At 55.7% G+C, this 450,692-nt stretch carries 463 protein-coding genes, 4 tRNA genes, 1 other RNA gene, 6 pseudogenes, 1 riboswitch and 1 other annotated feature (2 of these 476 running past the window's edge); of the genes and pseudogenes, 238 read left to right on the top strand and 236 right to left on the bottom strand.

Annotated features, from left to right (window positions below; genetic code table 11):
* Positions 1-1,269, top strand: the 3' portion of a protein-coding gene (locus SP99_RS10125) for a sensor histidine kinase (RefSeq protein ID WP_047958465.1). 120 nt of this gene lie to the left of the window's left edge; the window shows 1,269 of its 1,389 coding nt (coding positions 121-1,389); its start codon lies off the left edge, out of view; it ends in the stop codon at positions 1,267-1,269.
* A gap of 137 nt (positions 1,270-1,406) precedes the next feature.
* Entirely contained in the window at positions 1,407-1,886 is a 480-nt protein-coding gene (locus SP99_RS10120) for an efflux pump transcriptional repressor OqxR (RefSeq protein ID WP_025760257.1), read from the top strand.
* Between the two features lie 66 nt (positions 1,887-1,952).
* On the opposite strand, the gene oqxB is transcribed toward SP99_RS10120, so the two are convergent.
* Together oqxB and SP99_RS10110 are read right to left on the bottom strand one after the other, a co-directional pair.
* Positions 1,953-5,108 carry a multidrug efflux RND transporter permease subunit OqxB gene (oqxB, locus tag SP99_RS10115; protein WP_047958464.1) on the bottom strand — a complete coding sequence of 1,052 codons (3,156 nt, stop codon included), beginning with the start codon at positions 5,106-5,108 and terminating at the stop codon, positions 1,953-1,955.
* Positions 5,109-5,132: 24 nt separating this feature from the next.
* On the bottom strand, positions 5,133-6,308 hold the full coding sequence (locus SP99_RS10110; RefSeq protein ID WP_025760255.1) for a multidrug efflux RND transporter periplasmic adaptor subunit OqxA: 1,176 nt from the start codon (positions 6,306-6,308) through the stop codon (positions 5,133-5,135).
* Positions 6,309-6,644: 336 nt separating this feature from the next.
* On the opposite strand from SP99_RS10110, the gene SP99_RS10105 reads away from it, so the two are divergent.
* From SP99_RS10105 to SP99_RS10095, 3 genes are all read left to right on the top strand, one after another.
* The gene (locus tag SP99_RS10105) at positions 6,645-6,998 is read left to right on the top strand and encodes a helix-turn-helix domain-containing protein (RefSeq protein ID WP_045284868.1); all 354 of its coding nucleotides are present in this window, start codon (positions 6,645-6,647) and stop codon (positions 6,996-6,998) included.
* Between the two features lie 70 nt (positions 6,999-7,068).
* Positions 7,069-7,386 carry a YebG family protein gene (locus tag SP99_RS10100; protein WP_047958463.1) on the top strand — a complete coding sequence of 106 codons (318 nt, stop codon included), beginning with the start codon at positions 7,069-7,071 and terminating at the stop codon, positions 7,384-7,386.
* A gap of 92 nt (positions 7,387-7,478) precedes the next feature.
* Positions 7,479-7,694, top strand: coding sequence for a DUF6500 family protein (locus SP99_RS10095; RefSeq protein ID WP_047958462.1), 216 nt, complete (start codon positions 7,479-7,481; stop codon positions 7,692-7,694).
* Positions 7,695-7,795: 101 nt separating this feature from the next.
* Here SP99_RS10095 and SP99_RS10090 read toward each other — a convergent pair whose 3' ends face one another.
* Positions 7,796-8,905, bottom strand: coding sequence for a DUF6516 family protein (locus SP99_RS10090; protein WP_231584225.1), 1,110 nt, complete (start codon positions 8,903-8,905; stop codon positions 7,796-7,798).
* A 178-nt stretch (positions 8,906-9,083) separates the two neighbouring features.
* Here SP99_RS10090 and SP99_RS10085 point away from each other — a divergent pair, with 178 nt between their 5' ends.
* On the top strand, positions 9,084-9,485 hold the full coding sequence (locus tag SP99_RS10085; RefSeq protein WP_047958461.1) for a YybH family protein: 402 nt from the start codon (positions 9,084-9,086) through the stop codon (positions 9,483-9,485).
* Between the two features lie 52 nt (positions 9,486-9,537).
* On the opposite strand, the gene SP99_RS10080 is transcribed toward SP99_RS10085, so the two are convergent.
* Complete coding sequence (locus tag SP99_RS10080) at positions 9,538-9,993, bottom strand: hypothetical protein (RefSeq protein WP_047959799.1); 456 nt, start codon at positions 9,991-9,993, stop codon at positions 9,538-9,540.
* 332 nt (positions 9,994-10,325) lie between these two features.
* Positions 10,326-11,210 (bottom strand): LysR family transcriptional regulator, encoded by an 885-nt coding sequence (locus tag SP99_RS10075; RefSeq protein WP_047958460.1) that lies wholly within the window; start codon positions 11,208-11,210, stop codon positions 10,326-10,328.
* A 114-nt stretch (positions 11,211-11,324) separates the two neighbouring features.
* On the opposite strand from SP99_RS10075, the gene SP99_RS10070 reads away from it, so the two are divergent.
* The 4 genes from SP99_RS10070 (at position 11,325) to SP99_RS10055 (ending at position 15,291) form a co-directional block, all read left to right on the top strand.
* Positions 11,325-12,452, top strand: a complete 1,128-nt coding sequence (locus tag SP99_RS10070; RefSeq protein ID WP_047958459.1) for an alpha/beta hydrolase — start codon at positions 11,325-11,327, stop codon at positions 12,450-12,452.
* Positions 12,453-12,501: 49 nt separating this feature from the next.
* On the top strand, positions 12,502-13,686 hold the full coding sequence (locus tag SP99_RS10065; protein WP_047958458.1) for an MFS transporter: 1,185 nt from the start codon (positions 12,502-12,504) through the stop codon (positions 13,684-13,686).
* An 83-nt stretch (positions 13,687-13,769) separates the two neighbouring features.
* Complete coding sequence (locus SP99_RS10060; RefSeq protein WP_047958457.1) at positions 13,770-14,393, top strand: glutathione S-transferase family protein; 624 nt, start codon at positions 13,770-13,772, stop codon at positions 14,391-14,393.
* A 160-nt stretch (positions 14,394-14,553) separates the two neighbouring features.
* Positions 14,554-15,291 (top strand): YoaK family protein, encoded by a 738-nt coding sequence (locus SP99_RS10055; protein WP_047958456.1) that lies wholly within the window; start codon positions 14,554-14,556, stop codon positions 15,289-15,291.
* Here SP99_RS10055 and SP99_RS10050 read toward each other — a convergent pair.
* Positions 15,256-15,690, bottom strand: coding sequence for a MerR family DNA-binding transcriptional regulator (locus tag SP99_RS10050; protein WP_047958455.1), 435 nt, complete (start codon positions 15,688-15,690; stop codon positions 15,256-15,258). The two genes, SP99_RS10055 and SP99_RS10050, sit on opposite strands and share 36 nt — an antisense overlap.
* A 92-nt stretch (positions 15,691-15,782) precedes the next feature.
* On the opposite strand from SP99_RS10050, the gene SP99_RS10045 reads away from it, so the two are divergent.
* The 20 genes and pseudogenes from SP99_RS10045 (at position 15,783) to clcB (ending at position 28,830) form a co-directional block, all read left to right on the top strand.
* Complete coding sequence (locus tag SP99_RS10045; RefSeq protein WP_047958454.1) at positions 15,783-16,730, top strand: NAD-dependent epimerase/dehydratase family protein; 948 nt, start codon at positions 15,783-15,785, stop codon at positions 16,728-16,730.
* A gap of 274 nt (positions 16,731-17,004) precedes the next feature.
* Positions 17,005-17,328 (top strand): annotated as a pseudogene (locus tag SP99_RS10040) (glycine/betaine ABC transporter permease); the annotation flags it as partial.
* Between the two features lie 614 nt (positions 17,329-17,942).
* Positions 17,943-18,635, top strand: a complete 693-nt coding sequence (locus SP99_RS10035; RefSeq protein WP_156167794.1) for a hypothetical protein — start codon at positions 17,943-17,945, stop codon at positions 18,633-18,635.
* An 80-nt stretch (positions 18,636-18,715) separates the two neighbouring features.
* On the top strand, positions 18,716-19,573 hold the full coding sequence (locus tag SP99_RS10030) for a hypothetical protein (protein ID WP_047958452.1): 858 nt from the start codon (positions 18,716-18,718) through the stop codon (positions 19,571-19,573).
* Between the two features lie 280 nt (positions 19,574-19,853).
* Entirely contained in the window at positions 19,854-20,276 is a 423-nt protein-coding gene (locus SP99_RS10025; protein ID WP_047958451.1) for a hypothetical protein, read from the top strand.
* Entirely contained in the window at positions 20,273-20,740 is a 468-nt protein-coding gene (locus tag SP99_RS24605; RefSeq protein WP_156167793.1) for a hypothetical protein, read from the top strand. Before SP99_RS10025 ends, SP99_RS24605 begins: the two co-directional genes overlap by 4 nt.
* Positions 20,737-21,186, top strand: a complete 450-nt coding sequence (locus tag SP99_RS10020; RefSeq protein WP_047958450.1) for a hypothetical protein — start codon at positions 20,737-20,739, stop codon at positions 21,184-21,186. The genes SP99_RS24605 and SP99_RS10020 overlap by 4 nt, the downstream gene beginning before the upstream one ends.
* Before the next feature lie 94 nt (positions 21,187-21,280).
* Entirely contained in the window at positions 21,281-21,664 is a 384-nt protein-coding gene (locus SP99_RS10015) for a hypothetical protein (RefSeq protein WP_047958449.1), read from the top strand.
* A 75-nt stretch (positions 21,665-21,739) separates the two neighbouring features.
* A complete protein-coding gene (locus SP99_RS24600; RefSeq protein ID WP_156167792.1) occupies positions 21,740-22,123 on the top strand; it encodes a hypothetical protein in 384 nt (127 codons plus the stop codon).
* A gap of 3 nt (positions 22,124-22,126) precedes the next feature.
* On the top strand, positions 22,127-22,600 hold the full coding sequence (locus SP99_RS23135) for a hypothetical protein (protein WP_156167791.1): 474 nt from the start codon (positions 22,127-22,129) through the stop codon (positions 22,598-22,600).
* 94 nt (positions 22,601-22,694) lie between these two features.
* The gene (locus SP99_RS10005) at positions 22,695-22,964 is read left to right on the top strand and encodes a hypothetical protein (protein WP_156167790.1); all 270 of its coding nucleotides are present in this window, start codon (positions 22,695-22,697) and stop codon (positions 22,962-22,964) included.
* A 17-nt stretch (positions 22,965-22,981) separates the two neighbouring features.
* Positions 22,982-23,281, top strand: a complete 300-nt coding sequence (locus SP99_RS10000; protein ID WP_047958447.1) for a hypothetical protein — start codon at positions 22,982-22,984, stop codon at positions 23,279-23,281.
* Positions 23,282-23,524: 243 nt separating this feature from the next.
* On the top strand, positions 23,525-23,830 hold the full coding sequence (locus tag SP99_RS09995; RefSeq protein WP_047958446.1) for a hypothetical protein: 306 nt from the start codon (positions 23,525-23,527) through the stop codon (positions 23,828-23,830).
* Positions 23,827-24,216 carry a helix-turn-helix domain-containing protein gene (locus tag SP99_RS09990; RefSeq protein WP_047958445.1) on the top strand — a complete coding sequence of 130 codons (390 nt, stop codon included), beginning with the start codon at positions 23,827-23,829 and terminating at the stop codon, positions 24,214-24,216. Before SP99_RS09995 ends, SP99_RS09990 begins: the two co-directional genes overlap by 4 nt.
* A 261-nt stretch (positions 24,217-24,477) precedes the next feature.
* Positions 24,478-24,978, top strand: coding sequence for a hypothetical protein (locus SP99_RS24595; protein WP_156167789.1), 501 nt, complete (start codon positions 24,478-24,480; stop codon positions 24,976-24,978).
* 4 nt (positions 24,979-24,982) lie between these two features.
* Positions 24,983-25,177 (top strand): hypothetical protein, encoded by a 195-nt coding sequence (locus SP99_RS09975; RefSeq protein WP_047958442.1) that lies wholly within the window; start codon positions 24,983-24,985, stop codon positions 25,175-25,177.
* Positions 25,178-25,233: 56 nt separating this feature from the next.
* A complete protein-coding gene (locus tag SP99_RS23710; protein WP_072060264.1) occupies positions 25,234-25,677 on the top strand; it encodes an HNH endonuclease in 444 nt (147 codons plus the stop codon).
* Between the two features lie 11 nt (positions 25,678-25,688).
* Positions 25,689-25,907 carry a hypothetical protein gene (locus SP99_RS09970; RefSeq protein ID WP_047958441.1) on the top strand — a complete coding sequence of 73 codons (219 nt, stop codon included), beginning with the start codon at positions 25,689-25,691 and terminating at the stop codon, positions 25,905-25,907.
* Positions 25,908-26,268: 361 nt separating this feature from the next.
* Positions 26,269-27,417 carry an osmoprotectant ABC transporter ATP-binding protein OsmV gene (osmV, locus tag SP99_RS09960; protein WP_047958439.1) on the top strand — a complete coding sequence of 383 codons (1,149 nt, stop codon included), beginning with the start codon at positions 26,269-26,271 and terminating at the stop codon, positions 27,415-27,417.
* A gap of 102 nt (positions 27,418-27,519) precedes the next feature.
* Positions 27,520-28,830: a voltage-gated ClC-type chloride channel ClcB gene (clcB, locus tag SP99_RS09955; protein ID WP_047958438.1), complete on the top strand. Its 1,311-nt coding sequence runs from the start codon at positions 27,520-27,522 to the stop codon at positions 28,828-28,830.
* Here the strand turns inward: clcB and bioD are convergent.
* The 3 genes from bioD to SP99_RS09940 all read right to left on the bottom strand — a co-directional run bounded on the left by bioD (position 28,765) and on the right by SP99_RS09940 (position 31,838).
* Positions 28,765-29,460 (bottom strand): dethiobiotin synthase, encoded by a 696-nt coding sequence (gene bioD / locus SP99_RS09950; protein ID WP_025758621.1) that lies wholly within the window; start codon positions 29,458-29,460, stop codon positions 28,765-28,767. The genes clcB and bioD overlap by 66 nt on opposite strands.
* A gap of 130 nt (positions 29,461-29,590) precedes the next feature.
* Complete coding sequence (mlc, locus tag SP99_RS09945) at positions 29,591-30,811, bottom strand: sugar metabolism global transcriptional regulator Mlc (RefSeq protein ID WP_025758620.1); 1,221 nt, start codon at positions 30,809-30,811, stop codon at positions 29,591-29,593.
* A 94-nt stretch (positions 30,812-30,905) separates the two neighbouring features.
* Positions 30,906-31,838, bottom strand: coding sequence for a LysR family transcriptional regulator (locus SP99_RS09940; RefSeq protein WP_025758619.1), 933 nt, complete (start codon positions 31,836-31,838; stop codon positions 30,906-30,908).
* Between the two features lie 121 nt (positions 31,839-31,959).
* Between SP99_RS09940 and SP99_RS09935 the strand changes: the two genes are divergently transcribed.
* The gene (locus SP99_RS09935) at positions 31,960-33,213 is read left to right on the top strand and encodes an MFS transporter (RefSeq protein ID WP_047958437.1); all 1,254 of its coding nucleotides are present in this window, start codon (positions 31,960-31,962) and stop codon (positions 33,211-33,213) included.
* 75 nt (positions 33,214-33,288) lie between these two features.
* Here SP99_RS09935 and SP99_RS09930 read toward each other — a convergent pair whose 3' ends face one another.
* The 3 genes from SP99_RS09930 to SP99_RS09925 form a co-directional block, all read right to left on the bottom strand.
* Positions 33,289-34,680, bottom strand: coding sequence for an APC family permease (locus SP99_RS09930; protein WP_045284883.1), 1,392 nt, complete (start codon positions 34,678-34,680; stop codon positions 33,289-33,291).
* The gene (locus SP99_RS25330; RefSeq protein ID WP_442855370.1) at positions 34,670-34,855 is read right to left on the bottom strand and encodes a YmjE family protein; all 186 of its coding nucleotides are present in this window, start codon (positions 34,853-34,855) and stop codon (positions 34,670-34,672) included. The genes SP99_RS09930 and SP99_RS25330 overlap by 11 nt, the downstream gene beginning before the upstream one ends.
* 181 nt (positions 34,856-35,036) lie before the next feature.
* The gene (locus SP99_RS09925) at positions 35,037-36,455 is read right to left on the bottom strand and encodes a glutamine synthetase family protein (RefSeq protein WP_047958436.1); all 1,419 of its coding nucleotides are present in this window, start codon (positions 36,453-36,455) and stop codon (positions 35,037-35,039) included.
* Positions 36,456-36,669: 214 nt separating this feature from the next.
* Here SP99_RS09925 and puuD point away from each other — a divergent pair, with 214 nt between their 5' ends.
* From puuD to SP99_RS09880, 9 genes are all read left to right on the top strand, one after another.
* Positions 36,670-37,434, top strand: a complete 765-nt coding sequence (puuD, locus tag SP99_RS09920; protein WP_047958435.1) for a gamma-glutamyl-gamma-aminobutyrate hydrolase — start codon at positions 36,670-36,672, stop codon at positions 37,432-37,434.
* A 25-nt stretch (positions 37,435-37,459) separates the two neighbouring features.
* Positions 37,460-38,017 carry an HTH-type transcriptional regulator PuuR gene (gene puuR / locus SP99_RS09915; protein WP_008502454.1) on the top strand — a complete coding sequence of 186 codons (558 nt, stop codon included), beginning with the start codon at positions 37,460-37,462 and terminating at the stop codon, positions 38,015-38,017.
* A gap of 157 nt (positions 38,018-38,174) precedes the next feature.
* A complete protein-coding gene (gene puuC / locus SP99_RS09910; protein ID WP_047958434.1) occupies positions 38,175-39,668 on the top strand; it encodes an aldehyde dehydrogenase PuuC in 1,494 nt (497 codons plus the stop codon).
* A complete protein-coding gene (locus tag SP99_RS09905) occupies positions 39,665-40,945 on the top strand; it encodes an NAD(P)/FAD-dependent oxidoreductase (protein ID WP_047958433.1) in 1,281 nt (426 codons plus the stop codon). Before puuC ends, SP99_RS09905 begins: the two co-directional genes overlap by 4 nt.
* A 25-nt stretch (positions 40,946-40,970) precedes the next feature.
* Entirely contained in the window at positions 40,971-42,242 is a 1,272-nt protein-coding gene (gene puuE / locus SP99_RS09900) for a 4-aminobutyrate transaminase (RefSeq protein ID WP_047958432.1), read from the top strand.
* Positions 42,243-42,391: 149 nt separating this feature from the next.
* Entirely contained in the window at positions 42,392-43,879 is a 1,488-nt protein-coding gene (locus tag SP99_RS09895) for a carboxypeptidase M32 (RefSeq protein ID WP_047958431.1), read from the top strand.
* A 163-nt stretch (positions 43,880-44,042) separates the two neighbouring features.
* Positions 44,043-44,582, top strand: coding sequence for a thioredoxin fold domain-containing protein (locus SP99_RS09890; protein ID WP_025758611.1), 540 nt, complete (start codon positions 44,043-44,045; stop codon positions 44,580-44,582).
* Between the two features lie 166 nt (positions 44,583-44,748).
* Positions 44,749-45,141 (top strand): acid resistance repetitive basic protein Asr, encoded by a 393-nt coding sequence (gene asr / locus SP99_RS09885; RefSeq protein ID WP_045284890.1) that lies wholly within the window; start codon positions 44,749-44,751, stop codon positions 45,139-45,141.
* A gap of 278 nt (positions 45,142-45,419) precedes the next feature.
* Positions 45,420-46,241 carry a trypsin-like serine peptidase gene (locus SP99_RS09880; RefSeq protein ID WP_045284891.1) on the top strand — a complete coding sequence of 274 codons (822 nt, stop codon included), beginning with the start codon at positions 45,420-45,422 and terminating at the stop codon, positions 46,239-46,241.
* Position 46,242: 1 nt separating this feature from the next.
* Here the strand turns inward: SP99_RS09880 and SP99_RS09875 are convergent, their stop codons facing one another.
* From SP99_RS09875 to SP99_RS25325, 4 genes and pseudogenes are all read right to left on the bottom strand, one after another.
* Complete coding sequence (locus SP99_RS09875; protein ID WP_047958430.1) at positions 46,243-48,405, bottom strand: bifunctional diguanylate cyclase/phosphodiesterase; 2,163 nt, start codon at positions 48,403-48,405, stop codon at positions 46,243-46,245.
* 84 nt (positions 48,406-48,489) lie between these two features.
* Positions 48,490-48,819, bottom strand: coding sequence for a multidrug/spermidine efflux SMR transporter subunit MdtI (mdtI, locus tag SP99_RS09870; protein WP_047348730.1), 330 nt, complete (start codon positions 48,817-48,819; stop codon positions 48,490-48,492).
* Positions 48,806-49,168, bottom strand: a complete 363-nt coding sequence (gene mdtJ / locus SP99_RS09865) for a multidrug/spermidine efflux SMR transporter subunit MdtJ (protein ID WP_025758605.1) — start codon at positions 49,166-49,168, stop codon at positions 48,806-48,808. The genes mdtI and mdtJ overlap by 14 nt, the downstream gene beginning before the upstream one ends.
* 117 nt (positions 49,169-49,285) lie before the next feature.
* Positions 49,286-49,456 (bottom strand): annotated as a pseudogene (locus SP99_RS25325) (protein YdgV).
* A gap of 133 nt (positions 49,457-49,589) precedes the next feature.
* Here SP99_RS25325 and SP99_RS09860 point away from each other — a divergent pair.
* Complete coding sequence (locus SP99_RS09860) at positions 49,590-50,624, top strand: AI-2E family transporter (RefSeq protein ID WP_047958429.1); 1,035 nt, start codon at positions 49,590-49,592, stop codon at positions 50,622-50,624.
* Between the two features lie 3 nt (positions 50,625-50,627).
* Here the strand turns inward: SP99_RS09860 and SP99_RS09855 are convergent, their stop codons facing one another.
* Together SP99_RS09855 and SP99_RS09850 are read right to left on the bottom strand one after the other, a co-directional pair.
* On the bottom strand, positions 50,628-51,575 hold the full coding sequence (locus SP99_RS09855; RefSeq protein WP_047958428.1) for a zinc-dependent alcohol dehydrogenase family protein: 948 nt from the start codon (positions 51,573-51,575) through the stop codon (positions 50,628-50,630).
* Positions 51,576-51,603: 28 nt separating this feature from the next.
* Positions 51,604-52,629 carry an LLM class flavin-dependent oxidoreductase gene (locus SP99_RS09850; RefSeq protein WP_047958427.1) on the bottom strand — a complete coding sequence of 342 codons (1,026 nt, stop codon included), beginning with the start codon at positions 52,627-52,629 and terminating at the stop codon, positions 51,604-51,606.
* Between the two features lie 178 nt (positions 52,630-52,807).
* On the opposite strand from SP99_RS09850, the gene yajD reads away from it, so the two are divergent.
* Positions 52,808-53,155, top strand: coding sequence for an HNH nuclease YajD (gene yajD / locus SP99_RS09845; RefSeq protein ID WP_023617218.1), 348 nt, complete (start codon positions 52,808-52,810; stop codon positions 53,153-53,155).
* 35 nt (positions 53,156-53,190) lie between these two features.
* Here the strand turns inward: yajD and SP99_RS09840 are convergent, their stop codons facing one another.
* Positions 53,191-53,976: a MipA/OmpV family protein gene (locus tag SP99_RS09840; protein WP_047958426.1), complete on the bottom strand. Its 786-nt coding sequence runs from the start codon at positions 53,974-53,976 to the stop codon at positions 53,191-53,193.
* 123 nt (positions 53,977-54,099) lie between these two features.
* On the opposite strand from SP99_RS09840, the gene SP99_RS09835 reads away from it, so the two are divergent.
* The 4 genes from SP99_RS09835 (at position 54,100) to SP99_RS09820 (ending at position 60,289) form a co-directional block, all read left to right on the top strand.
* Entirely contained in the window at positions 54,100-54,795 is a 696-nt protein-coding gene (locus tag SP99_RS09835; protein WP_047958425.1) for a response regulator, read from the top strand.
* On the top strand, positions 54,792-55,988 hold the full coding sequence (locus tag SP99_RS09830) for a sensor histidine kinase (protein WP_047958424.1): 1,197 nt from the start codon (positions 54,792-54,794) through the stop codon (positions 55,986-55,988). Before SP99_RS09835 ends, SP99_RS09830 begins: the two co-directional genes overlap by 4 nt.
* Positions 55,989-56,066: 78 nt before the next feature.
* The gene (locus SP99_RS09825; RefSeq protein ID WP_047958423.1) at positions 56,067-57,215 is read left to right on the top strand and encodes an efflux RND transporter periplasmic adaptor subunit; all 1,149 of its coding nucleotides are present in this window, start codon (positions 56,067-56,069) and stop codon (positions 57,213-57,215) included.
* Positions 57,212-60,289 (top strand): efflux RND transporter permease subunit, encoded by a 3,078-nt coding sequence (locus SP99_RS09820; protein WP_047958422.1) that lies wholly within the window; start codon positions 57,212-57,214, stop codon positions 60,287-60,289. The genes SP99_RS09825 and SP99_RS09820 overlap by 4 nt, the downstream gene beginning before the upstream one ends.
* A 22-nt stretch (positions 60,290-60,311) precedes the next feature.
* On the opposite strand, the gene SP99_RS09815 is transcribed toward SP99_RS09820, so the two are convergent.
* A complete protein-coding gene (locus tag SP99_RS09815; RefSeq protein WP_047958421.1) occupies positions 60,312-61,079 on the bottom strand; it encodes an arylamine N-acetyltransferase family protein in 768 nt (255 codons plus the stop codon).
* A gap of 96 nt (positions 61,080-61,175) precedes the next feature.
* Here SP99_RS09815 and SP99_RS09810 point away from each other — a divergent pair, with 96 nt between their 5' ends.
* The gene (locus SP99_RS09810) at positions 61,176-62,621 is read left to right on the top strand and encodes an aminotransferase-like domain-containing protein (protein ID WP_047958420.1); all 1,446 of its coding nucleotides are present in this window, start codon (positions 61,176-61,178) and stop codon (positions 62,619-62,621) included.
* On the opposite strand, the gene SP99_RS09805 is transcribed toward SP99_RS09810, so the two are convergent.
* Complete coding sequence (locus tag SP99_RS09805) at positions 62,593-63,477, bottom strand: LysR family transcriptional regulator (RefSeq protein ID WP_047959796.1); 885 nt, start codon at positions 63,475-63,477, stop codon at positions 62,593-62,595. The two genes, SP99_RS09810 and SP99_RS09805, sit on opposite strands and share 29 nt — an antisense overlap.
* 135 nt (positions 63,478-63,612) lie before the next feature.
* Between SP99_RS09805 and SP99_RS09800 the strand changes: the two genes are divergently transcribed.
* The gene (locus SP99_RS09800; protein ID WP_047958419.1) at positions 63,613-64,593 is read left to right on the top strand and encodes an NAD(P)H-dependent flavin oxidoreductase; all 981 of its coding nucleotides are present in this window, start codon (positions 63,613-63,615) and stop codon (positions 64,591-64,593) included.
* A gap of 66 nt (positions 64,594-64,659) precedes the next feature.
* Here the strand turns inward: SP99_RS09800 and SP99_RS09795 are convergent, their stop codons facing one another.
* Positions 64,660-65,106, bottom strand: coding sequence for a hypothetical protein (locus SP99_RS09795; RefSeq protein ID WP_047958418.1), 447 nt, complete (start codon positions 65,104-65,106; stop codon positions 64,660-64,662).
* 75 nt (positions 65,107-65,181) lie between these two features.
* A pseudogene (locus SP99_RS09790) lies at positions 65,182-65,439 on the bottom strand (SDR family oxidoreductase); the annotation flags it as partial.
* On the opposite strand from SP99_RS09790, the pseudogene SP99_RS25010 reads away from it, so the two are divergent.
* Positions 65,432-65,533 (top strand): annotated as a pseudogene (locus SP99_RS25010) (LysR family transcriptional regulator); the annotation flags it as partial. The pseudogenes SP99_RS09790 and SP99_RS25010 sit on opposite strands and share 8 nt — an antisense overlap.
* A gap of 83 nt (positions 65,534-65,616) precedes the next feature.
* Entirely contained in the window at positions 65,617-65,886 is a 270-nt protein-coding gene (locus tag SP99_RS09785; RefSeq protein ID WP_047958416.1) for a hypothetical protein, read from the top strand.
* An 8-nt stretch (positions 65,887-65,894) separates the two neighbouring features.
* On the opposite strand, the gene umuC is transcribed toward SP99_RS09785, so the two are convergent.
* The 3 genes from umuC to SP99_RS09770 all read right to left on the bottom strand — a co-directional run bounded on the left by umuC (position 65,895) and on the right by SP99_RS09770 (position 68,601).
* Positions 65,895-67,157: a translesion error-prone DNA polymerase V subunit UmuC gene (gene umuC / locus SP99_RS09780; RefSeq protein ID WP_047958415.1), complete on the bottom strand. Its 1,263-nt coding sequence runs from the start codon at positions 67,155-67,157 to the stop codon at positions 65,895-65,897.
* A complete protein-coding gene (gene umuD / locus SP99_RS09775) occupies positions 67,141-67,575 on the bottom strand; it encodes a translesion error-prone DNA polymerase V autoproteolytic subunit (RefSeq protein WP_025758584.1) in 435 nt (144 codons plus the stop codon). Before umuD ends, umuC begins: the two co-directional genes overlap by 17 nt.
* 159 nt (positions 67,576-67,734) lie before the next feature.
* Positions 67,735-68,601 carry an aldo/keto reductase family oxidoreductase gene (locus SP99_RS09770; protein WP_047958414.1) on the bottom strand — a complete coding sequence of 289 codons (867 nt, stop codon included), beginning with the start codon at positions 68,599-68,601 and terminating at the stop codon, positions 67,735-67,737.
* A gap of 145 nt (positions 68,602-68,746) precedes the next feature.
* Between SP99_RS09770 and tcp the strand changes: the two genes are divergently transcribed.
* A complete protein-coding gene (gene tcp / locus SP99_RS09765; protein WP_025758580.1) occupies positions 68,747-70,408 on the top strand; it encodes a methyl-accepting chemotaxis citrate transducer in 1,662 nt (553 codons plus the stop codon).
* Positions 70,409-70,441: 33 nt separating this feature from the next.
* Here the strand turns inward: tcp and smrA are convergent, their stop codons facing one another.
* Positions 70,442-71,005 (bottom strand): DNA endonuclease SmrA, encoded by a 564-nt coding sequence (smrA, locus tag SP99_RS09760; protein ID WP_047958413.1) that lies wholly within the window; start codon positions 71,003-71,005, stop codon positions 70,442-70,444.
* Between the two features lie 356 nt (positions 71,006-71,361).
* Positions 71,362-72,273: a LysR family transcriptional regulator gene (locus SP99_RS09755; RefSeq protein WP_025758577.1), complete on the bottom strand. Its 912-nt coding sequence runs from the start codon at positions 72,271-72,273 to the stop codon at positions 71,362-71,364.
* A 175-nt stretch (positions 72,274-72,448) separates the two neighbouring features.
* Here SP99_RS09755 and SP99_RS09750 point away from each other — a divergent pair, with 175 nt between their 5' ends.
* The 7 genes from SP99_RS09750 to uspE all read left to right on the top strand — a co-directional run bounded on the left by SP99_RS09750 (position 72,449) and on the right by uspE (position 79,625).
* Positions 72,449-73,759, top strand: a complete 1,311-nt coding sequence (locus SP99_RS09750; protein WP_045284902.1) for a M20 family metallo-hydrolase — start codon at positions 72,449-72,451, stop codon at positions 73,757-73,759.
* On the top strand, positions 73,759-75,204 hold the full coding sequence (locus SP99_RS09745) for a M20 family metallopeptidase (protein ID WP_047958412.1): 1,446 nt from the start codon (positions 73,759-73,761) through the stop codon (positions 75,202-75,204). Before SP99_RS09750 ends, SP99_RS09745 begins: the two co-directional genes overlap by 1 nt.
* A 41-nt stretch (positions 75,205-75,245) precedes the next feature.
* Entirely contained in the window at positions 75,246-76,772 is a 1,527-nt protein-coding gene (gene abgT, locus SP99_RS09740) for a p-aminobenzoyl-glutamate transporter (RefSeq protein WP_045284904.1), read from the top strand.
* Positions 76,773-76,782: 10 nt separating this feature from the next.
* Positions 76,783-77,298: a methylated-DNA--[protein]-cysteine S-methyltransferase gene (ogt, locus tag SP99_RS09735; protein ID WP_025758573.1), complete on the top strand. Its 516-nt coding sequence runs from the start codon at positions 76,783-76,785 to the stop codon at positions 77,296-77,298.
* A 183-nt stretch (positions 77,299-77,481) separates the two neighbouring features.
* Positions 77,482-78,234, top strand: coding sequence for a fumarate/nitrate reduction transcriptional regulator Fnr (gene fnr, locus SP99_RS09730; protein WP_006174991.1), 753 nt, complete (start codon positions 77,482-77,484; stop codon positions 78,232-78,234).
* 148 nt (positions 78,235-78,382) lie between these two features.
* A complete protein-coding gene (locus SP99_RS09725; protein ID WP_224752873.1) occupies positions 78,383-78,565 on the top strand; it encodes a hypothetical protein in 183 nt (60 codons plus the stop codon).
* A 109-nt stretch (positions 78,566-78,674) separates the two neighbouring features.
* A complete protein-coding gene (uspE, locus tag SP99_RS09720) occupies positions 78,675-79,625 on the top strand; it encodes a universal stress protein UspE (RefSeq protein ID WP_025758570.1) in 951 nt (316 codons plus the stop codon).
* A 120-nt stretch (positions 79,626-79,745) separates the two neighbouring features.
* Here the strand turns inward: uspE and pntB are convergent, their stop codons facing one another.
* Both pntB and pntA read right to left on the bottom strand, forming a co-directional pair.
* The gene (gene pntB / locus SP99_RS09715) at positions 79,746-81,134 is read right to left on the bottom strand and encodes a Re/Si-specific NAD(P)(+) transhydrogenase subunit beta (protein ID WP_025758569.1); all 1,389 of its coding nucleotides are present in this window, start codon (positions 81,132-81,134) and stop codon (positions 79,746-79,748) included.
* A 10-nt stretch (positions 81,135-81,144) separates the two neighbouring features.
* Complete coding sequence (pntA, locus tag SP99_RS09710) at positions 81,145-82,674, bottom strand: Re/Si-specific NAD(P)(+) transhydrogenase subunit alpha (RefSeq protein WP_047958411.1); 1,530 nt, start codon at positions 82,672-82,674, stop codon at positions 81,145-81,147.
* A gap of 535 nt (positions 82,675-83,209) precedes the next feature.
* On the opposite strand from pntA, the gene ydgH reads away from it, so the two are divergent.
* The 7 genes from ydgH (at position 83,210) to tus (ending at position 90,184) form a co-directional block, all read left to right on the top strand.
* Complete coding sequence (ydgH, locus tag SP99_RS09705; RefSeq protein WP_047958410.1) at positions 83,210-84,154, top strand: DUF1471 family protein YdgH; 945 nt, start codon at positions 83,210-83,212, stop codon at positions 84,152-84,154.
* 184 nt (positions 84,155-84,338) lie between these two features.
* Positions 84,339-85,721: an amino acid permease gene (locus tag SP99_RS09700; protein WP_025758565.1), complete on the top strand. Its 1,383-nt coding sequence runs from the start codon at positions 84,339-84,341 to the stop codon at positions 85,719-85,721.
* Between the two features lie 39 nt (positions 85,722-85,760).
* Entirely contained in the window at positions 85,761-86,483 is a 723-nt protein-coding gene (folM, locus tag SP99_RS09695; protein ID WP_047958409.1) for a dihydromonapterin reductase, read from the top strand.
* A gap of 94 nt (positions 86,484-86,577) precedes the next feature.
* Positions 86,578-87,294 carry a two-component system response regulator RstA gene (rstA, locus tag SP99_RS09690; RefSeq protein ID WP_025758561.1) on the top strand — a complete coding sequence of 239 codons (717 nt, stop codon included), beginning with the start codon at positions 86,578-86,580 and terminating at the stop codon, positions 87,292-87,294.
* Between the two features lie 252 nt (positions 87,295-87,546).
* Positions 87,547-87,807: a hypothetical protein gene (locus tag SP99_RS09685; protein WP_047958408.1), complete on the top strand. Its 261-nt coding sequence runs from the start codon at positions 87,547-87,549 to the stop codon at positions 87,805-87,807.
* Positions 87,808-87,882: 75 nt separating this feature from the next.
* On the top strand, positions 87,883-89,181 hold the full coding sequence (gene rstB, locus SP99_RS09680; protein ID WP_047958407.1) for a two-component system sensor histidine kinase RstB: 1,299 nt from the start codon (positions 87,883-87,885) through the stop codon (positions 89,179-89,181).
* A 73-nt stretch (positions 89,182-89,254) separates the two neighbouring features.
* Positions 89,255-90,184 (top strand): DNA replication terminus site-binding protein, encoded by a 930-nt coding sequence (tus, locus tag SP99_RS09675; protein ID WP_047958406.1) that lies wholly within the window; start codon positions 89,255-89,257, stop codon positions 90,182-90,184.
* Here the strand turns inward: tus and fumC are convergent, their stop codons facing one another.
* Positions 90,185-91,579 (bottom strand): class II fumarate hydratase, encoded by a 1,395-nt coding sequence (gene fumC, locus SP99_RS09670; protein ID WP_047958405.1) that lies wholly within the window; start codon positions 91,577-91,579, stop codon positions 90,185-90,187. It abuts the gene before it with no gap.
* Positions 91,580-91,762: 183 nt separating this feature from the next.
* Positions 91,763-93,409, bottom strand: a complete 1,647-nt coding sequence (fumA, locus tag SP99_RS09665) for a class I fumarate hydratase FumA (RefSeq protein WP_047958404.1) — start codon at positions 93,407-93,409, stop codon at positions 91,763-91,765.
* A 197-nt stretch (positions 93,410-93,606) separates the two neighbouring features.
* On the opposite strand from fumA, the gene manA reads away from it, so the two are divergent.
* Complete coding sequence (gene manA / locus SP99_RS09660) at positions 93,607-94,782, top strand: mannose-6-phosphate isomerase (protein ID WP_047958403.1); 1,176 nt, start codon at positions 93,607-93,609, stop codon at positions 94,780-94,782.
* Positions 94,783-94,881: 99 nt separating this feature from the next.
* Complete coding sequence (locus SP99_RS09655) at positions 94,882-96,414, top strand: YdgA family protein (protein ID WP_047958402.1); 1,533 nt, start codon at positions 94,882-94,884, stop codon at positions 96,412-96,414.
* Between the two features lie 116 nt (positions 96,415-96,530).
* Here the strand turns inward: SP99_RS09655 and SP99_RS09650 are convergent, their stop codons facing one another.
* Entirely contained in the window at positions 96,531-96,983 is a 453-nt protein-coding gene (locus tag SP99_RS09650) for a hypothetical protein (RefSeq protein ID WP_047958401.1), read from the bottom strand.
* A gap of 272 nt (positions 96,984-97,255) precedes the next feature.
* Positions 97,256-98,284, bottom strand: coding sequence for a Mal regulon transcriptional regulator MalI (locus SP99_RS09645; RefSeq protein WP_025758370.1), 1,029 nt, complete (start codon positions 98,282-98,284; stop codon positions 97,256-97,258).
* Positions 98,285-98,461: 177 nt separating this feature from the next.
* On the opposite strand from SP99_RS09645, the gene malX reads away from it, so the two are divergent.
* The 3 genes from malX to add all read left to right on the top strand — a co-directional run bounded on the left by malX (position 98,462) and on the right by add (position 102,373).
* Complete coding sequence (malX, locus tag SP99_RS09640) at positions 98,462-100,054, top strand: maltose/glucose-specific PTS transporter subunit IIBC (RefSeq protein ID WP_047958400.1); 1,593 nt, start codon at positions 98,462-98,464, stop codon at positions 100,052-100,054.
* A gap of 48 nt (positions 100,055-100,102) precedes the next feature.
* A complete protein-coding gene (locus SP99_RS09635) occupies positions 100,103-101,275 on the top strand; it encodes a MalY/PatB family protein (protein ID WP_047958399.1) in 1,173 nt (390 codons plus the stop codon).
* Between the two features lie 96 nt (positions 101,276-101,371).
* Positions 101,372-102,373 (top strand): adenosine deaminase, encoded by a 1,002-nt coding sequence (gene add, locus SP99_RS09630; RefSeq protein WP_047958398.1) that lies wholly within the window; start codon positions 101,372-101,374, stop codon positions 102,371-102,373.
* Positions 102,374-102,425: 52 nt separating this feature from the next.
* Here add and SP99_RS09625 read toward each other — a convergent pair whose 3' ends face one another.
* Positions 102,426-103,466, bottom strand: a complete 1,041-nt coding sequence (locus SP99_RS09625) for an oxidoreductase (RefSeq protein ID WP_025758366.1) — start codon at positions 103,464-103,466, stop codon at positions 102,426-102,428.
* A 243-nt stretch (positions 103,467-103,709) separates the two neighbouring features.
* Between SP99_RS09625 and blr the strand changes: the two genes are divergently transcribed.
* The 12 genes from blr to gstA all read left to right on the top strand — a co-directional run bounded on the left by blr (position 103,710) and on the right by gstA (position 113,869).
* Positions 103,710-103,835, top strand: a complete 126-nt coding sequence (gene blr, locus SP99_RS23125) for a division septum protein Blr (protein ID WP_168112406.1) — start codon at positions 103,710-103,712, stop codon at positions 103,833-103,835.
* 232 nt (positions 103,836-104,067) lie between these two features.
* On the top strand, positions 104,068-104,283 hold the full coding sequence (gene ydgT / locus SP99_RS09620; RefSeq protein ID WP_006174966.1) for a transcription modulator YdgT: 216 nt from the start codon (positions 104,068-104,070) through the stop codon (positions 104,281-104,283).
* Between the two features lie 86 nt (positions 104,284-104,369).
* A complete protein-coding gene (locus tag SP99_RS09615) occupies positions 104,370-104,810 on the top strand; it encodes a DUF2569 domain-containing protein (protein ID WP_023311379.1) in 441 nt (146 codons plus the stop codon).
* Positions 104,811-104,886: 76 nt separating this feature from the next.
* Positions 104,887-105,468 carry an electron transport complex subunit RsxA gene (gene rsxA, locus SP99_RS09610; RefSeq protein WP_008500564.1) on the top strand — a complete coding sequence of 194 codons (582 nt, stop codon included), beginning with the start codon at positions 104,887-104,889 and terminating at the stop codon, positions 105,466-105,468.
* A complete protein-coding gene (gene rsxB / locus SP99_RS09605) occupies positions 105,468-106,046 on the top strand; it encodes an electron transport complex subunit RsxB (RefSeq protein WP_025758363.1) in 579 nt (192 codons plus the stop codon). The genes rsxA and rsxB overlap by 1 nt, the downstream gene beginning before the upstream one ends.
* Positions 106,039-108,060, top strand: a complete 2,022-nt coding sequence (rsxC, locus tag SP99_RS09600) for an electron transport complex subunit RsxC (RefSeq protein ID WP_047958397.1) — start codon at positions 106,039-106,041, stop codon at positions 108,058-108,060. The genes rsxB and rsxC overlap by 8 nt, the downstream gene beginning before the upstream one ends.
* A complete protein-coding gene (gene rsxD, locus SP99_RS09595) occupies positions 108,061-109,113 on the top strand; it encodes an electron transport complex subunit RsxD (RefSeq protein ID WP_025758360.1) in 1,053 nt (350 codons plus the stop codon).
* A gap of 10 nt (positions 109,114-109,123) precedes the next feature.
* Positions 109,124-109,744 (top strand): electron transport complex subunit RsxG, encoded by a 621-nt coding sequence (gene rsxG / locus SP99_RS09590; RefSeq protein ID WP_047958396.1) that lies wholly within the window; start codon positions 109,124-109,126, stop codon positions 109,742-109,744.
* Between the two features lie 2 nt (positions 109,745-109,746).
* The gene (locus SP99_RS09585; protein WP_025758357.1) at positions 109,747-110,433 is read left to right on the top strand and encodes an electron transport complex subunit E; all 687 of its coding nucleotides are present in this window, start codon (positions 109,747-109,749) and stop codon (positions 110,431-110,433) included.
* A complete protein-coding gene (nth, locus tag SP99_RS09580) occupies positions 110,430-111,065 on the top strand; it encodes an endonuclease III (protein WP_008500570.1) in 636 nt (211 codons plus the stop codon). Before SP99_RS09585 ends, nth begins: the two co-directional genes overlap by 4 nt.
* 591 nt (positions 111,066-111,656) lie before the next feature.
* Positions 111,657-113,165, top strand: a complete 1,509-nt coding sequence (gene dtpA / locus SP99_RS09575; protein ID WP_047958395.1) for a dipeptide/tripeptide permease DtpA — start codon at positions 111,657-111,659, stop codon at positions 113,163-113,165.
* Positions 113,166-113,263: 98 nt separating this feature from the next.
* Positions 113,264-113,869, top strand: a complete 606-nt coding sequence (gene gstA / locus SP99_RS09570) for a glutathione transferase GstA (RefSeq protein ID WP_025758353.1) — start codon at positions 113,264-113,266, stop codon at positions 113,867-113,869.
* Between the two features lie 103 nt (positions 113,870-113,972).
* Here gstA and pdxY read toward each other — a convergent pair whose 3' ends face one another.
* The 5 genes from pdxY to anmK all read right to left on the bottom strand — a co-directional run bounded on the left by pdxY (position 113,973) and on the right by anmK (position 118,555).
* Complete coding sequence (gene pdxY / locus SP99_RS09565; RefSeq protein ID WP_047958394.1) at positions 113,973-114,833, bottom strand: pyridoxal kinase PdxY; 861 nt, start codon at positions 114,831-114,833, stop codon at positions 113,973-113,975.
* A gap of 66 nt (positions 114,834-114,899) precedes the next feature.
* The gene (gene tyrS / locus SP99_RS09560; RefSeq protein WP_047958393.1) at positions 114,900-116,174 is read right to left on the bottom strand and encodes a tyrosine--tRNA ligase; all 1,275 of its coding nucleotides are present in this window, start codon (positions 116,172-116,174) and stop codon (positions 114,900-114,902) included.
* 125 nt (positions 116,175-116,299) lie between these two features.
* Positions 116,300-116,956: a pyridoxamine 5'-phosphate oxidase gene (pdxH, locus tag SP99_RS09555; protein WP_025758349.1), complete on the bottom strand. Its 657-nt coding sequence runs from the start codon at positions 116,954-116,956 to the stop codon at positions 116,300-116,302.
* A gap of 57 nt (positions 116,957-117,013) precedes the next feature.
* On the bottom strand, positions 117,014-117,337 hold the full coding sequence (mliC, locus tag SP99_RS09550; protein ID WP_047958392.1) for a C-type lysozyme inhibitor: 324 nt from the start codon (positions 117,335-117,337) through the stop codon (positions 117,014-117,016).
* Positions 117,338-117,430: 93 nt separating this feature from the next.
* Entirely contained in the window at positions 117,431-118,555 is a 1,125-nt protein-coding gene (gene anmK / locus SP99_RS09545) for an anhydro-N-acetylmuramic acid kinase (RefSeq protein ID WP_047958391.1), read from the bottom strand.
* Between the two features lie 255 nt (positions 118,556-118,810).
* Between anmK and slyB the strand changes: the two genes are divergently transcribed.
* Together slyB and SP99_RS09535 are read left to right on the top strand one after the other, a co-directional pair.
* Positions 118,811-119,278 (top strand): outer membrane lipoprotein SlyB, encoded by a 468-nt coding sequence (slyB, locus tag SP99_RS09540; protein ID WP_025758346.1) that lies wholly within the window; start codon positions 118,811-118,813, stop codon positions 119,276-119,278.
* 198 nt (positions 119,279-119,476) lie between these two features.
* Positions 119,477-120,838 carry a sensor domain-containing diguanylate cyclase gene (locus SP99_RS09535; protein WP_047958390.1) on the top strand — a complete coding sequence of 454 codons (1,362 nt, stop codon included), beginning with the start codon at positions 119,477-119,479 and terminating at the stop codon, positions 120,836-120,838.
* 36 nt (positions 120,839-120,874) lie between these two features.
* On the opposite strand, the gene slyA is transcribed toward SP99_RS09535, so the two are convergent.
* Positions 120,875-121,315 carry a transcriptional regulator SlyA gene (gene slyA / locus SP99_RS09530; RefSeq protein WP_021241135.1) on the bottom strand — a complete coding sequence of 147 codons (441 nt, stop codon included), beginning with the start codon at positions 121,313-121,315 and terminating at the stop codon, positions 120,875-120,877.
* Positions 121,316-121,501: 186 nt separating this feature from the next.
* On the opposite strand from slyA, the gene SP99_RS09525 reads away from it, so the two are divergent.
* The 3 genes from SP99_RS09525 to SP99_RS09515 are packed head-to-tail and all read left to right on the top strand — an operon-like array spanning position 121,502 to position 124,634.
* Positions 121,502-121,738, top strand: coding sequence for a DUF1656 domain-containing protein (locus tag SP99_RS09525; protein WP_025758344.1), 237 nt, complete (start codon positions 121,502-121,504; stop codon positions 121,736-121,738).
* A gap of 2 nt (positions 121,739-121,740) precedes the next feature.
* Positions 121,741-122,601 (top strand): efflux RND transporter periplasmic adaptor subunit, encoded by an 861-nt coding sequence (locus tag SP99_RS09520; protein ID WP_047959795.1) that lies wholly within the window; start codon positions 121,741-121,743, stop codon positions 122,599-122,601.
* Positions 122,601-124,634, top strand: a complete 2,034-nt coding sequence (locus SP99_RS09515) for an FUSC family protein (protein ID WP_047958389.1) — start codon at positions 122,601-122,603, stop codon at positions 124,632-124,634. Before SP99_RS09520 ends, SP99_RS09515 begins: the two co-directional genes overlap by 1 nt.
* Here SP99_RS09515 and sodC read toward each other — a convergent pair.
* From sodC to SP99_RS09500, 3 genes are all read right to left on the bottom strand, one after another.
* The gene (gene sodC / locus SP99_RS09510) at positions 124,613-125,131 is read right to left on the bottom strand and encodes a superoxide dismutase [Cu-Zn] SodC (protein WP_047958388.1); all 519 of its coding nucleotides are present in this window, start codon (positions 125,129-125,131) and stop codon (positions 124,613-124,615) included. The genes SP99_RS09515 and sodC overlap by 22 nt on opposite strands.
* An 80-nt stretch (positions 125,132-125,211) precedes the next feature.
* Positions 125,212-126,108: an aldo/keto reductase gene (locus tag SP99_RS09505; RefSeq protein WP_045284923.1), complete on the bottom strand. Its 897-nt coding sequence runs from the start codon at positions 126,106-126,108 to the stop codon at positions 125,212-125,214.
* A 48-nt stretch (positions 126,109-126,156) separates the two neighbouring features.
* The gene (locus SP99_RS09500) at positions 126,157-126,396 is read right to left on the bottom strand and encodes a DUF1289 domain-containing protein (protein WP_014883562.1); all 240 of its coding nucleotides are present in this window, start codon (positions 126,394-126,396) and stop codon (positions 126,157-126,159) included.
* 149 nt (positions 126,397-126,545) lie between these two features.
* On the opposite strand from SP99_RS09500, the gene eptA reads away from it, so the two are divergent.
* The 5 genes from eptA (at position 126,546) to rnt (ending at position 131,219) form a co-directional block, all read left to right on the top strand.
* Complete coding sequence (gene eptA, locus SP99_RS09495; RefSeq protein ID WP_047958387.1) at positions 126,546-128,171, top strand: phosphoethanolamine transferase EptA; 1,626 nt, start codon at positions 126,546-126,548, stop codon at positions 128,169-128,171.
* A gap of 41 nt (positions 128,172-128,212) precedes the next feature.
* Entirely contained in the window at positions 128,213-128,812 is a 600-nt protein-coding gene (locus tag SP99_RS09490; RefSeq protein ID WP_047958386.1) for a TetR/AcrR family transcriptional regulator, read from the top strand.
* Positions 128,813-128,865: 53 nt separating this feature from the next.
* A complete protein-coding gene (locus tag SP99_RS09485) occupies positions 128,866-129,963 on the top strand; it encodes an alkene reductase (protein ID WP_047958385.1) in 1,098 nt (365 codons plus the stop codon).
* Positions 129,964-130,064: 101 nt separating this feature from the next.
* Positions 130,065-130,472, top strand: coding sequence for a lactoylglutathione lyase (gloA, locus tag SP99_RS09480; protein WP_013096923.1), 408 nt, complete (start codon positions 130,065-130,067; stop codon positions 130,470-130,472).
* 96 nt (positions 130,473-130,568) lie between these two features.
* Positions 130,569-131,219 carry a ribonuclease T gene (gene rnt, locus SP99_RS09475; RefSeq protein WP_045284926.1) on the top strand — a complete coding sequence of 217 codons (651 nt, stop codon included), beginning with the start codon at positions 130,569-130,571 and terminating at the stop codon, positions 131,217-131,219.
* Between the two features lie 44 nt (positions 131,220-131,263).
* On the opposite strand, the gene grxD is transcribed toward rnt, so the two are convergent.
* Complete coding sequence (grxD, locus tag SP99_RS09470; RefSeq protein ID WP_003832760.1) at positions 131,264-131,611, bottom strand: monothiol glutaredoxin 4; 348 nt, start codon at positions 131,609-131,611, stop codon at positions 131,264-131,266.
* Between the two features lie 338 nt (positions 131,612-131,949).
* On the opposite strand from grxD, the gene SP99_RS09465 reads away from it, so the two are divergent.
* Positions 131,950-132,732: a C40 family peptidase gene (locus tag SP99_RS09465; RefSeq protein ID WP_047958384.1), complete on the top strand. Its 783-nt coding sequence runs from the start codon at positions 131,950-131,952 to the stop codon at positions 132,730-132,732.
* Positions 132,733-132,854: 122 nt separating this feature from the next.
* Positions 132,855-133,436, top strand: coding sequence for a superoxide dismutase [Fe] (gene sodB / locus SP99_RS09460; protein WP_047958383.1), 582 nt, complete (start codon positions 132,855-132,857; stop codon positions 133,434-133,436).
* A 38-nt stretch (positions 133,437-133,474) separates the two neighbouring features.
* On the opposite strand, the gene SP99_RS09455 is transcribed toward sodB, so the two are convergent.
* Both SP99_RS09455 and cydH read right to left on the bottom strand, forming a co-directional pair.
* Positions 133,475-134,641, bottom strand: a complete 1,167-nt coding sequence (locus SP99_RS09455) for an MFS transporter (RefSeq protein ID WP_025758329.1) — start codon at positions 134,639-134,641, stop codon at positions 133,475-133,477.
* A 163-nt stretch (positions 134,642-134,804) separates the two neighbouring features.
* Entirely contained in the window at positions 134,805-134,894 is a 90-nt protein-coding gene (gene cydH, locus SP99_RS24585) for a cytochrome bd-I oxidase subunit CydH (protein ID WP_032672537.1), read from the bottom strand.
* A gap of 297 nt (positions 134,895-135,191) precedes the next feature.
* Between cydH and purR the strand changes: the two genes are divergently transcribed.
* Positions 135,192-136,217: an HTH-type transcriptional repressor PurR gene (gene purR, locus SP99_RS09450; protein WP_014883552.1), complete on the top strand. Its 1,026-nt coding sequence runs from the start codon at positions 135,192-135,194 to the stop codon at positions 136,215-136,217.
* A gap of 16 nt (positions 136,218-136,233) precedes the next feature.
* Here purR and punR read toward each other — a convergent pair whose 3' ends face one another.
* Positions 136,234-137,145, bottom strand: a complete 912-nt coding sequence (gene punR, locus SP99_RS09445; protein WP_047958382.1) for a DNA-binding transcriptional activator PunR — start codon at positions 137,143-137,145, stop codon at positions 136,234-136,236.
* 115 nt (positions 137,146-137,260) lie between these two features.
* Between punR and punC the strand changes: the two genes are divergently transcribed.
* Together punC and cfa are read left to right on the top strand one after the other, a co-directional pair.
* On the top strand, positions 137,261-138,460 hold the full coding sequence (gene punC, locus SP99_RS09440; protein WP_047958381.1) for a purine nucleoside transporter PunC: 1,200 nt from the start codon (positions 137,261-137,263) through the stop codon (positions 138,458-138,460).
* Between the two features lie 297 nt (positions 138,461-138,757).
* Entirely contained in the window at positions 138,758-139,906 is a 1,149-nt protein-coding gene (gene cfa, locus SP99_RS09435; RefSeq protein ID WP_047958380.1) for a cyclopropane fatty acyl phospholipid synthase, read from the top strand.
* Between the two features lie 30 nt (positions 139,907-139,936).
* Here cfa and SP99_RS09430 read toward each other — a convergent pair whose 3' ends face one another.
* Positions 139,937-140,578 (bottom strand): riboflavin synthase, encoded by a 642-nt coding sequence (locus tag SP99_RS09430; RefSeq protein ID WP_025758324.1) that lies wholly within the window; start codon positions 140,576-140,578, stop codon positions 139,937-139,939.
* A 226-nt stretch (positions 140,579-140,804) separates the two neighbouring features.
* Between SP99_RS09430 and mdtK the strand changes: the two genes are divergently transcribed.
* From mdtK to SP99_RS09410, 4 genes are all read left to right on the top strand, one after another.
* On the top strand, positions 140,805-142,178 hold the full coding sequence (gene mdtK, locus SP99_RS09425; RefSeq protein WP_047958379.1) for an MdtK family multidrug efflux MATE transporter: 1,374 nt from the start codon (positions 140,805-140,807) through the stop codon (positions 142,176-142,178).
* Positions 142,179-142,331: 153 nt separating this feature from the next.
* Positions 142,332-142,408 (top strand) — tRNA-Val (locus SP99_RS09420).
* 4 nt (positions 142,409-142,412) lie between these two features.
* Positions 142,413-142,489, top strand: a tRNA-Val gene (locus tag SP99_RS09415).
* Between the two features lie 117 nt (positions 142,490-142,606).
* Positions 142,607-144,202, top strand: a complete 1,596-nt coding sequence (locus tag SP99_RS09410; RefSeq protein WP_047958378.1) for an FAD-NAD(P)-binding protein — start codon at positions 142,607-142,609, stop codon at positions 144,200-144,202.
* 28 nt (positions 144,203-144,230) lie between these two features.
* Here the strand turns inward: SP99_RS09410 and SP99_RS09405 are convergent, their stop codons facing one another.
* Both SP99_RS09405 and SP99_RS09400 read right to left on the bottom strand, forming a co-directional pair.
* Positions 144,231-144,866 (bottom strand): carbonic anhydrase, encoded by a 636-nt coding sequence (locus tag SP99_RS09405; protein WP_025758321.1) that lies wholly within the window; start codon positions 144,864-144,866, stop codon positions 144,231-144,233.
* 72 nt (positions 144,867-144,938) lie between these two features.
* Positions 144,939-145,721 carry an MBL fold metallo-hydrolase gene (locus tag SP99_RS09400; RefSeq protein ID WP_047958377.1) on the bottom strand — a complete coding sequence of 261 codons (783 nt, stop codon included), beginning with the start codon at positions 145,719-145,721 and terminating at the stop codon, positions 144,939-144,941.
* Between the two features lie 125 nt (positions 145,722-145,846).
* Between SP99_RS09400 and SP99_RS24580 the strand changes: the two genes are divergently transcribed.
* A complete protein-coding gene (locus SP99_RS24580) occupies positions 145,847-145,987 on the top strand; it encodes a hypothetical protein (RefSeq protein ID WP_003857665.1) in 141 nt (46 codons plus the stop codon).
* A gap of 30 nt (positions 145,988-146,017) precedes the next feature.
* Here SP99_RS24580 and SP99_RS09395 read toward each other — a convergent pair whose 3' ends face one another.
* The 4 genes from SP99_RS09395 to SP99_RS24890 all read right to left on the bottom strand — a co-directional run bounded on the left by SP99_RS09395 (position 146,018) and on the right by SP99_RS24890 (position 148,794).
* Entirely contained in the window at positions 146,018-146,500 is a 483-nt protein-coding gene (locus SP99_RS09395; RefSeq protein WP_025758318.1) for a GlcG/HbpS family heme-binding protein, read from the bottom strand.
* An 89-nt stretch (positions 146,501-146,589) separates the two neighbouring features.
* Positions 146,590-147,201: a response regulator transcription factor gene (locus tag SP99_RS09390; protein WP_045284934.1), complete on the bottom strand. Its 612-nt coding sequence runs from the start codon at positions 147,199-147,201 to the stop codon at positions 146,590-146,592.
* Positions 147,194-148,519 carry a sensor histidine kinase gene (locus SP99_RS09385; protein ID WP_047958376.1) on the bottom strand — a complete coding sequence of 442 codons (1,326 nt, stop codon included), beginning with the start codon at positions 148,517-148,519 and terminating at the stop codon, positions 147,194-147,196. Before SP99_RS09385 ends, SP99_RS09390 begins: the two co-directional genes overlap by 8 nt.
* 107 nt (positions 148,520-148,626) lie before the next feature.
* Complete coding sequence (locus tag SP99_RS24890; RefSeq protein ID WP_014831607.1) at positions 148,627-148,794, bottom strand: hypothetical protein; 168 nt, start codon at positions 148,792-148,794, stop codon at positions 148,627-148,629.
* 243 nt (positions 148,795-149,037) lie between these two features.
* Here SP99_RS24890 and SP99_RS09375 point away from each other — a divergent pair, with 243 nt between their 5' ends.
* Genes SP99_RS09375 through SP99_RS09360 form a run of 4 tightly spaced genes read left to right on the top strand, consistent with a single transcriptional unit; the run spans position 149,038 to position 152,131 of the window.
* Positions 149,038-149,868 carry an ABC transporter substrate-binding protein gene (locus SP99_RS09375; protein WP_162299944.1) on the top strand — a complete coding sequence of 277 codons (831 nt, stop codon included), beginning with the start codon at positions 149,038-149,040 and terminating at the stop codon, positions 149,866-149,868.
* Position 149,869: 1 nt separating this feature from the next.
* Entirely contained in the window at positions 149,870-150,685 is an 816-nt protein-coding gene (locus tag SP99_RS09370) for an amino acid ABC transporter ATP-binding protein (RefSeq protein ID WP_047958373.1), read from the top strand.
* Positions 150,685-151,461 carry an amino acid ABC transporter permease gene (locus SP99_RS09365; protein ID WP_047958372.1) on the top strand — a complete coding sequence of 259 codons (777 nt, stop codon included), beginning with the start codon at positions 150,685-150,687 and terminating at the stop codon, positions 151,459-151,461. The genes SP99_RS09370 and SP99_RS09365 overlap by 1 nt, the downstream gene beginning before the upstream one ends.
* On the top strand, positions 151,445-152,131 hold the full coding sequence (locus SP99_RS09360; protein WP_047958371.1) for an amino acid ABC transporter permease: 687 nt from the start codon (positions 151,445-151,447) through the stop codon (positions 152,129-152,131). Before SP99_RS09365 ends, SP99_RS09360 begins: the two co-directional genes overlap by 17 nt.
* Here SP99_RS09360 and fumD read toward each other — a convergent pair.
* From fumD to SP99_RS09340, 4 genes are all read right to left on the bottom strand, one after another.
* Positions 152,112-152,321: a fumarate hydratase FumD gene (gene fumD / locus SP99_RS09355; protein ID WP_003857676.1), complete on the bottom strand. Its 210-nt coding sequence runs from the start codon at positions 152,319-152,321 to the stop codon at positions 152,112-152,114. The two genes, SP99_RS09360 and fumD, sit on opposite strands and share 20 nt — an antisense overlap.
* Positions 152,322-152,431: 110 nt before the next feature.
* The gene (locus SP99_RS09350) at positions 152,432-153,244 is read right to left on the bottom strand and encodes a MetQ/NlpA family ABC transporter substrate-binding protein (protein ID WP_025758309.1); all 813 of its coding nucleotides are present in this window, start codon (positions 153,242-153,244) and stop codon (positions 152,432-152,434) included.
* A gap of 23 nt (positions 153,245-153,267) precedes the next feature.
* Positions 153,268-153,936, bottom strand: coding sequence for a methionine ABC transporter permease (locus SP99_RS09345; RefSeq protein ID WP_047958370.1), 669 nt, complete (start codon positions 153,934-153,936; stop codon positions 153,268-153,270).
* Positions 153,929-154,951, bottom strand: a complete 1,023-nt coding sequence (locus SP99_RS09340) for a methionine ABC transporter ATP-binding protein (RefSeq protein WP_045284941.1) — start codon at positions 154,949-154,951, stop codon at positions 153,929-153,931. The genes SP99_RS09345 and SP99_RS09340 overlap by 8 nt, the downstream gene beginning before the upstream one ends.
* Positions 154,952-155,351: 400 nt before the next feature.
* On the opposite strand from SP99_RS09340, the gene SP99_RS09335 reads away from it, so the two are divergent.
* The 5 genes from SP99_RS09335 to lpp all read left to right on the top strand — a co-directional run bounded on the left by SP99_RS09335 (position 155,352) and on the right by lpp (position 160,215).
* The gene (locus SP99_RS09335; protein ID WP_047958369.1) at positions 155,352-156,722 is read left to right on the top strand and encodes a pyridoxal-phosphate dependent enzyme; all 1,371 of its coding nucleotides are present in this window, start codon (positions 155,352-155,354) and stop codon (positions 156,720-156,722) included.
* Positions 156,723-156,733: 11 nt separating this feature from the next.
* On the top strand, positions 156,734-157,879 hold the full coding sequence (locus SP99_RS09330) for a trans-sulfuration enzyme family protein (protein ID WP_047958368.1): 1,146 nt from the start codon (positions 156,734-156,736) through the stop codon (positions 157,877-157,879).
* Between the two features lie 73 nt (positions 157,880-157,952).
* Complete coding sequence (ynhH, locus tag SP99_RS25320) at positions 157,953-158,249, top strand: protein YnhH (RefSeq protein ID WP_425605341.1); 297 nt, start codon at positions 157,953-157,955, stop codon at positions 158,247-158,249.
* A 7-nt stretch (positions 158,250-158,256) separates the two neighbouring features.
* Positions 158,257-159,669, top strand: coding sequence for a pyruvate kinase PykF (pykF, locus tag SP99_RS09325; RefSeq protein WP_045284943.1), 1,413 nt, complete (start codon positions 158,257-158,259; stop codon positions 159,667-159,669).
* 309 nt (positions 159,670-159,978) lie between these two features.
* Positions 159,979-160,215, top strand: coding sequence for a murein lipoprotein Lpp (lpp, locus tag SP99_RS09320; RefSeq protein ID WP_001082307.1), 237 nt, complete (start codon positions 159,979-159,981; stop codon positions 160,213-160,215).
* A gap of 60 nt (positions 160,216-160,275) precedes the next feature.
* On the opposite strand, the gene ldtE is transcribed toward lpp, so the two are convergent.
* The 9 genes from ldtE to SP99_RS09270 form a co-directional block, all read right to left on the bottom strand.
* A complete protein-coding gene (ldtE, locus tag SP99_RS09315) occupies positions 160,276-161,289 on the bottom strand; it encodes a L,D-transpeptidase LdtE (RefSeq protein ID WP_047958367.1) in 1,014 nt (337 codons plus the stop codon).
* 97 nt (positions 161,290-161,386) lie between these two features.
* The gene (gene sufE / locus SP99_RS09310; RefSeq protein WP_025757294.1) at positions 161,387-161,803 is read right to left on the bottom strand and encodes a cysteine desulfuration protein SufE; all 417 of its coding nucleotides are present in this window, start codon (positions 161,801-161,803) and stop codon (positions 161,387-161,389) included.
* A 14-nt stretch (positions 161,804-161,817) separates the two neighbouring features.
* Complete coding sequence (gene sufS, locus SP99_RS09305) at positions 161,818-163,038, bottom strand: cysteine desulfurase SufS (protein WP_047958366.1); 1,221 nt, start codon at positions 163,036-163,038, stop codon at positions 161,818-161,820.
* Positions 163,035-164,306, bottom strand: a complete 1,272-nt coding sequence (sufD, locus tag SP99_RS09300; protein WP_047958365.1) for a Fe-S cluster assembly protein SufD — start codon at positions 164,304-164,306, stop codon at positions 163,035-163,037. The genes sufS and sufD overlap by 4 nt, the downstream gene beginning before the upstream one ends.
* Complete coding sequence (sufC, locus tag SP99_RS09295) at positions 164,281-165,027, bottom strand: Fe-S cluster assembly ATPase SufC (RefSeq protein WP_025757297.1); 747 nt, start codon at positions 165,025-165,027, stop codon at positions 164,281-164,283. The genes sufD and sufC overlap by 26 nt, the downstream gene beginning before the upstream one ends.
* Before the next feature lie 9 nt (positions 165,028-165,036).
* Positions 165,037-166,527, bottom strand: a complete 1,491-nt coding sequence (gene sufB / locus SP99_RS09290; RefSeq protein ID WP_025757298.1) for a Fe-S cluster assembly protein SufB — start codon at positions 166,525-166,527, stop codon at positions 165,037-165,039.
* A gap of 8 nt (positions 166,528-166,535) precedes the next feature.
* Entirely contained in the window at positions 166,536-166,904 is a 369-nt protein-coding gene (gene sufA, locus SP99_RS09285; protein WP_025757299.1) for a Fe-S cluster assembly scaffold SufA, read from the bottom strand.
* A 551-nt stretch (positions 166,905-167,455) separates the two neighbouring features.
* Positions 167,456-167,962 carry a YqhG/Tai3 family protein gene (locus SP99_RS09275; protein WP_047958363.1) on the bottom strand — a complete coding sequence of 169 codons (507 nt, stop codon included), beginning with the start codon at positions 167,960-167,962 and terminating at the stop codon, positions 167,456-167,458.
* Positions 167,962-168,330 (bottom strand): hypothetical protein, encoded by a 369-nt coding sequence (locus SP99_RS09270; RefSeq protein ID WP_047958362.1) that lies wholly within the window; start codon positions 168,328-168,330, stop codon positions 167,962-167,964. The genes SP99_RS09275 and SP99_RS09270 overlap by 1 nt, the downstream gene beginning before the upstream one ends.
* A gap of 82 nt (positions 168,331-168,412) precedes the next feature.
* On the opposite strand from SP99_RS09270, the pseudogene SP99_RS25005 reads away from it, so the two are divergent.
* Positions 168,413-168,547, top strand: a pseudogene (locus SP99_RS25005) (type VI secretion system tube protein Hcp); the annotation flags it as partial.
* A gap of 59 nt (positions 168,548-168,606) precedes the next feature.
* Here the strand turns inward: SP99_RS25005 and SP99_RS09265 are convergent.
* Positions 168,607-169,338, bottom strand: coding sequence for a MerR family transcriptional regulator (locus SP99_RS09265; RefSeq protein WP_045284949.1), 732 nt, complete (start codon positions 169,336-169,338; stop codon positions 168,607-168,609).
* Between the two features lie 188 nt (positions 169,339-169,526).
* Complete coding sequence (locus SP99_RS09260) at positions 169,527-170,747, bottom strand: diguanylate phosphodiesterase (protein ID WP_047958361.1); 1,221 nt, start codon at positions 170,745-170,747, stop codon at positions 169,527-169,529.
* Between the two features lie 337 nt (positions 170,748-171,084).
* On the opposite strand from SP99_RS09260, the gene ycgZ reads away from it, so the two are divergent.
* The 4 genes from ycgZ (at position 171,085) to fdhF (ending at position 174,297) form a co-directional block, all read left to right on the top strand.
* Positions 171,085-171,324, top strand: coding sequence for a regulatory protein YcgZ (gene ycgZ / locus SP99_RS09255; RefSeq protein WP_047958360.1), 240 nt, complete (start codon positions 171,085-171,087; stop codon positions 171,322-171,324).
* 4 nt (positions 171,325-171,328) lie between these two features.
* Positions 171,329-171,649 (top strand): hypothetical protein, encoded by a 321-nt coding sequence (locus SP99_RS09250; protein ID WP_047958359.1) that lies wholly within the window; start codon positions 171,329-171,331, stop codon positions 171,647-171,649.
* A gap of 29 nt (positions 171,650-171,678) precedes the next feature.
* Positions 171,679-171,957 (top strand): biofilm development regulator YmgB/AriR family protein, encoded by a 279-nt coding sequence (locus SP99_RS09245; RefSeq protein WP_023327185.1) that lies wholly within the window; start codon positions 171,679-171,681, stop codon positions 171,955-171,957.
* 189 nt (positions 171,958-172,146) lie between these two features.
* Positions 172,147-174,297 carry a formate dehydrogenase subunit alpha gene (fdhF, locus tag SP99_RS09240; RefSeq protein ID WP_047958358.1) on the top strand — a complete coding sequence of 717 codons (2,151 nt, stop codon included), beginning with the start codon at positions 172,147-172,149 and terminating at the stop codon, positions 174,295-174,297.
* Positions 174,298-174,517: 220 nt separating this feature from the next.
* Here fdhF and SP99_RS09235 read toward each other — a convergent pair whose 3' ends face one another.
* Genes SP99_RS09235 through SP99_RS09210 form a run of 6 tightly spaced genes read right to left on the bottom strand, consistent with a single transcriptional unit; the run spans position 174,518 to position 180,551 of the window.
* Positions 174,518-175,180, bottom strand: coding sequence for a helix-turn-helix transcriptional regulator (locus tag SP99_RS09235; RefSeq protein ID WP_047958357.1), 663 nt, complete (start codon positions 175,178-175,180; stop codon positions 174,518-174,520).
* 48 nt (positions 175,181-175,228) lie between these two features.
* Positions 175,229-175,741 carry a fimbrial protein gene (locus SP99_RS09230; RefSeq protein WP_047958356.1) on the bottom strand — a complete coding sequence of 171 codons (513 nt, stop codon included), beginning with the start codon at positions 175,739-175,741 and terminating at the stop codon, positions 175,229-175,231.
* Between the two features lie 11 nt (positions 175,742-175,752).
* A complete protein-coding gene (locus tag SP99_RS09225) occupies positions 175,753-176,700 on the bottom strand; it encodes a fimbrial protein (RefSeq protein ID WP_047958355.1) in 948 nt (315 codons plus the stop codon).
* A 1-nt stretch (position 176,701) separates the two neighbouring features.
* On the bottom strand, positions 176,702-179,242 hold the full coding sequence (locus SP99_RS09220; protein ID WP_047958354.1) for a fimbria/pilus outer membrane usher protein: 2,541 nt from the start codon (positions 179,240-179,242) through the stop codon (positions 176,702-176,704).
* Positions 179,243-179,286: 44 nt separating this feature from the next.
* A complete protein-coding gene (locus SP99_RS09215; RefSeq protein ID WP_047958353.1) occupies positions 179,287-179,964 on the bottom strand; it encodes a fimbrial biogenesis chaperone in 678 nt (225 codons plus the stop codon).
* Between the two features lie 56 nt (positions 179,965-180,020).
* Positions 180,021-180,551, bottom strand: a complete 531-nt coding sequence (locus tag SP99_RS09210) for a fimbrial protein (RefSeq protein WP_025757313.1) — start codon at positions 180,549-180,551, stop codon at positions 180,021-180,023.
* A 444-nt stretch (positions 180,552-180,995) separates the two neighbouring features.
* On the opposite strand from SP99_RS09210, the gene SP99_RS09205 reads away from it, so the two are divergent.
* On the top strand, positions 180,996-181,655 hold the full coding sequence (locus SP99_RS09205) for a winged helix-turn-helix transcriptional regulator (protein WP_047958352.1): 660 nt from the start codon (positions 180,996-180,998) through the stop codon (positions 181,653-181,655).
* A gap of 66 nt (positions 181,656-181,721) precedes the next feature.
* Positions 181,722-182,351, top strand: coding sequence for a helix-turn-helix domain-containing protein (locus SP99_RS09200; protein WP_047958351.1), 630 nt, complete (start codon positions 181,722-181,724; stop codon positions 182,349-182,351).
* 44 nt (positions 182,352-182,395) lie between these two features.
* Here the strand turns inward: SP99_RS09200 and SP99_RS09195 are convergent, their stop codons facing one another.
* The 3 genes from SP99_RS09195 to ydiJ form a co-directional block, all read right to left on the bottom strand.
* Positions 182,396-182,590, bottom strand: coding sequence for a YdiH family protein (locus SP99_RS09195; RefSeq protein WP_003857766.1), 195 nt, complete (start codon positions 182,588-182,590; stop codon positions 182,396-182,398).
* An 86-nt stretch (positions 182,591-182,676) separates the two neighbouring features.
* Positions 182,677-183,087 carry a 1,4-dihydroxy-2-naphthoyl-CoA hydrolase gene (gene menI, locus SP99_RS09190; protein ID WP_045285297.1) on the bottom strand — a complete coding sequence of 137 codons (411 nt, stop codon included), beginning with the start codon at positions 183,085-183,087 and terminating at the stop codon, positions 182,677-182,679.
* Positions 183,084-186,140 carry a D-2-hydroxyglutarate dehydrogenase YdiJ gene (ydiJ, locus tag SP99_RS09185; protein ID WP_047958350.1) on the bottom strand — a complete coding sequence of 1,019 codons (3,057 nt, stop codon included), beginning with the start codon at positions 186,138-186,140 and terminating at the stop codon, positions 183,084-183,086. The genes menI and ydiJ overlap by 4 nt, the downstream gene beginning before the upstream one ends.
* 200 nt (positions 186,141-186,340) lie before the next feature.
* Between ydiJ and ydiK the strand changes: the two genes are divergently transcribed.
* Together ydiK and rprA are read left to right on the top strand one after the other, a co-directional pair.
* On the top strand, positions 186,341-187,456 hold the full coding sequence (ydiK, locus tag SP99_RS09180) for an AI-2E family transporter YdiK (protein ID WP_025757318.1): 1,116 nt from the start codon (positions 186,341-186,343) through the stop codon (positions 187,454-187,456).
* Positions 187,457-187,665: 209 nt separating this feature from the next.
* Positions 187,666-187,773, top strand: an RNA gene (gene rprA, locus SP99_RS23690) — antisense sRNA RprA.
* A 5-nt stretch (positions 187,774-187,778) separates the two neighbouring features.
* Here the strand turns inward: rprA and SP99_RS09175 are convergent.
* The 3 genes from SP99_RS09175 to ppsA form a co-directional block, all read right to left on the bottom strand.
* Positions 187,779-190,154, bottom strand: a complete 2,376-nt coding sequence (locus SP99_RS09175) for a glycoside hydrolase family 3 N-terminal domain-containing protein (RefSeq protein WP_047958349.1) — start codon at positions 190,152-190,154, stop codon at positions 187,779-187,781.
* A gap of 3 nt (positions 190,155-190,157) precedes the next feature.
* A complete protein-coding gene (locus SP99_RS09170) occupies positions 190,158-191,558 on the bottom strand; it encodes an MFS transporter (RefSeq protein ID WP_047958348.1) in 1,401 nt (466 codons plus the stop codon).
* Between the two features lie 233 nt (positions 191,559-191,791).
* Positions 191,792-194,170, bottom strand: coding sequence for a phosphoenolpyruvate synthase (ppsA, locus tag SP99_RS09165; protein ID WP_047958347.1), 2,379 nt, complete (start codon positions 194,168-194,170; stop codon positions 191,792-191,794).
* A gap of 335 nt (positions 194,171-194,505) precedes the next feature.
* Here ppsA and ppsR point away from each other — a divergent pair, with 335 nt between their 5' ends.
* Both ppsR and aroH read left to right on the top strand, forming a co-directional pair.
* Positions 194,506-195,339 carry a posphoenolpyruvate synthetase regulatory kinase/phosphorylase PpsR gene (ppsR, locus tag SP99_RS09160; protein ID WP_023311315.1) on the top strand — a complete coding sequence of 278 codons (834 nt, stop codon included), beginning with the start codon at positions 194,506-194,508 and terminating at the stop codon, positions 195,337-195,339.
* A gap of 152 nt (positions 195,340-195,491) precedes the next feature.
* Positions 195,492-196,538, top strand: a complete 1,047-nt coding sequence (aroH, locus tag SP99_RS09155; RefSeq protein WP_025757322.1) for a 3-deoxy-7-phosphoheptulonate synthase AroH — start codon at positions 195,492-195,494, stop codon at positions 196,536-196,538.
* Positions 196,539-196,657: 119 nt separating this feature from the next.
* Here the strand turns inward: aroH and SP99_RS09150 are convergent, their stop codons facing one another.
* On the bottom strand, positions 196,658-197,800 hold the full coding sequence (locus SP99_RS09150; protein WP_047958346.1) for an IS481 family transposase: 1,143 nt from the start codon (positions 197,798-197,800) through the stop codon (positions 196,658-196,660).
* A gap of 236 nt (positions 197,801-198,036) precedes the next feature.
* On the opposite strand from SP99_RS09150, the gene hemP reads away from it, so the two are divergent.
* From hemP to SP99_RS09125, 6 genes are all read left to right on the top strand, one after another.
* Entirely contained in the window at positions 198,037-198,219 is a 183-nt protein-coding gene (hemP, locus tag SP99_RS23105) for a hemin uptake protein HemP (protein ID WP_025757323.1), read from the top strand.
* Between the two features lie 76 nt (positions 198,220-198,295).
* A complete protein-coding gene (locus SP99_RS09145) occupies positions 198,296-200,278 on the top strand; it encodes a TonB-dependent hemoglobin/transferrin/lactoferrin family receptor (RefSeq protein ID WP_047958345.1) in 1,983 nt (660 codons plus the stop codon).
* 35 nt (positions 200,279-200,313) lie between these two features.
* The gene (locus SP99_RS09140; RefSeq protein ID WP_047958344.1) at positions 200,314-201,342 is read left to right on the top strand and encodes a hemin-degrading factor; all 1,029 of its coding nucleotides are present in this window, start codon (positions 200,314-200,316) and stop codon (positions 201,340-201,342) included.
* On the top strand, positions 201,339-202,160 hold the full coding sequence (locus SP99_RS09135) for a heme/hemin ABC transporter substrate-binding protein (RefSeq protein WP_047958343.1): 822 nt from the start codon (positions 201,339-201,341) through the stop codon (positions 202,158-202,160). Before SP99_RS09140 ends, SP99_RS09135 begins: the two co-directional genes overlap by 4 nt.
* Positions 202,160-203,152: a FecCD family ABC transporter permease gene (locus SP99_RS09130; protein ID WP_047958342.1), complete on the top strand. Its 993-nt coding sequence runs from the start codon at positions 202,160-202,162 to the stop codon at positions 203,150-203,152. Before SP99_RS09135 ends, SP99_RS09130 begins: the two co-directional genes overlap by 1 nt.
* Positions 203,145-203,924, top strand: coding sequence for a heme ABC transporter ATP-binding protein (locus tag SP99_RS09125; protein WP_047958341.1), 780 nt, complete (start codon positions 203,145-203,147; stop codon positions 203,922-203,924). Before SP99_RS09130 ends, SP99_RS09125 begins: the two co-directional genes overlap by 8 nt.
* Here SP99_RS09125 and SP99_RS09120 read toward each other — a convergent pair.
* Entirely contained in the window at positions 203,891-204,814 is a 924-nt protein-coding gene (locus SP99_RS09120) for a LysR family transcriptional regulator (RefSeq protein ID WP_032672463.1), read from the bottom strand. The genes SP99_RS09125 and SP99_RS09120 overlap by 34 nt on opposite strands.
* 140 nt (positions 204,815-204,954) lie before the next feature.
* Between SP99_RS09120 and SP99_RS09115 the strand changes: the two genes are divergently transcribed.
* The 5 genes from SP99_RS09115 to SP99_RS09095 are packed head-to-tail and all read left to right on the top strand — an operon-like array spanning position 204,955 to position 209,729.
* Complete coding sequence (locus SP99_RS09115; RefSeq protein WP_047958340.1) at positions 204,955-205,662, top strand: CoA transferase subunit A; 708 nt, start codon at positions 204,955-204,957, stop codon at positions 205,660-205,662.
* Between the two features lie 2 nt (positions 205,663-205,664).
* A complete protein-coding gene (locus SP99_RS09110) occupies positions 205,665-206,321 on the top strand; it encodes a CoA transferase subunit B (protein WP_045285286.1) in 657 nt (218 codons plus the stop codon).
* 9 nt (positions 206,322-206,330) lie between these two features.
* Entirely contained in the window at positions 206,331-207,512 is a 1,182-nt protein-coding gene (locus tag SP99_RS09105) for an acetyl-CoA C-acetyltransferase (RefSeq protein ID WP_047958339.1), read from the top strand.
* A gap of 44 nt (positions 207,513-207,556) precedes the next feature.
* Positions 207,557-208,948, top strand: coding sequence for a GntP family permease (locus SP99_RS09100; protein ID WP_047958338.1), 1,392 nt, complete (start codon positions 207,557-207,559; stop codon positions 208,946-208,948).
* Positions 208,949-208,958: 10 nt separating this feature from the next.
* Positions 208,959-209,729 carry a 3-hydroxybutyrate dehydrogenase gene (locus SP99_RS09095; RefSeq protein ID WP_047958337.1) on the top strand — a complete coding sequence of 257 codons (771 nt, stop codon included), beginning with the start codon at positions 208,959-208,961 and terminating at the stop codon, positions 209,727-209,729.
* A 38-nt stretch (positions 209,730-209,767) separates the two neighbouring features.
* Here the strand turns inward: SP99_RS09095 and selO are convergent, their stop codons facing one another.
* From selO to thrS, 14 genes are all read right to left on the bottom strand, one after another.
* The gene (gene selO, locus SP99_RS09090) at positions 209,768-211,210 is read right to left on the bottom strand and encodes a protein adenylyltransferase SelO (RefSeq protein WP_047958336.1); all 1,443 of its coding nucleotides are present in this window, start codon (positions 211,208-211,210) and stop codon (positions 209,768-209,770) included.
* A gap of 61 nt (positions 211,211-211,271) precedes the next feature.
* Positions 211,272-211,988, bottom strand: a complete 717-nt coding sequence (locus SP99_RS09085; protein ID WP_047958335.1) for an EAL domain-containing protein — start codon at positions 211,986-211,988, stop codon at positions 211,272-211,274.
* Between the two features lie 292 nt (positions 211,989-212,280).
* Positions 212,281-212,745, bottom strand: a complete 465-nt coding sequence (locus SP99_RS09080; RefSeq protein ID WP_025757337.1) for an NlpC/P60 family protein — start codon at positions 212,743-212,745, stop codon at positions 212,281-212,283.
* A 73-nt stretch (positions 212,746-212,818) separates the two neighbouring features.
* Entirely contained in the window at positions 212,819-213,574 is a 756-nt protein-coding gene (gene btuD, locus SP99_RS09075) for a vitamin B12 ABC transporter ATP-binding protein BtuD (protein WP_047958334.1), read from the bottom strand.
* Positions 213,574-214,125 carry a glutathione peroxidase gene (locus SP99_RS09070; protein WP_025757339.1) on the bottom strand — a complete coding sequence of 184 codons (552 nt, stop codon included), beginning with the start codon at positions 214,123-214,125 and terminating at the stop codon, positions 213,574-213,576. The genes btuD and SP99_RS09070 overlap by 1 nt, the downstream gene beginning before the upstream one ends.
* Positions 214,126-214,160: 35 nt before the next feature.
* Positions 214,161-215,141, bottom strand: coding sequence for a vitamin B12 ABC transporter permease BtuC (btuC, locus tag SP99_RS09065; protein ID WP_176472011.1), 981 nt, complete (start codon positions 215,139-215,141; stop codon positions 214,161-214,163).
* A 103-nt stretch (positions 215,142-215,244) separates the two neighbouring features.
* A complete protein-coding gene (ihfA, locus tag SP99_RS09060) occupies positions 215,245-215,544 on the bottom strand; it encodes an integration host factor subunit alpha (protein WP_003857805.1) in 300 nt (99 codons plus the stop codon).
* A 4-nt stretch (positions 215,545-215,548) separates the two neighbouring features.
* Complete coding sequence (gene pheT, locus SP99_RS09055; protein WP_047958333.1) at positions 215,549-217,936, bottom strand: phenylalanine--tRNA ligase subunit beta; 2,388 nt, start codon at positions 217,934-217,936, stop codon at positions 215,549-215,551.
* A 15-nt stretch (positions 217,937-217,951) separates the two neighbouring features.
* Positions 217,952-218,935, bottom strand: coding sequence for a phenylalanine--tRNA ligase subunit alpha (gene pheS, locus SP99_RS09050; protein WP_003857809.1), 984 nt, complete (start codon positions 218,933-218,935; stop codon positions 217,952-217,954).
* Between the two features lie 40 nt (positions 218,936-218,975).
* Positions 218,976-219,099: a sequence feature (Phe leader region), on the bottom strand.
* On the bottom strand, positions 219,050-219,094 hold the full coding sequence (gene pheM, locus SP99_RS24575; protein WP_001386830.1) for a pheST operon leader peptide PheM: 45 nt from the start codon (positions 219,092-219,094) through the stop codon (positions 219,050-219,052). Its footprint overlaps the feature before it by 45 nt.
* A gap of 117 nt (positions 219,100-219,216) precedes the next feature.
* The gene (gene rplT, locus SP99_RS09045; protein WP_000124850.1) at positions 219,217-219,573 is read right to left on the bottom strand and encodes a 50S ribosomal protein L20; all 357 of its coding nucleotides are present in this window, start codon (positions 219,571-219,573) and stop codon (positions 219,217-219,219) included.
* A gap of 49 nt (positions 219,574-219,622) precedes the next feature.
* Entirely contained in the window at positions 219,623-219,820 is a 198-nt protein-coding gene (rpmI, locus tag SP99_RS09040; RefSeq protein ID WP_001124225.1) for a 50S ribosomal protein L35, read from the bottom strand.
* Positions 219,821-219,916: 96 nt separating this feature from the next.
* Positions 219,917-220,459, bottom strand: a complete 543-nt coding sequence (gene infC, locus SP99_RS23100; RefSeq protein ID WP_023616141.1) for a translation initiation factor IF-3 — start codon at positions 220,457-220,459, stop codon at positions 219,917-219,919.
* Positions 220,460-220,462: 3 nt separating this feature from the next.
* On the bottom strand, positions 220,463-222,391 hold the full coding sequence (gene thrS, locus SP99_RS09030; RefSeq protein ID WP_025757343.1) for a threonine--tRNA ligase: 1,929 nt from the start codon (positions 222,389-222,391) through the stop codon (positions 220,463-220,465).
* A gap of 322 nt (positions 222,392-222,713) precedes the next feature.
* Between thrS and yncL the strand changes: the two genes are divergently transcribed.
* Together yncL and yniD are read left to right on the top strand one after the other, a co-directional pair.
* Positions 222,714-222,806 carry a stress response membrane protein YncL gene (gene yncL / locus SP99_RS23680; protein WP_021241082.1) on the top strand — a complete coding sequence of 31 codons (93 nt, stop codon included), beginning with the start codon at positions 222,714-222,716 and terminating at the stop codon, positions 222,804-222,806.
* A gap of 98 nt (positions 222,807-222,904) precedes the next feature.
* A complete protein-coding gene (gene yniD, locus SP99_RS24570; protein WP_008500658.1) occupies positions 222,905-223,012 on the top strand; it encodes a small membrane protein YniD in 108 nt (35 codons plus the stop codon).
* A 70-nt stretch (positions 223,013-223,082) separates the two neighbouring features.
* On the opposite strand, the gene SP99_RS09025 is transcribed toward yniD, so the two are convergent.
* Entirely contained in the window at positions 223,083-223,841 is a 759-nt protein-coding gene (locus SP99_RS09025) for a DUF481 domain-containing protein (protein WP_025757344.1), read from the bottom strand.
* 295 nt (positions 223,842-224,136) lie between these two features.
* On the opposite strand from SP99_RS09025, the gene pfkB reads away from it, so the two are divergent.
* The 3 genes from pfkB (at position 224,137) to SP99_RS09010 (ending at position 226,432) form a co-directional block, all read left to right on the top strand.
* The gene (gene pfkB, locus SP99_RS09020) at positions 224,137-225,069 is read left to right on the top strand and encodes a 6-phosphofructokinase II (protein WP_047958331.1); all 933 of its coding nucleotides are present in this window, start codon (positions 224,137-224,139) and stop codon (positions 225,067-225,069) included.
* 106 nt (positions 225,070-225,175) lie between these two features.
* Positions 225,176-225,466, top strand: coding sequence for a type V toxin-antitoxin system endoribonuclease antitoxin GhoS (gene ghoS, locus SP99_RS09015; RefSeq protein WP_047958330.1), 291 nt, complete (start codon positions 225,176-225,178; stop codon positions 225,464-225,466).
* A 105-nt stretch (positions 225,467-225,571) separates the two neighbouring features.
* Positions 225,572-226,432, top strand: a complete 861-nt coding sequence (locus tag SP99_RS09010; protein WP_025757347.1) for a fructosamine kinase family protein — start codon at positions 225,572-225,574, stop codon at positions 226,430-226,432.
* Positions 226,433-226,468: 36 nt separating this feature from the next.
* Here SP99_RS09010 and SP99_RS09005 read toward each other — a convergent pair whose 3' ends face one another.
* Positions 226,469-227,005, bottom strand: a complete 537-nt coding sequence (locus SP99_RS09005) for a YniB family protein (protein ID WP_025757348.1) — start codon at positions 227,003-227,005, stop codon at positions 226,469-226,471.
* Between the two features lie 148 nt (positions 227,006-227,153).
* On the opposite strand from SP99_RS09005, the gene hxpB reads away from it, so the two are divergent.
* The 3 genes from hxpB to tcyP all read left to right on the top strand — a co-directional run bounded on the left by hxpB (position 227,154) and on the right by tcyP (position 230,036).
* On the top strand, positions 227,154-227,825 hold the full coding sequence (gene hxpB, locus SP99_RS09000) for a hexitol phosphatase HxpB (RefSeq protein ID WP_047958329.1): 672 nt from the start codon (positions 227,154-227,156) through the stop codon (positions 227,823-227,825).
* Positions 227,826-227,926: 101 nt separating this feature from the next.
* The gene (locus tag SP99_RS08995) at positions 227,927-228,517 is read left to right on the top strand and encodes a metal-dependent hydrolase (protein WP_047958328.1); all 591 of its coding nucleotides are present in this window, start codon (positions 227,927-227,929) and stop codon (positions 228,515-228,517) included.
* Positions 228,518-228,644: 127 nt separating this feature from the next.
* Entirely contained in the window at positions 228,645-230,036 is a 1,392-nt protein-coding gene (gene tcyP, locus SP99_RS08990) for a cystine/sulfocysteine:cation symporter (RefSeq protein ID WP_047958327.1), read from the top strand.
* Between the two features lie 48 nt (positions 230,037-230,084).
* On the opposite strand, the gene cedA is transcribed toward tcyP, so the two are convergent.
* Complete coding sequence (cedA, locus tag SP99_RS08985; RefSeq protein WP_025757352.1) at positions 230,085-230,324, bottom strand: cell division activator CedA; 240 nt, start codon at positions 230,322-230,324, stop codon at positions 230,085-230,087.
* Between the two features lie 203 nt (positions 230,325-230,527).
* Between cedA and katE the strand changes: the two genes are divergently transcribed.
* A complete protein-coding gene (gene katE / locus SP99_RS08980; protein WP_047958326.1) occupies positions 230,528-232,777 on the top strand; it encodes a catalase HPII in 2,250 nt (749 codons plus the stop codon).
* Positions 232,778-232,865: 88 nt separating this feature from the next.
* Here the strand turns inward: katE and chbG are convergent, their stop codons facing one another.
* From chbG to osmE, 7 genes are all read right to left on the bottom strand, one after another.
* A complete protein-coding gene (gene chbG, locus SP99_RS08975) occupies positions 232,866-233,612 on the bottom strand; it encodes a chitin disaccharide deacetylase (protein ID WP_047958325.1) in 747 nt (248 codons plus the stop codon).
* 11 nt (positions 233,613-233,623) lie between these two features.
* Positions 233,624-234,979 (bottom strand): 6-phospho-beta-glucosidase, encoded by a 1,356-nt coding sequence (locus tag SP99_RS08970; protein WP_047958324.1) that lies wholly within the window; start codon positions 234,977-234,979, stop codon positions 233,624-233,626.
* Positions 234,980-235,088: 109 nt separating this feature from the next.
* A complete protein-coding gene (chbR, locus tag SP99_RS08965; protein WP_025757356.1) occupies positions 235,089-235,907 on the bottom strand; it encodes a transcriptional regulator ChbR in 819 nt (272 codons plus the stop codon).
* A gap of 29 nt (positions 235,908-235,936) precedes the next feature.
* Positions 235,937-236,284 carry a PTS N,N'-diacetylchitobiose transporter subunit IIA gene (gene chbA / locus SP99_RS08960; RefSeq protein WP_047958323.1) on the bottom strand — a complete coding sequence of 116 codons (348 nt, stop codon included), beginning with the start codon at positions 236,282-236,284 and terminating at the stop codon, positions 235,937-235,939.
* A gap of 47 nt (positions 236,285-236,331) precedes the next feature.
* On the bottom strand, positions 236,332-237,690 hold the full coding sequence (gene chbC, locus SP99_RS08955) for a PTS N,N'-diacetylchitobiose transporter subunit IIC (RefSeq protein WP_025757358.1): 1,359 nt from the start codon (positions 237,688-237,690) through the stop codon (positions 236,332-236,334).
* A gap of 79 nt (positions 237,691-237,769) precedes the next feature.
* On the bottom strand, positions 237,770-238,087 hold the full coding sequence (chbB, locus tag SP99_RS08950) for a PTS N,N'-diacetylchitobiose transporter subunit IIB (RefSeq protein WP_008500676.1): 318 nt from the start codon (positions 238,085-238,087) through the stop codon (positions 237,770-237,772).
* A 281-nt stretch (positions 238,088-238,368) separates the two neighbouring features.
* Positions 238,369-238,713: an osmotically-inducible lipoprotein OsmE gene (gene osmE / locus SP99_RS08945; RefSeq protein WP_003857836.1), complete on the bottom strand. Its 345-nt coding sequence runs from the start codon at positions 238,711-238,713 to the stop codon at positions 238,369-238,371.
* A 221-nt stretch (positions 238,714-238,934) separates the two neighbouring features.
* On the opposite strand from osmE, the gene nadE reads away from it, so the two are divergent.
* Positions 238,935-239,762 (top strand): ammonia-dependent NAD(+) synthetase, encoded by an 828-nt coding sequence (gene nadE, locus SP99_RS08940; protein ID WP_025757359.1) that lies wholly within the window; start codon positions 238,935-238,937, stop codon positions 239,760-239,762.
* 180 nt (positions 239,763-239,942) lie between these two features.
* The gene (gene cho, locus SP99_RS08935) at positions 239,943-240,821 is read left to right on the top strand and encodes an excinuclease Cho (protein ID WP_047958322.1); all 879 of its coding nucleotides are present in this window, start codon (positions 239,943-239,945) and stop codon (positions 240,819-240,821) included.
* Here the strand turns inward: cho and ves are convergent.
* The 7 genes from ves to astC all read right to left on the bottom strand — a co-directional run bounded on the left by ves (position 240,799) and on the right by astC (position 248,500).
* Positions 240,799-241,356: an environmental stress-induced protein Ves gene (ves, locus tag SP99_RS08930; RefSeq protein ID WP_025757361.1), complete on the bottom strand. Its 558-nt coding sequence runs from the start codon at positions 241,354-241,356 to the stop codon at positions 240,799-240,801. The genes cho and ves overlap by 23 nt on opposite strands.
* Before the next feature lie 297 nt (positions 241,357-241,653).
* On the bottom strand, positions 241,654-242,145 hold the full coding sequence (gene spy / locus SP99_RS08925; protein ID WP_047958321.1) for an ATP-independent periplasmic protein-refolding chaperone Spy: 492 nt from the start codon (positions 242,143-242,145) through the stop codon (positions 241,654-241,656).
* A gap of 332 nt (positions 242,146-242,477) precedes the next feature.
* Positions 242,478-243,443: a succinylglutamate desuccinylase gene (gene astE, locus SP99_RS08920; RefSeq protein ID WP_047958320.1), complete on the bottom strand. Its 966-nt coding sequence runs from the start codon at positions 243,441-243,443 to the stop codon at positions 242,478-242,480.
* Positions 243,444-243,452: 9 nt separating this feature from the next.
* Positions 243,453-244,778, bottom strand: a complete 1,326-nt coding sequence (gene astB / locus SP99_RS08915; RefSeq protein ID WP_047958319.1) for an N-succinylarginine dihydrolase — start codon at positions 244,776-244,778, stop codon at positions 243,453-243,455.
* Positions 244,765-246,252, bottom strand: a complete 1,488-nt coding sequence (gene astD, locus SP99_RS08910; protein ID WP_047958318.1) for a succinylglutamate-semialdehyde dehydrogenase — start codon at positions 246,250-246,252, stop codon at positions 244,765-244,767. The genes astB and astD overlap by 14 nt, the downstream gene beginning before the upstream one ends.
* Positions 246,249-247,283, bottom strand: a complete 1,035-nt coding sequence (astA, locus tag SP99_RS08905; RefSeq protein ID WP_025757366.1) for an arginine N-succinyltransferase — start codon at positions 247,281-247,283, stop codon at positions 246,249-246,251. The genes astD and astA overlap by 4 nt, the downstream gene beginning before the upstream one ends.
* Positions 247,280-248,500: a succinylornithine/acetylornithine transaminase gene (astC, locus tag SP99_RS08900; protein WP_047958317.1), complete on the bottom strand. Its 1,221-nt coding sequence runs from the start codon at positions 248,498-248,500 to the stop codon at positions 247,280-247,282. Before astC ends, astA begins: the two co-directional genes overlap by 4 nt.
* A gap of 433 nt (positions 248,501-248,933) precedes the next feature.
* Here astC and xthA point away from each other — a divergent pair, with 433 nt between their 5' ends.
* The 6 genes from xthA to SP99_RS08870 all read left to right on the top strand — a co-directional run bounded on the left by xthA (position 248,934) and on the right by SP99_RS08870 (position 255,109).
* Positions 248,934-249,740 carry an exodeoxyribonuclease III gene (gene xthA / locus SP99_RS08895; protein ID WP_045285263.1) on the top strand — a complete coding sequence of 269 codons (807 nt, stop codon included), beginning with the start codon at positions 248,934-248,936 and terminating at the stop codon, positions 249,738-249,740.
* Positions 249,741-249,746: 6 nt separating this feature from the next.
* On the top strand, positions 249,747-250,430 hold the full coding sequence (locus SP99_RS08890; protein ID WP_047958316.1) for a TVP38/TMEM64 family protein: 684 nt from the start codon (positions 249,747-249,749) through the stop codon (positions 250,428-250,430).
* Between the two features lie 15 nt (positions 250,431-250,445).
* Complete coding sequence (locus tag SP99_RS08885) at positions 250,446-251,606, top strand: ABC transporter substrate-binding protein (protein ID WP_442855369.1); 1,161 nt, start codon at positions 250,446-250,448, stop codon at positions 251,604-251,606.
* Positions 251,579-253,108, top strand: a complete 1,530-nt coding sequence (locus SP99_RS08880) for an ABC transporter permease family protein (protein ID WP_047958314.1) — start codon at positions 251,579-251,581, stop codon at positions 253,106-253,108. Before SP99_RS08885 ends, SP99_RS08880 begins: the two co-directional genes overlap by 28 nt.
* Positions 253,108-253,728, top strand: coding sequence for an ATP-binding cassette domain-containing protein (locus tag SP99_RS08875; RefSeq protein WP_047958313.1), 621 nt, complete (start codon positions 253,108-253,110; stop codon positions 253,726-253,728). Before SP99_RS08880 ends, SP99_RS08875 begins: the two co-directional genes overlap by 1 nt.
* Positions 253,729-253,801: 73 nt before the next feature.
* Positions 253,802-255,109, top strand: coding sequence for a sulfurtransferase (locus SP99_RS08870; protein WP_047958312.1), 1,308 nt, complete (start codon positions 253,802-253,804; stop codon positions 255,107-255,109).
* Here the strand turns inward: SP99_RS08870 and SP99_RS08865 are convergent.
* Together SP99_RS08865 and SP99_RS08860 are read right to left on the bottom strand one after the other, a co-directional pair.
* Positions 255,106-255,723 carry a CDP-alcohol phosphatidyltransferase family protein gene (locus SP99_RS08865; protein ID WP_047958311.1) on the bottom strand — a complete coding sequence of 206 codons (618 nt, stop codon included), beginning with the start codon at positions 255,721-255,723 and terminating at the stop codon, positions 255,106-255,108. The two genes, SP99_RS08870 and SP99_RS08865, sit on opposite strands and share 4 nt — an antisense overlap.
* Positions 255,716-256,285, bottom strand: coding sequence for a carboxymuconolactone decarboxylase family protein (locus SP99_RS08860; RefSeq protein WP_047958310.1), 570 nt, complete (start codon positions 256,283-256,285; stop codon positions 255,716-255,718). The genes SP99_RS08865 and SP99_RS08860 overlap by 8 nt, the downstream gene beginning before the upstream one ends.
* A gap of 75 nt (positions 256,286-256,360) precedes the next feature.
* On the opposite strand from SP99_RS08860, the gene SP99_RS08855 reads away from it, so the two are divergent.
* Entirely contained in the window at positions 256,361-256,777 is a 417-nt protein-coding gene (locus tag SP99_RS08855) for a pyrimidine (deoxy)nucleoside triphosphate diphosphatase (protein WP_025757375.1), read from the top strand.
* Here the strand turns inward: SP99_RS08855 and SP99_RS08850 are convergent.
* Positions 256,737-257,009: a YnjH family protein gene (locus tag SP99_RS08850; RefSeq protein ID WP_025757376.1), complete on the bottom strand. Its 273-nt coding sequence runs from the start codon at positions 257,007-257,009 to the stop codon at positions 256,737-256,739. The two genes, SP99_RS08855 and SP99_RS08850, sit on opposite strands and share 41 nt — an antisense overlap.
* A gap of 228 nt (positions 257,010-257,237) precedes the next feature.
* Here SP99_RS08850 and gdhA point away from each other — a divergent pair, with 228 nt between their 5' ends.
* Positions 257,238-258,581 (top strand): NADP-specific glutamate dehydrogenase, encoded by a 1,344-nt coding sequence (gene gdhA, locus SP99_RS08845; RefSeq protein ID WP_047958309.1) that lies wholly within the window; start codon positions 257,238-257,240, stop codon positions 258,579-258,581.
* A 69-nt stretch (positions 258,582-258,650) separates the two neighbouring features.
* Here the strand turns inward: gdhA and SP99_RS08840 are convergent, their stop codons facing one another.
* From SP99_RS08840 to SP99_RS08830, 3 genes are all read right to left on the bottom strand, one after another.
* The gene (locus SP99_RS08840) at positions 258,651-260,558 is read right to left on the bottom strand and encodes a DNA topoisomerase III (RefSeq protein ID WP_047958308.1); all 1,908 of its coding nucleotides are present in this window, start codon (positions 260,556-260,558) and stop codon (positions 258,651-258,653) included.
* A 4-nt stretch (positions 260,559-260,562) separates the two neighbouring features.
* The gene (gene selD, locus SP99_RS08835) at positions 260,563-261,606 is read right to left on the bottom strand and encodes a selenide, water dikinase SelD (RefSeq protein ID WP_047958307.1); all 1,044 of its coding nucleotides are present in this window, start codon (positions 261,604-261,606) and stop codon (positions 260,563-260,565) included.
* A gap of 116 nt (positions 261,607-261,722) precedes the next feature.
* Positions 261,723-262,274 carry an NAD(P)H nitroreductase gene (locus tag SP99_RS08830; RefSeq protein ID WP_045285253.1) on the bottom strand — a complete coding sequence of 184 codons (552 nt, stop codon included), beginning with the start codon at positions 262,272-262,274 and terminating at the stop codon, positions 261,723-261,725.
* 167 nt (positions 262,275-262,441) lie between these two features.
* Here SP99_RS08830 and sppA point away from each other — a divergent pair, with 167 nt between their 5' ends.
* The 4 genes from sppA to SP99_RS08810 all read left to right on the top strand — a co-directional run bounded on the left by sppA (position 262,442) and on the right by SP99_RS08810 (position 267,499).
* A complete protein-coding gene (gene sppA / locus SP99_RS08825) occupies positions 262,442-264,298 on the top strand; it encodes a signal peptide peptidase SppA (protein WP_047958306.1) in 1,857 nt (618 codons plus the stop codon).
* A gap of 63 nt (positions 264,299-264,361) precedes the next feature.
* On the top strand, positions 264,362-265,378 hold the full coding sequence (gene ansA, locus SP99_RS08820; RefSeq protein ID WP_008500705.1) for an asparaginase: 1,017 nt from the start codon (positions 264,362-264,364) through the stop codon (positions 265,376-265,378).
* Between the two features lie 9 nt (positions 265,379-265,387).
* Entirely contained in the window at positions 265,388-266,029 is a 642-nt protein-coding gene (gene pncA, locus SP99_RS08815) for a bifunctional nicotinamidase/pyrazinamidase (protein WP_025757381.1), read from the top strand.
* Between the two features lie 216 nt (positions 266,030-266,245).
* Positions 266,246-267,499: a chitinase ChiD gene (locus SP99_RS08810; RefSeq protein ID WP_047958305.1), complete on the top strand. Its 1,254-nt coding sequence runs from the start codon at positions 266,246-266,248 to the stop codon at positions 267,497-267,499.
* A gap of 51 nt (positions 267,500-267,550) precedes the next feature.
* On the opposite strand, the gene SP99_RS08805 is transcribed toward SP99_RS08810, so the two are convergent.
* Positions 267,551-267,823, bottom strand: coding sequence for a YeaC family protein (locus SP99_RS08805; protein WP_047958304.1), 273 nt, complete (start codon positions 267,821-267,823; stop codon positions 267,551-267,553).
* Positions 267,824-267,864: 41 nt separating this feature from the next.
* Complete coding sequence (msrB, locus tag SP99_RS08800; RefSeq protein WP_025759332.1) at positions 267,865-268,278, bottom strand: peptide-methionine (R)-S-oxide reductase MsrB; 414 nt, start codon at positions 268,276-268,278, stop codon at positions 267,865-267,867.
* 341 nt (positions 268,279-268,619) lie between these two features.
* Between msrB and gapA the strand changes: the two genes are divergently transcribed.
* Positions 268,620-269,615, top strand: a complete 996-nt coding sequence (gapA, locus tag SP99_RS08795) for a glyceraldehyde-3-phosphate dehydrogenase (protein WP_014831506.1) — start codon at positions 268,620-268,622, stop codon at positions 269,613-269,615.
* 72 nt (positions 269,616-269,687) lie between these two features.
* The gene (locus SP99_RS08790) at positions 269,688-270,572 is read left to right on the top strand and encodes a D-hexose-6-phosphate mutarotase (RefSeq protein WP_045285250.1); all 885 of its coding nucleotides are present in this window, start codon (positions 269,688-269,690) and stop codon (positions 270,570-270,572) included.
* A gap of 85 nt (positions 270,573-270,657) precedes the next feature.
* On the opposite strand, the gene SP99_RS08785 is transcribed toward SP99_RS08790, so the two are convergent.
* On the bottom strand, positions 270,658-271,404 hold the full coding sequence (locus SP99_RS08785) for a MipA/OmpV family protein (protein ID WP_025759337.1): 747 nt from the start codon (positions 271,402-271,404) through the stop codon (positions 270,658-270,660).
* Between the two features lie 431 nt (positions 271,405-271,835).
* On the opposite strand from SP99_RS08785, the gene yeaG reads away from it, so the two are divergent.
* From yeaG to SP99_RS08770, 3 genes are all read left to right on the top strand, one after another.
* Entirely contained in the window at positions 271,836-273,770 is a 1,935-nt protein-coding gene (gene yeaG / locus SP99_RS08780) for a protein kinase YeaG (protein ID WP_025759338.1), read from the top strand.
* Positions 273,771-273,844: 74 nt separating this feature from the next.
* Positions 273,845-275,128: a YeaH/YhbH family protein gene (locus SP99_RS08775; RefSeq protein WP_047958303.1), complete on the top strand. Its 1,284-nt coding sequence runs from the start codon at positions 273,845-273,847 to the stop codon at positions 275,126-275,128.
* A 98-nt stretch (positions 275,129-275,226) separates the two neighbouring features.
* A complete protein-coding gene (locus SP99_RS08770; protein WP_047958302.1) occupies positions 275,227-275,727 on the top strand; it encodes a YbaK/prolyl-tRNA synthetase associated domain-containing protein in 501 nt (166 codons plus the stop codon).
* Positions 275,728-275,748: 21 nt separating this feature from the next.
* Here the strand turns inward: SP99_RS08770 and yoaI are convergent, their stop codons facing one another.
* The gene (gene yoaI / locus SP99_RS24565) at positions 275,749-275,853 is read right to left on the bottom strand and encodes a small membrane protein YoaI (RefSeq protein WP_094918996.1); all 105 of its coding nucleotides are present in this window, start codon (positions 275,851-275,853) and stop codon (positions 275,749-275,751) included.
* Between the two features lie 144 nt (positions 275,854-275,997).
* Between yoaI and SP99_RS08760 the strand changes: the two genes are divergently transcribed.
* Positions 275,998-276,444, top strand: coding sequence for a DUF441 domain-containing protein (locus tag SP99_RS08760; RefSeq protein WP_008500737.1), 447 nt, complete (start codon positions 275,998-276,000; stop codon positions 276,442-276,444).
* Here SP99_RS08760 and SP99_RS08755 read toward each other — a convergent pair.
* Entirely contained in the window at positions 276,428-277,219 is a 792-nt protein-coding gene (locus SP99_RS08755; RefSeq protein ID WP_047958300.1) for an AraC family transcriptional regulator, read from the bottom strand. The two genes, SP99_RS08760 and SP99_RS08755, sit on opposite strands and share 17 nt — an antisense overlap.
* Before the next feature lie 99 nt (positions 277,220-277,318).
* Between SP99_RS08755 and SP99_RS08750 the strand changes: the two genes are divergently transcribed.
* Positions 277,319-278,506, top strand: coding sequence for a CynX/NimT family MFS transporter (locus tag SP99_RS08750; RefSeq protein ID WP_047958299.1), 1,188 nt, complete (start codon positions 277,319-277,321; stop codon positions 278,504-278,506).
* A 31-nt stretch (positions 278,507-278,537) separates the two neighbouring features.
* On the opposite strand, the gene SP99_RS08745 is transcribed toward SP99_RS08750, so the two are convergent.
* Positions 278,538-279,245, bottom strand: a complete 708-nt coding sequence (locus SP99_RS08745) for a CTP synthase C-terminal region-related (seleno)protein (protein ID WP_025758199.1) — start codon at positions 279,243-279,245, stop codon at positions 278,538-278,540.
* Positions 279,246-279,346: 101 nt separating this feature from the next.
* Here SP99_RS08745 and SP99_RS08740 point away from each other — a divergent pair, with 101 nt between their 5' ends.
* A complete protein-coding gene (locus SP99_RS08740) occupies positions 279,347-279,691 on the top strand; it encodes a DUF488 domain-containing protein (RefSeq protein ID WP_047958298.1) in 345 nt (114 codons plus the stop codon).
* Here SP99_RS08740 and SP99_RS08735 read toward each other — a convergent pair whose 3' ends face one another.
* Both SP99_RS08735 and SP99_RS08730 read right to left on the bottom strand, forming a co-directional pair.
* Complete coding sequence (locus SP99_RS08735) at positions 279,692-279,997, bottom strand: nuclear transport factor 2 family protein (protein WP_047958297.1); 306 nt, start codon at positions 279,995-279,997, stop codon at positions 279,692-279,694. It lies immediately after the preceding gene.
* 80 nt (positions 279,998-280,077) lie between these two features.
* Positions 280,078-280,332: a putative hemolysin gene (locus SP99_RS08730; RefSeq protein WP_047958296.1), complete on the bottom strand. Its 255-nt coding sequence runs from the start codon at positions 280,330-280,332 to the stop codon at positions 280,078-280,080.
* A gap of 308 nt (positions 280,333-280,640) precedes the next feature.
* Here SP99_RS08730 and SP99_RS08725 point away from each other — a divergent pair, with 308 nt between their 5' ends.
* Both SP99_RS08725 and SP99_RS24560 read left to right on the top strand, forming a co-directional pair.
* Positions 280,641-281,669, top strand: a complete 1,029-nt coding sequence (locus tag SP99_RS08725) for a sensor domain-containing diguanylate cyclase (RefSeq protein WP_047959793.1) — start codon at positions 280,641-280,643, stop codon at positions 281,667-281,669.
* 45 nt (positions 281,670-281,714) lie between these two features.
* Positions 281,715-281,813 (top strand): YoaK family small membrane protein, encoded by a 99-nt coding sequence (locus SP99_RS24560; RefSeq protein WP_014883431.1) that lies wholly within the window; start codon positions 281,715-281,717, stop codon positions 281,811-281,813.
* A 129-nt stretch (positions 281,814-281,942) separates the two neighbouring features.
* Here the strand turns inward: SP99_RS24560 and SP99_RS08715 are convergent, their stop codons facing one another.
* From SP99_RS08715 to SP99_RS08705, 3 genes are all read right to left on the bottom strand, one after another.
* Positions 281,943-282,191, bottom strand: coding sequence for a GlsB/YeaQ/YmgE family stress response membrane protein (locus SP99_RS08715; protein WP_008500746.1), 249 nt, complete (start codon positions 282,189-282,191; stop codon positions 281,943-281,945).
* A gap of 282 nt (positions 282,192-282,473) precedes the next feature.
* Positions 282,474-283,946 carry a sensor domain-containing diguanylate cyclase gene (locus SP99_RS08710; protein WP_047958295.1) on the bottom strand — a complete coding sequence of 491 codons (1,473 nt, stop codon included), beginning with the start codon at positions 283,944-283,946 and terminating at the stop codon, positions 282,474-282,476.
* Between the two features lie 178 nt (positions 283,947-284,124).
* Entirely contained in the window at positions 284,125-285,195 is a 1,071-nt protein-coding gene (locus SP99_RS08705) for an EAL domain-containing protein (RefSeq protein ID WP_047959792.1), read from the bottom strand.
* Positions 285,196-285,431: 236 nt separating this feature from the next.
* Between SP99_RS08705 and SP99_RS08700 the strand changes: the two genes are divergently transcribed.
* A complete protein-coding gene (locus tag SP99_RS08700; RefSeq protein ID WP_047958294.1) occupies positions 285,432-286,940 on the top strand; it encodes an EAL domain-containing protein in 1,509 nt (502 codons plus the stop codon).
* A gap of 70 nt (positions 286,941-287,010) precedes the next feature.
* On the opposite strand, the gene SP99_RS08695 is transcribed toward SP99_RS08700, so the two are convergent.
* From SP99_RS08695 to icd, 3 genes are all read right to left on the bottom strand, one after another.
* The gene (locus SP99_RS08695; RefSeq protein WP_047959791.1) at positions 287,011-287,256 is read right to left on the bottom strand and encodes a DUF2543 family protein; all 246 of its coding nucleotides are present in this window, start codon (positions 287,254-287,256) and stop codon (positions 287,011-287,013) included.
* 74 nt (positions 287,257-287,330) lie between these two features.
* Positions 287,331-287,678, bottom strand: coding sequence for a DUF1304 domain-containing protein (locus SP99_RS08690; protein WP_025758186.1), 348 nt, complete (start codon positions 287,676-287,678; stop codon positions 287,331-287,333).
* 77 nt (positions 287,679-287,755) lie between these two features.
* Positions 287,756-289,006, bottom strand: coding sequence for an NADP-dependent isocitrate dehydrogenase (icd, locus tag SP99_RS08685; RefSeq protein ID WP_025758185.1), 1,251 nt, complete (start codon positions 289,004-289,006; stop codon positions 287,756-287,758).
* Positions 289,007-289,123: 117 nt separating this feature from the next.
* Here icd and rluE point away from each other — a divergent pair, with 117 nt between their 5' ends.
* From rluE to SP99_RS08645, 8 genes are all read left to right on the top strand, one after another.
* A complete protein-coding gene (gene rluE, locus SP99_RS08680) occupies positions 289,124-289,777 on the top strand; it encodes a 23S rRNA pseudouridine(2457) synthase RluE (RefSeq protein ID WP_045284970.1) in 654 nt (217 codons plus the stop codon).
* 9 nt (positions 289,778-289,786) lie between these two features.
* The gene (locus tag SP99_RS08675) at positions 289,787-290,260 is read left to right on the top strand and encodes an NUDIX hydrolase (RefSeq protein ID WP_047958293.1); all 474 of its coding nucleotides are present in this window, start codon (positions 289,787-289,789) and stop codon (positions 290,258-290,260) included.
* A 40-nt stretch (positions 290,261-290,300) separates the two neighbouring features.
* Positions 290,301-291,413 (top strand): tRNA 2-thiouridine(34) synthase MnmA, encoded by a 1,113-nt coding sequence (gene mnmA / locus SP99_RS08670; protein WP_045284972.1) that lies wholly within the window; start codon positions 290,301-290,303, stop codon positions 291,411-291,413.
* A 27-nt stretch (positions 291,414-291,440) separates the two neighbouring features.
* Positions 291,441-292,070 carry a high frequency lysogenization protein HflD gene (gene hflD / locus SP99_RS08665; protein WP_008500756.1) on the top strand — a complete coding sequence of 210 codons (630 nt, stop codon included), beginning with the start codon at positions 291,441-291,443 and terminating at the stop codon, positions 292,068-292,070.
* Positions 292,071-292,089: 19 nt separating this feature from the next.
* Positions 292,090-293,460: an adenylosuccinate lyase gene (gene purB / locus SP99_RS08660; protein ID WP_047958292.1), complete on the top strand. Its 1,371-nt coding sequence runs from the start codon at positions 292,090-292,092 to the stop codon at positions 293,458-293,460.
* Between the two features lie 123 nt (positions 293,461-293,583).
* Positions 293,584-294,255 carry a two-component system response regulator PhoP gene (gene phoP, locus SP99_RS08655; RefSeq protein ID WP_045285019.1) on the top strand — a complete coding sequence of 224 codons (672 nt, stop codon included), beginning with the start codon at positions 293,584-293,586 and terminating at the stop codon, positions 294,253-294,255.
* On the top strand, positions 294,256-295,719 hold the full coding sequence (gene phoQ / locus SP99_RS08650) for a two-component system sensor histidine kinase PhoQ (protein ID WP_025758178.1): 1,464 nt from the start codon (positions 294,256-294,258) through the stop codon (positions 295,717-295,719).
* Positions 295,720-295,810: 91 nt separating this feature from the next.
* Positions 295,811-296,932 carry a ribosomal protein uL16 3-hydroxylase gene (locus SP99_RS08645; RefSeq protein WP_025758177.1) on the top strand — a complete coding sequence of 374 codons (1,122 nt, stop codon included), beginning with the start codon at positions 295,811-295,813 and terminating at the stop codon, positions 296,930-296,932.
* Between the two features lie 89 nt (positions 296,933-297,021).
* Here SP99_RS08645 and SP99_RS08640 read toward each other — a convergent pair whose 3' ends face one another.
* Together SP99_RS08640 and pepT are read right to left on the bottom strand one after the other, a co-directional pair.
* The gene (locus tag SP99_RS08640) at positions 297,022-297,513 is read right to left on the bottom strand and encodes an REP-associated tyrosine transposase (protein ID WP_047958291.1); all 492 of its coding nucleotides are present in this window, start codon (positions 297,511-297,513) and stop codon (positions 297,022-297,024) included.
* Positions 297,514-297,581: 68 nt separating this feature from the next.
* The gene (pepT, locus tag SP99_RS08635) at positions 297,582-298,805 is read right to left on the bottom strand and encodes a peptidase T (protein ID WP_045284975.1); all 1,224 of its coding nucleotides are present in this window, start codon (positions 298,803-298,805) and stop codon (positions 297,582-297,584) included.
* Positions 298,806-299,042: 237 nt separating this feature from the next.
* On the opposite strand from pepT, the gene potA reads away from it, so the two are divergent.
* From potA to potD, 4 genes are read left to right on the top strand one after another with little or no spacing between them, the layout of a single operon-like run.
* A complete protein-coding gene (potA, locus tag SP99_RS08630; RefSeq protein WP_197086106.1) occupies positions 299,043-300,191 on the top strand; it encodes a spermidine/putrescine ABC transporter ATP-binding protein PotA in 1,149 nt (382 codons plus the stop codon).
* On the top strand, positions 300,175-301,032 hold the full coding sequence (gene potB, locus SP99_RS08625; protein WP_045284977.1) for a spermidine/putrescine ABC transporter permease PotB: 858 nt from the start codon (positions 300,175-300,177) through the stop codon (positions 301,030-301,032). Before potA ends, potB begins: the two co-directional genes overlap by 17 nt.
* Positions 301,029-301,820, top strand: coding sequence for a spermidine/putrescine ABC transporter permease PotC (potC, locus tag SP99_RS08620; RefSeq protein ID WP_047958289.1), 792 nt, complete (start codon positions 301,029-301,031; stop codon positions 301,818-301,820). The genes potB and potC overlap by 4 nt, the downstream gene beginning before the upstream one ends.
* Positions 301,817-302,851, top strand: coding sequence for a spermidine/putrescine ABC transporter substrate-binding protein PotD (gene potD, locus SP99_RS08615; RefSeq protein ID WP_047958288.1), 1,035 nt, complete (start codon positions 301,817-301,819; stop codon positions 302,849-302,851). The genes potC and potD overlap by 4 nt, the downstream gene beginning before the upstream one ends.
* Before the next feature lie 47 nt (positions 302,852-302,898).
* On the opposite strand, the gene SP99_RS08610 is transcribed toward potD, so the two are convergent.
* Positions 302,899-304,128 carry an EAL and HDOD domain-containing protein gene (locus SP99_RS08610; protein WP_047958287.1) on the bottom strand — a complete coding sequence of 410 codons (1,230 nt, stop codon included), beginning with the start codon at positions 304,126-304,128 and terminating at the stop codon, positions 302,899-302,901.
* A gap of 237 nt (positions 304,129-304,365) precedes the next feature.
* On the opposite strand from SP99_RS08610, the gene SP99_RS08605 reads away from it, so the two are divergent.
* Positions 304,366-306,297 (top strand): methyl-accepting chemotaxis protein, encoded by a 1,932-nt coding sequence (locus tag SP99_RS08605; RefSeq protein ID WP_047958286.1) that lies wholly within the window; start codon positions 304,366-304,368, stop codon positions 306,295-306,297.
* 45 nt (positions 306,298-306,342) lie between these two features.
* On the opposite strand, the gene cobB is transcribed toward SP99_RS08605, so the two are convergent.
* The 5 genes from cobB to lolC are packed head-to-tail and all read right to left on the bottom strand — an operon-like array spanning position 306,343 to position 311,281.
* Positions 306,343-307,164: a Sir2 family NAD+-dependent deacetylase gene (cobB, locus tag SP99_RS08600; RefSeq protein ID WP_047958285.1), complete on the bottom strand. Its 822-nt coding sequence runs from the start codon at positions 307,162-307,164 to the stop codon at positions 306,343-306,345.
* A gap of 14 nt (positions 307,165-307,178) precedes the next feature.
* A complete protein-coding gene (gene nagK / locus SP99_RS08595; protein WP_047958284.1) occupies positions 307,179-308,090 on the bottom strand; it encodes an N-acetylglucosamine kinase in 912 nt (303 codons plus the stop codon).
* Between the two features lie 53 nt (positions 308,091-308,143).
* The gene (gene lolE / locus SP99_RS08590; RefSeq protein WP_045284983.1) at positions 308,144-309,388 is read right to left on the bottom strand and encodes a lipoprotein-releasing ABC transporter permease subunit LolE; all 1,245 of its coding nucleotides are present in this window, start codon (positions 309,386-309,388) and stop codon (positions 308,144-308,146) included.
* Complete coding sequence (gene lolD, locus SP99_RS08585) at positions 309,388-310,089, bottom strand: lipoprotein-releasing ABC transporter ATP-binding protein LolD (RefSeq protein ID WP_047958283.1); 702 nt, start codon at positions 310,087-310,089, stop codon at positions 309,388-309,390. The genes lolE and lolD overlap by 1 nt, the downstream gene beginning before the upstream one ends.
* Positions 310,082-311,281 carry a lipoprotein-releasing ABC transporter permease subunit LolC gene (lolC, locus tag SP99_RS08580; protein ID WP_047958282.1) on the bottom strand — a complete coding sequence of 400 codons (1,200 nt, stop codon included), beginning with the start codon at positions 311,279-311,281 and terminating at the stop codon, positions 310,082-310,084. Before lolC ends, lolD begins: the two co-directional genes overlap by 8 nt.
* Positions 311,282-311,537: 256 nt before the next feature.
* Here lolC and SP99_RS08575 point away from each other — a divergent pair, with 256 nt between their 5' ends.
* The 3 genes from SP99_RS08575 (at position 311,538) to ldtC (ending at position 317,321) form a co-directional block, all read left to right on the top strand.
* A complete protein-coding gene (locus SP99_RS08575; protein ID WP_047958281.1) occupies positions 311,538-312,611 on the top strand; it encodes an acyltransferase family protein in 1,074 nt (357 codons plus the stop codon).
* A gap of 149 nt (positions 312,612-312,760) precedes the next feature.
* Positions 312,761-316,207 carry a transcription-repair coupling factor gene (gene mfd / locus SP99_RS08570; protein ID WP_047958280.1) on the top strand — a complete coding sequence of 1,149 codons (3,447 nt, stop codon included), beginning with the start codon at positions 312,761-312,763 and terminating at the stop codon, positions 316,205-316,207.
* Between the two features lie 148 nt (positions 316,208-316,355).
* On the top strand, positions 316,356-317,321 hold the full coding sequence (gene ldtC / locus SP99_RS08565) for a L,D-transpeptidase LdtC (protein WP_047958279.1): 966 nt from the start codon (positions 316,356-316,358) through the stop codon (positions 317,319-317,321).
* A gap of 76 nt (positions 317,322-317,397) precedes the next feature.
* Here ldtC and bhsA read toward each other — a convergent pair whose 3' ends face one another.
* A complete protein-coding gene (bhsA, locus tag SP99_RS08560; RefSeq protein WP_025758152.1) occupies positions 317,398-317,655 on the bottom strand; it encodes a multiple stress resistance protein BhsA in 258 nt (85 codons plus the stop codon).
* A 244-nt stretch (positions 317,656-317,899) separates the two neighbouring features.
* On the opposite strand from bhsA, the gene comR reads away from it, so the two are divergent.
* The gene (gene comR, locus SP99_RS08555) at positions 317,900-318,535 is read left to right on the top strand and encodes a TetR family copper-responsive transcriptional repressor ComR (protein ID WP_025758151.1); all 636 of its coding nucleotides are present in this window, start codon (positions 317,900-317,902) and stop codon (positions 318,533-318,535) included.
* 63 nt (positions 318,536-318,598) lie between these two features.
* Here the strand turns inward: comR and SP99_RS08550 are convergent, their stop codons facing one another.
* From SP99_RS08550 to yceD, 22 genes are all read right to left on the bottom strand, one after another.
* Positions 318,599-319,138, bottom strand: a complete 540-nt coding sequence (locus SP99_RS08550) for a glycine zipper 2TM domain-containing protein (protein WP_025758150.1) — start codon at positions 319,136-319,138, stop codon at positions 318,599-318,601.
* A gap of 192 nt (positions 319,139-319,330) precedes the next feature.
* A complete protein-coding gene (locus tag SP99_RS08545) occupies positions 319,331-320,635 on the bottom strand; it encodes an NAD(P)/FAD-dependent oxidoreductase (protein WP_047958278.1) in 1,305 nt (434 codons plus the stop codon).
* Positions 320,636-320,872: 237 nt separating this feature from the next.
* A complete protein-coding gene (ycfP, locus tag SP99_RS08540; protein ID WP_008500781.1) occupies positions 320,873-321,415 on the bottom strand; it encodes an alpha/beta hydrolase YcfP in 543 nt (180 codons plus the stop codon).
* 34 nt (positions 321,416-321,449) lie between these two features.
* Complete coding sequence (nagZ, locus tag SP99_RS08535) at positions 321,450-322,475, bottom strand: beta-N-acetylhexosaminidase (protein WP_047959790.1); 1,026 nt, start codon at positions 322,473-322,475, stop codon at positions 321,450-321,452.
* A gap of 11 nt (positions 322,476-322,486) precedes the next feature.
* Positions 322,487-323,311, bottom strand: a complete 825-nt coding sequence (gene thiK / locus SP99_RS08530; protein WP_047958277.1) for a thiamine kinase — start codon at positions 323,309-323,311, stop codon at positions 322,487-322,489.
* Positions 323,292-323,939, bottom strand: a complete 648-nt coding sequence (gene lpoB, locus SP99_RS08525) for a penicillin-binding protein activator LpoB (protein ID WP_025758146.1) — start codon at positions 323,937-323,939, stop codon at positions 323,292-323,294. The genes thiK and lpoB overlap by 20 nt, the downstream gene beginning before the upstream one ends.
* Positions 323,940-323,949: 10 nt before the next feature.
* Positions 323,950-324,324 (bottom strand): YcfL family putative periplasmic lipoprotein, encoded by a 375-nt coding sequence (locus tag SP99_RS08520; protein WP_047958276.1) that lies wholly within the window; start codon positions 324,322-324,324, stop codon positions 323,950-323,952.
* A 1-nt stretch (position 324,325) separates the two neighbouring features.
* Positions 324,326-324,685 carry a purine nucleoside phosphoramidase gene (hinT, locus tag SP99_RS08515; protein WP_006809243.1) on the bottom strand — a complete coding sequence of 120 codons (360 nt, stop codon included), beginning with the start codon at positions 324,683-324,685 and terminating at the stop codon, positions 324,326-324,328.
* A 246-nt stretch (positions 324,686-324,931) separates the two neighbouring features.
* Positions 324,932-326,365: a PTS glucose transporter subunit IIBC gene (gene ptsG / locus SP99_RS08510; RefSeq protein ID WP_014831454.1), complete on the bottom strand. Its 1,434-nt coding sequence runs from the start codon at positions 326,363-326,365 to the stop codon at positions 324,932-324,934.
* A gap of 297 nt (positions 326,366-326,662) precedes the next feature.
* Positions 326,663-327,457, bottom strand: coding sequence for a metal-dependent hydrolase (locus SP99_RS08505; RefSeq protein ID WP_045284990.1), 795 nt, complete (start codon positions 327,455-327,457; stop codon positions 326,663-326,665).
* Positions 327,458-327,467: 10 nt separating this feature from the next.
* Positions 327,468-328,472: a DNA polymerase III subunit delta' gene (gene holB / locus SP99_RS08500; protein WP_047958275.1), complete on the bottom strand. Its 1,005-nt coding sequence runs from the start codon at positions 328,470-328,472 to the stop codon at positions 327,468-327,470.
* On the bottom strand, positions 328,469-329,110 hold the full coding sequence (gene tmk, locus SP99_RS08495) for a dTMP kinase (protein WP_045284992.1): 642 nt from the start codon (positions 329,108-329,110) through the stop codon (positions 328,469-328,471). Before tmk ends, holB begins: the two co-directional genes overlap by 4 nt.
* Positions 329,100-330,122: a cell division protein YceG gene (gene yceG, locus SP99_RS08490; RefSeq protein WP_047958274.1), complete on the bottom strand. Its 1,023-nt coding sequence runs from the start codon at positions 330,120-330,122 to the stop codon at positions 329,100-329,102. The genes tmk and yceG overlap by 11 nt, the downstream gene beginning before the upstream one ends.
* A 2-nt stretch (positions 330,123-330,124) precedes the next feature.
* A complete protein-coding gene (gene pabC / locus SP99_RS08485) occupies positions 330,125-330,934 on the bottom strand; it encodes an aminodeoxychorismate lyase (protein WP_047958273.1) in 810 nt (269 codons plus the stop codon).
* Between the two features lie 119 nt (positions 330,935-331,053).
* Positions 331,054-332,295, bottom strand: coding sequence for a beta-ketoacyl-ACP synthase II (fabF, locus tag SP99_RS08480; RefSeq protein WP_052685737.1), 1,242 nt, complete (start codon positions 332,293-332,295; stop codon positions 331,054-331,056).
* Between the two features lie 91 nt (positions 332,296-332,386).
* Positions 332,387-332,623: an acyl carrier protein gene (acpP, locus tag SP99_RS08475; RefSeq protein ID WP_003857954.1), complete on the bottom strand. Its 237-nt coding sequence runs from the start codon at positions 332,621-332,623 to the stop codon at positions 332,387-332,389.
* Positions 332,624-332,776: 153 nt separating this feature from the next.
* Complete coding sequence (gene fabG / locus SP99_RS08470) at positions 332,777-333,511, bottom strand: 3-oxoacyl-ACP reductase FabG (RefSeq protein ID WP_025758135.1); 735 nt, start codon at positions 333,509-333,511, stop codon at positions 332,777-332,779.
* 12 nt (positions 333,512-333,523) lie between these two features.
* Positions 333,524-334,453 carry an ACP S-malonyltransferase gene (fabD, locus tag SP99_RS08465; protein WP_025758134.1) on the bottom strand — a complete coding sequence of 310 codons (930 nt, stop codon included), beginning with the start codon at positions 334,451-334,453 and terminating at the stop codon, positions 333,524-333,526.
* Between the two features lie 15 nt (positions 334,454-334,468).
* Positions 334,469-335,422, bottom strand: a complete 954-nt coding sequence (locus SP99_RS08460) for a beta-ketoacyl-ACP synthase III (RefSeq protein WP_047958272.1) — start codon at positions 335,420-335,422, stop codon at positions 334,469-334,471.
* 6 nt (positions 335,423-335,428) lie between these two features.
* Entirely contained in the window at positions 335,429-336,463 is a 1,035-nt protein-coding gene (plsX, locus tag SP99_RS08455) for a phosphate acyltransferase PlsX (RefSeq protein ID WP_025758132.1), read from the bottom strand.
* A gap of 80 nt (positions 336,464-336,543) precedes the next feature.
* On the bottom strand, positions 336,544-336,717 hold the full coding sequence (gene rpmF / locus SP99_RS08450; protein ID WP_003857964.1) for a 50S ribosomal protein L32: 174 nt from the start codon (positions 336,715-336,717) through the stop codon (positions 336,544-336,546).
* 16 nt (positions 336,718-336,733) lie between these two features.
* Positions 336,734-337,255: a 23S rRNA accumulation protein YceD gene (gene yceD, locus SP99_RS08445; RefSeq protein ID WP_021240759.1), complete on the bottom strand. Its 522-nt coding sequence runs from the start codon at positions 337,253-337,255 to the stop codon at positions 336,734-336,736.
* A 140-nt stretch (positions 337,256-337,395) separates the two neighbouring features.
* Here yceD and SP99_RS08440 point away from each other — a divergent pair, with 140 nt between their 5' ends.
* Entirely contained in the window at positions 337,396-337,980 is a 585-nt protein-coding gene (locus SP99_RS08440; RefSeq protein ID WP_047958271.1) for a Maf family protein, read from the top strand.
* A gap of 76 nt (positions 337,981-338,056) precedes the next feature.
* Here the strand turns inward: SP99_RS08440 and rluC are convergent, their stop codons facing one another.
* Positions 338,057-339,004 carry a 23S rRNA pseudouridine(955/2504/2580) synthase RluC gene (gene rluC / locus SP99_RS08435; protein ID WP_045284997.1) on the bottom strand — a complete coding sequence of 316 codons (948 nt, stop codon included), beginning with the start codon at positions 339,002-339,004 and terminating at the stop codon, positions 338,057-338,059.
* A 572-nt stretch (positions 339,005-339,576) separates the two neighbouring features.
* On the opposite strand from rluC, the gene rne reads away from it, so the two are divergent.
* Entirely contained in the window at positions 339,577-342,690 is a 3,114-nt protein-coding gene (gene rne / locus SP99_RS08430; protein ID WP_047958270.1) for a ribonuclease E, read from the top strand.
* Positions 342,691-342,731: 41 nt separating this feature from the next.
* Here the strand turns inward: rne and SP99_RS08425 are convergent, their stop codons facing one another.
* Complete coding sequence (locus SP99_RS08425; RefSeq protein WP_047958269.1) at positions 342,732-343,670, bottom strand: LysR family transcriptional regulator; 939 nt, start codon at positions 343,668-343,670, stop codon at positions 342,732-342,734.
* 109 nt (positions 343,671-343,779) lie between these two features.
* Between SP99_RS08425 and SP99_RS08420 the strand changes: the two genes are divergently transcribed.
* Complete coding sequence (locus SP99_RS08420) at positions 343,780-344,994, top strand: MFS transporter (protein WP_047958268.1); 1,215 nt, start codon at positions 343,780-343,782, stop codon at positions 344,992-344,994.
* Between the two features lie 74 nt (positions 344,995-345,068).
* Here the strand turns inward: SP99_RS08420 and flgL are convergent, their stop codons facing one another.
* From flgL to flgB, 11 genes are all read right to left on the bottom strand, one after another.
* Positions 345,069-346,022 (bottom strand): flagellar hook-associated protein FlgL, encoded by a 954-nt coding sequence (gene flgL / locus SP99_RS08415; protein WP_025755822.1) that lies wholly within the window; start codon positions 346,020-346,022, stop codon positions 345,069-345,071.
* 14 nt (positions 346,023-346,036) lie between these two features.
* On the bottom strand, positions 346,037-347,677 hold the full coding sequence (gene flgK, locus SP99_RS08410; protein ID WP_025755823.1) for a flagellar hook-associated protein FlgK: 1,641 nt from the start codon (positions 347,675-347,677) through the stop codon (positions 346,037-346,039).
* Between the two features lie 75 nt (positions 347,678-347,752).
* Positions 347,753-348,706 carry a flagellar assembly peptidoglycan hydrolase FlgJ gene (gene flgJ / locus SP99_RS08405; protein WP_045285001.1) on the bottom strand — a complete coding sequence of 318 codons (954 nt, stop codon included), beginning with the start codon at positions 348,704-348,706 and terminating at the stop codon, positions 347,753-347,755.
* Positions 348,706-349,803: a flagellar basal body P-ring protein FlgI gene (locus SP99_RS08400; RefSeq protein WP_025755825.1), complete on the bottom strand. Its 1,098-nt coding sequence runs from the start codon at positions 349,801-349,803 to the stop codon at positions 348,706-348,708. Before SP99_RS08400 ends, flgJ begins: the two co-directional genes overlap by 1 nt.
* 12 nt (positions 349,804-349,815) lie before the next feature.
* A complete protein-coding gene (gene flgH / locus SP99_RS08395) occupies positions 349,816-350,514 on the bottom strand; it encodes a flagellar basal body L-ring protein FlgH (protein WP_025755826.1) in 699 nt (232 codons plus the stop codon).
* Between the two features lie 57 nt (positions 350,515-350,571).
* Positions 350,572-351,354: a flagellar basal-body rod protein FlgG gene (flgG, locus tag SP99_RS08390; RefSeq protein ID WP_008500810.1), complete on the bottom strand. Its 783-nt coding sequence runs from the start codon at positions 351,352-351,354 to the stop codon at positions 350,572-350,574.
* Between the two features lie 11 nt (positions 351,355-351,365).
* Positions 351,366-352,121, bottom strand: a complete 756-nt coding sequence (locus tag SP99_RS08385; protein ID WP_025755827.1) for a flagellar basal body rod protein FlgF — start codon at positions 352,119-352,121, stop codon at positions 351,366-351,368.
* Positions 352,122-352,141: 20 nt separating this feature from the next.
* Positions 352,142-353,392: a flagellar hook protein FlgE gene (gene flgE, locus SP99_RS08380; RefSeq protein WP_047958267.1), complete on the bottom strand. Its 1,251-nt coding sequence runs from the start codon at positions 353,390-353,392 to the stop codon at positions 352,142-352,144.
* Between the two features lie 26 nt (positions 353,393-353,418).
* Positions 353,419-354,129 (bottom strand): flagellar hook assembly protein FlgD, encoded by a 711-nt coding sequence (gene flgD, locus SP99_RS08375; protein ID WP_025755829.1) that lies wholly within the window; start codon positions 354,127-354,129, stop codon positions 353,419-353,421.
* A gap of 11 nt (positions 354,130-354,140) precedes the next feature.
* Positions 354,141-354,545 carry a flagellar basal body rod protein FlgC gene (flgC, locus tag SP99_RS08370; protein ID WP_025755830.1) on the bottom strand — a complete coding sequence of 135 codons (405 nt, stop codon included), beginning with the start codon at positions 354,543-354,545 and terminating at the stop codon, positions 354,141-354,143.
* Between the two features lie 3 nt (positions 354,546-354,548).
* Positions 354,549-354,965, bottom strand: coding sequence for a flagellar basal body rod protein FlgB (flgB, locus tag SP99_RS08365; protein ID WP_025755831.1), 417 nt, complete (start codon positions 354,963-354,965; stop codon positions 354,549-354,551).
* Between the two features lie 157 nt (positions 354,966-355,122).
* Here flgB and flgA point away from each other — a divergent pair, with 157 nt between their 5' ends.
* The 3 genes from flgA to flgN all read left to right on the top strand — a co-directional run bounded on the left by flgA (position 355,123) and on the right by flgN (position 356,599).
* Positions 355,123-355,782: a flagellar basal body P-ring formation chaperone FlgA gene (flgA, locus tag SP99_RS08360; RefSeq protein ID WP_047958266.1), complete on the top strand. Its 660-nt coding sequence runs from the start codon at positions 355,123-355,125 to the stop codon at positions 355,780-355,782.
* A 93-nt stretch (positions 355,783-355,875) separates the two neighbouring features.
* Positions 355,876-356,169: a flagellar biosynthesis anti-sigma factor FlgM gene (gene flgM / locus SP99_RS08355; RefSeq protein WP_045285005.1), complete on the top strand. Its 294-nt coding sequence runs from the start codon at positions 355,876-355,878 to the stop codon at positions 356,167-356,169.
* A gap of 4 nt (positions 356,170-356,173) precedes the next feature.
* The gene (gene flgN / locus SP99_RS08350; RefSeq protein WP_025755834.1) at positions 356,174-356,599 is read left to right on the top strand and encodes a flagella biosynthesis chaperone FlgN; all 426 of its coding nucleotides are present in this window, start codon (positions 356,174-356,176) and stop codon (positions 356,597-356,599) included.
* A 59-nt stretch (positions 356,600-356,658) separates the two neighbouring features.
* Here the strand turns inward: flgN and murJ are convergent, their stop codons facing one another.
* The 4 genes from murJ to rimJ all read right to left on the bottom strand — a co-directional run bounded on the left by murJ (position 356,659) and on the right by rimJ (position 360,494).
* Positions 356,659-358,194, bottom strand: a complete 1,536-nt coding sequence (gene murJ, locus SP99_RS08345) for a murein biosynthesis integral membrane protein MurJ (protein WP_045285006.1) — start codon at positions 358,192-358,194, stop codon at positions 356,659-356,661.
* Between the two features lie 129 nt (positions 358,195-358,323).
* Positions 358,324-359,247, bottom strand: a complete 924-nt coding sequence (locus SP99_RS08340; protein WP_047958265.1) for a Gfo/Idh/MocA family protein — start codon at positions 359,245-359,247, stop codon at positions 358,324-358,326.
* Positions 359,248-359,249: 2 nt separating this feature from the next.
* On the bottom strand, positions 359,250-359,900 hold the full coding sequence (locus SP99_RS08335; protein ID WP_047958264.1) for a YceH family protein: 651 nt from the start codon (positions 359,898-359,900) through the stop codon (positions 359,250-359,252).
* 9 nt (positions 359,901-359,909) lie between these two features.
* Positions 359,910-360,494 (bottom strand): ribosomal protein S5-alanine N-acetyltransferase, encoded by a 585-nt coding sequence (rimJ, locus tag SP99_RS08330; protein WP_008500822.1) that lies wholly within the window; start codon positions 360,492-360,494, stop codon positions 359,910-359,912.
* Positions 360,495-360,730: 236 nt separating this feature from the next.
* On the opposite strand from rimJ, the gene mdtH reads away from it, so the two are divergent.
* The 9 genes from mdtH (at position 360,731) to SP99_RS08290 (ending at position 367,407) form a co-directional block, all read left to right on the top strand.
* On the top strand, positions 360,731-361,939 hold the full coding sequence (gene mdtH / locus SP99_RS08325) for a multidrug efflux MFS transporter MdtH (RefSeq protein ID WP_025755838.1): 1,209 nt from the start codon (positions 360,731-360,733) through the stop codon (positions 361,937-361,939).
* 123 nt (positions 361,940-362,062) lie between these two features.
* On the top strand, positions 362,063-362,623 hold the full coding sequence (locus SP99_RS08320) for a lipoprotein (protein WP_025755839.1): 561 nt from the start codon (positions 362,063-362,065) through the stop codon (positions 362,621-362,623).
* Between the two features lie 127 nt (positions 362,624-362,750).
* Positions 362,751-363,797, top strand: coding sequence for a dihydroorotase (gene pyrC / locus SP99_RS08315; RefSeq protein WP_047958263.1), 1,047 nt, complete (start codon positions 362,751-362,753; stop codon positions 363,795-363,797).
* Between the two features lie 74 nt (positions 363,798-363,871).
* A complete protein-coding gene (gene dinI, locus SP99_RS08310; RefSeq protein WP_047958262.1) occupies positions 363,872-364,117 on the top strand; it encodes a DNA damage-inducible protein I in 246 nt (81 codons plus the stop codon).
* A gap of 274 nt (positions 364,118-364,391) precedes the next feature.
* Entirely contained in the window at positions 364,392-364,646 is a 255-nt protein-coding gene (gene bssS, locus SP99_RS08305) for a biofilm formation regulator BssS (protein ID WP_008500827.1), read from the top strand.
* Between the two features lie 116 nt (positions 364,647-364,762).
* Entirely contained in the window at positions 364,763-365,881 is a 1,119-nt protein-coding gene (solA, locus tag SP99_RS08300; RefSeq protein WP_047958261.1) for an N-methyl-L-tryptophan oxidase, read from the top strand.
* 60 nt (positions 365,882-365,941) lie between these two features.
* Positions 365,942-366,055: a DUF2770 family protein gene (locus SP99_RS23090; RefSeq protein ID WP_032672401.1), complete on the top strand. Its 114-nt coding sequence runs from the start codon at positions 365,942-365,944 to the stop codon at positions 366,053-366,055.
* 208 nt (positions 366,056-366,263) lie between these two features.
* Positions 366,264-366,830 (top strand): cytochrome b, encoded by a 567-nt coding sequence (locus SP99_RS08295; protein ID WP_047958260.1) that lies wholly within the window; start codon positions 366,264-366,266, stop codon positions 366,828-366,830.
* A 1-nt stretch (position 366,831) separates the two neighbouring features.
* Complete coding sequence (locus tag SP99_RS08290) at positions 366,832-367,407, top strand: YceI family protein (RefSeq protein ID WP_047958259.1); 576 nt, start codon at positions 366,832-366,834, stop codon at positions 367,405-367,407.
* A 44-nt stretch (positions 367,408-367,451) separates the two neighbouring features.
* On the opposite strand, the gene trhO is transcribed toward SP99_RS08290, so the two are convergent.
* Positions 367,452-368,501: an oxygen-dependent tRNA uridine(34) hydroxylase TrhO gene (gene trhO, locus SP99_RS08285; protein ID WP_045285013.1), complete on the bottom strand. Its 1,050-nt coding sequence runs from the start codon at positions 368,499-368,501 to the stop codon at positions 367,452-367,454.
* A 221-nt stretch (positions 368,502-368,722) separates the two neighbouring features.
* On the opposite strand from trhO, the gene SP99_RS08280 reads away from it, so the two are divergent.
* Together SP99_RS08280 and mdtG are read left to right on the top strand one after the other, a co-directional pair.
* The gene (locus tag SP99_RS08280) at positions 368,723-369,649 is read left to right on the top strand and encodes a Kdo(2)-lipid IV(A) acyltransferase (protein WP_047958258.1); all 927 of its coding nucleotides are present in this window, start codon (positions 368,723-368,725) and stop codon (positions 369,647-369,649) included.
* Between the two features lie 141 nt (positions 369,650-369,790).
* The gene (mdtG, locus tag SP99_RS08275) at positions 369,791-371,008 is read left to right on the top strand and encodes a multidrug efflux MFS transporter MdtG (RefSeq protein ID WP_047958257.1); all 1,218 of its coding nucleotides are present in this window, start codon (positions 369,791-369,793) and stop codon (positions 371,006-371,008) included.
* 453 nt (positions 371,009-371,461) lie between these two features.
* On the opposite strand, the gene SP99_RS24325 is transcribed toward mdtG, so the two are convergent.
* Positions 371,462-371,764 carry a tlde1 domain-containing protein gene (locus tag SP99_RS24325; protein WP_231584277.1) on the bottom strand — a complete coding sequence of 101 codons (303 nt, stop codon included), beginning with the start codon at positions 371,762-371,764 and terminating at the stop codon, positions 371,462-371,464.
* Between the two features lie 379 nt (positions 371,765-372,143).
* On the opposite strand from SP99_RS24325, the gene SP99_RS08265 reads away from it, so the two are divergent.
* Entirely contained in the window at positions 372,144-372,533 is a 390-nt protein-coding gene (locus tag SP99_RS08265) for a MysB family protein (RefSeq protein ID WP_045908287.1), read from the top strand.
* Between the two features lie 6 nt (positions 372,534-372,539).
* Here the strand turns inward: SP99_RS08265 and SP99_RS08260 are convergent, their stop codons facing one another.
* From SP99_RS08260 to mdoG, 3 genes are all read right to left on the bottom strand, one after another.
* Complete coding sequence (locus tag SP99_RS08260; RefSeq protein ID WP_047958255.1) at positions 372,540-372,767, bottom strand: YceK/YidQ family lipoprotein; 228 nt, start codon at positions 372,765-372,767, stop codon at positions 372,540-372,542.
* A gap of 84 nt (positions 372,768-372,851) precedes the next feature.
* A complete protein-coding gene (mdoH, locus tag SP99_RS08255) occupies positions 372,852-375,380 on the bottom strand; it encodes a glucans biosynthesis glucosyltransferase MdoH (RefSeq protein ID WP_047958254.1) in 2,529 nt (842 codons plus the stop codon).
* A complete protein-coding gene (gene mdoG, locus SP99_RS08250) occupies positions 375,373-376,926 on the bottom strand; it encodes a glucans biosynthesis protein MdoG (protein ID WP_021240787.1) in 1,554 nt (517 codons plus the stop codon). The genes mdoH and mdoG overlap by 8 nt, the downstream gene beginning before the upstream one ends.
* A gap of 253 nt (positions 376,927-377,179) precedes the next feature.
* On the opposite strand from mdoG, the gene mdoC reads away from it, so the two are divergent.
* On the top strand, positions 377,180-378,319 hold the full coding sequence (mdoC, locus tag SP99_RS08245) for a glucans biosynthesis protein MdoC (protein WP_047958253.1): 1,140 nt from the start codon (positions 377,180-377,182) through the stop codon (positions 378,317-378,319).
* 34 nt (positions 378,320-378,353) lie between these two features.
* Here mdoC and ymdB read toward each other — a convergent pair whose 3' ends face one another.
* From ymdB to csgB, 5 genes are all read right to left on the bottom strand, one after another.
* Positions 378,354-378,896 carry an O-acetyl-ADP-ribose deacetylase gene (gene ymdB / locus SP99_RS08240; protein ID WP_025755850.1) on the bottom strand — a complete coding sequence of 181 codons (543 nt, stop codon included), beginning with the start codon at positions 378,894-378,896 and terminating at the stop codon, positions 378,354-378,356.
* A 106-nt stretch (positions 378,897-379,002) separates the two neighbouring features.
* Positions 379,003-379,323 carry a type 1 fimbrial protein gene (locus SP99_RS08235; protein ID WP_025755851.1) on the bottom strand — a complete coding sequence of 107 codons (321 nt, stop codon included), beginning with the start codon at positions 379,321-379,323 and terminating at the stop codon, positions 379,003-379,005.
* A gap of 160 nt (positions 379,324-379,483) precedes the next feature.
* Positions 379,484-379,816, bottom strand: a complete 333-nt coding sequence (gene csgC, locus SP99_RS08230; protein ID WP_047958252.1) for a curli assembly chaperone CsgC — start codon at positions 379,814-379,816, stop codon at positions 379,484-379,486.
* A 61-nt stretch (positions 379,817-379,877) separates the two neighbouring features.
* The gene (gene csgA, locus SP99_RS08225) at positions 379,878-380,333 is read right to left on the bottom strand and encodes a curli major subunit CsgA (protein WP_025755853.1); all 456 of its coding nucleotides are present in this window, start codon (positions 380,331-380,333) and stop codon (positions 379,878-379,880) included.
* A gap of 41 nt (positions 380,334-380,374) precedes the next feature.
* Positions 380,375-380,830: a curli minor subunit CsgB gene (csgB, locus tag SP99_RS08220; RefSeq protein WP_025755854.1), complete on the bottom strand. Its 456-nt coding sequence runs from the start codon at positions 380,828-380,830 to the stop codon at positions 380,375-380,377.
* 762 nt (positions 380,831-381,592) lie between these two features.
* Here csgB and csgD point away from each other — a divergent pair.
* Genes csgD through csgG form a run of 4 tightly spaced genes read left to right on the top strand, consistent with a single transcriptional unit; the run spans position 381,593 to position 383,934 of the window.
* Positions 381,593-382,243, top strand: a complete 651-nt coding sequence (gene csgD / locus SP99_RS08215) for a biofilm master transcriptional regulator CsgD (RefSeq protein ID WP_045284619.1) — start codon at positions 381,593-381,595, stop codon at positions 382,241-382,243.
* A 4-nt stretch (positions 382,244-382,247) separates the two neighbouring features.
* Complete coding sequence (gene csgE / locus SP99_RS08210; protein ID WP_025755856.1) at positions 382,248-382,637, top strand: curli production assembly/transport protein CsgE; 390 nt, start codon at positions 382,248-382,250, stop codon at positions 382,635-382,637.
* A gap of 23 nt (positions 382,638-382,660) precedes the next feature.
* Positions 382,661-383,074 carry a curli production assembly/transport protein CsgF gene (csgF, locus tag SP99_RS08205; RefSeq protein WP_025755857.1) on the top strand — a complete coding sequence of 138 codons (414 nt, stop codon included), beginning with the start codon at positions 382,661-382,663 and terminating at the stop codon, positions 383,072-383,074.
* Between the two features lie 26 nt (positions 383,075-383,100).
* Entirely contained in the window at positions 383,101-383,934 is an 834-nt protein-coding gene (gene csgG, locus SP99_RS08200) for a curli production assembly/transport protein CsgG (RefSeq protein ID WP_025755858.1), read from the top strand.
* Between the two features lie 43 nt (positions 383,935-383,977).
* On the opposite strand, the gene SP99_RS08195 is transcribed toward csgG, so the two are convergent.
* The 4 genes from SP99_RS08195 to ghrA all read right to left on the bottom strand — a co-directional run bounded on the left by SP99_RS08195 (position 383,978) and on the right by ghrA (position 386,892).
* Positions 383,978-384,460, bottom strand: a complete 483-nt coding sequence (locus SP99_RS08195; RefSeq protein ID WP_123072409.1) for a DUF1097 domain-containing protein — start codon at positions 384,458-384,460, stop codon at positions 383,978-383,980.
* 96 nt (positions 384,461-384,556) lie between these two features.
* A complete protein-coding gene (locus SP99_RS08190) occupies positions 384,557-385,111 on the bottom strand; it encodes a TorD/DmsD family molecular chaperone (RefSeq protein WP_025755860.1) in 555 nt (184 codons plus the stop codon).
* 20 nt (positions 385,112-385,131) lie between these two features.
* Positions 385,132-385,869, bottom strand: coding sequence for a phosphatase (locus SP99_RS08185; protein ID WP_047958251.1), 738 nt, complete (start codon positions 385,867-385,869; stop codon positions 385,132-385,134).
* An 84-nt stretch (positions 385,870-385,953) separates the two neighbouring features.
* A complete protein-coding gene (gene ghrA, locus SP99_RS08180; RefSeq protein ID WP_047958250.1) occupies positions 385,954-386,892 on the bottom strand; it encodes a glyoxylate/hydroxypyruvate reductase GhrA in 939 nt (312 codons plus the stop codon).
* Positions 386,893-387,124: 232 nt separating this feature from the next.
* Between ghrA and SP99_RS08175 the strand changes: the two genes are divergently transcribed.
* Positions 387,125-387,212: transfer RNA gene (locus SP99_RS08175), tRNA-Ser, on the top strand.
* A gap of 242 nt (positions 387,213-387,454) precedes the next feature.
* Here SP99_RS08175 and SP99_RS08170 read toward each other — a convergent pair.
* On the bottom strand, positions 387,455-388,360 hold the full coding sequence (locus tag SP99_RS08170; protein ID WP_047958249.1) for a LysR family transcriptional regulator: 906 nt from the start codon (positions 388,358-388,360) through the stop codon (positions 387,455-387,457).
* A 109-nt stretch (positions 388,361-388,469) separates the two neighbouring features.
* On the opposite strand from SP99_RS08170, the gene SP99_RS08165 reads away from it, so the two are divergent.
* The 3 genes from SP99_RS08165 (at position 388,470) to SP99_RS08155 (ending at position 390,263) form a co-directional block, all read left to right on the top strand.
* Entirely contained in the window at positions 388,470-389,336 is an 867-nt protein-coding gene (locus SP99_RS08165; RefSeq protein ID WP_047958248.1) for a pirin family protein, read from the top strand.
* A 14-nt stretch (positions 389,337-389,350) separates the two neighbouring features.
* Positions 389,351-390,028, top strand: coding sequence for an isochorismatase family protein (locus SP99_RS08160; protein WP_047958247.1), 678 nt, complete (start codon positions 389,351-389,353; stop codon positions 390,026-390,028).
* Between the two features lie 147 nt (positions 390,029-390,175).
* Positions 390,176-390,263 (top strand) — tRNA-Ser (locus SP99_RS08155).
* Positions 390,264-390,558: 295 nt separating this feature from the next.
* Here the strand turns inward: SP99_RS08155 and phoH are convergent.
* From phoH to efeU, 4 genes are all read right to left on the bottom strand, one after another.
* On the bottom strand, positions 390,559-391,347 hold the full coding sequence (gene phoH / locus SP99_RS08150) for a phosphate starvation-inducible protein PhoH (RefSeq protein WP_024908976.1): 789 nt from the start codon (positions 391,345-391,347) through the stop codon (positions 390,559-390,561).
* Positions 391,348-391,847: 500 nt separating this feature from the next.
* Complete coding sequence (gene efeB, locus SP99_RS08145) at positions 391,848-393,131, bottom strand: iron uptake transporter deferrochelatase/peroxidase subunit (protein WP_025755866.1); 1,284 nt, start codon at positions 393,129-393,131, stop codon at positions 391,848-391,850.
* Positions 393,132-393,136: 5 nt separating this feature from the next.
* The gene (gene efeO / locus SP99_RS08140; RefSeq protein WP_025755867.1) at positions 393,137-394,264 is read right to left on the bottom strand and encodes an iron uptake system protein EfeO; all 1,128 of its coding nucleotides are present in this window, start codon (positions 394,262-394,264) and stop codon (positions 393,137-393,139) included.
* 40 nt (positions 394,265-394,304) lie between these two features.
* Complete coding sequence (gene efeU, locus SP99_RS08135; RefSeq protein WP_025755868.1) at positions 394,305-395,138, bottom strand: iron uptake transporter permease EfeU; 834 nt, start codon at positions 395,136-395,138, stop codon at positions 394,305-394,307.
* A gap of 251 nt (positions 395,139-395,389) precedes the next feature.
* Here efeU and SP99_RS08130 point away from each other — a divergent pair, with 251 nt between their 5' ends.
* Positions 395,390-396,574 carry a NupC/NupG family nucleoside CNT transporter gene (locus SP99_RS08130; protein WP_047958246.1) on the top strand — a complete coding sequence of 395 codons (1,185 nt, stop codon included), beginning with the start codon at positions 395,390-395,392 and terminating at the stop codon, positions 396,572-396,574.
* Positions 396,575-396,646: 72 nt separating this feature from the next.
* Here the strand turns inward: SP99_RS08130 and SP99_RS08125 are convergent, their stop codons facing one another.
* Together SP99_RS08125 and putP are read right to left on the bottom strand one after the other, a co-directional pair.
* Positions 396,647-397,066, bottom strand: a complete 420-nt coding sequence (locus SP99_RS08125) for a DUF3574 domain-containing protein (RefSeq protein ID WP_025755870.1) — start codon at positions 397,064-397,066, stop codon at positions 396,647-396,649.
* 114 nt (positions 397,067-397,180) lie between these two features.
* On the bottom strand, positions 397,181-398,689 hold the full coding sequence (gene putP, locus SP99_RS08120; protein ID WP_045284624.1) for a sodium/proline symporter PutP: 1,509 nt from the start codon (positions 398,687-398,689) through the stop codon (positions 397,181-397,183).
* A gap of 423 nt (positions 398,690-399,112) precedes the next feature.
* On the opposite strand from putP, the gene putA reads away from it, so the two are divergent.
* Positions 399,113-403,075: a trifunctional transcriptional regulator/proline dehydrogenase/L-glutamate gamma-semialdehyde dehydrogenase gene (putA, locus tag SP99_RS08115; protein ID WP_047958245.1), complete on the top strand. Its 3,963-nt coding sequence runs from the start codon at positions 399,113-399,115 to the stop codon at positions 403,073-403,075.
* Between the two features lie 51 nt (positions 403,076-403,126).
* Positions 403,127-403,522 (top strand): lysozyme inhibitor LprI family protein, encoded by a 396-nt coding sequence (locus SP99_RS08110; RefSeq protein ID WP_047958244.1) that lies wholly within the window; start codon positions 403,127-403,129, stop codon positions 403,520-403,522.
* Here the strand turns inward: SP99_RS08110 and rutR are convergent.
* Both rutR and SP99_RS08100 read right to left on the bottom strand, forming a co-directional pair.
* A complete protein-coding gene (gene rutR, locus SP99_RS08105) occupies positions 403,519-404,157 on the bottom strand; it encodes an HTH-type transcriptional regulator RutR (RefSeq protein WP_025755874.1) in 639 nt (212 codons plus the stop codon). The two genes, SP99_RS08110 and rutR, sit on opposite strands and share 4 nt — an antisense overlap.
* A 202-nt stretch (positions 404,158-404,359) precedes the next feature.
* Positions 404,360-405,259 carry a LysR family transcriptional regulator gene (locus SP99_RS08100; RefSeq protein ID WP_045284713.1) on the bottom strand — a complete coding sequence of 300 codons (900 nt, stop codon included), beginning with the start codon at positions 405,257-405,259 and terminating at the stop codon, positions 404,360-404,362.
* A gap of 129 nt (positions 405,260-405,388) precedes the next feature.
* Between SP99_RS08100 and SP99_RS08095 the strand changes: the two genes are divergently transcribed.
* The 9 genes from SP99_RS08095 to rutG all read left to right on the top strand — a co-directional run bounded on the left by SP99_RS08095 (position 405,389) and on the right by rutG (position 412,875).
* Positions 405,389-405,961, top strand: coding sequence for a flavin reductase family protein (locus SP99_RS08095; protein ID WP_047958243.1), 573 nt, complete (start codon positions 405,389-405,391; stop codon positions 405,959-405,961).
* Positions 405,962-406,409: 448 nt separating this feature from the next.
* The gene (locus SP99_RS08090) at positions 406,410-407,000 is read left to right on the top strand and encodes a hypothetical protein (RefSeq protein ID WP_231584223.1); all 591 of its coding nucleotides are present in this window, start codon (positions 406,410-406,412) and stop codon (positions 406,998-407,000) included.
* A 440-nt stretch (positions 407,001-407,440) separates the two neighbouring features.
* Positions 407,441-408,532 carry a pyrimidine utilization protein A gene (gene rutA / locus SP99_RS08080; protein ID WP_025755879.1) on the top strand — a complete coding sequence of 364 codons (1,092 nt, stop codon included), beginning with the start codon at positions 407,441-407,443 and terminating at the stop codon, positions 408,530-408,532.
* Complete coding sequence (rutB, locus tag SP99_RS08075) at positions 408,532-409,221, top strand: pyrimidine utilization protein B (protein WP_045284630.1); 690 nt, start codon at positions 408,532-408,534, stop codon at positions 409,219-409,221. The genes rutA and rutB overlap by 1 nt, the downstream gene beginning before the upstream one ends.
* Positions 409,222-409,232: 11 nt before the next feature.
* Positions 409,233-409,619, top strand: coding sequence for a pyrimidine utilization protein C (gene rutC / locus SP99_RS08070; protein ID WP_047958241.1), 387 nt, complete (start codon positions 409,233-409,235; stop codon positions 409,617-409,619).
* A gap of 7 nt (positions 409,620-409,626) precedes the next feature.
* Positions 409,627-410,427, top strand: coding sequence for a pyrimidine utilization protein D (gene rutD, locus SP99_RS08065; protein WP_047958240.1), 801 nt, complete (start codon positions 409,627-409,629; stop codon positions 410,425-410,427).
* A gap of 9 nt (positions 410,428-410,436) precedes the next feature.
* Positions 410,437-411,027 (top strand): malonic semialdehyde reductase, encoded by a 591-nt coding sequence (locus SP99_RS08060; RefSeq protein WP_047958239.1) that lies wholly within the window; start codon positions 410,437-410,439, stop codon positions 411,025-411,027.
* Between the two features lie 9 nt (positions 411,028-411,036).
* A complete protein-coding gene (gene rutF, locus SP99_RS08055) occupies positions 411,037-411,531 on the top strand; it encodes an NADH-dependent FMN reductase RutF (RefSeq protein ID WP_045284633.1) in 495 nt (164 codons plus the stop codon).
* Positions 411,532-411,552: 21 nt separating this feature from the next.
* Positions 411,553-412,875: a pyrimidine utilization transport protein G gene (gene rutG, locus SP99_RS08050; protein WP_047958238.1), complete on the top strand. Its 1,323-nt coding sequence runs from the start codon at positions 411,553-411,555 to the stop codon at positions 412,873-412,875.
* Positions 412,876-413,017: 142 nt separating this feature from the next.
* Here rutG and SP99_RS08045 read toward each other — a convergent pair whose 3' ends face one another.
* The 4 genes from SP99_RS08045 to SP99_RS08030 all read right to left on the bottom strand — a co-directional run bounded on the left by SP99_RS08045 (position 413,018) and on the right by SP99_RS08030 (position 415,083).
* Positions 413,018-413,539, bottom strand: coding sequence for a GNAT family N-acetyltransferase (locus tag SP99_RS08045; RefSeq protein WP_047958237.1), 522 nt, complete (start codon positions 413,537-413,539; stop codon positions 413,018-413,020).
* Positions 413,540-413,545: 6 nt separating this feature from the next.
* On the bottom strand, positions 413,546-413,815 hold the full coding sequence (locus SP99_RS08040; protein ID WP_025755885.1) for a type II toxin-antitoxin system TacA family antitoxin: 270 nt from the start codon (positions 413,813-413,815) through the stop codon (positions 413,546-413,548).
* 61 nt (positions 413,816-413,876) lie between these two features.
* The gene (locus SP99_RS08035) at positions 413,877-414,794 is read right to left on the bottom strand and encodes a DMT family transporter (protein ID WP_025755886.1); all 918 of its coding nucleotides are present in this window, start codon (positions 414,792-414,794) and stop codon (positions 413,877-413,879) included.
* A gap of 118 nt (positions 414,795-414,912) precedes the next feature.
* Positions 414,913-415,083, bottom strand: a complete 171-nt coding sequence (locus SP99_RS08030; protein WP_013097201.1) for a con-10 family general stress protein — start codon at positions 415,081-415,083, stop codon at positions 414,913-414,915.
* A 392-nt stretch (positions 415,084-415,475) separates the two neighbouring features.
* On the opposite strand from SP99_RS08030, the gene wrbA reads away from it, so the two are divergent.
* A complete protein-coding gene (gene wrbA, locus SP99_RS08025; RefSeq protein WP_025755888.1) occupies positions 415,476-416,072 on the top strand; it encodes an NAD(P)H:quinone oxidoreductase in 597 nt (198 codons plus the stop codon).
* An 18-nt stretch (positions 416,073-416,090) separates the two neighbouring features.
* A complete protein-coding gene (locus SP99_RS08020) occupies positions 416,091-416,318 on the top strand; it encodes a YccJ family protein (RefSeq protein ID WP_008499832.1) in 228 nt (75 codons plus the stop codon).
* Positions 416,319-416,350: 32 nt separating this feature from the next.
* Here the strand turns inward: SP99_RS08020 and agp are convergent, their stop codons facing one another.
* On the bottom strand, positions 416,351-417,592 hold the full coding sequence (agp, locus tag SP99_RS08015; RefSeq protein WP_047958236.1) for a bifunctional glucose-1-phosphatase/inositol phosphatase: 1,242 nt from the start codon (positions 417,590-417,592) through the stop codon (positions 416,351-416,353).
* Between the two features lie 152 nt (positions 417,593-417,744).
* Between agp and SP99_RS08010 the strand changes: the two genes are divergently transcribed.
* Entirely contained in the window at positions 417,745-418,188 is a 444-nt protein-coding gene (locus tag SP99_RS08010; protein ID WP_047958235.1) for a winged helix-turn-helix transcriptional regulator, read from the top strand.
* 125 nt (positions 418,189-418,313) lie between these two features.
* The gene (locus SP99_RS08005; RefSeq protein ID WP_047958234.1) at positions 418,314-419,108 is read left to right on the top strand and encodes an SDR family NAD(P)-dependent oxidoreductase; all 795 of its coding nucleotides are present in this window, start codon (positions 418,314-418,316) and stop codon (positions 419,106-419,108) included.
* Position 419,109: 1 nt separating this feature from the next.
* Here the strand turns inward: SP99_RS08005 and SP99_RS08000 are convergent, their stop codons facing one another.
* Positions 419,110-419,469, bottom strand: a complete 360-nt coding sequence (locus SP99_RS08000; RefSeq protein ID WP_047958233.1) for a winged helix-turn-helix transcriptional regulator — start codon at positions 419,467-419,469, stop codon at positions 419,110-419,112.
* 100 nt (positions 419,470-419,569) lie between these two features.
* Here SP99_RS08000 and SP99_RS07995 point away from each other — a divergent pair, with 100 nt between their 5' ends.
* The gene (locus SP99_RS07995; protein WP_047958232.1) at positions 419,570-420,319 is read left to right on the top strand and encodes an SDR family oxidoreductase; all 750 of its coding nucleotides are present in this window, start codon (positions 419,570-419,572) and stop codon (positions 420,317-420,319) included.
* A 1-nt stretch (position 420,320) separates the two neighbouring features.
* Here SP99_RS07995 and SP99_RS07990 read toward each other — a convergent pair whose 3' ends face one another.
* A complete protein-coding gene (locus tag SP99_RS07990) occupies positions 420,321-420,824 on the bottom strand; it encodes a DedA family protein (RefSeq protein WP_047958231.1) in 504 nt (167 codons plus the stop codon).
* A gap of 283 nt (positions 420,825-421,107) precedes the next feature.
* Positions 421,108-421,277: riboswitch (M-box (ykoK) riboswitch) on the top strand.
* Between the two features lie 61 nt (positions 421,278-421,338).
* Here SP99_RS07990 and SP99_RS07985 point away from each other — a divergent pair.
* Entirely contained in the window at positions 421,339-422,340 is a 1,002-nt protein-coding gene (locus tag SP99_RS07985; RefSeq protein WP_047958230.1) for a magnesium transporter, read from the top strand.
* 36 nt (positions 422,341-422,376) lie between these two features.
* Here SP99_RS07985 and hpxK read toward each other — a convergent pair whose 3' ends face one another.
* The 7 genes from hpxK to hpxU form a co-directional block, all read right to left on the bottom strand.
* Positions 422,377-423,582: an allantoate amidohydrolase gene (gene hpxK, locus SP99_RS07980; protein ID WP_231584275.1), complete on the bottom strand. Its 1,206-nt coding sequence runs from the start codon at positions 423,580-423,582 to the stop codon at positions 422,377-422,379.
* A gap of 17 nt (positions 423,583-423,599) precedes the next feature.
* Complete coding sequence (locus tag SP99_RS07975) at positions 423,600-424,841, bottom strand: pyridoxal-phosphate-dependent aminotransferase family protein (RefSeq protein WP_047958228.1); 1,242 nt, start codon at positions 424,839-424,841, stop codon at positions 423,600-423,602.
* Positions 424,842-424,854: 13 nt separating this feature from the next.
* The gene (locus SP99_RS07970) at positions 424,855-425,592 is read right to left on the bottom strand and encodes an amino acid ABC transporter ATP-binding protein (protein WP_023327069.1); all 738 of its coding nucleotides are present in this window, start codon (positions 425,590-425,592) and stop codon (positions 424,855-424,857) included.
* Positions 425,573-426,229: an amino acid ABC transporter permease gene (locus SP99_RS07965; protein WP_047959788.1), complete on the bottom strand. Its 657-nt coding sequence runs from the start codon at positions 426,227-426,229 to the stop codon at positions 425,573-425,575. Before SP99_RS07965 ends, SP99_RS07970 begins: the two co-directional genes overlap by 20 nt.
* Positions 426,229-426,894: an amino acid ABC transporter permease gene (locus tag SP99_RS07960; protein WP_025755908.1), complete on the bottom strand. Its 666-nt coding sequence runs from the start codon at positions 426,892-426,894 to the stop codon at positions 426,229-426,231. The genes SP99_RS07965 and SP99_RS07960 overlap by 1 nt, the downstream gene beginning before the upstream one ends.
* A gap of 4 nt (positions 426,895-426,898) precedes the next feature.
* On the bottom strand, positions 426,899-427,681 hold the full coding sequence (locus tag SP99_RS07955; protein ID WP_047958227.1) for a transporter substrate-binding domain-containing protein: 783 nt from the start codon (positions 427,679-427,681) through the stop codon (positions 426,899-426,901).
* A gap of 191 nt (positions 427,682-427,872) precedes the next feature.
* Positions 427,873-428,712 carry a MurR/RpiR family transcriptional regulator HpxU gene (hpxU, locus tag SP99_RS07950; protein ID WP_047958226.1) on the bottom strand — a complete coding sequence of 280 codons (840 nt, stop codon included), beginning with the start codon at positions 428,710-428,712 and terminating at the stop codon, positions 427,873-427,875.
* Between the two features lie 142 nt (positions 428,713-428,854).
* Here hpxU and hpxW point away from each other — a divergent pair, with 142 nt between their 5' ends.
* The 4 genes from hpxW to hpxZ are packed head-to-tail and all read left to right on the top strand — an operon-like array spanning position 428,855 to position 432,414.
* Positions 428,855-430,438 (top strand): oxamate amidohydrolase, encoded by a 1,584-nt coding sequence (hpxW, locus tag SP99_RS07945; protein ID WP_047958225.1) that lies wholly within the window; start codon positions 428,855-428,857, stop codon positions 430,436-430,438.
* Between the two features lie 10 nt (positions 430,439-430,448).
* Positions 430,449-430,637 carry an oxalurate catabolism protein HpxX gene (gene hpxX, locus SP99_RS07940; protein ID WP_025755912.1) on the top strand — a complete coding sequence of 63 codons (189 nt, stop codon included), beginning with the start codon at positions 430,449-430,451 and terminating at the stop codon, positions 430,635-430,637.
* Positions 430,634-432,031, top strand: a complete 1,398-nt coding sequence (locus SP99_RS07935; RefSeq protein WP_047958224.1) for an AtzE family amidohydrolase — start codon at positions 430,634-430,636, stop codon at positions 432,029-432,031. The genes hpxX and SP99_RS07935 overlap by 4 nt, the downstream gene beginning before the upstream one ends.
* The gene (gene hpxZ / locus SP99_RS07930) at positions 432,028-432,414 is read left to right on the top strand and encodes an oxalurate catabolism protein HpxZ (protein WP_047958223.1); all 387 of its coding nucleotides are present in this window, start codon (positions 432,028-432,030) and stop codon (positions 432,412-432,414) included. The genes SP99_RS07935 and hpxZ overlap by 4 nt, the downstream gene beginning before the upstream one ends.
* A gap of 69 nt (positions 432,415-432,483) precedes the next feature.
* Here the strand turns inward: hpxZ and puuE (SP99_RS07925) are convergent, their stop codons facing one another.
* The 3 genes and pseudogenes from puuE (SP99_RS07925) to SP99_RS07915 form a co-directional block, all read right to left on the bottom strand.
* Positions 432,484-433,383, bottom strand: coding sequence for an allantoinase PuuE (puuE, locus tag SP99_RS07925; RefSeq protein WP_231584272.1), 900 nt, complete (start codon positions 433,381-433,383; stop codon positions 432,484-432,486).
* Positions 433,301-434,174: pseudogene (gene hpxA / locus SP99_RS07920) on the bottom strand (allantoin racemase). The gene puuE (SP99_RS07925) and the pseudogene hpxA overlap by 83 nt, the downstream one beginning before the upstream one ends.
* Positions 434,174-434,890 carry a GntR family transcriptional regulator gene (locus SP99_RS07915; protein ID WP_047958221.1) on the bottom strand — a complete coding sequence of 239 codons (717 nt, stop codon included), beginning with the start codon at positions 434,888-434,890 and terminating at the stop codon, positions 434,174-434,176. Before SP99_RS07915 ends, hpxA begins: the two are co-directional and overlap by 1 nt.
* A 144-nt stretch (positions 434,891-435,034) precedes the next feature.
* On the opposite strand from SP99_RS07915, the gene SP99_RS07910 reads away from it, so the two are divergent.
* Positions 435,035-436,531: an NCS1 family nucleobase:cation symporter-1 gene (locus SP99_RS07910; RefSeq protein WP_047958220.1), complete on the top strand. Its 1,497-nt coding sequence runs from the start codon at positions 435,035-435,037 to the stop codon at positions 436,529-436,531.
* Between the two features lie 102 nt (positions 436,532-436,633).
* Entirely contained in the window at positions 436,634-437,950 is a 1,317-nt protein-coding gene (guaD, locus tag SP99_RS07905) for a guanine deaminase (RefSeq protein ID WP_047958219.1), read from the top strand.
* On the opposite strand, the gene uraH is transcribed toward guaD, so the two are convergent.
* Positions 437,930-438,253 carry a hydroxyisourate hydrolase gene (gene uraH / locus SP99_RS07900; RefSeq protein ID WP_047958218.1) on the bottom strand — a complete coding sequence of 108 codons (324 nt, stop codon included), beginning with the start codon at positions 438,251-438,253 and terminating at the stop codon, positions 437,930-437,932. The genes guaD and uraH overlap by 21 nt on opposite strands.
* Entirely contained in the window at positions 438,250-438,750 is a 501-nt protein-coding gene (gene uraD, locus SP99_RS07895; RefSeq protein ID WP_047958217.1) for a 2-oxo-4-hydroxy-4-carboxy-5-ureidoimidazoline decarboxylase, read from the bottom strand. Before uraD ends, uraH begins: the two co-directional genes overlap by 4 nt.
* A gap of 237 nt (positions 438,751-438,987) precedes the next feature.
* On the opposite strand from uraD, the gene hpxO reads away from it, so the two are divergent.
* From hpxO to SP99_RS07880, 3 genes are read left to right on the top strand one after another with little or no spacing between them, the layout of a single operon-like run.
* A complete protein-coding gene (gene hpxO / locus SP99_RS07890; RefSeq protein ID WP_047958216.1) occupies positions 438,988-440,142 on the top strand; it encodes an FAD-dependent urate hydroxylase HpxO in 1,155 nt (384 codons plus the stop codon).
* A 17-nt stretch (positions 440,143-440,159) separates the two neighbouring features.
* Complete coding sequence (gene hpxD / locus SP99_RS07885) at positions 440,160-441,194, top strand: molybdenum cofactor-independent xanthine hydroxylase subunit HpxD (RefSeq protein WP_047958215.1); 1,035 nt, start codon at positions 440,160-440,162, stop codon at positions 441,192-441,194.
* 11 nt (positions 441,195-441,205) lie between these two features.
* Positions 441,206-442,141 carry a PDR/VanB family oxidoreductase gene (locus SP99_RS07880; RefSeq protein ID WP_082137895.1) on the top strand — a complete coding sequence of 312 codons (936 nt, stop codon included), beginning with the start codon at positions 441,206-441,208 and terminating at the stop codon, positions 442,139-442,141.
* Between the two features lie 83 nt (positions 442,142-442,224).
* Here SP99_RS07880 and cobT read toward each other — a convergent pair whose 3' ends face one another.
* The 11 genes in view from cobT to cbiK are tightly spaced (at most 11 nt apart) and all read right to left on the bottom strand, a layout consistent with a single transcriptional unit that may run on beyond the window.
* Entirely contained in the window at positions 442,225-443,280 is a 1,056-nt protein-coding gene (gene cobT, locus SP99_RS07875) for a nicotinate-nucleotide--dimethylbenzimidazole phosphoribosyltransferase (RefSeq protein WP_047958213.1), read from the bottom strand.
* Positions 443,281-443,291: 11 nt separating this feature from the next.
* Positions 443,292-443,900, bottom strand: a complete 609-nt coding sequence (locus SP99_RS07870; protein ID WP_047958212.1) for an adenosylcobalamin/alpha-ribazole phosphatase — start codon at positions 443,898-443,900, stop codon at positions 443,292-443,294.
* Positions 443,901-443,903: 3 nt separating this feature from the next.
* A complete protein-coding gene (gene cobS / locus SP99_RS07865) occupies positions 443,904-444,662 on the bottom strand; it encodes an adenosylcobinamide-GDP ribazoletransferase (protein ID WP_047958211.1) in 759 nt (252 codons plus the stop codon).
* Positions 444,653-445,204 carry a bifunctional adenosylcobinamide kinase/adenosylcobinamide-phosphate guanylyltransferase gene (cobU, locus tag SP99_RS07860; protein ID WP_047958210.1) on the bottom strand — a complete coding sequence of 184 codons (552 nt, stop codon included), beginning with the start codon at positions 445,202-445,204 and terminating at the stop codon, positions 444,653-444,655. Before cobU ends, cobS begins: the two co-directional genes overlap by 10 nt.
* Entirely contained in the window at positions 445,201-446,724 is a 1,524-nt protein-coding gene (locus tag SP99_RS07855) for a cobyric acid synthase (RefSeq protein ID WP_047958209.1), read from the bottom strand. Before SP99_RS07855 ends, cobU begins: the two co-directional genes overlap by 4 nt.
* Positions 446,721-447,539, bottom strand: a complete 819-nt coding sequence (locus SP99_RS07850; protein ID WP_047958208.1) for an energy-coupling factor ABC transporter ATP-binding protein — start codon at positions 447,537-447,539, stop codon at positions 446,721-446,723. The genes SP99_RS07855 and SP99_RS07850 overlap by 4 nt, the downstream gene beginning before the upstream one ends.
* 11 nt (positions 447,540-447,550) lie before the next feature.
* Positions 447,551-448,228 (bottom strand): energy-coupling factor ABC transporter transmembrane protein, encoded by a 678-nt coding sequence (locus tag SP99_RS07845; protein ID WP_047958207.1) that lies wholly within the window; start codon positions 448,226-448,228, stop codon positions 447,551-447,553.
* Complete coding sequence (locus tag SP99_RS07840) at positions 448,215-448,496, bottom strand: energy-coupling factor ABC transporter substrate-binding protein (protein WP_024908226.1); 282 nt, start codon at positions 448,494-448,496, stop codon at positions 448,215-448,217. The genes SP99_RS07845 and SP99_RS07840 overlap by 14 nt, the downstream gene beginning before the upstream one ends.
* 1 nt (position 448,497) lies before the next feature.
* A complete protein-coding gene (gene cbiM / locus SP99_RS07835; protein WP_047958206.1) occupies positions 448,498-449,235 on the bottom strand; it encodes a cobalt ECF transporter S component CbiM in 738 nt (245 codons plus the stop codon).
* On the bottom strand, positions 449,235-449,945 hold the full coding sequence (locus SP99_RS07830) for a cobalt-factor II C(20)-methyltransferase (RefSeq protein WP_025755932.1): 711 nt from the start codon (positions 449,943-449,945) through the stop codon (positions 449,235-449,237). The genes cbiM and SP99_RS07830 overlap by 1 nt, the downstream gene beginning before the upstream one ends.
* Positions 449,942-450,692, bottom strand: partial view of a sirohydrochlorin cobaltochelatase gene (cbiK, locus tag SP99_RS07825; protein WP_047958205.1) — the 3' portion only. The gene runs 44 nt beyond the window's last position; 751 of the gene's 795 nt are visible here — the last part of the coding sequence; the start codon falls outside the window, past its right edge; it ends in the stop codon at positions 449,942-449,944. Before cbiK ends, SP99_RS07830 begins: the two co-directional genes overlap by 4 nt.

The following is a 450,692-nucleotide window of genomic DNA, read 5'->3' as shown; positions in this document are numbered from 1 at the left end:
CTGCGCAGTCCTCCCATCCTCACGGGCAGTAAAACCTACGAAACCCTTTTTACCCTGGTTGAGCGGATGGACGAACGCCCGCAGGATCGCACCGCGGTGCTCGAAGCCTTTAGCCAGGCGCTGCGCGAAGGCTATGGCGGCGGTGAAGATCCCGTGCTGTCGATTAACCTTATCGTGCGCAAGAACAATGCAGTTATTTTTGCCTCCGACGGCGCGCCTGCGGGGATAACAAACACCCGGTTCGGAGAACTGGATCGCGTTCAGAGTGACGATCGTACCTGGACCAGCCGCACCCTTAAATCCCCTCATTCCGACGTGGAGGTCACCCTCTTCACGCCAGCCAGTGGCTGGAACTTCTTTATCTACCTGAACTCGCGGGGTTACTACATCCTGCCGCTGCTGGTCTGCTTCCCTTTTCTGCTGTTTCCCGCGTGGCTGTCGATCCGCATTGCTATGCGCCCCTGGAACAGGGTGGTCAATGAAATTACGTTACGCACGCCTGACGATCTCTCGCCCCTAAAAGCCGTTCCCAGGCATAGGGAGCTTCGCCAGATGGTGGATGCGATCAATGATTTCCTTGCCCGGGTGCGTGAAAGCGCTGAGCGGGAACGGGTTTTCATTGCCGATGCGGCGCACGAGCTGCGTACTCCCCTCGCAGCGATGCGCATCAACGTGGAGGCGCTGCAGTCCTGGGTCATCAGCGAGAACCAACAGGAGCTGCTTGCGGGGGTAATTCGCAGCAACAGCCGTGCTGCACGTCTCGTCAATCAGCTGCTGCTGATGATGCACAGCGAAGCACGCATTGACACCGAGATGGAGCCAGTACCGCTGACAACACTCATTCAGGAGCGCATGGCCGAGCTGGAACCGTTAGCCTCTGCGCGCAGGATTGAGCTGGAGTTCTTCTCGCAGGATGACATCTGGATCGCGGGCGTCAGGGAACGTCTGGTGTCGCTGATTGATAACCTGATTGAGAATGCGGTGAAGTACAGTCCTGAAGGGGGGCGGATTCAGGTCGACGTACGCGCACTCGATGGCTGCACGCAGCTGCGTGTCTCGGATGCGGGGCCCGGTATTCCGCCTGAACTGCGGGAACGCGTGTTCGACCGTTTTTTCCGCGACCCGAATCAGATGCAAAGCGGAAGCGGTCTGGGGCTTGCCATCGTCAAAGCGGTGGCGCAGCAGCACAACAGCCGCGTTAACCTGAGTACATCCGCTGAAGGCGGCCTGATGGTGACGGTTGACTTCCCCAACCGCACGTTTAGCTAAACCAGAACAGGGTGTTTGATCGCAAATGCCGCAGATTGCTTCAAAAAAAAAACCGTATTTGTTATATTGTTGTTTATTGCTTATTCACCTCTGCGGTGCCAAAAAGAACAAGATTCACCGCAACCCAGGATACAAAAATGTTAGATTACCGCTTCCCGACAGCTTTGCAGATGGTTCTCAGCGTAGCGATGGCGGAGCAATTGGGCGAACGTTCAACGAGTGCGATTCTGGCCTACGGCCTGGAAGCGAACCCGAGCTTCATCCGCAAATTAATGGTTCCGCTCACGCGTGACGGCATTATCGTCTCAACGCTTGGCCGCAATGGCTCCATTCATCTTGGTCGCCCGCCGGAAGAGATCACCCTGCGCGATATCTACCTTTCGGTCATCGAAGATAAAAAACTGTGGGCGTCGCGCCCTGACGTGCCGGCCCGCTGCGTGGTCAGCGCTAACGCGTGCTGGTACTTTAAATCAATTTCCGAAGAGGCCGAGCAGGCGTCGTTAGCCGTACTGGCCCGCCACACCGTAGCAAGCGCGCTGGAAGCGGTGAAAAACGCCGACAGCAGCGGATGGGATCCGCTCCCCGATCTTATCGCCCAGTATCAAAAAACGTCGTAATAATTTACCTGGTACAAAAAAAACCGCCTTCACTGTGAAGGCGGTTTTTTATTAGCTGCAACGTCCTTACGCTGGCAGAACGTCCCTTTCCTCTTTTTTCCCGCGCGTCACGAACTTACGCAGCGTCACGTAGAACACCGGCGTCAGGAACAGGCCAAACAGCGTCACGCCCAGCATCCCGGAGAAGACGGTGATCCCGGTCACGCCGCGCACTTCTGCCCCCGCGCCGTGGCCGAGGATCAGCGGAATGGTCCCGGCAATAAAGGCAATGGAGGTCATCACAATCGGGCGTAAACGCAGGCGGCACGCCTCCAGCGCGGCCTCCATTATCCCTTTCCCCTGGATTTCCAGCTCGCGGGCAAACTCCACGATAAGGATGGCGTTTTTACAGGCCAGCCCCATCAGGACCACCAGCCCCACCTGCACGAACACGTTGTTATCGCCACCGGTCAGCCAGACGCCAAACAGTGCGGAGAGCATCGTCATCGGCACGATGAGGATCACCGCAAGCGGCAGGGTCCAGCTTTCGTACAGCGCAGCCAGCACCAGGAACGCCAGCAGAACCGCAACCGGGAAGACGATCAGCGCCGTATTGCCCTGCGTGGCCTGCTGGAAGCTCAGGTCCGTCCATTCAATGTTCATCCCGTTCGGCAGGATCTGCTTAGACATACCCGCCAGCTGCGTCATCGCCTGCGTGGACGAAAGCACACGCGGGTCGGCATCGCCAATCAGATCCGCCGCCGGGTAGCCATTGTAGCGAATCACCGGGTCCGGCCCGTAGGTGGTCGTGATATTCACCATACTGCCAATCGGCACCATTTCGCCCTGGCTATTGCGGGTGCGTAAGTTCGCGATATCTTCCACGCTGTCGCGGAACTGCCCGTCCGCCTGCGCCATCACGCGCCAGGTACGGCCGAACTGGTTAAAGTCATTCACGTACGACGAGCCGAGATAGGTTTGCAGCGTCCCGAAAAGATCGGTCAGCGACACGCCCTGCGCTTTCGCCTTATCACGGTCAACCTGCACTTCCAGCTGCGGAACGTTTGCCTGGTAGGTCGAGATCGGGAAATGCATCCCCGGCGTCTGCATAATCGCACCGGACATGGTGTTCACCGCGTTTTGCAGCGCACCATAGCCCAGACCGGCGCGATCCTGAATGTACAGGGAATAACCCGACCCCTGACCCAGCCCTAAAATCGGCGGCGGCAGGATAGAGAAGCCAAAGCCCTCCTGGATTTGCGCGATTTTCGCGTTGATCTCCGCGTTAATTTCCGCCGCGGAATGCTTACGCTGGTCGAACGGCTTCAGGCCAAAGAACACCGTCCCGGTGTTCGGCGTGTTGGTGAACTGCAGGGCATTCAGCCCCGGGAATGCCACCGCATAGTCCACGCCTTCGGTATTCATCCCGATTTCGCTCATTTTGCGGATCACCGCATCGGTGCGCGCCAGCGAAGAGCCTTCCGGCATTTTCACGCCGCCAATCAGGTACAGCTTGTCCTGTGTCGGAATAAATCCGCCGGGTACCGCTTTAAACATCACGCCCGCCGCACAGAGCAGCAGCAGATAGACTGCGAACACCGCGCCGCGACGTCCGAGGGTTTTACCCACCAGCCCCTGATAGCCGTTCGAGCTGCGGTGGAAGAAGCGGTTAAACGGACGGAAAAGCCAGCCGAACAGACGGTCGATAAGCCGGGTCGGCATATCTTTCGGCGCGCCGTGCGGTTTTAACAGCAGGGCAGCCAGCGCCGGAGAGAGCGTCAGCGAGTTGATGGCGGAGATCACCGTGGAGATGGCGATCGTCACCGCAAACTGCTTGTAGAACTGACCGGTCACGCCCGAGAGAAATGCCATCGGCACAAACACCGCGCACAGCACCAGCGCAATCGCGATAATCGGCCCGGAGACCTCACGCATCGCCTGATGCGCCGCCGCAAGCGGTGCAAGCCCCTCTTCAATATTTCGCTCGACGTTTTCCACCACCACGATGGCGTCATCCACCACGATACCGATGGCCAATACCAGCCCGAACAAACTCAGGGTGTTGAGCGAGAAGCCCAGCAGGTAGAGGATGCTGAAGGTACCCACCACCGACACCGGCACCGCGATCAGCGGAATGATTGACGCACGCCAGGTTTGCAGGAACAGGATCACCACCAGCACCACCAGCACGACCGCTTCCAGCAGCGTTTGTACGACCGCCCGGATGGAATCACGCACAAAGACCGTCGGATCGTAAGGTGCCGCCCACTTCATATCGTCCGGGAAACGCGTGGACAGTTCGTCCATTTTGGCGCGCACCGCGTTAGACAAGTCGATGGCGTTCGCCCCCGGCGACTGGAAGATACCAATCCCGACCGCGTCTTTATTGTTCAGCTGAGAACGCAGCGCATAGCTGCCGGAGCCCATCTCAATTCGCGCCACGTCGCGCAGGCGGACAACCGTACCATCCTGCGTGGTTTTCAGAACGATATTGCCAAACTCTTCTTCAGTATGCAGACGGCCCTGGGCGTTAATGGAGATCAGGAAATCGCTCTCTTTCGGCAGCGGCTCGGCGCCAAGCTGACCGGCGGACACCTGAACGTTCTGCTCCTGCATCGCCGTCACCACATCCGAGGCGGTCAGCCCGCGCGCCGCCACTTTATTCGGATCCAGCCAGATGCGCATCGCGTATTCGCCCGAGCCGAAGATCTGGATCTGACCCACGCCAGGCAGACGCGCCAGCTCATCCTTCACCTTCAGGGTGGCGTAGTTACGCATGTACAGGGAGTCGTACTTACCGTTGGGCGAAAACAGATGCACCACCAGCGTCAGCGTCGGCGACTGTTTCTGGGTGGTAATGCCCAGACGACGCACGTCTTCCGGCAGACGCGCCTCGGCCTGCGCGACGCGGTTTTGCACCTGAACCTGCGCCTGATCCGGGTCAGTCCCCGGACGGAAGGTCACGGTGGTGACCAGCACGCCGTCCGAGCCCGCGACGGATTTCATGTACATCATATTCTCAACGCCGTTGATCGCCTCTTCCAGCGGCGTCGCCACGGTCTCGGCAATCACTTTCGGGTTGGCGCCCGGGTACTCCGCGCGCACCTGAACGCTTGGCGGCACGACGTCAGGATATTCGCTCACCGGCAGCAGCGGGATGGCGATCAATCCTGTGATAAAAATCAGAATCGACAGGACGGCGGCAAAAATCGGCCTGTCGATGAAAAAGCGGGAAAAGTCCATGGGTTGGATTCTCAGGTCAAGGGATCAGTTGAGGGCGGCGCTGGCGGTCATGGCAACGGTTTTGGCGTTAACCGGCATTCCCGGCATAAACACTTTTTGTAAACCCTCGACGATGACTTTGTCGCCAGGGTTCAGCCCCTGCCGCACGATGCGTAAACCGTCTGCCAGACGCCCCGGTGTAATGTCACGGCGCTGGGCTTTCCCCTCTTTATCCACGATGTAGACGTATTTGCGGTCCTGATCGGTCAGCACCGCTTTGTCGTCGATAAGCGTAGCTTTGAATGCCGCGCTGCCCGGCAGGCGTACGCGGGCAAACAGCCCCGGTGTGAACTGACGTTGGGAATTATCCAGCAGCGCGCGCATACGGATGGTGCCAGTACTCGGCGTGAGCTGATTGTCCAGGAAATCCACTTTGCCCTGATGGGGATAGCCTTCTTCGCCCGTCAGGCCAATCTCAACCGGCAGCGCCATATGATTGCTGGACGCCCCCTGTCCGCTGCGGGCGAGGTTTTGATAGTGAAGATAGGTCGACTCATCCACATCGAAATAGACGTAAACCGTCTTCTGCGAGACCAGCGTGGTGAGCACGCTGGCGGTATCGCCCGCGGTGACCAGATTACCGCTGGTGATCAACGCCCGGCTGGCGCGGCCATCGATAGGCGCGGTCACTTTGGTGAAATCCAGGTTGAGCTGGGCTGCGTCAACCGCCGCCTGCGCGGCGCGAATGTCGGCCTGCGCCTGAACGGCGGCCGAGCGACGCTGCTCCCACTCTTCCCGGGAGACCAGGTGAGAAGCGATAAGCTTATCGGTACGGTTAGCCTCACTTTGCGCCAGGCTGGCCTGCGTTTTGGCCCTCGCCAGGTTCGCCTGCGCCTGTTCCAGCGCGGCGCGGTAGGTTCGGTCATCAATGGTGAATAGCACCTCGCCCTTTTTCACTTCCTGGCCGTCGGTGTAATTCACTTTATCAATGTAGCCGGAGACGCGCGGGCGCAGCTGAACGCTTTCCACCGCTTCAATCCGGCCGTTAAAACTATCCCACTGGCTGATGGATTTCACGACCACGTCAGCCGCACTGACGGAAGGCGCAGGTGGCGCGGCGTTTTGCGCGACGCTGTTATCACATCCGACGAGCAGCGCGGAGATCAACATCCCCCCCAGCGCGCTCAGATAAACGTTTCCCCAGGTTTTTTGCAGGCTCATTATTTTTATTCCGGTAATTGTAGCTGCCGGGCAAGACGCAGCGGGAGGCGCCGCGCCACTTCCTTTGTCCGATAGCTGGCTGAAGGCCATTTGTGTCGTTCATCGCCACAAAACTGTAACAGTTGCGAGTACACTATCGCGGCGATTGTAGGAAGGCGCTTAACTAAGTGCAAGAATAATTGTTGCACTTTATGTGCTATTTGCGTCGATGTGAAAAGACCCGTTTCGGACAGGGATTTAAATGCAACAATAAAACTTGCAATTAACGGAAAAACACGCCACCTTTAAATGCAACAGATAAAGTTACTTTTTTCTACGCTGCGTGGGGGTAATCAGATGAACACTGGCGCATTTATGCACGATTTACTCGACTGGATCGACAACAACCTGGACAGTCGTCTGGACATTGAGACCGTCGCCAGGCGATCCGGCTATTCAAAATGGCACCTGCAGCGCCTGTTTAAAGAACACACGGGCTATCCCCTCGCCGGGTATATTCGTGCGCGGAAGCTGCAAAAATCGGTTGAACGGTTAACCCACAGCGACGAACCGATTCTGAACGTGGCGATCGCCCTGGGCTTTGACTCCCAGCAGTCCTTCAACCGCAGCTTCAAGCGTCAGTATGGCCAGGCTCCTGGGGCATGGCGGCGCAGCATGGGTGGCCCGGAACCGCAGTCGATGCGCCAGTAACACACATTTTGCTGCAACTTCAATCCATAGCTGTTATACTGTATATAAACACAGTATAACGAGGTACACGATGGCTGTTGAAACAAAATTTGTTGTCGTAAGAAAAGGTGAAGAGAAAATGACATTTGCCAGTAAGAAAGAGGCTGACGCTCACGACAAGCTGCTCGATATGGCAGACGCGTTCACCGACTGGCTGTTGCAAAGCGGAATGCAGATGGATGAAACGCAGGCTGAAAATCTTGGTCTGTATCTCGCCGAGCAGAAAGAGACCGTGCAGCATATTCTGCGTACCAGCAAGCTTCCCGATGTCACTGCCCCAGCTGCAGCGGATAAACCAGAATCCGATGCGGCGGAAACGAAAAAAATCAGGGCCGTGAAAGCGGCCTGATTGTCAGAGAATCATCACCTATCCGAAAGCCGTAAGCAGATAACTGCTTACGGCTTTTTTAATCAGCAAATAAAAAGAGTTAAGGAGATGACATGCGACAAGGAATGAAGGAAAAAATCATCAGGATCTGTGATGTAAAAATCGCCTCTAAGGGAAGCGATGTTGGGCTTTCGTTTTATGCTTTTTTTGCTAATAAAAATGACGATCCTGAACTGCTTATGGAAGTTGCGCACTGGTGGATTATGGAAATGAAGCTGGACCATTTTGAAAGGGCTGAAAAGATCAGAAAGCTTGTTTTAGTTATGTAACACCTGTTTCAAAAAGGCAATGTTACAATCATATCCATCCCAAAGATGCGAATATGTTGTAAAGCCGATGATTCTGACCTCAGCAGTATCTCCGGATCACCTTATAATTTATCTTCAGCCTCCTGAATCAGTTTTAAAAGCAGTTTCATATCCAGACAAATATGTCCGTATGTAAAGCTTGTCTCGACAACATTTTTTTTAGATTTACGCAGATCGAAATGTACATGATCAGGGCCGTAAGGGACTTGGTGATGATCGGCTGAATCGACCCTGGACAACTGCTTTCCTTCAGAGGTCATTATTATATAGGCATAATTCGACGGTGATTGGTGTCTGATTACTACGGTGATCCCCGACGGTCTTCGGGCGGTTACAGTTTCCCCTACAACTTTCATGATAGTGCAGTTGAAATTTACCTTAAGTATTTCGCAGGTCTGCTCAAGCATCTCTTCAGTAGTCAGTGGACGCATATTTGAGAACATAACTTTTCCACCCAAATGATTCGAGAGATAATTGAGAAGAATTGATTGCTTCTGAGATTCCTCTTCGTGTGTCAAACACAACTGCATACCAATCATCATGCCTGACTTCCCCCATACAGTAGTGGTCGCCATGCGATCGGTTTTTTCTCCACAAACCAAGCACTTTCCATTGGAGGACAGCCATATAGCTTGATCTACAGCAGTATTCTTAAGCCGCCCTCCCAGCAGACCATCGAATAATCTCGAGTCAGCTTTCCTTTTTTCGTACCACGGCTTATAACGTTGTACATACCCCGTATCATCAATGAGCTTTGAGAAGTTGGCATCATCTACTGGAGTGAGTTTGATTCCGTGTTGTTCGAGATAAACGCCAATATGGCCAACCCAGAAAAGGTCTTTTGATTTCATAAAATAAATTCTGGCTGCTGGAAAGCGGACAGTTGGTGCATACATTGCATTTACATGAAAAGTACCTGCGCTGATATAAACATGTACATCCGTTGCTCCTTGCATCATCCATAGCAATATTTCTTTGCTCGAAACTTCAATTGCCAAAACTGGCTTTTCTTTCCTCAGTATATTGCCACCGAAGCATTGAATAACATTATCTGTTGCAGTTCCACTTAATTTAAGATTAATGCAGTCAGTAATTACATCATTAAGTCTCAAAGTGTCATCCTTTATTATTCCAAACGGGGCTGCGCCTAAGTTTACCGGCCACTGATACACCAATACCACCTTGTTACCAGATAATTTTTTACACCGCAAGGGAGGCATGTCCGCTCCTCGCTCACCGCAGACCAGGCGTTAACTAAACCCAACGCTACCAGCCACAAAACCTGGTAGCTATACAAACGCGCCGAGCTGTTACGTTAATACGCGTTCCCCCTTCCCCGAGGAATTGCGTATGACCCGACATCCGCTACGCCAGATCATCGAATCCTGTGACCACGCCATCACCACCAAAAACTTTGACGCCCTGATGGAGTACTACGCCGAAGACGCGGCTCTGGTGGTCAAGCCCGGCATGACTGTTAAAGGCAAAGAGAACATCCGCAGCGCATTTATTGCCATCTCTGATTATTTTCAGGACCAGTTAACGGTCGAACAAGGGGAGATGCAGGTGATTGAAGGTGGGGATAACGCCCTCGTTATCATGGAAACCGTTCTGCGCTTTCCTGATGCTCAGGGCGGGATAACAGAAATATCCCGCCGCGCGACCTATGTTTTTCGACTGGAGAGCGACGGTCGCTGGCGTTGTACTATCGACAACTCCTACGGTACGTCGCTTCTGGATACCGGGAACTGATCACGCTAATCACGGTTACAAAGGGGCGCTACCCCCTCTCCACGCCAGTCCCTTAATGCGCAGTAATGCGCGGCTCCTTCACAAACTCAGCCAGCAGCCACACCATATCGTGCAGCAGGCCCGTCAGTTCTTTTGTTACGTGAGCGGGCAGCGTTTCCCCCTTCACCGCTTGCGTCAGCGCCAGAACATAGTCCACCTGCGTTAAGGTGTCCTGCCAGCAATCGGGCACGCAGGAATTCAGTTTCTCACCGATGATCAGCTGTTCAATCAGGTATGGTGGAAGATCGACATCACAGAGTTTACGCAGCCTGCGCAGAGCCTGAAGGAGACGCTCGCAAAGTGCAGTACGGCTCCCGACATCTTCGGTTTCGACCAGTACGCTCACCAGCGCGGCGCAGTTGTCGGCGACGTCAAACAGATCGGCATCAGCCGGAAGCGGCCGGGAGATAAGTTGCAGAATGACGTTTTCGTCAGACGGGAGATAGGTCAGGGTTGGGATAGTAGTCATATCCAGCATCCTTCTATATGTAATCCATGTAACCACCCCTTGAGTTCCTACGCTCGGGGGGTAGCGCTGACAGAGGTAGGAATACCGCCCATATAGAAAAACGGCCAGCCTTACGGCTGCTCCGCCAGCGCCACCGCAATTGTAACGGGATCGGTGCTGCCGCGACATACGAAATGTCACTATATGGTAGATGCGGGTTCCTACGCCCGATTGCGGATATGCCGCAACGCAGGCACTTTACGACCCCGAACGATTGTAGAAAAGACATAACCCTGAATTTCACACGGTTACTTTGCGGTTTGCGAGGCGTCTTCCAGAAAGACAACGCTGCCCTAAATTTTAAGGGTATCAATCACCGCTCTCAGCGCAGGCGACACGTTGCGATGGGGATAATAAAGATACAGCCCGTCCATGCGCAGGCTGTAGCGCTGCAACACCCGGATAAGCGTTCCGCGCTCCAGATCGTCAGCCACCAGCTCCAGCGGAACATAGGCCAGCCCAAGCCCCAGCCGGGCGGCTTCGGCTTCCATGTAGCTGTCAGACAGCGCCCATTGCCCCGCTGGCCGATGGGTGATTCTCTTCCCGTCCTGAACCAGCTCCCACTGGTAGTCACGCCCGTCGGCAAACTGGTAGGCAATGCAGGGATGAACCACTAAATCCGCAGGCGTCTGGGGAAAACCGTAGCGGCGAAAGTGTTCCGGGGTAGCCACTACGGCCATTTCCATATCAGGGGTAATGCGCACGGCGATCATTCCCTGCCCTACCTCTGGCCCCAGCCTGACGCCCGCATCAAACCGCTCAGCGATGATGTCAACGAAGCGACTTTCGTTTATCAGCTCCAGCCGGATATCCGGGTAACGCTGTTTAAAAATAGCGAGCTTTGGCAACAGGCATTTGTCGATGGCGTGCTGGCTGGCATTAATGCGTACCGTACCGGACGGCGTCTGGCGGTAGTGCGCCAGCGTCGCCAGACCCGTATCAAGCGCATCAAACGCAGACTCGGCGGTCTGATAGAGCTGCTCCCCGGCGTGGGTCAGCGACAGCTTGCGCGTGGTACGGACCAGAAGCTGAACGCCCAGCCGCTCTTCCAGCTCGCGAACCGAGCGGCTGATCCCGGACTGCGCCAGGCCGAGCCGCTGTGCGGCCGCCGTGAAGCTCCCCTCCCTTACCACCTGCATAAACAGGTACAGCTCATTGTAGTTTTCCCGCTTTGCCATCGTGACTCGCCATTTATAACAATCTGGTATTAATCATAGCAGTTTTCGGGCCCTAATCAGCACTATTTTTGCTAACTATAATGCCTGCATCACAACAACACAGGGCACCTTTTCATGAAAACATTCACCCAAAAACTGTCCGTTGCGATGCTGCTATGTGCATCATTAAGTGGAGTGACAACAATGAGTTATGCTGAGACAACCAATCCAAACGCCCCTGTTTCCATGGTGACCACCTGGGACAAAACCTTCGCCGAGAGTGATAAAGTCGACCACCGTAAGGTGACTTTCCAGAACCGTTACGGAATCACGCTGGTGGGCGATCTGTATCTGCCTAAAAACCGCGGCGACCGCAAGCTGGCGGCCATTGCCGTGAGCGGGCCGTTTGGCGCGGTCAAGGAACAATCCAGCGGCCTGTACGCCCAGACCCTGGCGGAACAAGGGTTTGTCACCCTGGCATTCGATCCGTCTTACACGGGCGAAAGCGGCGGCCAGCCACGCAACGTCGCGTCTCCTGATATCAACACCGAAGACTTTAGCGCGGCGGTTGATTTCCTGGGGTTACAGAAAGAGGTTGATCGTAATCGCATTGGAATTCTCGGCATCTGCGGCTGGGGCGGCATGGCGCTGAATACGGCCTCCATGGACACCCGCGTGAAAGCGGTCGCCACCAGCGTGATGTACGACATGAGCCGGGCGATGGGTCACGGGGTGGGCGACGGCAAAGATCGTTATTCAACGTCCGATCGCCGTGCCGTCCTGCAGTATCTGAACGAGCAGCGCTGGAAAGATGCCGAGCGCGGCACCTTCGCGCACGGCGGCCATGACATCTATGTCGATGCCAACGGCAAGGTGACCGCTGCGGAACGTATTCTGCCGGACGCATTACCCGCCAACCCAAATCCGGTACTCAAGGAGTTCTTTGATTACTACCGGATGCCGCGCGGCTTCCATGCCCGTTCCGTCAACTCCACCGGCGCATGGACCGCGACAATGCCGCTGTCGTTTATGAATATGCCGCTGCTGAGCTATGCCGACGAGATCGCTATCCCGACGCTTATCGTGACCGGTGAAAAGGCGCACTCTCGCTACTTTGCAGAAGATGCGTTTAAAGCAGTCGGCAGCAAGCAGAAGGAACTGGTGATTGTTCCGGGCGCAAACCATGTCGATCTTTACGACAATGCTGCCGGGAAGATCCCGTTCGCCCGGTTTGCGCAGTTCTTCAAAGCCAGCCTGAAATAAACCCCTACGCCACCCGTTCTGCGCGGGTGGCTCTTCGCGAAAATAGACTATGCCCTCACTGAGCCATACCCCACCACAACACGCTGAACATGCGCGCTGGAGCGGCGTTTTTGCCATGACCCTCTGCGTATTTGTTCTGATTGCATCTGAGTTTATGCCCGTCAGCCTGCTTACCCCTCTCGCCAGATCGCTGGATGTCACAGAGGGGCTTGCCGGCCAGGGAATTGCCATCTCCGGCGCGCTGGCGGTTCTGACCAGCCTTTTCCTTTCCCAGCTCGCCGGGAATATGAATCGTAAATACCTTCTGCTGGGCATGACCCTGCTGATGGCACTTTCGGGGTTGGTTATTGGTTTCGCCCCGAACTATCTGACGTATATGCTCGGCCGCGCCCTGATCGGTATTGCCGTCGGCGGGTTCTGGCCCATGTCTGCCGCAACGGCCATTCGCCTTGCTCCCCCGCACCAGGTTGCACGCGCGCTGGCCATTTTCAACGGCGGTAACGCGCTGGCAACGGTGGTGGCCGCCCCACTTGGCAGCTACCTTGGAGCTACCATTGGCTGGCGCGGCGCATTTCTTTGCCTGGTGCCGGTGGCGATAGCGGCGTTCATCTGGCAGTGTTTTAGCCTGCCGGACATGCAGGGGCGTAAAAACGGTGCGTCACAGGGAAGCGTTTTCCGGCTATTCCGCCAGCCTGCGGTTTCCGTCGGTCTAATGGCCTGCGGCCTGTTCTTTATGGGTCAGTTTGCGCTGTTTACCTATTTGCGCCCGTTCCTTGAAACCGTCACCCAGGTCAGTGGAACCGGGCTGTCGCTGATTTTGCTCACCATCGGCGTCGCGGGTTTTGTGGGGACCCTGTTCGTTGCCGTGGTGCTTAATGCCGCGTTTTACGTGACGCTGATCGCGATCCCTTTGCTGATGGCCGCCATCGCAGTCGCGTTGATTCTGACGGGCCATAACGTGTGGATCGTCGCCCTGCTGTCAGGCCTGTGGGGGATGCTGGCAACGGCGGCGCCAACGGGATGGTGGACGTGGATTGCGCGAACGCTGCCGGAGGATGCCGAAGCCGGCGGTGGTCTGATGGTCGCGGTGATCCAGCTCGCCATTGCGCTCGGTTCAACGGCGGGCGGTATAGCGTTCGATCGCTACAGCTGGCAGAGCACGTTTGCACTGGGTGGCATTGTGCTCCTCTGTGCGGCTGCGCTGACGTTTCTGCTTTCGCGTCTTCACAAATAACGCACCGGAGGATTTTTGACGCTTTTCTGCCTCGCAGGTGTATTATTTTTAAACAATAACATCCATTAAAGGACACCTGCGCAATGATCAACATCCTCGGCAAAACCACCTCCATCAACGTGCGTAAAGTGCTCTGGACCTGCGAAGAAGCAGGCCTCGAGTATCAACAGGAAGATTACGGCAGCGGTTTTGCCTCAACGAAAACGGATGCCTTTCGCGCCCTGAACCCCAACGCCATGGTGCCGGTGCTGATTGATGGCGATTTCGTGCTGTGGGAATCCAATTCCATCTGCCGTTATCTGGCGCGCAAGGCCGGACGTCACGATCTGCTGCCCGCAGAACCGCAGGCCTGTGCCAACGTTGAGCGCTGGATGGACTGGCAGGCAACCGAATTCAATAACGCCTGGCGCTATGTCTTCCCGGCGCTGGGGCGTAAAAACCCGGACTTTAACGACCTGGAGCGCATTGCGGCGGGGATTCAGGAGTGGAACCACTGCATCACCATTCTGGAAAACCAGCTGCAGCGCACCGGTGCCTTTGCGGCGGGCGAGACGTTTACCCTTGCGGATGTGGTGCTTGGGCTGTCGGTGAATCGCTGGAAAATGACGCCCTTTGATAAGCCAGACGTGCCCGCTATTGAGGCCTGGTTTGAACGTCTCAACCAGCGCCCGGCGTTTTTGCGCCACGGCAATAACGGCATGGTATAAATCATACTGTCAGAATGAATATCCGCAGCGAGGCTGTTTTATTTAATTACGAAACCCTGATTGTCGTCAGAGGGAATAATAATTAAGTCATATCCTGGACAGCCCGTTGCACCGCTTTGCTAGCCTGAATAGTCAGGCAAAGCTCAACCCGGAGGTATTCTTGCTGATTAAACTCAAGAAAGAACGAACGCACCAGGAGGATCGCCGGCTTGCTCTCTGGCTGGCGACCTCTGCAGGTTTGCTGAACGCCATCGCCCTTGGGGCATTTGGCTTTTTCCCCTCACACATGACCGGCAACACCTCGCAATTATCCAGCGAAGTCTCTTCCACCGACCTGAGCGACATTATTTTCTTCGGCTCGATTATTCTCTCTTTTGTGGCCGGCGCCATTATTGCGCGAACGATCGTGATATGGGGCATTATCCATAATGTCAGGCTGGTTTTTTGCCAGATCCTGTTTGTCGAGGGGATATTACTGACCGGCGTTTCCTTCTACGAAATGTATTTTCATGCCCTCACCAGCAACCGCGAGATTATTCTTTTTCTCTGCTTTCTGATGGGCATTCATAATTCCACCTCCACGCAGCTTTCCGGCGGGCGGGTGAGATCAACGCATATTACCGGCACGCTGACGGACGCGGGGATCGCGCTGGCCTCTGTCATGGTGGCGATGCTCCGCAGGGATTACTCCAAAGATACGGCGGCGCAAAAAAGTCAGTTGAAAACCCACTTAACCACCCTTTTCTCGTTTATTTCCGGCGGTATCGTGGGGCTTATGTTGTTCAGATGGATTGGCTTCAACGCCATGTTGATACTCGGGGTGATGCTCGCCGTGGTCGCCACCGTCTCAATTATCACTGTCTCAACGCGCGTTCGACGCGTTCGTGCTTCCGTCTGAGTGCTGCAGCTGCCCCAGCAGACGCTGCATGTTGTCGTCACAGGTGATGCCCTCCGGCCGGTTGCTGAGACTGGCAACCAGCGTCAGCAGCTCTTTACGGTTTTCCTCAAGCTGCTTCTGCATCGCCTCTATCTCAGCAATACGCGTCTTAAGGGACTGGATCAGGCCCTCATGATCCCAGCGCTGTTGCGGCTGCGGCAGGAAGCGGCGTATTTGCTCGAGGGTAAACCCGGTACGCTGCGCATTGTCGATGATGTTCAGCAGCGTTGCCGTATCGGTGGAATAGGCGCGGTATCCGTTCTCCTGCCTGACCGGGCGCGGCAGTAAACCTTGAGCCTCATAGAACCGAATGCGCGACGGGGCAATGCCCGTCATTTTCGACAGTTCGCCAATTTTCATTTCGTTCACTCTGGCATATTGACCTTAAAGTTTACTTTAAGCTTAAACTTTTTATACGGTCAACCGGATCGTCATCTCATCAGGGAGCTAAAATGCAAACTATTCTGGGCGCCAGCGGGCAAATCGCCCGTGAACTGACCCGCGAGCTCAAACGCGGCTACACCGACGATATCAGGCTGGTCAGCCGCCATCCGCAAAAAATCAACGACAGCGATGTCACCGTTTCGGCCAATCTCCTCGATGCCGGGCAGACGCAGAACGCGGTTAACGGTAGCGACATAGTCTACTTTACTGCCGGTCTGCCGCCTGATTCCGCGCTGTGGGAACGTCAGTTTCCAGCCATGCTGGAAAATGCCCTGGAGGCCACGCGGCAGGCGGGTGCAAAATTCGTCTATTTCGACAACACCTATATGTACCCCCAGAACGCGGTGCCGCAGACAGAAGAGACGCGCTTTGCCCCCCGGGGACGGAAAGGAAAAGTCCGGGCAGAAATGGCCAACCGTGTGCTTGATGAAATGAAACGGGGTGACATTCCCGTGCTCATCGGTCGCGCGCCTGAGTTCTATGGGCCCGATAAAACGCAGAGCTTCACCAATACGCTTATTATCGACAGGCTGAAGCAGCATAAGCGTCCGCGCGTTCCGGTCCGTGACGACACGCTTCGCACCCTCATCTGGACGCCGGATGCCAGCCGAGCGCTTGCCCTGCTGGGCAATACCCCTGACGCCTTCGGCCAGACGTGGCATTTACCCTGCTGCGACGAAAGGCTGACGTACCAGCAATTCGTCGCTCTCGCCTGTGAGATCTTCGGACAGCCAGCGGACTACGCCATACTCGGCAAGCTGGCCTTCGCCGCGACAGCGCTGTTTTCGCAGGGCGCCCGTGAAATACGGGAGCTGTTGCCCAGGTACGACGAGGACAACCTGTTTGATTCGACGAAATTCAAACGCCGATTCCCTGAATTTGCCGTCACCACCTACCGGCAAGGGCTGGAGGAAATCTGGCAGGAGTGGCAACGCAAAGCGGCGAAAACGGCGTAATTTTTGCCTCTCCGCCCTGCGAGCGGCTTTAAATTCGTGACAACGTCACATTTCAATCTCTTCTTTAGGACTATTCTGCCCGCCTCACAATCAGGCCTTATGCCATAAGGCCTGACCTGAGGTTGTCACTAGTTTCAGAGGGTTACTGATTTTCCCCCTTCGCTGGAACCCTTCCCAAACGCTTGCTATAGGACATCTACCCCTGCCGAAACATGGCATAACAACAGGCAACCGGTGGTTGCTATAACGCATGCGCACAGGGAGACACACCGCAATGCACCCATTACTCAAACGTTCGCTGCTGTTTGTCGGCGCCATTCTGGTGGTCCTCGCCCTCCTCGTCTGGGGTATTGGGCTGGAGACAATCCGGGCGCGCCAGGTAGACCTGCTCTATCTCGGGCAACAGCACATGATTCTGGTTTTCTCGTCGATGTTTTTTGCCCTGCTGGTGGGTATTCCGGTCGGGATCCTGCTGAGCCGCCCGGCGGCGCGGGGGATCGCCGAATACGTGATGCAAATCTTCAACGTCGGCAATACGCTGCCGCCGCTGGCCGTGCTGGCGTTGGCGATGGTGGTGATTGGCATCGGCGATACGCCTATGCAAACCCGAACGATAGTGAGGAATCAATCACTTACGGACATTTCCATTTCATCTGTGTAGGAATTGTGAAAGGTGAATAGATGATAATGAATATCATTAACCGTTAACCAGTGCTACGGATGGTAGCCCCTGTGCGCTTTCTACATTCACCCTCCTGTTCACCCTTCTATTAACCGGAGTGCAATTAAACGTTTAATGGGTTTATTCGTTAAATGATTAGGTTGTTATATGTTCTTCTTTCTTTCAGAGTATGTTTACGAAGTAAACGTAATATACAAACTGCGCATTTGCTATTACGCGTCCTCAGTGCATCTATGCGCCTTTATCTCTCCTGTTCTGTACCGTTCTGTTCACCGTATTCTGTCCGTATTCCATAGCCTCTGTGTAACGCTGATAAGAAGGGCATAATTGGAAATATGTTATCACCGTCTGATGATCTTCCATTGATCAATAAGTTACACCGTTAACCCACAATTAACATTTACTTTAGGTATTTGTGCGCATTTAGTGTAATTGTGCTCTTTACATCATTTAGCATTTGACGTCATTTAGCCACATATAAGATAATTCTCATCTCAGCAACGAACAAACTAAACGACAAAGTGAACAGCATGAGTGCTAAACAACTAAATGCAATGGCACTGATTAACAACATTAAGAACTACATCGAAATGCTGACTAACACTAAAGCGACTATGAAAGCTGTAGTGACAGATTGGAATGTATGTATCGAACAATCAGGTGCTGACTTCCTTACCTTTGATTTCCCTGTAGAGGGCTGGACACGTAAGGCTACATTGAGTGCTGAATTTGAACGTGTAGCTGTTCAACTGACTAACATCATGGAAGGACGTGATGCTTTAGAAGTAGCGCCTGAACGTCATAAAACGATGGTACAGGACATTAAGAAAGGTGACGTAGTGGTTAACCCTGTTAGCGGTGAACTGAACACTGTTACGGGCGTAGATGATTTCTCTTGCTACTTCATCATTCTGTTTAGTGGTGACATGGTTCAACAATATTTTGATCGTGGTGAAACGTTAATGGTATGTGAGGCTAAACCAGCTACACAGATTACTAACGTTATTCCATCTAATGAGGCTTTAAATATGAGCAATTTTGATCGTGTATTAAATATCGTGGTTCGTGAAGGTGGCGTAGATGCCGATAGTATGCGTGAACATTTAGAATCACGTGCTACACAGGAACCGCTTGCAGATGCAGCTTGCACTTTACTAATTCATGCTTGCGGTGTTCCCATCACTGATGAATTACGTGCTGAACTGTTAGCAGCAGCACAATAACGCAAAACTAAACGTCGTTTAGCGTGAGAGACTACACGCCGTTGAACAAACATTCACTTTTTTTGAGAGAGAGTAACAAAATGGCTATTGAAGCAACTAACATCAATGACGTTATTGATATGGCGAACGAAGTAAACTGTGATCTGGTGATTCTGGTTAGCGGTGATACTGGAGCTAAACGTAAAGCCGAAATGGTGAAAATTTTCCCATTAATGAAAAGTGGCAAGATTAAGAAAAGTGATCTTTTGCGTTTTGCCTCTGAGAAAGTAAAAGAACCAGCTATTGATGCTTATTTAGCTGAACATCCAGCAGCTAGCGAAAGTGAAGCAGACATAAAAGCAGCACGTGAAGATGCAGTGAATAACACTGTGCGCGTTATTAGCTCTGCTACCATTGCTGACTGGTATAAAAAGTTAGACCTCTTTATGGGTACAGATAACGAAGAAACAGAAGTACAACTGTTTATTGGTGGAAGTGCTTCAACTGCTAATCCTAATCCAGCAGCTTCTAAACGTGGACGTAAAACAGGTAGCGTAGCCGCTAAAGTTTCTATTCCTCGTGCTGAGTATGAGGAACTAAAAGAAGGTTTTGGTAAATACTGGAAACTGAAAACAGAACTAGAAGGTAGCAAGCTGGTTAGTGAGGCTGACGCTTTAGTTATTGAGTCGATCAAGTCTAACAATCCTGCAATGTACAATTCTGTGCTTGAAGGTATTCAGAAGGAAACTAAAGCACGTTTAGAGGACGAAATCAGGGCTAAATATCAAGCCATGATGGACGCTGAACTGAAAGAGAAGTTAGCAGCGTTTCAGCCTGTACCAGTGGATGAACCACTTTCTGAGGAACAGAAGAAAAAAGTACAGGCGGCAATTGACCAAATCGACGTTACCCTTTCAGGGGCTACAGAACAGCCTGAGAAGGGTTCTAAGAAGAAATAAGGCAATCGTACTACCCTGTGCCAATTAAACGCCCTACGGGGCGCACAGGGGGCTTTAAATTGAGGGTAAGGAAATGGCAACTAAACAAAAGCCTTTGTAGTGGGTTCATTTTCAGGTGAACGGGGTAACAGGGTTTGTGGAGATCGAACCTACAGGCGCTATGTGGTGTAATTTTTGTGGACAGCGTTTAGCTGTACAGCGCAATGCAGGGAAAGCTAAAGAATACAGTCCATAGCGTAATGGTTCAGTTTGGTTTAATTAGCTCGTGGAGACGTTGATAGTGAAACTTAAATCTTTTGTAGCTAAATGCGCTGTAGTGGCAATCATTGCCTCGCCTGTATTCTTCGGTAGTCATTACCTTTATAACGATAACGAGAATGCAGAAATGAACATTGTACGGATGTTCAACCGTGAAGCAGTAGCTAAACCTTTCAGTGCTGATAATGTTGCTACCGGATGGAGTTTAGCGGGTGATTCATGTTTTAAAAATGATATCGCTGATATTTATCCCGATTATGACACAAAGGAAGAGTGTGAAAAGGCTGCACGTAATTATGATGAAATGGTAAAGCCATATATTAGCAATGGCCTACTTTATGGAAGAACAATGTTAGCCTCTGGTGCGCTGATGTTCCTTGCTCTTGCAGCGGCGTTTATTTCCGTTGCCTTTGTCGGGCTGTCTAAACTTTGGAAAGTGAAATGAAACGTTTATTGATTGCCGCCCTAATGGGTTTAGCTCTGGCGGGTTGTGATAATGCCAATCAGCACGTAAATAAATTTACTTGCACTGCTGGTAATGGTGAAGTATTTAGTATTAACGCTCGTGATTTCCCTGAACGTGTTTCTATTAATGGTAATGTATTCGGTTCATTTGATCAGGGGCATCACGAAAACGGAACATATGAAACTCAATACACAGGCTTAATCGATGGTGTATGGCAATCATTATTTATCACCAAATATGATCACCCTTACTGGTACGCGATTAGATATCTGGCTACATCAGGTAGCGCGACAATTAGTTTTAGTGATCGTGTTCAGCTTGCGTGGAATATGGCTACATCACATTTTCTAGCTAGCTATTCCAATAATCAGGAACATTCACAGCATGTAGACAGCATGGATTATTATGATATGCCGTGTAACCCTTCTCAGGTGGATTTATGAAACATTTATTAATCGGGCTTGCCCTTCTCGCTTCTTTCTCAGCTTGTGCTGATGAAATTACATATCAGTGTGAAGGTGGATATCAGTTTAAATATGATCTTGTAAATGTTCAGGCTAATAAAGGTTATGTAGCTGTATTGCAGAACGGCAAGCAGAAAGGCGCAGTAACAGACGTTCAGTTAAATGACGTTTGGGCAACGGTAGTAACGCCTGATGGTGATAGCGTAGATAATATCCGCTTAGACGCTGAGGTAGTTAATCACTTTGCACAAGTTACTTATTACCTCACCACAAGCAGTAAAGGTAATGCGCCGTTTGTTGGTGGATTCATGCCTGTGTACGGTCATGAGTTTGAGGACAAAGGCGGCAAGGCTACGCTGATTGTTTCGCGTAATGGTGTTGGTGATTCAGCTTATCAATGCACCCGTAAGCCGTTCAGGGGGTAATGTGAAACTTTCCCCTATGGAAACCTATCAGAAAGGTACGAACGCTGGACACAGAGCGATACACGAGCTTTACGGGCTATGAGGAACCGGAACAATGAAAAGACTTTTAACGGCATCGCTTTTGATTGCCCTGTCAGCGTCAGCTAATGCACAGACGGCAGACAATACGCCAATGCAGGACGTTTACCAGTGTGAACAGGGTTATGTGTACACCTACACCACAGATAATTATGAAACGTTCTACACGGCGCAGGTAAGCCAGAACGGGAATATTATTGCACAGTGGCGAAATGATAATGGCGGTGCTACCCATGTAAATACACCCGATGGGGGTGATATTTATGAATCCTTTGCAATCAGTACAGATAAAGCGTTTAGACTGATCGAAGGTTATTACAAATACCCTGTACTGTCTGTACTTAATCAGCATACAGGACAAATAGAGGCAATTTATAAATGCAAAAATTTATCGTTATAGCGCTGATGTTATTTAGCGCTGGTGTAATGGCCTGTCCACGTGGTCAACATATCCACGGTGGATATAATTCACATCATGCAGGAGGGTATTGCAGCTACTACAAATGATCGATGTCGTTTATTTCTTTATTGTTGTTTATGGCACTTTATTTATTTCGCTTCTTTTAATCTGTTTGTATTGGAAACTTTCCAAATGAAATTAATAGCAGTGGCTATAGGTGCAACTATTCTTTCTGGTTGCGCTGTAATGTACCCTTCCTACGCCGCTAAATGGTCAAATGAGGATGTAATTAAATTCACATCTAAATATCAACCATCGTGTGATAATAATGAAGCGCTTTATGAAGCTGCATTTAATGAAATGCGTACACGGGAGAACGCTGGAAAAATGAATCGTGCTACTGATGATGTTGCAGTAGTTAACGCCGCCCTTGTTTGTGTGTCTAAAAAGAGTAAATAAAAAATGAAATTTAAATTATTGGCTTTAGCTGTAGCTACACTTTCCCTTTCTGCTTGCTGTACTATGCGCGATGGAACTACACAGAACGTAGATATTGAAACTAATGCACCTGCTAAATATAAAATCGTCAATGAAGATGGTGATGTAGTTAGCGAGGGTGTAGCCCCTACAGTGGTAAACCTGAAACGTGGTGATGCGCCTTACACAGTGACGTTAAAGCGCTCTGACACATCACCAGAGGCCAAAGGAACCATTAACGACAACGGGAACGGTTGGGCGTGGGGCAATCTGCTGTTCGGTGGCATCATCGGAACTATCGTAGATTACTCTGATGGGGCTGCATGGGATTTAGACAAAACCGTGAACATCCCTACAGTGGCAGATCCTAAAGATACGCCAGATCCTTTAACTCAACATATCACCGTCCCTACAGCGCCGATCACCATCAACAATACACAGACGAACGGTAAAGCATAATGAAAATCAAAAAACTGAATGCTATGCATCAATGCGTGAAATGTGGCGCTTACTGGCAAGGCTATAGCCGCTACTGCCCTAATTGTGGGGCTTAATGATGGACGGCGTAGCACTGCAACAATATGTAGCTGAAATAGGGCAAGCTTTCGCACGTGAGAGCGTAAAGCTAGGGCTACCCGCTGGAATGAAATGTGAAGTGAAGGTAAAGCTAAACATTTACGGACAGCCGCTGGAGGTGAACGCTATTTCAAGTGATCGTGATTGTGATGTGCTGGTTCCTATGGTTAAAAATATGTCGTGGCCTCTGGTTAACGATCCCGAATTAGCGGCAATTATTACAGATGTAAACATTCATACAAGATAGTTTTAATCGGTGATCTAATGGAAGAAGATTTAGAAAAGATCAGGCAATGCACAGCAGTAGCAGAGGCTGACATTGTAAACGGTGTTCGTAATCCGCATGTTCGTTACTTTCAGGTGTTTCTAAAGCAGGGCTTTATGATCGCTGATGGAATGTATAAAGGGCAAACTTATGCAATGTTCGATACGTATCAAGATTGGTTAGATACGCAAGTATTTACTCTGGAGAGGTTCAGAGAAACGGAACGATCTAAACAAATGACCAAAGTTATATTGGGGGTGATAGGGCTAATTCTCTTTATTATAGTATTCAGCATCTAGTAGTTATTTATTTCTCTTTCTTTTCTCTCAGCGTCAAAGGCGGGCTTTATGCTCGCCTTTTTTCTTTCCCGCCTTTTAATAAGTTTCTTTAAGAATAATAAGTATCTATTAGGGGTAAAATTTATCTATTAACTCACGATTTAAAGGATAAAACTTATCTATTAAAAAGTTAATGAGTAAATTTGAGAACATTTCTCAATTCTTTAGTATCTATGTTGCATCTAACAAAAGGAGAACTAAAGAATGAAATATCATGGTGTAGCTATCCCCTCTGATATGTTCACCCGTTCTTTCTCTCAGAAGATAAACGCTAATGATGCTTTAATCTATGGGATGATCGGGCAGAGCGCTAAATGGGATTATGAAAAATCAATCAGGGTAACAAAGGAAGAATGCGCCCTACTCGCTAACATTTCTAAAGCGTCTGTATATCGCTCATTTGAGCGTTTACTAGCTACGGGCTTAATTTCACAAACTGGAATTAATGCTTTCAGAGTTAATCATCATCATTCAGTTTCTACGCCTAAAGTTTTGGGGGTGGCTGAATGAGTAACTTTCACTTTCTAATGTTCGCTGACGAACTACAGCAGAGATCCGATTTAGGAGCTAACACGGTAATTGTTTACTCCTTCATGTTCGACAAATATCAATACTGGATGAAAGAGCGTGGCAAATACACGCCTACAATGGAATACCTTGCTGTTCGTTTAGGTATGAGTCAGCCAACAATCAAAAACTGTGTTAAGAAGCTGGAAAAAGCAGGTCTGTTAAAGATACTCAAGAAAGGCGCTAAAGGGCAGACGGCGAACAGCTACCAGATGTTTGACTATCGGGAACATCCAGAGCTTTTGACTAAGCCCACGGTGCAAGAGTATTTCCACGGTTCAGATCTTGTTAACGAGCTAGATCTAGATCTGTTGCAGAGGCTAGCGTAAAACCTTCACAGGAAGCCCCAGAAACGATGATCACCCCTCAAGACGAACCAACAAACAGGGAAGCAGAGAAACCCCCTCAGAACGTCGTCCACGTCGATTTTAGCCCTATCCCTATTCAGCGCCATGAAGTCAGATCTGAAACAGAGGGAACAATCCTAATACTCAAGCTGTGCGGATCAGACACGAAAACACATGATGCAGCCTTAAGGCAATTACACGACGAACAGCAAACAGCATTCCTAAATTATGAGGTACGAATTAATGAAGCATGAAGTAGTAGATAAACGTTTTGGACGCTTAACCGTGGATATGGTTTTTAATTATCGTGCTGATGGTGATCATTCTAAACCATCCTCTAAATGGTGTATTGCTTCCTGTGATTGCGGAGGATGTACGATGTCGCCTGTTAGCAATCTGAAAAAAGGCCATACCCTTTCGTGTGGTTGTTATCAAGTAGCAGCCGCTAAAGTGTATGCGTTTAAACATGGACAAGCCCAAAGGGGAAACAAAAGCCCTACGTATAAAAGCTGGCAAGCGATGCATAACAGATGCCGCTACCCTAGCACAGATGGATATGAATATTACGGTGGACGGGGTATTAGTGTTTGTCCTGAATGGAGCGATTTTAAGTCTTTCCTCGCTTATATGGGTGAACGTCCTGAAGGTAAAACTTTAGATCGCATAAACCCTAACGGGAATTATGAACCGTCTAATTGTCGATGGGCTACACCGAAGGAACAGAAAGCAAATCAAAGGAAGTGATTAAATGGCAAGTGTGCAAAAAGAAAATGTAAATACGAAATATAAAGATCTTGCTACTCTCTATCCTAAAGGATGGAAGCTAATGCAGGAGATAGAACAGAGGCGTAGATTAGAAGCACAAGCTAAAATTAGTGGTGAATATGTAACCCCTAAAGAGTATTCATCTACAGGTATTCGCATAAATCAGATCACGGAATAATCTCAGGATTCGATATTGAAGAAATAAACACCCGTTTAGAAATAGTTGAAGGTAAATTGTTTTATAAGGGTGTTCCCTGTGCTGTTTATTATGTTCCTGATGGTTACAGGCGCGTTAGTATCCCCTATCGGTTTGGTAATGGGTGTAAAGATGTTCCTGAACACAGAGCGATCTGGAGCTTCTACAACGGTGTTATCCCGTCAGGGTATGTAATTGATCATATCAATGGTGTTAGAGATGATAACCGAATTGAAAATTTACGTTTAGCTACTGTCCAGCAGAATGCATCTAATAAATCATCTAAATCTAAAACGGCTACCGGATATAGAAATATAACTTTCAATCCTAGACTTAAAACTAATCCATATCGGGTAACAGTGATCAAAAATAAAGTTTCATATATTGCTAAATGCCCTACTCTGGAAGAAGCAATAGAAATAGCTAAAGAAATGCGTGAACGTTATTACGGCGAATTTAACGGAAATGACAGAACTAACTAAGGAAGGTATTAATGATTGATTCTAAAAGGCAAGCACATCTAAATGATGTTTATTCTTTAGGCGCAAGCCTAGAACATGATCGTAGAATGAAGCTTGCTAAAGATAAGAAACTTTTTGAGGAACGATTAGCTAAAGGATTAATAAAACCTTTTGCCTATTACAAGGAACCAGCAAGGCCAATTAGTAAAAGCTGGCTAGGACGAAAACGGAGAGCAGCGCAGAATGTATAAGACAATGCGAGAAGCCCGAATAGGTACAGCGCTAATCATGGAGGATCGTTTAATCAAAGGCCCCTCCCCTATGCTATTAAACAAGTTTAAGCGACGTGTGAAGAAGCTAGCGAAAAAATACCCCAATGATCTGCACGTTCAGCGCTTCATTGCTCTAGCCTCAGAGCACGCTTAACCCCCATAAAACAACCTTCGAAAATGTATTAAGCTTTTACCTAATGGAAAGGGCTTTTTTATTGTCTACAGTTTCAGGTACTTACAACCCTGTGTATAGAAGCGCTTTCATTATTCCTGCACGCCCAATACAATTACAGATCACAGGGTTATCTAAACTACTGAATCTAAAGGAATCAGGGCAGTTATGATAAAACTGGAAAACCTCACCAAACACTTTTCACAGAAGCACGGCCAGACCTTCAGGGCCGTCGACAACGTCAACCTGAACGTGCCCGAAGGGGAAATGTGCGTCCTGCTCGGCCCGTCCGGCTGCGGGAAAACCACCCCCCTGAAAATGATTAACCGTCTCATCACCCCCAGCAGCGGGACGATCCTGATTAACGGCGAAGACACCAGCGGCATGGACACCGTGACCCTGCGCCGCAACATTGGCTACGTGATCCAGCAGATTGGCCTGTTTCCGAACATGACCATTGAAGAGAACATCACCGTCGTACCGCGCATGCTGGGCTGGGACAAAGCGCGCTGTAAAGCACGCGCCGAAGCGCTGATGGATATGGTGGCGATGGATCCGCATAAGTTTCTCCACCGCTATCCGCGCGAGATGTCCGGCGGGCAACAGCAGCGCATTGGCGTCATTCGCGCCCTGGCAGCAGATCCTCCGGTACTGCTGATGGATGAACCTTTCGGCGCGGTGGACCCGATCAACCGCGAGGTGATCCAGAACCAGTTCCTGGAGATGCAGCGCAAGCTGAAAAAAACCGTCATGCTGGTCAGCCACGATATCGATGAGGCCCTGAAGCTTGGCGACCGTATCGCGGTATTCCGGCAGGGGAAAATCGTCCAGTGCGCCAGCCCGGATGAACTGCTGGCGAAACCGGCGAATGAGTTTGTCGGCTCGTTCGTCGGCCAGGACCGCACCCTGAAACGCCTGCTGCTGGTCTCCGCGGGCGACGTGACCGACCAGCAGCCGACCATTACGGTACGCGGCTCTACGCCGCTTCCGGAAGCCTTTGCCACCATGGATGATAATGACATTCGTGCAGTGACGGTGGTCGACGAGCACGGCAAACCGCTGGGCTTCGTGAAGCGTCGCGAAGCGCGTAACGCCAGCGGTACCTGCGCCGATATTCTGCATCCGTTCCGCATGACCGGCAAAGCGGAAGATAACCTGCGCGTGGTGCTGTCACGTCTGTATGAGAGCAATACCAGCTGGATGCCGATTGTGGATGAGGACGGGCGCTACAACGGCGAGATTTCCCAGGACTATATTGCCGAGTACCTGAGTTCCGGCCGTACGCGTCGGGCGCTGAATATTCACAGCGACAGCTAACCTTTCCGGCCGGGCTTTGCCCGGCTTTTTCGCACGCAGACCTTTTGCTAACCCCGCGATTTCCCGCCACAATATCGTATCGTCCCCGTTTAATTACGACTCATGCAACGTCTTCATACGTATCCCGACATCCGCGCGATGTTTCGTCGACTGCTGATTGCCTCCGTCACCGGCGTGCTGGCCGCGCTGGCCGTTGCGGTGTTCCGTCACAGCATGTACCTGCTGGAGTGGCTGCTTCTCAGCAACGACAGCGGCAGCCTGGTGAATGCTGCCGCGTCGCTCTCTCCCTGGCGGCGTGCGCTGACGCCCGCGCTGGGCGGGCTGGCTGCCGGGCTGCTGCTCTGGGGATGGCAACGGCTGACCGCCCAGCGCCCTCACGCCCCCACCGATTATATGGAAGCGCTGGAGACGGGCGACGGCCAGTTTGATTACGGCGCCAGCCTTGTGAAATCCCTGGCGTCGCTGCTGGTCGTGGCCAGCGGCAGCGCCATCGGGCGTGAAGGGGCGATGATCCTGCTCGCCGCTCTCGCCGCCTCCTTCTTTGCCCGGCGCTTTACGCCCAAATCCGAATGGAAGTTATGGATCGCCTGCGGTGCCGCCGCCGGGATGGCCAGCGCTTATCATGCGCCCTTAGCCGGCAGCCTGTTCATTGCAGAGATCCTGTTCGGCACCCTGATGCTGGCCTCGCTCGGCCCTGTAGCGATCGCCGCGGTCGTGGCGCTTCTCACCACACAGCTCCTCGCACCGGGCGCGGGTACGCTCTACGCCGTGCATCTGAGCGGTATGCTCACCGCGGCGGATTATGGCCTGCTGGTCGCCATGGGTCTGCTGGCAGGGCTCTGCGGACCACTGCTGATGTGGCTGATGGACTGCAGCCACGGGCTGTTCCTGCGTCTTAAACTTTCTCCGCCGTGGCAGCTGGCGCTCGGCGGTTTGATCGTCGGGCTGCTGTCCCTGCTCACGCCTAAGGTCTGGGGGAATGGTTACAGCGTGGTTCAGGCTTTTCTGCTCGCCCCGCCGGTCCTGACGGTGATTGCCGGGGTGTTTATCTGTAAATTGCTGGCGGTGCTGGCCAGCAGCGGCTCTGGAGCGCCGGGCGGGGTATTTACGCCCACGCTGTTTGTCGGCATGGCGACAGGCATGCTATTCGCCCAACTCTTCGCGCTGTGGTTACCGGGGTCTGAGACGGCGATTTTGCTGGGGCTGACGGGGATGGCAACGCTGCTCGCCGCCACCACCCATGCGCCTATTATGTCGGCGCTGATGGTCTGTGAAATGACCGGACAGTATTTTTTACTGCCCGGCTTGCTGGTCGCCTGCGTGCTGGCGTCCGTGCTGTCGCGAACGTTACGCCACGACTCGGTCTACGGTCAACACGCCACCGAGGGCCGAGAGATCGATGTACTGCGCTAGCTCGCGCTGTTCGGCGCGGGGCAGATAAGGCAGTTCCCCCACCAGCGGCCCCGGCAGTTTGGTGCTCAGCACGTCGATGATTTCAGCGTAGTGCGCCAGGCCCGGGTTGATTCGGTTTGCCACCCAGCCAATCAGCGGCAGGCCGTCATTGGCAATCGCCTGCGCGGTCAGCAGCGCATGGTTGATGCACCCTTCCTGGATACCCACGACCATAACCACCGGAAGCTGTTCCTGCACCACCCATTCAGAGAGCGGACGCAGGTCATTCATCAGGCTGCGCCAGCCGCCCGTGCCTTCAACCACCACGTGATCGACCTTCTCGCTGAGGTTCGCCAGCCCGTCGGACAGCAGCGGATAATTGATCATACCGCTGTGCGCCACGCTGCTCTCCTCTTCGCTCAACGCAACAGGATTGACCGCGTGATAAGGCAGTTCCAGTGACGAGACGCTTTGCAGTACCAGGGCGTCTTTATTACGCAATCCCTCTGGCGTCTCTTTACTCCCTTTTGCGACCGGCTTGTACCCTGCCACGCGTTTACCGCTTGCTGCCAGCGCCTGCAGCAATGCGCGGGATACGACGGTCTTGCCGACAGAGGTATCTGTACCAGTAACAAAGAAACGCTTAAGCATGACTCACTCCACCTCTTGGGTATGCTTCGAAAATATAAACCAGGTAAATAATTCAGTGGAGGAAGTCTACGGGATGCGTGCGCTACCCGGCTTGAGATAGCGCAATTTTTCTTACATCTGCGGAAAAGAGTTAGCCCTGCAGCAGGCGGATCAACAGCGAGCCGTTATACATGGCGTCCTTGACCAGCGCTGCGCCGGCCATCGTCCCCTGGTTGGAAAACTGGGTGCTTTCTACCGCAATATTTTTGCTGTACGCGGGGAGCGACTGCTGGTGAATGCAGGCCGAGATCGCCGGGAACAGGATCTCCGCCGCCTGGCTGAGCGGCGAGCCAATGAGAATTTTTTGCGGGTTAAAGAGGTTCACCATGATGGCCAGAATGCGCCCCACGTTATTCCCCACGCCGGTAATGATGTCCTTCGCCAGCAGATCGCCCTGGCGCGCCGCGGCGCAGAGTGAATCTACCGTCAGGGGTTGTCCGTGCAGCGAAGAGCTCATGGACTGGCCGAGCCTCACCTGCGCCAGCTCCAGCACGCTTTCCACGCTGGCAATGGTCTCCAGACAGCCGTGGTTGCCGCAATAACAACGCTTACCGTACGGGTCGACCTGAGTATGGCCGATCTCCACCAGGCTGCTGCTGCCAGCGTGGAGAAGACGCCCGTCGGTGATCACGCCCGCTCCGACGTTATGGTCGATGACCACCTGAATCACATCCCGCGCCCCGCGCGAGGCACCAAACAGCGCCTCCGCCATTGTCCAGGCGCTGATGTCATGCTGAATATAGACCGGCACGCCGGTATGGTTTTTCAGCACTTCACCCAGCGGCATCTCTTTGACGTCGTCGTAAAATGGCATGCGGTGAACAATGCCATTTTCGGTATCAATGATGCCCGGCATGGTGATGGCAATCGCCGTTAAGCGTTCCAGCCGCTGCTGATGACGGATAAAGAAGCGATCGATATGCGACACAATCGACTCGAGGAGCGGTTGCTCAGCGTTGAGCGGCAGCTCAAGCCGGTCTTCCACCACCAGCTTGCTGCTCAGATCCCGCAGGGCAAGGAAGATCTCCCCCCGGCTGATGCGCAGTGACAGGTAGTGCCAGGCTTCCGTCTCGACCACCAGCCCGACTGCCGGACGGCCACGGCTGCCCGGCTCCTGAATTTCCGTTTCCTGAACCAGGTGCGCTTCCAGCATTTCGCGGACAATCTTGGTGATACTGGCAGGTGCCAGTTGTGCCAGGCGCGAAAGATCGATACGCGAAACCGGACCAAGCTGATCAATCAGGCGATATACCGCGCCAGCGTTGGTCTGCTTAATCTGATCAATGTGCCCTGGCTGACTATCAGCAACCACCTCGTACTCCCTTATTTTCGAGCATCGAAATAAACTTTTGGCTATGGTGAAGCACTTCCATGGCCGGCGTCAAATATTTACTTAGCCATGTGATTTACCGCACGTTTTTACCCCCTTTTGCCACAAAATCTCGCCCCGATGAGGCGTTAATGAGCTGCTGTTTGAAACGCTGTGCGGCATGACTCTGTTCACGATGTTTTGACCAGACCAGCCACATCTCTGACACAGCATCCTCTTGCGCGAGGGGAACCCAGCGCATTTCGCGCAACTGCACCCGCTTAAAGGAGGCCGGGAGAATAGAAACCCCCAGCCCGGCGGCGACCAGGCCAATAATGGTCATTGCCTCCCCCACTTCCTGAGTAATAACAGGGGCAAGATCGTAGCGGCGCATCAGCCCCAGGATATCGTCATACAGCCCCGTCCCGACCTGCGGGTCAAAAAAGACAAACGGCTCTTTTGCCAGTTCGGCCAGTGAAACCGTCGGACGCGAGGCCAGGGGGTGATCGTGAGGGATCATAGCCATCAGCGGCTCGCGCAGAATCACCTGCCATGCCAGCGTGTCTGGCAGTTGGGTATTGCGCATCAACCCCAGATCCAGCGTACCTTCATTGAGCGGCGCGATCTGCTCACGGGTATTGATTTCACGCGTCTGAATATGAACATCGGGGAAATGGCGGCGAAATGACGACAGGGTCTCCGAGACGGCGCTGATAAACGGTGCGGATGAGGTAAACCCGATGCGCAGTTCCCCGGTTTCACCGAGATACAGCCGTTCAGCCCGGGCGGCGGCATCCTCAACCATATTCAGGATCTGTCGGCTGTCGACAAGAAACTGTTTCCCCGCCGCCGTCAGGCTCACGCTGCGGTTGGTGCGGGCCAGAAGACGCGCTCCGACCTGCTGCTCCAGGATCTGAATCTGCTGGCTTAAGGGCGGCTGAGAAATATTCAGCCGTGCCGCCGCACGGCCAAAATGCAGCTCTTCAGCGACAGCGACAAAATAGCGAAGGTGACGCAGTTCGATATTCATATTTTTAAAGTATCATTTGAGATTATTAATATATTAGACAGAATATTCACATTTTCCTACCCTGAAGGTGTGGTCATACCCGTCACCAGAAATCACGGGGATGTTTAAGCAAGGAAACTGTGTGAGTCGTACAACTACGATTGGTATCGATCCGGCAAGCGATATCAATGATTTACCTGCAGCATCGCAGCCGGTTCAGTTCATTAAACGTGGTACCCCCCAATTTATGCGCGTCACGCTGGCGCTCTTTTCAGCCGGTCTGGCAACCTTCGCCCTGCTCTATTGTGTTCAGCCGATCCTGCCCGTGCTTTCGCACGAATTTGGCGTATCGCCTGCCAGCAGCAGCGTATCGCTCTCCATTTCAACCGCTATGCTGGCGATTGGCCTGCTCTTTACCGGCCCGCTGTCCGACGCCATCGGCCGTAAACAGGTAATGGTGACCGCCCTGATGCTGGCCTCGGTCTGTACATTACTCTCGACCATGATGACCAGCTGGCACGGTATTCTGGTGATGCGCGCGCTGATTGGGCTCTCGCTCAGCGGCGTGGCGGCGGTCGGGATGACCTATCTCAGCGAGGAGATTCACCCAAGCTTTGTTGCCTTCTCTATGGGGCTTTACATCAGCGGGAACTCGATTGGCGGAATGAGCGGACGCCTGCTGAGCGGGGTATTCACGGACTTCTTTAGCTGGCGTATTGCGCTTGCGGTCATCGGGTGTTTTGCGCTGGCATCAGCCCTGATGTTCTGGAAAATTCTGCCGGAATCGCGCCATTTCCGCCCGACCTCTTTGCGCCCAAAAACGCTGTTTATCAACTTCCGCCTGCACTGGCGTGACAAAGGGCTGCCACGCCTGTTTCTGGTCGGCTTCCTGCTGATGGGCTCCTTCGTCACGCTGTTCAACTATATTGGCTACCGCCTGATGCTCTCGCCATGGCATCTGAGCCAGGCGGTGGTGGGTCTGCTTTCCGTAGCGTACCTGACCGGCACCTGGAGTTCGCCGAAAGCCGGGGCGATGACCGCACGCTATGGGCGCGGTCCGGTGATGCTGTTCTTCACGGCGGTGATGCTCGTCGGCCTGCTGCTGACCCTCTTCTCCTCCCTGTGGCTGATTTTTGCCGGCATGCTGCTCTTCTCCGCAGGGTTCTTTGCCGCCCACTCGGTTGCCAGCAGCTGGATTGGCCCGCGCGCACGGCGTGCCAAAGGACAGGCATCGTCGCTGTATCTGTTTAGCTATTATCTGGGTTCCAGCATCGCCGGGACGCTCGGCGGCGTGTTCTGGCATCACTACGGCTGGAATGGCGTGGGCGGCTTTATCGCGCTGATGCTCTGCGCGGCGCTGCTGGTGGGGGGAAGTCTTCATAAACGTCTGAGGTAACACGCTTGCGGGAAGATATCCGGTAAGACGAGCGCTCCAGATAAACGGCACCAGCGTACTGGTGCCGTTTTACGTTCAGGAATCCCAGGCCTGCTCTATCTTACCGGCTTCAAACTGCGGAGGCGGTTTCCGGAAACGGCGCGTTAGCCACGTCAGGTAAAGGATCCCCAGAGCCGCCCAGATGAGGCCAAGCGTCAGGGACGTCGCTTCGAGGTTTATCCACAGCACGCCGACCGTTACGGCACCAATGAGTGGCAACAGGAGATAGTGGAACCGATCTTTCCACGTTTTGTTCAGCCCCTTACGCCGCCAGAAATGGTTGTACACCGAGAGATTAACAAACGTAAACGCCACCAGCGCGCCAAAGTTGATCAGCGCCGTCGCGGTCACGAGATCAAAGTACAGGGCCGACAGCGCCACGATCCCCACCATAATGACGTTCAAAGCCGGCGTACGCCATTTCGGATGCACGTAACCAAACACCCGCTCCGGGAAGACGTTGTCACGCCCCATGACATACAACAAGCGTGAGACGCTGGCGTGCGAGGCCAGGCCTGAAGCGAGCGTATTCACAAACGTGGTACACAGAAACACCGACTGGAAGAGCTTGCCGCCCACGTACAGCGCGATTTCCGGCAGCGCGGCGTCCGGGTTCTTGAAACGCGCGATCGTCGGGAAAAAGAGCTGCATGAAAAACGAGGCAACAATAAATATCAGCCCGCCATACAGTGCGGTCAGGAAAATGGCTTTGGGGATCACCCGCGCCGCGTTTGGCGTCTCCTCCGAGAGCGTGGTGACCGCGTCAAAGCCGAGGAAGGAGAAGCAGACGATAGTCGCGCCGGTAATAATGGGGATCAGGTGTGCGTTTTCGCTGATAAACGGCTGGAGCGACCAGACGGTGCCGACGCCCTCCCCCTTGTGCAGGCCATGCACCACGAGTATGACAAATACCACCATGATGGCGATCTGCACCAGCACAAACAGGGTATTAAAGTTGGCGACCAAATTAACGCTCTTCAGGTTCGCCAGCGTCAGGATCGTCACAAACCCGACCACCCAGACCCATGGCGGGACTTCAGGGAACAACGCGGAAAGGTAGATCTTCGCCAGCAGCACGTTGATCATCGGCAGGAAGAGATAGTCCAGCAGCGATGACCAGCCGACCATAAAACCCAGGTGGGGTCCGATCGATTTCTGCGTGTAGGTGTACGCAGATCCCGCTTCCGGGAACTGTCGTACCAGCTTGCCGTAGCTGATGGCGGTAAACATGACGCCAGCCAGCGCCAGGAGATACGAGGCGGGCACGTGGCCATTGCTGATACCGGACACAATGCCGAAGGTATCAAACACGGTCATAGGGGTGAGGTAAGCCAGCCCCATCATGACCACCTGCCAGAGCTTGAGGGAGCTGCGCAGCCGGGTTCTTCCGGCCATGCCCGGCGAGTCAAGAGACGTGTTAGTCGCCATAAACCGTCCCCCCCATGCTTACTGTGGTTTGCAATCGCGTTGTCCTTAACGCAAACCTGCTTAGCAAAGGGGGAAGTTGTAAAGAACACACACGATCGGACCAGCGCACCGTCTCTGGCTCGCATTCACAGCAGGAGCCTGACCGACCCCCTTCGCCCTGCGGATAGTTGAACATCTGCATCATTTCCTACCTCGTCACACAGTGTCGTTAAGAAAATCCCTGTGCCGCCTGCGCTCCATAACGCGACTCACGGGAGATAGCTGGCGTGCCAGCGAACAGTTCGGCCAGGCTCCGCGCAGGCCGTTTGGTGATACGTACGCGATGAAACAAAGCGGCCCCTTACCGGGGCACGTCATCAGGCGTTTTTCAGCATCCACTCGATTTCCGTTTCGGTAATCAGGCGTTCAAACTGCAGTAATTCATCATTTTTGCAGGCGTGATAGACGTGGCAGAAACGTTCGCCCAGGCGCTCGCGAAGGTGATCGTTTTGCATAAATTCCCACAGCGCATCGCTCTGACGAATCGGGAACGGCAGTCCGTCCTGCTCCAGACCATTACCTTCAACTTCTTCCTGCAGGGGTAAATCGTTATCCAGACCATGTAAAATCCCGGCAAAAATTGCCGCCATCACCAGATACGGATTCGCGTCTGCTCCCGCCACCCGGTATTCGACCCGATGGTTATGGCGATCGCCGCAGGGGATACGCAGGGCAACGGTGCGATTATTGTGTCCCCATGACGCCTGCGTCGGCACGTACATTCCCGGCTGGAAACGGCGGTAGGAGTTGACGTTCGGTGCCAGCAGCGCCATGGACGCTGGCATCAGATCGATCATCCCGGCCAGCGCGCGTTTCAGCAGCGCGGAATCCTCGCCGCTGGCGTCTGCGAACACGTTCTCGCCTCTGTTGTTTTGCATGCTGATGTGGATATGCATCCCACTGCCCGCATGCTCTTCATACGGCTTTGCCATAAACGTGGCGTGCATCTTATGTTTTTCCGCCATCTGCCTGACGAGACGTTTCAGCGCCAGCGCATCATCGCAGGCATCAAGCACGTTTTCCGTATGGTGCAGGTTAATCTCAAACTGGCCCGGGGAGGCCTCAGCCACTGCCCCGTCGGCGGGGATCAACTGCAGCTGCGCCAGTTCGTCAATGTCATTCAGCACGTCAGCAAAGTGGTTCAGATTATCAACCGAGTAGACCTGACTCTGGGTGTTACGCACCTCGGTGCCCGGCGCGCAGGGGGGCTGCAGATAGCCGTCGGCATCGCGTTTACGGTCAAGTAAATAGAACTCCAGCTCTACCGCTACCACGGGGAACAGACCGCGCTGGCGTAGCTGCTGCCAGAGTCGGTTGAGTACGTTCCGCGGCTCAACGTCAAAGGGAGCGCCATCTTCATCGACCATGGTGAGCTGCACCTGACCAATGTATTCCGGGTCGGCGGCGGACGGTGTCAGGGTGCCCGGCACCGGCACACAGATACAGTCCGGCTCGCCGAGCTCCTGCCCCAGGCCCGCCTCTTCCACTACGTTACCCAAAATGTCCATGGCGAAAACCGATGCCGGGAAATAGCAGCCTTTTTCAAGTTTGCTCAGCCCGGCAACCGGGATGCGTTTGCCGCGAAAACAGCCGTTCAGGTCGGTCAGGAGGACATCAATAAACTGGGTGTCAGGATACTTTTCTAAATAGCGCTTCACTTCCTGCGTAAAGGCGCTGCCCCGCCTCTCATCCGTGTGCTGCACAAAGTTCTCAACTTCTACGATATTGGTTTCCATGATTTACCACCGTTTTTGGGATTTGCGTTCGCTGCTCTGGACTGTCAAATATAATGTCCACCCTATCGAATCTGTATGCAAATAATTTGTTTGTCAAATGTTAAATTAAGTTTGCAAAAGGCAGATCCCGTTGCTAGATTGAGAAAATATTGAACGAAAAGGCCGTTTAACAGGCGATAATGGCCTAAATTTAGTCCACTTTGTGAGGGCGATCATGGAAAATATAATGAACAAGCCAGTCATTGGCGTGGTGATGTGTAGAAACAGGCTTAAGGGTCATGAGACCCAGACCCTGCAAGAAAAGTACCTGAATGCCATTATTAACGCGGGAGGCTTACCTATTGCCTTACCGCATGCGCTGGCGGAGCCAGAGCTCATTACCGCTCTGCTGCCTGCCCTGGACGGGATTTACCTTCCGGGCAGCCCCAGTAACGTGCAGCCGCACCTGTATGGTGAAAACGGCGATGAGCCTAACGCCGATCCCGGGCGAGATCTTCTGAGTATGGCGCTGATTGCCGCCGCGCTCGAAAGGCGCATCCCCATTTTCGCCATCTGCCGGGGGCTGCAGGAACTGGTTGTTGCGACGGGAGGGACGCTGTATCGCCGCCTGTTCGAGCAGAACGACCTGCTTGAACACCGGGAAGATCCTGAACTGCCGGTTGAGCTACAATACGCCCCGTCTCATGAAGTTCAGGTTCAGGAAGGAGGACTGCTGTCTCAATTAATACCAGGCTGTAACACATTTTGGGTAAACTCGTTACACGGGCAAGGCGCACGAACGTTAGGACCACGGCTCCGCGTGGAGGCCCGCTCGACGGACGGGCTGGTCGAAGCGGTTAGCGTTCATGACCACCCTTTTGCCCTCGGTGTGCAATGGCACCCCGAATGGAACAGCAGCGAGTACGCCCTGTCCCGTATGTTGTTTGAAGGTTTTATCACCGCCTGTCAAAGCCACATTGCCGAGAAGCAACGGCTTTGACCACTACCGTAAAGGAAATGCAACTATGAGCGATGACGGACTGGCGCCAGGGAAACGTCTGTCTGAGATCCGCCAGCAGCTGGGTCTCTCGCAGCGGCGTGCCGCCGAACTGTCTGGGTTAACACACAGTGCCATCAGCACCATTGAGCAGGACAAAGTCAGTCCTGCCATCAGTACGCTACAAAAGCTGCTGAAAGTCTATGGGCTGTCGCTCTCGGAATTCTTTTCGGAACCGGAAAAACCTGATGAACCGCAGGTGGTTATTAATCAGGAAGACCTTATCGAAATAGGCAGTCAGGGGGTTTCGATGAAGCTGGTTCATAACGGAAATCCGAACCGTACGCTGGCGATGATTTTTGAAACTTACCAGCCTGGAACCACGACCGGAGAGAGGATCAAACACCAGGGTGAGGAGATCGGTACGATACTGGAAGGTGAAATATTGCTGACCATTAATGGCCAGCAATATCACCTGGTTGCGGGGCAGAGCTATGCCATCAATACCGGCATACCGCACAGCTTCAGCAACACCTCGGCAGGCATCTGCCGCATTATCAGTGCCCACACCCCCACCACGTTCTAATAACCACTCAGTCCCGGCGTAAGCACGCTTACGCCGGGACAAATAAAAACGATCAATGTCGGCATTCAACGGGTTAATTCCCGGGATGCCTCACGGCTTCGTATTGCCTGAAACGGCCATGCCTTTATTTATCTGATTGCGAAAGAAAGGAGTGAATATGCATTTTCAGCACCTGACTTACTGGCAGGATAAAGCAAAAAACAGCGCCATTGAGACCCGGTTATTTATTAACGGTGTTTATTGTGACGCCGCCGATAATGCCACGTTTGCAACCGTCAATCCCGCTACCCAACAGACGCTGGCGAACGTGGCCCGGGGCAAGCAGGCGGACGTGGACCGCGCGGTTCAGGCCGCGCGTGAGGTATTTGAGCGCGGTGACTGGTCGCAGGCGTCGCCGACGCAGCGCAAGGCCGTGCTAAATAAGCTCGCCGATCTGATAGAACACCACGGCGAAGAGCTGGCCTTGCTGGAAACACTGGACACCGGTAAACCCATCCGCCACAGCCTGCGCGACGATATTCCCGGCGCGGCTCGCGCCATTCGCTGGTACGCCGAAGCGGCGGATAAAGTCTACAGCGAAGTGGCGCCTACGGGTCCGGGCGAGCTGGCGATGATCGTGCGCGAGCCGATCGGGGTTGTCGCGGCCATCGTCCCCTGGAACTTCCCGCTGCTGCTGGCCTGCTGGAAGCTGGGCCCGGCGCTGATCGCGGGCAATAGCGTGGTATTGAAACCATCGGAGAAATCACCGCTTACCGCCCTGCGGCTGGCCGGGCTGGCGAAAGAGGCGGGTCTGCCGGACGGCGTGCTGAATGTGATAAGCGGTTACGGCCACGAAGCGGGCCAGGCGCTGGCACTGCATCCGGAGGTTGAGGTGCTGACGTTTACCGGCTCAACCCGTACCGGCAAGCAGCTGTTGAAGGACGCGGGAGAAAGCAACATGAAGCGCGTCTGGCTGGAGGCCGGCGGCAAGAGCGCCAACATTATCTTTGCCGACTGCCCGGACCTGGACAAAGCCGTGAGCGCGACCGCCGCCGGGATATTTTACAACCAGGGGCAAGTCTGTATCGCCGGTACCCGCCTGCTGCTTGAAGACAGCATCGCCGATGACTTCCTGGCAAGGCTAAAAGCGCAGGCCAGTCACTGGCAGCCGGGCGATCCGCTCGATCCTGACAGCACGATGGGGATGCTCATCGACGCCGGGCACGCCGATACCGTCCACACGTTTATTCGCGAGGGAACCCGGAAAGGTACGCTTCTGCTGGACGGTCGGGAACAATCGTGGCCTTGCGCAGTCGGTCCAACCATTTTTATCGACATCGACCCTGACTCCCCGCTGTGCCGGGACGAGATTTTCGGGCCGGTGCTGGTTGTCACCCGTTTTAAAACCGAAGAGGAAGCCTTAACGCTGGCCAACGACAGTGAATATGGGCTTGGCGCGGCGGTATGGACCCGCGATCTCTCCCGCGCGCACCGCATGAGCCGTCGCCTGAAAGCAGGCTCGGTCTTCGTCAATAACTATAACGACGGTGATATGACCGTCCCCTTTGGCGGCTATAAGCAGAGCGGCAACGGTCGCGATAAGTCCCTGCACGCGCTCGAAAAATTTACTGAACTGAAAACCATCTGGATTGCCCTGGAGTCTCAATCATGACCGAACATACCACCAGCTACTACGCGGCCAGCGCGAACGCTTACGAACCTTTCCCGACGCTTAACGAGTCCATCAGCTGTGACGTGTGCGTGGTGGGCGGCGGCTATACCGGCCTCTCCTCCGCGCTGCATCTCGCCGAAATGGGCTACGACGTGGTGCTCCTTGAAGGGGCGCGCATTGGCTTCGGCGCCAGCGGACGCAACGGCGGCCAGTTGGTTAACTCCTACAGCCGCGATATCGACGTGATTGAGAAAAACTACGGACCCGATGCCGCCAGAGTCCTCGGGAGCATGATGTTTGAAGGCGGGGAAATCATCCGGGAGCGTATCCAGCGCTATCAGATCCAGTGCGACTATCGTCCCGGCGGGTTGTTTGTGGCGTTAAACCATAAGCAGCTGGAAACGCTGGAGGAGCAAAAAGCCAACTGGGAACGCTACGGCAACACGCAGCTGGAGCTGCTGGACGCCAACGCCATCCGCCGGGAAGTCGACAGCGAACGCTATACCGGCGCGCTGCTGGACCGCAGCGGGGGGCACATTCATCCGCTGAACCTGGCGATCGGCGAAGCGGACGCCATTCGCCTGAACGGCGGGCGGGTGTATGAACAGTCCCCGGTCACCGCCATTCAGCACACCAGCCCCGCCTTGGTGAGCACACAACATGGTCAGGTGACGGCCCGCTACGTGATCGTCGCCGGGAATGCCTATCTGGGCGATAAGATAGAACCGGAACTGGCAAAACGCAGCATGCCCTGCGGCACCCAGGTGGTGACCACCGCCCCGCTGCCGGAAGAGGTAGCCCGCACGCTGATCCCCAATAACTACTGCGTGGAAGATTGTAACTACCTGCTGGATTACTACCGTCTCACCGCCGACAACCGCCTGCTGTACGGCGGTGGCGTAGTCTATGGCGCACGCGATCCGGACGATGTCGAGCGCCTGGTGATGCCAAAGCTGCTGAAAACCTTCCCTCAGCTGGCCGGCGTCAAAATCGACTACCGCTGGACAGGCAACTTCCTGCTGACCCTGTCGCGTATGCCGCAGTTTGGTCGTCTGGATAAAAACATCTATTACATGCAGGGCTACAGCGGCCACGGCGTGACCTGCACCCACCTGGCCGGACGGCTGATCTCGGAACTGTTGCGCGGTGACGCTGAGCGCTTTGATGCGTTTGCCAACCTCCCGCACTACCCCTTCCCGGGCGGCCGCAGCCTGCGGATTCCATTTACGGCGATGGGCGCGGCGTATTACAGCCTGCGCGATCGTCTTGGCGTATGATCGTTTTGACAAAAGGGTATCTGACATGAGTAACCAGGAATTTCATCAGCGCAGACTTTCTGCCACCCCGCGCGGCGTAGGCGTAATGTGTTATTTCTTTGCCCGCACGGCGGAGAATGCCACCCTTACCGACGTGGAAGGCAACGACTATATTGATTTCGCCGCCGGGATCGCAGTGCTGAATACCGGACATCGTCATCCTGAACTGCTGGCCGCAGTGGAAAAACAGCTTCACCAGTTCACCCACACGGCCTACCAGATTGTGCCGTATGAAAGCTACGTCTCATTAGCCGAGAAACTTAACGAGCTGGCCCCGGTCCAGAGCCCGGCCAAAACGGCGTTCTTCACCACGGGCGCAGAAGCGGTGGAAAACGCCATTAAAATCGCCCGGGCCCACACCGGCAGACCGGGTGTGATTGCCTTCGGGGGAGGCTTTCACGGCCGAACCTATATGACCATGGCCTTAACCGGCAAGGTCGCGCCTTATAAGCTGGGATTTGGCCCCTTCCCGGGGTCGGTTTATCACGTGCCGTATCCCTCAGAGCTGCACGGCATCACGACGCAGGATGCCATTACGGCGATAGAACGCCTGTTCAAAGCAGACATTGAGGCGAAACAGGTGGCGGCGATTATCTTTGAACCCATCCAGGGTGAAGGCGGATTCAACGTCGCCCCGCCAGAGCTGGTGGCCGCTATCCGCCGAATCTGTGATGAGCACGGGATCGTGATGATTGCCGACGAAGTGCAGAGCGGCTTCGCCCGTACAGGTAAACTGTTTGCCATGGAACATTACGCCGACAAGCCCGACCTGATGACGATGGCTAAAAGCCTGGCAGGCGGAATGCCGCTGTCTGGCGTGGTGGGTCGCGCCGAAATCATGGATGCGCCGGCTCCCGGTGGTCTGGGGGGGACTTATGCCGGCAACCCGCTTGCGGTGGCCGCCGCGCACGCGGTGCTGAATATTATCGACAACGAGTCGCTGTGCGAGCGCGCCCGTCATCTGGGCGATCGACTGAAATCCACGCTGGATGAGATCCAGAGCACCTTCCCTGCGCTCGTGGCGATAAGGGGAAGAGGATCGATGATTGCGGCAGAGTTTTTTGATCCCGAAAGCCGTGAACCTTCGGCCGCCATCGCGCAGGCGATCCAGCAAAAAGCTCTCGCTCAGGGCCTTCTGTTATTGATCTGCGGCCAGTACGGCAACGTGATCCGCTTCCTTTATCCGCTGACCATTCCGGATGCCCAGTTCACCCAGGCGCTGGCGATCCTGCAACAGGTTATGCGTGATAAGGTCTAAGTGCCCAGCGAAAACCGTCTGCCGGGGTGCCGGCGACGGTTTCAGCGAAGGAAATCTGCAGAGATCTCCTCCGTGCGGGAAATGTTGGGGAATTTGGTCTGTTTCATTGTATGCTCCCTGAAACACATCCCTGGCAAGAGGAAAAACAATTGCAAAAAACATCCGCCTATCAGTCACTTGTGAAGACCTTCCAGCGCCTCTCCCGCTTCGCCCACCTCTCCTCCATCGCCAGTTGGGACATGTTCACCATGATGCCGCCTGGCGGCAGCGCCGCGCGCGGCGAAGCGCTGGCAGAAATGAGCGTCCTGCAACACCAGATCCTGACCGATAAGAAGGTGGGCGATCTGCTGGCTGCGGCAGCAGGTGAAGATCTGAATGACGTCGAACGCGCCAACCTGCGGGAAATGACGCGTCAATATCAGCAGGCCTCACTGCTGCCGGAATCGCTGGTGGAGGCCAAATCCCTGGCGGGGAGCAAGTGTGAACACGCCTGGCGCACCCAGCGTCCCGCTAATGACTGGCAGGGATTTTCCGCCAACCTGAAAGAGGTGGTCAAACTCAGCCGCGAAGAGGCTCGTCTGCGGGCCGAAGCCAAAGGGTGCACACCGTACGACGCACTGCTGGATATTTTTGAGCCCGACATGACCAGCGCCCGTCTGGACGTTCTGTTCGGTGATATGAAATCCTGGCTGCCGGACCTGCTGGCAAGCGTGGTGGAAAAACAGGCTCAACGGTCGTTTGTTCCCCCGCAGGGCCCCTTCCCAACGGCAACACAGCGCGAGCTGGGGCTGGAAGCGATGAAGATGCTCGGCTTCGATTTTAACGGCGGTCGCCTGGACGTGAGTGCGCACCCGTTCTGCGGCGGCGTACCGGAGGACGTGCGCATCACCACGCGCTATGACGAAGATGAACTGCTCAGCGCGCTGTTTGGCGTGATCCACGAAACCGGACACGCGCGCTACGAACAAAACCTGCCGCGCGCCTGGGCAGGACAGCCGATTGCCCTCGCCCGCTCAACCGCGATCCACGAATCCCAAAGCCTGTTCTTTGAAATGCAGCTTGGCCGTAGCGAGGCCTTCCTTAAACATCTTCTCCCTGCGGTGCACGCCCGCTTTGGCAGCCAGGCGGCGTTCAGCGAAGAGAACTTTATCGCCTGGAACCAGCGCGTGAAGCCGGGCTACATCCGCGTGGATGCCGATGAAGTGAGCTACCCGGCACACGTGGTGCTGCGCTATGAGATTGAGCGCGCGCTGATCAACGGCGAGATCGAAGTGGACGACATTCCCGCCCTGTGGGATGAAAAAATGCAGGCCTGGCTTGGGTTATCCACCAAAGACAACTACCGCAACGGCTGTATGCAGGATATTCACTGGACCGACGGTGGATTTGGTTACTTCCCGTCGTATACGCTGGGGGCCATGTATGCCGCACAGCTGTTCCATGCGGCGAAAACGGCGCTTCCGGATCTGCAGTCCTCAATCGCTGAAGGTGATTTTTCGGCGCTGTTTGACTGGTTGCGCCAGAACATCTGGCAGCATGGCAGCCGCTTTACCACCTCGCAGTTGATTACCCAGGCGACGGGGGAAGATCTCAATATCCGTTACTTCCGCGAACATCTCACTTCACGTTATTTGTAATTCCCTTCTGCCGGAGCGCGCTCCGGCACTTTCCTTGCCCTTCTGCATAATAAGATGATTTTGCACATTCCTTTCCGAGCGCACTTAAGGTATGTAGTTAAATCCTGGCTATATAAATACACCGCAATCAGGCCAGGGTTAACAATAAATAAAGGGATGATTAATGAAAGGCATAATGAAAACGATGGCGTTAGCCGTACTGTGTGCGACGAGTTTAAGCACCTTCGCGGCCGCGGATAACACTCCGCAAGAAGCATATAACGATATCACTCACTCTCTCGCTGACCTCCAGCCCATCACATTTCAGGCTCCCGCAGAAAAATACAAGCTACTGGTGTTTATTGATAACCAGTGCATCTACTGCAGCAACGTGGTGAAAAACGTCAGGCAGTATACGGATGCCGGTTTGACCATGTCGTTTTTGACCGTTGCCCCCGACGCTATTCGCGACTCGGTCATTGAGGATATGGGGCGCGTCTGGTGTTCAACCGACAGGGTCAAAAGCCTGCAAAAAGCGATGACGGGTTTTTTACCGGATAACGACACAACCCAGGCCTGCTCCGACCGGATCGCTCGCCAGTCTGCGCTGGCTGAAAGGCTGGGCATCAACATCACACCGTTCATGGTGGTCATTGAGCCTGAATCACGCTCGATTGTTGGCAGCCAGCCACCGGCTGCAATTCTGGCTGCGTTAAAGAAATAGCCCACACGTGTACGAACGGGCCTGTTCGTACACGCTTCTCCCCCTTTGTACATTCCGTTACACGCCGATACCAATCACTCACGGAAACCCCGAATTTACAGGGATATAGTTATTTCAACGGCCCCGCAGTGGGGTTAAATGAAAAACCAAATTCGAGGGTATGAACATGAATAAAGTATTAGCTCTGGTTGTTGCCGCTGCTATGGGTCTGTCTTCTGCTGCGTTCGCTGCTGAGACTACTGCAACTGCTCCAGCTGCCGCTGCGCCAGCTGCAACCACCACCGCTGCGCCTGCAAAAGCGGTACACCACAAGAAACATCATAAAGCCGCTAAACCAGCTGCTGAGCAAAAAGCGCAAGCGGCTAAAAAGCACCACAAAAAAGCCGTAAAACAAGACGCGACTAAACCTGCTGTAGAGCAGAAAGCGCAGGCCGCTAAAAAGCACCACAAAAAAGCGACCAAACCAGCTGTAGAACAGAAAGCGCAGGCTGCTAAAAAGCATCACAAAAAAGCAGTAAAACACGAAGCTGCTAAACCAGCTGCACAGCCAGCTGCGTAAGAGTACAAGCTTAACCGTGCCCTTCGGGGCACGTTGGTAAACCGGCGCTGAACCGGAAAAGGTTCCGCGCCGTTTTTTTATCCGGAGGGCGTATGCTGCGACGCTATCGGTTTGAGCTGATTCTGATCCTGCTTATTTTATGCGCGCTCATCGCCAGCCATTTTTATCTTTCCTGAATGTAGCACGCTGATTTTACTCCCACTTTAGCGCTGTCCCGTCTATAGTATTTTCATAGGGTTCACTTTTAATAATCATAATTACCCCCACCAGAGTGTGATATGCGTAAATCTGTTGTGTTGTTACTGGGAACGTTTGGTCTTTTTTCTGGATTCTCACATGCGGATGATGGCGGTGATGACACCATTAGCGCGAAAGAGCTAAAGACGCTTTTTTTCGGTCATGACGATCGCACGCGCGTCGCCGATCCCACCCAGGCCCCCTGGGATGCTATAGGTCAGCTGGAAACCGCCAGCGGTAACTTATGTACCGCCACGTTGATCACTCCGCAGCTTGCCCTGACGGCAGGCCACTGTCTGTTAACGCCGCCAAACGGCAAGCCGGATAAAGCGGTTGCCTTGCGCTTTGTGTCGCAAAAAGGCACCTGGCGCTATGAAATCCACGGCATTGAAGGCCGGGTGGATCCCTCTCTCGGCAAACGCCTGAAACCGGATGGTGACGGCTGGATTGTGCCACCCGGCGCCGCCTCATGGGACTTTGGCCTGATCGTTTTACGCTACCCGCCTTCAGGTATCACGCCACTGCCGTTGTTTGACGGTGATAAAGCCGCCCTTACCGCCGCGCTGAAAGCCGCAGACCGGAAGGTGACGCAATCAGGCTATCCTGTCGATCATCTGGATACGCTTTACACGCACACCGACTGCATTGTGACCGGCTGGGCACAAACCAGCGTACTCTCTCACCAGTGCGATACGTTACCAGGCGATAGCGGCTCACCGCTGATGTTGAAAACGGAAAACGGCTGGCAGTTGATCGGTGTTCAGAGCTCCGCCCCGGCGGCGAAAGACCGCTGGCGTGCCGATAACCGGGCCCTGTCCGTCACCGGTTTTCGCGACCAGCTGGAAGCGCTGGCGCAGCAGTAAATCAGCACCGTCTGACCTGATGTAACGCCTTGATTGACTCTATCGGCATGGGCTGGCTGAACCAAAAACCCTGCAGCTGATCGCAGCCAGCCAGCCGCAGGAGTTTCATTTGCTTTTCGGTTTCGACCCCTTCTGCAACCACCGCCATGCCCAGCGCATTGGCGATCCGCACCGTGCCGCTCACCAGCGCGGCCGCCTGTTCATCATTGTCTACCAGCCCGGCCAGCGACTTATCGATCTTGATGGTGTCAAAGTTGAAACGCCGTAAATAGCCAATGCTTGAATAACCGGTGCCAAAGTCATCCAGCGCTACCGCGATACCCAACGCCTTCAGGTTGGCTATTGCCATACGGGCACGCTCCGGGTTTTCCAGCACATAGGACTCGGTGACCTCAAGCTGCAGTCGGTTGGCCGGAAAATCGGTGATCTCCAGCACGCTGGCGACTTTTTCTTCGAAGGCAGGATCGCGAAATTGTGCGGGGGAGATATTAACCGAGAGCGTTAAGTCACTGTACGGCTGCAGATCCTGACAGGCACGCTGCAACACAAACTGCCCCAGTTTGTAAATCAGGCCACTGGTCTCCGCGATGGTGATAAAGGTATCCGGGCCCAGGGGCCCTTCCGGACGCCGTGGCCAACGGACCAGCGCCTCGACGCTACTCATTTTCTGGCTGTGGGCATCAATAATCGGCTGATACCAGACCTCGAACTCATCACGCTCCAGGCCGTTACGGATCTGATTCTCAATCGCCAGCTTGCGTTCACGGGCGCTGTTCAGTTCGGCGTCGTAGTGGGTAATCCGCCCTTTCCCGCTCATTTTGGAATGATACATGGCAATATCGGCGCGACGAAACAGCTCGGAGCTGGTGCATTCAATCAGGGTTCCGCTGGCGATACCGATACTGGCCCCCATATGAATTGTGCGTTCCCCCAGCTGAATCGGGGTGGCGAACGCGTCCAGCACCGAAACGGCAAACGCGGCGGCCCGGGCTTCCGCGTTATCTCCGCCAATGGTCATGGCAAATTCATCCCCGCCCATTCGCGCCAGCATTCCGCCCGGCGGCACGCGTTCATTCAGTGTTTTCGCAATCGCCACAATCAGATCGTCACCCACGCTGTGACCGTAGATATCATTGACGTCTTTAAAGCCATCCAGATCGATGAACACCACGCTTTTGACGTCGATATCCCCCCGTAAACTCACCCGGTCCAGCGCTTCAATGAGTGCACGCCGGTTCGGCAGACGGCTTAGCCAGTCCGTTCTGGCGACCAGACGCGCCAGACTCTCTCCGCGAGCAAGCTTGTACAGCCCCACGCTGCTCACCAGAATAAACAGCAGGATCAGAGCCGAGGCCAGCACCACAATCTGTCTGATGTCAGAAGAGGCCGCCCGGGCGGCCTGCGCGCCCGGAAGCCGCGCCTGCCAGTTCAGATAACCGACCAACTCCCCTGCCGCGCTGCGCAGCGGCATACTCAGCGCGTTGATTTTTTCCGGCGTAAAGTTGAGGTTCTCAATCTGAAAGGTCGCCCCCAGGTCAGACAATATTCGGGCGTTCAGGTGACGGGTAATCACCAGATAGCGGCGCGTTCCATCGGTCACCCGCAATCGTCCAACCATTGGGCGTATCAGCCCAATCCCCACAAAGGCGACGCCGCTTCGCGTTTTGCTGATCCCGGCATAGATATTTTTCTCGCTCGCTAAGGCGCGCGCATGCTGGTCAATCAGGGCTTTCAGGCCTTTGCCGAAAAAATCGAGCGTCGTCTCCTGAAAAGGCTGACTTTTAAACGAGCCCCAGATGACATTGAAATGTTCATCCAGCACGAAGGTGCCGTCATAGAGGTTGTTGATTTTAAAGCCGGCGCCCCAGGTGTTGTACAACCAGTCGGTATCCAGCGTGGAGCGGTAAGCCTCCCGCACCGCATCGTCCCAGACGGCGTTATCAAGCACCAGTGAGGAGACGCGATTCACCGATGTCTGAATGGCGCCCTGCACGGAAAGCGCCGTGCGGTGTTCGTCAATTTCATTGGTTTTGGTACTGATAAGATGCAGGGAAAGATAGAGAAGTGCGACGATGGAGATAATTAAGCCGATCCCCGCCATGAAGACCATGGCAAACAACGTTCTCGCATTGGGAATATTGCGCCAGCTTAATGTGCGATACATCAGCCATCCTCTTCACGGTTTTGCTTTTCTAAGCGTAATACAGGCAGCGAATTTCGCTGCCTGTAAATCATGGCGTGAAGTCTGTCAGGCGAGTTTTATCATGATCATGCCGGCAAGCAGCAGTATGAGCCCGATCCAGCCTTTGTTATTTAAACGCTGCCCGAAGAGTACCCAGCCTGCGGCCAGCGTGGCGGCGATACCAAAACCGCCCCACAGCGCATAGGCCACCGACAGGTCGATCCCTTTGACTGCCTGGGACAGGGCGCTGAATGCCCCCAGCACCGCGGCAATCGACAGCAGGCCATAAATTTTACGACGGAAACCGTCGGAGAATTTCAGCAGAACGTTCGCCAGAATTTCCAGCACGATGGCAAGCCCCAGCCAGGCCGCATGAACCCACTCAAACTGTTGCATGGTTCTGCTCCTTCAGCTGTTTAGTCGGTTTACGGGTACCCGATTTAATCAGCACAATACCCGCGACCAGCGTTGTTAAGCCAGCGATCTTCATGGTTGTTAATGTTTCATCAAATATCAGCACGCTGAACAACGTAATTAATAAAATGCCGATCCCTTCCCACAGGGCATACGCGACACCCAGCGCAATTTTTTTCACCGCAAACGAGAGGAAAATATAAGAAAGGGAAATCATCACCAGCATTAAAATAAATCCGGTATTACCCTCGCTGACGCTTGCCCATTTCATCGACAGCGTGCCGGTAATTTCCGCGATAATTGCCAGAGCTAAAAGGATCCAGTAAAACATGTTTTTCTCCTGCTTGAGAATATAATCCATCGTGGCTCGCTGTACGCAGCAAACCAAAAAATACGAATTGAAATCAGATAGCTAAGCGCTTAGCGCCAGCTCAGGCAGAAGATATGACTATAGTGCGGTGCGCCAGTGTTGCTCACCAGAAAGCAGGTAAAAAGAGGTGAAAAATACAGCAGTGTGGTTTGAAGAGTACGTCCTGAACATATTGTCCATAAAATTACAATTATCCGCGGTGTTGCTTCTCGTCTTTGCGGATCAAAATTGTCCTCGGTAGTTGAACACGCCAAATTTGTACCATAAGCCAGGATTTAACTCAAAGTCTTTGCAATTCTTTACTCATCTCGTTTGATTTTGGTTAGTTTATTGCATCGCCCTTCACCTTTATTATAAATAAAAAGAACATTGCGGAGTCACCATGGCCAAACCCATCATTACCCTGAACGGGTTAAAAACTGTCATCATGCTGGGCATGCTGGTGATTATACTGACAGGCGTTCGCGTTGCCGCCGACATCATTGTGCCGTTTATTCTGGCGCTGTTTATTGCGGTGATCCTTAATCCACTGGTGCAGCGCATGACGCGGCTACGCATCCCGCGCGTGCTGGCGATCACGCTGCTTATCAGCATTATTATTATCGCCATGGTCTTGCTGGTGGCCTATCTCGGCACCTCGCTGAATGAGCTGGCCCGAACGCTGCCGAAATACCGCTCTTCGCTGGCAATACCGCTGCTGCAGATTGAACCCTGGCTGCAGCGCGCGGGGATCGAAGTCTCGGTCGAAGAGCTCCTTAAATATATTGACCCCAATGCGGCCATGACAGTTGTCACCAGCCTGCTGACGCAGCTTTCCAATGCCATGACCTCCATTTTCCTGCTGTTCTTAACGGTGGTGTTTATGCTGCTGGAGGTGCCCCAGCTGCCGGCGAAGCTGCAGCAGATCATGGTCCGGCCGGTTGAGGGAATGGGGGCCATTCAACGCGCGCTGGACAGCGTTTCCCGCTATCTGGTGCTGAAAACGGCTATTAGCCTGGTGACGGGCGTTGTCGTCTGGTTGATGCTGCTGGCGCTGGACGTCCGCTTTGCGTTTGTCTGGGGATTACTGGCGTTTGCGCTCAACTATATTCCCAACATCGGGTCGGTGCTGGCGGCGATCCCCCCTATCCTTCAGGTGCTGGTGTTCAGTGGGTTCTATGACGCGCTGGTTCTGCTGGCCGGATATCTGGCGATCAATCTGGTGTTCGGCAATATTCTTGAGCCTCGCATGATGGGGCGAGGGCTGGGGCTCTCCACGCTGGTGGTCTTTTTATCCCTGATATTCTGGGGCTGGCTGCTCGGGCCCGTAGGGATGCTGCTCTCCGTCCCGCTGACCATCATCGTCAAAATTGCTCTGGAACAGACGGCGGGCGGGCAAAGTATCGCCGTGCTGCTGAGCGATATGAGCCATCAGTAGCGGTCAGTCCATCATCGACAGGAGGGGCTTGCAGGTCCTTCCACCTTCACGATAAGCACTGAGCGCCCTCTGCCATTCCGCCAGGGGGTATACCGCGACATCGCTGTACCGGCTGGCGGGCAGGCGAAGCCAGATGCGATCGAACGCCGCGCGCCACGTCTCCGCGCTGAGCGCATCCAGGCCGTTACGGATATGGAACCACGCCACGCGTGGCTCAGGACGCAGCTGTCGGAAAGTCTGGCCGGAGAGCAGTCCGTAGCAGACAAACATCCCCTGCCCGGGCATCACGCTGAGGATCGCTTCCGCAAGCGGCCCGCCGGTGGCATCGTAAACGACGTCGCTGCGCGCGGCGACGGAGGCGATCCGCTGCGCGTCATGCTGCGCAACAGGAATGATCCCCATCGCCTCCAGCCGTTGCGCATGAACCGCAGAACGGTGAATGCCGTACACCGCTTCCGCCCCCGCCTGACGCGCCCACTGCCCCAGCAGAATGCCGCAATCCGATCCTGCAGCCGTAAGCAACACCCGTTTTCCCTGAGCGGGGTAGCGGGTCAGCATCATCTGCGCCGCCAGCGGATTGATATAGGCCCGCGCGGCCAGATGCACGTCAATGGTGTCCGGTACGGGGATTGCATACTCGGCCGGGCAATCAACATAGCGCTGCCAGGTGCCTTGCCCACGCAGCGGCAGAACGCGTTTACCCAGCAGATGACTAAACGACGCGGGAGCCTGAGTAACGACACCGACGCCCTCATACCCCGCTACCGCCGGTAACGGAGTTCTGTGCCGATAGGCGCCCGTGATGGGAATGAGATCGGACGCATTGACTGGCGAAAACAGCATCCGGACACGGAGATGACCCGGTGCTAGCGCCCCCAATGACGCGGTTTCAGGTTGCAGAACAGATTCTGGCTCGCCAAAACGGCGATACCAGAGGGCCAGGTTTTCCATAACGATCTCACGGCTGCTAGCGTAACAACTACTCGCGCCAGCCCATTGCCGGTGCGACATGTTTGAGAATGGACTCAATCACGTGCGCATTATAATCCACACCGAGCTGGTTCGGCACGGTCAGTAAGAGCGTATCGGCCTCGGCAATCGCCTCGTCCTTTTTCAACTGTTCAATGAGCTTATCCGGCTCCGCGGCATAGCTGCGCCCGAAGATGGCGCGCGTTTTCTCATCCAGGTAACCCACGCTGTCGCTGTCGTTGCGGCTGGTGCCGAAGTACATCCGGTCGCGGTCGTCCATTAATGCAAAAATGCTGCGGCTCACCGACACCCGCGGCTCGCGCGTATGCCCGGCCTCTTTCCAGGCCTGACGGTAGGCGCGGATCTGTTTTGCCTGCTGAATATGGAACGGCTCACCGGTTTCATCGTCTTTCAGGGTTGAACTTTGCAGATTCATGCCCAGTTTTGCCGCCCATACCGCCGTCGCATTAGAACCGGCGCCCCACCAGATACGCTCGCGCAGCCCTTCTGAATAAGGCTCCAGACGCAGCAGCCCCGGCGGATTGGGGAACATTGGCTGCGGGTTCGGTTTGGCAAACCCTTCCCCACGCAGCACCTCAAGCAGCACCTCGGTATGACGACGCGCCATATCCGACTCGTTTTCCCCTTCCTGCGGGACATAGCCGAAATGCCGCCAGCCATCAATAACCTGTTCCGGAGAGCCGCGGCTAATGCCAAGCTGCAAACGACCGCCGGAAATCAGATCCGCCGCACCCGCATCCTCGGCCATATACAGCGGATTTTCGTAACGCATATCGATCACGCCCGTGCCGATTTCGATGGTTTTCGTTTTTGCGCCAATGGCGGCCAGCAGAGGGAACGGCGAGCTAAGCTGTCGGGCGAAGTGGTGTACGCGGAAATAGGCGCCGTCTGCCCCCAGCTCTTCAGCCGCCACGGCTAAATCGATGGACTGCAGCAGCGTATCTGCCGCTGAGCGCGTGCCGGACTGCGGAGAAGGTGTCCAGTGACCAAACGATAAAAACCCGATCTTTTTCATTACGATGTGTCCTGAGAATGCGTTGCGTGCTGTCCACTTTACGCATTACCCGGTAAGAATAAATGCCGTTTATTTAACGGAATGGTTCAAATAAATTGACATAACTGACGGGTTCGTCACGACGCAACGTTATGGGATATACTATTCCCCACTCTTTTTATGGCAGGTAAAATCGGCAATGGCTTTGATCCCCAAAAACTACGCGCGGCTGGAAAGCGGCTATCGCGAAAAAGCATTAAAAATCTATCCCTGGGTGTGTGGACGCTGCTCGCGGGAGTTTGTCTATTCCAATCTGCGTGAACTCACGGTTCACCATATCGATCACGACCATACCAACAACCCGGAAGATGGCAGCAACTGGGAGCTGCTGTGCCTGTTTTGCCACGATCACGAGCATTCGAAATACACCGAAGCGGATCGGTACGGCACCACCGTGGTCGCCGGGGAAGACGCGCAAAAAGACGTGGGCGTCGCCACGTTTAACCCGTTTGCCGATTTAAAGGCGATGATGGATAAGAAGAAGTAATCCTCTCCCTCTCGCTCACATCGTGATCCACGAATTTAGAATGTCCAGGTGATAGCGGCGGTTGCAGACCCCTCATTACGCCGCAGCACTATCGGGCTGTCATTTGCATGGTCGCCAAGCCAGGTATAGTCCGCGCTCAGGACCGTCCCCCAGTGGGCATCGAACTGATGGCTCCAGGTCAGGCTGGTGTCGACGCCGTAAAATCCACCCGGCGCAGCATAGCGGCGATAGCCGGTGCGGCGGCTCTGCTGCTCGCTGACCCCATACCAGGTATTCAGGTAACGGCTGTCGCCAAACAGGGCCGCAGACTGCAAGGCGATCGTGTCCTGGTTATTTTGTACCGGGATCAGCGTAACGGAGGCCTGATAGCTTGCCCCCTGGCTGTCGGTTAACGGCAGCGTCGCTTTGCCTTCCATACTCAGCCATGGCGCGGCCTGCCAGCCGACGGCAAGGCCGGTATTCAGGGTGGCATCAATGTCCCCCATCCCTTTCAGGTTGTTTGCACCCTCACGCCAGCCTGAATTTTTATCAGCCCTTCCGGGGTCGTAGCCCAGCGTGTGTTCGAAATACCAGCCGCTGTCGTTTTGCAGGTCATACCCCACCCCTTTTTGCGCATCAACGAAGAAAGCGCCTTTGCGTCCCTGCAGCACAGGAACCACCTGCCACACCTGCTTGTCTGAGCCTGAGTAACGCGGGGCGTATTGCCCTCCCAGCCCGACGGTTAGGGAATCGGAAGCGGTGCCATCATCCGCCTGCACGCCGGAAGTCACGATCATCAGAAGCGGGACGGACATATACAGGACTTTATTTATCGCTATCATACTGCTCTCCATACAGACGCTGGCGTCTCCTGATACAGGACGGCCACACAATGTTGGCGCAGTATGATTTGGCTGAATCAATGAATCGTCGGGATAGTGTTAAGAAATGGTCAAGGTGAACGGATGTTGTCCAGAAGAGTGCTGATTATTGAAGATGACGCCGATGCGGCTGGCGTGCTCGAAGCCTATTTACGGCGGGAAAATTACGACGTGACCATTACCGGGGACGGTCATTCCGGGCTGGATATGGCACAGCGGTGGAAGCCAGACCTCATTCTGCTGGACGTGATGCTGCCGGGGCTTAACGGCACCGAAGTGCTGGCTGGCCTGCGTCGTAAAAGCGATGTGCCGGTGATTATGGTCACGGCCATGGGGGATACTCCCGATCGCATTGGCGCCCTGCGGTACGGTGCCGATGATTACGTTGTGAAGCCTTATCATCCGGGGGAAGTAGTGGCTCGGGTGCAGGCGGTGCTGCGGCGCAGCAGTAAAAAAGAGGCTGACGACGAGATCCTTCGCTGGCAAACGCTGGCGGTGGATGTCGCCGCCATTGTGGCGAGCGTGGACAACGGCGACGACGCGCCCGTGATGCTCGATCTTACGCCAACGGAATTCTCGCTTCTGGCAACGCTGCTGCGCTCTCCCGCACGCCCCTTTTCCCGTCAGTACCTGCTGGAACACTGTCTGCCGGAAAGCGAGGCGCTGGAGCGCGTTGTCGACACCCATATTTATAACCTGCGTAGAAAACTCGAAGCGGTGGGCATCTCAGGCGTGCTGATCAACGTTCGCGGCGTGGGTTACAGGTTCAGACAGCCATGATAAAAAACCGGCACTCCTCTCTGTGGCGCTGGATTTGCGCGCGCATCCTGGCGCTGGCTATCGGCAGCGTGATCGTCATTGCCACCTGCATGTGGCTGCGCTATGCGGTCCAGAACTACTGGATCATGGGCAGGATGCCACCGGCGGTCCGGCAGGAGTTTCTTACGCTCAGCCAGAACCCGCAGGCCAATCCGGCCCGCTTCCACTCGATTGTGGACACCTGGTGGGGCCTGAGCTATTCCACACCGTCCATCGCCTCTGCGGACTGGGTTACGGTGGCCCTGCTGGTGCTGGTGATGATCCCGTTTATCGTGGTGATGGGGCTCAAACACGCCCGACCACTGGCACTGCAGTTCAGCCGCCTTCGCGATGCGGCAAAGGATGTCGCCGACGGGCAGTTTGGCCGTCAGGCTGAACTCATCAAGGATGCACCGGCGGAAATGGTCAGCTTTGCGACCGACTTTAACTCCATGACGGGGCAACTCGCCCGCTATGAAAAAGAGCTCCGCGCCTCGCACGTCGCGATGGCGCACGAGCTGCGCTCGCCCCTGACGGCCGCCATTGGTCGTCTGCAGGGCATGTTGGACGGCGTGTTTGATGCCAGCCCGGCACAGCTGGGCATGGTGATGAAACAGCTTCAGCATCTTAATCGCCTGACCGATGAGCTTCACCTTCTCTCGTTAGCGGACGCGGGAAATCTGGTGCTGGAAGAGCAGGCCTTTTCTCTGGATGAGCTTATTCAGGAGCGGGCGGCCTGGATCATGCCGCAGGCCGAAGCGCATCATTTTACGATTACGCTTCGTAACCCGCGCACCAGTTCCTTCAGAGGCGACGCGTTCCGTATGGGACAGGTCGTTACCATCCTCATGGAAAATGCGCTACGTTACGGGCGCGAGGGCGGACATCTTGATGTGGCGCTGCGTTACGCCAGCGGGCGTTACACTCTCGACTTTACCGATGACGGGCCGGGCGTTTCGCCCCAGTTTTTACCGGAAATGTTTAAACGCTTTAGCCGCGAGGAGCAGTCCCGCGCGCGGCATTCCGGCGGTAGCGGCCTCGGATTGTCCATCGCGCGGGCAATTTGCCAGGCGCATGGGGGTGAGATTAGCGCGTCATTACCCGAAACGGGCGGCCTCGCCGTACGCATCGTATTGCCCTGGCATCCGTCCAATAATGAAAATTTCCACTCTTGATAAAGCCTTGACAGAACATCGAATCTTTCTCGACGTGCCGCGCATTTAATAACGCCATTCACTTTATGGAGCGGCGTTATGTCAGACGAATTTTTTCTCTCCCTCCGCCACTGCCTGCATCATTTGTACGGCGTGGCGCGCACCCTTTCCTGGCTGCATTTTCTTCCCCTGGCCCTGCTTGCGCTGGCGATTTTTCCGCTGACCGGCTGCGGTGATAAACACGAAAACAAACCTGACCCAGTGCGTAAGGTACGCTACGTCGTCGTTGGCACCGCCCAAACCCTTCCCGCGCTGGAAAGAACCGGTGAGATCCATGCCCACGATGAAACGACCTTGAGCTTTCGTACCGGAGGCCGGGTACTGACGCGCAGCGTTGATATTGGCGACCGGGTCACTGCCGGACAGCTACTGGCCACGCTTGACGATACGACCGGGAAAAACCAGCTCGACAACGCTGAGGCCGACTATGAAGGTGCCAAAGCCTCTGCTCAGGTCGCCGCGATTAACGTCAGTCGCATGCAAAAGCTTATGCCAACGGGTGCGATAGCCCGCACGCAGCTCGACAGCGCCCGTGCGGACTGGCTTGTCGCCCGCGCGCGCTTAAAAAGCAGCGAGGCCGCGTGGCGAAATGCTCGCGAAAGCCTCGGCTGGACGCGCCTGATCGCCCCGCAAGCGGGCGTCATCACGGCCGTGAATGCCTCTGCGGGGCAGGTTGTCAGCGACGGCCAGTCCGTGCTGACGCTGGCGACCGGAGAAGGTCGCGACGTGGCGTTTGATATTGCTACTCCGGATGCGATTCCGCCTCTGGATAAGACAGAGTTGCGGGTTTCCCTCCTCAGCGACCCGTCGGTACAGGCCTCTGCCGTACTGCGGGATATTACCCCGCAGGCCGACCCTCAGACCCGCACCTGGCGCGTCAGAGCGACCCTGCAAAACCCACCGGAGGCCATGGCGCTGGGCGCCAGCGTCACCGTTACGTTGCCATCGTCATCCCCGCCCGGGTACCCCCTTCCCGCGTCGGCGCTGACCCGCGTCGGCGACAAACCGGCCGTTTTTGTGATCGCTTCACAGTCGCGGGCGCAGCTGCGCGCGGTAGTGCCCGCAAGCTATACGGCCACCTCCGTTATGATTGACTCCGGCCTTGAGCCAGGCGACAGGGTGATTACGGCGGGCGTGAGCACATTACGATCCGGCGAGCCGGTGGTGCCAGGGGAGGTTCAGCCATGAGTACCGGAGCGGAAGCCAAATTTAACCTCTCTGCCTGGGCGCTTAATAACCAGCAGATGGTCAGCTTTTTCATGCTGCTGGTGATTGCGATGGGCGTGTTCTGCTATGAGAAGCTGCCGCGTAATGAAGATCCGGCGTTCACCATTAAAACGGCCGTCGTCTCCGCGCAGTGGCCGGGAGCATCCGTGGCGGATACCACCCGCCTGCTGACCGATACGCTTGAAAAAAAGCTGCAGGAAACGCCCTGGCTGGATTATCTCGAAAGTGAAACCCGTGCCGGACGCACCGTTATCCACGTCAATCTCCGTGACGATACGCCCCCGCAACGCGTGCCCGATATCTGGTATCAGGTTCGCAAAAAAATGCAGGACATCGCGCCGTCCCTGCCTGACGGGGTGCAGGGCCCTGCCGTGGACGACGAGTTTGACGACACGTTCGGCACTATTTATGCCTTTATTCCCGACGGTTTTACCCTGCGGGAGGTGCGGGATCGCGCAGAGACAATACGTCGCGAGCTCATGTCCCTGCCGGATATGGGTAAGACCACCCTGCTGGGCGAACAGCAGGAGCAGTGGGTCCTCGCCTTTTCTCCGGCACGTCTGGCCGGTATGGGGCTCGATATTCAGGAAGTTGCCGACGCCCTCCGGGCGCAAAACGCGGTTGTCCCGGCTGGCGTTATGCGAACCGGGCAGGAGAACATGGCGATAAAGGTCAGCGGAGCGCTCACCACCGAAGAGAGCTTACGCGCCGTCACGCTGCACGTTAACAATCGCTATATTCCGCTGACCGATATTGCCACCGTCACCCGTGAAATCGCCGAGCCACCGGCTCCGGCCTACCGGGTGAACGGCAAGCCGGCTATCGGGCTGGCGGTGTCGATGGCGCCGACAGGCAACATGCTGCGTTTCGGCGCTGCGCTGAACGCAAAAATGGCGACCCTCAGCGCCGGGCTGCCGCACGGTATCGAGATGGTGAAAGTTGCCGATCAGTCCGCGGTGGTGAGTGACGCGGTAAGCGGGTTTATCCGGGTGCTTATCGAAGCCGTTGTTATCGTGCTGGCGGTTTCATTTGTCTCGCTGGGTTTACGGGCCGGACTGGTGGTGGCGACGGCCATTCCGCTGGTGCTCGCCATGACGTTTGCCGGCATGATGCTCGCAGGTATTGGCCTTCAGCGTATCTCGCTCGGGGCGCTGATCATCGCCCTGGGCCTGCTGGTGGATGACGCCATGATCGCCGTCGAAACGATGGTCTCCCGGCTGGAAGCGGGGGATTCCCGTCGGCACGCGGCCACCCACGCATTCAAAACGACGGCCTTCCCGATGCTCACCGGTACTCTGGTAATGATTGCCGGTTTTATTCCCGTTGGTTTTGCGGCCTCCAGCGCCGGTGAATACTGTTTTTCCCTCTTTGCGGTGGTGCTCATTGCCCTGCTCTGCTCCTGGGTTGTCGCGATCTTGTTTTCGCCGCTAACGGGTACGTGGCTGCTGCCGGAAACAGTCAGACATCACGCGGCAGAACCCGGAAGGATCGCGCGCGGGTACGGACGGCTTTTACGCCTGGCATTGCGTCACCGAGTCGCTACCGTGCTGCTCGCCCTTTCCGCGCTGGGGCTGTCAGCGTACGGCACGACGTTTATGCAGGGCGAGTTTTTCCCCGCCTCGGACCGGCCCGAGCTGCTGGTCAGCCTGACGCTTCCGGCCAACGCGTCGCAGCCGGAAACGCTCAGAGAGGTGGAAAAGCTGGAAAAGGCGCTGGCCGACAACAGCAATATCGATCGCTTTTCGACGTACGTTGGCTCAGGCGCCATCCGTTTTTACATGCCGATGGACGTGCTGCTGGAAAATGAAAATATCGCCCAGATGGTTGTGGTCGCGAAGGATCTTGCGGCGCGGGATCGTCTGCACGCACAGCTCAACACGATCCTGGCAACGCAATTTAGCGACATCATCACGCGCGTGTCGCCCCTTGAGCTGGGGCCTCCCGTCGGCTGGCCCATCAAATACCGGGTGAGCGGGCCGGATTATCTGCAGGTCCGGGCGTTTGCGAACCGTCTCACGGACGCGATTGGCCGGTCTTCGTTCTCACGCGACGTTAACCAGACGGCCGGAGAGCCTGAAAGGGTCATCACCCTTAAGGTGAATCAGACGGCGGCCAGGGCGGCGGGAATATCGTCCGAAAGCCTCGCCCGCACGCTGAATACCGTCTGGTCCGGCAGCGTCATCACCTCGGTCAGGGATAATGACCGCCTTGTCGACGTGGTGCTGCGGGCCGAGGACAGCGCGCGCCACAGCACCGCCACCCTCTCCTCGCTCACGATTCAGGGGAATGACGTTAAAAAAATTCCGCTCAGCGCCGTCGCGACGCCGGTCTGGGGCGTGGACGATCCGGTCATCTGGCGCCGCCAGCGCGTGCCCTTTATCACGGTGCAAACCGACCTTGCCCCGGGGCTGAAGGCTGAAGCGGTATCCGCCGCGCTGCGTCCGACGGTGGATAAACTGCGCGCGAGCCTGCCCGCAGGTTACAGCATTGAAGAAGGCGGCGCGGTCGCCGAATCGGATAAGGGGAACAGCTCCGTCTTTACCGTTCTTCCGGTGACGCTGGTCATCATGCTGTTGCTTCTGATGCTCCAGCTGCGGAGATACTCCCGGATGCTGCTGGCGCTCCTGATGGCCCCGTTTGGTTTACCGGGGATCGTGCTGGCTATGCTGCCCGGCGGCACGCCGATGGGGTTTGTCGCGCTGCTGGGCGTCATCGCCCTCGCGGGAATGATCGTACGTAACGCGGTGATATTGATTAGCGAGGTTGACAGTAATCTAGCTCAGGGGATGGCAAATGATGCCGCAGTTATGGCAGCGGCGGAGCACCGGGCCAGACCCATCTGTCTGACCGCCTGCGCCGCCATTCTGGGCATGATCCCGATCTCTCACCAGGTTTTCTGGGGTCCAATGGCCTATGCCATTATCGGCGGGCTGCTGGCTGCGACGCTGGTGACGCTGACCGTGTTACCCGCGTCGTTTAGCCTGCTGTTACAGCGGGGAGCTCAGCGCAAAGCCGCAGAAGACGGACCGCGCTGAGGCCCTACCTTTCACCGGCAGATTACGCGGCGGTTAGCGCAAAACGGTCTTTCAGGACATGGCGGATTTCATCCTCCGCCAGTTTCCGCGTTTCAGTGCCGTTCGCCGTGATGGTTTTCAGCATATCGCCCAGCAAAATCTGGCGCCCTTCCGGGCGATGCTGCACCACCACCAGTTTCTGCACAAAAATAGCGTCAGGATGCGTGGAGTTAAGGTAGTTGGCCGGGACGAAATCAATCCACTCCTGAGGGGTAAGGTCGAAGCCGTACTGACGGGCCCACTCACCCTCAACCTTCGCCTGAAGAAGATATTCGCCCTCCGCGCTGCGACTCAGGCGAAACGTGTCGAAATCCTGCGTGATATCCACGTCAAGCGTGTCCAGCGCCATCGGCGCACGAATGCCATAGCTGCCAAAGCCAAGATCGCAAAGCCACTGTCGGTTCTCCACTTCGGCGATTAACGCCATATGGGTTTTCGGCCTCCGCACGGGGTAGAACATCGGGCGCGCCGCCACGAAACGGTAAGGGATACCTAACACCGCCAGCGCCATGGCAAAAAGCCCGTTAACCTCATAGCAGTAGCCTCCGCGCCCTTTCTTTAACACTTTATCGGCAATGTCGTCTGGCGCCAGCGAGACAATTTTGCCCGCCTGCACGTCCAGATTTTCAAACGGGACTGAAAAGAGCTGATGACGCATAAGGGCATGCAGGGTAGCCGTATCGGCAGCCGCCGGTCCGCTGTAGTTTATGCGTTTGAAATAGGAAGAAATGTCGAAATTTTCGCTGTGCATAATGCCTCCTTGTCATGAACATGTCGGACACTATAGATGGCGCACATCATTGGCTGTATAGTCAGTTTTATCGAAAATTAGCCTGAACAGATACCCATGTCTGCCCCCTCCCCACACTATCGCCGTATTGCTGAGATGTTGCGCCTCACGCTCTCTTCTGGCGCATTGCAAGTCGGTGACCGCATGATCTCCGCACGTAAACTGGCAGAACGCGAGTGCGTTAGCCTCCCGACGGCGCTGGAAGCCCTTCGCTGTCTCGAGGCGGAAGGGCTGATTGTTGCGCGGCCACGTTCAGGTTATTACGTCCATCGGACCCGTCTCCCTCCGCGCGTGGAACCCTCCCGTTCCCCGTCAGGCCCGGTCCCTGTCACTATGTCCGCCGTGGCCCGGTCGCTGTTCAGCAGTGCAGAGGCTCGTCTGATCCCGCTGGGCGCCGCCCTGCCCGATCCTGCGTGGCTGCCGGGTGATGCACTGCAACGGGCGTTGCACTCCGCGGGGCGTCGTCTGGACGCGCACGGGCAGAGCTATAGCCTGCCTCCGGGAAGGGGAGATTTGCGAAGTAAGATTGCCGCGCGGGCTGCGCAGTGGGGAGCCCGGTTCGGCGCGGACGATCTCATTATCACCGCGGGCGCGACGCAGGCGCTACGCCTGGCCCTTCGGGCAGTGTGTCAGCCTGGGGATGTTGTGGCGATTGAACAGCCCGCCTACTTTGGCACGCTCCTGCTGCTGGAAGATTTAGGCCTGAAGGCCTTAGAAATCCCTACCGATCCTGTTGAAGGTCTGTTACTTGAACCGCTGGCAGACGCCATGCGCTGCCACCGTCCCGCAGCCGTTCTGGCCTCACCCACCGTGCAAAATCCGCTGGGCGCCAGTATGCCCGTTGCGCGCAAGCAGGAACTGGTTACCCTGCTTGAAGGCGCAGGGATTCCTTTGATAGAGGACGATGTCTACGGAGACCTGGTCGGCGAAGGGCAACGTCCGCCTGCCTGTAAGGCGTTCGACCAGAGCGGAAATGTGATTTACTGCAGTTCCCTGTCTAAAACGCTTGCCCCGGGCTGGCGAATCGGCTGGATTGCCGCCGGACGCTACCACACTCAGGTCTTACAGACCCGCATGGCCGGAGACTGGGCAGGCACGCCACTGCTGGAAGCCGCGACGAGTGAGGTGCTGGCAAGTGGCGACTACGATCGTCACCTGCGCCGGCTAAAGCGCCGGATCGCAGCGGGAATACGCGCCGTCGTGGCGCGGGTCGAAGCCAGTTTCCCACCCGGTACGCGCCTTAACGTACCCGCAGCCGGTTTTCTGCTGTGGGTAGAACTCCCTCAGCAGGTCAACGCGCTGGAGGTGCATCGCCGCGCGCTGGCGCTGGGCATCGGCGTCAGCCCTGGCCCCCTGTTTTCCCCGGGGGCAGAATTAACGCATTTTCTGCGGCTGAACTGCGCAAACGAACCGACACCCCGCCTGCTGAACGCCGTGGAGCAGATTGGCGCGCTGTGTCACGCGCTGGCTGTTTTCACACCAGACTCTCCAGCCACTCGGTAAAGACCCGCACCTTGCGGGAGAGATGGCGGTGTGGGTAGAGCAGTGACAGCTTGCGATCCGGGGAGCGATAGTCTGGCAGGACTTCAACCAGAAGGCCGCGGTCAAGGTAAGGCTGGAGAAAGAGGTTCATCCCCTGCATTAACCCCAGCCCGGCCAGGCCTGCCGCGATGTAGGCCTCGGAGTTATCCACCACGAGCTTACCGGGTAGCGCGATCTCCGCGACGCCTTCTGGCGTGGTAAACGTCCACGGCTGAATGTGTCTGCTGCTGTTATTAATCCAGTTGATGGCCTGATGCTTCCGTAAATCCTCCAGCGTTTCTGGCGTACCGTGTTGTTCCAGCCAGGCCGGGCTGGCACAGGTCGTAATTTTAATGTTCCCGATTTTACGCGCGATATAATCGCCGTCGTCCAGCTCGCCCACCCGCAGCACACAGTCCAGCCCATCCCGCAGCATATCCCGACGGCGGTCCGAGCTGCTCAGAATGATGTCAATCTCGGGATGCTGGCGATAAAAATCAGGCAGGTTGGGTATCACCCGCAACGCCGCAAACGAGATGGGCATATCGATTCGCAGCTGGCCGTGTATCGGCCGATCGGCGCCAAACGATTCCAGTAATTCGTCCGCCTGCGCCAGCAGGGGTTTACTCCGGCGATAAAATGCTTCTCCATCCGGGGTCAGGCTAATCCGACGCGTGGTGCGTTGCAGTAGCCGCGTGCCGCTGTGCTGCTCCAGTAGCTGCAACGCTTTGGTGACGGCCGGGCGATGGACCCGCAGATTCTCCGCCGCCTGGGTAAGGCTCCCTGATTCGACAATCTCAATAAAAATTCTTATGGATTCAAAGAGGTTTATTTGCATAAGGGATGCTTTTGCCGTAAGCAGGATAAGATTATTGTTATTAATTTTATAACAGTGATGAATATTTTTGGCTATTTTTCCTAACAATCTTGCGCCCTACACTCTCCTCCATTCAAACGTAAGGGAGAGTCTGCTGTGAAAAATAACCGTATCTGTCAGATCCTTGGCATCGAAAAACCTGTTATTCAGGGACCGCTATCCTGGCTCACTGACGCCCGCTTAGTCGCTGCAGTCAGCAATGCCGGTGGGCTTGGTGTGCTGGGCCCCAACGCCGGCTTAACCGCCGACACCGCGGTCTCCACGCCGGAAAAGACCGCCGAAAAAATGCGGGAAGAGATTCGTAAAACGAAGCGGCTGACCGAAAAGCCCTTTGGCGTGAACCTGATCCCCACGGCCGTTAACGACGTCTGGACAGGCCCTATCCTTCAGGTGGTGAAAGAGGAAGGCGTCAGGGCCGTTGTGTATACGGGCTATGGGGAAGGCAGCATTATTCCGGCGCTGTTCAGCGAGCTAAAAGAGGCGGGTATCGCCATTATCTACCGCGACATCAACCCCACCCCGGAAAACACCCGCCTCGCAGAAGACGCGGGGGCAGACATTATCGTTGCCACCGGTTTTGATGAGGGCGGAACGTTACCCGCCACGGCGCTTGGCACCTTTTCCATCGTGCCGCTGATTGCCGATGCCGTGAAGCATATTCCGGTGATGGCGGCGGGCGGCATTACCGATAATCGCACCGCCAGAGCGGCGCACACCTTAGGCGCTGAAGGCGTATTTGCCGGCTCGGTGTTTATCAGTACGGAAGAAAGCCGCGTGCCGCAGGGGGTCAAAGATAAAATTGTTGCCGCCAACGGTCTCGATTTACTGCTTTTCCGCACCGTCCCCCATTACTACCGCTCTCTTCCCGGCAGGCTGGCGGAAAAACTGGCAGCGATGGATAAAGCTGGCGCAAGCAACGAAGCGCTGGGCAAGGCGATGGGAGGTTTACGGGGCCTGCGCCTGGGCATGCTGGAAAATAACACCGATGAGGGCTATATCGCGCTCGGCACGGGAATTGGAAATATTCACAGCGTGAAAAGCGTGGCCGAGGTGGTTAATGCGTTAACGGTTGAGTAAGCCCTTAACCCTGATGCTCCGGACGCTCCCCACGGGCGGCGTCCGCAAACCGTCTGCGGTTGTTTTTCATAAATTGAGCAATGAGCGTTCTTTCACGACAGCGTCAGGATTGGCTCTTTTTACCGCTGCCAGAAAAGCCGTGAAGTTATGATTCCAGAGGGTAAGATTGTTATAAAACTGCACCTGCTTTTCATTAGCACCGTCACGGTAAATAACAATCCAGACCCGTCTGCTATTTATCTCGGTATTCCCCGGCCCGATCTTAATGATATTCGCCAGCGCAATTTTACGGGTGGCGTTATTTTTAACCCCATATAAAAACTGGTCATCATAAAACCAGGTTTTACCTGCATTCCCGCCAAATATTGACGGGTTAGCGGATATTTTTTTCATCCCGTTGCGGTCTGTAATGATGCGTTTTGCCTGACGAATACGTCTGATAAAAAATCCGGACAATATGAAAAGCGCAATGAGGGGCAGCGCGACTGATATTATTTTTAGACTCTCGTGCATATCCCTGCCCCACCCTACATGATTCTCAAGACGTGAGTATAACGCGCCGATCGTTGATGACAACAACCCTTAGCGTCAGGGAATAATCCGCGCGGTTCTCAGCTGCGCGAACAGGCTGAAAAACATCTCATCGGTCGCCTGCATTCGCGTGAAGCCCGACCGCCGGAGTTTGCTCCCGTCACCGAACATGTCGTAATGCCAGCTAAAGACGAAATCGGCAAACTGCCCGTCGCTCAGTTTCAGAATATCCGCTTCCACCAGCCGTTCCCCAGCAAGCTCGCGCCAGACGTCGCGATAATCCGTAAACAGCTGGCGAAATGACAACCTCACCGGCGTCTATCCCGACGCGCGTTTTATTGCACAACGCGTCCGCAGCGTCGTGGGCGTGATTGAGCAATTACTGCCTGAAATCGTAAAGAAAAGCTGAACGTTGCTTGCGCAAATCGCGTGCTTTTTTTAACCGCAAGGCATAGTGTATTTTCACCCTAACCTCCTCTTACTGGAGCACGTATGCAGGATTACCGTTTTTTCCAAAAAGGCACGAACCTGATTGTGATCGAGAGCGAAAATATCGACGCGGCCGCGCAACTCATCGCTCAGGGGTTTGAAAAACAGTTTGAGGAGATCGGCGCCGCGGATGAGAAAACGGCGCTTACCCGCCTTGCTGATATTCGTAAAAATAATGACATCGATCGCCATAATTTCCTGGCAGGTGCGGGTGAAATGCCGTGGATCGGCGTGCTGACGGCCGCGGCAACCTGGCTGACGCAAAAGAAATAGCGCCACTATTACTTCGCCACCGGCAAATCCGCGTATCGCGTGGTATAAGCCGGTGACAGCATCTCGCGCTTCATTGCCCAGGCTTTCTCAATACCCTGCCCCGCAAACCAGATCTTCCCTTTGCCGGAGTGATTTACGCTGTCGATCATCTCCATCAGCGCCGCACTGTTGGCGCGCAGACGGTTATCGTCAAACAAATTAAGCTGAGCGACGCCGCTGCTGAAAAAGTCCGCCAGCATCACCCCGGCTTTCATATAGCGATACCCGTCGAGCCAGATTCGCCCCAGCGCCTCCGTGGCGGCGCGGATAATATCCCGCGAGTCATTGGTGGGCGTCATCAGGGTGACAGAGGCCTGATTGCCATAATAAATTTCGTTGTCCGCATGCGGACTGGTCCGCACAAACACGCTGATAAAACGACAATACTGATGCTCGCCGCGCAGTTTCTCTGCGGCACGTTCCGCATAGGCGCAAATCGCCTGGTGCATCTCTTCGTATTGGGTTATACGGTGGCCAAACGAACGGCTACAGATAATTTGCTGCTTCGTGGGGGTGTACTCCTCCAGATCAAGACAGGGCTCACCGCGAAGCTCGCGCGCCGTACGTTCCAGCACCACGTTAAAATGTTTTCGAATGACCCAGGAGGATGCTTCCGCCAGCTCCAGCGCCGTGGTAATTCCCATCGCGTTAAGCTTTTTCGTGATGCGCCGCCCTACGCCCCACACCTCCTCAACCGGAACCTTTGCCAGCAGTTTCCGCTGCCGCTCGCGATCCGACAGATCGACCACGCCGCCAGTGCCGGACCACCGCTTCGCTGCATAGTTGGCCAGCTTTGCCAGCGTTTTCGTCGGGGCAATACCGACGCCAACGGTTAAGCCCGTATTTTTAAAGACCTGCGTGCGCATCTGGTGACCGAATGCTTCCAGCGCCAGGCAGTTACTGACCCCTGAAACGTTCACGAACGCCTCATCAATGGAGTAAATCTCTATTGCCGGGGCGAGATCGGTCAGCGTCTGCATCACCCGACTACTGAGATCGGCATACAGCGCATAGTTTGAACTAAACACGTAAACCCGTGACGGAAAACGCTTCTCTTTGAATTTAAAATACGGCTCACCCATTTTTATGCCGAACTGCTTTGCCTCCCGCGACAGTGAAATAATGCAGCCGTCGTTATTGGAAACCACCACGATGGGCTTCCCCTCCAGATCGGGGCGGAACACCTTCTCGCAGGAGGCATAAAAGCTATTTACATCAACCAGCGCGAACATGTTTATGCGTTTTGAGGGTGTGGGTGACGACGCCGAAGATCTGCAGCTCCTCTTCGGACTGAAAGGTAATCGGCTGATAGCGAACGTTATGTGGCAGCAGCCGCAGAACCGGACGAGTCTGTAACTCCTTCACCGTAAACTCTCCGGCGACCGAGGCCACAACGATATCCCCATGCCCGGCAGTTAACGAACGGTCGACAACCAGCAGATCGCCGTCGCCAATCCCTGCGCCAATCATGGAGTCTCCACTCACCTTGATAAAATAGGTCGCACTGGGGTGTCTCACTGCCAGCCGGTTAAGATCGAGACGATCCTCCACATAATCCTGCGCCGGACTGGGGAAACCACAGGCTACACGCTCTAAAAATAAAGGTAATTCAATGTATTGGTTTGGATGATAAGAAAAGAGAGTGTCCATAATGCCTTTCTCGCCAGATACTGTATATAAATACAGTATTACGGATTATGGCAAGGGATCAAGGTCATTTCCGGAAGCGAACCCAAACGCGTTGAAGTGTCAGGAGATTTAAAAGGCGCAAAGCCCAAAAGCACATGTCGGGCTTCGCGCCTGTGACGATCAGTCCATCAGCGTATTCAATGTTTCCAGTGCATCAGGCGGCAGCTGCAGTTCGCCCGCCGCGAGGTTTTGCCGCAGATGCGCCACGGACGAAGTGCCCGGGATCAGCAGGATATTCGGGGAACGTTGCAGCAGCCATGCCAGCGCAACCTGCATTGGCGTTGCACCCAGTGAGTCGGCGACCGCCTGCAGCCCGGAAGATTGCAGTGGCGTAAAGCCGCCTAACGGGAAGAATGGCACATATGCAATCCCCTGCTGCGCCAGCAGATCCACCAGCGCATCGTCCCCCCGGTTCACAATGTTGTACATGTTCTGCACGCACACTACCGGCACCATTTTCTGCGCTTCCGCAACCTGAGTGGCCGTGACGTTGCTCAGGCCAATGTGACGCACCAGCCCCTGCTGCTGGAGCTCTGCCAGGGTGGAAAGCGGTTCAGCAATCGATCCTTCCGCCGGCCCGTGCGCACTAAACATGATCCGCAGATTCACCACGTCCAGCACATCCAGCTGCAGATTACGCAGGTTGTCATGCACCGCCTGCGTCAGCTCCTGTGCGGAAAAGGCAGGTAGCCAGGCACCTTTGCTGTCGCGACGGGCGCCAATTTTGGTCACAATCGTCAGATCGTCCCGGTACGGATGAAGCGCCTCGCGGATCAGCTGGTTAGTCACATGAGGGCCATAAAAATCACTGGTATCAATGTGGTTTACCCCCGCCGCCACGGCTTCACGTAACACCTCCAGCGCGGCATTTTTATCCTTCGGCGGCCCAAAGACGCCCGGCCCGGCCAGCTGCATCGCACCATAACCCAGTCGTTTAACCGTTCGCGTTCCGAGCGCGTATGTCCCGCTTTTATCAATGCTGCTCATGTTGACCTTCCTCATAAAAAATGATCCGGGTTTACAACAGGTTCCCTCACGGGCCCCTGAGTTAAGCGCGAGTTAAATTAAAGTTTAAATTCTCTACGACGATAGTATTGAAGAAACCCTGCATCTTCTCTAACGGACGACCGCTATGCTGAAAAATCTGCACGTGATTACCGGTATTATCTTTGCCCTCACCATATTCTGTCTGTTGCAAGTTGTCACGGGAGGGTTGTTCTACTCTGCCGTCAGTAACGATCGCCATAACTTCCAGAATTCCGGTGTGCTCAACGCTCAGCAGGAAAGCCTGAGCGACAGCGTGAACACGCTGGTGAAAACACGCGTCACCGTGACCCGCGTGGCGATCCGCTACCTGAAAAATCAGCGCGATCCGGCATCCCTTGCGGCGATTAATAAACTGCTCGGCACCGCAGGTGACTCGCTGGCAAAAGCCGAAGCCTATAACAAAGCGTGGCAAAAACTGCCGCAGGTTAACGGCCAGAACGCGGCATTGACCGACGAGATGCAGAAGTCCTGGAACCAGATGCACGAAGTGATGCGTTTGTCGATTGAGTATCTGCGTGCCGACAACTACCAGGCCTATGGCGATCTGGACGCGCAACAGGCGCAGGACGATATGGAAGCGGTCTATAACCGCTGGCGCGCCGAAAACAACACTCTGCTGAAAGCCGCCGCCGAAGAGAATCAGAGCAGCTTCACGCAGATGCAATGGACACTGGCGGCTATCTTGCTGGCCGTTATCGCGGTACTGGTGGTCATCTGGCAGGGTTTACAACACCTGTTGTTAAAACCACTCAACACCATTATGAACCATATTCGCGCGATTGCCGGGGGCGACCTGACGCAGGAAATCACCCTCTCTGGCCGCAATGAGATGGGCCAGCTGGCCGCCGGTCTGCATGAAATGCAGCAATCGCTGGTGACCACCGTCAGCGCCGTACGCGGCAGCACCGATTCCATCTACACCGGTGCAGGCGAAATTGCCGCAGGAAGTAACGATCTTTCCGCCCGTACCGAGCAGCAGGCAGCCTCGCTCGAAGAGACCGCCGCCAGCATGGAAGAGCTGACGGCGACGGTTAAACAGAACTCCGATAACGCCCGTCAGGCGACCCTGCTGGCGAAGAATGCTTCAGAAACGGCGGCGCGCGGCGGTCACGTGGTGGATAACGTGGTTCGCACCATGACCGAAATTGCCGACAGTTCGCAGCAAATTGCGCATATTACCGGCGTGATTGACAGTATCGCATTCCAGACCAACATTCTGGCACTTAACGCAGCGGTGGAAGCCGCCCGCGCCGGGGAGCAGGGTCGCGGTTTTGCGGTGGTCGCAGGTGAAGTCCGTACGCTGGCAAGCCGCAGCGCGCAGGCGGCGAAAGAGATCAAAGGGCTTATCGAAAACTCAGTCAGCCGGGTAAATACCGGTTCTGAGCAGGTCAGCGAGGCTGGCTCCACCATGAAAGAGATTGTCGCCGCCGTCACCCGCGTGACCGATATTATGGGTGAGATTTCCTCTGCGTCTGACGAGCAGAGCCGGGGAATTGAGCAGGTAAGTCTGGCCGTTTCGCAGATGGACAGCGTGACGCAGCAAAACGCCGCGCTGGTGCAGCAATCCGCCACGGCGGCGGCGGCGCTGGAAGATCAGTCCGAACAGCTGCGTCAGGCCGTCGCCGCGTTTCGTCTGAACGGAAAAGAGAAAGCGGTCGCCCCGCGCCCGACGAATGTGAAAACGCCACAGCTGTTGCGACCGGCAACGACAAGCGCGTCTGCCGACAGCAACTGGGAAACCTTCTGAGTCACCGGCGGGCGAGTGTCTCGCCCGCTCTCATTAGCGGCTGCGCTTGGCGTGCCGCTCCCAGTTCTCCTGTTTCGCTTCATCGGATTTGCGCAGCGAGACATAGCATGCCCCGCTGCCGCCGTGATGCGGCAGCGCCTCGCAGAAAGCCTGCACTTCCCCGAACTCGGTCAACCAGCGCGCCAGATAGCTGCGCACGACATTCGCATGTGAGCTCTGCTCGCGCCCTTTCCCATGAATGATAATCAGGTTACGTAACCCGTCGCGCCCGGCCTGGCGAATAAACGAAAACAGCATCTGACGGCAGCGTTCGGCGGGCTGGCGCAGGAGATTTAAGCTGGCCTGGCGGGAGTATTTACCCGATCGCAGCTTATCGATAACGCCCTGCTGTACCCCATCGCGCCGGAACGCCAGAGGCTCGTCAAGGGGCACCAGTTCAAGAAAACCCAGCGTCAGGAAGTTATCCAGCTGTTCACTATCTACCTTCTCGCGCACCCGCGTATTGCGGCTCGGCTGCCAGTGAATATCCGGGCCGCGCTTCAGGGGCTGGACATCCTCCATGGCGTCAAGAAAATAAGATTTGTCGTCAGGGTTCATGGACATCCTCCGGCTACAACTAAGGAGGGTACTATACCTGCGCCGGGAAGAGGCCTCAATCACCGTTAACCGCCGTCGCGCGACATAAATATTAACCCGATGAATATATATAGTATTTATAAAAGACGCTTTAATCTGACTTAACTTAAATTTCAGCGAGCGTAAAATAAGTGATTTGTGTTAAAAATTCGTAAAATCAAATACTCAACCCTCTTCCCTTTTTCGGGAAAGGTGTTATACCTAAATATACCTGCTTCATGGATATAATACTCAGGACTGGCGAAAGGACGCACTGCTGTGTGTACTGGAGGGTCTGTCAGATGTCGGACAGACCCTGTTTTTTTACGTTCTCTTTCTCACGCCGCGACTATTTTTCGCGCTTCTCTTCGGAATTGCGTAATTAAAGATTCGGCCAGGGGTGTTTGACGGGAATCACGGCGCTGAATTAAATAATATGCCGCTTTTGGAAGCGATTCGACAACCGGCAACATCACCAGGCGATGCGCCAGCAGCGGGTCACAGCCCAGTTCCTGCGGCAGAATGCTTAAAAAATCACTTTGCGCCACCAGGCTAATACAGGAGGAGAATGTTTCGCAGACAACCCCTATTCGCGGTATTTGCGCGCGATGGCTAAATACCTCTTCCAGTTGCTTATAATAACTTCCCCGCGGCGTCGGCATTGTCCAGTTATAATGCAGCAGTTCATTAATTGAGGTTGCTTTGGTAGCCGGATGTCCTTCCCGGCAAAATACCGCAAACGACTTTTCGAAGAGTTTTTCAAACGTAAACTCGTGGTCATAAGGCCCCTGATAATAGGTATTGATGGTGAAATCGAGCTCACCCTGGCGTAATTCATTGATCATCGACACCAGCTGCCCTTCCATAATCCGCACCTTGACCTGCGGATGCTGCGCGTGAAAGCGGGAGATCACTGCGGGCATCAGGCTGCGTGAAACGCTGGCCCCCATCCCGATATTGATCTGCCCGGCCAGCTCCCCCTGCCGCTGACGGATGTCATCCTGCGCCGCGCGCAGCTCTTCCAGAATCAACTTCGCGCGCTGGTAGAAGCCCTCCCCGCATTCGGTCAACGCAACGCCCTTACTCCTGCGCACGAAAAGCTGCGCCGCCATGCCCTCCTCCAGCTCTTTGATGGATTTGGTCAGCGCCGGCTGCGAAAGATTCAGCGTCCTGCTGGCACCGCGAATGCTGCCCTGACGAGCGACTTCGACAAACGCCCGGATTTGATGAAATTTAATCTGAAATGACATAGCCCGATCGATAACCGTTGTTTATCAGAGTAAAGAAACTGTCATCTACTTTAATGGAAAGGGATGTGCGAGGGTAATTCCTGAACGGTTAAAACTGTGAAAAAACGGTTAGTGATAAGTAAAAACTATCACAGCGTGAAGCAGTTCACATATTTTAATGATGACAGGAACAGATATGGACACACTGACGCAGTACATCCAGACCCTAACCCCGCAGCTGAGCGCATGGCGTCGCGATTTTCACCAGTTTGCTGAATCCGGCTGGGTGGAATTTCGTACCGCGGCGAAGGTCGCAGAAACCCTGGACTCGCTGGGTTATGAGCTGGCGATGGGTCGCGACGTGGTGGATGCCGAAAGCCGGATGGGCCTGCCCGATGAGGCCACCCTGGCGCGAGAATTTGCCCGCGCCCGTGCGCAGGGCGCGCCGGAGAAATGGCTGGCGCCGTTTGAGGGCGGGTTTACCGGGATTGTCGCGACCCTGAATACCGGCCGCCCGGGCCCAACCCTGGCATTTCGCGTGGACATGGATGCCCTGGATTTAAGCGAAGCACACGATCAAAGCCACCGCCCGTTCCGCGACGGGTTTGCCTCCTGCAATCCCGGGATGATGCACGCCTGCGCACACGACGGCCACACTACGATTGGTCTGGGGCTGGCGCAGGTACTTAAGCAGAATGACGCGCAGCTCAGCGGCACCCTCAAGCTGATCTTCCAGCCTGCAGAAGAAGGGACGCGCGGCGCGCGTGCCATGGTGGCCGCCGGAGCGCTGGATGACGTGGACTATTTCACCGCCATCCATATTGGCACCGGCGTGCCTGCCGGGACGGTGATCTGCGGCAGCGATAATTTTATGGCGACCACCAAATTTGACGTGAACTTTACCGGCGTGGCCGCACACGCCGGCGGCAAACCGGAGGACGGACGTAATGCCCTGCTCGCCGCCGCGCAGGCCGCCATCGCGTTACACAGCATCGCCCCGCACAGCGAAGGCGCATCCCGGGTGAACGTCGGGGTGATGCAGGCAGGCAGCGGGCGCAACGTGGTGCCCGCCAATGCCCTGATAAAGGTTGAAACGCGCGGCGAAAACGAAGCGATTAACCAGTATGTCTTTGAACGGGCGCAGGCGGTCATTACCGGCGCGGCGGCGCTCTACGGCGTTAAGGCAGAGATGCGCCTGATGGGTGCTGCCACCGCCAGCTCGCCGACACCCGCCTGGGTTGATTATCTGCGCGAACAGGCCAGCCAGGTTCCGGGGGTGGTTCACGCCATCGACAAGGTCAAAGCGCCAGCAGGCTCCGAAGATGCCACGCTGATGATGGCCCGCGTGCAGCAAAACGGCGGCATGGCGTCCTATATGGTGTTTGGCACGGAGTTGAGCGCCGGACATCACAATGAAAAATTCGACTTCGATGAGCAGGTCATGACGGTCGCCATCGAAACGCTGGCGCGGACGGCGCTCAATTTCCCGTGGACGCGAGGTGTGTAATGCAGGACAACTACGCTTTTATTGCCGATGCGATCGACACGCGATGTCGCACGTTAACCGACATCGCCGATGCGATCTGGGATCATCCTGAAACCCGCTTTGAAGAGTTCTGGTCCGCCGAACGGCTCGCCAGCGCGCTGGAAGCCGAAGGTTTCACCCTCACGCGCGAGGCGGGCGGCATTCCCAACGCCTTTATTGCCAGCTTCGGCAGCGGAAAACCGGTTATCGCCCTGCTGGGTGAATACGATGCGCTGGCCGGGTTAAGCCAGCAGGCACACTGTGCGACACCACAATCCGCCACGCCGGGGGCTAACGGCCACGGCTGCGGGCATAATCTGCTGGGCACCGCAGCCCTTGCCGCGGCGGTCGCGGTAAAAAGCTGGCTGGAGCAGCACGGCGGCGGCGGGACAGTGCGTTTTTACGGCTGTCCTGGTGAGGAAGGCGGCTCCGGGAAAACCTTTATGGTGCGCGAAGGGCTGTTTGACGACGTCGATGCCGCCGTGACCTGGCACCCGGAGGCCTTTGCCGGGATGTTTAACGTCAGCACGCTGGCCAATATTCAGGCCGCCTGGCGTTTTAAGGGGGTGGCGGCACATGCGGCCAACTCTCCGCATCTGGGGCGCAGCGCGCTGGATGCGGTGACGCTGATGACTACCGGCACCAACTTCCTCAACGAGCACATTATTGAGAAAGCGCGCGTCCATTACGCCATTACCGATACCGGCGGGATTTCGCCTAACGTGGTGCAGGCGCAGGCCGAAGTGCTGTACCTGATCCGCGCCCCGGAGATGGCCGATGCGCAGCAAATCTACGAACGTATCGAAAAAATCGCCCAGGGCGCGGCGCTGATGACTGAAACGACCGTCGAGTGCCGCTTTGATAAAGCCTGCTCCAGTTACCTGCCCAACCGCACGCTCGAGGCGGCGATGTATCGCGCCCTGCAGCACTACGGCACGCCGGAGTGGACCGACGAAGAGCGAGAGTTTGCCCGCCAGATCCGCGCCACGCTGACGCCCAACGATCTGCAAAACAGCCTGAAAAATATTGCCGCCACGGGTGGCGAAGCGGGTAAAGCCTTTGCCCGTCGTCATCAGGAGACGCTGCTGGTGGATGAAGTCGCGCCTTATGCCGTCACCGATAACGTGCTGGCGGGTTCAACCGACGTGGGTGACGTCAGCTGGAAAATGCCGGTTGCCCAGTGCTTCAGCCCCTGCTTTACCGTCGGCACGCCGCTGCACACCTGGCAGTTGGTGGCGCAGGGACGAACCTCGATTGCTCACAAAGGGATGCTGCTGGCCGGGAAAGTGATGGGCGCAACCGCGCTGAATCTGCTGCAGGATGCGGCGCTGCTGAAAAAATGCCGTGAAGAGTTTGAACTGCACATACAAGAAAAACCGTACGTGTGTCCGATCCCACCGGGCGTGACACCGTCACCTTTAAAATAAAAAAACACAACACAACAACACAACACTCCCGAGGAACGCCCATGAGTATGTCATCCATACCTTCGCATTCCCCATCCGGTAAGCTCTATGGCTGGGTTGAAAGGATCGGCAATAAAGTGCCACACCCTTTCCTGCTTTTTATCTATCTGATTGTGATATTGATGGTTGCCACCGCCGTGCTCTCCGCCTTTGACGTTAGCGTGCGCAGCCCGGCCGACGGCAGCCTGGTGGCGGTGAAAAATCTGCTGAGCATTGAGGGATTGCACTGGTTTTTACCCAATGTGATTAAAAACTTCAGCGGCTTCGCTCCGCTGGGTGCCATTCTGGCACTGGTGCTGGGGGCCGGGCTCGCGGAGCGCGTGGGCCTGTTACCGGCTCTGATGGTGAAAATGGCCTCTCACGTCAGCGCGCGTTACGCCAGCTACATGGTGCTGTTTATCGCCTTCTTCAGCCATATCTCTTCCGACGCCGCGCTGGTGATCATGCCGCCGATGGGGGCGCTGATCTTCCTCGCCGTCGGGCGTCACCCGGTGGCGGGACTGCTGTCGGCGATTGCCGGCGTCGGATGCGGTTTTACCGCCAATTTGCTGATTGTTACTACCGATGTTCTGCTGTCCGGCATCAGTACCGAGGCGGCGAAAACCCTCGATGCGGCCATGCACGTCAGCGTGATCGACAACTGGTACTTTATGGCAAGCTCGGTCATTGTCCTGACGATTGTCGGCGGGCTGATTACCGATAAAATCATTGAGCCGCGTCTGGGGAAATGGGAAGGCCGTAGCGATGAAAAACTGGAGACGCTGAGTAAAGAACAGCGCTTCGGCCTGCGCGTGGCGGGCGTTGTCTCGCTGGCCTTTATCGCGCTGGTGGCATTGATGGTGGTGCCGGAAAACGGGATATTACGCGATCCCGTTAAACATACCGTCCTGCCCTCGCCGTTTATCCAGGGCATTGTGCCGCTGATTATTCTCTTCTTCTTTGTCGTCTCTCTTGCTTATGGTATCGCCACCGGCAAAATCCGCCGCCAGGGCGATCTGCCGCAGCTGATGATCGAGCCGATGAAAGAGATGGCTGGCTTTATCGTGATGGTGTTCCCGCTGGCGCAGTTTGTGGCCATGTTTAACTGGAGCAACATGGGCAAGTTTATGGCCGTTGGCCTGACCGACGCGCTGGAAGCTGCCGGGCTAAGCGGCGTACCGGCGTTTGTCGGCCTGGCGCTGCTCTCGTCGCTGCTGTGCATGTTCATCGCGAGCGGCTCCGCTATCTGGTCGATTCTGGCGCCGATCTTCGTACCGATGTTTATGATGCTTGGGTTCCACCCGGCCTTCGCGCAGATCCTGTTCCGCATCGCAGATTCCTCAGTCATTCCCCTTGCGCCGGTTTCGCCGTTTGTTCCGCTGTTTTTAGGCTTCCTGCAGCGCTATAAACCCGAGGCGAAACTGGGTACCTACTATTCGCTGGTTTTACCCTATCCGCTTATCTTTTTAGGGGTATGGCTGGTGATGTTAGTGGCGTGGTATCTTGTCGGCCTGCCGATTGGACCGGGGATCTACCCGAGGCTGAACTAAAGGAATGAAGATGCTGAGATTACTCGAAGATAAGATTGCGACGCCGCTTGGGCCGCTGTGGGTGATCGCCGACGAGCAGGGTTGTCTGCGCGCGGTTGAGTGGGAAGAGCACAGCGACCGCATGGAAGAACTGCTCGATATCCACTACCGCGTACAGGGGTATGAACGTATCCGCGCCACCAACCCGGGCGGACTGAGCGACAAGCTTACGGCGTACTTCGAAGGCGATCTCAGCATCATTGACAGCCTGCCAACCGCCACGGCCGGGACGCCTTTTCAGCGCGAAGTGTGGCAGGCGCTGCGGGCCATTCCCTGCGGACAGGTCATGCATTATGGGCAGCTCGCGGAGCAACTCGGTCGCGCCGGGGCAGCACGCGCAGTGGGGGCCGCGAATGGCGCTAACCCGGTCAGCATTGTGGTGCCCTGTCATCGCGTGATTGGCCGCAACGGTACCCTCACCGGCTATGCCGGCGGGGTGCAGCGAAAAGAGTGGTTACTGCGTCACGAGGGGTATCTCTTGCTGTAATTCCCAGGCTTTTTGTGCTTAATTTTCTTCCGGTTAGGCTAAAAATCCATAATCAAGCTGTGGAATTTCAAGAAGATGGCGACATGATGCCGTCTCTTGTCCTTATTGAGGGTTTGTCAGGCTTACGTACTTACCAAAAAGATGTTAAAATTGACCAATATCAATTAAGGCTTGAGCAAACCTATGATCCCGGAAAAGCGAATTATACGACGCATTCAGTCTGGCGGTTGTGCTATCCATTGCCAGGATTGCAGCATCAGCCAGCTCTGTATCCCGTTTACCCTGAATGAACACGAACTTGATCAGCTTGATAATATCATCGAGCGTAAAAAGCCGATTCAGAAAGGGCAGACGCTGTTTAAAGCCGGAGACGAACTGAAATCGCTCTATGCTATCCGTTCTGGCACCATCAAGAGCTACACCATCACCGAACAGGGTGACGAGCAGATCACCGGCTTCCATCTGGCAGGCGACCTGGTGGGCTTTGATGCCATTGGCACGGGTCACCATCCGAGCTTTGCTCAGGCCCTTGAAACCTCAATGGTTTGCGAGATCCCGTTTGAAACCCTGGACGATCTGTCCGGCAAGATGCCTAACCTGCGTCAGCAGATGATGCGTCTGATGAGCGGTGAGATCAAAGGCGATCAGGACATGATCCTGCTGCTTTCCAAGAAGAATGCAGAAGAGCGTCTGGCGGCGTTTATCTATAACCTCTCCCGCCGCTTTGCCGAGCGTGGTTTCTCTCCGCGTGAATTCCGTCTGACCATGACCCGTGGCGATATCGGTAACTACCTGGGCCTGACCGTGGAAACCATTAGCCGTCTGCTGGGTCGTTTCCAGAAAAGTGGAATGCTGGCCGTTAAAGGTAAATACATCACCATCGAAAACGGTGAAGCGCTGGCCGTTCTTGCCGGGCATGCCCGCAACGTGGCATAACGCCCCGCAGATAACCTGCCAGATCCATAAATTTCCATGATTTATGGATCTGGCATATAACACGTCCGTTCACTGACATTTTCACCGCAGTACGTCACCACACAGTAACCTGGAAGGTTCTCGTTGAGGTTATGAATTGAGAGAAAGTTTGTTTTTCGTTTCAGTCGTGATTGCCTCAGTGACCTTTATCTTCATCTGGATCATGCTTGTCGGCCCAATGAAGGGGGAAGAAAAAACCTATGTTCAGGATTCCACGACGTTTGCGATAGTGGTGATGGTACTGCTGTTTATTGCGTTTATCGCAGTCACCGCGACGGTGCTGTTTCTCTGATATATTTTCATGAATTATTGATCTGGCAAAACTTCCCCTCTGTTTCATTCAGGATATATAGGTTACTCTTTTAATTACAGACTGTGGTGACAGTAGTAAGGAGACCTGTATGGCAAAGTATCAAAACATGCTGGTAGCTATCGATCCGAATCAGGACGATCAGCCGGCATTACGACGTGCTGTGTATTTACATCAACGGATTGGTGGCAAAATCAAAGCGTTTTTGCCGATCTATGACTTCTCGTATGAGATGACCACCCTTCTGTCGCCTGACGAGCGCACCGCTATGCGTCAGGGCGTGATCAGCCAGCGTACCGCGTGGATCCGCGAACAGGCTAAATATTACCTGGAAGCGGGTGTGCCCATTGATATTAAAGTGGTGTGGCATAACCGGCCTTTCGAAGCCATCATCCAGGAAGTTGTTGCCGGTGGACACGACCTGCTGCTGAAGATGACGCATCAGCATGACAAGCTGGAATCCGTGATCTTCACACCAACCGACTGGCATCTGCTGCGTAAATGCCCTTGCCCGGTCTGGATGGTGAAAGACCAGCCGTGGCCTGAAGGCGGGAAAGCCGTTGTGGCAGTGAATCTCGCCAGCGAAGAGGATTATCACAATTCGCTGAACGAAAAGCTGGTCAAAGAGACTATCCAACTGGCTGACCAGGTTAACCACACCGAAGTGCATCTGGTGGGAGCCTACCCGGTTACCCCGATCAATATCGCCATTGAGCTGCCTGAATTTGACCCGAGCGTGTACAACGACGCGATCCGTGGCCAGCACCTGCTCGCAATGAAAGCGCTGCGCCAGAAATTCAGCATTGATGAAAAAATGACCCACGTGGAGAAAGGCTTGCCTGAAGAGGTGATTCCGGATTTAGCCGAACATCTGCAGGCCGGGATTGTGGTGCTGGGTACCATTGGACGGACCGGGATCTCTGCCGCGTTCCTCGGCAATACCGCTGAACAGGTAATCGATCATCTGCGCTGTGACCTGCTGGTAATCAAGCCGGATGAGTACCAGACGCCGGTTGAGCTGGACGATCCGGAAGACGATTAACCCCTAACGCCCGGCGGCGCAGGCTTGCCGGGCCTACAAAACCGTAGGCCGGGTAAGCGTCAGCGCCACCCGGCAATAAAAAAACCGCCGAATTCGGCGGTTTTTTCGTTTCAACGCAACTTACAATGCTTTCAGAATCGCATCCACGCTGGCTTTGGCATCGCCAAACAGCATGTGGGTGTTCTCTTTGAAGAACAGCGGGTTCTGCACCCCGGCATAGCCAGTATTCATGGAGCGTTTAAACACAATAACGTTCTGCGCCTTCCACACTTCCAGAACCGGCATCCCGGCGATTGGGCTACGCGGATCGTCCTGCGCAGCCGGGTTGACGGTGTCGTTAGCGCCAATGACCAGCACGGTGTCGGTGTCCGAGAAATCGTCGTTGATCTCGTCCATCTCCAGCACGATATCGTAAGGCACTTTCGCTTCCGCAAGCAGCACGTTCATGTGGCCTGGCAGACGCCCTGCCACCGGGTGAATACCAAAACGAACCTTGATGCCACGCGCGCGCAGCTTCTCAGTGATCTCGGCAACCGGATACTGCGCCTGCGCCACTGCCATGCCGTAGCCCGGGGTAATGATGACCGAGTGCGAGTTTTTCAGCATCTCTGCGGTATCTTCCGCGCTGATCTCACGGTGCTCACCCACTTCTTCATCAGCGCCGGTTGAAGAGCCGTCGGAACCAAAACCACCGGCGATAACGCTGATGAACGAACGGTTCATCGCCTTACACATGATGTAAGACAGAATCGCACCCGAAGAACCTACCAGCGCACCGGTAACAATCAGCAGGTCGTTGCTCAGCATGAAACCCGCTGCCGCCGCTGCCCAACCGGAGTAGGAGTTCAGCATGGAGACCACCACTGGCATATCCGCACCACCAATGGAGGCCACCAGGTGCCAGCCAAACGCCAGCGCAATGATCGTCATCACCAGTAACGCCAGTACCTGCAGGCCCACGCTTTCGGTACGCACGAAGACCACCAGCAGCACAAACGAGACCACCAGCGCCGCCAGATTCAGCTTATGACGGTTTGGCAGCATCAGCGGTTTTGAGGAGATCTTCCCGCGCAGTTTGCCGAAGGCGACAATGGAGCCGGTGAAGGTGACCGCACCGATGAAGATACCGAGGAACACTTCCGTCAGGTGGATGTTCACCAGAATCGGTTCCAGACCCGGCGTGTGGTACAGGTAGCTGTTGAAGCCTACCAGCACCGCAGCCAGGCCCACGAAACTGTGAAGAATCGCAACCAGCTCTGGCATCTCGGTCATTTCAACGCGTTTTGCCAGACGAATACCAATCGCCCCACCGATGATCATCGCCACCAGGATCCACGCCACGTTGCCGGTATCCGGCCCGAAGATGGTGGCAATCAGCGCAATCGCCATCCCGGCGATACCAAAGTTATTTCCCTGCTGAGACGTTTCGTGTTTGGAAAGCCCCGCCAGACTGAAAATAAACAGGATTGCAGCAACAATGTATGCGGCTGTCACTAATCCTCCAGACATATGCTACCCCTTAGCCTTTACGAAACATTTTCAGCATGCGCTGAGTCACGGTGAAACCACCGAAAATATTGATACTGGCGATCAGCACTGCGATAAAGCTCAGGAAGCTGATCCAGCCGCCGTGACCAATCTGCAGTAGTGCCCCCACCACGATGATCCCGGAAATGGCGTTGGTCACCGACATCAGCGGCGTATGCAGCGCATGGGAGACGTTCCACACCACGTAGTACCCTACGACACAGGAGAGCGCGAAGACGGTAAAGTGGCCGAGGAACTCTTTCGGGGCGACGTCAGCCAGCCAGCCGAACAGAATAATCGCCAGCGCCATGAGCGCGTATTTACGCCACGGTGACGCCGGTTTGGCAGGCTCTTTCGGCTCAGGTGCCGCTTTTGGCGCTGCCTGAGGCTGGGCCGAGACCTGAATCGGTGGCGCAGGCCAGGTGATTTCACCTTCACGGACTACGGTGACGCCGCGTACCACTACATCGTCAAAATCAACGGCGATGTTGCCGTCTTTCTCTTTACAGAGCAGCTTCAGCAGGTTGACGAGGTTGGTACCGTACAGCTGAGAAGACTGGGTCGGCAGGCGGCCTGGCAGGTCGGTATAACCGATCACCTTCACCCCGTTTGCGGTCGTGGTCACCTGATTCGGTACGGTATATTCACAGTTACCGCCGTTTTGCGCGGCCAGGTCGACAATGACGCTGCCCGGCTTCATGGAATCCACCATTTCACGGGTGATCAGCTTCGGCGCCGGTTTACCCGGAATCAGCGCGGTGGTGACAATAATATCGACATCTTTCGCCTGTGCGGCGAAGAGTGCCATTTCGGCTTTGATAAAGGCTTCGGACATCACCTTCGCGTAACCATCACCGCTCCCCGCTTCCTCCTTAAAGTCCAGCTCAAGGAATTCGGCGCCCATACTCTGGACCTGTTCCTTCACTTCAGGACGGGTGTCAAATGCGCGTACGATAGCGCCCAGACTGTTTGCCGCACCGATGGCGGCAAGACCCGCCACGCCCGCGCCAATCACCATGACTTTTGCCGGCGGGACTTTACCCGCGGCGGTGATTTGACCGGTAAAGAATCGACCAAATTCGTGGGCGGCTTCCACAATAGCGCGGTAACCGGCAATGTTTGCCATGGAGCTTAAGGCATCCAGCGACTGCGCACGCGAAATACGCGGCACGGAGTCCATCGCCATCACCGTCACGCCACGGGCCGCCAGCTTCTCCATCAGTTCAGGATTTTGCGCAGGCCAGATAAAGCTCACCAGCGTCGTCCCTGGATTCAACAGCGCAATCTCACTCTCTTCCGGTGCGTTGACCTTCAGAATAACCGGCGACTGCCAGACGTCAGCACCGTCGACCACCTCCGCACCAGCCTGGATAAAAGCATCGTCATCGAAACTCGCCAGTTTGCCTGCGCCGCTTTCAACTGCGACGGTAAAACCCAGTTTCAGCAGTTGCTCCACCGTTTTCGGTGTTGCCGCTACGCGGGTTTCATTGGCTAACCGTTCTTTTGGTACCCCAATACGCATAGTTTTCCCTTCCATCGGTTTTTGATGATGGTTTATCGATAAATGCCCGCGGTTTGTATCAATTTTCGCCAACGCACGCGCGACGCGAGATGATTAACCCCGGAAAATAAAACAGTAACAAACTGTCTATAACCTACTGAAAATAGCGCCCGTGATCTACCGCCAGAAAACACTATTTCTTACTTTATCTGTGAAAAATAAGCGATCGGCGTCACTGACAGTGATATTTACCTTAAATTCTTCGCCAGAACCGATAAATCGCGCAAGCGAAGCGGTAAAAACATGATATAGCGCCATAAGAGAACAACTTATTAACATTAAATTAACTTGTAAAAGTCATAAGCTTTATCAGTTTTACTTGTCAAACGCCTGTTTTTTCAACATATCACTAAATGTTATCGAATTCGGTGATTCAGTGAGCACAGGCTGTGAAAAATGGCGCAGACAGCAACAGGTTTTAAATGCAATAATCGGGACCGTCTCAAATTAACAACAATACCAGTACATGGTTTGCGCAAGGCGAAGGATTATTTTTATGAAGCTTAAGAACACACTCCTGGCGTCCGCACTTCTTTCCGCGACCGCCCTGTCTGCGAATGCCGCAACAGAGTTAACGCCGGAGCAAGCGGCAGCGTTAAAACCTTTTGACCATACGGTCATTGTGGGTCGTTATAATTCTATTGGCGATGCCGTCGCCGCTGCATCAAAAGCCGCTGATAAAAACGGGGCGGCCTCGTTTTACGTTGTTGACCAGTCTGACTATGGCAACAGCGGTAACCAGCGTGTGACCATTGCGCTGTACAAAGACAATGCGCCAAAAGCTGACGCACCGAAAAACCGCGTGATCAACGGTGTCGTTGAGTTGCCGAAAGATCAGGCGATTGAGCTGGAACCTTACGACACGGTTACCGTTCAGGGCTTCTATCGCAGCCAGCCTGAAGTGAACGATGCCATCACCAAAGCCGCGAAAGCGAAAGGAGCATACTCTTTCTACATCGTGCGTCAGGTCGATGCCAACCAGGGCGGCAACCAGCGTATTACCGCATTCATCTATAAAGAAGATGCGAAAAAACGTGTTCTGCAAAGCCCGGATGCGATCCCGGCTGATTCAGAAGCGGGTCGCGCAGCGCTGGCGAAAGGCGGCGAAGAAGCGAAGAAAGTTGAAATCCCTGGCGTAGCAACCTCTGCTGCACCAAGTGCTGAAGTGGGCCGTTTCTTTGAAACGCAATCCACAAAAGGTGGCCGTTATTCCGTGACGCTGCCAGACGGCACCAAAATTGAAGAGCTGAACAAAGCCACTGCTGCGCAGATGGTGCCGTTCGACAGCATCAAGTTTACCGGCAACTACGGCAACATGACGGAAGTCTCTTATCAGGTCGCGAAGCGTGCGGCGAAGAAAGGGGCGAAGTACTACCATATCACCCGCCAGTGGCAGGAACGTGGTAACAACGTGACCATCAGCGCCGATCTGTACAAGTAACAAAACCGTTTACGAAAGGCGGCGCAATGCCGCCTTTTTTGTTACTTTTTTTGAATTTCTGCCACACGTCATTGCATGCTTTCGTTACACTCCGTAAAATCCCGCGCCTTAGTGTGATCCACCATTTTTATGCGCCTGTGCGAAATAATTATTCTGGATTTGGACCTTTCATAACAGGAAGCCAATGGAAAAGAAACTTGGCCTGAGTGCTCTGACTGCACTCGTTTTAAGCTCGATGCTGGGTGCGGGCGTATTCAGTTTGCCGCAAAACATGGCGGCCGTCGCAAGCCCTGCCGCACTGCTCATTGGCTGGGGCATTACGGGCGTTGGAATAATGCTGCTGGCCTTCGCCATGCTGCTGCTCACCCGCATTCGCCCCGATCTGGACGGCGGGATTTTCACCTATGCCCGTGAAGGTTTCGGCGAGCTGATTGGCTTCTGTTCCGCGTGGGGATACTGGCTGTGTGCGGTTATCGCCAATGTCTCTTATCTGGTTATTGTCTTTTCGGCGCTCAGTTTCTTTACCGATACCCCAGCGCTGCGCCTCTTTGGCGACGGCAATACCTGGCAGTCTATTGTCGGCGCCTCGGTGTTGCTGTGGTTCGTCCACTGGCTGGTGCTGCGTGGCGTACAAACCGCCGCCAGCATTAACCTGGTCGCGACCCTCGCGAAGCTGGTTCCGCTTGGCCTGTTTATCGTTCTGGCCTTTATCGCGTTTCGTCTCGACGTGTTTACGCTCGATTTCAGCGGCATGGCGCTTGGCGTCCCGGTCTGGGAGCAGGTGAAAAATACGATGCTGATCACCCTGTGGGTGTTTATCGGGGTTGAAGGCGCGGTCGTGGTGTCAGCACGTGCCCGCAATAAACGTGACGTTGGCCGTGCAACGCTGCTGGCCGTGCTGGCGGCGCTGGGAGTGTATCTGCTGGTCACGCTGCTGTCGCTGGGCGTGGTGGCGCGTCCTGAGCTGGCCGAAATGCGTAACCCGTCAATGGCCGGACTGATGGTGAAAATGCTCGGTCCCTGGGGCGATGTGGTGATTGCTGCGGGCCTGATTATCTCCGTCTGCGGGGCTTACCTGAGCTGGACCATCATGGCGGCGGAAGTACCGTTCCTGGCCTCTACGCACAAAGCATTTCCTCGCCTGTTTGCGCGTCAGAACAAAAATAATGCGCCTGCCGCGTCACTGTGGCTGACCAACATCAGCGTTCAGGTCTGCCTGGTGCTGATCTGGCTCACAGGTTCAGACTATAACACCCTGTTGACCATCGCCTCGGAAATGATTCTGGTACCCTATTTCTTAGTGGGCGCCTATTTGTTAAAAATTGCCACACGCCCGGTGCATTATGTCGTGGGTGTCGGAGCCTGTATTTACGGCCTGTGGTTGTTGTATGCTTCCGGGCCTATGCATCTGCTGCTGTCGGTGGTGTTGTACGCGCCGGGGCTACTGGTGTTTATCTACGCCCGCCACACGCATCAGCTGGAGAATGCGCTGAAACGCCGCGAAATGGCATTAATTGGACTGTTACTGGTTGCTGCCGTACCGGCAACCTGGATGTTGATGGGATAGCATCGCCTTTCCCATTGTTGAACTGCAAAGGAGAATACGATGGGAAATGCACAGCTTCGTCCAATACTGATCACCGGTGGAGGCCGTCGAATCGGCCTCGCCCTCGCCCATCATTTTCTTAACCTTCGCCAGCCGGTCATTGTCAGCTACCGTACCGAATATCCGTCAATTGAAGGCCTGCGCAAAGCCGGGGCGGTTTGCATTCAGGCTGATTTTTCAACCGATGACGGCATTCTGGCCTTTGCGGAAAAGGTGAAATCCACCACCACGGCTCTGCGTGCGGTGATCCATAACGCCAGCGCATGGCAGGCCGAAAAGTCCGGCACATCACTCAGCGAAACGCTCTCCGCCATGCTGCAGATCCACGTCAACGCGCCTTATCTGCTTAACCATGCGCTACAGGATCTACTGCGCGGGCATGGACATGCTGCGGGCGATATCATTCACTTCACCGATTATGTGGTAGAGCGTGGAAGCGACAAGCACATCGCCTACGCGGCCAGTAAAGCCGCACTGGATAACATGACGCGCTCGTTTGCCCGTAAACTCGCCCCGGAGGTGAAGGTCAACGCCATCGCCCCGGCGATGATTTTGTTCAACGAAAACGATGATGCAGAGTACCGTCAGCAGGCGCTGAATAAGTCGCTCATGAAAATTGCGCCGGGTGAAAAAGAGGTGATCGACCTGGTGGATTACCTGCTCACCAGTTGCTATGTCACCGGCAGAACCTTTGCCGTGGACGGCGGCCGGCCGCTGCGCTAGTGAAAATATCGGAACCGGCGTTAATGTTGAAAGATTAATGGAAGGTTAAGGTTCCGCGGTGTATGTTGGCTTTTTTCACGAAAACAGACGTTGTATGAATAAGATTGTTTATGTTGAAGACGAACCCGAAGTCGGGCAACTGATTGCCGCCTATCTGGGTAAACATGATATGGACGTCATTGTTGAGCCTCGCGGCGATTGTGCCGAAGAGGTGGTGGTCCGTGAAAACCCCGATCTGGTGTTGCTGGATATCATGTTGCCTGGAAAGGACGGTATGACACTCTGCCGTGACCTGCGCGCCCGTTGGGACGGCCCTATCGTACTTCTCACCTCTCTGGACAGCGATATGAACCATATTCTGTCGCTGGAGATGGGGGCCAATGACTACATTCTGAAAACCACACCGCCTGCCGTCCTGCTTGCCCGCCTGCGCCTCCATTTACGCCAGCACGCCAGCATCGAACGCGAAGCACCGGCGCCGTCTCTGACGCCGCATAAAGCCATGCGGTTTGGTACGCTGTCGATTGATCCGATTAACCGTCAGGTGTTGCTGTCCGGGGAACTTATAGCCCTCTCTACCGCAGACTTTGACCTGCTGTGGGAACTGGCAACCCATGCCGGGCAGATCATGGACCGTGACGCGCTGCTGAAAAACCTGCGGGGAGTAAGCTATGACGGAATGGATCGCAGCGTGGACGTTGCGATTTCGCGACTGCGCAAGAAACTGCAGGATAATGCCACCGAGCCCTACCGCATCAAAACCGTGCGTAACAAGGGCTACCTGTTTGCCCCCCACGCCTGGGAAACCTGATCGTCTTATCCATACAAGATAATCTGCGCGAAATGAAGGCATTACACGACCTTCGCCTTTCTTTCGCGCGTTTATTCCCCCGTTTGCGCAACAATTAACTTGCTAAGCCCGCGAACTATTCCATAATTACCTTCTCATCTCTCTTCTCTTCAGCTCGCCCCGCACCGGCGACCGTTCTACTCATTTTCGCCGTGAAGCTTTCACGACATCTCTCCCATAAAATCTTGCAATGAGGATTTAAGACCATGAATTATGTATAGCTACAATCAGGTAGAAGCCATCAAAACCAATCTTGAGTGGATTGTGAATCAGGCTACCCTTAACCACGCCTCCCCCTCACGCACCGATCAAAAAGCGCTCTTTGACCTGCTGGAACTGATCCAGTCATACGAAATACTCCTGGACCTCATTCACGAATTCGGGACGGATGTGATTGATATGCACATTGCGGAAGGCCTGGCCGTGACGGAAAAATTCATCGCCAAGGTAAAAAACAGCGCGAAAGCCATTTAACACGCTCGAGAGACATGAAAAACCTGAAGGGTTTTCATGTATATTCTGCACATAGCGTTTTTGCGGTGAGATCCAATGAAAAAGCTGTTTGTGCAGTTTTATCTTTTGCTGTTTGTCTGCTTCCTCGTGATGACTATGCTGGTCGGACTGGTGTATAAGTTTACCGCCGAACGTGCGGGCAGACAGTCGCTGGATGACCTGATGAAAAGCTCGCTCTATCTGATGCGCAGCGAGCTGAGAGAGATCCCGCCACACGACTGGGCGAAAACCCTGAAAGAGCTGGATCTGAATCTGTCGTTCGATTTACGCATCGAGCCGTTGAAAGATTTCGAACTCGATCCGCCCGCCATGCAGCGTCTGCGCGAGGGCGACATCGTCGCGCTGGATGAGAAATATACCTTTATCCAGCGTATTCCTCGCAGCCACTACGTGCTGGCCGTCGGGCCGGTGCCCTATCTCTATTATCTGCACCAGATGCGTCTGCTGGACATGGCGCTGATGGCCTTTATTGCCATTTCACTGGCGTTTCCGGTCTTTATCTGGATGCGCCCACACTGGCAGGACATGCTGAAACTCGAATCCGCCGCGCAGCGTTTTGGCGAGGGGCATTTTACCGAGCGTATCCACTTCGACAGCGGTTCCAGTTTTGAACGTCTGGGCGTGGCCTTTAACCAGATGGCCGATAATATCAATGCCCTTATCGCCAGCAAGAAGCAACTGATTGACGGGATTGCGCACGAGCTGCGTACGCCGCTGGTTCGCCTGCGCTACCGTCTGGAGATGAGCGAGAATCTGACGGAATCAGAGTCTCAGGCGCTTAACCGCGATATTGGTCAGCTTGAAGCGCTGATTGAGGAGCTGCTTACTTACGCGCGCCTCGACCGCCCGCAGAACGAACTCAACCTCAGCACGCCGGACCTGCCTGACTGGCTGCAAACCCACATTGATGATGTCCAGAGCGTGAACCCGCAGCGCACGCTGCGCACGCGCGTCACGCCGGGCGATTACGGCGCGCTCGATATGCGCCTGATGGAGCGCGTGCTGGACAATCTGATTAACAACGCCCTGCGCTACAGCGAAAGTACGCTCCAGATTGGCCTGGATGTGCAGGGCAATCAGGCCAGACTGACGGTTGAGGATGACGGCCCGGGAATAGCCCCGGAAGCACGCGAAACCGTGTTTGAACCGTTTGTACGTTTAGACCCCAGTCGCGATCGTGCCACCGGTGGATGTGGTCTGGGGCTGGCGATTGTTTACTCTATCGCCCAGGCCATGGGCGGCACCGTGCATTGCGAGGAGAGCGAACTCGGCGGCGCGCGCTTCTGTTTTAGCTGGCCCGTGTACCATAACATCGCCCTTCCCGTTCCTGCCTGACCTAAACCGCACGCTGGCCTGACCCGGCGTGCTGTGCTATATGATAAGTATGTTGTAACTAATGAGAGTGTTTATGGCATCCTACGATCTCATCGAAAGGCTGAACAGCACCTTTCGCGAAATAGAACACGAGCTACTGACCCTGACAGAACGTTTGCAGGCCTGCCGTCTGCTGGCCGCGCGCGTCTTTACCCTGCCCGATGTGGCCAAAGGGGCAGAGCACGATCCGCTGGATACCATCGAGGTGAAACAGCACATCGGCAACGCCGCCTGTGAGCTGGCGATGAAGCACTACCGCCATCTCTTTATCCAGCAGCAGTCAGAACAGCGCAGCAGCAAGGCGGCCGTGCGTCTGCCTGGTGTGATCTGCCTGCAAACCGATGCCGCAGCGCGTGAAGCGCTGGAAACCCGGATTGCCCACATCAACACTCTGAAAGCGACCTTTGAAAAAATCATCACCGAAGAGTCGGGCCTGGCCCCTGCCGCCCGGTTTGAGTGGGTGCACCGTCAGCTTCCGGGCCTGATAACCCTTAATGCCTACCGCACCCTGACGGTACTGCGTCACCCCGCCACGCTGCGTTTCGGCTGGGCGAATAAGCACATCATTAAGAATTTCACCCGGGATGAAATTCTGGCCCAGCTGGAAAAAAGTCTGAAGACGCCACGCACCGTCGCACCGTGGTCACGCGAGCAGTGGATTGAGCGCCTGGAGCAGGAATATCACAGCATCGCGTCGCTACCGGCAAAGACACGCCTCAAGATCAAGCGCCCGGTGAAAGTTCAGCCTATCGCCCGCGTCTGGTATTCCGGTCAGCAAAAACAGGTGCAGTATGCCTGCCCGACGCCTTTGATTGCGCTTTATGATGCCGATCAGGGTGCCATCGTGCCGGACATTGGTGAGCTGTTGAATTACGATGCTGAAAATGTCCAGCACCGTTACAGACCCCAGGCGCAACCGCTTCAGCTGATTATTCCGCGGTTGCACCTGTATGTGGCGGAATGATTATTTCAGACTGCCGACCATCGCTTCCGGGCGTACCCAGGCGTCAAATTCCGCCTCCGTCAGATAGCCCAGCGCCAGGGCGGAGGCTTTCAGCGTCAGCCCCTCCTTATGCGCTTTTTTGGCGATCTCGGCGGCCTTGTCGTAGCCGATATGGGTATTGAGTGCAGTCACCAGCATCAGAGACTCATTCAACAGCTGGCTGATTCGCTCGCGGTTTGGCTCAATGCCCACCGCGCAGTGCTCGTTAAAGCTCTCCATCCCATCCGCCAGCAGACGAATTGATTGCAGAACGTTGTGGATCACCATCGGGCGATAGACGTTCAGCTCGAAGTTGCCGGATGCACCGCCCATGTTGACGGCCACGTCGTTGCCCATCACCTGACAGCAGAGCATGGTCATGGCTTCGCACTGGGTCGGGTTCACTTTACCCGGCATGATAGAACTGCCCGGCTCGTTTTCCGGAATGCTGATTTCACCAATGCCGCAGCGCGGGCCTGAGGCCAGCCAGCGCACGTCGTTGGCAATTTTCATCAGCGAGGCCGCCAGCCCTTTCAGCGCACCGTGGGTGTGAACCAGCGCATCGCAGGTCGCCAGCGCTTCGAACTTATTGGGCGCCGTGACAAACGGCTGACCGGTAATGGCAGCAAGCTCCTTCGCCACGCGCACCGCGTACTCCGGATGGGTATTTAACCCGGTCCCCACCGCCGTGCCGCCGAGCGCCAGCTCCGACAGATGCGGCAGGCTGTTCTCAATATGCTTCAGATTGTGTTCCAGCATCGCCACCCAGCCGGAAATCTCCTGGCCGAGCGTCAGCGGCGTGGCGTCCTGCAGGTGCGTACGGCCAATTTTAACGATATCGCGCAAGGCCTGCGCCTTGTCATTAAGCGTGGATTTGAGGACGTTGAGCTGCGGGATAAGCTGTTCACGAAGTGCAATCACCGCCGCCACGTGCATCGCCGTGGGAAAGACGTCATTAGAGCTTTGGCTCTTGTTGACGTCATCGTTTGGATGGACCTTACGCTCCATACCACGCACGCCGCCCAGCAGCTCACTGGCCCGGTTTGCCAGCACTTCGTTCATGTTCATATTGCTTTGCGTGCCGGAACCGGTCTGCCAGATGGCAAGGGGGAATTCGTCGGGGTGCTTGCCCGCCAGCACTTCGTCGGCGGCATTCATGATGGCGGTGGCTTTGTCGGCCGCCAGCAGGCCTAAATCCTGGTTAACTTTCGCGGCTGCCCGTTTGGTGAGGGCCAGCGCCTGAATCAGCGAGACGGGCATTTTCTCGGTCGAAATACGGAAATGCTCCAGCGAACGCTGGGTTTGCGCGCCCCATAGCTTGTCGGCCGGAACCTCGATGGCGCCCATAGAATCTTTCTCATGGCGTACCGTTGTCATTACTTTCTCCTTGATAACAAAAGAGGGATTGCTCACATGCTTAAGGGATAAGTATTGATGACTTCTGAGAAACGTTATGGCGCTTTGTGCGCTCTTTTTGGTGTCGGGTGACGCTGACGCTTACCCGACCTACCAGACACGTAGGCCGGGTAAGGCACAGCCGCCACCCGGCAATTTACAGAATTACTTCACACAGGCCGAACACTGAGAGGACTGGATCTGTTTGAAGAAGTCGTTGCCTTTGTCATCCACGAGGATAAACGCCGGGAAATCTTCCACTTCGATTTTCCAGATAGCTTCCATACCCAGTTCCGGGTATTCCACACACTCCAGACTCTTGATGCTGCCCTGCGCCAGCACCGCAGCCGGGCCGCCGATGCTGCCGAGGTAGAAGCCGCCGTGCTTGTGGCACGCGTCCGTCACCTGCTGACTACGGTTGCCTTTTGCCAGCATAATCATGCTGCCGCCGTTAGCCTGCAGCTGGTCAACGTACGAGTCCATACGCCCGGCCGTGGTGGGGCCTAACGAGCCAGAAGCATAGCCCTCAGGCGTTTTCGCCGGGCCTGCGTAGTAGATCGGATGATCTTTAATGTACTGCGGCAGCCCTTCGCCGTTGTCCAGACGCTCTTTTAGCTTCGCGTGCGCGATGTCGCGGCCCACGATAATGGTGCCGTTGAGGGAGAGACGAGTCGAGACCGGATACTGTGAAAGCTGCGCCAGGATCTCTTTCATCGGACGGTTCAGATCAACGCGAACCGCTTCGCCCTCACCCGCTTTACGCAGTTCTTCCGGGATGTATTTACCCGGGTTGTTTTCCAGTTTTTCGATCCACACGCCTTCACGGTTGATCTTCGCCTTGATGTTACGATCCGCGGAGCAGGACACGCCCATCCCGACCGGACAGGATGCACCGTGACGCGGCAGACGGATCACGCGCACGTCGTGGGCGAAGTATTTACCGCCAAACTGCGCACCGAGGCCCAGATTGCGCGCTTCTTCCAGCAGCTCCTGTTCAAGCTGAACGTCGCGGAACGCCTGGCCGTGCTCGTTACCTCCTGTCGGCAGGCCGTCGTAGTATTTGGTCGAGGCCAGCTTCACGGTTTTCAGCGTGCTTTCCGCCGACGTACCGCCAATCACAAACGCGATATGGTACGGCGGGCACGCCGCGGTACCGAGGGTGCGCATTTTTTCCACCAGATAGTTCTTCAGCTTACCCGGGGTGAGCAGCGCTTTGGTTTCCTGGTAGAGATAGGTCTTGTTGGCTGAACCGCCGCCTTTGGCGATACAGAGGAATTTGTACTCGTCGCCGTCCACGCTGTAGAGGTCAATCTGTGCAGGCAGGTTGGTGCCGGTGTTGACCTCTTTGTACATGTCCAGCGGCGCGTTCTGCGAATAGCGCAGGTTGTCTTCGGTGTAGGTGTTGTAAACGCCGTGCGCCAGCGCCGCTTCATCGCCGCCGCCGGTCCAGACGCGCTGGCCTTTTTTCCCGACGATGATTGCCGTGCCGGTGTCCTGGCAGGTTGGCAGAATGCCTTTTGCCGCGATATCGGAGTTACGCAGGAACTGCAGGGCAACGTATTTATCGTTTTCGCTGGCCTCCGGATCGCTCAGGATATCGGCCACCTGCTGTTGGTGTGCAGGACGGAGCATGAACGAGGCGTCGTGAAAAGCCTGCTGCGCCAGCAGCGTCAGCGCCTGCGGATCGACCTTCAGGATCTCTTGTCCTTCAAACTCAGAGACAGAGACGTGATCGCGGGTTAACAGATAGTATTCGGTCTGATCCTTACTCAGCGGGAAAGGATCCTGATAATGGAAGGGTTTGTTCGACATTGTTCTCTCACTTACTGCTTCAGTCTGATTATTTGGGCAGATGTTCCGCTGCCCGCTTAAAAGCGAGTCAGCTTATCCTACACAATTTTTTAACAAAAACTGAGACTAGTACGACTTTTTACATCCACAGGTTACTTCCCGGTGGTTTATTGCTTTAATACCCGAAGTTTATTCCACATTTGAATCAGGGCTTGATAATGCAAAAACTCATCAACTCAGTGCAAAACTACGCCTGGGGAAGTAAAACTGCGTTAACGGATCTCTACGGTATCGCGAACCCGAACAACCTGCCGATGGCAGAACTGTGGATGGGTGCGCACCCGAAGAGCAGCTCAAAAATTGAAGACGCCAGCGGTCAGGTGCACAGCCTGCGTGACGTCATTGATGCCGATAAAGCCGCGCTGCTGGGCGACAAGGTGGCTCAGCGCTTTGGCGAACTGCCGTTCCTGTTTAAAGTGTTGTGCGCCGACCAGCCGCTCTCCATCCAGGTCCACCCGAATAAGAAAGCCTCTGAAATGGGCTTTGCGAAAGAGAATGCGGCCGGTATTCCGTTAGAGGCTGCCGAGCGTAACTACAAAGATCCAAACCATAAGCCGGAGCTGGTGTTCGCGCTGACTCCGTTCCTGGCGATGAACGCCTTCCGCGAGTTTTCAGAGATTATCTCCCTGCTGCAACCGGTCGCAGGTGCTAATAACGCTATCGCCCACTTCCTCGAAAACCCCAATGCTGAAGGCCTGAGCCAGCTGTTTGCCAGCCTGCTTAACATGCAGGGTGACGAGAAATCCCACGCGCTGGCGGTGCTGAAAGCAGCCCTGACCACGCAGCAAGGTGAACCGTGGGACACCATTCGCCTGATCTCCGAGTTCTACCCGGACGACAGCGGCCTGTTCTCTCCTCTGCTGCTGAACGTGGTGAAGCTGAACCCGGGCGAAGCGATGTTCCTGTTCGCGGAAACCCCGCACGCCTACCTGCAGGGCGTGGCGCTGGAGGTGATGGCCAACTCCGACAACGTGCTGCGCGCGGGCCTGACGCCGAAATACATCGACATCCCTGAACTGGTTGCTAACGTGCAGTTCGTGGCGAAACCTGCCGCAGAGCTGCTGACTCAGCCAGTGAAAAAGGGTGCAGAGCTGGACTTCCCGATCCCGGTTGAGGATTTTGCTTTCTCGCTGCATGACCTGAGCCAGACAGAAACGACCATCGCGCAGGAGAGCGCGGCGATCCTGTTCTGCGTGGAGGGCGAAGCTACTCTGCATAAAAATAGCGAGCGTCTGGTGCTGAAACCGGGTGAATCGGCGTTTGTTGCGGCGAATGAGTCTCCGGTAAGCGTAAGTGGCACCGGTCGCCTGGCGCGCGTTTTTAATAAGCTATAGGCACTTACTGAATTTTTTAACAACTCTTGCTAAGCTAGTGGCAGGCTTTATATCTCCGGGCGGTTTCAACCGCCTGGTTTCATTTTAGGGATAGTCGCAATGAAAAAATCGGTCGTAGCGGTTGGAGTGATTGTAGCGTTAGGCGTGGTCTGGACGAGTGCCTCCTGGTATACCGGGAAACAGCTGGAAAGCCGTCTGGCTGAGATGGTGGCGCAGGCTAACAGCGAAATTAAGGGCAGCGCACCGGAAGCGGGCGTAGAGCTGAGCTACCAGAATTATCAGCGCGGTGTGTTCACCAGCCATATGCAGTTGGTGGTGAAGCCAGTTGCCGGTAATGAAAACGGCTGGCTGAAGCCGGGTCAGAGCGTGGTGCTGAATGAAGTGGTGAGCCACGGTCCATTCCCGCTGGCGCAGTTAAAGTCGTTTAACCTGATCCCGTCGATGGCGTCCGTTCACACGATTCTGGTGAACAACGACCTGACCAAACCGCTGTTTGATCTGGCGAAGAATGAATCACCTTTCGATATTAACACCCGCATTAGCTACTCCGGTGATACTCGTTCTGATATCGCGCTGAAAGCGCTGAACTACGAGAAAGAGAATGAGAAAGTCGCCTTTAGCGGCGGCAATTTCCAGGTTGATACTGACCGCGACGGGAACGTGTTATCTCTGACGGGTGAAGCGGAAAGTGGCCTGGTCGATGCCGTAAATGAATATAACCAAAAAGTTCAGCTCACCTTTAACAATCTGAAAGCCGACGGCAACAGCCGAATGACCGACTTTAAAGAGCGCATCGGCGATCAGAAACTGTCTGTCGACAAGATTGCGATTGCCATTGAAGGTAAAGAGATGGCTGTGCTGGAAGGCATGAACATCGACGGCAAATCTGACGTATCTAAAGACGGCAAAAACATCAACACCCAGCTGGATTACACGCTGAAGAGCCTGAAAGTCCAGAATCAGGATCTGGGCACCGGCAAGTTTTCGCTGAAAATCGGCAATATCGACGGCCAGGCGTGGCACGAATTTAGCCAGAAATACAGCAAAGAGAGCCAGGCGCTGCTGACCGATGCCGCGCTGCAGCAGAACCCGGAGGTGTACCAGCAGCAGGCTATGGCGGTACTGTTCAACAACCTGCCAATCCTGCTGAAAGGCGAGCCGGTGGTCACCGTTGCGCCGCTGAGCTGGAAAAACAGCAAAGGCGAAACCAGCTTCAACCTCTCTCTGTTCCTGAAAGATCCGGCAACCGCCACGGGTGAACCTCAGACGCTGGCACAGGAAGTGGATCGCAGCGTGAAGTCCCTCGACAGCAAGCTGACTATCCCGATGGATATGGCCACCGAGTTTATGACCCAGATTGCGAAGCTGGAAGGCTACGGCGATGAAGATGCTGGCAAGCTGGCGAATCAGCAGGTGAAAGGTCTGGCGGCAATGGGCCAGATGTTCCGCATCACCAAGGTGGACAACAACACCATCTCCACCAGCCTGCAGTATGCCAACGGCCAGGTGACGCTCAACGGCGACAAAATGCCGCTGGATGACTTTGTCGGCATGTTTGGTATGCCTGCTCTGGGCGCGCCGGAACCGGCTGAACCCGCAGCGCCAGCCGAACCAGCAGCGCCACAACAGTAAACGTCAAAACCCCTCATGCGAGGGGTTTTTTATTGCCGGGTGGCGCTGACGCTTACCCGGCCTACGATTCCGGGCCGTTGTAGGCCCGTGCAAGCGCAGCGCCGCCGGGCATGACCTCAGCGCAGCAGGTAAGGTTCTCTGACATAGTCAGCCAGGAGATAAATCAGGTCATGCAATAACCCGGCAAGTTCTTGCGAGACAGCACTCGCAAGGGTCTGGCTCAACAAAGCCTGGTTAAGGGCCTGAGCATACCCCACCAGCATCGCAGTATCTTGCCAGCAATCCGGCATACATGATTGCGCGGGTAACGCTGTACTCAGTTTCTCAATCAGATGAGACGGTAAATCCTCATCGCATCGATTTTTCAGCTCCTCAATAGCAAATGCCAGACGGCCACACAGTGCTAAGCGCTCTGCTCTATTGTGGGTTTCCAGCAGCACATTAACAAAAGCGCAGCAGCAGTCCGTCAGTTCGAAGAGATCCTGCAGTGATGATATCGGCAGGTCAAGAAGTTGGCAGACAATACTGTCAGTGGAATTAGGGTTAGAAAGAGTTGGGATCGTAGCCATAAAGAAGTCTCCGTGGATTTAATTATCTGTATCATCGTGTGCTGAAACAGGTTTCCACGCCTGACTACGGAGTTTGCCGCAGTGGATGCACCATAAGCGGAATAAGGATGGAAAGAAATAACGGGCTGTGATTTACATGGGGTTACTTGCGGATTTGCGAGCATGCTTCCAAATAGTACCGCCGGGTGGCGGCTACGCCTTACCCGGCCTACGATTCCGGGCCGTTGTAGGCCCGTGCAAGCACAGCGCCGCCGGGCAATATGCCGAGGTGTCTATTTCACCGTCACTAACCGCGCCGCCACAATCTGGTGCCCGGCCTGGACATCCGTATTGTCGATGCGCTGCATGATCCTGTCTGCCAGGGTGTAGCCCATCTCCCGCGCAGGGGTCGTGGCCCAGACGATCGGCAGATCGTCGAGCGCGTTTTCGCCGACGTCGGCGAACGCTCCCAGCGCCACCTGATGGCCGAAGAACGTTTCCACCCCGCCCTCGCCGCTCTGACGCCCGGCGCGGATCAGGCCAAACCAGGCGCCCATGGCAATCACGTCGTTATAGCAAATCACGGCGCTGATCGTCGGGCTGCTGCGCAGCAGCGCACCTATCGCTTCCGCCGCTTTTTTCTGACTGGATTCACACTCCACAACCCATTCGCTGTGGAACGGCAGGCCATACTTGATCAGCGTTGCGCAGTATCCGCCTACCCGCTCAGCCCGCGTCAGGGATGAACTTTTGCCCCCCAGCCAGGCAATGCGCTGATGCCCGCGGCGAATCAGATGCTCGGTCAACATTTGCGCGGCCTGCATGTTATCCGGCCGCAGCGTGTCGGCCTCGTCGAGATAGCTGGCGCGGGAGGCAAACACCAGCGGCACGCCTTTTTCGGCGGCACGCTCGCACAACTCGCTGCCCACGCCCGACGCGCCGGCGACGATCACCCCGTCCACCCCCTGGGTCAGCAGCATATCGAGACGGGAGAGAAGCTGATCGGCCTCGCGTCCGCCATGTAGCAAAAAGACCATTCGCCCCTGCGCTTCAAGGGCTTCCGTTAGCCCTGCGGTCAGCTCCGCATAGAACGGTGACGTCAGGTCGCGGACAATCAGGCCAATCACCCCGCTCTGCCCGCCGCGCAGCGCCGATGCCTGGCGGTTACGCACAAAGCCCAGTTGCTCAACCGCCTCGTTAACCCGCTGGCCGGTTGCGGGTGAGATACGTCCTTTTCCGCTCAGCACCAGCGAAACGGTGCTGACGGAAACCCCCGCCGCCAGCGCGACATCATTAATGGTGATTTTTTTCGCTACAGCCATGTGTCGGCGTGACTCCCTGAAATGAGATCGGTAAAACGTTTTATCAATACGTTATCTTTATACTACCAGTCAAAGCCTAAGAATGTGATACAGAGCGCACTAAAGTTTGATAAAACGTTTTATCTTCTCGCAGCATTGAAGCAGGCAAACTGATTTTAACAATAAAGGAGTCGTTTTATGACGGCGAAAGCAGCACAAAAAATATCGCTGTGGGAATTTTTCCAGCAACTGGGTAAAACCTTTATGCTGCCCGTGGCGCTCCTCTCGTTCTGCGGGATCATGCTCGGCATCGGCAGCTCGTTAAGCAGTAAAGACGTCATCACCCTGATCCCGTTCCTCGGCGCGCCCGCGCTGCAGGCGATCTTTATCTGGATGAGTAAAGTCGGCTCCTTCGCCTTCAGCTTCCTCCCCGTTATGTTCTGTATCGCTATCCCGCTGGGCCTGGCCCGCGAGAACAAAGGCGTCGCGGCGTTCGCCGGGTTTGTGGGTTACGCCGTAATGAACCTTGCGGTTAACTTCTGGCTGACCGCGAAAGGCATTCTGCCTACCACCGACGCGGCGGTACTGAAAGCCAACAATATTCAGAGCGTGATTGGTATCCAGTCTATTGATACCGGGATCCTCGGGGCGGTGATCGCCGGGGTGATTATCTGGATGCTGCACGAGCGTTTCCACAATATCCGTCTGCCGGATGCGCTGGCCTTCTTCGGCGGTACCCGCTTTGTGCCGATTGTCACCCTGGTGGTGATGGGCCTGTTTGGTTTGATCATTCCGCTGATCTGGCCGGTCTTCGCGATGGGCATTAACGGCATTGGCCGCATCATTAACGGCGCGGGCGATTTTGGTCCGATGATCTTCGGCACCGGCGAACGTCTGCTGCTGCCGTTTGGCCTGCAGCATATCCTGGTGGCGCTCATCCGCTTTACCGAAGCGGGCGGCACCATGGAGGTGTGCGGGCACGATGTGAGCGGTGCGCTGACCATCTTCCAGGCACAGCTGAGCTGCCCGACCACCCACGGTTTCTCTGAAAGCGCAACCCGTTTCCTGTCTCAGGGTAAAATGCCGGCCTTCCTCGGCGGCCTGCCTGGCGCCGCGCTGGCGATGTACCACTGTGCACGCCCGGAAAACCGCCATAAAATTAAAGGACTGCTGATTTCCGGCGTGATCGCCTGCGTCGTGGGCGGAACCACTGAGCCCATCGAATTCCTGTTCCTGTTTGTCGCGCCGGTGCTGTATCTCATCCACGCGGTGCTGACCGGTCTGGGCTTTACCGTGATGGCGGTGCTGGGCGTCACCATCGGCAATACCGACGGCAACGTGATCGACTTCGTGGTGTTCGGCATCCTGCACGGCCTCTCCACCAAGTGGTACCTGGTGCCGGTTGTGGCGGCGATCTGGTTCGCGGTGTACTACGGCATCTTCCGCTTCGCCATCACCCGCTTTAACCTGAAAACGCCGGGCCGCGATACCGATACGGCCACCAGCGTGGAACAGGCGGTTGCAGGAACCGTGGGGAAATCCGGCTATAACACCCCGGCCATTCTGGCGGCGCTGGGCGGTGCGGATAACATTACCTCTCTGGATAACTGTATTACCCGCCTGCGTCTATCGGTGGCGGATATGTCCAAAGTGGACACCAACGCCCTGAAAGCCAACCGGGCCATCGGCGTGGTACAACTTAATCAGCACAATTTGCAGGTGGTTATCGGCCCGCAGGTGCAGTCAGTGAAAGATGAACTGGCCACCCTGATGCGAACAGTTGAAGCCTGATGCCTCAGCCCCCTCACCTTGAGGGGGTTTTACGTTAAGGATTAAAGCATGTTTGATTTCTCAACCGTCGTGGATCGTCACGGCACCTGGTGTACGCAGTGGGACTATGTCGCCGACCGTTTTGGCGCGGCCGATCTACTGCCCTTCACCATCTCGGATATGGATTTCGCTACCGCCCCCTGCATTACCGACGCGCTGCATGAGCGTATTCATCACGGCGTGTTCGGCTACAGCCGCTGGAAAAATGATGAATTTCTCGCCGCCATCGCGCACTGGTTTGAGCAACGCTTTAACTGCCAGATTGATACTGAAAGCGTGGTCTATGGCCCTTCCGTTATCTACATGGTCTCCGAGCTGATACGCCTCTGGTCAAACCCTGGCGACGGCGTGGTGGTTCACACCCCGGCCTACGATGCGTTTTACAAAGCCATTGAGGGCAATGCGCGTCAGGTGGTGACCGTTGAGATGCAAAAACAGCCAACAGGCTGGCAGGGAAATATGACTGCCCTTGAAGCAGCCCTGGCGAAACCGGAAAACAAAATTTTGCTGCTGTGCAGCCCGCAAAACCCTACCGGCAAGGTCTGGACGCGGGACGAACTGACGCACATGGCGGAACTGTGCGCGCGCTATGACGTGGCGGTGATCAGTGATGAAATCCATATGGATATGGTGTGGAGCGAACATCGTCACACGCCATGGAGCGCGGTGGCGCGCGGCAAATGGGCGCTTCTGACCTCCGGCTCGAAAAGCTTTAATATTCCGGCGCTCACCGGGGCTTACGGCCTCATTGGCGATGAAGCGAGCCGCAACGGCTATCTCAGCGCCCTGAAAGGCCGCGACGGGCTCTCTTCCCCCTCCGTGCTGGCGCTGACGGCCCATATCGCGGCCTATCAGCAGGGGGCTCCCTGGCTGGATGCCTTACGCCAATATCTCGAAGACAATTTGTTGTATATCGCTCGCGAATTAAACAGCGCTTTTCCGAAACTGAACTGGCAGCCGCCAGAGGCGACCTATCTCGCGTGGATTGACCTGCGCCCGCTGAACCTTGACGATCGGTCGCTGCAAAAAGTGCTGATCGAGCAGCAAAAAGTCGCCATCATGCCGGGATATACCTACGGAAAAGAGGGAAACGGCTTCGTACGTTTGAATGCGGGCTGTCCGCGCAGCAAGCTGGAGCAAGGGGTTCAGCGCCTCATCGCCGGCATTAACACGCTGCAGTAATCAGTTTGCGCAACGGAATATTCCCTTGCGCAAATAGCTTTTTACCCCGTTTTGTTTTTATAATATGGCGCACTTTAACCAGAAAAGAGTGCGACCATGATTGATACACGCCTGCCTTTAACTGATATTCATCGTCACCTTGACGGTAACATTCGTGCCCAAACCATTCTCGATCTTGGCCGCCAGTTCAATTTAACGCTCCCCGCTCAAACGCTTGATGCCCTGATCCCTCACGTACAGGTCACCTCTAATGAACCGGATCTGGTCAGCTTCCTGAGCAAACTCGACTGGGGCGTAAAGATGCTGGCCTCGCTGGATGCCTGCCGTCGCGTAGCGTTCGAGAACATTGAAGATGCGGCCCGCAACGGTCTGCACTATGTCGAACTGCGCTTCTCGCCGGGCTATATGGCGATGACCCACAACCTGCCCGTTGCGGGCGTGGTGGAAGCCGTCATTGCAGGCGTTCGTGAAGGATGTAAAGCCTTCGATGTTCAGGCCCGCCTGATTGGCATTATGAGCCGTACGTTCGGCGAAGCCGCCTGCCTGCAGGAGCTGGAGGCGCTGCTGGCCCATCGCGATGCCATCACCGCCGTCGATCTTGCCGGTGATGAGCTGGGCTTCCCGGGCAGTCTGTTCCTCTCCCATTTCAACCGCGCACGCGATGCCGGCTGGCATGTTACCGTTCACGCCGGGGAAGCCGCAGGCCCGGAAAGCATCTGGCAGGCCATCCGCGAGCTGGGTGCCGAGCGTATCGGTCACGGCGTGAAGGCGGTGGAAGATCGCGCCCTGATGGATTTCCTGGCAGAGCAGCGTATCGGGATTGAGTCATGTCTGACATCCAACATTCAGACCAGCACCGTGGCGACGCTTGCCCAGCACCCGCTGAAAACGTTCCTGGAGCACGGCGTACTGGCCTCGCTGAACACGGACGATCCGGCGGTACAGGGCGTGGATATTATCCATGAGTACAACATCGCCGCACCGCAGGCGGGCCTGAGCCGCGAACAGATCCGTCAGGCGCAGATCAACGGGCTGGAAATGGCCTTCCTGACGCCTGCAGAGAAGCAGGCGTTGAAAGATAAAGTGGCTCGCGGTTAACACCGTTGCCGGGTGGCGCTGACGCTTACCCGGCCTACAAAAGAGTTAAAACTTATGCCAGACAGAGCGTGGCGCGATGTTTGGCAGATTCAATCCCCAGTTCAATCAGCTCCATAATCTGAATCGCCTGGCTGGCCGGCACCGGGTTCTCCCCCGAGCCGTTCAGCGCATCGCGAATGGCCGCGTAATACGCCGGATAGTTACCCGGGATTGTCAGCAGGGTTTCCTCGACCAGCTCTTCACCTTCGACCCGCGTGACAACGCCGTCGCGCATATCGTAGCCCCAGTCTTCCTGCGGCAAACGCTCGCCATTTTTCAGCCGGTCCTCCTGGGGATCGAGGCCAAATTTCACGTAGCTCCCGCGCGTGCCGTGGACAATATAACGAGCGGATTCCGCGGCCGCGACCATCGTGCCGTGCAGCACTATCCGTCGCTGCGGGTAACTTAACACGGCGTGGAAGTAATCCGTGGTCTGCGCCCCGGGCCTGAGCTGGGCCAGATCGACCGTCATGCTCACCGGCAGGCCAAAAAGATTCACGGCCTGATCCAGCAGATGCGGGGCTAAATCGTACCAGATGCCGCTGCCCGGACCGGCCTGCTCGCGCCAGCGGTTGCGTACCTGTGGGCGGAAGCGGTCAAAGTGCGATTCAAAAAAGAGGATCTCCCCTAACGTACCCTCACCGAGAAGCCTTTTTACCGTCAGAAAGTCGCTGTCCCAGCGGCGGTTATGGAAAACCGACAGCAACCTGCCCAGACTCTTCGCCAGCGCATCCAGCTCGCGAGCCTGTGACAACGTCACGGTGAAGGGTTTATCCACCACCACGTGTTTACCGGCTTCCAGCGCCGCTTTTGCCAGCGGAAAGTGGGTATCGTTTGGCGTGGGGATAACGATTAAATCAATGTTCGGATCGTTGAAAAGATGTTTAGGCTCAGAGACAACCGGCACGGAAGGCCAGTCGGCATGAACTTTAGCGGCATCGCTGCTGGAGACTGCCGCCAGCGCCATCCCCGGCGTTCCGGCTATCAGAGGCGCATGAAACGTTTTGCTCGCGTAGCCGTATCCAATAAGCCCGACGCGGATATTATCACTCATAGTGCCATCCTCTTTTATGACGTTCTTATTTCACACTGGGTAGTCTGGCATTACCACAGATTAATAATGAGCCATATGACTTAAAATAGCAGGTTGTACCGGTTGTTTTTGTTACATAGTATTAACCTGCTGATTTTGTTTAGGGGAACCGTTCCCAAAGCCCTTGCCGTCGGGAAAAGCTCGCTGTAACATTTGCACCCGGTCTTTATGGATAAAGTACAATTACGAATCATGACGTCAATTATTAATCGAATCATTGAATTAGCGGGATGGATTGTTCTTGGGGTATCGGTCATTTTGCTTGGCGTCGCCAGCCATATCGATAACTACCAGCCGCCGGAGCCTGTCACTGTCGCCCAACCTAAGTAACCGGTTACGGCAATAAAGAGTGACATAATATGTCAGTTACGTATTGCCAGCCCTGGTGAACACGGTTAACCTTCTCTTCCAGGCATCTTCTGATGCCTGAATTTCAGCAAAGAAAACTCCTAATTTCGTCGCGTTACCTGAGTGGGCTGTTTACGTCTTTATTAATCCGTTTATTATTCGAACAAATTACCTTAACGGGTATTACACATCTTTTATATGGAAACTTATTAATATGACAGTTCAGGACTATTTATTAAAATTTCGCAAGATCAATTCGCTTGAGAGCCTGGAAAAACTGTTTGACCATCTGAACTACACCCTGTCGGATAATCAGGAGATCATCAATATGTATCGCGCCGCCGATCATCGTCGAGCGGAGCTGGTGTCCGGAGGCCGCTTGTTCAACGTGGGTGAAGTACCGAAGTCTGTCTGGCGTTACGTTCTATAAGAAAGTAGCCATCCGCGCGAAATGTTATATACTCTCCGCCCTGCAAACTGGCTGTACAACATTTCGCGCAGATTATGGGAGAGTTCATGACCGCAACGCCTGGAGAACGCATTGGAGGCTGGTTAATCGCCCCACTGGCATGGCTGCTGGTTGCCTTATTAAGCGCATCACTTGCGCTGTTGCTTTATACCACCGCACTGATTACCCCTCATGCCATTCAGACCCTGATGTCGCAAAGCGTGCTTAATATTGCGATGTGGTTTGTGTCGTTCGTTTTCGCGATTGGGATGTGGTACTACACGCTGTGGCTGACGATAGCCTTCTTTAAGCGCCGCAAAAGCGTGCCTAAACACTACATTATCTGGCTGCTGATTTCGGTTCTGCTGGCGGTGAAGGCCTTTGCATTTTCGCCCGTTTCTGATGCCCTGGCCGTCCGTCAGCTGCTTTTCCCTCTGCTGGCCGCGGCGCTGCTGGTGCCCTATTTCAAGCGTTCAACGCGGGTGAAAAACACCTTTGTGAACCCGTAATAACCTTACAGATAACCTGTTGTCGCCTGCGTGGGTTTATCCGATAATAGGCGGCTTTTTTATTTCAGGCTAAATAATGACCGATTACTTACTGCTCTTTGTCGGCACCGTGCTGGTTAACAACTTCGTTCTGGTGAAGTTCCTTGGCCTGTGCCCGTTTATGGGCGTTTCCAAAAAGCTGGAAACGGCAATGGGGATGGGGCTGGCGACGACCTTCGTGATGACGCTGGCGTCCATCTGCGCGTGGTGGATTGATACGTGGATCCTCATCCCGCTGGGGTTAACCTATCTTCGCACGCTGGCCTTTATCCTGGTTATCGCAGTGGTGGTGCAGTTTACCGAAATGGTGGTGCGCAAAACCAGCCCGGCGCTCTATCGCCTGCTGGGTATCTTCCTGCCGCTGATCACCACCAACTGCGCGGTACTCGGCGTGGCGCTGCTGAACATCAACCTTGGCCACAATTTTATGCAGTCGGCGCTGTATGGTTTCTCTGCGGCAGTCGGTTTCTCTCTGGTCATGGTGCTGTTCGCCTCCATTCGCGAGCGCCTGGCCGCAGCGGATATCCCTGCGCCCTTCCGCGGTAACGCGATTGCACTGGTGACGGCCGGTTTAATGTCTCTGGCCTTTATGGGCTTTAGTGGTCTGGTGAAGTTGTAATGAATGCTATCTGGATTGCCATCGCCTCTATCAGCGTTCTGGGGCTGGTGTTTGGCCTTATCCTGGGCTACGCCTCCCGCCGTTTCGCGGTAGAGGACGATCCTGTTGTTGAGAAAATTGATGAGCTTTTGCCGCAAAGCCAGTGCGGGCAGTGTGGCTACCCTGGCTGCCGCCCCTATGCCGAAGCGGTAGGGGTTCAGGGTGAAAAAATTAACCGCTGTGCGCCCGGTGGCGAAGCGGTGATGCTGAAAATTGCGGCCCTGCTGAACGTTGACCCGCAGCCCGTGGATGGCGACGCGGACGTCCAGGAGCCGGTACGTGCCCTCGCCGTGATCGACGAAGCAAACTGCATCGGCTGCACCAAATGTATTCAGGCCTGCCCGGTGGACGCCATTGTTGGCGCAACCCGCGCCATGCACACCGTGGTGGCGGATCTGTGCACCGGCTGTAACCTCTGCGTGGCCCCCTGCCCGACGCAATGTATCGAGTTGCGCCCGGTTGAACCGACTACCGAAAGCTGGAAATGGGATCTTCAAACCATTCCGGTTCGCATCATTCCTGTGGAACAACATGCTTAAGTTATTTTCTGCTTTCAGAAAAGAGAAGATTTGGGACTTTGACGGTGGGATCCATCCACCGGAGATGAAAACCCAGTCCAGCGGTACCCCGCTGCGTCAAATTCCGCTGGCGACCCGTTTCGTCATGCCACTGAAGCAGCACATAGGCGCTGAGGGTGAGCTGTGTGTAAAAGAGGGCGATACCGTCCTTCGCGGTCAGCCTCTGACCTTTGGGCGCGGACGTATGCTGCCGGTACACGCCCCCACCTCCGGTAAGGTGGTGGCCATTGCGCCCCATACGGTGGCGCATCCGTCAGCGCTCTCAGAGCTGAGCGTCATTATTGAAGCCGATGGCGAAGACCGCTGGATCGAACGTGACGGCTGGAGCGACTACCGCACCCGCAGCCGTGAAGCGCTTATCGAACGCATTCATCAGTTCGGCGTTGCTGGTCTGGGTGGCGCAGGCTTCCCGACCGGGGTCAAACTGCGCGGCGGTGGCGATAAGATCCAGACGCTGATTATCAACGCCGCCGAATGTGAACCCTATATCACCGCCGACGACCGTCTGATGCAGGACTGCGCCGCGCAGGTAGTGGAAGGCATCCGCATCCTCGCGCATATTCTGCAACCGCGGGAAGTGCTGATTGGTATTGAAGACAATAAACCGCAGGCTATTTCCATGCTGCGCGCCGTGCTGGCGGGTAGCCATGATATCAGCCTGCGCGTGATCCCGACCAAGTACCCCTCTGGCGGCGCTAAACAGCTGACGCAAATTCTCACCGGCAAGCAGGTACCGCATGGCGGACGCTCTTCGGATATCGGCGTGCTGATGCAGAACGTCGGTACCGCTTACGCCGTGAAGCGTGCGGTGATTGACGGCGAGCCGCTGACCGAGCGCGTCGTGACGCTGACCGGGGAGTCGGTCTCTCGCCCGGGCAACGTCTGGGCGCGTCTGGGTACGCCGGTGCGTCACCTGCTGGAACAGGCTGAATTTTGCCCGGGCAGCGACCAGATGGTGATCATGGGCGGCCCCCTGATGGGCTTTACCCTGCCGTGGCTGGACGTTCCGGTAGTGAAAATTACCAACTGCCTGCTCGCGCCTTCAACGAGCGAAATGGGTGCGGAGCAGGAAGAGAAAGGCTGTATCCGCTGCAGCGCCTGTGCCGATGCCTGCCCTGCCGATCTGCTCCCGCAGCAGCTGTACTGGTACAGCAAAGGCCAGTTGCATGACAAAGCGAAAGCCCATAACCTGGCCGACTGCATCGAATGCGGTGCCTGCGCCTGGGTCTGCCCAAGCAACATTCCGCTGGTGCAGTATTTCCGTCAGGAGAAGGCTGAAATTTATGCCATCTCCATGGAAGAGAAACGGGCCGCAGAAGCCAAAGCACGCTTTGAAGCGCGCCAGGCGCGACTGGAACGCGAAAAACTCGCCCGTCAGGAGCGCCACAAACAGGCTGCCGTTCAGCCTGGCGAGAAAGATCAGGATGCGATTAACGCCGCACTGGCCCGCGTTCGCGAGAAAAAAGCCAATGCGGCGCAGCCTGTGGTGATCCCGGCGGGTGAAAAGCCGGATAACAGCGAAGCGATCGCCGCACGTGAAGCACGCAAGGCCGCCGCTCGCGCCCGTCAGGCAGAAAAAGCACAAACGACCCCGGCGGATGCTGCGGTCGATTCGCGCAAAGCGGCCGTCGAAGCGGCAATCGCCCGCGCCAGGGCCCGCAAAGCCGGAGAGCAACCGGTGGTGGTAGAACAGGACCCGGTCGATCCGCGTAAAGCGGCCGTCGAAGCGGCCATTGCGCGTGCTAAAGCCCGTAAAGCGGCGCAGCAGACGCCTGCGACAGAAGCGGAAACCCCGGTCGACCCGCGTAAAGCCGCCGTCGAAGCGGCCATTGCCCGTGCCAAAGCCCGTAAGGCGGCGCAGCAGGAAACGCAACCGCAGGCCGCTAACGATGACCCGCGCAAAGCCGCCGTCGCCGCCGCCATTGCGCGCGTTCAGGCAAAGAAAGCCGCACAGCAAGCAGTTAACGAGGATTAAATGGTTTTCAGAATCGCAAGTTCCCCCTACACCCATAACCAGCGTCAGACATCGCGCATTATGATGCTGGTTTGCCTGGCGGCCCTGCCGGGCATTGCCGTTCAGTGCTGGTTTTTCGGCTGGGGAACCCTGTTCCAGATACTTCTCGGCTGTGTCAGCGCCTTAGCGGCAGAAGCCCTGGTGCTTAAGCTGCGTAAGGCAGCGGTCTCCCGTATTCTCGCTGACAACTCCGCGTTGCTGACCGGCCTGCTGCTGGCCATCAGTATCCCGCCGTTTGCCCCGTGGTGGATGGTGGTCCTCGGCACCGTGTTTGCCGTGATCATTGCGAAACAGCTCTATGGCGGACTGGGCCATAACCCGTTTAACCCGGCGATGATTGGCTACGTGGTGCTGCTGATCTCCTTCCCGGTGCAGATGACCAGCTGGCTGCCGCCGCATGACATTGCGGCCACGGTTCCGGGCTTCATGGATGCCCTGCACGTTATCTTTACCGGCCATACGGCGCTCGGAGCGGATATGAACGCGCTGCGTATGGGCGTGGACGGGATTAGCCAGGCAACGCCGCTTGATACCTTTAAAACCTCCCTGCATGCCGGCCATAGCGTTGAGCAGATTATGCAATCCGCCATCTATCGCGGCATGCTGGCGGGGGCCGGCTGGCAGTGGGTCAACCTGGCGTATCTGCTTGGCGGCCTGTTCCTGCTGCAGCAGAAAGCCATTCGCTGGCATATTCCGGTCAGCTTCCTGGTGACGCTGGCGGTCTGCGCCACGCTGGGCTGGGTCTTCTCCCCTGAATCACTGGCCAGCCCACAAATGCACTTGCTCTCCGGTGCGACCATGCTCGGTGCCTTCTTTATCCTGACGGATCCGGTGACAGCCTCCACGACTAACCGCGGGCGTCTGATCTTCGGCGCGCTGGCGGGGTTACTGGTCTGGCTCATTCGCAGCTTCGGTGGTTACCCGGATGGCGTGGCGTTTGCTGTCCTGCTCGCCAATATTACCGTTCCGCTCATTGACTATTACACGCGTCCACGCGTGTACGGCCATCGCTAAGGGTTTCGCCATGTTAAAAACGATGCAAAAGCACGGCGTCACGCTGGCTGTCTTCGCCGCGGTCCTGACAGGGCTGACGGCGCTGGTTAACGCTCTGACCAAAACCACGATCGAAGAGCAGGCGTCGAAGCAGCAAAAAGCGTTGTTCGATCAGGTGATCCCGTCAGATTTCTATGATAATGACCTGCAAAAAAGCTGCTTTGTGGTAGACGCGCCGCAGCTGGGGAAAGGCCCACATCGCCTCTTTATTGCCCGCAAAGGGGATAAACCGGTAGGCGCGGTGATGGAAGCGACGGCACCTGACGGCTATTCCGGTGCCATTCAGCTGCTTGTGGGCAGCGATTTCTCCGGCACGATACTGGGCACCCGCGTCACGGAACATCATGAAACGCCGGGTCTTGGCGATAAGATTGAAACCCGTCTGAGCGACTGGATTTTGCACTTTGCTGGTAAAGTGATCCATGGCGAAGAGGATACCGCGTTTGCGGTGAAGAAAGATGGCGGTGAGTTCGACCAGTTCACCGGCGCGACCATCACGCCGCGTGCCGTGGTGAACGCTGTAAAACGAGCCGGGCTGTATGCTGAAACGCTGCCCGCGCAAATCAACAATCTTCCGGCCTGTGAGGAGTAATCATGAGCCAGGTTAAAGAGGTTATTGTCCAGGGGTTGTGGAAGAACAACTCCGCGCTGGTACAGCTTCTGGGGATGTGTCCGCTGCTGGCGGTGACATCCACCGCCACCAACGCGCTCGGTCTGGGTCTGGCGACCACGCTGGTGCTGACCCTGACCAACCTCTCCATCTCTGCCCTGCGCCGCTGGACGCCGTCGGAAATTCGTATTCCGATCTACGTCATGATCATTGCGTCGGTGGTCAGTATCGTCCAGATGCTGATTAACGCTTACGCGTTCGGTCTGTACCAGTCGCTTGGGATCTTTATTCCCCTGATCGTCACCAACTGTATCGTGGTCGGGCGTGCGGAAGCCTTTGCGGTGAAAAACAGCCCGGCCATGTCGGCGCTGGATGGTTTTTCCATTGGTATGGGCGCCACCTGCGCCATGTTCGTGCTGGGTTCGCTGCGTGAAATCCTCGGCAACGGTACGCTGTTTGACGGCGCGGACGCGCTGCTGGGCGGCTGGGCCAAAGCGCTGCGTATTGAAGTGTTCCACACCGATACGCCATTCCTGCTGGCGATGCTGCCGCCTGGCGCGTTTATTGGCCTCGGCATGATGCTGGCGGTAAAATACCTGATTGATGAGAAACGTAAGCGCCGCGCGGCTGAGCGTAGCGTTCTGGAAGGGACACCCGAGAAGGCCTCATGAATAAAGAAAAGCGCATTGCGATCCTGACCCGTCTGCGGGACGAGAACCCGCACCCGACGACGGAGCTGAACTTTACCTCCCCGTTTGAGCTGCTGATCGCCGTGCTGCTTTCTGCACAGGCTACCGACGTGAGCGTCAATAAAGCCACCGCCCTGCTCTATCCGGTCGCCAACACGCCGAAGGCCATGCTTGAGCTGGGTGTGGAAGGCGTGAAGTCCTATATCAAAACCATCGGCCTGTTTAACAGCAAAGCCGAGAATGTGATTAAGACCTGCCGGATCCTGCTCGAACAGCACGGTGGTGAAGTACCGGAGGACCGCGCCGCGCTGGAGGCGTTACCGGGCGTCGGTCGTAAAACGGCGAACGTGGTGCTGAACACCGCGTTTGGCTGGCCTACTATCGCCGTGGATACGCATATTTTCCGCGTGTCGAACCGGACCAACTTTGCCCCGGGTAAAAATGTCGAACAGGTCGAAGAGAAGCTGTTAAAAGTGGTACCTGCCGAATTTAAGGTTGATTGTCATCACTGGCTGATCCTGCACGGCCGTTACACGTGTATTGCCCGTAAGCCTCGCTGCGGCTCCTGCATTATTGAAGATCTCTGCGAATACAAAGAAAAAGTCTATCCCTGAGCACTCAACCCCTTAGCAAAAGAAGGGCTATCAAGCGCTCTTCTTTTGGCCGTTTTTTGTCCGCCTTTTGTTTCACCTCACTTGTCACTTATTCGGTTCTTTAACGCTCAAACAGGTTAATACTTTTTTCATAGCCAAAAATTTCTATACATCTGTGATCACGATCACCCTGATAACTTCATGTTGATTTTTTGTTGTTAAAATCCGCCTAAACCCTTTGTGGCATAAGATATCTCTTGCCTCAAACCGAACATAAGACCAGCTATTTTTCAGAATATGGGCTATATCACTGCATCAAGCGGCAAATAGCAGAAGATATCGCCAAAAGCCTGTCAGAGTCGGTGATTGCCAGTCGAAAAAACTACCTTTCCTCACTGTATGAAATTTAACGCTAAATAACATTTGTATGAACCGAAGATTATACCACCCCAGATATATGTAACAGATTATTACAAACATATTGCCAGACGGGTCAGGATAGTGAACATTACCCGCCGTTTCTCCTCCCAATATAACTATAAGGCGGATGGACTACGGCCATCACGCTATGCACACCCCCCGTTAATATGGGATGTAAAAAAAGAGGTATATGTGTCGACTGCAAACAATAAACCAACAGATGAAAGCGTGAGTCTTAACGCTTTTAAACAACCTAAAGCGTTCTATCTCATCTTCTCTATCGAGTTGTGGGAGCGTTTTGGTTATTACGGCCTGCAAGGGATCATGGCGGTTTACCTGGTAAAACAGCTGGGTATGTCCGAAGCCGATTCCATCACGCTGTTCTCTTCCTTCAGTGCTCTGGTATACGGCCTGGTCGCTATCGGCGGCTGGCTGGGTGATAAAGTTCTCGGTACTAAACGTGTCATCATGCTGGGCGCCATCGTCCTGGCGATTGGCTATGGTCTGGTTGCATGGTCAGGGCACGATGCCGCTGTCGTGTATATGGGTATGGCGACGATTGCCGTCGGTAACGGTCTGTTCAAAGCGAACCCGTCCTCCCTGCTCTCTACCTGCTACAGCAAAGACGATCCGCGTCTGGACGGTGCATTTACCATGTACTACATGTCCATCAACATCGGTTCGTTCTTCTCAATGCTGGCCACCCCATGGCTTGCAGCAAAATTCGGCTGGAGCGTGGCGTTTGCGCTGAGCTTCGTCGGTATGCTGATCACCGTGGTGAACTTCCTGTTCTGCCGCAGCTGGGTTAAAAACTACGGTTCAAAACCGGACTTCGAGCCTGTGCATATGGGCAAACTGCTGGCGACCATTGTGGGCGTGGTGATCCTCGCCACGATCGCCACCTGGCTGCTGCACAACCAGGGTATCGCGCGTGCGGTTCTGGGCGTGGTCGCGCTGGGTATCGTGGTGATCTTTGCGAAAGAAGCATTCGCCATGCAGGGTGCTGCCCGTCGTAAGATGATCGTGGCATTCATCCTGATGCTGGAAGCGATTATCTTCTTCGTTCTGTACAGCCAGATGCCAACTTCTCTGAACTTCTTCGCGATTCGTAACGTTGAGCACTCTATTCTGGGCATCGCGTTTGAGCCGGAGCAGTATCAGGCACTGAACCCGTTCTGGATCATGATTGGTAGCCCGATTCTGGCCGCGATCTATAACAAGATGGGTGACCGTCTGCCAATGCCGCACAAGTTCGCTATCGGTATGGTGCTGTGCTCCGGCGCGTTCCTGGTGCTGCCGCTGGGTACCAAATTTGCTACCGACGCAGGTATCGTGTCCGTTAACTGGCTGATCCTGAGCTACGCGCTGCAGTCTATCGGCGAACTGATGATCTCCGGTCTGGGTCTGGCAATGGTTGCTCAACTGGTGCCACAGCGCCTGATGGGCTTCATCATGGGTAGCTGGTTCCTGACTACCGCGGGTGCGGCAATCATCGCAGGTAAGATTGCGAACCTGATGGCGGTACCGGAAAACGTCACGGACCCACTGGTCTCTCTGAACGTCTACGGTACCGTATTCATGCAGATTGGTATCGCGACGGCGGTGATTGCGGCGCTGATGCTGCTGACCGCACCGAAACTGAATCGTATGACTCAGGACGATAATAAGACCGCTGAAGCGACCAAAACCGCTACCGCGTAATGTGATTGAGAAACGATGAGCCGCTAATCTATTAGCGGCTTTTTTTTTATCTGTTCGCGCACTAACATAGCTGAAACCTCAGCAAAAAGGAGTTACCGATGAAACTGTTCTACAAACCGGGCGCGTGCTCTCTTGCTTCGCATATCACGCTGCGCGAGAGCGGCAAAGATTTCACGCTGGATGGTGTGGATCTGATGAAAAAACGTCTGGAAAACGGCGATGATTTTCTGGCCATTAACCCGAAGGGACAAGTTCCGGCACTCTTGCTGGATGACGGTACTCTGCTGACCGAAGGCGTAGCGATTATGCAGTTCCTGGCCGACAGCGTGCCCGATCGCCAGCTGCTGGCCCCGGTCAGCACCATTTCGCGCTACAAGACGCTGGAATGGCTGAACTACATTGCCACCGAGCTGCACAAAGGCTTTACACCCCTGTTCCGCCCGGATACGCCGGAAGAGTTTAAACCGACCCTGCGCGCCCTGCTGGAGAAAAAGCTGCAGTACGTCAACGAATCGCTGAAAGACGAACAGTGGATTGGCGGGTCGCGTTTCACCATTGCCGATGCGTATCTCTTTACCGTACTGCGCTGGGCGCGCGCGGTTAAGCTGAATCTGGAAGGGTTAGACCATATCGCATCGTATATGAAACGCGTGGCGGAGCGTCCTGCGGTGGCTGCGGCGCTGAAAGCGGAAGGTTTGAGTTAACCGAGCGGTCTGTTTTGCCGGGTGGCGCTGCGCTTACCCGGCCTACCAATAAATTGCACAATACCTCTCAGACCCGTGCAAGCGCAGCGCCTCCCGGCATCGTTCAGAGCCGCGTCGCGCTGAAATAGTGCTCCGGCTTCGCAATACGATCCTGCGCGGCAACTACCTGCAGTTCATACTCCTGCATCGCTTTCGTCGCCATCATAATTTCGTATACTGCCGCCGTAACATGCTCCAGCGCATCCTGCAGCGCGGCTCCCTGCAGCAATTTCACCAACAACAGACCGCTGGTGACATCTCCAACCCCTACCGGCTGGCGCTGACCAAAATCCACCAGCGGACGGCTGATGTGCCAGGCGTCATCTTTCGTGACCAGCAGCATCTCAAAACGGTCCTGGCTTAGCCCTGCGCGCGCCAGGTGTTTTACCAGCACAACTTCAGGCCCCTGAGCTATCAGCTCGCGGGACGCGCTTACTGCCTCTTTTACGCTATTCACCGGATGCTCGCAAAGGATCTCCAGCTCAACCAGGTTTGGCGCAATGATATCGCTGGCGGGCAGCGCATGGCGGACGTGAAACTCTGCCACCCCTGGCGCCACAATACAGCCCTTCTCCGGATGCCCCATGACAGGATCGCAGAAGTATTTAGCCGCCGGGTTTGCCGCTTTCACCTGACGCACGATGCCGAGAATATGTTCCCCCTGCTCCGCTGACCCAAGATAACCGCTCAGTACGGCGTCACAGCGCTTGAGCTGGTCGATATCGGCAATGCCCTGCACAACGTCGGTGAGGTGCGAAGGTGGCATCACGCAGCCGGTCCATTTGCCGTACTGCGTGTGGTTAGAGAACTGAACGGTATTGAGGGGCCAGACGTTGACGCCGAGGCGGCGCATCGGGAATTCCGCTGCGCTGTTGCCAGCATGTCCAAAAACAACGTGGGACTGAATGGCGAGGATGTTCTTCATTATATGCTTACCAAACCCTGAAAAAACAAAAGGGGCGTGGTTTCCCACGCCCCTGGAGACTGTGACTTATTTCCAGCAGACAAGACAGTAGTTTTTCTTACCGCGACGCAGCAGCGTGTAGCGGCCATACAGGCGGTCACCGTCGACGAACGTGTATTCCGGGTCGGCCTGTTTCTCACCGTTGATGGTGATCGCGTTAGAGGCGATGGTTTTACGTGCCTGACCGCGTGAAGGCTGCAGTTCAGAGTCCACCAGCGCCTGCATCAGGTCAGCCCCTTTCTCCATCTCAACCATTGGCACGCCGTCCTGGGCCAGCTGTTCGAAGTCCGCTTCGCTCAGATCGCTCAGGGTACCGTTGAACAGGCTGGCAGTAATGCGTTTTGCCGCGGCCAGACCCTCTTCACCGTGCACCAGTTTGGTCACTTCATCCGCCAGCACGTACTGCGCACGTGGCGCTTTACCGCTGTTCTTGTCTTCTTCTTCCAGCGCATTGATCTCAGCAATGTCCATGAAGGTGAAGAACTTAAGGAAGCGGTAAACATCGGCATCCGCTGTGTTGATCCAGAACTGGTAGAATTTGTACGGGCTGGTTTTCTTCGGATCAAGCCATACCGCGCCGCCTTCCGTTTTACCGAATTTGGTACCGTCGGCTTTGGTGATCAGTGGAACGGTCAGACCGAATACCTGGTTCTGATGCAGGCGACGGGTTAGATCGATACCGGAGGTGATGTTACCCCACTGGTCAGAACCACCAATCTGCAGGGAAACGCCGTGCAGTTTGTTCAGGCAAGCAAAGTCATAGCCCTGCAGCAGGTTGTACGAAAACTCGGTAAAGGAGATACCCTGGTCGTCACGGTTCAGACGCTGCTTCACGGCTTCTTTGTTAATCATCTGGTTAACAGAGAAATGTTTGCCGATGTCACGCAGGAAGGTCAGCACGTTCATGCTGCCAAACCAGTCGTAGTTGTTCGCGGCAATCGCGGCGTTATCACCACAGTCGAAGTCGAGGAACGGTGCAACCTGTTTGCGGATCTTACCCACCCACTCCTGCACGGTATCTTCGGTATTCAGTTTACGCTCAGCGGCTTTAAAGCTTGGGTCGCCAATCAGACCGGTCGCGCCGCCCACCAGGGCAACAGGCTTATGGCCTGCCATCTGGAAGCGTTTCAGGCATAACAATGGAACAAGATGCCCCAAATGCAAGCTGTCAGCGGTGGGATCAAAGCCGCAATAGAGCGCGATCGGGCCTTGCGCCAGTCGCTCTGCTAACGCTTCCTCGTCCGTCACCTGGGCCACGAGGCCCCGCTCTTGCAATTGTTTAATCAAGTTACTGCTTGCCATCAAATTCTCCATGTATAAACGACTGCACCTTTGCCGGTACACGACTTTTCGCCTGATGCGAAAGGAACATAGAATAAAGCGCAAGCGCGGTGTGCGCTAGCGCTTAAATCAACAAATTTCGGGGATTAGGGTGCCAGTCTGTCGATTTTCCAGCCGCCCTCTTCGCGCTGGTACAAAAAGCGGTCGTGAAGGCGATGTTCGCCCCCTTGCCAGAACTCAATCTGCTCAATGGGGATACGGAAACCGCCCCAGAAGCTGGGCAGTGGGATTTCACCCTGCTGGAACTTCTGTTTCAGCTCCAGGAACTTGCTTTCCAGCACCCCACGGGCAGAGATGCGGCTGGACTGTTTTGATACCCAGGCGCCAATCTGGCTGTCACGCGGACGGCTGTGGAAGTACTTCACCACCTCCAGCGTGGAGAGGCGTTCCGCTTTGCCGGTCACCATCACCTGACGTTCCAGCATATGCCAGGGGAACAGGAGACTAATACGCGGATTGTTTTCTAAGTGGTGCGCTTTACGGCTACCCAGGTTGGTATAGAACACCAGCCCTTTCTCGTCATAATGCTTGAGCAATACGATGCGCTGATACGGTTGCCCGTTTTCATCAACCGTCGCGACAACCATGGCCGTTGGGTCGGCAAGTTTCGCTTCGCAGGCCTGTTTCAGCCAGCGTTCAAAAAGCACAAGGGGTTCAGCGGGAAGATCCTGGCGACGCAGGCCGCCTTTGGTGTATTCACGGCGCAGATGCGCAATTTGCTGCAGTTCGTCGTTATCTGACATGGCGTTAGCTAACATTGAGATTGGGTGGCGCTATTGTGCGCCGCCCCTGTAAAAATCTCAACGCTTCGGATTTTCGAGCTGGCAGTTGTTCAGCACAATTCGGTCGCGTTTGTAGACCGTGGCGCTGCCACCTTTCGACCAGAAGACATAAATACCGTCGGTATAACGCGCGCCGGAGGCCGAGATACCCTGCTTCAGCGTCAGCAACTTATTGTCGTAAACAAAACTGGCTTCCTGGCGGGGATTATTGAGCTTCACGGTCAGCGGTTTTTCGTCGCAGCGATACTCCAGCGTATCGGTCTGCATGCGCTCAAGGAGCTGGTTATAGACGCTGCATCCTGACAGCAATAAAGGCGCGGCAATAAGAAGAACTTTTTTCATGGGCGTATTCCGAAGACTTTCCTGGTCCTGGAGGGCATGCTTGCCCTCCTGTTTCATTCCATTGTAACGACGGGACGCAGCGCTGAATTTCAGTTAACTCTGATTATGATGCGGATTCGCCGGGAAAATCGCCCCCAGCACGCTGGCTTCGCGCGCCCCGGTCACCGACGGTAAATTACCCGGCAGTCCGGCAACGGTGCGCCAGGCAAGCCAGGCGAAGGCCAGGGCTTCCATATCATCGCCACTGATGCCCGCCGCATCGGTTGTCGTCACTTCGGTACCCGGCAGCAGCCCGGCCAGACGCGCCATCACCAGCGGGTTGCGGCTTCCACCGCCGCACACCAGCAGGCGTTCGCATCCGCCGCTGAGCAATACCTGTTCGGAGACCGACACGGCCGTAAGCTCGGCGAGCGTCGCCTGAACATCCTGTGGTGCGAGCGCCGGGAAGGAGGTCAACTGGCGTTCAAGCCAGCCGAAGTTGAAGTATTCTCGCCCGGTGCTTTTCGGCGCCGGTAAGGCAAAATAAGGATCGCTCAACATGGATTGCAGCAGCGGGATAATCACTTTCCCCTCGCTCGCCCACTCTGCGTTTTTATCATACGGTTGTCCGCACTGCCGCCAGATCCAGGCATCCATTAACATGTTGCCCGGGCCGGTGTCGTAACCGCGAACAGGCTGCCCCGGGATCAACATCGAGAGATTGGCAATCCCGCCAATGTTGAGCACCATACGCCTTTCTGACGGATGGGCCAGTAACGCCTGGTGGAACGCGGGCACCAGCGGTGCCCCCTGGCCGCCAAGCGCAATATCACGACGGCGAAAATCCCCCACTACCGTTACACCCGTTTTCGCCACAATCTGGTTGTTATCGCCGATTTGCAAAGTGTGTGGCGCGTCTCCGCCCGGCTCGTGCCAGACCGTTTGTCCATGACACCCAATGGCTACCACATCCTGCGGACGAAGATGTTCTTTTTGCATCAAAGCCAGCACCGCATCCGCAAACAGCGCCCCCAGACGGACGTCGAGTTGTCCAAGCTGGGAGAGGGTCAGTTGCTGGCCCTGACAGATACTCAGGATATCCTCTTTCAGTGAAAGGGGGATTGGCCAGGTCAGGCTCGCCTGCTGCGCCACCATGTTTTCATCAATGGCGGCCAGAACGACATCTACCCCATCCAGACTGGTACCAGACATCACACCAATGTAGCGACCCGATTTCATGCGCTTTCCTTACGTTGCGTGGGCTAAGGTTACCCACTCAACCATAAACGGCGTTGCTTTGCCATCCGGGGATAATATTTTTTAACAATGTCAGACGGCTAACACGCGCGGATCCTGTTTATGTCTCGTTAAGTCAAATTCAAGTACAATTTTCCTATTGTTAGTGCAAAGATATGAACGATGGCCCCTTATGCCATATAATTTAGCCATAACGGATGCCCGGAATGGGGCGTTTTTGGTGAACAGGAGATTCAAATGATTTTACGTGTACTGGGCGTTTCGCTGATTGGTTTAACTCTGGCTGGCTGTGTGAACGACAGTTCACTTTCTGGCGACGTTTACAGCGCTTCTGAAGCGAAACAGGTTCAGAACGTGACTTACGGTACCGTTGTTAACGCACGTCCTGTACAGATCCAGGGTGGTGATGAAAACAACGTGATGGGCGCAATCGGCGGTGCCGTACTGGGTGGTTTCCTGGGAAATACCGTCGGCGGCGGTACTGGCCGCTCTCTGGCGACAGCCGCAGGTGCCGTTGCAGGTGGCGTGGCAGGCCAGGGCGTTCAGGGTGCGATGAATAAATCTCAGGGCGTAGAGCTGGAAATTCGTAAAGACGATGGCAGCACGATCATGGTTGTGCAGAAACAAGGCAACACCCGCTTCTCAGCAGGCCAGCGTGTTGTACTGGCCAGCAACGGTAGCCAGGTGACCGTTTCCCCACGTTAAATAAAAATGGATGTGGCCCCTGGGCCACATCCATTTACAATATATATCATTTGCGTGAATATATTTACAAATTACATTAATTCACTCTATCAATTAATCTGACCTAAATTGTTTCTGCGCAAAGTATTTATCGCATTAATTAGTTAGACTCTTCGCAATTACCTCTCCCTTACTCATGATAATTTTGTTAAAACTTATATGGTTGCGAATCGTCTTTCAGTAAAAGGTCGTTATATCTCGTTCTGTTTCGGTTGCATTATTGTCACCGGTATATTACAAACGCTATTTTCAAAACTCGTTGAATGGGTGCCTTCCTTTTCACCGCTGTTGTTCCCGACCCTCACCATTTTCTTGCTGGTGTTTCATCTTTTTATTGCCTGTTTTATGGCGATGAAATACTGGTGTGACAGGCGACGCTTATATCTGATCGCGTTTGCTTTCGCTTTCGCCGGATCGGCATCGTTGATGATCGGAACGCTGACCAGCTTTCCCGCCTGGCTGGATCTTTATCAGTTCAACGTCGTGAACTACAACGATGCGATGATTTATTACATGTTCCGTCATCTCTTAATGGCGGTATTGATTATCGTCGCGGCAATACTCTATACCACGCGCAATCACCCCCTTTCGCGGATGGCGCATATCGCTATTGTCAGTAGTGCCTTTCTCTTTACCGCCGTTATGGTGCTGCTGGCATGGATCTATTCCAGTCATTCACCATTGTTATCTATTGACCTGGTTGATAATGAAACCCGTCAGTTTATGGTGCTCTGGAGCCACTGCATTAATATTTTATTAATTGTCGTTTGGGTCGTAACATTAGCCACACTGATGTTTGTTACCCGCGTGCGTAATTTATTCTGGGTGGGAGGTAATTTTCTTTGCGTCTGCTATATCGTCACGCTTGCAATGCTGTTAGCGGGTGGGCATGCCGAAGATATCTCCTGGTATCGCGCCCGGTTATTTGAAACTATCGCCACGCTACTGATTATTTTTGTTCTGCTTTACGATGTATTCAGGCTGTATCGTGACTCGCACGTCAAGTATCAACAGTCGTATCAGAACTCGATTCGCGACCCGCTCACCCGACTTTATAATCGCAGTTATTTTTATGAATCGTTAAATCAGGCACTGGAAATCACCAAAACTAGCCGTCCTGTTTCCGTTATCGTCAGCGATCTCGATCGCTTCAAGCGTATCAACGACACCTACGGGCATCTTCAGGGCGACAAAGTTCTGCAGTTCGTCGCCAACCTGCTGATGGACTCCGTGCGCCCACAGGACATTGCCGCCCGTATCGGCGGAGAAGAGTTTGTTCTGATGCTGGCCAACACCTCATCAGAGGCGGCATACCAGGTGGCTGAACGCATCCGGTTAAAGCTCAGCAGCTTTGATAAAACCAGCAGCGGCGGTCAGCTACCGGAACCGATTACCATCAGTATGGGGGTATTTACGGCAACGTCACCGGCGATAACCGCAGAAACCTGCGTGGAAAGCGCCGACAAAGCGATGTATGAAGCGAAAGAGACGGGTCGTAATCGGGTGGTGGTTTTTAAGTAAGAAAAAGGCCTTGCGCGTGCAAGGCCTTGTTGGATGTCAGTCGCGTGACTGCAATTCATGGATGTTTTGCTCAAGGCGTGCAATGAGGCTGATGAGCATTTCCAGCTCCGCCGGTGAAACGCCTGAGAGGATTTCACCGCGGGTCTTGGTGATCACGGCTTCCATCTCAGTGATGATGGGCGCCGCTTTCTCTGTGAGTTTAATCCGCTTAGCGCGACGATCGCTGGCGCAGGTTTGTCGGGAGATCAGTCCCTTCTCTTCCAGCTGATCAAGTGTGCGCACCAGCGACGGTTGCTCAATGCCGATCGCTTTTGCCAGTTGAATTTGTGACTGATCGGGCGGCAGCTGATGAATATTGTGCAGCGTGACCCAATGCGTCTGTGTTAATTCCAGAGGTTTCAGGCGATGGTCAATCAGAGCACGCCAGACGCGTACCAACCTTGCCAGATCAGAACCTAATGGCGATTCCAATTTCATCTCCTTATAATTAGCTTGCTAAGTTATTATACTGATTTTAGAATAGTGTGCAGCATTTGTATTGCCAAAACAAATGCAATACTGCATTCATCGAACTTAAAAGTATGACTTACACTGAATTGTGATGCTTCCTCTTACTCAGACAAGCCAACGCGGCATTCTGTTCACTGCAAAGGATCTCTGCCCGTGACGTTTTTTCATCGCTCGGAGGGTTTACCCCTTCAGGACCTGATTTTCGGTGCGTCAGTCTACTTTCCTCCCCTGTTTAAAGCCGTTCTGGTGGGCTTTATGCTCTGGCTCATCGCACATCGTCTGCTTCGCGACTGGATGTACTCCGGCGAAATCTGGCATCCCATGTTGATGGATCTCTCCCTGTTTGCCCTCTCCGTATGTCTGGGCCTTGCTGTCTTGCTGGTGTGGTGACTATACCTATGAAAACGCTTAAATACTTTTCCACGCTGTTTGTTCTTGCCCTCGCGCTGGTGGCGGGCTGGTGGTTGTGGAATTTTTATATGCAGTCGCCCTGGACGCGAGACGGAAAAATTCGCGCTGAACAGGTCAGCATCACGCCTCAGGTGTCGGGGAGCATCACGACGCTGCGGGTTAAGGATAACCAGTACGTGAAAAAGGGAGAGGTGTTATTCCGGATCGACGATACCCCTTACCACATTGCCATTCTGAATGCCGAAGCGCAGCTGGCAAAAGCCCAGTCTGATCTGGCAAAAGCCAATAACGAGGCTAACCGTCGGCGGCATTTATCGCAAAATTACATCTCAGCGGAAGACTTAGACACTGCGAATATCAACGTGAAGGCCATGCAGGCGAACGTCAGGGTTGCCGAAGCCACGCTTAAACAGGCCCAGTGGGCGTTGACCCAAACGGTTATAACCGCACCCGTTGATGGATGGGTGACCAATCTTTCCGCCCGTGTGGGCAATTATGCCACCACCGGACAACCCGTTTTCGCCCTCGTCGACAGCCACTCCTTCTACGTTGTGGGCTATTTTGAAGAGACCAAACTGCGTCATATCCGCGCGGGTTCGCCTGCCACGATAACGCTTTATAGCAGCTCGCAGAAGTTACAGGGTCACGTATCCAGCATTGGCCGGGCCATTTACGATCAAAGCGTGGAAACGGATTCAGGGCTGGTACCAGACATTAAGCCAAACGTGCCGTGGGTGCGCCTGGCCCAGCGCGTACCGGTTCGCGTGGAGTTTGACCGTTTACCGCAGGACATCACGCTGGTATCCGGCACGACCTGCACTGTCTCTATCGGAAACCGTTAATGAAGCTGCCGGTTTTCGCCTGGCAAAACACGCCGTGGATGAAAGCGACACGTCCCCAGTGGCGCTACGCGCTGCGTAACGGCATTGCCATGTGTCTTGCGCTGTCCGTCGCCTACTATCTGAATCTGGATGAACCTTACTGGGCAATGACCTCTGCGGCGGTGGTCAGTTTCCCCACCGTCGGCGGGGTGATCAGCAAAAGCCTTGGCCGTATCGCAGGCAGCCTGCTGGGCGCCACTGCGGCGTTAATTATCGCAGGCCATACGCTGAACGATCCCTGGCTGTTCTTACTGAGCATGGCGGCGTGGCTGGGATGTTGCACCTGGGCCTGCGCCCATTTTACCAATAACGTCGCCTACGCGTTTCAGCTGGCAGGCTATACCGCTGCCATCATTGCCTTTCCGGTGGTAAACGTGCTCGACACCACTGAGCTGTGGGATATTGCTCAGGCACGCGTCTGCGAAGTGATTGTCGGGATCCTCAGTGGCGACTTCATGATGATGATCCTGCCCAGCACCTCCGACGGCACCGCGCTCATCACCGCGCTGAAAACCATGCACACCCGATTGCTGGAGCATGCGAGCCTGCTGTGGCAGCCGGAAACCAGCGATGATATTCGTCTCGCCCATGAAAAGGTTATTGGGCAGATCCTGACGATGAACCTGCTGCGTATTCAGGCGTTCTGGAGCCACTACCGCTTTCGCCGTCAGAACACGCTGCTAAATTATTTACTGCATCAGCAGTTACGGATGACCAGCGCGATCTCCAGCCTGCGCCGGATGCTGCTCAACTGGCCATCGCCACCAGATAACACCCGGGCCGTGATTGAAACACTACTCGCGGTCCTTGCGCGACCGGATGCAGACATCTACACGGTCGCACGGATCATCGCCCCGCTCGCTCCGGTTGATGAGTACGACTACCGCCATCGCGCCTTCTGGCAGCGTCTGAATTACTTTTGTCGGCTTTACCTGCGCAGCAGTCGCTGGATTAAGGCGGTCGAGAATGCGACTCCACTGACAGAATTCAACGTCCCCGGCAGCCCGGCCCTCGCAAGGCATACCGACTATCTGGAAGCGCTGTGGAGCGGTTTTCGCACCTTCTGTGCGCTGATGCTGGTCGGCGCGTGGAGCATCACCACGCAGTGGGAATCCGGTACGGCGGCCCTGACGCTTGCCGCCATCAGCTGTGTGCTCTACTCCGTCGCGGCCTCGCCGTTCAACTCCCTGACGCTTCTGCTGCGCACGCTGGTGCTGCTGTCCTTGTTCAGTTTTGTGGTGAAATTTGGCCTGATGGTGCAGGTAAGCGATCTGTGGCAGTTCCTGCTGTTCCTGTTCCCATTGTTAACGACCATGCAGCTTATGAAGCTGCAAATGCCAAAACTGGCCGGTCTCTGGGGACAGCTGATTGTCTTTATGGGATCGTTTATCTCGGTCACGAATCCGCCGGTTTATGATTACGCCGACTTTCTTAATGACAATCTGGCGAAGATCCTGGGCGTGGGGCTGGCCTGGCTGGCATTCGCCGTGTTGCGTCCCGGCTCCGATGCACGCAAGAGCCGCCGGCACATCCGGGAGCTACGCCGGGGCTTTGTCGACCAGCTCAGCCGTAAACCGCATCTGCGTGAAAGTGAGTATGAATCGCTGGTTTATCACCACGTCAGCCAGCTGAATAACAGCCAGGATGCGCTTTCCCGACGCTGGCTGTTGCGCTGGGGCGTGGTGCTGTTGAACTGTTCACACGTGGTCTGGCAGCTTCGGGCATGGGAAACGCGTTCCGATCCACTGTCGCAGGTTCGTGATGTGTGCATCTCCCTGCTGCGCGATGTCATGAGTGAACGCGGGGTCCAGCAGCGGCCGCTGGAAGCCACGCTGAATGAACTGCAGCGGATCTGCGATACCCTGGCGCGACATCACCTCCCCGCAGCCCGTGATTTGGCCTCAATAATCTGGCGGCTGCACTGCTCGCTGTCACAACTGGAACAGGCACCGCCACCAGGCACAATTGGGGATCAGATCACCCCGCAGGCATAGCGTGCCCCACCGCCGCCAAGCGGTTTAGGCTGATCGGACATATTGTCGCCGCCGACGTGGATCATCAGCGCTTTGCCTTTCACCTCATCCAGCTTTTTCAGACGCGGGGCGACAACGGGCTCTGTGGCTTTACCGTCGTTATTCACCACCAGCACGGGCAAATCGCCCAGATGTCCCATACCTTCCGGGCCTTCATGCTTGCCAGAGTGCTGCGGGTCAAGGTGGCCGCCTGCCGCTTCCGCCGCCGACGGTTTCCCCTCTTTTAACGCGGGCTGACAGCTGCCTTTGGCATGAACATGAAAACCATGTTCGCCGGGAGGGAGTGGTTTAAGGTTCGGGGCGAACTCCAGTCCTTTATCGGTTTCAGTGATTTTCACCGTTCCGATGGACTGACCCACACCCTGAGAGGTGACGAGATTCATTTCCACTTCGTCGCTGGCTGCCTGCGCCCCTGCGCAAACAACCAGCGTGACCAGTGCCAGAGCAAAACGCTTCATATGACCTCCGCTGGTTATTTTTTGCCCCTTAAGTGTATACCAGAGGCAAAGATTTCACCGGAAAGTCAGCTTCTGGCGGATTAAGGCACGTCGTAACCCAGCGCGGCCTTGCGTATGCGGAACCACTGCTGACGGGTCATCTGCAGCGCTTCCGCCCCCAGCGCAGCACGCACGCGCTCGATTTTGCCGGAACCAATGATTGGCAGTGGTTTTGACGGTAGACGCAAGATCCACGCGTAAACCACCTGTTCAATGCTCCCGGCGTTCAGTTCGCGGGCGACAGTTTCCAGCTCGTTGCGCAGCGGCTGGAATTCATCATCATTGAACAGGCGCCCGCCCCCCAGGCACGACCAGGCCATCGGGCGAATGCGCAGCTGCTGGAGCTGATCGAGCGTCCCGTCCAGCAGCAGCGGCTGGTGTACCGGGGAGATCTCAACCTGGTTGGTGGCCAGGGTAAACGGCAGGCGAGACTGAAGCAGTGCAAACTGCGCCGGGGTAAAGTTTGAGACGCCGAAGTGACGCACTTTGCCGCTCTGATGCAGGTTCAGGAAGGCTTCTGCCACCTCATCGGCATCCATAAGCGGGTCCGGGCGGTGAATGAGCAGCAGGTCGATGCGATCGGTTGCCAGGTTGACCAGCGACTGCTCAGCGCTCTTGATAATGTGCGCGCTGTCGGTGATGTAATGCCCAAGGGCGTGTTCCGGTTTCGCCGTGGTGGCAATCCCACACTTCGTGACGATCTCCATGCGATCCCGGAGTGCGGGTACCAGCTTAAGCGCCTCGCCAAACGCGGCTTCACACTGGTAGCCACCGTAAATATCCGCATGATCGACCGTGGTGACGCCCAGATCGATATGCTCTTCAATAAAGCTCGCCAGCTGGAGGGGGGACATATTCCAGTCCATCAGGCGCCAGTAGCCCATCACAAAACGGGAGAATTCTGGCCCCTGGGGGGCAAGGGTAATTCGCTGAACCATAACATTTTCCTCAAGGATGTAATGTCATGAGTATACGCAATTACCGTGTTAAAAAAGTGAAGGTTGCTGGGGTTCTTCGGTCTCAGCGGCTTTGTTTGCGCGTATTTTGCGCAGAAGACGCTGTCGACAAAGTCGCAGCACCTCCTGCTTTTGCGTGTCGCTGAAGTTTTGCCAGTTAAAACGTTCATCACGGGTGCGCATGCACCCGCGGCAATATCCGCGTTCATCTACCTGACAAATCCCCCGGCACGGGCTCTGGATAGGGAAAAACTCCAGTTGCTCTGCCACACTCACCTCCGTAATACCGCTCTCATCTACAGTGAAGACGTTAAACACGCCACGTGCAAGCGCTTTACCACAGATTTGTGGCATTAAGGTTTCACTAATCTTCACTCTCTATACTCGCCCCATCATGACAATGACAGGTTTCCCGTTCGATGTGGTTAATGAAAAAGTTACAATGTAACGACATAAAATTTACTCTGGGCTGTGCACTCTTCTTTACGCTGATTAATGGGCTGTTTATCCAGCGCAGCTGGGCGATTATCGCCCCTGCTCATCTGCATGACGTTCTCTTTGCCGCGTCCGTACCGCTGGTGCTGTTTTGCGGCTGGGTGATTGTCTTTAGCCTGCTCAATATTCCGTTTATCCGTAAGCCGCTGCTGATCGTGTTAACGATGGGTTGTGCGGCAGCGACCTATTTCATGTACACCTACGGCGCGGTGATCGATCAGAACATGATTGTGAACGTGTTCGAAACCAACTCTCAGGAAGCCACCGCGCTGGTCACGCCGCAAATGATTTTGTGGATTGTCATTGCCGGCCTCGTTCCTTCCGTGGTGCTGGCGTTGACCCGCATTCATACCGGGAAATGGTGGTATGCTCTGCTGACACGCGTTGCCGCACTGCTCGGCGCCCTGCTGGTCATTATTCTGGTTGCCGCGGTGTTTTATAAAGATTACGCGTCGCTGTTTCGCAATAACAAAAGCATCGTCAAAATGGTGACCCCGGCGAACTATGTCAGCGCCATGGTGAAGTACAGCAAAATGCGCTGGTTTGCAGGCGATCAAACGCTGGTGCGGATTGGCGAAGATGCGCATAAGGGCCCACTGATTGCAGGCCAACAGAAGAAAACGGTTCTGGTGCTGGTCGTCGGCGAGGCTTCTCGCGCGGCGAACTACTCCCTGAACGGTTACGGACGTGAAACCAATCCGGAGCTGAAAAAGCAGGATATCATTAACTTCCCGCAGGCCACCTCCTGCGGCACTGAAACCGCCGTTTCCGTTCCCTGCATGTTCTCCGGCATGACGCGCAGCAAATACGATGCCGACCTCGCGCATCATCAGGAAGGGCTGCTCGACGTGCTTAAACATGCGGGTATTAACCTGCTGTGGCGCGACAACGACGGCGGCTGTAAAGGTGCCTGCGATCGCGTGCCCCATACCGACATGACGCAATGGAAGCTGGATCAGTTCTGTAAAGACAAATCCTGCCTCGACGATGTCAATTTCTACCGTCTGGACAACGTGCTGGACGGCCTGAAGCAGGACACGGTGCTGGTTATCCATCTGATGGGCAGCCACGGCCCGGCGTACTACCGCCGCTATCCGGATAATTTCCGTAAGTTCACCCCTACCTGCGACACCAATGAAATTCAGGATTGCGATCACCAGGCGCTGATGAACACCTATGACAACACCATTCTGTATACCGACAGCGTGGTCAGCAAAACCGTCGATGCGCTGAAAGCGCGCCAGGGGAGCATGAACACTGCGCTGATCTACCTCTCGGATCACGGGGAATCCCTGGGTGAAAGCGGTATTTATCTGCACGGTACACCGTATATGCTGGCACCGGAGCAGCAAACGCACATTCCGTTTATGTTCTGGCTTTCCCCGGACTATGCGAAGAACTTTGGCATTAACGAACAGTGTTTACGTGACCATGCAGCAAAAAATGCGGTTTCCCAGGACAATTTGTTCTCAACCGTACTGGGTATGATGGACGTGAAATCAAAGGTTTATCAACAGCAGCTGGATATTTTGAACGCATGTCGGCAGTAAACCCGCTTGCATTAGACCGAACGGTCTATTAGAGTGCGCTCATGAGCAGACATACTGAACACGATACCCGCGAACATTTACTGGCCACCGGCGAGCGACTTTGTATGCATCGCGGGTTTACCGGGATGGGGTTGAGCGAGCTGTTAAAAACCGCTGAGGTACCGAAAGGGTCGTTTTATCACTACTTTCGGTCCAAAGAGGCCTTTGGCGTGGCGATGCTTGAGCGTCATTACGCGGGCTACCACCAGCGCCTGGCAACCCACTTTGCCTCGGGCGAAGGTAACTATCGCGATCGTGTTCTGAACTACTATCAGGAAACGCTGAACCAGTTCTGTCAGCAGGGCATTATCAGCGGATGTCTGACGGTAAAACTGTCTGCCGAAGTGTGCGATCTCTCTGAAGATATGCGCGCGGCGATGGATAAAGGGGCCAGCGGCGTGATCGCCCTGCTGGCCCAGGCGCTGGAAAAAGGCCGTAATGAGAAAACGCTGGCCTTTTCCGGCGAGCCTCTCACCCAGGCGCAGGTGTTATACGCGCTCTGGTTAGGGGCTAACCTGCAGGCAAAAATTTCGCGCAGTGCCGTGCCGCTGGAAAGCGCCCTGGCACATGTGAAAAGCAGCATTACTGCGCCTGGCATTTAACGGGCGTTTTTATTTATTTCATTACTAGTCGACTGGTCTACTCAGGAGTCTCTATGTCAGCTGAAAAACTGTTTACCCCCTTAAAAGTGGGTGCTGTTACGGCGCCAAACCGCGTGTTCATGGCTCCGCTTACCCGTCTGCGCAGTATTGAGCCGGGTGATATCCCCACGCCACTGATGGGTGAATACTATCGTCAGCGCGCAAGCTCTGGCCTGATCATCACCGAAGCCACGCAGATTTCTGCTCAGGCCAAAGGTTATGCCGGTGCGCCAGGGCTTCACAGCCCGGAACAGATCGCGGCATGGCAGAAAATCACCGCGGGCGTTCACGCTGAAGAAGGGCGCATTGCGGTTCAGCTGTGGCATACCGGCCGTATCTCCCATAGCAGCATCCAGCCTGGCGGACAGGCGCCGGTCTCCGCGTCGGCCCTGAGCGCCAATACCCGGACCTCCCTGCGTGATGAAAACGGTAATGCGATCCGTGTGGATACCTCAATGCCACGCGCCCTTGAGCTGGAGGAGATCCCGGGCATCGTGAACGACTTCCGTCAGGCGGTGGCCAACGCGCGTGAAGCGGGTTTTGACCTGATTGAACTGCACTCCGCCCATGGCTATCTGCTGCACCAGTTCCTGTCACCGTCTTCTAACCACCGCACCGACCAGTACGGCGGCAGCGTTGAAAATCGTGCCCGTCTGGTACTGGAAGTAGTGGATGCGGTATGTAAAGAGTGGAGCCCGGACCGTATCGGGATCCGTGTCTCCCCAATCGGTTCTTTCCAGAACGTTGATAACGGCCCGAATGAAGAAGCCGACGCGCTCTATCTGATTGAAGAGCTGGCGAAACGCGGTATAGCTTACCTGCACATGTCCGAACCGGACTGGGCCGGCGGTAAGCCTTACACTGAAGCCTTCCGCCAGAAAGTGCGCGAACGCTTCCACGGTGTGATCATCGGTGCAGGGGCCTATACGCCTGAGAAAGCCGAAGATCTGATCAATAAAGGTCTGATCGATGCCGTCGCGTTTGGTCGCGATTACATTGCCAACCCGGATCTGGTTGCCCGTCTGCAGCAGAAAGCAGCACTCAACCCGCAGCGCCCGGAAAGCTTCTACGGCGGCGGCGCGGAAGGCTACACCGACTACCCTTCCCTGTAATCTCACCATTGTTGATTGATAGCGGCGACCTTTCGCCGCTATACTAAAACATCGTTTCTGTTCAAAAAAAACAGTCTATTCCACAGGTTAATGAGGAAATTATGCGCCTACTTCACACCATGCTGCGCGTTGGCGATCTGCAACGTTCTATTGATTTCTACACTAACGTACTGGGTATGAAACTGCTGCGCACCAGCGAAAACCCGGAATACAAATACTCGCTGGCGTTTGTGGGTTACGGCCCGGAAACGGATGAAGCGGTTATCGAACTGACCTATAACTGGGGCGTAGACAGCTATGAGCTGGGCACGGCCTATGGTCATATCGCACTGGAAGTGGACAACGCGGCCGAAGCCTGTGAACGCATTCGCAGCAACGGCGGTAACGTCACGCGCGAAGCGGGCCCGGTAAAAGGCGGCACCACCGTGATTGCGTTTGTGGAAGATCCGGACGGTTACAAAATCGAGCTGATTGAAGCCAAAGACGCCGGTCGCGGTCTGGGCAACTGATCCCTCAGGGCGCAACATGCGCCCGTAGTTTTACTGCATCCCCTGCCAAAATTTGCCATAATGCGCACTGCTTTTTTCCCCATGTAAGAGACCCTGATGTCCGATAACGCTCAATTTAGCGGTCTGTGCGACCGTTTTCGTGGTTTTTATCCCGTTGTCATTGATGTAGAAACAGCCGGATTTAACGCTAAAACCGATGCGCTGCTCGAGATTGCCGCCATCACGCTGAAGATGGATGAACAGGGCTGGCTTACACCAGACACCACGCTGCATTTCCACGTAGAGCCTTTCGAAGGGGCAAATTTACAGCCGGAAGCACTGGCGTTTAACGGTATCGATCCGCATAACCCATTGCGCGGTGCCGTCAGTGAATATGATGCGCTGCACGCCATATTCAAAATGGTGCGTAAAGGCATGAAAGAGAGCAACTGCAGCCGCGCCATCATGGTGGCGCACAACGCCACCTTCGATCACAGCTTTACCATGGCCGCCGCGGAACGTGCTTCGCTCAAACGAAACCCTTTCCATCCCTTTGTGACCTTCGACACCGCCGCACTGAGCGGCCTGGCGTTGGGACAAACGGTGTTATCAAAGGCCTGTATCACGGCAGGTATAGCATTTGACGGCACGCAGGCCCATTCCGCTCTGTATGACACGGAGCGCACCGCAGAATTGTTCTGTGAGATCGTCAACCGCTGGAAGCGTTTGGGCGGCTGGCCGCTGCCGATGGGCGACAGCGAAGAATAAAAAAAAGCGACCTCTTAAGGTCGCTTTTTTATTTGCGCAGAAAATTACTCCGCGTCAGGCTCTTCAGTTTTGTACTTAGCCGCCGTCTCTTTGATCAGCTGCTGCAGTTCGCCGCGCTGATACATTTCGATCAGGATATCGCAACCGCCAACCAGTTCACCATCTACCCACAGCTGCGGGAAAGTCGGCCAGTTAGCGTATTTTGGCAGCTCAGCGCGGATGTCCGGGTTCTGCAGGATATCAACGTAAGCAAAACGCTCACCACAGGCGGACAGCGCCTGAACCGCTTGCGCGGAGAAGCCGCAGCTTGGCAGCTTCGGAGAACCTTTCATATACAGCAGAATCGGGTTTTCAGCGATCTGGCGCTGGATTTTTTCAATAGTGGTGCTCATGTCTTGCTTCCTTAAACTTCTGTTACGGCATTCGTCTGACATTGTAGCGGGTCAGACTGGCATCGGAAAATAACATTTTTGTCACGTTTATATATTCTACCCTGAGTCACGAAAAGTTGCATTGCAAATGGTGTTTACCCCTTCGGCTGTCAGGGTTTTGCTTAGGGGACGGACAAATGTGCGACAGAACGATGAATTTTTTTGCACTTGCTAACGAAACAGGCCTGGAGAGTGAAAAATGCTATTAACATTCTCTGTTTTTATGGATTAGAATCGACGGGCTTTGTAAATCACACGCGGGTATTATTGATGACCTGCATATATCAGGGGACTGCCCAGTGGCGCGGATAAATAAAATCTCGATCACGCTCTGTGCTTTACTGTTTACATCACTCACTTTCACGCCAGTGGCAAACGCCTCTCAACAGGCGCGGCATTCTGCTGTACAAAAAAACCATCTGGTGAAAACCACAGAACGTAAGAAAAAAACCACCGCTAAGAACGACAAGAAAAAAACACCGACTCACACGAAACAGACCGCTTCCAGCAAGACGAAAACAACCTCTTCCCGCACTGCCCGCACCCCCCGCACCGCCAAAAGTAAAGCCTCACAGACCGCCGCTAACCTCGTGACTGAAAAGTGCATCACGCGTAAAGGCCACAAAGCGAAATGTACAAAGGTCACGAAATTAGCGGAAGTGCATAAAGTGCGTGTTCAGAAAGCGCAAAAAACCGCAATGAACAAACTGATGGGTCAAATTGGCAAACCTTATCGCTGGGGTGGCACGTCGCCACGTACCGGTTTTGACTGCAGCGGCCTCGTCTATTACGCCTATAAAGATCTGGTCAAGTTCCGTATTCCCCGTACCGCCAATGAGATGTACCACCTGCGCGATGCCTCCCCGGTTAACCGTGGTGAGCTGGAAAACGGCGATCTGGTGTTCTTCCGCACTCAGGGCCGCGGCACCGCTGACCACGTCGGTGTTTATGTTGGCAACGGCAAATTCATCCAGTCGCCGCGTAGTGGCCAGGATATTCAGATCACCTCTCTCAGTGAAGACTACTGGGTTCGCCACTACGTCGGCGCCCGTCGCGTCATGACGCCGAAAACCATTCGCTAACCCCTGCCCTGCCACATCTGTGGCAGGGTAAGTTCCTCTTTTGCATAGCCTTTCAATTTGCTATCCTGTCCCTGTTGTCTGTGTGGTTATTGGCAACGCAAAATACAATAAGGAGAGAAGCAATGTCGTTCGAATTACCTGCACTACCGTATGCAAAAGACGCCCTGGCACCGCACATTTCTGCGGAAACCCTGGAATATCACTACGGCAAACATCACCAGACCTACGTCACCAACCTGAACAATCTGATCAAGGGCACCGAATACGAAGGCAAAACGCTGGAGGAGATTGTCCGCAGCTCAGAGGGTGGCGTATTTAACAACGCGGCCCAGGTGTGGAACCACACCTTCTACTGGCACTGCCTGGCGCCGAATGCTGGTGGCGAACCCGCTGGTGAACTGGCAGCCGCCATTAACGCCGCTTTCGGCAGCTTTGCAGATTTCAAAGCGAAGTTCACCGATGCCGCCATCAAGAACTTCGGCTCTGGCTGGACGTGGCTGGTCAAAGAGGCTGATGGCAAACTGGCTATCGTTTCCACCTCTAACGCGGGCACTCCGCTGACCACCAGCGCTAAACCGCTGATGACCGTGGACGTCTGGGAACACGCTTACTACATTGATTACCGTAACGCGCGTCCGAACTACCTGGAGCACTTCTGGGCACTGGTTAACTGGGAGTTTGTGGCGAAGAACTTCGCCGCGTAAGCAAGACGCAGAAGGGGCTCCCCTTCTGCGTTTTTTATTTACTCTGCAGCGCAGGCTGCTTCTGGCTGTTTACGACCCGACATCATTACCAGCAGCAGGCCGAGCGCGGCAATAATCGCCCCCATCACCGGCACAAAGCTGTAGCCCAGACCACCCGAAATCACCGCCCCTCCGGCTGCCGCCCCCAGCGCATTGCCCAGGTTGAAGGCACCAATATTGACTGAGGATGAAAGGCCCGGCGCTTCATGGGCGACGCGCATCACGCGCATCTGCAGCGGTGGTACCACGGCAAAGGTGGCAGCGCCCCAGACGACCATCGCAACGGCCGCCCCAAACTCATTACGTGCCAGCCACGGAATAGCAATCATGATGACGATCAGCAGGGTTAAGAAGCCCTTCAGCGTCCCGCTCACGGAACGGTCGGCAAATTTACCACCCAGATAGTTGCCAATCGAGAAGCCCACGCCAATCAGTACCAGCATTGCGGTAATAAAGAGTGGCGTCGCGTGGGTGATGTCATGCAGCACCGGTGAAATATAGGTGTAGAGGGTAAACATCGCGCCTGCCCCCAGCACGGTGGTCAACAGTGCGGAAAGCACCTGCGGGCGCATCAACACCGACAGCTCCCTGCGCACGTCAGGACGTTCACCGGCACTGCCTTTTGGCAGAGAGAAGAATAACGCCACCATCGCGACCACGCCCAGCCCGGCCGTCGCCAGGAACGACATTCGCCAGCCAATCACTTCACCCAGCCAGGTAGCCGCAGGAACGCCGCCAATGTTGGCAATCGTTAGCCCCATAAACATGGTGGCTACGGCGCTCGCCTGCTTATGTTTTGGCACCACGCTTGCCGCTACAACTGACCCCAGCCCAAAGAAGGCGCCGTGGTTAAGGCTGGTCAGAATGCGTGACAGCATCAGGGTGGTGTAGTCCGGAGAAATGGCGGAAAGCACGTTACCGAGGGTAAAGATCGCCATCAGGAAAATCAGCGCATTGCGACGCGCGCGGTGTGAAAGCAGCAGCGTCATCAGCGGGGCGCCTACCATCACGCCGATGGCATAGGCGCTGATTAACATGCCTGCCGCAGGGATCGAGACGTCCACGCCGCGGGCGATAACAGGCAGTAACCCCATCGGGGAGAATTCAGTGGTGCCAATCCCAAAAGCGCCAATCGCCAGGGCCAGCAGGGGAAAATTGATTTTCATGCGTCAACTCCGGATGCCGTGTCATGTGGTGACACAGAACAAAGAAGCGCAAAGCATGACATCAATCACAAAAAATGAGAAGTTAACAAAATGGCAAAAGATTTTTGCCGTAGATGTAACAATCTGGAACAGCCGCAGGGAGCGTGCGCTCCCTGCGCGTAAATCAGTGCAGCGCCGCCGTCAGGCCTGCGGCAACAATCAGCGCCAGCACAATAAGGGTGGTGAACAGCGAAAACTTCAGATCGGCACTCATCAATTTTTCTCCTTTTAATCCCCCCACGAAAAGTGAGCCTGCTCATTTTTGCACAGTTTACGTCAAAAATCTTCCTGGATTTAAACTGATAACCACTTTACCTCTTCCCCTTTTCATCAAGATAGGACAAAATTCCACGCTAAATTTATTAGCGTACCGGCCATTGACCCCCTCCTGACGTCCCGTGTCGTTTTCCCGGCGTGCCGCAATTCAAGATTGCGTGATAAGGGTGAGAGAAGGCAAACGTTTACCTTCAAGTTTTTCAGGAGTTTAGGATATGGTCTGGAGTGACATTTAATGGCAACAATTAAAGACGTAGCAAAACGCGCAAACGTTTCCACTACAACCGTATCACATGTAATTAACAAAACCCGCTTTGTGGCGGAAGAGACGCGCAACGCCGTCTGGGCGGCAATCAAAGAGCTGCACTACTCACCCAGTGCGGTTGCGCGTAGCCTCAAGGTGAATCACACCAAGTCCATTGGCTTGCTGGCCACCAGCAGTGAAGCGGCCTATTTTGCCGAGATCATCGAGGCGGTAGAGAAAAACTGCTTCCAGAAAGGCTATACCCTGATTCTGGGCAACGCGTGGAATAGCATTGAAAAACAGCGCGCCTACCTGTCGATGATGGCGCAAAAGCGCGTGGATGGCCTGCTGGTAATGTGTTCCGAATACCCGGAATCCGTGCTGTCGATGCTGGAAGAGTATCGCCATATCCCCATGGTGGTGATGGACTGGGGTGAAGCGCGAGCGGATTTCACCGATTCCGTCATCGATAACGCCTTTGAAGGCGGCTATATGGCCGGTCGTTACCTGATCGAGCGCGGTCACCGTGAGATTGGCGTGATCCCGGGGCCTCTGGAGCGTAACACCGGCGCGGGCCGTCTGGCCGGTTTTATGAAAGCGATGGAAGAAGCGCTGATCACCGTACCGGAAAACTGGATCGTACAGGGAGACTTTGAGCCGGAATCAGGCTACCGCGCGATGCAGCAGATTGTCTCCCAGCAGCACCGCCCAACCGCTGTTTTCTGCGGGGGTGACATCATGGCGATGGGCGCGCTCTGCGCAGCCGATGAGCTGGGTCTGCGCGTACCGCAGGATATTTCGGTGATCGGGTATGACAACGTGCGTAACGCGCGCTTCTTTACCCCCGCGCTGACCACCATTCACCAGCCGAAAGATTCACTGGGTGAAACGGCTTTCAATATGCTGTTGGACAGGATCGTCAACAAGCGCGAAGAGTCGCAGTCCATTGAAGTTCATCCGCGTCTTATCGAACGCCGTTCCGTTGCGGATGGTCCGTTCCGCGACTACCGTCGTTAATTTTGTACGGGGCCAGCTATGCTGGCTCCCGTAACCATTCCCGGTTTAGCGTTTCGCTGTCTCCCAGATAATCCAGCAGCCAGGCCATGGCGGGCGAGATGTCATTTTGTTGCCAGGTGAGGCAGCAGGCCGCATCCGGGAAGGGATTCTCCAGCGTCAGTTCAACCCATTCTCCGGTATCAATTCTGGGACGCGCAAAATGAGCGGGCACCATCGCGACGCACAGCCCGGCACTGAGGCACGTTGCTGACGATTCCCAGTCAGGCGCCACCACGCGCCGCTGGTTATCCAGCAGCCAGGTGATGCGCTTGGGTAATGAACGGGAGGTATCCTCCAGCACCAGCGATGGCCAGTTGCGCAGCGTATCGTCGCTCAGCCGTCCTTCCAGCGCCGCCAGGGGGTGATCGCTGGCCACCACGCATTTCCAGCTCAGCATCCCCATATCACGAAAGGCGTAACGCCCCCCGACCGGGATCGCCTGTGTGGCCCCAATCGCCATCTCCACCCTGCCGTCCGCCAGCGCATCCCAGACGCCGTTGAATACCTCTTGTGAGACCCGCAGTTCGACATCGGAAAAATGTCGATAGAAATCCACGATCATCTGCCGGGTGCGCTCCGGCTTAACGATATTGTCCACCGCAATGGAAAGATGACCCCGCCAGCCGTTTGCGATCTGCTGGCACTGTTCGCGGGTGATCTGCATTTTTTTGATAACAGAACGCCCTTCCTTCAAAAACCACGCCCCTGCGGGCGTTAATTCCACATCGCGATGGCGCCGTTCAAACAGTGGAACCGCCAGCCACTCCTCAAGCTGACGCACCGTGTAGCTGATAGCCGACGGGACGCGGTGCAGCTCCTGCGCCGCACCGCTAAAGCTGCCGTTACGCGCGACAGCATCGACCACTTCAAGAGAATAATCTGACCACATTTTCTGCCTGCAAAAAATTTGAATGCACCCGCCAAATATTAGCGTTTCACAAGCGGCTTTGCACTACATACACTCAGCGCCAACGTACACCTGCCTCCTTCAGGAGAAGAAAATAATGCAACCCAGGAAAGGTTTTTTAGTCTGGCTTGGCGGCTTAAGCGTGCTGGGCTTTTTGGCCACCGATATGTACCTGCCGGCTTTTGCCGCGATGCAGGAAGATTTGCAAACCCCTGCCGCGGCCATCAGCGCCAGCCTGAGTTTGTTCCTCGCCGGTTTTGCTTTCGCACAGCTGCTCTGGGGACCGCTCTCGGATCGCTTTGGTCGTAAACCGGTATTACTGCTGGGCCTGGCGATTTTTGCCGTGGGCTGTCTGGGGATGCTCTGGGTCCGCGATGCCACCTGGCTGCTGGTGCTGCGCTTTATTCAGGCTGTGGGGGTCTGTGCCGCAGCCGTAACCTGGCAGGCGCTGGTCACCGACTACTATCCGGCTAACCGCACAAACCGTATTTTCGCCACCATTATGCCGCTGGTGGGGCTCTCACCTGCCCTCGCGCCGCTGCTGGGCAGCTGGATCCTTGCGCACTTTGACTGGCAGGCCATTTTTGCCACGCTGTTTGCCATCACGCTGGTGCTGATGTTGCCGGCGTTCGCCCTCAAGCCTGCGCACAAAAAAGACGTACATGTTGACGCAAAGCCGATCACCTTCACCACCCTGCTGAGCGCCAAAGCGTATCGCGGTAATGTCCTGATCTATGCCGCCTGCTCGGCCAGCTTCTTCGCATGGCTCACCGGGTCGCCGTTTATTCTGCATGATATGGGCTACAGCCCGGCGGCTATCGGGCTGAGCTATGTTCCGCAAACCATCGCGTTCCTGGTGGGCGGGTACGGCTGCCGCGCGGCGCTGCAAAAATGGGAAGGTCAGCAGATGCTGCCATGGCTGCTGGTGCTGTATGCGTTGAGCGTCATTGGCACCTGGGCCGTTGGGTTTATTCCGGGTGCGGGCCTGGCAGAAATTTTGATGCCTTTCTGTGTCATGGCCATCGCGAACGGGGCCATCTACCCGATTGTTGTGGCGCAGGCGCTCCGTCCCTTCCCACAGGCGACCGGTCGCGCCGCCGCGCTGCAGAACACCCTGCAACTGGGGCTGTGCTTCCTGGCAAGCCTGGTCGTCTCTGCGCTGATTGCCACGCCGCTGCTGACGACCACCAGCGTGATGCTGGTAACCGTTGCGCTGGCAGTGATGGGCTATCGTATGCAGGCCTCCGCCCAGCGTGAGCAGGATAACGGCGCTGGAGTGGAAACCTCACATGCCTGATTGCGCCGGATATCATGTTAATTTTCAGTAATTAGGTTGCTAACAATTTTCTGTTGAATCACCAAATTTTGAGGCCTATACTAAATTTGGTTCGATAAATACGATAATTATTATGCGTTAACGGGAGCCGGAGTGCTCCCGTTTTACCATGGAAGGCATTTCGGCAAGGGTTATCTCCCTTCCTCTGTTCTACGTCGGATACTAGCCTCGCGGTATTTACCGTGAGATTTCTCACAAACCAAAAAAAGCGTCTACGCTGTTTGAAGGTTCTGATCACATCAGGGTGATGGAGAAGCTATGAGTTCATCGTGTATAGAAGAAGTCAGCGTTCCGGACGACAACTGGTCCCGGATCGTCAGTGAACTGTTGGGTCGTGCAGGCATCACTATTAACGGATCTTCGCCATCCGATCCCCAGGTCAAACATCCCGACTTTTTTAAACGCGTATTGCGCGAGGGATCGTTAGGGCTGGGAGAAAGTTATATGGACGGCTGGTGGGAGTGTGAACGGCTGGATATCTTTTTCGCCAGCGTGTTGCGCGCTGGTCTGGAAAATCAACTTCCCCGCAATCTCAAAGACACCCTGCGTGTTGCCTCTGCCCGACTGTTTAATCTGCAAAGTAAAAAACGCGCATGGATCGTCGGCAAAGAGCATTACGATCTGGGCAACGACCTGTTCAGCCGTATGCTGGACCCTTTCATGCAATACTCCTGCGCCTACTGGAAAGAGGCAACGACGCTTGAAGAGGCTCAGCAGGCCAAGCTGCGTCTGATCAGCGAGAAGCTTCAGTTACAGCCCGGTATGCGCGTATTGGATATCGGCTGCGGCTGGGGTGGGCTGGCCTGGTTTATGGCGAAACACTATGGCGTCAGCGTGGTGGGCGTGACGATTTCGGCCGAGCAGCAAAAAATGGCCCGGGAACGCTGCCAGGGGCTCGATGTGGATATCCGCCTGCAGGATTACCGTGACCTGAACGAACAATTTGACCGGATCGTCTCCGTGGGCATGTTCGAGCACGTAGGACCGAAAAACTACGACACCTATTTTGAGGTGGTGGACCGTAATTTACGACCGGACGGACTCTTCCTGCTGCATACCATCGGCTCTAAGCGGACCGACAATAACGTTGACCCGTGGATCAACAAGTACATCTTTCCGAATGGCTGTTTACCCTCCGTTCGCCAGATTGCCAACGCCAGTGAATCCCATTTCGTGATGGAAGACTGGCACAACTTTGGCGCGGATTACGACACCACGTTGATGGCGTGGCATGAACGTTTCCAGCAAGCGTGGCCGGAGATTGCGGACAACTATTCTGAACGATTCAAACGGATGTTTAGCTATTATCTGAATGCCTGCGCGGGCGCGTTTCGCGCACGGGATATTCAGCTCTGGCAGGTTGTCTTCAGCCGTGGCATTGAACACGGATTACGTGTCGCACGCTAAAAAATAACCCCGGACAGCCGGGGTTATTTTTTATTCTTCTTCCGCCGCCTTTATTATTGCGGCTTCTTTTGCCGCCAGTACACGCTCAACCGTATCGACCACCGCCTGGGTTTGCGGATCGATTTCAATATTCACGCGCTGTCCCAGCTTTTTCGCCCCAAGCGTGGTGCGCTGCAGCGTTTCAGGAATTAAATGCACACAAAAACGCGTTGGCGTCACTTCACCCACCGTCAGACTAATCCCATCAATGCCAATAAATCCTTTATAGAGTATGTATTTCATTAATGACGGATCCTGCATTTTAAACCAGATTTGACGGTTATTTTCCGAGGTTACGATTTTCGCCACTTCAGCGGTGGTCATGATATGTCCCGACATCAGATGGCCGCCAATCTCATCGCTGAACTTCGCCGCCCGCTCAACGTTGACGGTATCTCCCACCACCAGCTCGCCCAGGTTGGTGATGCGCAGCGTCTCTTTCATTAAATCAAAGCTGATCTGGTTGCCGTTAATTTCGGTCACGGTCAGACAACAGCCGTTATGGGCAATCGAGGCGCCGGTTTCGATGCCCTCAAGCATATATTCCGGCAGCTCAACAACATGAGTACGGAAATTCGGTTTTTCATCAATGGACACCACTTTGGCGATGCCCTGCACAATACCAGTAAACATGCTTACAACTCCTGTTTTTTCCGGACGGTGGTGACACCGTTTTAATCCCACCACAATAACAGTTGGAAAAACAGGTTGCCAGCGGAGCGCATTTTCTGGCGATTTTTTCACTAGATAAATAGCTAAAGCCCGCTACAATAGCTGGCACCCCCCTGCATTTTCTTTTTGCTGCCCGTTTCGGCGGCTTTTTTAGTCTCTCAAATAACTACAAAATAAAGGTGTTCACGTGCAGAAGTACATGAATGAAGCGCGCCAGTTATTGGCACTGGCTATACCAGTGATCATCGCGCAAGTGGCCCAGACCGCAATGGGATTTGTGGATACGGTAATGGCAGGTGGTTACAGCGCCACCGACATGGCGGCCGTTGCCATCGGCACGTCAATCTGGCTCCCGGCCATCCTGTTCGGCCACGGTCTGCTGCTCGCGCTCACGCCGGTTATCGCTCAGCTCAATGGCTCGGGCCGTCGCGAACGCATTGCCCATCAGGTCCGCCAGGGCTTCTGGCTGGCAGGGTTTGTCTCGGTGCTGATTATGGTCGTGCTCTGGAACGCGGGCCATATCATCCGCGCGATGCATAATATTGACCCGGCACTGGCTGATAAAGCCGTAGGCTATCTGCGCGCCCTGCTCTGGGGCACGCCAGGATATCTCTTTTTCCAGGTAGCGCGTAACCAGTGTGAAGGTCTGGCGAAAACCAAACCCGGCATGGTGATGGGCTTTATTGGGTTGCTGGTCAATATTCCGGTTAACTATGTCTTTATTTATGGTCATTTCGGGATGCCGGAGTTGGGCGGTGTCGGCTGCGGCGTGGCAACAGCTGCCGTTTACTGGGTGATGTTCTTGTCGATGCTCACCTTTGTAAAACGCGCCCGCTCAATGCGCGATATTCGTAACGATAACCGGTTTAGCACCCCGGACTGGGGCATCATGACGCGTCTGGTGCAGTTAGGGTTACCGATTGCCCTGGCTCTGTTCTTTGAGGTTACCCTGTTTGCCGTGGTCGCCCTGCTGGTCTCCCCGCTGGGCATTGTGAACGTGGCCGGGCACCAGATTGCGCTGAACTTCAGTTCCCTGATGTTCGTTCTGCCGATGTCGCTGGCGGCAGCTGTGACGATCCGCGTGGGCTTCCGCCTGGGTCAGGGCTCGACGCTGGATGCGCAAACGGCCGCGCGCACCGGGCTTGGCGTCGGTGTCTGCATGGCGATCTGTACGGCGCTCTTCACCGTTGCACTGCGGGAGCAGATTGCCCTGCTCTATAACGACAATCCGGAAGTGGTCGCTCTGGCATCACACCTGATGCTGCTGGCGGCGATATACCAGATCTCTGACTCCATCCAGGTGATTGGCAGCGGCGTGCTGCGTGGGTATAAAGACACGCGTTCGATCTTTTTTATCACCTTCATCGCCTACTGGGTGTTAGGTCTGCCATGTGGTTATATCCTGGCCCTGACCGATCTGGTTGTGGAACGTATGGGGCCTGCAGGGTTCTGGATGGGCTTTATCATCGGCCTGACGTCGGCGGCTGTCATGATGATGATGCGGATGCGCTTCCTGCAGCGCCAGCCATCCACCATCATTTTGCAACGCGCTGCACGTTAAATACGCAGTAGCCGCCTGCTGGCGGCTACTTTCTCTTCACTTTGCGCGGTAATGAAGCAATCGCGTGAAATCAGAGAGAAAAATGCATTTTCCCTCTTGCCTCATTGGTGCTGTGCCGCTAATATTCGTCCCCGTTGTCACCGACAACACGTTGCGTTCATAGCTCAGTTGGTTAGAGCACCACCTTGACATGGTGGGGGTCGTTGGTTCGAGTCCAATTGAACGCACCATTCTGCGTCCGTAGCTCAGTTGGTTAGAGCACCACCTTGACATGGTGGGGGTCGGTGGTTCGAGTCCACTCGGACGCACCATTTCAGTCCTGAAATGGTGCAAATCTTCTTCTGATAACCTGAATTTTCCTAATCCCTTATTTTCATCACTGTTCTCCTGCTACGCTTTTCTCATGGAAAAAATGAGGAAAACCGTCGATGAAAAAAATCGCCATTATCGGTTCCGGCCCTACAGGGATTTATACCTTTTACGCGCTGCTTAAAAACCCGCAGCCGCTTTCGGTCTCGGTCTTTGAACAGGCTGATGAAGCGGGCGTAGGGATGCCCTATAACGACGACGATAACTCGCGTCTGATGCTGGCAAACATCGCGAGTATTGAGATCCCCCCTCTGTTTATGACCTACCTGGACTGGCTTAAGGAGCAGAGCGACGACCATCTGGCGCGCTTTAAGGTGGATAAAGCCCGGTTGCATGACCGGCAGTTTCTGCCGCGGATCCTGCTGGGGGAATATTTTCGCGACAGCTTTCGAACAATCGTTAATGAGGCAAAAAAACTGGGGTTCCAGGTGGACATCCATGAATCTTCCCGGGTGACCGACGTTATTCCCTCGACGACTGGCGTTACGCTTTGCGTCAACGATAAGGCGTTTCCCGAACGCTTCGATCTCGCGGTGATCGCCACCGGTCACGTCTGGCCGGACGAGGACGAGGCCACGCGCGCATTCTTCCCAAGTCCGTGGTCCGGTCTGATGGACGCCAGCATTCCACCGTGCCGCGTCGGCATTATGGGAACATCGTTAAGCGGCCTTGACGCGGCCATGGCGGTGGTGATGCAGCATGGCGCGTTTCGCGACGATAAATTCGTGCTGGATCAAGGCAGTGAAGCATTAAACATCGTCCTGATGTCCCGGACGGGCATTCTGCCGGAAGCCGACTTTTACTGCCCTATTCCTTACGAGCCGCTGTCAGTATTGACCGAATTCAGGGTTGAAACCGAGATCGGCAAAGGGCCAGATGGCCTGCTTGACCGCATCTTTGCGCTGATGGTCAACGAGCTGGAGCTCGCCGATCCGGCGTGGTGCGAGAAAATGTCGTTGCATAAGCTAGATGCGGACAGCATTCGTGATGCCTGGTTTGAGGATCGAAAACGGCACGACCCCTTTACCTGGGCGGAAGAGAATCTCAACGAGGTTGAGCGCAACAAACGTGAACGGCGCACCGTGGCCTGGCGCTATACCGTGCTTCGGCTGCATGAGGTGGTTCAGGAGATTGTCCCCCACCTTAATGAGCAGGACAGCCAGCGCTTCAAAACAGGGCTGGCCCGGGTGTTTATCGACAACTATGCCGCCATCCCTCCGCAGTCTATTCGCCGGCTGCTTGCGCTGCGCGAGGCCGGCATCATTAGCGTGGCAGCGCTCGGCGACGATTACACCCTTGACGCAGGCAGCGACCAGACGGTGATCACCACACAAGAGCGCGTGTATCGTTTCGACGTGTTTATTGACGCACGCGGACAAAAGCCGCTCAAAACGAAAGATCTGCCCTTCCCGACGCTGCGCAAACAGCTGCAGGCAACGGGCGATGAGATACCCGATATTGGCGAAGATTACACCCTGAAAGCGCCTGACACGGTGCGCGGGAAAATCGCTTTCGGCGCGATACCGTGGCTAATGCACGATCATCCCTTCGTTCAGGGACTGGCAGAGTGTGCAGAGGTTGCGGAGGCGATGGCGAAAGCGGCAGAGAAGCCCGCGTCGGGATTGCGGCGGAGATTACCGTACAGTGAGAGCTGACAGGGCATCCTTGCCCTGCTGTCGATGATTACTCGAAGAAGACTTCCGGGTTTTCAGACAGCGAAACGAAGGTTTTCGTCCCTTTATCCAGGGCAAGAATTTCGCCGCTTTCAATGTCGTACACCCAGCCGTGCAGGCGGATGGAGTTATTGCGCAGGCCCACCGCAACGGACGGATGGGTCTTAATGTTGCTCAGCTGCGCAAACACGTTCTCCTGCACCATCGCGTTAACTTTATCGATCGGCTTATCCCAGGTTTTCTTCTCAACCACCGCTTTTGCCGCGTCGGAATAGCGCAGCCAGTGTGACACCGCTGGCATCGGCTCCAGGTTGGCGTTATCGGCGATCGCCTTCATCGCGCCACAGTTTGAGTGACCACAAATGACGATATCCGTGACGCCCAACGCCACAACCGCGTATTCGATGGTTGCAGACACACCGCCAGGCTCGGGGCCAAACGGTGGCACAATGTTGCCAGCATTACGAATGACAAAGAGTTGTCCCGGCTCTTGCTGGGTGACCAGTTCTGGGACCAGACGGCTGTCGGAGCATGAGATGAACAGCGCTTTGGGATTCTGGCTGGACGCTAAACTGCGGAAGAGTTCTTTACGTTGCGGGAAAATCTCTTTTTGAAAGCTGAGAAAACCTTCAATGATATGTTGCATAGCAATGTCTCTTTTATCTGTTTTAGTTTAGGTATGATCGCGATCACACTCGTAAAGTGTACCCATCGTGGTTTACTTCAGACAAGCAATATATTTCTGGCCCGACCGCTGCACAATGGCGTCCGCGAAGGCCTGGATGTTCTGCCCCTCGAAGGCGCCATACAGGCGTGCAAATTTTTTGCCTTCGAGATGATTCACAACTGACTCTACGGTACGGGCCGGTAGCGGGAGATAGTTAGGATAGCTCCACATAAACGAGACGGCGTCTTTACCCGGCGTGACCTGCAGGATGTCCCCCACCAGCAATGCGCCATCGCCCTCCTGCCAGTGCAGCACCGTTCCACCCGCAAAATGCCCGCCCAGACGCAGCAGGGTGACAGACGGGAAAATCTCCAGCGCATCCCCCTGCCAGAATTGAATGGCCGGGCTGCCACGCATGACCCACTCTCTGTCGCTGGCGTGCAGATATAACGGCGCATCAAACGCCGCAGCCCACTCCTGCATGGTGGTGTAATAGTGCGGATGTGAAATCGCCATCGCGCTGATGCCGCCAAGCGCGGTGATGAGCGTTTGGGTTGCGGAGTCGAGGTTGGCAATGCAGTCCCAGAGGATATTACCGTGAGGCGTTCGCAGGAGCAGGGCTCGCTGGTTGATAGCAAAGGCGGGGACCGTTTTGATGCCGAACAACCGCGGCTCCAGCTGCTGCCATTTGTTGGTATGCGTGGCGGTTACGGTGTCGAAATCGATCCATGCCTGGCCCGAAGCAGGCACGTACTGGCGTTCATCCTCGCAAATAGGGCATCTTTCCGGCTGTGCATCATAGGCGGTTCCGCAGGTTTTACAGAGTGTAATCATGTGCGCTCCTCAGCGATAAAGCACTGAGTATGGCAGGGATTATCGTTATGTGCTGCGAGGTACATTGCTGGCGTTTTTTGCCCTATACTCTGCCAGTATCAAAAACTGAACATAGCAGGTGCCACATGGAAATTGATCTCGATAACTTAGTTTTTAACGGTCTGGATGAAGCTGAAGAGCGTAATGCGGAACGTCTGGACGACGCAGATAAAAAAGCGCAGGCGATTGTCGCCGACGACGACTGCGGCGACGCCTGCAAGATCTAAGTAAAAAGCACCGGCAAGCCGGTGCTTTTTTTATGACTTTTTCAGCCCGTCAATGGCTGCCTGCGCGCAGGCTTCATCAAGATGACCGCCCGGCGCACCGCCGATACCAATCGCCCCGATCACCTCATCGCCCTCTTTCACCGGCAGGCCACCCGCCAGCAGCAGGAAACCCGGAATATCACGCATGTTTTGCGCACCAGCGTTGCTCTGCGCCGCTTCCATCACCTTGCCGGACGCATTCTTTGCGCTGAGCGCCGTCCAGGCTTTCATTTCGCTGGCTTTAACCGTATGTGGACCGGCATTGTCCGTGCGCTGTACCGCTTTCACGACGCCCGCGCGGTCAACCACGGTAACGGTCACCTGGTAATTTTTTGCCGTACAGGCCTGAATGGCGGACGTTGCCAGCGCATTAGCCTGCGCCAGTGAGAGATTCTTCTGGTTTAACGTTTCGGCCTGCGCCGCCAGACTTACGCTACCAGCCACCAGTGCCGCAGCCATCATCATTTTTTTCATCGCACTTCCTCGCGTGTTAAGAGACACCCAAAGGTTACCCAGCCGCACGATGAAACGGTATTCGGTTGATTACGCACTCATCCTGGTAGTTATACGGATTGCAATTTATCGTATTCGCGTATTGCCTGAACCAGACTGCTGACGCCAAGCTTGGTAAACGCCGCCGCGCGGTGCGCTTCTACCGTACGCGGTGAGAGGTTCAGCCGGGCAGCCACCTCTTTGTTGCTGAGCCCTTTCATCAACTCCCCCAGCACTTCATGTTCCCGCGCGGTCAGCTGCGCGAAACGCGTCGCGATCCGGGTGGTTTCCTGCCAGTCGGCAAAGCGGCGGTGACTCTCCTCAAAGGCCAGGCCCACGGTTTCGATAAGCTTGTCGGCATCCAGCGGCTTGGTGAAAAACTCAAACACGCCGTTACGGAAGGCCCGACGGCAGGCGTCAACGGTACCGTGGCCGGTCATGATAATCACCGGCAGCAGGGGCCAGGGCCATGTGCCCTCCTCAAGCCAGGTGAGACCGCCTTTACCGGGCATCCGCATATCCAGCAGCATACAGCCCACCAGCGCTTTCTCCCGTGCATGGGCAGCGGTAAACGCATCGACGCTTTCATATGCCCTGACCGGCCAGCCCATGCCTGAAAGTAAAAACGTCATCGACTCCCTGATGGATTCATCGTCATCAATCAGCCAGATTGTATTATCCATCCATAGCCTCCTTTCCGTGCGCCAGTTGTAGTCGGATCTGCGCCCCGCCCTGCGGCGCATTACCCAGCGTAATCGATCCATTCATACGCGTCATCAATGATTCCGTCAGGGTCATCCCCAGCCCCATGCCCGCTTCTCTGCCGCTGTAAAACGGCATGAAGGCATGTTGTAACGCCTCCGGGCTAAAGCCCGGGCCGCCGTCAGTCACGGTAATCACAACGCCATGCTCGTTTTTCTGACTTTCAATCTTTACCCAGCCGGCTACCGATGCCTGCTGGGCCTGAATCGCATTGCTGAGCAAATTATGAAGGACCTGCTCAAGCCAGAGACGGTCTGCCAGCACCGTCGTGGCCCCGGGGGCAAACGCATGCGTGACCATGATATGTTCGGCCCTGCGCTCATGCTCAAGCAAATTCACCACCTGCTGCCAGCACTGTGCCAGGTCGGTTTCCCGCAGGGTGACTTTCTCCTGCACCACATGCTCGCGAAAACGCGTCAGCAAGGCGCTAATACGCTGCATTTGCGTCAGCGCGGCCGCCAGCGCCTGCGACAGCGCTGGCCCGTTTTCCTGCTGCAGCTGACGCTGCGCTCCCTGGATCCATGTCTGCGCAGCGGTTAACGGCTGGTTAATCTCATGCACAATACCGGCGGTGATCTCCCCCAGAGTATTGAGCCTGGCGTGCTGGTAGTAGAGCGCCCTTTGCTCGGCCTCTTTGCGCGCTTTACGCTGCCAGAGCACCACGCTCGCCAGCGCAATCACTATCCCCCACCCGATAAACAGGATGGGGTACATCACCCCATTGACGCCGAGCCAGTCCGGGCGGGAATCGGCCTCCAGCGTAAAAGGTTGGGTATGCTGCGGGAAGGTGCGCTGCCAGTGCCAGAAGGCGTCAGACGTCGGTTCGTCGCCGTTTGGCATAAAACGGATCCCGAGATGCGTAAAGGGATGATGGGCATTCAGAATCGGCCCGAGATCCACCCGCACGCGGATCTGACGCCAGGGATTGTAAAGCCAGTACTGCATCTCGTGGGCAGGTTCAACCCGTGGCGCATCAAGGGCGCGTCCGGAGGTCTTTTCCAGGGCAAGCAGTTGGGGGAATTTTTTGCGCAGGGCGGCAATATCTTCATCACCGTTCAGAAGCGGCAATACGGATTCATTTTGCGTCAGTACCGCGCTTAATTCCGCGAAGAGAGCCGCGAACTCGCGATCGCGCTCCCAGAACTGGCGGCGGATCTGTTCGGCATAGAGCAGGATGCCGCTGATGAGGCAGACTATCGTCCAGACAATAATACCGCGCTTGAAAAAGGGGTTCTTCATTCCGTTAACTGAGCAGACTTAACCATCTGTCAACATTAACAGTTATCCGTTATCAGAACAAAATCAGGCACAGCTCATTCCAGTACATTTCGCGCGTGCGGCGCAGTTCAGCGTGACGTTTTATCATGGAACCACTCCGGATCAATGTTAGCGACGTCCACGCCATACAGGCTCGCGACAGGCAGTATCGACTCAAGAACACGTTGCGCGCTGTTCTCCGCATTCACTGGTCGGGTCGCAAAAAACCGCCGTAACGTGCTTATCCACTTTTTCATCGTCAATCCCCTCTCGCTTAACCTGTCCTCAGTTAAAACCCAAACTGCGTGCAGGGGAAATACCAAAATCCACTGTCGATGTGCAGGATCTGCAAATAGCGCCCCGTCCTTTTCACCCTTCATTAACACACTGTTCACTAATGCTTTTTTGCTAAAAGCAAAGAACGATTTCTTATTTGGCGATAGCTTTCGCTTATGGGAGCGTAGCGAGGGAAAACAAAAACAACGGGATGACGTATGACTATGGCAGCAAACATGAAAGGGTTTACAAAACGGACACTGGTTCTGGGATTGCTGGCGGCCGGGAGCTTGCTTTCAATGCAGGCGCAGGCCGATCAGCTGGCTGATATAAAGGCCGCAGGCGTGGTAAAAGTGGCCACGTTTGACGCCAACCCGCCGTTTGGCTCGATTGATGCCAAAACGCACGAGATCGTGGGTTACGACGTGGACTTCGCCAGAGCGCTGGCAAAATCACTCGGCGTGAAGCTGGAACTGGTAGCCACCAACCCGGCAAACCGCATTCCCCTGCTTCAGTCCGGTAAAGCCGATTTAATTGTCGCGGATATCACCATTACCCCGGAACGTGCGCAGGTGATCGATTTCTCAACACCCTATTTTGTCACCGGGCAACAGTTCCTGGTCCCGGCCAAATCCGCCGATAAGCTGGATGCGTATAGCCATGCACGCATTGGTGCGGTAAAAGGCACCACCGGCGAGCAGGCGCTGCACCAGCGTTTCCCGCAGTCCCGCGTGCTCTCCTATGACGATATTCCGCTGGCGTTGACGGCACTGCGCAACGGCAACGTACAGGCGATTACCCAGGACAGCACCATTCTGGCCGGCCTGCTGGCGCAGGCGCCGGACAAAGCGAACTTCAAAATTCTGCCTGACCTGCTCAGCAAAGAAGAGATTGGCGTTGGGGTGAAAAAAGGTGAAACGGCGCTGTTGAAAGCGGTTAACGATGAGCTGGTCAATCTTGAAAAGAACGGCCAGGCGGCAAAAATCTATGATGTCTGGTTTGGTCCCGGCACTCCAGCTCCACAGCCTCGCGCCTTTAAAATAGAAGCTAAGTAATATGCTCTCAGGTTTATTTTCACACTCCGCGGCCGGTGCCGCGGATTTTTCATATCTGGAACAGGCCAGCGTCGAGTTTCGCCACGTGGACAAACGCTACGGTGACCATCAGGTTCTGAACGACATTAATCTCACCATCACGCCCGGTGAAGTGGTCGCCATCCTCGGCCCTTCGGGCTCCGGTAAATCCACCCTGATTCGGCTTATCAATCAGCTTGAAACCCTGAGCGGCGGGGAGATTCTGGTCGACAACAAGCCGACCGCCAGGCTTTCCGGTACCGGGCTGCGTCAGCTACGAAGCCGCGTGGGGTTTGTGTTCCAGCAGTTCAATCTTTATGCCCACCTCACCGCCAGCCAGAACATCACGCTCGCGCTGGAGCACGTCCACGGCTGGAAGCCGCAACCGGCCCAGGAGCGCGCGCTGGCTCTGCTGGAGAAGGTCGGAATGCTGGAAAAAGCCCACCATTTCCCGGCCGAGCTTTCCGGTGGACAGCAGCAGCGCGTGGCGATTGCCCGCGCCCTGGCCTCATCGCCGCAAATCATTCTGTTCGACGAGCCCACATCTGCGCTCGATCCGGAAATGATTGGCGAAGTGCTGTTTGTGATGAAAGCGCTGGCCCACAGCGGGATCACGATGATTGTGGTGACCCACGAGATGCAGTTTGCCCGGGAAATTGCTGACCGGATTGTCTTTATCGACGGGGGGCAAATTCTGGAAATCGTGCCACCGGCACAATTTTTCAGTCAGCCGTCGCATCCCCGCGCACAGCGGTTCCTGCAAAAAGTGCTCAACCCGCTTCATCAGGAGCACCTGTAATGCCCGCGCTCGACTGGCAGGGGGTACTGACCGGACAGCCTCTGCAGTGGATCCTCTCCGGGTTTCTCACCACGCTCTGGGTAACGCTTGCGGGCATCCTGCTGGCCAGCCTGCTCGCGGTGCTGTTTATGTTGCTGCGCCTTTCCGGCGGGCGCATCGGGAAGGCGATTGTCAGTAGCTGGGTCTCGCTGTTTCGCAATACACCGCTGCTGGTGCAACTGCTGTTCTGGTATTTTGCCGCCTGGAACGGGTTACCGCAGCTCTTCAGGGATGCGGTTAATGCGGATCACCGCTGGTCAATGCTGCCCGGCGACGTCTGGTGGTTTACGCCCGAGTTTCTCTGTTCGGCCTGGGGATTGGGGGTATTTACCTCGGCGTTTTTAATCGAAGAAGTGGAATCGGGGCTGCGCTCTGTTCCGGCCGGACAGCGGGAGGCGGCCCTCGCCCAGGGGTTCTCCACGTGGCGCTTGTTTCGCTACATCCTGCTGCCGCAGGGGCTGGCCAACGCCTGGCAGCCCGTGGTGGGGCAGTATCTGAATCTGATGAAGCTCTCCTCGCTCGCCAGCGGAATCGGTTTTGCTGAACTGACCTATCAGGTCAGGCAGATTGAAAGCTATAACGCGCACGCGCTTGAGGCATTTACCTTCGGCACCGCGCTCTATCTCCTGACCGGGCTGGCGATGGGGATGGTGCTGGTTCGCATTGGACCTCACGCGAAGCGTAAACGCCCGCTTGTCGCCACCACAGGGAGTGAAAAACATGATTGCCGGACTTAATGTCATCACCGATAACCTCGATTATCTGCTGTGGGGACGCGCGGCAACCGGTGAACCGGGTGGCGTATTGCTCTCGGTAATGATGGCGGTGGGGGCAGCGGTTATCGCCCTGCCCGGCGGGGTGGCACTCGCGTGTCTGGCCTGGCGCTTTACCGGGCTTGTGCGAAAAGCCCTCTTCTTGTGGGCAGAGCTGATTCGTGGGATCCCGCTCATCTTCGTGATTTTCTGGATGTGGTATCTGCTGCCGCTCATCACCGGAGGCGATCTGCCGGGCGCGCTGACCGTCACGCTGGCACTGGCCTGGTTTACCGCAGCAACCGTGATGCACTCGGTGCTGGCCGGGCTGAGCGCCTTACCGTCCGGGCAGTACGAGGCCGCACTCGCTCAGGGGTTTAGCACCCGGCAAATCCTGTGGCGCGTGCTGCTGCCCCAGGCGCTGAGGAACATTCTGCCGTCGCTGGTGGGGATTTTTATCAGCCTGCTTAAGGATACGTCGCTGGCGTTTATCGTGAACGTACCGGAACTGACCACGGTGGCGGGACAGGTCAACAACCGGGTGCAGATTTACCCGGCGGCCATTTTTATCTTTACGGGCGTGGTCTATTACCTGCTCTGCTGCTCGCTCGAGCAACTTGCGAAGCGCTGGCGCATTACCCGGCCAGCGCTTTAACCACTGTTTCCATCGCTTTGGTTGTCAATTCACTGCGTTTCACGCGCTGGTTCGCCAGCGCGGTACGCAGTACCCCGGCAATGACTATATGCTTTGGCTCCTGCCCTAAATCACGCATCTCAAGCACCACCTTGCCGACCACCCGGCACATCTCCTGGTACAGCGCTTCATCTTTGGTCACGTTACCCATCGTCATCACTCCATTGCCTGTTAAACGTTGAGCTTAAATGATTCTCCTGCCGGATACAAAAAAGAAGCCCGGCGAGAGACTCGCCGGGCTTCATCTGTAAAATCAGTCAATTAGTTATTAACAGGAATAACCGCGCCTTTGTATTTAGTGCGGATCCAGTCCTGAATCTCTTTCGAGTGCAGCACGTTCACCAGCGCGACGATATCTTTCTTCTTCTCGTCACCGCGATGAACAGTGATGATGTTGGCGTACGGGTTGTTTTCACCGCTCTCTACCGCAATCGGGTCGTGGACCGGATCCAGACCGGCGTCGATCGCGTAGTTGGCGTTAATCACCACCGCATCGCCTTCGTTGTTGTTGTACATCTGCGGCAGCAGAGAGGCTTCAACGTTAGGCGTGAACTGCAGCTTTTTCGGGTTCTCCACGATGTCGCTGATACGCGCGGTCACTTTGTCGATGCCCGGCTTCAGCTTGATCACGCCCTCTTTCTCGAAGATGGAAAGAATGCGGCCCTCTTCAGAAACCGCGTCACGCATGATGATCTTGCCACCTTCCGGCAGGTCTTTCAGCGACTTGTATTTTTTGGAGTAGATGCCAATAGGTTCGATGTGGATCGCCCCCGCACTGACAAAATCATAATCCTTATCGCCCGCATGATCTTTCAGCACGCTGTTCAGGTAAGGAATGTGCTGGAAATAGTTGGCGTCGATGTCATGACCGGCCAGCGCGGTATTCGGCAGAATGTAGTCCTGGAACGGTTTGATCTCCAGGTCAATACCCTGTTTCGCCAGAATCGGCTTTGCCTGCTCCAGAATTTCGGCGTGCGGCGTGTTGGATGCGCCCACGGTCAGGGTGTCGGCCCAGGAGGCAAAGCTCAGGGCACTCAGGGTTGCAGCGGCGATCAGTGTCAGTGTCTTTTTCATGATGTGGTTCCTGTGTGTATTTATTAGCGTTTATCTAACAGAGAAGTAATGGCGTCGCCGCAGAACTGGATAATGAAAACGATGATCAGAATGGTCACCGTTGCCACCAGCGTGACGTCACCATGGTTGCGCTGGAATCCTTCCAGATAAGCCAGATTTCCCAACCCGCCGGCGCCAATCACCCCCGCCATGGCGCTGTAACTCACCAGCGCAATGAGCGTTACCGTAATACCCGATACCAGTGCAGGTGATGATTCCGGCAGTAAAACCCGAAACACTAACGTGCTCAGTCGAGCGCCCATCGAGCGTGTGGCTTCGATGACGCCTTTATCCACCTCACGCAGGGCGATCTCCACCAGGCGTGCGTAGAAGGGTGCCGCGCCCACAATCAGCGCCGGCAGCGCCGCGTTGGCGCCAAGAATGGTGCCCACAACGGTCTTGGTGAACGGGATCAGCAACACAATCAGAATGATGAACGGAATCGAGCGGAACACGTTCACCACAATGGAAATGACGCTGTAGACCGTGCGGTTGTGGAACAACCCGCCGCGCGCGGTTAAAAACAGCGCCAGACCGAGGACGATGCCCAGAACGAAGGTCGCCACGCCGGAAAGCGCTGTCATGTACAGGGTCTCCAGCGTCGCCGCCCAGAGCTGATCCCACTTAAGATGCGGAAAGAGATTCTCAGCCATGTTTAATTACCTCACCTTCAATATCGCTGTGCTGCAGGTCGGCGAGGATATTGTTCAGCTGTTCATCAGATGCCACCACGTGCACCCAGAGCTGGCCAAACACGCCATGGGCGGTTTGCGTCATTTTGCCGTGCAGGATGTTAAACGGCAGACCGTAGCGCAGGGTCAGTTCACCGACGATCGGTTTATGCGTGCTGTGCCCGGTAAAGGTCAGCCTGATCACCGTCCCTTCCAGATCGTTTGCCAGTTCGGTATTGAAGGTTTCTTCCTCAGCGTACTGGCTCACCTGACGGACAAACTGCTGCGTAATCGGCTGCTGCGGATGGGTAAAGACGCTCAGCACGTCTCCCTCTTCCACCACTTTACCGTTCTCCATCACCGCCACGCGGTCGCAGATTTTGCGCACCACATGCATCTCGTGGGTGATCAGCACAATGGTCAGCTGGAAGCGACGGTTGATATCCAGCAGCAGATCGAGGATCTGATCGGTGGTCTGCGGGTCGAGCGCGGACGTGGCTTCATCGCAGAGCAGTACATCCGGGCGATTAGCCAGCGCACGCGCAATGCCCACGCGCTGCTTTTGCCCACCGCTCAACTGTGACGGGTACGCATGCTCGCGACCTTTCAGACCAACGAGTTCAATAAGCTCGGCCACGCGGGCCTTAATGTCGGCTTTCGGTACGCCGGCAATTTGCATCGAGAACGCAATATTCTCGCTGACCGTGCGCGACCACAGCAGGTTGAAGTGCTGAAACACCATGCTGATCTTCAGACGCGCCTGGCGCAGTGCTTCACCTTTTGCGGCAGAAATGTTCTGCCCGTTGATGGTTACGCTGCCGCTGCTCGGTTTTTCCAGACCATTCAGCAGGCGGATAAGCGTGCTTTTACCTGCTCCGCTGTAACCGATGATCCCGTATATCTGCCCCTGTGCTATCGTCAAATTGACATTATCAACGGCCGTGAGCGCCACCTTTCCGTTGTCAAAAACCTTCGAAATATTACTGAGAACGATCATTCTTATTTATTATCCGTGCCGCTCGTGGCGGTTTAGCAGTATGGATGTCCAAACGATAGTAAACAGGCGTTATCAGCTTTTAAATGAACAAAAAAGAATGTGTTATAACTTTGGGGAATAAATAGCGGATTTACAGGCAGGGGAGCATTTAGACCAATTTCAGCAATGATTATCTGCCTGATGCATATCTGCTGGCGGCCACCCGGCAAAAACGCTCATTTTTGCCGCATTTTATGCCAGTATAGCCATCCTCACATCCAGACAACTTTACGTCTTGCTGTCCTGACATCCAAAAACGTCATATATATTCCTTTCTGTTCTAAAAGGCAGTGAATGGTTCTTTCTTGTGAAAATTTCACCGCCCTATCATCCCGTCATGACCTCCAGAAAGGAAAATATCATGACGATTTACCACTCCGTCACCGAACTGATTGGACGTACCCCGCTCATCCAGCTGCACAAGCTCGATACCGGTCCCTGCTCGCTGTTTCTGAAGCTCGAAAACCAGAACCCGGGCGGCTCCATTAAAGACCGCGTGGCGCTGTCGATGATCAACGAAGCGGAGCGCACCGGTAAGCTGCAGCCGGGCGGCACGATTATTGAGGCCACGGCCGGGAATACCGGACTGGGCCTGGCGCTGATCGCCGCCCAGAAGGGCTACTCGCTGATCCTGGTGGTGCCGGACAAAATGAGCCGCGAGAAGATTTTCCACCTGCGTGCGCTGGGTGCCCAGGTGGTGCTGACCCGCTCCGACGTCAATAAGGGCCATCCGGCCTATTACCAGGATTACGCCCAGCGTCTGGCCAGTGAGCTGCCCGGTGCGTTTTACATCGACCAGTTCAATAACACCGCCAACCCGCTGGCACACCGCACCACCACGGCACCGGAACTGTATGAGCAGCTTGACGGTAACATCGACGCTATCGTGGTCGGGGTCGGTTCAGGTGGTACCCTGGGCGGCCTGCAGGCGTGGTTCGCCGAACACTCTCCGCACACGGAGTTTGTTCTGGCAGATCCGGCCGGCTCCGTTCTGGCCGATCAGGTCGAAACCGGACGTTACGACGATGCTGGCTCATGGCTGGTTGAGGGGATCGGTGAAGACTTTATTCCTCCGCTGGCCCACATTGAAGGCGTGAATCGCGCCTGGCGCATCACCGACCGCGAAGCGTTTGCCACCGCGCGCGAGCTGCTGAAAACAGAAGGCATTCTGGCGGGCTCCTCCAGCGGCACGCTGCTGGCGGCCGCGCTGAAGTATTGCCAGGCGCAGACCACGCCGAAACGCGTGGTGACCTTCGCCTGCGACAGCGGCAATAAATATCTCTCGAAGATGTTCAACGACGACTGGATGCGCCAGCAGGGGCTGCTTACCCGCCCTCTGGCCGGCGATCTCTCCGACTACATCGCCCTGCGCCACGATGAAGGCGCCACCGTCACCGCCGCCCCGGATGACACGCTCTCCACTGTCCTGGCGCGTATGCGTCTGTACGACATCTCCCAGCTGCCGGTGCTGGAGAACGGCAAGGTGGTGGGCATTATCGACGAATGGGATCTGCTGCGGCATATCGGCGGCGACGGCGATCGCTTCGCACTTCCGGTGACGGCGGCCATGACGCGTCAGGTGGAGTTCCTGGATAAACACGCCCCGGAGAGCGCCCTGCACGCCATCTTCGACCGCGGTCTGGTGGCCGTGATTAATGACAACGACCGTTTTCTCGGTCTGATTACGCGCAGCGACGTGCTGACCGCATGGCGCAACCGTCTACAGCAATAAAGGAAGAGATGATGAAAAACCTGGCAACCCTGAGCGTACACAGCGGTGAGTTCAACGATCAGCACGGGGCGGTGATGCCGCCGATTTACGCCACCTCGACGTTTGCGCAACCCGCTCCCGGTGAACATACCGGCTATGAATATTCGCGCAGCGGCAACCCCACCCGCCATGCGCTGGAGACCGCCATCGCCGAACTGGAAGGCGGCACGCGCGGCTACGCGTTTGCCTCCGGTCTCGCGGCGATTTCCACGGTGCTTGAACTGCTGGATAAAGACAGCCATATCGTTGCCATCGATGACGTTTACGGCGGGACGTATCGTCTGATCGAAAACGTGCGCAAGCGCAGCACCGGTCTGCAGGTCAGTTGGGTTAAACCGGACGACCTGGCCGGGCTAGAGGCCGCCATTCGCCCGGAGACGCGGATGGTCTGGGTCGAGACCCCAACCAACCCGCTGCTGAAGCTGGCGGACCTGGCGGCCATCGCGGCGATTGCCCGTCGTCATAACGTCATCAGCGTGGCGGACAACACCTTCGCGTCGCCGGTGATCCATCGCCCTCTTGAGTCAGGCTTCGATATCGTGGTGCACTCCGCCACTAAATACCTTAATGGTCACTCCGACGTCGTTGCCGGGCTGGCTGTAGTGGGTGATAACCCGGCGCTGGCTGACAAGCTCGGCTATCTGCAGAACGCGGTGGGTGGTGTTCTGGATCCGTTCAGCAGTTTCCTGACGCTGCGCGGTATTCGCACGCTTGCGCTGAGGGTGGAAAAGCACAGCACTAACGCGCTGGCGATTGCGCAATGGCTGGAGCAACATCCTCTGGTGGAAAAAGTGTTCTATCCAGGGCTGGAGTCCCACCCGCAGTATCGCCTCGCCCGCACGCAAATGGCCCTGCCGGGTGGGATGATTTCTGTGGTGGTAAAAGGCGATGCGCAACGCGCAACGGAGGTTATCCGCAACCTGAAATTGTTCACCCTCGCGGAAAGCCTCGGCGGCGTGGAGAGTCTGGTGAGCCAGCCTTACAGCATGACCCACGCTTCAATTCCCCTTGAGCAACGGCTGGCAAACGGCATTGTGCCGCAGCTGATCCGCCTGTCGGTGGGGATTGAAGATCCGAAAGACCTGATTGCCGACCTCAGTCAGGCGCTGCAAAAATAAGCAAATTGCGGCAGGTCAATCACCTGCCGCCCTAAGTTGTCATCATAGCTTAACGCCTTGATAACAATATTATGTGAAACGGCACAGATTATTTCTGAAACCCCGTTTCCATTTTCCTTTTATCTTAAAATCAGCGTATAATGCGCGCCTGGCCCCTGGTGAATGGTTTCAGCGCTTGGAATACAAAAAACAACGTACAACTTCTCCTCTCCTTCGTTGGGCTGTCACTCAGGCACACTTTCTTCTGCACGCTCATTTGATGTCTCCTATCCTTAGTGCGTGTCATATACTCTTTTGCAACACAGGTTTGACTCCGCGGCGGTGCGCCCCCGGAGCGAGATTTCCATATCCTTCCCAACTTAAAGACTAAGACTGTCATGAAAAAGACGAAAATTGTTTGTACTATCGGCCCGAAAACCGAATCTGAAGAGATGCTGAGCAAAATGCTGGATGCCGGCATGAACGTGATGCGTCTGAACTTCTCCCACGGTGATTACGCTGAGCACGGCCAGCGCATCCAGAACTTGCGCAACGTGATGAGCAAGACCGGTAAAAAAGCCGCCATCCTGCTGGATACCAAAGGTCCTGAAATCCGTACCATCAAACTGGAAGGCGGTAATGACGTCTCTCTGAAAGCGGGCCAGACCTTCACCTTCACCACTGACAAGTCTGTGGTCGGTAACAGCGAAATCGTTGCAGTGACCTACGAAGGCTTCACCAGCGACCTGTCCGTCGGTAACACCGTACTGGTCGACGATGGTCTGATCGGGATGGAAGTCACCGCTATCGAAGGCAACAAGGTTATCTGTAAAGTGCTGAACAACGGCGACCTGGGTGAGAACAAAGGCGTTAACCTGCCAGGCGTCTCCATCGCGCTGCCAGCGCTGGCTGAAAAAGACAAGCAGGACCTGATCTTCGGCTGCGAGCAAGGCGTTGACTTCGTTGCCGCCTCCTTCATCCGTAAACGTTCCGACGTGGTTGAAATCCGTGAGCACCTGAAAGCGCACGGCGGCGAGAAGATCCAGATCATCTCCAAAATTGAAAACCAGGAAGGCCTGAACAATTTCGACGAAATCCTCGAAGCGTCTGACGGCATCATGGTTGCACGTGGCGACCTGGGCGTTGAAATCCCGGTTGAAGAAGTGATCTTCGCGCAGAAGATGATGATCGAGAAGTGTGTTCGCGCGCGTAAAGTGGTTATCACCGCAACGCAGATGCTGGACTCCATGATCAAGAACCCACGCCCAACCCGCGCAGAAGCAGGCGACGTGGCAAACGCCATCCTCGACGGTACCGATGCGGTGATGCTGTCCGGTGAATCCGCGAAAGGGAAATACCCGCTGGAAGCGGTCGGCATCATGGCGACCATCTGCGAACGTACTGACCGCGTGATGACCAGCCGTCTGGACTTTAACAACGACAGCCGCAAGCTGCGTATCACCGAAGCAGTATGCCGCGGTGCGGTAGAAACTGCTGAGAAACTGGAAGCGCCACTGATCGTGGTCGCGACCCAGGGCGGTAAATCTGCGCGCGCCGTGCGTAAATACTTCCCGGATGCGACCATCCTGGCCCTGACCACCAACGAAACTACCGCTCGTCAGCTGGTACTGAGCAAAGGCGTAGTTGCGCACCTGGTTAAAGAGATCGCCTCTACCGACGATTTCTACATTCAGGGTAAAGCACTGGCTCTGGAAAGCGGTCTGGCTCAGAAAGGCGACGTTGTGGTAATGGTTTCTGGTGCCCTGGTACCAAGCGGAACCACCAATACCGCATCTGTTCACGTGCTGTAATAATTCCCGAACGAATTAATTTGGATAAAAAGCGCCCATTGGGCGCTTTTTTTATTCCCGGCATTAGCCAAACTCATTCAAATTGCAAATCGGGTTTTTCTATTTAATTGCGAATTATCTAAGATGAATCCGATGATAAATGCCTTTTTTTCCTTAGATTTTTGCCCGAAAAGGGCTGATTCGGTGCTTCTTTGAGCGAACGATCAAAAATAGGTGTATTCCCATCAAAAAAATATTCTCAACCCAAAAAAGTTTGTGTAATACTTGTAACGCTACATGGAGATTAACTCAATCTAGAGGGTATTAATAATGAATCGTACTAAACTGGTACTGGGCGCGGTAATCCTGGGTTCTACTCTGCTGGCTGGTTGCTCCAGCAACGCTAAAATCGATCAGCTGTCTTCTGACGTTCAGACTCTGAACGCTAAAGTTGACCAGCTGAGCAACGACGTGAACGCAATGCGTTCCGACGTTCAGGCTGCTAAAGACGACGCAGCTCGCGCTAACCAGCGTCTGGACAACCAGGCTACTAAATACCGTAAGTAATAGTACCTGTTAATAAAATGGCGCACATTGTGCGCCATTTTTTTTGCCTGCGTCAAACCACTACTGCGTCACCTTCTCCCCTTCATCTTCCGCAACCGCAGCAGACACCCGACTGTTCTGCACCGACAACACACTATTACTGGCAGACGGGCCGTTACCGGCGGAGACCACAACCGGGATCCCGGCACGACGTGACAGGGCTTTATCAATAAGCGCTTTATCACTTCCCGCCTGAGACACAAAGGTCGCAAAGTCGGCGGAATGGCTAATTGGCGAGACCTGCGGGTTTTCCCCCTCCACCTGCGCCAGCGGACGGTGAACTTCAATATAGCGTTTACCATCTGGCTCAACGGAGAACTTCACGGGTTCATTGATAATCTGTACCCGCGTGCCCACCCGCACCTGTTCGAACAGGGCTTTAATGTCCGGAGCATTCATCCGCATACAGCCGGAACTGACCCGCAGGCCGACGCTGTCCGGCGCGCTGGTGCCGTGAATGAGATATTCCCCATTACCCACGCCTAAACGCAGTGCGTAGCGCCCCAGGGGGTTATTTGGCCCGGCAGGGACCACAGGAGGCAATTTAATCCCCTGCTCCAGCGAGCGGGCTCTGATCCCCGGCGTGGGCGTCCAGGTGGGGTTAGGGATTTTCTGACTCACCCGCGTAGTGGTGACCGGGGTTTCCAGCCCCAACTGCCCAATACCGAGCGGGAAGACCTGAACAATATTTTCCCCCGGTGGGAAGTAATACAGGCGAAGCTCGGCAAGGTTCACCACAATCCCCTCGCGCGGCGTGTCCGGCAGCAGCATCTGCGACGGAATGGTGATGACGGTGCCCGGCGCAGGGTTGACCGGCGCAATAGTATTGTTCGTCTCCAGTAGCACCTGCGCCGCAGTATTAAACCGGCGGGCGATGGTCTGCAGTTTATTATCCCCTTCCTGTATCGTGTAGGTTTGATTTTGCCCAATCAGACGGCTGCCTGCGGGCGGCAATGGATAGTCCATCGCGCGGGCCGAATGAAGGGCACCGAGCGAACTGATAAGTAATAGAGTTATGAGAGACGCGCGCTTCATGCTGAGATTCCTTATTCACTGGCAGGATGCCAGAAAGCTGAAAAACCAGCGAGGCGGGAACCACCTCGCGAAACAGAATGAATGCTGTTCTGTAAGTCTAGCTAAGGATTGCAGCTTTGGCGCGGATGGCGCGAATCATCGCTTCCAGTCCCTGAGCTCGGGATGGTGTGAGGTGTTGGGTCAGGGCCATTTTTTCAAACCACGGGCGGACATCGAACGCGACAATATCCTGAGCCGACATCTGGTGATAAAGAATGAAAACGACCGCAATAAGCCCTTTAACAATGGCAGCATCGCTGTCGCCGCGCAGTTCGATAGTGCCGTCATCCGACTGCGCCATCACAATCCACACCTGGCTCTGACAGCCCTGAATACTGTTCTCCGGGCAATGCGCCTCTTCGCTGAGCGGCGGTAAACGCTGTCCCAGCTCAATGATGTAGAGATACTTCTCTTCCCAGTTTGCGCAACGCGAGAAGTTACGCAGTAATTTATCTTTGTCCGGCAGATCTGCCATCTTTCGCCTCTTTGTTAGCCCAGCAGCTGATGGATGCGTTTTAGCCCCGCCACCAGCCTGTCGACCTCTTCCGTTGTGTTGTACATCACCAGCGATGCGCGACACATTGCCGGGACCTGGTAAAACGCCATCAGCGGCATGGCGCAATGGTGCCCGGTACGGACCGCTACGCCGTAATTATCGAGGAAACTGCCCACGTCATAGGCATGGTGTTTCCCGAGATTGAACGCGATCACCCCCTGCCGGTCAGCCGGGCCGTAAAGGGTCAGATCCGGTACGCTGGCAAGTTCCGCAAGCGCATAGTGCATCAGCAGCTGTTCATACTCCTGAATGGCCTCAAGGCCGATCGCCGAAACGTAAGTAACCGCCGCCCCCAGCCCAATAATGCCCCCGGTGTTGGGCGTACCCGCCTCAAAACGCCACGGCGCACGGGCGTAGGTGGTGCCTTCCGTCAGGCTAACGGTGGCGATCATTGACCCGCCCCCTTCCCACGGCGGCATCGCCTGCAGGATGTCTTCTTTCACATACAGCACGCCAATCCCGGTCGGGCCGTAGAGCTTGTGGCCGGAAAACACGTAGAAATCGCAGTCCAGCGCCTGGACGTCAACCGCGTGGTGCATCACCGCCTGAGCGCCGTCAATCAGCACCTTCGCCCCCGCCAGATGGGCCTTCTCGACGATCTCTGCGACCGGGTTTTCGGTCCCCAGCACGTTGGAAACCTGGGTGACCGCCACCAGCCGCGTGCGGTCATCCAGCAGGCCGTCAAGCAACTCAAGCTGCAGCGTCCCGTCAACATTGAGCGGGATCACCCGCAGCTGCGCCCCAACGCGCTCGCAGAGCATCTGCCACGGCACGATATTCGCGTGGTGCTCCATCTGGGTAATGATGATGTTATCCCCTGCGCGTACCTGAGCGTTGCCCCAGCTGTTGGCGACAAGGTTAATCCCCTCGGTTGTGCCGCGCACAAACACCAGCTCTTCGGGCGAGCGGGCATTGAGAAAGGCGGCCACCTGCGTGCGCACGTTCTCCATGCGCTGGGTGGCTTCCGCGCTCAGGGTATGGATCCCCCGATGCACGGCGGCGTAACCGTGGCGATAGAACTCCGCCTCCGCATCCACCACCTGATTCGGCTTCTGCGCGCTGGCGGCGCTGTCCAGATAGGCCAGCGGCAGCCCGTTGACTTCACGGGTCAAAACCGGGAAATCGGCCCGGACTTTCTCAACGGGAAAACTCATGCTTCGCCTCCAGGCAGACGCAGGCCAATACGGTCCAGCACCTGCTGTTTTAACTGACCATCGTGCAGCGCTTCCGTCAGTTCGGCGGCAAACGCATAGATAATCATCTTCTGCGCCGCCTGCTGGTCAATACCGCGGGAACGCAGGTAGAACATCTGCTCGTCATTGATCCTTCCGACCGTGGCGCCATGGCTGCATTTCACGTCGTCGGCATAGATCTCCAGCTGCGGTTTGGTGTCCACCTCCGCCAGGCGGCCCAGGAGCAGGTTGTTATTGGTCATCTGCCCGTCGGTTTTAATGGCGTGCTGCGCCACGTTAATCAGGCCGTTAAACACCGCGCGCCCTTTGTCACTGACGATGGTTTTGTGCAGCTGGCGGCTGTTGCAGTAGCCCTTGTTGTGCTCAAGCCAGGTGCGCGTATCGCACACTTCTGATTTAACCGGCATCGCCAGGCTGTTGATGCGCAGCGTGGTGTTTTCACCGTTGAGCTGGGTGCTGGTGTTGTGGCGCAGCACCGCCCCGCCGAGCAGGAAGCTGTGGCTGAAAGCTGCGGCATCCTGAGCCAGCACAATATCGTTATGGGCAAAGTGGTGACTCTGCCCATTCTCAAACGCCAGCTTGATGTGGTGAAGTCGTGCATTAGCGGCGACGTTCATCGTCAGACGCGATCCGGTAAAGTGCCTGACCTCGTTAAGGCTGACGTAATGTTCGATTACCGTGGCCTCTGCCCCCTCCGCCAGTTCAAGATGATGGCGATAGTGAGCGGTATTGATTTCGTCACCGTCGAGCCCCTGGGTGATATGCAGCAGTAACAGCGGTTTTGCCGGGCGCTGGTTACGCTTCACGTGGATATGCGTCACGCTCTGCGCCAGGCTCTCGGTAAGATGCAGAAACACCTCCGGCTGCACGGGAGCCGCCAGGCTCTGGCGTTCATCATCGAGGGTAATCGTATAACCGCTCTCTTCAGCGCTGTCGCTCAGCTCAGGACGGAACTGCCCGTCAACAAACACCAGCCGCAGGGCATCAACGTTCAGTGCCAGCGCATCACGCTGGGCCGGGCTGATATCCGCCAGCCGAGAAACAAATTCGCCGTTCAACAGGCCATCAAGCGGGGTGTATTTCCAGTTCTCATGCTTACGCGTCGGCAGGCCGAGGCGCAGCATCTGCTGCAGATGCTGCTGCGCCTGCTCAGAACGTGTCCCCCCCTGGGCTTCAAACAGCCGGTGCCACTGCTGGAGCGCATTACTGCTGTTCGGTAAGCCAGCCATACCCCTGCTCCTCCAGTTGTTTAACCAGCGTGAAATCACCGGATTTCACAATACGTCCCTGATAAAGCACGTGGACGTAATCCGGCTTGATGTAATCCAGAATGCGCTGGTAGTGGGTGACAATAATGAACGAACGCTTGCCGTCGCGCAGCGCGTTAACGCCATCGGCGACAATCTTCAGGGCGTCGATATCCAGACCGGAGTCGGTCTCATCGAGAATGCACAGCTCGGGCTCCAGAACCGCCATCTGCAGAATATCGTTACGCTTTTTCTCGCCGCCCGAGAAGCCGACGTTGACTGAGCGGGTCAATAAATCTTCCGGCATTTTGAGCAGCTTGATCTTCTCTTCCATCAGATCCTGGAAATCGAAGCGATCCAGAGCCTCCTGGCCACGATACTTGCGCACCGCGTTCAGTGCCGTCTGCAGGAAGAACTGGTTGCTGACGCCCGGGATCTCAACCGGATACTGGAAGGCCATAAAGATGCCCTCTCCCGCACGATCTTCCGGCGACATCTCCAGCAGATCTTTGCCATTAAATTCGACCGAGCCGCGGGTGACTTCGTAATCTTCACGCCCGGCCAGCGTCGCCGAAAGCGTACTTTTCCCGGAGCCGTTCGGCCCCATAATGGCGTGAACTTCACCCGGTTTGACGTCAAAATTGAGGCCACGCAGGATGGTTTTGTCTTCCACGCTAACCTGTAAATCTTTAATGCTTAACATGTGCTTTCCTTAACCGACGCTGTGTTCAAGACTAATGGCGAGGAGTTTCTGGGCTTCAACGGCAAATTCCAGCGGCAGTTCAGAGAACACGTCCTTACAGAAGCCGTTGACGATCATCGAGATGGCATCCTCTTCGCTGATCCCGCGCTGCAGGCAGTAGAAGAGCTGATCTTCGCCAATGCGTGACGTCGTCGCCTCATGCTCCAGCTGGGCGGTGTTGTTGCGACACTCGACATACGGGAAGGTGTGCGCGCCGCAGTCTGCGCCAATCAGCATCGAGTCACACTGGGTAAAGTTTCGCGCATTGGTCGCCGTCGGCATGATCTTCACCAGCCCGCGATAGCTGTTCTGGCTGTGCCCGGCGGAGATACCTTTCGAGATAATGGTCGATTTGGTGTTTTTACCAATGTGGATCATCTTGGTGCCGGTATCGGCCTGCTGATGCCCGCTGGTGAGCGCCACCGAGTAAAACTCACCGATGGAGTTATCGCCGCGCAGGATGCAGCTCGGGTACTTCCAGGTGATGGCAGACCCGGTTTCCGACTGGGTCCACGACATCTTGCTGTTTTCACCTTCGCACAGCGCACGCTTGGTGACGAAGTTCAGAATACCGCCGGTATTGCCGTCGCCCGGGAACCAGTTTTGCACCGTGGAGTATTTCACCTCGGCATCTTTATGGATGATGACTTCTACCACCGCCGCATGCAGCTGATAGCTGTCGCGGACCGGGGCGGAGCACCCTTCGATGTAACTGACGTAGCTACCCTCGTCAGCCACCAGAATCGTGCGTTCAAACTGACCGGTTTTTTCCGCATTGATGCGGAAATAGGTCGAGAGCTCCATCGGGCAACGTACCCCTTTCGGCACGTAAATAAAGGTGCCGTCAGAGGCCACCGCCGCATTGAGCGCCGCGAAGAAGTTGTCGTTAGAGGGCACCACGGTCCCGATGTACTTTTTCACCAGTTCCGGATGATCGTGAATCGCTTCGCCGAAGGAGCAAAAGATAATCCCCTGCTCGGCCAGCTTGTCGCGGTAGGTGGTGGCCACCGAGACGGAGTCAAAGATAGCGTCCACCGCCACCTCTTTGCCCTCGCGAACCGGCACGCCCAGCTGGTTAAAGGCTTCTTCCACCTCTTTGCTGAGGAAGCTGTTTTCCGCGCCGGTCTGCTGCACCGCGCCGGGCTGCGAGGCGCAGGTGTCATCACAGCTGCCGCAGGAGGGTGCAGAGTAGTAGCTGTAGTCCTGATAGTTCAGCTTGTCATAATGGGCTTTCAGCCAGTGCGGCTCTTCCATCTCCAGCCAGGCGCGGTAAGCGCTCAGGCGAAATTCCAGCATCCACTCGGGCTCGTTACGTTTTGCCGAGATCGCCCGAACGACATCTTCGTTAATGCCTTTCGCCAGTTCATCCGTCTGCAGCTGGGTGAAGAACCCCTCTTTATAGTTGAGGTGTCCACCGCTCCAGGTCTTTACTTCACTCGTTGCTTCAGTATTACGAGACATAGTACCGCCTATACCCCAAAGCTTTCGCCGCAGCCGCATTCGTTCTGGGCTTTCGGGTTATGGAATTTGAATAACTGGTTTAAGCCTTCGCGGACGTAGTCCACTTCGGTACCGTCGATAAACGGCATGGCCTGCAGTGCGACGAATAATTTTGCACCGTCCGTCTCAAACACCAGGTCATCTTTCTCGGGCTCGGTGACGGTGTCGAGAACGTAACCGAAGCCTGCGCAACCGGTCTGTTTGACCCCAAGACGCACACCGAGGATCTCGGGCTTTTTCGCCACCAGCTCGTGAATATGTGCCGCCGCCGCGGGCGTCAGCGTTAAACCGCGCCAGCTAAAATCGGCAGGATTAAAGGTTTCTGAATGCAGTTCCATAGGTCCACCTCATCTGATAAGCCATCAGGGCATAACACCATGTTAGTGATAACGATTATCACTTCAACCCTCTGTCAGCAGGGGCATTCGGCTAAACCGCCCTTTTTGCCTACTTTTATTAAGCATAGACCCTGTGGCAGGATGCAGGCAGGATGGATTTAATTGTTCAATGCATTGATTAATAATGCATTTTGTTGCAGCGGTGATGACAGAGAGGAGAAAAGTAAAATATGCATCGGAAATGCCTATTTTTGAGATAGCTTTTCTGACTTCCGTGAAAACAGGCAATTTTCTCGTAACGCTATTCATCTTCTCGATCTCGCGTATCCGGGAAAAATGCCTGTTGCTCAGAAATTCCCTATTCCTCAGGGCTTAAAGCGGCACGGGAAGCTTGAATGGAAGGTATAAAAAACCCGCCGATGCGCGGGTTGAATGGTATGGGCACTGCGTGGAGGATATTGCTGAAGTCTTTGGGTGACGAGGCAATTGCAGTGTCCATTCCACCAGAAAAAGCCCCGGCATGCACCGAGGCTGGAAGAGTGTTTTACAGCTTAAAGCCCACTTTCTGCTGCAGCTTTCGCCTGGGTTAATGCTCCGGCATTAAATATTGGGTGCTCGTGATTATTCGTTATGTCACGAACGCGGTAGATTTTCCATGCATCATCTTCACGACGCAGAAATACTTCAAGGTGCATGGTTTTCCCTCCACCGGCTCCCTCAATGACCTGCACTACTTCACCGTTTAAAAATGGCCTTGCGTTTTCCACTCGTAACGCAGGTATCCATTCGCGAGAATAATCCTGGGTATACGTAAAATAGTCAGACTCTATTAACTCTTGTTCATAGATTTCCTGAATGGCATCAATCCGGGCAATCGTATCAGCGGAAACATATTTACGCAGTTCATCGGCAGGATAAGGCCTGGCATCATCACTACCGAATGCGGAAAGATAGGATTTATAAAATGACTCAGTAGCGTCTTTCGCATCCTGATCATCACTGGCAGTCGAACTACATCCCACCAGCAACATAACGAATGATAGAAATATCCTTTTCATCAATGCATCCTGTAAATTTTAAAGGGGGGTTGCATTTTTCGGTACCCTGGACCCGGATACATGCTTTTTTGTACAAAGTCCGAAATCCACTGCTTACCGTCATACATAGTCATGTGACCTATGCCATTTCCACCGGGGTACGGCTGTATTACAGCCACATCGCCCGAAATTAAAGTTGAACCGGGCGGCAGCTCACTGAACCCAGCACGTAATAATTCCGCCCCATAATCTTTTGCATAATCTGTGTTCGGTACCTTAACACCGCCAGCCAGGATAGCCAGGCGGGTATACTTAGCACATTCACTATGAGATCGCCCCAGAGCGTGTGAACGGAGATACGAAACTACAGCTTCTTTATTCCAACTCATTCTTAGTTCCTTTAAGTAAGTAAGAATAGAATTATTATATTAACCATTTATTCTACGTGGGATTAAAAGTGCTGTTTTCTAGAATTTTAAGCTGGCGGGGAACGATACAATGAATCACATTGAAAGTGTCAGCATTCAATATGAAAAAATCACCTGGAGAATTCTAGATGGTAATATTCAGTTTTCAGATGCATGGAATGAGCGTCGTACAAACTGACTTATACGGTTCGGAGGGTTAATGAGGTTTATTCAGAAAAAGGCCCTCAAGGCCTCTGACTAAGACTGATGAAATGAAACCGCAAATCCTTGCTCACGCCAGTGATCGAGCTGCTCCTGCTGGCGAGGGGTTGGGGATTTACCCGTCCAGACGAAGATTTTTTGCCCGGGAAACAGTTCAGGACGCGGTGAATCAATCGGTTCCGCCAGAACGTCAATGTGCCAGCCCTTCTGCGATAAGCGCGCGGCTTCAAGCCACAAATGGGTGCGATCATCGCATTCCCAGCCAATCAGGAGCGCGTCTTTACCGGCTTTCTTGCGGGACTCCGCCAGGCTTGCAATCGCGAATTCAATCAGTACACCATCAAACAGGCTCGCCATGTGGCGCACCGTGTTTTGATCCTGGTTCATCCGCTGGCGGACGGGAGAGATAATATTGTCAATCAGCGCATCCATCGGGTGATCGCGACGAAACTCACCGACTTTGGCGCGCAGTTTTGCCGGGCTGGCGTAACGCAGTACGGTCATCATCTCTTCCTGGAAGGCGAGCCAGTTGCCCTGCGTCAACACTTCCTTGTTTTCCAGCAAGGCTTTGACTTTGCCGACCGAAACGCCGCTTTTCATCAGGCGTTTGATCTCTTCAATACGCAGGATATCTTCATCGTCAAACTGACGATGACCCCCTTCGCTGCGCTGCGGCTTCAACAATCCATAACGGCGCTGCCAGGCACGCAGCGTAACGGGGTTGATACCGCATCGTTCGGCCACTTCGCCGATACTGTAATAGGCCATTAACTCCCTCACGCTCAGAACTTCCATACCTAACTACACCAACCTTATCAGATTGTACAAACCATTTGTATAATTAAGGCCACATTTTGCTCAGGTGAACGGGCGACGTTGCCCTTCACCTGTTAATACATTGTTGTATAAAATGTGCCTGTCGTACAGTTAAGTCCGTCGAAATGTGTACAACCCTATCAGATTTCGAATCTCTTCTCCGGCCACGCAATCGCCGGTATCCCGCCATGCCGGGGGCTGGCAAAAAGGTGCCCCTGGAACTGGGAAATGCCTGCAGACTCCAGCCACATCCACTCTTCCGCCTTCTCTACGCCTACCGCGCAGAACTGAATCTCAAGCGAGGCACAGCATTTAATGATCGCCTGAATAATGGCCTGTCGGGGGCCACTTTTGTGCACGTTCGCAACCAGATCGCGATTAATCTTAATTCTGTCCGGCTGGAACTGAGCCAGTAGCTGCAGCCCAGCAAAACCAGCACCAAAGTGATCGATCGTCACGCTGATCCCCGCGCTTTTTAACTGCCTGACCGCATCCGTAAACTCATCAAAGCGGGAAATGGCTTCGCTTTCGGTAAACTCCACCACAATTTGCTCGGGCACAAACCCGTTGGCTTCAATCGCGGTAAGCAGGAAATCCACGGCGTTGGGAATGTTAACCAGCGTCATGGGCAGCAGGTTGAGGGATAACGTCTGGCCCTGTAACCCCAGCGCGCTGGCCATGGAAAGCGCGACCTGTTTGCTTTGCAAATCCGAGGCATACACTTCGTCACGCGGCCGGTTGGCGAAATAGACCCCAGGTGCGCCGCCGTCCGGGGTGCGGAGAAGCGCCTCCCAGGAAACGACCTGCTGCATAAACGGATCGACTATCGGCTGGAAGGCGAAGCTGCAATCCGCCCCTTTCGCGACCACTTCAGGTTGCGCGGACAAAGGTGTTTCTTCGGTGACAAAATCCCATGAATCCGCAGGCGGCAGTTCAAAGTAGTTCGATTTTTCAGTCGCTTCGATAAAGGTACGGAAAAACTGCAGAGGGCGGTCGTTGTACGTCAGCTGGTAACGGGTCGTTCCCCTGTTGAGCACCTGCTGCAGCACCTCATCCCTGTCGAACTGGCGTAAATCAAACAGCTCCATGCCCACGTTACCAAAACGCCGGACTGGACCGTGATCGCGCATTAACTCCACTACGTTATGGTGACGCGGGTCGTTACAGATCTGCTCATAGATGGCAGTGACCTGCTCCACCGGCCCTTCAAGCAGTTGAAAAAAATGTGTGCCGTTAAACAGCAGGATCCCCGTGACATTGGATTGCCGGTTTTTACGATTTGCAGCAGCGACCATGGCTTCCAGCGCTTTCACTGGAACGTCCTCGCAGATATGACTGCGGTAAATGATGGTTGTGAGCATGCTATTCCTGGGGTTAGGGTTTTGGCCACGAAAGACGTGGGTAATTTTCATTTATAGCACATTAATTGCCCTACAAATAATTTACATCTCAATCATTTACAGCAGTTAATGTGATTTTTTTCTCTGCTGTACAACTTACCAGCGTCAGAACTTTTTGTACAATATATCCTGTAACGTTACCGCTTCGCGACAACGATATAACTATATGATAATAAAATAATTTATAAAATATATCATAAAAAAATTCAAAATTTGTACATTTTGGGTGTACAGATTTTGAAATTGTGTATACCTTAAATGTAACGTTAGTGATTACAAAATTTTACAGGAGCGAAACATGCAGCAGAAAGGTTACGCCACAGATTCCGCAGCAGCGATCGCACAGTACTTCGAAAAGGCCGCCCTTCCGACCCAACAGGAGACGCTGGGTCAGGTGGTAGTAGAAATTCTCAGCGACGGGCGAAACCTCAATCGCAAATCGCTCTGTACCAAACTGCTCAGCCGACTCGAGAACGCGGATGGGCCGGAAGAGGAAGAGCATTACCACATGCTGCTTGGTCTGCTCTTCGAACGGTAAGGTTATGAACAGCAGTGACGCAGACAGTCTGATCGACAAGCTTATCGGTGAAGCCGTTCTCTCTCTGTTGAAAGAGCGGGGGCCTGTGACAACCGAAGGATTGCTACAGCGTCTGCGGACGATGAAAGCCTGTGAAAAGGATCCCCGGCGGCGGGAGACACTTGCGAAGGTGATTGCCGACATCGGCACAAATAATCTCGCCTTTACACGTCGCAGAACCGCACAAGGACGAACGAACAGAGAGGGACCTCTCAACGATAAAAGAGACAATGTAGTGCCGTTATTTGGAAGTGGAAAACCGTCCGACCCCAAAAAAATACATTGACTGCAATTTAACAGCTACGGTGAGAACAAATGAGACAAAATATTCAGCTTCAACCCGAATACCACTCTGCTTTTTTAGACAGTGCGCTGGCGGAATATTTCCGTCACGCAGGCGATCGTTTTGCTGAAGAGTCCGCTATTTTTTCTACTGCAGTACGCTGTGTTCTGGCCTCCGAGGGTCACCTGTCTAATAAAGCGATCATCTTATGGCTTATTCAGACGCTGGAAGCCACCAACGACGTGGTTCAGGCGGACGTCATTCGTAAAACGCTGGAAATCGTGGTGGGTTACACGATGGACGATCTCTGAATTCCTGCCTGCCACGCCCCCGACGTGTCATCGTCAAAACTGACGAACAGCCTGACGATGACACGTAACGCCCCGCATAACACCCTGTAATACCAGCAAAGCCAATCTGGCACGCTTCCTGCTTAACGCCAACTACGGGACTGGGTTGTCCAGTCAACTTTGCTTCATTTCTTAACAGGTCTGTTATTGATGAAAAAGATCGCCAGCGTCTGCCCGTACTGCGGTGCAGGCTGTAAATTAAACCTTGTCGTAGAAAATAACCGTATCATCCGTGCCGAAGCGGCAGAGGGGGTAACAAACCAGGGCACCTTATGTCTGAAAGGATTTTACGGTTGGGACTTCCTCAACGATACCCGTCTGCTCACCCCACGCCTGACCCAGCCAATGATCCGCTACCACAAAGGCGAGCCATTCACCCCCGTTACCTGGGAAGAGGCTATCCGTTACACCGCTCACCGGCTCAGCAGCATTAAAGCGCAGCACGGACCGCGGTCAATTATGACCACCGGCTCCTCCCGTGGAACCGGCAATGAAACAAACTATGTGATGCAGAAATTTGCCCGTGCGGTGCTAAACACCAACAACGTGGACTGCTGCGCGCGCGTCTGTCATGGTCCATCCGTTGCCGGGCTTCAGGAGACGCTCGGCAATGGCGCGATGAGTAACTCCATCAACGATATTGAGAACTCAAAATGTCTGCTGGTGTTTGGCTATAACTGCGCAGACTCCCACCCTATCGTCGCCCGGCGCGTGCTGAAAGCGCGTGAAAACGGCGCAAAAATTATCGTCTGCGATCCGCGGCGCATTGAAACGGCGCGAATTGCCGATCAGCATCTGCAGCTCAAAAACGGCAGCAACATGGCGCTGGTGAACGCCTTTGGCTACGTTCTGCTGGAAGAGGAGCTGTACGACAAAAACTACGTTGCACGCTTTACAGAAGGGCTTGAGGCCTACCGGCAGACGGTAAAAGACTATGCGCCAGAGCGTGTGGAACATCTCACCGGCCTCCCCGCCCGTGAGGTGCGTCAGGCGATGCGTACCTTCGCGGCGGCCCCTTCCGCTACCGTGATGTGGGGAATGGGCGTCACTCAGTTTGGGCAGGCCGTTGATGTGGTCAAAGGGCTCGCAAGCCTGGCGCTGTTGACCGGTAATCTCGGTCGCCCTGCCGTCGGCGTCGGACCGGTGCGCGGTCAAAACAATGTCCAGGGGGCCTGTGATATGGGCGTGCTGCCCAATATGTTCCCCGGCTATCAGGACGTCACCGATCCGGCCGTTCGGCAGAAGTTCGCCAGCGCCTGGGGGATTGACGCTGCGGCGATGGACGATCGGGTCGGGACGCGCATCACCGAAGTGCCGCACCTGGCGCTGGAAGGCAAGATCAAGGCCTACTACATCATGGGGGAAGATCCGCTGCAGACGGAGGCCGATCTCGGGCTGGTGCGCAGTGGTTTTGAAGCGCTCGATTTTGTCGTGGTTCAGGACATCTTCATGACCAAAACGGCGGAAGTGGCGGACGTTCTGCTCCCGGCAACCTCCTGGGGTGAGCACGGCGGCGTCTTTACCTGTGCCGACCGGGGATTCCAGCGTTTCGGCAAAGCCATCGAGGCCAGCGGCAACGTGAAGCGCGACTGGGAGATTATCAGCCTGCTCGCCACCGAGATGGGTTACCCCATGCACTACGACACTAACCAGCAGATCTGGGATGAGATGCGCGAGCTGTGCCCGCTTTTCTACGGGGTAACCTATGAAAAAATGGGCGAGATGGGCCACGTGCAGTGGCCGTGCCCGACGCTGGATCACCCCGGCACACCGTACCTGTACAAAGATAATCAGTTCGACACCCCAACCGGTAAGGGGCAACTGTTTGCCGCGCCGTGGCGCGCGCCGGCAGAAACGCCTGATGACGATTACCCGCTGGTGCTCTGTACGGTGCGCGAAGTGGGACACTACTCCTGCCGCTCCATGACCGGTAACTGCGCCGCGCTACAAAGCCTGGCCGACGAGCCCGGCCGGGTGCAACTGAACCCTGCCGATGCGGACAAACTGGGCATTACTGACGGGCAGCTGGTCTGGGTGCGTTCGCGTCGCGGCAAAGTGATTACCCGCGCCAGTATCAGCGAGCGCATCAACGCCGGAGCCGTCTACATGACCTATCAGTGGTGGATTGGCGCCTGCAACGAGCTGACCCAGGATAATCTCGACCCCATCTCCAAAACGCCGGAAACGAAGTACTGCGCGGTGCAACTGGAGGCGATTGAGGACCAGCGCTGGGCTGAGGACTATGCGGCGTCTGCCTATCAATCGATGAAGACCCGGTTGATCAGCGCAGTGAATGTGTAAGTAAAAAGAGGCTCACAGCATGGGCCTCGGATCATTAATAATGATACCGCCTTTCTTGCCGGGTGGCGCTGCGCTTACCCGGCCTACATCGAGCCAGGATCTCAATAAATAGCCTGTTTTATTGTAGGCCCGTGCAAGCGTAGCGCCGCCGGGCGAAACCAAAGTACCATGACGCGCTCGCTATTCTAAAGGCGCATAACCGTGCACTATGTTTTGTAATTCACTGCATCACGGGAACACACTCCCCGTAATGATTGACCAGATAGTCACGCAGCAGATTCGGGTAACTCTTTTTCTCTACCATTTTGCGAATCAGCGCAATCAGTTCAAAATCCGTTCGCAGATTAAATTTCTGCATCATCATATATTTATGCGTAAAGACAGTTTTATCATTCATCTCCAGCGCCCGGGCCACCTGCACTACCGATAGCCCCCGGTAAAAATTCACCATAATGCGAATTTGCTGGGGTGATAATATTTTATACTGGCACTCACAGCAGCTTATTTTTTTCCAGGTATAACCGGGCGCCTGCGTGCGATACCAGGCGAGAAACAGCATCTCGCTCAGGCGATCGAGCGAGACATTACGCGGAATAAAAAGAATATCCTGGAAACAGGCGTTAAATGCCGAAACGCCCGGCGCATCCTCCACCAGTCCTATCACGATCCCTTTCTGGCGGGCCTGTAATTCTGGAATACAGGTGAGCGTCTCCCCTTTACAGAGGGAGAGCACGATAATATCGGCAGTGCTGACGTTTTCATGGCTAAATTGCGTCGCGAAGTGGATCGGCTGTTTAAAATTACGCAAAAAGAAATCCATAAAAAAATGCTGCAGTCCACTGCGAAAAAATTGATCGGCTTCCTGAATAAGAATATTCAACATAGCAAATACCACTGTCCTTAATGTGTGAGGAACGTCAACGCCGACATCTCAGTTATATTGCATCGTCATCACAACGACTGCACTGATACTCCCCGGCGTCGCGCCGCCGCTAACCGATTTGACCGACGCCTGCATGGCCATCGTGGCGGTTCTGTCTGCCGCAATAGTTTGCGTTATGCTGGAACCTGTTCCCTTTAGCGTCCCTGTTCCGGCCTCACGCATGGCGACCGCCACGTTTGTCGCCGAGCCGCTGTTCAGATAGTAGTCCGCCCCGGCGAGCGGATCGGGGCTTCCGGTGAACGAGACCGTGACGCTACGGGTTCCCGCCGGACACTGGGTAAACAGCAGGTTAAAAGGCACGGGATCGGATGATGACCCCGGCGTCGCCATATTGGTGGCCTGTATATTCCCAAGATTAATATCCATACTGGTGCTCCCGCCGTTAAAGATACAGGGCGAGGCAACGATATTTCCCGTGACGCCAAGATTCACGCTGTCAGCCGCGAACGTGTGCCCGCAGAATAAAAGAAGAACAAGCCCACGCTGATAATGTAATTTCATCACTCCACCTGTTACTGGTACGTCAGATTTAGCGTGGCGGAGGCATTCGCGGAGCCGGACTCAACGGAGGTTAAGGTCTGGTAATAACGCGCCGTTAACGGGAGCGTCTCTTGTCCACCCGCAGACTGTTTTAATAACAGACGGCTATTTAATGCCAGCGGCGTACCGTTATATAAAAGCTGCACGCCGACACCTTTTGCCGTACCGGCACTCCCCTGCCCCGTTAAGGCCATCACGCTGGTATTTGCACTGTCGGGATTCTGTATTCCGCTGAGCGAGACCGTAATATTGGTGCCAGCGCTGCAGGTTAATCCCAGATTTTGTGTATTCTGCGCCACGCCCGGCGTGGTCCCCACTACGGTGCCAAACGCGGATGCCGGAATATCACCAAGCGGGAACGTCAGCTGTGGCGTATTGATCGTGCATGCCAGGGCGTTGATGGTTCCGCCGGTAAGTTGCTCGGTCAGCCCGTCACGATAAACCCCGTCGCTGCCCTGGAGCGTGACCACGCCGATGACCCCCGGCGTTAAGGCACCGGATGACACCGGGCCGGTCACCACCAGCTCGACCCGGCCGCCATACCAGTCCACATAAGAGGTCTGCGCACTGTAAGAGAATGTATTGCTTGGGTTCTCGAAATAGGCATTTGAAGAAAACCGAATGCCTATGCCGCTGACGTTGGTGTTATACACATGATTGCCGTAGCTGCTCAGCGTGGCATTGTTATAGCGCATGCTAAAACCCAGCATTAACGGATTGGTACACCCTGTCAGATAGCTCCCTGTCATGCTTCCCGTGCCGGAAAAAATCACCGTGCCGACAGGCGCATCACGTTGAACATTAATGGTCCCCACCGACAGCGTCGACAGCTGCGGCGTAATAGTGGTGCAGGTCCCTGCCCTGGCCACTTGCCAGCCGCACAGATAACACAGCAGTAAAATAGCGTTGATGAACTTCATATTAATGCTCCTGGCGACACGTGACGCTAATGTCAGCGATGCCACCATACTGAGATCCTTTCGGCAGATTAAAATCCGCCCGACACTGCTGGTGGGATTGCGTCCCCCAAGTCGCCAGAACGGTGCCCTGTTCGCGCAGGCCGGTTAAATAGACCTGACCTCGATCGCCGACGATAAAACTGCTGCTGGTGTCGCCCTCCAGCGTGACCACCGCGCCAAACGGCACGAAACGGTTATTGTCCATTAAGGTCATCAGCACCCGGCGTCCCACTTTCGAGAGGTAATCGGCTTTCACGACCGCACCGCGTGTCGGCGTGACCGTGCGCGTGTTGATCTCCAGCTCCACATCCTCGGGCATATTCTCAGGATCGAGGGCGAGATCGTTTTTCCGGTACACGGAGAGGTTATTCACCACCGTGTAGCCCCGGTAATCCGTCCGCACGCCAGCCTGATTGCGAATATTGACGCCGTGCGCGCCAGGGGCTTTGATTAACGCGTTGGTTTCCCCCAGCGGCTGCGACAGCGTAATGCCGTCAGCATGCGCAAGGATGCCGCCCTGTAAGCCATAATTCAGGCGCTCGCTACTGGTGTCGTAGCCATAGCCCGCCGAGACCTCGCCGTATGTGCCTTTATAGTCGCCGTTCATATTGCCGGTATAACCCACGCCATCGGTGCCGTAGCCCTGCTGGATATTCCAGTTCAGGGCGCTGTTTTCGAGAGCAACCCCGTTCATGCCGAGATTGTGTGTTGTGCCATTATTCTGACTGGCGTTCAGGCCATAGTTGGCCCACGTCTGCGGCAGAAATTTGTCCAGCGGCACGCTGACGGTAAACGCCAGAAGCTGGTCGCGATCCCAGGATTTCGTACCCCCGCTACCGGATGACGCCGGGCTGCCGTTTTTACTGAATGTCCAGGTCACGCCATAGCTGATGTTGTGCCAGTAATTGTTGTAACCGACACTCCATGACGCCATTGATTTGTCGGCGTTCCAGTAATCCTCCCGTGCGGCGCTCAGCGTCAGCGCGCCCAGGTTTCCACCCAGCGTCTGGCTCATCGTCAGCTCCACGCGATTGCGCCGTCTCTCCTGAAGTGCGCCGCTGTCCCCGAAGGAATCCAGCACTTCCTGCATCCCGTAATAGCCACGGGTTGAATAGCGGTATCCTGCAATGGAAAAATTTGTGCCGGTATTGAGCAGGTTCTTGCTGTAACGCGCGCGCAAGGACTGCCCCTGCGTTTTTGCGGTATCGGCCGGTGATGACCAGGCCTGGGTGATATCCGCGGAAAGCGCACCGAAATCGCCCATGTTTTTACCTACTCCAAGCGCCAGGGACTGGTACTTGCCGGAACCCTGCACGCCGCCATAGAGCGTAATGCCATCCGGCAGGCCATAAATCGCAGTGATCTGGCCAAACGGTGTTTTCTCCACGCTGCTGTTATAGGCGCGATACTGTCCCGCGGAGAGGGCATATTTCAGCCGTCGCTCGCGCTGCAATACCGGTACCGAGGCATACGGCAGCGTGAAATGCTGCTCGCTGCCATCCGCCTCTTTGATGGTCACCTCTAAGTCGCCCGCGCCGCCGGTGGGGTACATATCGCTAATCTCAAACGCGCCCGGCGCCACATAGCTTTGGTAGATCTGATAGCCATTCTGGCGGATCACCACCTGGGCATTGGTGCGTGCGATCCCGCGTACCACAGGCGCATAGCCCTTCAGGGAATCCGGCAGCATGTCATCGTCCGACGCCAGCTGGACGCCGCGAAACGGCATACTGTCAAACACATCAGCCGGGGCGGAACTGTCCCCGACGGTAAGCTGCGCTTTCAGCGGGATCACGGCGCGTTGCAGGTAGCTGTAGACCGTATCCCATTGATCCTTGCCGGAAGGATCCCGCGACCAGGTGGTGTAGTTGCGTAAACGCCACGGCCCGATATTGATCCCCGGACGCAGGTTCGCATACTGGCTGTTGCTGCTGGCCCCCGCGCCCGTTTTCGCCCGGCTGGTCGCCCCGCTCAGGCTGTAATTGAGCATGGCTGCGGTTATCCCCTCATCCCACATCTGCGGCGGGACATAACCTCTCGCCGGCAGGTCGATGGCTGCCTGAGGGATGCTGAGCACAAGGCGCTGGGCGCTAAACTGGAAATCTGCACTGGCCTGCGGTATCGCCTGAAGATTGACACACTCGCCCGGTTCCGCACTGAGTGCGGGAAATAATGCGGTTTTAACCCCCCAGCGTTTTAATTGCTCACTGCTCAGGCACGGCTGCAATGTCTCATCGCCATTCTCGTTTTTGCCTGCGGTAAAGCGAATATCCCCCGTCTCCACTAACGCGTCGTCAACAATAATATCGACATGGTAGTTCCCCGGCGCCTGAGAGCCTGATTCAAAAGCCGACAGATCGGCTTTATCCATGCCGGGATTATCCAGCTCTATCAGATCCGTGTTAAATGCCACACTGGCACAGAGCGTCGGAGAGGATCCGGCAAACGCCAGGGCGATAAACGTCGCCAGGCGTGCAGGCCGCATCCTGTTTATTACTGTCATGACGAATTACCTGATAAATACGGGCGTTGCCGTTTGCTAACACATTACAAACTGGCCTGGTGTAAAACGCCGGGACTGCCATAGTCGTTAATGATTTTAAACGTGAGTGAATTTCCCCTCGCCTCATTTGGTAATGCAAACCGGGCTGAAGCGCCGGGTAAAACATACGTCACGTCATCCAGTTTTTTTCCCGCCAGCGTAATTTCATTAAAGTTAATGACGTATTGCGTGGGGTTTTTGACCTCAAGGTTATTTCCTGTTCGTTGCCAGGTTAATTTACTGGCCTGTTCCTCTGGTGTTGACGCCCGCAGACCTTCAGGCCGGTAAATCAGTTTGATGCGGGTTTTCACTGCAATTTGCAGGGAGTTCGTCTGTTTTGATGCCGACGGAATCGCTTTAATATTCAGCCAGAACAGACTTTCCCGTTCCTGTGGCAATGCGCCCGTCATTACAATTCGCTCAATGTTTTTTTGTCCACCATCCAAGCGATATAATGGCGGCGTAATAATAAAAGGCGCTTTACCTGAGTTCCCTTCCTGCATATCTATCCATGACTGAATTAAATAGGGCGTACTGTCAGGGTTATTTATGCTTATTGACGCTTCTTTTTTAGCCCCATCGAAGATGAGGCGGGTGCCGCCAATAATAACGCCGGCGTTGGCTGTGGTCAGCGTGAGCGCAGACAGCGCCAGGGCCAGTCCTGTCGTGGTGATAAAACGCATGATAAACCTCATACAACAAAGGGGCCGGGTTGGCCCCTTAATGATTCTGCAAAATATCAGTTATAGATCACTGAGAAGTTAGCGACAGAGTTTGCCGGGCCGGCGGTGACGGTCGCTGCGGTGGAAATATACTGGGCATAGAAGCTCAGGGTATTATCCGCCGTGCTGCTCAGCACATAGCTGTAGCTATTGCTGCCATGAAGCGGGAGATCCGCCTTATCTGCCGTCATCAGGTTAATGGCCACCCCGGTCGCCGCACCCGCCGCAGACGAATCAATCGCCAGCAGGCTGGCATTGGTGGCATCCGGCGTACCATCAAAACGCACTTTGGCGCTGGTCACCGTCACCGGACAGTTTTTCAGCACAATATTAAACTGCGTTGCTGCCGTTCTGGCGCCGGTGGTTGGGAACTCCGTTTTATAATAATCCCCTAATACCACGACCTGATTCTGAGACGCGACATCCACATCGCAGGCGGAATCCAGAATATTACCGTTAAAGTTAACCGTACCGGCTGCGGCAAAAGCGTGCGTCGTTGCCAGAGTGGAGCCGATTGCCAGCATTGCTATCATCATTTTATTTTTCATAAATAAATCCTGTATCACTTTATTTATTACAGAAATCCAGACAAAGCGGTTTAAAGCTGTTCACCGCCACCTCACCTTGTCATTTATATATTGTCAGGTGCCCATTAAATAACGTCGCTTCATAGCTCAGCTTAAACATTCCGGGTTATGCCTGCCGACGAGTAAAATTTATACAACTCTTTTTCGGCGCACAATCTATTTGAGGTCTAGCTGTAGACTCAGGTTTAACAAAATTAAAACAATTCTCTTTAGAATTATCTCATTGCCATTATTACGGGTCTACTTTTAGACCCGTAAAAGACAACCTTAAATTTCATATAATTAGGACCACAACATCTTGCGGTCTATTTTTAGACCTGCCGTAAACATTCCACGACTCGCTGTTTTTTAAGATAATTCTTTATGCCGATCAAAAAATGATCGCATCCGTAAGTGAGGTCTCTGATGAACACCCGAATGGCTCCCGTAGTCGATATTGAAAAAACCCCGGTGCTGACTGCAAAACCCTATAAGCACATCGAGAAACTAATTAATACTCTTCTTCCCCTGACAGAAAGACGCATTCTGTCCAGAGGGGAAGTGGTTCACTATTACCATCACGACGACCGTCAGTGTTTTTTACTTCTGCAGGGCAGCGTGGCGTTGCACCGTCGGGGAGATGGCATTGTATTAAATTCTGAATCCTCGCCGTTTATTCTCGGCGTCAGCAGCCAGTTCTCGTCAGAACATCTGTACGTCCGGGCGCTGGAAACCTCTGAACTCGCGGCCGTTTCGCTGGAACGTTTTAACAGCACGATTGCGCAACACAATTTGTGGGAACCCTTTTCGCATCTGCTGATCTATACCGCCTCCCGGGTCTACGAACACTGCTCGCGGATCTCACAGATGTCGGCCTATGACATCATCCGGTTTCAACTGGTGGAGTTGATGCAAGAGCCGGAAGCAATACGGATGAACACCACGGCGGCTGCGTATATACAGAGTCGAACCTGGCTGTCGCGCAGCGGAATTATGCGGATCCTGGCCGAACTTCGCACCGGGCAGTACATTACAATGGAGCGCGGCGTGCTGCTTGATATACACCATTTACCGAGGAAATACTGACCCAGGTGGTGCTGGCGAAAACGAGTAACGCTATAATCAGAAAGATGATTCTTTCAGGTTCAGGTTATGTCCACCACAGAAAAGCCACGACGTGGCTCCCCTTATGCACAAGAGCTGATTACGCACTTACAACCTTACTCTGCGATTCGTAACACCGGTCGCGGGGAGCAACTGGATCTGGTGGTCAACGGTCAGGGGATGAGTTATTTGATCCTGGAAGGCACCGTGGCCATTTACCGACGCAGCGACAATCTGATGCTGTCGACGGCGAAAAGCCCGGCGTTTTTTGGTGTGGCCAACCTGAATGACATCTTTTTTGACGACTACCTGAAAACGGTGACCCCCTGCAAAATTGGCCTGTTGCCCACCCGGGAGCTCAACGTCCTCATTCAGGAGAAGGCGCTATGGGGGCTGCTGTCTAACCATCTGATGTTTATGTACAACCGGCTCTACAACACCGTCATGCCGAAGGGCGCCCCAACGGCCTATGAGATGATCCGCCAGCAGCTGATGTTATTGATGAATGAAGATGACTCTTATCGCCAGGGGATTACCGCTGAGCGCTACATTCGCGACAAGACCCAGCTTTCCCGCAGCGGCGTGATGCGGATCCTCGCGGATTTAAAAACCGGGGGGTTTATCGAAATGGAAGAGGGCCGGCTCATTAAAATCAATAAACTGCCCGCTAAATATTGAATTCCGGAGACAAAAAAGGCCGCGGTTGCGGCCTTTTTACGCTCTCAATGGACGTGAACGCCCAACCGCCAGGCAAAATAGATCTCTTCTTTCAGCTCATTCGAAGAGAGCGCCAGCAAATCTGTAAATTCCAGCTCAAGCTGTTTCAGCTTTTTCAGGTACTGCGCCGGAGACAGGTTGCTCTTATCGCGACGTAAATATTCAATTGCCAGCTGTGTTGGGGTTATTTCAGTATCCATGATGTCCTCGCTTATGTACAAAACCTGACCAGTATACCACAACCCACTGGCTAGTTTTTGACCAAATGCAAAAACATCAGGAAAATTTATACCACCGCCGTCGTCAGCCTCGATGAGCAGCACAGACGGTCCTGCTCATCGAGAATATCGATCTGCCACACCTGATGACGGCTACCGGCGTGCAGCGCACGGCAAATACCGCGCACGCGCCCGCTGCGCACCGAGCGAATGTGGTTAGCATTCACCTCAAGTCCGACAACCTTCTGCTCCCCTTCGGTGCAGAGGTACCCCGCCACCGAGCCCAGCGTTTCGGCCAGCACCACGGAGGCGCCGCCGTGCAGCAGGCCAAAAGGCTGATGCGTGCGGTGATCGACAGGCATGGTCGCCTCCAGATCGTTCTCGCCGATGCGGGTAAACTGGATATCCAGCAGCCCGACCATATTCCCCTCGCCCATGGCGTTTAACGCCTGTAGCGTGACAGCGCGTTTCCAGATCATCCAATAATCTCCAGCAAAGCCTGCAATGGATGGCGTACCCCGTTACCTTCGACCCGTTTCACCTGGCTTCGACAGGAGTAGCCCGTCGCCAGGCAGCGGTTTCGCGGCAAACGCTGCATCGCCTGATGCCAGGACAGCTCGTAGATGCCGAGCGAGTTGGCGTGGTTTTTCACTTCATGTCCGTAGGTGCCGGCCATTCCGCAGCAGCCCACGTTGACGCTCTCAAGCTTTGCGCCGAACCGGGCAAAGACAGAGGCCCATTGTGCGGGGGCGCCAGGCAATGCGGTGACTTCGGTGCAGTGACCGAACAGGTACCACGGTTCACCGCTGACATCCTGAACCGCTTTGCCTTCCAGAGCCGCCGGCAGCCACTCATGCACCAGCAGCACGCTGAAATCGCCACGCTTGTCGCCCAGCGTCTGCTTATATTCATCGCGGTAGCACAGCACCAGCGCCGGATCGACACCGACCATCGGTATCCCCAGCTGCGCCACGCGATTCAGGAAATCAGCTGTTTTCTGCGCGGTCTTCGCAAAGCGCGTCAGGAAGCCCTTAATGTGCTGCGCCTTGCCGTTAGGCGAGAATGGCAGGACCACTGGCTGATAGCCCAGCTTTTCTGACAGACGGATGAAGTCCGCCACCACCTCTGCATCGTAGTAGCTGGTAAACGGATCCTGCACCACCAGTACTATCTTCGCTTTTTGCTCAGGGGTGAGTGCCTCCAGCTGCTCCAGGGTCATGTTCGCCGAGCGATGCCCGACGAGCTGGCGCTGAAGAGAGGGCACCGAGAGCAGCGGCAGATCGACCATCCCGATATGCTTTTCAGAAAGTTTTCGCACCAGCGGCTGGTTAATAAAGAAGTTAAAGGTCTTTGGCGCTCGCGCCATCAGCGGCGCGTAGCTCTCTACCGTCGCTACCAGATGGTCGCGCACCGGACGCAGATAGCGCGTGTGGTAAAGCTGCAGGAAACGTGAGCGGAATTCCGGCACGTCGATTTTAATCGGGCACTGGGTGGAGCAGGCTTTACAGGCCAGACAGCCGGACATCGCCTCTTTCACCTCGTGGGAGAAATCATACTCGCCCTTGCTGGCATGCCAGCTGTTGCGGGTGCGCTCGATAAGCGAGCGCAGGCTGGCGCGTTTTTCCGGTAACTCCTGCTCGAGCCGGAGCGGATCAACCCCGCGGTCGGCGAGCAGGCGCAGCCACTCGCGCACCAGCGTCGCCCGCCCTTTCGGCGAGTGAATACGGTTGCCGGTGATCTTCATCGACGGGCACATCGGGCTTTTGACATCAAAGTTAAAGCACAGGCCGTTGCCGTTGCACTCCATCGCGCCGCGCCAGGAGGATCGCACCGCAATCGGGATCTGTCTGTCGTAGGTGCCGCGCTTGACGGCGTCCACCTGCAGCATCGGGGCATCGACACCTTCAGGCGGGCAGATTTTACCCGGGTTGAGGCGGTTATGCGGGTCGAAAGCCGCCTTCACCTTACGCAGCTCCGCATAGAGCTGTTCACCGAAGAACGCCGGGCTGTATTCCGCGCGGAACCCTTTCCCATGTTCGCCCCACAGCAGACCGCCGTATTTGGCGGTTAAGGCCACCACCTCATCGGAGATCTGCTTCATCAGGATCTCCTGCTGCGGGTCGCACATATCCAGCGCAGGACGCACATGCAGCACCCCGGCATCCACGTGGCCGAACATGCCGTAGCTCAGGCCGTGGCTGTCCAGCAGGGCGCGAAACTCAACGATATAATCCGCCAGGTGCTCAGGGGGAACGCAGGTATCTTCGGCAAACGGAATCGGCTTCGCCGCCCCTTTGGCATTGCCGAGCAGCCCCACGGCTTTTTTCCGCATCGCGTAGATACGCTCGATACCGGCCAGATCGTTACAGAGCTGCCAGCCGATCACGCCGCCTTCGCCATGGGCAATCAGTTCGTCCAGTCGCTGACACAGCGTGGTCACCTGGCTGTCGATAAGCGCTGCGTCGTCGCCGGCAAATTCCACGATATTAAGACCCAGCATCTCTTTACCCGGCACGTCGGTAATCAGCTCGCTAACGGAGTGCCAGACGATATCTTCCCGGGCCAGATTGAGCACTTTAGAGTCAACGGTTTCCACTGACAGCGCTTTAGCTTCCACCATAAACGGCGCATTGCGCAGCGCGGAGTCGAACGAGTCATATTTGACGTTCACCAGGCGACGCACCTTCGGCAACCGGGTGATATCCAGCCGCGCCTCGGTGATAAACGCCAGTGTGCCTTCGGAGCCGGTCAGCACGCGGGTTAAATCAAACTGGGTCAGGTCATCGTTAAAGACGTGGCGCAGGTCGTACCCGGTCAGGAAGCGGTTCAGTTTGGGGAATTTATCGAGGATCAGCTGTCGGTTGTCGCGGCAGCGCTCCAGCACGGTGCGATAAATGCGCCCGCTGGCGGTGTTATCTTTGCCCAGCGTTTCCGCCAGCTCCACCGCCATCGGCTGGGTATCGAGGATATCGCCCCCGAGCAGAACCGCTCGCACGCCCAGTACGTGATCGGAGGTTTTGCCGTAGACCAGCGAGCCCTGGCCGGAGGCATCCGTGTTGATCATCCCGCCAATGGTGGCGCGGTTACTGGTGGAGAGTTCAGGAGCGAAGAAGTAGCCGTACGGTTTGAGGTACTGGTTAAGCTGATCTTTGATCACGCCCGCTTCGACCCGCACCCAGCCCTCTTCAGGGTTGATCTCGATGATGCGGTTCATATAGCGCGACATATCAATAATGATGCCCTGGTTCAGCGCCTGACCGTTGGTTCCGGTGCCGCCGCCGCGCGGCGTAAAGACCAGCGAGGCGAAGCGCTCCTGCGTGGCGAGCCGGGCAATCAGCGCCACGTCGGCCGTTGAACGAGGAAAAACGACGGCATCGGGAAGAAGCTGGTAAATACTGTTATCGGTGGCCATCGTCAGCCTGTCGGCATAGTTCGTGGCGGTATCACCTGTAAAACCCTGTTGCTCCAGTGCCTGCAAAAAATTAAGCACCAGCTGAACGACGCCAGGTGCCTGAGAAATCTGTGGGATCATGACCGTCGACCCTAATTAGAGTAATGTGAAATCGTTTGCGTTGTGTCCGGAAAGTTTTATCACATTTTTTTCTTATAATCTCTGCTGAATTACAGGCAGAATTCGCCTGTCAAAAATCGCTGATATCATTAATGATTAGAGAGACGCGGTTTTCCCTTCCCGCCAGCCTCGCTGGTGTTTTATTAAGGAAAGTTTCATTTATGGTCAATGTTCGCCAGCCCAGGGATGTTGCGCAAATTTTGCTGTCGGTGCTGTTCCTGGCCCTCATGATTATTGCGTGTCTGTGGATTGTTCAACCCTTTATTCTCGGCTTCGCCTGGGCTGCGACCGTGGTCGTCGCCACATGGCCTTTATTGCTGCGCTTGCAGAAGCTGCTGTTCGGCCGCCGTGGGTTAGCCGTGCTGGTCATGACGCTGCTGCTGTTCCTGCTGTTTATTATTCCCATTGCTTTGCTGGTGAACAGTCTGGTGGATTCCAGCGGCCCGGTTATCCGTGCCATTACCAGTGGCGACCTGACGCTGCCGGATCTCGCCTGGCTGAACAGCATTCCACTGGTGGGAGCCAAACTCTACAGCGGCTGGCATAGCCTGCTGGAGATGGGTGGCAGCGCGCTGATGGCAAAAGTTCGCCCGTATATTGGCACCACCACCACCTGGTTTGTGGGTCAGGCGGCGCATATTGGCCGCTTTATGATGCACTGTACCCTGATGCTGCTCTTCAGCGCCCTGCTCTACTGGCGCGGTGAACAGGTGGCGTTGGGCGTTCGTCACTTTGCTACCCGCCTGGCGGGTAAACGGGGCGACGCTGCGGTACTGCTGGCGGCACAGGCCGTACGCGCGGTTGCGCTGGGCGTGGTGGTGACCGCGCTGGTGCAGGCGGTGCTGGGTGGTATTGGTCTGGCGATTTCCGGCGTACCGTACGCCACGGTTTTCACCGTGGTCATGCTGATGACCTGTCTTGCGCAACTGGGGCCGCTGCTGGTGCTGGTCCCCAGCATCATCTGGCTCTACTGGACCGGTGATACCACGTGGGGAACGGTGTTGCTGGTCTGGAGCTGCGTGGTCGGCACGATGGATAACGTCATTCGCCCGATTTTGATCCGCATGGGCGCTGACCTGCCGCTGATCCTGATCCTCTCCGGGGTGATTGGCGGCTTGATTGCCTTCGGCATGATTGGCCTGTTTATCGGCCCGGTGCTTCTCGCCGTCACCTGGCGTCTGTTCTCCGCCTGGGTGCATGAAATTCCCCCGCCGGGAACTGACCCGGACGTGATTTTGAGCGAACTGGAAGAGCTGGAAGAAAAGAATACCCATTAAGCCTTGTTGCCGGGTGGCGCTGACGCTTACCCGGCCTACATTCTCCCTCTCAATACTTTAACACCGCTAAAGTATTTATTCGTTGCACACTGGTCAGACCCGCGATTCCTGCCCCCAATCTGCTCATAACCGCAAGAAATCTTTACGTCTCTTTAACTATTGAGACGAATCCGATCGACGCTAAAAGCGGACATGCCTACTATTAGCACACGGTTATAAATCAACACCTTGATTTATAAGCATGGAAATCCCCTGAGTGAAACAACGAATTGCTGTGTGTAGTCTTTGCCCATCTCCCACGATGGGCTTTTTTTTATCCTGACTACGCGCGCTTAACCTCACAGGTACTGAGCATCCGCCACTCAGCAGGCAGCACCCGCGTTTCCCCTGTCACATTAACCGTAACCGCCTCGCGGATATCCGCCGACGATGCGCCAACCTGCAGCTCAAACTCGCCCGGCTCAACGATGCGTTTCCCGTCACGACGGGTGAAGTTGAACATCTCCACCGGCAGCGTAAAGGTGAGCGTGGCGGTTTCCCCCGGCGAGAGCGTGACGCGCTGGAAGGCCTTCAGCTCCTGGAGCGGCCGAACCTGCGTGGCGACCTTATCCCTGACGTAAACCTGCACCACCTCGCTGCCGCTGCGCTCCCCGGTGTTGGTGATCTCCACGCTCAGTGCCACCTCGCCGTCGACCGACACCTCAGATGAAGCCACGCTCGCGTTCCCCCAGCTAAATGTCGTCCAGCCGAGGCCGAAGCCAAACGGGTAACGTGCACCGAAATGGAACGCAAACGGCGTGCCGCCGCTTTTGAGCTTGTGATTGTAGTAGTACGGCATCGCGCCGGCGCTTTTCGGCACGCTCACCACCAGACGCCCCTGCGGCTCCGCACGCCCCGTTAGCACGTCCGCAATGGCCCAGCCCCCTTCCTGCCCCGGTGCCCACGCCACGATCAGCGCGGCCACCTTCTCCTCCAGGCCCTGAAGATGGTAAGGACGCCCCCCGGTCATCACGACAATCACCGGTTTGCCCGTCGCCACCAGCGCCTCCAGCAGCTGTTGCTGCACGCCCGGCAGGTTTAAGGAGTCGGTATCCGATCCTTCCCCCACGGTACCGCTCTGGAACAGCCCGGCGAGATCGCCCACGCAGGCCACGACGACATCACTCTCCTGCGCCGCGTTCACAGCCTCGGGGATCAAGGCGGTGCTTTGCGAAACCGGCGACTGCTGCATCGGTTTGCCGCCGCTGTCCCCCGGGAAGACCGGCGCACCCGCCATCCGTTTTTCGATGATGTGACACCCTTTAGCGTAGCGGACCTGCGACGCGCCAAGGTAATGCTCCAGCGCCGCGCGCGGCGTCGTCACCTGAGAGGTCTCCTCGACCATATCGCTGATGATCAGATGAACGGGGAAACTGTAGCCGCTGAGTAACGCCAGCGGATCGTCTGCCGTCGGCCCTACCACCGCCACGCGGGGTTTGCCGCCAAGAGGTAAGATGCCGTTGTTCTCCAGCAGCGTGACCGATTTTGTCGCCACCTCGCGTGCAACCTGGCGGGTTACCTCATTTTGCAGATCGATACCGTTTTCATCGACATACGGCTGTTCAAACAGGCCGAGACGGAATTTTTCGGTCAGTACACGGCCCACAATCTCATCCACTTTCGCCATGGCGATCAGCCCGCGATCGACGGCTTCGGCCAGGTGGCGTGCGCAATCATCTTTCGGCAACTCAACATCCAGCCCGGCGTTGAAGGCCAGCGCGGCAGATTCTGCCGCATCGTGGGAAACCCCATGATGCTGATGCAGCAGGCTGACGCCGCCGTAGTCGGCCACAACGATGCCGTCGAAGCCCCACTGTTCGCGAAGGACGGTGGTCAGCAGGAAGCTGTCGCTGTGGCCCGGCTGGTTATCAATATCGTGATAGGCGGGCATTACCGAACCGGCGTTGGCGAGCTTCACCGCCATTTCAAACGGCAGCAGGAAGGTGTCGTTAAGCTCGCTAAAACCCAGGTGTACCGGAGCATGGTTACGCGCGCCTTCACTGAACGAGTGACCCACATAATGTTTGAGGGTCGCCAGCAGGTCACGTTTGTCGCCCTGCAGTCCCTTAACGTAGGCGGTGGCCATGACGCCCACCAGCCAGGGATCTTCGCCAAAGGTCTCTTCGGTTCGCCCCCAGCGCACGTCGCGGGAGACATCCAGCACCGGCGCCAGCCCCTGCTGGCAGCCCACAGACCGCGCCTCTTTGCCAATCTGTTGTGCCGCTCGCTGCACCAGTTCCGGGTCCCAGGTGGAGCCGTAGTTCAGCGACGACGGGAACAGCGTGGCGTCTTTACACAGCAGCCCCACCAGGCACTCCTCATGGAACAGCGCCGGTATGCCGAGACGCGTCTCCTCCATCATCATCCGCTGCAGGCGGTTAGCGGCGCGTACCCCGGTTTTCGCATCAACGATATGGGTTCCCAACGGACGGGTGATCTGCCCGACGCCCAGCTTAAGCCGTTCGCCGAGGGAGGCCTGTTGGCTCACACCGGCAAATTCGTCACTCAGATCGCTGCGCTCGCGGTGGTTGCCGTTTTCATCGAGGATCAGCCAGTACGCATGCATCTGAGCGAACTTCTCTTCCGGGGTCATGCGTGCCAGTAAATCGGCGACGCGCTCGTGCACGGGACGTCCCGCGTCCTTATAGATAGCTGTCATGTTTTACTCCTGTAGTGCGGAAGGGGTTGCCGGGCTGAGCTGCCCTGCTTCGGGTCTTACCTCACGTTTGCTGGCCAGCTCCCGGGCGATGGAGTCCACCAGCCGGCTGTTCAGTTTGTAGATGGCCAGCAGCGCGACCATGCAGAGGAACAGCGCGCAAGGGATAAGGGTGAACAGTGCGTTAATGGTCGAGAGCACGTGCGGTGTCTGGGCTGCCTCACCGGGTGCATAATCCACCATGCCCAGCACCCAGCCGACGACCGCCCCGCCCAGCGCCAGGCCAAATTTGATGGCAAACAGCGCGGTGGAGAACACCAGCCCGTCCAGGCGGCGGCCGCTGCGGTGCTCTTCGTAGTCCACCACATCGGAGAACATGGTCCACTGCAGCGGTGTGGTGAGGTTTTGCACAAAGCTGAAGACGATATTGAGGCCAAAGATGAGCCAGACCTGAGAAGGCGGCAGGAAGAAAATCAGCGCGCCGAAGATGACGAAGGAAATAATGGTCCACTGATAGGCGCGTACGCGGTCAAATTTCCCCAGCAGCCGTTCGGATAATAACGCGCCGCTTAAGGAGGCCACCATCCCGGAAACAATAAAGGCAAAAACCAGCTCCGGACGCAACAGCACATATTTCACGTAATACATCGTGGCGGAACCCCGCGTCACCACCGCCGTTAACAGTAAAATATTAAACAGGAACACAATACGCCATTGGCTGTTTCCGGCCAGCAGTTTTAAATCGGTGAACATGGATCCGGAGGTATCGTTGCGTGGAGAATAACGCTCGCGGGTCATCATGAAACAGCAGAAGAACAGTACAATCCCCAGCAGCCCCATCAGACTCATGGCATAGAAATAGCCTTTCTGCACGTTGCCCTGGCCTAACAAGGAGACCAGCGGCAGGGCAATTACCGTCACAATCAACCCGCCGATAAACGACAGGCCAAAGCGCCAGGACTGCAGGGAGTGACGCTCGCGCGGATCCAGCGTCAGCGCGCCCGGCATGGCGCAGTAAGGCACGTTAATCGCGGAGTAAATCAGGCTTAAAATAGCGTAGGTCACGCAGGCATACACGATTTTTGCCGTTGGCCCAACATCCGGGACATAGAACGTAATCAGGCAGCTCACGCCAAACGGAATGGCAAACCACAGCAGCCAGGGACGGAAACGACCGTGGCGCGTCCGGGTGCGATCCACCAGCGCGCCAATGCACGGGTCGACAAACGCATCGACCACACGCACCACTAAAAACATGGTGCCCATAACCGCGGCGGGCAAACCAAAAACGTCCGTATAGAAATAAGCGAGAAATAGCGTTGCCGTTTGCCAGACCAGCGCGCTGGCCATATCACCTAAGCCATAACCTATTTTATCTTTGGTACGCAATACAGAGGAGATTGTCATTGTTATTTGCCTTTTTATCAGGTTAAAACGTATTTCAACCAGTTGCGCATCTTCACCAGGGAAATGCGCAGTAAGGCTCAAGTATTAGCAACGCTTTGCGGGCTAACAATTGTCTAAATTAACAGACAAATTATGATATTTAGTTTTTTACTTTATTTGTGATGGGGAGCATATTCGGGCGAAAATAAAAAAGGCGAGGAGATATCTCCTCGCCTTTATCCGTTTTTTAGCGGTTACTTGTTCAGTTCCGCCAGGCTCAGCCAGGTTTGCACCACGGTGTCCGGGTTCAGGGACAGGCTATCAATCCCCTCTTCCATCAGCCATGCGGCAAAGTCTTCATGGTCAGATGGGCCCTGACCACAAATCCCGACGTATTTACCCTGCTTCTTCGCCGCGCGGATGGACATAGAGAGCAGCGCTTTCACTGCCTCGTTACGCTCATCGAACAGCTCAGAGACCACGCCGGAGTCGCGGTCCAGACCCAGCGTCAGCTGCGTCATGTCGTTCGAACCGATAGAGAAGCCATCGAAGTGCTCAAGGAACTGCTCAGCCAGCAGGGCGTTGGACGGAATTTCACACATCATGATGATCTTCAGCCCGTTCTCGCCGCGCTTCAGCCCCTGACGTGCCAGCTCGTCCACCACGGCTTTCGCCTGATCCACGGTACGCACGAACGGGATCATGATCTCGACGTTGGTCAGCCCCATGTCGTTGCGCACGCGTTTCACCGCCTCACACTCCAGCGCGAAGCAGTCGCGGAAGCTGTCGGATACGTAGCGTCCGGCTCCGCGGAAGCCCAGCATCGGGTTCTCTTCTTCTGGCTCGTAGCGCTCACCGCCCACCAGGTTGGCGTATTCGTTAGACTTAAAGTCAGACAGGCGCACAATCACGCGTTTCGGCCAGAACGCCGCGCCCAGCGTGGCGATCCCTTCGGTCAGACGGCCGACGTAGAACTCTTTCGGCGAGTCGTAGCCTTTCATCATCTCGCGGATTTCGTTCTGCAGTTTCGGATCCTGGTCGTCAAACTCCAGCAGCGCACGCGGGTGAACGCCAATCATACGGTTGATGATGAATTCCAGACGCGCCAGACCTACGCCTTCGTTCGGCAGGCAGGCGAAGTCAAACGCGCGGTCAGGGTTACCGACGTTCATCATGATCTTCAGCGGCAGGTCCGGCATGGTATCCACGCTGGAGCTCTTCACGCTGAAGTCGAGGATATCAGCATACACGTAGCCGGTATCGCCTTCGGCACAGGAGACGGTCACATTCTGTCCGTCTTTCATGCGCTCGGTAGCGTCACCGCAGCCGACAACCGCAGGAATACCCAGTTCACGCGCGATGATGGCAGCGTGACAGGTACGGCCACCGCGGTTGGTAACGATAGCCGCGGCTTTCTTCATGATCGGCTCCCAGTCCGGGTCGGTCATGTCGGTTACCAGCACGTCGCCAGGCTCAATACGGTTCATTTCGCTGATGTCGTGGATCACTTTCACCGGACCGGCACCGATACGGTGACCAATCGCACGGCCTTCCGCCACGATTTTGCCCTGCGCGTGCAGCGTATAACGCTCCATTACCTGGCCGCGAGAACGGACGGTTTCCGGGCGCGCCTGCACGATAAACAGCTTGCCGGTGTTACCGTCTTTCGCCCATTCGATGTCCATCGGACGACCGTAGTGTTTTTCGATCTGCACCGCCTGCTTCGCCAGCTCCTGCACTTCAGCGTCGGTCAGGGAGAAGCGATCGCGCTGCTCCTGCGGCACATCTTCAATTTTCACCTGCTTGCCATGCTCCTGCGTCGGGGCATAGATCATGCGGATTTTTTTCGAGCCCATGGTGCGGCGCACCACCGCCGGGCGGCCAGCGGCCAGCGTCGGCTTGTGAACGTAGAATTCGTCAGGGTTAACCGCCCCCTGCACCACCATCTCACCGAGACCCCATGCGGAGGTGATAAACACCACCTGGTCGAAGCCGGATTCGGTATCAATGGAGAACATGACGCCGGAGGAACCGACATCCGAGCGCACCATGCGCTGAACGCCAGCGGAAAGCGCGACGCCACGGTGGTCATAGCCCTGATGCACGCGATAGGAGATGGCACGGTCGTTAAACAGGGACGCAAAGACATGTTTCACCGCCACCAGCACGGCGTCATATCCCTGAACGTTCAGGAAGGTTTCCTGCTGCCCGGCAAACGAGGCGTCCGGCATATCTTCTGCGGTAGCAGAAGAGCGCACGGCAAAAGAGGCCTGCGCGTCATCAGCAGAGAGCTGGTTGTACGCGTCGTGAATGGCTTTTTCCAGTTCCGGCTGGAAAGGTGTGTCGATGATCCACTGGCGGATCTGCGCCCCGGCTTTCGCAAGCTCGGTAACGTCATCAATATCCGTTTTATCCAGCAGGTCGTAAATGCGCTGGTTAACACCGCTCTGGTCTAAAAACAGGTTAAAGGCATCGGCGGTGGTGGCAAACCCGTTCGGTACGGAGACACCCATACCTGACAGATTTGTAATCATTTCACCCAGGGAGGCATTTTTGCCCCCAACTCTGTCTACATCATTCATGCCGAGTTGGTTATACCAAAGCACCAGCGGTGACGAGCCATTGTTGGACATCGAAACAATCCTTTTGTGATATTTGATCGGAGTAAGTAACGCCTGACTACGTATTTATAGTGGCATATTTATTTCCGCTAAAAAAACGGTGAATCGTGTAAGCAATTTAAATTTTCAACTTTTCGGATACTTTCCCATCAACGATTAACCCGATGATTCCTCTATATTCAGCCAGAAACCCCAAAAATAAAGTCGCTATTTGAAAAATGAAATCCACTTTTCAGGAAAATCAAAAACGGCGTTTCATTCATAATTAGGATAAGTTCTTTGCTGTATAAATTACTTTTTTAATTTATGCTTTCAGACAATTACGTATGATATTCAGGGTGGGTAAAATGGATAGTGCTGTCGATCGCCACGTTTTTTATATTTCTGATGGGACGGCGATCACCGCCGAGGTGCTGGGCCACGCGGTGATGTCGCAGTTCCCCGTTTCGATTAACAGCATCACGCTGCCGTTTGTCGAAAATGAGAGCCGCGCCAAAGCGGTGAAAGACCAGATTGACGCCATCTATCAGCAGACCGGCGTCCGCCCGCTGGTGTTTTACTCGATTGTGATCCCCGAGATTCGCTCGATCATTTTGCAAAGTGAAGGCTTCTGTCAGGATATCGTGCAGGCACTGGTGGCCCCGCTGCAAAGCGAACTGAAGCTCGACCCGACGCCCATCGCCCACCGTACCCACGGGCTTAATCCCGGTAACCTGACCAAGTACGATGCCCGTATCGCCGCCATTGATTACACGCTGGCGCACGACGACGGTATCTCTCTGCGTAATCTCGACCAGGCGCAGGTGATCCTCCTGGGCGTGTCGCGCTGCGGCAAAACCCCGACCAGCCTCTATCTGGCGATGCAGTTCGGTATTCGCGCCGCCAACTACCCGTTTATTGCTGACGACATGGATAACCTGGTGCTGCCCGCCGCCCTGAAGCCGCTGCAGCACAAGCTGTTTGGCCTGACCATCAACCCGGAACGCCTCGCCGCCATCCGCGAAGAGCGCCGTGAAAATAGCCGCTACGCCTCGATGCGCCAGTGCCGAATGGAAGTCTCCGAAGTGGAAGCGCTGTACCGTAAAAACCAGATCCCGTGGCTGAACAGCACCAACTATTCGGTAGAAGAGATCGCCACCAAAATTCTCGACATCATGGGGCTTAACCGCCGCATGTACTAATATGCTAGTACATTAACTCAGATTCAGGTATCATCATCGGCAACCACGGGGCGGTGTCGCCCCGAACTTGAAATCAGCAGGGATTGGTTTAAGGTGATGCCCATCACTTCCCGGTAGTCTGCCGATGAAGCAAAAATTTTCTGAGACATTCCATGAATAAAACCGATGAACTCCGCACTGCGCGCATTGACAGCCTGGTTACGCCGGCTGAACTGGCACAGCGGCATCCCGTTTCCGCCACCGTTGCGGAACATGTGACGGCCTCCCGTCGACGCATTGAAAAAATCCTCAATGGTGAAGACCCGCGTCTTCTGGTGGTGATTGGGCCGTGCTCCATCCACGATCTGGATGCGGCGATGGATTATGCCAAACGGCTGCAGGGGCTGCGGGATAAGTACCAGCATCGCCTTGAGATCGTGATGCGAACCTACTTTGAAAAACCGCGCACTGTGGTGGGCTGGAAAGGCCTGATTTCCGACCCTGACCTGAACGGCAGCTATCGTGTGAATCACGGTATTGAGCTGGCGCGTAAGCTGCTGTTACAGGTCAACGAGCTGGGCGTGCCGACGGCAACCGAGTTTCTCGATATGGTGACCGGGCAGTTTATCGCTGACCTGATCAGCTGGGGCGCGATTGGCGCGCGCACCACCGAGAGCCAAATCCACCGCGAGATGGCTTCTGCCCTCTCCTGTCCGGTGGGCTTTAAAAACGGTACCGATGGTAACACCCGTATCGCGGTGGATGCCATCCGCGCGGCCCGTGCCAGCCATATGTTCCTGTCACCGGACAAGAGCGGCCACATGACCATTTACCAGACCAGCGGTAACCCGTACGGCCATATCATCATGCGCGGCGGCAAGAAGCCCAATTACCATGCAGAAGATATTGCGGCGGCCTGCGAGTCGCTGGCCGAGTTCGACCTGCCGGAACATCTGGTGGTAGATTTCAGCCACGGCAACTGCCAGAAACAGCATCGCCGCCAGCTGGATGTGTGCGATGAGATCTGCCAGCAGATCCGCAGCGGTTCAACCGCTATCGCCGGCATTATGGCCGAAAGTTTCATCAAGGAAGGGACGCAGAAGATCGTTGCCGGACAGCAGATGGTTTACGGGCAGTCCATCACCGACCCGTGCCTGGGCTGGGAAGACAGTGAACTGCTGCTGGAGAAGCTGGCTGCAGCCGTGGACACTCGCTTTTAACATCCTGCCGGGTGGCGCTGCGCTTACCCGGCCTACGATTTGTGCCCTTCTCCCTCTCCCCGTGGGTGTACGGTCCGGGGACATGGTAGACAGGTGTTCGGGGACATGGTGAACACTTTTTAACATCCTTTACCCATGGTGATCGACTTTTTCTTCAGGTCGATCACCCCCACTTTCGTGCTGTACCACCACACTTCATAGCAGCCATCCTCCTGCGTCTCCTTCAGTCCGACCCGCTCTCCCCTGAACGCTTTACCCGCGCTCAGACTTACCCCTTTAACGCTCAGCTTTCCGCTGATATCCACTTTCCTGACCATCACGCCCTCGTCGTATTCCGGGGGCGTTGTGTTGCCGCTGTACCGTCGCGATGACGGCTGATACCGCGAGCCCGGTACCGCCATATCCAGCGCCTCATGCGGGCGTTCAAGGTTATAGACCGTCCGCCAGTGGTCGAAGGCGCGCTGCAGTTCACCGCTGTCCGCGAACCACTTCCCCTGCAGCACTTCCGCCTTCAGGCTGCGGTGAAAACGCTCCAGCTTGCCCTGCGTCTGCGGATGATACGGCCGGGAGTGCCCCACCCGGATACCCTGGCGCATCAGCCACAGCTCCAGTGCCGTCCAGGTGCCGGTGGTGTCTCCCCACGGTGAGCCGTTATCCATCGTCATCCTGTCCGGCAGGCCGTAGCGTTCAAACACGCTGACCAGCTGCTGCTGCACGGTCTCTCGACGTTCATCGTTACAGTGCACCAGGCACAGGGAAAAACGGGAGTGGTCGTCCAGCAAAGTGAGCGGATGGCAGCGGCCACCGCCAAAGGGAAAGTGGCCCTTAAAATCCATCTGCCAGAGCCGGTTGGGCGCGTCATGTTCGAACCGTCCCGTGGCGGGAATGCCCGGTGAAGTGCCCGGCAGCAGGCCGTGACGGGCCATCAGGGTATGAACGGTGCTGAAGGCGGGCATGGTGTGCCCCTGGTCTTCCAGCCAGCGTTTAATCTTGCGGGCTCCCCAGCGTTGATGACGGTCATGGGCCATGCGCAGCAGGGCAGTGATGTCGTCAGATGAGCGGTTCGGGGAATGGTGCGGTATGCGCGGGCGGTCCTGAAGGCCGGAGGCCCCTTCCTCCGCCCAGCGACGAAGCCACTTGTAGCCGGTGGCAGGTGAAATGCCGAAGCGACGGCAGAGGGAACGGATGTTCGCCCCGTCCTGCGAGGCGAACAAAACAAACTCGGTACGTAATGACATGGTATCTCTCGCATCCCAGGGCATAAGCGACTCCATAAACGGATTCTTATGCCTTAGTTGTAAGTGTCTACCATGTCCCCGAACAAGCGTTCACTATGTCCCCGGACCGTACATGGGAGAGGGTCGGGGTGAGGGCATCAAACCGCACTTCACCTCCAAAGTTGATCCCCTCACTCTTTTTTCACAAAAACGCTTGCTGTGAATTTGCAGTTTATTGATAATGATTATCATTGTTACATTGATTGTTATTTATAAACATTATGTCACGTACGGATAACAGCGCGGCAACGCCAGCAAAAACACACACAGCGCCAGCCCCTACCGAGCGCAGGATTGACAGTAAAACACTGCTCGGCGATGAGGGGCGGGTCATTATCGAGCATGACGGCCAGCGCTACCTTCTGCGCCAGACCCATGCCGGAAAATTGATCCTCACAAAATAAACAACACAAAAACGACGCCAGCCACCCAGGTGAACCCCAGGCAGCCAGCGCTTTTCAATGCTTATGGAGAGTTGCTATGCCACACCTGCCTTCCGCATCTTTACGACCGTCACTTCTGGCGCTGGCGATCGTCAGCGCCCTGCCGGGCATCGCTTTTGCCGCCACAGATGAAATGACCGTGATCGCCACGGGTAACGCCCGCAGCGCCTTTGAAGCCCCCATGATGGTGAGCGTGATTGACGCCAGCGCCCCGGAGAAACAGACCGCCAGCTCGGCGGCCGACCTGCTGCGTAACATCCCCGGTCTGACGCTGGACGGCACCGGGCGCACCAATGGGCAGGACGTGAACCTGCGCGGCTATGACCGTCGCGGCGTGCTGGTGCTGGTGGACGGCGTGCGCCAGGGAACCGATACCGGACACCTGAACAGCACCTTCCTCGACCCGGCGCTGATTAAACGTATCGAAGTGGTTCGCGGTCCGTCGGCCCTGCTGTACGGCAGCGGCGCGCTGGGCGGCGTGATTTCGTATGACACCGTCGATGCGAAGGATCTGCTGGAGCCGGGTAAAAGCAGCGGTTACCGCGTGTTTGGTACCGGCGCGACGGACGATCGTAGCCTTGGCATGGGGGCCAGCGCCTACGGCCGCACCGACACGCTGGACGGGCTGGTGTCCTGGTCCAGCCGCGATCGCGGAGATATTCGCCAGAGCGACGGTGCAACGGCGCCTAACGACGAATCCATCAATAACATGCTGGCGAAAGGCAGCTGGAAAATCGACCCGGCCCAGACCCTGAGCGGCTCCCTGCGCTACTACAACAACGCTGCCCGGGAGCCGAAAAACCCGCAAACCCCCGGGGCGAACAGCAGTAACCCGATGACCGATCGCTCCACCATTCAGCGTGACGCGCAGCTGGGCTATAACATTGCCCCGGCGGGTAACGACTGGCTGAACGCCGACGCGAAAATTTACTGGTCCGAAGCGCGCATTAACGCACAGAATATCGACAGCAGCGGTGAGTTTCGCAAACAGACCACCAAAGGCGGCAAAGTGGAAAACCGCACGCGCCTGTTCAGCGACACCTTTGCGGCACATCTGCTGACCTACGGTGGGGAATACTACCGTCAGGAGCAGCACCCGGGCGGGGCCACCACCGGTTTCCCGGAAGCGAAAATCGATTTCAGCTCTGGCTGGTTGCAGGATGAAATTACCCTTCGCGATCTTCCCGTCACCCTCCTTGGCGGCACACGCTATGACAATTACCGCGGCAGCAGCGATGGCTACGACGATGTCGATGCCGATAAATGGTCATCCCGCGCCGGGTTAACCATCAGCCCGACTGACTGGCTGATGCTGTTTGGCTCTTACGCGCAGGCGTTCCGCGCGCCCACCATGGGCGAGATGTATAACGACGCCAAACACTTCTCCATCGGCAGTTTCTATACCAACTACTGGGTGCCCAACCCGAACCTGCGCCCGGAAACCAACGAAACGCAGGAGTTTGGTTTTGGCCTGCGCTTCGACGATCTGCTGCTTGCCAACGATGCGCTGGAGTTCAAAGCCAGCTATTTCGACACCAAAGCTAAAGACTACATCTCCACCACCGTCGATTTTGCGGCGGCGACCACCATGTCCTATAACGTCCCGAACGCCAAAATCTGGGGCTGGGACATGATGGCAACGTACTCGGCCGACCTCTTTAACCTTGACCTGGCCTATAACCGCACGCGCGGGAAAGACACCGATACGGGCGAATCCATCTCCAGCATCAACCCGGACACCGTCACCAGCAAGCTGGACATTCCGGTGGCGCAAAGCGGTTTCTCCGTCGGCTGGATTGGCACCTTTGTCGATCGCTCAACGCATATCAGCAGCAGCTACAGCCAGCAGCCAGGCTATGCGGTCAACGATTTCTACGTGAGCTACAAAGGCCAGGAGCGGCTCAAAGGCGTAACCACAACGCTGGTGCTGGGCAACGCCTTTGACAAAGCGTACTGGTCACCTCAGGGCATTCCGCAGGACGGCCGTAACGGCAAGATTTTCGTAAGTTATCAGTGGTAATTCCCGTCGGGGCCACTCTTCAGAAGGAAAAGACAATGAATCACTACACACGCTGGCTTGAGCTCAAAGAAGATAATCCGGAAAAGTACGCACGCGATATCGCCGGCTTAATGCACATCAGCGAAGCAGAGCTGGCCTTTGCCCGCGTGGGTCACGACGCCTGGCGACTGCGCGGTGAAATCCGCGAGATCCTGGGCGCGCTGGAAGCGGTGGGCGAAACCAAATGTATCTGCCGTAACGACTATGCCGTACATGAACAGACAGGGAGCTTCACCAACCAGCACCTGAACGGACACGCCGGGCTGGTGCTTAACCCGCGCGCGCTGGATCTGCGCCTGTTCCTCAACCAGTGGGCAAGCGCATTTCACATCAGTGAAGCCACCGCCCGCGGCGAGCGGCAGAGCATTCAGTTCTTCGACCACCAGGGCGATGCCCTGCTGAAGGTCTACGCCACGGAGAACACCGACGTTTCCGCCTGGGGCGACATGCTGACCCGCTTTATCTTTGCCGAGAATCCCCCGCTGGGGTTACAGGTGGCCGATCGCCCGGCCCACGCTGAACAGCCGGAAGCCGCGCGCGTGGATGCCGAGTGGCGCGCCATGACCGATGTGCATCAGTTCTTCAGCCTGCTCAAGCGCCATAACCTCAGCCGCCAGCAGGCGTTTCGCCTGGTGGGGGACGATCTGGCCTGCAGGGTAGCGAACACCGCGCTGGCGCAGCTGCTGGAAGCGGCGCGCCGGGACGGGAACGACATCATGATCTTCGTCGGCAACCGCGGCTGCGTGCAGATCTTCACCGGTGCGGTGGAAAAGCTGGTGCCGATGAAAGGCTGGCTGAACATCTTTAACCCAACCTTTACCCTGCATCTGCTTGAAGGATCCATTGCGGAAACGTGGGTCACGCGCAAACCAACGGCAGACGGGCATGTCACCAGCCTGGAGCTGTTTGCCGCCGACGGGACGCAAATCGCCCAGCTGTACGGCCAGCGTACCGAAGGCGAGCCGGAGCAGAGCCGGTGGCGCAGCCAGATTGACGCCTTAACGGCGAAAGGGCTGGCCGCATGAAACGGTGGTTTGCCCTGATCGGCGCCCTGCCCCTGCTGGCGTTTGCTGCGCCGCAGGAGAAAATCGTCACGCTCGGCGGCGACGTCACCGAGATTGTCTACGCCCTCGGTGCGGCTTCTTCGCTGGTGGCGCGCGACAGCACCAGCCAGTGGCCTCAGGCGGCGAATGCGCTGCCTGACGTAGGCTATCTGCGCCAGCTCAACGCGGAAGGGATCTTATCCCTGCGCCCCACGCTGGTGCTGGCCAGTGCTCAGGCGCAGCCGTCTCTGGCGCTAAAGCAGGTTGAACAAAGCCACGTCAGGGTGATCGAAATTCCCGCCAGTAACGACCTGAGCGTCATTGATGAAAAGGTGCGGATCGTGGCGGAAGCAACGCACCGCGAGGCCGAGGGGGAAGCCCTGCGCAACAGGCTGCGTCAGGCGCTGTCGACACTTCCCGCATCGCCGCTCAACAAGCGGGTGCTGTTTATTCTCAACCACGGCGGGATGACCGCCATGGCTGCCGGACAACAGACCGCCGCCGATGCCGCTATCCGCGCGGCGGGACTGCAGAACGCGATGCAGGGGTTCAGCCGCTATCAGCCGCTGTCTCAGGAAGGCATCATCGCCAGCCGGCCCGATCTGGTGGTGATTTCCTCGGCCGGCATCACCGCCCTGGGCGGTGAAGCGAACCTGTGGAAGCTGCCCGGCCTGGCGCAAACCCCGGCAGGACGAAACAAGCAGGTGCTGGCGATTGACGATATGGCGCTACTGGGCTTCAGCCTGCGAACGCCAGAGGCCATCCAGCAGCTGCGCAGCAAAGCGGAGCAGCTGCCCTGATGTCCCGGCGGATCACCTTTTCGTTATGGATGCTGACCGCGATCCTGGCCATCATCACCCTCGCGGCAACCGGGGTCGGGGCATTACACCTGCCGGTCAGCCTGCTGTGGAACGGCACAGACGAAGCGCTGCGTCAGATCTGGCTGACGATCCGCCTGCCTCGCGTGCTGCTGGCGCTGGCGATCGGCGGTTCACTGGCAGTGGCGGGCTGCGTGATGCAGGGGCTGTTTCGCAACCCGCTGGCAGACCCGGGCCTGCTCGGCATCAGCAGCGGCGCGGCACTTGCCGTCGCGCTGTGGGTGGTGCTTCCCCTCTCGCTGCCTGCCCTGGTGATGCTGTATGCCCCGATGCTGGCGGCGTTTCTCGGTGCGCTGGCCGCCACTCTGGTGATTTTTCTCCTCAGCCGACAGCGTGACGGTTCTTTGTCGCGCCTGCTGCTGGTAGGTATTGCCATCAACGCCCTGTGCGGTGCGGCCGTCGGCGTGCTGTCATGGCTCAGCAATGATACCCAGCTTCGCCAGCTTTCGCTCTGGGGAATGGGCAGCCTCGGCCAGGCGCAGTGGTCGACGCTGCTGGCCGTCGCGTCGCTGATGATACCCACCGTACTGGTTATCTGGCGTATGGCAGGCGCCCTTAATTTGCTGCAACTGGGTGACGAAGAGGCGCACTACCTCGGCGTGGACGTCGCCAGCGTGCAGCGGATCCTGCTGCTGTGCAGTGCCCTTCTGGTGGCTGCCGCCGTTGCGGTCAGCGGCATTATCGGCTTTGTCGGCCTGGTGGTGCCGCACCTGGTGCGCATGTGGCTGGGAGCCGACCACCGCGCCGTACTCCCTGGTTCGGTGCTGGCCGGAGCGTTGTTATTGCTGGTTGCCGATACGCTGGCGCGCAGCGTGGTCGCTCCGGCGGAAATGCCGGTCGGCTTATTGACCAGCCTTCTCGGCGCACCGGGGTTTCTGTGGCTTATCTTTCGTCGTGGAGGTGCGCATGGCTGAACGCTATTGTGGCGAAAACCTTGTTTTTCGCGTCGGGCAACGGACGCTGATTAACGACGTGTCGCTGACCTTATCTCAGGGCGAGATGGTGGCGTTGATTGGCCCCAACGGCGCCGGGAAATCCACGCTATTGCGGCTGCTTACCGGCTATCTTAAACCGGCTGGCGGACAATGCAGCCTGGCGGGCACGCCGATCGCCGCCTGGCAGCCGGAGACGCTCTCCCGCTACCGGGCGGTGATGCGTCAGAACACGCAGATTGGATTTGACTGGCCGGTTGAAGCAGTAATCGGCATGGGCCGCGCGCCCTGGACCCGCACGCCTGAAGCCTCGGTAGTAGAAGCGGTGATGTTCGTTACCGGGTGTTTACCGCTGGCGGGCAGGCAGTTTGCCGCACTTTCCGGTGGCGAGCAGCAGCGCATCCAGCTCGCCCGCGCGCTGGCTCAGCTCTGGTGCGACGGTGCGCCACGCGGCTGGCTGTTTCTGGATGAACCCACGTCTGCGCTGGATCTCTTCCACCAGCAGCATCTGCTGCGCCTGCTGAAATCCCTGACCCGTCGGGGACATCTGCACGTGTGCGTGGTGCTGCATGACCTTAATCTGGCGGCGCTGTGGGCGGATCGCATCCTGCTGCTGCACGGCGGAAAAATCGTGTCCCAGGGGAAACCGGAAACCGTTTTGCAGGCCGATGCGCTGGCAAAATGGTACGGCGCGCAGGTCCACGTTGGCCGGCATCCGGCTCACGCCGCGCCGCAGGTATTTCTCGCCCCCTGACCCGGCTGATAAAAATCTTTCAGGGTTTCCAGCAGGGCATGCGCTGCTTTAGAAAGCTGCGTGTGCCCGGGATGGATCACCCCGATACACTTTTCAATGGGCGGGCTGTCCAGCGGAATACACACCGCCCCTAATGAGGCCATCTGGGTCTCGCACAGCGCCGGTACGGCACTGCCGCCCAGCCCGCTCGCGACCATGCGCCCAACCGTCACCAGTTGATGGCTCTCCAGGGCGACCTCCAGTTTTCTGCCGCTTCGCGCCAGCTCCTCTTCCATCATCAGACGCACCGCAGAGGGACGCTGCAGGGTAATGAAATCCAGCGTCAGCAGCGCGTCCCATGTCAGGCGCTTTTTGCCTGCAAGCGCAGAATCTTTCGGCACAATGGCAATAAACCGGTCGAGGCCCAGCGGTGTAAACAGCAGGTTGTGCGTTGGCGCAGGCTCGAATGCGATCCCCATCTCCACGCGCCCTTCCCGGACCATCTCTATCACCTGCTCGTTAATCACATCATGCACGGTGACGTTGATCCCGGCGTGGCGGTCGCGAAACGCTTTTAGCACCTCGGGTAAGACATTCGCCGCAAACGACGGCATGGCCGCGACCGAGATTTTACCGCGCTGCAGGGTAAAGCACTGGTGCATGGCCTCTTCGACGTTATCCCAGTCCGCCAGCAGCTGCCGCGCCATCGGCAAAAAAGTCTCCCCTTCCTGCGTCAGGGCCACCTTGCGCGTACTGCGCTGAAGAAGCGGTCCGCCCAGCGCGTCCTCCAGCCCTTTTATCGTCAGGCTCAGGGCTGGCTGAGAGAGATTCAGCCGTTCGCTGGCGTGCGCGAAATTCAGAGTGTGAGCTACCGCTAAAAACGCGCGTAACTGTTTGACACTCATTCTCATTTTTCATCCTGTTAACTAATTGAAAAAATTTAGTTAACAGGAAATTAATAAAAAAACCAAATGAGTGGGTCACAAATTCAAAATTAACAAATGAGTCGCCACCCCTAATGATACCGGCACGGTTAACGGGAGGGATGAGTATGGCAGGACTGGATAAGCGCGTCGGCAGCTATGCGCAGGCGCTGGATGGGCTGACGGACGGGATGACCTTGCTGGCGGGCGGCTTCGGCCTGTGCGGCATTCCGGAGAACCTGATTGCCGAAGTCAGACGCCGGCAGGTGCAGGGGCTGACTGTGGTCTCAAACAACTGCGGCGTGGATGGCTTCGGTCTCGGGCTCCTGCTTGAGACGCGGCAGGTTCGCAAGGTAGTGGCCTCTTACGTCGGCGAAAACGCGCTGTTCGAGCAGCAGGTGCTGAGCGGCGAGCTGGAGGTGGAACTCACGCCGCAGGGGACGCTGGCCGAAAAGGTGCGCGCAGGCGGCGCCGGGATCCCCGCGTTTTACACCGCGACCGGCTATGGCACGCCTGTGGCTGCAGGCAAAGAGGTGCGCCAGTTTGCGGGTAAACATTACATCCTCGAAGAAGCCATTACGGGGGATTTCGCGCTCATCAAAGGCTGGAAGGCGGACTGGTACGGCAACGTTATCTATCGCCATACCGCGCAAAACTTTAATCCGCTGATGGCAACCGCGGGCCGGATAACGGTGGTGGAGGTGGAAGAGATTGTTCCGCCAGGTGAACTGCCTCCGTCGGCTATTCATACGCCGGGCATTTACGTCGACAGGCTGATTGTCGGCCAGTTTGAAAAACGCATTGAGCAGCGCACGCTGCGCGCGCAAGGAGTGTGACGATGTTGACCCGTGAACAGATGGCCATGCGCGTGGCCCGCGAGCTGCGCGACGGTTACTACGTCAACCTGGGGATCGGCATTCCGACGCTGGTGGCGAACTACATTCCCGCCGGGATGGACGTGATGCTCCAGTCGGAAAACGGTCTGCTGGGGATGGGCGCCTTCCCCGATGAGCAGAGCCTCGACGCCGACATGATCAACGCCGGTAAACAGACCGTCACCGCACGGACAGGGGCCGCCATTTTTGACTCAGCGCAGTCGTTTGCCATGATCCGCGGCGGTCATGTCGACCTGACCGTGCTGGGTGCCTTTGAAGTGGACGTTGAGGGCAGCATCGCCTCGTGGATGATCCCCGGAAAAATGGTGAAGGGGATGGGCGGCGCGATGGATCTCGTCGCCGGGGCGCAGAACATCATTGTGGTGATGACCCACGCCTCAAAAAGCGGTGAGTCAAAGCTGCTGCCGCGCTGCACGCTGCCGCTCACGGGCGTGGGCTGCATCCGTCGGGTGTTAACCGACCTCGCGCTGCTGGAAATTGAGGACGGCGCGTTCATCCTGCGGGAGTATGCCCCCGGCGTCAGTATTGACGAGATCGTGGCGAAAACGGCCGGGAAAATCATTGTGGCGGACGACGTGCGCGAGATGCGCTTTAGCTGAGGGCTTCGGATGAAACAGGTCATGATTGTCGGGGCAACGCGTACCCCTGTCGGCAGTTTTCGCGGATCGCTCGCCTCCCTCTCTGCGGTTGAGCTGGGGGCTGTCGCGGTACGTCACCTGCTTGAGAGCAGCGGTCTTGATAAAGGGAAGATTGACGACGTGATTTTCGGTCAGGTGCTGACGGCGGGATGTGGACAAAACCCGGCGCGTCAGACGGCCATCGCCGCCGGGTTACCCGTCAGCACGCCAGCGACAACGGTCAATCTGGTGTGCGGCGCGGGCCTGAAAGCGGTGCAACTCGCCGCGCAGGCGATCCGCAGCGGCGACGCCGGGGTAGTTATCGCAGGCGGTCAGGAGAGCATGAGCAACGCCCCCTATCTGCTGGACGGGGCGCGGTCAGGTTTGCGGTTTGGCCATACGGGTCTGCAGGACAGCATGATTACCGATGGTTTGTGGGATGCATTCAACGATTACCACATGGGTATCACCGCTGAAAACGTTGCCCGGCAGTACGGTATTTCCCGCGAACAGCAGGATGATTTCGCCGCCCGGTCGCAGCAAAAAGTGGCGGCCGCCATTGCGTCCGGTCGGTTTGACGCCGAGATAGCGCCAGTCACGGTGAAAGAGGGCAAAAAGCCACCGCGGGTTATTCGTTGTGATGAACAGCCCCGACCAGAGACCACCGCTGAGCAGCTTGCGCAACTGCGCCCCGCATTTTTACGCGAGGAAGGCACGGTCACGGCGGGAAATGCTTCGACGCTCAATGACGGTGCCGCTGCGGTACTGCTGATGAGCGAAGAAAATGCGCGGCAGAGCGGACTGCCGATCCTCGGTCGCATTGTGAGTTACGCCGTGACGGGGGTTGACCCGTCGGTGATGGGCATCGGTCCGGTGAGCGCCTGCCAGACGGCGCTGGCGCGGGCGGGCTGGACGCTGGATGAGGTGGATCTCATTGAAGCCAATGAAGCCTTTGCCGCGCAGGCGCTGGCGGTGGGCAAGCAGCTCGGCTGGGATGAGCGCAAGGTGAATGTAAACGGCGGCGCGATTGCTCTTGGTCATCCGATTGGCGCCTCCGGCTGCCGCATCCTCGTGACGCTGCTGTACGAAATGCAGCGCCGCGACGTTAAAAAAGGGCTCGTTACCCTGTGCATAGGCGGCGGACAAGGCATCGCCCTGACCGTCGAGCGTTAAGCCTCTCGTTGGTACCCGAATAATAATTAAAGTGAGGAGTCGTAATGAGTGTGTTAATTGCCCTGGCGGCGCTGGCACTGCTGATGCTGGCGGCCTATCGCGGATACAGCGTGATTTTGTTTGCCCCGATTGCGGCGCTCGGCGCCGTGCTGCTGACCGATCCTGGCGCCGTCGGCCCGACGTTTACCGGGCTGTTTATGGAAAAAATGGTCGGCTTCGTCAAGCTGTACTTCCCGGTGTTCCTGCTGGGTGCCGTGTTTGGCAAGCTGATTGAACTTTCCGGCTTCTCGCGCGCTATCGTCGCCGCAGCGATTCGGATCCTCGGGCGGCGTCACGCCATCCCGGTGATTGTCCTGGTGTGCGCGCTGTTAACCTACGGCGGCGTATCGCTGTTTGTGGTGGCGTTTGCGGTTTATCCCTTTGCCGCCGAGCTGTTCCGCCAGAGCGGCATCCCGAAACGGCTGCTCCCGGCCACCGTGGCGCTCGGGGCATTCTCGTTTACCATGGATGCCCTGCCCGGTACGCCGCAGATCCAGAACATTATCCCCACCAGTTTTTTTGGCACAAACGCCTGGGCCGCGCCGTGGCTGGGGCTGATTGGTTCGCTGTTTATTATCTGTTTTGGTCTGCTCTGGCTGGAGCGCCAGCGCCGCAAAGCGCTCCAGAACAACGAGGGGTACGGCACAGATCTGAAAAATGAACCGGAAACGCCGGACGACATTAACCTTCCTCACCCGCTGATTGCCCTCTCTCCTCTGCTGCTGGTCGGGATCCTCAACCTGCTGCTTACCCGCTGGATCCCCGGCTGGTACGGCACCAGCCACGAGCTGACCCTGCCCGGACTGGCAAAGCCGATTGTGACCGAGGTAAGTAAGATCACCGCCATCTGGGCCGTGGAAGCGGCGCTGATCGCCGGTATCGTGCTGGTGCTGGTTTTTGGCTTTCGCAATATCCGCGGACGTCTGGCGGAAGGCAGCCGCACGGCGGTCAGCGGGGCCATTCTGGCCGCGATGAATACCGCCTCGGAATACGGTTTTGGCGCGGTGATAGCCGCCCTGCCCGGTTTTCTGGTGTTATCCCACGCGCTGGCGGCCATTCCAAATCCGTTACTCAATGAAGCCATCAGCGTGACCGTTCTCGCAGGGATCACCGGTTCGGCGTCCGGCGGTATGAGCATTGCTCTCGCGGCCATGGCCGACACGTTTGTTGCCGCCGCCCACGCGGCCCATATTCCTCTTGAGGTGCTGCATCGCGTAGCCTCCATGGCCAGCGGCGGGATGGATACCCTTCCCCATAACGGCGCGGTGATCACCTTACTGGCGATCACCGGTCTGAGCCATCGTCAGGCCTACGGCGGCATTTTCGCTATCACTATCATTAAAAGTCTGGCAGTGCTTTTTGTCATTGCCGTGTTCTATCTGACCGGCATTGTGTAAGGAGAAAAAGATGAATCTGAACGGTAAAACCGCACTGGTGACCGGCTCAACCAGCGGCATTGGCCTGGGGATCGCCCGGGGACTGGCGAAAGCCGGGGCACAATTAATTCTTAACGGCTTCGGTGACAGCGAAGCGGCGCGCGCAGAGATCGCGCAACTGGGCAAAAAACCGGGCTATCACGATGCGGACCTGCGTGATGTCCTGCAGATTGAAGCCATGATGCGCTACGCCGAAACGCAGTTTGGCGGGGTGGATATTCTGGTCAATAACGCCGGGATTCAGCATGTGGCTCCGGTTGAGGCGTTTCCGGTTGAAAAATGGAATGACATTATCGCCATTAATCTTTCCGCTGTGTTCCACACCAGCCGGTTGGCGCTGCCTGCCATGCGGGAGAAAAACTGGGGGCGCATCATTAATATCGCCTCCGTTCACGGCCTGGTGGCCTCAAAAGAGAAGTCAGCCTACGTTGCTGCCAAGCATGGGGTGGTGGGTTTTACGAAGTCACTGGCACTGGAAACCGCGCGCACCGGTATTACCGCAAATGCGCTCTGCCCCGGTTGGGTACTGACTCCGCTGGTGCAACAGCAGATCGACAAACGTATTGCCCAGGGCGTCGCGCCGGATCTGGCGCGCGACCAGCTTCTGAGCGAGAAACAACCTTCCGGGGAGTTTGTTACCCCGGAACAGCTGGGTGAGTTGACGCTGTTTTTATGTAGCGACAGCGCCGTTAACGTTCGCGGCGCAGCGTGGAATATGGATGGCGGCTGGGTCGCTCAGTAATATCCAGGCCGGGTAGAGTAGCGCCACCCGGCAAAAGACTAGCTTGAGCAGCTGACCTCCAGCCGCTTGCCCCAGTCAGGGGGGCGGCTGACGTAATCATCATCCCGGTCGGCAAACGGCGTGCGCAACGCCACATGCAGACGGTGTAACTCAGCGTATTCCCCCTGCTCTGCCTGCTCAATCGCCCGCTGCGCCAGCCAGTTGCGCAACACCATCGCCGGGTTCGCCGCGTTCATCTGCCTCTGGCGGGTAGCGTCATCCACCTGCTCCTGCTGAAGCCGCGTGCGGTACTGAGTAAACCAGTCGTCAAACGCCTGTCGGTCGATAAATTCATCACGCAGCGGCGAGGCAGGACTGCGCTGCTCCGTCTGGCCCAGCATGCGGAAGGTACGGGTATAATCGCTGCCCTCACGCGCCATAAGGGTAAACAGACCATTCAGGATATCGTTATCGCCTTTCTCCTGGGTCATCAGCCCCAGCTTGTTGCGCATCAGCGTGCCGTATTCGCGCAGCAATGTCTCCTGATAGCCATCAAGCGCATCATTGAGGGCATCCACGTCGATAAACGGCGACAGGGATTGCGCAAGACGCTGCAGATTCCACAGACCCACAGCCGGTTGATTGTCAAAGCTGTAGCGCCCCTGGTAGTCGGAGTGGTTGCAGATATACCCCGGCTGATAATCATCGAGGAAACCAAACGGACCGTAATCGAAGGTCAGCCCGAGGATCGACATGTTGTCCGTATTCATGACGCCATGGGCAAAGCCCACCGTTTGCCAGCGTGCGATCATCGTGGCCGTGCGGGCCACCACATCCCTGAACCAGAGAACGTATTTATCCGCCTCGTCCTGCAAATGCGGCCAGTGGTGACGGATGGCAAAATCCGCAAGCTGGCGAACCTTGTCCGGCTCGCGGCGATAATAAAAGTGCTCAAAATGACCGAAGCGCAGATGGCTTTGCGCAATGCGCATCAGCATGGCCCCTTTTTCCATCGTTTCACGCGCGACCGGCGTATCGCTGGTGACAATCGACAGCGCACGGGTCGTTGGAATACCCAGCGCATGCATCGCTTCAGATGCCAGGCATTCACGAATCGTTGAACGCAGTACCGCGCGCCCGTCGCCCATGCGTGAATAGGGAGTCAGCCCTGCGCCTTTCAGGTGCCAGTCAACCGTCTCCCCGTTGGGAAGCTGTTGTTCGCCGAGCAGGATCCCCCTGCCGTCGCCCAGTTGACCCGCCCAGACGCCAAACTGATGCCCGCTGTAGACCTGAGCCAGGGGTTGCATCCCGGGGAGTAGCGTTTCGCCGCCCCAGACGCCAGCGCCGTCTGAACGCTGAAACAGCGCGGGTGGAATAGCCAGCTCGTCTGCCAGCCGATCGTTATGCCAGATGAGACGGGAATTTTGTAGCGGTGTCGGTTTGAGTGCGGTGTAAAAACCAGGCAACTCGTCATGCCAGTGAGCAGTAAAAGACAGGGTCATAAGTCCTCCTGCTTTTAGTGTAGAGGGTTTACCCGGTCTTAAACACGGGCGAAAGCAAGGGTTATCGCTGCTGAACCAGCGTGGTGACGTGTTCAGCAGAGACGGCAGGCCACAGCGCCCCCTGCATGGCACCAAAATTGAAGGACAGGACGCGCTGCAACAGGGCGTGATCGTCAATGCCCGAGACGATCACCGACTGGCAGTGCGGCGTGATTTGCCAGAGGATTGCGCGCATAAAGGGCTCAAAGGAGAGTTCCTGAGCACGCTGCTGAATGAATCCTTTATCGAGAATGACCCGTTTGAATAATCCATCATAGACCGCTTTGAGCGATGCTGCGCCTGCGCCAAAGTTTGCCAGGACCAACGGGAAATGGATCGCCATTCTTGCCAGCTGCAGATCGTCCTTTCCGTTATTTAAACCTGGATAATTCTCATTAACAGTAAACTCCAGAAACGGATAGCGCTCAAGAATTGAAACAGCGTTTCCATTACTTAATAAAAACTCAACAATTACAGGTGTAATATTGATCCATGCAATTAACTGATGCTGAATAAAAAACAGTTTACAGGTATCAAGCAATTGCAGTTTTTCGTTAAACAGCGCTAACTCTTCCGCCTCGGAAAGCCGCGGGATAACGAGTTCAGTAGGGATCCTCACTTCGCTGCCGACGCCAGTAAAGTTAACCAAAATGTCTAAACCTTTCAGCTCACCTGCGCTATTACGGGCAGGCTGAAGCAACAGTTCAGACTGGTAAGCATTATCTAGCGTAATAATCATTGCACTCGCCCCGCATTAAAGATGAGAGAGGACATCCTGGAGCAATTGCTGATACAATTCCACTGTCTTGATTTTAATAAGATTAATTTCATTAGTTCCGTATTAATTTTCAGATTTATCCCTGAATCTAAAATAATCTTATCCTGGTTGTAGAATAATAGCCAGTTTTAGATAAAACAGACACATGCGGGCTAAGCTAATTTTAGGTAAATTTAACTTTAATCATCTTATTTGAGAAAAAACGGCATGATTTATTAGTTACCCTGCCGTCATAAGAGGCGTCCGGCGGCGACTAAATACGTCGAGCCTGCCAAAAACTTTTACGCCAGTAAACATTATCCAGAGAAGAACGCATCACCCCGCGACTGGTCGACGCGTGAATAAACTGATTGTCTGTATCATATATCCCCACATGGAGACCGCTTTCACCCGACCCGGTTTTGAAGAAAACCAGATCCCCCGGCAGAAGATCGTCTTTATCAATTTCCGTACCGATTTCAGCCTGTTTACGCGTTTCGCGCGGCAGCTGTAAATCAAACTTATCGCGAAACGTCATCAGCACAAAGCCGGAACAATCCACCCCGCCACGGCTCATGCCGCCGTAGCGATAAGGCGTGCCGCGCCAGTTGCTCAGCTGATCGTTAAGGCTGGCAATGACGGTGATCGAATCTGAAAGCCGTGGGTTAGGCGGCGGAGCACGATGGCTACTGCATCCCGCAAGAAAGAGTGCAGCCATCAGGAGAAACCAGAATCGCATTTCAGACGAATCCTCTGCTTTTTTTGTTCTTTTCGTAATTTAGCGTGCAAGTGTGTGAACAGGCAAGAAACGGTTACTCCTGCCCGGTAGAAATCAGCATCTTATGTCCCTCTATATCCAGCCTGCGGAACGCCATATTGTACGCGCGGGCAAGATTGGGTGGCGTGAGAACCTGATCCCGCGTCCCGCTGGCGATCATGTTTCCCTTCGACAGCAACCATACCCGGTGGGCATGACGCAAGGTATGGTTGAGGTCATGACTGCTCATTACCACGGCGATGCCTTTTCGGCTCAGGGTGCTTAGCAGCGTATCCAGTGCCGCCTGCTGCGCCACATCCAGACCGCTCATCGGTTCATCAAGCAGCAGCAGCCGCCCGTGAGGATTACCGGCCGGGTGGATCTGCACGATTGCGGCCGCCAGACGCACCCGCTGCCACTCTCCACCCGAAAGCTGCCTGGCTTGACGAGCCAGTTTATCTTCCAGCCCCAGGGCGGCAGCCACGTCCGTCAGCAGCGCCGTATGGTGTTTATCATGCAAATGCAGCGTCAGGTAGTGCCAGACAGGCATCGCAAAGGGCGGTGTCTGCTGCTGCACAAGGTAACTGCGCCGGTGCGCCAGCGAGACTGGCGTCCAGTCGGTGAGGGGATGCCCCAGCAGCGTTACCTGCCCTTCACCACCAACCAGGCCTGCCATCCGCGCCAGCAGCGTGCTCTTGCCCGCGCCGTTCGGCCCGACAAGATGCAGAATTTCACCCGCATTGACGGTACCGGTTACCGGCGCCAGACGTCCCTTTTCGGCTACGTCCGTGAGCTGCATCAGCAGTGACATTATTTCGCCAGCGCCAGCTTGATAGATTCCATCACAATCGGATCCTCAGGCGTCATATCCGGTGAAAAACGTTGCACCACTTGGCCATCACGACCAATCAGGAATTTTTCGAAGTTCCACAGAATGTCATCCGGGTAGAGCGGCGCGCGGCCTTTGCTGGCCATACGTTCATAAAAACCGCTTCCTTCCGGCGCAACGGCTTTCGGTGCGGCAGCGATCAGCTTCGCGTACAGCGGATGACGATGTTCACCGTTGACATCAATTTTGCTGAACAGCGGGAACGTGACGCCGTAGGTGGTGCTACAGAACGTTTTAATTTCCTCTTCGCTGCCCGGCTCCTGGCCCAGGAACTGGTTGCACGGGAACCCCAGCACGGTGAATCCGTCCTTCTCCCAGGCCTTCTGAATGTTCTCCAGCTGCTCGTACTGCGGCGTCAGGCCACATTTGGATGCCACGTTGACGATAAGCAACACGTTGCCTTTGTAGCCTTCCAGCGTGGTGTTATCGCCATCAATGGTGGTCACTTCAGTATTCAGGATATCTGACTGCATAGCATTCCCTCAGGTTGTCTTACGGGTATCGTGATTTAACGTCCAGCTTTTAATAGTAGCCAGATAAAGACCGGCGCGCCCAGCGTGGCGGTCACCACGCCAATGGGCAACTCTGCGGCTGTCAGGGCAAGCCGGGCGATGATATCGGCCACCAGCAGCGTGACGGCCCCGGCAACAGCCGAGGCCGGAAGCAAGGTTCGGTGGTCAGTGAGGCCACACAGGCGCAGCATGTGCGGGATCACCAGCCCAATAAAACCAATTGCCCCCGCGAGGGCGACGCTGACGCCGACCAGCCAGCCAATGGCAATGACCAGCACATTACGCCAGAACCCAATCGGCATACCGAGCTGACGGGCAGAGGTTTCACCCAGCGCGAGCATATTCAGCGGCTGCGCCTGCAGGGCAACCCACACGATAACCGGCACCAACAGCACCATAAGCCAGCCCTGGTGCCAGTCAACGCCGCCAAAGCCGCCCATCATCCAGTACATGAGCTGTCGCAGGTCAAAGGAGGTTGAGAAGTAGACGGCCCAGGTCATCAGCGCGCTGCAGATAATCCCGAGCGCCACGCCGGCAAGCAGCAGACGGCTGGTCGATAAGTGCCGTCTGGCGAAGCGAAGCAGGATGACCGTGATCAGTAATGCGCCGAGAATGGCGCTCAGGCTAATACTCCACCCGGAGAGCTCTCCCCCACCTAGCATCACCGCGGCAATCAGCCCCACGCCAGCCCCGTTCGAGACGCCGAGCAGCCCCGGTTCCGCCAGCGGGTTATCAAATAACGCCTGCATAATGGTGCCGCCCAGCGCCAGCGCGGCCCCCACCAGCATCACCGCGACGGTGCGCGGCAGACGAATTTGCCAGACAAAGAGTTGTCCGTCTGGCCCCCACCAGCTCTCAGGCCCTATCCACCTGTCACCGGCACAGAGGCTAACCCCTGCGGCGACAATGAGCAGCAGCACCAGTAAAAGCAGGCGACGTTGATCGGAACGGTGCTGGCGATGGGCGTAATCAAGCATGGAGTCGGTTTTATTTGCGAGAGATATCATTGATTTTACGGCGGGTTTGCCAGGGAGCGCAAAGAAAAAAGGCCGCATGGGCGGCCTTTTTAGTTAGTTCATATTACTCTGCTTTGGGCGTTGCGTTTTCGACACGGCTTTTTAACTTCTGGCCGGGTCTGAAGGTCACCACGCGGCGGGCTGTAATGGGAATATCTTCCCCCGTCTTCGGGTTACGACCCGGACGTTGGTTTTTGTCTCGCAAATCAAAATTGCCAAAGCCGGAGAGTTTTACCTGCTCACCATTTTCCAGAGCACGACGGATCTCTTCGAAAAACAGCTCTACCAGCTCTTTAGCATCCCGTTTGCTAAGCCCAAGCTTATCAAACAGATATTCTGACATTTCAGCTTTTGTAAGCGCCATAGGTTCAATCCCTCAATGATGCCTGGAATCGCTCTTTTAATGCCTCTACACATTTGGCGACGGTAGCGGCAATCTCCTCTTCTTCGAGTGTACGGCTGGTATCCTGAAGGATAAGGCTGATAGCGAGGCTCTTGAAACCTTCTGCTACGCCCTTGCCGCGGTACACGTCAAATAAGTTTACGCCAACTACCTGATTTACGCCAACTTTCTTACATTCGGCCAAAATATCTGCTGCAGGCACATTTTCGGCGACCACAACCGCGATATCACGGCGGTTTGCCGGGAAGCGGGAGACGTCCTGAGCCTGAGGGATCACGCGGTCTGCCACCATGTTCCACTCCAGCTCAAACACGATGGTACGGCCGTTCAGGTCCAGTTTACGCTCCAGCTCAGGGTGAACAACGCCAATAAAACCAACACGTTTGTCGGCTAAATAGATGGCTGCACTCTGACCCGGATGCAGGGCCGGGATGGCTTCTGCGCGGAATTCAATTTCAGATAATTTACCGGTCAGATCGAGAATCGCTTCCAGATCGCCCTTCATATCGTAGAAATCAACCGTGCCTTTTGCCAGGTCCCAGTGCTCTTCATAGCGGTTACCGCTAATCGCACCAGCCAGCATAAGATCCTGACGGATGCCTAAATTTGCCTGATTATCCGGCACAAAGCGCAAACCGCTTTCGAAAATTCGCACGCGGTTTTGCTGGCGATTCTGGTTATAAACGACAGTGCCCAGCAGGCCGGTCCACAGAGACAGACGCATAGCCGACATTTCGCTGGAGATTGGGCTTGGCAGGATCAGGGCTTCCTGACCCGGGTGGATCAGTTGCTGCAGTTTTGGATCAACAAAGCTGTAGGTGATCACTTCCTGGTAGCCTTTGTCGTTCAGCATGGTTTTCACACGCTTCAGGGACAGGTCGGCTTCACGGTGGGTCCCCATCACCAGACCCGCCTGCACAGGCTCATCAGGGATGTTGTTGTAGCCGTACACGCGGGCCACTTCTTCCACCAGATCTTCTTCAATTTCCATGTCGAAACGCCAGGATGGCGCAACGGCTTGCCACTCGTCCTGACCTTCGGTCACTTCACAGCCCAGACGCTTCAGGATATCAGTCACCTGCGCATCAGGTACGTGGTGACCAATCAGGCGATCCAGCTTGCTGCGACGCAGGGTGATGGTCGCGCGCTTCGGCAGCGTGGCTTCGTTGGTGACATCAATCACCGGGCCCGCTTCACCGCCGCAGATGTCGATCAGCAGACGGGTGGCACGTTCCATCGCTTTGTACTGCAGCGCCGGGTCAACACCGCGCTCGTAACGGTGAGAGGCATCGGTGTGCAGGCCGTGACGGCGTGCGCGACCGGTGATAGAGAGCGGGCTGAAGAATGCACATTCCAGCAGCACGTTTTGCGTCTCATCGTTCACGCCAGAGTGTTCGCCACCGAAGATACCGCCCATCGCCAGCGCTTTGCTGTGGTCAGCAATCACCAGCGTGTCGGCGTTCAGTTTCGCTTCGCTGCCATCGAGCAGAACCAGGGTTTCACCCTCTTTCGCCATGCGCACCACAATACCGCCTTCGATACGATCTTTATCGAACGCGTGCATCGGCTGACCCAGCTCCAGCAGTACGTAGTTGGTCACGTCAACCACCGCATCGATAGAACGGATACCACAGCGACGCAGTTTCTCTTTCATCCACAGCGGGGTTGGTGCTTTCACATTGATGCCTTTCACCACACGACCGAGGTAGCGTGGGCAGGCATCCGCTGCATCAACCTGAATAGGCAGAACGTCACTGATGGTCGCTTCAACCGGGACGATCTCCGGCGCGTTCAGTTCGGTCTGGTTCAGCACGGCAACGTCGCGCGCCACGCCGATAATCCCTAAGCAATCAGCACGGTTTGGCGTGACGCTGATTTCGATGGTGTTGTCATCAAGCTTCAGATATTCGCGGATATCGGTACCGATCGGCGCATCCAGCGGCAGCTCAATGATGCCGTTGTGATCGTCGGAAATCCCCAGCTCAGAGAACGAGCACAGCATACCTTCTGACGGCTCACCGCGCAGTTTGGCAGCTTTGATTTTGAAATCGCCCGGCAGCACAGCACCGACGGTCGCCACGGCCACTTTCAGCCCCTGACGGCAGTTTGGTGCACCGCAGACGATATCCAGCAGACGGTCACCGCCCACGTTGACTTTTGTTACGCGCAGTTTGTCCGCGTTAGGGTGCTGACCGCACTCCACCACTTCACCCACGACCACGCCATTGAACGCGCCAGAAACCGGCTCAACGCCGTCCACTTCCAGACCCGCCATGGTGATCTGGTTAGAAAGCGCGTCGCTGTCCAGCGTGGTGTTAACCCATTCGCGTAACCACAGTTCACTGAATTTCATTGTTCTGTCCTGCCCTTATTTAAACTGTTTGAGGAAACGCAGATCGTTTTCGAAGAATGCACGTAAATCGGTCACGCCGTAGCGCAGCATGGTCAGACGTTCCATGCCCATACCGAACGCAAAGCCAGAGTAAACTTCCGGATCGATGCCCACGTTGCGCAGCACGTTTGGATGCACCATACCGCAGCCCAGCACTTCCAGCCATTTACCGTTTTTACCCATCACGTCCACTTCCGCAGACGGTTCAGTGAACGGGAAATAGGAAGGACGGAAACGAACCTGCAGATCTTCCTCAAAGAAGTTGTTGAGGAAATCATGCAGCGTGCCCTTCAGGTTGGTGAAGCTGATGTTTTTATCAACAATCAGGCCTTCCATCTGGTGGAACATTGGGGTGTGAGTCTGATCGTAGTCGTTACGATAGACGCGGCCCGGCGCGATAATGCGGATTGGCGGTTCCTGCTCCTTCATGGTACGGATCTGAACGCCGGAGGTCTGGGTACGCAGAAGACGGGTCGCGTCGAACCAGAAAGTGTCGTGGTCAGCACGTGCCGGATGATGGCCAGGAATGTTCAGGGCATCGAAGTTATGGTAATCATCTTCAATTTCCGGGCCAGTCGCCACGGTAAAGCCGAGCTCACCGAAGAAACTTTCAATACGATCGATAGTGCGGGTAACCGGATGCAGACCACCGTTTTCAATTCGGCGACCCGGCAGAGAAACGTCGATCGTCTCTGCGGCCAGACGCGCATTCAGCACCGCGCTTTCCAGCTCAGCCTTACGCGCGTTCAGAGCCTGCTGTACCTGCTCTTTGGCTTCGTTAATTACCGCACCTGCTGCCGGGCGTTCTTCTGCCGGCAGTTCACGCAGGGTTGTCATCTGAAGGGTCAGGTGCCCTTTTTTACCAAGATATTCGACGCGGACATTGTCTAACGCGGCAACATCTGAGGCCTGATTAATGGCGGCTGTTGCACTGGCAACCAGCTCTGCGAGATGTGACATGATTTTCCTCGTTATGTAGCGATATTTACCAGCGGCAGATACAAAAAAAGCCTCCATCAGGAGGCTTTCTGGCGCTGTTTTCCGTTTCGTCTCTCACGCGCTAGCCTCCTGATGTCAGGTGCTAAAGTAAAAGAAGAAGCGGAAAATAGCAGCATTCATGCTTGCGTTACCTTGTGTGGTAAGGAACCTAACGCCTTATTGAAAAGGGTAGCCCAAAAATTGTCAACGTTTTGATGCTGTTGAAACGAAAAGAGGGAGCCAGGCCCCCTCTCTCAACTGGCTTATGCCAGTGCTGCTTTCGCTTTTTCGACCAGAGCGGTGAACGCTACTTTGTCGAATACTGCGATGTCAGCCAGGATCTTACGGTCGATTTCAACAGAGGCTTTTTTCAGGCCGTTGATGAATTTGCTGTAAGAAATACCGTTCTGACGTGCTGCTGCGTTGATACGCGCAATCCACAGTTGACGGAACTGACGCTTACGCTGACGACGGTCACGGTAAGCGTACTGACCTGCTTTGATAACAGCCTGGAAGGCAACGCGGTATACGCGTGAACGCGCACCGTAGTAGCCTTTAGCTTGTTTCAAAATTTTCTTGTGACGTGCACGTGCAATTACACCACGTTTTACGCGAGCCATGTGTGCTCTCCTGTATCTATTCTAAGTTAAAAAAGTTAAACGAAACGACTTATGCGTACGGCAGGCACGCGATAACCAGGCCCAGATCGCCTTTAGAAACCATGGCTTTTGGACGCAGGTGACGTTTACGCTTGGTAGCTTTCTTAGTCAGAATGTGACGCAGGTTAGCGTGCTTGTGCTTAAAACCACCTTTACCGGTTTTTTTGAAGCGCTTAGCAGCACCGCGTACGGTCTTAATTTTTGGCATTTTAATAACTTCCACTTCGCATTGTTAAATAAACGAAACACAGGCGAACAAAACCTGTGAAGCTCAAAGGCTCCACAGGAAATGCTACTTGAAGGCCTACTGTTTCTTCTTAGGAGCGAGCACCATGATCATCTGGCGGCCTTCGATCTTCGTAGGGAAGGATTCGACTACTGCCAGTTCACTCAGATCGTCACGGACGCGGTTAAGCACTTCCATACCGATCTGTTGGTGGGCCATCTCACGACCGCGGAAACGCAGTGTGATCTTGGCCTTATCGCCATCTTCCAGAAAGCGAATCAGGCTGCGGAGTTTTACCTGATAATCGCCATCGTCGGTACCAGGACGGAATTTGATTTCCTTAACCTGGATAACTTTTTGCTTTTTCTTCTGTTCCTTAGAAGACTTACTCTTTTCATAAAGGAACTTGCCGTAGTCCATGATACGACAAACTGGCGGTTCGGCGTTAGGGCTGATTTCAACTAAATCTACTCCAGCTTCTTCAGCCTTTTCGATTGCTTCTCTCAGACTCACAATCCCCAGCTGCTCGCCTTCCAGACCTGTTAAGCGAACTTCCTGGGCGCGAATCTCGCCATTGATACGATTCGGACGTGCCGTTTGAACTCGTTTTCCGCCTTTAATACCTTATTCCTCCAGTTGTTGAAGACTGCGGCTGCGAATCTCTTGTTGCAGCTTCTCAATCACTTCACTTACGTCCAGGCTGCCCAGGTCTTTACCACGGCGGGTGCGAACGGCAACTTTGCCTGCTTCCACCTCTTTATCACCACAGACCAACATATACGGGACACGACGTAAAGTGTGCTCGCGGATTTTAAAGCCAATCTTCTCATTTCTCAAGTCTGCTTTTACGCGAATGCCCGCATTTTGTAGTTTCTGCGTCAATTCTTTAACGTAATCCGCCTGAGAATCGGTAATGTTCATCACCACGACCTGCACCGGCGCAAGCCAGGTTGGGAAGAAGCCAGCAAACTCTTCGGTCAGGATGCCGATGAAGCGCTCCAGAGAACCGAGAATTGCACGGTGAATCATAACCGGTACCTGACGCTCGTTGTCTTCGCCAACATAAGAGGCGCTTAAACGCTGCGGCAGGGAGAAGTCCAGCTGTACCGTTCCGCACTGCCATGCGCGATCGAGGCAGTCATACAGGGTAAATTCAATTTTCGGACCGTAGAATGCGCCCTCGCCCAGCTGATATTCAAACGGAATCCCGTTCTCTTCCAGTGCCACGGCGAGATCCGCTTCTGCGCGATCCCAGGTCTCATCGCTACCGATACGTTTTTCCGGGCGCGTTGAGAGTTTGACCACGATCTTCTCGAAGCCAAAGGTGCTGTACATATCGTAGACCATACGAATACAGGCGTTAACTTCATCACGGACCTGGTCTTCAGTACAGAAGATATGCGCATCATCCTGAGTAAAGCCACGCACGCGCATCAGACCGTGCAGAGCACCTGATGGTTCGTTACGGTGGCAGCTACCGAACTCCGCCATACGCAGCGGCAGGTCGCGGTAGGATTTCAGACCCTGGTTGAAGATCTGAACGTGGCCCGGGCAGTTCATTGGCTTGATGCAGTATTCACGGTTCTCAGACGAGGTGGTGAACATCGCATCTTTGTAGTTGTCCCAGTGGCCGGTTTTTTCCCATAGCACACGGTCCATCATGAACGGACCTTTCACTTCCTGATACTGGTACTCTTTCAGCTTGGAGCGTACGAAGGTTTCCAGTTCACGGAAGATGGTCCAGCCATCGTTATGCCAGAACACCATACCCGGCGCTTCTTCCTGCATGTGGTACAGGTCAAGCTGCTTACCGATTTTACGGTGGTCACGCTTCGCGGCCTCTTCCAGGCGCAGCAGGTACGCGTTCAGGGCTTTTTTGTCGGCCCACGCGGTACCATAAATACGCTGCAGCATCTTGTTGTTGCTGTCGCCACGCCAGTAAGCGCCTGCGATCTTCATCAGTTTGAAGTGATGGCAGAAGCGCATGTTCGGCACGTGCGGTCCACGGCACATGTCGACGTATTCTTCGTGATGGTACAAGCCAGGCTTGTCATCATGGGAGATATTTTCGTCAAGAATAGAGACTTTATAGCTCTCGCCGCGCTTCACGAAGGTTTCACGCGCTTCGTGCCAGCTGACTTTCTTCTTGATGACGTCATAGTTGGTTTCGGCGAGCTCGTGCATACGTTTTTCGAGCGCGTCGATATCTTCCTGAGTCAGGGTGTGGTCAAGGTCAACGTCGTAGTAGAAACCGTTGTCGATCACCGGACCGATCGCCATTTTGGTGTTGGGCCACAGCTGTTTGATGGCATGACCTAACAGATGCGCGCAGGAGTGACGAATGATCTCCAGACCTTCTTCGTCTTTCGCGGTGATGATGGCAAGCGTCGCATCGTTTTCGATGAGATCGGACGCGTCCACCAGTTCACCGTTAACACGGCCGGCGATAGTCGCTTTCGCGAGACCCGGACCGATATCCAGGGCAACATCCATTGGGCTTACAGCGTGATCGAAATGGCGTTGGCTGCCATCAGGAAGAGTAATTACAGGCATTTTATATCCTTATTTGCAGTGATGCCCCACACATAAGAGCATATACAAAGAAAATAATCGTGATTTGACAATAGATTACGACACCATCTGACCAACAATCGTCAAATTGGTTCGTCATCATTCACCTGCCAGAATCAGAATAATTCGGATTTACGGCAGGCTTCGTAATGGTAACACTAATCACAGGGCGTATGCATCCTCTGCTGGCAGATTGATGCGCTGGCACTTTTGCATGAATTTGCAGGTGGCCTATTCCCGGTGCTCGCATTCCTGAAATGCTGGGCTACTCTTGAACAGATCTTTAAACCCAAAGGTGCATACCATGAACGTATCCAGTAGAACGGTTGTGATATTGAACATCCTTTCAGCGACAGGTTTATTGTTGATTCTCGCCGAACGATTCCACTGGTTCTAAGCCCAACCCTACGCTGGCATAACCTGATCGATCCTGTGAAGGGGCATGTATCAGCCCTGTTTGATAGACTGTGGGTGTTAACAAACAAGGATCAGGTTATGCCAACAAAACGATTTGCCGTAAAACACTGGAAAATGGTACTGGTGCTGATTGCCATCTGCGGCGCAATGCTGCTACTTCGCTGGGCGGCGATGATTTGGGGCTAAACGTCAACAAAAGGAAAGCCAACTGGCCTGAGATGAGAAACGGGCCGACATTTTCATCGGCCCGCCATAATTACATTTTATAACCCAGTGAAACCGTGGTTCTGCGGTCGGTATGATCCGGTGCCGTTTCTGGCGGTGACGAGTTCCAGGTGACGTTGTAGGCCACTTTCAGCCCAAAGTGTTCGTTGATGGCCACGTTCAGCGCCGTCTCAGAGTTCAGCGTCGTATCGTCGGCACCAAATACAGAAACACCCTGCGTGAATTTGGTGTTGTCAGTCATCTGCCAGGCATAGGTCCCGGACGCGTAACCGAGCGGTTGGGTTTTGGTATCGCCATCGGTGTACTCGTCATAGCGCACACCTGGACCGAATTCAAAACGGAAGCTGTGTACCGGGCCGTTCAGGAACTGGCGACCATAACCGGCGGTAAACACATCGCGCTGGCGATAACCGTTGTAGCGGTCGGTTAACCAGCTTGCCTGACCAAACAGGTAGTCATAGTCGGTCATGTTGTAACGGCTACGTCCGCCTACCGCATATTTCTCGGAAGAGCGTTCGTCATTCGCGGACGTGTTGCTGGCATTTCCCCACAGCGACCAGGCGGTCGTGTTACCGTACCAGGTGAGCGTACTGTCCGCTGTCAGAGAGGAGCTTTTGGTGTTACCGGATTGTGCCAGATACCCAGCGTTCAGGTTACCTTCAAAAGGTTTTTTCGCGGTGGTGGGATCGTCCATGACAGTAAAAACGGTATCATCGGCGGCTGCGTTCATAGCTGCAAACACGCCACCCGCCAGCATCAGTGCAGCGGGAACTGTCTTTAAAAGCTTCATTTTATTAAGGAGTCCGTACAACAAAAAAAGAGACCACACGGTCCCGGAATCTTTCTTGAGGATCAATGACAAGGCGTCCAGAGAAAGGTAACAAATTATAAAAAGCCGCAAATAACATAGCAATGTTTTCTTATTTCATTTTTTGAATAAGAACGATCCCAAAAAGCGTTTTATTTTATATATCCCGCGCCTCACTTTACGTCTATATTCATATTTAAAATCATACTGTTATTTACATTGCGTTCCAGACAAAGGGTGCCAGACTAATAGGAACCCACGCTAAAAGGAGGTAATGATGGTTTCTATCTACACCCTGACGCTCTCCCCTTCCCTTGATTCCGCAACCCTGACGCCGCAGATTTACCCGGAAGGTAAGTTGCGCTGTAGCGCCCCTGTTTTTGAGCCCGGCGGCGGCGGTATCAATGTGGCGCGCGCCATTACGCACCTTGGCGGCCACGCCACGGCAATTTTTCCCATCGGCGGCGCCACTGGCGAACACCTGGTCTCTTTGCTGGCAGATGAACAGGTCGCCGTAGAGACCGTGGAGGCCAAAGACTGGACGCGGCAGAACCTGCACGTGCACGTGGAATCCAGCGGCGAGCAGTATCGCTTTGTGATGCCCGGCGCGAAGCTCAGTGATGACGAGTTTCGTCAGCTTGAAGAGAAAGTGCTGACTATAGAAAGCGGCGCACTGCTGGTGATAAGCGGCAGCCTGCCGCCCGGAATGAGTACGGATAAATTAACCGCGCTTATTCAGGCGGCGCAGCAGCGCGGTATCCGCTGCATTGTCGACAGCAGCGGCGAGGCCCTGCAGGCGGCACTCGTGCCGGGCAATCTGGAGCTGGTCAAACCGAACCAGAAAGAGCTCAGCGCGCTGGTCAACCGTGAGTTGACGCAACCGGATGATGTTCGCACCGCCGCACAGGAGCTGGTACGCAGCGGCAAAGCACGACGCGTTGTGGTCTCTCTGGGCCCTCAGGGGGCACTGGCCGTCGATGAAACGTCGGCCGTTCAGGTTGTCCCACCGCCAATGAAAAGCCAGAGTACGGTTGGCGCCGGGGATAGCATGGTTGGCGCGATGACGCTGAAACTGGCGCAAGGCGCGTCTCTGCTGGAAATGGCGCGTTACGGTGTGGCGGCGGGTAGCGCCGCAACCATCAACCAGGGCACGCGTCTATGTTCGCTGGCCGATACGCAAAAAATCGTCGATTACCTGTCCCGAGATTAACGCCCGTTCCCCTTCATCGTTATGGAGGGGAATGTCATCTCTTAGTCGCCAAACGCAAACTATCGACTATGCTAAGAAAACTTCCATGATAACAATGAGGTGAATTATGAGCAGTGGTGACATCACCCGCTACGTCGTAACCGTCAACCTTCATGAAGCCTCGTTGACGGAGCTGAATGAGCTCAACAACGCCTTCACCCGGGCCAATTTTCTCCTCACGCTCACGGATGACGAGGGCAATATTCACGATTTAGGCACCCTGGCATTTGGTCTCATTTCTGCGCTGACTAAAGAAGAAGTGCATGCGCTGGCCGCCAGTCTGGTGGAAAGTGTGACCGACAAACCCACCGAGATTGACGTCGATACCTGGGAAAGCTGGCAGAAAAAAGAACAATAAGTGCCCTGCATGAATTTAAACCGCTCAGGTGTGCGTTAGTTCGTATTTTTTTACCGCAATAATGCGCTAACTTTATGATCTGGCAGACAACATGGGAGAGACATCATGTGGCAGGCTATCAGTCATCTTTTAAGTGAGCAACTGGGTGAAGGTGAAATCGAACTGCGTAACGAACTGCCAGGCGGAGAGATCCACGCCGCGTGGCATTTACGCTACGCAGGCCGCGATCTCTTCGTAAAATGCGATGAACGTGAGCTTCTTCCAATATTTACCGCCGAAGCCGACCAGCTGGAGCTGTTGTCCCGCAGCAAAACGGTGACAGTTCCGCAGGTCCTGGCCGTGGGTAGCGACCGCGACTACAGCTTTCTGGTGATGGAATATCTTCCTGCCCGTCCGCTGGATGCCCATAACGCCTTCATTCTCGGCCAGCAGTTAGCGCGACTTCATCAATGGAGCGACCAGCCGCAGTTTGGTCTCGATTTCGACAACGATCTCTCCACCACGCCTCAGCCCAACGCCTGGCAGCGCCGCTGGTCGACGTTTTTTGCCGAGCAACGCATTGGCTGGCAGCTTGAGCTGGCCGCTGAGAAAGGGCTGGAATTTGGCAATATTGATGCCATCGTCGAACACGTTCAGCAGCGTCTGGCCTCCCACCAGCCGCAGGCGTCTCTGCTGCACGGTGATTTATGGTCCGATAACTGCGCGTTGGGTCCCAACGGCCCCTATATCTACGACCCGGCCTGTTACTGGGGTGACAGAGAGTGCGATCTGGCCATGCTGCCGCTGCATCCTGAGCAGCCGCCGCAAATATACGACGGGTACCAGTCCGTTTCCCCCCTGCCGCACGGTTTCCTCGATCGTCAACCGGTATATCAGCTGTATACGCTGATGAACCGCGCCATCCTCTTTGGTGGCGAACACCTTGTTAACGCCCAGCGGGCGCTCGAGCGCATGCTTGCCGCCTGACAACAAAACGGGTGGCCTGAACGCCACCCTTATCGCTTACAGAAAACCAAGCAGTGAGAAGAAGAAATACCCCGCCACAATGACGATCGCAGGAAGGATATAGAGCGGGAAGATCTGCAGAAAAATGGAGTGACGCGGAACCACAATCCGGGACTCAATCTGTTCCCGGGTCATCCCTTCCGGGCCTTTGGCCTGCTCGAGAATCATCTGGTCTTCAACCCCTTCACGAAGAAAACGCGTCTGACGGCTCATCCGTGCGCCGGAGGCCTGCAACGCCATGGCGATAAAGATCAGCGCATAGATAATCCAGAACCCAATATTGAGCTGCTGATGAAAGTCCGGCGTGGGGGAGTTGAACCAGAAGACATTCAGAAATGGCGTGTTAAAACGCATCATCTCAATCATGACATGCGCAAAATCAAGCATGACCGCATTAATACCCGGCTGTTTTTCGCTGTGATCGTACATGAACTTGAGCACAGAAATCAGCGTAGAAATAACGGCAGGAATAAAAATCACCCAGCCAGCAACCCGTTTTAAGACCGCAATGCGTCCAGCTTGTTGATACGTCATCAGTTCCTCTTCATAAAGACGCGTTATTTGTGCCTAAGTCTACCTGCTGGTCATCAATTTCGCCCGCTCTTTAAAAGCAATATGCTAAATTGCAGAGTGTGCTTAGCACGTATCGTCTGTCGAACACCCTGGATAAGGAGACGTTGTGATGTCGACACCGCGCCAAATTCTTGCCGCAATTTTTGACATGGATGGATTACTGATCGATTCCGAGCCGTTGTGGGATCGCGCTGAACTGGACGTCATGGCCAGTCTGGGCGTTGATATCAACCGCCGTAATGAACTTCCTGATACGCTGGGTCTACGCATCGACATGGTGGTGGACCTGTGGTTTGCCCAACAGCCGTGGGTGGGCCCCGACCGTGATGAAGTGACCGCACGTATTATCAGTCGCGCGATTTCCCTCGTGGAAGAGAACAGGCCGTTGCTGCCCGGCGTACGTGATGCCGTTGCGCTGTGCAAGGCTCAGGGGCTGAAGGTCGGCCTGGCCTCCGCCTCCCCGCTGCACATGCTGGAAAAAGTGCTCACCATGTTTGAGCTGCGCGACAGTTTCGACGCCCTGGCGTCCGCTGAAAAATTGCCTTACAGCAAGCCGCATCCTCAGGTCTATCTGGTCTGCGCCGCGAAACTGGGCCTGGATCCCCTTAACTGTGTCGCGCTGGAAGATTCCGTTAACGGTATGGTGGCGTCCAAAGCCGCGCGGATGCGCTCCATTGTGGTGCCCGCTGAAGAGGGCCGTCACGATCCCCGGTTTGCCCTGGCCGATGTGAAGCTCACGTCGCTGACAGAGCTCACGGCGCGACACCTGCTGGGCGGTTAACCCTTACCACCGGTTTGTGACAAACAGTTACACCGTCACCTCTTCCGCCTACTGTATAAAAACCCTATACTGTATGAATTGACAGTTTCGTGGGTTTTATCATGACGGCGGAAGGCCACCTGCTTTTTTCTATTGCGTGTGCAGTATTTGCCAAAAATGCTGAACTCACCCCCGTGCTGGCACAGGGGGACTGGTGGCATATTGTCCCTTCCGCCGTCTTAACCTGTCTGCTGCCCGACATCGACCACCCGAAATCCTTCCTCGGGCAACGTCTGAAGTGGGTGTCAAAACCCATCGCCCGCGCGTTCGGCCACCGGGGATTTACCCACAGTCTGCTGGCCGTATTTGGCCTGCTGACGCTGTTCTATTTAAAAGTGCCCGACAGCTGGATAGTGCCTGCGGATGCCATTCAGGGCATGGTGCTGGGTTATCTGAGCCATATTCTCGCCGATATGCTGACGCCTGCGGGCGTGCCGCTGCTGTGGCCCTGCCGCTGGCGTTTTCGTTTTCCCATCCTTGTTCCACAGAAAGGTAACCAGCTTGAGCGCGCATTGTGCATGGCGCTATTTGCTTACGCCGTCTGGATGCCGCAAACATTGCCCGAAAACAGTGCAGTCCGCTGGTCGTCCCAGATGATTAATTCGCTGCAATTTCAGTTCAATCGTTTTATTCATCACCAGATTGAACAGTAAACCGACAAAATCATCCCATTTGTCATAACCCATTCCATTTGGATATAAGCGCTACATCACACTTCTGCTAACCTTCCGCCAACAGGATCGGTAAAAACCGGCCCGATAATAAATCAGGAGAACGGGGATGAATTTTCCACTCATCGCGAACGTCGTTGTGTTCGTTGTATTGCTATTGCTTCTCGCGCAGACGCGCCACAAACAGTGGAGCCTGGCGAAGAAAGTACTGGTCGGTCTGGCCATGGGTGTCGTATTTGGTCTGGCATTACAGGCGATTTATGGCTCCGAGAATCCAGTTCTGAAAGATTCTATTCAGTGGTTCAACATTGTCGGTAACGGCTATGTTCAGCTGCTGCAGATGATCGTTATGCCGCTGGTGTTCGCCTCTATTCTGAGCGCCGTTGCGCGCCTGCATAACGCCACTCAACTGGGCAAAATCAGTTTCCTGACCATCGGTACGCTGCTGTTTACCACGCTGATTGCCGCGCTGGTGGGTGTGCTGGTGACCAACCTGTTTGGCCTGACGGCCGAAGGTCTGGTTCAGGGCAGTGCTGAAACGGCGCGTCTGACCGCGATTCAGACCAACTACGTAGGTAAAGTGGCTGACCTGACCGTGCCGCAAATGGTGCTTTCCTTCATTCCGAAGAACCCGTTTGCTGACCTGACCGGCGCGAACCCAACCTCCATCATCAGCGTGGTGATTTTCGCCGCGTTCCTGGGCGTGGCGGCGCTGAAGCTGCTGAAAGACGACGCGCCAAAAGGCGAGCGCGTGCTGACCGCCATCGATACCCTGCAAAGCTGGGTAATGAAGCTGGTACGTCTGGTGATGCAGTTAACCCCTTATGGCGTGCTGGCGCTGATGACCAAAGTGGTCGCCGGCTCTAACCTGCAGGACATTATCAAGCTGGGAAGTTTCGTCGTCGCCTCTTACCTGGGTCTGGGCATCATGTTCGTGGTGCACGGTATCCTGCTGGGTGTAAACGGCGTCAGCCCGCTGAAATACTTCCGTAAAGTCTGGCCAGTGCTGACCTTTGCCTTCACCAGCCGTTCCAGCGCCGCGTCTATTCCACTGAACGTGGAAGCGCAGACCCGTCGTCTGGGCGTGCCTGAGTCTATCGCCAGCTTCTCGGCCTCGTTTGGTGCAACCATTGGTCAGAACGGTTGCGCAGGCCTCTACCCGGCAATGCTGGCGGTGATGGTCGCGCCAACGGTGGGGATTAACCCGCTGGATCCGGTCTGGATCGCCACGCTGGTCGGGATTGTGACCGTGAGCTCCGCAGGCGTTGCGGGCGTTGGCGGCGGCGCAACTTTCGCCGCGCTGATTGTTCTGCCAGCGCTGGGCCTGCCGGTTACGCTGGTCGCCCTGCTGATCTCCGTTGAACCGCTGATCGACATGGGCCGTACCGCGCTGAATGTCAGCGGCTCGATGACCGCCGGTACGCTGACCAGCCAGTGGCTGAAGCAAACTGACAAAGCGATTCTGGAAAGTGAAGACGACGCCGAGCTGGCGCACCGTTAATCACTGTAGAAATAAAAAAACCGCCTGATGGCGGTTTTTTTATGACTGTTATTCTTCAACCTCTTCATCCTGGCGTATCTGCATCGCCCACCGCTGCGCGGACTCCGGCACCGTAAACACGGGGGAACGACGGAAGTGCTCACCGATCAGCACAAAGGCCACGTATTTACCCCGCAGTTGCCAGACATCGCGAAACCCCTCCACTTTCAGGGCATGGTCAGGCGGCGCGGGCTCAACGCGGGGCACATAGCTAATAACCTGGCGGTTTTGTTGACGAAGAGGTTTCATAAGCGACGGATTCACTAAAACAAATTCTTGAAGCAGGAAAATTCTATGATAGCCGATCCTGCCCCCACGCGTCGCGCCTTGCGTGTGGTTGAGCGTGCCTTTTACGCAGTCAGTATCTGAAAACTCTTAGTTCACCTGCCCTTTCCCTACATTGTTCTATAGTTAACAGGGTTTTTTAGGAATGAATAAAGGAGAAGCGTGCAATGTCGAACAAAGATAAAACACATCAATCACCCATTCATGGCACCGAAGAATCGCAACCTGGGATGGACTCCCTTGCCCCTGAAGATGGCTCTCATCGCCCTTCCCCTGGCCCGTCCGCCCCAGGCGAGCAGCCTACCGCGCCGGGCAGTCTGAAATCACCGGACACCGGCAATGAGAAGCTGAAATCCCTCGATCCTCATCGCAAAGGCGGAGAAGGCTATGCGCTGACCACCAACCAAGGGGTGCGCATCGCTGACGACCAGAACTCCCTGCGCGCCGGGTCCCGCGGGCCAACCCTGCTGGAAGATTTTATCCTGCGGGAAAAAATTACCCACTTTGACCACGAACGCATACCGGAGCGCATCGTCCACGCGCGCGGCTCCGCTGCGCACGGCTACTTCCAGCCCTACAAGAGCCTGAAAGCGATCACCAAAGCGGACTTCCTCTCCGACCCGGACAAAATAACGCCGGTGTTTGTGCGTTTCTCCACCGTTCAGGGCGGTGCGGGCTCGGCGGATACAGTGCGTGATATCCGCGGCTTCGCCACCAAGTTTTATACCGAAGAGGGTATTTTCGATCTGGTGGGTAACAACACCCCGGTGTTTTTCATTCAGGATGCGCATAAATTTCCTGACTTTGTCCATGCGGTAAAACCGGAGCCCCACTGGGCCATACCGCAGGGACAAAGTGCGCACGACACCTTCTGGGACTATGTCTCTCTGCAGCCTGAAACCTTGCACAACGTGATGTGGGCGATGTCAGACCGCGGGATCCCCCGCAGTTACCGCACCATGGAGGGGTTTGGCATTCACACCTTCCGGATGATCAACGCCGAGGGGAAAGCCACGTTTGTCCGTTTCCACTGGAAACCAGTGGCGGGTAAAGCCTCGCTGGTGTGGGATGAGGCGCAGAAGCTGACCGGGCGAGATCCGGACTTCCATCGCCGGGAGCTGTGGGAGGCCATTGAAGCCGGTGACTTCCCGGAATACGAACTGGGCCTGCAGCTGATCCCGGAAGAGGACGAATTTAAGTTCGATTTCGATCTCCTGGACCCGACAAAACTGATCCCGGAGGAGCTGGTGCCGGTTCAGCTGGTGGGTAAAATGGTGCTCAACCGCAACCCGGATAACTTCTTTGCCGAAAACGAACAGGCCGCCTTCCACCCTGGGCATATCGTGCCGGGGCTGGATTTCACCAACGATCCGCTGTTACAGGGACGCCTGTTCTCGTATACCGATACGCAGATCAGCCGCCTTGGCGGGCCGAACTTCCACGAGATCCCGATCAACCGCCCCACCTGCCCGTATCACAACTTCCAGCGCGACGGGATGCACCGTCAGGATATTGATACCAACCCGGCCAACTATGAGCCGAACTCCATCAACGATAACTGGCCGCGTGAAACCCCTCCGGCCCCAAAACGTGGTGGATTCGAATCGTATCAGGAGCGGATCGATGGCAATAAAATTCGCGAGCGCAGCCCGTCGTTCGGCGAGTATTACGCCCACCCACGCCTGTTCTGGAACAGCCAGACGCCGATTGAACAGCAGCATATTATCGGCGGCTTTAGCTTCGAACTGAGCAAAGTGGTGCGCACGTATATTCGCGAGCGCGTAGTCGACCAGCTGGCGCATATTGATATTCAGCTAGCCCAGAGCGTGGCGGATAACCTTGGTATCACGCTGACTGATGAGCAGCGCAATCTTGCGCCGCCGAAAGAGGTTAACGGCATCAAGAAAGATCCGTCGCTGAGCCTGTACGCGGTGCCTGGGGGGTCGATCAAAGGCCGCGTGGTGGCAATCCTGCTGAACGACAAAACCCGCGCCAGCGACGTACTGGGGATCATGCAGGCGCTGAAAACCAAAGGCGTACACGCCAAACTGCTTTATTCGCGCATGGGTGAAGTGACCGCTGATGACGGCTCCGTGCTGCCGGTGGCGGCAACCTTTGCCGGTGCACCGTCGCTGACGGTGGACGCGGTGATTGTGCCGGGCGGGGATATAACCAGCCTGCTGACCAACGGTGACGCCGTCTATTATCTGCTCGAAGCCTATAAGCACCTGAAACCGATCGCCCTTTCCGGCGATGCGCGACAGTTTAAAGCGCCGTTGAAGGTGGCCGAGCAAGGTGAGGACGGCATTGTCGAGGGAGATAACGTTGACGACGCGTTTATGACGAAGCTGTTTGATCTGCTCGCCGCGCACCGCGTATGGTCGCGCAGCAGCAAGATCGATCAGATTCCGGCGTAAAAAAAGCCGGGTGGCGCTTGCGCTTACCCGGCCTACATTCGATTGGTTTTGTAGGCCCGGTAAGGCGAAGCCGCCACCGGGCTTTATTTCAAAGATCCCCGAACGTCCCCAACCGATATCCGCGCTCGGCAATCGCGTACTTGAGCGATGGCGACGTCAACACATCCAGCTCCGCCAGGCGCGGCCAGCAGTAGGCGCTCTTACGCACGATGTTATCGACAAAGGCGGGATGCGCCATCACCTCCAGCGACCGTTCACCCCGTGCGGCGGAATCATCCAGCACCTTCAGGAACAGCGCCTCGTCGATCGCATCGCCGTAGAACGCGCTGCTGAACCCCTCGGTTGTGGCCACGGCGTACGCCGGCAGCCCGCGCACGTCGCGATCCACGCGCATGGCGACGCCCTTACGCTGCGCAAATTCCGCAACCAGAGGGAAAATCGCCGGGATCATATGCACATGGTGATGGCTGTCGATATGCGTCGGCTCATGACCAAAGAGGTCTACAAAACGGTTGAACTGACAGTCCAGCTCGCGGGCAATCTCTTCAAGCGGCAGCGCGTCTTCCGCCATCTCCCAAATCCATTTCCCCAACTGTCCGTCGCGCGTCAGGCCCGGCATCGCTGAAAGCGGCATGCCCAGGGTCAGCACAAAGTGCATGCCCACGCCCAGGTCAGGCACCTCGCGGCTCAGCTGCGCCGCATGCTCAATCGCTTCTCCATTCACCAGCGCCGTCGTCGAGGTGACTACCCCCCGACGACAGGCTTCAACAATGCCGTAGTTCTGCCCTTTCGACAGGCCAAAATCATCAGCATTGACGATCAGCAGGTTTTCCATCGCACATCCTCTTAACGGTGTTGGAACTTGAGCTTCTCTACCGTGGCGGCAAAGTTTGGCAGCCATTTTTCGTGGGCCAGGATCATCTCCGTCGCCAGCACTTCTGCGTCGCGGTCGGAATGCACCAGCGGGCTGAGGTTCAGCGCCAGAAGCACGTCGTTCAGCTCACCGCTCAGCGCCGCGTTGCTGGCCGCCACCTCGAACCCTTTGATGGTGTGAATGAGCCCCATCACCTTCTCATCAAAGTGGGTAATACGCGGATGAGGTTTCGCGCCATCGCGGCCGAGGATGCAGGTCATCTCCACGGCCCAGTCGGCCGGGATATTGTCGATATGGCCATGGTGCGGCACATTGACGTAGTGCTCGGCCTGCTTGTCGTTGTAAATGGCGTTGATCACTTCACACGCCGCATCGGAGTAGTAAGCCCCTCCGCGCTGCTCCAGCTCTTTTGGTTTGACGTTCAGGTTCGGATCTTTATACAAATCAAACAGCTGCTTCTCAACTTTCTGCACGATCTGAGCCCGTGCGCCGCCCTTATAGTACTCGCCCATTTCAATGGCCAGCATCTCTTTCTGCTTGAAGTAGTAGAGCAGGTAGGAGCACGGCAGCAGATTCAGGGAACGGATCAGCCCTTCACTGAACGGCAGGTCGAAGATATTTTTCACGGATGCGGCGGTCAGACGTCCCGACGCCACGCCGTCGAGCAGTTCGGCAAAGCGCGATTTTCCGTTCACGATGACATCTTTGATGAACACCATGTGATTCAGGCCGAACAGATCGATGGAGAGATCGTCGCTGTCAGTCAGCGCCAGCACGTCGCGGATAAACATCTTCATGCCAATCGGAATGTTACAGACGCCGATAAAGCGTTTGAAATTCGTATGCCGATAGACCGCCTCGGTCACCATACCAGCCGGGTTGGTGAAGTTAATCACCCACGCGTTCGGGCAGATCTCCTGCACGTCTTTGACGATGTCGAAAATGACCGGGATGGTACGCAGACCTTTAAACAGGCCGCCCGCGCCATTGGTCTCCTGCCCCAGATAACCGTGGCTCAGGGGAATACGCTCGTCCAGCTCGCGCGCTTTCAGCTGGCCCACGCGCAGCTGGGTGGTAACGAAATCCGCATCTTTCAGCGCCAGACGGCGATCGAGCGTTTTGTGTACGGTTAAGGGCACACCGGCTTTCGCCACCATGCGCTGACACAGGTCAAAAATGATATCCAGTTTTTCCTGCCCTTCCTCAACGTCAACCAGCCATAATTCGCTGACCGGTAATTCGTGATACCGTTTCAGAAAACCTTCAAGTAATTCCGGGGTATAGCTGCTGCCGCCACCAATGGTTACGACTTTCAATTTCTTCTGCATAATATCTCCCTTAGCGTATCAGGTTAATCGCCTGCAAGGTATAGCGTACTCTTCCCGCTATTTGGGCAAGCCATTAAAGCAATATTTGTGGCGGGCAAACCGCCAAACGTTAATTAATTACCGTCAGGTTCTTCCGGTAACTATTTGGTGTGAATGAGGTCAATTTCTTAAACGTTTTAATAAACAGGCTGGGACTGCTGTACCCGGACTCATAGGCAATATCCGTGACAGAATAGTTGGTAATTTCCAGCTGTTTTTTGGCAAAGTTAATGCGGATTTCATTAATAATTTGCACCGGCGTTTTACGATAATAGCGCTGGGTCGCACGGGTCAGATATTCCTGGGATTTCCCTGACAGTGAAACCATATTTTCCAGCGCATTTTCGCTGAACTGGCCTTTATCGTGCATCAGCTCAACGGTGCTGCGCAGCCACTGTGGAATATCATCCGTCACCTGCTGCTCTTCACGGTGATGGCGCAGCCGGTTCATCACGTAGAAGGTCACCGTTTCAATAAACTCATCGAACTCATTGTCGCGGAAGTTGAGCGAGGCAATCACCGTTTCAATCCAGGTCATGAACTCGTTTTTGACGCGATAGACCTGTGATGCCACAAAACAGAACGGCACCAGCGGCAGATAGTGCTTCTCAAAGAAGCGTCTGCTGACACCCACGTTCAGAATGCGGGTGGCGCCAAATTCGTAAAAGCTCTGGTGATGTGAGCCCATCGGCAGAAAGACAAAATCTCCGCGCTCAAGCAGAACGCGCTTACCGTTGATCTCCTGATAGTAGCGGCCGGTCAGAACAATCGTGAACTCGTAGTAGTCATGCTGGTGCAGACCACTCGCGCTCTCCGTCTTGTTGTAGATAACCACGTGAAAATTCTTGCCATTAAACAGTTGCTGCTCAAGTGCGGTTTTAATTTCCATCGTGCTGACCTCCTGCTACTCAGTCTGACTTACTGCATCTTCTCGTGAAGCTCAATTAACTCCGCCACCAGCTCGCGCGCCAGCATCGAGGTCATCAGGTGATCCTGGGCGTGTACCAGCACCAGACTGACCTTCATCTTCCCTTCGCCCTGGTCGCCTTCAATCAGCTTCGTCTGCACCAGGTGCGCTTCATTGAGCGCGGTACGGGACTGTTCCATCATGGTTTTCGCGGCGGCGAAATCCCCCTGCTTAGCCTGCTTGAGCGCGGCATACGCCAGGCTGCGTGCCTGACCGGAGTTGATGATAAGGCCCATCACCACTTCTTCGAGGTCATTCTCTGCGCTTTCTTCTGCAACGATACTGTCCAAATCTAACATCTTTAAGCTCCTTTTCGCTGGCGCGGGTTGCCCCGCGCCGTGCAATTTTAGAATTTCAGTGCGAGGGCGATATCCTCTTCGCTCTCTTCTTCATCAATAACGGTTGCGGCTTTGTTGGCGATGGCCACGAACGGCATGTAGAGCAGCGTTGCAATCCCGAGGTTGAATATCGCCAGCAGGAAGGCGGCGACGCTACCGTTGGTGTTGAAGAACGCCCCCAGACCCGCCGGCATGGTCCACGGCGCAATGTTGGTAATCGGTGGGATAATGCCCAGGTAATACGCGGTCAGGGTGATCCCCGCCAGCAGCGGCTGAACCAGGATGAAGGGAATGAACATCACCGGGTTCATGATGATTGGCAGACCAAACAGGATCGGTTCGTTAATCTGGAAGATACCTGACGGCAGTGCCAGCTTCGCCACCTGACGATGGTCTGCGCGACGAGAGACAATAAAGACCGCGATGATCAGACCCAGCGTCGCCCCGGTCCCCCCCAGGAAGATATAGGAGTCCAGCATCGGCTTCGCCCACACATGGAAGGTTTTACCGGCCGCCAGCGCCGCGTCAACGGAGCCGTACTGCTGATAAAGTGCAACGTTTTCCAGTGCCCATGGGGTCATGATACCGCTGTCCAGCGCGGCCAGTGCCAGTGAACCATGCACGCCGAAGAACCACAGCAGGGAGGTGAAAATCACGTACGCCCAACCGACCACACCACCCATCGACGCCAGCGGCGTAGAGATAGAGTCCATGATGATCTGGTGGAAGTTTGTGCCCCAGTGAGAGAGCGCCCAGGCAATAATCCCCATGATGGAGAGAATAATGAAGCCTGGAATCAACGCGGAAAATGAACGGGAAACGGACGCCGGCACGCTATCCGGCAGGCGAATCACCCAGTTGCGACGGATAATAAAGGTAAACATCTCTGCCACCACCAGACCGATAACAATACCGGAGATGATGTTGGCCCCACCCAGCCAGTTGGCGCCCACCGCATAGGCTTCACCGACGCTGTAGGGGGTGACGGTCATAAAGGCGGCAACGGATAATAACCCGGCGGCCAGCGGATCCACTTTCCGCTCTTCTGCCAGTGCCATCCCGATAAAGAAAGGCGCCATCAGCGACATAATACCCAACGTACCGTTGTATACGTTACCGCCAATGGCTTTAAAACCATTAAGGGTTTCAATTGTTGATGCGTCTAAGCGAATTCCTAATGAATAAAAGAAGGAACCTTCACCAAAGCTCAGAAAAACGTTGTTAATTAAAACGAACATTGCCCCGGCCAGCGTCAATGGCATTAATTTAATAAAGCCGTTTTTGATGGCGTTAACGTGAGGCTGCTTTCCTATTTTAACAGCAAAAGGAAGGAGTACCTTTTCAAGTGAAGCGATGACTTTACTCATAGGAAAATACCCTTAAATGCCGCAACGACTGTTACGGCGTATTGTGTGTGAAATAACTCTTTGACGGGAAAAATAAAAATTAATTAGCCGCTTTTTTAATGGCTGCCACAGCAGCTTTAAGTACACCTAAACCATCAATCTTGCCGTACAGCCCCGAGTCGATCACTTCGACCGGTTTATTGGGTAACAGACGTTGTATTTCTGGCAGCATGTAGGCAATTTGCGGCCCGAGTAAAACAACATCCGCAGTCTGCCCCTTTTCACCCGCCAGCGTTTCCGGGAACGCTTCGATCACCACAGGCACTTCATACTTTTCAGCCTGCGCACGCATCTTTGACACCAGAAGCGAGGTTGACATGCCCGCTGAGCAGAACAGGTAGATATGTTTCTTTTCCATCGTTATTTCCCTCTTGTATGACTACCTGCCGTCTCGCTATCACTCGACTCGCTCTCCTGGCTGACAGGTAGTGTGCTGACTGTTGTTTATCGTTGGAGTGAGTATACGTAATGGTACAGAGGGGGGATAATTCTGGACAGGCCTAAATTGTCTCTCATTGACCTGGCTTGTTGACTACCTTCACATTTCGGGCAAATAATTCGCGCAAAGAAATAAGATTTACGTATGGATAAAAAAACCGGCCGATGGGCCGGTTTGTTAACATCCTCAGAGCAGCAAGGTTACTGCGCCTTAGGTGCCTGCGGATCGGTGTCATATTCTGCACAGGTCTGATACCCGGAGTTGATGACATGGCCGGTATCGTCCAGGGCGACAAAGTAGGTTTCTGCCTTACCATCACGTTGACCCAGGATATAGGTCTGACAGGTACCACGCGCGTGGATCATCGTCACTTCTGAAGACGGCTTACCGGCAATCGCAGCCACCTGCGAACGCGTCATGCCTTTTTTGACATCTTTCACCACGGGCTGTGTGAACTGATCTTTGGTGCGATCGTACGCCGTACACCCTGCCAGCATAGTCAGTACCGCCGCTGCGCTAAGAATTCCTGCTACGTTCTTGTTCATATTCCGTCCTCTTGTTTATCAGCGTGTTATCTAAGCATGGGATAAAAAGTACTATTGTTCAACTTTGTGAGTTACGCCAGACGAATTTAGGAAAATTCTAATAAAACAACGATAACCTGCTAAAACGGCGCAAATTAACGCACTCGAAACTGTGATCCTTGTCGTTTTCCGTCCAAAGGGTTAGTTTTAACAGTTAACACATTCTGTTTATGGAGAGCGTGATGACTCTGCAACAAGAGATTATCCAGGCGCTGGGCGCGAAGCCCGCGATAGATGCAAATGAAGAGATCCGCCGCAGCGTGGATTTTTTAAAAGCGTATTTAAAGACCAACTCTTTCCTGAAATCTCTGGTGCTGGGCATCAGCGGCGGCCAGGATTCCACGCTGACCGGTAAGCTATGCCAGATGGCGATTTCAGAGCTGCGCGAGGAGACGGGAGATGAAAGCCTGCAGTTTATCGCCGTGCGCCTTCCGTATGGCGTACAGGCAGATGAACAGGATTGTCAGGATGCCATCGCCTTTATTCAGCCTGACCGCGTACTGACGGTGAATATCAAAGGATCGGTGCTGGCGAGCGAGCAGGCTCTGCGCGAAGCGGGCATTGAGCTGAGCGATTTTGTTCGCGGCAACGAAAAAGCCCGTGAGCGCATGAAAGCGCAGTACAGCATCGCCGGGATGACCAAAGGCGTCGTGGTCGGCACCGACCATGCAGCCGAAGCGATCACCGGTTTCTTCACAAAATACGGCGACGGCGGCACCGACATTAACCCGATCTTCCGGCTGAACAAGCGTCAGGGTAAGCAGCTGCTTGCCGCGCTGGGCTGCCCGGAGCATCTGTACAAGAAAGCGCCGACAGCGGATCTGGAGGACGATCGTCCTTCCCTGCCGGATGAAGCGGCTCTGGGCGTGACCTATGACAATATCGATGATTATCTTGAAGGCAAAACGCTGGATGAAGGTACCGCCAAAATCATTGAAGGCTGGTATCTGAAAACCGAACACAAGCGTCGCCCACCGATTACGGTGTTTGACGATTTCTGGAAGAAATAAAAACAAAACGGTAACCCAGGTTACCGTTTTTAGTGTTTACACCCTCTCCCGTGGGAGAGGGTTGGGGTGAGGGCATCAGGCCGCACATCCTGGCCGGGTAAGGCGCAGCCGCCACCCGGCTCTTTTTTAACCAAACCGCCTCTGTTACACTGTATACCTGAACAGTATATGGAGTGGTATGTGAGCAGGCGTCAATCCGCCCCGCGTCTTGAATTTGAAGCGGCGGCTATCTACGAATATCCCGAGCACCTTCGTCCCTGGCTTGAAGCGCTGCCTAAGCTGCCGGGCGTGTATATCTTTCACGGTGAAAGCGACACCCTGCCGCTCTATATCGGCAAAAGCGTGAATATTCGCAGCCGGGTGTTATCCCATCTGCGTACGCCGGACGAGGCCGCCATGCTGCGCCAGTCGCGTCGCATATCCTGGTTCGAGACGGCGGGAGAAATGGGCGCGCTGTTACTGGAAGCCAGACTTATCAAAGAACAACAGCCGCTGTTTAACAAGCGCCTGCGCCGCAATCGTCAGCTCTGCTCCCTGCAAATAACCGCCGGCAAGCCGCAGGTTGTCTACGCGCGCGAGGTCGATTTTTCTCATGCCCCGAATCTTTACGGCCTGTTTGCGAATAAACGTGCCGCGCTCCAGGCGCTGCAAACCCTGGCGGATGAACTGCAGCTTTGCTACAGCCTTTTGGGTCTCGAGGCAACCACCCGCGAACGGGCCTGTTTCCGGTCCGCACTTAAGCGCTGCGCAGGCGCCTGCTGCGGGAAAGAGAGTGTCGACGCGCATCACGCCCGGCTCCTCGCCGGCCTGGCGACCATCAGCGTTAACTGCTGGCCCTGGGAAGGCGCCGTTGCGCTAAAAGAGGTGGGTGAAGCCATAACCCAGTACCACATTGTCAACAACTGGTTCTGGCTGGGCGCCGTCGACGATATCAACGACGCGGCAACCCTGTTACGCACACCCGCCGGATTTGACCACGATGGCTATAAAATTCTCTGTAAACCCGTCTTAGCCGGTAAGTTTGAGGTCATTGAACTCAATGGCCTGGCAGCCACGTAATTTCACTGAACAAAAGGGTGCCCTGAGGCTCCAGCAGACGCAGAGTATGGGTACCCTCCTCCCAACTGGCGCCCTGATCGGCCGTCAGCAATTTATCCCCCAACTGCCACGCCCCGCTTAAGACAAAGACCACGCCCCCGCGTGTGCCAAAGGTGGTAAAGGTACGGTCGGCCACGCGCACCTTAGCCCGACAACAGTCGCGACGGGTCATAATGTTGAAGTCCATCGCCATCCGCCCATCGGACAGGAGCGCCTTGACCGGCAGATCGCCGGCAAAACTGTAAGGCTGATGGTGCTTGAGGGTATGGAAGAACGCCTGACCGGCATCGAGCGTCACCTCCCCTCCTTCCAGCAAGGTAATCACCCGATCGACGCCGGGGAATGAGGAGAATTCGCCGTTGCTGGCGATAGTCGCGATACTGGCACGCCAGTGAAAATCACGCGTTGCGGGTGGGAAACAACAAATCTCACGCGTTTCGCCAGCACCATTGCGCCAGAGGCTGACCGGCATCTTACGGATATCAAAGAACTCCATCACCACTCCTGAATGGCACAACCCGTGCCAGGGCAAGGATATTGCTATCGTTGCTGTCTTGTTTGTTATCGTTGGGTATTCACAGACACAGTATCGGCAGCAGAGCGGGCAAGCCTTAGCGCAACGTCAATAAATTTACTAACGTCATGACTCTACAAACATTCTCTGAAGCGACTACAGGAGAATACCGCGCTGGCGGCGGCAGGCAAGAGGGCAGGAAAGAAAAACCGCCGGTCCTGTCCACAGCGATTGCGCTTTTGTGGACAGGATCCCGGCGGTCTTAAGAGTGTGAACCGATTATTCGGTTGGTGCTGGCATTTTACCTTCCATCGCCGGACGTTCTGTCAGACGCTTCTCAAAATTCGCATTAAATTGTTTTTTCTGTTCCGGCGTCAGAATGTTGTAGATCTTATTCTGGGTTTCCATGTGAGCCAGCATGCGGGCTTTATGCTGCTCGGCCATTTTGTCGATCTGCGCTTCAGCTTTCGCCTTATCGAAGCTGTCGCTGGCGATGATGTCATGCATCGCACGACGCTCTTCAAGCGGCGGACGTTTCATCTGATCGCGCTGACTTTTCATGATGTCGCGGATCTGCTGCTTCTGCGCATCTGTCAGGTTCAGGTCCTTAAACATCATCATCTCGTGCATACCCGGCTTGCCTTTATGATGCATCATCATTTTGCCTTCAGCAGGCGCGGCAGGGGTGGTTGCGGTATCTGCGGCGAACGCCATGCTGGTAGCGCCCAGAGCCAGGGTAGAAGCAACAAACAGTGCAGTAAACTTACGCATAATTTATTTCCTTTCTTTCAGTTATTCTTCGGCGCTATGCCGTGTTGACGAGATTAACTTTACGGGGTTTATCGTCAATTAGTCAGAGCAACGGTAAAACAATGAAAGTGTAAAAAACAAATTTTCGTCAAATGTGGAGAAAATAAGGATAAAGCGTGGAGAGTTGCAACAAATAATATTTAAAACGATGATTTTAAAGAGAATGAGCAGAAGTATAGCGGAGAGCGGATTAATAATAAAGCAATTCACCAGGAATAATCCGCAAAAGAGGTATGAGCGCTTTAATTGCTAAGAAATGTTTTTCCCCTCCCGAGTGATGAGAGGGGAAAAAGTCAGGATATTTTTTCCAGCATCAGCCCGGCACGCAGGCCAAATGCCACGGTGGGGTTGGGAAATAACACATACTCGGTGGTTTTCTGCACCTCGTAACGCTCTTCGCCATCTTCAGCCAACAGCGCCCCTTTACGAAACGGCGTGAAGTTCAGGGTGTGCGCGGCCATATGAAGCTGGAAAGCATCGCTGCGGCGCGTGATCTGCTGTACGACCCGATACCGCTCGACGGGTTGATGCGTGTGCTCGGGCGCCGCCCCACCCAGCAATGCCCGCAGGGCAAGATGCGTTGGCGCAAAGCGAGTGAGATCGTTTTGCCCAAACGGCAACGCTTTCCCCAGCTCCAGTGTACAGGCCAGCGCGCCGAAGTGTTCACAGGTAAAGTGCGTAAAGGTTCCGCCCGGCGACTGGTGGAACACCAGCGCCTCCAGCCCTGCATCACCCAGCCAGTCGAGGAACGCTTCATCCCACGGCTGATTGCGCTGCGGCAGCACGCCGAAGCGGACATGGTAAGACGCGCGAATGGCCGTGTGCAGATCCAGATGCCAGCGCACTGGCCCCGCCGACGCAAAAAACGCGCTCACCACGTTCTCCAGCCACTGCGCCCGCGCCGTCTCGTCACTCTGCGGGAACTGCGACCAGCGCCCGCCGAACATGCGGTTAATGTCGCTCACCAGATAACGTTTGTTTTGCGCCAGCGCGGGTGGGTTCCCAAGCACCACCAGCACACGGCACTGAAGCGTAATCTCTTTGCGATACAACGCGCGCAGCAGCAGGTCAACAATCTCCACGGGCGCCGTTTCATTCCCGTGAATACCGGTCGAAAGCAGTAGCGAGAGATCGCTCTCTACAACCGGTGTCAGTTCAAGCACCCCACGCCCCAGCCACCGCCAGTGGAATGTGGGGCCCTCCCCCTCACTCTGTTCCGGCGTTTCATCGGCCAGGGTCAGCGCCAGTAAATTTTCCATACCCACTCCTTAGCGCTGGAACGGATAAACCGATCCCAGCTGCAGGATTGATGTTAACGCGTCTAGCGCCTCGCGACCTTCGCGCAACAGCTGCGGGTCAACGAGGTCAGCCTGCGTTAACCGGTCGCGATAGTAGCGGTCCACCCAGTCGTTCAGGGTAGTAAACAGCGTCTCATTCATCATCACTGCCGGGTTAACGGCCTGCATTTCTGACTGCGTCAACACCACGCGCAGGCGCAGACAAGCCGGTCCGCCGCCGTTGGCCATACTTTCGCGCAGGTCAAACACCCGCAGCTCGTCAATCGGGTTATCGGCCTTCACCAGTTCGGTCAGGTAACGCCACACCCCGCCATGATCCCGCGACTCCTGCGGCAGGACCAGCATCATGCTGCCGTCATCACGGCTCAACAGCTGGCTGTTGAACAGATACGTTTCGACCGCATCCTGGACGCTCACCGCCCGGGTGGGCACCTGAATCGGCATAAAACCGGGTACGCGTTCACGCAGCGTGGCGAGCAGCTTCTCCTGATGGGCAAACGCCTGCTCGTGGCAGAAGAGGACCTGACGGTTCGAAACGGCGATCACGTCGTTATGGAACACCCCCTGGTCGATCACCTGCGGGTTTTGCTGGGCAAAAATCACCTGCGAAGGATTGACCTGGTTCAGGCGGGCGACCGCCTGACTGGCGGCCAGCGTCTGGCGCGCGGGATAGCGAACAGGGGCAGAATGACCGCCCTCCTCGCGCCCGTAGATAAACAGCTGCACGCCGGGTTCACCGTAATCGCCCCCCAGCCGGTTATGGTTGGCCGCGCCTTCATCGCCAAACATTGCCACCTGCGGCAGGGCCTGATGCACCTCAAAATGGGCGTCATGGTTGAATATGGCGCGCAGCACGCGCTCGGTGGTTTCCGCTTCGGTGGCGCGGTGGAATTTGTTATTCAGGTTCGCCACCGTCAGATGGACTTTGCCATCCAGCGTGTCGGCTGACGGGGCGACGGTGGCCGCGTTGGCGACCCACATCGAAGAGGCCGAACTTGCCGCAGAGAGCAGGTGCGGCGTTTGCGTGCCCGCTTTTTCAACGACCTGCTCATCGCTGCCCGTGAAACCGAGCTGACGCAACACCGCCACGTTCGGGCGTTCCTGCGGCGGAATAACCGCCTGCGGGAAACCGGCATCCGCCAGCGCTTTCATTTTCAACAGCCCCTGCTTCGCCGCCAGCTTCGGGTTGGAGACCTGAAAGCGGTGCTTCGTCGAGGCTTCATTACCAAAAGAGAGACCGGCGTAGTGGTGCGTCAGCCCCACCAGCCCGTCAAAGTTGACTTCACGCGCTTTCATGACGTTCCCCTCCGGTAAAGTCCAGCCCCGGATTAAGCGTTTCCGGCAGCGTCAGCGCCGGGCTTTCCAGGCTCGCCATCGGCCATGCGCAGTAATCTGCGGCGTACCACGCGCTGGCGCGATGGTTGCCCGACGCGCCCACGCCGCCGAACGGCGCGGTGCTCGCAGCACCGGTCAGCGGTTTGTTCCAGTTCACAATCCCCGCACGCGCTTCCAGCAGCAGCTGTTCAAACTTCTCACGCTGCGGCGAAATCAGTCCGCTCGACAGGCCGTAGCGGGTGTTGTTGGCCATTGCGATGGCGCTGTCAAAATCGTCATAACGCCAGACGCAGAGCAGCGGACCAAAGACCTCTTCATCCGGCACGTTGCTCGCCCCGCTCATCTCAACGATGCCCGGCGTTAGCAGCGAGGTACCCGGCTGAACCTGCTTCGGTTCGAGCAGTGTTTTCGCCCCGCGAGCGACGTGTTCCTGCCAGGCCTTCAGCACGTTTTGCGCGGCCTGCTCGGAAATCAGCCCACCGATAAACGGCTGCGGGTCGGCATCCCACGCGGCGGGGACCAGACGCGCACTCACCTCAACCAGACGTTTAAGGAACGCATCCCCCTGCGCGCCCCGTTTCACCAGCAGACGCCGGGCACAGGTGCAACGCTGCCCGGCGGTAATAAAAGCAGACTGAATCGTCAGGTGCACCGCGGCGTCGATATCATCAGGATCTTCCACGATCAGCGGGTTGTTGCCGCCCATCTCGAGGGCGAGGATTTTTTCCGGCTGCCCCGCCAGCTGGCGATGCAGTTGATAGCCCGTCCCGGCGCTGCCGGTAAACAGCAGGCCGTCGATATCGCTCAGCGCGCTCAGCGCCTGACCGGTTTCACGCCCGCCCTGCACCAGATTCAGCACGCCCGGCGGCAGGCCCGCCTGTTCCCACAGCTTAACCACCGCCTCGCCGGTAAACGGCGTTAACTCACTCGGCTTGAAAATAACGGTGTTGCCCGCCAGCAGCGCCGGCACGATGTGGCCATTCGGCAGATGCCCCGGGAAGTTGTACGGACCAAACACCGCCAGCACGCCGTGCGGACGGTGGCGCAGCGTGGCCGCGCCGTCCGGCATCTCGGTATGCTGCTCGCCGGTGCGGGTGTGGTAGGCCTTCACTGAAATGGCGATTTTATTGATCATCGCCGTCACTTCCGTAGCCGCTTCCCAGCGCGGTTTACTGGTTTCAGAGGCAATAATGCGCGTCAGCTCGGCTTTGTTCGCTTCCAGCAGCCCGGCGAACTTTTCAACAAGTGCCTGGCGCACGGCGAAAGGCTGTTTTGCCCACGCCGGAAACGCGCGACGCGCGGCATGGCAGGCTTGTTCCACCTGCGCGGCGCTGGCGTCGTTCCCCTTCCAGAGCACCTCTTTGCCTACCGGATTGGTTTTTACGCGCTGTTCGCCTTCGCCCGTGACCCAGTCACCGTTAATCCATAATGTCATGCTGTTTTCTCCTCAGGGCAGAGACGCACCAGGCGAACCGTATCGCCGGCGTTACATTTCAGGGCATCCAGTTCTGCAGCCGTCAGTACCAGACGTTCACATTTCGGGTTGGTCCGCACCAGCATGGCGCGGAAGTTGGTGTAATTTTCGTTCGCCACCAGGCACGCCGGCCAGTCACCCGGCGCGGGCTGACCTTCGGCAACTTCAACCAGCCGGCTTTTACGGATCGCACGGACGCGGTCGATATCGCACTCAAGCGTTGGCCCACCGTCAAAGATGTCCACATAGTTACGGTAGCGGAAGCCCTCTTTCTCCAGCACCGCGCGGGCAGGCGCGGTTTGCGGATGGACTTCGCCGATCACCGCCTGCGCTTCCGGCGTTAAGAAATGGGTGTAAATAGGATGCTTCGGCATCAGCTCGGCGATAAAGGCTTTCTGACCGGTGCCGCACAGGTAGTCCGCCCGGCTGAACTCCATCGAGAAGAAGCGCTCGCCCAGGCTCTCCCAGAACGGCGAATAGCCTTTGTCGTCAATCACACCGCGCATCTCCGCAACCACTTTTTCGTTAAAGCGATCGCGGAAGGCGGCCATAAACAGAAAGCGCGATTTAGAGAGCAGATAGCCGTTGCCCTCTTTGCGCCACGCCGGGTCGAGGAACAGCGTGCAGAGCTCGCTGGCGCCCGTGTGGTCATTACAGAGAAACAGCGTCGGCAGCGCGTTATAAACGTTCAGCTCTTTGGAAGCATGTACCATGGTGCCAACGCGGTAGTTGTACCACGGGTCGTTAAGCCCCACGGCCACTTCGATAGCGCAGATCCCGGCCACGGTTCCCGTGGTGGTGTCTTCCAGCACGAACACATATCCCTGTTCGCTTTTTGGCAACGTCCCCTGCCAGGTTTGCAGGGCGCGCTCAATGCGCGCCGACAGCGTTTTTTCATCGGCAGGAAGCGAGGTCAGCCCGCCTCCCGTCTTACCGGCAAGCTGCATGAGCCCGGCGAGATCGCCGCGCTCAACGGGACGGATGACCATCATGATGACACCCCGGACTTCACCTGTTCACACGCCAGCGCAAAACGGTCCAGACCGGTTTGCACCTCTTCCTCGCTGACAATCAGCGCAGGAGCAAAACGCACCACGTTGGCACCGGCAATCAGGACCATCACGCCCATTTTTGCCGCTTCCTGTGAAATAAGTTTAGCTTTTCCGGCAAACTCAGCGGTGAGCTCACAGCCAATTAACAGCCCCAGACCGCGAATTTCTTTAAACAGCCCCGTTTTGCTGTTGATGGCATTCAGACGCTCAACAAACCAGTCGTGACGCTGCTTAACGCCTTTCAACACCTCCGGGGTATTAATAATGTCGAGAACCTGCCCGGCGACAGCGGTGGCCAGCGGGTTGCCGCCGTAAGTGGTGCCATGGGTGCCCACGGTCATCACGCTGGCGAATTTATCGGTGGTCAGCATCGCCCCAATCGGGAAGCCGCCGCCCAGCGCTTTGGCAGTAGAAAGCACGTCAGGCGTAACGCCGTAGTGCATATAGGCATACAGCTCACCCGTACGGCCCACGCCAGTCTGCACTTCATCGAAAATCAGTACCGCATTGTGACGATCGCACAGCTCGCGCAGCCCCTGCAGGAACGCTTTTTGTGCCGGAAGAACGCCACCCTCACCCTGCATCGGCTCGACAATTACCGCACAGGTGGTGTCGTTGATCAGTTCGCTGGCGGACTGCAGATCGTTATAAATACCGTGACGGATATCCGGCGGCAGCGGTGCGAAATCCTGCGAGTAAGCAGGCTGGCCGCCCGCGCTGACGGTAAAGAGCGTGCGCCCGTGGAAGGCATTTTTAAACGCCACGATACCGCTCTTGTGGGCACCAAATTTGTCGTGGGCATATTTGCGCGCCAGCTTCAGTGCCGCTTCGTTGGCTTCCGCCCCTGAGTTACAGAAAAAGACTTTTTCGGCAAACGTCGCGTCGATCAGCTTTTTCGCCAGGCGCAGCGCGGGCTCGTTGGTAAAGCCGTTGCCGGTATGCCAGAACCTCGCCGCCTGGTCATTTAGCGCCTGACGCAGCGCCGGGTGCGCATGACCCAGCGCGTTTACCGCAATCCCACCCGCAAAGTCGATATACTCTTTACCCTGCTGATCCCACAGGCGCGAGCCTTCCCCACGAACCGGAATAAAAGCCGCCGGAGCGTAAACCGGCATCATCCATTCATCGAAATTTTCACGCGTAATTGACAGAGACATAGCGACCTCATCCGGTAAATAAAAGGTTATTTGAATGTTAAATAATTGAGTGTTTGCACTGTGAATGTAGATTGCAGCCTTCGTGCCAGCCAGCGATAAAAATGCATAAACGGGTCTGATGAACAGAATATCAATGAGTTACAACATGGAGTTATTCACTGTTAGTGCATAAAAAGTGAATATTTTTACGACAAGCGGCGCTTTGCCGCATGAAAATCAGAAAGAGTATGCACAGGCCAAATATAATTCTGGAATTGTGATCGCTCGCGAAATTTATCGGCCATTTACGCCCTGTTTGAGGGCGATGCGCGTCAGAATGGTGCAAATATTGCACCACCGGCAATATCTGTCGCAGTTATTGGTCGAAGCCGGTAACAGTTGACGCAAATTCTGCTACCATCCTTGCACTATTCACCTTGCACTGGCAGCGACTATGAAATTTGTCTCTTTTAATATCAACGGCCTGCGTGCCCGCCCTCATCAGCTTGAAGCTATCGTTGAGCAACATCAGCCAGATGTGATTGGCCTGCAGGAGACCAAGGTCCACGACGACATGTTCCCTCTCGAAGAGGTGGCGAAACTCGGTTATAACGTCTTTTACCACGGTCAGAAAGGTCACTATGGCGTCGCGCTGCTGACCAAAGCGCCGCCGGTTTCCGTACGCCGCGGCTTCCCCGGTGACGGTGAAGAAGCCCAGCGCCGCATCATCATGGCGGAAGTGCCTTCTGCGCTCGGCAATATCACGGTCATTAACGGCTATTTCCCGCAGGGTGAGAGCCGTGACCACGAGACAAAATTCCCGGCCAAAGCGAAGTTTTATCAGGATCTGCAGGACTTCCTGACAACCGAACTCAAAAAAGAGAATCCGGTGCTGATCATGGGCGACATGAATATCAGCCCGACGGATCTCGATATCGGTATTGGCGAAGAGAACCGCAAGCGCTGGTTGCGTACCGGCAAATGCTCTTTCCTGCCGGAAGAGCGTGAGTGGATGGAGCGCCTGCTGGGCTGGGGCCTGGTGGATACCTTCCGCAATGCCAACCCGGAAACGCAGGACCGCTTCTCCTGGTTCGACTATCGCTCAAAAGGCTTTGACGACAACCGTGGCCTGCGCATCGATCTTCTGCTGGCCAGCGCGCCGCTGGCAGAACGCTGCATCGAAACCGGGATCGACTACGATATCCGTAGCATGGAAAAGCCGTCCGATCATGCGCCAGTGTGGGCGACCTTCAAGCTGTAATGACGCGTGAACAGTCGAAAAATCCTTCTCCTGTGCGCCCTTCTGGGCGCATTTATTCTGACGTTTGTTCTCCTTCCACCGGGCACACTCTCTCTGGAAGGGATTAAAACGCATCAGCAGGCGTTACTCGCCCACGTCGACCACGCGCCGCTGCAGAGCGCCATGATCTTTTTTGCGCTCTATGTGCTGGTTTCCGCCCTGTCGATACCCGGTGCAGCGATACTGACCCTGCTGGGTGGGACGCTGTTTCCCCTGGGTGAAGGCATCGTGCTGGTCTCGTTTGCCTCGACGCTCGGGGCAACGCTTGCGATGCTCGCCAGCCGTTATCTGCTGCGTGAGTGGGTCCAGCAGCGATTTGCTCAGCAGATGAAAACGGTTAACGCTGGCATGAGGCATGACGGCGCGGGCTATCTTTTTGCCCTGCGCCTGATGCCACTGTTCCCGTTTTTTCTGGTGAATTTGCTGATGGGGCTGACCCGCATGGGGGTATTCCGCTACTGGTGGGTGAGCCAGGTGGCGATGCTGCCCGCGACGGTTGTCTTTCTGAACGCCGGGCGCGAACTGGGAAAAGTGGCATCGCTTCGCGATATTTTGTCGCCGGGCATGGTATTCGCCTTTACACTACTGGGGTTATTACCACTGGTCACACGCCAGCTCTTTTCCCGCTACACCCCCTTGTCTAAAAAGTGAGGCATTATGCGCCGTGTGCGTTTTTGCGCGTTTCTGACCGGCCTGCTGCTGGCAGCCCCCCTCTGTGCTGCCGACAGCTGGCAGGCAATCCAACAACAGGCCAAAGGCCAGACCGTCTGGTTTAACGCCTGGGGCGGCGATCCGGCGGTAAACCGCTATCTGGAGTGGGTCAGCGGTGAGATGCAAACGCACTATGCCATTACCCTTAAGATCGTCCCGCTGGCGGACGCTGCCGACGCGGTAAAACGCATTCAGACGGAAGCCGCCGCAGGACGTAAGAGCAACGGCTCCGTCGATCTGTTGTGGGTCAACGGTGAAAATTTCCGCACGTTAAAAGAGGCTAACCTGCTGCTGAGCGGATGGGCACAGACGCTGCCGAACTGGCGCTATGTCGATACCCGCAAACCCGTTACCGAAGACTTTGCGGTGCCCACAGACGGGGCAGAATCGCCGTGGGGCGGCGCGCAGCTGACCTTTATCGCCCGCAAAGGCAGCATGCCAGCGCCACCGGCGGATCCGCAGGCGCTGCTGGCTTACGCGCAGCAGCATCCGGGTAAGATGAGCTACCCTCGCCCGCCCGATTTTACCGGCACGGCATTCCTTGAGCAGCTGCTGCTGGCGCTTACCGCTCGTCCACAGGCGCTGCAAAAAGCGCCCGATGATACCTTTGCCCAGGTGACCGCGCCGCTCTGGGATTACCTCGACACACTCCACCCGCTGCTGTGGCGCGAAGGAAAAGATTTCCCGCCCTCACCTGCCCGGATGGATGCCCTGCTTGCCAGCGGCAGTCTGAACCTGTCGCTGACATTTAACCCGGCCCATGCGCAGCAAAAAGTCGCCCGCGGCGAACTGCCCGCCGACAGCTACAGCTTTGGTTTCCACGGCGGAACGATCGGTAACGTCCATTTTGTGGCGATTCCGGCCAACGCCCGCGCCAGTGCAGGCGCGAAGGTGGTCGCCAATTTCCTGCTCTCGCCGCAGGCGCAGATCCGCAAAGCTGACCCCGCTGTCTGGGGCGACCCAAGCGTGCTGGATGCCAGGGCGCTGCCTGACAGTGAAGCAACGCGCTTGCAGGCCTACACGCCTCAGGGGCTACCGAAAGTGCTTGCAGAGCCGCAGTCCGGCTGGGTGAACGCGCTGGAGCAGGAATGGCTGCGTCGTTACGGCACCCGCTAAGCGGGCTGGTCTGGCTGGCGATGGCGGTTATCTATCTGCCGATCCTGCCCGCTGGCGCCATGCTGTTAGCCCCGGCGTTTTCTGCGGCAAACTGGCAGAGGCTGCTGGACGACCCGCAGCTTCCGCAGGCGGCCGTGGCCACGCTGGTCTCAACGCTCATCGCCACGCTGGGCGCGTTGCTGATTGCCCTGATTTTCGTCAGCCTTTTCTGGCCCGGCAAACGCTGGCGACGTCTCACCACGCGCCTGCCGTGGCTGCTGGCGATCCCGCACGTAGCGTTTGCCACCAGCGCATTACTGCTGTTTGCCGAGGGCGGTCTGTTCTACCAGTTCTGTACCGTCTGTACGGCTCCCTTTGACCGCTACGGCGTTGGGCTGGGGCTGACGCTCGCCGTAAAAGAGAGCGCGTTTGTGCTGTGGGCAATTTACGCCGTGCTGCCGGAAAAACGGCTGGCACAGCAGAAGATTGTCCTGCGAACCTTCGGTTACGGGCGGTTTCAGATACTTAACTGGCTGATCCTCCCGGCGATCGCCCCTGTCCTCGGCGCGGTGATGCTGGCGGTACTGGCGTGGTCGCTGTCGGTCGTGGATGTGGCGATCGTTCTCGGCCCCGGAAATCCGCCTACCCTGGCCGTGCTGGCCTGGCAGTGGCTGAGCCAGGGCGATGCCGGGCAGCAGGTGAAAGGGATGCTGCTGTGCCTGGTTCTGCTTTTGCTGCTGGCTGCGCTGGCCGCCCTGGGGTACGGCTTCTGGAAGGCATGGCGCCGCACGGTTGCCGACCTCACCGGGACGCGCCGCCGATCTGAGCGCATTCTGCCGGAAAGCGCAGTAAGCGGGTTTCTGCCCGCATGCGGCGTCCTGTGCGCTGCGGTGCTGCTGATGCTGGCGCAGCGGGACGACGTGGGCCCTGTGGGGAACAGCCTCTCCTTCGGCCTGCTGTCTGGCCTGCTCGGCCTGGTCGTCAGCGCGCTCTGGCTGGAATGGGGACCGCTGCGCGGCACAGTGTGGGTATGGTCTCCGCTTGCCCTTCCGGCACTGCCGCTCGTCACCGGCCAGTATACGATTGCGTTGCAGCTGGGGCTCGACGGGCAGTATGCCGCCGTGCTCTGGAGCCATCTGCTGTGGGTGTTACCGTGGATGCTGCTGGTGCTGCAACCTGCCTGGCGCCGGATCGATCCCCGGCTTATCCTTACCGCCAGAACGCTGGGCTGGCGACGGACAAAAATCTTCTGCCTGCTGAAATGTCCGCTGCTGCTACGCCCCGCGCTGCTGGCCTTTGCCACCGGTTTTTCCGTCAGCATGGCGCAGTACATGCCAACGCTGTGGCTGGGCGCAGGGCGTTTCGCCACGCTGACTACCGAAACCGTCGCGCTCAGCAGCGGGGGCAGCATTCCTCTTCTGGCTAACCGGGCGCTGGGGTTACTGCTGGTTACGGGGGCCGTGTTTGGCCTTGCCGCCCTGCTATCCCGGTTCGTGGGCCACTACCGCCAGGGATTACGTTAATGTTGAAGGTAAAAAATCTCACCATCGAACCGCTGTTCCGCGAGGTCAATTTTTGCGTGCCCCGCGGGGAGATAGTCACCCTGATGGGCCCCTCCGGCAGCGGCAAATCGACCCTCTTTGCCTGGATGGTCGGCGCGTTGTCAGACGATTTTCAGGCGCGGGGCGAACTGTGGCTCGACGCGCGTCGCTGCGACGGCCTTCCCGTGGAATCCCGCGGGCTGGGTATTCTCTTTCAGGACGCGCTATTGTTCGACACATTCAGCGTCGGGCAAAATCTGCTGCTGGCGTTGCCTGAGCGGATCGTCGGAGGCGCGCGTCGGGAAGCTGTCGAGCAGGCGCTGAACTCCGCTGGTCTGGGCGGCCATTACGCCAGTGATCCGGCAACCCTCTCCGGCGGGGAGCGCGCCCGGGTCAGCCTGTTGCGGGCCCTGCTCGCGGAGCCGAAGGCTCTGCTGCTGGATGAACCGTTCAGCCGCCTCGATAAAACGCTACGGGCCTCATTTCGGCAATGGGTATTTGACGCCATTCGCGCACGCGATATTCCGGTGGTGCTGGTCACCCACGATGAGGACGATATTCCGCCCGGCGGCGAGCTGATTGAGATTTCTCGCTGGCAATAATGTGCTAACGCAATGTTTTCCATGACGGGAGAGACGACAATGCCCCCCTCTTTTACTGACGTCAGGTTATTCGATGAAACGTGTTTCTCAACTGACCGCGCTGGCCCTGCTCTGCGGCCTCGCCTCTTTTTCCTCTCTGGCCGCTGATATGCCCAACGCGATTACGCTGTCCCAGCTTCAGGCACAGCACGGCACGCCTGTCGACACCCGCGCCAGCGCCTTCTATAACGGCTGGCCGCAAACGCTCAGCGGTCCCTCCGGGCATGAACCCGCCGCACTTAATCTGTCAGCCGCCTGGCTGGACGCGATGAGCGACGAGCAGATTGCGCTGTGGGCCAAACAGCATCAGCTTACCCCCTCGTCGGCCATCGCGCTGTATGGGAACGCGCGCGATAACCAGGCGGTGAGAGCCCGTCTGGAGAAAGCTGGATTCCATTCTGTTTCGCTGCTCAGCGATGCCCTGCAGACGCCCGAGCGCCTTCAGCGCCTGCCCCATTTCGAACAGCTCGTCTACCCGCAGTGGATCCATCAGCTTCAGCAGGGTAAACCGGTGGTTGCCGCACCGGAGGGTGACTGGAAAGTGATTGAGGCCGCCTGGGGCGCGCCGAAGTTTTATCTGCTAAATCACATTCCCGGCGCGGGCTATATCGACACCAACGAAGTGGAGAGCGAGCCGCTATGGAATAAAGTCTCCGACGATAAGCTGAAAGCGATGCTGGCGAAGCACGGGATCCGACACGACACGACCGTCATTTTGTATGGCCGTGACGTCTACGCCGCCGCACGCGTGGCGCAGATTATGCTCTATGCGGGGGTGAAAGATGTGCGCCTTCTCGATGGCGGCTGGAAGGCGTGGTCAGATGCCAACCTTCCGGTTGAGCGCGGTACGCCAGCGAAGGTGACGCCGGCCCCTGATTTTGGCGCGCCGATCCCCGGCCAGCCGCAGCTGATGGTTGATATGGCGCAGGCGCGCGGGATGCTGCACCGCCAGGATGCCTCCCTGGTCAGCATTCGTTCGTGGCCGGAGTTCATCGGCGAAACCAGCGGCTACAGCTACATCAAACCCAAAGGTGACATTGCCGGTGCCCGCTGGGGCCACGCCGGCAGCGATGCCACCCACATGGAAGATTTTCATAACCCGGATGGCACCATGCGCACAGCTGACGATATTGCCGCCATGTGGAAACGCTGGAACATTCTGCCGGAACAACAGGTCGCGTTTTACTGCGGTACAGGCTGGCGGGCGTCTGAAGCCTTCATGTACGCCCGGGCGATGGGCTGGAGGAAGGTCGCGGTCTATGACGGCGGCTGGTACGAATGGAGCAGTTACCCGCAGAACCCGGTCTCCACCGGCGAGCGCGGGCCCGACAGCGCCCGCTAAGCGTGACGTGATTTAAGCGTCACGTACCCGCTCCAGATGCGCGTTGTTGTGGTCAGCCAGCACAGCGCGCCAAATACCCACGCAAACAGCGCAAAGTGCGCCGGAAACAGGCAGCACAGTACGAACAGCGCGATGGTCTCCGTCCCTTCCGTTAACCCGCCGAGGTAATAAAACGACTTGTGCGCATAGCCGGGGTTGTCAATGTCGTGCTTCGCGGCCAGCGCCGCAAACGCCAGAAAACTGCTGCCGGTGCCGATAAACGCAAACAGCAGCCAGGCGGCAGGCAGCGCATTCTCAGCGGGTGCCGCCAGCGCAAAACCAAACGGCACCAGGGCGTAGAACAGAAAATCGAGCGCGATATCGAGAAATCCCCCTGCGTCCGTCAGCCCTCTCCGACGCGCCAGCGCGCCGTCCAGACCATCCAGCAGGCGGTTGAGCGCAATAGCGACCAGCGCCGCGGAGTACCAGCCAAGGGCCAGAAACGGCAGCGCCAGCACGCCGATGGCAAACCCGGTCAGGGTTAATCCGTCGGGGGTGATGCCCGGCTTATCCAGCACGGACACCAGTCGATTCAGTGTCGGTTTTAACCGCGGGTGCAGGTGGCGATCAAGCATGAGGCGTCTCGTTAAACGTGGCACACAATCCCTGAGCCGGAATATCCAGGGCGGCATTGAAGCGGGCAGAGAGATTCTGAAACGCAATGAGCGCCGTCATCTCAGTAATCGCGTCGTCCGTGAAGTGATGTTTCAGCGCCGTTCGGATGGCCTCATCCGCCCGGGGCGGCGTGGCGGTCACCGCCTCGGCGTAGGCCAGCGCCGCACGCTCCTGGCTCGTGAACAGCGCGGAGTCTTGCCAGTTGCTCACGGCCTGAACTTTATCCAGCGCCCCACAGCGTTCGGCCAGCCGCAGGCTATTGGCATCGATACAAAAAGCGCAGTGGCAGAGTTGCGATACCCGCGTCATGAGCAGGGAGCGCAGTACGGGCGTCAGGCGCGCGTCACGACGCTCCAGAAAACCGACAAACAGCGCCACCAGCCAGAAAAGACGCGGCATACGTCCCCACCAGCGCGTGGGGTTTAGCACGGCACCAAAATGTTTTTTCTGCATGGCGGCAATCGGTTTTAAACTCGCCGGAAGGGTTGGGATGGGGTCGACCCAGGTGTACGTCTCTTTCACCGGATTCTCCTGATGGCTGGACTCTGACAAAGGGCACGATAATATGGTGTTTTTCGTTATTAAGTATTGACGCCCATGCTAAAAACAGTCGATGTCGTTGCGGCCATCATCGAAAAAAACGGCAACATTTTACTGGCACAGCGCCCTGCTCACGCTGACCAACCGGGGATGTGGGAATTCGCCGGCGGAAAGGTGGAAGCCGGCGAAACACAACCGGAGGCGCTTATCCGCGAACTGCAGGAAGAACTCGGTATTGTGGCCCTTCCGGGCCAGTATGTCGCCAGCCACCAGCGGGAGGTCTCGCAGCGGTTGATCCACCTGCATGCCTGGCACGTGCCCGCTTTTAGCGGCGAGCTCACGGCGCACTACCACAGCGCGCTGGTGTGGTGTACGCCAGAAGAGGCGTTCAGCTACCCCTTAGCCCCGGCCGATATTCCGCTGCTGGAAGCGTTTATTGTTTTACGCGACGCCAGACCAGCGGGTTCGTGCTGATGGCGCGCTCATCGCGCTGACACTGCAGCAGCACGCCGTCCGCCTTCACCACCGCTCCCTCGGAATAGTTTTGATCCTGATAGATGCAGCACTGGTTACAGGGCTGCGCTCTCTGGCCGCTGGAACTAAAGACCTCAGGCGGGACATTCACTTCCACATCCGGGCGAATACGGTCTGCCTGCGCGCCGGCGGAGAACATCAAACATAACGCGGTGAATACATAACGGTTCATAGACTTATCTTCCTGTCGTGTCCTGATAAAGACTATAACGGTTAATCCACGCGGAACCTTTAATTTATCTCGTCATCGCTTTTTGTTATGACCCGCCCCGGGTCATTAATTTCCCTTTCGGCATGAATTTCTGCTTGCTTCACAAAGCGGTGCGGGTGGTATAGTCAAAAAAACAACACAAATTGCATAAGCAATAGACACAAATAACTATAAGAGGTTCTTATATCTATGGATCAGACACGCTCTCTGGAAAGTTTCCTTGCCCATGTTCAGCAGCGCGACCCGCATCAAAGCGAGTTTGCCCAGGCCGTTCGTGAAGTGATGACCACCCTGTGGCCTTTCCTTGAAGAAAATCCACGTTATCGTCAGCTGTCTCTGCTTGAGCGCCTGGTTGAACCAGAGCGCGTTATCCAGTTTCGCGTGACCTGGGTGGACGATCGTAATCAGGTTCAGGTTAACCGCGCGTGGCGCGTGCAGTTTAACTCCGCCATCGGGCCGTTTAAGGGCGGGATGCGCTTCCACCCCTCCGTTAACCTGTCGATTCTCAAATTCCTCGGTTTCGAGCAAACCTTTAAAAATGCGCTGACCACCCTGCCGATGGGCGGCGGTAAAGGCGGAAGTGATTTCGATCCCAAAGGCAAAAGCGAAGGCGAAGTGATGCGTTTCTGTCAGGCGCTGATGACCGAACTCTACCGCCACCTTGGCCCGGATACCGACGTGCCAGCGGGAGATATCGGCGTCGGAGCCCGCGAAGTGGGCTTTATGGCCGGGATGATGAAAAAGCTCTCCAACAACAGCGCCTGCGTCTTCACCGGCAAAGGGTTGTCCTTCGGCGGCAGCCTGATCCGCCCGGAGGCCACGGGCTACGGCCTGGTCTATTTCACTGAGGCGATGCTCAAGCGCCACGGACTGGGCTTTGAAGGGATGCGCGTGGCGGTGTCCGGCTCCGGTAACGTAGCGCAGTACGCTATCGAAAAAGCGATGCAGTTTGGTGCCCGCGTGGTGACGGCGTCAGACTCCAGAGGCACGGTGGTGGATGAAGCGGGCTTTACGGCGGAAAAGCTGGCGCGCCTGTGCGAAATCAAAGCCAGCCGCGATGGCCGTCTCGCCGACTATGCCGCAGAGTTTGGCCTGACCTGGCTGGAAGGCAAACAGCCGTGGAGCGTGCCGGTGGATATCGCCCTGCCGTGCGCCACGCAGAACGAACTTGATGTGGACGCCGCGCGGACATTAATTAGCAATGGCGTGAAGGCGGTGGCCGAAGGGGCCAATATGCCGACCACCATCGAGGCCACCGATCTGTTCCTGGAAGCGGGCGTGCTGTTTGCGCCGGGCAAAGCCGCCAACGCAGGCGGCGTGGCGACCTCCGGTCTGGAGATGGCGCAAAACGCCGCGCGTCTCGGCTGGAAAGCGGAGAAAGTGGATGCGCGTCTGCACCATATCATGCTGGATATTCACCACGCCTGCGTGGAGTACGGCGGAGAGGCGTCGCAAACCAACTACGTGCGCGGCGCGAATATCGCCGGGTTCGTCAAGGTGGCGGATGCGATGATTGGGCAGGGTGTGATTTAAGCTTTATCGTGCGGCCGGGTGCCCTCACCCCGGCCCTCTCCCACGGGGAGAGGGAGAAAACCGGGCGTATCAGGCCGAGCTCTTTTTCTTTTTAAACGGTTTCTTCGCACCGCTACCCGGTGCCACCATTCCTCTGAACCGCTTCACCGGCGTGCTGCGCGCCTGATCGATCAGCTGATAAAGCGTCCCCACCAGCGGCTGCATAAAGTCCTGATAACGACACTGCTTTTCGCTGATCTGCGTCAGCACCGATTCCCAATGCGCGGTCATGTCCGGCCTTGCGGCCAGCTCCGGCAGGGAATGAATCAGGGCGCGTCCCGGCTCAGTCGAATGGATATAGCGTCCTTTTTTCTCCAGGAAACCGCGTTTAAACAGCAGCTCGATGATTCCGGCACGGGTCGCTTCGGTGCCCAGACCGTCGGTGGCGCGCAGGATCTTCTTCAGATCTTTATCCTGCACAAACCGGGCGATCCCGGTCATCGCCGACAGCAGCGTCGCATCGGTGAAATGGCGCGGCGGCTGCGTCTGGCGCTCAACCACTTCCCCTTTCTCGCATAATAGCTCGTCGTCTTTAGCCACCACCGGCAGCGGCGTGCCGTCGTTCTCTTCGTCGCGCTCTTTACTGCCAAGCAGGGTGCGCCAGCCCGCTTCCGCGAGGAAGCGCGCTTTGGCGACAAATTTGCCTTTGGCAATTTCCAGTTCGATAACGCATTTGCGGAACACCGCATCCGGGCAGAACTGCATCAGGTACTGACGGGCGATCAGGTTATAGACCTTCGCTTCGTTATCCGTCAGGTTAACGCTGCTGGCGCGGGCCGTCGGGATAATCGCGTGGTGGGCATCCACCTTCTTATCATCCCAGCAGCGGTTGTGAGTGTCCGGGTTCACCGCCGGCTGCGGCAGCAGATCCGGCGCGTGGACGCTAATGGCGTTCATCACCGCGTGGCGTCCGGCAAAATGCTCTTCCGGCAGGTAACGACTGTCCGAACGCGGATAGGTGATGAGTTTGTGGGTTTCATACAGCTTCTGGCAGATGTCCAGCACGTTCTGCGCGCTAAGCCCAAAGCGCTTCGCGGCCTCAATCTGCAGGGCAGAAAGTGAAAACGGCAGCGGCGCGGGTTCTGATTCCCGTTTATCGTTATAGCTGGTCACGATGGCCGGTTGCCCGGTGATGCGGTTAACCACATGCTCCGCCAGTGGACGATGCAGCAACCGCCCCTCTTCATCCTGATACGATTCGCAGGCATCGCTCGGCTGCCAGACAGCGGTAAAGCGCTCCTCTTTCGGGGTGACGATATGCGCTTTCACTTCAAAGAAATCTTTGGCGACGAAATTCTCAATCTCTTCGTCGCGACGCACCACCAGCCCCAGCACCGGCGTCTGCACGCGGCCCACGGAGAGCACGCCCTGATAGCCAGCGTTACGCCCGAGGATGGTGTAGGCGCGGGTCATGTTGATGCCGTACAGCCAGTCCGCACGCGCACGCGCCAGCGCGGAGACGCACAGCGGGATAAACTCGCTGTTGGCGCGCAGACGCGAGATCGCACGCTCAACGGCCTGCGGGTTGAGGTCGTTGATCAGGCAGCGTTGTACCTGCTGGCGCTTTTCCGGTGCCAGCTCCAGGTAGTCCAGCACTTCATCCACCAGCAGTTGCCCTTCCCTGTCCGGGTCACCCGCGTGCACGATCTCAGCCGCTTCATGCAGGAAGCGTTTGATCACGTTGAGCTGTTTGGTGACCGAAGGTCGGGGCTGCAGGCGCCATTTTTCGGGCACGATGGGCAAATCATTCAGATTCCAGCGGGCGTAGCGGCTGTCATAGACATCCGGCTGCGCCTGCTCAAGCAGGTGACCAATACACCAGGTGACCACCTGCCCGTTACCGCATTCAATAAAGCCATCGCCTTTGCGATGCGGTTTAGGCAGCACATCGGCGATGGCTCGCGCCAGACTCGGCTTTTCGGCAATAAACAACCGCATCGAATTAACGGATCTCAATCATCGGTCGGCCACCGCGTGCGGTCACCAGCTCGCCGATCGCCGTCAGGGTAATGCCAAACTCGGCAGCCGTCGCCTGAACCTCGGCTTCAGACTCCGGCGTGACCGCCAGCAGCAGACCGCCGGAAGTTTGCGGATCGCACAGCAGGTTGCGCCATTCTTCAGGCATTCCGCCCATCAGATGACCGTAGCTGGCGAAGTTGCGCTGGGTACCGCCCGGGACTGCGCCCTGAGCAATGTACTCTTCCACGCCCGGCAGTTTCGGCAAGTCCTGATACCAGACCTGCGCCTGCACGCCCGCCCCCTGACACACTTCGGAGAGGTGTCCCAGCAGACCAAAACCGGTCACGTCGGTCATCGCCTTCACGCCGTCGATATTGGCGAAAGCGGCACCCGCGAGGTTCATCTGGCACATGACTTCTGTCGCCAGCCCCTGGTGCTCTGGTTTCAGCAGGGATTTTTTCTCGGCAGTGGTCAGCACGCCAATGCCCAGCGGCTTGGTGAGGAACAGCTTGCAGCCCGCCTGCGCGGTGCTGTTACGCTTCACGCGCTCGGTCGGCACCACACCGGTGACGGCCAGCCCGAAGATAGGCTCCGGCGCATCAATCGAGTGACCGCCGGCCAGCGCAATCCCCGCCTGCTGACAGGCGAAACGCCCGCCATCTATCACCTCGCGGGCAACTTCAGGCGGGATGGTGTTGATCGGCCAGCCCAGAATAGCGATCGCCATAATCGGTTTGCCGCCCATGGCGAAGATATCGCTGATGGCGTTAGTGGCCGCAATACGCCCGAAGTCGAACGGGTTATCGACAATCGGCATAAAGAAGTCGGTGGTGCTGATAATGCTGGTGCCGTTACCCAGGTCATAAACCGCTGCATCGTCACGCGTTTCGTTGCCGACAAGCAGGTTCGGGTCGACAAACTTCGCCTGTTCGCTGTGCAGGATGGTCTCCAGCACTTTCGGGGAAATTTTACAACCGCAACCGGCTCCGTGGCTGTACTGCGTTAAACGAATGGTTTGCTCGCTCATGGACGTCTCCTGTCATCTCAATCGCGCTATGGTAGCGCTCATTCCATAAAGAGGTAAGTATGACTGTCTGAATTCTGCGGCAGATGCTCAGAATCCAGACAGTTTAGCGTGCGTTATCAGAAACGGCTGACGAAAGGCGTGGTGTCCGGCACGCTGATGGTGCTGGAGGCTTTAAGCTGCGGGGTACCGAGATAGAGGAAGCCGACAATTTTGTCATGCTCGCCGCAGCCAAAACCGTCACGGACCGCCGGGCTTTCGGTCAGCGGACCGGTGCGCCAGATGCCATTGAAGCCTTGCGCGACAGCGGCCATTTGCATCGCCATCACGGCGCAGCCGGCAGACATTTCCTGTTCCCAGACCGGCACCTTATGGTCAGCCTGGCATTTTGCCACGACAGCGATGATCATCGGGGCGCGGAACGGAGCATTACGCGCCTTGTCGATACCTTTCTCATCCTGCCCTGCGGCCACCGCGCCCTGCTCCAGCAACTGGCTGAAACGATCGCGGCCTTCGCCTTCAATCACAAAGAAGTGCCACGGCTGCAGAGTGCCATGATCGGGGGCACGCATACCGGCACGCAGAATGTTCTCCAGCTGTTCGCCCGCCGGGGCCGGTTCGGCCAGACGTGAAGCGCTACGGCGGTTAACAAGCAGTTCGAGTGCATCCATTGGTTAACTCCTTTCTTGAAATTTACTCACAAAATTAACACGACGGCAGATTTTGTTACAGCCTGGCAGGCGATTCCTGCTGACAAGTGGCGGTTGGGTCATTACGATAACCCAACATTACCGTCCAGTGGCGGCGGAAACAGTCATTTTCTGGTTAGGGAGAATACATGCGAACCCTTTGGCGAATCTTTGCCGGTTTCTTTAAATGGACGTGGCGACTGCTCAACTTCGTCCGCAACCTGGTGATGAACATCTTCTTCATTTTCCTGGTTCTGGTTTGCGCGGGCATCTGGATGCACATCAGTAACGCGAATCAGGCGCAGCATTCGACTCGCGGGGCGCTGTTACTCGATATCACCGGCGTTATTGTTGATAAACCGTCTGCCAGCAGCCGTCTGGGGGTAATCAGCCGCCAGCTGTTTGGCGCGACATCAGACCGTCTGCAGGAAAATTCCCTGTTTGATATTGTCGATACCATTCGTCAGGCCAAAGACGACCGTAACATCACCGGGATCGTGCTGGATCTGAAAGATTTTGCCGGCGGCGATCAGCCTTCCATGCAGTACATCGGTAAAGCGCTGCGCGAATTCCGCGACAGCGGCAAGCCGGTGATTGCCGTGGGCGACAGCTACAGCCAGGGGCAATATTATCTGGCGAGCTTTGCCAATAAGATCTGGCTCTCCCCGCAGGGCACGGTCGATCTGCACGGTTTTGCCACCAACGGGCTGTATTACAAATCGCTGCTCGACAAGCTGAAGGTCACCACCCACGTCTTCCGCGTCGGGACTTATAAGTCGGCCGTTGAGCCGTTCATCCGCGATGATATGTCCCCTGCCGCCCGTGAAGCGGACAGCCGCTGGATTGGCGAACTGTGGCAGAACTATCTGGGCACCGTTGCCGCTAACCGCCAGATTACGCCGGAACAGGTGTTCCCTGGCGCACAGGGCGTGCTGGACGGCCTGCGTAAAGTGGATGGCGATACCGCGAAATATGCGCTCGACAACAAACTGGTTGATGCCCTGGGCACCAGCGCCGAAATTGAAAAATCCCTGAGCAAACAGTTTGGCTGGAGCAAAGAGGACAAAAATTACAGCGCCATCAGCATGTACGACTACTCGGCGAAAAAACCGGATGAGAGCGGTGACAGCGTCGCGGTGGTCTTTGCCAACGGTGCCATCATGGACGGTCAGGAGACCCCGGGGAACGTGGGCGGTGATACCACGGCATCACAAATCCGCGATGCGCGCCTGGATCCGAAAGTGAAAGCGATTGTGCTGCGGGTGAACAGCCCTGGCGGCAGCGTCAGCGCCTCCGAGGTGATCCGCGCTGAACTGGCTGCCGCGCGTGCCGCCGGCAAGCCGGTCGTCGTCTCAATGGGCGGAATGGCCGCCTCCGGGGGGTACTGGATCTCCACTCCCGCTAACTATATCGTGGCTAACCCAAGCACATTGACCGGATCAATTGGCATCTTCGGGGTGATCAACACCGTGGAAAACAGCCTGGATTCTCTGGGCGTGCATACCGACGGCGTGGCGACCTCCCCGCTGGCGGATGTGTCGGTGACAAAATCTCTGCCGCCGGAAGTCTCTGAGATGATGCAGCTCAGCATTGAGAACGGCTATAAACGCTTTATCACCCTGGTGGCGGATTCGCGTAAAAAGACGCCTGAGCAGATCGACCAGATTGCCCAGGGCCACGTCTGGACCGGCCAGGATGCGAAGAGCAACGGTCTGGTCGACAGCCTGGGCGACTTCGATGACGCGGTGAAGAAGGCCGCTGAACTGGCGAAGCTGAAACAGTGGCATGTTGAATACTATCAGGACGAGCCGTCGTTCTTTGATATGGTCATGGACAGCATGTCCGGCTCCGTGCGCGCCATGCTGCCGGAGGCGCTGCAGGCCTATCTGCCTGCGCCCGTCGCCACGGCGGCAAAAGCGATGAAAGCGGAAAGCGATAAGCTCGCGGCCTTTAATGATCCACAAAGTCGTTACGCGTTTTGCCTGACCTGCGCGAACGTCCGTTAAAAACCGTCCCCTCTTCTCGCGAAGAGGGGATTTTTTTCTTTTGAAGAACAAGAACTCACTATCATGCAGAAGAAATCGATTTATGTAGCCTACACTGGCGGTACCATCGGTATGCAACGCTCTGAAAACGGCTATATCCCCGTCTCCGGCCACCTTCAGCGTCAGCTTGCGCTGATGCCAGAATTCCACCGTCCGGAAATGCCTGACTTCACTATCCACGAGTATGAGCCGCTGATGGACTCCTCCGATATGACGCCAGAAGACTGGCAGCACATCGCGGATGACATCAAAGCCCATTACGACCAGTATGACGGTTTCGTGATCCTCCACGGTACCGACACCATGGCCTTTACCGCCTCGGCGCTCTCCTTCATGCTGGAGAATCTGAGCAAGCCGGTTATCGTGACGGGCTCGCAAATTCCGCTGGCGGAGCTGCGCTCCGACGGTCAGATCAACCTGCTGAACTCCCTGTACGTAGCGGCGAATTACCCAATTAACGAAGTGTCGTTGTTCTTTAACAACCGCCTGTATCGGGGCAACCGCACCACCAAAGCCCATGCCGACGGGTTTGACGCATTCGCTTCACCCAACCTTCAGCCGCTTCTGGAAGCCGGTATTCATATTCGTCGTCTGGGAACCCCGCCTGCGCCAAACACCGCAGGCGAGCTGATTGTGCATCCGATCACGCCGCAACCGATTGGCGTGGTCACCATCTACCCGGGGATCTCTGCGGACGTGGTGCGTAACTTCCTGCGCCAGCCGGTGAAAGCGCTGATTCTGCGCTCCTATGGCGTGGGCAATGCGCCGCAGAACGGCGAATTCCTGAAAGAGCTTCAGGAGGCCAGCGAGCGCGGAATTGTAGTGGTGAACCTGACGCAGTGCATGTCCGGTAAAGTCAATATGGGCGGCTATGCCACCGGCAACGCGCTGGCGCATGCGGGGGTGATCAGCGGCTTCGACATGACCGTTGAGGCAACGCTGACTAAACTTCACTATTTACTGAGCCAGGATCTGGATATTCAGTCCATTCGCAGCGCGATGATGCAAAACCTGCGCGGCGAACTGACGCCTGACGAATAAGGAGGTCTCATGAAGCAACGCGCCCTGCTACTGGTCGATTTGCAAAATGATTTCTGCGCGGGCGGTGCGCTGGCCGTCGCCGAAGGTGACAGCACCGTTGACGTGGCCAACACGCTGATTGACTGGTGCAAAGCCCGCGGTGAAGCCGTTGTCGCAAGCCAGGACTGGCACCCGGCGAATCACGGCAGCTTTGCCAGCCAGCATCACGTCGAGCCATTCACTCAGGGAGAACTCGACGGGTTGCCACAAACCTTCTGGCCGGATCACTGCGTACAGCAGACACAGGGCGCGGAGCTGCATCCGCTCCTGAAACAGAAAGCCATCGATGCGGTGTTCCATAAAGGGGAAAACCCGGCTATCGACAGCTACAGCGCGTTTTTTGATAACGGGCATCGCCAGAAAACGGCGCTGGACGCGTGGTTACGTCACCATGAAATCACGGAGCTGATTGTGCTGGGGCTGGCAACCGATTACTGCGTGAAGTTTACCGTGCTGGATGCGCTCCAGTTAGGCTATACCGTCAGCGTCATCACCGACGGTTGCCGTGGGGTGAATATTCAGCCGCAGGACAGTGCCCAGGCGTTTATGGACATGGCCGCGGAAGGCGCGACGCTGTATACGCTCGAAGACTGGCTGGAAACGCAGGCGTAGTCTTTTATGCCGGGTGGCGCTGCGCTTACCCGGCCTACTTTCTTTGGTTTTGTAGGCCGGGTAAGCGCAGCGCCACCCGGCATTTCTTCCCCAATCCCCATAAAGTGAACTCCCTCGCATCCTCAGCGAAGCGGCAATGCTATTCTCATCAGGTTGTTTTTTCGCCACGCCTTTTCCGTGGTGTGGTTAATTTTATTATGTCAAAGAGGAACTTGTATGAAACGTATGCCTTTGCTGGCAGTATTGCCCCTGCTGTGCGCTTCCGTTGCTTCTGCCAGCAACCTGATGTCCGTGGGCTACTTTAACGGCGGAGGTGACGTCACTGCCGGACCGGGTGGCGACATCAACAAATTAGACGTCCGCCAGATTACGCATCTCAACTACTCGTTTGGTCTGATCTATAACGACGAAAAAGACGAAACCAACGCCGCGCTGAAAGACTCGACCAGGCTGCACCAGATCTGGTTATCACCCAAAGTCACCTCCGACCTCGCATTCATCCCGACCCTGCGCAAACAAAACCCGAACCTTAAGGTCCTGCTCTCCGTCGGCGGCTGGGGCGCACGCGGTTTCTCTGGCGCAGCGGCAACCAAAGAGAGCCGCGCGGTGTTTATCCGCTCCGCGCAGGAGATTGTCAACAAGTACGGTCTGGACGGGATCGATCTCGACTGGGAGTACCCGGTGAATGGCGCATGGGGTCTGGTTGCAAGCCAGCCCGCCGACCGGGATAACTTCACCGCCCTGCTAAAAGAGATGCGCGCCGCCTTCGGGCACAAAAAGCTGGTGACCATTGCGGTGGGCGCCAACGCAGAAAGTCCGAAAAGCTGGGTGGATGTCACCGCCATCGCTCCCCTGCTCGACTACATCAACCTGATGACCTACGACATGGCGTACGGAACGCAATATTTCAACGCCAATTTGTATGACTCCAGCACCTGGCCGACGGTGGCCGCCGCAGATAAATACAGCGTCGATTTTGTGGTGAACAACTATCTGGCCGCCGGGCTGAAGCCGCAGCAGATGAACCTCGGAATCGGTTTCTATGGCCGCGTGCCGAAACGCGCCGTGGAGCCGGGCATTGACTGGAGCAAACCCGACGCACAAAAAAATCCGGTCACGCAGCCCTACTTCGGGCCACAGGAGATCGGGTTGTTCAGGTCACTCGGCTATGACCTGACCAAAGATACCTACGTGAAGTACAACGACATCGTGAAGAAGCTGTTGAACGATCCGCAGAAGCGCTTTACCGAGCATTGGGACGACCAGGCGAAAGTGCCGTGGCTCTCAGTGAAGGGTGCCGATGGCAACGCGCTGTTTGCGATTTCGTATGAGAACCCACGTTCCGTTGCCATCAAAGCGGACTATATCAAAGCGAAAGGCCTCGCCGGGGCGATGTTCTGGGAGTATGGCGCGGATGACGAAAACCAGTTAGCGAAGCAGCTGGCGGCGTCGCTGGGGATCCCGCACTAAGCAGTATTGTGCCGGGTGGCGCTAACGCTTACCCGGCCTACATTGAGTTCATTATTTGAAAGTGGCAATCGGCTTCGGCGTGATGCCGAACTCTTCTTTCAGCTCACGCTTGCTCTTCATCACCATCTGGCCGTTGGTGTCGATAGTCATATGCTGCGCGTCGGTGTTATTGCGCGCCTGCCATAACATGACCAGTTGCAGGCTGTTCTCTTTTTGATCCGGCTTCAGCGCGACGCCGTCAGGCCATTTTCCGAGCTCAACGGCGGTGACCAGACGCTGATAAATCTCCGGCGTCATGCCGCTAATCATCTCTTCAATATTCACAATCGCTCCCTTTAGCAGGAATAATTTGCTGAATCGTTTCTTCAACCTTTAATCTGGTCGCCGTTTTCATCGTCGCTGAAGCTCAGGGAGGCTGAATTGACGCAGAAACGCTCGCCCGTTGGCTGTGGTCCATCCGGGAAGACGTGACCCAGGTGCGCATCACAGTTGCCGCAGCGTATTTCCGTGCGCACCATGCCATGGGATGAGTCAGTCAGGTAGCGGATTGCCTCGTCGCTCACCGGCTCGTAAAAGCTCGGCCAGCCGCAGCCAGAATCGTATTTCGTCTGGGAATTGAACAACGGCGCATCACAGACCAGACAGTGGTAAACGCCATCGCGTTTGTTATGCAGTAAACGTCCGGTGAACGGCGGTTCCGTGCCGTGATTCTGCGTCACGTAAAACTGCATTTCTGTGAGGTTTTTTTTCAAATCGTCAGGGTTACGTTGGTTCGACATAGGCTTACATCTCGCTGTAGAAACAGACATCTTTTACCCCGGATTCTAACAAAACATTAACACCCTTGCGTGCACTTTTGATCTAAACTTATGTGTCGCGAAAAGGCGGTCAGGCAATTGTGATCACGTTCACATTTTTATCCTGAGAGGACTTTAAAATTCCGGGCGCAGCCCCCATGTGGTTGCAAGCTCAAAGGGAAAGTGAGGCGAGTCAGTCGCACAAACGTTAGTCACAGGATTGATTTGTCGCAATGATTGACACGATTCCGCTTGACGCTGCGTAAGGTTTTTGTAATTTTACAGGCAACCTTTTATTCACTAACAAATAGCTGGTGGAATATATGACTATCAAAGTAGGTATCAACGGTTTTGGCCGTATCGGCCGTATTGTTTTCCGTGCTGCTCAGAAACGTTCTGACATCGAAATCGTTGGTATCAACGATCTCCTGGACGCTGAATACATGGCGTACATGCTGAAGTACGACTCAACTCACGGTCGTTTCGACGGCACCGTTGAAGTGAAAGACGGCCACCTGGTTGTTAACGGCAAAACCATCCGCGTTACTGCTGAGAAAGACCCAGCTAACCTGAAATGGAACGAAATCGGTGTTGATGTTGTTGCTGAAGCAACCGGTATCTTCCTGACCGACGAAACTGCACGTAAACACATCACTGCGGGTGCGAAAAAAGTTGTTCTGACGGGTCCTTCCAAAGACAACACCCCAATGTTCGTTCGTGGTGCAAACTTCGAGACTTACGCTGGCCAGGACATCGTTTCTAACGCATCCTGCACCACCAACTGCCTGGCACCGCTGGCTAAAGTTATCAACGACAACTTCGGCATCATCGAAGGTCTGATGACTACCGTTCACGCAACCACCGCTACTCAGAAAACCGTTGACGGCCCGTCTCACAAAGACTGGCGCGGCGGCCGTGGCGCGGCTCAGAACATCATCCCATCCTCTACCGGTGCTGCTAAAGCAGTAGGTAAAGTACTGCCAGAACTGAACGGCAAACTGACTGGTATGGCGTTCCGCGTTCCAACTCCTAACGTATCCGTTGTTGACCTGACCGTTCGTCTGGAAAAAGCTGCTTCTTATGAAGAAATTAAGAAAGCCATCAAAGCTGCTTCCGAAGGCGCAATGAAAGGCGTTCTGGGTTACACCGAAGACGACGTTGTCTCTACCGATTTCAACGGCGAAGTGTGCACTTCCGTGTTCGATGCTAAAGCAGGTATCGCACTGAACGACAACTTCGTTAAACTGGTATCCTGGTACGACAACGAAACCGGCTACTCTAACAAAGTACTGGACCTGATCGCTCACATCTCCAAATAAGTTGAGATGAGTGTTTGATCCAAAAAGGCGACTTCGGTCGCCTTTTTTATTGCCAAGACAGAGGATTGCTTAATGATTAATAAAATTTTTGCACTTCCGGTAGTCGAACAGCTTACCCCTGTGCTTTCCCGCCGTCAGATTGACGGTGCCGATGTCATCGTCGTTGACCATCCGCGCGTTAAAGCCTCCGTGGCACTGAACGGCGCCCACCTGCTCTCCTGGAAACCGGAAGGTGAAGCCGAAGCTTTATGGCTGAGCGATGCGACCTCTTTTAAAAAAGGGGCAGCCATCCGCGGTGGCGTACCGATCTGCTGGCCATGGTTTGGCCCGTCCGCACAGCCGGGTTTGCCTTCTCACGGGTTTGCCCGTAACCAGCAGTGGACCCTGAAAGCGCATAATGAAGATGACAACGGCGCTGTGCTGACCTTTGAACTTCAGGCGAATGATCAAACCCGTGCCCTCTGGCCGCATGATTTCACCCTGTACGCCCGCTTTAAGCTGGGCAAGACCTGTGAAATTGAACTGGAAGCCCACGGTGAGTTCGAAACCACCTCTGCCCTGCATACCTACTTCCACGTGGGTGACATCGGCGCGGTGAAGGTGAGCGGCCTTGGCGATACGTATATCGACAAAGTCGACAACGCGAAAGAAGGTAAACTGAGCGACGGGGTACAGACTTTCCCTGACCGTACTGACCGCGTCTATCTGCATCCGGAAGCCTGCAGCGTGATCCACGACGGCGCCCTGAACCGTGGCATCGAAGTGGTTCATCATCATCACAGCGACGTGGTGGGCTGGAACCCGGGCCCGGCGCTTTCTGTCAGCATGGCCGACATGACGGATGAGGGGTATAAAACATTTGTCTGTGTGGAAACCGCTTGCGTGAGCACGCCGCAGAAAGCGAGCGATGAAAAACCCTCTCGCTTAGGACAGACAATCAAGATTGTGAAGCGCTAGGGGATTGTGCTTCTCTGCACCATACCAAAGCAAACGGGGCGCAAGCGCCCCGTTTTAATGCACGGACTGCACGTTAGTAGTGCAATCAGAACTTGTAGGTCACACCGACTGAGAAAATGCCTGCCCAGGACTTGTCGACCATCGGGCTGTCTTTCACCTCATCGCTCAGACGCTCGTAACGGCCAGTACCGTATACGCTCCAGTCCCCGAGGAAGTTGTAGCTAGCGGTCAGCTCCAGGTAGGGATTCCAGCCATCATCAGCGCTGTAGCTTTTCAGACCACTGCGACGGGACTCGTTTTTAGAGACGCCGTAATAATAGTCGTTGTAGTTCTCGCTGTTGTACTGCACACCGATACCTGGCGTCAGGGTCAGCGCACCGTTGGTGTAGCGGTATAACCACGCCAGATCCCAGATAAAGCCGTTGCTGTTATCCAGCGTGTCACCCGCGAGGGCAGTACGCAGGAAACCGTACTGGGTGTTATGCACATAGGAAAGCCCAGCCATCAGGGTGCCTTTACGCTTGTCGAGCTGACGAAGCGCGTGGCTGTCGCTGTCGCCCGGCTTGAAGTGCGTTGGGTCGTAGTAAGCCATAATGGAGAGCTTATCGGCCGTATCGTTCCACAGATAGTAGCCACCGCCGAGCCCATGGAACCAGACGTTATCGCCTTCATAGGTGACAACGGGAACGGGATAAAGATCACGGTCATACTGTTTGTACGGGCTGTTAATGACGCCAACGCCCGCGCCAACCGTCCACTGACTTTCCGCCTGTGCGGTACTTACTGCGGTCGCGGCAAGGATGCCCAATGCCAGAAGTTTGAGTTTGGTCACAATCCATTCTTTCCTGTAGTCAAATAATCAGCGGGTGAAGTGTAACCGCCATTCCCGTACATCCCAAAATTTTTTGCCTGCTAATCAGTCTGATTAACCCATTATTTTTAACTTTTCTGATGACAACCCGCTTTCATTTATATGACCACTGTATGAAAAAGGGGCATTTGCCTTATCACCACAGTGGAAATTTTTGGATGAGTTATTGATATGTCATTGAAATTAGATTTTATCGGCATGCAAGTTTTGCAAATGCCATCTACGCTTTAATTTAAGAAGAGTTTTCCTGAACACCCCGCAGTGCTTAGCGTCCGACCTGGCACACAGGTTGCTGCTCTGGCAGTGAGGTGCGAGAGATCCTCTTCCGGGAGCCTCCACTACTCATACGAACGGCTCTTATCCTGTGCTAAAAAACGAAAGGACGGCATGCCATGAATATATTCGATCACTATCGCCAGCGTTATGAAGCTGCCAAGGACGAAGAGTTCACACTGCAGGAGTTTCTTACCATCTGTCGGCAAGATCGCAGTGCTTATGCCAATGCGGCAGAACGGCTATTGATGGCTATTGGTGAGCCAAACATGGTTGATACTGCCCTGGAACCCCGGCTTTCCCGTCTCTTTTCGAATCGGGTGGTCGCCCGCTACCCGGCGTTTGAAGAGTTCTATGGTATGGAAGATGCCATTGAACAAATCGTCTCTTACCTGAAGCATGCTGCTCAGGGCCTGGAAGAGAAGAAACAGATCCTCTATTTACTCGGTCCGGTGGGGGGCGGTAAGTCCTCGCTGGCAGAACGCCTGAAGTCGCTGATGCAGCGCGTACCTATCTATGTGCTGAGCGCGAACGGCGAGCGCAGCCCGGTCAACGACCATCCGCTGTGCCTGTTTAACCCGCAGGAAGATGCGCAAATTCTGGATAAAGAGTATGGCATCCCGCGTCGCTATCTCGGCACCATCATGTCGCCGTGGGCGGCGAAACGTCTGCACGAGTTTGGCGGCGACATCACCAAATTCCGCGTGGTGAAAGTCTGGCCGTCTATCCTGGAACAGATTGCCATCGCGAAAACAGAACCCGGGGATGAGAACAACCAGGACATCTCCGCTCTGGTGGGTAAAGTCGATATCCGTAAGCTGGAAAACTTCGCGCAGAATGACCCGGATGCCTACGGTTACTCCGGCGCGCTCTGCCGCGCAAACCAGGGGATAATGGAATTCGTCGAGATGTTTAAAGCACCGATCAAAGTGCTGCATCCACTGCTGACGGCGACCCAGGAAGGGAACTATAACGGGACGGAAGGTATCTCCGCCCTGCCGTTTAACGGGATCATTCTCGCCCACTCGAACGAATCTGAATGGGTGACTTTCCGTAATAACAAAAACAATGAGGCGTTCCTTGACCGCGTTTACATCGTCAAAGTGCCTTATTGCCTGCGGATCTCCGAAGAGATCAAAATTTACGAGAAATTGCTTAACCACAGTGAGCTGGCGCATGCCCCGTGCGCGCCCGGCACCCTGGAAACGCTGTCACGCTTCTCTATCCTGTCGCGTCTGAAAGAGCCGGAAAACTCCAGCATCTACTCAAAAATGCGCGTATACGATGGTGAAAGCCTGAAAGATACCGACCCGAAAGCGAAGTCCTATCAGGAATACCGCGATTACGCCGGGGTTGATGAAGGGATGAACGGTCTGTCCACGCGTTTTGCGTTTAAGATCCTCTCCCGTGTCTTTAACTTTGACCATGCGGAAGTGGCGGCTAACCCGGTTCATCTGTTCTACGTGCTGGAGCAGCAAATCGAACGCGAGCAGTTCCCACAGGAGCAGGCTGAACGCTACCTGGAGTTCCTGAAAGGTTACCTTATTCCAAAATACGCCGAGTTCATTGGCAAAGAGATCCAGACGGCCTACCTGGAGTCCTATTCAGAATACGGGCAGAACATTTTCGACCGTTATGTCACCTACGCTGACTTCTGGATCCAGGATCAGGAGTACCGCGACCCGGATACCGGCCAGCTGTTTGACCGTGAATCCCTGAACGCGGAGCTGGAAAAAATCGAGAAGCCGGCCGGGATCAGCAACCCGAAAGACTTCCGTAACGAGATTGTGAACTTTGTGCTGCGCGCCAGAGCGCACAACAACGGCCGCAATCCGAACTGGACCAGCTACGAGAAGCTGCGCACGGTCATTGAGAAGAAAATGTTCTCTAATACCGAAGAGCTGTTGCCGGTGATCTCGTTTAACACCAAAACCTCAACCGATGAACAGAAAAAGCACGACGATTTTGTCGACCGTATGATGGAGAAAGGCTACACCCGCAAACAGGTTCGCCTGCTCTGCGAATGGTATCTGCGTGTGCGTAAATCGTCTTAAAACAAGTGCCCGGTGGCGTTTAACGCCTGCCGGGCCTACAAAATGCAAGTTGGCAAATGCAGTACGGGGGGTATATGACCTGGTTTATTGACCGGCGTCTTAACGGCAAAAACAAGAGCACGGTGAACCGCCAGCGCTTCTTGCGTCGTTATAAAGCGCAAATTAAACAGTCTATCTCCGAGGCCATCAACAAACGCTCGGTGACCGACGTCGACAGCGGCGAGTCTGTCTCCATCCCCACCGATGACATCAGCGAACCGATGTTTCATCAAGGGCGAGGCGGCCTGCGCCATCGCGTACACCCAGGTAATGACCACTTCGTTCAGAACGACAGAATTGAGCGTCCTCAGGGCGGCGGCGGTGGTTCAGGAAGCGGTCAGGGACAGGCCAGCCAGGACGGTGAAGGTCAGGACGAATTTGTCTTCCAGATCTCAAAAGATGAATATCTCGACCTGCTGTTCGAAGACCTGGCGCTGCCGAATCTGAAAAAGAATCAGCACCGTCAGCTCAATGAATACAAAACCCATCGCGCGGGTTATACCGCCAACGGCGTGCCCGCCAATATCAGCGTCGTGCGTTCGCTGCAGAACTCGCTGGCGCGACGCACGGCCATGACAGCAGGAAAACGTCGTGAGCTGCGCGAACTGGAGAGCAGCCTGAAGGTGGTTGAAAACAGCGAGCCGGCGCAACTGCTGGAAGAGGAGCGCCTGCGTAAAGAGATTGCCGAGCTGAGAGCGAAGATCGACCGGGTACCGTTTATCGACACCTTCGACCTGCGCTACAAGAACTACGAAAAGCGTCCGGAACCCTCCAGCCAGGCGGTGATGTTCTGTCTGATGGACGTTTCCGGTTCCATGGACCAGGCCACCAAAGATATGGCGAAGCGTTTTTATATTCTGCTCTATCTCTTCCTGAGCCGAACGTATAAGAACGTGGAAGTGGTCTATATTCGCCACCATACCCAGGCTAAAGAGGTGGATGAACATGAATTCTTCTACTCTCAGGAGACCGGGGGCACCATCGTCTCGAGCGCGCTGAAGCTGATGGATGAAGTGGTGAAAGAGCGTTACGACCCGGCGCAGTGGAACATCTATGCCGCGCAGGCGTCGGACGGCGATAACTGGGCAGATGACTCACCGCTGTGTCACGAAATTCTGGCGAAAAAGATTCTGCCGGTGGTGCGTTACTACAGCTATATCGAAATCACCCGTCGCGCACACCAGACCCTCTGGCGGGAGTATGAACATCTGCAGTCGATGTTTGATAATTTTGCCATGCAGCACATTCGTGACCAGGATGATATTTATCCCGTGTTCAGGGAGCTGTTCCACAAGCAGTCCGCCACCAGCAACGCATAATCCAACAGCCAGCGAACCCGCTGGCTGTTTTCTTCCGACCCCGTACATCCCGTGCTAATGTAGAAGGCTACCTACTGGATTTTCACCGGGAAAACGTTATGACTGGCGAGGTTATTGGGGCAGGAACCCATCAGCAACTGATTACTTTACTCACCGAGCAGGGCGCACGGTTTCGCATCATGGAGCATGAGGCGGTCGGAAAATGCGAAGCGGTAAGTGAAATTCGCGGGACCGAACTGCGCCAGGGGGCAAAAGCGCTGGTGTGCAAAGTGAAGGGAAACGGCGTAAAAAAACACGTTCTGGCAATCCTGGCCGCCGATCTGCAGGCCGACCTGAGCCAGCTTGCCAGCCATTTTGGTGGGCTGAAAGCCTCTCTCGCCAGCCCGGCTGAGGTCGATGCTCTCACCGCCTGCGTGTTTGGCGCCATCCCGCCCTTTAGCTTCCATCCTGATCTGGCGCTGGTTGCCGACCCGCTGCTGTTCGAGCGCGTTGACGAAATCGCGTTTAACGCTGGTCTGCTGGAGAAATCCGTGATTATGGACACCCAGGATTACCTGCGCATCGCCCGTCCAGAGCTGGTGGCGTTCCACAGAGCCTGACCGCGCTGGCTGGCGCTCCTGTCAGCCTTTTCTTTCCAGAAGCAGCACGGAAGCGACCAGAATAACGGCGATGGCGAAAAACGATGAGGAGATAATCAGCGTTTCGACAAACATGTGATCGTTCATGATGGCGACCCCTTTTGCGATATCTCCCTTCGTTTTAATCCGCGTAAATGACAAGGTTATGACAGCGATAAAAATCTTTTTAAACCTGTCCACCGTTTTTCCGCGTACAGTAAGCAGGATCATTTTTCTGGCAAGGATTCCCCTATGTTTGACCCGACTTTGCTCATTCTGCTGGCGCTCGCCGCGCTCGGCTTTATCAGCCATAACACTACCGTCGCCATCTCGATTCTGGTGCTTATCATTGTGCGCGTAACGCCGCTAAATACCTTTTTCCCGTGGATAGAAAAACAAGGGCTGACCATCGGGATCATCATTTTAACCATTGGGGTGATGGCACCCATCGCCAGCGGTACCCTTCCCGCCTCAACGCTGCTGCACTCGTTCGTCAACTGGAAATCGCTGGTGGCGATCGCGGTGGGGATTTTTGTTTCGTGGCTGGGGGGACGCGGCGTCACGCTGATGAGCAGCCAGCCCTCGCTGGTAGCGGGCCTGCTGGTGGGCACCGTGCTGGGTGTGGCGCTCTTTCGCGGCGTTCCGGTGGGCCCGCTGATTGCGGCGGGTCTTGTCTCGCTGTTTATCGGGAAGTCGTAGTCAGGCTGGCCATATAACGCGCCGGCGTCTGACCCAGCCCCTTTTTAAACATGGTGATAAACGCGGTGGTCGAGTCATAGCCCAGTGACTGAGCCACCTGCTGCACTGATTTGCCGCTAATCAAATGCTGTAACGCCACAATCAACTGCAGCTGGTGACGCCAGCGGCGAAAGCTCAAGCCGGTCTCTTTCACCACCAGCCGTGCCAGGTTGCGTTCGCTCATGGCAAAGTGGCTTGCCCACTGCGCCAGCGTCTGCCAGGCCGCCGGCTCTTCCGCCATCTTCTCGCTCATCAGCCGGATTTTGGGATGGGGTGAGACGGGCAGTTGCAGATGCTCCTGGCGCTGGAGCGGCAGTTCATCAAACAGGACATTCACCAGCCGCGAGGTGGCCGCATGGTGCAGCTGTTCACGTGATTTTTCTGCCAGCGATAAAATCAATTCCCGTACCAGCGGAGAGATTTTCAGGGTGCAGCAGCGGTCGGGCAACCGCGCGGCCCCCGGTTCAATGAACAGAAAGCAGAGTTGTGCCCCCGGCGTGGCTCTGTTGCTGTGCGGCATCTGGCCGGGGATCCAGACGGCATACTGAGGCGGCACCATCAGCATGGCATTTTCCACTTCGCAGGTGATCGCCCCGCCAAGTGCCAGAATTAGCTGTCCCTTGCGGTGGTGATGAAGCGGAATATATTGTTCCTCTGCCACCACGCGAATGCGAAATGCGACGGCCGCATCGTGCTGGCTATCAGGATCGTAGCCGTCCAGTCCCAGACCAATCATCAGGTTGTCCGATTTTAGCGATAAACTGTCATTTTAGCCTGATTTCAACCGCCGCGAAAATCGGTATGGTGTGCACTCGCTTGAACGTATGAGAACAAAATGACTACTGCACTTCGCACCTCAGGAAAACACGGCGTGCTGCTGATCGCAGGCATCCTGATGATTGCCACGACGCTTCGCGTCACCTTTACCGGGGCAGCCCCGCTGCTCGATACTATTCGTCTTGATTATGGCTTAAGCACGGCGCAAACCGGTCTGCTGACCACCCTGCCGCTGCTGGCCTTCGCTCTGGTCTCGCCGCTTGCAGCCGGTGTGGCCCGGCGCATCGGCATGGAGCGCAGCCTGTTTATCGCCCTGCTGTTGATTTGCGCCGGGATTGCCGTGCGCTCCCTGCCCTCCGCCGCTGCGCTTTTCGCGGGAACGGCGGTGATAGGCTGCGGCATTGCGCTCGGCAATGTACTGTTACCCGGGTTAATTAAACGTGACTTTCCCGGCCAGGTGGCGAAACTCACCGGTGCCTATTCCCTGACGATGGGCGTGTCGGCGGCATTCGGCTCGGCACTGATTGTTCCCCTGGCGCAGGGGGCGGCGGGCTGGCATGGCGCGCTGCTGATGCTGATGGTATTTCCACTGCTCGCGCTGCTGCTGTGGCTGCCGCAGTGGCGTCAGGAACACGCCGCGACGGTCACGGGCGCTGGCGCGCTGCATAACCGCGCCATCTGGCGCTCGGCTCTCGCCTGGCAGGTGACGCTCTTTTTGGGGATCAACTCGCTGATTTACTACGTCATCATCGGCTGGCTGCCGGCGATACTGCTCAGCCACGGCTACAGCGAAGCGCAGGCCGGCTCGGTGCATGGACTTTTACAGCTGGCCACGGCGGTACCGGGTCTTGCCGTTCCGCTGATCCTCCACCGTCTGAAGGATCAGCGGGGCATCGCCGGCGCGGTGGCGCTGATGTGCGCGGTGAGTGCGGCGGGCCTGTGGTTTATGCCTGAGCTGGCGGTAATGTGGACGCTGGTGTTTGGCTTTGGTACCGGGGCAACGATGATCCTCGGTCTGACGTTCATCGGTCTGCGCGCCAGCTCTGCGCATCAGGCGGCGGCGCTGTCCGGCATGGCACAGTCGATTGGTTATCTGCTCGCGGCCTGCGGCCCGCCGGTAATGGGGAAAATTCATGATACCACGGGAGACTGGCGTCTCCCGCTTCTGGGCTGCGCGCTGGCCGCGATGATCATGGCCGTCTGCGGCATGCTGGCCGGGCGAGACCGGGAGATCGCACCCCGTTAAACACGGTGGCAGACCCTCGGGTCTGCCTTTTTTATCCGCGGGCCGCGCGCAGCATCGCCTGCACCAGCACCACCGGACGGCCTTCCAGCGCAGCACGCTCATGCTGGAATAAGGTGATCACAAAGAACGGGTGGGTAACCAGTTCCGCGGCTCGAATTTCTCCCTGATCGTCCCAGCCTGTGACATGCATATCACCGCTCTCCAGCGCCTGGGCAAACGCCGGCGACACGCCATAATTACAGTGATACCCCTCTTCAATTTCCGGTTTGCCGTACGCTTTCGCAATCAGCGTATTATTACGCAGTTCAATGGCATCGGTTTTTTCCACCAGCGAGCAGGTGAGCGGCGCAATCACCATAGTGCCTTCGGTATCCGTCTCAGCGTGTGCCGCATCGCTCCAGCCCAACACATTACGGGCATACTCGATCAACGCATGCTGGAACCCACCGCAGGTGCCCAGGAACGGAATGCCGTTTTCACGGGCGTAGCGCGCGGCGATAAAAGCGGCTTCCGTGTTTTTATAGGGGCTTGCAGGAACCAGCCAGATGGCATCGTAGCCCACCAGATCTTCCGGGCTGGTGAGCTCCGTGGTGGCAAGCCAGTCGTAATCGGCAGTGAGGTCAAGGACAGCAGCGGCATCGTCAATGGCCAGCGGGATCGCCTGATGCGCAATAACAGCGGGATTGTAGTCGCCAACCAGCGCAATGCGCAGCGTCGTTTTAACCGGGAGGTGTTCCATGAAAGGTTCCTTATGCCAGAGAATTATCAGATAACATAAGGAACCTCAGACTACCGATCTTTTGCAGTTATCACAATACCTTAAATTGGGAGGGTGGGATCATGATTCAATGCAAACGGGTATACGAACAGGCTAGCCCGGACGACGGATATCGGGTGCTGGTGGACCGACTGTGGCCGCGCGGGGTTAAAAAAACGGACCTCGTCTATGATGAATGGTGTAAAGCGCTCGCGCCGTCGAATGAATTACGCAAGGCCTTTCACAGCGAAACCCTTGATTTCGCGGCCTTCAGTCAGGCCTATCGGGAAGAGCTGGCGCAGCATGTGGACGACGGCATGCTTCTGGCGGCGAGGGCCAAAAAGCAGACCGTCACGCTGCTGTTTGCTGCCAAAAACACGGAACAAAATCACGCGCAGGTCTTAGCTGACTGGCTGCGCCATCTGTAATCAGCTGACGGTGAGTTCACCGAGAATCTGCGGTGCTCCATCCGGGTTGAGCGGCATCAGATGTTCGGCGCGAACAAACGCAAAGCCGTGCTGATTGTCAAAGGCGTAGACATCACCCGTCACCAGCCAAAGTGCGCGATCTGCCATGGCGGGTAATTGTGTCATTACGCCGTTAACCGGGTTAACGAAGCGCAGGCCGGGCTGGCAAAGGCCAAATAACTCAACAGATTTACCAATATTGCGACGGCCTGACGCCGTGCGGGCACCCACGATTAACGCCATGCTGCCCGGTTTAAGCTGAAACATACTTCTCTCACGATAACGATGGCCAGAAACTGGCTAAGAATAATCCTAAAGAGAAGTGTATCGCAATCCCGGCCCCGCTGTCACCTGGCGGGCTGCGGGTGATCGCGACGGTAGAGGTCCCATTCATCGATCACTTTACCATCGGGTAATTTGCACTCCGTGCGCACGCCTTGTGGGCTCTGGATCGGGATCTGTTCCCCCCCTTTTTCCAGACAGTAAACGGAAGCCGGGTTAGCCATCCCGATAGCATGCGGTGGCTGAGGCGCATCCGGTGGGGGAGTTTTTGTGGTGCAAGCCGCCAGCGGTAGCGCAAGGGCCAGAAGCAGAAATCTCATCTTATTGATCCTTTTGACATCATGACAGGCTAAGGGTAACGGGCCAGCGCCGCGTTCTCCATGATTTCTCCATTTTAACTGCACTTTTCCAGCCTATAGTGCGGAATGTTCTCGATATGACCAGAGAACATCATTCCGTAATCAAGATGTCTTTGCCCCGGTCCTCAACGCCGGGGCTTTTTTCGCCCTCTCCCCCAACCCGCGCATATATTAAATTTTTTATATTCATGTTTTACTATGGCTGAAGCCTAAAAATTCAGCATAACATGCAGATGCAGACGTCTTCTGCCTGGGAGTCATTCTACGTCATGTCGGATATTATCCTTGCCCGTGTTTCAGAAACCCTCGCCACTGAACAATCCCTTGAAAGCCTCGTTCGTCAGTTACTGGAGATGCTGGAGATCGTGACCGACATGGAGTCAACTTACCTCACTAAAGTTGATATCCAGGCCCGGCTGCAGCATATCCTCTACGCCCGCAACAGCAAGCAGATGACGATCCCCGAAGGGTTGAGCGTTCCCTGGGATGAAACGCTGTGCAAGCGTGCGCTGGATAGCGATACCCTGTTCAGTAACGACGTCCCCGAACGCTGGCCTGAGTGTGAAGCGGCAAAAGCGCTTGGCATTACTACCTATATGAGCATCCCCGTCCATTTTGCCGATGGTTCATTGTACGGAACGCTCTGCGCCACCAGCACGGCGAAGAAACCCCTCAGCGAGCGCGGTGAGCAGGTGCTGAGATTATTCGCGGGTTTGATTGGCCAGTACATCCAGAAGGAGTCGCTGGTCACCCAGCTTCGCGAAGCCAACGCGGCCCTCATTGCGCACTCTTATACCGATGCCCTGACCGGTTTACCCAACCGTCGTGCCCTGTTTGAGGATCTGACCACCCTGTTCTCGCTGGCCCGGCATCTGAAGCGTAACGCCATCATCGCGTTTATCGATCTGGATGATTTTAAACTGATTAACGACCGTTATGGACACGAAGCCGGCGACCAGTTCCTGGTTGAAGTGGGCAAACGTCTGACGGAAGGAAAGCAGCAGGACGACATCATCGGCCGGCTGGGTGGTGATGAGTTTCTGGTGGCGTCGCTGGGCCAGCCCCACAGTGAAGGCGATATCACGCAGGTCACCCTGCTCAAATCACGTCTCAGCGCCTGTATTGCCGGTGAATACTGGCTGGGCAGCGTTCACATTATCTATCCGGGAGCCAGCCTCGGCGTTATCGAAGTTGACCCAGGCGCAACCGATCCGGACAGCGCGTTACGTGCCGCGGACGTCGCGATGTATCAGGATAAGAAAGGAAAAAGCAAAACACGCTTTCTCACTATGGATTAACCCCGTACACTCTACGGCGTTATAGAAACCGAAACAGGTGATGGTATGAGAATAGGGATCCTCTTCCCGGTCGTTATTTTTATAACGGCGGTGGTCTTTTTAGCATGGTTTTTTGTCGGCGGTTATGCGGCTCCTGGGGCATAAATGCGCAAAACAACCGTCATTATGCTGATCGTTGCCCTCGCGGCGTTCGCCGGCACGCAGCTTGGCTGGTGGTAAACCCACTACGTAAAAAGGCCGCCATCTGGCAGCCTTTTTTAACGCTTACAGGGCTTAGCTTTTGATCTTTCTGTAGATAAACAGAACAACCAGTGCACCAATCACCGCGACGGCGAAACTACCGAAGTTAAAGCCATCGACCTTGCCAAACCCGAACAACGTACTGATCCAGCCGCCGACTACCGCGCCGACAATACCCAGTATTACGGTGACGATAAACCCACCGCCATCTTTGCCCGGCATGATCCACTTCGCCAGAATACCCGCAATAAGCCCAAAGATAATCCAGGATAAAATTCCCATAACGTTCCTCTCTGTATGGTTTTTGTCATTAAATCAACGACACAAAAAGAATAGCACAGGATCTGAGAAAGGAAATTCGTGATAAGCATCACAACGAGAGAGTGCGTAACGATTAGCCAGCGGACAGATCGCGCCACATGAAATGTAGGGTTGCATCTTTTGTTGAGAAAGATTATCTTTCTCAACACTGAATAGTTGAGAGAAACACTCAGGTATTCAGTACGACATTGCTCACATTGCTTCCAGTATTTCTTGCCCACTCCTGAGTGGGCTTTTTTTTGCTCATAGCCCGACAAACGCATAACGATTACGTCCGGCGCGTTTTGCCTGGTAGAGCGCCTGGTCAGCGGCAATAATCAGGTTCTGCTGGCTGCCTGCGATGTCGACAGCGCGCGCAGTGGAAATCCCGACGCTGACCGTAACTCGCCTGAAGGGGCTAAAAGCATGATCGATTTGCAGGGAATAGACATTGCGAATAATGGTCTGCGCCAGACGAAGCGCCTCCTGAATATCCGTATCAGGTAATATCAGAGCGAACTCCTCTCCGCCATATCGCGCCACAGTCTGGTTATCACGGGTCAGGCTCTCCCGGAGACTGTTACCCAGCAATGCCAGGCACCGGTCCCCTTCCGGATGACCGTAGTTATCGTTGTATTTTTTAAAGTAATCCACATCCACAAGGAGCATTGATATCGGTGCGTCATGGGCAGCACACCGCGCGATTTCCGAGAGGATCCTTTCATCAAAGATGCGGCGGTTGTACAGCCCGGTCAGCGCATCCTCAGAGGCGATAATTTTTAGCGCTTTGTTATCCCGCGCTTTTCGGGACAAGTCGGAATAGAGGAACCATGACGCAACGATGAGTATCGCCGCGAAAACGAAAATCAGTACCGCCAGCTGAATGGCCTGTTTGCGCCAGGAGGAGAGCGCTTCATCAATGCTGACGGCCACGGTGGTGACCAGCCCGTAGCGTTTGTTTTTCTCATAGGCATAAATGCGCTCGATTTTATCAAACCGCGAAATGGAGCTGGCTATCCCTGTATTTTGTACCTTGAGGTATTTCCTGAAGAGGGGTGAATCAGAAACAATGGTGCCGATATAGGTATTTTTAAAAGGATAACGAACCAGTAGCACGCCAGATTGTGTCGTTAAGCCAATCACCCCCGAGTGACCGATATTAATCTGCCCGTACAGCGCGAGAAAATTCTCGATACCCAGCGTGACCACCACGACACCGTTAAAAGCCCCGGAAGGGGTTTCAAGGCGCCGACTGATGGTGATCACCCATTTACCATTGGTTCTACTTACCACCGGCTCACCAATAAAAATCTGCTGATTTTTATTTTCCTTATGGTAGATAAAAAATTCTCTGTCCGAGCCTTTACGCGGCCCGGTAAAACTTTCGTGCAATGCGGTAAAGATATCGCCCTGTGCATTGTAAACAACCACATTATTAATCTGGGTAAGAAGATTATCCTGATCGTTTATCATCCGCTGAATATTGATCGCCTGTTGCGCGGTCATGCCATAAATTTCGATCATGTCGGAAACGGTAGTAATTAACATTTCACTCTGGCGCATGATCCCCTCAGTGTAGACATCAAGGGTATGGCTCAGATTGGCGACGCTGGTATTAATTTGCTGGATTGACTGCTGTCTGGACGTGGCAATTTGGACGGCAAGCGACAGCGAGATGATCAAGGAGACAATGATGACGGTAATGGTTGTTGTGTAAAAAGTATTTTTCACATGCACGAGCTATTCCACCTTATCACGCCTGACGTCCCTGGCTGACAACTCTTGTCACTGTAACAAAGCTCAGGATAAGAGGAAAATGAATTGCACTTAAGCATACAACAGAAGCTCGTCTTTATTTCTTTTTTCACCGCCTGGCGACCGCCTTATTCCTGGCGCACTGCAAAGAACGAGGTTTTTACAGACTTACGGCCTCCCTGGGCTTAGATAAAATGACTTTAATAAAGTCTATATAGGAGACGGGTTTACCAAAATAATATCCCTGTAACAGGGTAATCTCATTACGGTTGAGATACTCCAGTTGCGCCTTCGTTTCTACACCTTCCGCCACAATACGCAATGAGAGTTTTTTCGCGAGATCAATAACACAGTCCAGCAGGATCGTGGAGTCCTTCTCCTCTGACACCCGGTTCACAAAACTCTTATCAATTTTAATGTAATCAATGGCAAGCGCATTAAGGCACGACAGCCCGGAATAGCCCGTGCCAAAATCGTCCAGGGCAATGACAAAACCGGCCTTATGCAGCAGGTTGAGGTTTTCCACCAGGTGAGGATTATCAACCAGCGGCTCACGCTCGGTCACCTCGAGCACCAGTTTGACTTCTTTCCCCTGAAACCCTTTGCCGAACACGCGGCAATCGCCGATGAAAGAAGGAGCATCGATGTGTCTGGCGCTGATGTTCACCCCAATATGAAAGCCGTCCGGCAGTTTCGACAACAGCGGCTTAAGCTGAGTAACCACTTTCGCCATTAACCCTTTGGTCAGCGGAATAATCAAGCCGCTACGTTCAGCAATCGGGATAAAGACATCCGGCGGGATAAAGCCTGATTTCGGATGTTTCCATCGGGCCAGGACTTCCACACCGTACAACCCGCCGGTATCACCATTCACGATGGGCTGATAATAGGGAACAATCTCTCCCTGCAAAATGGCCTTACGCAGATCGTCTTCAATGGAGGTGCTTTTTCCCTTGTAGCGGTGGATTAAAATGCCCACCGTCACGGACAGCGCGAGAACGAGCAATATGAGGCTCCATCCCTGCTGCAGGAACATGATGATGCGCTGATGCGGTTTTAACGCGGCCTCTGTCCCTGACACCCGTTGTCCGCTACGGGTACAGACCTGAGCCGCACTGACGGCTGTCGCGGTATGAATATTATTCTGTTTAGCCAACTGCCCGTTAACGATCACAATACCGCTCAGAAAGAGAAAAACAGCACTGACAATAGCGATCGTTACGTTGCGCACGATGTTTTCCTTAATAGAAAAAACAAGCATGGATGTTCTGGAGAAAAGTCTGTGGCAAAACCGGCGTACCTTAATAGCAATGAAAAAAGCTTAGCTGAGATTTATCTTAAAAAACTGATGCTTTCGTATGAGTTCATCCGCCTGATAGCGCTCACAAGCTGCGACTGACGGGCTTGTGCCTTGCCCTGGCTGTGTTAATATTTGAGCAATCAGGGAGTGGACAGGATCGCTGGAAAATGAAAAAAATGATTGCCGTTGCTATCGTTTCAACGCTTCTGGTCCTCCTCTCTCTTTATGCGGTCAATGCTGTTATCGTGGGTCAGCAGAAGAGCAAACAGCGTGAAATATCCCATACCCTCTTACGTTATTCAGAAGATCTCTCCCAAAGCGTGGCGCTGGCCCTGAAAAGTATTACGACACAAGGGTGCGATAAATCCAGTCTTGATAGCTACAGACAAATAAAGCTGGATAGCCTCTATTTCGGTGATATCGGTTTTATTGAAAATGGAAAAATAGTCTGTACCGCGTTTTGGGGAAAACTTGCCACGCCCGTTGCGCTTCCCACAGAACTGCATAAAACGCCGAGAGGCTTTCTGCTGGCGCAGTTTTCCAGAAAAGATTTTTTCACGGGCAACGCGGCAATTTATAACAATATTATTATTTTCACCTCCCGCTATGCTTACGATAAATTCACCCCGGTTACAGCAAGCTATTCGCTGAGCGCCACCACCAAAGACCTCGGCAGAACGTTTTTTACCACCGCCCCTGAGTTAACGCAGCAGAGCTGGCTGCATTCGAAGTTGTTTACCCTGACCCTTACCCGGTGCAGCGCCTTCTGGGACCTGTGTGTTATTGTGACGCATCACGACGCAGGGCTGGCCTCGTTACCCCCGTTTATCTTTGCGCTTCTGGCTGTCATTTTATATTTTATCTGGGTCGCGATAACGCTATTTATCTTCCGTCTCTATGAAGATCGTTTTTCGCTGGAACGCACGCTGATTAAAGCCGTGTTAACGAACACCATCAGCGTTAACTATCAGCCGATTATTCGCATTCACGATCAAAAAATAGTGGGCGTAGAAGTGCTGTCGAGATGGCGCGATCAAAAACAGGGGGATGTCTCCCCAGAGCTTTTCATTCCATTAATTAAGAAGATTGGTCTCTATAAAAAATATTATTGTAACATTATCGAAAAATCGCTCTCTGAAATCGCTCCGCTGGCGATTAAACATCAGCTGATTGTCTCACTGAATGTTGGACGCAAGGAAATTGAAGACGGCCAGTTTATTCACGTTTTGCAGCGAGTCTGTATGGCCAATCACCTTCCCCTCTCCCTGGTAAAGGTTGAGCTCTCTGAAAAAGCCGTTTCCAGCGCCGATATTCTCGAAGGATTTTGTCAGGAGCTTAAAGCGCTCGGCGTTAAAATATCAATCGATGATTTTGGCGTGCAAAACTCCAACCTCGCCAGACTGTCGCTGCTCGAATATGATGAAATCAAAATCGATAAGTCGCTGGTTGATGGCATCAGCGAGCATTATAAGCAAAATATCTTTGTGATCTTTAGCGACGCGCTGGCAAAACTGAATAAAACCCTGGTATTTGAAGGGGTGGAAAATGAAATACAGTATCGCTTCATTGCCGACAGATATCCCGATGCGCTAATCCAGGGATGGTACTTTTCTAAATCACTGACCCGCAGTGAGCTGGCAAAACGACTCACTGGCGTCGCATGTTCTGCGGAATAAATGACTGTGATCCGATAGCGTGATGCCGAGCGGTCAGGCAAAGCATCAGCATAAGGGTGTTTGAGGCAGGTTATTCATTTCCCCACTGATTGAGGAAATTCGCAATATCATCAATGCGGGTAGCGCGGATCCCGGCCTCTGCGGCCATCTCTTGCTGAGCGTCCTCGCTTATCTCCTCATTATTCGCTAAACGGGTGAGCAGCAGCTGGAAATAATGTGCCAGCGCATCGAGCTCAGACTCTGCGACCTGGTCTACCGCTTCCGTCGCATATTCCTCGGCAATGTCATAATATTTCAATGGGATAGTGTTGTTCATAACAGTCTCGTCGCTAACCAGTAAGGGTAAAGGCATCAGTATATCGGACGCTTTCCCGCAACCAAAGCCTTGCTTCAGATGAGTAACGCAAGCAGCGCTGCGAGCGCGGGCATGGCCTGCACATAAAGAATTTTTCGGCTGGCGGTGACTGCGCCGAATAGTCCGGCAATCAACACGCAGGCCAGGAAGAAGATCGCCACCGGAATACCTTTTTCGCCAAGCCAGAGGCTCCAGAGCAACCCAGCCGCCAGAAAACCGTTATACAGCCCCTGATTTGCGGCCAGCACGCGGGTGTCGCGCGCAAAGTCGGGACGCAGGTTAAAGGCCTTATGACCGGTTTTGGTATTCCACAGAAACATCTCCAGCACCAGAATATAGAGATGAATTAACGCAACAACCGTGATAAGGACGGTGGCTAACATCGTGTTGTCTCCCACAGGCAGAGGCAAAAAAAACGGGAACCCTCAGGCTCCCGTTACAGGTTAACCCAGAATCTGGATTACATGTTCGCGATAATCGCGTCGCCAAACTCTGAACATTTCAGTAGCTTAGCGCCTTCCATCAGACGTTCGAAATCGTAAGTTACGGTTTTCGCGTTGATCGCGCCTTCCATCCCTTTAACGATCAGGTCTGCGGCTTCGAACCATTCCATATGGCGCAGCATCATCTCTGCGGACAGGATGATTGAGCCTGGGTTCACTTTGTCCTGGCCTGCGTATTTTGGCGCAGTACCGTGGGTCGCTTCGAACAGGGCGCACTCGTCACCGATGTTCGCGCCAGGGGCGATACCGATACCGCCAACCTGAGCGGCCAGGGCGTCAGAGATGTAGTCACCGTTCAGGTTCATACAGGCGATCACGTCGTATTCCGCTGGACGCAGCAGGATCTGCTGCAGGAACGCATCGGCGATCACATCTTTAATGATGATCTCTTTGCCGGTGTTCGGGTTCTTGATTTTCTGCCATGGGCCGCCGTCGATCAGCTCGCCGCCGAACTCTTCTTTCGCCAACTGGTAGCCCCAGTCTTTGAACGCGCCTTCGGTGAACTTCATGATGTTGCCTTTGTGAACCAGGGTCACAGAGTCACGGTCGTTGGTGATCGCGTATTCAATGGCCGCACGCACCAGACGCTTGGTCCCTTCTTCGGAGCATGGCTTAATGCCGATACCGCAATGCTCAGGGAAGCGAATTTTCTTCACGCCCATCTCTTCGCGCAGGAATTTAATCACTTTTTCTGCGTCTGCAGAGTCAGCTTTCCATTCGATACCGGCGTAGATGTCTTCTGAGTTTTCGCGGAAGATAACCATATCGGTCAGTTCTGGGTGCTTAACCGGGCTTGGGGTGCCCTGATAGTAACGAACCGGACGCAGACAGACGTACAGGTCCAGCTCCTGACGCAGTGCCACGTTCAGGGAACGGATACCGCCGCCGACTGGCGTCGTCAGTGGGCCTTTGATAGCAACGCGGTATTCGCGGATCAGGTCCAGCGTTTCAGCTGGCAGCCAGACGTCCTGGCCATAAACTTGAGTCGATTTCTCACCGGTGTAAATTTCCATCCAGGAAATTTTACGCTCGCCTTTGTAGGCTTTCTCAACAGCGGCATCAACCACCTTCAGCATTGCCGGGGTAACGTCTACACCGATACCGTCACCTTCGATGAACGGGATAATCGGATTGTGAGGAACGTTAATCTTGCCGTTTTGCAGGGTGATCTTTTTACCTTCCGCCGGAACAACTACTTTGCTTTCCATTAACCTCTCCTTCGAGCGCTTCTGGTTGTTACTGATCTTATGTTAATAAATTGTAATGAGCCCTTCGATAGTACCTGATTGTCCGACGCCATGAAAGGTCTTCGTTATTAGGCTATAATGCGGCAATTGATAACGCCTGAAAATACCATGAAGAAAACTTCTTTTACAAAACACCGGGTTGAGCGATTCAGCTCGCGACAAGCCGCCAGAAGACCGCAACAAACCCAGCCGAAGCGGGTGATTTTGTTCAATAAACCCTACGATGTTTTGCCGCAGTTTACCGACGAAGCCGGGCGCAGCACGTTGAAGGACTACATTCCTGTTCAGGGGGTCTATGCGGCCGGTCGTCTGGACCGTGACAGCGAAGGCCTGCTGGTCTTAACCAACGACGGCGCGCTGCAGGCGAAGCTCACCCAGCCCGGGAAACGCACCGGAAAAATTTACTTCGTCCAGGTGGAAGGCGAGCCGGATGACGAGACGCTGGAAACATTACGCAAAGGCGTCACGCTGAACGATGGCCCCACCCTGCCCGCAGGTATTGAGCGCGTGAATGAACCGGCTTGGCTGTGGCCGCGCAACCCGCCTATCCGCGAACGCAAATCGATTCCGACCAGCTGGCTCAAAATCACCCTTTATGAAGGCCGCAACCGTCAGGTTCGGCGCATGACCGCACACGTTGGCTTTCCGACCCTGCGCCTGATCCGCTACGCCATGGGCAACTACACGCTGGAAACGCTCGCCAACGGTGAATGGCGGGACGTTACCTCTTAAGGAGTCACTATGTTTAAACCTCATGTCACGGTTGCCTGTGTGGTCCACGCCCAGGGGAAATTCCTTGTGGTGGAAGAGAGCATTAACGGCAAAGCGCTGTGGAATCAGCCTGCCGGACACCTTGAAGCCAATGAGACCCTGCTGCAGGCGGCGAAACGCGAGCTGTGGGAAGAGACCGGTATTCACGCTGAGCCCCAGCACTTCATCCGTTTGCACCAGTGGATTGCGCCCGACAGCACCCCGTTCCTGCGTTTTTTGTTTGCCGTTGAGCTTAGCGAAACGTGCACCACTGAACCGCAGGATGACGATATCGACCGCTGCCTGTGGGTCACCGCCGACGAGATCCTGAACGCGCCAAACCTGCGCTCGCCGCTGGTTGCGGAAAGCATCCGCTGCTGGCAATCTGCCGGTCGCTTACCGCTGGATGTCATCGGCGCATTTAACTGGCCGTTTACAGAGGGTGTCAATGGTGGGGGGGCGTGATAGAATACGCCGCCTTGAAGTTCAATGTCGTGAGTATTCCATGTCAGATAACAGCCAGAAAAAAGTAATCGTCGGCATGTCCGGCGGTGTCGATTCCTCCGTTTCCGCCTACCTGTTACAGCAACAGGGCTATAAGGTGGAGGGCCTGTTCATGAAGAACTGGGAGGAAGATGATGGCGAGGAATACTGCACTGCCGCTGCGGATCTCGCCGATGCGCAGGCCGTGTGCGATAAGCTCGGCATTGAACTGCACACCGTTAACTTTGCCGCAGAATACTGGGACAACGTTTTTGAACTGTTCCTCGAAGAGTACAAAGCCGGACGTACGCCAAACCCGGATATTCTGTGCAACAAAGAGATCAAATTTAAAGCCTTCCTGGAATTCGCCGCGGAAGATCTGGGCGCAGACTACATTGCGACCGGTCACTACGTGCGTCGCGCAGATGTGAATGGCAAAAGCCAGCTGCTGCGCGGTCTGGACGGCAACAAAGATCAGAGCTACTTCCTCTATACGCTGAGCCACGAGCAAATCGCCCAGAGCCTGTTCCCGGTTGGCGAGCTGGAAAAGCCGCAGGTGCGTAAAATCGCGGAAGAGCTGGATCTGATCACCGCGAAGAAAAAAGATTCTACCGGCATCTGCTTCATCGGCGAGCGCAAGTTCCGTGATTTCCTCGGTCGTTACCTGCCGGCACAGCCGGGCAAAATTGTCACCGTCGACGGCGACGAAATTGGCCAACACCAGGGGCTGATGTACCACACGCTCGGCCAGCGTAAAGGCCTGGGTATCGGCGGTACCAAAGAGGGTAGCGAAGATCCGTGGTACGTTGTCGACAAAGATGTCGAAAACAATATTCTGGTTGTGGCCCAGGGACACGACCATCCGCGTCTGATGTCCGTTGGTCTTATCGCGCAACAGCTGCACTGGGTCGATCGTGAGCCGTTAAAAGGCACACTGCGCTGCACGGTGAAAACACGTTACCGTCAGACCGATATTCCCTGCACCGTGACTGCGCTTGATGACGATCGCATTGACGTGCGTTTCGATGAGCCGGTTGCGGCCGTCACGCCGGGTCAGTCTGCTGTCTTCTACAGCGGCGAAATCTGCCTGGGCGGCGGGATTATTGAACAGCGCCTGCCCCTGCCCGCTGTTTAACACGATTGCACACATAAAGGAGACCGTGTGGCGAAGAACTACTATGACATCACCCTGGCACTGGCGGGAATTTGCCAGTCAGCCCGTCTGGTGCAACAGCTGGCACATCAGGGTCATTGCGACGCTGATGCCCTGCACGTTTCACTCAACAGCGTTATCGACCTCAATCCCGGCTCTACCCTGGGTGTGTTCGGCGGCAGTGAAACCAATCTTCGTCTCGGTCTTGAAACCCTGCTTGGCGTGCTCAACGCCAGTAGCCGTCAGGGGTTAAACGCAGAGCTGACCCGCTACACGTTAAGCCTGATGGTGCTGGAGCGTAAACTGAGCGCGGCAAAAGGCGCGCTCAATACCCTGGGCGATCGGATTGCCGGGTTACAGCGTCAGCTCGACCATTTTGACCTGCAGTCCGACACGCTGCTGAGCGCCATGGCCGGCATTTATGTCGATGTCATCAGCCCGCTCGGCCCGCGTATTCAGGTCACCGGCTCCCCTGCTGTGCTGCAAAGCCCACAGGTACAGGCAAAAGTACGCGCCTCCCTGCTGGCAGGGATCCGTGCCGCCGTGCTGTGGCACCAGGTTGGCGGTGGCCGCCTGCAGTTAATGTTTTCTCGTAATCGCCTGACCACTCAGGCAAAACAAATTCTTGCTCATTGTTAACCTCCCGGAGTTGCGAATTATGGAATTATCCTCACTGACCGCCGTATCCCCTGTCGATGGACGCTACGGCGATAAAGTCAGCGCGCTGCGCGGGATCTTCAGCGAATATGGTTTGCTGAAGTTCCGTGTTCAGGTTGAAGTACGCTGGCTGCAAAAGCTGGCCGCCCAGGCAGCAATCAAGGAAGTTCCTGCTTTTGACGCCCAGGCAAACGATTACCTTGATAAAATCGTGGCTGAGTTCAACGAAGAAGATGCTGCGCGCATTAAAACCATTGAGCGCACCACCAACCACGACGTAAAAGCGGTTGAGTATTTCCTGAAAGAGAAAGTGGAAAGTGTTCCTGCGCTGCACGCCGTATCTGAGTTCATTCACTTCGCCTGTACCTCAGAAGACATCAACAACCTGTCCCACGCCCTGATGCTCTCCACCGCACGTAAAGAGGTGGTGCTGCCATACTGGCGTAAAATCATCGACGCGGTGAAAGCGCTGTCCGTGGAATACCGCGACATCCCGCTGCTTTCCCGTACCCACGGTCAGCCAGCGACCCCCTCCACAATGGGTAAAGAGATGGCGAACGTGGCGTACCGTATGGAGCGCCAGTATCGTCAGCTGGAGCAGGTTGAGATCCTCGGCAAAATCAACGGTGCTGTCGGTAACTATAACGCCCACATCGCCGCGTACCCGGAAGTGGACTGGCACCAGTTCAGCGAAGAGTTCGTGACCTCGCTGGGCATTCAGTGGAACCCGTACACCACCCAGATTGAGCCGCATGACTATATTGCGGAGCTGTTTGACTGCATCGCACGCTTCAACACCATTCTGATCGACTTCGATCGTGACGTGTGGGGCTACATCGCGCTGAACCACTTCAAACAGAAAACCATCGCCGGTGAAATCGGCTCGTCAACCATGCCGCACAAAGTGAACCCTATCGACTTCGAAAACTCCGAAGGCAACCTGGGTCTGGCGAATGCCGTACTGCAGCATATGGCCAGCAAACTGCCGGTATCCCGCTGGCAGCGCGACCTGACCGATTCCACCGTACTGCGTAACCTGGGCGTGGGCATTGGCTACGCGCTGATCGCTTACCAGTCCACCCTGAAAGGCGTGAGCAAACTGGAAGTGAACCGCGATCGTCTGCTGGACGAGCTGGATCACAACTGGGAAGTGCTGGCAGAGCCGATTCAGACCGTCATGCGTCGTTACGGCATCGAAAAACCGTACGAGAAACTGAAAGAGCTGACCCGCGGCAAACGCGTTGATGCCGAAGGCATGAAGCAGTTTATCGACGGTCTGGCCCTGCCAGAAGAAGAGAAAACGCGTCTGAAAGCGATGACCCCGGCGAACTACATTGGCCGCGCCATCACCATGGTCGACGAGCTTAAGTAAAGTACCTTCCCCCCTTTCCGCCTGGAAAGGGGGTTGCTTTTCCCCGGTTTACTCAATGTTTATCCCCACAGCAACATAATCAGCGTTAAACTATTCATACTATTCATTCTGGGAGAAAAGATGATGCGCGTACTGGTTGTTGAGGATAACGCATTGCTACGTCATCACCTGAAGGTTCAGCTTCAGGAGATGGGACATCAGGTGGACGATGCTGAAGATGCAAAAGAAGCCGATTATTATCTCAATGAACATCTGCCGGATATCGCCATTGTCGATTTAGGGCTGCCCGATGAAGACGGCCTCTCGTTGATTCGTCGCTGGCGCAGCCATGATGTTTCCCTGCCGGTTCTGGTTCTGACCGCCCGTGAAGGCTGGCAGGATAAGGTCGAGGTGCTCAGCGCGGGAGCAGATGATTACGTTACCAAGCCGTTTCATATTGAAGAGGTGGCGGCCCGCATGCAGGCCCTGCTGCGCCGTAACAGCGGACTGGCTTCACAGGTTATCTCCATCCCGCCCTTCCAGGTTGACCTCTCCCGTCGGGAATTAGCGATCAACGATGAAGTGATCAAGCTAACCGCCTTCGAATACACCATTATGGAAACGCTGATCCGTAACAGCGGCAAGGTGGTGAGTAAAGATTCCTTAATGCTTCAGCTCTATCCTGATGCCGAACTGCGCGAGAGCCATACCATTGATGTGCTGATGGGACGTTTACGTAAGAAAATCCAGGCACAGTATCCGCAGGACGTCATTACTACCGTCCGTGGCCAGGGCTATCTGTTCGAATTACGCTAAATGAGACGGATCTTGCGCCATATTTTGCCCCTGTCGCTGCGGGTACGTTTTTTACTGGCAACGGCTGCCGTCGTGCTCGTGCTGTCGCTCTCCTACGGTATGGTCGCGCTGGTGGGTTACAGCGTCAGCTTTGATAAAACCACCTTTCGCCTGTTGCGTGGCGAAAGCAATTTGTTTTATACCCTGGCGAAATGGGAAAACAACAAAATCACCGTCGAGATGCCGGAAAACCTCAACCAGCAGAGCCCCACGCTGGCCCTGATTTATAACGAAAAGGGCAAGCTACTCTGGGCGCAGCGTGATATTCCCTGGCTGGTCAAAAGCATCCGGCCGGAGTGGCTCAAAACCAACGGATTTCATGAAATTGAAGCCGATCTCAATACCACCAGCTCTCTGATCCGGGAAGATCGCTCTCTGCAGCAAAAGCTGAATGAGATCCGCGCCGATGATGCCGAAACCGAGATGACGCACTCCGTTGCAATTAATCTCTATCCGGCGACGCTGAACATGCCGCAGCTGACCATCGTGGTGATCGACACCATTCCGGTCGAGCTTAAGCGTTCCTATATGGTCTGGAGTTGGTTCGTCTATGTGCTTGCGGCGAATCTGCTGCTGGTGATCCCGCTACTGTGGGTCGCGGCCTGGTGGAGCCTGCGGCCCATTGAGTCACTGGCGAAAGAGGTTCGCGAGCTGGAGGAACATCATCGCGAGAAGCTTAATCCGGAAACCACCCGCGAGCTCACCAGCCTGGTACGTAACCTCAACCGCCTGCTGAAAAGTGAACGCGAACGCTATGATAAGTACCGTACCACCCTGACCGACCTGACCCACAGCCTGAAAACGCCGCTGGCGGTCATGCAAAGTACCCTGCGTTCCATGCGCAGCTCCACGCTGAGCGTGGATGATGCCGAGCCGGTCATGCTGGAACAGATCAGCCGCATCTCCCAGCAAATTGGCTATTATCTGCACCGCGCCAGTATGCGTTCAGGAAGCGCGCTGCTGAGCCGCGAACTGCATCCCGTGGCCCCGCTTCTGGATAACCTCACTTCCGCCCTCAACAAGGTGTATCAGCGTAAAGGGGTTAACATCAGCCTCGATATCTCGCCTGAGATAAGTTTTGTCGGTGAGAAAAATGATTTTATGGAAGTGATGGGCAACCTGCTGGATAACGCCTGCAAATACTGTCTGGAGTTCGTGGAAGTGTCTGCGCGTCAGACCGATAACGAACTGCATATTATCGTTGAGGATGATGGCCCGGGGATCCCGCGCAATAAACGCGATGTGGTGTTCGATCGCGGTCAACGCGCTGATACGTTGCGTCCCGGCCAGGGTGTGGGACTCGCCGTGGCCCGGGAGATTGTTGACCAGTACGACGGAAAGATCGAAACCGGCGAAAGTTTGCTGGGCGGTGCCAGAATGGAGGTCATTTTTGGCCGTCAACAGCCTGCATCGAACGATAGTTAACCCGTTATGTGAAAAATGCGAGGATCTCGCAGCCGGGGGGCTGAGCTTCCGTTATAATCCGAGTCAGTAAGAGCCTGCGGAATAAAAAAATATGGATTATCACTTAACACTTAACTGGCCCGAGTTTATTGAACGCTACTGGCAAAAACGCCCGGTGGTTCTTAAACGCGGGTTCAGCAATTTTGTCGACCCTATCTCCCCTGATGAGCTGGCCGGTCTGGCTATGGAAAACGAAGTCGACAGCCGCCTGGTCAGCCACCAGGACGGGAAATGGCAGGTCAGCCACGGTCCTTTCGAAAGCTACGATCACCTCGGTGAAAACAACTGGTCGCTGCTGGTGCAGGCGGTCAACCACTGGCACGAGCCGACGGCCGCATTAATGCGTCCGTTCCGTGCCCTGCCCGACTGGCGCATGGACGATTTGATGATCTCGTTCTCGGTGCCTGGCGGCGGCGTAGGTCCGCATCTGGATCAGTACGACGTGTTTATCATTCAGGGGACGGGCCGCCGCCGCTGGCGCGTGGGCGAAAAAGTGCCCATGAAGCAGCACTGCCCGCATCCGGATCTGCTTCAGGTTGATCCGTTTGAAGGGATTATCGACGAAGAACTGGAGCCGGGTGATATTCTCTACATCCCGCCAGGATTCCCTCATGAAGGTTATTCCCTGGAAAACTCACTTAACTACTCCGTCGGGTTCCGCGCACCAAGCGGCCGCGAGATGATCAGCGGGTTTGCCGATTACGTTCTGCAACGCGAGCTGGGCAGCTATCGTTATAGCGATCCGGATGTGCCTGCGCGCGAGCATCCGGCAGACATCCTGCCTGCGGAGCTCGATAAGCTGCGCGGCATGATGCTGGATCTGATCAACGAGCCGGAACATTTCAGACAGTGGTTTGGTGAGTTTATCAGCCAGTCTCGTCATGAGCTGGACGTTGCGCCGCCAGAGCCGCCGTATCAGGCCGACGAGATTTATGATGCCCTTCAGCAGGGCGACAAGCTGGTACGTCTGGGCGGATTGCGCGTGCTGCGCATTGGTGAGGATGTCTTCGTCAACGGTGAGAAGCTGGACTCCCCGCACCGTCCGGCGCTGGATGCCATTGCCAGCCATCTGGTGTTGACCGCCGAGACCTTTGGCGACGCGCTGGAGGACCCGTCCTTCCTCGCGATGCTGGCTGCGCTCGTCAACAGCGGGTACTGGTTCTTTGAGGACTGAGTCGCCTTAACGCCCGGTGGCGCTTCGCTTACCGGGCCTACGATCGTGGGTTTTGTAGGCCGGGTAAGGCGCAGCCGCCACCCGGCTTTTTACTTCCGCTCCCCCGCCGCAAAATCCTCGATCTCTCCCGCCCAATTCACCGGATACACGCCTTCCCGAAGGTCACGATGAAATGTTGAATACGGCCAGTCACTGCCCTTACTGACATAACCGTGTTTTACAGGATTGATGTAGATGTAATCCACATGCCGCCGGTAGTCCTCTTCGTTACGAATGGTGTGCTCCCAGAAGCGTGGCTGCCAGATGTGGCGCGTGTCGATGATGCGGCTAAAAGTCTTTTTGATGTCGCGCCAGCGGGCGGAAAAATCACTGTCTCCTTCCGGTAGGGTCCAGATACAGTGCATATGTTCAGGCAAAATAACCCAGGCGTTTATGGTGAAGGGCTTCGCACGTTTAACCATTGAGGTGGCGGAACGCAGGCTATCGATATGGTGGGTAAGCAAATCGCTCTGACGATTTTGCAGGTTGACGGTGAAAAACCAGGTGCCTCCGGGGACGTAATGGCGACGATAGTTTGACATGGGCACTCCTTTGCCTCAATGCCGGGTGGCGGCTTCGCCTTACCCGGCCTACATTTAGCAAAACGCGACTACCGCTTCGCGGTTAACTCCGCAATCCGCACAATCACCTTCACCGCTTTTTCCATCCCTTCCAGGGTGACGAACTCATGTTTACCGTGATAGTTGTAGCCACCGGTAAACAGGTTCGGGCACGGCAGTCCCATAAACGACAACTGAGAACCGTCGGTACCGCCACGAATCGGTTTTAATACCGGTTCAATATCGCAGTCGCGCATGGCCTGCTGGGCAATATCAAGAATATGCGGATGGGCCATCACCTTCTCACGCATATTGTAATAACTGTCTTCGATAATAAGCTCGATATAGCAGTCAGGGTGTAAGCCCTTCCCGACCTTTTTGGCGATCTCCATCATCTTGCGCTTGCGCGCCTCAAAGGCTTTGCGATCAAAATCGCGGATGATGTAGTGCATCTGGGCGCTGTCCACGGTGCCTTTGATGCTGGTCAGGTGATAGAACCCTTCATACCCTTCCGTCTGTTCAGGGCTCTCATCTGCCGGGACTTCCGCATGAATTCTGGAGGCCAGCGATAGCGCGTTCACCATGACGCCTTTCGCCGAACCGGGGTGAACATTGTTGCCGACAATTTTGATCGTCACGGACGCGGCGTTGAAGTTTTCATACTCCAGTTCACCAACGCCGCCGCCATCGACGGTATACGCCCACTGCGCGTTGAAGGCTTCCACGTCGAAATGTTTTGCGCCTTTACCGACCTCTTCGTCCGGCGTAAAAGCCACCCGGATATCCCCGTGGGGGATATTTTTTTCCTTCAGTACCGCCAGCGCCGTCATGATTTCCGCGATACCGGCCTTGTCATCCGCCCCCAGCAGCGTTTTCCCGTCGGTGGTGATCAGCGTCTGCCCCAGCAGCTGGTGCAGCACCGGGAACATCACCGGGGAAAGTACCTCGTCACCGATCCCCAGCGCAATGTCGCCGCCACGGTAGTTTTCAACAATCTGCGGGTTCACATGTTTACCGCTAAAATCCGGAGAGGTGTCGACATGGGAGATAAAGCCAATCGCGGGAATGTCACCCGGGACATTCGCCGGCAGCGTTGCCATCACAGTGCCTTTTTCGCTTAACGTGACGTTGACCAGCCCCATGGCGTCAAGCTGCTCTTTGAGCAGGTTTAATAGCTTCCACTGGCCTTCGGTGCTCGGCACCTGGCGGACACCCGGTTTAGATTGGGTATCCAGCGAAACGTACTGTAAAAAACGCTCAAGTAATTTATCCATGCAGTCACCCTCACTTTTTGTGACAACATTATCAATAAGCATCAAAACGCAAATATTGCGTCAGGTCACTTTTATCCCGCAAACGAGAATATTTTCCGTTTATATCGTTACACGTCAGTAAATGTAGCTTATGAATCAGTGACAAGGATTGGCGATTGCGGGGGATTGCCGTAGAATGTCCGCCCTCATTACGAGTCACCAAGGTGGTTACACACAAACCCCGCTTCAGTCTGCTGCCTGAGGCGTCTATATGGGACAGCGCAAAAATTGAATACACAATCCCGTTCACGTGCGCCGCTGGTGCAACTGGAACGAATTCGTAAAAGTTTTGATGGTAAAGACGTTATTTCCGACCTCAATCTCACCATCAATGACGGTGAGTTTCTTACGCTGCTTGGCCCCTCTGGCTGCGGCAAAACCACTGTACTGCGCCTTATCGCCGGGCTGGAAAGCGTCGATAACGGTCAAATCCTTCTTGAAAACCAGGACATTACGCGGGTTCCCGCCGAAGATCGTCACGTCAACACGGTCTTTCAAAGCTATGCCCTGTTCCCGCACATGACGGTGTTTGAGAACGTGGCGTTTGGCCTGCGGATGCAAAAAACCCCGGCGAACGAGATAGAACCGCGCGTCACCGAAGCCCTGCGCATGGTGCAGCTTGAGACGTTTGCTAAACGTAAACCGCATCAGCTTTCCGGTGGTCAGCAGCAGCGTGTAGCCATCGCCCGCGCCGTGGTCAATAAACCTCGCCTGCTTCTGCTGGATGAGTCCCTCTCCGCGCTGGATTACAAACTGCGCAAGCAGATGCAGAACGAACTTAAGGCCCTGCAGCGCAAGCTCGGCATTACCTTTGTCTTCGTCACTCACGACCAGGAAGAGGCCCTGACCATGTCCGACCGTATCGTGGTGATGCGTGACGGCAAAATCGAGCAGGACGGCACGCCGCGTGAAATTTACGAAGAGCCGAAGAACCTGTTTGTCGCAAGCTTCATTGGTGAGATCAATATCTTTAACGCCACGGTGATTGAACGTCTGGATGACCAGCGCGTGCGGGCCAGCGTTGAAGGTCGCGAGTGCAACATCACCGTAAATTTCCCCGTCGAGAAGGGGCAAAAGCTCAACGTTCTGCTGCGCCCGGAAGATCTGCGCGTTGACGAAATTCACGGCAACACTGAGGCCGAAGGGCTCATCGGCTATATCCGCGAGCGCAACTACAAAGGGATGACGCTGGAATCCGTCGTTGAACTGGAGAACGGCAAAATGGTGATGGTCAGTGAGTTCTTTAACGAGGACGACCCGGACTTCGACCACTCTCTCGACCAGAAAATGGTTATCAACTGGGTAGAAAGCTGGGAGGTTGTGCTGGCTGATGAAGAACACAAGTAAGTTCCAGAATGTGGTGATTGCCACGATCGTCGGTTGGCTTGTGTTGTTTGTCTTTTTACCCAACCTGATGATCATCGCCACCAGCTTCCTGACCCGCGATGACGCTAGCTTCGTTTCGCTGGTCTTTACGCTGGACAACTACGCGCGCCTGCTCGATCCGCTCTATTTTGACGTGCTGCTGCACTCGCTCAATATGGCGCTGATCGCCACGATTGCCTGCCTGGTGCTGGGTTATCCTTTCGCCTGGTTCCTCGCGGGCCTGCCGCAAAAGGTGCGCCCACTGCTCCTGTTTTTGCTGATTGTGCCGTTCTGGACCAACTCACTCATTCGCATCTACGGGCTGAAAATTTTCCTCAGTACCAAAGGCTATCTCAACGCGTTTCTGCTGTGGCTGGGGGTAATCGATACCCCGATCCGCATCATGTTTACGCCTGGCGCGGTCATTATCGGTCTGGTCTATATCCTGCTGCCGTTTATGGTGATGCCGCTCTACTCCAGTATTGAGAAGCTGGATAAACCGCTGCTGGAAGCGGCAAAAGATCTAGGGGCGAATAAGCTGCAGACTTTTATCCGCATTATCATCCCGCTGACGATGCCTGGCATTATCGCGGGTTGTCTGCTGGTGATGCTTCCGGCGATGGGGCTTTTCTACGTGTCTGACCTGATGGGCGGCGCGAAAAACCTGCTGATTGGTAATGTCATCAAGAGCCAGTTCCTGAACATTCGCGACTGGCCGTTCGGCTCCGCCACCAGCATAACGCTAACAGTGGTGATGGGTCTGATGCTGCTGGTCTACTGGCGCGCTTCACGACTGCTGAACAAGAAGGTGGAACTCGAATGATCGGTCGACTGCTTCGCGGCGGTTTTATGACCGCCATTTATGCATACCTGTATATCCCGATTATCATTTTGATCGTGAACTCATTTAACAGCTCGCGTTTTGGTATCAACTGGCAGGGCTTTACCACCGACTGGTACAGCCTGCTGATGAATAACGACAGCCTGCTGCAGGCCGCTCAGCACTCGCTGACGATGGCGATCTTCTCCGCCACCTTCGCCACGCTGATTGGTTCGCTCACTGCCGTGGCGTTGTATCGCTACCGATTCCGCGGAAAACCGTTCGTTAGCGGTATGCTGTTTGTGGTGATGATGTCCCCGGACATCGTGATGGCGATTTCGCTGCTGGTGCTGTTTATGCTGCTCGGCGTTCAGCTTGGCTTCTGGTCACTGCTGTTTTCCCATATCACCTTCTGCCTGCCGTTTGTGGTGGTGACGGTCTTTGCACGCCTGAAAGGGTTCGACGTGCGTATGCTGGAGGCGGCGAAGGATCTGGGTGCCAGCGAGATGACTATCCTGCGCAAAATCATCCTGCCGCTGGCGATGCCCGCTGTTGCCGCGGGATGGCTGCTTAGCTTTACCCTGTCGATGGATGACGTGGTGGTCTCCTCCTTCGTGACCGGGCCGAGCTATGAAATTCTGCCGTTGAAAATTTATTCGATGGTGAAAGTCGGCGTTTCACCTGAGGTGAACGCGCTGGCGACCATTCTGCTGGTGTTTTCGCTGGTTCTGGTGATCACAAGCCAGGTTATTGCTCGTGATAAAACAAAATCTCAGGGGACAATGAAATGAAAAAAATGCTCGCCGCTGCGGCGCTGGTGCTTGGCATGGGTGCCGCGCACGCAGATGACAGCAAAACGCTCTACTTCTATAACTGGACCGAGTATGTGCCGCCGGGACTGCTGGAACAGTTTACGAAGGAGACGGGCATCAAGGTTATCTACTCCACCTATGAGTCGAATGAAACCATGTACGCCAAGCTAAAAACCTACAAGGACGGCGCGTACGATCTGGTCGTGCCTTCCACCTACTTTGTCGACAAAATGCGCAAAGAGGGCATGATTCAGAAGATCGATAAAACAAAGCTAACCAATTTTTCAAATCTCGATCCGGAGATGCTTAACAAACCGTTCGACCCCAATAACGACTACTCCATTCCGTATATCTGGGGTGCGACCGCGATTGGCGTGAACAGCGATGCCGTCGATCCGAAAACAGTGACAAGCTGGGCCGATCTGTGGAAACCAGAATACAAAGGCAGCCTGTTGTTAACCGACGATGCGCGCGAAGTGTTCCAGGTGGCGCTGCGCAAGCTGGGTTATTCAGGCAACACGACGGATCCGAAAGAGATCGAAGCGGCGTATAACGAGCTGAAAAAGCTGATGCCTAACGTGGCGGCATTCAACTCTGATAACCCGGCAAATCCGTATATGGAAGGCGAAGTGAATCTGGGGATGGTCTGGAACGGCTCTGCCTTTGTCGCCCGTCAGGCCGGCACGCCGCTTGAGGTGGTCTGGCCGAAGGAAGGCGGGATCTTCTGGATGGATAGCCTCGCTATCCCGGCCAATGCGAAAAACGTGGACGGTGCGCTAAAGCTGATTAACTTCCTGCTGCGGCCGGACGTGGCGAAACAGGTTGCTGAGACGATTGGCTACCCAACACCCAACCTGGCTGCGCGCAAGCTGCTGAAGCCTGAGGTGGCGAACGATAAATCGCTTTATCCGGATGCCCAGACCATCAGCAAAGGGGAGTGGCAGAATGATGTCGGCGACGCCAGCCGCCTCTACGAAGAGTATTACCAGAAATTAAAAGCGGGCCGATAAACGGTATCGCGTTCTTCCTCGCGCCGCCTGCACGGCGTGAGGAAGGATTAACTGACCGCATTCTCCCCTGCCCAGAGGGTCGCTTTTCTCATCGCTTCAACTACCGCCTCATCCGACAAACCCAGCGCCTCACGGACCGTGGCTGCCTCCTCCCATTGTTGCTGTTCGTAGTAACGGCAAAGCGTGACCATATCGGCTAACTGTCCCTCCTGATGGCACAACGCATTGCTCACATTCTGCGGCACCGCAATTTGCTTCATCAACTCTGCCATCGGCAGCTCAAGGAGGGTATCGAGCAGTGAAAACAGACCGCACATAAACGCATTTTCAGCCAGCGTCGGCTCGTTCATCGTCTCTGCGATCAGTTCGCAGAACTTCCCGCGCATCATACTCAAGGGGTATAGCTCGCTGACGGTATCATTCCCTGCACTCGCCAGGACCACGACGGCAACAAACCGTCTTAGCTGGTTTTCACCGAGGTATCTCAGCACCTCACTCAGCGTCAACTTACTGAAATTACAGGCGCCGATATGTTTAAATGCGGTGTGTTTCATGTAGCGCATGATTTTCCAGGAGAGCGTCAGGTCGGTTTTAATCAACGACTCGATGATGCGAAAATCAGGTTTATTGCGACCCACTTCCATTTGCAGACGGAAAATCGCCAGCTGATTTTGCGACAACCGTTTATATTTAATGACCTCCGGACGGCAGAAAAAATACCCCTGAAACAGAGAAAAGCCCTCTTCCCTGTATTGTTTGAATTCCTCTTTAGTCTCAATTTTTTCAGCGAGATATTTAATATGTCCGGTCAGATGTTTACGCTCTTTCAGATACGTTTTAATTTGCGCTAAGGTGTAATTTCTGACATCGAATTTCAGGATGGAAATATAAGGTAAAAAAGCATCCCATTCAGCTGCAAGGGTGAAATCATCAAGCGCAAACTGATAACCTTGCGCGTTCATCTCCTTAACGGCCTGCAAGAGTTCATCCCCCGGCACAGCATCCTCCAGGATCTCAATAACCACATGCTCTTTATCGAGCGCTTCACCACTGCGGTCAATGACCATGCGTGAAGGGAAGTTGATAAACGACGTATGTGTCCCGGCGATGCGCTGAGAAGGCACACATAAGAACTGGTCGGAAATCATTCTGGAGGTGGCATACTCCGCCGACACATCCGGAAAACGGTTTGTCATCCCGTCTCTGAAGAGCAGCTCATAGGCCACCGTTTTCATCTCAGGGTTAAAAATGGGTTGTCGCGCAATAAATCCGTACATATCCCATCCTCCTCTACAACTTAATATTTATTAGCATCCTCTTTCTACACGACTATAACGAGCATTATCGAGTGCTATTTTGATTTAATGCACAAAATAAAAGCATCCACACTAATTAACCGGGTTTAATATCCGGCAATTTAAATTAAATATACCCGGCGCTCTACAGAAAAAGGAGAAAATATCCGATAAGTCATATGTGCCTGCCCGACATGCACAACATTACGGGAGATGAGAATGAAAAACGCCATGGTCCGAAAACAAAAAATAAGCGTCAAGACGTTGATGCTATTGTCTATTTTCCTTACCGTGACGGTGGGCTTTACGGCAACGATCGGGTTTATGATGTGGCAGTGGATGGCACAGCAGGAAATTCTGGCCAAAAAACATATCCGTCAAATTGCCGAAGTACAGTCTTTACAGGTTGGTAAACAGCTGGACGCCGCCCTGGCTGCCGCCCGGGACATGGGCAACAGCGCCCTGGCACTGCACGATGCGGGGATAGCCGATCGCCAGAGTCTCAACCAGTTGCTTATCCATTACCTCTCAGCTCATCCCCAGTTTCTCTCTATGTCGATGGCCTTTGAGCCCAACGCGTTCGACGATAAAGACACGACATTTGCCGGTCAAAGCGGTGAAGATCCTGCCGGGCGCTACGCCCGCTATGTCGACCGCGACGCCACCGGCAAGCCGGCATTGCACCTGCTGACGGATTTCGAAACGCCTGGCAGTGGGGATTACTATCTGCTGCCGAAGCAACGGCATAAAGACGTGATCATCGAGCCCTATATTTACCCCTACAACGGCGTAGACGTGATGCTCACCTCAATTGCCGCGCCCATCATGCGTGACGGTCAGTTCCTGGGTTCGGTCACCTCTGACTTCTCCCTTGCCACCCTGCAAGCCATGATTGGGGCGATTAAACCGTGGAATGGCACCGGCTACGCCCTGCTCCTTTCAGCAGGTAACAACGTGGTGTCCAGCCCGGACAAACGTGCTGCAGGCAAGCCTTACGCGGGCAAAATTGCCGGTCATGAGGTTATCCGTATAAACGATCCGCTGCTGAAGGAGGAGGTGTTTATCACCTGGCAGGCGATCGCCATTGGTAACAGCCAGACGCCATGGAAACTCGCCATTGTCACGCCGGTCAGCGAAGTGATGGCCGAAGCGCGCGCATTTTTACTGAAAGCCATCGTCCTGATGGTGTTAAGCATCGTTGCGGTTAGCCTGGTGATGGCCCAAATCTTTACCCGTAAAGTTGACCGCCCGGTGGGGGGTGAACCTTCGGAGGCGGCCGGGATCGCCCTGGCTGTCGCCCGCGGGGATCTGAATAACACTATCCCGGTGCGTTCCGGGGATACCGAAAGTATTTTTTACGCCCTGCATACCATGCAGATGCAGCTCAAGCGCATCGTTGACAATATCAGCGAAGCCAGTCATTCCGTACACGGTGGCACCAGCGAAATTTCGGCGGGCAATCTTGACCTCGCCTCGCGTACCGAAGAGCAGGCAGCCGCTATTGTTGAAACGGCTGCCAGTATGGAAGAGATTTCGGTCACGGTGAAGAATAATGCCGACAATGCGCACAAGGCGACCACGCTGACCGATCGCGCCGCGACGCTCGCCGGACATGGCGAAACGCTGGTGAACGACGTGGTCGTTGTGATCGGGGAGATTGATGAGAGTGCACGTAAGATCGGTGAGATTAACAGCATCGTGGATGGAATCGCCTTCCAGACTAATATCCTGGCGCTGAATGCGGCCGTTGAAGCAGCACGGGCTGGCGAACAGGGACGCGGTTTTGCAGTGGTGGCAGGCGAAGTCCGTAATCTGGCTCAGCGAAGCGCTAACGCGGCAAAAGAGATCTCTCAGCTGATTGCCGAGTCCTCTGGTCGCGTCAGCAAAGGCGTCGCGCTGGTCAATGAAACCGGTGCGATGATGAAACAGGTGATTGAGGCGGTATCGCACGTACATCTGGTCATCAACGATATTGTTCAGGCGCTGGACGAACAGAATCGGGGGATTAGCCAGGTCAGCACCGCCGTTAACCAGATGGACAGCACAACCCAGCAGAACGCCTCTCTGGTTCAGCAGATCTCTGCGGCGGCGCTGTCGCTGGATGAGCAGGCTAAATCGCTGGAGAAGACGCTGGCGTTCTTTCATTCATAAAAAATAAGGCACCCGCAGGACGGGTGCCTTTTCACGCGATTGCCGTTACAGCCCTTTCAACAGCTTGTCGACAAACGCCGGGACGACGGCACTGGCCAGGCCGTAGTGCTTCTCTTCAAACTCGCTGCCAACCTGGCTTGGCTCAAGGTTGAGTTCCACCGTATGCGCACCGTGCAGTCGCGCTTCGTGAACAAATCCCGCCGCCGGATAAACATGACCGGATGTGCCGATGGCGATAAATACGTCGGCCATCGCCAGCGCGCTGTAGATCTCATCCATGCCCAGCGGCATCTCGCCAAACCAGACGACGTGCGGACGCAGGCGTGACGGGAACTGGCAGCAGTGGCATTTATCCTCTGGCAGCACGTCCTCTTTCCAGTCCAGCACCTGACCGCTCCATGCGCAGCGAACTTTGAGCAGCTCACCGTGCATATGGATGATGTTCCTGTTACCGGCCCGCTCATGCAGGTTATCGATATTCTGCGTCACCAGCAGAAAACGATCGCCCAGCGCCTCCTCCAGCTTTGCCAGCGCCAGATGCGCCGCATTCGGGGCAATCTCTGGCTGGAGAAGCTGGCGACGGCGGGCGTTGTAAAACGCCTGCACGAGATCCGGATCGCGGGCAAAACCTTCCGGCGTGGCCACATCCTCCACGCGGTGCTCTTCCCACAACCCATCCGCCGCTCGGAAGGTTCGAATTCCTGACTCTGCGGAGATCCCCGCTCCGGTCAGCACCACCACTCTGGGTTTATCCATCGCTTCTGGCATTATTCTGTCTCTGAAAAAGATCCGCTGGCGCAAGCGCTCACGTAAGCGGCGTTTGTTTTTGCGAAAACGGCTGAGTCGACCCTGGCGACGCGACAGCATAGAAACCTCGTAAACTAATCGGTGAGATGAAGGAATGCGGCTCCGCGCATGCCTCCTGCGTCCCCGTGTCGCGCACGTTCAATACGCGGCACGCGGGCAACCGGCAATAAATGTCGGGGCAAACGCCCGGACAACCGTTCCGTAATCGCGGTAAAGTTTGAAAGCCCTCCCCCAATCACCAGCAGATCCGGGTCGACGATGGTGAGAATATTTCCCAGACATACCGCCAGCAGATCCAGATAGCACTCGACGTGCTCACGCGCCTGCGCATCCCCTTGCTCCCACAGGCTAATGATTTGAGGGGCTTCAAGTTTCTGATGATAGAAGTGTTCGTAAAGCCATGCAAACCCGCGACCTGACAGGTAGTTCTCAATACAGCCGTGCTGACCACAGCCGCAGCGGGTTAACGGAAAATCACGGCCCACCACCTCCAGCGCGTCCACCGGCAGGCGGATATGACCAAACTCGCCGGTGATGTAACTGCGGCCAGTGATGGGCTTCCCATTGATGACAATCCCCCCGCCCACGCCGGTACCGAGGATCAGCCCCATCACCAGCGGATAGCGACGGAATTCATCATCCCAGGCTTCAGAGAGCGCAAAGCAGTTGGCATCGTTGTCTAAACGCACGTCGCGTTCAAGGAGAGCGGAGAGATCGGCGCGAAGCGGTTTGCCGCTGGCAGCAGGCACATTGGCGGCATACAGCGTGCCGTCGTCGGTTTCGGGCATCCCCGGAATACCAATGCCAACGCTGCCTTTCACGCCAAAGCGTTCATCGGCCTGGGCCACCAGCGCGGCAATGGCGGTTAAAAATTCGTCGTAGCTGTCGCGCGGCGTGGGAACGCGGGTTTCCCACTGCAGTTTGAGATCTTTATCAAATACGCCGAGCGCAATCTTGGTGCCGCCAATATCAAATCCGTAATACATAACGCATTCCTCTTTTAACCTGGCGGCCCGAAAGTCGCTAGATCATGACGAAATTACTGGCCACTTAATACCCTCGCCGGATCAATTCGGCTTGCGCGACGCGCCGGGTACCAGCTTGCCAGCAGACTCAGTAAAAGTGCTGTAACCAGCACATAAAAAACGTCCAGCCAGTGCAGTTCAGACGGCAGGAAGTCAATAAAATAGATATCACCCGACAGGAACTGGTGACCAATCAGCTTTTCTATGCCATTGATAATTGGCGTCAGCTGCAGGGAAACTACCACGCCAATCACCACGCCGCACACGCTGCCGAGCAGCCCCGCCAGCAAACCGTACCAGACAAAAATGGCGCGAATAAGACCGTCTTTTGCCCCCAGGGTGCGCAGCACGGCAATGTCACCGCTCTTGTCTTTGACCGCCATCACCAGCGTCGAGACGATATTAAAGCACGCCACCCCAATCACCAGCACCATTGCCAGATACATGATGGCGCGGATCATCTGGATATCACGGTACATATAGCCGTACGTGCCGATCCAGCTCTTGATGTAGACATAGTTATTAGTCACGCTGCCCGCATCGCGCACCAGTTTGTTGGCGTTAAAGACGTCGTTAACCTTGATGGCAATGCCCGTCACGCTGTCGCCCATATCGAGATACTGGCGCGCATCCTCCATCGGTACCATTGCAAAGCTATGGTCAAGCTGACCGCTCAGCTGAAGAATACCGGTGACGTGCAGGCGCACGCGTTTAGGCTGCTGCAATTTATGATCGGCGCTGGCGTTCGGGATCATGATCGACACCCAGTCGCCCTGCTTCACCTTCAGGGCATCGGCAACGCCTTTACCCATGATGATCTGCTGCTCGCCAGCCTTGAAGTTGGCCCACGCGCCGTTCTGCACATAGTTCGGCAGCGCGCTGAGACGCGCTTCCTGAGCGGGATTGACCCCTTTCACCTGAATGGCGCGCAGGTTTACCCCGCTCTCCACCAGCCCGGTAAAGTTAATGTAGGGCGCAGCCGCGGCAATGCCTGGCACTTTTTCGACTTTGGTAAGCGCATCGTTCCAGTTTGTCCACGGCTGGTTAACCGGCTCGATCTCCCCATGCGGCACGACCGCCAGAATGCGGTTATTCAACTCGCGCTCAAAGCCGTTCATGGCGCTCAGGCCCACAATCAGCACTGCCACGCCCAGCGCAATACCGATGGTCGAGATAACGGAGATCAGCGACACCATGCCGCCACGACGGCGACCGCGGCTAAAACGTAAACCGATGAGTAACGATAACGGTGACGCCATTACTCTGCTCCCATCAGGGTCAGTTCCGCGTTCAGATGGCCGTCGCGCATCTCAAGCTGACGTCCCATGCGTTTTGCCAGCTGCAGGTCATGGGTGACCACCAGAAACGCCGTGCCCTGCGAGGCGTTCAGCTCGCCGAGAAGCCGGAAAATACTGTCTGCATTACGCGCATCGAGGTTACCGGTAGGCTCATCCGCCAGCACCAGACGCGGGTTGTTCACCAGCGCACGGGCAATGGCTACACGCTGACGCTCACCGCCGGAGAGCTCCGACGGGCGGTGGTTACCGCGATGGCCCAGCCCTACCGCTTTCAGCATGTCGCTGGCACGGGCATTAATTTCTGCCGGTTTCTTTTTACCAATCAGCAGCGGCATCGCCACGTTTTCCAGCGCCGTGAAATCCGGCAGCAGGTGGTGGAACTGGTAGATAAAGCCCAGCTCGCGGTTACGCAGGTCCGCTTTCGCCGCGGAAGACATCTTGCTCATCGGCTGGCCGGAGAAAATCACGTCGCCGCTGGTGGGCGTGTCCAGCCCGCCCAGCAGATGTAATAAGGTACTTTTACCGGAGCCGGAGCTGCCGACAATCGCCATCATCTCGCCTTCACCCACGCTGAAGCTCACATTGTGCAGCACGTCAGTCTGCACAGAGCCTTCCTGATAGCGTTTGGACAGGTTGTCGCATTGCAACAGGATCTTATTCATAACGTAAAGCCTCAGCGGGTTGAGTGGCGGCAGCGCGCCAGGAAGGATAAAGCGTAGAAAGCAGCGCAATGGCCATCGCGGCCAGCGCAATACCGATCACCTGCAGCGGCTCGATAGCCACCGGCAGCGCCGCACCATCGAGCAATGCACCGATGATCGGCATTAAGTTATTTAGCTGACTGGCAAGCAGCGCACCCAGCACGGCACCGAGCAGCGCGCCGATGATCCCGGCGCTGGCACCCTGCACCATAAAGACCGCCATAATCTGGCGCGGCGTGAGTCCCTGGGTTTGCAGAATGGCGACTTCGCCCTGCTTTTCCATCACCATCAGCCCCAGCGAGGTGATGATGTTAAAGGCAGCCACGGCCACGATCAGGCTCAGCAGCAGCCCCATCATGTTTTTTTCCATGCGCACGGCCTGGAACAGCTCGCCCTTGCGCTCGCGCCAGTCCTGCCATTTCGTGCCTTCCGGCAGCTTTTGCTGGCTGAGGGTATCGACTTTCAGTGGCGCGTCGAGCCACAGACGCCAGCCAGTGATATTCCCGGCCGGGTAGCGCATCAGGCGTGACGCGTCCTGGATGTTAACCAGCATCTGATAACCATCGACTTCACTGTTGGCCGCAAAGGTGCCAACCACGGTGAACAGGCGCTGGCTTGGCAGACGCCCCATCGGCGTAAACTGGCTGGCTGAAGGCACCATCACGCGCAGCTGGTCGCCGCGGTTGACGCCGAGCTGGCCAGCAAGCTGTTCGCCGAGAATCACGTTGTATTTACCCGCTTGCAGATCGGTCTGTTTCACGTTAACCAGGTATGGCGTCAGCGGATCGTTTTGCGCCGGGTCAATCCCCAGCATCACGCCGACCGCCACGCTGCGGGCGCTTTGCAGCACCACGTCACCGGTCGTCAGTGGCGCAACGCGCGTGACACCCTGTAACTTCGCCGCGCTTTCCGGCAGCTGTTGTGGGTTAACCGAACCGTTAGTAGATGAGAGAACGGCCTGCGGCATCAGCCCCAGGATGTTGTTTTGCAGCTCGCGCTCAAAGCCATTCATGACGGAAAGCACCGTCACCAGTGCCATCACGCCAAGCGTAATGCCAATAGTCGAAAGCCAGGAGACAAAGCGACCGAAGCGGTCCGCGGCGCGCCCACGCATGTAGCGTAAGCCTATGAAGAGTGCGACAGGTTGATACATGAAGTCCGTCTGTTTGCTGATAGCAGACCCACGAGTATATAAGCGAATCCGTTAAGCGTAAATGACTGAAACCGTAAGCTTTGGTAATCATTTTTCCGAAAAATTCAGATAAATCAGGGTACTAATGGCTGAAACCGCACCTCGCAACCTCCACCTTTTCCGAAAAACCTCCTGATACAGACTGTTACCCATTACATCCCGGTTTCGTTTTTGAACAATTGCTCGTTCGTTTATGGCAATAAGGTAGTTGCGAACAATGAAGCAAAAAGCATTATGGATTAACCAGATAAAAGGGCTGTGTATCTGCCTGGTGGTTATCTATCATTCGGTCATTACGTTTTATCCGCACCTGAACGGGCTGCAACACCCGCTCTCCGGGCTTCTCGCCAAATGCTGGATCTACTTTAACCTTTATCTCGCACCGTTCCGTATGCCGGTCTTCTTCTTTATTTCCGGCTATCTGATTCGTCGTTATATTGACGAGGTGGACTGGCGGACCAGTCTCGACAAACGCATCTGGAGTATCGTCTGGGTGCTGGCCCTGTGGGGCATCCTGCAGTGGCAGGCGCTGAGCCACCTGAATGCCTGGCTGGCGCCGGAGCGTGAGCTTGCCACCTCATCGAACGCGGCCTACGCCGACTCGCTTTCAGGATTTGTGCTGGGGATGCTCACCGCCAGTACCAGCCTGTGGTATCTGTACGCCCTGGTGGTCTATTTCACGCTGTGTAAATTGCTCAGCCGCTGGAAGCTGCCGGTGCTGGGGCTGCTGGCGCTGGCGAGCATTGCGATTAACTTCCTGCCGCTGCCGTGGTGGGGGATGAACAGCGTGGTACGCAATATGGTCTACTACAGCCTCGGGGCGTGGTATGGCGCTGAGCTAATGGCATGGATGAAAAATCTAAGCCTGCGCCGCACCTGGGTGGCAACTGGCGCTTTCGCTGCTGTCTCCGTGGTACTGTGGTTTGCTAATGTTCCGCTGCTGCTCTCCTTGTTGTCGATTGTGCTGATCATGAAGCTGTTTTACAGCCTGGAGCAGCGCTATGCCGTTCAACCGAATAACCTGCTGAACGTGATTGGCTCTAACACCATTGCGATTTATACCACCCATCGCATCCTCATTGAGGCCTTCAGCCTGGTCCTGATTGGCGAAATGAATGCCGCATACTGGCCGGTCTGGGCAGAGCTTTCCCTGATCCTGGTCTACCCGTTTGCCAGCCTGCTTATCTGTACCCTGGCCGGGCTTGGGGTGCGTAAACTCTCTACCGCCCTGTTTGGGGACATTTTCTTCTCCCCACCCTCAACGCTCACGCTGTCACCAACCACCCGTTAATCCCCTTCACGCCCCCGTTTCGGGGGCGTACAGCCCCACCCTGCGCTTACGATTTGCTTATGTAAAACGATCGAGGATAATAAAGACATTGCGTATCAGTGATATGCCCCAATACTGTTGGTATATCCATAAGAGACTCTGACAAAGCCATGCCTGAACACTATCGTTATTCCTTACCTGTCAAAGCGGGCGACCAGCGCCAGCTGGGTGAACTCACGGGCGCGGCGTGCGCCACGCTGGTGGCAGAAATTGCTGAGCGCCATCCTGGCCCGGTGATCCTGGTTGCCCCGGATATGCAAAACGCCCTGCGCCTGCACGACGAAATTCGCCAGTTCACCGATAACCTGGTGTTCAGCCTGGCCGACTGGGAAACGCTGCCGTATGACAGCTTCTCTCCGCATCAGGAGATCATCTCCTCGCGCCTGTCGACGCTCTATCAGTTGCCGACCATGCAGCGCGGTGTGCTGATTGTGCCGGTGAACACCCTGATGCAGCGCGTCTGCCCGCACAGCTATCTGCATGGTCATGCGCTGGTGATGAAAAAAGGCCAGCGCCTGTCCCGTGACGCCCTGCGCGCGCAGCTTGACGGCGCCGGTTATCGCCACGTCGATCAGGTGATGGAGCACGGGGAATACGCGACCCGCGGCGCGTTGCTTGACCTCTATCCGATGGGTAGCGACCAGCCGTATCGTCTCGACTTCTTCGATGATGAAATCGACAGTCTGCGGGTATTCGACGCCGATACCCAGCGCACGCTGGAGGAGGTCGAGTCCATTAATTTATTGCCCGCGCATGAGTTCCCGACGGACAAAACCGCCATCGAACTGTTCCGTAGCCAGTGGCGCGATAAATTCGAGGTGAAGCGCGACGCTGAACATATTTACCAGCAGGTCAGCAAAGGCACGTTGCCTGCCGGCATCGAATACTGGCAGCCGCTGTTCTTTAACGAGCCGCTGCCGTCCCTGTTCAGTTACTTCCCGGCGAACACGCTGATTGTGAACACCGGCGATATCGATGCCAGCGCCAGCCGCTTTGAAAGCGAAACCCGCGCCCGCTTTGAAAACCGCGGAGTTGACCCGATGCGCCCGCTTCTGCCACCGGAAGCGCTGTGGCTGCGTACTGATGAGCTCAACGCCGAGCTGAAGCGCTGGCCTCGAGTGCAGCTCAAGACCGATTCGCTTGCTGATAAGGCCGCTAACACCAACCTCGCCTTCCAGGCGCTGCCGGATCTGGCCGTTCAGGCCCAGCAGAAATCTCCGCTGGAAAATCTGCGCAAGTTCCTGGAATCCTTTACCGGCCCGGTGGTGTTCTCCGTTGAGAGTGAGGGCCGCCGTGAAGCACTCGGTGAACTGCTGGGGCGCATTAAAGTGGCGCCAAAGCGCATCCTGCGTCTGAGCGACGCGACCGGAAATGGTCGTTACCTGATGATCGGTGCCGCCGAGCATGGATTTATTGATACGCTCAACAACCTGGCACTGATTTGCGAAAGCGACCTGCTGGGCGAACGCGTCGCGCGTCGCCGCCAGGACAGCCGTCGTACCATCAATCCGGACACGCTGATCCGCAACCTGGCCGAGCTGCATCCGGGCCAGCCGATTGTTCACCTTGAACACGGCGTGGGTCGTTACCAGGGAATGACGACGCTGGAAGCGGGCGGTATCAAAGGTGAATACCTGATGCTGACCTACGCTAACGACGCCAAACTGTATGTCCCGGTCTCTTCCCTGCATCTGATCAGCCGCTATGCGGGGGGCGCCGAGGAGAATGCGCCGCTGCATAAACTGGGCGGTGACGCCTGGGCGCGCGCGCGCCAGAAAGCGGCGGAAAAAGTGCGCGATGTGGCAGCCGAGTTGCTGGACATCTACGCGCAACGCGCGGCCAAAGAGGGCTTCGCCTTTAAGCATGATAAAGAGCAGTATCAGCTGTTCTGCGACAGTTTCCCGTTTGAAACCACGCCGGATCAGGCCCAGGCCATTAACGCCGTGCTGAGCGATATGTGCCAGCCGCTGGCAATGGATCGGCTGGTGTGCGGCGACGTCGGTTTCGGCAAAACCGAAGTGGCAATGCGTGCCGCCTTCCTTGCGGTCGAAAATAACAAGCAGGTGGCGGTACTGGTGCCAACCACCCTGCTTGCCCAACAGCACTTTGACAACTTCCGCGACCGCTTCGCCAACTGGCCGGTACGCATCGAGATGCTGTCGCGTTTTCGCAGTACCAAAGAGCAGACGCAAATTCTGGAACAGGCAAGCGAGGGTAAGATCGACATTCTGATTGGCACCCACAAGCTGCTGCAAAGCGACGTGAAGTGGAAAGATCTGGGGCTGCTGATTGTCGACGAAGAGCACCGCTTCGGGGTGCGTCATAAAGAGCGGATCAAGGCGATGCGCGCCGATGTCGATATCCTGACCCTGACCGCGACGCCTATTCCACGAACCCTGAATATGGCGATGAGCGGCATGCGCGATCTGTCGATTATCGCCACGCCGCCTGCGCGCCGTCTGGCGGTGAAAACCTTTGTCCGTGAGTACGATAATCTGGTGGTGCGTGAGGCCATTCTGCGTGAAGTGCTGCGCGGGGGGCAGGTCTACTACCTCTACAACGACGTGGAAAATATCCAGAAAGCGGCAGACCGGCTGGCGGAGCTGGTACCGGAAGCGCGCATTGCCATCGGTCACGGGCAAATGCGCGAGCGCGAGCTGGAGCGGGTCATGAACGACTTCCACCACCAGCGCTTTAACGTGCTGGTGTGTACCACCATCATTGAAACCGGGATCGACATTCCGACAGCGAACACGATTATTATCGAGCGCGCGGATCACTTCGGTCTGGCGCAGCTCCACCAGCTGCGCGGCCGCGTCGGACGTTCGCACCATCAGGCCTACGCCTGGCTGTTGACGCCGCACCCGAAAGCGATGACCACCGACGCGCAAAAGCGCCTGGAAGCCATCGCCTCGCTGGAAGACCTTGGGGCAGGCTTTGCGCTGGCCACGCACGATCTTGAGATCCGCGGTGCCGGTGAACTGCTGGGGGAAGACCAGAGCGGCTCCATGGAAACCATCGGCTTCTCACTCTATATGGAGCTGCTGGAGAACGCGGTTGATGCCCTGAAGGCCGGACGCGAACCGTCGCTGGAGGATCTCACCAGCCAGCAGACCGAAGTCGAGTTGCGTATGCCTTCTCTGCTGCCGGACGATTTCATTCCGGATGTGAATACGCGTCTGTCGTTCTATAAGCGCATCGCCAGTGCGAAGACGGAAAACGAGCTGGAAGAGATTAAGGTGGAGCTGATTGACCGCTTTGGCCTGCTGCCCGATGCGGCGAGAAACCTGCTGGATATCGCGCGCCTGCGTCAACAGGCACAGAAGCTGGGCATTCGGAAGCTTGAAGGCAACGAAAAAGGCGGCGTGATTGAATTCGCCGAGAAGAACCACGTCAACCCGATGTGGCTGATCGGCCTGCTGCAAAAACAGCCGCAGCATTTCCGCCTGGATGGCCCGACGCGTCTGAGATTTACCCGGGAGCTGACGGAGCGCAAAACCCGGATGGACTGGGTGCGTAATTTTATGCGCCAGCTGGAAGAGAACGCGATCGCCTGACGCCCTTTCCCCCCGTTAGCGTCCTGTTGCGGGGGGACAATTTACAAACTCTTTGCACTTCACCCGATCTTCCCGACACACCCATTCGCCATAATTATCATTAACCTCTTATAAAACAATAACCTTATCATTTATATGGACTATGGTGATGACGATCTCTATGCGTATGACTCGCTGGATAACCTTGTTTGCGCTGGCAGCCACCGTCGCGGTGGCCCTTTCCGCCCGGGCAAACACCTGGCCCCTTCCCCCTCCTGGCAGCAAGGTGGTCGGGGAAAACCGCTTTCATGTGGTTGAAAACAACGGTGGTTCCCTGGAAGCGATTGCCAAAAAATATAACGTTGGTTTTCTGGCGCTGCTGCAGGCCAATCCGGGCGTTGACCCGTACGTCCCGCGCGCGGGCAGCGTACTGACTATCCCGTTACAAACTCTGCTGCCGGATGCCCCGCGGGAGGGGATCGTGATAAACCTGGCGGAGTTACGTCTCTATTATTATCCACCGGGCAAAAATGAAGTGACCGTCTACCCTATTGGGATTGGCCAGTTGGGCGGCGACACCCTGACGCCGACGATGGTCACCACCGTCTCGGATAAACGAGCGAATCCCACCTGGACCCCGACGGCCAACATTCGTGCCCGCTATAAAGCACAGGGTATCGATCTTCCCGCCGTGGTGCCGGCAGGCCCGGATAACCCGATGGGGCACCATGCCATCCGCCTGGCGGCCTACGGTGGCGTCTATCTGCTGCATGGCACCAATGCGGACTTTGGCATCGGCATGCGCGTCAGCTCCGGCTGTATTCGTCTGCGCGATGACGACATCAAAACACTGTTTAACGTCGTTACGCCGGGAACCAAAGTGAATATCATCAACACGCCGATCAAGGTTTCTGAGGAGCCAGGCGGCGTGCGGCTGGTTGAAATTCACCAGCCGCTGTCGAAAAACATTGGCGACGATCCGCAGACGCTGCCCATCAACCTGAATGCTGCCATGGTGAGCTTTAAAACCAATGCGAACACCGATGGCACCGTCATGGAGCGCGCCATGGAGGCTCGTTCAGGAATGCCGACCGATGTCACCCGGCATCACGATGTCGCCCAGCAGTCGATGTAATTCAGAAAGAAAAACGCCCTGCACATGTGCAGGGCGTTTTTTATTGCAGTGGCATAAATGAGGGTTTATGCCCAGCTTATTTGTAGATAACAGCTGTGCCGTGCAGAGTGTTAGGACCGGTCACAGAGGTGATACGGAAAGATTTCGCACCCATTTCTTCCGCTTTTTGCGCCAGCTGATCTTCCAGAGAACCCAGGTTAGTCCCGGCAGATGCTGAGATAGTCCCGACTTTATGCTGATCGGCAGGGGTGGATTGCACTTCAACAGCAGCAAAGCTGGCGAAAGAGAGTGAGCTCAGAACAGCGGCAGCGATGAGAGTTTTTACGTTTTTCATGATCTTTACCTTTTGCAGATGAATTTGGAGGTCGTTAGCCATTTAGTTAACGATCGATAGGTAAATCATAAATGTGATCCAGCTCACGCGTCAACATAATTTTATAATGAGCGTTAAGTTATTTTTAAAGTCGTTAATTTTCATACGCATATGATTAATTTATTTTTAAGCATTCAACGCTGGTGGTGGCTTGCGTTTATTTTTATAATGGTTATTCAACAAACCAACAGAGGACCAACGGCACATGACAACCGATGTCACGAGTTGTGCGAAGAAAAGCCGTGGCCGACCAAAAGTGTTTGACAGGGATGCAGCGCTTGATAAGGCCATGACTCTCTTCTGGCAACATGGGTATGAAGCGACCTCGCTTTCCGATCTGGTGGAAGCCACCGGAGCCAAAGCGCCGACGCTGTATGCTGAATTTACCAATAAAGAGGGGCTGTTCAGGGCAGTGCTGGACAGGTACATTTCGCGCTTTGCGGCGAAGCACGAAGCCCAGCTTTTTTGTGAAGAAAAAAGCGTTGAACAGGCTCTGCGGGATTACTTCACCGCCGTCGCAACCTGTTTTACCAGTAAAGACACGCCTGCGGGCTGCTTTATGATTAACACCTCTGCCACCCTTGCGGCGTCGTCAAAAGAGATCGCCAATACGGTGAAATCGCGTCACGCCATGCAGGAGGAGACGCTCAGCGCGTTTCTGGCTCAGCGTCAGCAGCGCGGTGAAATCCCGGCGCACTGTAACCCTCAGGTGCTGGCGCAATACCTGAGCTGTATTTTGCAGGGGATGTCGATCAGCGCCCGTGAAGGGGCCTCGCTGGAAAAACTGCAGACTATCAGCGACACCACGCTGCGACTGTGGCCTGAGCTCCTCAAACTCTGATGCAAAAAAAAAAGCTCCTCAGCCTGAGCGCATGAGGAGCTAAATTCAGAGAACATCTATTTTTTACACTTTGTTATTCAGAACCAGCTGACCATTTCCATCCAGTGGGATTTGCGTGCCGGGATCTTTATCCATGCGGATTTTGCCCTGCTGATCGCCAATTTTATACGTCACGTCATAACCCAGCATTTTCTCCGACTTGTCATAGACGGTTTTGCAGCGCTGCTGAGTGGTGGTGTAGGTATCGTTATCCTGCATCGCGCCCTGCACCTGGTTACCGGCATAGCCGCCACCCAGTGCGCCGACCACGGTCGCCACATCCCTGCCCCGACCACCGCCAAACTGGTGACCAATCACGCCACCCGCTACCGCTCCCAGAACAGAACCGGCAATACGGTTTTCATCCTGTACCGGACGACGGTGAGTTACCGAGACGTTACGGCACTCCTGACGAGGGGTTTTCACGGTTTCTTTAATCGGCGTAGCAGAAACCACCTGAGCATACTGCGGGCCGCGATCTAATACGTTGAGACTGGCAACGGCAGCCACACCTAACGCAGCCGCAACACCAATCCCTATACCCGCCAACATTGATTTATTCACGGGACTTCCTCCTTTGTTGCTATTGGTAACAATTTTGCAATGGAGGCACGATTTCGCCAATCAGATAAAGGATCAAAAAAGCGGCATTACGGGGGGTAGAGTCGATTTAGGAGAACTCTTAAGCACTCAAACTGTGATCTGCAGCATGAAATGCTAAAAACCCCCTCCAGAGAGCCCGGAGGGAGTGAAAGATTAGTGCAGCTTCAGACGCGGACGGATCACGCGGTTGATGCGGCCCACCAGCATCATCAGTCCGGTTTTGAAGTAGCCGTGCAGCGCAATCTGGTGCATACGGTACAGGGAGATATACACGAAGCGGGCAATGCGCCCTTCTACCATCATCGAGCCACGCATCAGGTTACCCATCAGGCTGCCGACGGTTGAGAAGTTGGACAGCGATACCAGCGAACCGTGGTCTTTATAGACATACGCTTTCATCGGCTTACCTTTGATCTGCGCCAGGATGTTGTGCAGCACCAGGCTTGCCATCTGGTGAGCGGCCTGAGCACGCGGCGGCACGAAGCCACCTTCAGGACGCGCGCAGGAAGCGCAGTCGCCAATAGCAAAGATGTCAGGGTCGCGGGTGGTTTGCAGCGTTGGCTCCGTCACCAGCTGGTTAATGCGGTTCGTTTCCAGGCCACCAATATCTTTCATGAAATCAGGGGCTTTGATACCTGCCGCCCAGACCATCAGATCCGCTTTGATGTACTCGCCGTCTTTGGTGTGCAGGCCACCTTCGTCAGCGCTGGTCACCATGGTCTGTGTCAGCACCCGCACGCCCAGTTTGGTCAGTTCATTGTGCGCCGCGCCGGAAATACGCGGTGGCAGCGCAGGCAGAATGCGTTCACCCGCTTCAACCAGCGTCACGTTCAGCGCTTCGTTGGTTAACCCTTTGTAGCCGTAGCTGTGCAGCTGCTTCACCGCATTGTGCAGCTCAGCAGACAGCTCTACGCCCGTCGCGCCGCCGCCGACAATGGCGATATTCACCTTGCCGTTCGCCCCCAGATTACTGGTGTACTTCAGGAACAGGTTCAGCATTTCCTGATGGAAACGACGCGCCTGGTGCGGGTTATCAAGGAAGATACAGTGCTCTTTCACGCCAGGCGTGTTGAAATCGTTAGAGGTACTGCCCAGCGCCATAACCAGCGTGTCATACGCCAGCTTGCGCTCCGGGACCAGCAGCTCCCCTTTATCATCACGCAGCTCTGCCAGAGTAATGGTTTTGCTTTCACGGTTAATGTCCACCACCGAGCCCAGCTGGAACTGGAAGTGATGGTTGCGCGCGTGTGCCAGATAGCTCAGTGCGTCCACACCCTCATCCAGAGAGCCGGTCGCCACTTCGTGCAGCAACGGTTTCCACAGGTGACTGTGGTTACGATCCACCAGCGTAATTTTGGCTTTTTTACCGCGACCCAGTTTCTTGCCCAACTGTGTCGCCAGCTCCAGCCCGCCAGCACCACCGCCTACAATCACTATCTTTTTCAATGGCGTAGTCAACGTGACCCCCTCAAATAATTAACCAATTGTTAATTAAAAGTTATAAAAATAACCCTTAATTAACAACAGGTTACAGCACTGAAACCATTCAGGTGAATTGAGAATAACACGTCAGGCGCATTGGTCATACCAAAATTGATATGCATCAAGTTTTGATGGCTTAAAAGTAGACAATTCTGGTCAAAAAGAAAGCCCGGTACGCTTTCGCGTCCGGGCTTCTGGATCTGCTGACGGGGCTTAACCCAGCGTTTTAAACGCTTTGATACGCTGCAGGTGCGGAGAGATGTTCTTAAACTTGTGGGTCTGTTCTTCGTCCCAGACGATCTCATAGTAATGATGCAGCAATTCTGCAGCCCGGTGGCTGTTGAGTGCCTCATCGTTACGCGACAGGATCACCAGGCAGCGGTCACGGTTTTTCTCCCGAAAATTGCTGACGCACTTGGTCGCAATATCGACATACTCTTCCGGGCGGTCAATCTTGCCTTCCATGTTCTCGTTCGGGAAAAGGTTAGGATTAAATACCACCTGGCGGATGTCGCACAGGAAGCCAATCCGCTCTGCCCAGTAGCCGCCCAGCCCTACGCCACAGATCAACGGACGATCGTCGACGTTAAGCTGCAGCATCTTGTCCACTTCTTTAAGCAGATGCTGCATATCATGCTTCGGATGGCGCGTGCTGTAGCTGATCAACCGTACATCCGGATCGATAAACTGCAACTGCAGCACCTTCTCATGATTACCAGGACTGTTTGAGTCAAAACCGTGTAAATAGATGATCATCGTCTTCTCACCACGCTACGCCTTCCGGGAGGGTTTACAGGCTGGCTTTATGTGCCTGCCAGCGCTCATTCAGGTCTTCAAGCCGGGCGTTGACCGTCTTCCAGCGCGCCGAATCCATCAGCTCCTGACGGCTAAATGAACCTTTATGATACAATTGTGTAACACGCTCTGCATTGATCGGCGACAGGTTATCCAGCACGCTAACCGCACCTTTACGATTATTGCAGACCAGGATCATATCGCAACCTGCATCCAGCGAGGCCTGACCGCGTTCAGCATAGCTGCCCATGATCGCCGCCCCTTCCATCGATAAATCGTCAGAGAAGATCACGCCATTGAAGCCCAACTCCTGGCGCAAAACGGTTTTCAGCCAGTGCGGAGAGCCGCTGGCAGGACGCGGATCAACGTCGCTGTAAATCACATGCGCAGGCATGATGGCGTCCAGCTTGTTATCGGTGATAAGCGAGCGGAACACCGACATGTCTTTGGCGCGAATTTCCGCTTCCGGGCGCGGATCGCGCGGGGTCTCTTTGTGGGAATCCGCCGTTACCGCCCCGTGGCCCGGGAAGTGTTTCCCGGTGGTTTTCATCCCTGCAGCGTGCATGCCGTCGATGAAGCGGGTTGCCATTGCCAGCGCAACACGCGGATCTTCATGGTATGAACGCTCGCCAATGGCGGCGCTGATATGCCCCACGTCCAGTACCGGGGCAAAACTGATGTCGATATCCATGGCAATCATCTCGCTGGCCATCAGCCAGCCGGCCTCCTGCGCCAGTCTCCCGCCCTCTTCCGTACCGAGCAGTGCGGCAAAAGACTGGGCCGCCGGCAGACGGGTAAATCCTTCGCGAAAACGCTGCACGCGTCCGCCTTCCTGATCCACGGCCACCACCAGATGGTTGCGCGATGCGGCGCGGATCTGACGCACCAGCTCACGCAACTGAGCCGGATCGTGATAGTTGCGGGTAAACAGGATCAGCCCCCCCACCAGCGGATGCGCCAGAATTTCACGCTCCTCCGCATCCAGCTCAAACCCTTCTACATCCAACATGACTGGACCCACATCCACCTCTCTTATCCTTTAGTTTGTAACTGACGCCAGGCATCGTCTGCCAGCGCAATAAAATGTTTGTCTCTGGACTGCTGGTAGCGCATTTCAAACCAGCCGGCCATTAATATGACGACCCAGGGTCGCCAGCGTCTGACCTGACGCTTCAGCGCGTCGACGTCAATCTGTGCCAGCCTGGCGTAGTCCCTGATGAGCACCTGCCGCGCGGCGTCGCTTTCCGTCCAGACCGCCGCCAGCTCCAGCGCCACATCGCCATCTCCGGCATATTCCCAGTCGATCAGCCTGATCCCCGCCGGGGTATGCACAATATTTCCGGGATGAACATCCATGTGCAACGGCGAGAGCCGAATCGGCTGTGGCTCGCCCGTTTTACGCAGCCGTTTGAGCTGTGCCAGCCACGCCGGGCTGCGTCTCTCCGGCAGGGCTTGCTGCCAGTAATGTTCGAGCAAGGGAAATAACGTGATTCGCCATCCCAGACGGGGTTGCCGGTGCAAATGATACAGCATAGCCGCAAGCTGTGGCGTGTCCGGCAGCGCGCTTTTAACCTCGCCTTCCAGATACTCAACGGCCATCCATCCCTGTCTGAAAAAACGGGGAGCGGGTACCAGATCTGACGGAAGACGTCTCAGGGCACGAAACTGACGACGAAAATGGGAGGCAGGCGCGAAAGGATCGTGATTTTGCCGCAGGACCAGGCATTGCTCACCCTGCGCAATAATGCAACTCGCGCCGCCAAGCCCGGAGTGGGCCTGCGGCGCGATAAGGCGATACTGCGGAAAATAGCGTGTCAGGATCTCGTCACGCGTGCTGTCATTGTTGCGTAACCGCACCTTTACCTGACCAGATAATTTCGCCTGTCTGAACCAGCATCAGCTGCATCTGCAGGGCTGGCGTGTTCACGTTGCCGGTGGCGTTAGAGTACAGCACATACTGTGCGCCCACGTTACGGGCTATACCGATTGCCTTGCTACGTGTGCCGAGGCTGTCCTGTGGCGACAGGCCAAGCTGCTGTTTGGCTACCGCGAGCTGCTGGGCGGAGACCAGCGTAAACTTACCGTTGTTTGCCAGCGCATTGCGCAGGGTTTCTGTCGCTTCGCCCGCGTTCAGAGAACCGTTGGTACGGTTGTTCACGCTATCAACCAGCAACACGCTACCTGCGGTCACACCCTGTGCCTGCAGCATTTTGCCCACCATCGGCTGCATTGCCCCGTTCCAGTCGTAATGGCGCACGCGCGGCGTGGGCTGCGACGTCTGGTCAGGATGTTCAATTGGCCCCGGCTGCGCCGGAATAGACGGTACAGACGGCACAGTTGGCTGCGGCTGCGTTGGCTGCGTTGGCTGTTCCGTGCCCGGTTTAGCCTCTTCCACAGGCGCCGGTTGTTCAGTACGGGTCACACACCCTGCCAGGAACAGGGCAAAAGCGGTCACGAGCGCATAACGGCTCACATTTTTAATCAAGGTTCACCCCTCAGAGATAAAGATAAAGTCTCACTTTATGCGCACCCAGATAGTTGGCGCTGCCATAGAGCGTTACCGACGACCTTGCCGGAAGGGTAACGCTGCGCGCCGCCTCCAGCGGGTGCATTTCAAGACCTCTTGCGTCATACCAGAAAAAACGGTAGTGAACCGTTACTGGTTCATGTCTTTCATTAAAGAGCGTAGAGGAGGCAGACGAGTTGATTTCACTGATGGTCAGCGCGGGCTGTTGCGCGGTAATGCCCGCAGCAAGCACAGAGGATTCCATCACCAGCGTCTGCTCATCATTCACGGGGATCGCCGGGCGTGAACTGCACCCCACGATCGTCATCGCCATTATCAGCGCTGCAATACGCCCTTTAAACATGTCAAAGACCTTTGTGTGCCAGCATCGGCCCCAGAGGACGTCCACCCAGCAGATGCATATGAATATGATAAACTTCCTGGCCGCCATGACGGTTGCAGTTCATGATCAGACGATAACCGTCTTCAGCAATGCCTTCCTGTTCAGCGATTTTCGCGGCCACCGTCAGCATACGACCTAACGCCACTTCATGCTCGGTTTTTACGTCGTTTACGGTCGGAATCAGAATATTAGGAATGATAAGGATGTGCGTCGGTGCCTGAGGGGAAATGTCCCGGAAAGCCGTCACCAGTTCATCCTGATAGACGATATCCGACGGAATTTCGCGACGGATAATTTTACTGAAAATCGTTTCTTCAGCCATGACCTTTTCCTTTTTTGTTTAATCTGGCGCGAGCAATCGCTGTTAACACACGCTCTGATTGAGTGCGTGACACAATTCAAGAGTATGAGCGAGTTTCTCCTGTCCTTTCAACCTCCTCCCCCGATTTCTTTCCTGAATGTTCATCAGCTGAACGAAGAGTGACCGTTAAAGCGCGCGGGTGCGTTTTTTTAAGACAGAAATAAAAAAGGCAGCCATTCGGCTGCCTTAGTCTCCCCAGGTCACAACTTAGCTGTTGCGGATGTACTCATCCATTTCGGTTTTCAGGTTATCGGATTTGGTACCGAAGATTGCCTGTACACCGGAACCTGCAACAACCACACCGGCTGCGCCCAGTTTTTTCAGACCCGGCTGGTCTACTTTCGCGACGTCGGCCACGCTCACACGCAGACGAGTGATGCACGCGTCCAGGTTAGTGATGTTTTCTTTACCGCCGAACGCGGCAACCAGTGCTGGTGCCATTTCGCTGGTTGCACCCGCTTTGCTGTCTTCTGTCGCATCTTCACGGCCTGGGGTTTTCAGGTCCAGTGCTTTGATCAGCACGCGGAAGATGGTGTAGTACACAACGGCGTAGCACGCACCCACGATTGGGAACAGCCACAGTTTGCTGCTGTTACCGGACAGAACGATGAAGTCGATCAGACCGTGAGAGAAGGACGTACCGTCACGCATACCCAGCAGAATACAGATTGGGAATGCCAGACCTGCCAGAATCGCGTGAATCACGTACAGGATCGGCGCAACGAACATGAAGGAGAACTCGATCGGCTCGGTGATACCGGTCAGGAACGAGGTCAGCGCTGCGGAGATCATGATACCGCCCACTTTTGCACGGTTCTCTGGTTTAGCAGAGTGCCAGATAGCAATTGCCGCTGCTGGCAGACCGTACATTTTGAACAGGAAGCCACCAGACAGTTTACCTGCAGTTGGGTCGCCCGCCATGTAACGTGGGATATCACCGTGGAATACCTGGCCTGCGGCATTGGTGAATTCACCAATCTGCATCTGGAATGGAACGTTCCAGATGTGGTGCAGACCGAATGGCACCAGGCAACGCTCGATGAAGCCGTAGATACCAAACGCCACAACCGGGTTCTGGTAAGCAGCCCACTGAGAGAAGGTCTGGATAGCGGAACCGATTGGTGGCCAGATGAAGGACAGGATCACGCCAGTGAAAATCGCTGCCAGACCAGAAATGATCGGAACGAAACGCTTGCCCGCGAAGAAGCCCAGATACTCAGGCAGCTTGATGCGATAGAAGCGGTTAAACATATACGCTGCAATCGCACCGGAGATGATACCGCCCAGAACACCGGTGTCCGCCAGGTGTTTCGCGGCAATCTCTTCTGCCGGTAAATGCAGAACCAGCGGCGCAACCACAGCCATGGTTTTCACCATGATGCCGTAAGCCACCACTGCAGCCAGCGCAGATACGCCGTCGTTATTGGTGAAGCCCAGAGCCACACCAATCGCGAAGATCAGTGGCATGTTAGCAAAGACAGAACCGCCTGCTTCGGCCATCACGTGGGAAACTACGGCTGGCAGCCAGCTGAAGTTAGCAGAACCGACACCCAGCAGGATACCTGCGATAGGCAGTACGGATACTGGCAGCATCAGCGATTTACCGACCTTTTGCAGGTTAGCAAATGCATTCTTAAACATAATTGAGAGTGCTCCTGAGTATTTGTGCTTTTTTTAGGCTTTCACGCATTGGCCCGGGGGGAGTACCGTGCCGTGGACAGGACATCTAAGCGCCCTTTATTTATTACACAGAGTAAAATAATTCCCTCTGAGTTTGTTTGACGGCTATCACGTTTCAGCTTAAGGCGGTCGAAAAACTTTCAGTTATTTACAAAAAGCATGTCCGGATGTGTCTAAAAACACCCTCACCGCCCCAAATGAGGCGGTGAACTTTACTCGTTTTATTTATTAATTACGAGCCTAAAAAAAACAGGTGTATCAGACAGATTGCAGGCGGGCGGGGTCGATATGGAACAGCGTAGAGAAGTTTTCCGTGGTGACGCGAGCCAGCTCTTCAATACTGACACCTTTAAGCACGGCCATGTACTCCGCAACATCTCTCGTCATCGCCGGTTGGTTCTCTTTACCGCGATGCGGTACCGGTGCCAGATAAGGAGAGTCTGTTTCCACCAGAATGCGATCGAGCGGAACATAACGCGCAGCATCACGAAGTTGCTCAGCGTTACGGAACGTGACGATCCCGGAAAACGAAATATAAAACCCTAAATCAAGCAGTTTACCCGCCGTTTCTCTGTCTTCTGTGAAACAGTGTAGTACGCCCCCGCAATCCGTCACGTTTTCTTCCCGCAGGATCGCCAGCGTATCGGCACGCGCATCGCGGGTATGCACGATAACCGGCTTGTTAAGCTCGCGGCCGATGCGGATATGATGGCGGAAAGACTCCTGCTGGCGCGGTTTCGTTTCCGGCGTGTAAAAATAGTCCAGCCCGGTCTCACCCATCGCCACCACGCCCTCTTCTGCGGCCAGTCGGCGCAGGTCCTCGACGTCATACGCCTCATCCTGATTCAGCGGGTGAACGCCGCAGGAAAACACCACGTTATCGCGAACGCCTACCAGCTCGCGCATCGTGCGATAACCCGGCAGCGTCGTCGCCACCGCAAGGCAAAATTTCACATCGCGGGCCGCGGCTTTCGCCAGTACGTCATCCACGTTTTTATGCAGGGATTGATAATCCAGGCCATCAAGATGGCAGTGTGAGTCGACTAAAAACATAATGTCTCTCTCAGAGGTGGGAAACCGGCGGTGTGACGCCGGGTTGCAGGTAATGTTCAATACGCAATAACTGGTCGGTCAGTAACAGCTCGCGATTAAGACCCGTAACGGTGAAAAGCTGTTCACGGCTCTGGCAAATGTCATGCAGCATCGCGTGAAGAACCGCACCTGAGAGGCGGTTCGCCAGCGTATTCACCAGTGTCCATGCATCCGGATTGGTCAGCAGCGTTGCCCCTTGCTGGATTTTTAGCGCATCCAGCAGTAAGGCGGCCAGCCAGTGCAGACGCTCGGCGGCCTGGTCGCTGTTGAGCACCGGCAATACGCTTAGCCAGTCACCGCTGTGAAGCGAAGACTCGACGGTCCGGCAGAGCGCTTCTCGCTGTGACCAGACGTCCGGCTGCAATAAGGCCAGTGCCGCCGCCGGGGCTCCGCTGCTCAGGCGCAAGGCGGACAGCGCACTTTCAGGTGACGTTGTCACCTCTCGCTCCAGCCAGCTCAGCGCCCATGATTCCTGAGGCACCGCGAGGTGATGAAGACGGCAGCGGCTGCGCAACGTCGCCAGCAATCGCCCCGGATCGCGGCACGAGAGGAAAAACCATGTTTTTTCCGGCGGCTCTTCAAGGGTCTTAAGCAGCGCATTAGCCGCCGCCTCGGTCAGTTGGGTGGCGTCTTTAAGCCAGACGACTTTAGCGCCGCCCAGACGCGCGTGTTCGTACAATTTTTCACTGACTTCACGCACGGCATCAATACCCAGTGCGCTCTTGCCCTTCTCAGGCTCAAGCGTGTAGTAGTCAGGATGTGTGCCCGCCTGCATCAGTTGACATCCACGGCACTTGCCGCAGCTTTTGTGCCCTTCCGGCTGCTGACACATCAGAAAACGGGTGATGGCATAAATTAGCGCCTCATCCCCCATCCCTGGCAATGCCTGAATCAGTAACGCATGATGCCCCCGCCCCGCCTGATAGCTGCCGATCAGCTGTTCAAAGTGCGGACGCAACCATGGATACCATTTCATGCCTGTTGCTCCTGTACCCACTGTGTAACGGTCTGCTGAATATCGCGCGTGACGTCATCCAGCGACTGCGTCGCATCGATGGTACGAATAGCGCTGTCCTGTGCCGCCAGCTCAAGATAGCGTGCACGGGTGCGGTTAAAGAAATCAAAGGACTCTTGTTCAATGCGGTCCAGCTCGCCGCGCGCGCGTGCGCGTTTGAGCCCCACTTCCGGCGTAACGTCCAGATAGAGGGTCAGGTCGGGGCGAAAATCACCCAATACGGCATTACGCAGTGTTGCCAGCATTGTCTGGTCAATACCGCGTCCCCCGCCCTGATACGCCTGAGTAGACAGATCGTGACGATCGCCAATAACCCACTTGCCCTCGGCCAGCGCGGGCTTAATCACCGTCTCAACCAGCTGTACACGCGCCGCGTAGAACATCAGCACTTCCGCTTTGTCAGTGATAACTTCGTCGCCAACCGATTTAATGTCCAGTACCAGGCTGCGCAGCTTCTCGGCCAGCAGCGTACCACCCGGTTCACGGGTAAATACCATGTCCGTCACGCCAAGCGCCTTGAGCGTATCCACCACCACGTTGCGGGCGGTAGTTTTACCTGCCCCTTCGAGTCCCTCAATGACAATGTATTTACTGCGCATTTTTTTCCTTAAGTGCCTTCAGATAGTCCTGAACGGAACGATTATGGCTGGCAAGGTTGGTGTTAAAGGTGTGCCCCCCTTTTCCATCCGCCACAAAATAGAGATACGGTGTTTTAGCCGGGTGCGCGGCTGCCCTGAGCGACGCCTCGCTCGGCGTGGCAATCGGGCCAGGCGGTAAACCACTAATCACATACGTATTATACGCCGTGGGTGTCTCGAGATCTTTTCTGGAAATTTTGCCGGTATAACTCTCACCCATGCCGTAGATAACAGTAGGGTCGGTTTGCAGACGCATGCCGATACGCAGACGGTTGATAAAGACAGACGCCACCCGATCCCGCTCAGCAGCGACGGCCGTCTCCTTTTCAATGATTGACGCCATCGTTACAAACTGGTTCCGATCGTTGTAAGGCAGCCCTTCCATTCGCCCTTCCCAGGCGGCATCGACCGCTGCGACCATTTTTTTATGCGCCCGCTTCAGAATCGCCACGTCGGTTGTACCGGCGGTGTACATCCAGGTGTCTGGCCAGAACCAGCCTTCCACCCATTCCGGATGGTCTAATTTCAGCGCCTCGGCCACCGTCTGATAGCGATCGTCTTTTAACGTGTGTTTGATATACGGCGCGTCGCGCAGTTGTTTGAGGTAATCGCTCAGGCGCATCCCCTCCACAAATCGCAGGGGGAACTGCGCTTCTTTGCCGCTTTCCAGCAGCTGCATCATCTCCCTGACGGTCATTCCCGGCGTGAAGCGATAGGTACCGGCTTTGAAATGAGACAGGCCAGGCTCCACGCGCAATAGCCACTGGAAAACGCGCGGACGATTGATAATCTTGTCGCTATAGAGCTGTTCCCCAAGCGCCTGGCGGCCCGTCCCCGCTTTCAGGGTGAAGATTGTCTCATCTTTAATCAGGATTTTACTGTTCGCCAGCTGGCGAACTTTCCATACGCCTGCTCCGCCAGCGACACCCAGCGCAACGATCAGGAGAAGGACAAAGCGCAACATTTTTTTCATGACTATCTGGTTTGCTCACATATCGGGGCTAAAAACTGAAACAGCTCGCGCGAGGCCCAGCGGTGTTGGCCATATGCACGGACCGGTACAACAGGCATCAGCGCATTACATATGATGACTTCATCTGCGGTCTGTAGCGCCGCTTCGCCTGCGCTCACTTCGACAACGCGAAAGCCGGAGTGTGCCAGCTGCTGCAAACAAAACTGACGCATAATACCGTTCACCCCCGCCTGTTCCAGTGACGGCGTGAAAACATCATTCCCCTGCCGCCAGAATAAATTAGCCGCACAGCATTCCGTAATGACGCCTTCGCTGTCAAGAACCAGCGCCTCATCGGCGTCCGTCTGCTCAAGATGAGTACGAATCAACACCTGCTCCAGGCGATTGAGATGCTTAATGCCGGCGAGCATGGCATTTCGTCCCAGCCGCAGGGGACTCAACGTCAGGGTGACGCCCTCTTCTCGCCAGCGAGCGTAATGGGCGGGATAAGCAGACGTGGAGAGGATACGCGTTGGGTTAAGGCACGACGCGGCACTGTACCCCCGGCCACCACTGCCACGGCTGATAATAACTTTAAGTACGCCGCTCTGTTTCCCGGATGCCAGGTGGCACATTTCCTGACGCAATGTGTCCCACTGTGTAAAGGGGATCAGTAACGCCTCGCAGGCCGTTTGCAGACGACGAAGGTGGGCATCAAGCAGGCATACGTCACCATCGGCAATGCGCGCCGTGGTAAAGCAACCATCACCAAACTGCGTCGCCCTGTCGCTGGCAGGCAGCGTGTCCTGCTCAAGGCCATTGATTAAAAACATGGTGGCTCCTTATGCGTGGGCGTTTAGTCTGGCAGGATGTTATGCAGCCGACAAGAAGATTAGCCTTAATAAAAAAGGTCCGGCAAGCGGACCTTTTTTAGGGCTATCGTGAGTCTGGATCAGATCTTTTTGAAGATCAGAGAACCATTCGTGCCGCCGAAGCCAAAGGAGTTACACAGGGTGTACTCCATACCACTAACCTGGCGCGCTTCGTGAGGAACGAAGTCCAGGTCGCAACCTTCATCCGGGTTATCCAGGTTGATGGTTGGCGGAACAGCCTGATCGCGCAGCGCAAGGATAGAGTAGATAGATTCTACTGCACCCGCCGCACCCAACAGGTGACCGGTCATGGATTTGGTAGAACTCACCAGTACGCGGCTGGCAGACTCGCCGAAGATAGACTTAACCGCCTGCGCTTCTGCTTTATCACCTGCTGGTGTTGACGTCCCGTGCGCGTTAACGTAGCCGATCTGGGCTGGAGTGATACCCGCATCGCGGATTGCGTTTTCCATCGCCAGCGCAGCACCCGCGCCGTTCTCCGGAGGAGACGTCATATGGTAAGCGTCACTACTCATACCAAAGCCAACGACTTCAGCATAAATTTTCGCACCACGTTTTTTCGCGTGTTCGTACTCTTCCAGCACGAGCATACCTGCACCGTCGCCCAGCACGAAACCGTCACGGTCTTTATCCCACGGACGGCTTGCCGCCTGAGGATTATCGTTGCGGGTAGACAGCGCACGCGCGGCACCGAAGCCACCCACGCCAAGCGGGGTACTGGCTTTTTCAGCGCCGCCCGCCACCATAGCATCTGCATCGCCGTACGCAATAATGCGCGCGGCCTGGCCGATGTTATGCACGCCAGACGTACATGCGGTCGCAATAGAGATGCTTGGCCCACGCAGGCCGAACATGATGGTCAGGTGACCCGCCACCATATTAACAATCGTGGACGGAACGAAGAACGGGCTGATTTTACGCGGTCCGCCATTCATCAGAGATGTATGGTTTTCCTCAATCAGACCAAGACCGCCAATCCCGGAGCCGATAGCGGCGCCGATACGGGTTGCGTTCTCTTCCGTAATCTCAAGGCCAGAATCCTGCATGGCCTGAACGCCAGCGACAATTCCATATTGAATGAAGGCATCCATCTTGCGCTGTTCTTTGCGCGAGATGATCTCTTCACAGTTAAAATCCTTTACTAAGCCAGCAAATTTCGTTGCATAGGCGCTAGTATCGAAATGGTCGATTAGGCTGATGCCGCTCTGACCGGCAAGGAGAGCTTTCCAGGTGGACTCTACGGTATTGCCGACAGGAGACAACATGCCAAGTCCGGTCACAACTACACGACGCTTAGACACGTTTGTCCTCCAGGGAGGGATAAAAAAAGAGATTCGTGGGACTAAAAAAGATAAAACTCAGGCGGTCGAATGACCGCCTGGAGATGTTCACTTACGCCTGGTGACCGTTGATGTAATCAATGGCAGCCTGAACGGTGGTGATCTTCTCAGCTTCTTCGTCCGGAATCTCAGTATCAAACTCTTCTTCCAGAGCCATTACCAGCTCAACGGTGTCAAGAGAATCTGCGCCCAGGTCTTCAACGAAGGAAGCGGAGTTCACAACTTCTTCCTGCTTAACGCCCAGCTGTTCGCCGATAATTTTCTTAACGCGTTCTTCGATAGTGCTCATACTCTTAAATTTCCTATCAAAACTCGCTTTCGCGATGGTTTTCGTAGTGTATAAAATGTTGAAAAATTTGCAACTAAATCCCGGCAGTTCGTACCACGATTTTACGTTATTTTGAGGCCTTTTACCCAAATAACGCAAATTTTTTTATCGTGGTTAAACCATATACATCCCGCCGTTGACGTGGAGGGTCTCACCAGTGATGTAACCCGCTTCGTCAGAGGCTAAAAATGCAACCGCACTGGCAATTTCTTTCGGGTCGCCTAAGCGGCCCGCAGGAACAGCTGCCAGCGTACCCGCACGCTGCTCATCAGTCAGCGCACGCGTCATGTCCGTTTCAATAAAGCCCGGAGCAACAACGTTTACAGTAATACCGCGGGACGCGACTTCACGCGCCAGCGACTTACTGAAACCAATCAGACCTGCTTTCGCCGCAGCGTAGTTAGCCTGACCAGCATTTCCCATGGTACCAACCACAGAACCGACAGTGATAATACGACCATGACGCTTTTTCATCATAGCGCGCATTACCGCTTTTGACAGACGGAATACAGATGACAGGTTGGTTTCGATGATATCGTTCCACTCGTCGTCTTTCATTCGCATTAACAGGTTATCACGGGTGATCCCGGCATTGTTTACCAGAATATCCACTTCGCCAAACTCTGCGCGAATATTTTCCAGAACAGATTCGATAGATGCAGGCTCGGTCACATTCAGTACCAGACCTTTACCGTTCGCACCCAGATATTCGCTGATACTCTTCGCACCATTCTCGCTGGTTGCTGTACCAATCACCTTCGCGCCGCGCGCAACCAGTGTTTCAGCAATCGCACGCCCGATACCGCGGCTAGCCCCAGTCACCAGGGCGATTTTTCCTTCAAAACTCATGGTATTCCTCTTTTATTGCGAGAGTGCCGCTGACATCGCTTCCGGCTCGTTAATCGCCGAGGCAGTCAGGGTGTCAACAATACGTTTAGTCAGACCGGTGAGGACTTTCCCTGGGCCAACTTCATACAGATGCTCAACGCCCTCCGCTGCCATAAACTCAACGGTTTTGGTCCACTGTACCGGGCTGTAGAGCTGGCGAACCAGCGCGTCACGGATAGCTTCCGGCGAAGTTTCGCATTTCACGTCGACGTTGTTCACAACGGAAATCGTCGGTGCGTTAAACGTAATTTTTTCCAGCTCGACCGCCAGTTTTTCGGCAGCAGGTTTCATCAGCGCACAGTGTGACGGCACGCTAACAGGCAGCGGCAGCGCACGCTTGGCACCCGCCGCTTTACAGGCCGCACCAGCACGTTCAACCGCTTCTTTATGACCGGCGATAACGACCTGGCCCGGCGAGTTGAAGTTAACCGGAGAAACCACCTGGCCTTCAGCGGATTCTTCGCACGCTTTTGCAATCGCGGCATCATCCAGACCGATGATGGCAGACATACCGCCCGTGCCTTCTGGCACCGCTTCCTGCATGAATTTACCGCGCAATTCCACCAGACGTACCGCGTCAGCAAACGCGATCACACCGGCACAAACCAGCGCAGAGTATTCACCCAGGCTATGGCCCGCGAGCAGCGCTGGCGCTTTACCGCCCTGCTGCTGCCAGACACGCCACAACGCAACGGACGCGGTCAGCAGTGCTGGCTGGGTCTGCCAGGTTTTGTTCAGTTCTTCGGCCGGCCCCTGCTGGGTCAGCGCCCACAAATCATAACCCAGTGCATCGGAAGCTTCACGGAAAGTCTCTTCAATTACCGGATAGTTTGCTGCCATTTCAGACAACATCCCAACGGTTTGAGAGCCCTGCCCCGGGAACACAAAAGCAAATTGCGTCATTTTTTATTCCTTATCCTAGAAACGAACCAGCGCGGAACCCCAGGTGAACCCGCCACCGAAGGCTTCAAGCAAGACCAGCTGGCCCCGTTTGATTCGCCCGTCGCGTACCGCTTCGTCAAATGCGCACGGTACTGACGCCGCAGAGGTGTTGCCGTGGCGATCCAGCGTCACCACGACGTTATCCATCGACATGCCCAGCTTTTTCGCGGTCGCGCTGATGATACGCAGGTTCGCCTGGTGCGGCACCAGCCAGTCGAGTGCAGTGCGTTCCAGGTTATTGGCTTCCAGCGTCTCATCAACAATGTGCGCAAGCTCAGTCACCGCCACCTTGAACACCTCATTACCTGCCATGGTCAGGTAAATGGCATTGTCTAGATTAACGCGATCGGCGTTAGGCAGTGTCAGCAGCTCACCGTAGCTTCCGTCGGCATGCAAATGCGTGGAGATAATGCCCGGCTCTTCGGACTGGCCCAGCAGCACCGCACCTGCACCATCACCAAAAATAATGATCGTTCCGCGATCGGTCGGATCGCAGGTACGCGCCAGCACGTCAGCACCGATCACCAGCGCATATTTGACGGCACCGGACTTAACATACTGATCGGCAACGCTCAGTGCATAGGTGAAACCTGCACACGCGGCAGCGACGTCAAACGCCGGACAGCCCTTAATGCCGAGCATATTTTGCACCTGGCACGCCGCGCTTGGGAAAGCGTGTGTGGCAGACGTCGTGGCGACCACGATCAAACCAATCTGTTCTTTATCAATGCCCGCCATCTCGATAGCACGCTGTGCGGCTTCGTAACCCATGGTCGACACGGTTTCGTCTGGCGCGGCAATACGACGTTCACGGATACCTGTGCGCGTGACAATCCACTCGTCAGACGTATCTACCATTTTTTCCAGATCGGCGTTGGTACGCACTTGTTTTGGCAGGTAGCTGCCGGTACCTAAAATCTTCGTATACATGTACGCTCAGTCACTTTTAGCTAATACAGATTCCAGGCGAGCGGCAATCCGCTGAGGGACTTGTCGCTGCACCGCCTGCACTGCCTGTTCAATCGCGACAGCAAATGCTCGCTGATTGGCGGCGCCATGACTCTTAATCACGATGCCGCGCAATCCTAACAGACAGGCGCCATTATACTGGTCGGGGTTGAGGTGACTGAATCGCCGCGTCAGGCTTTTTTGTAACCAACGCTTTAATAAAATCAACCACCAGGCGCTTTTTTTGCCTTCTCCCTGCGATTTCAGCAGAGAAAGAAACATACGCACCACCCCTTCCATGGTCTTCAACGTGACGTTTCCGGTGAAACCATCGCACACCAGAACATCCGTTTTACCCGTCAACAACTCATTGGCTTCGAGATAACCAATATAGTTGATGGAGGGAACCTGTTTGAGCAATTCAGCCGCATCGCGAATGCTGTCCAGGCCTTTGGTCTCTTCTTCACCAATGTTCAGTAACGCAACACGGGGAGTATTAATCCCGACCACTTCTTCTGCCAGCACCGATCCCATCACGGCAAACTGAGCCAGCATTGTACTATCACAGTCGACGTTAGCGCCCAGGTCGAGCACCACCGTCTTACCCTTCTGTTGATGCGGTAACACCGTCACCAGCGCCGGGCGCTCAATGCCCTCAATAGGCTTGAGCAATAATTTCGACAGCCCCATCAGCGCGCCGGTGTTCCCCGCACTGACGCAGGCCTGAGCGCGCCCTTCTTTCACCAGCTCCAGCGCGATGCGCATAGAACTGCCACGGCTATTACGAATAGCCTGAGAGGGCCGGGCATCACTGGCAATAACTGACTGCGCAGGAATAATCTGCAGACGCGAACGTTGTTCAAAGTCAGCTTTTGCAAGTAATGGCGTGATTGTGTCGGGATTACCGACTAAAAGAAGAGTGAGTTGCGAATTAGAATTCAGTGCCTGCAATGCTGCAGGCACTGTCACGGAAGGGCCGAAATCTCCCCCCATGACATCTAACGCCAGGGTTAGACGTGTCAAGGTATCGTCGCAGCCTGGTTCGGTAAGTTCCCCGTTTGCACGGGGAGCTCCTCACTAAGCCTAATCACGCTGACGCGTGATTACTTAGTGATAACCTTGCGGCCGCGGTAGAAACCGTCAGCGGTGATGTGGTGACGCAGGTGTTTCTCACCAGAAGTCTTGTCAACAGACAGGCTGGTAACTGCAGTCAGCGCGTCATGGGAACGACGCATGCCACGTTTGGAACGGGTTGGTTTATTCTGTTGTACGGCCATGGACCTTACTCCTTAATTACTTACGCTTTAAGCTGGCTAATACGGCAAATGGGTTTGGTTTTTGCGCTTCATCAGGCAGTTCCCCAAAGACCATGTCCGCCTCGGACACTTCACAGTGTTCAGAATCATGCACCGGAACCACTGGCAAGGAGAGGATGATTTCATCTTCAACCAGAGCCAGAAGATCGATTTCACCGAATTCGTTAACCTCAATCGGCTCATACGCTTCCGGGAGTGCTTCAGCCTGTTCGTCAGAACGAACCGGACTGAAACAATACGTTGTGTGAACATGCTGTACAAACGGTTTCCCGCAACGCTGGCACTCGAGCGTTACCGTCACCTTTGCATCACCGGTTAAAACGGCGAGACGCTGGTTGTCGATAGCGAACGACATGGAGCATTCTACATCACTGTCCACACTGACTACGGATTCGGCAATACGCTCAGCCTGATCGGAAGTATAAATACCTTCGTAATCGAGGCGTTTTTGAGCCGTACGAACCGGATCAAGAGTCAGGGGTAATTTTACCTTTTGCATAGGGCGCGCATATTAACTTTGTAACGTCATAGAGTCAAAGAAAAAGGCAACCTGGGCTGCCTTTTGCCAATTATTCGCACACATTGCGGCCTGTAGTTTAAAATGGCTGGCATCGATACGCTATATCTGGTGATAAAAATATGCCAAATCTCGTTCTTGCGTCCACCTCTCCCTACCGCCGAATGTTGCTGGAAAAGCTCGGGATCCCGTTTGAATGTGCCGCGCCAGAGGTTGATGAGACGCCGCAACCGGGTGAGTCACCGCGTCATCTGGTGACGCGTCTGGCGAAAGAGAAAGCGCAATCGCTGGCCGCACGCTACCCTTCGCATTTGATTATAGGCTCCGATCAGGTTTGTGTGCTGGACGGCGTAATCACCGGCAAGCCTCACACCGAGGAGAAAGCCTGTCAGCAATTACTGCAGGCGCGCGGCAATATCGTCACTTTTTATACGGGTCTGGCGCTCTATAACTCCGCCTCTGGTCATCTGCAAACAGAATGCGAGCCCTTCGACGTTCACTTCCGCCACCTCAGTGAGCAAGAAATTGAGGATTATGTGCGACGGGAGCGCCCGCTCAATTGTGCGGGTAGTTTTAAAAGTGAAGGGTTGGGGATTGCGCTGTTTGACAAGCTGGAAGGCCGGGATCCCAACACGCTGGTGGGATTGCCCCTGATTGCGTTGTGTCAGATGTTAAGGCGAGAAGCGTGTAATCCACTGACAATGTGATCTTCGCCGGGTGGCGCTACGCTTACCCGTCCTACAAAACCGTAGGCCCGTGCAAGCGTAGCGCCGCCGGGCAAAATCAGCCGCGCAGCACTTTCAGACACCGCTTCAACTGCTCATCCAGCGGCGCTTCAATACGGATGATTTCACCCGTATGAGGATGGGTAAACTTCAGCGCTGCCGCATGCAGGAACAGACGCGACAGCCCCGTGCCCGCCAGCTGCTTATCAAATTCGCGATCGCCATAGCGGTCATCAAACGCAATCGGATGGCCTGCAAACTGTGTATGCACGCGGATCTGGTGGGTACGTCCGGTCACCGGGCTGCAGCGCACCAGCGTGGCAAACTCATAGCGCTCTTCCACCTTAAAACGCGTCTCAGAAGGTTTGCCTTCCTGGCTCACGCGGACAATACGTTCGCCGCTTTGCAGAATGTTCTTCAGCAGCGGCGCCTGCACCACTTTCACATGGGACTGCCACTGACCGCGAACCAGCGCCAGATAGTCTTTCTGCATGCCCTTTTCACGCAGCTGCTCATGCAACGCGCGCAGCGCTGACCGCTTCTTCGCCACCAGCAGTACGCCGGAGGTGTCACGGTCAAGTCGGTGAACCAGTTCAAGGAAACGCGCTTCCGGACGCAGGGCACGCAGCCCTTCAATCACGCCGAAGCTCAAACCGCTCCCGCCATGCACCGCCGTTCCGGACGGCTTATTGAGCACCAGAATGTGGTCATCTTCGTAGAGGATCACATCACTCAGGGCCGCCACTTTCTGCAGCTTCGGCGACACAACCTCTTCTTCGCGTTCAGCAACGCGCACCGGTGGAATGCGCACTTCGTCACCGGCTTCGAGCTTGTACTCAGGCTTGACGCGCTTTTTGTTAACCCGCACCTCGCCCTTGCGCAGGATGCGGTAAATCATACTCTTTGGCACGCCTTTCAGCTGAGTGCGCAAAAAGTTATCGATACGTTGCCCCGCTTCGTCTTCGGCGATGGCAACCATTTTTACGGCTGGAGTCTCTGTTTTCATGGTGGGCGATTCTAAATATCGTCAGCCATTAGCGCCACTCATTTTTCTATGCTTATATTTACTTTTATCCGGCCTGCCCCCTGTTTCGCGCAATCGGTTTGGTGGTTATTAAACCAATCACCACCTTGAAGTGAAGAAACTGTGAGTAACCGGGTGATAATTGGTAAAAGTCATCTTGCTATAACCCGGCTAGCAGTGGAATAATGAAGCCGTTTTCCGCGTTAAATCCGGGTTTTGTAAGGATCTCGACGGAATGACCAATTTTGTCTGACCGATCATCCACGCAGCAATGGCGTAAGACGTATTGATCTTTCAGGCAGTTAGCGGGCTGCGGGTTGCAGTACTTCCCGGTATAAGGATTGTTCTCTGGAGAGTTCTACCCAGGCAATTCCCCTGATAATTGCGCTGTGTTTCCGTATGAAACACAGGCAACCGACACTCTGCGCCTCTTAAGCGAGCGACAACCGTGAGGTTGGCGACGTGAATAGACACGAGGCCATCGGTTCATACCCCGGAAAGCGTCACCTTGCCCGCAGCTTTGTCGTCAATGTAAGAATAACGAGTAAGTTACGATGAAAAGAATGTTAATCAACGCAACTCAGCAAGAAGAGTTGCGTGTCGCCCTTGTGGATGGGCAGCGCCTGTACGATCTGGATATCGAAAGTCCTGGACACGAACAGAAAAAAGCGAACATTTACAAAGGTAAAATCACCCGCATTGAACCAAGCCTTGAAGCTGCATTTGTCGATTACGGTGCTGAGCGTCATGGTTTCCTCCCTCTGAAAGAAATCGCCCGCGAATATTTCCCTGCAAACTACAACGCCCATGGCCGCCCAAACATCAAAGATGTTCTGCGTGAAGGTCAGGAAGTTATCGTTCAGATTGATAAAGAAGAGCGTGGCAACAAAGGTGCCGCACTGACCACCTTTATCAGCCTGGCGGGGAGCTATCTGGTTCTGATGCCTAACAACCCGCGTGCGGGTGGCATCTCTCGCCGTATCGAAGGTGATGACCGTACCGAGCTGAAAGAAGCGCTGGCAAGCCTGGAACTGCCTGATGGCATGGGGCTTATCGTGCGTACCGCAGGCGTAGGTAAATCTGCCGAAGCGCTGCAGTGGGACCTGAGCTTCCGTCTGAAGCACTGGGAAGCTATCCAGAAAGCAGCGGAAAGCCGCCCTGCTCCGTTCCTGATCCACCAGGAAAGCAACGTCATCGTGCGTGCCTTCCGCGATTACCTGCGTCAGGATATCGGTGAGATTCTGATCGATAACCCGAAAGTCCTTGAGCTGGCTCGCCAGCACATCGCCGCACTGGGCCGTCCGGATTTCACCAGCAAAATCAAACTGTACACCGGTGAAATCCCGCTGTTCAGCCACTATCAGATCGAATCCCAGATTGAGTCCGCCTTCCAGCGTGAAGTGCGTCTGCCATCCGGCGGTTCTATCGTTATCGATACCACTGAAGCGCTGACCGCTATCGACATTAACTCCGCGCGTGCGACGCGTGGTGGCGACATCGAAGAGACAGCCTTCAACACTAACCTTGAAGCCGCTGATGAAATCGCCCGCCAGCTCCGCCTGCGCGACCTGGGTGGTCTGATTGTCATCGACTTCATCGACATGACCCCTGTTCGCCACCAGCGCGCGGTAGAAAACCGTCTGCGCGAAGCGGTTCGTCAGGATCGTGCGCGTATCCAGATTAGCCATATTTCTCGCTTCGGCCTGCTGGAGATGTCCCGTCAGCGCCTGAGCCCGTCGCTGGGTGAGTCCAGCCATCACGTTTGTCCGCGCTGCTCCGGCACCGGTACCGTACGTGATAACGAATCTCTGTCCCTCTCTATCCTGCGTCTGATTGAAGAAGAAGCGCTGAAAGAGAATACCAAAGAGGTTCACGCCATTGTTCCTGTGCCAATCGCCTCCTACCTGCTGAACGAAAAACGTGCCGCGGTCAGTGCCATTGAAGCGCGTCAGGGTGGCGTTCGCTGCATCATCGTGCCAAACGATCAGATGGAAACCCCGCACTATCACGTGCTGCGCGTCCGTAAAGGCGAAGAGACAACGACCCTCAGCTACCTGCTGCCGAAGCTGCATGAAGAAGAGATGGCTCTGCCTTCCGATGAAGAGCCGGCCGAGCGCAAACTGCCAGAGCAGCCTGCGTTAGCCACCTTTATCATGCCTGAAGCTCCGCCAGAAACGGCGCTGGAAAAACCGGCAGCGAAAGCCGCAACGCAGAAACCAGAGGCCGCAGCGGCGAAAGCCCAGCCTGCGCAGCCTGGCCTGCTGAGCCGCTTCTTCGGTGCGCTGAAGAAAATGTTTGCCGGCGAGGAAGTTCAACCAGAGCAGCCGAAAGAAGAGCCGAAAGCCGCTAAACCTGAGCGTCAGCAGGACCGCCGCAAGCGTCAGAACAACCGCCGCGATCGTAATGACCGCAGCGACCGTAACGACCGTAGCGAACGTCGTGACAACCGCGCTGAGAATAACGAAGGCCGTGAGCAACGCGAAGACAACCGTCGTAACCGTCGCGAGAAACAACAGCAGAACGTTGACGATCGTGAAATTCGCCAGCAGGCGGGCGATGAGTCTGAGAAGAGCAAACAGCGTGACGACCAGCAGCCACGCCGTGAACGTAACCGTCGTCGTAACGACGAGAAGCGTCAGGCGCAGCAGGAAGTCAAAAACCTGAACCGCGAAGAGCCTGTTGAACAGCAGGACGGCGAGCAGGAAGAACGCACTCAGGTAATGCCGCGTCGTAAGCAGCGCCAGCTTACCCAGAAAGTGCGTTTCGCTTCCGAAGCCACCGAAGCGCCAGCAATCGCTGCGGAAACAAACGAGAGCGCAGCCGGTACGCAGCTGGCAAAAGTTGACCTGCCAGCGGTCGTGGACAACAACGTAGAGCAGGATGAAAACGGTGAAAACCGTGATAACGCCGGCATGCCACGTCGTTCGCGTCGTTCCCCACGTCATCTGCGCGTCAGCGGTCAGCGCCGTCGTCGCTATCGTGACGAGCGTTACCCGACCCAGTCGCCAATGCCGCTGACTATTGCCTGTGCTTCGCCAGAAATGGCCTCCGGTAAGGTCTGGATCCGCTACCCGGTTGCTCGTCCGGAGCAGGTTGTTGAAGAACAGCCGGTAACCGAAGAGGTGATTGCACCTGTCACTGTCGCTGAAGAAGTGGTGGCTGAAGCCGCTACCGTGGTGGAACCGCAGGCTGTTGCAGCTGAAGCGCCGCAGGCGGTTGAAGTGGAAACCACGCATCCTGAAGTGATTGCCACGCCGGTTGATGCCGCACCACAGCTGATTGCTGAAGAAGACACCGCCGTGGCTGAAAGCGTTGTGGAAGAAGCGCAGCCTACCGCCGCGGTTGAAGAAGCCGCAGAGGTTGTGGTCGAAACCGTCACTGAAGAAGTGGTTCAGGACGTAGAGATTGCCGTGGAACCTGTTCGTGAAGCCGAAGAAGCGAAAGCACCTGAGGTGAAACCAGAGCCGGTGGTTTCTGCGCCAGCCGCTGCCCACGTAGCGACAGCACCGATGACGCGCGCGCCAGCACCGGAATACGTGCCTGAAGCCCCGCGTCACAGTGACTGGGTACGCCCGGCGTTCAACTTCGACGGTAAAGGCGCTGCAGGTGGCCACAGTGCAACGCACCAGGCGACCGCCCCGGCAACGCGTCCACAGTCTGTTGAATAACGACGCTGAACGTAAAAAGCCGACCTCCGGGTCGGCTTTTTTTATGGCTGCTGTACGGGTTTTCTCATCCCGGTGACCTCCGGCATGACCTGCCGCATCAGCTCCAGAAAGCGCCGCAAGCGCGCTGGATAATAACGGGACCAGGGGTATACCAGATGCACCGGTAATGCCGCCGGCTGCCACTCTGGCAGTAAATGCACCAGCCGCCCCTCCCGAATATCATCCTGTACCGTCCAGCTGGATACGACCGCGACGCCAAGCCCGGTGAGGGCCGTATTGCGCGCGACATACAGACTGTCAGTGCTGAGGCGGGGTGTAATCGCCACTCGCGCGGTGGCGAGTGATGCCTCGTGAAAAAGCTCCACATGACGCTGGTAGAACGAGCTGATGGCTATCCAGGGGAGCTGTTGCAAATCCTCCGGGGTGTTAACCGTCGGGAAACGGGCCAGCAGTGCCGGAGAAGCCACCACCGAGCGCGGCACTTCAGCCAGCAGCACGGAGACGGTCGCCGGATCGACTTCCACGCCCACCCGAATCGCACAGTCAAGGTTGTCGCCGAGAAAATCAGCTGACCGATCGTTAAGCATCCACTCGATAGAAAGCTGCGGATAACGTTGCAAAAATTCGGTTACCGGCTTCAGAAGCTGATCCTGCCCAAAGGCGTGCGGTGCCCGCACCCGCAGCACGCCTACCGGTTCATCTTCCGACTGCCCCACCTCATCTTCCAGCGCCAGCCAGCTGTCAATCACCCGACGAGCGTGTTGATAGCAGCGTTCGCCGTCATCCGTCAGCCGCGTCGTGTGGGTGGTACGCAGCAGCAGGCGCACGCCCAGCATTGTCTCAAGCGACTGTAAACGTCGGCTCACCGTGGCCTGGGTTGTTGCCAGCTGCCGTGCCGCCGCAGAGAGTGAACCCGCCTCAACAATGCGGACAAACGTCCGCATCAACTCCACCCTGTCTATACGCTCAGTTCTTTTCATCGCCTTTTTGCCTATACGCTCAACGTATAAGCGTTTTACCACCGGGCTGGCTACCCACGCAACGCCTGCTGGTAAAAAATAGCTTCACACGACGAATGAGGAACAACCTATGAACACAACTACAACGCCCCATGCTGCAAGCCGCTGGGTGATTTTCATGCTGGCCCTCGGGGCTGGCTTCAGCGTGGCATCGATCTACTACGCCCAGCCTCTTCTGCCGCTGATGGGTGCCGATCTTCATCTCACGATTGAAGGTATGGGGCTGGTTCCCACATTGACGCAAGCAGGCTACGCGTTAGGTATCCTGTTCCTGCTTCCGCTTGGCGATCGTCATGACCGCCGGACGTTAATCCTGATCAAAAGCGCGGCACTGGCCCTGTTTCTCCTCGGCTGTAGCCTGACCGGGCAGCTCCACTCTCTGCTGGTAGCAAGCCTGCTTATCGGTATGGCCGCCACCATGGCACAGGATATTGTTCCCGCCGCGGCGATCCTCGCCCCGGAAGGCAAACAGGGGAAAACCGTAGGAACGGTAATGACCGGGCTGCTGCTGGGTATCTTATTATCAAGGACCGTGAGCGGCGTGGTGGGCGAAGCGTTCGGCTGGCGCGTCATGTACCAGTTGGCGGCTGCGAGCATTGCGTTCATCGGGGTAATGATGTGGTTTGTACTTCCCCGTTTTGCCATTCACTCCACGCTGAGCTACCCCGCGCTGATGCGTTCAATGGAGCACCTGTGGCGTCGCTATCCGGCGCTGCGCCGCGCCGCGCTGGCTCAGGGTTTTCTGTCCATTGCCTTTAGCGCCTTCTGGTCTACGCTGGCAGTCATGCTGCTGGAACGTTATCACCTGGGCAGTGCCGTCGCGGGCGGTTTTGGTATTGCCGGTGCCGCCGGTGCGTTAGCGGCCCCGCTGGCAGGAGGTCTGGCGGACAAGCTGGGCGCAGGAAAAGTCACGCAGCTTGGTGCTGTTCTGGTGACGGTCTCCTTCGCCCTGATGTTCCTGATGCCCGTACTGGGTGTTCATGGGCAGTTGATGCTTATCGCCCTCTCTGCCGTCGGTTTCGATCTGGGTCTGCAATCCAGTCTGGTCGCCCACCAGAACCTGGTCTACAGCCTTGAACCGCAGGCACGCGGTCGTCTTAATGCGCTGCTCTTCACGATGGTGTTTATCGGAATGGCGTTGGGTTCGGCGTTAGGCAGTAACATCTATTCGCTGGCTGGCTGGACGGGGGTAGTCGCTCTGGCAACCTTCTGCGGCATCATTGCGCTGGCAATTCGCCTGATGGAAAGCGCACGTATCGCCTCCGCTGCGGCAGAAGCAGCATAAAAAAATGCCCAATCCAGACGGATTGGGCAGTAAAACATGCCCAGTTTCAAGACATGTTTCAAGAGGTCAAGATGTTATTTGTTCAGCTGGAACAGAGACATGCCCTGCATATCGCTAAACGCTTTATACGATGCCTGCAGGGCTGCCTGCTGCATGGTGTAGGAAGAGATCGCTTCGTTCCAGTCAACGTCAACCAGGTCACTCATCTGCTTTGTCTGACCCAGCGCGCGGTCATCACCCAGCGTATCGAGTTTTTCCAGCTCGTTCATCTTGGTACCCACATCCGCCACAACCGTCAGGATGTTGTTCTGGGCATTTTTAATGCCGATCTGCGTGTTGGCTATCACCTGGCTTTGCGCCGCGGCGGCTGCCGGATCGTTCTCAATCGGTGTCTTCAGCGATGCAATAGCAGAATCAAGGATTTTGAACATGTTTGTTTCGCCATACCCACCGCCCGGCAGCTCTTCAGCATTGCTGGTAATGCTGTTGAAAATCTGCTGTCCGGTATGGCTGATGGCCATCGTTCGCGCCGTATCAACCTGCTGGGTAATCGCCTCAGTGCCACCGTTATAATCGCCGGTTGCCGCATCAAACGGTGCGCTCTCGGTTTTGTATCCCGCGAAGATAAAGCGACCGTTACCATCCGTCGTGTTGGCCAGGTTCATAAGCTGATCGCGGATCCCCTGAATATCGGTCGCCAGAGAAAGACGATCGTCATCGCTTAACGTCCCGTTCGAGGCATAAACCAGCTTCTCGCGCACGCTGGAGATCGCGGTGTTCACCTGCGTTAACACGCTATCTTCCAGCGACACCTTTTGCGTTGCAAAGGTACGCGCTAAGGCAAACTGGCTGTTCTGGGACTGAGACTGAGACAGAACGATAGCCTGCGACGCCGCGATGGGATCGTCCGACGGACGATTAACACGCTTACCGGTGGACATCTGCTCACCGTAGCTCAGCCATCTGCTCTGGGAATCGGTGATCCCACGCATGTTCTGCTCGTACATCATCTGGGTGCTAATACGCATTTTTCACCTCAACCTTAACGAATGTTGATAATTGCATCAAAGAGCGTACTGGCAGTCTGTAACACCTGGGCATTGGCCAGGTAATACTGCTGATAACGCTGCAAATTGCCATACTCTTCGTCGAGGTTTACCCCAGAGATGGTCTGCTGCTGCTTGATTAACTGGGTTTCCACATTGGCTTTCGTCTGGCTGCTCACCTTCAGTGACGCCGTCGTGCTACCTACGGTACTGACGAGAGAGGCATACGCATCGTTGAAGGTTTTGTTGCCACCGACCACTTTGCCGTTTTGCAGATCAAGCATTTTTTGGCCATTACGGTTGTCGCTCTCACCGCCATTCTGCACCGCAGCCATGGCCAGTTTGGACTCGTCGCTGATGGCCAGATCCATGTTCATAATGACATTGGCAACAGGCTTCACGGTAAAGCTGTCTTTGGTGTTTGCCGTGCCGCTCACATTGACCTTAAGTCCATCAAACGCCAGATTACCGCTGGCGTCCGGGCTCATCGTAAAGCTGGTTTTGTCTGATGTACGGGTGACCGTCCAGTCAGTGCCATTAAACTGCAGGGTATAATCTGTCGCCTGGACTTGTTTACTGTCCGTCACAGACGCCGTGACAACGGCGGAACCGCCGTTTTTGCTATTGGACAGCACCGCCGGAGAACCGAAGTCGAACAGCTTGCCGCCAGCATCACCGTTAGCATCAAAACCGGCTTCATGCTGGGTGTTCATCGCATCGGCAAAGGCCAGCGCCATCTGGTTCAGACTGTTACGGGCTTTATCCAGATCTTCCGCACGGAAGGTCAGTAAACCGCCTAAAGAGCCGTTGGTGATAAACTTTTCCGGGATCTCAATATTCCCGGCCACGTCATCGACATAGGCGATGGTGGTACGCGCCGGATCGGCGCTGGACTTCACGGCCGCCAGCTGGCTCGCTTTGCTCCCCTGCACCAGGGTATACCCGTTGCCGAGAGAGATATTAAACGTACCGCTATCCTGTACGGAGACTTCCACGCCCACGATTTTGTTGAGCTCAGTCACGAGCTGGTCGCGCTGGTCAAGCAGGTCGTTAGGGGACGCGCCCGCGCCTACACCGGTCAGACGAGAAATCTGATCGTTCAGATTGGCAATCTGTGCCGCGTAGTTGTTGATCTGTGAAACGCTGCTCGAGATGGCGGTATTTACCTGCGCATCCTGGTCGCGGAGATACTGATCGTTGGTTTTGAACTGATTCACCAGACCACCCGCTTTACCCAGCACCGTCTGACGTGCCGCCGGGTCTTCCGCGTTGCTCACCAGCGTTTGCAGGCTCTTGAAGAAGTCCTGCAACGTGGTGGAGAGCGAGTTGGTCGTATCGGAGAGCACATCGTCGATTTTTGACATCTGCTGATAGCGCGTCGTCAGCCCGCTGCTTTGCGTCTGTGCGGCGCGCAGCTGGTTGGTAATGAAAGCGTCATACTCACGCTGGACACCGGAGACATAAACCCCGTTACCCACCCAGCCACCGCCGGTCAGCGTGCTGTTAGATGCGCCCAGCACCGTGGTCTGGCGGGTATAGCCGGCCACGTTATAGCTTGAAATATTATTACTGACGGTATTGAGTGCCGCCTGTGCAGCACTGAGGCCACTCATGGCGCTGTTAATCAAACTGGACATGGGGGTTCCTTTTATACGTTCAGACACAAGTCCTGATGAAGGTTATCGGCAACCTCCACCGGGACTTGAGAACTTTCAGAACAGATTTTCAATATCTGTGCTATAGGCTTTGCTGACCTTCTCGCCCATGGATTTCAGCTGCTGGATCATGCTGGTGAGCTTACGGGCATAGTTCGGATCGGTCGCGTAGCCGGCGTTTTGTAAGGCCTGCGCCCCCTGCTCCGCCGTCGCCGCCTGCGTCACAGCGGTATAGCGCGGATTTCGGCTCAGCAGCCCCACGTAATCGGACAAGGCTTCCAGATACGAGCTGTAGACGCGGAATTTTGCTTTGACCTTCACCGCGGCGCCGTTCTCGTATTCGGTAGTCGTGATCTCCGTTGTCGGCCCCTTCCAGCTGGCGGTGGCTTTGACACCAAAGATGTTGAAGCTTGGGTCGCCGTTTTCCTTACGGATCTGGCGCTGCCCCCAGCCCGACTCCAGCGCGGCCTGAGCCAGAATCAGGTGATGCGGCACGCCGCTCTGTTCACTGGCAAGACGCGCAGGCAGCGAAAGCTGCGCCAGGAAGTCTTTGCTGTCACCGGAGAGCGGCTCATCATTACTGCTCGTGGCTTTGGGTATGGCCTTGCGCACCATTTGCGTCAGGGCCTGATTCTGATAGCTGGTCACCGTTTGCAGGTCGAACTTCATCGGCACCTGCTGCGGCTGCTCCTCAGGCTGAATGCCCTGCGCGGCTTCGGTCTGTTTCACAATCATGTCAGCCAGACCGAGGCCTTTACCGGCGGTCATCTGCTGCGCAATCTGCTGGTCATACATGCTGGTGTACAGACGCGTTGAATCACTACTGAACATCCCGTCTTTCGGCAGGGTTTCACGCATGCTTTTCAGCATCATCTGGACAAACATCCCTTCCACCTGGCGGGCGACCGGGCGGATATTCGCCGCCGGGTCTTTTCCTGCTTTGGTTTTCAGTTCGTTAAGCGACTGGGCATCCCAGGCGGCACTGGTCAACAGTTTGCTATCGGTCAGCATCAGATGATTTCCAGTTTGGCGCGCAGACAGCCCGCGCTTTGCATAGATTGCAGGATGGACATCAGATCCATCGGCGTTGCCCCCAGGGCGTTCAGGGCGCGTACCACGCTGTTCAGGTTGGCGCTGGAGCGAACGCTCTGCAGCGATCCACCGCTCTGACGCATATCAATCTGCGTTTGCGGTGTTACCACCGTCTGACCACCGCCAAATGGCGTATCAGGCTGGCTGACGTTTGCCGAGCGGTTGACCGTCACAGAGAGGTTACCCTGGGCAACGGCGCAACTGTCCAGCGACACTTCCCGGTTCATCACCACCGAGCCCGTACGGGAGTTGATGATCACCTTCGCATCCTGTACCGGAACGTTGACTTCCATATTCTGGATATCGGCCAGCATGCGCACCTGGTTGCTGTTGCCCGTAGAGGTACGGATCTGCACGGTACGCGCATCGAGAGCCGTTGCATTGCCGTAACCGCGGTTGCGGTTGATGGTATCGGCAATTTGCTGCGCCATCGTGAAGTCTTCATTATTAAGCTGCAGGTTGATGGTGTTGCCCGAGCCGAACTGGGTTGGCAATTCACGCTCAATGATCGCACCGTTGGTGATACGCCCACCGTTCAGCTGGTTCACCTGCACGCTGCTTCCCCCTGCGGATGCCCCTGCACCGCCGACGAGAATATTGCCCTGCGCGAGCGCATAGACCTGGCTGTCAACACCCTTCAGCGGGGTCATCAGCAGCGTGCCGCCGCGCAGGCTTTTGGCGTTACCCATGGAGGAGACGACCACGTCAATGGTCTGCCCCTGACGCGCAAACGCCGGGTAGGAGGCGGTGACCATTACCGCAGCCACGTTTTTCAACTGCATGTTGGTTCCCGCCGGCACGGTAATGCCGAGCTGGGAAAGCATGTTGTTCAGGCTTTGGGTAGTGAATGGCGTCTGGGTTGTCTGGTCACCGGTACCATCCAGACCGACCACCAGGCCATAGCCAATCAGCGAGTTTTCGCGCACGCCCTGGACACTGGTGAGATCGCGAATACGGTCAGCCTGGGCAAACGTAGCCACCAGCGCCAGCGCCACGGCGAAGATCGATTTAAACATGGGTCACCTCGCTTACATTGGCGATAAGTTAAGGAAGAAGCGCTGCAGCCAACCCATATTTTGCGCTTCATTGATATAGCCGTTACCGACGTACTCAATGCGTGCATCCGCCACCTGGGTGGACGGAACGGTGTTGCTGCCGCTGATGGTGCGAGGGTTAACCACGCCTGAGAAGCGAATGAATTCAGTGCCCTGGTTAATGGCGATCTGTTTTTCACCCACAACGTGTAAGTTGCCGTTAACCAGCACCTGGTCAACCGTGACCGTCAGCGTGCCGCTGAAGGTGTTGCTGGCGTTCGCGCCACCTTTACCGTTAAAGGTATTGCCGCCAGAGGCATCGACATCTGCTCGCGCGTTGCCGAACAGTCCCTGCAGGTAGCGCGGGACAGTATCGAAGCCAAAATTCGTTTTGCCATCGCGGCTGGCATTCGCCGACGAGCTCTTGCTCGCGCTGACGTTTTCCTGCAGCACAATGGTCAGGGTATCGCCGACGTTACGCGGGCGGCGATCTTCAAACAGCGGCTGATAACCGTAATTAATCGGCTGCGCGGTCTGGAAAATAGAGCCGTTGACAACTGGCGCAGGGCCAGGAACGGGTTGGGCAGTCGTCGCACCCTGGACCAATGGTTTAGACGGGATCCAGGCACATCCGCTAAGGGAGACGGCCAGAACAGTCAGAATCGGATAACGAAACGCCGCGTTTTTTTGCATTGCCTTCATCTTCGAAAACAGGGAGCCGGTGCGGCGTTTACCGCACCGGGCTACACCTTAGAGTTGCGTCAGTTTCTGCAGCATCTGGTCGGTCGTCGACACTGCTTTACTGTTAATTTCATACGCGCGCTGGACCTGGATCATATTCACCAGCTCTTCCGCTACGTTCACGTTGGACGTTTCTACATAGCCCTGGTAGAGCAGGCCCGCGCCGTTCAGACCCGGGGTGCTCTCATTCGGCGTACCGGAGGATTGCGTTTCGGTGTAGAGGTTCTCACCAATGCTTTCCAGGCCGGTATCGTTCATGAAGGTAGTCAGGTTGAGTTGTCCCACCTGAACAGGCGCGGCCTGTCCCTGCTGGGTCACGCTGACCACGCCGTCACGGCCGATGGTGATGCTCAGGGCGTTTGCCGGGATGGTGATCGCAGGCTGAACCTGGAAACCGCCCGCCGTGACCAACTGACCGTTCTGATCGACCTGGAACGAGCCGTCGCGAGTATAGGCAGAGGTCCCGTCAGGCAACTGTACCTGGAAGAAGCCCTGGCCTTTGATCGCCACATCTTTACTGTTGTTGGTCTGAGACAGGTTGCCCTGGCTGTGCAGACGCTCGGTGGCCACTGGACGAACACCGGTACCGATCTGCAGACCCGATGGCAGCGTCGTCTGTTCAGAAGACTGCGCACCCGGCTGGCGGATGGTTTGATAAAGTAAATCTTCGAAAACGGCGCGCTGACGCTTGAAACCATTGGTGCTCACGTTTGCCAGGTTGTTGGCAATCACGTCCATATTGGTTTGCTGGGCGTCGAGGCCAGTTTTCGCGATCCATAAAGAACTGATCATAAGGAGTCCTGTTAACTCATAGCCAGAAGTTGGTTAGCCTTGCCCGCGTTTTCATCCACGCTGCTGATGATTTTCATCTGCATTTCAAAGCGACGGGCGCTGGCGATCATGTCGGTCATGGCCTCGACCGGCTTGACGTTACTGCCTTCCAGAACGCCGGACATCACGCGGATGCTCGGGTCGGCCTGTAACGTGGCACCACGCGTCGCCTGTGCCGCCTGGGTCAGACGGAACATGCCGTCGTCGCCACGCTGCACCTCTTTGCCTTCCGCTTTAACCAGTTTCAGACGTCCGACAGGTGCAACAGTATTGGCCGGATCGCCCGGGTTCAGCGCCGAAATGGTGCCGTCCGCGGCGATGGTCAGCTCAGAACCTTCCGGCACGGTCAGCGGACCCGCTTCCCCCATCACCGGATGCCCCTGAATCGTCAACTGCCCCGTCGCGCTCACCTGGATATTCCCGTTACGGGTATAGCCTTCGCCGCCGTCCGCCGTTTGCACCGCCAGCCAGCCGTCCTGCTGCAGGGCAACGTCCAGCGGGCGCGAGGTGTAGTCCATCTGCCCTGGCGTCATATCGGCGCCAGGAGTAGAGGCCGTGACCAGCGTACGGGTCGGCAGAGACAATCCTTCCACCGGCACCGCGCGCAGCGCATTGAGCTGCGCGCGAAAGCCCGGCGTAGAGGCGTTTGCCAGGTTGCTGGCGGTAACAGCCTGCTGATTGAGCGTCTGACTTGCCGCGCCCATCGCGGTATATATTGCGTGATCCATTGCGCTTTCCTGTTAGCCGCTTAACGCAGGTTAACCAGCGTGTTGAGGATCTGGTCCTGGGTTTTGATGGTCTGCGCGTTCGACTGATAGTTACGCTGCGCGACAATCATGTTCACCAGTTCTTTACTCATATCCACGTTGGATGCTTCCAGCGCGCCGTTGGTCAGCTTGCCGAAGTTACCGGTGCCTGCCGAACCCAGCAGCGCCACACCGGAGGACTGGGTAGCCGACCAGACGTTATCGCCTTCAGATTTCAGACCTTCGTTGTTGGCGAAGTTAGCCAGCACGATCTGACCCAGAACCTGAGTCTGTTCGTTGGAGTAGTTACCGACCACGGTGCCATCGTCGTTGATCTGATAGCTCACCAGGTCACCCGGCTTGTAGCCGTTCTGATTGGTTGCCACCACGCTGTTGGCGCCGGTGTTCTGCTGCATGGAGTTCTGGAAACTCAGGGAGAAGGTCGCCGCCGTCGCCCCGCCGACAGAGCCGGTGGTGATGTTAATGGCCGGCGTGGCTTTTGGCGTGGCGCTCAGTACACCCGCAGCGTTGTAGTTGTAAACGCCCGCCAGGTTACCGTTCGCATCGAAGTTCATCTGCGCCGCTTTCGTCGCGGTAGAACCCGCTACGCTGCCGTCCTGCGTGTAAAGATCCCATTTATTGTTGGCTGTCTTCACGTAGTAGACATACATGTTATGGGCGTTACCCTGGCTGTCGAAAACGGTCACGGTCCCTTTTTTGTTATAGGTATCCGGGTTGGTCGCATCGAACGGGGCAGTTTGCACAGGATCGGTTGAGTTGAGGTTGATCTGCTGTGAGGCGGTGGTGGTGGCTTTCGCCGACATCAGCGTATTCGGAATGGTGATAGCCTGAGGGTTCGCACCCGTCTGAATCGTCGGTGGGGTACCCGCTGCCGGGTAGCCTGTCACCTGCATGCCCTGCATGTTGACCAGCGTACGGTTTTCATCCAGTTTGAACTGTCCGTTACGGCTGTAGAACACCGAACCGTTGGAATCAACCATACGGAAGAAACCGTTCTGGCTGATAGCAACGTCCAGACCACGACCGGTGTTGGTAGTGGTACCGTCGGTAAAGTCCTGAGTGATGCCCGCCACTTTAACGCCCAGGCCTACTTTAGAACCGGCAAACATATCTGCAAAGGAAGCAGAACCGGATTTAAAACCATAGGTCGCGGAGTTGGCGATGTTGTTGCCAATGACATCCAGGTTGGTGGCCGCAGCATTCAGGCCGCTGACCGCTTGAGAAAAGGCCATGACTTACTCCTGATAAGTGTTAAGGCTTAGATAATCTGCCGAACTTCGTCGAGTGTGGTGGTACCAGAGGTACCCAAATCCAGTTTGTTGCCGTCGCTCCCCTTAATCACGCCCTGGACCAGCGCGAACTGCAGCGGCTGCGCCACCAGCTGGGTTGTCCCTTTGCTGGCGCTGATTGCCACTTTGTAGGAACCGTTTGGCGCTTTGGTGCCGTCGGTGAGGGTGCCATCCCAGGTAAAGGTGTGAACGCCCGCCTTCAGTTCACCAATGTCGATGGTGCGAACCACGGCACCGGTTGCGTCGGTGATCGTCGCGGTCACCTTGTCAGCCGGCTGCTGCAGCTCAACGCCAAACGGCGTGGTCGTCGTTGTGGCATTGCCATCTGTGGTGCTGGTGCCCGCCAGAATCGTGGTTCCCGGGATCATCACCCCATGACCAATCAGGCTTGCCGCCTGCAGAGACTGGGCGCTGTTAATCTGTCCGGAGACGGAACCAAGGGTGGTGTTGAGTTTCTCAATGCCGCTCACGGTACTGATCTGCGCAAGCTGCGTGGTCAGTTCGTTGTTCTGCATTGGGTTAGTGGGATCCTGGTTCTTCAGCTGAGCCACCAGCAGCGTCAGAAAGCTGCCCTGAAGATCGGCGGCGTTACTCCCCGTCAGGGAGTTAGAACCTGTCGAACTTTTGGTGTTACTGACACCCGAGTTCGTAGGATCATTCACATTTACGGCGATGGACATGCATGTCTCCTTTACTGGCCGAGAGTGAGTGTTTTGAGCATCATGCTCTTCACGGTATTAAGCACTTCGACGTTGGCCTGGTAGCTACGGGAAGCCGACATGGAGTTCACCATCTCACCCACCACATCCACGTTGGGCATTTTCACGTATCCGTTGGCATCCGCGAGCGGATTACCAGGCTCATACACCAGCCTGTCCGGCGCCTGGCTCTCGACCACATCAGCAACCTTCACGCCGCCCGTCGCCGCGCCTGGCGCAGCATCAACCTGAAAGACCACCTGTTTGGCACGATAAGGCTGTCCGTCAGGTCCGGTTACGCTGTCCGCATTCGCCAGGTTACTGGCGGCCACGTTCAGACGTTTGGACTGAGCGGTTAACGCCGAGCCGGCGATATCAAAAATATTCAGCAACGCCATCTATCAGTTACCCCCCTGCAGGACGTTCATCATGCCTTTGATTTGTCCGCCGAGTACGGTCAGGCCCGTCTGGTATTTCAGGCTGTTATCGGCAAACTGCGTGCGCTCCCGGTCCATATCCACGGTGTTACCGTCGAGTGAAGGCTGATCGGGGATGCGATAAAGTAAATCGGTCGTTGGCGCGGTCATCGCCTGAGCAGGAATATGGCGAGAGGATGTCATGGCGAGTGCAACACCCGTTCCTTCGGCACGTCCACGCTCCATCACCTTTTTGAGTTCACTGGAAAAATCAATATCGCGCGCCTGATACCCCGGGGTATCGGCGTTAGCGATGTTGGCGGCTAAAATCTCCTGCCGCTGGGCGCGCAAATTGAGCGCTTCCTGCTGAAAACGTAACGCGGCGTCGAGTTTATCGAGCATGTCTCCTCCGCTGATGGCAAAATTTCAGTTCACAGCTTAAATCTCACCCGGTCTCCCCTATCGACGGAATAAGCGCAAAATGCGTCGCTATTTATTCCGTTGATGCAAAACCACTGCAGGTAGAATTTGTTCAACTCTGGAAACGGTGGAACTGACGATGCAAACGTTAAAACGTGGTCTGGTGGCGACTCTCTTGCTGTTAAGCCCCCTGGTGCAGGCTGATGGTCTCCAGGATCGGCTCACGGCTTTTTTTGCGGATAAACTGGCTGGCTTCAGCGATGACGTGACCGTCAGCGTGCGCACACCACCGAATCTGTACCCGACGTGTGACCAGCCGTCATTCAGCGTGGTGGGGTTCACAAAGCTGTGGGGAAATGTGAACGTACTGGCACGTTGCGCCAACGAAAAACGCTATTTACAGGTTGCAGTTCAGGCGACGGGCAATTATGTTGTTGCCGCCGTGCCCATTGCGCGCGGCAGCGTACTGCAAACAAACAGCGTGACGCTGAAACGTGGCCGTCTCGATCAACTGCCGCCACGAACCATGCTGGATATTAACCAGGCACAGGACGCCGTCAGCCTGCGCGACGTCGCCCCGGGTCAGCCGATACAGATCTCGATGCTGCGTCAGGCATGGCGGGTCAAAGCCGGTCAACAGGTCATGGTCGTGGCCAACGGAGATGGCTTTCGTATCAACAGCGAAGGCAAAGCGTTGAACAATGCCGCGGTAGCGCAAAACGCCCGCGTCAGAATGTCCTCAGGCCAGGTGGTTAGCGGAACCGTCGATTCTGATGGGAATATTCTGATTAACCTATAATCTTTTTAAAGATTTCGCTGCGCGTGCCGATAAATATTCAACTAATGATGATGTCAGGCGCAAACGCCGCGAACCCTCGATGAGGACAACACTATGAGCATTGATCGTACATCAGCCCTGAAGCCGGTAAGCGCTGTACAACCTCGCGAAACGAATGACGCGTCCCCTCAGAAAACGCGTCTGGAAAAACCGTCAACCTCCAACAGCACCAGCGTAACCCTGAGCGATGCGCAGGCAAAACTGATGCAGCCAGGCAGCAACGACATCAATATGGAACGTGTTGAAGCGCTGAAAACGGCTATTCGTAACGGTGAACTGAAAATGGACACCAGCAAAATCGCTGATGCCCTGATTCAGGAAGCACAGAGTTTCTTACAGAGTAACTAACCGTATGAGTCGACTGTCAGAAATACTGGATCAAATGACGGTTGTCCTGAACGACCTGAAAACGGTAATGGACGCTGAGCAACAGCATCTCTCTTCCGGTCACATCAACGGCAGCGCGTTGCAGCGTATTACTGAAGATAAAAGTTCGCTTCTGGCGACGCTGGATTATCTGGAGCAACAACGCCGCGCTGAGCAAGATCCTAAGCGCAGCGCCAATGACGATATTGTTGAGCGCTGGCAGACTATTACAGAAAAAACCCAGCATCTGCGCGATCTTAATCAGCATAACGGTTGGCTGCTGGAAGGTCAGATTGAGCGTAATCAGCAGGCGCTTGAGGTGCTGAAACCGCATAAAGAGACCGGATTGTACGGTGCGGATGGTCAGACGGCGACGGCGCGTATTGCGGGTGTTAAAAAGATTTCGATTTGAAGCATAAGCGACAAATCATGCAATGGGGAGCACCCTAAGGTGAACTCCCCTTTTGGCGTTTATGCCGTACGGCGGGCAAACTCTTTCACTTTGAAACCCAACACGGCGAGCGTGGCAAAGTAAGCCACCACCCCAACGCCAACCACGGCCATCAGCCGCATCAGACGGTAAGGCATGGTGCCCAGGGACCACTCCGGCATGATGGACATCATGCCCAGTAACGCAGCAGACATCACCAGTACCGCAACGATCAGACGCACGAGGAAACTCGCCCAGCCTGGCTGCGGCGTGAAAATATCCTGCTTGCGCAGCTGCCAGTACAACAGCCCGGCATTCAGACAGGCTGCCAGACCAATCGACAATGACAGACCTGCATGCTTCAGGGGACCAATAAACGCCAGGTTCATCAGCTGCGTCATAATCAGCGTCACGATGGCAATTTTCACCGGCGTTTTGATGTCCTGACGCGAATAGAAGCCCGGCGCCAGTACCTTGACGACGATAAGCCCCATCAATCCGACCGAATAGGCGATCAGAGCCCGCTGGGTCATGGCGGCGTCAAACGCGGTGAATTTCCCGTACTGGAAGAGCGACACCGTGAGCGGTTTGGCCAGAATACCCAGCGCCACTGCGCTTGGCAGGGCCAGCAGGAAACAGAGACGTAACCCCCAGTCCATCAGGCGGCAGTATTCATCATGATTGCCGCTGGCAAAACTCTTCGACAGCGACGGCAGAAGAATTGTCCCCAGCGCCACGCCCAGCACTCCGGACGGAAACTCCATCAGCCGGTCCGCGTAGTACATCCAGGAAACCGAGCCGGAGACCAGGAAAGAGGCGAAAATGGTGTTGATGATAAGCGAGATCTGGCTGACGGAGACGCCTAGAATGGCGGGCCCCATCTGCTTAATGACGCGCATCGCCCCGGCATCTTTAAGATTGATGCGCGGCAGCACCAGCATGCCAATTTTTTTCAGATGCGGCAGCTGATACGCCAGTTGCAGTACGCCACCCACGGTGACCGCCCACGCCAGCGCCAGCACCGGCGGGTTGAAATGCGGCGCAGCGAACAGGGCAAAACCGATCATGCTGACATTAAGAAACGTCGGCGCAAACGCCGGAACGGAGAAGCGGTTCCAGGTGTTCAGGATCGCCCCCACCAGCGAGGCCAGCGAGATCAACAAAATATAGGGGAAGGTAATGCGCAGCAGCTGCGTGGTCAGGGCAAATTTATCGGCCGTGTCGGCAAAACCGGGCGCGGTCACCATTATTACCCAGGGCGCGGCCAGCATCCCGAGCACGGTCACCACAGCGAGGGCCAGCGTCAGCAGTCCGGAGACATACGACACAAATACGCGCGTCGCGTCTTCACCCTGTTTGCTTTTATATTCCGCCAGGATGGGAACGAACGCCTGGGAAAATGCCCCTTCAGCAAAAATACGACGCAGCAGGTTCGGCAATTTAAACGCGACGAAAAAGGCGTCCGTTGCCATCCCTGCACCAAAGACCCTTGCCACAATCGCATCACGCGCAAAACCGAGTACGCGTGAGAACATGGTCATCGAGCTGACGGCTGCCAGCGATTTTAATAAGTTCATTAACGTGAATTTCCAGAACCATACGGATGTGTAGGCCGGGTAAGCGTAAGCGCCACCCGGCAAAGCCAACAAGCGGCGCTTAGTCTAACCGGATTTCAACGAATTACTATCCGCAGATGTTACCGCCAGTTATTCACTCATGGCTTCGCGCCACAGCCGTTCCACAATGCGCTGCGCCATAATGGCCTGTTCGCCGGAGGTTTCAGGAACCGTCTGATTTTGCACGCAGGTGATAAAGTGGCGGGCACAACCGGCGAAACCGCGCTGCTCAAGGGTACTCTGCCAGCCCGGGACCGGCTGCATCACCACGCCGCTGCCCTTCTCTTCTCGCCATTCGCGCATGTCGGTAACGTCGTACAGTGCGCCGTCAGTGACGGCCTGAACGCTCTCGCGCTGGCTGCCCGCACGACGGTGCATGCTGGTCGTTATCTGTAGATGCTCAATCGCGAAATGATGTTCGGCATAGACCATCTCACCCTGTTCGTTCGTCAGGAGCGTCCCACTTTGCAGTTGCGCCTGGCTACCGGCGAGCCACAGCGCCGTGTCCACCACGTGCAGATAGTCATCCAGCAACGTAAAGCGCAAATCGTTTGGCCCAATGCTGTCGGTGCGGTGTTTATCCATGCGCAGCGAAGCGAAGCTGCCGGACTGCGCCTTTAATTGCTGGTAAAGCGGGGCGAAACGGCGGTTGAAACCGACCATCAGCGTCAGGTTTTTACGCGCCGCCAGCTCAATCAGCCGTTCGGCGTCCTGTACATTTTCAGCGAGCGGTTTATCCACACAGACGTGGACGCCTGCATTAAGGAGCTCACTCACGACCTGATAATGGGTTGCCGTTGAGGTGTGAACAAACACCGCATCGCACTCGCGGGCCAGATCCAAAAGAGAGTTTGCATACGGCATGCGCCAGGTTTCGCAGATACGTTCTGCCTTTTCCCGGCTGGGTGACCATGCCCCTTGCAGGGTCCAGTCCGTCGCCGCGCCTAATACCGGAAGCCAGGCCTTTTGCGCGATGCCGCCCAGCCCCACCACGCCTACACGTAATTTTTTCACTATTAATCTCCCAGATGAGCCAGCAAGGCATCCAGACGCTGTTTCAGTCCTGCGACCTCGTCTTCCAGCGCCGCCACGCGGGCAACCAAATCGTCGTCACCCACAGTGATATCGGGGGTAATCGATTTATCTGAAATATCAATTTCACCACTGAAGAGATGCATATAGCGGCTTTCACGTTTACCCGGCTCGCGTGCCAGACGCACCACGTAAGGGCCGTCTTCACGTGAAGCCAGCCCTTCCAGAACCTGTTCAACTTCCTGCATATCCGCGAACTCATGCATACGGGAGGCTCGCGTGCGCAATTCACCCGGCGTTTGCGCCCCGCGCAGCAGCAGCGTGGTGATGACCGCAACTTCTGCACTGCTCAGCTTCAGGTCGCCAAATTCGGAGTTACAAAAGCGCTGTTCGTATTTGGTCACGCGATTACCAAAACCGCTGACGGTGCGCAGATAATGGCGTTTTACCAGCGCATCCAGCACGTCCTGAACCTCATGCTCGCTGAGGTTCATGACCGGCTCGCGGTTCGTCTTCTGGTTGCAGGCCATGGTCACGGCATTGACGGAGAGCGGATACTGCTCCGGGGTGGTGACCTGTTTTTCGAGCAAGCACCCAATCACGCGCGCTTCTGTAGCGTTTAGCTGATACTTCATCTTTTCTCCTTAACGACCTGCAGTCCAGTCCCGGGTGGTTAATGCCGTCAGAACGTGGTCGCGCCACTCTCCGTCTATCAGCAGATAGTCTTTGGCATAGCCTTCTTTCTCGAACCCTAACCGCGCCAGCAAATTCCCGCTGCGCTGATTATGCGGCATGTAGTTCGCCATAATGCGATGGATATGTTGCGTGCGTTGCATATAGCGGATAGCCACCGTCAGCGCCTCGTACATCAGCCCCTGCCCCTGCCATTTCTGGCCAATGGAGTAGCCAAGGTAACAGGCGTGGAACGATCCCCGCACCACGTTTGAAAAATTGGCGATCCCGATAATCTCTTTCTCTTCAGGATCCAGCAGGGCGAAATAAAACGCGCTGCCCTGCTTGTGAAATTCCGTGATCATGCTGAGGCGCGCCTGCCAGCCGGAAGGGTAACAATGACTCTCATCCCGAACGGGTTCCCAGGGTTTTAAAAACTGGCGATTCTCGGCGTAATAATCCGCCAGACGCCAGGCATCACGCTCATGCACCAGACGAACGACCAGCCTGTCCGTTGTCAGACGCACTTTTGGCACATTACTGCGATAGCCAAACATCGATACCACTCCTTCCCGTCACTTCTGCTTACCCATTAGCTTTACTATACCTGCGCCGCTGCCGTCTGTGAAAACAGTGACATACCATTTTGCCTCCTTTTCCTCTTTTTCGATGAGAACTCTCTATCAAAGCGCGCTTTTGATAAAAAAATATTGTCACGCCCAGGGGTGGGCAAAAACTCAGCGACACCGCAGAATGTTAGCGTGCTCACCATCTTATTTTCCCTGGAGGGAAAATGTCCCGCGTATCACAGGCCAGGAGCCTGGGTAAATATTTCCTGCTGGTCGATAACATGCTCGTCGTGCTCGGCTTTTTTGTCGTATTCCCCCTCATCTCAATTCGCTTCGTCGATCAAATGGGCTGGGCAGCGCTGATGGTCGGCATCGCGCTGGGGTTACGCCAGTTTGTGCAGCAAGGTCTCGGCGTCTTTGGCGGTGCCATCGCTGACCGTTTTGGCGCTAAACCAATGATCGTGACCGGCATGCTGCTCCGCGCGGCAGGTTTTGCCACGATGGCCATCGCCCACGAGCCTTGGCTGCTCTGGTTCTCCTGCTTTCTCTCCGGTATCGGGGGGACCCTGTTCGATCCGCCGCGCACCGCGTTGGTGGTGAAGCTCATTCGTCCGCAGCACCGCGGCCGTTTTTTCTCAATTCTGATGATGCAGGACAGTGCCGGGGCAGTTGTCGGCGCACTGCTGGGAAGCTGGCTGCTGCAGTATGACTTCCGTCTGGTCTGCGCGGCGGGCGCGGTGCTCTTTGTTCTGTGCGCGCTGTTTAATGGCCTGTTCCTGCCAGCGTGGAAGCTGTCGACGGTCAAAGCGCCGGTCCGGGAAGGGCTGGGACGCGTCCTGCATGACAAGCGCTTTGTCACCTATGTGTTGACCCTGACGGGGTATTACATGCTTGCCGTGCAGGTGATGCTGATGCTGCCGATCATGGTGAACGACATTGCGGGCACCCCTGCTGCCGTTAAATGGATGTACGCCATTGAAGCCGCGCTTTCCCTAACGCTGCTCTATCCGATTGCCCGCTGGAGCGAACGACGTTTTCGTCTGGAACATCGCCTGATGGCCGGGCTGTTCCTGATGACGCTGAGCATGATGCCTATTGGCCTGGTGAACTCGCTTCAGCAGTTGTTTACGCTGATTTGCACGTTCTATATTGGCTCCATCATCGCCGAACCTGCCCGTGAAACGCTGAGCGCCTCGCTCGCGGATGCGCGCGCACGCGGCAGCTATATGGGGTTCAGCCGCCTGGGACTGGCCCTTGGCGGCGCGTTGGGATACACCGGCGGCGGCTGGCTGTTTGATGCCGGCAAAGCGTTACAGCAACCCGAACTCCCCTGGATGATGCTCGGCGTGGTGGGCTTTATGACGCTCCTTGCCCTGTGGTGGCAGTTCAGCCAGAAACGCAGCGCGAGCGGCATGCTCGAACCCGGCGCGTAGCCTTTCCCTCGGGCGGGAGCCCTTCCCGCCCCATTTCTCAGTTTTTTCTGCTGGTTTCTGCCATTTCACACTGACATACTGGCGTAACAGGACAGAAGCGCCGATTTTTCGTTGAGGAACACTATGAAGAAGATTGTCTTTGCTGCTGCATTCATTGTCAGCGGTCTGCTGGTTGGCTGTAACCAGCTCACGCAATATACCGTCAGTGAACAGGAAATTAATCAGGCGCTGGAAAAACATAATAATTTTTCTAAAGACATTGGCGTGCCGGGGCTTGCGGACGCGCATATCGTGCTCTCGAATCTGACCAGTCAGATCGGACGTGAAGAGCCAAACAAAGTCACCCTGTCAGGAGATGCGGACCTCGACATGTCATCCCTTTTTGGCAATCAGAAAGCCAACATCAAGCTCAAGCTGAAGGCACTGCCCGTTTTCAACAAGGAGAAAGGGGCGATTTTCCTGCAGGAGATGGAAGTCGTCGATGCGAAGGTTTCCCCGGACAAGATGGCGCCGGTTCTGCAAACCCTGATGCCTTATCTGAACCAGTCACTACGTAATTATTTTAACCAGCAGCCCGCGTACGTCTTAAGTGAAGACAAAAGCAAAGGGGAAGCCCTGGCGAAAAAATATGCTAAAGGCATAGAGGTGAAACCGGGAGAGATTATTATTCCTTTCACCGATTAACCTGAAGGGGCGCCGCGGCGCCCTTTTTTTTACGGAAAAGTGTGCAAAGGAAAACGTTTCCGCTTATGATTTGTGTCCGGCAAAAACAGCCATCCTTATGACTGATCCCTGACAAGCCGGAGCTTCCATGACTGCACAACCCCAGGTTCTTAAAATCCGCCGCCCTGACGACTGGCATATCCATCTGCGTGATGGCGATATGCTGAAAACTGTCGTGCCTTATACCAGCGAAATTTATGGCCGCTCGATTGTCATGCCTAACCTGGTGCCACCAGTCACCACCGTTGATGCGGCGATGGCCTACCGCCAGCGCATCCTTGATGCAGTTCCCGCGGGACATGATTTTACCCCGCTGATGACCTGCTATCTGACCGATTCCCTGGATCCGAACGAAGTGGAGCGCGGGTTCAACGAAGGCGTATTTACGGCGGCGAAACTCTACCCGGCGAATGCCACCACCAACTCCAGCCACGGGGTCACCAGTATTGATGCCATCATGCCGGTTCTGGAACGCATGCAGAAACTGGGCATGCCGCTGCTGGTTCATGGGGAAGTCACGCATGCCGAGATTGACATCTTCGACCGTGAAGCCCTTTTTATTGAGGCCGTCATGGAGCCTCTGCGCCAGCGCCTGCCGGCGCTGAAAGTGGTCTTCGAGCATATCACCACCAAAGACGCAGCAGAGTACGTGCGTGACGGCAACGAACTTATCGCCGCGACCATTACGCCACAGCACCTGATGTTTAACCGCAACCACATGCTGGTCGGCGGAGTGCGCCCTCACCTGTACTGCCTGCCTATTCTTAAGCGCAATATCCACCAGCAGGCGCTGCGTGAGCTGGTGGCCAGCGGGTTCTCCCGTGCGTTCCTGGGCACCGATTCCGCCCCTCACGCCCGCCATCGTAAAGAGGCAAGCTGCGGTTGCGCAGGCTGTTTCAACGCCCCAACTGCGCTTGCCAGCTACGCGACCGTGTTTGAAGAGATGAACGCGCTGGAGCATTTCGAAGCGTTCTGCTCTCTCAACGGCCCGCGTTTCTATGGCCTGCCGGTGAACGAGACCTTCATCGAACTGGAGCGTAAGACAAGCCACGTTGAGGAGTCCATCGCGCTGACGGATGACACGCTGATCCCATTCCTGGCGGGTGAAACCGTAAACTGGACGGTAAAACGTTAAAAAATCAATGCCCCTTGTTGTCAAACCGAGAATATACCTGTATAAATAAACAGTATATTACACAGGGGGCCTTTATGCGTATTGAAGTCACCATAGCCAAAACGACTATTCTGCCTGCCGGCGCGCTTGATGCACTGGCAGGCGAATTGTCCCGTCGTATTAATAATACCTTTCCTGACAACGCGGGTGCCGTAACGGTGCGTTACGCCTCAGCGAACAACCTCTCCGTCATTGGCGGCGCGAAAGAAGATAAAGATCGCATCAGCGAAATCCTGCAGGAAACGTGGGAAAGCGCCGACGACTGGTTCATCACAGATTAACACTGCTCCCTCATTGTGTTTTTTTGCCGGGTCGCCCCGGCTTTTTTTCGTCTGAACATTCTGGAAGTTCAAATTAATTCGGTATCTTCGTTAAAAATCGTGAACGAGATGGTGTTTTATTGTTCGAACAATCCTAAAAAGCAGAAAAATGTGTTGCCACCTGTTTATTTTTCCCGTTGGAACCCTTATTACTTGGTATACTGAAGATGCTTTCAGAAAAACATGCATTGAACCTCAGAGCCGTTGTCTTCTAACACGCATTAAGGGGGTTATAATGGAAAAGAATAGTGAAGTCATCCAGACCCACCCACTTGTTGGCTGGGATATCAGTACCGTAGATAGCTACGATGCGCTGATGCTGCGTTTGCACTACCAGACCCCGAATCAACTCAACCGTGAAGAAGCGGAAGTTGGACAGACGCTGTGGCTAACAACAGACGTCGCTCGTCAGTTTATTTCTATTCTGGAGGCAGGTATTGCCAAAATAGAATCTGGCGACTATCAGGAAAATGAGTATAAACGGCACTAACCGTATGCCCACTTTTCACTCAACAGGCACCCTCGCGGTGCCTTATTTATTTCTCCCTTGTCTAACCCCGCGTTGTTAATTACTCTGCTAACAAAACATCAGTTTACGAGAAAGATATGAGATACGACCTAATCATTATTGGTAGCGGCTCCGTAGGTTCGGCCGCCGGTTATTACGCGACGCAGGCGGGTCTGAACGTTCTGATGATTGATGCCCATCTTCCGCCTCATGCGGAGGGTAGCCATCATGGAGACACCCGCCTCATGCGCCATGCCTACGGTGAAGGCGAACGCTATGTTCCTCTGGTGCTCCGCGCCCAGACGCTATGGGATGAACTGGCGAAACAGACCGAAGATCGCATTTTCGAGCGTACCGGGGTTATCAATCTTGGTCCGGCCCGTTCGGAATTTCTCGCTAATGTCGAACGCAGCGCGAAAGCCTTTAATCTTGACGTTGAGAAACTCGACGCCGCGGGCGTTACGGCGCGCTGGCCTGAAATTACCGTCCCGGACGATTACATTGGTCTCTTTGAAGCCAATTCCGGAGTATTGCATTGCGAAACCGCGATCAAAACCTGGATCGATCTTGCCGCGAAAGCGGGCTGTGCGCAGCTGTTTAACTGCCCGGTGGACGCCATCACCCATGACGCTGACGGCGTCACCGTGAAGACCCTCGACGGCGAATATTCCGCGTCCCGCCTGCTGGTCAGCGCGGGAACCTGGGTCACCCGTCTGATGCCAGACCTGCCCATTCAGCCGGTGCGTAAGGTCTTCTCCTGGTTCCAGTCAGATGGTCGTTTCAGCGCGCAGAATAAATTCCCGGCCTTTACCGGTGAACTGCCGAATGGCGACCAGTTCTACGGTTTCCCTTCCGAGAAAGACGCGCTGAAAATCGGTAAACACAACGGAGGCCAGGCGATCGCCTCCCCTGAAGAGCGCAAACCCTTCGGCGCCTTCCCGCAGGATGGTTCAGAAGCCTTCTCATTCCTGCGTAACATCCTTCCCGGTATCGGCGGCTTGCTGTATGGCGCAGCCTGTACCTATGACAACACGCCGGATGAAGACTTTATCATTGATACGTTGCCAGGCCATGACAACACCCTGCTTATCACCGGGCTGAGCGGTCACGGATTTAAGTTTGCCTCCGTGTTGGGGGAAATTGCCGCGCAGTTTGCCCAGGGTATCACGCCGCAGTTTGATCTGACGCCCTTCTCACTCTCGCGTTTTAACGGATAATCCCTCGCGGGCTTCGGGCTTCCCGGAGCCCGTTTCATTCACACTGTATTGCGGAGCGATATGCGCAGGATTGTTAACTTCCTCATCAATAATATTCGCGAGCATTTTATGCTCTACCTCTTATTGTGGGCGCTGCTGGCTATTATCGATTTCGTGTACATTGTATTTTATTGAAAGCCCGCACTGACAGTAATTGACATTAATTTATCTTTTTTGAAATTCACTATTTCTACTTGCACGAAGCAATTGAATTAACTTTAGCGTTTCTTTTCAAAATTGCTGAAATAAGAAAAATAAAAATCAATATATCATTTTTTCAGTTGCAATATTTTGCCGCCCCGTTCATTTTTACTCTTCGGTTAATTTGAAAATGGACATTCTGATGCAATTGCGTAACTCCTCCCGACGCTACGGAATAATATCCATAGCTTTGCACTGGATATTTGCTCTTGCCGTCTACGGTATGTTTGGTCTTGGCCTCTGGATGGTCACGCTCAGCTATTACGATGGCTGGTATCACCAGGCACCGGAGTTACATAAAAGCATTGGCGTTCTGCTGATGTTGGGGCTGGTGTTTCGCGTGATCTGGCGACATATTTCCCCGCCGCCCGCGCCGCCGAAAAGCCACGGTAAAATGACCCGCGTAAGTGCCGTCGCGGCACATATTGCGCTCTACGCGCTGCTCTTCGCCATCCTGATTAGCGGCTACCTGATCTCGACAGCGGACGGTAAGCCGATTAGCGTCTTTGGTCTTTTTGACGTTCCGGCAACGATCAGCGATGCCGGATCTCAGGCAGACACGGCTGGGGTCGTTCATCTCTGGCTTGCCTGGAGCGTTGTGATCCTGTCTGTACTGCACGGGCTTGCCGCCCTCAAACACCACTTTATTGATAAAGACGATACGCTCAAGCGCATGCTTGGCCGCTCGTCTGTTGACTCTGGAGCATAAAATGAAAAAACACCTGCTGGGTATCGCACTGGGTTCTCTGTTATTGACCGCCGGTTCCGCCGTGGCGGCTGATTATAAAATTGATAAAGAGGGCCAGCATGCTTTCGTCAATTTCCGTATTCAGCATCTGGGATATAGCTGGCTGTACGGTACTTTTAAAGATTTTGACGGCACGTTCACGTTTGACGATAAAAACCCCGCCGCCGATAAAGTCAATGTGACGATTAATACCAACAGCGTCGACACGAATCATGCAGAGCGTGATAAACATTTGCGCAGTGCCGATTTCCTGAATGTCTCTAAATTCCCGCAGGCGACCTTTACATCGACGCAAGTAAAGAAAGCGGGCGATAAGCTGGATATTACCGGCAACCTGACGCTCAATGGCGTCACGAAACCTGTCACCCTTGAAGCAAAATTACTGGGTCAGGGAGACGATCCGTGGGGCGGTAAACGTGCGGGCTTTGAAGCGGCGGGAAAAATTCACCTGAAAGATTTTAATATCACAACGGATTTGGGCCCGGCCTCTCAGGACGTGGAGCTGATTATTTCCGTTGAAGGGGTTCAGCAGAAGTAGTGATAAATACGCCCGGCAGGTTTTTACGCAGCCGGGCGTTATCATTATTCCGGGTCTGGGATCCCCAGTTTGGTATTCAGACGGCCACGGGACTTATTGAAAATCTTATTGCCGTTTTCACGACCTGCGCGACGACGGCGCTGCTCTTCTTCCGGCAGCATGCTCTCTTCACTGCACAATTCGCTACAGCAGCCGTTAAACTTCTCGGCGCAGGCCGGGCACTGGATGAACAGCAGATGACATCCGTCGTTTTTGCAGTTGGTATGGGTATCGCACGGCGCGCCGCACTGATGGCAATGGGCAATCACGTCCTCAGAAATACGTTCCCCCATACGTTCGTCAAAGACAAAGTTTTTGCCGATAAAACGTACCGGTAAACCCTGCTCACGGGCGCGGCGGGCGTACTCGATAATGCCGCCTTCAATGTGCCAGACCTTATTGAAGCCGTTGTGCTTCATCCATGCGCTGGCTTTCTCACAGCGGATACCGCCGGTGCAGTACATCACGATCTTTTTATCTTTATGTTCCTGCATCATCTCAACCGCTTTGGGCAGTTGCTCGCGGAAGGTATCGGCCGGGATTTCCATGGCGTTCTCGAAATGCCCCACTTCATACTCATAGTGGTTACGCATATCAATGAATACGGCATCCGGATCGTCCAGCATCGCATTCACTTCTGCAGCCTTCAGATATTCACCGACATCAGCCGGGTTAAACTCAGGATCGTCAATGCCATCCGCCACGATGCGTTCACGCACTTTCATACGCAGCACCCAGAAGGATTTCCCGTCATCGTCCAGCGCAATATTCAGGCGTAAGCCGTCAAGGGCCGGATCAAATTGATAAAGACACTCGCGGAAAGCGCTCACTTTGCTTTCCGGTACGCTAATCTGCGCGTTGATACCTTCGCGGGCAAGATAGACGCGTCCGAAGACGTTCAGCGCCGTGAATGCCTGATAAAGCGCATCGCGGGTCGCCTGCGGATCGTTGATCGTGAAGTATTTGTAGAAGGAGATGGTCGTGCGCGGTTCGGTTTCAGCCAACATACGCGCTTTTAACATCTCATTCGATACGCGGTTGTGTAACACTGGCATGGTGTACAGTCCTGGGTTCGTCAGAGAGAATGAAAAATCGGTCGGCATGATATAGCAAACAAAACCAATTTACATCCACACAATTTACGCTACATTTCACACTCCCTGATTAATCAGGGTTAACAATTGCTGTATTCGTGCACGTTTCGAAAGCAGATATTTTGGCTACGTCTCAAAAAATGAGACACTAGCGGAACAGGACGTTTAAACACAGGAAAGACATGACCCAGTTACCAAAATTTACTGCCGCCCTTTTGCATCCCCGCTATTGGTTGACCTGGCTTGGCATCGGCTTTTTATGGCTACTGGTACAGCTTCCCTACCCTGTTATTTTCCGGTTGGGTAACGCTCTGGGCCGTCTCGCACAAAAGGTGATGAAGCGCCGCGCCAGGATTGCGTACCGCAACCTTGAGCTGTGCTTCCCGCAGATGAGTGAGTCAGAGCGTCACCAGCTGGTCACGAAGAATTTCGAATCCGTCGGGATGGGGCTGATGGAAACCGGTATGGCGTGGTTCTGGCCGGATAAACGCATGGCTCGCTGGAGCGAAGTGACGGGAACCGGCATGGAGCCTGTGCATACGCTTCAGTCCAGCCAGACGGGCGTTCTGCTGATCGGCGTCCATTTTTTGACGCTGGAGATCGGCGCGCGAATGTTTGGCATGCAGGCACCCGGCATTGGCGTTTATCGCCCTAACGATAACCCGGTCATCGATTTAATCCAGACCAACGGGCGCATGCGCTCCAATAAAAGCATGATTGACCGTAAGGATCTGAAGGGCATGATCCGCGCGCTGAAATCCGGTGAAGTGGTCTGGTATGCCCCCGACCACGACTATGGTCCGCAATCCAGCGTATTTGTTCCCTTCTTCGCCGTTGAAGAGGCCGCTACAACGACCGGCACCTGGATGCTGGCGCGCATGTCCAAAGCCGCCATCGTCCCCTTTGTTCCCCGCCGCAAGCCGGACGGCTCAGGCTACGAGCTGATAATGCTGGAGCCAGAACTTGCACCGCCGCTGGATGACGCCGAGACAACAGCCCGCTGGATGAACGGCATTGTCGAGAAGTGCATCCTCCTCGCGCCGGAGCAGTATATGTGGCTGCACCGCCGCTTTAAAACGCGGCCAAAAGGGACACCGTCCCGCTATTAATTCATCATGCGGCTCTCTGGGCCGCCTGCTGTTTTAGCTTTAAAAGCTCACCTTCATTGCGGCAATCATAACTCAGGCGCATAATTAGCAGGCTTATTACTTTATGCCTCAGGTGCTCTGCACCTCACTATGCGGATTGTTATGTCACCCTCAGATGCCCCCATAAACTGGAAACGTAACCTCGCGGTTGCGTGGCTTGGCTGTTTTCTCACTGGCGCGGCGTTTAGCCTGGTCATGCCTTTCCTCCCGCTCTACGTCGAACAGCTGGGCGTGACGGGTCACAGTGCGCTGAATATGTGGTCTGGCCTGGTGTTCAGCATCACGTTTCTCTTTTCCGCTATTGCCTCGCCCTTTTGGGGCGGCCTTGCTGACCGCAAGGGCCGAAAAATTATGCTGCTCCGTTCAGCGCTGGGGATGGCGATAATCATGGCGCTGATGGGCATGGCGCAAAACGTCTGGCAGTTCCTGATCCTGCGCGCATTGCTGGGTTTGCTGGGCGGATTTATTCCTAACGCGAATGCTCTCATCGCCACGCAAATTCCTCGCCATAAGAGCGGCTGGGCACTGGGAACGCTCTCAACCGGCGGCGTGAGTGGTGCCCTGCTGGGGCCTCTTGCCGGTGGGTTACTGGCCGATAGCTACGGCCTGCGACCGGTGTTCTTTATCACCGCCAGCGTGCTGTTCCTGTGCTTTGTTGTCACCCTGCTCTGTATCCGTGAAAATTTCACACCCGTCGCCAAAAAAGAGATGCTTCACGCCAGAGACGTGCTGGCCTCGCTTAAAAACCCCAGACTGGTGCTGAGCCTGTTCGTAACGACCCTGATTATTCAGGTGGCAACCGGTTCAATTGCCCCGATTCTGACGCTGTACGTCCGCGATCTCGCGGGTAACGTCAGTAACATCGCCTTTATCAGTGGACTGATTGCCTCCGTGCCCGGCGTGGCAGCGCTGCTTAGCGCCCCGCGGTTAGGGAAACTCGGGGACCGCGTCGGTCCGGAGAAAATCCTGATCTGTGCGCTGGTGATTTCCGTGCTGCTGCTTATCCCCATGTCGTTGGTGCAATCCCCCTGGCAGCTGGGCGTGCTGCGCTTTTTGCTGGGTGCCGCCGACGGGGCGTTGCTGCCTGCCGTCCAGACCCTGCTGGTCTACAACTCCACAAACCAGATTGCCGGGCGGATATTCAGCTATAACCAGTCCTTCCGCGACATCGGTAATGTCACCGGACCGCTTCTCGGGGCAGGGATCTCCGCCAGCTTCGGTTTTCGCGCCGTCTTTATCGTCACGGCAGGCGTGGTGCTGTTTAATGCGATCTATTCATGGTTCAGTTTATCCCGTGCGTTACGGCCCCCGACGGAATAAGACGAACGCCTTCAATATACAGATCAAAAGCTAAAGATGCTTTTGAGAAAGAATTGTTTGATATCCTACATGATGCAGTGAAAAACAGCACCTATATCAGGAACGAGATCAATAGAGTTTATTCTTAAAACAGACCAATAAAAGATTTCATTATTCGTAAAAAGAAATAAAGCCCCTTATGGGGCTTCTTTTTACAATTAATTTCTTTTGTTCTGAAACTTACTGAGGGTTAAGCGTATGAGCAGGAATAGTACCGTAGCGTAGATGAGTACCATAACGATTAAGGCTATGAATCTTACTGGATCTGCATCAGCTTCATATGACCCGCTCAGGCCGGAACCGAAAGTACTATAGGCGGTATCCATCGCCCATTGCGTTATGCCGTTCAGGGGCTTACCAAAGCTTGATAGCCACCATGAAAAGATGATGCAGATACTATATAAGGCTGCATTCTTAACGAATCCTACAGTTTGCATAGTTGCTACCTCCTTGCACGTCCACCCAGCCATACGCCATTAATCCAGTTCTGGAACCTGGTACTTTAACCTTTTTAGTACGTAGCAACTGACTACGTACAGTATAGAAATCAGGGCGATTGACGAATGTTATGCATCCCTCTGATACACCCGTTCCATCTGGCCGTAATAGATGCAAACGGAAACTACCACGCGATACGTCATCCTCATTATTTGCATACTGTATTCCCTGCTGTGTGCATAGAGAAAGTCTACCATACGAGAGAAATACAAACAGCATCGTAGGATTAATTTGGAAATTATTTTCTGAATGTAGTACTGAAAAAGCACTCGTTCTGTAACGGAACAAGTTATAGGCCATTGTAAATATATCTACTATTGATCGGCAATTTAATACATATCATTCCGTTACTCTGACAAGAGGTAAAATAATTATCTATGTATTTAAATCGCTTCTGTCAGGTAGGTAAACCACTTCTGAAGTCGGAACATTCAGGCTTTTGGAGCACTTCTCTGATGCCTGATGCTGGGGTAATCGTCAATCTAAGCCAAAAGCATCAACCTGTTCCTTGCGGGTTATCCTACTATAGACATACGCTTTGACAATCTTCCTGCCCCAACCTATACATTTGTTAACATTAACCGACGAGGCACTGATTATGGCCCCTAAAGAATATGTTTTTTATAGCACACTGGAAGAAGCTATTGATGCCGCTCGCGAAGAGTTCCTCGCCGACAATCCCGGCGTTGAGGAAGAAGATGCTGACGTGCAACAACTTAATATCCAAAAATACGTTCTGCAGGATGGGGATATTATGTGGCAGGCCGAATTTTTTGCCGATGAAGGTGAAGAAGGGGAATGTTTGCCGGTCCTGAGCGGTGAAGGTGCGCAGGCCGTCTTTGATGGCGACTACGATGAAATCGAGTTACGGCAGGAATGGCTGGAAGAAAACACCCTGCATGAATGGGATGAGGGCGAATTTCAACTCGAACCGCCGCTGGATACGGAAGAAGGACAAACCGCGGCTGACGAATGGGACGAGCGTTAATTTACACTACTCGTAAGGGCCGTGGCTGGCATCGATGGGCAGCAACAGCGTGTCGAAAATCAGCGAAAACGGCAGATCGAGTACGGTGAGGTAGCGCCATGCGGAATCACGGAGATCCCATTTAACGCCCGAGTAATACTGATTGCCGTGACCTTGCCCTGGGATGGTGCGGCTGATGATACTGCCGCAGCCACTAAGCAGGCATGCCATCATGACGACGATGATGATTCTCATGGGTGACCTCTAAAAAAATACCGGCGATTAAGCCGGTATTTTATCTGGCGGGCGACGCTTCGCTTACTCGCCCTGGTTAACAACTTACTTCGCCTTCAACGCCAGCGGGTTCAGTTTCAGTTCTTTATAGTAGTTTACCCACGAAGAGTATCTCTCCGGAGCAGACCACACCCGATAGTGAAGACGCGCCATCGTGACCGGGTCGCTCAACAGCACCAGACGACGGTCGCGGTTGAGTTTTTCCGGGGTCTCGTTCAGCGCTTGCTCAACGTGACGATCGCGGGCAATCTCCAGCACCTGGCTGGCGCGGTGACGCGCGGTCGCCATTGCCGTGGCCAGGGCGTTGAATGACGGGTTAAACACAGCGTGCATGAAGCCGTCATCCAGTGAGCGGTTGCGGTTCTGCTCCAGATAGGTGTCGGTATCCACCAGCACCTGCGGCGGGGAATACTCTTCCGGGATCAGGAACAGTTTCCAGCGTTTAGTACGCAGCCCCACCGTTGCACGGCTGGAGATGACGGACACAAACGGCGACAGGATCAGCGAGAAGACGATCGGCGCCAGCCAGAACAGGAAGCGCAGATCCAGCCAGGCCATCCCGGCCGCCCATACCAGCCCCAGCAGCAGCTGAGAGCCGTGACGCATAAAGGCTTCACTCCACGGCGTGGAGTCGTCATCACGCTGCGGTGAATTCCAGACCACTTCCCAGCCCAGGAACGCGCTGACCACAAATACGGTGTGGAACAGCATACGCACCGGTGCCAGCAGCACGGAGAAAAGCACTTCCAGCAGCAGTGAAAGGGTCACGCGGAAGAAACCGCCGTACTCTTTCGAGCCTTTGCACCAGATCAGAATGATACTGAGCAGCTTAGGCAGGAACAGCAGCACCATGGTGGAGGCAAACAGCGCAATCGCCAGCTCCGGACGCCACTGCGGCCACACCGGGAATAGCTGGCGCGGTTGCAGGAAGTATTGCGGCTCCGTCAGGGCATGAACGACCTGCAGCGCAGTCGACAGCGCAAGGAACATGAACCACAGCGGTGCAGAGAGATAAGACATCACGCCCGTCAGGAACACCGCACGGTGAACCGGGTGCATCCCTTTAACCAGGAACAGACGGAAGTTCATCAGGTTACCATGACACCAGCGGCGGTCACGCTTGAGCTCGTCCAGTAGGTTCGGCGGCAGCTCTTCGTAGGATCCCGGCAGGTCGTAAGCAATCCAGACGCCCCAGCCAGCACGACGCATCAGCGCCGCTTCCACGAAGTCGTGCGACAGAATAGAGCCGGCAAACGACCCCTCACCCGGCAACGGCGCCAGCGCACAGTGTTCGATGAACGGCTTCACGCGGATAATGGCGTTGTGACCCCAGTAGTGGGATTCACCCAGTTGCCAGAAGTGCAGACCCGCCGTGAACAGCGGCCCGTAAACACGCGTCGCAAACTGCTGACAGCGCGCATACAGCGTGTCCATACCGGAGGCTTTTGGCGAAGACTGAATGATACCCGCGTTCGGGTTGGCTTCCATCAGACGCACCAGCCCGCTCAGGCAGTCACCGCTCATGACGGAGTCCGCATCCAGCACCACCATGTAGCTGTACTGGTTACCCCAGCGGCGGCAGAAGTCATCGATGTTACCGCTTTTACGCTTCACACGACGACGGCGACGACGGTAGAAGATTTGACCTTCGCCCTGCACTTCCGCAATCAGCTCCATCCACGCTTTTTGTTCTGCCACGCAGATATCCGGGTTGTAGCTGTCGCTCAGGATGTAAACGTCGAAATGCTCCGCGTTGCCGGTCGCCTTTACGGACTCCCAGGTTGCACGCAGGCCCGCAAACACGCGGTCAACGTCTTCGTTACAAATAGGCATAATCAGCGCAGTACGGTGCTCAGGATTGAGGGGTTCATCCCCGACCGTTGACGCCGAAATGCTGTATTTGTCACGCCCCATCAGCAGCTGCAGGAAGCCCATCAGCGCGGTCCAGAAACCGGCCGAGACCCAGCAGAAGAGGACAGCGAACAGCAGGAGGATGCCGCTCTGCAGGATGTACGGCAGCAGCTGCATGAAGGAGACCCAGAGATCCTGGCCCATCATGTCCGTCGGGTTGATAAACGCCCAGCCCTGGTAAGGCAGGATGGTTTTCATATACCAGGTCGCGACGACCGTCTGTGCCAGCGTCAGCAGCAGCAGGATATAGCGACGGATAGTCCCCACGGTACGCCATTTCTGTTCGGACGCCTGCTCTTCTTTCGTCAGGCGTGACAGATAGCGCGGCGTGACATCACGCCCGCGCAGGCGATCCCAGAAGCGGCCAACCGGGTTGGTGCGCCAGGGATCAGGGAACATCGAGGAACGGGTCGCCTTCGGCATTGCCTGAAGCTGATCGCGTCCTTCGTCGTCTTTAATCAACTGCCCTTCTGCCAGCGAGTCTGGCCATGCCTGCTCCAGACGCGCCTTTACTGACCCCAGCGGCGTATCATCATCACGGGAAAACTGACGATGTTCACCATCCAGCGCGGCGTGAACCGCGCGAATGTTGCTCTCAGGCAGTGCCGCTTTCTCAATATCCGTCAGCGGCATGGCATCAATATATTCAGATGTATTATTCATTGGCAGGTAGCTGATAGCTCCAGGTTTCACTCAGCGGCTGATCGTTACTGACCAGCGCAGCACGCATTTCAGTGGTCTGTTTCGGATCTTTCACTTTCACGCGCAGGGTCAGACGCCAGCCTTTCGTTACCGGGTTGTAACGCACGGTATTCTCAACGATTTCACCGTTATCACCGATGCTGGCCTGAGCGGCAACGGCGGTATCCGGCGACAGTTTCTTCATATCCTGGCCTGTGAAGTCCACGACGAAGGCCACGGTACCGTCAGGTTGGCGGATAAGATTAGACTGCTTCACATCACCCGTTGAACGGCGAGTCTGCATCACATACGCGTTATCCGGCGCATGCAGCTTATCTTCGTCGCGGCTGAAGGTGATGGTGTACTTGAAGTTCATCTCTTTACCGGCTTCCGGCAGTTGATCCGGCGTCCAGTAAGCCACGATGTTATCGTTGGTTTCGTCGTTGGTTGGAATCTCAACCAGCTCAACCTTACCTTTACCCCAGTCACCGTTTGGCGTGACCCAGGCGCTTGGACGTTGATCGTAGCGATCGTCCAAATCTTCAAAGCGGGAGAACTGACGACCACGCTGCAGCAGGCCAAAACCTTGCGGGTTTTCCATAGCAAAGCTGCTCACCGCCAGATGTTTCGGGTTGTTCAGCGGACGCCAAATCCACTCACCGTTACCGGCATGAATAGACAGACCGTTGGAGTCGTGCAGTTCCGGGCGGAAGTTGGTTGCCGGCGACGGCTGGTTCGGTCCAAACAGGAACATACTGGTCAGCGGCGCAACGCCCAGTTTGCCCACTTTATCACGCAGGTAAACTTTAGACTGAACGTCAACCACCGTGTCACGGCCCGGCATAATCACAAAGCGATAAGCACCGGTTGCACGTGGGGAATCCAGCAGCGCATAAATGGTCAGACGTTTGTCCGTTGGTTTTGGACGTTCAATCCAGAACTCACGGAAACGCGGGAATTCTTCACCTGATGGCAGCGCAGTATCAATGGCCAGGCCACGCGCAGAAAGCCCGTACACCTGCCCCGCGCCAATCACGCGGAAATAGCTGGCGCCAAGCATGCTGACGATTTCGTCGTTTTTATCTTTGCTGTTGATCGGGTAAAGCACCTTGAAGCCTGCGAAGCCCAGGTCTTTCACCGTATCTTTGTCGTGTTGCACATTGCCAAAATTGAAGTAATCCGGGCTGTATTTGATCTTACGTACCGCTGTCGCCGTCACTTCATTGATGGCAACAGGCGTGTCGAAATACATACCCTGATGATAAAATTCAAGCTTGAACGGGGTTTTAATATTGCTCCAGTACGCTTTGTCGTGATTGAACTGGATCTGCTGATAGTCCGCATACTTCATGTCGCGGAAAACGGAGGGCAAGTTACTTTTCGGCGCTTCGTAGCTCTTGCCTGCCATCGATTTTGCCTGTTTTGCGACATCGTCGATGTTAAAGGCCAGTGCCGATGAGGTATACAGTGATAACACCACTGCAGCACCTAACCAACGCATTTTCATCATCTGTGGTTTATGTTTCATAATAAGTAAGCACTTCCCCCTTTGTGTGCTTATATCGATCCGATCCATTTTAATGGAAACTCAGGCAATCCGACAACATTATCACTGCTTTGTTCAGCTGCTGGCTCATGGATTAAGCAATGAAAGAACCCTCTATTCACTTTGCGTGCTTATCCTGGAGACAGGGTGTCGGTCTTGGTGTAGGGTTGGCTTCGAATGTAACCATTATGAGTCTTAGGGATAAGACGAAAAGTCTGAGAATGCACAACGTTATATGAGCACAACACCTACAGAACGTGAATATTTCCTCGACTCGATCCGGGCATGGCTGATGCTATTGGGGATCCCTTTTCACATTTCACTGATTTACTCCAGCCACACCTGGCATGTTAATAGCACGATGCCCTCCTGGTGGCTGACGCTGTTTAATGACTTTATTCACGCCTTCCGTATGCAGGTGTTTTTTGTCATTTCCGGCTATTTCTCTTACATGCTGTTTCTGCGATATCCGCTCAAGCGCTGGTGGAAAGTGCGCGTGGAGCGCGTGGGGATACCCATGCTGACCGCCATCCCGCTGCTGACGCTGCCGCAGTTCATCATGTTGCAATACGTCAAAGGCAAGGCGGAGAACTGGCCGAATCTGTCACTGTATGAAAAGTACAATACGCTGGTCTGGGAGCTGGTCTCTCACCTGTGGTTCCTGCTGGTCCTGGTGGTACTCACAACGGTCAGTTTGTTGATTTTCAGCCGCCTGCGCCATCATTTGAGTCATAAAGCCGACACCTATTTCGCCAACCTGACCATGGGCAAACTGTCCGTGCTCTTTTTGCTGTTGGGGATCGCCTATGCCGCGGTAAGACGTACCCTGTTTATCGTCTATCCGCCGATTCTGAGTGACGGGTTATTTAATTTTGTGGTGATGCAATCGCTGTTCTACATACCGTTCTTTTTAATCGGCGCTCTGGCCTTTATTCATCCAAAACTTAAATCGCTGTTTACCACCCCATCACCGTGGTGTGCGCTGGGATCCGCCCTGGCGTTCATGGCCTATCTGCTGAACCAGCGCTACGGTAGCGGCGACGCCTGGATGTATGAGACGGAGAGCGTCATCACTATGCTGCTGGGCCTGTGGATGGTAAACGTGGTCTTCGCGCTGGGACACCGTTTGCTGAACTTCAAGTCCAGCCGCGTAACCTACTTTGTCAACGCTTCACTGTTTATCTATCTGGTGCATCACCCCTTAACGCTGTTCTTCGGGGCCTATATCACACCGCATATCGCGTCTAACACGCTGGGCTTCTTTACCGGGCTGGTCTTTGTGGTGGGGATTGCGATTGTGCTCTACGAAATCCACCTGCGGATCCCGCTCCTGCGTTTCCTCTTTTCCGGAAAACCGCAGACGAAAGCGGCATAAACAAACGCGGCGCACTCAGTGCGCCGCGTTTGTTTCAGGTGTCCAGTTCCTGCCCGCGCTGGGTCAGCAACCGTTGATACAGGTGCGTGGTTTCTTCATCGAAACAGACAAAGAAAACTTTCTCAGGCATCGGCTTAAGCGACAGATAGCGATAAACGGTTTCGACGGCGATAGTCGCAGCGGCAGCTTTCGGGTAGCCATACACACCGGTACTAATGGCCGGGAACGCCATTGTTTTATAGCCGTTGTCGGCGGCCAGCCGCAGACAGTTTCGGTAAGCCTCTTCCAGAATACTCGCTTCGTGCTGGTCACCACCGTGCCAGACAGGCCCAACCGCGTGAATCACCGCTCTGGCAGGTAGATTGCCCGCGAGCGTGATGACCGCATGTCCGGGAGGACATTCGCCCTGCTGCTGACGCACGATTTTACAGGCTTCCAGTAACTGCGGTCCGGCAGCCCGGTGGATAGCCCCGTCCACACCGCCTCCCCCCATCAGGGAGGGATTGGCCGCATTGACGATGACATCGACATGCATTGTCGTGATATCGCCATGAATAACGTCTATTTGCGGTTTCATAAAGCCCCTCTGCAACCCGCCTTTTTCTTAAGTGTATCGCAGAGGCGTTCGGGAGAAAAAACTATCAGAAAAAATCCTCTTTCGCGGTAAGGCGAAATAGCAGGCATTAGCGATACTGGATTTCAACAACGGCGAGCGTTTTTTCAGGGTTAAGGTATTTCATATGGAGTGTCGCCAGATTCGAATCGGCCACCTTGCCATTAAGCGCCTCTTCATAGCTGACCATCCGGGTTTGCATCCGGTTATTATCCGGACATGACATGGCAAATTGACGCTGCTGCGCTGTAACTTCACAGGGGTCTGCCACAATGGCCCCGCGAAAATGAATGACACCGCCATCAACAATAGTGGTCGAATAAGCCGGAAGACTAAAAGCAGAGACGATCAGGCCCAGACCTGTCGCGAGTTGAGCGAAAGCGTTGTGCATTATAAATACTCCTCAATGAAAATCGTCCTTGAGGGGCAAACGCGCTTCGTTAGGGCAAACGAAGTTTCACGTTACGGAACATAACGGCCAGGTTCCTGATATCAGCATAGCTCAACGGCACAGCCCCGCCACATTCACAACGCATTGATTTTATAAATAATTAAAGCGCGCTCCCCGCGGGAGACCACTGCTGCGATAGATGAATCGATTTACCATCAGAAACGGTGACCACAATGTTGACCGTGTCTCCTGCGTTAATATTTAAACTCAACCGCGTTAAATCAATCGTCTGATTAGCGGGTATAAAAAGTGTATTTTGCTGCCGGGAAGTACTCTGCCCTCCCTGTCCTTCCCGCACGGCGATAATCTGAACCTGACAATCACACGACTCCGTCAGCACGACCTGCGGAATAATGGTGGTCATATTGTCCTGCAAAGACGTTTTAAAGGTTATCTGGCTGGAAAGCGCGGCAAGAAGAATTAAGGTATTCATGATGAACTCCCGAAAAAAAACAGGGCGCACGCCCTGTTTTTTTGTAGCACAGATTTCAGTATTAATACTGATAAGCTGATGCGTGGTTACCTAAACCAATCTGGGTAACATTGACGGTAGAATTAGAGGCAGTCTGATCAACAAGCGCGCCGTTAAATCCACCGTACTGGCTAACATTCATTGTTGAGTCGTGACTGTTCCACTGATCAAGCGTTGCGCTGTTGGCAAAACCATTCTGGGTCAGGGAAATGGTGCTGTCGTCAGAGCCTTGTCCAACATCCGCGCCATTACCGCCACCACTCTGGCTAATAGACAGAGTTGAATTTCTGGCATTAGTCTGCAAGGCGACCGCTGAGTTACCGCCACCGCTCTGGTAAATATTCAGGGTTGAATTTGGGCCATAACCGCCGTGACCATGACCGTGTCCGTGACCCCAGCCACCTTGATCAATAAGACCAGCCATAGCACTACCAGAAACTACGATTGCTGCAAGAGCTGCCACTTTGATAAATTTCATGGTAAAACCCCCATCGGATTGATTTAAGTCGCCGCGAATAACTAACGTTGAATAACGCGAATGGCCATTTGCGACTGTTTTTGCACTACAACTGCGGTTTTCTGTGTACCGTACTGCGTGATGCTTGCTCTATTACCCGACCCTTTCTGGATAATTTTCGCACTATTACCATATCCGTCTTGCGTAATATCAGCATCATTCGCGAAGCCGCTCTGAGCGATATACGCAAAATTATAAGTCCCTGATTGATCAACCCGCGCCCTGTTACCTCCCCCTTCCTGGGAAACAATGGACAGTAATTTTGAACCGTCCTGGCGAACCTGAGCGTCATTTGATACGCCCCGCTGACCAATAATGGCTGCCTGATTTAATGATGAAAGGCTTAATTCATTAACCGCAAAGTTATATTCAGCCCTGGCTAAATCTGAATTTGCTGCGGTTACAAATCCAGGCGCACCCAGTAATGTAAACATCATAAATAACGATGTGTTTTTCATGTTGTCACCCTGGACCTGGTTATTAAATCATTTCATAACCATGTAACATGGATATTTGTTAAAGCGACTCGTTTTGTGTTAACGCGTCGTTACGGTGAAGAGTATGTCCGCTGAAACATTTTAAATATCTCACCCGCGCGGCTTATTTTTATTTATCAGATCACCACAAAGTTGTAATTTCCGGCAAAAAAGACATTAAACAGGCCAGCTTATTTTTTTATTCACTCCCTTCACAGAGGCGATTGAACAACGGCAGGAAGGCTCTCCACACTGCCCCCGCATTGTTTAAACGCAACGGCAAAAGAACATTTTGTCATAGTGCGTGACACGACACGTGTTTTCTTAAGTCGGAAAGCCATTCATTTAAAGGATTAGAAATATCCCGTCACTCATACCTGAACTCAGCATTCAAAAAATAAAAGATAACGACTAAATTCAAATAGATAAAAATATTTGTATGATTTTTAAAATCTGTGCAGCCATATTCACATGTACAACTTTTGTATCAAATTGAATCATTGCACACATCCTGATTTAACAAATTAATATTGATTTTTACATTCTGTTACACGTTTAACACTTGCTTTAAACTTCGTAAAAGCTAGATTGAAATTAGATGTACGAAATTGGTTTTATATTTACCTCCCTGTGGAGGTTATGGTTTGATTCTACACACAGCAGTGCAACATCTGTCAGTACTTCTGGAGTCCTCTTTTAATCAGGAGGACAGCTGCCAGGTGCCAAAAAAAGCGGGGTTTCATCATGTTTAATGAAGTCCATAGTTTACATGGTCATACATTACTGTTGATCACAAAACCTTCTTTGCAAGCGACAGCGTTATTACAACATTTAAAGCAATCGTTATCACTGAACGGGAAATTGCATAATATTCAACGTTCTTTTGATGATATTGCCCCTGGCAGCATTATTCTGTTTGATATGATGGAAGCTGATAAAAAGCTCATCCATTACTGGCAGGATGTTTTAAGCAGGAAAAACAACAATATCCGCGTGCTATTGTTGAATACGCCTGATGAATATCCTTTCAGAGATATTGAAAGCTGGCCGCATATCAATGGCGTGTTCTACGTTACTGAAGAAGAAGATCGGGTGGTAGAGGGCTTGCAGGGTATTTTGCGCGGAGAATGTTATTTTTCGCAAAAACTTGCCAGCTATCTCATCACGCATTCCGGCAATTATCGCTATAACAGCTCAGAGTCCGCACTGCTCACACACCGTGAGAAAGAGATCCTGAACAAATTACGCATTGGTGCTTCAAATATTGAAATCGCCCGTTCGTTATTTATCAGCGAAAATACAGTAAAGACGCACCTTTATAATCTTTTCAAGAAGATAGCTGTTAAAAACCGAACTCAGGCTGTTTCGTGGGCAAACGATAACCTCAGGCGTTAATCACATGAAACGCACCGTGAGTTGGATTGCCGCAGCGGGCTTTCTCCTCGCTGCAGGGAACCTACAGGCCGTCGAGGTCGAAGTTCCCGGATTGTTAACAGACCACACTGTTTCCTCTGTCGGGCACAATTTTTATCGCGCCTTCAGTGATAAATGGGACAGTACCTACACCGGAAATATAACAATCAACGAGCGGCCCAGTGCACGATGGGGAAGTTGGATAACAATAACGGCGAACCAGACCGTTATCTATCAAACATTTTTATTCCCCACGAAAATAGACTTCGATAAAAACGTCGCCTTAGCGCTGGCCCAATCAGAAGACGCTATTAATCGCCTGCAAATAGATAAAGCCCTATTAAGCACCCGCGATTTAGCAAAAGACGAGTTCTAGCGAACCGATATGCGGAGGCTGTCATGCGTATTGCATATGCAGTTGTTTCGATAATGCTAATAACACCCTTAAGCTGGGCCGGGAACATGACATTCCAGTTCCGTAACCCTAACTTTGGGGGTAACCCTAACAACGGCGCGTTCATGTTGAATGAAGCTCAGGCGCAAAACTCTTATAAAGATCCCAGCTTTAAGGATCTTGGCGTGGATACCCCGTCCGCACTGGACAACTTCACGCAGGCTATCCAGTCGCAGATTTTGGGCGGGTTGCTGACCAACATCAATACCGGCAAACCCGGCCGGATGGTGACCAACGACTTTATTGTCGACATCGCGAACAGGGACGGACAGCTCCAGTTGAACGTGACCGATCGTAAAACCGGTAAAACCTCAACCATTCAGGTTTCCGGTCTACAAACTAATTCAACTGACTTCTAAACAACAGCTAAATAAGGACAACGATCATGCAGCGCTTCCTGATATTTGTTGCAGTGTGCTTATTGAGCGGTTGTTTAACTGCTCCCCCTAAAGAAGCTGCAAAACCCACTTTAATGCCTCGGGCCCAGAGTTATCGTGATTTAACGCATTTACCTTCTCCGACGGGGAAAATATTTGTCTCCGTATATAATATTCAGGATGAAACCGGGCAATTTAAGCCTTACCCGGCAAGTAACTTCTCCACGGCTGTCCCGCAAAGCGCCACCGCGATGCTGGTAACTGCGCTCAAGGATTCACACTGGTTTATTCCTCTGGAACGCCAGGGGCTACAGAACCTGTTAAATGAACGCAAAATTATCCGTGCCGCCCAGGAAAATGGCACCGTCGCGGACAATAACCGTATGCCTCTGCAATCGCTGGCGGCGGCGAACGTAATGATTGAAGGATCGATTATTGGTTACGAAAGTAACGTTAAATCGGGTGGTGCGGGTGCGCGTTACTTCGGTATCGGCGCGGATACCCAGTATCAGCTCGACCAAATCGCCGTTAACCTGCGTGTGGTCAACGTCAGTACCGGTGAAGTGCTCTCTTCGGTGAATACCAGCAAAACCATCCTGTCCTATGAAGTGCAGGCAGGGGTGTTCCGCTTCATCGATTACCAGCGTTTGCTGGAGGGTGAAATTGGTTACACCTCTAACGAACCGGTCATGATGTGCCTGATGTCAGCCATTGAAACCGGCGTGATCTTCTTAATCAACGACGGTATCGATCGCGGATTGTGGGATCTGCAAAATAAAGCGGACGTCCAGAACCCGATACTGGTGAAATACCGCGATATGTCAGTGCCTCCGGAATCCTGACAGGAAGCGTATAAAAAAGGCGAGATGATTATCTCGCCTTTTTTTATTCACTCACCGTCGCGACGTTTTGCGCTTTTTCCCGCCTCGATGCCAGCCAAAGTCCGCTGTTTTTCATGGCATAGCCAAACAGCAACCCCAGCAGCAGCGAAGGGACCACCAGCTTCCAGTCGCCCTGCCCTGCAAACGTCGCGCACGCTCCCATAAAGGTGCCCGGCACGAACGAAAGCAGCAGATGCTTGGCCTGGATGCACATCAGGAAGGCGACAACACCCGTCATGATATACCCCAGCAGCTCCAGATGCGGCGCCAGCGCGCTGCCTTTCATGATCACCAACGCCCAGATAACACCGCTCATCAGCGTGCAACCTGAGATAAAGAGCCCTTTTATACCCCCCTGCGGGCAGGCGAAATAGGCCGTACAGCCGAGGAACCCGGCCCAGCTGAGCAATCCGAGAGACACGGCCACCCACCCCCACAGCCCGGAGAGAATGCCTGTCGTTAATGCGATACAAAGTAATATGTTCATGGCGCGCATCTTAGCAGAAGCGCACCATGGAAATGAGATCATCCGCACATTACGTGCAAATTGAAATGTGGAGTTGCAGGATTTATGTGACGAGCATCACTCTTCGTTCTCTTCTTCCAGCTCATCCCACATTGCCGCGATGGCGTCGCGGGTCAGCGGTGCCAGCGCTCTCCAGAATGGCGAGGTCGCATGCGCTTCGACTTTACCCAGGAAAGTCCCGACCCACGGCAACAGGTACGTTTCGAACAAGGTTTCGATGGCTTCGTTCTCATCATCCCCCGCGTTGTCCTCGATCCAGGACGCGGCCAGCAGCAGCGTACCGATATGGTCCGCAGGGGTATCGGTCAGCGGCATCCCACGCGTGGAGAGAAAAGCACGGACTTCCGCTTCCGTTGCCCCTTCCTGCCAGGCAGAACGGTATGGCGAAACGCGGCACTCATCCCCCACGAACAGAGCATTATAATCCGTCGCAATCTGCTGCATGTCGCAGCTTTTTTGCAGACGCTCCAGTAAATCATCCTGTTCCAGCGGCCAGTTCTGCGCCAGTTTCCCTTCACGAATCAATGTAAAGAGCGGAACCAGCAGCGGGTCTTGTGGCTGACGGTAATACAGCGTACCCAGCACGCGGCAGAGGATGGAAAACTCATTCATTTTTTTATTCCATTACACAATTAAAGATCGGCAAATTCGGCAATCGGCTCCATTCCGCGCGACTCGAGGAAATCGAGCATGCGGCGTGGGGTGACGTTCAGGATTTGCGCTTCCGGGAAGTCAACGTCATTCAGCACTTTCAGGCACTCGCTAAAGTCACCGAGCGTGAACGCGGTATGGGAATCTGAACCCAGTGCCACCATGCCACCCGCATCACGGACGGCGGCCGCCACTTCGCGACAATTAGCTTCACTGCCCTTACGCGAGTGAACAAAGGAGGAGTTGTTAATTTCCAGCGCCACGCGGTGTTTTGCAGCCGCCTGCGCGACAGCCTGAATATCAATCGGGTACTTCGGGTTGCCCGGGTGGCTGATAATATGCACATTGCCGCTGGCAATGGTGGCAATCATCGCGGCGGTGTTGGTCTCTTTATCCTGAGGCGCAAAGACCGGTTCATGGAAACCAGCAAGGATAAGATCAAGCGAGGTCAGCATCGGGCCGGTACAGTCGATTTCACCGTCGATGTTTTTGATGTTTGCCTCAATGCCGCGCAGTATTCCGATGCCGTCCACCAGACGTGGCCAGATCCGCATATTCACAAAATGCCAGTAGTGCGGCGCATCCGCCATATCCGGGCCATGATCGGTGATCGCAAAAAGCGTGATGCCTTTGAGCTTCGCCTGGGCGATATAATCATGGAGGTTGCTATACGCGTGGGTACTGGCGACGGTGTGCATATGCAGGTCAACGGGATACATCTCTCTCTCCTCTGCGGTTTTTCCAAAGGATAGCAGTTATCAGCAGCGAATATTAGCAAAAACCCGGCAAACGCCGGGTTTCTCTCAGTAACCACGCCGTCTGTCGACCTGGCCGGTGACCGCGTTGCCTTTTTCCAGTTCGCTGATGGTATGGGATATATAGGCCACCGCTTCAGCCGGGCGCGTCACGGCCGCCACGTGCGGGGTCATCGCCACACGCGGATGTGCCCACAGCGGGCTCTCCTTCGGCAGCGGCTCACGGCTATAGACATCCAGCATGGCACCTTTTAACTTGCCGCTGTCCAGCGCCTTCAGCAGATCCGGCTCGACCAAATGCACTCCGCGCGCCAGGTTCATCAGGTAGCTCTCATCGGCTAACTGGTTGAGCAAGGCTTCATTGATGATCCCTGCCGTTTCCGCCGTGTTTGGCAGCAAATTGATTAGGACCCGTGTGCCTTTCAGGAAAGCCGGGAGCTCATCGGTTCCGGCAAAGCTCTCTACGCCGGGATAATCCTTGCGGCTGCGGCTCCAGCAGCGCAGCGGGAACCCCCACGGGGCGAGGGCTTCAGCCACTCTGGATCCCAGCACACCGGCACCGAGAATGCCTATGGTGAAATCCTCGCGCTGATACTCCGGCAGCGGCTCCCAGCGGGCTTGCTGTTTAAACGCTTGATAATCATCAAAGCGGCGGAACCAGTGCAGCACCTGGCTCACGGCGTATTCCTGCATTTGCTGGCCCATTCCGGTATCTTCCAGGCGGAACAGAGGTGTGACTTCCGGCAGCATTTCAGGGTGCGCCTTCAGTTTGCTCAGGATGGAATCCACCCCGGCACCCAGGGCAAAAACGGCCTTCAGGTTACGTCCCTGAAGCATTTCTACCGGCGGATGCCAGACCAGCGCATAGTCTGCATGTTCGTTATCACCCCGCTTCCACTCGCGGACGCGTGCGCCGGGGATCGCCGCCGTGAGCGCCTTGATCCAGTAGGCCGTATCAAAAGTAGGGTGATAAAAGAGTATATCCATAGTGATTCCTGCCTTTTATTGCGCTGATTTATTTTGCTTTTTAACTGGAGTGTCAGCATAACAAATTTATTGCACGAGGGTGTTGCTGATAAAAAAGACGCTTTCAGCACATTTAAGAATCATGTTGCCTGAAGTTTGTCTAAACGCGCTAAATTACTGAAAAAGTGAGTTGACGGCAGTTCAGCTTTTCCTTACATTAGCGCCCGTCCCGACAACAACGGGATGACATTATGGTGAGGTGTCCGAGTGGCTGAAGGAGCACGCCTGGAAAGTGTGTATACGGCAACGTATCGGGGGTTCGAATCCCCCCCTCACCGCCATATTTAAAGAAGAGCTCGCATGAAAATGCGGGCTTTTTTTTTGCATGTTGCAAACATGCAGGGGGGATGAGACTCCCCGACCGGGGTTCGACAACTGGCGACAGCCAGTTGGACAGACTGAGAGCGCAGCGAACAGGCTGCCCGCAGGGCGAGCGAAGCGAGTCAATCCCCCCCGGAGCCAGATGCAGCACGGTGCGGCCTGAGCCCCTCACCCTGCCCTCTCCCCAGGGGAGAGGGAAGTGCTAGTCTTCCGCCATCTTCGCATACTCTTCGGTAAGAAAATCCACCAGCGCCCTGACAGACGGCAGCAACCCGCGTCTGGAAGGATAAACAGCATGAATCACTTCCCGTCGCGGTTCCCATGCCTCAAGTACCCGAACCAGCTCCCCGGACGCCAGCTGATCCTTCACCATCAAAATCGGCAACTGCACCACGCCAATGCCTGCCATCGCGGCTTCACGGAGCGCAAGCATGTCCGTGGTGATCAACCGGGGATGATAATGGACCTCCGCTTTCGCCCCGTCGGGTCCGGAGAGTGTCCATTTGTGGATGTGTTTACCCTCACCCATACTTAAACCAGGCCAGGCGCTGAGTTCAGACGGCATGGACGGTTTCCCCAGCCGTGCAATCAGCGCCGGGCTTGCCACCAGGCAATGTCCCCGGTCGGCCAGCACCCTTAACACCAGGTCGCTGTCATCAAACGGCCGTGGACGCACGCGGATCGCCACATCAATTCCCTCTCCTACCAGATCGACCCGCCGATTTGTCGCTTCCAGCTGGAGGTTGATCCCCGGATAGCGCGCCATAAATCTTGCCAGCATTGGGCCAACATGCACATGCAATAAGGTGACGGGACAGGTAAGCCTGACGATACCGCGCGGTTCTGCCTGCAGCGCCGCCACGGCTTCCTCCGCAGCCTCCGCCTCCACCATCATCGCTTTACAGTGCTGATAGAAGGTCTGTCCGACCTCGGTCACCGTAAACTGCCGGGTTGTGCGATGGATAAGCCGCACGCCCAGCCGCTCTTCAAGCTGCGCTATCCGGCGGCTTAGCCTGGATTTGGGCAGGTCGAGCGCCCGTCCCGCCGCCGCAAAGCCACCGTAGTCGACCACTTTCACAAACCAGACGAAGTCATTGAGATCCTGCATAAATCCTCATCGTTCCAATTTCAGAACAGTGAATGCCATTTTCACTATCTACCGGGATATTAACGCTGAATATAAGCTAATTACATCAACAGAACATCAGGAGTAAATCATGAAAAACGTAACTGGCGTTTATACCGCTCCTCGTCAGCACTGGGTTGGCGACGGTTTCCCGGTCCGTTCAATGTTCTCTTATCAGACGCACGGCGAGCCCCTCAGCCCGTTTCTGCTGCTGGATTACGCGGGCCCGTACAGCTTCCCGGCAGATGGCGCAAAGCGCGGCGTTGGCCAGCACCCACATCGGGGTTTTGAAACGGTCACCATCGTCTATTCCGGCGAAGTAGAGCACCGCGACTCCACCGGGAAAGGCGGCGTCATTGGCCCCGGCGACGTGCAGTGGATGACCGCAGGCGCAGGCATTTTGCACGAGGAGTTCCACTCCAGCGCCTTCGCGCAGAAAGGCGGGGAACTGAAAATGATGCAGCTCTGGGTCAACCTGCCGGCGAAAGACAAAATGGCCGCGCCAGGCTATCAGAGTATCACCAAAGCCGATATTCCGGTGGTGACGCTGCCTGAAAACAGCGGCTCGCTGCGGGTTATTGCCGGTCATTACAACGACGTGGCCGGCCCGGCGCACACGTTTTCGCCGCTGAACGTCTGGGACATCACCCTGAATCAGGGCAGTCACGTCACGTTCACTCAGCCGGAAGGCTGGAGCACAGCGCTGGTTGTACTTGAAGGCAGTATCTCGGTGAACGGTACCGCTCAGGCGGGTGAAGCCCAGCTGGTCGTGTTGAGTCAGGAAGGCGACAAGCTGCACCTGGAAGCCAGCAGCGATGCCAAAGTGCTGCTGATGGCGGGTGAGCCACTGAATGAACCTATCGTGGGCTATGGCCCGTTTGTGATGAACAGTAAAACCGAAATCAACGAAGCCATTCGTGATTTCAATTCCGGCCGCTTCGGCCAGATCCGATCGTAATAAAGGAGAAGAACATGTCTACACCTGCCAATTTTAATGGCGCTCGTCCGGTCATTGATGTTAACGATGCGGTGATGTTGCTTATTGACCACCAGAGTGGTCTGTTCCAGACCGTCGGGGATATGCCAATGCCGGAGCTGCGTGCCCGTGCGGCAGCGCTGGCAAAAATCGCTACCCTGGCGAAGATCCCGGTGATTACCACGGCGTCTGTCCCCCAAGGGCCGAACGGACCGCTGATCCCGGAGATCCACGCCAACGCGCCACATGCGCAGTATGTTGCCCGCAAAGGTGAGATCAACGCCTGGGATAACCCGGAATTCGTGGCGGCGGTGAAAGCGACGGGACGCAAAACGTTGATTATTGCGGGCACCATTACCAGCGTCTGCATGGCGTTCCCGTCAATCAGCGCGGTTGCCGACGGGTATAAAGTGTTTGCGGTAATTGATGCCTCCGGTACCTACAGCAAAATGGCGCAAGAGATCACCCTGGCGCGTGTGGTACAGGCTGGCGTGGTGCCGATGGACACGGCGGCGGTAGCTTCTGAGATCCAGCGGACATGGAACCGTGAAGATGCTGCGGAGTGGGCGGAAGTGTACACCCACATCTTCCCGGCGTATCAGTTGCTGATCGAAAGCTACAGCAAAGCGCAGGAAGTGGTTAAAAACAGCGAAGTGCTCGATTCACAGCGTTAATCCCCTGCTCCACGGCGTAAAAACCGTGGAGCTGATTATTGCTTAACCGAACAGGCAGTAAAGCTGAAAATCTGCTTGACCGTGTTAGCGCAACTCCCTATAGTAGCGCCCCGTTGCCCCCCAAGCGGTCAGGCAGCAAAACAATATGGTGAGGTGTCCGAGTGGCTGAAGGAGCACGCCTGGAAAGTGTGTATACGGCAACGTATCGGGGGTTCGAATCCCCCCCTCACCGCCATATTTAAAGAAGAGCTCGCATGAAAATGCGGGCTTTTTTTTTGCATGTTGCAAACATGCAGGGGGGATGAGACTCCCCGACCGGGGTTCGACAACTGGCGACAGCCAGTTGGACAGACTGGGAGCGCAGCGAACAGGCTGCCCGCAGGGCGAGCGCAGCGAGTCAATCCCCCCCGGAGCCAGATGCAGCTCGGTGCGGTCTGAGCCCCTCCCCCTGGCCCTCTCCCCAAGGGAGAGGGAATAAAATGCACAAAAAACAAAGCCCGGTTTCCCGGGCCTTGAACACAACAGCAAATTCAGTAATACGCTTGCAGCGTCCGCTGACAGAGCGCCGAGCGCACGCAATCCTCTTTGGTAAAGCGTACCACCCCAATCATCTCATCTTCCTCAAAACGTGACATGGCGTCGCTTAATCCGGATTTCACGCCGGATGGCAGGTCACACTGGGTAATATCGCCGTTAACGATAACCGTCACGTTCTCCCCGAGGCGCGTTAAAAACATCTTCATTTGCGCAGCGGTCACGTTCTGAGCCTCGTCAAGAATGACGACCGCATTTTCAAATGTACGTCCGCGCATATAGGCGAACGGCGCGATTTCCACCTTGCCAATCTCTGGTCGCAGGCAGTACTGCATAAAGGATGCGCCCAGACGTTTCACCAGCACGTCATAGACGGGCCTGAAGTACGGGGCAAACTTCTCCGAAATATCTCCGGGTAAGAAACCGAGATCTTCATCAGCCTGCAGTACCGGACGGGTAACAATGATTCTTTCCACGTCCTTATGGATCAGCGCTTCCGCCGCTTTGGCCGCACTGATCCAGGTTTTCCCGCATCCGGCTTCACCGGTTGCAAAGATGAGTTGTTTACTCTCGATAGCATTCAGGTAGTGCGCCTGAGCCTCATTGCGCGCCACAATTGGAGAATTATCACGGCTGTCACGGGCCATGCCAATTGCTTCTACGCCACTCATCTGCACAAGCGAGGTGACCGATTCTTCTTCACGCTGTTTATGGCTACGTGAATCCCGTCTCAGCACACGTTTTGCTTCGCGACGAGCTTTGATCACTGCTTTTTGTCTTCCCATGGATAGCACCTTGAGTTGTTGGTATTCATCACACGCGCCAGCTTCGGCACGATTATGCGCACGAACATCAGAGGGTTGGCTTCCTTGTAAGCCATTGCTTGCTTTATCGGATGACGATACGGAACAGCTACGCGCACCGTTCTGCACGTCGGTCGAATCAGATTCTTGAGGGATGGGGGAGAATTTAGTGGTGAGGAAATCGCTGCCGGAGTCTGAGCCTCCGCGCCGGGTGCTGCGGTTGTTATGTTTACCTTGTCCAGTACAGGACGCAACCATTCGCGATCTCCATAGTGATACAGCATCACTGCCGGGAACTACCGCTGTCTTATCTTAAGTACATCAGGAGTTATCATAAATGCAACATTTATTTTACCTGAATGCAACTTTTAGGACTGTCCCTACAGTGGAAATCAGTCTCATACAGAAATATTACAGAAATATAACAGCAGGATAGTCATATGAAAAAATAATGTCCCCGCGAACGGTTGCGGGGACAATTATCAGGCTTCAATAAGACCCTGAGCGAGATACGCGTTGCTGTCGCGCACGCCTGGCAGAGCAAAGAAATAGCCGCCGCCGATAGGTTTAATGTACTCTTCCAGCGCTTCGCCGTTTAAGCGCTTCTGTACAGTCAGGAACCCCTTCTCGAGATCGTGCTGGTAGCAGACGAACAGCAGCCCCATATCGAGCTGACCGGAGTTGGTCACCCCGAGCGAGTAGCTGTATCCCCGGCGCATCATCAGGCTGGACTGCGTCTCTTTGGTGCGCGGGTTGGCCAGACGAATATGGCTGTCGAGCGCAATCACATCGCCATTCGGATCGCTGGCGTAGTCGGGCACGTCATGCTCATTCTTCATGCCGAGCGGCGCCCCGCTTTGCTTATCACGACCAAAGATCGTCTGCTGCTCTTTGAGCGGCGTACGGTCCCAGAACTCGACGTGGAACTGAATAATTCGCACCGCCTGGTAACTTCCGCCGACCGCCCATGCCGGCTCGCCCTGATCGGCAGTAACCCACACCACCTCTTTCATCAGCGCACCATTTTGGCTGTCCGGGTTAGCCGTGCCGTCCTTAAAGCCCAGCAGGTTGACAGGCGTCTCCTTGCCTTTGCTGCGGGCGGCATGGTCTGAGATAAACCCTTCCCGCTTCCAGCGCACGCTGAGCAGATCCGGCGTGTGCTTGATGATGTCGCGCAGGGCGTGGATCACCGTGTCCTGCGTATTGGCGCAAATCTGCAGGAGCAGATCGCCGTGGCAGAGGGCGGCATCGAGCGAGTCATTAGGGAAACGCGTCATTTTTTGCAGCGCTTTCGGCTTCTGTTTTGCCAGCCCGTAGCGCGCATCAAACAGCGATTCCCCGAGCGAAACGGTAATGGTCAGGTTATCCGGGGCGATAAACGGCCCCAGAATACCGGAGTCCATGGGCGGCAGCCGCGGGTTCGGCGTGTCGGGAGCCGGTCCCCCCGCCGTGAGAAACGCGATGCGCGTGGTCAGCAGGCGGAACAGACGCTCCAGGTCAGCTTTATCGCTGGCCAGCGAATCAAAGGCCACCAGCATCATGGAAGCCTGCTGTGGAGTCAGAATGCCAGCCTGATGCTCGCCATAAAATGGCTGCGTCTCCATGCGGGCATTGGGTGGCAGCGTGCCGGGCGCGCTTTGCGGTTTCGCCGCATGCGCCACCGGACAGCCGCCTGCCAGGGCAAAGGCGCCACCCAGCGCCCCGACCCCTTTTAACAACCGACGACGGGAAGGCTCAGCCACGTCGTTCTCGTTATGCTTATTCATGGTGCTTAGTCCAGACCCAGTACGCCGCGCAGCAGGGAGAGATCTTCCGCCAGGGCGGTAATCGGGCCTTTCAGCGCGTTACGGTCGGCATCGGTCAGCTTGTCGTAAGTTTCAAAACCGTCTTTGGTACGGTACTTCGCCAGAATGGTGTCGACCTTTTTGAAGTTGGCGTCCACTTTCGCCAGCAGTTCGCCGTTCTCTTTCTGCAGCTGAGGACGCAGCAGGTTAACAATTTTCTGCGCGCCGTCGACGTTAGCCTGGAAGTCCCACAGATCGGTATGGCTGTAGCGGTCCTCTTCACCGCTGATTTTGCTCGCGGCCACTTCTTCAATCAGACCGGCCGCACCGCCCACCACTTTTGACGGCGGGAAGGCCAGCTCGCTGATGCGCTTTTGCAGCTCCAGCACGTCGCTGTTCAGCTGGTCGGCATACTTCTCCATCCCTTTGGTGGTGTTATCGCCGAACAGGGCTTTCTCAAGACGGTGGAAACCGGTGAATTTTGGATCGGCGGCTTTCTGCTCGAAATCATCTTCGCGGGCATCAATGCTGCCATCCAGATCGGAGAACAGCTCGGCAATCGGTTCGATACGCTCGTAGTGCTGACGGGTCGGCGCATAGAGGGATTTCGCTTTTTCGATGTCACCGGCTTTCACCGCATCGGTAAAGGCTTTGGTTGCTGCCGCCAGGTCCGCCGTCTCTTTTGTGACATACGCTTTATACGCGGTAATGGCCTCACCCAGGCTCAGCACCGCAGCGCCTTTCGCCGCATCGGCCGTTGCTTCACCTTTGACGATGAGCTTTCCTTTCGGGTTGGTCAGCAGGCCGCAGGTCATCTCATATTCGCCCGGCTGCAGGTTAGCGGTCATCTTCTGGCTGAAGCCAGGGGCGATGTTTTCGCGCTCTTCCACCACCAGAACCCCTTTCAGGATCTCCCACTCCAGCGCTTTCTGGCTGTGGTTCTGAATAATGAACTGGGTTTTGCCGCTGTTCACCGTGAGCGTCATCGGCTCACACTGTTTGTCATTGACGGTCACTTTAACCTGAGGAACATCCGCGCCCCAGGCGGAGAATGCAGAAGCGAACAGCGCGGCAATGCCTGCGCATAACGCACTACGACGGAACTGAATTGCCATGACTCTTCCCTTTAAAAGTATGTTGTAACTAAAACTAAAATTATGGCGTAACGCGCGACGCCTGCGTGCCGGTGCGCGGCGGCAGAGCAAACAGCACCAGCGCCGGAACCAGATAAATAAAGTACATCGCCACTTCACTGACGCTCGGCGTTTCCTGGTAACCGAAGATACCTTCGAGCAGGGTGCCGGTTAGCGAGTGCGTGGAGAGAACGTTGCTAAGGTCAAACGCCACGTCCTGGAAATGGTTCCACAGGCCTGCTTCATGGAAGGCGCGAATTGCCCCCGCCGCCAGCCCCGCCGCCACCAGCAGAATAAACAGGCTGGTCCACTTGAAGAAGGCGCCCAGGTTAAGGCGAATACCGCCCCAGTAGAGCAGGAAACCGAGCACCACGGCGGTGGCAAGGCCCAGCAAGGCGCCTACCGGTGGCCAGATCCCCACATCCTGCTGGAATGCCGCCAGCAGGAAGAAAACCGACTCCAGCCCTTCACGCGCGACGGCGAAAAAGACCATCATGATCAGCGCCCAGCCGTGGTTATTGCCCTTTTGCAGCGCGTTATCCACCGCCTGTTCCAACTGCACCTTCACGTTACGCGAGACTTTACGCATCCAGAACACCATCCAGGTGAGGATCACCACCGCAATCACAGCGACGATACCTTCAAACAGCTCCTGCTCTTTCTGCGGGAACTCCCCGGTGGTTTCGTTGATAAGGATACCCAGGCCCAGACAAAGCGCCGCGGCAAGGAATACCCCGACCCACATCACGCCAATCCAGCGCCCACGCTGGGTTCGCTTCAGATAACTGGCGATGAGGCTAACGATGAGGGCAGCTTCGAGCCCTTCACGTAACATAATGAGAAATGGAACAAACATGCCGACACCTTAAATGTTTATCGCGGTCAACTGATGCAAAGAAAGGTAAATTCTTGTGATAGTGATTATCATTACCGCGGAAAGAAACACAAGCGAAATGTACGCTGTTTTGATGACGAGTTGTAAACGCAAAGCCTGATAATAATGACGTACGTAACGTTCAGGTTTATAAGTTATAACGAAAATGCCCATTTACGCTGATTCAGGGCTGTGGCTAAATATCCGCCTCGCAACCTAACTGAAAATAAACCATGTTTAAAATTGTCCATTTCCTGCTGGCGCTGGTCATTATTCTTGCGCTGGCCTGGCTTACAAGTTTTGACCGCCGAAAAATTCGCCTTCGTTTTGTTTTACAGCTGATTGTTATTGAAATTGCGCTGGCGTTCTTTTTCCTGCATGCCGAAAGCGGGTTATTCCTGATTAAATACGTCTCCGGATTTTTTGAGTCACTGCTCAAATTTGCCGGCGAAGGCACCAATTTCGTCTTTGGCGGAATGGGGGAAAAAGGGCTGGCGTTCATTTTCCTCGGCGTGCTTTGCCCGATTATTTTTATTTCCGCGCTGATTGGTATTCTTCAGCACTGGCGCATTCTGCCGATTTTTATTCGGGTGATTGGCACGCTGCTGTCCAAACTGAACGGTATGGGCAAGCTGGAATCCTTTAACGCGGTGAGTTCGCTGATCCTCGGTCAGTCTGAAAACTTCATTGCCTACAAAGGCGTGCTGGGCGATCTCTCTTCTCGTCGTCTGTTCACCATGGCGGCCACGGCCATGTCGACGGTCTCCCTGTCGATTGTCGGCGCCTATATGACCATGCTCGATGCCAAATATGTCGTCGCGGCACTGATTCTCAACATGTTCAGCACCTTTATTATTCTCTCGGTCATCAACCCGGCGCGCCCGGAAGCGGAGCCGGAGGTTAAGCTCGAAAAACTGCATGAATCCCAGAGTTTCTTCGAGATGCTCGGCGAATATATTCTGGCCGGTTTTAAAGTGGCGATGATTATTCTGGCTATGCTGATCGGCTTTATCGCCCTTATTAGCGCCGTTAACGCCCTCTTCTCCAGCGTATTTGGCATGAGCTTCCAGCAGATCCTGGGGTATGTATTTTATCCTCTGGCGTGGCTGGTGGGGATACCGCTCAGTGACGCCTTAAACGCGGGCAGTATTATGGCAACCAAACTGGTGGCGAATGAATTTGTGGCGATGATTGAGCTGCAAAAAATCGCGCATCAGATGTCCCCGCGCGGGCTGGGGATTTTATCCGTCTTCCTGGTGTCGTTTGCGAACTTTGCCTCCATCGGCATCGTGGCGGGCGCGATCAAGGGCCTGAACGAGCAGCAGGGGAACGTGGTGTCGCGTTTCGGTCTGCGTCTGGTCTACGGCGCGACGCTGGTGAGTTTGCTGTCGGCGAGCTTTGCGGGGTTGGTGTTGTAATTTTTTTGCCGGGTGACGCGCAGCGATCCCGGCCTACGGTACAACAACGGCGGGTAATCCCGCCGTTTTTCATTAAAACTGTACGCACACCGGCTGGTCGACACGCATCACCGACTCCTGCGCAAAGCGGGACTTATATATCCCGCGTAACGCTTCGATGTTCTTCTCGCTCTGCGCATCGTTACCGTGGATCAGCATCAGCGCCTTGCTCGGTTCACGCGCCACTTTCCCGTCGTTCCCCAGCCACTGCCCCCGCGCGTCAAACACCGTTAAGCCATCGCGAAAACGCGGCGTCACGTCCTGGTCGACAAACTGCTGCCATTCGTTGCTGGTGATCTGCGCCCCGGCCGGGCGATTCAGTCCGAAATAGAGCGTGGTTTGCTGCATCTGGTTATCCGCTTTGCAGGTTTCAACCGTAGCGTGCTGCGACGGTACGGTGCAGCCTGCCAGCAGCAATAATGCCCCTGCCATTAACCCTGTTTTGATTGTCATGTGTCGCTATCCTCATTGTTATAAGCACAGCGATATCAACGTAAATTGCAGAATTTAGCAAGAGAGGTTTATTCCCTCTCCCCTTTGGGGAGAGGGTTAAGGTGAGGGGGAGGATTATTCAGGCTGCAGCTTAGACGGCGGTGCAGAGTGGTAGTGCGCATCTGCTTCGGCAAAACGTTTCTGCATGGAGGCAGACGGTGCTTTACCCAGCAGGCTGAAGACCACGATGCCGATACTGCCGAAGATGAAGCCTGGAATGATTTCGTACAGCCCCAGCCAAGCGAACTGTTTCCAGACGATAACGGTGACCGCACCGATAATCATCCCCGCCAGCGCGCCGTTACGGGTCATGCGTGACCACATGACGGAGAACAGCACCACCGGACCAAACGCCGCACCGAAGCCTGCCCACGCGTAGCTCACGAGGCCCAGCACGCGGTTTTCCGGGTTGGCCGCCAGCGCAATCGCCACCAGCGCCACCAGCAGCACCATAAAGCGCCCTACCCACACCAGCTCTTTCTGGCTCGCGCCCTTACGCAGGAAGGCTTTGTAGAGGTCTTCGGTGATGGCACTGGAGCAGACCAGCAGCTGACAGCTCAGGGTGGACATCACCGCCGCGAGAATGGCGGAGAGCAGAATACCGGCAATCCACGGGTTAAACAGAATCTGCGCCAGCTCGATAAACACGCGCTCGGCGTTCTGGTTCACCGCGCCCGCCTGCGCCGGGTTATTGCTGAAGTACGCGATACCGAAGAAGCCTACCGCACACGCCCCGGCCAGGCAGAGGATCATCCACGTCATACTGATACGACGGGCATGGACGATGGTGTGGTGAGAGTCCGCGGCCATAAAGCGCGCCAGAATGTGTGGCTGACCGAAGTAGCCCAGACCCCAGCCCATCAGCGACACGATGGCCACAAAGTTCAGCCCTTTAAGCATATCGACGTTTTCAATGCTCTTCTGCTTGATCACTTCCAGCGATTCACCAAAGCCGCCGACGGTGAAAATCACAATCACCGGGGTCAGGATCAGCGCGAAAATCATCAGACTCGCCTGCACGGTGTCAGTCCAGCTAACGGCGAGGAAGCCGCCCACGAAGGTGTACAGAATAGTGGCGGCAGCACCGGCCCACAGGGCGGTTTCGTAGCTCATGCCGAAGGTGCTTTCGAACAGGCGCGCACCGGCCACAATGCCGGAGGCACAATAGATGGTAAAGAACAGCAGAATAACGACAGCAGAGATAATGCGCAGGATGCGGCTGTTATCTTCAAAGCGTCCGGTGAAGTAATCCGGCAGCGTCAGGGCGTTATTGTTCGCTTCGGTATGCACGCGCAGACGGCCTGCCACCAGCTTCCAGTTGATCCATGCGCCCACGGTCAGACCGATGGCGATCCAGCTTTCGGAGATACCAGAGATGAAAATCGCCCCCGGCAGACCCATCAGCAGCCAGCCGCTCATATCCGATGCGCCCGCTGAGAGTGCGGTGACCATCGGGCCTAAACTGCGTCCGCCCAGAATGTAGTCGTCAAAGTTTTTCGTTGAACGCCATGCCAAAAACCCTATCAGGATCATGCCAAAAATATAAACGAGAAATGTCACCAGCATCGGTGTGCTAATTGCCATTCAAATTCTCCAAAAGTGTCGAGCGACAACCGTCCAGGTTGCCTTGTTATATGATCACCGGAACGAGGTGATGGTATCTTGTGTTTCGGTTGGGCGCGCTATCCTGCCGTATGCGCCTCCCGCTGACAAACGATTTAACACTGCATTTACATCAATTTCATCCCCGGTTTGATACGAGTTTCCTATAGGTTGCACTCGCTCACGCTTTTACGGGTTGCACCTTTGAAAAGTGTTAACTCCCGCATAAAACCAGGCTTCCCGTCACGGGTCTGGTGCGTTTTTTCAGCTAACCATTCATTAACAATCCATTCATTTTCTGGGTTGCAGACCAGGTCACATTTAACACGGTTGCACAAAGTTGCAACATGGTGGATATTTCACGCTAACGACCAAACACGATGAAAGAACAACAGGAGCTTTGGCATGGGTATGACCACCATGGGGGTTAAGCTGGATGACGCTACCCGCGAACGGATTAAGACCGCAGCAACCCGCATTGACCGCACGCCGCACTGGTTAATTAAGCAGGCGATTTTTAACTACCTCGAAAGGCTCGAGAGCGACGAGGGCCTGCCGGAACTGCCTGCCCTGCTCGCCGGTGCCGCCAATGAAAGCGAGGAAGCACCGGTCACTGGCGACGAAAATCACCAGCCGTTCCTCGATTTCGCCGAGCAGATCCTGCCGCAGTCCGTCAGCCGCGCCGCCATTACCGCCGCATACCGTCGCGCCGAAACCGACGCGGTACCGATGCTGCTGGAGCAGGCCCGTCTGCCGGAGGAGATTGCCGCCCGGGCGCACAGCCTGGCGTATCAGCTGGCGGACAAACTGCGTAACCAGAAGACCGCCACCGGCCGCGCCGGGATGGTACAGGGTCTGCTGCAGGAGTTCTCCCTCTCTTCACAGGAAGGTGTGGCGCTGATGTGTCTGGCGGAAGCGCTTCTGCGTATTCCGGATAAAGCCACCCGCGACGCGCTGATCCGCGACAAGATCAGCAACGGTAACTGGCATTCGCACATTGGCCGCAGCCCGTCGCTGTTCGTTAATGCCGCGACCTGGGGCCTGCTGTTTACCGGTAAACTGGTCTCGACCCATAACGAAGCCAACCTCTCCCGCTCCCTGAACCGCATTATCGGTAAGAGCGGCGAGCCGCTGATCCGCAAAGGCGTGGACATGGCGATGCGCCTGATGGGCGAGCAGTTTGTGACCGGCGAAACCATTGCCGAAGCGCTGGCGAATGCCCGCAAACTGGAAGATAAAGGTTTCCGTTACTCCTATGACATGCTGGGCGAAGCCGCCCTGACCGCCGCCGACGCGCAGGCCTATATGGTTTCGTATCAGCAGGCAATCCACGCCATCGGCAAGGCCTCTAACGGCCGCGGTATTTATGAAGGCCCGGGCATCTCAATTAAGCTCTCCGCCCTGCACCCGCGCTACAGCCGCGCGCAGTACGACCGGGTAATGGAAGAGCTCTATCCGCGCCTGAAGTCCCTGACCCTGCTGGCGCGCCAGTATGATATTGGGATCAACATCGACGCCGAAGAGGCCGACCGTCTGGAGATCTCCCTCGATCTGCTGGAAAAACTGTGCTTCGAGCCGGAGCTGGCGGGCTGGAACGGCATTGGTTTCGTTATCCAGGCCTACCAGAAGCGCTGCCCGTTCGTCATTGATTACCTGATTGACCTCGCCAGCCGCAGCCGTCGCCGCCTGATGATCCGTCTGGTGAAAGGCGCCTACTGGGACAGCGAAATCAAACGCGCCCAGATGGAAGGGCTGGAAGGCTATCCGGTGTATACCCGCAAGGTTTACACCGACGTCTCTTACCTCGCCTGTGCGAAAAAACTGCTTGGCGTGCCGAACCTGATCTATCCGCAGTTCGCCACCCACAACGCCCACACCCTGGCGGCGATTTACAGCCTGGCCGGGCAGAACTACTATCCGGGCCAGTACGAGTTCCAGTGCCTGCACGGCATGGGTGAACCGCTGTACGAACAGGTGACCGGGAAAGTGGCGGACGGCAAGCTCAACCGCCCATGCCGTATTTACGCCCCGGTGGGCACCCACGAAACCCTGCTGGCGTACCTGGTGCGTCGTTTGCTGGAAAACGGTGCGAACACCTCCTTCGTTAACCGCATCGCCGACACCACGCTGCCGCTGGACGAGCTGGTGGCCGATCCGGTACTGGCCGTTGAGAAGATGGCGGCTCAGGAAGGTCAGATTGGCCTGCCGCATCCGAAAATTCCCCTACCGCGCGAGCTGTACGGCAAAGGCCGCGTTAACTCGGCGGGTCTGGATCTTGCCAACGAACACCGTCTGGCCTCCCTCTCCTCTGCCCTGCTCAACAGCGCGCTGCAGAAATGGCAGGCCAAACCGATGCTGGAGCAGCCGGTTGCTGACGGTGAAATGCAGCCGGTGATCAACCCGGCGGAGCCAAAAGATATCGTCGGCTACGTGCGTGAAGCCACCGACGCGGAAGTAGAGCAGGCGCTGCAGAGCGCGGTGAACAACGCCCCTATCTGGTTCGCCACCCCGCCGCAGGAGCGCGCCGCCATTCTGGAACGCGCGGCGGTGCTGATGGAAGATCAGATGCAACAGCTTATCGGCATTCTGGTGCGCGAAGCGGGGAAAACCTTCAGCAACGCCATTGCCGAAGTGCGCGAGGCGGTCGACTTCCTGCATTATTACGCAGGCCAGGTGCGCGATGATTTCGATAACGAAACCCACCGTCCGCTGGGTCCGGTCGTCTGTATCAGCCCGTGGAACTTCCCGCTGGCGATCTTCACCGGCCAGATTGCCGCCGCTCTGGCCGCAGGCAACAGCGTGCTGGCCAAACCGGCAGAGCAAACCCCGCTGATTGCCGCGCAGGGCATCAACATCCTGCTGGAAGCCGGCGTGCCGGCGGGCGTGGTTCAGTTGCTGCCAGGACGTGGTGAAACGGTAGGCGCCAGACTGACCGCCGATAACCGCGTGCGCGGCGTGATGTTCACCGGCTCAACCGAAGTGGCCTCCCTGCTGCAGCGCAATATTGCCACCCGTCTGGATGCGCAGGGTCGTCCGACTCCGCTCATCGCCGAAACCGGCGGGATGAACGCCATGATCGTCGACTCCTCCGCGCTCACCGAGCAGGTGGTGGTTGACGTGCTGGCCTCCGCCTTTGACAGCGCCGGTCAGCGCTGCTCCGCCCTGCGCGTGCTGTGCCTGCAGGATGACGTGGCCGACCACACGCTGAAGATGCTGCGCGGCGCGATGGCCGAATGCCGCATGGGCAACCCGGGCCGTCTCACCACCGACATCGGGCCGGTGATCGACGCGGAAGCGAAAGCCAATATCGAAAACCATATTCAGGCGATGCGCGCGAAAGGCCGTCCGGTGTTCCAGGCCGTGCGTGAAACCAGTGAAGATGCCCGCGAATGGCGTACCGGCACCTTTGTGCCGCCAACGCTGATTGAGCTGGCAAGCTTCGACGAGCTGAAAAAAGAGGTCTTCGGTCCGGTACTGCACGTGGTGCGCTACAACCGCAATAACCTCAACGCGCTGATTGAGCAGATCAACGCCTCCGGCTATGGCCTGACGCTCGGGGTGCATACCCGTATCGACGAGACCATCGCGCAGGTCACCGGTAACGCCAAAGTGGGTAACCTGTACGTTAACCGCAACATGGTCGGCGCGGTGGTGGGTGTGCAGCCGTTCGGCGGCGAAGGCCTCTCCGGCACCGGTCCGAAAGCGGGCGGCCCGCTCTACCTGTACCGTCTGCTGGCGAACCGTCCGGAGAACGCGCTGGGCGTAACGCTGGCGCGTCAGGACGCGGACTATCCGGTAGACGCGCAGCTGAAAACCGTGCTGACGCAGCCGCTGGAAGCCCTCATCACATGGGCGGAAAAACGTCCTGAACTGCGTGCGCTCGCACAGCAGTACGGCGAGCTGGCGCAGGCCGGTACGCAGCGTCTGCTGCCAGGGCCAACCGGCGAGCGCAACACCTGGACGCTGATGCCGCGCGAGCGCGTGCTGTGCGTGGCGGATAACGAGCAGGATGCGCTGGTGCAGTTGGCCGCAGCGATGGCAACCGGTTGTGAAGTGCTGTGGCCGGAAGATGCGCTGCACCGCGACCTGGCAAAACAGCTGCCGAAAGCGGTCTCGGCGCGCATTCACTTCGCGAAGGCCGATGCGCTGCTGACGCAGCCGTTTGACGCGGTGATCTATCACGGTGATTCGGACCAGCTGCGCGAACTGTGCGAACAGGTGGCGGCCCGCAGCGGGGCAATTGTTTCGGTGCAGGGCTTCGCGCGCGGGGAAACCAACCTGCTGCTGGAGCGTCTGTACGTGGAACGTTCACTCAGCGTCAATACCGCGGCGGCAGGCGGTAACGCCAGCCTGATGACAATCGGCTAACGCTGTGCTAATAAGGCTCCGGAGACGGAGCCTTATTTAATTGGGGAGTGTATGAAACGATTTCTTATCGCAGGTGCAGCACTGCTGCTGAGCGCCAGCGCGCTGGCCGACGAGTGCGACAAAGCGACCACCCAGCTTGAACTGAATACCTGTAGCGCGCAGCAGTATCAGGCTGCCGATAAAAAGCTCAACCAGACGTATCAGGCGGCCATCAAGCGCGCGGCAGCCCCTCAGCGCGACCTGCTGAAAAAAGCGCAGCAGGCGTGGATTACCCTGCGTGATGCGGACTGTACGTTTATCGGTTCGGGTACGGAAGGCGGCAGCATTCAGCCGATGATTGTTAATCAGTGCCTGACGGAGAAAACCGCGGAGCGTGAAGCGTTTCTGGCCTCGCTGATGCAGTGTGAAGAGGGCGACTTAAGCTGCCCTCTCCCGCCGGGAAACTAACGCACGCGAATCCCTTCGATAATCATCCGCTGCACGTTTTCCAGGGTGCTGTGGAAAAACGCTTCATCCTGAAGCGTTTTTCCGGTCACCGCCTCAACCTGGGCCGCAAAGTCAGCGTAATGCTGGGTTGAAGCCCAAATCATAAAGATCAGATGATGCGGGTCGACGGGCGCCAGCTTTCCGCTGGCCACCCATCCGGCAATAATGGCCGACTTGTCGTCAACCAGCTGTTTTAAATCCCCCGTCAGCTCCGCCTGCAACAGCGGCGCGCCCTGCAGCATCTCCAGACAGAACAGCCTTGATGCCTGCGGGTAATCGCGCGAGACCTCCAGCTTCAGGCGAATGTACTCTTTGATTGCCACCAGCGGGGCCAACTCTTCACGAAACGCTTTCAGCGGCGCCAGCCAGATGTCGAGGATCTGCTGCATCACCGCGACATACAGCGCCTCTTTCGACGGGTAATAGTAGAGCAGATTGGTTTTGGACACCCCGGCCTGCTCCGCCACCTGCTCCAGGCGCGTGCCGTGAATACCAAACTGTGAAAAAGTCTCCAGCGCCGCGCTGAGGATCGCCTGCTTCTTGGCACTCACGGCCTGCGAACGTTTACCTGGTGTTTTCACTGCGCCTTGTGTCATTCCCGCTCTCCTTATTGGTTTGCCATAGCATAGCAAAAGCCCTGCTTTCTCTCGACATCCTGGGGTACAGAGTCTGTGCAAAATCGACAAGGAAAAGCTATTGTGGGAGGCCAATGCGAATGTGACTAACCGTTCTTTATAGCGGGTTCCTCGGCCCTTTAGACAGTCCGCTTTGTGCCAGGAGCGGACGTTGAGGAGACGGTTATTTTGATGCGAAATATTTGCGTAATATTTTTTCTAATAGCGAAAAAACGACCGTCACCCTTTTGGGAGTAATCAACTGGTAAGGCCGATATAAATAAAATTGCCATTTCTCCTGTCGCAGTTCAGGCAGTGTGGGAACAAGTTGGCCGCTTGCTAAGTACTCCCTACAGATAAAATCGCTGGATTGTACAACCGTTTTCCCGGCCAATGCAGCCTGAATTTCGGCGTATGGGTCTGTAGTATAAAACTCAATATGGCGAGGGACAAAAGTATTCACTGCGTCACTCATAAACTCAAATGATTTTCCCGTCTCAGGATTAATTAAACCACTAAATGGATAACGCTGTCGAAGATCTTCTAAATCAATTGGTGCTCCCAGGCGCGCAATGAGTTCAGGAGACGCAACCAAAATATGTTCAACTTGCCCGATATTTTTAATGATAAAGTTTGGATTAGGTTCTCGCCCTACGCGTATACCTATATCGATACGATGCTCGATAGTATCAAGTTTCATCATATCTAAACGCCAATCGATAAATAACTCAGGATATGGACGTAGTGCAGTCAATAGTTCATACAAGATTTGTTCATGATTTGGAAATCGAAGTAATGTGATACGAACAATACCCTTCATTTCATTATCATCTTTCGCTGTCTGAAATAGTTTTTCAGAATCTTCCAGCAGTCGCTTCGCTTGGGGTAAAAATAACTCACCAAAACTGGTGAGAAAGATCGAACGAGTATTGCGTTTGAAAAGAGGTTCACCAAGTTGTTTCTCCAACTCAGCGACTGTTCGGGTTACTACTGATGGTGAAACCGACAACTTTATGGCTGCTTCGCGGAAGTTTAGGGTCTCAGAGGCAATGATAAAAAATTTTAGAGCATCAAGTTTGTTCATGATTGTTGTGAAAATTGCAATAATGTATTTAGATAATAGCAATTAATTTGCAACTATTCCAGTCATATAATCGAACAATCAAATAAGTAACCTGTCTTAATTTTTTATCAGAACCCAAAAGAGTAAATTATGTCAATTCAACCAGTAGAGTTAAACAAAGCCTATCGTTTATTGCAGGTCGGGCCAACGACGATGATATCTGCTAAAAATGATGGCATTGAAAATGTCATGGCAGCGGCTTGGGTGGGGTTAGTAGGCAATAACAAAGTGATGGCTTTTATAGGTCCACAGGCATTTACTCGCGGGCTTGTAGAAAAAAGCGGATATTACGTTGTCCAGATCCCAGTAGTAAAACAAATGGAAATGGTTTTATATGCTGGAGGCCACAGTTATTCTGATACACCCGATAAAAACAGTAAAATTCCACTGTTTTATCAGAAAGAGTTTGATCTTCCTTTAGTTGAAGGTTGCGCAGGCTGGTTAGTCTGTAAGGTCATACCCAATGTAGAAAATGAAAAGCAGCACAACTTGTTCATGGGGGAAATTGTCGGAGCATGGAGTGATGACCGCGTTTTCAAAAATGGGCACTGGATTTTTGATGATGCGCCTGATGAATTGCGTACTGTCCATTACGTGGCTGGCGGACAGTTTTACGCCATTGGCAAAGGTACAAAATTTAATTATGGTCCGGGAAAAGACTAATCCTTACTTCTTTATAAATGTAGCCATATAACATGGCTACATAGAGGTAGTAACAAAAAAACCACTTAAGATGTCCGCTTTTTGCTCAAAGCAGAAATTCTTTTCCCGGTGGTGCCAGAGGCGGACATTCTGCACTTCTGCTTATGTGGTCCAAATCGGTATGCTGCTACATATGCGATTCTCTTTTTACACCCACGTTAGCCCCCACCCAGTAATATGTATCAAGTTTACCAAATGCTGAAAAAAACATACCAGCATTGAAATTATATGGTAGCACTATATGAACGAACATCCCTAATTTTAAAAAATTGACTTAAGTCTTTATTTCCGACTCACCACGACGCATCAGCAGCCTTGTTACTCATTTTTCTTTACCCTGCATCACATTGCGAATACAACTGTCACCGTCCAGTTCTGCTGGAGTTAATATTATTGGACTGGTAGAGTGATGCCGTTACACATAATGGTTAAAAAGGATTTGATTTATGTCAAAAAAAAAACAAAAACGTTGGCTGCCGTCCCCTTCGTCCTCATATCTATTGCAATGACAGGATGCATACAACGCGAGGTTGTCGTTAATCATGTGCAGGATGTCACCTCTGGAGACCGGGCTGAAGTGAGAATTATTGGTTTTACCAGCGATTCTATGATGTGGGGGGATTTTGATTGTAATCAGCCATATAAGATGCCTCCAAAAGGATACTACCCTCACGTAAGAACAACTTTCGAAAGTAACCCCGTATATATCGATAAGGGCTTTAAAAAATCAAAATTGCCAGATGGCGTATACCCTCTTGACCGCGCAGAATATTATGTTCGAGCGGGGAAATTATTAGGCGTATGGCCTTCAAACCATCTTAGCGATGGTAGACTTTGTACTAAAGACTTTGTTATCCGGCCTGAAAAAGACAAATTATATGAATTCAGGAACCGGAATGACGATAACATGTGCTATTTTGAGTTATATGAGATAAATAAATCAACTGGGGCAGCAACCAGGATGAAAATGACAAGCTATAGAGATATGTGTCCTAAATAATTATCTTAGAAGCGCCCCACTGAATAATGGAAGCTTGATAGTCATCGGTGAGGCGCGCCAGTGTCCTTTTGCACATTTGACCCTGTGTTTCCCAAACGGAAATGAAGCATTTGAAAAGGGTGAAGAAATTTGCGAATGGAGCACCACTATCCGTGTTGTCTGGTGATGAATTGTTCCGCACCGGGATCGTTGCCGCATTACCCTCGCCTCCCTGCACCGTCATCGCGCACCGCTGCCTTTTTTGCGTGCATTACTTTTGACCATTTAGTCCACTTTATTTGATTCCAATTCACCAACCTCTGATTAACACATTAATAACAAAGCCTTTTTAAAAACTGGCATCCCCTTTGCAGATCCCTTTTCACGAGGCTTAACAGGATATGCAGGATGCAGCGCCACGTCTGACTTTCACCCCACACTGAGATGAAGAGAGGTTCGTGATGAAAATTGGCGTATTTGTACCCATCGGCAACAACGGCTGGCTTATCTCGACCACGGCACCGCAATACATGCCCACCTTTGAGCTGAATAAGGCCATTGTGCAAAAAGCGGAGCACTACCACTTCGACTTTGCGCTCTCGATGATCAAGCTGCGCGGCTTTGGTGGCAAAACCGAATTCTGGGATCACAACCTGGAGTCTTTCACCCTGATGGCCGGGCTGGCCGCGGTCACCTCGCGGATTCAGATTTACGCGACCGCCGCCACGCTCACCCTGCCTCCGGCCATCGTGGCGCGCATGGCCTCGACCATCGACTCCATCTCCGGCGGGCGTTTTGGCGTCAACCTGGTCACCGGCTGGCAAAAGCCGGAGTACGAGCAGATGGGGCTGTGGCCGGGTGACGATTACTTCTCTCGTCGCTACGACTACCTCACCGAATACGTGCAGGTGCTGCGCGACCTGTGGGGTACCGGCAAAAGCGACTTCAAAGGGGATTTCTTCACCATGAACGACTGCCGCGTCAGCCCGCAGCCGTCGGTTCCCATGAAGGTGATTTGTGCCGGGCAGAGCGACGCGGGAATGGCATTCTCGGCGAAATATGCCGACTTCAACTTCTGCTTCGGTAAAGGCGTCAACACGCCAGCCGCCTTCGCCCCGACCGCCGCGCGGATGAAAGAGGCCGCCGACAAAACCGGGCGCGACGTGGGCTCGTATGTACTGTTTATGGTGATCGCCGACGAAACCGACGACGCCGCCCGCGCGAAATGGGAGCGCTATAAAGACGGCGCCGACGAGGAGGCCCTGAGCTGGCTCACCGAACAGAGCCAGAAAGATACCCGCTCCGGGGCGGATACCAACGTGCGCCAGATGGCCGATCCGACTTCCGCTGTCAACATCAATATGGGCACGCTGGTCGGCTCGTACGCCAGCGTCGCCAGAATGCTTGACGAAGTGGCGGCCGTTCCCGGCGCGGAAGGCGTCCTGCTGACCTTCGATGATTTCCTTACTGGCGTGGAAACCTTCGGCGAGCGCATCCAGCCGCTGATGCAGTGCCGCGCCCATATCCCTGCCGTCACGAAGGAGGTGGCGTAATGACGACCCTGAATGCACGCCCGGAAGCCATTACCTTTGCGCCTGAGCAGAGCGCGCTGATTGTCGTGGATATGCAAAACGCCTACGCCAGCCCCGGCGGGTATCTGGATCTGGCGGGGTTCGACGTCTCGGCGACGCAACCGGTGATCGAGAATATCAAAACCGCCGTAGCCGCCGCACGCGCCGCCGGTATGCTCATTGTCTGGTTCCAGAACGGCTGGGACGACCAGTACGTTGAGGCCGGCGGCCCCGGTTCACCGAATTTCCACAAATCGAACGCCCTGAAAACTATGCGCAAGCGGCCCGAGTTGCAGGGCAAACTGCTGGCGAAAGGCGGCTGGGATTATCAGCTGGTGGACGAACTGGTCCCGCAGGAAGGCGATATTGTGCTGCCCAAACCGCGCTACAGCGGCTTTTTCAACACCCCGCTCGACAGCCTGCTGCGCAGCCGGGGGATACGCCATCTGGTGTTCACCGGTATCGCCACCAACGTCTGCGTGGAGTCCACCCTGCGCGACGGCTTCTTCCTGGAGTATTTCGGCGTGGTGCTGGAAGACGCGACCCATCAGGCCGGGCCGGAATTCGCCCAGAAAGCGGCCCTGTTCAATATCGAAACCTTTTTTGGCTGGGTCAGTAACGTCGCGGAGTTCTGCGACGCCCTGAATCCTCCACTCGCCCGTATCGCCTGAGGAGAAAAACGATGCCGAAATCCGTGATTATTCCGCCGGGCACCAGCACGCCCATCGCCCCGTTTGTGCCCGGCACGCTCGCCGACGGCGTGGTGTACGTCTCCGGCACGCTGCCGTTTGATAAAGACAACAACGTGGTGTTTATCAACGACCCAAAGGCGCAAACCCGCTACGTGCTGGAAACCATCAAAAAGGTGATCGAAACAGCGGGTGGCACGATGGAGGATGTGACCTTCAACAGCATCTTTATCACCGACTGGAAAAACTACGCCGCGATTAACGAAATCTACGCGGAGTTCTTCCCCGGCGATAAACCGGCCCGGTTCTGCATTCAGTGCGGGCTGGTGAAGCCGGAAGCGCTGGTTGAGATCGCCACCGTTGCCCACATCGCGAAGTGAGGCGGCCATGAAACTCTCCGTCTCACCGCCCCCGTATGAGGGGGCACCCGCGGTGGTCCTGATTGCCGGTCTCGGCGGCAGCGGCAGCTACTGGCTGCCCCAGCTCGCCGCGCTGGAGCAGGAGTATCAGGTGGTCTGTTATGACCAGCGCGGAACGGGCAATAATCCCGATACCCTGCCGGAAGGGTACAGCCTTGCGCAGATGGCGGACGAACTGGCCCGGGCGCTGGCGGAGGCCGGGATTGCCCGCTACAGCGTCGTCGGCCATGCGCTGGGGGCGCTGGTCGGCCTGCAGCTGGCGCTGGATCATCCCGACGCCCTCACCGCGCTGGTGTGCGTTAACGGCTGGTTAACCCTTAACGCGCACACCCGCCGCTGCTTTCAGATCCGCGAGCGCCTGCTGCATTCCGGCGGCCCGCAGGCGTGGGTAGAGGCGCAGCCGCTGTTTCTCTACCCGGCAGACTGGATGGCGGCCCGCGCCCCTCGTCTGGAGGCGGAAGAGGCGCTGGCGCTGGCCCATTTCCAGGGGAAAACCAACCTGCTGCATCGGCTAAGCGCCCTGAAGAAAGCCGACTTCAGCCGCCATGCCGCGCGTATCCGCTGCCCGGTACATCTTATCTGCTCCAGCGACGACATGCTGGTGCCTTCTGTCTGCTCCGCTGAACTGCAGGCGGCAATCCCCGGCAGTCAGAAAGTGGTGATGCGCCAGGGTGGACATGCCTGCAACGTCACCGAGCCAGACACCTTTAACACGCTGCTGCTGAACGGGCTTGCCAGCCTGCTGCACAGCCATGAACCCGCGTTATAAGGAGCTGTAATGAGCGAAGCCATTAATCCCACTGCGCTGGAGACGCTGTTTACCTCCGCGCGCACCCATAACGGCTGGCTGGATATGCCGGTCAGCGACCAGGTTCTGCGCGAGATCTACGACCTGATGAAATGGGGGCCAACGTCCGCCAACTGCTCTCCGGCGCGGATAGTCTTTGTGCGAAGCGCAGAGGGAAAAGAGAAGCTGCGCCCGGCGCTCTCCAGCGGCAACCTGGAGAAAACGCTCGAGGCGCCGGTTACGGCCATCATGGCCTGGGACAGTGAATTTTACGATCGCCTGCCCGAACTGTTCCCGCACGGTGATGCCAGAAGCTGGTTTACCACCAGCCCCGCCCTTGCGGAAGAGACGGCGTTTCGCAACAGCTCCATGCAGGCCGCTTACCTGATTTTCGCCTGCCGCGCCCTGGGGCTGGATACCGGCCCGATGTCGGGCTTTGACCGACAAAAAGTCGACGACGCCTTTTTCACCGGCACCACGCTTAAAAGCAACCTGCTGATCAACATTGGCTATGGCGACCCGGGCAAACTTTACGGACGCCTGCCGCGTCTGGACTTCGACGATGCCTGCGGGCTGGCGTAAGGAGCGAACATGACAGCACCGGATAAACAGACCTTTCGCGACGCCATGGCCTGCGTTGGCGCAGCGGTCAATATCATCACCACTGACGGCCCGGCGGGGAGAGCAGGCTTCACCGCCAGCGCGGTGTGCAGCGTCACGGATTCACCGCCCACCCTGCTGGTGTGCCTGAACCGCGGCGCGTCCGTCTGGCCCACGTTTAGCGAAAACCGCACCCTGTGCGTGAATACCCTGAGCGCCGGGCAGGAGCCGTTATCCAATCTGTTTGGCGGCAAAACGCCGATGGAACAGCGCTTTGCCGCTGCCCGCTGGCAGAGGGGCGACACGGGCTGCCCACGGCTGGAGGATGCGCTGGCCTCCTTTGACTGCCGCATCAGCCAGGTGGTGAGCGTTGGTACCCATGACATTCTGTTCTGCGACATCGTTTCGATTATCCGCCACCCGGCACCGCAAGGGCTGGTGTGGTTTGACCGCGGCTACCACGCGCTGATGCGACCCGCCTGCTGAGGCGCTTTAAGGAGACAGACCATGTTCGGATTTCCCCACTGGCAGTTGAAATCGACCTCCACAGACGCCGGCGTGGTCGCGCCGGATGAACGGCTCCCGCTCGGGCAAACCCTGGTAATGGGCGTCCAGCACGCGGTTGCCATGTTTGGCGCCACGGTGCTGATGCCGATGCTGATGGGGCTGGATCCCAACCTCTCTATTCTGATGTCGGGAATCGGTACGCTGCTGTTCTTTTTTGTCACCGGCGGGCGCGTGCCCAGCTATCTGGGTTCCAGCGCCGCCTTTGTGGGGGTGGTCATCGCCACCACCGGGTTTAACGGCCAGGGGATCAACCCTAACCTGAGCGTGGCCCTCGGGGGCATCATCGCCTGCGGTCTGGTGTACACCCTGATTGGTCTGGTGGTGATGAAGATCGGTACGCGCTGGATCGAACGCATGATGCCCCCCGTCGTGACCGGTGCAGTGGTGATGGCAATCGGCCTGAATCTCGCGCCGATTGCGGTCAGGAGCGTCTCCGCCTCGCCGTTTGAGAGCTGGATGGCGGTGATCACCGTGCTGTGTATTGGCCTGGTAGCGGTATTTACCCGCGGTATGGTCCAGCGCCTGCTGATTCTGGTTGGGCTGATTGTGGCCTGTCTTTTCTACGCACTGCTGGCAAATGTCTTTGGTCTCGGCAAACCTGTCGATTTCACGTTGCTCCATCAGGCCGCCTGGTTCGGTCTGCCGCAAATCACATCGCCAGCCTTCAACAGCCAGGCGATGATGCTTATCGCCCCCGTGGCGGTGATCCTGGTGGCGGAGAACCTGGGTCATCTGAAGGCCGTGGCGGGCATGACCGGACGCAGTATGGATCCGTATATGGGCCGTGCGTTCGTCGGCGACGGGCTGGCAACCATGCTCTCCGGTTCCGTGGGCGGCAGCGGCGTCACCACCTATGCCGAAAATATCGGCGTGATGGCGGTGACCAAAGTCTACTCGACGCTGGTGTTCGTGGCGGCGGCAGTGATGGCGATACTGCTTGGCTTCTCACCGAAATTCGGCGCGCTGATCCACACCATTCCGTCACCGGTTATTGGCGGCGCATCGATTGTGGTCTTCGGGCTGATCGCCGTGGCGGGAGCACGCATCTGGGTGCAGCATCGCGTCGATCTCAGCCAGAACAGCAACCTGATTATGGTGGCCGTCACACTGGTGCTGGGCGCGGGGGATTTCGCCCTGACGCTGGGCGGATTCACGATTGGCGGGATTGGTACGGCGACCTTTGGCGCCATTCTGCTTAACGCCCTGCTGAACCGGCGGGAAGCGGCCGCGCCGCAGGGCGAGGTCGTGCATCAGGATTCGTGATAAGTCACCCCGAAGGAGAGAGGGAGAAATGCAGACCTGTGCTGGTCTTACAGACCGCACCAGCCAGTCCCCTCGCCCCTTCGGGGAGAGGGTTAGGGTGAGGGGCGCAAAAAACGCCCCCTCATACTTTCAGGACGCAGGTCTACTCTTCTTCAAACAGGCGTTCAATAGATTTGGTGGGATAAAAAAGCGAATGACTGTTTTCACCCGTCAGAGGGATAAAGCCCAGCTTCAGATAAAACCGTTTAGCCTGTTCGTTAATCGCATCGACAAAGAGTCCATGTACGCCTACCGCCTGCGATGCCAGGTAAACCACGCGCATAGCATGCGTAACGAGTGTTGTTCCCCACTCGCGTCCCTGCAGGTCTTTATGGACAGCCAGACGCCCCAGCGTCACGCTCGGTACGTTGATATAAGGGATCCGACGCTGCTGAGTCTTAGAAGGAAGCATCGCTTTTTCAAAGCAACTTCCGGACAGCGTGTAATAGCCGAGGACACGAGGATGGTCGCGATCTTTAAGCAGATAGCCGCGTAAAATACGCCCAGTGTGCTGACGCACCAGATGGTCTACCAGGAAGGAATTTAGCGAGGGTTCACCACAATCGAAATTCCTGAAATCATACTCTTCTCCCTCTGAAAACATTTCGATCGTGAGATTTTCCACGACGCTTCACTCCATGTTTCGAAGACGTTTTGCCGCTCGCTTCAGGCGTTCATTTGGCTCTGGCGGATTGTCGATGGCGTTCATCACGGCATTCCATGATGTTTCGTTTAAGACGAGACGCCGATGCTGTTCGATGACCTCTGCAGCACGTTCAGACGCACTGTTCACCATAAACTGGGTGATCGTTTGGTTCGTCATCGCCGCCGCCTCTTCAATCATTGTTTTGTCTTCGTCCGTCAGGCGAAGATCGATACGCTGTTTTTTAAGTGCTGGCATAATTGACTTTATCGTGTACGGTGTTTATCCGTACATATCGTAGAGACATCCGTCCTTTTTTTCAATCTAAACCTTCTTCAGCCGTCACATCGCTCACCTCACGGCGACGTTTTTTTAGCTTTAATTCACTCACCAGCACCCCGGCGACGATAAACGCTGCGCCCACCAGGGCCAGCAGCGGCAAACGCTCGCCCGCAAGCCGGCCAAAAATCCCTGCCCAGACCGGTTCCCCGGTATAGATCACCGTCGCACGGGTCGGCGACACGCTGCGCTGCGCCCAGTTCATAGTCACCTGAATAATGGCGCTGAAAATGCCCAGCCCCAGCGCCACCACGACAAGGCCGGTGGACATTGGCGGTACCGACTCCCCAGCCGGTACCATCGTCGCAAATGCCACCAGCGACGCGGTGGCGAGCTGCACTACCGTCACGCGCTTGACGTCGACCTTCCCCGCCCAGGCGCTAATCAGAATAATTTCCGCCGCAATGGCAATTGCCCCGATCAGGGTAATGATCTCCCCCGTCCCCAGCGCCAGCAAGTTGTTTTCCGGCCCGGCCAGCAAAATAAGACCGATAAACGCCAGCACGATCCCGATGCAGGACATCAGCCCCGGCAGTCGCCCCAGGCACAGCCACTGCAGTAGCGGCACCAGCGGCACATACATGGCGGTAATAAATGCGGATTTACTGCTGGAGATGGTCTGCAATCCCCACGTCTGCAGGCTATAGCCCATCGCTATCGCCACCCCAATCGCCACCCCGGCCTTAAGCTCTTTCAACGTCAGACCCCGCAGCGTGTTAAGCGAGCAGAGCCCCACGGCAATCGCCGCCGTCGCAAAGCGCAGGCCAACAAAAAAGAACGGATCGCTAAGGGTCACCGCGTACTGGACGGCCAGAAACGTCCCGCCCCAGAACATGGTGATGAGAATAAGGATGGCTTCCTGCGGTTTAACGGAAAATTTGAAACGTGAGACAGACATGCGGCACTCGCAATGAAGAACAATTCCCTAGTGTGCGTTGCCTTTGGTTACAGTTCAATGTTGCAGAAATAAAAAAACCGCCGGGAAGCCCCGGCGGCAGGGAGATCAACCCGGCGACTTACTTATTGCCGCCATGGCTGTTTTTACCCCCTTTTTTGCCAGCCTCAGATGCGCGCTGAGGGTCATTTTTAAAATTACCCCCGCTATGCTGGCCACCTTTACGGCCTGCTTCTGATGCTCTTTCACGGTCTTCTGCGAAATTACCTGAACCACCACGATGGTTTGCCATCTCTAACCTCCAGAGTGTGAAACATTAGACATCATATTGCATTCAGTAAAAGAGGATTCTTTCACCTCGCGGCCCAAGGACAACGCCTTTATCTGTGCCGCGTGAAACTAAGCTTAGTGGAATGAGGTTATCCGGCAAGTCGAAGGTAATATCCTGCAACATGATCCCAGTCTTTCGGGTGAGATGACGCGGCGGTAATCCATAAGCCTTTCTTATCATTTTAAAAATCGGCAGCGGGAAAGTTGTATCATTTTGCTACAAAGCCATTTTCAGACCCATATTGTTATAAATCAAATAAATGGCGTTCATTTTTGCAGTCTGGCTGTGATGACATATCTTTAAAAGAGCGCAGCGATCCGCTGTCAGAGAAAACAAACGAGGAGTGATGCAAAATGGCAAAAGTTCTGGTGCTCTATTATTCCATGTATGGACACATTGAAACCATGGCTCACGCGGTAGCAGAGGGTGCAAACAAGGTGGACGGCGTTGAGGTTGTGGTGAAACGCGTACCGGAAACCATGCAGGCAGAAGCATTCGCAAAAGCCGGGGGTAAAACACAAAATGCCCCGGTGGCCACCCCGCAGGAACTGGCTGATTACGATGCCATCATCTTTGGCACCCCGACCCGCTTTGGCAATATGTCCGGCCAGATGCGTACCTTCCTCGATCAGACGGGCGGCCTGTGGGCATCAGGCGCGTTATACGGCAAGCTCGCCAGCGTCTTCAGCTCCACCGGGACCGGCGGCGGCCAGGAACAGACGATTACCTCAACCTGGACTACCCTTGCTCATCACGGGATGGTGATTGTGCCGATTGGCTACGGGGCACAGGAGTTATTTGATATTTCTCAGGTACGTGGCGGTACGCCGTACGGCGCAACCACCATTGCCGGCGGCGATGGCTCCCGACAGCCGAGCAATGAAGAGCTCGCTATCGCCCGTTACCAGGGTGAATACGTCGCGGGTCTCGCCAAAAAACTGAACGGCTAACCCAACAGGAGGACAAGCATGCCAACGCAAGAATCAAAAGCTCACCACGTGGGTGAATGGGCAAGTTTACGCAATACCTCGCCGGAGATCGCCGAAGCCATTTTTGAAGTCGCGAAGTATGACGAAAAACTGGCAGAGCAGATTTGGGAAGAAGGCAACGATGAAGTGCTGGTGCGCGCCTTCGAAAAAACGGACAAAGACTCGCTCTTCTGGGGTGAGCAAACCATCGAACGTAAAAACGTCTGAACGTTTCCCCCCGCCATGCGGGGGGTTATCCTCTATTTTGCCGCGTTGTTCATCACCGCATTGAATTTGTCGACAGGACAGAAGCCGTTCGCATCGACCGGACAGCCCTTAAGCTCAAGCGTCACGCGCTGCGCCGGAGATTGTAGCGACAGCACGCTGGCGTTACGCAGCTGCTCCGAGCTCTGATAAACATACTCAATTTTCATCAATTCCTGGTTGCTGTTTTTGTCATGCCAGCGCTGGAAGACAATTTTGCCGCCAATCGGGGTGCGTTCCTGCTGGTCGTGCAGCTGGTACGGTTTGAAATCCAGCGCCGTGAGCAAGGAAGCGATGTTTGAATCATGCCCCACCAGCAGGGTGATTTTCGGCGCTTTCGCCTGTTCGGTGACCAGGGTTTTATCGATGTATTTCACCAGCGGTTTGGCGACGTTTTGCGCCACCTCGGTAGAGGTAAACAGCGAGTCCTGATAACCGTTTTTCAGCTTCGACAGTACGCGCCACTGCTGGTCGGTTTTGATCTCTCCCCAGGCCACCTGGTCCGCCGGGAAACCTTCGTAATACTGCAGCGTAAATGCGTCAACCAGCGAGTTACCCACCTTCAGCGGCCCGGAAACGCCAGGCTCTTTTTCGTAATCAGCGCTGAAGGTATCTTTCGCATCCGCCAGCGAGCAGACCTTTTTCTCTTTGCACGACGGCGACTCAGCGTAGTTCGTCATCTGCTCCAGCAGCTTGTAGCTTTCCGCAAGCTGCATTTTCTGCCGCTCGGCCTCCATCGCCTTCAGCGCTTTGTCGCGGAATTCAGGGGAGTTATCGGTAATCACCGGGTTAAAGGTCGGGTCCATGGTGCCCATTTTTTCCTGATGATGAACAGGCACATCACAGCCCGGGAAGGCGCCGGTGATAAAGAACTGCGCGGTGGCGACGGTACGCTGCAGGCTGTTGGCATAGGCATACACCGCATCCGCTGGCGGGCACTCGCCGGTCTTGATCATCCCCTGCTGTGCCAGCCACTCGCGCATATAATGACCCATATAGACTTCCAGCACGCCGCCTTTGGTGGTGAGCTGACCACCCGGCACTTCCCACTCAGGCCACTGCTTTGGCGTCGACTGCTCCAGCACGCTGCCGTTGTTGGCAAGCGGAGCGCGCAGGTTATGACGACTCATGATTAAAACTTGCTCCAGCTGATACCCTTCCGGCGTCTCTTGCGCCTGCACGCCAAACGTTGCTGAAATGGAACCGGCGACTGCCAGCGCGAGTAGTGCTTTTCTCATCCCTAATTCCTCACTCGTTTTAAAATGTCGCGTTCAGTGTGACAGAACCGTGACAATTTTCCGGGAAGCATTTCTCAAACTGATGATTAACACGCTTACGGTGAGCGTCGATTAGTTTTATAATAAAACCATACCCCACCGGAGAATGTGCTGTGAAACGTACCCGTCTTGAAGAGAGCCCCTGCCCCGTCGCCCGTTCGCTGGATATCATCGGTGACTGGTGGTCGCTGCTGATTGTTCGCGACGCGCTCCGCGGGGTTACGCGCTTTGGCGAGTTTCAGAAAAGCCTCGGAATTGCGAAAAACATGCTGACCACGCGGCTTAAGCTGCTGGTTGACGAAGGTATCCTTCGGCTTCAGCCCGCCTCCGACGGCAGCGCCTGGCAGGAGTATGTCCTGACCGAGAAGGGACGCGCCCTGCAGACGGTTCTGGTTGCCCTGTCACAGTGGGGCAATGAATATTTATTTGCTGAACACGAATGCGGCACGGTCCTTGTCGATAGCGAAAAGCGCAAACCCCTGCGAAAACTGGCGCTTATCGCCGACGACGGTCGCGAACTGACCCCTGAGCAGATTGTGGCCAAACTCCCCTCCTGATCGCTCCCGCCAGCAAAAGCACAAAATGCCCACCAATTTGGTTGCATTATAAAACCAAATAGCAGAGAGTGGATTAAGTTTCATGTTGAAACCAAATAACCCACTTTGCTTTGAGGTAACACACGATGACTACGCCACGCTCTACCGCCCTGGTAACAGGTGCCTCTTCCGGAATTGGTGCTGTCTATGCCGATCGCCTTGCCGCTCGCGGCCTTAATCTGGTGCTGGTCGCCCGGCGTGAGGAACGACTGCAGGCGCTGGCCAGTGAACTGCGCGAACGCTATGACGTTGCGGTCGAGGTTCTGGTGGCCGATCTCACGGAGGAAGCCGGGATCCGCGCCGTGGAAGAAGCACTGCGCAGCAACACCGCCATCGATACGCTGATTAACAACGCGGGCACCGCACAGATGGCCCCGTTCCTCGCGGGTGATGTGGCCCGGCATCAGGCCATTAACACCCTGAACACCACGGCGCTGATGCGCTTAACGTATGCCATTCTGCCGCGCCTGGCAGAGAATAACCGCGGCACGCTTGTCAACATCGCGTCCGTGCTGGCCCTGCACGTGCGGGCGGGCAGCGCGCTCTACAGCGCCACCAAGGCGTGGGTGCTCAGCTTTACCCGCGGGCTGCAGGAAGAGTTTGCCGACAGCAACCTGCGCATTCAGGCGGTGTTGCCTGCCGCCACGGCGACGGAGATCTGGAGCCATTCCGGCGTCACGGTTAACGATCTGCCGGAAGGGTCAGTAATGACCACGGAAGATATGGTGGATGCGTCGCTGGCGGGTCTGGATCAGGGTGAACTGATCACCATCCCGCCGATGCATGACGCTGGCCTGTGGGATCGCTACGAAACGGCGCGTCTGGAATTGTTTAACAGCGCGCGCACCGGTATTCCGGCCCCGCGCTACGTAAAACAGTAGCCTAACGCTCCAGCTGGTCGCCGTACTCAGTCATCCAGGCGGCCAGCGGCGAGAGTGCATTTTGCAGAGTGAGCCCGAGCGCGGTAATTTGGTACTCCACCCGCGGCGGGATCTCAGGGTAGACCGTACGCGTCACCAGCCCGCGCTGCTCGAACAGGCGAAGCTGCTTCGTCAGTTCTTTTTGCGTAATCGGGGCAGCCGCGCGCAGCAGATCGCCAAAGCGAACGGGCGTATTGAACACAATCAGGCGATAGAGAATGGGGATCGCCCATTTACCGGAAATCAGGTTGACGAACTGCGTCATCGGGCAGGTATATACCTCAGATTTTTTTTCGCAGCACACGTCCAGACTTTCTGCCATTGCACACCTCTTGCCTCGTTAGTATCCATTTGGTACCTTGTTTCCTTTCGATACTAACGTTTCTATAGTGTTTTCTCCAGAGACATTTCAGGAGAAGAAAATGGGTCGTTTAACCGATAAGTACACGCTGATTACCGGCGGCACCAGCGGCATCGGTCTTGCTACCGCGCAGGCGTTTATCGCCGAAGGCGCACACGTCGCCGTCACCGGACGCAATCCCGACACGCTCGCCGAAGCAGAGCGCATTCTGGGTGAAAACGCCTGGGTGATCCCGACCGATGCGGGAGATATTGCTTCGCAAAAAGCGCTGGCGGAGATCCTTGCCGCCCGCTGGCCACGCCTGGACGCGGTATTTCTCAACGCCGGTGATGTGACGCACGCGCCGCTGGAAGCGTGGCAGGAAGAAGCCTGGGATCGTCTGATGGGCATCAACCTGAAGGGACCGTTCTTTTTAATTCAGGCACTGCTGCCGCTGCTGAATAATCCCTCCTCCGTGATCCTGTGCGGCTCCGTAAGCGCGCGCATCGGCCTGCCCACCAGCAGCGTATATGCCGCGAGCAAAGCCGCCCTGCTGTCGCTGGCGCGCACGTTGTCGGCAGAACTGCTGCCGCGCGGGATCCGCGTCAACGGCCTGAGCCCCGGTCCGGTGGAAACCCCGGCCTTTAACAAAACGGGCTTAAGCGAAGAAGCGCTTAACGCGATGATGGCGGAGATCATCAAACTTGTGCCGCTGGGCAGAATGGGCTCCACGACGGAGCTGGCAAAAGCCGCGCTCTATCTGGCCTCCGACGAGTCCAGCTATACGGTAGGCACGGAGCTGCTGGTGGACGGCGGGATGGGAAGTTTGTAACTCAGAAGGCGCTGATGCCGGTGACAATGCCGACATACAGCGCCGCCCAGACGGCGGCAGAGAGCAGGCTCACCACATAAACCTTGACCACGTTAAGCCTGAGCATGCCTGCCGCCAGCGGTACGATATAGCGCAGCACCGCCAGGAAACGCGCGCTGAACAGTACCAGCACGCCGTTTTTCTGCAGCTGATGTTGCACCCGCAAAAATTTACTGGCGTGTTTTGCGGTGAGGCGGGTTATCCATCGCGTGTGCCCCATCAGTTGGCCGATATGGAAGTTCAGCGCTGAACCCACCGTTGCCCCCATCACCACGGCCAGCCACGCCAGCGCCGGATGCATGCTCGCCTGACTTACGGTAATGCCGGTCAACAGCATCACCGAGGCAGGTGGCAGCACAGAGGAGATCAGCACCGTTGATTTACTCAGCGCCATCATAAATAACAGCGCGAAAAGATGTGCCGGATAGAGCGCAAAGTGATTCAGCAAAGTATCAAGCCACGTCATTTACCCTCCCCCGATGTAAATATCATTCTTCATTTAAAATGAATTCACTTAAATAAACCCTCAACGTCTTATTAATAAGATTCTTCTAAACCGTTCTTAAACATTTTTTAAATTCCTGAGCGGCAAAATTAATTAAGCGTATTATCCCTCTCGTTTTATACCCTAAATAATTCGAGTTGCAGGAAGGCGGCAAGGGAACGAATCCCCGGGAGCGTACACAAGTACGTGACTGGGGTGAGTGAGTGCAGCCAACGCACCTGCAACTTGAAGTATGACGGGTATACAACGATCTCGTTATGGCGAGGCTCCTGTACAAATACACGTTATCGCTCTGGTGGGTTCGAGAGAACCGGCACAGGGTAAAACAGGCACTGTCGAATCAAGGCTTTGTCAGTATAACTTCCCTCGCGGGATACGGTGTACAGTGCTGAACCCAGGACGTGGGGATCTCCTCTTCGACATGCCCTGTCTTGCTCGCCCCTGAGAGATTTTTATTATTCAAAGGGAATTCATTATGTCTTACGCTATTCACAACCAGAACCCGACATTCAATGACAGCGCCATCGCGCAGTATATGAATACCGATTTTATCGTCCTCGATATTTCATTATGCGTGGCGCTGGCGCGCGAGCAATTCTTCGAAAAATTAAAAGACGATGATATCCCGTCGCATATTTTCATTGAAGACCATGGCCGCCTGGCGGGGATGATTGCCGTGCGCCAGTTGCTGCAGACTTCCGATACGGTACAGCCGGTGAAATCGCTGATGATTTCGCAATTTTTACAGGTCAAACCGGAGGATGAGCGTGCCGACGTTGCCGGACTGCTGGCCCACGGCGACGCGGATGTCGTGCCCGTGGTCACCCACGGGAAGCTTGTCGGCTGCCTGACCGAACGGGAAATCGCCCATCTGCTGGAAGATGACGTTACCGAAGATGCCCAGCTTCAGGGGGCGACGCTGCCGCTGGAGAAGCCCTATCTGGAAACCAGCGCCTTTAATCTGTGGAAAAAACGCTCCGTCTGGCTGCTGCTGCTGTTTGTCGCCGAAGCCTACACCAGCTCGGTCATTCAGCATTTCGAAGAGGCGCTGGAGTCCGCCATCGCGCTGGCGTTCTTTATCCCGCTGCTGATTGGCACAGGTGGCAACAGCGGAACGCAGATCACCTCCACGCTGGTGCGCGCCATGGCGCTGGGAGAGGTGCACCTGCGCGATGTCGGACGCGTGCTGCGCAAAGAGATGACCACCTCGCTGATGATTGCCGCCACGCTGGGCCTCGCCGGGTGCATCCGGGCCTGGATGATGGGTATTGGGCTGGAAATCACGCTTATCGTCAGCCTGACGCTGGTGTGCATTACGCTGTGGAGCGCCATCGTCTCGTCCGTGATCCCGATGGTGCTCAAGCGCTGCGGCATTGACCCGGCGGTTGTCTCCGCGCCGTTTATCGCGACGCTTATCGACGGTACCGGGCTGATTATTTACTTCAAAATCGCGCAATATACGCTGGGGCTGGAGTGATGTGATTCCTTGCCGGGTGGCGCTGCCGGGCAACAATCAGATCGCACCAAGCGCTCTCACCGCCCGCCCAAACGCCTCAATCGCCAGCGCGACATCCTCAGCCATCACCGATTCCGCCGGATGATGGCTGACGCCGCCCCTGCAGCGCACAAACAGCATCCCCACCGGCCAGCGCTCTGCCAGGGCGATGGTGTCGTGCCCGGCGCCGCTGGGCAGGGACACGGTACGCCCCTGCACCGATTCAACGGCGTCGCCCAGCAGATGCTGCAGACGCGCATCGCACGGCGTGGCGGCGATCCGGTAAAACTCCTCGGCGCCAAAACGTAACCCGCGACGGGCAGCGATGGCCTGCGCCTGCGCCAGCAGTTCAGCGAGTAGCGCGTCCAGCGGGACATCCTGCGGGCCGCGAATATCCAGCGAGAGCGCAACCTCGCCGGGAATGACGTTAACCGCACCGGGCAGACAGCGTAACTCCCCCACTGTCGCCACGAGATTGCCGCCGGCTTGCCGGGTGGTGTTTTCAATCAGCACCATCCATTCGGCGGCGGCGGCCAGGGCATCTTTACGGTGAGCCATCGGCACAGTACCGGCGTGTCCGGCCTCGCCGGCGAAGCGGCAGTTAAGGCGGCGCGCGCCGTTGATGGCTTCCACCACGCCCAGCGCCAGCCCCTCCTGCTCCAGACACGGCCCCTGTTCGATGTGCAGCTCCAGACAAGCGCTGAAATCGTGCGGATGGCGTGCCGCCAGCGCCACGCGGGTGGGGTCGAGTCCTGCCTGCACCATCGCCTGCGCCACGCTGATGCCCTGGGCATCGCAGGTCTCCAGCCAGCCCTGCGGCCAGGTTCCCGTCAGACCACGGCTGCCCAGCAGGGTGATGCCAAAACGGGTCCCCTCTTCGTCACCAAAGCCGACAATCTCAATCGCCTGGGCCAGGTGCTCTCCCTGCTGATGCAGGCTGTCCACCACCTCAATGGCCGTGAGTACCCCGAGCATGCCGTCGTAGCGCCCGGCGTTGCGCACGGTATCCAGATGCGATCCAAGCAGCACCGCCTGCGCCCCCTCCTGCTGGCCTTCATAGCGTCCACAGATATTGCCCACGCTGTCCTGCCAGACGGTCATGCCCGCCTGGCGCATCCACTCTCCAACAAGCTGGTTGGCCTGCAGATGCTGCGTGGAGAGATACACCCGCGTCAGCCCGTCCGGGGTTTCGCTGATGGCGGCCAGCGCGTCGGCACGTGCCATCACCCGTTCTGCCGGGCTCACAGCGGCGTCTCGCGGCGATAGTGATCCCACGCGGCCTGCATCGCCGCCCCCTGCGTCGTCGCGAACTTCAGGTAATTCAGCACCGACTCCAGCGCGCTCAGGGTAGTCATCACGCAGTCTTTGCGTGCGTTATAGCCCATGGTGCCAATGCGCCACACCTTGCCGTGCAGCGGACCAAACGAGGTACCGATTTCGATGCCGAAATCTTCCAGCATCAGCTTACGCACCTGGTCGCCGTTGATCCCCTGCGGGATCACCACCCCCAGCACGTTGTTCATCTTGTGCTTCAGGTCGCCGAAGGTCTCCAGCCCCATCGCCTGAATGCCCTTCAGCAAAGCGTCACCATGCAGTTTATGACGCGCGATACCGTTATCCAGCCCTTCCTGCAGGATCAGCCGCGCGCATTCGCGGGCGCCAAACAGCGCGGTGGTCGCTTCGGTGTGATGGTTCAGACGCTCCGGCCCCCAGTAGTCCATCACCATGCCGAGATCGAAGTAGTTGGAGTAGATCATCTCCTCGTCACCGTCGCGGTGGGCGTCGGTACGGATGCCCTCCTCAACGCATTTGCGACGGCGGATCGCCTCTTCCATCCGCGCGCTCAGGGTGATCGGCGACGTGCCCGACGGGCCGCCGAGACACTTCTGCATGCCGGCTGACACCGCGTCCAGCCCCCAGACGTCGGTCTCCAGCGCGTTGCCGCCGAGCGACGCGGTGGCATCGGTATAAAACAGCACATCGTGACGGCGGCAGATCTCGCCAAGCGCCGCGAGCGGCTGCAGCATGGTGGTAGAGGTATCGCCCTGTACGGTCAGCAGCAGGCGCGGACGAATACGTTTAATCGCATCTTCTATCTGGTCCGGGGTAAACACCTCGCCCCACGGCACCTCGATGGTATGCACCTCTGCCCGACAGCGGCGGGCGATTTCGCACAGCAGGTGACCAAAGCGGCCAAACACCGGCACCAGCACTTTATCACCGGGGCGAATGGCGGAGACCAGAATCGCTTCAATCCCCGCGCGGGAGGTGCCGTCCACCAGCATCGTCCAGCGGTTCTTTGTACGGAACACCCCGCGATAAAGCGCCATCACCTCGTTCATGTAGTGGGTCATGGCCGGGTCGTACTGGCCAATCAGCTGGCTCGACATGGCGCGCAGCACGCGCGGGTCGGCGTTGATCGGGCCCGGGCCCATCAGCAGGCGCTGCGGCGGGTTGATTTGCGGAAAGTGTGCGATATCCATTGTTCAGTCCTTATCAGTTGAGGCCGCGCACGGAGGAGATGAACTGCTTCAGTTCGGTGGTCTGCGGGTTGGCAAACAGCGTTTTGCTGTCGCCCTGCTCCCAGACTTTCCCCTGGTGCATAAACACCACGCGGTCGCCCACTTCGCGGGCGAAATTCATTTCATGGGTCACGAGAATAAGCGTCATCCCTTCGGCCGCCAGCTGCTCGAGCACTTTGAGCACTTCGCCCACCAGTTCCGGGTCGAGCGCGGAGGTGATCTCGTCACAAAGCAAGACTTTCGGCGACATCGCCAGCGCCCGGGCAATCGCCACGCGCTGCTGCTGGCCGCCGGAGAGGCTCGACGGGTAGTAATCCAGACGGTCGCCAAGGCCGACTTTCTCCAGCATCTGCTGCGCCAGCGCCCGGCATTCGGCGGCGCTTTTCTTCAGTACCCGGCGCGGGGCGAGCATGACGTTCTCCAGCGCCGTCATGTGCGGAAACAGGTTGAAGCTCTGGAACACCATCCCGACCGAGCGGCTGATTTCACGCGCCTGAGAGTCCCGGTCGGTGATGGTCATGCCGCCCAGCTTGATGCTGCCGTCCTGATAGCCTTCCAGGCCGTTAATGCAGCGCAACAGCGTGCTTTTGCCCGATCCGCTGCGCCCGATAATGGAAATCACCTGGCCCATGTCGATATCCAGATCGACGCCCTTGAGCACGTGGTTATCGCCGTAGTACTTCTGCACCTGATTAATGGTGATGAGAGGCATTGAATTTCGTCTCCAGATAGCGGCTGTAGCGGGACAGCGGATAACACAGAATAAAGTAGCCCAGCGCCACCAGCGCAAAGACCTTAAACGGCTGATAGGTCACGTTGGTCAGCATGGTCCCGGCCTTGGTGAGCTCGATAAAGCCGATAATCGACGCCAGCGCGGTACCCTTGATCACCTGCACGGCAAAGCCGACCGTCGGGGCAATCGCAATCCGCAGCGCCTGCGGAGCAACCACCCGATAAAGCGTCTGGCCAAAGGTCAGCCCCAGGCAGCGAGACGCCTCCCACTGCCCCTTCGGCAGCGCGCGAATGCATCCGTTCCAGATATCGAGTAAAAACGCGCTGGTGTAGAACGTGAGCGCCAGCGAGGCGGCGGTCCACGGCGAAACGTCAATACCAAACAGCGCCACGCCGAAGAAGGCCAGGAACAGCTGCATCAGCAGCGGCGTGCCCTGAAACAGCTCGATATAGCCACGAATGATGCGCTTCACCGTGCGTCCGCCCGTCAGGCGCAGCAGCAACAGCGGCAGCGTCACCACCGCGCCGCCGACAAACGCCACCAGCGACAGCAGCACCGTCCAGCGCCCGGCCAGCAGCAGGTTGCGAATAATGTCCCAGTCGGTAAAGGTGGTCATCATGCCTGTACCCCCAGCCATTTGCGTCCTGCGGCCATCATCAGCTGGCGCAGGGTAATCGACAGCGCTAAGTAAATCCCGGTTGTCACCAGATAGACCTCAAAGCTCAAAAACGTTCTGGACTGAATCAGGTTGGCGGCAAAGGTCAGCTCTTCATACGAAACCTGCGACACCACCGACGAGCCGAGCATTACAATAATGCACTGACTCACCAGCGCCGGGTAAATGCGCTGCAGCGCGGGCGGCAGCACCACGCGAATAAATGTCTGCAGGCGGGTCAACCCCAGCACGCGTCCGGCCTCCCATTGCCCTTTCGGCGTCACCTGGATGCCGGCACGGATAATCTCGGTGCTGTACGCACCGAGGTTCACCACCATCGCCAGCAGCGCCGCTTCCCCCGCGGTCATCTTCAGCCCCAGATTCGGCAGGCCGAAGACAATGAAAAACAGCTGCACCACGAACGGCGTGTTGCGGATGATCTCGACGTAACCACCCCAGATCCGGCTGTACCATGTTGGGCGTCCGCTGCGGATCGCCGCCCCGAAAATACCTGTCGCCAGACCGCCCACGGTCGCCAGCACCGTTAGCTGAATGGTGACCCACAGCCCCGCCAGCAGCTCCGGCCAGTGCGGCCAGAGCGCGGAGAAATCAAGTTGCTCCGTCATCGGCTCAGGCGCCAAGGTTTGCCGGCAGAGGAGCCTTCAGCCACTGCTCGGACAGGCCGTTCAGCGTGCCGTCCTTAATGCCCTGCTCAATCAGCGCGTCCACTTTTGCCTTCAGGGCCGGTTCGTTCTTCTTCAGGCCAATAAAGCACGGCGAGTCTTTCAGCATAAAGCTCGGCACGGGGGCTTTCGCCGCGTTCTGACGCGAAATGGCCGCCACCACGAGGTTGCCGGTCGCCACGTACTGCACCTGCCCGGAGAGATACGCCGACAGCGTGGTGTTATTGTCTTCGTAGCGTTTTACGTTGGCATCTTTCGGTGCCAGGCTGGTCAGCACCATGTCCTCCACTGCTCCACGCGTCACGCCGATGGTTTTTCCACTCAGGGCGGCGGCATCTTTCAGTTCGGCGCCTTTCGGGCCAAACACGCCGAGGAAGAACGGCGCGTAGGCGCGGCTAAAGTCGATCACCTTCTCGCGCTCCGGGTTTTTCCCGAGACTGGAAATGACCAGGTCCACCTTATCGGTTTGCAGGTACGGCACACGGTTGGCGCTGGTCACCGGGACCAGCTGCAGCTTGAGCTTCATCTGCTTGGCCAGGTAGCGCGCCATGTCGATGTCATAGCCCTGCGGCTGGAGATCGGTCCCCACCGTTCCAAACGGCGGGAAGTCCTGCGGTACGGCGATACGAATAGTGCCGCGCTTCTCGATATCCTGAAGCTGGTCAGCCTTTACCGGCAGGTTGGTGAACAGACAGACGGCCCCGGCCAGTGCAATTAACAGTTTTTTCATGGTGCTTCCCCGTAACGTTAACATGAAACAAAAGATTCTTTGAATGTGTTTTTGCAACTAATGTGCCAGATAACGCAGCGCGGAGAATTTTCTGTTAACGCCTGATAAAACGCGGGCGGGGCGAAAATGTGCCCCATTTTCGCCCCGCCGTTCTGCACCATTTCAATGCAAAGCACCAGCCTGATGCCCCATTATCGTTGTTCCAGTTCATCCAGCTGCTGGTAGAGAGAGGCAATATCGTGAATGCGCGGGCGGCCTTTATCGAGGATCTCATGCAGCAAGGCATTTGAAAGCAGGTTGATCAGGCTGTTGACGGACGAATAGCTGTCATAGGCCGAGACGCTGTCCAGTGGGGCGCAGAGCTGCCAGCTCGCCAGCGGAAACAGGCTGTGGGCCTGCGGCTCGCACATCAGCAGCACCGGAATGCCGCTGCTCTGAAGCTGCTGCATCAGCGGGCGGATAATGCGCGGGCGGCGGCGAAAGGCCATCATGACCACCAGATCGTCGGGCGTTAAATCCACCAGTTCCTCGCTCAGGCTCTGCCCCGGCTGCGGCAGCACCAGCACCTGCCCGCGCGCCTGCAGCAGCTGCTGGCGCAGGTGCAGCGCCGCCGGATAGGCGTTACGCATGCCGATGATGACAATGCGACGCGCCTTCACCATACAGGCCATCGCCTCGGCAAACTGCTGCGCGTCGAGGGCATTAACCCACTGGGTCAGGTTCGCCATCTCCTGCTTGTAGTGGCGCGCCAGCAGCGTGTTGCCCTGCACCGCGTCGCGGTTGTCGGTAAGCGGCATCCCGCTCTGGCGCAGGGTGCGCAACTCGTCGCGCATGTCCTTATATTTCTCATAGCCCAGGCGTTTAAACAGACGGCTGACTGTCGCTTTCGACACCCCGCTCAGTTGCGCCAGCTCGGCGCTGTTGTAGCCGATCAGGTCGTCAAAATGATCGAAAATAAAATCCGCCACCCGCTGCTCCTGCGGCGACAGCGACGGGTATTGTGCTTTCAGACGTTCATCTAACTGTTCCATAGCGCCTCTGTAACTTTTGTTTCATCACATTTTGCTTTTTATTATACGTATCATTATACGTGCCAGTTTACTGAAACTTTTCTTTCAGAACTGGAACAACTTTTGCAGCGCCTTGTGACCTTCAGGGTTATGAGGACTCTTCATGCACAGTAATGTTTCCACACGCGGAATGGCCGTTGCGCCCCACCATCTTGCTAGCCAGAGCGCGCTGGCCGTGCTGCGCGAAGGCGGCAGCGCCATCGAAGCGATGGTGGCGGCGGCGGCGACCATCGCCGTGGTTTACCCGCATATGAACGGCCTCGGCGGTGACGGCTTCTGGCTTATCGTTCCGCCGCAGGGCGACCCGATCGCCATCGATGCCAGCGGCGCGGCGGGATCGCGCGCGACGCTCGCCGCCTACGACGGGCTGGCACATATTCCCCATCGCGGACCTCAGGCGGCGCTCACCGTCGCCGGAACGGTCAGCGGCTGGGACGAGGCGCTTAAGGTCTCACGTGAAATGACCGGTAAATCGCTGCCGCTGGCCCGCCTGCTGGCCGACGCCATTGAGTATGCGCAACACGGCACGCCGGTCACGCCCTCTCAGGCTCACGCCACGGCGAGTAAATTCGACGAGCTGAAAGATATCCCCGGTTTTGCGGAAACCTGGCTGGTGAACGGTCAGCCGCCAGAGGTCGGGAGCCGCTTTTATCAACCGGCGATGGCCTCCACCCTCAAGCGGCTGGCGGAGGACGGGCTGGACAGCTTCTATCGCGGTCCGCTGGCGGAGGTGCTGGCACACGGTATGGAGGCGCTGGGCCTGCCCGTGACGCTGGCCGATTTACACGCCCACGCAGCCCGGCGCACCACGCCGCTGACGCTGCAGCATCAGCAGGGGGAGGTGTTTAACCTCGCCCCACCGACCCAGGGGCTGGTCTCGCTGGCAATCCTCGGCATCACCGACCGGCTGAACATGGCGGACGCCGACGACGCCGACACCCTTCACCGCATTGTTGAAGCCACCAAGCTGGCCTTTGGCCTGCGCGATGCCCATATCACCGACCCGCGCGAGCTGAAAACCGATATTCAGCGCCTGCTGGACCCCGCTGCCCTTCAGGCGCTTGCCGACAGGGTTGACGACAGCCGCGCCGCCCCATGGGGAGCTGGCAAAGGCCCCGGCGATACGGTGTGGATGGGGGTGATGGACAGCAGCGGCCTGGCCGTGTCGTTTATTCAGAGCATTTATCACGAATTCGGCAGCGGCGTGGTGCTGCCCGATACCGGCATCGTCTGGCAGAACCGCGGCGCCTCATTCAGTCTCGATCCCAATCATCTTTTGGCCCTCGCGCCGGGTAAACAGCCGTTCCATACCCTCAACCCGGCGGCGGCACGTCTTAAGGATGGGCGGGTGATGGTCTACGGCTCGATGGGCGGTGACGGACAGCCGCAAACCCAGGCCGCCCTCTTTACCCGCTACGTGGTCCAGGGCGTGCCGCTGCAGGAGAGCATCTCCCGCCCGCGCTGGCTGCTGGGTCGCACCTGGGGACAAACCTCGGACACCTTAAAACTGGAGGGCCGTTTTTCTCCCGAGACTGTCGCACGCCTGCAGGGGCTCGGTCACGACGTAGAGCTTTTCCCGGACTTTAGCGAAGCCATGGGCCACGCGGGTGCGATAGTCCGCCACCCGAACGGGCTGTTTGAAGGCGCGTTCGACCCACGCAGCAACGGCGCCGCCACCGGATTCTGAGGAGAGAAGAATGAACGACGTACAACCTGAGTGGCACGCCTATCTGGCGCAAATGGAGTCCGTACTTGGCATTGCGCTGGATGAGGCCCGCCGCGCCGAGCTGCATCTGCAGTTCAGCCGCATTGCCGGCATGGCCGCGCCACTGATGGCGCTACCGCTCGACGACCGTCTGGAGATTGCAGGAGTGTATAAAGCATGACGCTACACGAGATGAGTATCAGCGACATTCAGCAGGCGCTCAGCGCAGGCGAGCTGAGCGCCCGCGAGATCGCCCGCCAGACGCTGGAGACGATTGCGAAGGTTAACCCGCAGATCAACGCCTGGACCACGGTGACGCAAGCGCGCATGCTCGCCGAAGCGGACAATATCGACACCCTGCGCCGCGAAAAGCGTCCGCTGCCGCCGCTGGCGGGCGTGCCCTACGCGGTGAAAAACCTGTTTGACGTTGTCGGCCACACCACTCTCGCCGGGGCTGAACTGTTCAGCCAGCGCCCTGCCGCAACCGCTGACGGCTTCGCGGTGCGCCAGCTGCGCAGCGCGGGCGGGCTGCTGACCGGCATGGTGAATATGGACGCCTACGCCTACGGCTTTACCACCGAAAACAGCCACTACGGCACGACGCGTAACCCGCACGACCTGACGCGCATTGCGGGCGGTTCATCCGGCGGTTCGGCCGCCGCCGTGGCCGCCGGGCTGGTGCACTTTTCGCTCGGCACCGACACCAACGGCTCGATTCGCGTCCCGGCCTCCCTGTGTGGGATCTATGGCCTGAAGCCCACCTTTGGTCGTCTGTCGCGATCCGGCAGCCATCCCTTTGTCGCCAGTCTGGATCATATCGGCCCCTTTGCCCGTCGGGTGGGCGATCTGGCCTCCGTGTACGACGCGCTGCAGGGGCGGGACAGCAGCGATGGTTTTCAGGCAGAACATCCGCATGAACAGACGCGTCCCCTGCTCGACCGCGGCCTGGAGGGCCTGCGCTGCGCGGTGCTCGGCGGCTACTTCACCACCTGGTGTGACGCCCAGGCCAGAGATGCCGTGGCGCGGGTAGCGAAGGCGCTCGACGTGCAGGATGAACTGCACTTTCCGGAGGCCGAACTGGCGCGCGCCGCGGCGTTTATCATCAGCGCCTCCGAAGGGGGAAATCAGTACCTGCCCGCGCTTCGCCGCGAGCCGGAGCGTTTTGAGCCGCACTCCCGCGAGCGGCTGCTGGCAGGGGCGATGATCCCCTCCGCCTGGTACATTCAGGCCCAGCGGTTTCGCGCGCATGCCCGGCAGGCGTTTAAGACCCTCTTCGCGCAGGCCGACGTGCTGATCGCCCCGGCCACCCCGCGCAGCGCCACGCTGGCGGGCGAGCAAACCATGGACATTAACGGCCAGCCGCTGCCGATTCGCGCCAGCATGGGGATGCTGACCCAGCCGATTTCGTTTTTAGGCCTGCCCGTGACCACCGTACCGCTGCGCACCGCGCAGGGAATGCCCATTGGCCTGCAGCTCATTGCCGCGCCGTTTAACGAGCAGGCCTGCCTGCGCGTCGCGCGCGTGCTGGAGGAGAATGGAATCACCGATGCCCGCCCGGCGGAGGTAGCGGTATGATGAATCACGATGACATCAACCTCCCGTGGGTGGTGGCGGAAGTGACGGCCGCCTTTTACCGCTATGAAGACGCGCTGGTGAGCAACAACATTGCGGTACTGGACGAGCTGTTCTGGCACGACAAAAACACGGTGCGTCTGGGGGCGGGTGAGAACCTGTACGGGATTGATGAAATCCGCGCCTTTCGCGCGGCGCGCCCTGCCGCCGGGCTGCAGCGCACGCTGCGTCACACCGTCATCACCACCTTCGGGGAGGATTATGCCGTGTGCAGCACCGAATTTACCCGCGAGGGCACGCAGCGCATTGGCCGCCAGCAGCAGACGTGGGTGCGGTTTGCGTACGGGTGGCGGATTGTGGCGGCGCAGGTGAGTGTGATGGCGTAGGGCCACCGGGCCAACGTTGTCCCGTAGGCCGGGTAAGGCGCAGCCGCCACCCGGCTAAACACGGCACGCTTACTTCTGAAACGGATGCACCTCCCGCCAGTGATCGGCAATCTGCTGGCGGGTACAGACCCACACCCGCTCGTGCTGCTGGACGTAATCAAGGAAACGCTGCAGCGCGCGAAAACGCCCAGGGCGCCCCAGCAGGCGGCAGTGCATGCCGATGGACATCATCTTCGGCGCGCGTTCCCCCTCTTCGTACAGCACATCAAAGCTGTCCTTCAGGTACATATAAAATTGCTCGGCGGTATTAAACCCCTGCGCGGTGGCGAAGCGCATGTCGTTCGCATCCAGCGTGTAGGGCACAATCAGGTGCGGTTTGCGGGTGCCGTCGCTGCAGGCCACTTCCGTCCAGAAGGGTAAGTCGTCACCATAGTAGTCGCTGTCGTAGTCAAAGCCACCGTGCTCCACCACCAGCTGACGCGTATTAGGGCTGTCGCGCCCGGTGTACCAGCCGGTGGGTGGCTTGCCGAACAGATCGGTCAGAACGTGCACCGCTTTCTGCAGGTGTTCACGCTCCTGGCTGAGATCCATGTTCTGATAGTGGATCCAGCGCCAGCCGTGGCTGACCACGTCGTAATCCGCTGACTTAATCGCCTCGACGATCTCCGGATGACGCGCCAGCGCCATCGCCACGCCAAAAACCGTCAGCGGCAGGCCGCGTTTTTGAAATTCATTGTGGATCCGCCAGAACCCGGCGCGGCTGCCGTATTCGTAGAGGGAGTCCATCGACATATGTCTGTCCGGGTAGCTGGCCGCACCAATGATGTCCGACAGGAATTGCTCCGACCCGGCATCGCCGTGCAGAACGTGGTTTTCCGCCCCCTCTTCATAATTGAGCACAAACTGCACCGCGATGCGCGCCTGATTCGGCCACTGCGCGTGCGGCGGGTTGCCCGCGTAACCGCGCAGATCCCGCGGGTAATCCTGTTCAAATAGCGCCATCGCGTCTCTCCTCACCTTTAAAATGGATTCAATGCCTGAAATTGTCCGCTTAACGCTTTGTTTTCCGGGAACGCCAGATCCCCGTGCTTGCTGGTCGACAGCCCCAGCGCCACCAGCGACTCCACCATCTTCACCGCCGCGCTGACGCCGTCGATCACCGGTACGCGCAGCTCGCGCGTCAGCTCCTGCGCCAGCGTCGCCATACCGCCACAGCCCAGCACAATGGCGCCGCAGCCATCCTCTTTCAGCGCCTGTATACAGCGGGCGCGCACCTTCTCCTGCGCCAGACCGCTACCGTCTTCCAGCGCCAGCACCGGGAGATCGATAGCGTGCAGCGCCGCGCAATGATCCTGAAAGCCATACTGGTGCAGCAGATGACGGGCAATGATCAGCGTGCGCGGCAGCGTGGTGACCACCGAGAAGCGTGTCGCCACCAGCGTGGCCATATGCATGGCGGCTTCAGCAATGCCGACTACCGGCCCCTGCGCCAGCTCGCGCGCCGCCAGCAGACCCGGATCGCCAAAGCAGGCGATGACGTGACCGTGCACGCCCTGCTGCCTGCCGAGTTTGACCTGTTCGAGAACCCCCACCGCGGCGATAGCCTCATCAAAGTGGCCTTCTATAGAGGGCACGCCTGCACTGGGGCAGACCGCGAGGATTTCCGTGCCCGGTGCGGCCACCGCACGGGCCGCCGCGCCGATGGTTTCCGTCATCGCCAGGCTGGTGTTGGGGTTGATCACTTGTATACAAACTGACATTACGACTCCTTGTGACCGGCGAACAGCCGGGCAAAATCAGGCAGGCACTCACCCGCCCGCTCGAAGCAGAGGCTGGCGACGATATGTTCAAAATGGTGCATTAAGGCATCACTTAGCGGCTGGAGCGCCTTCTGGCGCAGCAGATCCACCAGCTGTTCGTGATCGTTACAGCGGCAGCCCTGACGCCACGGCGCCCCCCAGGTGGCAATCACCAGCGAGGAGCGCTGGCTCAGGCCGGTCACCATCTCCGTCAGCACCTGATTGCCGGAGATGGCCTGCAGCTGAATGTGAAAACGGGCGGAGTGGCGGATCGCCGCCGGACCGTCATAGGCCTCGTGGGCCTGCTGCTCCTGGCGAATAATGGCCTCCAGCGCGGCAAGATGCGGCGGCTGACAGTGCGCCAGCACGTCCGGCAGGTTGGCAACCTCCAGCAGCGCGCGGGTGCGGAAGATGTGCCGCGCCTCTTCGACCGTCGGGCTGGCAACGTATGCACCACGCCTGGGCGTTAAGGTGACCATTTGCACAGCGGCGAGTCGCTGCAGTACCTTGCGGATGCCCGTACGACTCACGCCAAACACCTCCGCCAGCGCCTCTTCAGGTAATTTGCTCCCCGGCAGCAGCTGATGTTCGACAATCGCGGTCATCAGCGCCTGGAAGATGGATTCGTCTTTGTCATGCAGGTCTGGCGCGGTCTGCAGGGCATTTATGTTGTTCATTCACCACTCCGAATTTTACTTTCCGTTATCGAATCGTATACATAAAAATAAAATATTGCATACAAGATTTATTATTTTGGCCTGGATCCTGCAACACCGTTTGCACTCCCACTCAACGGGTTTTCATTCACAGGAGCAGGTTTCATGCCAAACAGTCAAAATACACCACAGGGTACGGCCGCTGATTCCGGTGCGGTTTACAGCCCACGTCTTTGCAATGAGGATCTGGCACCGACGCGTGACCAGAACTGGAGCTGGTACAACATCTTTTCGTTCTGGATGTCGGACGTGCACAGCATGGGGGGGTATGTTGTCGCCGCGAGCTTCTTTACGCTCGGGCTGGCAAGCTGGCAGGTGTTGCTCTGCCTGCTGGTGGGAATTTGTATTGTGCAGCTGTGCGCCAATCTGGTGGCAAAACCGAGCCAGATGGCGGGCGTGCCCTACGCGGTGATCAGCCGTCAGGCCTTTGGCGTCTTCGGGGCCAATATTCCGGCGGTGATCCGCGGGCTTATCGCCTTTGCGTGGTACGGCATTCAGACCTATCTGGCCGCTAACGCGCTGATGCTGGTGGCGCTGAAGTTCTGGCCGTCGCTCTCTTCGCTCACCACCGGCGCGTTCCTGGGCCTGTCGCATCTGGGCTGGATCTGCTTTGCTATTATGTGGGTCCTGCAGGCGATGGTCTTCTGGCACGGCATGAGCGCCATCAAACGCTTTATTGATATCGCCGGTCCGGCGGTCTATGTAGTCATGCTGGCCCTCGCCGGCTGGATTGTATACAAGACCGGTTTTGACGGGATCTCCTTTACCCTCGCCAGCAAGTCCCTGAGCGCGGGCGAGCAGACCTGGCAGATGATCACCGCGACGGCGCTGGTGGTCTCCTACTTCTCCGGCCCGCTGCTCAACTTTGGTGATTTCTCCCGCTACGGGAAGAGCATGGGTGAGATCCGCCGTGGTAACCGCTGGGGCCTGCCGTTTAACTTCCTGCTGTTCTCCATCGTCACCGTGGTGATTGTTTCCGGTACCCAGTCGCTGTTTGGCCGCATGATCACCGATCCGATTGAGACCGTCAGCCGCGTGGGTAACGATCTGGCGGTGGCGATTGGCCTGTTGACGATGATCACCGCCACCATCGGGATCAATATCGTGGCGAACTTCGTCTCTCCGGCGTTTGATTTCTCTAACTGCTCGCCGCAGAAAATCAGCTTCCGCACCGGAGGCATGATTGCCGCCGTCGGCTCGATCCTGCTCACCCCGTGGAACCTGTTTAACTCGCCGGAGCTTATCCACTACACCCTCGACGTGCTTGGGGCGTTTATCGGCCCGCTGTTCGGCATTCTGATTGCCGACTTCTACCTGATTAAACGCGGCAAGGTGTCAGTCGACGATCTGTTCAACGACACGCCAGAGGGCAAATACTGGTACCGCAACGGCTTTAACCCGAAGGCCATTGGCGCGCTGATCCCCTCCGTTGCCGTGGGTCTGGTGATTAGCTTTATTCCGGCCCTGCATGAGGTGGCAAACTTCAGCTGGTTTATCGGCGTCTTCCTCGGCGGTGTAACCTACCGCTGGCTGGCGCGGGAAGAGCGCGAGACGGCAAAGGCGACGTCGTTCAGCTCCCGCGTGGCGACGCAAAAAGAGTAACCCTTCCCTTCCGGCCGCAGTTTATCTGCGGCCTGTTCATTCTGGCACCCTTCTTGCTGAGCCTTATCACCCCGCTACGCACACACTAAGGCAGGAACCATGATGGATTACCAGACAGCGATCCGCGGTGCATTTTTTGACATTGCCCAGGTCTGCGACAGCGCAGACGCGATTGCCCAACACGCGCGCTATCTTGAGGACGGGGTGCTGTTTATCCAGAACGGAAAAATTCTGGCGCACATGTCCTGGCAGGAGGGTGAGCAGTATCTTGACCCGCACAAAGGTTACACCGACCTGCGCGGCAAGCTGCTGCTGCCCGGATTTATCGACACCCACATCCATTACCCGCAAACGGAGATGATCGGCGCGTTTGGCGAGCAACTGCTGGAGTGGCTGACGACCTATACCTTCCCGGTGGAGAGCCAGTTTGCCGATGAAGCCTACGCGAAAGAGATTGCCGAATTTTTCATTAACCAGCTGGTCAGCAATGGCACCACCACCGCGCTGGTGTTTTGTACCCTCCATCCCGAATCGGTCGAGGCGCTGTTTACCGAAGCCCTGCGCCTGAATATGCGCCTCATTGCCGGAAAGGTGATGATGGACAGGCACGCGCCGGACTACCTGAGTGAAGATCCCAAACAGAGCTACCGGCAAACGCGGGCGCTGATCCAGCGCTGGCACCACCGGGGGCGGCTGGGCTATGCCATTACGCCGCGCTTTGCCCCGACCTCGTCCCCCGAGCTGCTTGCCGCGGTCAGCCTGCTCAGAGAGGAGTTCCCGGATACCTGGCTGCAGACCCATCTGAGCGAAAACCCCAACGAAGTGGCCTGGGTGAGCGATCTCTGGCCGGAGCACGAGCGTTATCTGGACGTGTATCATCACTACGGCCTGACCGGCGAGCGCAGCGTGTTTGCCCACGGTATTCATCTGCACCACAGCGAGTGGCAGTGCCTGCATGACACCGGTTCGGCGGTGGCGTTTTGCCCCACCTCTAACCTGTTTCTCGGCAGCGGGCTGTTTCGCCTGCCCGCCTGCTGGCAGCACAGAGTGCGGATGGGCATCGGCACCGACGTGGGGGCGGGCACCACCTTCAGCATGCTGCGCACGCTGGGGGAAGCCTATAAGGTCGGCCAGCTTCAGAGCTACCGCCTGCGCGCCAGCGAGGCGTTTTATCACGCCACGCTGGGCGGGGCGCACGCGCTGCGGCTGGACGATAAAATTGGCAACTTCGCCCCCGGCAAAGAGGCGGATTTCGTGGTTATCGACCCTGACGTGACGCCGCTGCAGCGCCTGCGCAATCGGCGCTGCAGGGATATTTACGAGCAGCTTTTTGTGCTGATGACCCTGGGTGACGAGCGCAACATCAGCGAGACCTGGGTCAACGGCGAGCAGGTGTGGTCAACTGCCCCGGTAGGTTGACCATCCGCCGGGGGCAATCACAAACGGCAGATGGAAGTGCTCCTCTGCCGTTTCTCCCGTCACAAAATCAATTTGCGCGCAGGGCCAGATCGTGTCGCGACCGGTGTCGCGAAACCATGGGCCGATCTCCGCCACCAGCCGGTAACGGCCTGCGGGCAGCGAGGGAACGAACGCGGCGATGCGCCCCTGCGCGTTGGTTACCCCCGTGGCGAGCGTCTTCCCCTCCTGTTGAAGATGGACGGTCACGCCCTCTGCAGGTTTGCCCGTTGAGATATCCAGAATATGTGTGCTTAACGTACTCATTCGCTAATGACTCCTTCCAGCCGTAGCAGCGTAATTTCCCGTAACTGTTCCAGCGCGGCACGGACCTCCTGTGCGTCACTGTTTTCCAGCCGCGCGTGCAGCGCCTGTAACATCTCCTCACCGCTGCGGCCTTTGGCGCGGATCAGAAAGACCCGTCCAAAACGGGCTTCGTAGCGGGCGTTGGCCTCGCGTAACGCCTGCACCAGCCCGGCATCACGGTCATTCACCGCGCCCTGCTCCTGGCGCGACAGCGCCGCCTCCGCCCCGCTGCCCGCGGGCTTTTCGCCAATGCGCGGGTGCGCGCTCAGGGCGAGGGTTAATGCCGCGTCATCCCAGGTTTGCGTCAGGGCCTGCGCCGTGATGAACAACGCCTCCCGGCTCGGGTAAGGCCGCCCGTGAACCAGCGCGTCGGCCCAGCCGGGGATCGCCACGCAGGGGTGAAGCAGCGCCCCCGCGTCGTGGGCCGGAAGATGATTAAAGTCGTGCAGTGCGATCATAGCGTCTCCTGTGGTGTCCTCTTCCGGGCTGTTGCACAAACCACGCCACAGTTGCCCCGGCGTGAAACAGTCGATTCCGGATGCGTGAAGCGGAAATTTTTGATTCAAAAAAAGGCACGCTCACCGCGTTTACGCACCTTAGCAGTGCAAGTACCGCTCTCACAACGCCGTTTTCGCCACGCTGCAGCCTGGTACGCAAATTGCTGAATAACCTTACCCCAGCAAAAGGAGAGAAGCATGAGAGCAATCGTCATTGGCGCGGGTATTGGCGGCCTGAGCGCCGCCGTCGCACTGAAGAAAGCGGGAATCGACTGTACCGTATTTGAAGCCGTAAAAGAGATCAGGCCCGTCGGGGCGGCCATCTCCATCTGGCCTAACGGCGTGAAATGCATGCAGCACCTCGGGATGGGGGAGATCGTTGAGACGTACGGCGGGCCGATGCGTTTCATGGCCTATAAAGATTACCGGCGCGGCGAGACCCTGACCCGCTTCAGCCTTGCCCCGCTGGTTGAGCGTACCGGAGGGCGTCCCTGCCCCGTCTCGCGCACTGAACTCCAGCGCGAAATGCTGGAGTTCTGGGGACGCGATAACGTGCAGTTCGGCAAGCGCGTCGAACACGTCCATGAAGACGACGCTGGCGTGAGCGTGACCTTCACCGATGGCACCACGGCGCACGGGGATTTTCTGATTGCCGCCGACGGCGCCCACTCGGCGGTTCGCCCGTACGTGCTGGGCTATACCCCGGAGCGCCGCTATGCCGGTTACGTGAACTGGAACGGGCTGGTGAAGATTGACGAAGAGATTGCACCGGCTCATCAGTGGACCACCTTCGTTGGCGAAGGCAAACGCGTGTCGCTGATGCCCGTCTCCGGCGGACGGTTTTATTTCTTTTTTGACGTGCCGCTCCCGTTGGGCCTGGCGGAGGATCGCACCACCCTGCGCGCCGATCTCACGGGCTACTTCCGCGGCTGGGCGCCGCCGGTGCAAAAGCTTATCGCCGCGCTCGACCCGCAGACCACCAACCGCATTGAGATCCACGACATTGAGCCGTTCGACACGCTGGTGCGCGGCAACGTCGCGCTGCTGGGCGATGCCGCACACAGCACCACGCCGGATATCGGCCAGGGTGGCTGTGCGGCCATGGAAGATGCGGTGGTGCTGGGTCAATGCCTGCGTGAAAACCACAACGTGACGCTGGCGCTGCGACAGTACGAAGCGCTGCGCTGCGACCGGGTGCGCGACCTGGTGCTGAAGGCGCGTAAACGCTGCGACGTGACCCACGGCAAAGACATGGCGCTGACGGAGGCCTGGTATCAGGAACTCAAAGAGGAGACCGGAGAGCGCATCATCAACGGTCTGTGCGACACCATTCAGGGCGGCCCGTTAGGCTGAACGCAAGAGGGATGAACATGAAAAGAGAACCGACCCCACCCGCCCACTGCACGTTTGAGCCAGAGGACTGGCTGCGTCTGGCGAAATGCTGGCATCCGGTCGCCCGGGCCTGCGACATCGGCCCGGCGCCGGTTAAAGCGACCCTGCTGGACGAACAGCTGGTGATTTACCGGATCAACGACCAGGTCGTGGTCGCCCGGGACGTGTGCCCGCACCGCGGCGTGCCGTTGACGCTCGGCTTTCACGATGAGCACGGGATTATCTGTCCCTATCATGGCCTGCGTTTTGGGGAGGACGGGCGCTGCAACCGCATTCCGTCCAGCCCCGACCAGCCCGTTCCGGCAAAGTTGAACCTGATTAATTACGCCGTGGAGGAGCGCTTTGGGCTGATCTGGACCTGCCTGGCGTTTGATCCGGATAATCCCGCGCCGCTGCCCACCCTGCCGCACTGGGATGACGATGGATTTCAGCAGATTAACTGCCCGGCGTTCGAGGTGAATGGCTTCGCCGGGCGTCAGGTGGAAGGGTTTCTGGACGTGGCGCACTTTGCCTGGATCCATACCGATACCTTTGCGGATCCCAATAACCCGCTGGTCCCTGACTATCAACCCCAGGAGACGCCGTTTGGCTTTGTTGCCGATTACTGGAGTACGGTGAGTAACTATCCTCCCGCTTCGGATGTGCAGGCCCCGGAGGGCTTCCGCTGGTTGCGCCATTTTGAAATGCACCTGCCGTTTACCGCCACCCTGACGATCCATTTTCCGGGAGAATCCCGGCTGGTAATCATGAATGCCGCGTCGCCCGTTTCCTCACGCGTGACCCGCATGTTCGCCCCTATCGCGCGTAATTTTGATCTGCATATTCCGGTGGAAGAGGTGCATGCCTTTAACCTGCGCATCTTTGAAGAAGATCGCCTGATGGTGGAAACCCAGCGTCCGGAAAGCCTGCCGCTGGATCTCACCCTGGAAGCGCATATCCCCGCGGATAAAAGCTCGATTGCCTACCGCCGGGGACTGAAGAAGATGGGCTTTGGCGCATTTTTCCTGGTATGACGGAGGCCCGTATGTTGAGCGTGATTGTTGACGGACTGTGGCGCGAGGGGGACAAGAGCCTCGCCGTCAGGCTGGTGGCCGAAAACGGCGAAGCGCTGCCGGCATGGCAGCCCGGGGCGCACATCGACGTGCATCTGCCCTGCGGAGTTATTCGTCAGTATTCCCTGACCGGGGCGTGCGGCGATGAGGGGTATCTAATCTGCGTGGGGCGGGAAGCCGCCTCGAGGGGTGGGTCGCGCTACGTTCACGAAACGCTACGTCCGGGGCAGAAGCTGCTGATTTCGGCCCCGCGCAATCTGTTTCCGCTGGTGCAGGCAGAACGGGTTTTATTGCTGGCGGCGGGGATTGGCATTACGCCGCTGTATGCGATGGCCCTGCAGCTGAAGGCCGCCGGCACGCCGTTTTCGCTGCACTACTACGTCCGGGACCAGCAACGCGCGGCGTTTGCCCGCGCGCTTTCAGCGTGCGATGCGTGCGTCATCCATACCGAGAGCCCGCGCACCACGCTGGACGGGCATCTCCCGATGCCTGAGCCGGGGCTTCACGCCTGGATCTGCGGACCCGCAGGGTTTATGGAAAAAGTACGTGAGGTCGCCACGGCGAAAGGCTGGGACGACGCCCATCTTCACAGCGAGGCGTTTCAGCCTGCTGCGCCCGCAAGTGGCGGTGCAGCGGGTGAGATCTTTACGGTCAAACTGGCCTCCACCGGCGAGCGCTGGCCGGTCCCTGCGGATAAGACTATCGCCCAGGTACTGCTGGAAAATGGCGTGGACGTACCGCTGTCCTGCGAGATGGGGATCTGCGGCGCCTGCCTGACGCCAGTGATTGACGGCGTGGTGGATCACCGGGATAGCGTGCAGTCAGAGGCGGAAAAAAACGCAACCGAGCAGCAGGTGGCGCTGTGCTGCTCGCGAAGCCATTCCGGGGAGCTGGTGATCGGGCTGTAAACCACCTGCACACGCTTTCTTGCCGGGTGGCGCTGCGCTTACCCGGCCTACAATCCGTAACAAATCAAACGTATCGCATTCCGTCACGCCGGAACGGGTAATTCAATGCCGCTTTGCGCCAGTAGCCCCATCTCGCAATACATCGCGCATGCCGCACTGACGATAGACATTGCCAGCGCGGCACCGCTCCCTTCGCCAAGACGCATGTCAAGATGGATAAAGGGCGCCAGCCCAAGGTGCTCCAGCGCACGTCTGGCCCCTTTTTCGGCGGAAAAATGAGAGGGAATACAGTAGTTCTTAACTTCTGGCGCAATCTGACAGGCGGCGATGGCTGCGGCATACGAGAGAAAACCGTCCAACACAACGGGCAGTCCGCATGCACCAGCGCCTAATATCACCCCGGTCATACCCACCAGGTCATAGCCGCCAACTTTGGCCAGAACGTCAACCGCATCGCGCGCATCCGGCTGGTTAATGCGTATCGCCTGCCGAACAATGGCTTCCTTATGCTGTACCCGGTCCTGCGGCAAATTTGCCCCAATCCCCACCACCTCATGCGGATCGCTGTCGGTCAGTACGCTGATGATTGCCGAGGCCGGCGTCGTGTTCGCAATACCCAGCTCGCCAACGCCAAAGACGGAAATCCCCTCCTGAGCACGTTTTTTAACGAGGCTGGCGCTCGCCAGCAGCAGGTGTTCGGCATCCTGACGGCTCATCGCAGGCCCCCTGGCGATATTCCCACAGCCACGAGAGAGTTTAAGGCTGAGCATATTGTCAACAGGCTCACCGTCAATGCCGATGTCAACAGGCAGCACCGACGTCTGGCTAGTGCGGGCCAGCACGCATACCCCGGTCAACCCCTTTTGCATATTGACGGCCTGAAGCCTGGTCACCACCTTCGGCGTCACAGCCACGCCTTCATCAAACACGCCATGGTCGGCGCACATCACGATAATCTCTTTTTGCAGATTATCGAGCCTGTCGATTCCCCACATTCCCGCAAGCTGTATTGCCAGACTCTCCAGCCGACCGAGGCTGTTTGTCGGCTTGATTAAGCCATCAACATGCCGCGAGGCCGCCTCGATCTTCTGTTTATCAAGCGGTCTGATGGCCGCCGCCAGCGCCTTCACTGTCCCCATCCTCATCACCCTCACTCTTCAGTTTGCCAAACGCTTCTGCCATTAAATACGCGTAATACCCAATACCCGGCCCGATTTTCAACGACCGTGTAGGCATCATGACTGAACGGGAAATGCCACATCGCTGCCGGAGGCATCCCTAACCAGGTTGCCAGCAGCAGGCTCAGCACGCCCTGATGGGCCACAATGAGCATCTCTTCGTGCTGCTGCAGTTGACTCATCTCATCCGCTGCCGCCCTGACACGTGCGGCGAAATGCGGGAAGGCTTCGCCGCCGTCGGGCGTTGCGTTTTGCCAGTCATCCATCCAGCGCTGCCACGACGCGGGATTTTCTTTTTCAATGTCGCTGTAGTGCCGCATCTCCCATTCGCCAAAATCCAGCTCGTTAAGACGCGCATCCACATGAACATCATGGGCAGTTGGCACGATAAGCTGCGCCGTTTGCTGAGCACGCTGGAGCGCGCTGACGCGCGTTTGCCCGAACGCGATCCCGGCCAAAAACCCGGCAACACGCTGGCTTTGCACAATGCCCTGCGGCGAGAGCGACAAATCGGTACTCCCGTAAAATACACCGCTGAGGTTAGCGGTGGTTTGACCATGCCGGACCAGAAAAATACGCATACGTCAGACCCACAGAAGCGCCAGAAGGAAGACCATTTCGCCAATCTCCTCCATCGCGCCCAGGGTATCCCCCGTTAGCCCGTTCAGCCGGCGGCTTAAAAACGTCTTTACCGCGTTGACGACAATCCAGGCGATGATGCTGGCGACAAGCCCCTGCATCCCCGCCATCAGCCCCACGAGCGCTACGCCGATGCAGAGGGTGATGATGGTCTCTTTGCCGCTGATATGGCCGAGGTAGGCGTTTGCCATGCCTGCACCTTCACGCGCATAGTGCTGCCGGTACATGGCCAACACCATGCCCGTGCGCCCGACGATCGGCGCACACACCAGCAGTGCAAAGAGGGTATTAACGGGAAGATGAGCCAGGGAGATCGCCGTAGCGACTTTAATAAGGATACAGAATACGATGGCCAGACCGCCGTAAGTCCCCAACCGGCTATCGCGCATAATCTCCAGCATCCTTTCACGGGTGCGGGCAGAAAAAACGCCATCGCAGGTGTCCGCAAGACCGTCCAGATGAAACCCGCCGGTCAGCAGCACCAGCGCCAGCACCCAGGCAACCGCACCGATGGTGATGCCCCCGCCGGTCTGGCTCACCGCCAGATAGCTTACGGCGGCCAGGCCGCCAACGATCAAGCCCACCACGGGGAACCAGGGAACGCCACGGCCATACTGCGAAAATTCAACGCCGTCGCTCCATTTTTGCGGCACCGGTATGCGGGTAATAAAACCCAGCGTCGCCCACAACATTTTTAACGACATTTAATCTTTACTCCAATTCCCGAGACAACCAGCCACACGTCCTGCGCCGCCCGCGCCAGCTTTTGGTTCGCGCGCCCGGCAATATCAACAAAATGACGCGCCAGCCGATTCTCTGGCGTAATGCTCATGCCCAGCTCATTGGTCACAATATAAACCGGCGCCGCCGACTGCTGGCAGGCCGCAATCAGGTCGTCCACCTGCTCTTGCAACACCGTCTCAAGCGCGGAAAAATCGAGGGTTTCTGGCGACGCGCCGCCGCTGGCGTCATAGAGCAGGTTCGACAACAGGGTGGTGACGCATTCCAGAACAACGCCTTCGCCCGGCTGCACCTGGTGGCGAATCACATCGCCCAGATCGCGATACCCTTCCCAGGTTCGCCAGTGCGCAGGACGCTGGGCGCGGTGCTTGTCAACGCGCAGCGCCATCTCTTCATCGGTTATCACTGACGTCGCGATATACAGCACGCGTTCGCACTGCTGCGCCGCCAGTTGTTCGACGTGCGCACTTTTCCCGCTGCGCGCGCCTCCGGTGACTAATATCATGCGCCCTCCTCCTGATGCTCCCGCATAATTTGATAGATCTTTTTAATATCAATATGTTCTCGCATCGCGCTCGCCAGGATATCAAACTGTTGCGCTTTATAAGCCGCGTAATCTACCGCAACGTCTAATGGCGCCAGTCCTTTGCGCTGGCGTAAACCATCCACCATGGCGCGCGTGAACGCATCGTTATCGAATAACCCATGGAGATACGTTCCTATCACCTTCCCGTCAGCGCTGATGGCACCATCGGCTATGTGCGTGCCCCCTTTTTCCAGAAACAGCGTCGGGTCACCGTCGGAGATCAGCCGGGTCTCTCCCATATGAATCTCATAACCCTGCACCTTCATGCCTGATAACGGGGCAAGCCACGTCGGCAGTGCCGACGCCATCCGCGCAGAAACCTGCGTCGTGGTTTTTCGCTGCGCAAAGCGAGTCACGGTATGAAGTAGACCCAGCCCTGGTTGGGTTCCTATTCCCGATTCCACCTCGTCAATGATGGTGTCGCCAAGCATCTGGTAGCCGCCGCAAATGCCCAGGATGGGCACGTTCTGTTGGTGGGACTGCAACACCGCGTGCGCCATGCCGCTTTCCCGCAGCCAGCCCAAATCGCCCAGCGTATTTTTACTGCCGGGGAGAATCACGAGGTCAGCCCCCGCCAGCTCCTGGGGAGAGCGAACATAGCGCACGCGAACATCGGGCTGCGCCGCCAGGGCGTTAAAGTCGGTGAAGTTGGAGATATGCGGAACCTGCACCACGGCAATGTCGATATCACGCGGCGCGGTTCGCAGGTATTTTCCCTTTTGCAGCGCCACGCCGTCCTCATCTTCCAGATCCACATCCAGCCACGGCATAACGCCCAACACCGGCACGCCGGTCAGGTTTTCTATCTGTTCAATGCCCGAACAGAGCAGCGCAACATCGCCACGAAATTTATTGATGATGACCCCTTTCACGCGCGCCCGCTCGTGGTCGTGCAGCAGCGCCAGCGTACCGTAGATGGCGGCAAACACGCCGCCTCTGTCAATGTCCGCCACCAGGATCACCGGGCACTGCGCCATTTCTGCCATTCCCATATTGACGATATCGCGATCGCGCAGGTTAATTTCCGCCGGGCTACCCGCGCCTTCCAGCACCAGCACGTCATATTCACTGGCCAGGCTGTTATAGACATCAAGGATCTGCTCCCGCAGACGCGGTTTGTACGCGTGGTAGCTGACCGCGTCCATATCGGTCGCCACCTGCCCCATCAGCACCACCTGCGCTTTACGGTCACTGGTCGGTTTTAACAACACCGGATTCATCCGTACGTCCGGCGTGATTCCCGCCGCCTGGGCCTGAAAAATCTGCGCGCGGCCCATCTCTTTTCCCTCAGGGGTGATACCGGAATTGAGCGCCATATTCTGCGATTTAAACGGCGCGGTACGCAGGCCATCCTGATAAAAAATCCGGCACAGCCCTGCCACCAGGACGCTTTTACCGACGTCAGAAGCGGTTCCCTGCAACATAATTGCCTGCGTCATGAGGCCTCCTTCATTACGTTTTTTTGTCGCATACGGCTGAAAAATTCATCTTCGGTTTTGCATAACGGCAGGCCAAGTTGCGCATGCAGTTTGACGAGCCAGGGCTGCGTTAATCCGGCCCGTTCAATCAGTTCGCTGCGGGCAAACACCTCGCCCGGCGCACCGTGCGCCAGCACTTCTCCCTGACGCAGCACGTAGACGGCATCGCTAACTTCGTAAATCAGGTCAATATCATGACTGGAGATCACCACGTGGTTCCCCTGCGCCACAATACGTCTGATAATCTCGATCATCTGCGTGCGTCCTGAAGGATCAAGCCCGGCCGTGGGCTCGTCCAGCAGCAGATAGCGCGCCCCCAGTACCAGCGCCCCAGCGATGGCGACTCGCTTCTTTTGCCCATGGCTCAGGCACTGGATCGGCTGCTGACGAAAACGCTGCGCATCGACCAGCGTCAGCGCATCGTCGACGCGCCGCGCGATCTCCGGCTCCGCCACCCCCAGGTTGCGCAGGCTGAAGGCGATGTCGCTATCAATATCGGTATAAAAGATCTGCTGATCGGGGTCCTGAAACACCGTTGCGACCTGTTGACGGAGCGCCAGCAGTCCGCGTTTGCTGTAGTCCAGCGGCTTCCCCTGCCACAGAACCGCCCCCTGCTGCGGCCTCAGCAGGCCGCTCAGGTTCATAAATAACGTCGACTTTCCGCAACCGTTAGCCCCGACCAGCCCGGTGACGGCATGGGTCGAAAAATCCAGCGTCAGCCCTTTAAGTACCTGCGCCTCCTGATAGCGAAACCAGAGATTGGCGGTGGTCAGCATGGTGCGATTCCTTACAGGGGAAAATCACCCTGGTAGAGTTTAATATCCAGCGTGGTCGCCATCTGCTGATAGCGAATCAACACCCGGGTAAACAGCAAACCGACCAGCATCGCCAGAGAGCGATAGCATTTTGGCAGGCTGCGATAGCCAAAACGCAGGGTCTGCGCGCGATGAATCGCCAGCGCTTCGTCCAGCAAAATAAAAATAAAGCGCCAGGTCAGCAGAATCTGTTCGGTAAGCAGACGCGGCACGCGCGCCCGCTTAAGCAGTACAATCAGCTGCGGAAACGGCAAGTTCAGTACCAGCCAGAACGTCGCCGCCAGCGCGGCAAGGCTGCGCCAGAAGGTTTCACTGGCGGCGGTCATCCCGGAAACGGTGATCCCCAGCCAGTAGTGCCCCACGGGGACGCTGACCACCAGCGTGTGCGGGTCTCGGGTGACGCTAAAGAGGATCGTCAGTACCCCGACCAGCAGAAAGCCAAACGGCAGCGCCATCCAGCGGCACCAGCGCCAGAAGCTCATACGCAGCAGCCAGCAGGTCAGTCCCGCCGTCAACGCCAGTACGATCCCTTGTCCCAGCGGCGGCAGCACAAACGCCAGCATCATCAGCGCCAGCCAGAGCAGAAACTTGCGTTCCGGCGCAACGTGAGCCCAGCGGCTCTGGTAGCTAAGCCTGTCAAGCCCGGTCATCACGGCGCTGTCTGCCTTTGGTGTAGCCCAAAATATAGAAAATCACCGCTGCGCCAATGGAGCCCTGGAGCGTAAACAGCAGGCTTTCAATTTCGCCGCTGGCGGGTTCATAGAGCGGCGTGAACCATGGCGTGTAATGTGGCGCCACCACCTGGATTTGATTTTCGGCTTCACCATCCGAGCCGCCAAATTCCCCCCCGTGATCGATAAAAAATGGCAGTACGATCAGGGCAAGCACCATCGCCAACAGCATCAGCGTTTTTTTCATCTCAGTATCCTTGTGCGGTAATCAGCTGACGTTTGGTCAACTGGTCATAAATCATGACGGTTAACAATCCCTCTGCGATGGCGATGGGGATCTGCGTCAGGCAGAAAATGCCCATGAATTTCACCATCGAGCCCGTGGTACCCGTCACCGGGTCCGGGAACGCCGCGCCAAGCTGAACCGAAGTCACAAAATAAGTCATCAGATCCGCCAGCATCGCGCACAAAAATACCCCGACATCACGACGGAGCCCGGCACGGCAGGCCATCTTCCACACCATATACCCGACAACCGGCCCAATCACCGCCATCGACATGCCGTTCGCGCCAAGCGTGGTCAAACCGCCGTGTGCCAGCAGCAGCGCCTGAAACAACAGCACGATGGCGCCGAGGATGGCGACGACCCCAGGCCCGAACAGAATCACGGCGAGTCCCACGCCGGTGGGATGCGAGCAACTGCCGGTTACCGATGGGATCTTCAGTGCCGACAGCACGAAAATAAATGCCCCGCACAGCGCCAGCAGGACTTTCTGGTGGCTATCCTCCTGCACGATACGGCGCAGACGCACCAGTCCGTACCACAAACACGGTAAGAAGAGCAGCCACCACGCCAGCGCCCACATCGGCGGTAAAAACCCTTCCATGATGTGCATTGCGAACGCCTGCTCCGGCACCACCATCAGCAATAGCGCCGCCGCCAGGCCACCAAATGACAGCTGTTTAAGCTGTTGTTCGAGTTTCATTACGCATACTCCCACTGTTTGTTGACCAGAATGGTCGAGAAATAGGGTAACGGCTGGTCATCAGCAACCTCATCCAGATGCCGCCAGCACTGCTCGCCAGGGAGCGTGGCCTCTGACATCATCAGTGCGCAGTTCAGCAGCCCGGCCTGCGCCAGCAGCGCTTTGATGCGCGCAAACCGGCCATACACCTTCATCAGCACCAGACTGTCGTGCTGCTGCAGCGCCTGTGCAATCTCCGCTTCCGGCGCGGTACAGGCGATCACCGCCAGCGACTGCTGTTCCATCGCCAGCGGCGTTTTGGACCGCGCGGCAATCGCGGCAAACGACGTCACCCCGGGCACAATTTCCAGCCAGTCCGGATTGCCGATGCGTCGCAGTAAGAACACCCAGGTGCTGAACAGCATGGCGTCGCCCAGGGTGATAAAGCCAACCTGTTTTCCGTCGTTCACCGCCCTGACTAACGCGTCGGCCACCTCATCCCATACCGCCTCTTTTTCAGCATCGTCGGCGCTCATGGGAAAATGGCAGCAGCGGATGTCGGTCTGTTGGCCGATAAACGGCCGGACGATAGAGAGCGCCAGGCTATCGCCGCCTTTGCGGCCGGCCGGGGCATAGAGAATATCCAGCGAACCGAGGATCCGTGAGGCGCGCACGGTGATAAGGTCAGACGCGCCCGGCCCGGTACTCAGGGCGTACAGTTTGCCGCTCATGCTGCCTCCTCCATCGCGACGCTCAGCGCCTGCTGCAGATGGGCGACGAACATCGCGCGCACCGCCAGGTTTTCTCCCAGCCCGCTCAGCCACGGCGTCGCCGCGATCCCGGCTGCGTTAAACAACGTCTTCCAGGAATCCTCGGCATCAGAGGCCATATCATTAATGGCGTGATCGCCTGCCACCAGCATCAGCGGCATCAGATGCACGGCGGTGACGCCCTCTTTAGCGAGGCTCTCAATCAGGATGTCGACTTCCGGGTAGCTCTCCACCGCACCGACGCGGGCAGGGAAACCCTGGACCATCATCATGTGGTCAAGGCAGGCATAGGCCGCAAAGGCGTGATGGCTGGCGCCGTGGCCCATAAACACCACTTTTTCCGTGGCACTAAGCGCTGGCATCTGCTGTTGCAATGCGCGTATCAGCTGCGCGTAATCGTCGTGGCTGCTCAGGAGCGGTACCCCCAGCGTCAGGCGGGTAAACAGCGGGCGCAGGCTCTGCACTTCACGGACGATTTTCTCGTACTCATCGCCGTTGATGATATGCAGGGACTGAATCGCCACATCCTGATATCCCTGAGCCGCAAGCTTTTTCAGCGCCTGCAGCGGCGTATCGATCTCAATGCCGTCACGCTGTTTCAGCTTGCGAATAATCATCCCGGAGGTGAATGCCCGAAACAGCTCACGGTCAGGGCAGCTTTCTGCCAACGCACGCTCGCAGGCCACAATGTTCTTCTCGCAGGTATCG

The sequence above is a fragment of the Enterobacter sp. BIDMC92 genome, from assembly GCF_001030225.1.
Taxonomy (GTDB): domain Bacteria; phylum Pseudomonadota; class Gammaproteobacteria; order Enterobacterales; family Enterobacteriaceae; genus Enterobacter; species Enterobacter sichuanensis.
This window is presented reverse-complemented; position numbering and strand designations above follow the sequence as displayed.

What these genes read in the sequence shown, in the direction of transcription:
- SP99_RS10120 (WP_025760257.1), top strand. Translation starts at nt 1,407, where the DNA reads ATGTTAGATTACCGCTTCCCGACAGCTTTGCAGATGGTTCTCAGCGTA.
- oqxB (WP_047958464.1), bottom strand. Translation starts at nt 5,108, where the DNA reads ATGGACTTTTCCCGCTTTTTCATCGACAGGCCGATTTTTGCCGCCGTC.
- SP99_RS10110 (WP_025760255.1), bottom strand. Translation starts at nt 6,308, where the DNA reads ATGAGCCTGCAAAAAACCTGGGGAAACGTTTATCTGAGCGCGCTGGGG.
- SP99_RS10105 (WP_045284868.1), top strand. Translation starts at nt 6,645, where the DNA reads ATGAACACTGGCGCATTTATGCACGATTTACTCGACTGGATCGACAAC.
- SP99_RS10100 (WP_047958463.1), top strand. Translation starts at nt 7,069, where the DNA reads ATGGCTGTTGAAACAAAATTTGTTGTCGTAAGAAAAGGTGAAGAGAAA.
- SP99_RS10095 (WP_047958462.1), top strand. Translation starts at nt 7,479, where the DNA reads ATGCGACAAGGAATGAAGGAAAAAATCATCAGGATCTGTGATGTAAAA.
- SP99_RS10085 (WP_047958461.1), top strand. Translation starts at nt 9,084, where the DNA reads ATGACCCGACATCCGCTACGCCAGATCATCGAATCCTGTGACCACGCC.
- SP99_RS10080 (WP_047959799.1), bottom strand. Translation starts at nt 9,993, where the DNA reads ATGACTACTATCCCAACCCTGACCTATCTCCCGTCTGACGAAAACGTC.
- SP99_RS10075 (WP_047958460.1), bottom strand. Translation starts at nt 11,210, where the DNA reads ATGGCAAAGCGGGAAAACTACAATGAGCTGTACCTGTTTATGCAGGTG.
- SP99_RS10070 (WP_047958459.1), top strand. Translation starts at nt 11,325, where the DNA reads ATGAAAACATTCACCCAAAAACTGTCCGTTGCGATGCTGCTATGTGCA.
- SP99_RS10065 (WP_047958458.1), top strand. Translation starts at nt 12,502, where the DNA reads ATGCCCTCACTGAGCCATACCCCACCACAACACGCTGAACATGCGCGC.
- SP99_RS10060 (WP_047958457.1), top strand. Translation starts at nt 13,770, where the DNA reads ATGATCAACATCCTCGGCAAAACCACCTCCATCAACGTGCGTAAAGTG.
- SP99_RS10050 (WP_047958455.1), bottom strand. Translation starts at nt 15,690, where the DNA reads ATGAAAATTGGCGAACTGTCGAAAATGACGGGCATTGCCCCGTCGCGC.
- SP99_RS10045 (WP_047958454.1), top strand. Translation starts at nt 15,783, where the DNA reads ATGCAAACTATTCTGGGCGCCAGCGGGCAAATCGCCCGTGAACTGACC.
- SP99_RS10035 (WP_156167794.1), top strand. Translation starts at nt 17,943, where the DNA reads ATGAGTGCTAAACAACTAAATGCAATGGCACTGATTAACAACATTAAG.
- SP99_RS10030 (WP_047958452.1), top strand. Translation starts at nt 18,716, where the DNA reads ATGGCTATTGAAGCAACTAACATCAATGACGTTATTGATATGGCGAAC.
- SP99_RS24605 (WP_156167793.1), top strand. Translation starts at nt 20,273, where the DNA reads ATGAAACGTTTATTGATTGCCGCCCTAATGGGTTTAGCTCTGGCGGGT.
- SP99_RS10020 (WP_047958450.1), top strand. Translation starts at nt 20,737, where the DNA reads ATGAAACATTTATTAATCGGGCTTGCCCTTCTCGCTTCTTTCTCAGCT.
- SP99_RS10015 (WP_047958449.1), top strand. Translation starts at nt 21,281, where the DNA reads ATGAAAAGACTTTTAACGGCATCGCTTTTGATTGCCCTGTCAGCGTCA.
- SP99_RS24600 (WP_156167792.1), top strand. Translation starts at nt 21,740, where the DNA reads ATGCAGGAGGGTATTGCAGCTACTACAAATGATCGATGTCGTTTATTT.
- SP99_RS23135 (WP_156167791.1), top strand. Translation starts at nt 22,127, where the DNA reads ATGAAATTTAAATTATTGGCTTTAGCTGTAGCTACACTTTCCCTTTCT.
- SP99_RS10005 (WP_156167790.1), top strand. Translation starts at nt 22,695, where the DNA reads ATGATGGACGGCGTAGCACTGCAACAATATGTAGCTGAAATAGGGCAA.
- SP99_RS10000 (WP_047958447.1), top strand. Translation starts at nt 22,982, where the DNA reads ATGGAAGAAGATTTAGAAAAGATCAGGCAATGCACAGCAGTAGCAGAG.
- SP99_RS09995 (WP_047958446.1), top strand. Translation starts at nt 23,525, where the DNA reads ATGAAATATCATGGTGTAGCTATCCCCTCTGATATGTTCACCCGTTCT.
- SP99_RS09990 (WP_047958445.1), top strand. Translation starts at nt 23,827, where the DNA reads ATGAGTAACTTTCACTTTCTAATGTTCGCTGACGAACTACAGCAGAGA.
- SP99_RS24595 (WP_156167789.1), top strand. Translation starts at nt 24,478, where the DNA reads ATGAAGCATGAAGTAGTAGATAAACGTTTTGGACGCTTAACCGTGGAT.
- SP99_RS09975 (WP_047958442.1), top strand. Translation starts at nt 24,983, where the DNA reads ATGGCAAGTGTGCAAAAAGAAAATGTAAATACGAAATATAAAGATCTT.
- SP99_RS09970 (WP_047958441.1), top strand. Translation starts at nt 25,689, where the DNA reads ATGATTGATTCTAAAAGGCAAGCACATCTAAATGATGTTTATTCTTTA.
- osmV (WP_047958439.1), top strand. Translation starts at nt 26,269, where the DNA reads ATGATAAAACTGGAAAACCTCACCAAACACTTTTCACAGAAGCACGGC.
- clcB (WP_047958438.1), top strand. Translation starts at nt 27,520, where the DNA reads ATGCAACGTCTTCATACGTATCCCGACATCCGCGCGATGTTTCGTCGA.
- bioD (WP_025758621.1), bottom strand. Translation starts at nt 29,460, where the DNA reads ATGCTTAAGCGTTTCTTTGTTACTGGTACAGATACCTCTGTCGGCAAG.
- SP99_RS09940 (WP_025758619.1), bottom strand. Translation starts at nt 31,838, where the DNA reads ATGAATATCGAACTGCGTCACCTTCGCTATTTTGTCGCTGTCGCTGAA.
- SP99_RS09930 (WP_045284883.1), bottom strand. Translation starts at nt 34,680, where the DNA reads ATGGCGACTAACACGTCTCTTGACTCGCCGGGCATGGCCGGAAGAACC.
- SP99_RS25330 (WP_442855370.1), bottom strand. Translation starts at nt 34,855, where the DNA reads ATGTTCAACTATCCGCAGGGCGAAGGGGGTCGGTCAGGCTCCTGCTGT.
- SP99_RS09925 (WP_047958436.1), bottom strand. Translation starts at nt 36,455, where the DNA reads ATGGAAACCAATATCGTAGAAGTTGAGAACTTTGTGCAGCACACGGAT.
- puuD (WP_047958435.1), top strand. Translation starts at nt 36,670, where the DNA reads ATGGAAAATATAATGAACAAGCCAGTCATTGGCGTGGTGATGTGTAGA.
- puuR (WP_008502454.1), top strand. Translation starts at nt 37,460, where the DNA reads ATGAGCGATGACGGACTGGCGCCAGGGAAACGTCTGTCTGAGATCCGC.
- puuC (WP_047958434.1), top strand. Translation starts at nt 38,175, where the DNA reads ATGCATTTTCAGCACCTGACTTACTGGCAGGATAAAGCAAAAAACAGC.
- SP99_RS09905 (WP_047958433.1), top strand. Translation starts at nt 39,665, where the DNA reads ATGACCGAACATACCACCAGCTACTACGCGGCCAGCGCGAACGCTTAC.
- puuE (WP_047958432.1), top strand. Translation starts at nt 40,971, where the DNA reads ATGAGTAACCAGGAATTTCATCAGCGCAGACTTTCTGCCACCCCGCGC.
- SP99_RS09890 (WP_025758611.1), top strand. Translation starts at nt 44,043, where the DNA reads ATGAAAGGCATAATGAAAACGATGGCGTTAGCCGTACTGTGTGCGACG.
- asr (WP_045284890.1), top strand. Translation starts at nt 44,749, where the DNA reads ATGAATAAAGTATTAGCTCTGGTTGTTGCCGCTGCTATGGGTCTGTCT.
- SP99_RS09880 (WP_045284891.1), top strand. Translation starts at nt 45,420, where the DNA reads ATGCGTAAATCTGTTGTGTTGTTACTGGGAACGTTTGGTCTTTTTTCT.
- SP99_RS09875 (WP_047958430.1), bottom strand. Translation starts at nt 48,405, where the DNA reads ATGTATCGCACATTAAGCTGGCGCAATATTCCCAATGCGAGAACGTTG.
- mdtI (WP_047348730.1), bottom strand. Translation starts at nt 48,819, where the DNA reads ATGCAACAGTTTGAGTGGGTTCATGCGGCCTGGCTGGGGCTTGCCATC.
- mdtJ (WP_025758605.1), bottom strand. Translation starts at nt 49,168, where the DNA reads ATGTTTTACTGGATCCTTTTAGCTCTGGCAATTATCGCGGAAATTACC.
- SP99_RS09860 (WP_047958429.1), top strand. Translation starts at nt 49,590, where the DNA reads ATGGCCAAACCCATCATTACCCTGAACGGGTTAAAAACTGTCATCATG.
- SP99_RS09855 (WP_047958428.1), bottom strand. Translation starts at nt 51,575, where the DNA reads ATGGAAAACCTGGCCCTCTGGTATCGCCGTTTTGGCGAGCCAGAATCT.
- SP99_RS09850 (WP_047958427.1), bottom strand. Translation starts at nt 52,629, where the DNA reads ATGAAAAAGATCGGGTTTTTATCGTTTGGTCACTGGACACCTTCTCCG.
- yajD (WP_023617218.1), top strand. Translation starts at nt 52,808, where the DNA reads ATGGCTTTGATCCCCAAAAACTACGCGCGGCTGGAAAGCGGCTATCGC.
- SP99_RS09840 (WP_047958426.1), bottom strand. Translation starts at nt 53,976, where the DNA reads ATGATAGCGATAAATAAAGTCCTGTATATGTCCGTCCCGCTTCTGATG.
- SP99_RS09835 (WP_047958425.1), top strand. Translation starts at nt 54,100, where the DNA reads ATGTTGTCCAGAAGAGTGCTGATTATTGAAGATGACGCCGATGCGGCT.
- SP99_RS09830 (WP_047958424.1), top strand. Translation starts at nt 54,792, where the DNA reads ATGATAAAAAACCGGCACTCCTCTCTGTGGCGCTGGATTTGCGCGCGC.
- SP99_RS09825 (WP_047958423.1), top strand. Translation starts at nt 56,067, where the DNA reads ATGTCAGACGAATTTTTTCTCTCCCTCCGCCACTGCCTGCATCATTTG.
- SP99_RS09820 (WP_047958422.1), top strand. Translation starts at nt 57,212, where the DNA reads ATGAGTACCGGAGCGGAAGCCAAATTTAACCTCTCTGCCTGGGCGCTT.
- SP99_RS09815 (WP_047958421.1), bottom strand. Translation starts at nt 61,079, where the DNA reads ATGCACAGCGAAAATTTCGACATTTCTTCCTATTTCAAACGCATAAAC.
- SP99_RS09810 (WP_047958420.1), top strand. Translation starts at nt 61,176, where the DNA reads ATGTCTGCCCCCTCCCCACACTATCGCCGTATTGCTGAGATGTTGCGC.
- SP99_RS09805 (WP_047959796.1), bottom strand. Translation starts at nt 63,477, where the DNA reads ATGCAAATAAACCTCTTTGAATCCATAAGAATTTTTATTGAGATTGTC.
- SP99_RS09795 (WP_047958418.1), bottom strand. Translation starts at nt 65,106, where the DNA reads ATGCACGAGAGTCTAAAAATAATATCAGTCGCGCTGCCCCTCATTGCG.
- SP99_RS09785 (WP_047958416.1), top strand. Translation starts at nt 65,617, where the DNA reads ATGCAGGATTACCGTTTTTTCCAAAAAGGCACGAACCTGATTGTGATC.
- umuC (WP_047958415.1), bottom strand. Translation starts at nt 67,157, where the DNA reads ATGTTCGCGCTGGTTGATGTAAATAGCTTTTATGCCTCCTGCGAGAAG.
- umuD (WP_025758584.1), bottom strand. Translation starts at nt 67,575, where the DNA reads ATGGACACTCTCTTTTCTTATCATCCAAACCAATACATTGAATTACCT.
- SP99_RS09770 (WP_047958414.1), bottom strand. Translation starts at nt 68,601, where the DNA reads ATGAGCAGCATTGATAAAAGCGGGACATACGCGCTCGGAACGCGAACG.
- tcp (WP_025758580.1), top strand. Translation starts at nt 68,747, where the DNA reads ATGCTGAAAAATCTGCACGTGATTACCGGTATTATCTTTGCCCTCACC.
- smrA (WP_047958413.1), bottom strand. Translation starts at nt 71,005, where the DNA reads ATGAACCCTGACGACAAATCTTATTTTCTTGACGCCATGGAGGATGTC.
- SP99_RS09755 (WP_025758577.1), bottom strand. Translation starts at nt 72,273, where the DNA reads ATGTCATTTCAGATTAAATTTCATCAAATCCGGGCGTTTGTCGAAGTC.
- SP99_RS09750 (WP_045284902.1), top strand. Translation starts at nt 72,449, where the DNA reads ATGGACACACTGACGCAGTACATCCAGACCCTAACCCCGCAGCTGAGC.
- SP99_RS09745 (WP_047958412.1), top strand. Translation starts at nt 73,759, where the DNA reads ATGCAGGACAACTACGCTTTTATTGCCGATGCGATCGACACGCGATGT.
- abgT (WP_045284904.1), top strand. Translation starts at nt 75,246, where the DNA reads ATGAGTATGTCATCCATACCTTCGCATTCCCCATCCGGTAAGCTCTAT.
- ogt (WP_025758573.1), top strand. Translation starts at nt 76,783, where the DNA reads ATGCTGAGATTACTCGAAGATAAGATTGCGACGCCGCTTGGGCCGCTG.
- fnr (WP_006174991.1), top strand. Translation starts at nt 77,482, where the DNA reads ATGATCCCGGAAAAGCGAATTATACGACGCATTCAGTCTGGCGGTTGT.
- uspE (WP_025758570.1), top strand. Translation starts at nt 78,675, where the DNA reads ATGGCAAAGTATCAAAACATGCTGGTAGCTATCGATCCGAATCAGGAC.
- pntB (WP_025758569.1), bottom strand. Translation starts at nt 81,134, where the DNA reads ATGTCTGGAGGATTAGTGACAGCCGCATACATTGTTGCTGCAATCCTG.
- pntA (WP_047958411.1), bottom strand. Translation starts at nt 82,674, where the DNA reads ATGCGTATTGGGGTACCAAAAGAACGGTTAGCCAATGAAACCCGCGTA.
- ydgH (WP_047958410.1), top strand. Translation starts at nt 83,210, where the DNA reads ATGAAGCTTAAGAACACACTCCTGGCGTCCGCACTTCTTTCCGCGACC.
- SP99_RS09700 (WP_025758565.1), top strand. Translation starts at nt 84,339, where the DNA reads ATGGAAAAGAAACTTGGCCTGAGTGCTCTGACTGCACTCGTTTTAAGC.
- folM (WP_047958409.1), top strand. Translation starts at nt 85,761, where the DNA reads ATGGGAAATGCACAGCTTCGTCCAATACTGATCACCGGTGGAGGCCGT.
- rstA (WP_025758561.1), top strand. Translation starts at nt 86,578, where the DNA reads ATGAATAAGATTGTTTATGTTGAAGACGAACCCGAAGTCGGGCAACTG.
- SP99_RS09685 (WP_047958408.1), top strand. Translation starts at nt 87,547, where the DNA reads ATGTATAGCTACAATCAGGTAGAAGCCATCAAAACCAATCTTGAGTGG.
- rstB (WP_047958407.1), top strand. Translation starts at nt 87,883, where the DNA reads ATGAAAAAGCTGTTTGTGCAGTTTTATCTTTTGCTGTTTGTCTGCTTC.
- tus (WP_047958406.1), top strand. Translation starts at nt 89,255, where the DNA reads ATGGCATCCTACGATCTCATCGAAAGGCTGAACAGCACCTTTCGCGAA.
- fumC (WP_047958405.1), bottom strand. Translation starts at nt 91,579, where the DNA reads ATGACAACGGTACGCCATGAGAAAGATTCTATGGGCGCCATCGAGGTT.
- fumA (WP_047958404.1), bottom strand. Translation starts at nt 93,409, where the DNA reads ATGTCGAACAAACCCTTCCATTATCAGGATCCTTTCCCGCTGAGTAAG.
- manA (WP_047958403.1), top strand. Translation starts at nt 93,607, where the DNA reads ATGCAAAAACTCATCAACTCAGTGCAAAACTACGCCTGGGGAAGTAAA.
- SP99_RS09655 (WP_047958402.1), top strand. Translation starts at nt 94,882, where the DNA reads ATGAAAAAATCGGTCGTAGCGGTTGGAGTGATTGTAGCGTTAGGCGTG.
- SP99_RS09650 (WP_047958401.1), bottom strand. Translation starts at nt 96,983, where the DNA reads ATGGCTACGATCCCAACTCTTTCTAACCCTAATTCCACTGACAGTATT.
- SP99_RS09645 (WP_025758370.1), bottom strand. Translation starts at nt 98,284, where the DNA reads ATGGCTGTAGCGAAAAAAATCACCATTAATGATGTCGCGCTGGCGGCG.
- malX (WP_047958400.1), top strand. Translation starts at nt 98,462, where the DNA reads ATGACGGCGAAAGCAGCACAAAAAATATCGCTGTGGGAATTTTTCCAG.
- SP99_RS09635 (WP_047958399.1), top strand. Translation starts at nt 100,103, where the DNA reads ATGTTTGATTTCTCAACCGTCGTGGATCGTCACGGCACCTGGTGTACG.
- add (WP_047958398.1), top strand. Translation starts at nt 101,372, where the DNA reads ATGATTGATACACGCCTGCCTTTAACTGATATTCATCGTCACCTTGAC.
- SP99_RS09625 (WP_025758366.1), bottom strand. Translation starts at nt 103,466, where the DNA reads ATGAGTGATAATATCCGCGTCGGGCTTATTGGATACGGCTACGCGAGC.
- ydgT (WP_006174966.1), top strand. Translation starts at nt 104,068, where the DNA reads ATGACAGTTCAGGACTATTTATTAAAATTTCGCAAGATCAATTCGCTT.
- SP99_RS09615 (WP_023311379.1), top strand. Translation starts at nt 104,370, where the DNA reads ATGACCGCAACGCCTGGAGAACGCATTGGAGGCTGGTTAATCGCCCCA.
- rsxA (WP_008500564.1), top strand. Translation starts at nt 104,887, where the DNA reads ATGACCGATTACTTACTGCTCTTTGTCGGCACCGTGCTGGTTAACAAC.
- rsxB (WP_025758363.1), top strand. Translation starts at nt 105,468, where the DNA reads ATGAATGCTATCTGGATTGCCATCGCCTCTATCAGCGTTCTGGGGCTG.
- rsxC (WP_047958397.1), top strand. Translation starts at nt 106,039, where the DNA reads ATGCTTAAGTTATTTTCTGCTTTCAGAAAAGAGAAGATTTGGGACTTT.
- rsxD (WP_025758360.1), top strand. Translation starts at nt 108,061, where the DNA reads ATGGTTTTCAGAATCGCAAGTTCCCCCTACACCCATAACCAGCGTCAG.
- rsxG (WP_047958396.1), top strand. Translation starts at nt 109,124, where the DNA reads ATGTTAAAAACGATGCAAAAGCACGGCGTCACGCTGGCTGTCTTCGCC.
- SP99_RS09585 (WP_025758357.1), top strand. Translation starts at nt 109,747, where the DNA reads ATGAGCCAGGTTAAAGAGGTTATTGTCCAGGGGTTGTGGAAGAACAAC.
- nth (WP_008500570.1), top strand. Translation starts at nt 110,430, where the DNA reads ATGAATAAAGAAAAGCGCATTGCGATCCTGACCCGTCTGCGGGACGAG.
- gstA (WP_025758353.1), top strand. Translation starts at nt 113,264, where the DNA reads ATGAAACTGTTCTACAAACCGGGCGCGTGCTCTCTTGCTTCGCATATC.
- pdxY (WP_047958394.1), bottom strand. Translation starts at nt 114,833, where the DNA reads ATGAAGAACATCCTCGCCATTCAGTCCCACGTTGTTTTTGGACATGCT.
- tyrS (WP_047958393.1), bottom strand. Translation starts at nt 116,174, where the DNA reads ATGGCAAGCAGTAACTTGATTAAACAATTGCAAGAGCGGGGCCTCGTG.
- pdxH (WP_025758349.1), bottom strand. Translation starts at nt 116,956, where the DNA reads ATGTCAGATAACGACGAACTGCAGCAAATTGCGCATCTGCGCCGTGAA.
- mliC (WP_047958392.1), bottom strand. Translation starts at nt 117,337, where the DNA reads ATGAAAAAAGTTCTTCTTATTGCCGCGCCTTTATTGCTGTCAGGATGC.
- anmK (WP_047958391.1), bottom strand. Translation starts at nt 118,555, where the DNA reads ATGAAATCGGGTCGCTACATTGGTGTGATGTCTGGTACCAGTCTGGAT.
- slyB (WP_025758346.1), top strand. Translation starts at nt 118,811, where the DNA reads ATGATTTTACGTGTACTGGGCGTTTCGCTGATTGGTTTAACTCTGGCT.
- SP99_RS09535 (WP_047958390.1), top strand. Translation starts at nt 119,477, where the DNA reads ATGGTTGCGAATCGTCTTTCAGTAAAAGGTCGTTATATCTCGTTCTGT.
- slyA (WP_021241135.1), bottom strand. Translation starts at nt 121,315, where the DNA reads ATGAAATTGGAATCGCCATTAGGTTCTGATCTGGCAAGGTTGGTACGC.
- SP99_RS09515 (WP_047958389.1), top strand. Translation starts at nt 122,601, where the DNA reads ATGAAGCTGCCGGTTTTCGCCTGGCAAAACACGCCGTGGATGAAAGCG.
- sodC (WP_047958388.1), bottom strand. Translation starts at nt 125,131, where the DNA reads ATGAAGCGTTTTGCTCTGGCACTGGTCACGCTGGTTGTTTGCGCAGGG.
- SP99_RS09505 (WP_045284923.1), bottom strand. Translation starts at nt 126,108, where the DNA reads ATGGTTCAGCGAATTACCCTTGCCCCCCAGGGGCCAGAATTCTCCCGT.
- eptA (WP_047958387.1), top strand. Translation starts at nt 126,546, where the DNA reads ATGTGGTTAATGAAAAAGTTACAATGTAACGACATAAAATTTACTCTG.
- SP99_RS09490 (WP_047958386.1), top strand. Translation starts at nt 128,213, where the DNA reads ATGAGCAGACATACTGAACACGATACCCGCGAACATTTACTGGCCACC.
- SP99_RS09485 (WP_047958385.1), top strand. Translation starts at nt 128,866, where the DNA reads ATGTCAGCTGAAAAACTGTTTACCCCCTTAAAAGTGGGTGCTGTTACG.
- gloA (WP_013096923.1), top strand. Translation starts at nt 130,065, where the DNA reads ATGCGCCTACTTCACACCATGCTGCGCGTTGGCGATCTGCAACGTTCT.
- rnt (WP_045284926.1), top strand. Translation starts at nt 130,569, where the DNA reads ATGTCCGATAACGCTCAATTTAGCGGTCTGTGCGACCGTTTTCGTGGT.
- grxD (WP_003832760.1), bottom strand. Translation starts at nt 131,611, where the DNA reads ATGAGCACCACTATTGAAAAAATCCAGCGCCAGATCGCTGAAAACCCG.
- sodB (WP_047958383.1), top strand. Translation starts at nt 132,855, where the DNA reads ATGTCGTTCGAATTACCTGCACTACCGTATGCAAAAGACGCCCTGGCA.
- SP99_RS09455 (WP_025758329.1), bottom strand. Translation starts at nt 134,641, where the DNA reads ATGAAAATCAATTTTCCCCTGCTGGCCCTGGCGATTGGCGCTTTTGGG.
- cydH (WP_032672537.1), bottom strand. Translation starts at nt 134,894, where the DNA reads ATGAGTGCCGATCTGAAGTTTTCGCTGTTCACCACCCTTATTGTGCTG.
- purR (WP_014883552.1), top strand. Translation starts at nt 135,192, where the DNA reads ATGGCAACAATTAAAGACGTAGCAAAACGCGCAAACGTTTCCACTACA.
- punR (WP_047958382.1), bottom strand. Translation starts at nt 137,145, where the DNA reads ATGTGGTCAGATTATTCTCTTGAAGTGGTCGATGCTGTCGCGCGTAAC.
- punC (WP_047958381.1), top strand. Translation starts at nt 137,261, where the DNA reads ATGCAACCCAGGAAAGGTTTTTTAGTCTGGCTTGGCGGCTTAAGCGTG.
- cfa (WP_047958380.1), top strand. Translation starts at nt 138,758, where the DNA reads ATGAGTTCATCGTGTATAGAAGAAGTCAGCGTTCCGGACGACAACTGG.
- SP99_RS09430 (WP_025758324.1), bottom strand. Translation starts at nt 140,578, where the DNA reads ATGTTTACTGGTATTGTGCAGGGCATCGCCAAAGTGGTGTCCATTGAT.
- SP99_RS09410 (WP_047958378.1), top strand. Translation starts at nt 142,607, where the DNA reads ATGAAAAAAATCGCCATTATCGGTTCCGGCCCTACAGGGATTTATACC.
- SP99_RS09405 (WP_025758321.1), bottom strand. Translation starts at nt 144,866, where the DNA reads ATGCAACATATCATTGAAGGTTTTCTCAGCTTTCAAAAAGAGATTTTC.
- SP99_RS09400 (WP_047958377.1), bottom strand. Translation starts at nt 145,721, where the DNA reads ATGATTACACTCTGTAAAACCTGCGGAACCGCCTATGATGCACAGCCG.
- SP99_RS24580 (WP_003857665.1), top strand. Translation starts at nt 145,847, where the DNA reads ATGGAAATTGATCTCGATAACTTAGTTTTTAACGGTCTGGATGAAGCT.
- SP99_RS09395 (WP_025758318.1), bottom strand. Translation starts at nt 146,500, where the DNA reads ATGAAAAAAATGATGATGGCTGCGGCACTGGTGGCTGGTAGCGTAAGT.
- SP99_RS09390 (WP_045284934.1), bottom strand. Translation starts at nt 147,201, where the DNA reads ATGGATAATACAATCTGGCTGATTGATGACGATGAATCCATCAGGGAG.
- SP99_RS09385 (WP_047958376.1), bottom strand. Translation starts at nt 148,519, where the DNA reads ATGAAGAACCCCTTTTTCAAGCGCGGTATTATTGTCTGGACGATAGTC.
- SP99_RS24890 (WP_014831607.1), bottom strand. Translation starts at nt 148,794, where the DNA reads ATGAAAAAGTGGATAAGCACGTTACGGCGGTTTTTTGCGACCCGACCA.
- SP99_RS09375 (WP_162299944.1), top strand. Translation starts at nt 149,038, where the DNA reads ATGGCAGCAAACATGAAAGGGTTTACAAAACGGACACTGGTTCTGGGA.
- SP99_RS09370 (WP_047958373.1), top strand. Translation starts at nt 149,870, where the DNA reads ATGCTCTCAGGTTTATTTTCACACTCCGCGGCCGGTGCCGCGGATTTT.
- SP99_RS09365 (WP_047958372.1), top strand. Translation starts at nt 150,685, where the DNA reads ATGCCCGCGCTCGACTGGCAGGGGGTACTGACCGGACAGCCTCTGCAG.
- SP99_RS09360 (WP_047958371.1), top strand. Translation starts at nt 151,445, where the DNA reads ATGATTGCCGGACTTAATGTCATCACCGATAACCTCGATTATCTGCTG.
- fumD (WP_003857676.1), bottom strand. Translation starts at nt 152,321, where the DNA reads ATGGGTAACGTGACCAAAGATGAAGCGCTGTACCAGGAGATGTGCCGG.
- SP99_RS09350 (WP_025758309.1), bottom strand. Translation starts at nt 153,244, where the DNA reads ATGAAAAAGACACTGACACTGATCGCCGCTGCAACCCTGAGTGCCCTG.
- SP99_RS09345 (WP_047958370.1), bottom strand. Translation starts at nt 153,936, where the DNA reads ATGGCTGAGAATCTCTTTCCGCATCTTAAGTGGGATCAGCTCTGGGCG.
- SP99_RS09340 (WP_045284941.1), bottom strand. Translation starts at nt 154,951, where the DNA reads ATGATCGTTCTCAGTAATATTTCGAAGGTTTTTGACAACGGAAAGGTG.
- SP99_RS09335 (WP_047958369.1), top strand. Translation starts at nt 155,352, where the DNA reads ATGACGATTTACCACTCCGTCACCGAACTGATTGGACGTACCCCGCTC.
- SP99_RS09330 (WP_047958368.1), top strand. Translation starts at nt 156,734, where the DNA reads ATGAAAAACCTGGCAACCCTGAGCGTACACAGCGGTGAGTTCAACGAT.
- pykF (WP_045284943.1), top strand. Translation starts at nt 158,257, where the DNA reads ATGAAAAAGACGAAAATTGTTTGTACTATCGGCCCGAAAACCGAATCT.
- lpp (WP_001082307.1), top strand. Translation starts at nt 159,979, where the DNA reads ATGAATCGTACTAAACTGGTACTGGGCGCGGTAATCCTGGGTTCTACT.
- ldtE (WP_047958367.1), bottom strand. Translation starts at nt 161,289, where the DNA reads ATGAAGCGCGCGTCTCTCATAACTCTATTACTTATCAGTTCGCTCGGT.
- sufE (WP_025757294.1), bottom strand. Translation starts at nt 161,803, where the DNA reads ATGGCAGATCTGCCGGACAAAGATAAATTACTGCGTAACTTCTCGCGT.
- sufS (WP_047958366.1), bottom strand. Translation starts at nt 163,038, where the DNA reads ATGAGTTTTCCCGTTGAGAAAGTCCGGGCCGATTTCCCGGTTTTGACC.
- sufD (WP_047958365.1), bottom strand. Translation starts at nt 164,306, where the DNA reads ATGGCTGGCTTACCGAACAGCAGTAATGCGCTCCAGCAGTGGCACCGG.
- sufC (WP_025757297.1), bottom strand. Translation starts at nt 165,027, where the DNA reads ATGTTAAGCATTAAAGATTTACAGGTTAGCGTGGAAGACAAAACCATC.
- sufB (WP_025757298.1), bottom strand. Translation starts at nt 166,527, where the DNA reads ATGTCTCGTAATACTGAAGCAACGAGTGAAGTAAAGACCTGGAGCGGT.
- sufA (WP_025757299.1), bottom strand. Translation starts at nt 166,904, where the DNA reads ATGGAACTGCATTCAGAAACCTTTAATCCTGCCGATTTTAGCTGGCGC.
- SP99_RS09275 (WP_047958363.1), bottom strand. Translation starts at nt 167,962, where the DNA reads ATGAAAAGGATATTTCTATCATTCGTTATGTTGCTGGTGGGATGTAGT.
- SP99_RS09270 (WP_047958362.1), bottom strand. Translation starts at nt 168,330, where the DNA reads ATGAGTTGGAATAAAGAAGCTGTAGTTTCGTATCTCCGTTCACACGCT.
- SP99_RS09265 (WP_045284949.1), bottom strand. Translation starts at nt 169,338, where the DNA reads ATGGCCTATTACAGTATCGGCGAAGTGGCCGAACGATGCGGTATCAAC.
- SP99_RS09260 (WP_047958361.1), bottom strand. Translation starts at nt 170,747, where the DNA reads ATGCTCACAACCATCATTTACCGCAGTCATATCTGCGAGGACGTTCCA.
- ycgZ (WP_047958360.1), top strand. Translation starts at nt 171,085, where the DNA reads ATGCAGCAGAAAGGTTACGCCACAGATTCCGCAGCAGCGATCGCACAG.
- SP99_RS09250 (WP_047958359.1), top strand. Translation starts at nt 171,329, where the DNA reads ATGAACAGCAGTGACGCAGACAGTCTGATCGACAAGCTTATCGGTGAA.
- SP99_RS09245 (WP_023327185.1), top strand. Translation starts at nt 171,679, where the DNA reads ATGAGACAAAATATTCAGCTTCAACCCGAATACCACTCTGCTTTTTTA.
- fdhF (WP_047958358.1), top strand. Translation starts at nt 172,147, where the DNA reads ATGAAAAAGATCGCCAGCGTCTGCCCGTACTGCGGTGCAGGCTGTAAA.
- SP99_RS09235 (WP_047958357.1), bottom strand. Translation starts at nt 175,180, where the DNA reads ATGTTGAATATTCTTATTCAGGAAGCCGATCAATTTTTTCGCAGTGGA.
- SP99_RS09230 (WP_047958356.1), bottom strand. Translation starts at nt 175,741, where the DNA reads ATGAAATTACATTATCAGCGTGGGCTTGTTCTTCTTTTATTCTGCGGG.
- SP99_RS09225 (WP_047958355.1), bottom strand. Translation starts at nt 176,700, where the DNA reads ATGAAGTTCATCAACGCTATTTTACTGCTGTGTTATCTGTGCGGCTGG.
- SP99_RS09220 (WP_047958354.1), bottom strand. Translation starts at nt 179,242, where the DNA reads ATGACAGTAATAAACAGGATGCGGCCTGCACGCCTGGCGACGTTTATC.
- SP99_RS09215 (WP_047958353.1), bottom strand. Translation starts at nt 179,964, where the DNA reads ATGCGTTTTATCACCACGACAGGACTGGCCCTGGCGCTGTCTGCGCTC.
- SP99_RS09210 (WP_025757313.1), bottom strand. Translation starts at nt 180,551, where the DNA reads ATGAAAAATAAAATGATGATAGCAATGCTGGCAATCGGCTCCACTCTG.
- SP99_RS09205 (WP_047958352.1), top strand. Translation starts at nt 180,996, where the DNA reads ATGAACACCCGAATGGCTCCCGTAGTCGATATTGAAAAAACCCCGGTG.
- SP99_RS09200 (WP_047958351.1), top strand. Translation starts at nt 181,722, where the DNA reads ATGTCCACCACAGAAAAGCCACGACGTGGCTCCCCTTATGCACAAGAG.
- SP99_RS09195 (WP_003857766.1), bottom strand. Translation starts at nt 182,590, where the DNA reads ATGGATACTGAAATAACCCCAACACAGCTGGCAATTGAATATTTACGT.
- menI (WP_045285297.1), bottom strand. Translation starts at nt 183,087, where the DNA reads ATGATCTGGAAACGCGCTGTCACGCTACAGGCGTTAAACGCCATGGGC.
- ydiJ (WP_047958350.1), bottom strand. Translation starts at nt 186,140, where the DNA reads ATGATCCCACAGATTTCTCAGGCACCTGGCGTCGTTCAGCTGGTGCTT.
- ydiK (WP_025757318.1), top strand. Translation starts at nt 186,341, where the DNA reads ATGGTCAATGTTCGCCAGCCCAGGGATGTTGCGCAAATTTTGCTGTCG.
- SP99_RS09175 (WP_047958349.1), bottom strand. Translation starts at nt 190,154, where the DNA reads ATGACAGCTATCTATAAGGACGCGGGACGTCCCGTGCACGAGCGCGTC.
- SP99_RS09170 (WP_047958348.1), bottom strand. Translation starts at nt 191,558, where the DNA reads ATGACAATCTCCTCTGTATTGCGTACCAAAGATAAAATAGGTTATGGC.
- ppsA (WP_047958347.1), bottom strand. Translation starts at nt 194,170, where the DNA reads ATGTCCAACAATGGCTCGTCACCGCTGGTGCTTTGGTATAACCAACTC.
- ppsR (WP_023311315.1), top strand. Translation starts at nt 194,506, where the DNA reads ATGGATAGTGCTGTCGATCGCCACGTTTTTTATATTTCTGATGGGACG.
- aroH (WP_025757322.1), top strand. Translation starts at nt 195,492, where the DNA reads ATGAATAAAACCGATGAACTCCGCACTGCGCGCATTGACAGCCTGGTT.
- SP99_RS09150 (WP_047958346.1), bottom strand. Translation starts at nt 197,800, where the DNA reads ATGCCCTGGGATGCGAGAGATACCATGTCATTACGTACCGAGTTTGTT.
- hemP (WP_025757323.1), top strand. Translation starts at nt 198,037, where the DNA reads ATGTCACGTACGGATAACAGCGCGGCAACGCCAGCAAAAACACACACA.
- SP99_RS09145 (WP_047958345.1), top strand. Translation starts at nt 198,296, where the DNA reads ATGCCACACCTGCCTTCCGCATCTTTACGACCGTCACTTCTGGCGCTG.
- SP99_RS09140 (WP_047958344.1), top strand. Translation starts at nt 200,314, where the DNA reads ATGAATCACTACACACGCTGGCTTGAGCTCAAAGAAGATAATCCGGAA.
- SP99_RS09135 (WP_047958343.1), top strand. Translation starts at nt 201,339, where the DNA reads ATGAAACGGTGGTTTGCCCTGATCGGCGCCCTGCCCCTGCTGGCGTTT.
- SP99_RS09130 (WP_047958342.1), top strand. Translation starts at nt 202,160, where the DNA reads ATGTCCCGGCGGATCACCTTTTCGTTATGGATGCTGACCGCGATCCTG.
- SP99_RS09125 (WP_047958341.1), top strand. Translation starts at nt 203,145, where the DNA reads ATGGCTGAACGCTATTGTGGCGAAAACCTTGTTTTTCGCGTCGGGCAA.
- SP99_RS09120 (WP_032672463.1), bottom strand. Translation starts at nt 204,814, where the DNA reads ATGAGAATGAGTGTCAAACAGTTACGCGCGTTTTTAGCGGTAGCTCAC.
- SP99_RS09115 (WP_047958340.1), top strand. Translation starts at nt 204,955, where the DNA reads ATGGCAGGACTGGATAAGCGCGTCGGCAGCTATGCGCAGGCGCTGGAT.
- SP99_RS09110 (WP_045285286.1), top strand. Translation starts at nt 205,665, where the DNA reads ATGTTGACCCGTGAACAGATGGCCATGCGCGTGGCCCGCGAGCTGCGC.
- SP99_RS09105 (WP_047958339.1), top strand. Translation starts at nt 206,331, where the DNA reads ATGAAACAGGTCATGATTGTCGGGGCAACGCGTACCCCTGTCGGCAGT.
- SP99_RS09100 (WP_047958338.1), top strand. Translation starts at nt 207,557, where the DNA reads ATGAGTGTGTTAATTGCCCTGGCGGCGCTGGCACTGCTGATGCTGGCG.
- SP99_RS09095 (WP_047958337.1), top strand. Translation starts at nt 208,959, where the DNA reads ATGAATCTGAACGGTAAAACCGCACTGGTGACCGGCTCAACCAGCGGC.
- selO (WP_047958336.1), bottom strand. Translation starts at nt 211,210, where the DNA reads ATGACCCTGTCTTTTACTGCTCACTGGCATGACGAGTTGCCTGGTTTT.
- SP99_RS09085 (WP_047958335.1), bottom strand. Translation starts at nt 211,988, where the DNA reads ATGATTATTACGCTAGATAATGCTTACCAGTCTGAACTGTTGCTTCAG.
- SP99_RS09080 (WP_025757337.1), bottom strand. Translation starts at nt 212,745, where the DNA reads ATGCGATTCTGGTTTCTCCTGATGGCTGCACTCTTTCTTGCGGGATGC.
- btuD (WP_047958334.1), bottom strand. Translation starts at nt 213,574, where the DNA reads ATGTCACTGCTGATGCAGCTCACGGACGTAGCCGAAAAGGGACGTCTG.
- SP99_RS09070 (WP_025757339.1), bottom strand. Translation starts at nt 214,125, where the DNA reads ATGCAGTCAGATATCCTGAATACTGAAGTGACCACCATTGATGGCGAT.
- btuC (WP_176472011.1), bottom strand. Translation starts at nt 215,141, where the DNA reads ATGCTTGATTACGCCCATCGCCAGCACCGTTCCGATCAACGTCGCCTG.
- ihfA (WP_003857805.1), bottom strand. Translation starts at nt 215,544, where the DNA reads ATGGCGCTTACAAAAGCTGAAATGTCAGAATATCTGTTTGATAAGCTT.
- pheT (WP_047958333.1), bottom strand. Translation starts at nt 217,936, where the DNA reads ATGAAATTCAGTGAACTGTGGTTACGCGAATGGGTTAACACCACGCTG.
- pheS (WP_003857809.1), bottom strand. Translation starts at nt 218,935, where the DNA reads ATGTCACATCTCGCAGAGCTGGTTGCCAGTGCAACAGCCGCCATTAAT.
- rplT (WP_000124850.1), bottom strand. Translation starts at nt 219,573, where the DNA reads ATGGCTCGCGTAAAACGTGGTGTAATTGCACGTGCACGTCACAAGAAA.
- rpmI (WP_001124225.1), bottom strand. Translation starts at nt 219,820, where the DNA reads ATGCCAAAAATTAAGACCGTACGCGGTGCTGCTAAGCGCTTCAAAAAA.
- thrS (WP_025757343.1), bottom strand. Translation starts at nt 222,391, where the DNA reads ATGCCTGTAATTACTCTTCCTGATGGCAGCCAACGCCATTTCGATCAC.
- yncL (WP_021241082.1), top strand. Translation starts at nt 222,714, where the DNA reads ATGAACGTATCCAGTAGAACGGTTGTGATATTGAACATCCTTTCAGCG.
- yniD (WP_008500658.1), top strand. Translation starts at nt 222,905, where the DNA reads ATGCCAACAAAACGATTTGCCGTAAAACACTGGAAAATGGTACTGGTG.
- SP99_RS09025 (WP_025757344.1), bottom strand. Translation starts at nt 223,841, where the DNA reads ATGAAGCTTTTAAAGACAGTTCCCGCTGCACTGATGCTGGCGGGTGGC.
- pfkB (WP_047958331.1), top strand. Translation starts at nt 224,137, where the DNA reads ATGGTTTCTATCTACACCCTGACGCTCTCCCCTTCCCTTGATTCCGCA.
- ghoS (WP_047958330.1), top strand. Translation starts at nt 225,176, where the DNA reads ATGAGCAGTGGTGACATCACCCGCTACGTCGTAACCGTCAACCTTCAT.
- SP99_RS09010 (WP_025757347.1), top strand. Translation starts at nt 225,572, where the DNA reads ATGTGGCAGGCTATCAGTCATCTTTTAAGTGAGCAACTGGGTGAAGGT.
- SP99_RS09005 (WP_025757348.1), bottom strand. Translation starts at nt 227,005, where the DNA reads ATGACGTATCAACAAGCTGGACGCATTGCGGTCTTAAAACGGGTTGCT.
- hxpB (WP_047958329.1), top strand. Translation starts at nt 227,154, where the DNA reads ATGTCGACACCGCGCCAAATTCTTGCCGCAATTTTTGACATGGATGGA.
- SP99_RS08995 (WP_047958328.1), top strand. Translation starts at nt 227,927, where the DNA reads ATGACGGCGGAAGGCCACCTGCTTTTTTCTATTGCGTGTGCAGTATTT.
- tcyP (WP_047958327.1), top strand. Translation starts at nt 228,645, where the DNA reads ATGAATTTTCCACTCATCGCGAACGTCGTTGTGTTCGTTGTATTGCTA.
- cedA (WP_025757352.1), bottom strand. Translation starts at nt 230,324, where the DNA reads ATGAAACCTCTTCGTCAACAAAACCGCCAGGTTATTAGCTATGTGCCC.
- katE (WP_047958326.1), top strand. Translation starts at nt 230,528, where the DNA reads ATGTCGAACAAAGATAAAACACATCAATCACCCATTCATGGCACCGAA.
- chbG (WP_047958325.1), bottom strand. Translation starts at nt 233,612, where the DNA reads ATGGAAAACCTGCTGATCGTCAATGCTGATGATTTTGGCCTGTCGAAA.
- SP99_RS08970 (WP_047958324.1), bottom strand. Translation starts at nt 234,979, where the DNA reads ATGCAGAAGAAATTGAAAGTCGTAACCATTGGTGGCGGCAGCAGCTAT.
- chbR (WP_025757356.1), bottom strand. Translation starts at nt 235,907, where the DNA reads ATGGAAATTAAAACCGCACTTGAGCAGCAACTGTTTAATGGCAAGAAT.
- chbA (WP_047958323.1), bottom strand. Translation starts at nt 236,284, where the DNA reads ATGTTAGATTTGGACAGTATCGTTGCAGAAGAAAGCGCAGAGAATGAC.
- chbC (WP_025757358.1), bottom strand. Translation starts at nt 237,690, where the DNA reads ATGAGTAAAGTCATCGCTTCACTTGAAAAGGTACTCCTTCCTTTTGCT.
- chbB (WP_008500676.1), bottom strand. Translation starts at nt 238,087, where the DNA reads ATGGAAAAGAAACATATCTACCTGTTCTGCTCAGCGGGCATGTCAACC.
- osmE (WP_003857836.1), bottom strand. Translation starts at nt 238,713, where the DNA reads ATGAACAAGAACGTAGCAGGAATTCTTAGCGCAGCGGCGGTACTGACT.
- nadE (WP_025757359.1), top strand. Translation starts at nt 238,935, where the DNA reads ATGACTCTGCAACAAGAGATTATCCAGGCGCTGGGCGCGAAGCCCGCG.
- ves (WP_025757361.1), bottom strand. Translation starts at nt 241,356, where the DNA reads ATGGAGTTCTTTGATATCCGTAAGATGCCGGTCAGCCTCTGGCGCAAT.
- spy (WP_047958321.1), bottom strand. Translation starts at nt 242,145, where the DNA reads ATGCGTAAGTTTACTGCACTGTTTGTTGCTTCTACCCTGGCTCTGGGC.
- astE (WP_047958320.1), bottom strand. Translation starts at nt 243,443, where the DNA reads ATGGAAAATTTACTGGCGCTGACCCTGGCCGATGAAACGCCGGAACAG.
- astB (WP_047958319.1), bottom strand. Translation starts at nt 244,778, where the DNA reads ATGAAAGCGCGTGAAGTCAACTTTGACGGGCTGGTGGGGCTGACGCAC.
- astD (WP_047958318.1), bottom strand. Translation starts at nt 246,252, where the DNA reads ATGACATTATGGATTAACGGTGACTGGGTCACGGGCGAAGGCGAACAG.
- astA (WP_025757366.1), bottom strand. Translation starts at nt 247,283, where the DNA reads ATGATGGTCATCCGTCCCGTTGAGCGCGGCGATCTCGCCGGGCTCATG.
- astC (WP_047958317.1), bottom strand. Translation starts at nt 248,500, where the DNA reads ATGTCTCTGTCAATTACGCGTGAAAATTTCGATGAATGGATGATGCCG.
- xthA (WP_045285263.1), top strand. Translation starts at nt 248,934, where the DNA reads ATGAAATTTGTCTCTTTTAATATCAACGGCCTGCGTGCCCGCCCTCAT.
- SP99_RS08880 (WP_047958314.1), top strand. Translation starts at nt 251,579, where the DNA reads ATGGCTGCGTCGTTACGGCACCCGCTAAGCGGGCTGGTCTGGCTGGCG.
- SP99_RS08875 (WP_047958313.1), top strand. Translation starts at nt 253,108, where the DNA reads ATGTTGAAGGTAAAAAATCTCACCATCGAACCGCTGTTCCGCGAGGTC.
- SP99_RS08870 (WP_047958312.1), top strand. Translation starts at nt 253,802, where the DNA reads ATGAAACGTGTTTCTCAACTGACCGCGCTGGCCCTGCTCTGCGGCCTC.
- SP99_RS08865 (WP_047958311.1), bottom strand. Translation starts at nt 255,723, where the DNA reads ATGCTTGATCGCCACCTGCACCCGCGGTTAAAACCGACACTGAATCGA.
- SP99_RS08855 (WP_025757375.1), top strand. Translation starts at nt 256,361, where the DNA reads ATGCTAAAAACAGTCGATGTCGTTGCGGCCATCATCGAAAAAAACGGC.
- SP99_RS08850 (WP_025757376.1), bottom strand. Translation starts at nt 257,009, where the DNA reads ATGAACCGTTATGTATTCACCGCGTTATGTTTGATGTTCTCCGCCGGC.
- gdhA (WP_047958309.1), top strand. Translation starts at nt 257,238, where the DNA reads ATGGATCAGACACGCTCTCTGGAAAGTTTCCTTGCCCATGTTCAGCAG.
- SP99_RS08840 (WP_047958308.1), bottom strand. Translation starts at nt 260,558, where the DNA reads ATGCGGTTGTTTATTGCCGAAAAGCCGAGTCTGGCGCGAGCCATCGCC.
- selD (WP_047958307.1), bottom strand. Translation starts at nt 261,606, where the DNA reads ATGAGCGAGCAAACCATTCGTTTAACGCAGTACAGCCACGGAGCCGGT.
- SP99_RS08830 (WP_045285253.1), bottom strand. Translation starts at nt 262,274, where the DNA reads ATGGATGCACTCGAACTGCTTGTTAACCGCCGTAGCGCTTCACGTCTG.
- sppA (WP_047958306.1), top strand. Translation starts at nt 262,442, where the DNA reads ATGCGAACCCTTTGGCGAATCTTTGCCGGTTTCTTTAAATGGACGTGG.
- ansA (WP_008500705.1), top strand. Translation starts at nt 264,362, where the DNA reads ATGCAGAAGAAATCGATTTATGTAGCCTACACTGGCGGTACCATCGGT.
- pncA (WP_025757381.1), top strand. Translation starts at nt 265,388, where the DNA reads ATGAAGCAACGCGCCCTGCTACTGGTCGATTTGCAAAATGATTTCTGC.
- SP99_RS08810 (WP_047958305.1), top strand. Translation starts at nt 266,246, where the DNA reads ATGAAACGTATGCCTTTGCTGGCAGTATTGCCCCTGCTGTGCGCTTCC.
- msrB (WP_025759332.1), bottom strand. Translation starts at nt 268,278, where the DNA reads ATGTCGAACCAACGTAACCCTGACGATTTGAAAAAAAACCTCACAGAA.
- gapA (WP_014831506.1), top strand. Translation starts at nt 268,620, where the DNA reads ATGACTATCAAAGTAGGTATCAACGGTTTTGGCCGTATCGGCCGTATT.
- SP99_RS08790 (WP_045285250.1), top strand. Translation starts at nt 269,688, where the DNA reads ATGATTAATAAAATTTTTGCACTTCCGGTAGTCGAACAGCTTACCCCT.
- yeaG (WP_025759338.1), top strand. Translation starts at nt 271,836, where the DNA reads ATGAATATATTCGATCACTATCGCCAGCGTTATGAAGCTGCCAAGGAC.
- SP99_RS08775 (WP_047958303.1), top strand. Translation starts at nt 273,845, where the DNA reads ATGACCTGGTTTATTGACCGGCGTCTTAACGGCAAAAACAAGAGCACG.
- SP99_RS08770 (WP_047958302.1), top strand. Translation starts at nt 275,227, where the DNA reads ATGACTGGCGAGGTTATTGGGGCAGGAACCCATCAGCAACTGATTACT.
- yoaI (WP_094918996.1), bottom strand. Translation starts at nt 275,853, where the DNA reads ATGAACGATCACATGTTTGTCGAAACGCTGATTATCTCCTCATCGTTT.
- SP99_RS08760 (WP_008500737.1), top strand. Translation starts at nt 275,998, where the DNA reads ATGTTTGACCCGACTTTGCTCATTCTGCTGGCGCTCGCCGCGCTCGGC.
- SP99_RS08755 (WP_047958300.1), bottom strand. Translation starts at nt 277,219, where the DNA reads ATGATTGGTCTGGGACTGGACGGCTACGATCCTGATAGCCAGCACGAT.
- SP99_RS08750 (WP_047958299.1), top strand. Translation starts at nt 277,319, where the DNA reads ATGACTACTGCACTTCGCACCTCAGGAAAACACGGCGTGCTGCTGATC.
- SP99_RS08745 (WP_025758199.1), bottom strand. Translation starts at nt 279,245, where the DNA reads ATGGAACACCTCCCGGTTAAAACGACGCTGCGCATTGCGCTGGTTGGC.
- SP99_RS08740 (WP_047958298.1), top strand. Translation starts at nt 279,347, where the DNA reads ATGATTCAATGCAAACGGGTATACGAACAGGCTAGCCCGGACGACGGA.
- SP99_RS08735 (WP_047958297.1), bottom strand. Translation starts at nt 279,997, where the DNA reads ATGTTTCAGCTTAAACCGGGCAGCATGGCGTTAATCGTGGGTGCCCGC.
- SP99_RS08730 (WP_047958296.1), bottom strand. Translation starts at nt 280,332, where the DNA reads ATGAGATTTCTGCTTCTGGCCCTTGCGCTACCGCTGGCGGCTTGCACC.
- SP99_RS08725 (WP_047959793.1), top strand. Translation starts at nt 280,641, where the DNA reads ATGTCGGATATTATCCTTGCCCGTGTTTCAGAAACCCTCGCCACTGAA.
- SP99_RS24560 (WP_014883431.1), top strand. Translation starts at nt 281,715, where the DNA reads ATGAGAATAGGGATCCTCTTCCCGGTCGTTATTTTTATAACGGCGGTG.
- SP99_RS08715 (WP_008500746.1), bottom strand. Translation starts at nt 282,191, where the DNA reads ATGGGAATTTTATCCTGGATTATCTTTGGGCTTATTGCGGGTATTCTG.
- SP99_RS08700 (WP_047958294.1), top strand. Translation starts at nt 285,432, where the DNA reads ATGAAAAAAATGATTGCCGTTGCTATCGTTTCAACGCTTCTGGTCCTC.
- SP99_RS08695 (WP_047959791.1), bottom strand. Translation starts at nt 287,256, where the DNA reads ATGAACAACACTATCCCATTGAAATATTATGACATTGCCGAGGAATAT.
- SP99_RS08690 (WP_025758186.1), bottom strand. Translation starts at nt 287,678, where the DNA reads ATGTTAGCCACCGTCCTTATCACGGTTGTTGCGTTAATTCATCTCTAT.
- icd (WP_025758185.1), bottom strand. Translation starts at nt 289,006, where the DNA reads ATGGAAAGCAAAGTAGTTGTTCCGGCGGAAGGTAAAAAGATCACCCTG.
- rluE (WP_045284970.1), top strand. Translation starts at nt 289,124, where the DNA reads ATGCGGCAATTGATAACGCCTGAAAATACCATGAAGAAAACTTCTTTT.
- SP99_RS08675 (WP_047958293.1), top strand. Translation starts at nt 289,787, where the DNA reads ATGTTTAAACCTCATGTCACGGTTGCCTGTGTGGTCCACGCCCAGGGG.
- mnmA (WP_045284972.1), top strand. Translation starts at nt 290,301, where the DNA reads ATGTCAGATAACAGCCAGAAAAAAGTAATCGTCGGCATGTCCGGCGGT.
- purB (WP_047958292.1), top strand. Translation starts at nt 292,090, where the DNA reads ATGGAATTATCCTCACTGACCGCCGTATCCCCTGTCGATGGACGCTAC.
- phoP (WP_045285019.1), top strand. Translation starts at nt 293,584, where the DNA reads ATGCGCGTACTGGTTGTTGAGGATAACGCATTGCTACGTCATCACCTG.
- phoQ (WP_025758178.1), top strand. Translation starts at nt 294,256, where the DNA reads ATGAGACGGATCTTGCGCCATATTTTGCCCCTGTCGCTGCGGGTACGT.
- SP99_RS08645 (WP_025758177.1), top strand. Translation starts at nt 295,811, where the DNA reads ATGGATTATCACTTAACACTTAACTGGCCCGAGTTTATTGAACGCTAC.
- SP99_RS08640 (WP_047958291.1), bottom strand. Translation starts at nt 297,513, where the DNA reads ATGTCAAACTATCGTCGCCATTACGTCCCCGGAGGCACCTGGTTTTTC.
- pepT (WP_045284975.1), bottom strand. Translation starts at nt 298,805, where the DNA reads ATGGATAAATTACTTGAGCGTTTTTTACAGTACGTTTCGCTGGATACC.
- potB (WP_045284977.1), top strand. Translation starts at nt 300,175, where the DNA reads ATGAAGAACACAAGTAAGTTCCAGAATGTGGTGATTGCCACGATCGTC.
- potC (WP_047958289.1), top strand. Translation starts at nt 301,029, where the DNA reads ATGATCGGTCGACTGCTTCGCGGCGGTTTTATGACCGCCATTTATGCA.
- potD (WP_047958288.1), top strand. Translation starts at nt 301,817, where the DNA reads ATGAAAAAAATGCTCGCCGCTGCGGCGCTGGTGCTTGGCATGGGTGCC.
- SP99_RS08610 (WP_047958287.1), bottom strand. Translation starts at nt 304,128, where the DNA reads ATGTACGGATTTATTGCGCGACAACCCATTTTTAACCCTGAGATGAAA.
- SP99_RS08605 (WP_047958286.1), top strand. Translation starts at nt 304,366, where the DNA reads ATGAAAAACGCCATGGTCCGAAAACAAAAAATAAGCGTCAAGACGTTG.
- cobB (WP_047958285.1), bottom strand. Translation starts at nt 307,164, where the DNA reads ATGCTGTCGCGTCGCCAGGGTCGACTCAGCCGTTTTCGCAAAAACAAA.
- nagK (WP_047958284.1), bottom strand. Translation starts at nt 308,090, where the DNA reads ATGTATTACGGATTTGATATTGGCGGCACCAAGATTGCGCTCGGCGTA.
- lolE (WP_045284983.1), bottom strand. Translation starts at nt 309,388, where the DNA reads ATGGCGTCACCGTTATCGTTACTCATCGGTTTACGTTTTAGCCGCGGT.
- lolD (WP_047958283.1), bottom strand. Translation starts at nt 310,089, where the DNA reads ATGAATAAGATCCTGTTGCAATGCGACAACCTGTCCAAACGCTATCAG.
- lolC (WP_047958282.1), bottom strand. Translation starts at nt 311,281, where the DNA reads ATGTATCAACCTGTCGCACTCTTCATAGGCTTACGCTACATGCGTGGG.
- SP99_RS08575 (WP_047958281.1), top strand. Translation starts at nt 311,538, where the DNA reads ATGAAGCAAAAAGCATTATGGATTAACCAGATAAAAGGGCTGTGTATC.
- mfd (WP_047958280.1), top strand. Translation starts at nt 312,761, where the DNA reads ATGCCTGAACACTATCGTTATTCCTTACCTGTCAAAGCGGGCGACCAG.
- ldtC (WP_047958279.1), top strand. Translation starts at nt 316,356, where the DNA reads ATGACGATCTCTATGCGTATGACTCGCTGGATAACCTTGTTTGCGCTG.
- bhsA (WP_025758152.1), bottom strand. Translation starts at nt 317,655, where the DNA reads ATGAAAAACGTAAAAACTCTCATCGCTGCCGCTGTTCTGAGCTCACTC.
- comR (WP_025758151.1), top strand. Translation starts at nt 317,900, where the DNA reads ATGACAACCGATGTCACGAGTTGTGCGAAGAAAAGCCGTGGCCGACCA.
- ycfP (WP_008500781.1), bottom strand. Translation starts at nt 321,415, where the DNA reads ATGATCATCTATTTACACGGTTTTGACTCAAACAGTCCTGGTAATCAT.
- SP99_RS08520 (WP_047958276.1), bottom strand. Translation starts at nt 324,324, where the DNA reads ATGTTTAAAGGGCGTATTGCAGCGCTGATAATGGCGATGACGATCGTG.
- hinT (WP_006809243.1), bottom strand. Translation starts at nt 324,685, where the DNA reads ATGGCTGAAGAAACGATTTTCAGTAAAATTATCCGTCGCGAAATTCCG.
- ptsG (WP_014831454.1), bottom strand. Translation starts at nt 326,365, where the DNA reads ATGTTTAAGAATGCATTTGCTAACCTGCAAAAGGTCGGTAAATCGCTG.
- SP99_RS08505 (WP_045284990.1), bottom strand. Translation starts at nt 327,457, where the DNA reads ATGTTTTTAGTCGACTCACACTGCCATCTTGATGGCCTGGATTATCAA.
- holB (WP_047958275.1), bottom strand. Translation starts at nt 328,472, where the DNA reads ATGAAATGGTATCCATGGTTGCGTCCGCACTTTGAACAGCTGATCGGC.
- tmk (WP_045284992.1), bottom strand. Translation starts at nt 329,110, where the DNA reads ATGCGCAGTAAATACATTGTCATTGAGGGACTCGAAGGGGCAGGTAAA.
- yceG (WP_047958274.1), bottom strand. Translation starts at nt 330,122, where the DNA reads ATGAAAAAAATGTTGCGCTTTGTCCTTCTCCTGATCGTTGCGCTGGGT.
- pabC (WP_047958273.1), bottom strand. Translation starts at nt 330,934, where the DNA reads ATGTTTTTAATCAATGGCCTTGAGCAGGACACGCTGCCTGCCAGCGAC.
- acpP (WP_003857954.1), bottom strand. Translation starts at nt 332,623, where the DNA reads ATGAGCACTATCGAAGAACGCGTTAAGAAAATTATCGGCGAACAGCTG.
- fabG (WP_025758135.1), bottom strand. Translation starts at nt 333,511, where the DNA reads ATGAGTTTTGAAGGAAAAATCGCCCTGGTGACTGGGGCTAGCCGCGGT.
- fabD (WP_025758134.1), bottom strand. Translation starts at nt 334,453, where the DNA reads ATGACGCAATTTGCTTTTGTGTTCCCGGGGCAGGGCTCTCAAACCGTT.
- SP99_RS08460 (WP_047958272.1), bottom strand. Translation starts at nt 335,422, where the DNA reads ATGTATACGAAGATTTTAGGTACCGGCAGCTACCTGCCAAAACAAGTG.
- rpmF (WP_003857964.1), bottom strand. Translation starts at nt 336,717, where the DNA reads ATGGCCGTACAACAGAATAAACCAACCCGTTCCAAACGTGGCATGCGT.
- yceD (WP_021240759.1), bottom strand. Translation starts at nt 337,255, where the DNA reads ATGCAAAAGGTAAAATTACCCCTGACTCTTGATCCGGTTCGTACGGCT.
- SP99_RS08440 (WP_047958271.1), top strand. Translation starts at nt 337,396, where the DNA reads ATGCCAAATCTCGTTCTTGCGTCCACCTCTCCCTACCGCCGAATGTTG.
- rluC (WP_045284997.1), bottom strand. Translation starts at nt 339,004, where the DNA reads ATGAAAACAGAGACTCCAGCCGTAAAAATGGTTGCCATCGCCGAAGAC.
- rne (WP_047958270.1), top strand. Translation starts at nt 339,577, where the DNA reads ATGAAAAGAATGTTAATCAACGCAACTCAGCAAGAAGAGTTGCGTGTC.
- SP99_RS08425 (WP_047958269.1), bottom strand. Translation starts at nt 343,670, where the DNA reads ATGAAAAGAACTGAGCGTATAGACAGGGTGGAGTTGATGCGGACGTTT.
- SP99_RS08420 (WP_047958268.1), top strand. Translation starts at nt 343,780, where the DNA reads ATGAACACAACTACAACGCCCCATGCTGCAAGCCGCTGGGTGATTTTC.
- flgL (WP_025755822.1), bottom strand. Translation starts at nt 346,022, where the DNA reads ATGCGTATTAGCACCCAGATGATGTACGAGCAGAACATGCGTGGGATC.
- flgK (WP_025755823.1), bottom strand. Translation starts at nt 347,677, where the DNA reads ATGTCCAGTTTGATTAACAGCGCCATGAGTGGCCTCAGTGCTGCACAG.
- flgJ (WP_045285001.1), bottom strand. Translation starts at nt 348,706, where the DNA reads ATGCTGACCGATAGCAAACTGTTGACCAGTGCCGCCTGGGATGCCCAG.
- SP99_RS08400 (WP_025755825.1), bottom strand. Translation starts at nt 349,803, where the DNA reads ATGTTTAAATCGATCTTCGCCGTGGCGCTGGCGCTGGTGGCTACGTTT.
- flgH (WP_025755826.1), bottom strand. Translation starts at nt 350,514, where the DNA reads ATGCAAAAAAACGCGGCGTTTCGTTATCCGATTCTGACTGTTCTGGCC.
- flgG (WP_008500810.1), bottom strand. Translation starts at nt 351,354, where the DNA reads ATGATCAGTTCTTTATGGATCGCGAAAACTGGCCTCGACGCCCAGCAA.
- SP99_RS08385 (WP_025755827.1), bottom strand. Translation starts at nt 352,121, where the DNA reads ATGGATCACGCAATATATACCGCGATGGGCGCGGCAAGTCAGACGCTC.
- flgE (WP_047958267.1), bottom strand. Translation starts at nt 353,392, where the DNA reads ATGGCCTTTTCTCAAGCGGTCAGCGGCCTGAATGCTGCGGCCACCAAC.
- flgD (WP_025755829.1), bottom strand. Translation starts at nt 354,129, where the DNA reads ATGTCCATCGCCGTAAATGTGAATGATCCTACGAACTCGGGTGTCAGT.
- flgC (WP_025755830.1), bottom strand. Translation starts at nt 354,545, where the DNA reads ATGGCGTTGCTGAATATTTTTGATATCGCCGGCTCGGCGTTAACCGCT.
- flgB (WP_025755831.1), bottom strand. Translation starts at nt 354,965, where the DNA reads ATGCTCGATAAACTCGACGCCGCGTTACGTTTTCAGCAGGAAGCGCTC.
- flgA (WP_047958266.1), top strand. Translation starts at nt 355,123, where the DNA reads ATGCAAACGTTAAAACGTGGTCTGGTGGCGACTCTCTTGCTGTTAAGC.
- flgM (WP_045285005.1), top strand. Translation starts at nt 355,876, where the DNA reads ATGAGCATTGATCGTACATCAGCCCTGAAGCCGGTAAGCGCTGTACAA.
- flgN (WP_025755834.1), top strand. Translation starts at nt 356,174, where the DNA reads ATGAGTCGACTGTCAGAAATACTGGATCAAATGACGGTTGTCCTGAAC.
- murJ (WP_045285006.1), bottom strand. Translation starts at nt 358,194, where the DNA reads ATGAACTTATTAAAATCGCTGGCAGCCGTCAGCTCGATGACCATGTTC.
- SP99_RS08335 (WP_047958264.1), bottom strand. Translation starts at nt 359,900, where the DNA reads ATGAAGTATCAGCTAAACGCTACAGAAGCGCGCGTGATTGGGTGCTTG.
- rimJ (WP_008500822.1), bottom strand. Translation starts at nt 360,494, where the DNA reads ATGTTTGGCTATCGCAGTAATGTGCCAAAAGTGCGTCTGACAACGGAC.
- mdtH (WP_025755838.1), top strand. Translation starts at nt 360,731, where the DNA reads ATGTCCCGCGTATCACAGGCCAGGAGCCTGGGTAAATATTTCCTGCTG.
- SP99_RS08320 (WP_025755839.1), top strand. Translation starts at nt 362,063, where the DNA reads ATGAAGAAGATTGTCTTTGCTGCTGCATTCATTGTCAGCGGTCTGCTG.
- pyrC (WP_047958263.1), top strand. Translation starts at nt 362,751, where the DNA reads ATGACTGCACAACCCCAGGTTCTTAAAATCCGCCGCCCTGACGACTGG.
- dinI (WP_047958262.1), top strand. Translation starts at nt 363,872, where the DNA reads ATGCGTATTGAAGTCACCATAGCCAAAACGACTATTCTGCCTGCCGGC.
- bssS (WP_008500827.1), top strand. Translation starts at nt 364,392, where the DNA reads ATGGAAAAGAATAGTGAAGTCATCCAGACCCACCCACTTGTTGGCTGG.
- solA (WP_047958261.1), top strand. Translation starts at nt 364,763, where the DNA reads ATGAGATACGACCTAATCATTATTGGTAGCGGCTCCGTAGGTTCGGCC.
- SP99_RS23090 (WP_032672401.1), top strand. Translation starts at nt 365,942, where the DNA reads ATGCGCAGGATTGTTAACTTCCTCATCAATAATATTCGCGAGCATTTT.
- SP99_RS08295 (WP_047958260.1), top strand. Translation starts at nt 366,264, where the DNA reads ATGCAATTGCGTAACTCCTCCCGACGCTACGGAATAATATCCATAGCT.
- SP99_RS08290 (WP_047958259.1), top strand. Translation starts at nt 366,832, where the DNA reads ATGAAAAAACACCTGCTGGGTATCGCACTGGGTTCTCTGTTATTGACC.
- trhO (WP_045285013.1), bottom strand. Translation starts at nt 368,501, where the DNA reads ATGCCAGTGTTACACAACCGCGTATCGAATGAGATGTTAAAAGCGCGT.
- SP99_RS08280 (WP_047958258.1), top strand. Translation starts at nt 368,723, where the DNA reads ATGACCCAGTTACCAAAATTTACTGCCGCCCTTTTGCATCCCCGCTAT.
- mdtG (WP_047958257.1), top strand. Translation starts at nt 369,791, where the DNA reads ATGTCACCCTCAGATGCCCCCATAAACTGGAAACGTAACCTCGCGGTT.
- SP99_RS24325 (WP_231584277.1), bottom strand. Translation starts at nt 371,764, where the DNA reads ATGCTGTTTGTATTTCTCTCGTATGGTAGACTTTCTCTATGCACACAG.
- SP99_RS08265 (WP_045908287.1), top strand. Translation starts at nt 372,144, where the DNA reads ATGGCCCCTAAAGAATATGTTTTTTATAGCACACTGGAAGAAGCTATT.
- SP99_RS08260 (WP_047958255.1), bottom strand. Translation starts at nt 372,767, where the DNA reads ATGAGAATCATCATCGTCGTCATGATGGCATGCCTGCTTAGTGGCTGC.
- mdoH (WP_047958254.1), bottom strand. Translation starts at nt 375,380, where the DNA reads ATGAATAATACATCTGAATATATTGATGCCATGCCGCTGACGGATATT.
- mdoG (WP_021240787.1), bottom strand. Translation starts at nt 376,926, where the DNA reads ATGAAACATAAACCACAGATGATGAAAATGCGTTGGTTAGGTGCTGCA.
- mdoC (WP_047958253.1), top strand. Translation starts at nt 377,180, where the DNA reads ATGAGCACAACACCTACAGAACGTGAATATTTCCTCGACTCGATCCGG.
- ymdB (WP_025755850.1), bottom strand. Translation starts at nt 378,896, where the DNA reads ATGAAACCGCAAATAGACGTTATTCATGGCGATATCACGACAATGCAT.
- SP99_RS08235 (WP_025755851.1), bottom strand. Translation starts at nt 379,323, where the DNA reads ATGCACAACGCTTTCGCTCAACTCGCGACAGGTCTGGGCCTGATCGTC.
- csgC (WP_047958252.1), bottom strand. Translation starts at nt 379,816, where the DNA reads ATGAATACCTTAATTCTTCTTGCCGCGCTTTCCAGCCAGATAACCTTT.
- csgA (WP_025755853.1), bottom strand. Translation starts at nt 380,333, where the DNA reads ATGAAATTTATCAAAGTGGCAGCTCTTGCAGCAATCGTAGTTTCTGGT.
- csgB (WP_025755854.1), bottom strand. Translation starts at nt 380,830, where the DNA reads ATGAAAAACACATCGTTATTTATGATGTTTACATTACTGGGTGCGCCT.
- csgD (WP_045284619.1), top strand. Translation starts at nt 381,593, where the DNA reads ATGTTTAATGAAGTCCATAGTTTACATGGTCATACATTACTGTTGATC.
- csgE (WP_025755856.1), top strand. Translation starts at nt 382,248, where the DNA reads ATGAAACGCACCGTGAGTTGGATTGCCGCAGCGGGCTTTCTCCTCGCT.
- csgF (WP_025755857.1), top strand. Translation starts at nt 382,661, where the DNA reads ATGCGTATTGCATATGCAGTTGTTTCGATAATGCTAATAACACCCTTA.
- csgG (WP_025755858.1), top strand. Translation starts at nt 383,101, where the DNA reads ATGCAGCGCTTCCTGATATTTGTTGCAGTGTGCTTATTGAGCGGTTGT.
- SP99_RS08195 (WP_123072409.1), bottom strand. Translation starts at nt 384,460, where the DNA reads ATGAACATATTACTTTGTATCGCATTAACGACAGGCATTCTCTCCGGG.
- SP99_RS08190 (WP_025755860.1), bottom strand. Translation starts at nt 385,111, where the DNA reads ATGAATGAGTTTTCCATCCTCTGCCGCGTGCTGGGTACGCTGTATTAC.
- SP99_RS08185 (WP_047958251.1), bottom strand. Translation starts at nt 385,869, where the DNA reads ATGTATCCCGTTGACCTGCATATGCACACCGTCGCCAGTACCCACGCG.
- ghrA (WP_047958250.1), bottom strand. Translation starts at nt 386,892, where the DNA reads ATGGATATACTCTTTTATCACCCTACTTTTGATACGGCCTACTGGATC.
- SP99_RS08170 (WP_047958249.1), bottom strand. Translation starts at nt 388,360, where the DNA reads ATGCAGGATCTCAATGACTTCGTCTGGTTTGTGAAAGTGGTCGACTAC.
- SP99_RS08165 (WP_047958248.1), top strand. Translation starts at nt 388,470, where the DNA reads ATGAAAAACGTAACTGGCGTTTATACCGCTCCTCGTCAGCACTGGGTT.
- SP99_RS08160 (WP_047958247.1), top strand. Translation starts at nt 389,351, where the DNA reads ATGTCTACACCTGCCAATTTTAATGGCGCTCGTCCGGTCATTGATGTT.
- phoH (WP_024908976.1), bottom strand. Translation starts at nt 391,347, where the DNA reads ATGGGAAGACAAAAAGCAGTGATCAAAGCTCGTCGCGAAGCAAAACGT.
- efeB (WP_025755866.1), bottom strand. Translation starts at nt 393,131, where the DNA reads ATGAATAAGCATAACGAGAACGACGTGGCTGAGCCTTCCCGTCGTCGG.
- efeO (WP_025755867.1), bottom strand. Translation starts at nt 394,264, where the DNA reads ATGGCAATTCAGTTCCGTCGTAGTGCGTTATGCGCAGGCATTGCCGCG.
- efeU (WP_025755868.1), bottom strand. Translation starts at nt 395,138, where the DNA reads ATGTTTGTTCCATTTCTCATTATGTTACGTGAAGGGCTCGAAGCTGCC.
- SP99_RS08130 (WP_047958246.1), top strand. Translation starts at nt 395,390, where the DNA reads ATGTTTAAAATTGTCCATTTCCTGCTGGCGCTGGTCATTATTCTTGCG.
- SP99_RS08125 (WP_025755870.1), bottom strand. Translation starts at nt 397,066, where the DNA reads ATGACAATCAAAACAGGGTTAATGGCAGGGGCATTATTGCTGCTGGCA.
- putP (WP_045284624.1), bottom strand. Translation starts at nt 398,689, where the DNA reads ATGGCAATTAGCACACCGATGCTGGTGACATTTCTCGTTTATATTTTT.
- putA (WP_047958245.1), top strand. Translation starts at nt 399,113, where the DNA reads ATGGGTATGACCACCATGGGGGTTAAGCTGGATGACGCTACCCGCGAA.
- SP99_RS08110 (WP_047958244.1), top strand. Translation starts at nt 403,127, where the DNA reads ATGAAACGATTTCTTATCGCAGGTGCAGCACTGCTGCTGAGCGCCAGC.
- rutR (WP_025755874.1), bottom strand. Translation starts at nt 404,157, where the DNA reads ATGACACAAGGCGCAGTGAAAACACCAGGTAAACGTTCGCAGGCCGTG.
- SP99_RS08100 (WP_045284713.1), bottom strand. Translation starts at nt 405,259, where the DNA reads ATGAACAAACTTGATGCTCTAAAATTTTTTATCATTGCCTCTGAGACC.
- SP99_RS08095 (WP_047958243.1), top strand. Translation starts at nt 405,389, where the DNA reads ATGTCAATTCAACCAGTAGAGTTAAACAAAGCCTATCGTTTATTGCAG.
- SP99_RS08090 (WP_231584223.1), top strand. Translation starts at nt 406,410, where the DNA reads ATGCCGTTACACATAATGGTTAAAAAGGATTTGATTTATGTCAAAAAA.
- rutA (WP_025755879.1), top strand. Translation starts at nt 407,441, where the DNA reads ATGAAAATTGGCGTATTTGTACCCATCGGCAACAACGGCTGGCTTATC.
- rutB (WP_045284630.1), top strand. Translation starts at nt 408,532, where the DNA reads ATGACGACCCTGAATGCACGCCCGGAAGCCATTACCTTTGCGCCTGAG.
- rutC (WP_047958241.1), top strand. Translation starts at nt 409,233, where the DNA reads ATGCCGAAATCCGTGATTATTCCGCCGGGCACCAGCACGCCCATCGCC.
- rutD (WP_047958240.1), top strand. Translation starts at nt 409,627, where the DNA reads ATGAAACTCTCCGTCTCACCGCCCCCGTATGAGGGGGCACCCGCGGTG.
- SP99_RS08060 (WP_047958239.1), top strand. Translation starts at nt 410,437, where the DNA reads ATGAGCGAAGCCATTAATCCCACTGCGCTGGAGACGCTGTTTACCTCC.
- rutF (WP_045284633.1), top strand. Translation starts at nt 411,037, where the DNA reads ATGACAGCACCGGATAAACAGACCTTTCGCGACGCCATGGCCTGCGTT.
- rutG (WP_047958238.1), top strand. Translation starts at nt 411,553, where the DNA reads ATGTTCGGATTTCCCCACTGGCAGTTGAAATCGACCTCCACAGACGCC.
- SP99_RS08040 (WP_025755885.1), bottom strand. Translation starts at nt 413,815, where the DNA reads ATGCCAGCACTTAAAAAACAGCGTATCGATCTTCGCCTGACGGACGAA.
- SP99_RS08035 (WP_025755886.1), bottom strand. Translation starts at nt 414,794, where the DNA reads ATGTCTGTCTCACGTTTCAAATTTTCCGTTAAACCGCAGGAAGCCATC.
- SP99_RS08030 (WP_013097201.1), bottom strand. Translation starts at nt 415,083, where the DNA reads ATGGCAAACCATCGTGGTGGTTCAGGTAATTTCGCAGAAGACCGTGAA.
- wrbA (WP_025755888.1), top strand. Translation starts at nt 415,476, where the DNA reads ATGGCAAAAGTTCTGGTGCTCTATTATTCCATGTATGGACACATTGAA.
- SP99_RS08020 (WP_008499832.1), top strand. Translation starts at nt 416,091, where the DNA reads ATGCCAACGCAAGAATCAAAAGCTCACCACGTGGGTGAATGGGCAAGT.
- agp (WP_047958236.1), bottom strand. Translation starts at nt 417,592, where the DNA reads ATGAGAAAAGCACTACTCGCGCTGGCAGTCGCCGGTTCCATTTCAGCA.
- SP99_RS08005 (WP_047958234.1), top strand. Translation starts at nt 418,314, where the DNA reads ATGACTACGCCACGCTCTACCGCCCTGGTAACAGGTGCCTCTTCCGGA.
- SP99_RS08000 (WP_047958233.1), bottom strand. Translation starts at nt 419,469, where the DNA reads ATGGCAGAAAGTCTGGACGTGTGCTGCGAAAAAAAATCTGAGGTATAT.
- SP99_RS07995 (WP_047958232.1), top strand. Translation starts at nt 419,570, where the DNA reads ATGGGTCGTTTAACCGATAAGTACACGCTGATTACCGGCGGCACCAGC.
- SP99_RS07990 (WP_047958231.1), bottom strand. Translation starts at nt 420,824, where the DNA reads ATGACGTGGCTTGATACTTTGCTGAATCACTTTGCGCTCTATCCGGCA.
- SP99_RS07985 (WP_047958230.1), top strand. Translation starts at nt 421,339, where the DNA reads ATGTCTTACGCTATTCACAACCAGAACCCGACATTCAATGACAGCGCC.
- hpxK (WP_231584275.1), bottom strand. Translation starts at nt 423,582, where the DNA reads ATGGCACGTGCCGACGCGCTGGCCGCCATCAGCGAAACCCCGGACGGG.
- SP99_RS07975 (WP_047958228.1), bottom strand. Translation starts at nt 424,841, where the DNA reads ATGGATATCGCACACTTTCCGCAAATCAACCCGCCGCAGCGCCTGCTG.
- SP99_RS07970 (WP_023327069.1), bottom strand. Translation starts at nt 425,592, where the DNA reads ATGCCTCTCATCACCATTAATCAGGTGCAGAAGTACTACGGCGATAAC.
- SP99_RS07965 (WP_047959788.1), bottom strand. Translation starts at nt 426,229, where the DNA reads ATGACCACCTTTACCGACTGGGACATTATTCGCAACCTGCTGCTGGCC.
- SP99_RS07960 (WP_025755908.1), bottom strand. Translation starts at nt 426,894, where the DNA reads ATGACGGAGCAACTTGATTTCTCCGCGCTCTGGCCGCACTGGCCGGAG.
- SP99_RS07955 (WP_047958227.1), bottom strand. Translation starts at nt 427,681, where the DNA reads ATGAAAAAACTGTTAATTGCACTGGCCGGGGCCGTCTGTCTGTTCACC.
- hpxU (WP_047958226.1), bottom strand. Translation starts at nt 428,712, where the DNA reads ATGGAACAGTTAGATGAACGTCTGAAAGCACAATACCCGTCGCTGTCG.
- hpxW (WP_047958225.1), top strand. Translation starts at nt 428,855, where the DNA reads ATGCACAGTAATGTTTCCACACGCGGAATGGCCGTTGCGCCCCACCAT.
- hpxX (WP_025755912.1), top strand. Translation starts at nt 430,449, where the DNA reads ATGAACGACGTACAACCTGAGTGGCACGCCTATCTGGCGCAAATGGAG.
- SP99_RS07935 (WP_047958224.1), top strand. Translation starts at nt 430,634, where the DNA reads ATGACGCTACACGAGATGAGTATCAGCGACATTCAGCAGGCGCTCAGC.
- hpxZ (WP_047958223.1), top strand. Translation starts at nt 432,028, where the DNA reads ATGATGAATCACGATGACATCAACCTCCCGTGGGTGGTGGCGGAAGTG.
- SP99_RS07915 (WP_047958221.1), bottom strand. Translation starts at nt 434,890, where the DNA reads ATGAACAACATAAATGCCCTGCAGACCGCGCCAGACCTGCATGACAAA.
- SP99_RS07910 (WP_047958220.1), top strand. Translation starts at nt 435,035, where the DNA reads ATGCCAAACAGTCAAAATACACCACAGGGTACGGCCGCTGATTCCGGT.
- guaD (WP_047958219.1), top strand. Translation starts at nt 436,634, where the DNA reads ATGGATTACCAGACAGCGATCCGCGGTGCATTTTTTGACATTGCCCAG.
- uraH (WP_047958218.1), bottom strand. Translation starts at nt 438,253, where the DNA reads ATGAGTACGTTAAGCACACATATTCTGGATATCTCAACGGGCAAACCT.
- uraD (WP_047958217.1), bottom strand. Translation starts at nt 438,750, where the DNA reads ATGATCGCACTGCACGACTTTAATCATCTTCCGGCCCACGACGCGGGG.
- hpxO (WP_047958216.1), top strand. Translation starts at nt 438,988, where the DNA reads ATGAGAGCAATCGTCATTGGCGCGGGTATTGGCGGCCTGAGCGCCGCC.
- hpxD (WP_047958215.1), top strand. Translation starts at nt 440,160, where the DNA reads ATGAAAAGAGAACCGACCCCACCCGCCCACTGCACGTTTGAGCCAGAG.
- SP99_RS07880 (WP_082137895.1), top strand. Translation starts at nt 441,206, where the DNA reads ATGTTGAGCGTGATTGTTGACGGACTGTGGCGCGAGGGGGACAAGAGC.
- cobT (WP_047958213.1), bottom strand. Translation starts at nt 443,280, where the DNA reads ATGGGGACAGTGAAGGCGCTGGCGGCGGCCATCAGACCGCTTGATAAA.
- SP99_RS07870 (WP_047958212.1), bottom strand. Translation starts at nt 443,900, where the DNA reads ATGCGTATTTTTCTGGTCCGGCATGGTCAAACCACCGCTAACCTCAGC.
- cobS (WP_047958211.1), bottom strand. Translation starts at nt 444,662, where the DNA reads ATGTCGTTAAAAATGTTGTGGGCGACGCTGGGTTTTATTACCCGCATA.
- cobU (WP_047958210.1), bottom strand. Translation starts at nt 445,204, where the DNA reads ATGATATTAGTCACCGGAGGCGCGCGCAGCGGGAAAAGTGCGCACGTC.
- SP99_RS07855 (WP_047958209.1), bottom strand. Translation starts at nt 446,724, where the DNA reads ATGACGCAGGCAATTATGTTGCAGGGAACCGCTTCTGACGTCGGTAAA.
- SP99_RS07850 (WP_047958208.1), bottom strand. Translation starts at nt 447,539, where the DNA reads ATGCTGACCACCGCCAATCTCTGGTTTCGCTATCAGGAGGCGCAGGTA.
- SP99_RS07845 (WP_047958207.1), bottom strand. Translation starts at nt 448,228, where the DNA reads ATGACCGGGCTTGACAGGCTTAGCTACCAGAGCCGCTGGGCTCACGTT.
- SP99_RS07840 (WP_024908226.1), bottom strand. Translation starts at nt 448,496, where the DNA reads ATGAAAAAAACGCTGATGCTGTTGGCGATGGTGCTTGCCCTGATCGTA.
- cbiM (WP_047958206.1), bottom strand. Translation starts at nt 449,235, where the DNA reads ATGAAACTCGAACAACAGCTTAAACAGCTGTCATTTGGTGGCCTGGCG.
- SP99_RS07830 (WP_025755932.1), bottom strand. Translation starts at nt 449,945, where the DNA reads ATGAGCGGCAAACTGTACGCCCTGAGTACCGGGCCGGGCGCGTCTGAC.